At 71.9% G+C, this 449297-nt stretch carries 436 protein-coding genes, 1 tRNA gene, 6 pseudogenes and 1 riboswitch (1 of these 444 running past the window's edge); of the genes and pseudogenes, 191 read left to right on the top strand and 252 right to left on the bottom strand.

The annotated features are described in order from the left end of the window. Nucleotides 1-53: 53 nt before the first annotated feature. Nucleotides 54-1172 carry a GlxA family transcriptional regulator gene (locus H7827_RS08905; protein WP_030737153.1) on the bottom strand — a complete coding sequence of 373 codons (1119 nt, stop codon included), beginning with the start codon at nt 1170-1172 and terminating at the stop codon, nt 54-56. Between the two features lie 645 nt (nt 1173-1817). On the opposite strand from H7827_RS08905, the gene H7827_RS08910 reads away from it, so the two are divergent. Next, nucleotides 1818-2339 carry a universal stress protein gene (locus H7827_RS08910; protein ID WP_030737156.1) on the top strand — a complete coding sequence of 174 codons (522 nt, stop codon included), beginning with the start codon at nt 1818-1820 and terminating at the stop codon, nt 2337-2339. A 440-nt stretch (nt 2340-2779) separates the two neighbouring features. Here H7827_RS08910 and glmS read toward each other — a convergent pair whose 3' ends face one another. The 5 genes from glmS to H7827_RS08935 form a co-directional block, all read right to left on the bottom strand. Continuing rightward, complete coding sequence (gene glmS, locus H7827_RS08915; protein WP_386532812.1) at nt 2780-4600, bottom strand: glutamine--fructose-6-phosphate transaminase (isomerizing); 1821 nt, start codon at nt 4598-4600, stop codon at nt 2780-2782. 92 nt (nt 4601-4692) lie between these two features. Then, nucleotides 4693-4971 carry a hypothetical protein gene (locus H7827_RS08920; RefSeq protein ID WP_030737162.1) on the bottom strand — a complete coding sequence of 93 codons (279 nt, stop codon included), beginning with the start codon at nt 4969-4971 and terminating at the stop codon, nt 4693-4695. A 72-nt stretch (nt 4972-5043) separates the two neighbouring features. Then, nucleotides 5044-5877 (bottom strand): ABC transporter ATP-binding protein, encoded by an 834-nt coding sequence (locus H7827_RS08925; protein ID WP_432743999.1) that lies wholly within the window; start codon nt 5875-5877, stop codon nt 5044-5046. A gap of 1 nt (nt 5878) precedes the next feature. Beyond that, complete coding sequence (locus tag H7827_RS08930; RefSeq protein WP_432744001.1) at nt 5879-6982, bottom strand: FecCD family ABC transporter permease; 1104 nt, start codon at nt 6980-6982, stop codon at nt 5879-5881. Continuing rightward, nucleotides 6979-8052, bottom strand: a complete 1074-nt coding sequence (locus tag H7827_RS08935; RefSeq protein WP_030737170.1) for a FecCD family ABC transporter permease — start codon at nt 8050-8052, stop codon at nt 6979-6981. Before H7827_RS08935 ends, H7827_RS08930 begins: the two co-directional genes overlap by 4 nt. A 121-nt stretch (nt 8053-8173) precedes the next feature. Between H7827_RS08935 and H7827_RS08940 the strand changes: the two genes are divergently transcribed. Next, nucleotides 8174-9181: an ABC transporter substrate-binding protein gene (locus H7827_RS08940; RefSeq protein WP_432744004.1), complete on the top strand. Its 1008-nt coding sequence runs from the start codon at nt 8174-8176 to the stop codon at nt 9179-9181. Between the two features lie 34 nt (nt 9182-9215). Further along, a complete protein-coding gene (locus H7827_RS08945) occupies nt 9216-9878 on the top strand; it encodes a hypothetical protein (protein ID WP_432744007.1) in 663 nt (220 codons plus the stop codon). 35 nt (nt 9879-9913) lie between these two features. On the opposite strand, the gene H7827_RS08950 is transcribed toward H7827_RS08945, so the two are convergent. From H7827_RS08950 to H7827_RS08970, 5 genes are all read right to left on the bottom strand, one after another. Continuing rightward, entirely contained in the window at nt 9914-10810 is an 897-nt protein-coding gene (locus H7827_RS08950) for a DUF4429 domain-containing protein (protein ID WP_386532827.1), read from the bottom strand. A gap of 102 nt (nt 10811-10912) precedes the next feature. Further along, nucleotides 10913-12070 carry an acyl-CoA dehydrogenase family protein gene (locus tag H7827_RS08955; protein ID WP_432744009.1) on the bottom strand — a complete coding sequence of 386 codons (1158 nt, stop codon included), beginning with the start codon at nt 12068-12070 and terminating at the stop codon, nt 10913-10915. 3 nt (nt 12071-12073) lie between these two features. Beyond that, nucleotides 12074-13021 carry a hydroxymethylglutaryl-CoA lyase gene (locus H7827_RS08960; protein ID WP_432744011.1) on the bottom strand — a complete coding sequence of 316 codons (948 nt, stop codon included), beginning with the start codon at nt 13019-13021 and terminating at the stop codon, nt 12074-12076. Continuing rightward, nucleotides 13018-15033: an acetyl/propionyl/methylcrotonyl-CoA carboxylase subunit alpha gene (locus H7827_RS08965; RefSeq protein WP_432747959.1), complete on the bottom strand. Its 2016-nt coding sequence runs from the start codon at nt 15031-15033 to the stop codon at nt 13018-13020. Before H7827_RS08965 ends, H7827_RS08960 begins: the two co-directional genes overlap by 4 nt. Before the next feature lie 29 nt (nt 15034-15062). Then, the gene (locus H7827_RS08970; RefSeq protein WP_432744013.1) at nt 15063-16694 is read right to left on the bottom strand and encodes a carboxyl transferase domain-containing protein; all 1632 of its coding nucleotides are present in this window, start codon (nt 16692-16694) and stop codon (nt 15063-15065) included. A gap of 89 nt (nt 16695-16783) precedes the next feature. Between H7827_RS08970 and H7827_RS08975 the strand changes: the two genes are divergently transcribed. The 3 genes from H7827_RS08975 (at nt 16784) to H7827_RS08985 (ending at nt 20218) form a co-directional block, all read left to right on the top strand. After that, the gene (locus H7827_RS08975; RefSeq protein ID WP_432744015.1) at nt 16784-17404 is read left to right on the top strand and encodes an SACE_7040 family transcriptional regulator; all 621 of its coding nucleotides are present in this window, start codon (nt 16784-16786) and stop codon (nt 17402-17404) included. 138 nt (nt 17405-17542) lie between these two features. Beyond that, nucleotides 17543-19012, top strand: a complete 1470-nt coding sequence (locus tag H7827_RS08980; protein WP_432744017.1) for an alpha/beta hydrolase — start codon at nt 17543-17545, stop codon at nt 19010-19012. 255 nt (nt 19013-19267) lie between these two features. Beyond that, nucleotides 19268-20218 (top strand): linear amide C-N hydrolase, encoded by a 951-nt coding sequence (locus H7827_RS08985; RefSeq protein WP_432744019.1) that lies wholly within the window; start codon nt 19268-19270, stop codon nt 20216-20218. 14 nt (nt 20219-20232) lie between these two features. Here the strand turns inward: H7827_RS08985 and H7827_RS08990 are convergent, their stop codons facing one another. Both H7827_RS08990 and H7827_RS08995 read right to left on the bottom strand, forming a co-directional pair. Further along, nucleotides 20233-20472, bottom strand: a complete 240-nt coding sequence (locus tag H7827_RS08990; RefSeq protein WP_432744021.1) for a transposase — start codon at nt 20470-20472, stop codon at nt 20233-20235. Between the two features lie 107 nt (nt 20473-20579). Beyond that, entirely contained in the window at nt 20580-21203 is a 624-nt protein-coding gene (locus H7827_RS08995; RefSeq protein ID WP_432744023.1) for a TetR/AcrR family transcriptional regulator, read from the bottom strand. Nucleotides 21204-21325: 122 nt separating this feature from the next. Between H7827_RS08995 and H7827_RS09000 the strand changes: the two genes are divergently transcribed. Beyond that, on the top strand, nt 21326-22915 hold the full coding sequence (locus tag H7827_RS09000; RefSeq protein ID WP_432744025.1) for an MDR family MFS transporter: 1590 nt from the start codon (nt 21326-21328) through the stop codon (nt 22913-22915). Here H7827_RS09000 and H7827_RS09005 read toward each other — a convergent pair. Next, nucleotides 22834-23634: an alpha/beta fold hydrolase gene (locus H7827_RS09005; protein WP_432744028.1), complete on the bottom strand. Its 801-nt coding sequence runs from the start codon at nt 23632-23634 to the stop codon at nt 22834-22836. The two genes, H7827_RS09000 and H7827_RS09005, sit on opposite strands and share 82 nt — an antisense overlap. A 174-nt stretch (nt 23635-23808) precedes the next feature. On the opposite strand from H7827_RS09005, the gene H7827_RS09010 reads away from it, so the two are divergent. After that, on the top strand, nt 23809-24057 hold the full coding sequence (locus H7827_RS09010; protein WP_200368551.1) for a hypothetical protein: 249 nt from the start codon (nt 23809-23811) through the stop codon (nt 24055-24057). A gap of 259 nt (nt 24058-24316) precedes the next feature. On the opposite strand, the gene H7827_RS09015 is transcribed toward H7827_RS09010, so the two are convergent. The 3 genes from H7827_RS09015 to H7827_RS09025 all read right to left on the bottom strand — a co-directional run bounded on the left by H7827_RS09015 (nt 24317) and on the right by H7827_RS09025 (nt 29455). Beyond that, the gene (locus H7827_RS09015; RefSeq protein ID WP_386537504.1) at nt 24317-26011 is read right to left on the bottom strand and encodes a tetratricopeptide repeat protein; all 1695 of its coding nucleotides are present in this window, start codon (nt 26009-26011) and stop codon (nt 24317-24319) included. A gap of 344 nt (nt 26012-26355) precedes the next feature. Further along, a tRNA-Met gene (locus H7827_RS09020) sits at nt 26356-26429 on the bottom strand. 77 nt (nt 26430-26506) lie between these two features. Then, nucleotides 26507-29455, bottom strand: a complete 2949-nt coding sequence (locus H7827_RS09025; RefSeq protein WP_386537501.1) for a UPF0182 family membrane protein — start codon at nt 29453-29455, stop codon at nt 26507-26509. Between the two features lie 114 nt (nt 29456-29569). Between H7827_RS09025 and H7827_RS09030 the strand changes: the two genes are divergently transcribed. Further along, on the top strand, nt 29570-30112 hold the full coding sequence (locus tag H7827_RS09030) for a PPA1309 family protein (RefSeq protein WP_386537498.1): 543 nt from the start codon (nt 29570-29572) through the stop codon (nt 30110-30112). A 76-nt stretch (nt 30113-30188) separates the two neighbouring features. Here the strand turns inward: H7827_RS09030 and H7827_RS09035 are convergent, their stop codons facing one another. From H7827_RS09035 to H7827_RS09050, 4 genes are all read right to left on the bottom strand, one after another. Further along, the gene (locus H7827_RS09035; RefSeq protein WP_200364592.1) at nt 30189-31280 is read right to left on the bottom strand and encodes a YlbL family protein; all 1092 of its coding nucleotides are present in this window, start codon (nt 31278-31280) and stop codon (nt 30189-30191) included. 25 nt (nt 31281-31305) lie between these two features. After that, nucleotides 31306-31524 (bottom strand): hypothetical protein, encoded by a 219-nt coding sequence (locus H7827_RS09040; protein WP_030737215.1) that lies wholly within the window; start codon nt 31522-31524, stop codon nt 31306-31308. A gap of 107 nt (nt 31525-31631) precedes the next feature. Beyond that, on the bottom strand, nt 31632-32075 hold the full coding sequence (locus H7827_RS09045; RefSeq protein ID WP_386537493.1) for a molybdenum cofactor biosynthesis protein MoaE: 444 nt from the start codon (nt 32073-32075) through the stop codon (nt 31632-31634). Nucleotides 32076-32245: 170 nt separating this feature from the next. Further along, nucleotides 32246-33385, bottom strand: coding sequence for an SDR family oxidoreductase (locus H7827_RS09050; protein ID WP_432744033.1), 1140 nt, complete (start codon nt 33383-33385; stop codon nt 32246-32248). Between the two features lie 133 nt (nt 33386-33518). Between H7827_RS09050 and H7827_RS09055 the strand changes: the two genes are divergently transcribed. Together H7827_RS09055 and H7827_RS09060 are read left to right on the top strand one after the other, a co-directional pair. Then, nucleotides 33519-34964 (top strand): zinc-dependent metalloprotease, encoded by a 1446-nt coding sequence (locus H7827_RS09055; RefSeq protein ID WP_432744035.1) that lies wholly within the window; start codon nt 33519-33521, stop codon nt 34962-34964. Next, a complete protein-coding gene (locus tag H7827_RS09060) occupies nt 34961-35491 on the top strand; it encodes an NUDIX hydrolase (RefSeq protein WP_432744037.1) in 531 nt (176 codons plus the stop codon). Before H7827_RS09055 ends, H7827_RS09060 begins: the two co-directional genes overlap by 4 nt. Before the next feature lie 77 nt (nt 35492-35568). Here the strand turns inward: H7827_RS09060 and H7827_RS09065 are convergent, their stop codons facing one another. From H7827_RS09065 to H7827_RS09080, 4 genes are all read right to left on the bottom strand, one after another. Beyond that, the gene (locus tag H7827_RS09065) at nt 35569-36324 is read right to left on the bottom strand and encodes an AIM24 family protein (RefSeq protein WP_030737229.1); all 756 of its coding nucleotides are present in this window, start codon (nt 36322-36324) and stop codon (nt 35569-35571) included. Between the two features lie 16 nt (nt 36325-36340). Further along, nucleotides 36341-37030: an AIM24 family protein gene (locus tag H7827_RS09070; protein ID WP_030737232.1), complete on the bottom strand. Its 690-nt coding sequence runs from the start codon at nt 37028-37030 to the stop codon at nt 36341-36343. A 10-nt stretch (nt 37031-37040) separates the two neighbouring features. Further along, nucleotides 37041-38561 (bottom strand): TerD family protein, encoded by a 1521-nt coding sequence (locus H7827_RS09075; RefSeq protein ID WP_432744040.1) that lies wholly within the window; start codon nt 38559-38561, stop codon nt 37041-37043. 86 nt (nt 38562-38647) lie between these two features. Further along, a complete protein-coding gene (locus H7827_RS09080; protein WP_030737240.1) occupies nt 38648-39226 on the bottom strand; it encodes a M48 metallopeptidase family protein in 579 nt (192 codons plus the stop codon). A 201-nt stretch (nt 39227-39427) separates the two neighbouring features. Between H7827_RS09080 and H7827_RS09085 the strand changes: the two genes are divergently transcribed. Further along, nucleotides 39428-40588 (top strand): TOMM precursor leader peptide-binding protein, encoded by a 1161-nt coding sequence (locus H7827_RS09085; protein ID WP_432747960.1) that lies wholly within the window; start codon nt 39428-39430, stop codon nt 40586-40588. A 347-nt stretch (nt 40589-40935) separates the two neighbouring features. Here the strand turns inward: H7827_RS09085 and H7827_RS09090 are convergent, their stop codons facing one another. The 4 genes from H7827_RS09090 to H7827_RS09105 form a co-directional block, all read right to left on the bottom strand. Next, a complete protein-coding gene (locus H7827_RS09090) occupies nt 40936-41268 on the bottom strand; it encodes a hypothetical protein (protein ID WP_030737246.1) in 333 nt (110 codons plus the stop codon). Beyond that, nucleotides 41265-41624 (bottom strand): WhiB family transcriptional regulator, encoded by a 360-nt coding sequence (locus H7827_RS09095; protein ID WP_030737249.1) that lies wholly within the window; start codon nt 41622-41624, stop codon nt 41265-41267. Before H7827_RS09095 ends, H7827_RS09090 begins: the two co-directional genes overlap by 4 nt. 98 nt (nt 41625-41722) lie before the next feature. Continuing rightward, a complete protein-coding gene (locus H7827_RS09100) occupies nt 41723-42076 on the bottom strand; it encodes a hypothetical protein (protein ID WP_432744043.1) in 354 nt (117 codons plus the stop codon). 163 nt (nt 42077-42239) lie between these two features. After that, nucleotides 42240-44531 carry an ATP-dependent DNA helicase UvrD2 gene (locus H7827_RS09105; RefSeq protein ID WP_432744046.1) on the bottom strand — a complete coding sequence of 764 codons (2292 nt, stop codon included), beginning with the start codon at nt 44529-44531 and terminating at the stop codon, nt 42240-42242. A 163-nt stretch (nt 44532-44694) separates the two neighbouring features. On the opposite strand from H7827_RS09105, the gene H7827_RS09110 reads away from it, so the two are divergent. Continuing rightward, nucleotides 44695-44958, top strand: a complete 264-nt coding sequence (locus tag H7827_RS09110) for a mycoredoxin (RefSeq protein WP_200364608.1) — start codon at nt 44695-44697, stop codon at nt 44956-44958. Between the two features lie 10 nt (nt 44959-44968). Here H7827_RS09110 and nudC read toward each other — a convergent pair whose 3' ends face one another. The 5 genes from nudC to H7827_RS09135 form a co-directional block, all read right to left on the bottom strand. Then, entirely contained in the window at nt 44969-45904 is a 936-nt protein-coding gene (gene nudC, locus H7827_RS09115; RefSeq protein ID WP_432744048.1) for an NAD(+) diphosphatase, read from the bottom strand. A 9-nt stretch (nt 45905-45913) separates the two neighbouring features. Continuing rightward, a complete protein-coding gene (locus H7827_RS09120) occupies nt 45914-49240 on the bottom strand; it encodes an ATP-dependent helicase (protein ID WP_432744050.1) in 3327 nt (1108 codons plus the stop codon). Nucleotides 49241-49285: 45 nt separating this feature from the next. Next, nucleotides 49286-49882 (bottom strand): Uma2 family endonuclease, encoded by a 597-nt coding sequence (locus H7827_RS09125; RefSeq protein ID WP_432744052.1) that lies wholly within the window; start codon nt 49880-49882, stop codon nt 49286-49288. A 120-nt stretch (nt 49883-50002) separates the two neighbouring features. Then, nucleotides 50003-53242 carry an ATP-dependent helicase gene (locus tag H7827_RS09130; protein ID WP_432744054.1) on the bottom strand — a complete coding sequence of 1080 codons (3240 nt, stop codon included), beginning with the start codon at nt 53240-53242 and terminating at the stop codon, nt 50003-50005. Between the two features lie 239 nt (nt 53243-53481). Then, nucleotides 53482-53829: an MGMT family protein gene (locus tag H7827_RS09135; RefSeq protein ID WP_316251304.1), complete on the bottom strand. Its 348-nt coding sequence runs from the start codon at nt 53827-53829 to the stop codon at nt 53482-53484. Nucleotides 53830-54005: 176 nt separating this feature from the next. On the opposite strand from H7827_RS09135, the gene H7827_RS09140 reads away from it, so the two are divergent. After that, complete coding sequence (locus H7827_RS09140; protein WP_432744056.1) at nt 54006-56864, top strand: flippase-like domain-containing protein; 2859 nt, start codon at nt 54006-54008, stop codon at nt 56862-56864. A 16-nt stretch (nt 56865-56880) separates the two neighbouring features. Here H7827_RS09140 and H7827_RS09145 read toward each other — a convergent pair whose 3' ends face one another. Next, nucleotides 56881-57336: a PaaI family thioesterase gene (locus H7827_RS09145; protein ID WP_432744058.1), complete on the bottom strand. Its 456-nt coding sequence runs from the start codon at nt 57334-57336 to the stop codon at nt 56881-56883. A 168-nt stretch (nt 57337-57504) separates the two neighbouring features. Between H7827_RS09145 and H7827_RS09150 the strand changes: the two genes are divergently transcribed. The 4 genes and pseudogenes from H7827_RS09150 (at nt 57505) to H7827_RS09165 (ending at nt 61192) form a co-directional block, all read left to right on the top strand. Next, nucleotides 57505-57909, top strand: a complete 405-nt coding sequence (locus H7827_RS09150; RefSeq protein WP_386537452.1) for a TOBE domain-containing protein — start codon at nt 57505-57507, stop codon at nt 57907-57909. After that, nucleotides 57906-58673 (top strand): molybdate ABC transporter substrate-binding protein, encoded by a 768-nt coding sequence (modA, locus tag H7827_RS09155; RefSeq protein ID WP_432744060.1) that lies wholly within the window; start codon nt 57906-57908, stop codon nt 58671-58673. Before H7827_RS09150 ends, modA begins: the two co-directional genes overlap by 4 nt. Further along, nucleotides 58670-59437: pseudogene (locus H7827_RS09160) on the top strand (ABC transporter permease); the annotation flags it as partial. The gene modA and the pseudogene H7827_RS09160, both read left to right, overlap by 4 nt. A gap of 144 nt (nt 59438-59581) precedes the next feature. Then, nucleotides 59582-61192, top strand: a complete 1611-nt coding sequence (locus H7827_RS09165) for an alpha/beta hydrolase (RefSeq protein WP_432744062.1) — start codon at nt 59582-59584, stop codon at nt 61190-61192. On the opposite strand, the gene H7827_RS09170 is transcribed toward H7827_RS09165, so the two are convergent. Together H7827_RS09170 and H7827_RS09175 are read right to left on the bottom strand one after the other, a co-directional pair. Further along, the gene (locus tag H7827_RS09170; RefSeq protein ID WP_432744064.1) at nt 61144-61998 is read right to left on the bottom strand and encodes a hypothetical protein; all 855 of its coding nucleotides are present in this window, start codon (nt 61996-61998) and stop codon (nt 61144-61146) included. The genes H7827_RS09165 and H7827_RS09170 overlap by 49 nt on opposite strands. Nucleotides 61999-62162: 164 nt before the next feature. Beyond that, on the bottom strand, nt 62163-62615 hold the full coding sequence (locus tag H7827_RS09175; RefSeq protein WP_432744066.1) for an NUDIX domain-containing protein: 453 nt from the start codon (nt 62613-62615) through the stop codon (nt 62163-62165). Between the two features lie 182 nt (nt 62616-62797). On the opposite strand from H7827_RS09175, the gene H7827_RS09180 reads away from it, so the two are divergent. From H7827_RS09180 to H7827_RS09190, 3 genes are read left to right on the top strand one after another with little or no spacing between them, the layout of a single operon-like run. Continuing rightward, nucleotides 62798-63052, top strand: coding sequence for a hypothetical protein (locus H7827_RS09180; RefSeq protein ID WP_200364628.1), 255 nt, complete (start codon nt 62798-62800; stop codon nt 63050-63052). Next, nucleotides 63024-63542, top strand: a complete 519-nt coding sequence (locus tag H7827_RS09185; RefSeq protein ID WP_432744068.1) for a DUF6879 family protein — start codon at nt 63024-63026, stop codon at nt 63540-63542. Before H7827_RS09180 ends, H7827_RS09185 begins: the two co-directional genes overlap by 29 nt. Nucleotides 63543-63547: 5 nt before the next feature. Then, nucleotides 63548-64405 (top strand): Scr1 family TA system antitoxin-like transcriptional regulator, encoded by an 858-nt coding sequence (locus H7827_RS09190; RefSeq protein ID WP_432744070.1) that lies wholly within the window; start codon nt 63548-63550, stop codon nt 64403-64405. Here the strand turns inward: H7827_RS09190 and H7827_RS09195 are convergent. Then, nucleotides 64378-64587: a DUF397 domain-containing protein gene (locus H7827_RS09195; protein WP_432744072.1), complete on the bottom strand. Its 210-nt coding sequence runs from the start codon at nt 64585-64587 to the stop codon at nt 64378-64380. The genes H7827_RS09190 and H7827_RS09195 overlap by 28 nt on opposite strands. An 11-nt stretch (nt 64588-64598) precedes the next feature. Beyond that, the gene (locus H7827_RS09200) at nt 64599-65486 is read right to left on the bottom strand and encodes a helix-turn-helix domain-containing protein (RefSeq protein ID WP_432744074.1); all 888 of its coding nucleotides are present in this window, start codon (nt 65484-65486) and stop codon (nt 64599-64601) included. 149 nt (nt 65487-65635) lie between these two features. On the opposite strand from H7827_RS09200, the gene H7827_RS09205 reads away from it, so the two are divergent. Next, entirely contained in the window at nt 65636-65926 is a 291-nt protein-coding gene (locus tag H7827_RS09205) for a hypothetical protein (RefSeq protein ID WP_234389704.1), read from the top strand. A 22-nt stretch (nt 65927-65948) separates the two neighbouring features. Further along, complete coding sequence (locus H7827_RS09210) at nt 65949-67523, top strand: alpha/beta hydrolase (RefSeq protein WP_432744076.1); 1575 nt, start codon at nt 65949-65951, stop codon at nt 67521-67523. A gap of 61 nt (nt 67524-67584) precedes the next feature. Here the strand turns inward: H7827_RS09210 and moeZ are convergent, their stop codons facing one another. The 6 genes from moeZ to H7827_RS09240 all read right to left on the bottom strand — a co-directional run bounded on the left by moeZ (nt 67585) and on the right by H7827_RS09240 (nt 75178). Continuing rightward, a complete protein-coding gene (gene moeZ / locus H7827_RS09215; protein ID WP_030737285.1) occupies nt 67585-68763 on the bottom strand; it encodes an adenylyltransferase/sulfurtransferase MoeZ in 1179 nt (392 codons plus the stop codon). Nucleotides 68764-68875: 112 nt separating this feature from the next. Next, nucleotides 68876-69832: an NAD-dependent epimerase/dehydratase family protein gene (locus H7827_RS09220; RefSeq protein WP_386537425.1), complete on the bottom strand. Its 957-nt coding sequence runs from the start codon at nt 69830-69832 to the stop codon at nt 68876-68878. A gap of 122 nt (nt 69833-69954) precedes the next feature. Beyond that, a complete protein-coding gene (locus H7827_RS09225; RefSeq protein WP_432744080.1) occupies nt 69955-70995 on the bottom strand; it encodes a hypothetical protein in 1041 nt (346 codons plus the stop codon). Next, nucleotides 70992-72788 carry a DUF3492 domain-containing protein gene (locus H7827_RS09230; RefSeq protein ID WP_432744082.1) on the bottom strand — a complete coding sequence of 599 codons (1797 nt, stop codon included), beginning with the start codon at nt 72786-72788 and terminating at the stop codon, nt 70992-70994. Before H7827_RS09230 ends, H7827_RS09225 begins: the two co-directional genes overlap by 4 nt. Nucleotides 72789-72950: 162 nt before the next feature. Beyond that, entirely contained in the window at nt 72951-74114 is a 1164-nt protein-coding gene (locus tag H7827_RS09235; RefSeq protein WP_432744084.1) for a DUF3152 domain-containing protein, read from the bottom strand. Nucleotides 74115-74122: 8 nt separating this feature from the next. After that, nucleotides 74123-75178, bottom strand: a complete 1056-nt coding sequence (locus tag H7827_RS09240) for an alpha/beta fold hydrolase (protein ID WP_432744087.1) — start codon at nt 75176-75178, stop codon at nt 74123-74125. Nucleotides 75179-75290: 112 nt separating this feature from the next. Here H7827_RS09240 and H7827_RS09245 point away from each other — a divergent pair, with 112 nt between their 5' ends. The 8 genes from H7827_RS09245 to H7827_RS09280 all read left to right on the top strand — a co-directional run bounded on the left by H7827_RS09245 (nt 75291) and on the right by H7827_RS09280 (nt 80481). Beyond that, nucleotides 75291-75554, top strand: coding sequence for a hypothetical protein (locus H7827_RS09245; protein WP_386537410.1), 264 nt, complete (start codon nt 75291-75293; stop codon nt 75552-75554). 143 nt (nt 75555-75697) lie between these two features. Further along, nucleotides 75698-76342, top strand: a complete 645-nt coding sequence (locus H7827_RS09250) for a TetR/AcrR family transcriptional regulator (RefSeq protein WP_200364646.1) — start codon at nt 75698-75700, stop codon at nt 76340-76342. Between the two features lie 123 nt (nt 76343-76465). After that, the gene (locus H7827_RS09255; protein ID WP_030737309.1) at nt 76466-76693 is read left to right on the top strand and encodes a DUF3107 domain-containing protein; all 228 of its coding nucleotides are present in this window, start codon (nt 76466-76468) and stop codon (nt 76691-76693) included. Between the two features lie 122 nt (nt 76694-76815). Further along, complete coding sequence (locus H7827_RS09260) at nt 76816-77094, top strand: hypothetical protein (RefSeq protein WP_046724711.1); 279 nt, start codon at nt 76816-76818, stop codon at nt 77092-77094. Between the two features lie 20 nt (nt 77095-77114). Then, complete coding sequence (locus tag H7827_RS09265) at nt 77115-78110, top strand: DMT family transporter (protein WP_432744090.1); 996 nt, start codon at nt 77115-77117, stop codon at nt 78108-78110. 231 nt (nt 78111-78341) lie between these two features. Further along, a complete protein-coding gene (locus H7827_RS09270) occupies nt 78342-78926 on the top strand; it encodes a suppressor of fused domain protein (RefSeq protein WP_432744092.1) in 585 nt (194 codons plus the stop codon). A 43-nt stretch (nt 78927-78969) separates the two neighbouring features. Further along, the gene (locus H7827_RS09275; protein ID WP_386537285.1) at nt 78970-79629 is read left to right on the top strand and encodes a DUF6758 family protein; all 660 of its coding nucleotides are present in this window, start codon (nt 78970-78972) and stop codon (nt 79627-79629) included. A 9-nt stretch (nt 79630-79638) separates the two neighbouring features. After that, nucleotides 79639-80481 carry a PHP domain-containing protein gene (locus tag H7827_RS09280; protein ID WP_432744094.1) on the top strand — a complete coding sequence of 281 codons (843 nt, stop codon included), beginning with the start codon at nt 79639-79641 and terminating at the stop codon, nt 80479-80481. 36 nt (nt 80482-80517) lie between these two features. Here H7827_RS09280 and H7827_RS09285 read toward each other — a convergent pair whose 3' ends face one another. Next, nucleotides 80518-81432 carry an alpha/beta fold hydrolase gene (locus H7827_RS09285; protein WP_386537290.1) on the bottom strand — a complete coding sequence of 305 codons (915 nt, stop codon included), beginning with the start codon at nt 81430-81432 and terminating at the stop codon, nt 80518-80520. Between the two features lie 133 nt (nt 81433-81565). Here H7827_RS09285 and H7827_RS09290 point away from each other — a divergent pair, with 133 nt between their 5' ends. Further along, the gene (locus H7827_RS09290; RefSeq protein WP_432744096.1) at nt 81566-83392 is read left to right on the top strand and encodes a bifunctional metallophosphatase/5'-nucleotidase; all 1827 of its coding nucleotides are present in this window, start codon (nt 81566-81568) and stop codon (nt 83390-83392) included. A gap of 191 nt (nt 83393-83583) precedes the next feature. Here H7827_RS09290 and H7827_RS09295 read toward each other — a convergent pair. Continuing rightward, nucleotides 83584-84997 (bottom strand): annotated as a pseudogene (locus H7827_RS09295) (DEAD/DEAH box helicase); the annotation flags it as partial. A gap of 387 nt (nt 84998-85384) precedes the next feature. Between H7827_RS09295 and H7827_RS09300 the strand changes: the two are divergent. Next, nucleotides 85385-86122 (top strand): ferritin-like fold-containing protein, encoded by a 738-nt coding sequence (locus H7827_RS09300; RefSeq protein WP_030737329.1) that lies wholly within the window; start codon nt 85385-85387, stop codon nt 86120-86122. A 103-nt stretch (nt 86123-86225) separates the two neighbouring features. Here H7827_RS09300 and H7827_RS09305 read toward each other — a convergent pair whose 3' ends face one another. Continuing rightward, nucleotides 86226-86774 (bottom strand): hypothetical protein, encoded by a 549-nt coding sequence (locus tag H7827_RS09305; protein ID WP_200364656.1) that lies wholly within the window; start codon nt 86772-86774, stop codon nt 86226-86228. A 13-nt stretch (nt 86775-86787) separates the two neighbouring features. After that, the gene (locus H7827_RS09310) at nt 86788-87498 is read right to left on the bottom strand and encodes a hypothetical protein (RefSeq protein WP_386537298.1); all 711 of its coding nucleotides are present in this window, start codon (nt 87496-87498) and stop codon (nt 86788-86790) included. Between the two features lie 178 nt (nt 87499-87676). Here H7827_RS09310 and H7827_RS09315 point away from each other — a divergent pair, with 178 nt between their 5' ends. Continuing rightward, complete coding sequence (locus tag H7827_RS09315) at nt 87677-88828, top strand: Mrp/NBP35 family ATP-binding protein (RefSeq protein ID WP_046724707.1); 1152 nt, start codon at nt 87677-87679, stop codon at nt 88826-88828. A gap of 49 nt (nt 88829-88877) precedes the next feature. Here the strand turns inward: H7827_RS09315 and H7827_RS09320 are convergent, their stop codons facing one another. The 5 genes from H7827_RS09320 to sigE form a co-directional block, all read right to left on the bottom strand. Beyond that, a complete protein-coding gene (locus H7827_RS09320; RefSeq protein WP_432744099.1) occupies nt 88878-89567 on the bottom strand; it encodes a hypothetical protein in 690 nt (229 codons plus the stop codon). 138 nt (nt 89568-89705) lie between these two features. Then, the gene (locus H7827_RS09325) at nt 89706-90179 is read right to left on the bottom strand and encodes a sec-independent translocase (RefSeq protein ID WP_386537305.1); all 474 of its coding nucleotides are present in this window, start codon (nt 90177-90179) and stop codon (nt 89706-89708) included. A gap of 105 nt (nt 90180-90284) precedes the next feature. Continuing rightward, nucleotides 90285-92576, bottom strand: a complete 2292-nt coding sequence (locus tag H7827_RS09330; protein ID WP_432744101.1) for a trypsin-like peptidase domain-containing protein — start codon at nt 92574-92576, stop codon at nt 90285-90287. Between the two features lie 67 nt (nt 92577-92643). Then, nucleotides 92644-93501, bottom strand: a complete 858-nt coding sequence (locus H7827_RS09335; protein WP_432744103.1) for an anti-sigma factor family protein — start codon at nt 93499-93501, stop codon at nt 92644-92646. Next, nucleotides 93498-94277 carry an RNA polymerase sigma factor SigE gene (gene sigE / locus H7827_RS09340; protein WP_386537314.1) on the bottom strand — a complete coding sequence of 260 codons (780 nt, stop codon included), beginning with the start codon at nt 94275-94277 and terminating at the stop codon, nt 93498-93500. Before sigE ends, H7827_RS09335 begins: the two co-directional genes overlap by 4 nt. 161 nt (nt 94278-94438) lie before the next feature. Between sigE and H7827_RS09345 the strand changes: the two genes are divergently transcribed. Then, on the top strand, nt 94439-95089 hold the full coding sequence (locus H7827_RS09345; RefSeq protein ID WP_078635784.1) for an O-methyltransferase: 651 nt from the start codon (nt 94439-94441) through the stop codon (nt 95087-95089). Between the two features lie 105 nt (nt 95090-95194). Here H7827_RS09345 and H7827_RS09350 read toward each other — a convergent pair whose 3' ends face one another. Continuing rightward, nucleotides 95195-95362 (bottom strand): DUF3117 domain-containing protein, encoded by a 168-nt coding sequence (locus H7827_RS09350; RefSeq protein ID WP_019434894.1) that lies wholly within the window; start codon nt 95360-95362, stop codon nt 95195-95197. Between the two features lie 201 nt (nt 95363-95563). Between H7827_RS09350 and H7827_RS09355 the strand changes: the two genes are divergently transcribed. Beyond that, a complete protein-coding gene (locus tag H7827_RS09355; protein WP_432744106.1) occupies nt 95564-96358 on the top strand; it encodes an enoyl-CoA hydratase/isomerase family protein in 795 nt (264 codons plus the stop codon). A gap of 11 nt (nt 96359-96369) precedes the next feature. Here the strand turns inward: H7827_RS09355 and H7827_RS09360 are convergent, their stop codons facing one another. Then, nucleotides 96370-96729 carry a DivIVA domain-containing protein gene (locus H7827_RS09360; RefSeq protein WP_030737353.1) on the bottom strand — a complete coding sequence of 120 codons (360 nt, stop codon included), beginning with the start codon at nt 96727-96729 and terminating at the stop codon, nt 96370-96372. Nucleotides 96730-96845: 116 nt separating this feature from the next. Between H7827_RS09360 and folP the strand changes: the two genes are divergently transcribed. Further along, nucleotides 96846-97706, top strand: a complete 861-nt coding sequence (gene folP, locus H7827_RS09365) for a dihydropteroate synthase (RefSeq protein ID WP_432744108.1) — start codon at nt 96846-96848, stop codon at nt 97704-97706. Between the two features lie 22 nt (nt 97707-97728). Here folP and H7827_RS09370 read toward each other — a convergent pair whose 3' ends face one another. Together H7827_RS09370 and dapE are read right to left on the bottom strand one after the other, a co-directional pair. After that, complete coding sequence (locus H7827_RS09370) at nt 97729-98481, bottom strand: TIGR00730 family Rossman fold protein (protein ID WP_030737357.1); 753 nt, start codon at nt 98479-98481, stop codon at nt 97729-97731. Between the two features lie 108 nt (nt 98482-98589). Next, entirely contained in the window at nt 98590-99669 is a 1080-nt protein-coding gene (gene dapE, locus H7827_RS09375; protein ID WP_386537329.1) for a succinyl-diaminopimelate desuccinylase, read from the bottom strand. Nucleotides 99670-99720: 51 nt separating this feature from the next. Between dapE and H7827_RS09380 the strand changes: the two genes are divergently transcribed. From H7827_RS09380 to H7827_RS09400, 5 genes are all read left to right on the top strand, one after another. Continuing rightward, a complete protein-coding gene (locus H7827_RS09380; protein WP_432744110.1) occupies nt 99721-100722 on the top strand; it encodes a hypothetical protein in 1002 nt (333 codons plus the stop codon). A gap of 89 nt (nt 100723-100811) precedes the next feature. Continuing rightward, nucleotides 100812-101357, top strand: coding sequence for a TetR/AcrR family transcriptional regulator (locus H7827_RS09385; protein WP_432744112.1), 546 nt, complete (start codon nt 100812-100814; stop codon nt 101355-101357). A gap of 104 nt (nt 101358-101461) precedes the next feature. Then, nucleotides 101462-103027 (top strand): MFS transporter, encoded by a 1566-nt coding sequence (locus H7827_RS09390; protein WP_432747963.1) that lies wholly within the window; start codon nt 101462-101464, stop codon nt 103025-103027. Further along, entirely contained in the window at nt 103024-103971 is a 948-nt protein-coding gene (locus tag H7827_RS09395) for a M56 family metallopeptidase (RefSeq protein ID WP_030737374.1), read from the top strand. The genes H7827_RS09390 and H7827_RS09395 overlap by 4 nt, the downstream gene beginning before the upstream one ends. 145 nt (nt 103972-104116) lie before the next feature. Next, the gene (locus tag H7827_RS09400) at nt 104117-104524 is read left to right on the top strand and encodes a hypothetical protein (RefSeq protein ID WP_019434884.1); all 408 of its coding nucleotides are present in this window, start codon (nt 104117-104119) and stop codon (nt 104522-104524) included. Nucleotides 104525-104588: 64 nt separating this feature from the next. On the opposite strand, the gene H7827_RS09405 is transcribed toward H7827_RS09400, so the two are convergent. The 3 genes from H7827_RS09405 to fdxA all read right to left on the bottom strand — a co-directional run bounded on the left by H7827_RS09405 (nt 104589) and on the right by fdxA (nt 106708). After that, entirely contained in the window at nt 104589-104909 is a 321-nt protein-coding gene (locus H7827_RS09405) for a hypothetical protein (protein ID WP_432744115.1), read from the bottom strand. 267 nt (nt 104910-105176) lie between these two features. After that, nucleotides 105177-106274 carry a succinyldiaminopimelate transaminase gene (gene dapC, locus H7827_RS09410; RefSeq protein WP_432744117.1) on the bottom strand — a complete coding sequence of 366 codons (1098 nt, stop codon included), beginning with the start codon at nt 106272-106274 and terminating at the stop codon, nt 105177-105179. Nucleotides 106275-106381: 107 nt separating this feature from the next. Continuing rightward, the gene (fdxA, locus tag H7827_RS09415; protein WP_143647393.1) at nt 106382-106708 is read right to left on the bottom strand and encodes a ferredoxin; all 327 of its coding nucleotides are present in this window, start codon (nt 106706-106708) and stop codon (nt 106382-106384) included. 129 nt (nt 106709-106837) lie between these two features. Between fdxA and H7827_RS09420 the strand changes: the two genes are divergently transcribed. From H7827_RS09420 to H7827_RS09470, 11 genes are all read left to right on the top strand, one after another. Beyond that, the gene (locus tag H7827_RS09420) at nt 106838-107806 is read left to right on the top strand and encodes a GNAT family N-acetyltransferase (protein WP_432744119.1); all 969 of its coding nucleotides are present in this window, start codon (nt 106838-106840) and stop codon (nt 107804-107806) included. Between the two features lie 367 nt (nt 107807-108173). Continuing rightward, entirely contained in the window at nt 108174-109157 is a 984-nt protein-coding gene (locus tag H7827_RS09425) for an ABC transporter permease (protein WP_234389709.1), read from the top strand. 23 nt (nt 109158-109180) lie between these two features. Then, on the top strand, nt 109181-110998 hold the full coding sequence (locus H7827_RS09430) for an ABC transporter substrate-binding protein (RefSeq protein WP_432744122.1): 1818 nt from the start codon (nt 109181-109183) through the stop codon (nt 110996-110998). Between the two features lie 105 nt (nt 110999-111103). Further along, nucleotides 111104-112081 (top strand): ABC transporter permease, encoded by a 978-nt coding sequence (locus H7827_RS09435; protein ID WP_030737391.1) that lies wholly within the window; start codon nt 111104-111106, stop codon nt 112079-112081. 16 nt (nt 112082-112097) lie between these two features. After that, nucleotides 112098-113126 (top strand): ABC transporter ATP-binding protein, encoded by a 1029-nt coding sequence (locus H7827_RS09440; RefSeq protein WP_432744124.1) that lies wholly within the window; start codon nt 112098-112100, stop codon nt 113124-113126. Continuing rightward, complete coding sequence (locus H7827_RS09445) at nt 113123-114208, top strand: ABC transporter ATP-binding protein (protein ID WP_432744126.1); 1086 nt, start codon at nt 113123-113125, stop codon at nt 114206-114208. Before H7827_RS09440 ends, H7827_RS09445 begins: the two co-directional genes overlap by 4 nt. A 162-nt stretch (nt 114209-114370) precedes the next feature. Then, nucleotides 114371-114565, top strand: a complete 195-nt coding sequence (locus H7827_RS09450) for a hypothetical protein (protein ID WP_026047610.1) — start codon at nt 114371-114373, stop codon at nt 114563-114565. Then, nucleotides 114562-115443 carry an N-acetyl-1-D-myo-inositol-2-amino-2-deoxy-alpha-D-glucopyranoside deacetylase gene (gene mshB / locus H7827_RS09455; RefSeq protein ID WP_432747965.1) on the top strand — a complete coding sequence of 294 codons (882 nt, stop codon included), beginning with the start codon at nt 114562-114564 and terminating at the stop codon, nt 115441-115443. The genes H7827_RS09450 and mshB overlap by 4 nt, the downstream gene beginning before the upstream one ends. Then, a complete protein-coding gene (locus H7827_RS09460; protein WP_200364708.1) occupies nt 115440-115814 on the top strand; it encodes a DUF6113 family protein in 375 nt (124 codons plus the stop codon). The genes mshB and H7827_RS09460 overlap by 4 nt, the downstream gene beginning before the upstream one ends. Nucleotides 115815-116046: 232 nt before the next feature. Continuing rightward, nucleotides 116047-117675 carry a hypothetical protein gene (locus H7827_RS09465; RefSeq protein WP_386537362.1) on the top strand — a complete coding sequence of 543 codons (1629 nt, stop codon included), beginning with the start codon at nt 116047-116049 and terminating at the stop codon, nt 117673-117675. Nucleotides 117676-117827: 152 nt separating this feature from the next. Further along, on the top strand, nt 117828-118643 hold the full coding sequence (locus tag H7827_RS09470) for a hypothetical protein (RefSeq protein ID WP_432744128.1): 816 nt from the start codon (nt 117828-117830) through the stop codon (nt 118641-118643). A gap of 138 nt (nt 118644-118781) precedes the next feature. Here the strand turns inward: H7827_RS09470 and H7827_RS09475 are convergent, their stop codons facing one another. The 12 genes from H7827_RS09475 to H7827_RS09530 form a co-directional block, all read right to left on the bottom strand. After that, on the bottom strand, nt 118782-119879 hold the full coding sequence (locus H7827_RS09475; RefSeq protein ID WP_432744130.1) for an ABC transporter ATP-binding protein: 1098 nt from the start codon (nt 119877-119879) through the stop codon (nt 118782-118784). Next, entirely contained in the window at nt 119803-120777 is a 975-nt protein-coding gene (locus H7827_RS09480) for an ABC transporter ATP-binding protein (protein WP_432744132.1), read from the bottom strand. Before H7827_RS09480 ends, H7827_RS09475 begins: the two co-directional genes overlap by 77 nt. A 16-nt stretch (nt 120778-120793) precedes the next feature. Further along, nucleotides 120794-121747 (bottom strand): ABC transporter permease, encoded by a 954-nt coding sequence (locus H7827_RS09485; RefSeq protein WP_386537379.1) that lies wholly within the window; start codon nt 121745-121747, stop codon nt 120794-120796. Continuing rightward, on the bottom strand, nt 121740-122663 hold the full coding sequence (locus H7827_RS09490) for an ABC transporter permease (RefSeq protein WP_030737430.1): 924 nt from the start codon (nt 122661-122663) through the stop codon (nt 121740-121742). The genes H7827_RS09485 and H7827_RS09490 overlap by 8 nt, the downstream gene beginning before the upstream one ends. Before the next feature lie 34 nt (nt 122664-122697). Further along, nucleotides 122698-124329 carry a peptide ABC transporter substrate-binding protein gene (locus H7827_RS09495; RefSeq protein WP_386537383.1) on the bottom strand — a complete coding sequence of 544 codons (1632 nt, stop codon included), beginning with the start codon at nt 124327-124329 and terminating at the stop codon, nt 122698-122700. A 174-nt stretch (nt 124330-124503) separates the two neighbouring features. Beyond that, nucleotides 124504-125559, bottom strand: a complete 1056-nt coding sequence (locus H7827_RS09500; protein WP_386537386.1) for an ABC transporter ATP-binding protein — start codon at nt 125557-125559, stop codon at nt 124504-124506. Further along, entirely contained in the window at nt 125552-126595 is a 1044-nt protein-coding gene (locus tag H7827_RS09505) for an ABC transporter ATP-binding protein (protein WP_432744135.1), read from the bottom strand. The genes H7827_RS09500 and H7827_RS09505 overlap by 8 nt, the downstream gene beginning before the upstream one ends. Nucleotides 126596-126609: 14 nt before the next feature. Further along, nucleotides 126610-127572 carry an ABC transporter permease gene (locus H7827_RS09510; protein WP_030737437.1) on the bottom strand — a complete coding sequence of 321 codons (963 nt, stop codon included), beginning with the start codon at nt 127570-127572 and terminating at the stop codon, nt 126610-126612. Then, nucleotides 127565-128494: an ABC transporter permease gene (locus H7827_RS09515; RefSeq protein WP_030737440.1), complete on the bottom strand. Its 930-nt coding sequence runs from the start codon at nt 128492-128494 to the stop codon at nt 127565-127567. Before H7827_RS09515 ends, H7827_RS09510 begins: the two co-directional genes overlap by 8 nt. An 80-nt stretch (nt 128495-128574) precedes the next feature. After that, complete coding sequence (locus tag H7827_RS09520) at nt 128575-130215, bottom strand: peptide ABC transporter substrate-binding protein (RefSeq protein ID WP_432744138.1); 1641 nt, start codon at nt 130213-130215, stop codon at nt 128575-128577. 384 nt (nt 130216-130599) lie between these two features. Then, the gene (gene typA / locus H7827_RS09525) at nt 130600-132468 is read right to left on the bottom strand and encodes a translational GTPase TypA (RefSeq protein ID WP_386540893.1); all 1869 of its coding nucleotides are present in this window, start codon (nt 132466-132468) and stop codon (nt 130600-130602) included. A 145-nt stretch (nt 132469-132613) separates the two neighbouring features. Then, nucleotides 132614-134623, bottom strand: coding sequence for an ABC transporter family substrate-binding protein (locus H7827_RS09530; protein WP_432744140.1), 2010 nt, complete (start codon nt 134621-134623; stop codon nt 132614-132616). Nucleotides 134624-134785: 162 nt separating this feature from the next. On the opposite strand from H7827_RS09530, the gene H7827_RS09535 reads away from it, so the two are divergent. The 3 genes from H7827_RS09535 (at nt 134786) to H7827_RS09545 (ending at nt 138381) form a co-directional block, all read left to right on the top strand. Next, entirely contained in the window at nt 134786-135412 is a 627-nt protein-coding gene (locus H7827_RS09535) for a TPM domain-containing protein (protein WP_432744142.1), read from the top strand. A 108-nt stretch (nt 135413-135520) separates the two neighbouring features. Further along, nucleotides 135521-135724: an SPOR domain-containing protein gene (locus H7827_RS09540; protein ID WP_200364733.1), complete on the top strand. Its 204-nt coding sequence runs from the start codon at nt 135521-135523 to the stop codon at nt 135722-135724. 176 nt (nt 135725-135900) lie between these two features. Continuing rightward, a complete protein-coding gene (locus H7827_RS09545; RefSeq protein ID WP_386540898.1) occupies nt 135901-138381 on the top strand; it encodes a SpoIIE family protein phosphatase in 2481 nt (826 codons plus the stop codon). Nucleotides 138382-138388: 7 nt separating this feature from the next. Here the strand turns inward: H7827_RS09545 and H7827_RS09550 are convergent, their stop codons facing one another. Then, complete coding sequence (locus H7827_RS09550; protein WP_432744145.1) at nt 138389-139141, bottom strand: GntR family transcriptional regulator; 753 nt, start codon at nt 139139-139141, stop codon at nt 138389-138391. A 225-nt stretch (nt 139142-139366) separates the two neighbouring features. Here H7827_RS09550 and H7827_RS09555 point away from each other — a divergent pair, with 225 nt between their 5' ends. After that, entirely contained in the window at nt 139367-140197 is an 831-nt protein-coding gene (locus H7827_RS09555; RefSeq protein ID WP_432744147.1) for a GNAT family N-acetyltransferase, read from the top strand. Here H7827_RS09555 and H7827_RS09560 read toward each other — a convergent pair. The 8 genes from H7827_RS09560 to H7827_RS09595 all read right to left on the bottom strand — a co-directional run bounded on the left by H7827_RS09560 (nt 140187) and on the right by H7827_RS09595 (nt 151084). Further along, nucleotides 140187-141398: a cytochrome P450 gene (locus H7827_RS09560; RefSeq protein WP_432744149.1), complete on the bottom strand. Its 1212-nt coding sequence runs from the start codon at nt 141396-141398 to the stop codon at nt 140187-140189. The two genes, H7827_RS09555 and H7827_RS09560, sit on opposite strands and share 11 nt — an antisense overlap. Continuing rightward, nucleotides 141395-141946, bottom strand: coding sequence for a hypothetical protein (locus tag H7827_RS09565; protein ID WP_432744151.1), 552 nt, complete (start codon nt 141944-141946; stop codon nt 141395-141397). The genes H7827_RS09560 and H7827_RS09565 overlap by 4 nt, the downstream gene beginning before the upstream one ends. Then, on the bottom strand, nt 141921-142940 hold the full coding sequence (locus tag H7827_RS09570) for an alpha/beta hydrolase (RefSeq protein WP_432747966.1): 1020 nt from the start codon (nt 142938-142940) through the stop codon (nt 141921-141923). The genes H7827_RS09565 and H7827_RS09570 overlap by 26 nt, the downstream gene beginning before the upstream one ends. Beyond that, complete coding sequence (locus H7827_RS09575) at nt 142924-143817, bottom strand: hypothetical protein (RefSeq protein ID WP_432744153.1); 894 nt, start codon at nt 143815-143817, stop codon at nt 142924-142926. Before H7827_RS09575 ends, H7827_RS09570 begins: the two co-directional genes overlap by 17 nt. A 26-nt stretch (nt 143818-143843) precedes the next feature. Next, nucleotides 143844-145151 carry a lanthionine synthetase C family protein gene (locus tag H7827_RS09580; RefSeq protein WP_432744155.1) on the bottom strand — a complete coding sequence of 436 codons (1308 nt, stop codon included), beginning with the start codon at nt 145149-145151 and terminating at the stop codon, nt 143844-143846. Next, nucleotides 145148-148294 (bottom strand): lantibiotic dehydratase, encoded by a 3147-nt coding sequence (locus H7827_RS09585; RefSeq protein WP_432744157.1) that lies wholly within the window; start codon nt 148292-148294, stop codon nt 145148-145150. Before H7827_RS09585 ends, H7827_RS09580 begins: the two co-directional genes overlap by 4 nt. A 100-nt stretch (nt 148295-148394) precedes the next feature. Further along, the gene (locus H7827_RS09590) at nt 148395-148577 is read right to left on the bottom strand and encodes a hypothetical protein (RefSeq protein ID WP_030737486.1); all 183 of its coding nucleotides are present in this window, start codon (nt 148575-148577) and stop codon (nt 148395-148397) included. Nucleotides 148578-148924: 347 nt separating this feature from the next. Beyond that, nucleotides 148925-151084 carry an MMPL family transporter gene (locus tag H7827_RS09595; RefSeq protein ID WP_432744159.1) on the bottom strand — a complete coding sequence of 720 codons (2160 nt, stop codon included), beginning with the start codon at nt 151082-151084 and terminating at the stop codon, nt 148925-148927. A 73-nt stretch (nt 151085-151157) separates the two neighbouring features. Between H7827_RS09595 and H7827_RS09600 the strand changes: the two genes are divergently transcribed. The 3 genes from H7827_RS09600 to H7827_RS09610 all read left to right on the top strand — a co-directional run bounded on the left by H7827_RS09600 (nt 151158) and on the right by H7827_RS09610 (nt 152905). Beyond that, nucleotides 151158-151664 carry a MarR family winged helix-turn-helix transcriptional regulator gene (locus H7827_RS09600; RefSeq protein ID WP_386535137.1) on the top strand — a complete coding sequence of 169 codons (507 nt, stop codon included), beginning with the start codon at nt 151158-151160 and terminating at the stop codon, nt 151662-151664. Between the two features lie 159 nt (nt 151665-151823). Further along, complete coding sequence (locus H7827_RS09605; RefSeq protein ID WP_432744162.1) at nt 151824-152531, top strand: alpha/beta hydrolase; 708 nt, start codon at nt 151824-151826, stop codon at nt 152529-152531. Between the two features lie 92 nt (nt 152532-152623). After that, nucleotides 152624-152905, top strand: coding sequence for a hypothetical protein (locus H7827_RS09610; protein WP_432744164.1), 282 nt, complete (start codon nt 152624-152626; stop codon nt 152903-152905). Between the two features lie 16 nt (nt 152906-152921). Here H7827_RS09610 and H7827_RS09615 read toward each other — a convergent pair whose 3' ends face one another. From H7827_RS09615 to ychF, 3 genes are all read right to left on the bottom strand, one after another. After that, nucleotides 152922-153335 carry a DNA-binding protein gene (locus tag H7827_RS09615; protein ID WP_432744166.1) on the bottom strand — a complete coding sequence of 138 codons (414 nt, stop codon included), beginning with the start codon at nt 153333-153335 and terminating at the stop codon, nt 152922-152924. Continuing rightward, on the bottom strand, nt 153317-153601 hold the full coding sequence (locus H7827_RS09620) for a hypothetical protein (protein WP_386535126.1): 285 nt from the start codon (nt 153599-153601) through the stop codon (nt 153317-153319). Before H7827_RS09620 ends, H7827_RS09615 begins: the two co-directional genes overlap by 19 nt. Nucleotides 153602-153806: 205 nt before the next feature. Beyond that, nucleotides 153807-154895 carry a redox-regulated ATPase YchF gene (gene ychF / locus H7827_RS09625; RefSeq protein ID WP_030737494.1) on the bottom strand — a complete coding sequence of 363 codons (1089 nt, stop codon included), beginning with the start codon at nt 154893-154895 and terminating at the stop codon, nt 153807-153809. 199 nt (nt 154896-155094) lie between these two features. On the opposite strand from ychF, the gene H7827_RS09630 reads away from it, so the two are divergent. Next, a complete protein-coding gene (locus H7827_RS09630; protein WP_148236134.1) occupies nt 155095-155571 on the top strand; it encodes a DUF6542 domain-containing protein in 477 nt (158 codons plus the stop codon). Here the strand turns inward: H7827_RS09630 and H7827_RS09635 are convergent, their stop codons facing one another. After that, nucleotides 155572-156582 (bottom strand): 4-hydroxy-3-methylbut-2-enyl diphosphate reductase, encoded by a 1011-nt coding sequence (locus H7827_RS09635; RefSeq protein ID WP_386535122.1) that lies wholly within the window; start codon nt 156580-156582, stop codon nt 155572-155574. It lies immediately after the preceding gene. 90 nt (nt 156583-156672) lie between these two features. Between H7827_RS09635 and xseA the strand changes: the two genes are divergently transcribed. The 3 genes from xseA (at nt 156673) to H7827_RS09650 (ending at nt 158896) form a co-directional block, all read left to right on the top strand. After that, nucleotides 156673-157914, top strand: coding sequence for an exodeoxyribonuclease VII large subunit (gene xseA, locus H7827_RS09640; RefSeq protein ID WP_432744169.1), 1242 nt, complete (start codon nt 156673-156675; stop codon nt 157912-157914). After that, the gene (locus H7827_RS09645) at nt 157911-158189 is read left to right on the top strand and encodes an exodeoxyribonuclease VII small subunit (protein WP_386535116.1); all 279 of its coding nucleotides are present in this window, start codon (nt 157911-157913) and stop codon (nt 158187-158189) included. Before xseA ends, H7827_RS09645 begins: the two co-directional genes overlap by 4 nt. Nucleotides 158190-158302: 113 nt before the next feature. Next, nucleotides 158303-158896, top strand: coding sequence for a malonic semialdehyde reductase (locus H7827_RS09650; protein ID WP_030737506.1), 594 nt, complete (start codon nt 158303-158305; stop codon nt 158894-158896). Nucleotides 158897-158908: 12 nt separating this feature from the next. On the opposite strand, the gene H7827_RS09655 is transcribed toward H7827_RS09650, so the two are convergent. Continuing rightward, entirely contained in the window at nt 158909-159529 is a 621-nt protein-coding gene (locus tag H7827_RS09655) for a DUF4245 domain-containing protein (protein WP_234306976.1), read from the bottom strand. 148 nt (nt 159530-159677) lie between these two features. Between H7827_RS09655 and glpX the strand changes: the two genes are divergently transcribed. After that, on the top strand, nt 159678-160709 hold the full coding sequence (glpX, locus tag H7827_RS09660; RefSeq protein ID WP_375878551.1) for a class II fructose-bisphosphatase: 1032 nt from the start codon (nt 159678-159680) through the stop codon (nt 160707-160709). Nucleotides 160710-160818: 109 nt separating this feature from the next. Here the strand turns inward: glpX and H7827_RS09665 are convergent, their stop codons facing one another. Both H7827_RS09665 and H7827_RS09670 read right to left on the bottom strand, forming a co-directional pair. Beyond that, nucleotides 160819-161172, bottom strand: coding sequence for a WhiB family transcriptional regulator (locus tag H7827_RS09665; RefSeq protein WP_386535112.1), 354 nt, complete (start codon nt 161170-161172; stop codon nt 160819-160821). Nucleotides 161173-161384: 212 nt separating this feature from the next. Then, nucleotides 161385-162074: a DUF1707 SHOCT-like domain-containing protein gene (locus H7827_RS09670; RefSeq protein WP_432744172.1), complete on the bottom strand. Its 690-nt coding sequence runs from the start codon at nt 162072-162074 to the stop codon at nt 161385-161387. A gap of 115 nt (nt 162075-162189) precedes the next feature. Between H7827_RS09670 and H7827_RS09675 the strand changes: the two genes are divergently transcribed. Together H7827_RS09675 and H7827_RS09680 are read left to right on the top strand one after the other, a co-directional pair. After that, complete coding sequence (locus H7827_RS09675) at nt 162190-163131, top strand: SPFH domain-containing protein (RefSeq protein ID WP_386535107.1); 942 nt, start codon at nt 162190-162192, stop codon at nt 163129-163131. Beyond that, nucleotides 163128-163445: a hypothetical protein gene (locus H7827_RS09680; RefSeq protein WP_386535104.1), complete on the top strand. Its 318-nt coding sequence runs from the start codon at nt 163128-163130 to the stop codon at nt 163443-163445. Before H7827_RS09675 ends, H7827_RS09680 begins: the two co-directional genes overlap by 4 nt. Here the strand turns inward: H7827_RS09680 and H7827_RS09685 are convergent. Continuing rightward, nucleotides 163432-164364 carry a hydrogen peroxide-inducible genes activator gene (locus H7827_RS09685; protein ID WP_432744175.1) on the bottom strand — a complete coding sequence of 311 codons (933 nt, stop codon included), beginning with the start codon at nt 164362-164364 and terminating at the stop codon, nt 163432-163434. The two genes, H7827_RS09680 and H7827_RS09685, sit on opposite strands and share 14 nt — an antisense overlap. A gap of 171 nt (nt 164365-164535) precedes the next feature. On the opposite strand from H7827_RS09685, the gene H7827_RS09690 reads away from it, so the two are divergent. Together H7827_RS09690 and H7827_RS09695 are read left to right on the top strand one after the other, a co-directional pair. Beyond that, the gene (locus tag H7827_RS09690) at nt 164536-165090 is read left to right on the top strand and encodes a peroxiredoxin (RefSeq protein WP_030737525.1); all 555 of its coding nucleotides are present in this window, start codon (nt 164536-164538) and stop codon (nt 165088-165090) included. A gap of 10 nt (nt 165091-165100) precedes the next feature. Then, nucleotides 165101-165631 (top strand): alkyl hydroperoxide reductase, encoded by a 531-nt coding sequence (locus tag H7827_RS09695; RefSeq protein WP_030737528.1) that lies wholly within the window; start codon nt 165101-165103, stop codon nt 165629-165631. Between the two features lie 36 nt (nt 165632-165667). Here the strand turns inward: H7827_RS09695 and H7827_RS09700 are convergent, their stop codons facing one another. The 5 genes from H7827_RS09700 to H7827_RS09720 form a co-directional block, all read right to left on the bottom strand. Then, on the bottom strand, nt 165668-167566 hold the full coding sequence (locus H7827_RS09700; RefSeq protein WP_386535097.1) for an ATP-binding SpoIIE family protein phosphatase: 1899 nt from the start codon (nt 167564-167566) through the stop codon (nt 165668-165670). Between the two features lie 106 nt (nt 167567-167672). Continuing rightward, a complete protein-coding gene (gene fomD, locus H7827_RS09705; RefSeq protein ID WP_386535095.1) occupies nt 167673-168374 on the bottom strand; it encodes a cytidylyl-2-hydroxypropylphosphonate hydrolase in 702 nt (233 codons plus the stop codon). Nucleotides 168375-168415: 41 nt separating this feature from the next. Beyond that, the gene (locus H7827_RS09710) at nt 168416-169813 is read right to left on the bottom strand and encodes a class II fumarate hydratase (RefSeq protein WP_432744178.1); all 1398 of its coding nucleotides are present in this window, start codon (nt 169811-169813) and stop codon (nt 168416-168418) included. Between the two features lie 120 nt (nt 169814-169933). Continuing rightward, the gene (locus H7827_RS09715; RefSeq protein ID WP_432744180.1) at nt 169934-171613 is read right to left on the bottom strand and encodes a fumarate hydratase; all 1680 of its coding nucleotides are present in this window, start codon (nt 171611-171613) and stop codon (nt 169934-169936) included. A gap of 50 nt (nt 171614-171663) precedes the next feature. Continuing rightward, complete coding sequence (locus H7827_RS09720) at nt 171664-173037, bottom strand: protein kinase domain-containing protein (RefSeq protein ID WP_432744182.1); 1374 nt, start codon at nt 173035-173037, stop codon at nt 171664-171666. Between the two features lie 82 nt (nt 173038-173119). Between H7827_RS09720 and H7827_RS09725 the strand changes: the two genes are divergently transcribed. Further along, on the top strand, nt 173120-174919 hold the full coding sequence (locus tag H7827_RS09725) for a hypothetical protein (RefSeq protein WP_432744184.1): 1800 nt from the start codon (nt 173120-173122) through the stop codon (nt 174917-174919). Nucleotides 174920-174938: 19 nt separating this feature from the next. Here H7827_RS09725 and H7827_RS09730 read toward each other — a convergent pair whose 3' ends face one another. From H7827_RS09730 to H7827_RS09750, 5 genes are all read right to left on the bottom strand, one after another. Continuing rightward, nucleotides 174939-175343, bottom strand: coding sequence for a cytidine deaminase family protein (locus tag H7827_RS09730; protein ID WP_432744186.1), 405 nt, complete (start codon nt 175341-175343; stop codon nt 174939-174941). A gap of 95 nt (nt 175344-175438) precedes the next feature. After that, nucleotides 175439-177823, bottom strand: coding sequence for an FtsX-like permease family protein (locus H7827_RS09735; protein WP_432744188.1), 2385 nt, complete (start codon nt 177821-177823; stop codon nt 175439-175441). Then, nucleotides 177820-178497, bottom strand: coding sequence for an ABC transporter ATP-binding protein (locus tag H7827_RS09740; RefSeq protein ID WP_432744190.1), 678 nt, complete (start codon nt 178495-178497; stop codon nt 177820-177822). Before H7827_RS09740 ends, H7827_RS09735 begins: the two co-directional genes overlap by 4 nt. Next, nucleotides 178494-179018, bottom strand: coding sequence for a PadR family transcriptional regulator (locus tag H7827_RS09745; RefSeq protein WP_030728281.1), 525 nt, complete (start codon nt 179016-179018; stop codon nt 178494-178496). Before H7827_RS09745 ends, H7827_RS09740 begins: the two co-directional genes overlap by 4 nt. Before the next feature lie 107 nt (nt 179019-179125). After that, nucleotides 179126-180568, bottom strand: coding sequence for a catalase (locus tag H7827_RS09750; protein ID WP_432744192.1), 1443 nt, complete (start codon nt 180566-180568; stop codon nt 179126-179128). Between the two features lie 194 nt (nt 180569-180762). Between H7827_RS09750 and H7827_RS09755 the strand changes: the two genes are divergently transcribed. Further along, nucleotides 180763-182625, top strand: coding sequence for an alpha/beta hydrolase (locus tag H7827_RS09755; protein ID WP_432744194.1), 1863 nt, complete (start codon nt 180763-180765; stop codon nt 182623-182625). A gap of 78 nt (nt 182626-182703) precedes the next feature. Here H7827_RS09755 and H7827_RS09760 read toward each other — a convergent pair whose 3' ends face one another. The 6 genes from H7827_RS09760 to H7827_RS09785 form a co-directional block, all read right to left on the bottom strand. After that, the gene (locus tag H7827_RS09760; RefSeq protein WP_432747967.1) at nt 182704-183717 is read right to left on the bottom strand and encodes an endonuclease/exonuclease/phosphatase family protein; all 1014 of its coding nucleotides are present in this window, start codon (nt 183715-183717) and stop codon (nt 182704-182706) included. Between the two features lie 324 nt (nt 183718-184041). After that, nucleotides 184042-185562 (bottom strand): AI-2E family transporter, encoded by a 1521-nt coding sequence (locus H7827_RS09765; protein WP_432744196.1) that lies wholly within the window; start codon nt 185560-185562, stop codon nt 184042-184044. A gap of 160 nt (nt 185563-185722) precedes the next feature. Further along, complete coding sequence (locus H7827_RS09770; RefSeq protein WP_432744198.1) at nt 185723-186436, bottom strand: transglycosylase SLT domain-containing protein; 714 nt, start codon at nt 186434-186436, stop codon at nt 185723-185725. 402 nt (nt 186437-186838) lie between these two features. Beyond that, the gene (locus H7827_RS09775) at nt 186839-188173 is read right to left on the bottom strand and encodes a PhoH family protein (protein WP_030728297.1); all 1335 of its coding nucleotides are present in this window, start codon (nt 188171-188173) and stop codon (nt 186839-186841) included. Nucleotides 188174-188497: 324 nt separating this feature from the next. Further along, nucleotides 188498-189304, bottom strand: coding sequence for an isoprenyl transferase (locus H7827_RS09780; RefSeq protein ID WP_432747968.1), 807 nt, complete (start codon nt 189302-189304; stop codon nt 188498-188500). Nucleotides 189305-189529: 225 nt separating this feature from the next. Further along, complete coding sequence (locus tag H7827_RS09785; RefSeq protein ID WP_432744200.1) at nt 189530-190279, bottom strand: prepilin peptidase; 750 nt, start codon at nt 190277-190279, stop codon at nt 189530-189532. Nucleotides 190280-190779: 500 nt separating this feature from the next. Between H7827_RS09785 and H7827_RS09790 the strand changes: the two genes are divergently transcribed. Then, nucleotides 190780-192540: a serine/threonine-protein kinase gene (locus tag H7827_RS09790; protein ID WP_432744202.1), complete on the top strand. Its 1761-nt coding sequence runs from the start codon at nt 190780-190782 to the stop codon at nt 192538-192540. A gap of 19 nt (nt 192541-192559) precedes the next feature. Here H7827_RS09790 and H7827_RS09795 read toward each other — a convergent pair whose 3' ends face one another. From H7827_RS09795 to H7827_RS09860, 14 genes are all read right to left on the bottom strand, one after another. Beyond that, complete coding sequence (locus H7827_RS09795; RefSeq protein ID WP_432744204.1) at nt 192560-193291, bottom strand: OmpA family protein; 732 nt, start codon at nt 193289-193291, stop codon at nt 192560-192562. Nucleotides 193292-193303: 12 nt separating this feature from the next. After that, nucleotides 193304-193915 (bottom strand): hypothetical protein, encoded by a 612-nt coding sequence (locus H7827_RS09800; protein WP_386535048.1) that lies wholly within the window; start codon nt 193913-193915, stop codon nt 193304-193306. 36 nt (nt 193916-193951) lie between these two features. After that, nucleotides 193952-194446, bottom strand: a complete 495-nt coding sequence (locus H7827_RS09805; RefSeq protein WP_432744206.1) for a hypothetical protein — start codon at nt 194444-194446, stop codon at nt 193952-193954. A 71-nt stretch (nt 194447-194517) separates the two neighbouring features. Then, the gene (locus H7827_RS09810; RefSeq protein WP_234306781.1) at nt 194518-194724 is read right to left on the bottom strand and encodes a hypothetical protein; all 207 of its coding nucleotides are present in this window, start codon (nt 194722-194724) and stop codon (nt 194518-194520) included. 268 nt (nt 194725-194992) lie between these two features. Further along, nucleotides 194993-195886 carry a DUF5936 domain-containing protein gene (locus H7827_RS09815; protein WP_432744208.1) on the bottom strand — a complete coding sequence of 298 codons (894 nt, stop codon included), beginning with the start codon at nt 195884-195886 and terminating at the stop codon, nt 194993-194995. An 18-nt stretch (nt 195887-195904) separates the two neighbouring features. Next, nucleotides 195905-196888, bottom strand: coding sequence for a type II secretion system F family protein (locus H7827_RS09820; RefSeq protein ID WP_432744210.1), 984 nt, complete (start codon nt 196886-196888; stop codon nt 195905-195907). After that, nucleotides 196888-198234 (bottom strand): CpaF family protein, encoded by a 1347-nt coding sequence (locus H7827_RS09825; RefSeq protein WP_386535038.1) that lies wholly within the window; start codon nt 198232-198234, stop codon nt 196888-196890. The genes H7827_RS09820 and H7827_RS09825 overlap by 1 nt, the downstream gene beginning before the upstream one ends. 16 nt (nt 198235-198250) lie before the next feature. After that, nucleotides 198251-198658 (bottom strand): TadE/TadG family type IV pilus assembly protein, encoded by a 408-nt coding sequence (locus tag H7827_RS09830; RefSeq protein ID WP_432744212.1) that lies wholly within the window; start codon nt 198656-198658, stop codon nt 198251-198253. Next, the gene (locus H7827_RS09835; RefSeq protein WP_030728330.1) at nt 198655-199011 is read right to left on the bottom strand and encodes a TadE/TadG family type IV pilus assembly protein; all 357 of its coding nucleotides are present in this window, start codon (nt 199009-199011) and stop codon (nt 198655-198657) included. Before H7827_RS09835 ends, H7827_RS09830 begins: the two co-directional genes overlap by 4 nt. Before the next feature lie 212 nt (nt 199012-199223). After that, on the bottom strand, nt 199224-200447 hold the full coding sequence (locus H7827_RS09840; RefSeq protein WP_432744214.1) for an AAA family ATPase: 1224 nt from the start codon (nt 200445-200447) through the stop codon (nt 199224-199226). A gap of 25 nt (nt 200448-200472) precedes the next feature. Next, nucleotides 200473-201222, bottom strand: coding sequence for a Flp pilus assembly protein CpaB (gene cpaB / locus H7827_RS09845; protein ID WP_432744216.1), 750 nt, complete (start codon nt 201220-201222; stop codon nt 200473-200475). Between the two features lie 67 nt (nt 201223-201289). After that, entirely contained in the window at nt 201290-202177 is an 888-nt protein-coding gene (locus H7827_RS09850) for a hypothetical protein (protein ID WP_200364805.1), read from the bottom strand. A 26-nt stretch (nt 202178-202203) separates the two neighbouring features. Next, nucleotides 202204-203238 (bottom strand): ParB/Srx family N-terminal domain-containing protein, encoded by a 1035-nt coding sequence (locus H7827_RS09855; protein WP_432744218.1) that lies wholly within the window; start codon nt 203236-203238, stop codon nt 202204-202206. A 125-nt stretch (nt 203239-203363) separates the two neighbouring features. Beyond that, complete coding sequence (locus H7827_RS09860) at nt 203364-204656, bottom strand: alanine racemase (RefSeq protein ID WP_386535022.1); 1293 nt, start codon at nt 204654-204656, stop codon at nt 203364-203366. Nucleotides 204657-204815: 159 nt separating this feature from the next. On the opposite strand from H7827_RS09860, the gene H7827_RS09865 reads away from it, so the two are divergent. Beyond that, nucleotides 204816-206030 carry a pyridoxal phosphate-dependent aminotransferase gene (locus tag H7827_RS09865; protein ID WP_030728348.1) on the top strand — a complete coding sequence of 405 codons (1215 nt, stop codon included), beginning with the start codon at nt 204816-204818 and terminating at the stop codon, nt 206028-206030. Here the strand turns inward: H7827_RS09865 and H7827_RS09870 are convergent, their stop codons facing one another. The 4 genes from H7827_RS09870 to H7827_RS09885 all read right to left on the bottom strand — a co-directional run bounded on the left by H7827_RS09870 (nt 206031) and on the right by H7827_RS09885 (nt 210717). Further along, complete coding sequence (locus H7827_RS09870) at nt 206031-207218, bottom strand: helix-turn-helix domain-containing protein (RefSeq protein ID WP_432744221.1); 1188 nt, start codon at nt 207216-207218, stop codon at nt 206031-206033. A gap of 82 nt (nt 207219-207300) precedes the next feature. Next, nucleotides 207301-208164 carry a hypothetical protein gene (locus H7827_RS09875; RefSeq protein WP_432744223.1) on the bottom strand — a complete coding sequence of 288 codons (864 nt, stop codon included), beginning with the start codon at nt 208162-208164 and terminating at the stop codon, nt 207301-207303. A gap of 35 nt (nt 208165-208199) precedes the next feature. Then, entirely contained in the window at nt 208200-208592 is a 393-nt protein-coding gene (locus H7827_RS09880; RefSeq protein ID WP_386535010.1) for a peptidase inhibitor family I36 protein, read from the bottom strand. A gap of 268 nt (nt 208593-208860) precedes the next feature. Then, entirely contained in the window at nt 208861-210717 is a 1857-nt protein-coding gene (locus tag H7827_RS09885) for a phosphoenolpyruvate carboxykinase (GTP) (RefSeq protein ID WP_432744225.1), read from the bottom strand. Nucleotides 210718-210956: 239 nt separating this feature from the next. Between H7827_RS09885 and trhA the strand changes: the two genes are divergently transcribed. Next, nucleotides 210957-211667: a PAQR family membrane homeostasis protein TrhA gene (gene trhA, locus H7827_RS09890; protein WP_432744227.1), complete on the top strand. Its 711-nt coding sequence runs from the start codon at nt 210957-210959 to the stop codon at nt 211665-211667. 237 nt (nt 211668-211904) lie between these two features. Here the strand turns inward: trhA and H7827_RS09895 are convergent. The 3 genes and pseudogenes from H7827_RS09895 to purB form a co-directional block, all read right to left on the bottom strand. Beyond that, nucleotides 211905-213972 (bottom strand): annotated as a pseudogene (locus H7827_RS09895) (thioredoxin domain-containing protein). A gap of 27 nt (nt 213973-213999) precedes the next feature. Then, a complete protein-coding gene (locus tag H7827_RS09900; RefSeq protein WP_432744229.1) occupies nt 214000-214395 on the bottom strand; it encodes a GNAT family N-acetyltransferase in 396 nt (131 codons plus the stop codon). Then, nucleotides 214379-215665: an adenylosuccinate lyase gene (gene purB / locus H7827_RS09905; RefSeq protein WP_432744231.1), complete on the bottom strand. Its 1287-nt coding sequence runs from the start codon at nt 215663-215665 to the stop codon at nt 214379-214381. Before purB ends, H7827_RS09900 begins: the two co-directional genes overlap by 17 nt. Nucleotides 215666-215916: 251 nt before the next feature. On the opposite strand from purB, the gene H7827_RS09910 reads away from it, so the two are divergent. The 5 genes from H7827_RS09910 (at nt 215917) to H7827_RS09930 (ending at nt 221985) form a co-directional block, all read left to right on the top strand. Beyond that, on the top strand, nt 215917-217329 hold the full coding sequence (locus tag H7827_RS09910) for an amidase (RefSeq protein ID WP_432744233.1): 1413 nt from the start codon (nt 215917-215919) through the stop codon (nt 217327-217329). Next, nucleotides 217326-218834 (top strand): glutamine synthetase, encoded by a 1509-nt coding sequence (locus H7827_RS09915; RefSeq protein ID WP_432744235.1) that lies wholly within the window; start codon nt 217326-217328, stop codon nt 218832-218834. The genes H7827_RS09910 and H7827_RS09915 overlap by 4 nt, the downstream gene beginning before the upstream one ends. A 41-nt stretch (nt 218835-218875) precedes the next feature. Then, the gene (locus tag H7827_RS09920; protein WP_432744237.1) at nt 218876-219670 is read left to right on the top strand and encodes a DUF3050 domain-containing protein; all 795 of its coding nucleotides are present in this window, start codon (nt 218876-218878) and stop codon (nt 219668-219670) included. Between the two features lie 78 nt (nt 219671-219748). Then, a complete protein-coding gene (locus tag H7827_RS09925; protein WP_386534982.1) occupies nt 219749-220087 on the top strand; it encodes a 4Fe-4S dicluster domain-containing protein in 339 nt (112 codons plus the stop codon). After that, nucleotides 220084-221985 (top strand): hypothetical protein, encoded by a 1902-nt coding sequence (locus H7827_RS09930; protein WP_432744239.1) that lies wholly within the window; start codon nt 220084-220086, stop codon nt 221983-221985. Before H7827_RS09925 ends, H7827_RS09930 begins: the two co-directional genes overlap by 4 nt. A 97-nt stretch (nt 221986-222082) precedes the next feature. Here the strand turns inward: H7827_RS09930 and H7827_RS09935 are convergent, their stop codons facing one another. The 6 genes from H7827_RS09935 to H7827_RS09960 form a co-directional block, all read right to left on the bottom strand. Continuing rightward, on the bottom strand, nt 222083-222820 hold the full coding sequence (locus H7827_RS09935) for an antibiotic biosynthesis monooxygenase family protein (protein ID WP_432744240.1): 738 nt from the start codon (nt 222818-222820) through the stop codon (nt 222083-222085). A gap of 75 nt (nt 222821-222895) precedes the next feature. Then, a complete protein-coding gene (locus tag H7827_RS09940) occupies nt 222896-224386 on the bottom strand; it encodes an FAD-dependent monooxygenase (protein ID WP_432744241.1) in 1491 nt (496 codons plus the stop codon). Next, nucleotides 224373-225893, bottom strand: coding sequence for an FAD-dependent monooxygenase (locus H7827_RS09945; RefSeq protein ID WP_432744243.1), 1521 nt, complete (start codon nt 225891-225893; stop codon nt 224373-224375). The genes H7827_RS09940 and H7827_RS09945 overlap by 14 nt, the downstream gene beginning before the upstream one ends. Beyond that, nucleotides 225890-226849: an aromatase/cyclase gene (locus H7827_RS09950; protein WP_432744245.1), complete on the bottom strand. Its 960-nt coding sequence runs from the start codon at nt 226847-226849 to the stop codon at nt 225890-225892. Before H7827_RS09950 ends, H7827_RS09945 begins: the two co-directional genes overlap by 4 nt. Before the next feature lie 28 nt (nt 226850-226877). Next, a complete protein-coding gene (locus H7827_RS09955; protein ID WP_432744247.1) occupies nt 226878-228389 on the bottom strand; it encodes an FAD-dependent monooxygenase in 1512 nt (503 codons plus the stop codon). Nucleotides 228390-228496: 107 nt separating this feature from the next. Then, nucleotides 228497-229525 carry a methyltransferase gene (locus H7827_RS09960; protein WP_432744249.1) on the bottom strand — a complete coding sequence of 343 codons (1029 nt, stop codon included), beginning with the start codon at nt 229523-229525 and terminating at the stop codon, nt 228497-228499. A gap of 184 nt (nt 229526-229709) precedes the next feature. On the opposite strand from H7827_RS09960, the gene H7827_RS09965 reads away from it, so the two are divergent. From H7827_RS09965 to H7827_RS09975, 3 genes are all read left to right on the top strand, one after another. Then, nucleotides 229710-230693, top strand: coding sequence for a methyltransferase (locus tag H7827_RS09965; RefSeq protein WP_432744251.1), 984 nt, complete (start codon nt 229710-229712; stop codon nt 230691-230693). Nucleotides 230694-230805: 112 nt separating this feature from the next. Beyond that, nucleotides 230806-231954, top strand: a complete 1149-nt coding sequence (locus H7827_RS09970) for a nucleotide disphospho-sugar-binding domain-containing protein (protein WP_432744253.1) — start codon at nt 230806-230808, stop codon at nt 231952-231954. 159 nt (nt 231955-232113) lie between these two features. After that, nucleotides 232114-233646: an alpha/beta hydrolase gene (locus tag H7827_RS09975; RefSeq protein WP_432744255.1), complete on the top strand. Its 1533-nt coding sequence runs from the start codon at nt 232114-232116 to the stop codon at nt 233644-233646. 76 nt (nt 233647-233722) lie between these two features. Here H7827_RS09975 and H7827_RS09980 read toward each other — a convergent pair whose 3' ends face one another. Beyond that, the gene (locus tag H7827_RS09980) at nt 233723-234532 is read right to left on the bottom strand and encodes an AfsR/SARP family transcriptional regulator (RefSeq protein ID WP_386540711.1); all 810 of its coding nucleotides are present in this window, start codon (nt 234530-234532) and stop codon (nt 233723-233725) included. Nucleotides 234533-235117: 585 nt separating this feature from the next. Here H7827_RS09980 and H7827_RS09985 point away from each other — a divergent pair. Together H7827_RS09985 and H7827_RS09990 are read left to right on the top strand one after the other, a co-directional pair. Next, the gene (locus H7827_RS09985) at nt 235118-236284 is read left to right on the top strand and encodes a sensor histidine kinase (RefSeq protein ID WP_432744257.1); all 1167 of its coding nucleotides are present in this window, start codon (nt 235118-235120) and stop codon (nt 236282-236284) included. Between the two features lie 65 nt (nt 236285-236349). Continuing rightward, nucleotides 236350-236964, top strand: a complete 615-nt coding sequence (locus H7827_RS09990; RefSeq protein WP_030728421.1) for a response regulator transcription factor — start codon at nt 236350-236352, stop codon at nt 236962-236964. Between the two features lie 41 nt (nt 236965-237005). Here H7827_RS09990 and rfbB read toward each other — a convergent pair whose 3' ends face one another. Beyond that, complete coding sequence (gene rfbB, locus H7827_RS09995; protein ID WP_432744259.1) at nt 237006-238031, bottom strand: dTDP-glucose 4,6-dehydratase; 1026 nt, start codon at nt 238029-238031, stop codon at nt 237006-237008. Nucleotides 238032-238303: 272 nt separating this feature from the next. Between rfbB and H7827_RS10000 the strand changes: the two genes are divergently transcribed. The 3 genes from H7827_RS10000 to H7827_RS10010 all read left to right on the top strand — a co-directional run bounded on the left by H7827_RS10000 (nt 238304) and on the right by H7827_RS10010 (nt 241159). Next, entirely contained in the window at nt 238304-239440 is a 1137-nt protein-coding gene (locus H7827_RS10000) for a DegT/DnrJ/EryC1/StrS family aminotransferase (protein ID WP_432744261.1), read from the top strand. Further along, complete coding sequence (locus H7827_RS10005; RefSeq protein WP_432744263.1) at nt 239437-240219, top strand: AfsR/SARP family transcriptional regulator; 783 nt, start codon at nt 239437-239439, stop codon at nt 240217-240219. Before H7827_RS10000 ends, H7827_RS10005 begins: the two co-directional genes overlap by 4 nt. An 85-nt stretch (nt 240220-240304) precedes the next feature. After that, nucleotides 240305-241159, top strand: a complete 855-nt coding sequence (locus tag H7827_RS10010; RefSeq protein ID WP_432744265.1) for a helix-turn-helix domain-containing protein — start codon at nt 240305-240307, stop codon at nt 241157-241159. A 213-nt stretch (nt 241160-241372) separates the two neighbouring features. On the opposite strand, the gene H7827_RS10015 is transcribed toward H7827_RS10010, so the two are convergent. From H7827_RS10015 to H7827_RS10025, 3 genes are all read right to left on the bottom strand, one after another. Beyond that, the gene (locus tag H7827_RS10015) at nt 241373-242521 is read right to left on the bottom strand and encodes a ParB N-terminal domain-containing protein (protein WP_432744267.1); all 1149 of its coding nucleotides are present in this window, start codon (nt 242519-242521) and stop codon (nt 241373-241375) included. A gap of 139 nt (nt 242522-242660) precedes the next feature. Beyond that, entirely contained in the window at nt 242661-244127 is a 1467-nt protein-coding gene (locus H7827_RS10020; RefSeq protein WP_432744269.1) for an FAD-dependent monooxygenase, read from the bottom strand. An 11-nt stretch (nt 244128-244138) separates the two neighbouring features. Next, nucleotides 244139-245626, bottom strand: a complete 1488-nt coding sequence (locus tag H7827_RS10025) for an FAD-dependent monooxygenase (protein WP_432744271.1) — start codon at nt 245624-245626, stop codon at nt 244139-244141. A 207-nt stretch (nt 245627-245833) separates the two neighbouring features. Here H7827_RS10025 and H7827_RS10030 point away from each other — a divergent pair, with 207 nt between their 5' ends. Next, on the top strand, nt 245834-246562 hold the full coding sequence (locus H7827_RS10030; protein ID WP_432744273.1) for an SDR family oxidoreductase: 729 nt from the start codon (nt 245834-245836) through the stop codon (nt 246560-246562). Nucleotides 246563-246695: 133 nt separating this feature from the next. Beyond that, the gene (locus H7827_RS10035) at nt 246696-247568 is read left to right on the top strand and encodes an NmrA/HSCARG family protein (RefSeq protein ID WP_432744275.1); all 873 of its coding nucleotides are present in this window, start codon (nt 246696-246698) and stop codon (nt 247566-247568) included. Between the two features lie 62 nt (nt 247569-247630). Here H7827_RS10035 and H7827_RS10040 read toward each other — a convergent pair whose 3' ends face one another. From H7827_RS10040 to H7827_RS10055, 4 genes are all read right to left on the bottom strand, one after another. After that, complete coding sequence (locus tag H7827_RS10040) at nt 247631-249376, bottom strand: ABC transporter ATP-binding protein (RefSeq protein WP_386540698.1); 1746 nt, start codon at nt 249374-249376, stop codon at nt 247631-247633. Between the two features lie 151 nt (nt 249377-249527). Next, on the bottom strand, nt 249528-249854 hold the full coding sequence (locus H7827_RS10045; protein ID WP_030728449.1) for a TcmI family type II polyketide cyclase: 327 nt from the start codon (nt 249852-249854) through the stop codon (nt 249528-249530). Nucleotides 249855-249899: 45 nt separating this feature from the next. Next, nucleotides 249900-250157 carry a hypothetical protein gene (locus tag H7827_RS10050; RefSeq protein ID WP_030728452.1) on the bottom strand — a complete coding sequence of 86 codons (258 nt, stop codon included), beginning with the start codon at nt 250155-250157 and terminating at the stop codon, nt 249900-249902. Continuing rightward, the gene (locus H7827_RS10055) at nt 250157-250936 is read right to left on the bottom strand and encodes an alpha/beta fold hydrolase (RefSeq protein WP_386540692.1); all 780 of its coding nucleotides are present in this window, start codon (nt 250934-250936) and stop codon (nt 250157-250159) included. Before H7827_RS10055 ends, H7827_RS10050 begins: the two co-directional genes overlap by 1 nt. Before the next feature lie 312 nt (nt 250937-251248). On the opposite strand from H7827_RS10055, the gene H7827_RS10060 reads away from it, so the two are divergent. The 5 genes from H7827_RS10060 to H7827_RS10080 all read left to right on the top strand — a co-directional run bounded on the left by H7827_RS10060 (nt 251249) and on the right by H7827_RS10080 (nt 256789). Beyond that, nucleotides 251249-251665, top strand: coding sequence for a VOC family protein (locus H7827_RS10060; protein ID WP_386540690.1), 417 nt, complete (start codon nt 251249-251251; stop codon nt 251663-251665). 87 nt (nt 251666-251752) lie between these two features. Beyond that, the gene (locus H7827_RS10065) at nt 251753-252163 is read left to right on the top strand and encodes a VOC family protein (RefSeq protein WP_432744278.1); all 411 of its coding nucleotides are present in this window, start codon (nt 251753-251755) and stop codon (nt 252161-252163) included. 85 nt (nt 252164-252248) lie between these two features. Next, the gene (locus H7827_RS10070) at nt 252249-253049 is read left to right on the top strand and encodes a VOC family protein (protein WP_432744280.1); all 801 of its coding nucleotides are present in this window, start codon (nt 252249-252251) and stop codon (nt 253047-253049) included. Nucleotides 253050-253168: 119 nt separating this feature from the next. Then, nucleotides 253169-255559 carry an ATP-binding cassette domain-containing protein gene (locus tag H7827_RS10075; RefSeq protein WP_432744282.1) on the top strand — a complete coding sequence of 797 codons (2391 nt, stop codon included), beginning with the start codon at nt 253169-253171 and terminating at the stop codon, nt 255557-255559. 195 nt (nt 255560-255754) lie between these two features. After that, nucleotides 255755-256789, top strand: a complete 1035-nt coding sequence (locus tag H7827_RS10080; protein ID WP_432744284.1) for a nucleotide disphospho-sugar-binding domain-containing protein — start codon at nt 255755-255757, stop codon at nt 256787-256789. A 60-nt stretch (nt 256790-256849) separates the two neighbouring features. On the opposite strand, the gene H7827_RS10085 is transcribed toward H7827_RS10080, so the two are convergent. From H7827_RS10085 to H7827_RS10125, 9 genes are read right to left on the bottom strand one after another with little or no spacing between them, the layout of a single operon-like run. After that, on the bottom strand, nt 256850-257827 hold the full coding sequence (locus tag H7827_RS10085; protein WP_432744286.1) for a Gfo/Idh/MocA family protein: 978 nt from the start codon (nt 257825-257827) through the stop codon (nt 256850-256852). A 13-nt stretch (nt 257828-257840) separates the two neighbouring features. Beyond that, nucleotides 257841-259250 carry an NDP-hexose 2,3-dehydratase family protein gene (locus H7827_RS10090; protein ID WP_432744288.1) on the bottom strand — a complete coding sequence of 470 codons (1410 nt, stop codon included), beginning with the start codon at nt 259248-259250 and terminating at the stop codon, nt 257841-257843. Beyond that, the gene (locus H7827_RS10095) at nt 259247-259846 is read right to left on the bottom strand and encodes a dTDP-4-dehydrorhamnose 3,5-epimerase family protein (RefSeq protein WP_432744290.1); all 600 of its coding nucleotides are present in this window, start codon (nt 259844-259846) and stop codon (nt 259247-259249) included. The genes H7827_RS10090 and H7827_RS10095 overlap by 4 nt, the downstream gene beginning before the upstream one ends. A 25-nt stretch (nt 259847-259871) precedes the next feature. Next, nucleotides 259872-260981: a DegT/DnrJ/EryC1/StrS family aminotransferase gene (locus H7827_RS10100; protein WP_386540674.1), complete on the bottom strand. Its 1110-nt coding sequence runs from the start codon at nt 260979-260981 to the stop codon at nt 259872-259874. Continuing rightward, on the bottom strand, nt 260978-261703 hold the full coding sequence (locus H7827_RS10105; protein ID WP_432744292.1) for a class I SAM-dependent DNA methyltransferase: 726 nt from the start codon (nt 261701-261703) through the stop codon (nt 260978-260980). Before H7827_RS10105 ends, H7827_RS10100 begins: the two co-directional genes overlap by 4 nt. Further along, on the bottom strand, nt 261690-262706 hold the full coding sequence (locus H7827_RS10110; RefSeq protein WP_432744294.1) for an NAD-dependent epimerase/dehydratase family protein: 1017 nt from the start codon (nt 262704-262706) through the stop codon (nt 261690-261692). Before H7827_RS10110 ends, H7827_RS10105 begins: the two co-directional genes overlap by 14 nt. Then, complete coding sequence (locus H7827_RS10115; protein WP_386540667.1) at nt 262703-263641, bottom strand: putative sugar O-methyltransferase; 939 nt, start codon at nt 263639-263641, stop codon at nt 262703-262705. Before H7827_RS10115 ends, H7827_RS10110 begins: the two co-directional genes overlap by 4 nt. A gap of 53 nt (nt 263642-263694) precedes the next feature. After that, the gene (rfbA, locus tag H7827_RS10120; RefSeq protein ID WP_386540665.1) at nt 263695-264564 is read right to left on the bottom strand and encodes a glucose-1-phosphate thymidylyltransferase RfbA; all 870 of its coding nucleotides are present in this window, start codon (nt 264562-264564) and stop codon (nt 263695-263697) included. 17 nt (nt 264565-264581) lie between these two features. Further along, on the bottom strand, nt 264582-265367 hold the full coding sequence (locus H7827_RS10125) for an SDR family NAD(P)-dependent oxidoreductase (RefSeq protein WP_432744297.1): 786 nt from the start codon (nt 265365-265367) through the stop codon (nt 264582-264584). 232 nt (nt 265368-265599) lie between these two features. Between H7827_RS10125 and H7827_RS10130 the strand changes: the two genes are divergently transcribed. Together H7827_RS10130 and H7827_RS10135 are read left to right on the top strand one after the other, a co-directional pair. Continuing rightward, on the top strand, nt 265600-265869 hold the full coding sequence (locus tag H7827_RS10130) for an acyl carrier protein (protein ID WP_200364877.1): 270 nt from the start codon (nt 265600-265602) through the stop codon (nt 265867-265869). A 105-nt stretch (nt 265870-265974) separates the two neighbouring features. Continuing rightward, nucleotides 265975-267759, top strand: coding sequence for an FAD-dependent monooxygenase (locus H7827_RS10135; protein ID WP_432744299.1), 1785 nt, complete (start codon nt 265975-265977; stop codon nt 267757-267759). A 285-nt stretch (nt 267760-268044) separates the two neighbouring features. Here the strand turns inward: H7827_RS10135 and hemG are convergent, their stop codons facing one another. Continuing rightward, nucleotides 268045-269499 (bottom strand): protoporphyrinogen oxidase, encoded by a 1455-nt coding sequence (hemG, locus tag H7827_RS10140; protein ID WP_386541653.1) that lies wholly within the window; start codon nt 269497-269499, stop codon nt 268045-268047. Nucleotides 269500-269627: 128 nt separating this feature from the next. Between hemG and H7827_RS10145 the strand changes: the two genes are divergently transcribed. The 8 genes from H7827_RS10145 to H7827_RS10180 all read left to right on the top strand — a co-directional run bounded on the left by H7827_RS10145 (nt 269628) and on the right by H7827_RS10180 (nt 276466). Next, nucleotides 269628-270041 (top strand): VOC family protein, encoded by a 414-nt coding sequence (locus tag H7827_RS10145; RefSeq protein ID WP_030728503.1) that lies wholly within the window; start codon nt 269628-269630, stop codon nt 270039-270041. A 340-nt stretch (nt 270042-270381) separates the two neighbouring features. Next, entirely contained in the window at nt 270382-271137 is a 756-nt protein-coding gene (locus H7827_RS10150; RefSeq protein WP_386541655.1) for a gamma-glutamyl-gamma-aminobutyrate hydrolase family protein, read from the top strand. Then, the gene (locus H7827_RS10155; RefSeq protein ID WP_046724657.1) at nt 271134-271589 is read left to right on the top strand and encodes a carboxymuconolactone decarboxylase family protein; all 456 of its coding nucleotides are present in this window, start codon (nt 271134-271136) and stop codon (nt 271587-271589) included. Before H7827_RS10150 ends, H7827_RS10155 begins: the two co-directional genes overlap by 4 nt. Before the next feature lie 84 nt (nt 271590-271673). After that, nucleotides 271674-272327, top strand: a complete 654-nt coding sequence (locus tag H7827_RS10160; protein ID WP_432744303.1) for a sulfotransferase family protein — start codon at nt 271674-271676, stop codon at nt 272325-272327. Nucleotides 272328-272478: 151 nt separating this feature from the next. Beyond that, the gene (locus tag H7827_RS10165; RefSeq protein WP_043177048.1) at nt 272479-273750 is read left to right on the top strand and encodes a beta-ketoacyl-[acyl-carrier-protein] synthase family protein; all 1272 of its coding nucleotides are present in this window, start codon (nt 272479-272481) and stop codon (nt 273748-273750) included. Continuing rightward, nucleotides 273747-275027 carry a ketosynthase chain-length factor gene (locus H7827_RS10170; RefSeq protein ID WP_432744305.1) on the top strand — a complete coding sequence of 427 codons (1281 nt, stop codon included), beginning with the start codon at nt 273747-273749 and terminating at the stop codon, nt 275025-275027. Before H7827_RS10165 ends, H7827_RS10170 begins: the two co-directional genes overlap by 4 nt. Nucleotides 275028-275049: 22 nt before the next feature. Further along, the gene (locus tag H7827_RS10175; RefSeq protein ID WP_432744307.1) at nt 275050-276099 is read left to right on the top strand and encodes an acyltransferase domain-containing protein; all 1050 of its coding nucleotides are present in this window, start codon (nt 275050-275052) and stop codon (nt 276097-276099) included. Between the two features lie 115 nt (nt 276100-276214). Beyond that, a complete protein-coding gene (locus tag H7827_RS10180; RefSeq protein WP_375878039.1) occupies nt 276215-276466 on the top strand; it encodes an acyl carrier protein in 252 nt (83 codons plus the stop codon). Between the two features lie 21 nt (nt 276467-276487). Here H7827_RS10180 and H7827_RS10185 read toward each other — a convergent pair whose 3' ends face one another. Beyond that, a complete protein-coding gene (locus H7827_RS10185; RefSeq protein WP_386541663.1) occupies nt 276488-277474 on the bottom strand; it encodes an LnmK family bifunctional acyltransferase/decarboxylase in 987 nt (328 codons plus the stop codon). Between the two features lie 262 nt (nt 277475-277736). Here H7827_RS10185 and H7827_RS10190 point away from each other — a divergent pair, with 262 nt between their 5' ends. Both H7827_RS10190 and H7827_RS10195 read left to right on the top strand, forming a co-directional pair. Beyond that, nucleotides 277737-278681, top strand: a complete 945-nt coding sequence (locus H7827_RS10190) for an ABC transporter ATP-binding protein (protein ID WP_386541665.1) — start codon at nt 277737-277739, stop codon at nt 278679-278681. After that, complete coding sequence (locus tag H7827_RS10195; RefSeq protein ID WP_030728526.1) at nt 278678-279508, top strand: ABC transporter permease subunit; 831 nt, start codon at nt 278678-278680, stop codon at nt 279506-279508. The genes H7827_RS10190 and H7827_RS10195 overlap by 4 nt, the downstream gene beginning before the upstream one ends. Before the next feature lie 278 nt (nt 279509-279786). Here the strand turns inward: H7827_RS10195 and greA are convergent, their stop codons facing one another. Together greA and H7827_RS10205 are read right to left on the bottom strand one after the other, a co-directional pair. Further along, entirely contained in the window at nt 279787-280284 is a 498-nt protein-coding gene (gene greA / locus H7827_RS10200; RefSeq protein WP_030728529.1) for a transcription elongation factor GreA, read from the bottom strand. A 210-nt stretch (nt 280285-280494) separates the two neighbouring features. Next, nucleotides 280495-280905 carry a DUF4307 domain-containing protein gene (locus H7827_RS10205; RefSeq protein WP_200364898.1) on the bottom strand — a complete coding sequence of 137 codons (411 nt, stop codon included), beginning with the start codon at nt 280903-280905 and terminating at the stop codon, nt 280495-280497. A gap of 127 nt (nt 280906-281032) precedes the next feature. Here H7827_RS10205 and mca point away from each other — a divergent pair, with 127 nt between their 5' ends. Beyond that, nucleotides 281033-281917 carry a mycothiol conjugate amidase Mca gene (mca, locus tag H7827_RS10210; protein ID WP_386541245.1) on the top strand — a complete coding sequence of 295 codons (885 nt, stop codon included), beginning with the start codon at nt 281033-281035 and terminating at the stop codon, nt 281915-281917. Then, entirely contained in the window at nt 281910-282209 is a 300-nt protein-coding gene (locus H7827_RS10215; RefSeq protein ID WP_386541243.1) for a hypothetical protein, read from the top strand. The genes mca and H7827_RS10215 overlap by 8 nt, the downstream gene beginning before the upstream one ends. A 157-nt stretch (nt 282210-282366) precedes the next feature. On the opposite strand, the gene H7827_RS10220 is transcribed toward H7827_RS10215, so the two are convergent. From H7827_RS10220 to ilvA, 4 genes are all read right to left on the bottom strand, one after another. Continuing rightward, nucleotides 282367-285678 (bottom strand): tetratricopeptide repeat protein, encoded by a 3312-nt coding sequence (locus H7827_RS10220; RefSeq protein ID WP_432744311.1) that lies wholly within the window; start codon nt 285676-285678, stop codon nt 282367-282369. Between the two features lie 159 nt (nt 285679-285837). Next, on the bottom strand, nt 285838-286704 hold the full coding sequence (locus tag H7827_RS10225; RefSeq protein ID WP_386541239.1) for an ABC transporter permease: 867 nt from the start codon (nt 286702-286704) through the stop codon (nt 285838-285840). Next, nucleotides 286701-287807, bottom strand: a complete 1107-nt coding sequence (locus H7827_RS10230; protein WP_432744313.1) for an ATP-binding cassette domain-containing protein — start codon at nt 287805-287807, stop codon at nt 286701-286703. Before H7827_RS10230 ends, H7827_RS10225 begins: the two co-directional genes overlap by 4 nt. A 198-nt stretch (nt 287808-288005) precedes the next feature. After that, on the bottom strand, nt 288006-289229 hold the full coding sequence (gene ilvA, locus H7827_RS10235; protein WP_386541236.1) for a threonine ammonia-lyase: 1224 nt from the start codon (nt 289227-289229) through the stop codon (nt 288006-288008). 191 nt (nt 289230-289420) lie between these two features. Between ilvA and H7827_RS10240 the strand changes: the two genes are divergently transcribed. Further along, nucleotides 289421-289888 (top strand): MarR family winged helix-turn-helix transcriptional regulator, encoded by a 468-nt coding sequence (locus tag H7827_RS10240; RefSeq protein WP_030728549.1) that lies wholly within the window; start codon nt 289421-289423, stop codon nt 289886-289888. Nucleotides 289889-289917: 29 nt separating this feature from the next. Here H7827_RS10240 and H7827_RS10245 read toward each other — a convergent pair whose 3' ends face one another. Beyond that, a complete protein-coding gene (locus tag H7827_RS10245) occupies nt 289918-291072 on the bottom strand; it encodes a cystathionine gamma-synthase (protein ID WP_386541235.1) in 1155 nt (384 codons plus the stop codon). 100 nt (nt 291073-291172) lie between these two features. On the opposite strand from H7827_RS10245, the gene H7827_RS10250 reads away from it, so the two are divergent. After that, on the top strand, nt 291173-292372 hold the full coding sequence (locus H7827_RS10250) for a hypothetical protein (protein WP_432744316.1): 1200 nt from the start codon (nt 291173-291175) through the stop codon (nt 292370-292372). Nucleotides 292373-292386: 14 nt separating this feature from the next. Continuing rightward, nucleotides 292387-293049 carry a peptide-methionine (S)-S-oxide reductase MsrA gene (gene msrA, locus H7827_RS10255; RefSeq protein ID WP_200364912.1) on the top strand — a complete coding sequence of 221 codons (663 nt, stop codon included), beginning with the start codon at nt 292387-292389 and terminating at the stop codon, nt 293047-293049. Between the two features lie 206 nt (nt 293050-293255). Here msrA and H7827_RS10260 read toward each other — a convergent pair whose 3' ends face one another. Then, nucleotides 293256-293633: a DUF6228 family protein gene (locus H7827_RS10260; protein ID WP_432744318.1), complete on the bottom strand. Its 378-nt coding sequence runs from the start codon at nt 293631-293633 to the stop codon at nt 293256-293258. A 346-nt stretch (nt 293634-293979) separates the two neighbouring features. On the opposite strand from H7827_RS10260, the gene H7827_RS10265 reads away from it, so the two are divergent. Together H7827_RS10265 and H7827_RS10270 are read left to right on the top strand one after the other, a co-directional pair. Beyond that, the gene (locus tag H7827_RS10265; RefSeq protein ID WP_386541227.1) at nt 293980-294621 is read left to right on the top strand and encodes a ClpP family protease; all 642 of its coding nucleotides are present in this window, start codon (nt 293980-293982) and stop codon (nt 294619-294621) included. Between the two features lies 1 nt (nt 294622). Continuing rightward, complete coding sequence (locus tag H7827_RS10270; RefSeq protein WP_432744321.1) at nt 294623-295240, top strand: ClpP family protease; 618 nt, start codon at nt 294623-294625, stop codon at nt 295238-295240. A 12-nt stretch (nt 295241-295252) separates the two neighbouring features. On the opposite strand, the gene H7827_RS10275 is transcribed toward H7827_RS10270, so the two are convergent. From H7827_RS10275 to H7827_RS10285, 3 genes are all read right to left on the bottom strand, one after another. Next, nucleotides 295253-295600, bottom strand: a complete 348-nt coding sequence (locus H7827_RS10275) for a helix-turn-helix domain-containing protein (RefSeq protein ID WP_030728570.1) — start codon at nt 295598-295600, stop codon at nt 295253-295255. Nucleotides 295601-295681: 81 nt separating this feature from the next. Further along, nucleotides 295682-296944, bottom strand: coding sequence for a L,D-transpeptidase (locus tag H7827_RS10280; protein ID WP_030728573.1), 1263 nt, complete (start codon nt 296942-296944; stop codon nt 295682-295684). Nucleotides 296945-297102: 158 nt separating this feature from the next. Then, a complete protein-coding gene (locus H7827_RS10285) occupies nt 297103-297432 on the bottom strand; it encodes a hypothetical protein (protein WP_030728576.1) in 330 nt (109 codons plus the stop codon). Nucleotides 297433-297569: 137 nt separating this feature from the next. Between H7827_RS10285 and H7827_RS10290 the strand changes: the two genes are divergently transcribed. Next, nucleotides 297570-297749 (top strand): hypothetical protein, encoded by a 180-nt coding sequence (locus H7827_RS10290; RefSeq protein WP_030728578.1) that lies wholly within the window; start codon nt 297570-297572, stop codon nt 297747-297749. 13 nt (nt 297750-297762) lie between these two features. On the opposite strand, the gene hutH is transcribed toward H7827_RS10290, so the two are convergent. The 5 genes from hutH to H7827_RS10315 all read right to left on the bottom strand — a co-directional run bounded on the left by hutH (nt 297763) and on the right by H7827_RS10315 (nt 303532). Further along, complete coding sequence (gene hutH, locus H7827_RS10295; protein WP_432747969.1) at nt 297763-299331, bottom strand: histidine ammonia-lyase; 1569 nt, start codon at nt 299329-299331, stop codon at nt 297763-297765. Nucleotides 299332-299455: 124 nt separating this feature from the next. Further along, a complete protein-coding gene (locus tag H7827_RS10300; RefSeq protein WP_432744324.1) occupies nt 299456-300556 on the bottom strand; it encodes a diguanylate cyclase domain-containing protein in 1101 nt (366 codons plus the stop codon). 69 nt (nt 300557-300625) lie between these two features. Then, nucleotides 300626-301450, bottom strand: coding sequence for an enoyl-CoA hydratase/isomerase family protein (locus tag H7827_RS10305; RefSeq protein ID WP_432744327.1), 825 nt, complete (start codon nt 301448-301450; stop codon nt 300626-300628). Beyond that, entirely contained in the window at nt 301447-302514 is a 1068-nt protein-coding gene (locus H7827_RS10310) for an adenylate/guanylate cyclase domain-containing protein (protein ID WP_432744329.1), read from the bottom strand. Before H7827_RS10310 ends, H7827_RS10305 begins: the two co-directional genes overlap by 4 nt. Nucleotides 302515-302674: 160 nt before the next feature. Beyond that, nucleotides 302675-303532: a biotin--[acetyl-CoA-carboxylase] ligase gene (locus H7827_RS10315; RefSeq protein ID WP_432744331.1), complete on the bottom strand. Its 858-nt coding sequence runs from the start codon at nt 303530-303532 to the stop codon at nt 302675-302677. Nucleotides 303533-303713: 181 nt separating this feature from the next. Here H7827_RS10315 and H7827_RS10320 point away from each other — a divergent pair, with 181 nt between their 5' ends. From H7827_RS10320 to mmpB, 3 genes are all read left to right on the top strand, one after another. Then, entirely contained in the window at nt 303714-305312 is a 1599-nt protein-coding gene (locus H7827_RS10320) for an acyl-CoA carboxylase subunit beta (protein ID WP_432747970.1), read from the top strand. A 59-nt stretch (nt 305313-305371) separates the two neighbouring features. Continuing rightward, nucleotides 305372-305581: an acyl-CoA carboxylase epsilon subunit gene (locus tag H7827_RS10325; RefSeq protein ID WP_030728595.1), complete on the top strand. Its 210-nt coding sequence runs from the start codon at nt 305372-305374 to the stop codon at nt 305579-305581. An 89-nt stretch (nt 305582-305670) separates the two neighbouring features. Next, entirely contained in the window at nt 305671-305814 is a 144-nt protein-coding gene (mmpB, locus tag H7827_RS10330) for a morphogenic membrane protein MmpB (protein WP_234389728.1), read from the top strand. Between the two features lie 52 nt (nt 305815-305866). Here the strand turns inward: mmpB and H7827_RS10335 are convergent, their stop codons facing one another. Genes H7827_RS10335 through H7827_RS10345 form a run of 3 tightly spaced genes read right to left on the bottom strand, consistent with a single transcriptional unit; the run spans nt 305867 to nt 309169 of the window. Beyond that, a complete protein-coding gene (locus H7827_RS10335) occupies nt 305867-307639 on the bottom strand; it encodes a CotH kinase family protein (RefSeq protein WP_432744335.1) in 1773 nt (590 codons plus the stop codon). After that, nucleotides 307639-308316 carry a DUF4956 domain-containing protein gene (locus H7827_RS10340; RefSeq protein ID WP_390117608.1) on the bottom strand — a complete coding sequence of 226 codons (678 nt, stop codon included), beginning with the start codon at nt 308314-308316 and terminating at the stop codon, nt 307639-307641. The genes H7827_RS10335 and H7827_RS10340 overlap by 1 nt, the downstream gene beginning before the upstream one ends. Continuing rightward, entirely contained in the window at nt 308306-309169 is an 864-nt protein-coding gene (locus H7827_RS10345) for a polyphosphate polymerase domain-containing protein (protein WP_432744338.1), read from the bottom strand. Before H7827_RS10345 ends, H7827_RS10340 begins: the two co-directional genes overlap by 11 nt. A gap of 239 nt (nt 309170-309408) precedes the next feature. Between H7827_RS10345 and H7827_RS10350 the strand changes: the two genes are divergently transcribed. Continuing rightward, nucleotides 309409-310047, top strand: a complete 639-nt coding sequence (locus H7827_RS10350) for a Maf family protein (RefSeq protein WP_432744340.1) — start codon at nt 309409-309411, stop codon at nt 310045-310047. Here H7827_RS10350 and H7827_RS10355 read toward each other — a convergent pair. Further along, nucleotides 309976-310434, bottom strand: coding sequence for a hypothetical protein (locus H7827_RS10355; RefSeq protein ID WP_200364938.1), 459 nt, complete (start codon nt 310432-310434; stop codon nt 309976-309978). The two genes, H7827_RS10350 and H7827_RS10355, sit on opposite strands and share 72 nt — an antisense overlap. 362 nt (nt 310435-310796) lie before the next feature. On the opposite strand from H7827_RS10355, the gene H7827_RS10360 reads away from it, so the two are divergent. Further along, the gene (locus H7827_RS10360) at nt 310797-312575 is read left to right on the top strand and encodes an acetyl/propionyl/methylcrotonyl-CoA carboxylase subunit alpha (protein WP_432744343.1); all 1779 of its coding nucleotides are present in this window, start codon (nt 310797-310799) and stop codon (nt 312573-312575) included. Between the two features lie 73 nt (nt 312576-312648). Here H7827_RS10360 and H7827_RS10365 read toward each other — a convergent pair whose 3' ends face one another. Further along, the gene (locus H7827_RS10365) at nt 312649-313293 is read right to left on the bottom strand and encodes a TetR/AcrR family transcriptional regulator (RefSeq protein ID WP_432744345.1); all 645 of its coding nucleotides are present in this window, start codon (nt 313291-313293) and stop codon (nt 312649-312651) included. 99 nt (nt 313294-313392) lie between these two features. Between H7827_RS10365 and H7827_RS10370 the strand changes: the two genes are divergently transcribed. Beyond that, nucleotides 313393-314325 (top strand): zinc-binding dehydrogenase, encoded by a 933-nt coding sequence (locus tag H7827_RS10370; RefSeq protein WP_432744348.1) that lies wholly within the window; start codon nt 313393-313395, stop codon nt 314323-314325. Between the two features lie 90 nt (nt 314326-314415). Here H7827_RS10370 and H7827_RS10375 read toward each other — a convergent pair whose 3' ends face one another. Together H7827_RS10375 and H7827_RS10380 are read right to left on the bottom strand one after the other, a co-directional pair. Continuing rightward, nucleotides 314416-315336, bottom strand: a complete 921-nt coding sequence (locus H7827_RS10375; RefSeq protein ID WP_432744351.1) for a DeoR/GlpR family DNA-binding transcription regulator — start codon at nt 315334-315336, stop codon at nt 314416-314418. Between the two features lie 169 nt (nt 315337-315505). Beyond that, a complete protein-coding gene (locus H7827_RS10380) occupies nt 315506-316936 on the bottom strand; it encodes an NAD(P)H-quinone dehydrogenase (protein ID WP_200368578.1) in 1431 nt (476 codons plus the stop codon). 130 nt (nt 316937-317066) lie between these two features. Between H7827_RS10380 and H7827_RS10385 the strand changes: the two genes are divergently transcribed. The 3 genes from H7827_RS10385 to H7827_RS10395 all read left to right on the top strand — a co-directional run bounded on the left by H7827_RS10385 (nt 317067) and on the right by H7827_RS10395 (nt 320123). Then, nucleotides 317067-317519, top strand: a complete 453-nt coding sequence (locus H7827_RS10385; RefSeq protein ID WP_200364946.1) for a gamma-glutamylcyclotransferase — start codon at nt 317067-317069, stop codon at nt 317517-317519. Between the two features lie 100 nt (nt 317520-317619). Next, a complete protein-coding gene (locus H7827_RS10390) occupies nt 317620-318426 on the top strand; it encodes a purine-nucleoside phosphorylase (RefSeq protein WP_390117621.1) in 807 nt (268 codons plus the stop codon). A gap of 29 nt (nt 318427-318455) precedes the next feature. Beyond that, nucleotides 318456-320123 (top strand): phospho-sugar mutase, encoded by a 1668-nt coding sequence (locus H7827_RS10395; RefSeq protein WP_432744354.1) that lies wholly within the window; start codon nt 318456-318458, stop codon nt 320121-320123. Between the two features lie 57 nt (nt 320124-320180). Here the strand turns inward: H7827_RS10395 and H7827_RS10400 are convergent, their stop codons facing one another. Next, nucleotides 320181-320705 (bottom strand): GNAT family N-acetyltransferase, encoded by a 525-nt coding sequence (locus tag H7827_RS10400; protein WP_432744357.1) that lies wholly within the window; start codon nt 320703-320705, stop codon nt 320181-320183. Nucleotides 320706-320759: 54 nt separating this feature from the next. Between H7827_RS10400 and H7827_RS10405 the strand changes: the two genes are divergently transcribed. After that, complete coding sequence (locus H7827_RS10405) at nt 320760-320894, top strand: hypothetical protein (protein WP_432744360.1); 135 nt, start codon at nt 320760-320762, stop codon at nt 320892-320894. Between the two features lie 146 nt (nt 320895-321040). Next, on the top strand, nt 321041-321718 hold the full coding sequence (locus H7827_RS10410; RefSeq protein ID WP_432744363.1) for a class I SAM-dependent methyltransferase: 678 nt from the start codon (nt 321041-321043) through the stop codon (nt 321716-321718). A gap of 77 nt (nt 321719-321795) precedes the next feature. On the opposite strand, the gene H7827_RS10415 is transcribed toward H7827_RS10410, so the two are convergent. Beyond that, complete coding sequence (locus tag H7827_RS10415; protein WP_030728631.1) at nt 321796-322011, bottom strand: DUF397 domain-containing protein; 216 nt, start codon at nt 322009-322011, stop codon at nt 321796-321798. Next, the gene (locus H7827_RS10420; protein ID WP_432744366.1) at nt 321995-322834 is read right to left on the bottom strand and encodes a helix-turn-helix domain-containing protein; all 840 of its coding nucleotides are present in this window, start codon (nt 322832-322834) and stop codon (nt 321995-321997) included. Before H7827_RS10420 ends, H7827_RS10415 begins: the two co-directional genes overlap by 17 nt. Before the next feature lie 142 nt (nt 322835-322976). Between H7827_RS10420 and H7827_RS10425 the strand changes: the two genes are divergently transcribed. The 3 genes from H7827_RS10425 to H7827_RS10435 are packed head-to-tail and all read left to right on the top strand — an operon-like array spanning nt 322977 to nt 323757. After that, nucleotides 322977-323153: a hypothetical protein gene (locus H7827_RS10425; RefSeq protein ID WP_432744369.1), complete on the top strand. Its 177-nt coding sequence runs from the start codon at nt 322977-322979 to the stop codon at nt 323151-323153. Continuing rightward, nucleotides 323150-323404, top strand: coding sequence for a hypothetical protein (locus H7827_RS10430; protein ID WP_046724637.1), 255 nt, complete (start codon nt 323150-323152; stop codon nt 323402-323404). Before H7827_RS10425 ends, H7827_RS10430 begins: the two co-directional genes overlap by 4 nt. After that, nucleotides 323401-323757 carry a hypothetical protein gene (locus H7827_RS10435; RefSeq protein WP_432744371.1) on the top strand — a complete coding sequence of 119 codons (357 nt, stop codon included), beginning with the start codon at nt 323401-323403 and terminating at the stop codon, nt 323755-323757. The genes H7827_RS10430 and H7827_RS10435 overlap by 4 nt, the downstream gene beginning before the upstream one ends. A 3-nt stretch (nt 323758-323760) precedes the next feature. Here the strand turns inward: H7827_RS10435 and H7827_RS10440 are convergent, their stop codons facing one another. Both H7827_RS10440 and H7827_RS10445 read right to left on the bottom strand, forming a co-directional pair. Continuing rightward, nucleotides 323761-324633, bottom strand: a complete 873-nt coding sequence (locus H7827_RS10440; RefSeq protein ID WP_432744374.1) for an SDR family oxidoreductase — start codon at nt 324631-324633, stop codon at nt 323761-323763. 40 nt (nt 324634-324673) lie between these two features. Continuing rightward, nucleotides 324674-325069 (bottom strand): winged helix-turn-helix transcriptional regulator, encoded by a 396-nt coding sequence (locus H7827_RS10445; protein WP_043177055.1) that lies wholly within the window; start codon nt 325067-325069, stop codon nt 324674-324676. Nucleotides 325070-325177: 108 nt separating this feature from the next. Here H7827_RS10445 and H7827_RS10450 point away from each other — a divergent pair, with 108 nt between their 5' ends. Beyond that, nucleotides 325178-325543: a DoxX family protein gene (locus tag H7827_RS10450; protein WP_432744377.1), complete on the top strand. Its 366-nt coding sequence runs from the start codon at nt 325178-325180 to the stop codon at nt 325541-325543. A gap of 70 nt (nt 325544-325613) precedes the next feature. Here H7827_RS10450 and H7827_RS10455 read toward each other — a convergent pair whose 3' ends face one another. Next, nucleotides 325614-326246 carry an FMN-dependent NADH-azoreductase gene (locus H7827_RS10455; protein WP_432744379.1) on the bottom strand — a complete coding sequence of 211 codons (633 nt, stop codon included), beginning with the start codon at nt 326244-326246 and terminating at the stop codon, nt 325614-325616. A 113-nt stretch (nt 326247-326359) separates the two neighbouring features. On the opposite strand from H7827_RS10455, the gene H7827_RS10460 reads away from it, so the two are divergent. From H7827_RS10460 to H7827_RS10470, 3 genes are all read left to right on the top strand, one after another. Next, nucleotides 326360-326977 carry a TetR/AcrR family transcriptional regulator gene (locus tag H7827_RS10460; protein WP_432744381.1) on the top strand — a complete coding sequence of 206 codons (618 nt, stop codon included), beginning with the start codon at nt 326360-326362 and terminating at the stop codon, nt 326975-326977. A gap of 195 nt (nt 326978-327172) precedes the next feature. After that, nucleotides 327173-327385, top strand: coding sequence for a type II toxin-antitoxin system CcdA family antitoxin (locus tag H7827_RS10465; RefSeq protein ID WP_432744383.1), 213 nt, complete (start codon nt 327173-327175; stop codon nt 327383-327385). Between the two features lie 152 nt (nt 327386-327537). Further along, nucleotides 327538-327702, top strand: coding sequence for a hypothetical protein (locus tag H7827_RS10470; RefSeq protein ID WP_432744385.1), 165 nt, complete (start codon nt 327538-327540; stop codon nt 327700-327702). Between the two features lie 153 nt (nt 327703-327855). Here H7827_RS10470 and H7827_RS10475 read toward each other — a convergent pair whose 3' ends face one another. The 3 genes from H7827_RS10475 to H7827_RS10485 all read right to left on the bottom strand — a co-directional run bounded on the left by H7827_RS10475 (nt 327856) and on the right by H7827_RS10485 (nt 330164). Continuing rightward, complete coding sequence (locus tag H7827_RS10475; protein ID WP_432744388.1) at nt 327856-328494, bottom strand: PH domain-containing protein; 639 nt, start codon at nt 328492-328494, stop codon at nt 327856-327858. A 52-nt stretch (nt 328495-328546) separates the two neighbouring features. After that, entirely contained in the window at nt 328547-329494 is a 948-nt protein-coding gene (locus H7827_RS10480; RefSeq protein ID WP_432744390.1) for a hypothetical protein, read from the bottom strand. A 160-nt stretch (nt 329495-329654) separates the two neighbouring features. Then, nucleotides 329655-330164, bottom strand: a complete 510-nt coding sequence (locus H7827_RS10485) for a SigE family RNA polymerase sigma factor (RefSeq protein ID WP_432744392.1) — start codon at nt 330162-330164, stop codon at nt 329655-329657. A 127-nt stretch (nt 330165-330291) separates the two neighbouring features. Here H7827_RS10485 and deoC point away from each other — a divergent pair, with 127 nt between their 5' ends. From deoC to H7827_RS10515, 6 genes are read left to right on the top strand one after another with little or no spacing between them, the layout of a single operon-like run. Continuing rightward, entirely contained in the window at nt 330292-331242 is a 951-nt protein-coding gene (deoC, locus tag H7827_RS10490) for a deoxyribose-phosphate aldolase (protein WP_386534070.1), read from the top strand. A gap of 26 nt (nt 331243-331268) precedes the next feature. Then, a complete protein-coding gene (locus H7827_RS10495; protein ID WP_364239420.1) occupies nt 331269-332705 on the top strand; it encodes an aldehyde dehydrogenase family protein in 1437 nt (478 codons plus the stop codon). Next, nucleotides 332698-333609 (top strand): aldehyde dehydrogenase family protein, encoded by a 912-nt coding sequence (locus H7827_RS10500; RefSeq protein WP_432744395.1) that lies wholly within the window; start codon nt 332698-332700, stop codon nt 333607-333609. The genes H7827_RS10495 and H7827_RS10500 overlap by 8 nt, the downstream gene beginning before the upstream one ends. Before the next feature lie 29 nt (nt 333610-333638). Then, a complete protein-coding gene (locus H7827_RS10505; RefSeq protein ID WP_432744398.1) occupies nt 333639-334304 on the top strand; it encodes a uridine kinase family protein in 666 nt (221 codons plus the stop codon). A 45-nt stretch (nt 334305-334349) separates the two neighbouring features. Further along, nucleotides 334350-334613, top strand: a complete 264-nt coding sequence (locus H7827_RS10510) for a type II toxin-antitoxin system Phd/YefM family antitoxin (RefSeq protein WP_386533984.1) — start codon at nt 334350-334352, stop codon at nt 334611-334613. Next, the gene (locus H7827_RS10515) at nt 334610-334861 is read left to right on the top strand and encodes a type II toxin-antitoxin system RelE family toxin (RefSeq protein WP_432744400.1); all 252 of its coding nucleotides are present in this window, start codon (nt 334610-334612) and stop codon (nt 334859-334861) included. Before H7827_RS10510 ends, H7827_RS10515 begins: the two co-directional genes overlap by 4 nt. Before the next feature lie 152 nt (nt 334862-335013). Here H7827_RS10515 and H7827_RS10520 read toward each other — a convergent pair whose 3' ends face one another. Further along, nucleotides 335014-335562: a SigE family RNA polymerase sigma factor gene (locus H7827_RS10520; protein WP_432744403.1), complete on the bottom strand. Its 549-nt coding sequence runs from the start codon at nt 335560-335562 to the stop codon at nt 335014-335016. Nucleotides 335563-335957: 395 nt separating this feature from the next. On the opposite strand from H7827_RS10520, the gene H7827_RS10525 reads away from it, so the two are divergent. From H7827_RS10525 to H7827_RS10540, 4 genes are all read left to right on the top strand, one after another. Then, entirely contained in the window at nt 335958-336635 is a 678-nt protein-coding gene (locus H7827_RS10525; protein WP_030728672.1) for a response regulator transcription factor, read from the top strand. Further along, nucleotides 336533-338209 carry an ATP-binding protein gene (locus H7827_RS10530; protein WP_432747971.1) on the top strand — a complete coding sequence of 559 codons (1677 nt, stop codon included), beginning with the start codon at nt 336533-336535 and terminating at the stop codon, nt 338207-338209. The genes H7827_RS10525 and H7827_RS10530 overlap by 103 nt, the downstream gene beginning before the upstream one ends. Then, a complete protein-coding gene (locus tag H7827_RS10535; RefSeq protein ID WP_432744406.1) occupies nt 338206-338859 on the top strand; it encodes a hypothetical protein in 654 nt (217 codons plus the stop codon). Before H7827_RS10530 ends, H7827_RS10535 begins: the two co-directional genes overlap by 4 nt. A 61-nt stretch (nt 338860-338920) precedes the next feature. After that, nucleotides 338921-339568 (top strand): VanZ family protein, encoded by a 648-nt coding sequence (locus tag H7827_RS10540; RefSeq protein ID WP_432744408.1) that lies wholly within the window; start codon nt 338921-338923, stop codon nt 339566-339568. Nucleotides 339569-339729: 161 nt separating this feature from the next. Here the strand turns inward: H7827_RS10540 and H7827_RS10545 are convergent, their stop codons facing one another. The 3 genes from H7827_RS10545 to H7827_RS10555 form a co-directional block, all read right to left on the bottom strand. Beyond that, nucleotides 339730-340065: a hypothetical protein gene (locus H7827_RS10545; RefSeq protein WP_030728684.1), complete on the bottom strand. Its 336-nt coding sequence runs from the start codon at nt 340063-340065 to the stop codon at nt 339730-339732. 340 nt (nt 340066-340405) lie between these two features. After that, nucleotides 340406-341554 (bottom strand): adenosine deaminase, encoded by a 1149-nt coding sequence (locus H7827_RS10550; protein WP_432744410.1) that lies wholly within the window; start codon nt 341552-341554, stop codon nt 340406-340408. Between the two features lie 74 nt (nt 341555-341628). After that, nucleotides 341629-342645: a LysR family transcriptional regulator gene (locus H7827_RS10555; RefSeq protein WP_432744413.1), complete on the bottom strand. Its 1017-nt coding sequence runs from the start codon at nt 342643-342645 to the stop codon at nt 341629-341631. 93 nt (nt 342646-342738) lie between these two features. Between H7827_RS10555 and H7827_RS10560 the strand changes: the two genes are divergently transcribed. The 4 genes and pseudogenes from H7827_RS10560 to thrS all read left to right on the top strand — a co-directional run bounded on the left by H7827_RS10560 (nt 342739) and on the right by thrS (nt 347549). Continuing rightward, entirely contained in the window at nt 342739-344067 is a 1329-nt protein-coding gene (locus H7827_RS10560; RefSeq protein ID WP_432744416.1) for an MFS transporter, read from the top strand. A 281-nt stretch (nt 344068-344348) separates the two neighbouring features. Beyond that, nucleotides 344349-345614, top strand: coding sequence for an RNA-guided endonuclease InsQ/TnpB family protein (locus H7827_RS10565; protein ID WP_432744418.1), 1266 nt, complete (start codon nt 344349-344351; stop codon nt 345612-345614). Further along, nucleotides 345614-346102: a hypothetical protein gene (locus tag H7827_RS10570; RefSeq protein ID WP_432744420.1), complete on the top strand. Its 489-nt coding sequence runs from the start codon at nt 345614-345616 to the stop codon at nt 346100-346102. The genes H7827_RS10565 and H7827_RS10570 overlap by 1 nt, the downstream gene beginning before the upstream one ends. 149 nt (nt 346103-346251) lie before the next feature. After that, nucleotides 346252-347549 (top strand): annotated as a pseudogene (gene thrS / locus H7827_RS10575) (threonine--tRNA ligase). Nucleotides 347550-347614: 65 nt separating this feature from the next. Here thrS and H7827_RS10580 read toward each other — a convergent pair. The 4 genes from H7827_RS10580 to H7827_RS10595 are packed head-to-tail and all read right to left on the bottom strand — an operon-like array spanning nt 347615 to nt 351365. Beyond that, nucleotides 347615-348250: a response regulator gene (locus tag H7827_RS10580; RefSeq protein ID WP_432744422.1), complete on the bottom strand. Its 636-nt coding sequence runs from the start codon at nt 348248-348250 to the stop codon at nt 347615-347617. Between the two features lie 41 nt (nt 348251-348291). Then, nucleotides 348292-349590, bottom strand: coding sequence for a sensor histidine kinase (locus H7827_RS10585; protein ID WP_432744425.1), 1299 nt, complete (start codon nt 349588-349590; stop codon nt 348292-348294). 23 nt (nt 349591-349613) lie between these two features. After that, complete coding sequence (locus tag H7827_RS10590) at nt 349614-350396, bottom strand: ABC transporter permease (protein ID WP_432744427.1); 783 nt, start codon at nt 350394-350396, stop codon at nt 349614-349616. 39 nt (nt 350397-350435) lie between these two features. Then, nucleotides 350436-351365 (bottom strand): ATP-binding cassette domain-containing protein, encoded by a 930-nt coding sequence (locus H7827_RS10595; RefSeq protein ID WP_432744429.1) that lies wholly within the window; start codon nt 351363-351365, stop codon nt 350436-350438. 314 nt (nt 351366-351679) lie between these two features. On the opposite strand from H7827_RS10595, the gene H7827_RS10600 reads away from it, so the two are divergent. Next, nucleotides 351680-352297: an AAA family ATPase gene (locus H7827_RS10600; protein WP_432744431.1), complete on the top strand. Its 618-nt coding sequence runs from the start codon at nt 351680-351682 to the stop codon at nt 352295-352297. 54 nt (nt 352298-352351) lie between these two features. On the opposite strand, the gene H7827_RS10605 is transcribed toward H7827_RS10600, so the two are convergent. The 6 genes from H7827_RS10605 to H7827_RS10630 form a co-directional block, all read right to left on the bottom strand. Beyond that, nucleotides 352352-352666, bottom strand: a complete 315-nt coding sequence (locus tag H7827_RS10605; RefSeq protein ID WP_046724626.1) for a DMT family transporter — start codon at nt 352664-352666, stop codon at nt 352352-352354. A gap of 12 nt (nt 352667-352678) precedes the next feature. Then, nucleotides 352679-352752: riboswitch (guanidine-III (ykkC-III) riboswitch) on the bottom strand. Between the two features lie 62 nt (nt 352753-352814). Continuing rightward, nucleotides 352815-354440: an IS200/IS605 family accessory protein TnpB-related protein gene (locus H7827_RS10610; RefSeq protein ID WP_432744435.1), complete on the bottom strand. Its 1626-nt coding sequence runs from the start codon at nt 354438-354440 to the stop codon at nt 352815-352817. After that, nucleotides 354433-355008, bottom strand: coding sequence for an IS607 family transposase (locus H7827_RS10615; RefSeq protein ID WP_432744438.1), 576 nt, complete (start codon nt 355006-355008; stop codon nt 354433-354435). Before H7827_RS10615 ends, H7827_RS10610 begins: the two co-directional genes overlap by 8 nt. Nucleotides 355009-355075: 67 nt before the next feature. Then, nucleotides 355076-355474, bottom strand: coding sequence for a hypothetical protein (locus H7827_RS10620; RefSeq protein WP_432744441.1), 399 nt, complete (start codon nt 355472-355474; stop codon nt 355076-355078). Between the two features lie 194 nt (nt 355475-355668). Then, nucleotides 355669-356331: a hypothetical protein gene (locus tag H7827_RS10625; RefSeq protein ID WP_432744443.1), complete on the bottom strand. Its 663-nt coding sequence runs from the start codon at nt 356329-356331 to the stop codon at nt 355669-355671. Beyond that, nucleotides 356328-357530: an AAA family ATPase gene (locus H7827_RS10630; protein ID WP_432744446.1), complete on the bottom strand. Its 1203-nt coding sequence runs from the start codon at nt 357528-357530 to the stop codon at nt 356328-356330. The genes H7827_RS10625 and H7827_RS10630 overlap by 4 nt, the downstream gene beginning before the upstream one ends. 756 nt (nt 357531-358286) lie before the next feature. On the opposite strand from H7827_RS10630, the gene H7827_RS10635 reads away from it, so the two are divergent. After that, a complete protein-coding gene (locus H7827_RS10635; protein WP_262833262.1) occupies nt 358287-358532 on the top strand; it encodes a hypothetical protein in 246 nt (81 codons plus the stop codon). On the opposite strand, the gene H7827_RS10640 is transcribed toward H7827_RS10635, so the two are convergent. Then, nucleotides 358486-358959 (bottom strand): winged helix-turn-helix transcriptional regulator, encoded by a 474-nt coding sequence (locus H7827_RS10640; RefSeq protein ID WP_432744448.1) that lies wholly within the window; start codon nt 358957-358959, stop codon nt 358486-358488. The genes H7827_RS10635 and H7827_RS10640 overlap by 47 nt on opposite strands. 98 nt (nt 358960-359057) lie before the next feature. On the opposite strand from H7827_RS10640, the gene H7827_RS10645 reads away from it, so the two are divergent. Next, nucleotides 359058-360506, top strand: coding sequence for an MFS transporter (locus H7827_RS10645; RefSeq protein WP_432744450.1), 1449 nt, complete (start codon nt 359058-359060; stop codon nt 360504-360506). Between the two features lie 236 nt (nt 360507-360742). Here H7827_RS10645 and H7827_RS10650 read toward each other — a convergent pair whose 3' ends face one another. Beyond that, complete coding sequence (locus H7827_RS10650; RefSeq protein WP_432744452.1) at nt 360743-361252, bottom strand: tetratricopeptide repeat protein; 510 nt, start codon at nt 361250-361252, stop codon at nt 360743-360745. Nucleotides 361253-361303: 51 nt separating this feature from the next. On the opposite strand from H7827_RS10650, the gene H7827_RS10655 reads away from it, so the two are divergent. Beyond that, nucleotides 361304-361720, top strand: a complete 417-nt coding sequence (locus tag H7827_RS10655; protein WP_432744454.1) for a GNAT family N-acetyltransferase — start codon at nt 361304-361306, stop codon at nt 361718-361720. A 141-nt stretch (nt 361721-361861) separates the two neighbouring features. Here H7827_RS10655 and H7827_RS10660 read toward each other — a convergent pair whose 3' ends face one another. Both H7827_RS10660 and H7827_RS10665 read right to left on the bottom strand, forming a co-directional pair. Next, the gene (locus tag H7827_RS10660) at nt 361862-363241 is read right to left on the bottom strand and encodes a GntP family permease (RefSeq protein ID WP_234389734.1); all 1380 of its coding nucleotides are present in this window, start codon (nt 363239-363241) and stop codon (nt 361862-361864) included. 57 nt (nt 363242-363298) lie between these two features. After that, entirely contained in the window at nt 363299-363808 is a 510-nt protein-coding gene (locus H7827_RS10665) for a gluconokinase (protein ID WP_262833267.1), read from the bottom strand. Between the two features lie 164 nt (nt 363809-363972). Here H7827_RS10665 and H7827_RS10670 point away from each other — a divergent pair, with 164 nt between their 5' ends. Further along, the gene (locus H7827_RS10670) at nt 363973-364707 is read left to right on the top strand and encodes a FadR/GntR family transcriptional regulator (protein WP_386533925.1); all 735 of its coding nucleotides are present in this window, start codon (nt 363973-363975) and stop codon (nt 364705-364707) included. A gap of 42 nt (nt 364708-364749) precedes the next feature. Here the strand turns inward: H7827_RS10670 and H7827_RS10675 are convergent, their stop codons facing one another. The 10 genes from H7827_RS10675 to H7827_RS10720 form a co-directional block, all read right to left on the bottom strand. After that, entirely contained in the window at nt 364750-365622 is an 873-nt protein-coding gene (locus H7827_RS10675) for an LppU/SCO3897 family protein (protein WP_432744457.1), read from the bottom strand. Nucleotides 365623-365695: 73 nt separating this feature from the next. Further along, the gene (mgtE, locus tag H7827_RS10680) at nt 365696-367021 is read right to left on the bottom strand and encodes a magnesium transporter (RefSeq protein ID WP_200365009.1); all 1326 of its coding nucleotides are present in this window, start codon (nt 367019-367021) and stop codon (nt 365696-365698) included. A gap of 271 nt (nt 367022-367292) precedes the next feature. Continuing rightward, nucleotides 367293-368576, bottom strand: a complete 1284-nt coding sequence (locus H7827_RS10685; RefSeq protein ID WP_432744459.1) for a thymidine phosphorylase — start codon at nt 368574-368576, stop codon at nt 367293-367295. Nucleotides 368577-368580: 4 nt separating this feature from the next. Next, a complete protein-coding gene (locus H7827_RS10690) occupies nt 368581-368970 on the bottom strand; it encodes a cytidine deaminase (protein ID WP_030728742.1) in 390 nt (129 codons plus the stop codon). Beyond that, complete coding sequence (locus H7827_RS10695; RefSeq protein ID WP_262833270.1) at nt 368971-370281, bottom strand: ABC transporter permease; 1311 nt, start codon at nt 370279-370281, stop codon at nt 368971-368973. Next, the gene (locus tag H7827_RS10700; protein WP_262833272.1) at nt 370278-371423 is read right to left on the bottom strand and encodes an ABC transporter permease; all 1146 of its coding nucleotides are present in this window, start codon (nt 371421-371423) and stop codon (nt 370278-370280) included. Before H7827_RS10700 ends, H7827_RS10695 begins: the two co-directional genes overlap by 4 nt. Next, nucleotides 371420-373006, bottom strand: coding sequence for an ABC transporter ATP-binding protein (locus tag H7827_RS10705; protein ID WP_400010495.1), 1587 nt, complete (start codon nt 373004-373006; stop codon nt 371420-371422). The genes H7827_RS10700 and H7827_RS10705 overlap by 4 nt, the downstream gene beginning before the upstream one ends. Nucleotides 373007-373110: 104 nt before the next feature. Next, complete coding sequence (locus H7827_RS10710; protein WP_386533916.1) at nt 373111-374166, bottom strand: BMP family lipoprotein; 1056 nt, start codon at nt 374164-374166, stop codon at nt 373111-373113. Nucleotides 374167-374378: 212 nt separating this feature from the next. Next, complete coding sequence (locus H7827_RS10715) at nt 374379-375617, bottom strand: M20 family metallopeptidase (protein WP_375879524.1); 1239 nt, start codon at nt 375615-375617, stop codon at nt 374379-374381. Between the two features lie 103 nt (nt 375618-375720). Next, a complete protein-coding gene (locus H7827_RS10720; RefSeq protein ID WP_432744464.1) occupies nt 375721-376875 on the bottom strand; it encodes an alkene reductase in 1155 nt (384 codons plus the stop codon). A gap of 61 nt (nt 376876-376936) precedes the next feature. Here H7827_RS10720 and H7827_RS10725 point away from each other — a divergent pair, with 61 nt between their 5' ends. Next, nucleotides 376937-377311 (top strand): MerR family transcriptional regulator, encoded by a 375-nt coding sequence (locus tag H7827_RS10725; RefSeq protein ID WP_432744467.1) that lies wholly within the window; start codon nt 376937-376939, stop codon nt 377309-377311. Between the two features lie 85 nt (nt 377312-377396). Here H7827_RS10725 and H7827_RS10730 read toward each other — a convergent pair whose 3' ends face one another. The 4 genes from H7827_RS10730 to H7827_RS10745 all read right to left on the bottom strand — a co-directional run bounded on the left by H7827_RS10730 (nt 377397) and on the right by H7827_RS10745 (nt 381914). Then, the gene (locus H7827_RS10730) at nt 377397-378434 is read right to left on the bottom strand and encodes a hypothetical protein (RefSeq protein ID WP_262833275.1); all 1038 of its coding nucleotides are present in this window, start codon (nt 378432-378434) and stop codon (nt 377397-377399) included. 38 nt (nt 378435-378472) lie between these two features. Then, complete coding sequence (locus tag H7827_RS10735) at nt 378473-379408, bottom strand: N-acetylneuraminate synthase family protein (protein ID WP_030728776.1); 936 nt, start codon at nt 379406-379408, stop codon at nt 378473-378475. Further along, nucleotides 379405-380580, bottom strand: coding sequence for a cytidylyltransferase domain-containing protein (locus H7827_RS10740; protein ID WP_432747972.1), 1176 nt, complete (start codon nt 380578-380580; stop codon nt 379405-379407). The genes H7827_RS10735 and H7827_RS10740 overlap by 4 nt, the downstream gene beginning before the upstream one ends. A gap of 62 nt (nt 380581-380642) precedes the next feature. Continuing rightward, nucleotides 380643-381914: a DUF6716 putative glycosyltransferase gene (locus tag H7827_RS10745; RefSeq protein ID WP_432744472.1), complete on the bottom strand. Its 1272-nt coding sequence runs from the start codon at nt 381912-381914 to the stop codon at nt 380643-380645. 500 nt (nt 381915-382414) lie between these two features. On the opposite strand from H7827_RS10745, the gene H7827_RS10750 reads away from it, so the two are divergent. Beyond that, complete coding sequence (locus H7827_RS10750; protein ID WP_267880988.1) at nt 382415-382546, top strand: hypothetical protein; 132 nt, start codon at nt 382415-382417, stop codon at nt 382544-382546. 103 nt (nt 382547-382649) lie between these two features. Here the strand turns inward: H7827_RS10750 and H7827_RS10755 are convergent, their stop codons facing one another. From H7827_RS10755 to H7827_RS10785, 7 genes are all read right to left on the bottom strand, one after another. Further along, complete coding sequence (locus tag H7827_RS10755) at nt 382650-383288, bottom strand: GTP-binding protein (RefSeq protein ID WP_432744475.1); 639 nt, start codon at nt 383286-383288, stop codon at nt 382650-382652. After that, nucleotides 383266-383628: a DUF742 domain-containing protein gene (locus H7827_RS10760; RefSeq protein ID WP_030728787.1), complete on the bottom strand. Its 363-nt coding sequence runs from the start codon at nt 383626-383628 to the stop codon at nt 383266-383268. Before H7827_RS10760 ends, H7827_RS10755 begins: the two co-directional genes overlap by 23 nt. Before the next feature lie 6 nt (nt 383629-383634). Further along, a complete protein-coding gene (locus H7827_RS10765) occupies nt 383635-384045 on the bottom strand; it encodes a roadblock/LC7 domain-containing protein (RefSeq protein ID WP_432744479.1) in 411 nt (136 codons plus the stop codon). 6 nt (nt 384046-384051) lie between these two features. After that, nucleotides 384052-385725, bottom strand: coding sequence for an ATP-binding protein (locus H7827_RS10770; protein ID WP_432744482.1), 1674 nt, complete (start codon nt 385723-385725; stop codon nt 384052-384054). A gap of 199 nt (nt 385726-385924) precedes the next feature. Further along, a complete protein-coding gene (locus H7827_RS10775) occupies nt 385925-387508 on the bottom strand; it encodes an acyl-CoA mutase large subunit family protein (RefSeq protein ID WP_432744485.1) in 1584 nt (527 codons plus the stop codon). Between the two features lie 182 nt (nt 387509-387690). Beyond that, nucleotides 387691-388374 carry an RNA polymerase sigma factor gene (locus H7827_RS10780; RefSeq protein ID WP_386535451.1) on the bottom strand — a complete coding sequence of 228 codons (684 nt, stop codon included), beginning with the start codon at nt 388372-388374 and terminating at the stop codon, nt 387691-387693. A 397-nt stretch (nt 388375-388771) separates the two neighbouring features. Further along, nucleotides 388772-390373, bottom strand: a complete 1602-nt coding sequence (locus H7827_RS10785; protein ID WP_432744488.1) for a beta-N-acetylhexosaminidase — start codon at nt 390371-390373, stop codon at nt 388772-388774. 213 nt (nt 390374-390586) lie between these two features. Here H7827_RS10785 and sdhC point away from each other — a divergent pair, with 213 nt between their 5' ends. Genes sdhC through H7827_RS10805 form a run of 4 tightly spaced genes read left to right on the top strand, consistent with a single transcriptional unit; the run spans nt 390587 to nt 393991 of the window. Beyond that, on the top strand, nt 390587-390967 hold the full coding sequence (sdhC, locus tag H7827_RS10790) for a succinate dehydrogenase, cytochrome b556 subunit (RefSeq protein ID WP_078635258.1): 381 nt from the start codon (nt 390587-390589) through the stop codon (nt 390965-390967). Between the two features lie 6 nt (nt 390968-390973). Further along, nucleotides 390974-391435, top strand: a complete 462-nt coding sequence (locus tag H7827_RS10795) for a succinate dehydrogenase hydrophobic membrane anchor subunit (protein WP_030728806.1) — start codon at nt 390974-390976, stop codon at nt 391433-391435. 22 nt (nt 391436-391457) lie between these two features. Beyond that, a complete protein-coding gene (gene sdhA / locus H7827_RS10800) occupies nt 391458-393212 on the top strand; it encodes a succinate dehydrogenase flavoprotein subunit (protein ID WP_432744493.1) in 1755 nt (584 codons plus the stop codon). Further along, complete coding sequence (locus H7827_RS10805) at nt 393212-393991, top strand: succinate dehydrogenase iron-sulfur subunit (protein ID WP_200365040.1); 780 nt, start codon at nt 393212-393214, stop codon at nt 393989-393991. The genes sdhA and H7827_RS10805 overlap by 1 nt, the downstream gene beginning before the upstream one ends. A 139-nt stretch (nt 393992-394130) precedes the next feature. Here the strand turns inward: H7827_RS10805 and H7827_RS10810 are convergent, their stop codons facing one another. Continuing rightward, a complete protein-coding gene (locus tag H7827_RS10810; RefSeq protein WP_432744496.1) occupies nt 394131-394481 on the bottom strand; it encodes a hypothetical protein in 351 nt (116 codons plus the stop codon). Beyond that, nucleotides 394478-394894 carry an ATP-binding protein gene (locus H7827_RS10815; protein ID WP_432744498.1) on the bottom strand — a complete coding sequence of 139 codons (417 nt, stop codon included), beginning with the start codon at nt 394892-394894 and terminating at the stop codon, nt 394478-394480. Before H7827_RS10815 ends, H7827_RS10810 begins: the two co-directional genes overlap by 4 nt. Nucleotides 394895-395078: 184 nt before the next feature. Between H7827_RS10815 and H7827_RS10820 the strand changes: the two genes are divergently transcribed. The 10 genes from H7827_RS10820 (at nt 395079) to H7827_RS10865 (ending at nt 401611) form a co-directional block, all read left to right on the top strand. Further along, the gene (locus H7827_RS10820) at nt 395079-395912 is read left to right on the top strand and encodes a helix-turn-helix domain-containing protein (protein WP_432744500.1); all 834 of its coding nucleotides are present in this window, start codon (nt 395079-395081) and stop codon (nt 395910-395912) included. Continuing rightward, entirely contained in the window at nt 395909-396112 is a 204-nt protein-coding gene (locus tag H7827_RS10825; protein WP_432744502.1) for a DUF397 domain-containing protein, read from the top strand. The genes H7827_RS10820 and H7827_RS10825 overlap by 4 nt, the downstream gene beginning before the upstream one ends. Nucleotides 396113-396124: 12 nt before the next feature. Next, nucleotides 396125-396307, top strand: a complete 183-nt coding sequence (locus H7827_RS10830; RefSeq protein WP_432744504.1) for a DUF397 domain-containing protein — start codon at nt 396125-396127, stop codon at nt 396305-396307. A gap of 204 nt (nt 396308-396511) precedes the next feature. Further along, nucleotides 396512-396754, top strand: coding sequence for a hypothetical protein (locus tag H7827_RS10835; protein ID WP_200365051.1), 243 nt, complete (start codon nt 396512-396514; stop codon nt 396752-396754). Next, nucleotides 396726-397247 (top strand): DUF6879 family protein, encoded by a 522-nt coding sequence (locus tag H7827_RS10840; protein WP_432744507.1) that lies wholly within the window; start codon nt 396726-396728, stop codon nt 397245-397247. The genes H7827_RS10835 and H7827_RS10840 overlap by 29 nt, the downstream gene beginning before the upstream one ends. Before the next feature lie 17 nt (nt 397248-397264). Then, nucleotides 397265-398116, top strand: coding sequence for a helix-turn-helix domain-containing protein (locus tag H7827_RS10845; protein ID WP_432744509.1), 852 nt, complete (start codon nt 397265-397267; stop codon nt 398114-398116). Between the two features lie 243 nt (nt 398117-398359). Next, nucleotides 398360-398539 carry a hypothetical protein gene (locus H7827_RS10850; protein WP_432744512.1) on the top strand — a complete coding sequence of 60 codons (180 nt, stop codon included), beginning with the start codon at nt 398360-398362 and terminating at the stop codon, nt 398537-398539. A gap of 103 nt (nt 398540-398642) precedes the next feature. Then, entirely contained in the window at nt 398643-399185 is a 543-nt protein-coding gene (locus H7827_RS10855; protein ID WP_432744514.1) for a class IV adenylate cyclase, read from the top strand. A 10-nt stretch (nt 399186-399195) separates the two neighbouring features. Further along, entirely contained in the window at nt 399196-400317 is a 1122-nt protein-coding gene (locus H7827_RS10860; RefSeq protein WP_432744516.1) for a radical SAM protein, read from the top strand. An 85-nt stretch (nt 400318-400402) separates the two neighbouring features. Next, nucleotides 400403-401611, top strand: a complete 1209-nt coding sequence (locus H7827_RS10865; protein WP_432744518.1) for a methyltransferase domain-containing protein — start codon at nt 400403-400405, stop codon at nt 401609-401611. Between the two features lie 64 nt (nt 401612-401675). Here the strand turns inward: H7827_RS10865 and H7827_RS10870 are convergent, their stop codons facing one another. Then, nucleotides 401676-402263: a TetR/AcrR family transcriptional regulator gene (locus H7827_RS10870; RefSeq protein WP_432744521.1), complete on the bottom strand. Its 588-nt coding sequence runs from the start codon at nt 402261-402263 to the stop codon at nt 401676-401678. A gap of 72 nt (nt 402264-402335) precedes the next feature. On the opposite strand from H7827_RS10870, the gene H7827_RS10875 reads away from it, so the two are divergent. Genes H7827_RS10875 through H7827_RS10885 form a run of 3 tightly spaced genes read left to right on the top strand, consistent with a single transcriptional unit; the run spans nt 402336 to nt 404322 of the window. Next, a complete protein-coding gene (locus H7827_RS10875) occupies nt 402336-403139 on the top strand; it encodes an SDR family NAD(P)-dependent oxidoreductase (RefSeq protein ID WP_432744523.1) in 804 nt (267 codons plus the stop codon). A gap of 10 nt (nt 403140-403149) precedes the next feature. Continuing rightward, nucleotides 403150-403980 (top strand): M55 family metallopeptidase, encoded by an 831-nt coding sequence (locus H7827_RS10880; RefSeq protein ID WP_432744525.1) that lies wholly within the window; start codon nt 403150-403152, stop codon nt 403978-403980. Between the two features lie 9 nt (nt 403981-403989). Beyond that, on the top strand, nt 403990-404322 hold the full coding sequence (locus H7827_RS10885; RefSeq protein ID WP_432744526.1) for a hypothetical protein: 333 nt from the start codon (nt 403990-403992) through the stop codon (nt 404320-404322). 441 nt (nt 404323-404763) lie between these two features. Here the strand turns inward: H7827_RS10885 and H7827_RS10890 are convergent, their stop codons facing one another. From H7827_RS10890 to H7827_RS10900, 3 genes are all read right to left on the bottom strand, one after another. Next, nucleotides 404764-405207, bottom strand: coding sequence for a hypothetical protein (locus H7827_RS10890; protein WP_432744528.1), 444 nt, complete (start codon nt 405205-405207; stop codon nt 404764-404766). Nucleotides 405208-405992: 785 nt separating this feature from the next. After that, a complete protein-coding gene (locus H7827_RS10895; RefSeq protein ID WP_432744530.1) occupies nt 405993-406634 on the bottom strand; it encodes a response regulator in 642 nt (213 codons plus the stop codon). Continuing rightward, nucleotides 406631-407743, bottom strand: a complete 1113-nt coding sequence (locus tag H7827_RS10900; protein WP_432744532.1) for a sensor histidine kinase — start codon at nt 407741-407743, stop codon at nt 406631-406633. Before H7827_RS10900 ends, H7827_RS10895 begins: the two co-directional genes overlap by 4 nt. Before the next feature lie 119 nt (nt 407744-407862). Between H7827_RS10900 and H7827_RS10905 the strand changes: the two genes are divergently transcribed. Continuing rightward, nucleotides 407863-409584 (top strand): protein-arginine deiminase family protein, encoded by a 1722-nt coding sequence (locus tag H7827_RS10905; RefSeq protein ID WP_432744534.1) that lies wholly within the window; start codon nt 407863-407865, stop codon nt 409582-409584. A gap of 69 nt (nt 409585-409653) precedes the next feature. Here H7827_RS10905 and H7827_RS10910 read toward each other — a convergent pair whose 3' ends face one another. Then, nucleotides 409654-410301, bottom strand: a complete 648-nt coding sequence (locus tag H7827_RS10910) for a dihydrofolate reductase family protein (RefSeq protein WP_432744536.1) — start codon at nt 410299-410301, stop codon at nt 409654-409656. Nucleotides 410302-410498: 197 nt separating this feature from the next. On the opposite strand from H7827_RS10910, the gene H7827_RS10915 reads away from it, so the two are divergent. Next, complete coding sequence (locus H7827_RS10915; RefSeq protein ID WP_432744538.1) at nt 410499-411236, top strand: GNAT family N-acetyltransferase; 738 nt, start codon at nt 410499-410501, stop codon at nt 411234-411236. Nucleotides 411237-411301: 65 nt separating this feature from the next. On the opposite strand, the gene H7827_RS10920 is transcribed toward H7827_RS10915, so the two are convergent. Together H7827_RS10920 and H7827_RS10925 are read right to left on the bottom strand one after the other, a co-directional pair. Then, nucleotides 411302-412531 (bottom strand): RNA polymerase sigma factor, encoded by a 1230-nt coding sequence (locus H7827_RS10920; RefSeq protein WP_432744541.1) that lies wholly within the window; start codon nt 412529-412531, stop codon nt 411302-411304. A gap of 17 nt (nt 412532-412548) precedes the next feature. Next, complete coding sequence (locus H7827_RS10925; RefSeq protein ID WP_386535363.1) at nt 412549-412905, bottom strand: YciI family protein; 357 nt, start codon at nt 412903-412905, stop codon at nt 412549-412551. 151 nt (nt 412906-413056) lie between these two features. Between H7827_RS10925 and H7827_RS10930 the strand changes: the two genes are divergently transcribed. Next, nucleotides 413057-414565, top strand: a complete 1509-nt coding sequence (locus H7827_RS10930) for a helix-turn-helix domain-containing protein (protein ID WP_432744543.1) — start codon at nt 413057-413059, stop codon at nt 414563-414565. 124 nt (nt 414566-414689) lie between these two features. On the opposite strand, the gene H7827_RS10935 is transcribed toward H7827_RS10930, so the two are convergent. After that, the gene (locus tag H7827_RS10935; protein WP_386535358.1) at nt 414690-415445 is read right to left on the bottom strand and encodes an SAM-dependent methyltransferase; all 756 of its coding nucleotides are present in this window, start codon (nt 415443-415445) and stop codon (nt 414690-414692) included. A 98-nt stretch (nt 415446-415543) separates the two neighbouring features. Between H7827_RS10935 and H7827_RS10940 the strand changes: the two genes are divergently transcribed. The 3 genes from H7827_RS10940 (at nt 415544) to H7827_RS10950 (ending at nt 419114) form a co-directional block, all read left to right on the top strand. Next, nucleotides 415544-416911 (top strand): FAD-binding oxidoreductase, encoded by a 1368-nt coding sequence (locus H7827_RS10940; RefSeq protein WP_386535355.1) that lies wholly within the window; start codon nt 415544-415546, stop codon nt 416909-416911. A gap of 146 nt (nt 416912-417057) precedes the next feature. Further along, the gene (locus H7827_RS10945) at nt 417058-417639 is read left to right on the top strand and encodes an NADPH-dependent FMN reductase (protein WP_432744546.1); all 582 of its coding nucleotides are present in this window, start codon (nt 417058-417060) and stop codon (nt 417637-417639) included. Next, entirely contained in the window at nt 417639-419114 is a 1476-nt protein-coding gene (locus tag H7827_RS10950) for a DHA2 family efflux MFS transporter permease subunit (RefSeq protein WP_432744548.1), read from the top strand. Before H7827_RS10945 ends, H7827_RS10950 begins: the two co-directional genes overlap by 1 nt. Nucleotides 419115-419286: 172 nt before the next feature. Here H7827_RS10950 and H7827_RS10955 read toward each other — a convergent pair whose 3' ends face one another. The 4 genes from H7827_RS10955 to H7827_RS10970 form a co-directional block, all read right to left on the bottom strand. Continuing rightward, nucleotides 419287-420228: a hypothetical protein gene (locus H7827_RS10955; protein WP_432744550.1), complete on the bottom strand. Its 942-nt coding sequence runs from the start codon at nt 420226-420228 to the stop codon at nt 419287-419289. Nucleotides 420229-420343: 115 nt separating this feature from the next. Continuing rightward, on the bottom strand, nt 420344-421870 hold the full coding sequence (locus H7827_RS10960; protein ID WP_432744552.1) for an ABC transporter substrate-binding protein: 1527 nt from the start codon (nt 421868-421870) through the stop codon (nt 420344-420346). Between the two features lie 231 nt (nt 421871-422101). Continuing rightward, the gene (locus tag H7827_RS10965) at nt 422102-422407 is read right to left on the bottom strand and encodes a carboxypeptidase-like regulatory domain-containing protein (protein WP_432744555.1); all 306 of its coding nucleotides are present in this window, start codon (nt 422405-422407) and stop codon (nt 422102-422104) included. A gap of 171 nt (nt 422408-422578) precedes the next feature. Continuing rightward, nucleotides 422579-423961 carry a metallophosphoesterase gene (locus H7827_RS10970; protein ID WP_432744558.1) on the bottom strand — a complete coding sequence of 461 codons (1383 nt, stop codon included), beginning with the start codon at nt 423959-423961 and terminating at the stop codon, nt 422579-422581. A 208-nt stretch (nt 423962-424169) separates the two neighbouring features. On the opposite strand from H7827_RS10970, the gene H7827_RS10975 reads away from it, so the two are divergent. Further along, complete coding sequence (locus H7827_RS10975; RefSeq protein WP_432744561.1) at nt 424170-425465, top strand: D-alanyl-D-alanine carboxypeptidase family protein; 1296 nt, start codon at nt 424170-424172, stop codon at nt 425463-425465. 16 nt (nt 425466-425481) lie between these two features. Here the strand turns inward: H7827_RS10975 and H7827_RS10980 are convergent. The 3 genes and pseudogenes from H7827_RS10980 to trpS form a co-directional block, all read right to left on the bottom strand. Beyond that, nucleotides 425482-426420: pseudogene (locus H7827_RS10980) on the bottom strand (YihY/virulence factor BrkB family protein); the annotation flags it as partial. A gap of 53 nt (nt 426421-426473) precedes the next feature. Then, entirely contained in the window at nt 426474-427040 is a 567-nt protein-coding gene (locus H7827_RS10985) for a 2'-5' RNA ligase family protein (protein ID WP_046724589.1), read from the bottom strand. A gap of 109 nt (nt 427041-427149) precedes the next feature. Then, a complete protein-coding gene (gene trpS, locus H7827_RS10990; protein ID WP_030728900.1) occupies nt 427150-428163 on the bottom strand; it encodes a tryptophan--tRNA ligase in 1014 nt (337 codons plus the stop codon). A 196-nt stretch (nt 428164-428359) separates the two neighbouring features. Between trpS and rocD the strand changes: the two genes are divergently transcribed. From rocD to H7827_RS11015, 5 genes are all read left to right on the top strand, one after another. After that, nucleotides 428360-429610 (top strand): ornithine--oxo-acid transaminase, encoded by a 1251-nt coding sequence (gene rocD, locus H7827_RS10995; protein WP_432744566.1) that lies wholly within the window; start codon nt 428360-428362, stop codon nt 429608-429610. Nucleotides 429611-429766: 156 nt separating this feature from the next. Further along, entirely contained in the window at nt 429767-430990 is a 1224-nt protein-coding gene (locus H7827_RS11000; RefSeq protein WP_030728906.1) for an NADP-dependent isocitrate dehydrogenase, read from the top strand. 95 nt (nt 430991-431085) lie between these two features. Beyond that, nucleotides 431086-432075 (top strand): malate dehydrogenase, encoded by a 990-nt coding sequence (locus H7827_RS11005; protein WP_030728909.1) that lies wholly within the window; start codon nt 431086-431088, stop codon nt 432073-432075. 106 nt (nt 432076-432181) lie between these two features. After that, nucleotides 432182-433129, top strand: a complete 948-nt coding sequence (locus H7827_RS11010) for a glycine betaine ABC transporter substrate-binding protein (RefSeq protein WP_432744570.1) — start codon at nt 432182-432184, stop codon at nt 433127-433129. Nucleotides 433130-433197: 68 nt separating this feature from the next. After that, nucleotides 433198-433677, top strand: coding sequence for a MarR family transcriptional regulator (locus H7827_RS11015; RefSeq protein ID WP_386535325.1), 480 nt, complete (start codon nt 433198-433200; stop codon nt 433675-433677). Nucleotides 433678-433696: 19 nt separating this feature from the next. Here the strand turns inward: H7827_RS11015 and H7827_RS11020 are convergent, their stop codons facing one another. After that, on the bottom strand, nt 433697-434293 hold the full coding sequence (locus H7827_RS11020) for a hypothetical protein (protein WP_386535322.1): 597 nt from the start codon (nt 434291-434293) through the stop codon (nt 433697-433699). A gap of 315 nt (nt 434294-434608) precedes the next feature. Between H7827_RS11020 and H7827_RS11025 the strand changes: the two genes are divergently transcribed. Next, nucleotides 434609-434806, top strand: coding sequence for a hypothetical protein (locus tag H7827_RS11025; protein ID WP_386535319.1), 198 nt, complete (start codon nt 434609-434611; stop codon nt 434804-434806). Then, nucleotides 434803-434988, top strand: coding sequence for a hypothetical protein (locus H7827_RS11030; RefSeq protein ID WP_386535316.1), 186 nt, complete (start codon nt 434803-434805; stop codon nt 434986-434988). The genes H7827_RS11025 and H7827_RS11030 overlap by 4 nt, the downstream gene beginning before the upstream one ends. 64 nt (nt 434989-435052) lie before the next feature. On the opposite strand, the gene H7827_RS11035 is transcribed toward H7827_RS11030, so the two are convergent. The 4 genes from H7827_RS11035 to H7827_RS11050 all read right to left on the bottom strand — a co-directional run bounded on the left by H7827_RS11035 (nt 435053) and on the right by H7827_RS11050 (nt 438526). Beyond that, a complete protein-coding gene (locus tag H7827_RS11035; protein ID WP_432744574.1) occupies nt 435053-436714 on the bottom strand; it encodes a BCCT family transporter in 1662 nt (553 codons plus the stop codon). A gap of 159 nt (nt 436715-436873) precedes the next feature. After that, a complete protein-coding gene (locus H7827_RS11040) occupies nt 436874-437107 on the bottom strand; it encodes a hypothetical protein (protein ID WP_432744576.1) in 234 nt (77 codons plus the stop codon). A gap of 100 nt (nt 437108-437207) precedes the next feature. Further along, nucleotides 437208-437669 carry a DUF3017 domain-containing protein gene (locus H7827_RS11045; protein ID WP_386540625.1) on the bottom strand — a complete coding sequence of 154 codons (462 nt, stop codon included), beginning with the start codon at nt 437667-437669 and terminating at the stop codon, nt 437208-437210. Continuing rightward, on the bottom strand, nt 437666-438526 hold the full coding sequence (locus H7827_RS11050) for a bifunctional methylenetetrahydrofolate dehydrogenase/methenyltetrahydrofolate cyclohydrolase (protein ID WP_386540627.1): 861 nt from the start codon (nt 438524-438526) through the stop codon (nt 437666-437668). The genes H7827_RS11045 and H7827_RS11050 overlap by 4 nt, the downstream gene beginning before the upstream one ends. A gap of 134 nt (nt 438527-438660) precedes the next feature. Here H7827_RS11050 and H7827_RS11055 point away from each other — a divergent pair, with 134 nt between their 5' ends. The 3 genes from H7827_RS11055 to H7827_RS11065 all read left to right on the top strand — a co-directional run bounded on the left by H7827_RS11055 (nt 438661) and on the right by H7827_RS11065 (nt 440161). Then, nucleotides 438661-439062, top strand: coding sequence for a hypothetical protein (locus H7827_RS11055; RefSeq protein WP_386540628.1), 402 nt, complete (start codon nt 438661-438663; stop codon nt 439060-439062). A gap of 162 nt (nt 439063-439224) precedes the next feature. Continuing rightward, nucleotides 439225-439860, top strand: coding sequence for an HNH endonuclease family protein (locus tag H7827_RS11060; protein WP_386540630.1), 636 nt, complete (start codon nt 439225-439227; stop codon nt 439858-439860). A gap of 19 nt (nt 439861-439879) precedes the next feature. After that, complete coding sequence (locus H7827_RS11065; RefSeq protein WP_030728955.1) at nt 439880-440161, top strand: hypothetical protein; 282 nt, start codon at nt 439880-439882, stop codon at nt 440159-440161. 114 nt (nt 440162-440275) lie between these two features. Here H7827_RS11065 and purH read toward each other — a convergent pair whose 3' ends face one another. Together purH and purN are read right to left on the bottom strand one after the other, a co-directional pair. Then, nucleotides 440276-441856, bottom strand: coding sequence for a bifunctional phosphoribosylaminoimidazolecarboxamide formyltransferase/IMP cyclohydrolase (gene purH, locus H7827_RS11070; RefSeq protein WP_386540632.1), 1581 nt, complete (start codon nt 441854-441856; stop codon nt 440276-440278). Further along, nucleotides 441853-442500 carry a phosphoribosylglycinamide formyltransferase gene (gene purN / locus H7827_RS11075; protein WP_432747973.1) on the bottom strand — a complete coding sequence of 216 codons (648 nt, stop codon included), beginning with the start codon at nt 442498-442500 and terminating at the stop codon, nt 441853-441855. Before purN ends, purH begins: the two co-directional genes overlap by 4 nt. Nucleotides 442501-442648: 148 nt before the next feature. Between purN and H7827_RS11080 the strand changes: the two genes are divergently transcribed. After that, complete coding sequence (locus H7827_RS11080; RefSeq protein ID WP_432744579.1) at nt 442649-443494, top strand: hypothetical protein; 846 nt, start codon at nt 442649-442651, stop codon at nt 443492-443494. Nucleotides 443495-443551: 57 nt separating this feature from the next. On the opposite strand, the gene H7827_RS11085 is transcribed toward H7827_RS11080, so the two are convergent. Continuing rightward, a complete protein-coding gene (locus H7827_RS11085) occupies nt 443552-443986 on the bottom strand; it encodes a nuclear transport factor 2 family protein (protein WP_432744581.1) in 435 nt (144 codons plus the stop codon). Nucleotides 443987-444009: 23 nt separating this feature from the next. After that, nucleotides 444010-445554: a cell division protein PerM gene (locus tag H7827_RS11090; protein ID WP_432744583.1), complete on the bottom strand. Its 1545-nt coding sequence runs from the start codon at nt 445552-445554 to the stop codon at nt 444010-444012. Between the two features lie 73 nt (nt 445555-445627). Here H7827_RS11090 and H7827_RS11095 point away from each other — a divergent pair, with 73 nt between their 5' ends. Next, a complete protein-coding gene (locus H7827_RS11095) occupies nt 445628-446275 on the top strand; it encodes a hypothetical protein (protein WP_432744585.1) in 648 nt (215 codons plus the stop codon). 23 nt (nt 446276-446298) lie between these two features. Here the strand turns inward: H7827_RS11095 and H7827_RS11100 are convergent, their stop codons facing one another. Then, nucleotides 446299-447534: an epoxide hydrolase family protein gene (locus tag H7827_RS11100; RefSeq protein WP_432744587.1), complete on the bottom strand. Its 1236-nt coding sequence runs from the start codon at nt 447532-447534 to the stop codon at nt 446299-446301. A 206-nt stretch (nt 447535-447740) separates the two neighbouring features. Between H7827_RS11100 and H7827_RS11105 the strand changes: the two genes are divergently transcribed. Both H7827_RS11105 and H7827_RS11110 read left to right on the top strand, forming a co-directional pair. Beyond that, a complete protein-coding gene (locus H7827_RS11105; protein WP_432744589.1) occupies nt 447741-447917 on the top strand; it encodes a transposase in 177 nt (58 codons plus the stop codon). After that, nucleotides 447883-448341 (top strand): annotated as a pseudogene (locus H7827_RS11110) (IS5 family transposase); the annotation flags it as partial. The gene H7827_RS11105 and the pseudogene H7827_RS11110, both read left to right, overlap by 35 nt. Nucleotides 448342-448462: 121 nt before the next feature. Here the strand turns inward: H7827_RS11110 and H7827_RS11115 are convergent. After that, nucleotides 448463-449297 carry the 3' portion of a hypothetical protein gene (locus tag H7827_RS11115; protein WP_386540648.1) on the bottom strand. It continues 71 nt past the right edge of the window, so only the last 835 of its 906 coding nucleotides appear in the window; its start codon lies beyond the right edge, outside the window; its stop codon occupies nt 448463-448465.

Below are 449297 nucleotides of genomic sequence, written 5' to 3' on the forward strand. Positions count from 1 at the left end.
CTCCCGGTGTCCCGGGGGGCGGGCCGCCGTGCACCTGTGGGTGGTGCTCCCGTTCAGGCCACCGGCCGGCCCCGCTGCCCGGGCACCCGGGGCGAGAAGCCGTCGGTGACGGGCTTGGCGCGCCCGGCCGCCGACTCCTGCTGCCGGGCCCGGTAGGCGGCCCGGTAGGCCGCCGGGGAGGCCCCCAGCTGGCGCCGGAAGTGCCCGCGCAGGGCGACGGGGGAACGGAAGCCGCAGCGGCCCGCCACTTCGTCCACCGAGTAGTCGGAGACCTCCAGCAGGCGCTGTGCCTGGAGTACCCGCTGCGTGATCAGCCACTGCAGGGGAGCGCTCCCAGTTAGGGATCGGAAGCGCCGGTCGAACGTGCGGCGGCTCATGTAGGCGCGGGCCGCCAGGGTCTCCACGTCGAACTGCTCGTGGAGGTGTTCCAGTGCCCAGGCCACCACCTCGGCCAGCGGATCCGCGCCGATGTCCTCTGGTAAAGAGCGGTCCAGGTGGCGCGGCTGGCCGCTCTCGGCGCCGTTGCCGGCACCCCCTCTCCTGGTGGGCAGCACCAGCCGTCTGGCCAGGGCCGCCGCGGCTTCGGGGCCGTGGTCCATGCGGACGATGTGCAGGCACAGATCGATCCCCGCGGCCGTGCCGGCCGAGGTGAGGATGTCACCGTCGTCGACGAACAGCTCCCGCGGGTCCACATGGACCGACGGATAGCGCTTGGCCAGCGTGGGGGCGTACATCCAGTGGGTCGTCGCCGGTCTGCCGTCCAGCAGGCCGGCCGCTCCGAGCGCGAACGCACCGGTGCACAACCCGACAATGCGGGCACCCTCACTGTGCGCCCGGCGCAGCGCGGCGAGCGCGGCGGCGGGCGGCGGTCCGGTGATCGACCGCCAGGCGGGGACGATGACGGTTCCGGCCCGGGAGATCGCCCCCAGACCGTAGGGCGCGCGCAGTTCCAGTCCGCCCGTGGTGCGCAGCGGTCCTTCCTCCCCCGCGCACGCCAGCAGGCGGTAGCGCGGTACTCCGGCGTCCTGACGATCGACGCCGAAGACGGAGAGCGGGATGGAACTTTCGAACATGGGGCTGCCACTGAACAGCAACACCGCGACGATCTCGCGGCGGCGCCGGGCAGCGAGCTTGACGGCGGGCTCGGGGCCGTGCGTTGGGTCCTGGCTCATGCTCCTCAGTTCCCTCGGTCGTCGCATCCTCTCGGTCCTGCACGTTTCCCCCGACGTGATTGCCAAGATCGAATCTACTGTGTCGGATGAGGTCGGCGGGACAAGTTCATCACTCGGCGCTAAATCGACATGACAACGTGGCGCGAAGCAGTCGATCAGGAAGCGTTACACGTACGAGCAGTTGGGGGAAGTGCGCCTTCTCGTCGTGCTCCGCACCGCCGGTGGCCGGGGCCCCCGGTGCCTCGCCGTTTCCCCGTGGGGCCGTGGGGTTGGCGGGGCGGGTGGGCAAGGTGTTTCAGTAGTGGGGAAGTTGGCTGAAAATAAAAGTCGTCAACAAGACTCCCGGCCGGTGATCGGACGTTCCGGCGGGTCGCCGGCAACGCCACAGACACCGTATCGTTACGCTCCGGCATCGGTCGCACACAAGGGCGCGGCGACCATTGCGCCCCGCCCCGCGGTGCGGCATGCTGCTCGGTCACGGTTCGCGGGGTTGACAACGCCGTCAGCGGGAACCAGCAATGTACGACGTCATCTGGAGGTGGGCTTGTGGCTGACGAAACAGCCTTGACGTGGGCCCTTCCGTGTCCCACACCCGTCCCTGCCGTGCTCACGAGGTCTCCTCGCTGACCGCCCGCCGAGGCACTGATGGCTGGATACGAGCTCCCAGAACCCACGGACCGCAAGCGTCTCGCGGATCCGTCCACTCCCCCCGCGCCCGCCGACGATGAGCGGTACGCACGCGACCCCGCATTTCAGCATGGTGTCGTAGTCGGATTCGACGGATCGACCACCAGTGAGCGTGCTCTCGCATACGCCATTGGCATGGCTCACCGCGCCGGCTCCGGGCTGATCATCGTTCATGTGGCGAACCGACTGCCGACCACCGTATGGGCGGGATGCGAACCCCCCGCCCTGGTGGACATCCCCGATCACCGCACCGAGGTCATCGGTCTGGAGCTGGCGTGCTCGGACCTGCTGGCCGACCTCCCCTGGGTCCTGCTGGAGCGTGGCGGCGACATCTGCCACGAACTGGAGGAGGTGGGCCAGGAGTACGAGGCGGACGCCATCGTCGTGGGCACCACCCAGGGGCTGCTGGGGCGGCTGTTCGGCTCGGTGTCCGGGCGGCTGGCCCGCCGGGCCCGGCGGCCGGTCATCGTCATCCCGTAACCACCGGGGCACCGCGCGCGACCACCAGGGCACCGCGCGCGACCGCCGGCGCGCGCCGTCGTGCTCCCGTGCGCCCCGCTGCTCCCACCGGCCGCACGGCAGGGGTCGTCTGCCCGCTTTTCGCCCGGCCACTCCCCCGGGGGTCGTTCACCGGCCACCGGCGCCCGCCCCCGGTGCGCCCGGTCGCGCGCCGCCGGGACACCGCCGCAAATTGCTGCCCCTCGCGGGGTGGATTGTGCGCTTGTGAGGGGCATACAGGGAGCAAGACCTCTGGCTGCCGCCGGGAGGTGACGGACCCGGCGGCGGCTGTCCCCCACGCCGGCGTAATGGGCGACGCCGGCGCGAGATGGCGGCCCCCGGGGGTGCGTATGGTGGCACGCACCCCGTCCGGGGGCCGCCGCTCTGTCCGCTTCGCCGCGAGGACGCCGCGGTGAGCGCGTCTACTCCACGGTGACGGACTTGGCCAGGTTGCGCGGCTTGTCGATGTCCCGGCCCAGCGCCAGCGCCGTGTGGTACGCCAGCAGCTGCAGCGGGATGCCCATCAGCACCGGGTCCAGCTCGGGCTCGTTGCGCGGCACCACGATGGTGTCGTCGGCCTTCTCCTGCTCGCTGTGCGCCACCGCCAGGATTCGCCCGCTGCGGGCCTTGATCTCCTCCAGGGTGGCCCGGTTCTTCTCCAGCAGGTCATCGTCCGGGATGATCGCGACGGTCGGGGTCGCGGGCTCGATGAGCGCCAGCGGGCCGTGCTTCAGCTCGGAGGCCGGGTACGCCTCGGCGTGGATGTAGGAGACCTCCTTGAGCTTCAGGGACGCCTCCTTGGCCACCGGGTAGCCGCGCACCCGCCCGACGAACATCATGCTCTTGGCGTCGGCGAAGTCGGCCGCCAGCTTGGCGATGCGCGGCTCGTCCGCGAGGACCTCGGCGATCTGGGCGGGCAGCTTGCGCAGCCCCTCGATGATCCGCTTGCCGTCGGAGACCGACAGGTCCCTGATCCGGCCCAGGTGCAGCGCCAGCAGCGCGAAGGCCACCGCCGTGTTGGTGAAGCACTTGGTGGACACCACGCACACCTCGGGCCCGGCGTGCACGTACACGCCGCCGTCCGTCTCGCGGGCGATGGCCGAGCCGACCACGTTCACCACGCCCAGCACCCGGGCGCCCTTGCGCTTGAGCTCCTGCACGGCGGCGAGGGTGTCGTACGTCTCGCCGGACTGGCTGACCGCGATGTACAGGGTGTCGGGGTCCACCACCGCGTTGCGGTAGCGGAACTCGCTGGCCGGCTCGGCGTCCGCAGGGATGCGGGCCAGCTCCTCGATCAGCTGGGCGCCGATCTGACCGGCGTGGTAGGCGGAGCCGCAGCCCAGGATCTTCACCCGGCGCATGGTGCGCGCCTCGCGGGCGTCGAGGTTGAGGCCACCGAGCCGCACGGTCGCGAAGCGGTCGTCGATCCGGCCGCGCAGCACGCGGTCCACGGCCTCCGCCTGCTCGGCGATCTCCTTGTGCATGTACGTGTCGTGGCCGCCCATGTCGTAGCTCTCGGCCTCCCACTCGACGGTGGTGGGCGCGGCGGAGGTACGGGAGCCGTCCGTGGTGTACGTGCGGTAGTCGTCGGCCTTGAGAGTGGCCATCTCGCCGTCGTCCAGGGTGATCACCTGGCGGGTGTGGCTGATGAGCGCGGCCACGTCGGAGGCGACGAACATCTCCTTCTCGCCGATGCCCAGGACCACCGGGGAGCCGTTGCGGGCGACCACGATGCGGTCGGGGAAGTCGGCGTGCAGCACGGCGATGCCGTAGGTGCCCTCCACGTAGCGCAGCGCCTCGCGGACCTTCTCCTCCAGCGTCTGCGACTGGGCGCGGGCGATGAGGTGCGCGAGGACCTCGGTGTCGGTGTCGGAGATCAGCTCGACGCCGTCCGCGGTGAGCTTGGCGCGCAGGTCGCCGGAGTTGTCGATGATGCCGTTGTGGACGACGGCGACCCGCTGTGCGGCGTCGGTGTGCGGGTGGGCGTTGATGTCGTTGGGGGCGCCGTGGGTGGCCCAGCGGGTGTGGGCGATACCGGTGGTGCCGGCGAACCGTGCGGGGACCTTGGCCTCCAGGTCGCGGACCCGGCCCTTGTTCTTGACCGTCTTGAGGCCGCCGCCCTTGCCGCTGCTGTGGATGGCGATGCCGGCGGAGTCGTAGCCCCGGTATTCGAGGCGCTGCAGGCCCTCCAGGAGGAGGGGGGCGACATCCCGCTTCCCGATATATCCGACGATTCCACACATAAGGGGTGTCCTCCTGGCTGGTTGATTCCTGCGGGCGGGCGGTGGGGCGGCGCGTACGGTGTACGGGTCCGGCGGGCGCGGTACGGCGGCGGTCAGCCGTACACGATCCGCCGCAGCTGTCGTATCGACAGTCGCGGCGGGGCCACCGCCCGGTGCGTCAGCTCCTCGGCGATCCGCTCGAAGATCACCGGATTGGTCAGTCCGTGTCCCTGGAGCTCGCGGTGCCGACGGCGCGTGTACTCCTCGATGGTCTCGTCGAAGTACGCGAGCACATCGAGGACGACACGCGCGGCCTCACCCCTGGCGAGCGGCGTGCTGCGCACCAGGTGATCCACGAGGTCCTCGTGCGAGGACGTCCGACGTTCGAGCACCCCTCGATAGTGCGGATCAAGGACGGTTTCCGCAACAAATCTGCCCGATATCGGGCAGGGAGGTGGCGTTTCTCATTCCCGGGCGGCCAGCTCGGGGATGACCAGCGGGGTTCCGGCGACCGGGCACGGGATCACGGCGGCCCGCAGCCCGAACACCTCCCGCACCAGCTCGGGGGTGACCACCTCGGCCGGCGGGCCGGCCGCCGCCACCTTCCCGTCCCGCATGGCGATCACGTGATCGGCGTACCGGCAGGCGAGGTTCAGCTCGTGCAGCACCATCACCACGGTGCGTCCGCGCTCCCGGTTGAGCCGGGCGACCAGCTCCAGCACATCCACCTGGTGGGCGAGGTCCAGATAGGTGGTGGGTTCGTCCAACAGGAGCACCCCGGTGTCCTGGGCCAGCGCCATCGCGATCCACACCCGCTGCCGCTGGCCCCCGGACAGGGCGTCGAGGGAGCGCTCGGCCAGCTCCGTCGCCCCGGTGGCCGCCAGCGCCGCGTCCACCGCCTCCTCGTCGGCCGCCGACCACTGCCGCCACCAGCGCTGGTGCGGGGTACGGCCGCGGGCCACCAGGTCCCGTACGGTGATGCCGTCCGGGGCGGCCGGGGACTGCGGCAGCAGCGCCAGACGCAGCGCCACCTCCCGGGCGCCCAGGGCGGCGATGTCCCGGCCGTCCAGGTGCACCGCCCCGGCGGCCGGCTTCAGCAGCCTGGCCAGGGCGCGCAGGGCGGTGGACTTGCCGCAGGCGTTCGGCCCGACCAGCACCGTCACCTTGCCGTCCGGGATCCGCAGATCGAGGTCCTCGGCGACGACGTGGTCCCCGTACTCCAGGCGCAGCCCGGTCGCACCGAGGTGCGCCGCCCCGGTGTCCGCGGCGTCCGTCGTGGTGGTGGTCTCGGCGGGCATCTCAGCCTCCCCTTCCGGCCCGGTTGGAGCGGGCGAGCAAGAACAGCAGGTACGGGGCGCCCACGGCGCCGGTGACGATGCCGACCGGCAGTTCGGTCGGGGCGAGCACCAGCCGCCCGGCGAGGTCGGCGGCCAGCATCAGGACGGCGCCCATCAGCCCGGAGGTGAGCAGCGGCACCCCGGCGGTGCCGGCGACCCGGCGGGCGATCTGCGGGGCGCCCAGGGCCACGAAGGCGACCGGGCCCGCCACCGCGGTCGCCACCGCGGCCAGGCAGGTCGCGGCGATCAGCAGCACGACGCGCGCCCGGTGCAGCCGCATGCCCAGGCTGAGCGCGGTGGAGTCGTCGAACTGGAGCAGCTGGTAGGGGCGGGCCAGCGCGAAGGTGAGGGGCACCAGGATCAGCAGCGCCCAGCCGACCCACGCGACGTGCGACCAGCTGCGGCCGTTGAGCGAGCCGGTGAGCCAGACCATGGCGCGCGCGGCCTGGTCGATGTCGGCGCGGGCCAGCATCCAGCGGGTGAGCGCGGCCAGCGCCCCGGCGGCGGCGATGCCCACCAGGACGAAGCGGTAGCCGGTGATGGTGCCGCCCCGGTAGGCGAAGGCGTAGATCACGGCGGCGGTGAGCAGCGCGCCGCCCAGCGCCCCGAAGGGCACGGCGCCGAAGGTTCCGGCGCCCGCCGCGGTGACCCCGCCGAACAGGATGGTGGCCACCGCGCCGGCCCCGGCACCGGCCGAGATCCCGATGAGGTCGGGGGAGGCCAGCGGGTTGCGGGTGACGGCCTGGTAGACGGCGCCCGCCATACCGAAGGCGAGCCCGGCCAGTACGGCGGTCAGGGCACGGGGCAGCCGCAGCTTGTGCACGACGAGATCGGCGGCCCCGTCCCCGTACCCGAACAGCGCGCCCAGCACGTCGCCGGGCGGGATGGCGTAGGTGCCCAGGGAGACGGAGGCGGTGAAGGCGGCGAAGCCGGCGAGCAGCAGCGCCAGGACGGTGGTGACCACCCGCACCGGTACGCGCAGCCCGAAGGGCCCGGCCTCGGCGGTCAGCGCGGTACGCGGGCCGGTACGGGTCCCGGGCTTCGGCGGGGCGCCGGTGCGGCTCATCGGGTGTGCTCCCGCAGCTTGCCGCGCTTGACCATGACTGCCAGGAAGGGGGCGCCGATGACGGCGGTGATCACTCCGGCCTCCAGTTCTCCGGGCCTGGCCACCACCCGGCCGATGACGTCGGCGGTCAGCAGCAGGACGCCGCCGCCCAGCGCCGAGCAGGGGATCAGCCAGCGGGCGTCCGGGCCGGTGACGGCGCGGACCAGATGCGGGATGACGAGGCCGACGAAGGTGACGGGGCCGGCGGCGGCCACCGCGGCGCCGGTCAGCACGATCACGGCGACCGCGCCCAGCGCGCGGGTGGTGCGCACCTTGGCGCCGAGGGTGGTGGCGAGGTCGTCGCCGAGCGCGAGGGCGTTGAGCCGCCCGCTGAGCGCGATGGCCAGCACCAGGCCGATGACGACGAACGGCGCGAGCTGCGGACCGAGTGCGGCGTCGCGCCCGGCGAGCGAGCCGACGGCCCAGGAGCGGTACTGGTCCAGGGTGTTGACGTCGAGCAGGACCAGCGCGCTGGTGAACGAGCCGAGGAAGAGCGTCACGGCCGCGCCGGCCAGGGCGAGTTTGGCGGGGGTGGCGCCTCCGTAGCCGGTGCCGCCGACGGTGTAGGCGAGCAGTCCGGCGAGGGCGCCGCCGAGAAAGGCGAACCAGATGTACTGGTAGGAGTGGGTGAGCGAGAAGAGTCCGATGCCGGCCGCGACGGCGAAGGCCGCTCCGGCGCTGACCCCGATCAGGCCCGGGTCGCCCAGCGGGTTGCGGGTGATGTCCTGGGCCACGGCCCCGGCGGCGCCGAGCGCGAGACCCACCAGCAGGCCCAGCACCGTACGCGGGAGACGCAGGTCGCGCACCACGACGGCGTCGCCTTCGCGGCTTCCGGTGAGCGCGGCCAGCACATCGCCGAGCGCGACCGGTTTGCTGCCGATGGCGAGGGAGGCGAACACGGCGGCGACCAGGGCGAGCAGCAGCACGAGCAGCGCGACCGTACGGGCCGGGCGGCCGCGGCCGGGCGGGGGCGGGGCCGGCGGCGCCTGGACGGCGTCGGCGGTACTGGCGGAGGTGTCGGACACGCCCACAAGGTAAGGCAAGCCTGACTTGTGCGGTTCGCCACCCCCGTCTTCCGCCGGTCACCGAACGCTGGCTATGCTCACAGCGCCCTTACCAAGGCAAGCCTTACCTAAAACGAAAGAGGGACCCGTGACCACCCCCCTGCGGCGCCGCTGGCGCCACCGCGTCGGCGCCTTCGCGCTGATGACCGCGCTGGCCGCCGGGCTGGCCGGCTGCGGGTCCGACGGCGGATCCCCGGCCGCCGACAACGACAACAGCGCCGCCGGTACCGGTCCCGGCGACGCGTCGTTCCCGCGCACCCTCACCCACGACAAGGGCAGCACCGAGATCCCGGCCGCGCCGCAGCGGATCGTGGCGCTCGACAACAGCCTGGTCGAGGCGGTCGTGGCGCTGGACGGCAACCTCGTGGCCGGCGTCGGCGGCTACCGCAACCTGGACGGCTTCCCCGCGTACCTGGGCGACGCCGTCAAGGACACGGTGGACGTGGGCCCGCTGGAGAGCCCCAACCTGGAGCAGATCATGCTCCTGGAGCCCGATCTGATCATCTCCGCGACCGTGCGCCACGACGAGCTGTACGACACGCTCTCCGACATCGCGCCCACCGTGTTCGTCGCCACCACCGGGCCGACGTGGAAGGACAACATCGCCCTGGTCGGCGAGGCACTGGGCGCGGAGGACCGGGCGGCGGAACAGATCACCGCGTACGAGACCCGGGCGGCGGCGATCGGCGAGGCCGTCAACGCCGCGCACGACAACCCGACCGTCTCGGTCGTCCGGTTCCTCGACGGCCCCACCCGGATCTACCTGCCGCACACCTTCTCCGGCATCATCCTGGCCGACATGGGGCTGACCCGGCCGGAGAACCAGCGCGATCCCGAGGAGTTCACCCTGGAGATCAGCGAGGAGCAGATCGAGCAGGCCGAGGCCGATGTGATCTTCTACACCACGTACGCGGGCGGTGAGGACCGCAAGGAGCGGTTCCTGGCGAACCCGCTGTGGGAACGGCTGAGCGCGGTACAGAACGGCGACGTGTACGAGGTCGAGGACGCCATCTGGATGACCTCGGTGTCCCTGCAGGGCGCGGACCAGGTGCTGGACAACATGGCGGAGATCTTCGGCGTCGACGCGGCGAAGTAGTCCCGGGGACGGACGGCGGGCGGAGAATGCGGGCATGATCCCCCAGCGCTCCGCCCGCCGCCGTCTGACCACCACCGTTCTGCTGCTTCCGCTGCTCGCGCTGCCGCTCACCGCCTGCGGCAGCGAGGGTTCGGCCGCCCCCGCCGCCGAGGCCGCCGACCCGACGCCGGCCGACACCTCCGCCTCGCCCGACGCGCCGGACCCGTCCGAGCCCGCCGAACCGGCGGAGCCGACGACCCCGGCGGACCCCTCCGCCCCCGCGGAGTTCCCCGGCGTGGCCCCGGAGCTGATCTACCTGACCGAGATCCCCGGCTACACCCTGGCGCCGCAGTCGGCGGGGGTCATCGGGGAGGACGGCTGGGGCTGCTCCTACGTCTCCGCCACGGGCGGGACGATCGAACTGCGGGTGGAACGGGCCGAGCCCGGCGCGGCCGACACGGACATCACCGCCGACCGGGCGGCGGGCATCACCGAGTTCCACCGGACCCGCGACGGCGTGCGGATCTCGGTTCTCACGACCGACCCGGACGCCGACCCCGACCTGCTGCGCGCCGCGCTGGAGGCCGCGCATCCCGCCGACGCCGCCGAGCTGGCCGAGGCGCTGCAGCAGGAAGACGGCGGCGCCCCGGTCCGGCGCGGCGACCTCCCGCGCAACGGCGACGGCGCCCCCCTGGATCCGGAGGGCGCCGCCGGCTGAGTCACCGGCACGGTGGCCGGCCGGGTGGTGCTGTCCTACAACCGGTTGATCAGGGCCTTCTTCGCCGCGCCGAACTCCTCGTCGGTCAGGACCCCGGTGTCGTGCAGCTCCCCCAGCTCCCACAGCCGGCGCAGCACCGCGTCCTGCTCGCCGCCCGCGTCCCCGTTCGCCACCAGCAGCGGCTCGGGCTGCGCGGGCGCCGGTACGGAGACGGTCCCCTCCCCGGTGGAGGGGTGCGGCAGCCGGGCGGCCAGCGCGGCCACGAACAGCGCCGACTCGGTGACGTCCTTCACCTCGCGCCAGCCCCACATCACCACGCAGTTGGGGTCGTGGGAGGGCTTGTAGGTGGAGTGCGCGCCCTTGGGGTGCAGCCGGACGAAGCCGTTCTCTATCCGCGGCGGCGCCCACTCGACGGCGGCCAGATCGCTCAGCGCGATGACCCGGGCGCCGCTGTTCTTCTTGATGTCGTCCGCGCCCCAGCCCCAGTCGATGCGGATCTGTGCGCCGTCGAAGGTGGCCTCACCGTCCGAGGCGTGCAGCGTGATGGGGACCTGGGGCCCCGGCAGCAGATAGCGGTCGGTGGCGGTCGCGGGGACCTGTGCGGTCCGCAGTGCCCCGGTGATCTCGGCCGCCAGTTCCCGGGCGGCGTCCGCCCGGTCGTGCGGCACCTCCAGCAGGTACGGATCGGCCACGGCCGGCAGCTTGCCGCCGGTCGCCTGTGTCAGCGGATCCGCGCCCTCCCGCAGGCGCAGTCGCAGTCTGTCGTGCTTGCGCCCGGGCTCGAAGGAAACCTCCGCCACCGCCTCCAGCGGCACGGTCAGCTCCCCCAGAGCGGTGCGCAGCGCATGCACCCCCTTCCCTTGCCCGGGCACGATGCGCAGCACCGAGCCGTCGAAATACCAGTTACCGGCTCGCTGGGTGATCTCAGCCATGTCACCAGATTGTGCCAGCAGGCCCCGAACGCCAAATTCTCCCCACCACCTACCCCACGGACCCCGCCGTGGGACAGGCGCACCACCGTCCGGCGAAGGGGGTCAGACAAGCCCGAGTTCCCGGGCGATCAGCATGCGCTGGACCTCGCTCGTGCCCTCCCCGATCTCCAGGATCTTCGCGTCGCGCCACATCCTGGCGACCGGGTACTCGTTCATGAAGCCGTAGCCGCCGTGGATCTGGGTGGCCTCCCTGGCGTTGACCACGGCCACGTCCGAGGAGTGCAGCTTGGCCATCGCCGCCTCCTTCTTGAACGGCTCGCCCGCCGTCAGCCGGGCCGCCGCGTCCCGCCAGGCCAGCCGCGCCGTGTGCGCCCGCATCTCCATGTCGGCCAGCTTGAACTGGATGGCCTGGTTGGCGCCGATCGGGCGGCCGAACGCCTCCCGCTCCCCCGCGTACCGCACCGACTCGTCCACGCAGCCCTGCGCGAGCCCGGTGCCCAGCGCCGAGATGGCGATCCGGCCCTCGTCCAGGATCCGCAGGAACTGGGCGTACCCGCGGCCCTCCTCCCCCAGCAGGTTCTCCACCGGCACCCGGACGTCGGAGAAGGACAGCTCCCGGGTGTCGGAGGCGTTCCAGCCGACCTTGGAGTAGGCGGGGGCCACCGTGAAGCCGGGGGTGCCGGCGGGCACGATGATGGTGGAGATCAGCGGGGAGCCGTCCGGCTTGCGTCCGGTGACGGCGGTGACCGTGACGAGCCCGGTGATGTCGGTCCCGGAGTTGGTGATGAAGCTCTTGGTGCCGTTGATCACCCACATGTCCCCGTCCCGCACCGCAGTGGTACGGGTGCCCCCGGCATCGGAGCCGACGCCGGGCTCGGTCAGCCCGAAGGCGCCCAGCATCTCGCCCGAGCACAGCTTCGGCAGCCAGCGTTCCTTCTGGTCGGCGGTGCCGTAGCGGTAAATCGGCATGGCCCCCAGCGAGACGCCGGCCTCCAGAGTGATGGCCACCGAGGAGTCCACCCGCGCCAGTTCCTCCAGGGCCAGGCACAGCGCCAGGTAATCGCCGCCCATGCCGCCGTACTCCTCGGGGAACGGCAGCCCGAACAGCCCCATGGCGGCCATCTCGCGGACGATCTCGTACGGGAAGGCGTGGCGTTCGTAGAACTCCCCGATCCTCGGGGCCACCACGTCGTGGGCGAACGCCTCCACGGTGCGGCGCAGTTCTTCGTGCTCCGGGGTCAGGCGGTGGTCCAGTGCCATGGGTCAGGACTCCTTGTGGGAGAGCGCGCGTACGGTGCGCGAGGGGCTGGGCCGGCCGAGGTGTGAGGCCAGCCAGTCACTGGTGGCGACGAGTCGCCGCAGGTCGACGCCGGTGTCGATGCCCAGGCCCTGGAGCATCCACAGCAGGTCCTCGGTGGCGAGGTTGCCCGTGGCGCTCTTGGCGAACGGGCAGCCGCCGAGACCGCCCGCGGAGGCGTCGACGGTGGTGACGCCGTGCCGCAGGGCGGTGAGGGTGTTGGACAGGGCCTGGCCGTAGGTGTCGTGGAAGTGGACGGCGAGCCGGCCGGGCGGCACCCCGGCCTCCCCCAGCGCGCCGAGCAGCGCGGTGACCTGCCCCGGGGTGGCGACCCCGATGGTGTCCCCGAGGCTGATCTCCTCGCACCCCAGGTCGAGCAGGCGCAGCACCACGCGCACCACCTGAGCGGCCGGTACCGGCCCCTCCCAGGGGTCGCCGAAGCACATGGACAGGTAGCCGCGCACCGGGACCTCGGCGCGCAGCGCGCGGCTCACCACCGGCTCGAACATGGTGAGGGTCTCGTCCACCGTGCGGTTGAGGTTGGCCTGGGCGAAGGACTCGGTGGCGCTGGCGAACACCGCGATCTCGCGGACGCCGAGCGACAGGGCGCGGTCCAGGCCGCGTTCGTTGGGGACCAGTACGGGCAGCCGGACGGCGCGGTCGCCGAGGTCCGCCAGCAGCGGCATCAGCTCGGCCGCGTCCGCGAGCTGGGGGACCCAGGCGGGGTGGACGAAGCTGGTGGCCTCGACGGTGGTGAGCCCGGCGTCGGCCAGCCGGTGGATGAACTCGGCCTTGACGGCGACGGGGACGATCGTCTTCTCGTTCTGCAGGCCGTCCCGGGGGCCCACCTCGTGGATGCGGACGCGGGCGGGCAGACCCGCGTCGGGGACGCGCATGGGGAGTTCGCCGGTCACGGGGTCTCCTCGTCCTGGTGGGCGGCGACGACGGCCAGCACCTGGTCCATGGCGACGGTGCTGCCGGCGGTGACGTCGAGGGCGGTGACGGTGCCGGCGTGCGGGGCGGTGATGAGGTGTTCCATCTTCATGGCCTCGACGACCAGCAGGGTCTGCCCGGCGCTCACCTCGTCGCCGGCCGCCGCCTTGACGACGGTGACGGTGCCGGGCATCGGCGCGGTGAGGGCGTCGGCGCCGGCCTCGGTACCGCCGCGCGCCGCGGCGGCCAGCGCGTCGTAGGGGCGCGGCTGCCAGCTGTCCCCGTCCCGGCCGAGCCATCCGTCGGCGTACGCGAAGTGATACGTGTACCCCTCATATTCGAGGTGGACGTCCGCCTCGCCGGGCGCCGACAGCAGCCGGGCGGGCACGGGGTCGGCGTCCCCGATCCGTACCTCGCCGGGGCGCACGCGCACCGTGACGGGCTCCCGCCCCGGCACCCGCAGCGGATGCGGTGTCCAGGCCGGTTCGGCGCCCAGCCGCCACCCGGACGGCGCGGCGAACGGGTCGCTCCAGCCGGTGCCGGGATCCGGGGCCGGCTCCAGCGCGGCGTGCGCCAGCAGCGCCGCCGCCGCGTACACCTCCCGCGGCACCTCCTGCGGCACCAGCTCCGCAGCGTCCGCGTCCACCAGCCCGGTGTCCAGTGCGCCCGCCACCACCCGCTCGTCGGCCAGCAGCCGGCGCAGGAAGCCGGCGTTGGTGTCCACGCCCAGCACCACCGTGGCACCCAGCGCGGCCCGCAGCCGGCCCAGCGCGGCGGCCCGGTCGGGGCCGTACGCGATGATCTTGGCGAGCAGCGGGTCGTACGCCGTGCCGACCTCGCCGCCGGCGCCCGCGCGCAGCCCGGAGTCCACCCGTACCCCCTCCCCCGCCGGCTCGCGCAGCAGCAGCACCCGCCCGGCCGAGGGCAGGAAGTCCACGTGCCGCCGCCCGTCCGCGTCCTGCGCGACGCGCGGCGTCTCCGCGCACAGCCGGGCCTCCACCGCGTGCCCGGTGAGCGTGATCCGATCCTGGTCCAGCGGCAGCGGCTGCCCGGCGGCGACCCGCAGCTGCCACTCCACCAGGTCGATCCCGGTGACGAGTTCGGTGACGGGGTGCTCGACCTGCAGGCGGGTGTTCATCTCCATGAAGCAGTACGCGCCGGGGTCGGCGCCGGGGACGATGAACTCCACCGTGCCCGCGCCCCGGTAGCCGCAGGAGCGGGCGGCGGCGACGGCGGCCTCGCCCATGGCGGCGCGGGTGGCCGGATCCAGCAGCGGGCTGGGCGCCTCCTCGATGATCTTCTGGTGGCGGCGCTGGAGGGAGCACTCGCGTTCGCCGAGGTGGACGACGTTGCCGTGGTCGTCCGCGAACACCTGGATCTCGATGTGGCGCGGCCGGTCGATCCAGCGTTCCACCAGCAGGGTGTCGTCGCCGAAGGCGGCCAGCGCCTGCCGCCGGGCGGCGCCGATCTCCTCCTCAAGGCGGGCCTCGTCGCGCACCAGCCGCATGCCCTTGCCGCCGCCGCCCGCCGACGGCTTCAGCAGCACCGGCATGCCCAGCTTGCGGGCGGCGGCGGCCAGTTCGGCCCCCGAGGCGCCGGGCACCACCGGGACCCCGGCCGCCGCGACCGTCTCCTTGGCACGGATCTTGTCGCCCATCAGCGCGATCGCCTCGGCCGGCGGGCCCACGAAGGTGAGCCCGGCGGCGGTCACGGCCCGCGCGAAGGCGGCGTTCTCGGCGAGAAAGCCGTAGCCGGGGTGGACGGCCGCGGCCCCGGTGCGGCGCGCCGCCGCCAGCAGCGCCTCGATCGACAGATAGCTGTCGGCGGCCGGGGCCGGGCCGATGCGTACCGCCGTGTCCGCCTCCCGCACGTGCCGGGCCCCGGCGTCCGCGTCGCTGTACACGGCGATGGCGCGGATGCCCAGCCGGCGCAGGGTGCGGATGATCCGCACCGCGATCTCGCCCCGGTTGGCGACCAGCACGCTCTCCATCATCACGTTCGCTGCCACTGCTGCTCCCTCATTCACATCCGGAAGACGCCGTAGCCGGGCTCGCCCAGCGGGGCACCCGCGCACACGGTGAGCGCCAGGCCGAGGACCGTACGGGTCTGCAGCGGGTCGATGACGCCGTCGTCCCACAGCCGGGCGGTGGCGTAGTAGGCGTTGCCCTGGGCCTCGTAGCCGGCCCGGATCGGCTCCTTGAACGCCTCCTCCTCGGCCTCCGGCCATTCCTCGCCGCGCGCGGCCAGCTGGTCGCGCTTGACGGTGGCCAGGACGGAGGCGGCCTGTTCGCCGCCCATCACGGAGATCTTGGCGCCGGGCCACATCCACAGGAAGCGCGGACTGTACGCCCGGCCGCACATCGAGTAGTTGCCGGCCCCGTAGCTGCCGCCGATGACGACGGTGAGTTTGGGGACGCGGGCGCAGGAGACGGCGGTGACCATCTTGGCGCCGTGCTTGGCGATGCCGCCGGCCTCGTACGCCCGCCCCACCATGAAGCCGGAGATGTTCTGCAGGAACAGCAGCGGGATGCCGCGCTGGTCGCACAGTTCGATGAAGTGGGCGCCCTTCTGGGCGGATTCGGAGAACAGGATGCCGTTGTTGGCGATGACGCCGACCGGGTGGCCGTGGATGCGGGCGAATCCGGTGACCAGGGTGGGGCCGTAGCGTTCCTTGAACTCGTGGAAGCGGGAGCCGTCCACCAGCCGGGCGATGACCTCCCGCACGTCGTAGGGGGTGCGCGGGTCCGCGGGGACCACCCCGTACAGGCCCTCCTCGTCGACGGCCGGCGGCTCGGGCGCGGTGACCTCCCAGGGCGGCGCGGGCGCGGCGGGGAGGGTGGAGACGATGCTGCGGACGATGCGCAGCGCGTGGGCGTCGTTCTCGGCGAGGTGGTCGGTGACGCCGGAGGTCTTGGTGTGGACGTCGCCGCCGCCCAGTTCCTCGGCGGTGACGACCTCGCCGGTGGCGGCCTTCACCAGGGGCGGGCCGCCCAGGAAAATGGTGCCCTGGTCGCGGACGATGACGGCCTCGTCGCTCATGGCCGGGACGTAGGCGCCGCCGGCCGTGCAGGAGCCGAGCACGGCGGCGATCTGCGGGATGCCCGCGCCCGACAGCCTGGCCTGGTGGTAGAAGATCCGGCCGAAGTGGTCGCGGTCGGGGAAGACCTCGTCCTGCATCGGCAGGAACGCGCCGCCGGAGTCGACGAGATACAGGCACGGGAGCCGGTTCTCCAGGGCGATCTCCTGGGCGCGCAGATGCTTCTTGACCGTCATCGGGAAGTACGCGCCGCCCTTGACGGTGGCGTCGTTGGCGACGATGACGGCCAGCCGTCCCGAGACCCGCCCGATGCCGGCGATCACCCCGGCGGCGGGGGCCTGCCCGTCGTACATGCCGTCGGCGGCGAGGGGGGCCAGTTCCAGGAAGGGCGAACCGGGGTCCAGGAGGGCGTCCACCCGGTCGCGGGGCAGCAGCTTGCCGCGGGCGGTGTGCCGCGCGCGTGCGCGTTCGCCGCCGCCGAGCCGGGCGGTGGCCAGTTTCTCGCGGAGCCGGGCGGCCAGCTCCCGGTGGGCGGCCTCGTTGGCGCCGTACGCCGCCGAGGCGGGGTCTGCGGCGCTGGTGAGCACCGGTGCCTGCGGAGTCTGTGCCTGCCGCATGATCGCTCGGCCTCCCTTACCAGCTGTGCGGAATGGTGTGCCGAGCGTCAGGTTAACGCTCGCTAACCGGACTGTCTACAATCGGATCCATGAACACGCACGCCGGACCCGCCGGAACCCGCAGAGAACAGATCCTGCGCGAGGCGTCCCGGCTCTTCGCCGAGCACGGCTTCCTCGGCATCGGGGTCGACCAGATAGGGGCGGCGGTCGGCATCAGCGGACCGGCGCTGTACCGGCACTTCGCCGGCAAGGAGGCCATGCTCACCGAGCTGCTGGTGGGCATCAGCAGCCGGCTGCGGGACGGCGGACGGCAGCGGGTGGCCGAGGCCAGGGCGGCCGGGCTGCCGCCCCGCGAGGCACTGGACGCGCTGATCGCCGGGCACATCGACTTCGCGCTGGACGACCGGGCGCTGATCACCCTGCACGACCGGGAGCTGAACCGGGTGCCGGAGGCGGACCGCAAACAGGTGCGGCAGCTTCAACGGCAGTACGTGGAACTGTGGGTGGAGATCGTGCGCGAGGTGCATCCCGGCCTGGCCGAGGCGGAGGCGCGGACGGCCGTCCACGCGGTCTTCGGCCTGCTGAACTCCACCCCGCGCCTGGTGCGGCCGGGCGCCGCGCCGGACCGCGAGACGACGGCGGCCCTGCTGCACCGGCTGGCGTCGGGGGCCTTCGAAGCGGCGGGCGGAGCAGCCGCTCCCGGGGGTTAGCCCCCGGGGAACGCACCGGGCCGCCCCCTGCCGCGGTGATCGACTTGCTCCTAGCGTCGAGTGGGCCGATCGGCCCTCCGGATCCGACCGGAGGAATCGAACGGACCCATCTCGACACAGGAGAGGACCTGACCACCCATGCGAACCACCAAGGCCGCCACGCTGTGCCTGGCGCTGGCCGCACTGGCCCTGGCCGGCACGGCCTGCGCCACCGGGGCGGCGGCCCCCTCCCCGCTCACCGCCTTCGAGGAGCAGGAAGTGCGCTGGGGCGCCTGCCCCGACGGCTACGCACATCTGACGCGGGCCGGCGGCACCTGCGCGGAACTGACCGTTCCGCTGGACCACGCCGATCCGGACGGGGCCACCATCACGCTGGCCCTCTCCCGGCTGGAGGGCGCCGGTGACACGGCGGACCGGGGTGTCCTGCTGAGCAACCCGGGCGGCCCCGGCGGCCCGGGGCTCGACCTTCCGCTGTGGCTGCGCGAAACGCTGGGGGACGCGGCCGACGGCTACGACCTGATCGGCTTCGACCCCCGGTTCACCGGCGCCAGCACCCCGCTCGACTGCACACCGGGTGAGCCGCGCGAGATCCCGGAACGGACCACACCACGCGCCGACTTCGACCGCGCGGTGTCCGCCGCCGAGGACACCGCCCGCCGCTGCCAGGAGCACGGGGACAACGCGACCCTGCTGCCGCACGGCACCACCGCCGCCGTCGCCCGCGACATGGACGTGATCCGCGCGGCGCTCGGCCGGTCCGAGCTGTCGTTCTACGGAGTCTCCTACGGCGCCGATCTGGGCGCCGTCTACACCCAGTTGTTCCCGGACCGGGCGGGCCGGATCGTGCTGGACAGCTCCACCGATCCGGCCGCGACCCAGTACGAACTGCTGAGGGACGCCGGCGCATCCGCCGAGGCGGCGCTGGAGCCGGAGACGGCGCGCGTCCTGCGGGAAGTCCTGGAGCACGCGGAGCGGACCCCGTTCACCGTGGGCGCCTACCGGGTGGACGCCGCAACGCTGCGGCTCGTCGTGCGGCAGCTCTCCCAGAACGAGGAGCACGACCCGCTGCTGGCCGCGGCCGCCCGCGATCTGGCGCGTGCGGCCGCCGGCGAGTCCGTCGAAATGGGGCCGGAGCTGGAGATGTGGCTCGCGCTCCTGAACTCCCCGGACCTCGACGAGATCTTCGCGGTGCCGAGCTTCACCATGTGCGCCGACCCAGGCTGGCCGGCCGGCGGCTTCCCGCGCGAAGCCGAGGAGTACTGGCGCAGCATCGAGGAGCGGCGCGCCACCGAGCCGGTGTTCGCCCCGGTCGCGGGCGCCGTCTCCGCCTGCGCCTTCTGGGCGGAGCCGCGCGGCGAGAAGGTCGCCATCGGGAACGACGTGGAGCTGCTGATGCTCCAGGCACGCGGCGATGTCAACACCCCGTACCCGGGCGGGGTGGCCCTGCACGAGCGGCTGACCGGCTCCCGGCTGCTCACCGCCGAGCTGCGCGCACACGGTGTCTACGGGCGCGGCGCGGACGGCCTGACCCCGGTGCCGTGTGCCGACGAAGCGGTGAACGCCTACTTTGGGGACGGCACGCTGCCGGCGGCCGACCTCAGCTGCTAGGTGTGTTGTCCCGGGACGTTGGCGTGGACATCGGGCGGGGGTGCCCCGACCGATTCCCATGGGGGTCGCTTCGGCTGTCACCCGTCGCCCACAGACGTCCTGGGGACACGCGTCTACGCCCCGCGCCCGGAGCCGTGCGAGCCCAGAACCGATTGAGTGAACATCGGTCGGGTCGACCACCCGAGCCACCATCTGGCGCCCACAATTCCCACCATGTGCACACGAATCCTCTGGTCATCGCAAGGTCACTCCCGCATGGCGCAAGGCGGCCCCGCCAAGGGCAACGTCCTGGTCGCGCGGAGCATGGACTGGTACCAGGAGACGGACACGATCCTGGCGGTGCGCCCGCGCGGTGTGGAGCGCCAGAGCATGCCCAGCACCCCCACGCTGCCGGGCAACTTCACCTGGACCTCGCAGTTCGGCAGCGTCGTCGCGCTCATGTACCGCGAGGCCGCCGTCGACGGCGTCAACGAGGCGGGGTTCCAGGTCAGCGGGCTGTACCTCTCCGAATCGGACTACGGCGACCGCGACCCGTCACGCCCCGGGCTGGAGCTCTACTGGGCGATCCAGTGCCTGCTCGACTGCTTCGACAACGTCGCCGACGCGGTGAAGAGAATCGAGAAGGACAACATCCAGCTCATCCCGAAGGACCTCGGAGGCAAGCCCGGGACCGGCCACCTCTCGCTCGCGGACAAGGACGGCAACTCGGCCATCATTGAGTTCCGCGACGGCAAGGCCGTCGTGCACGAGGGCAAGCAGTACACCGTGATGGCGAACTCCCCGTGGTACGAGCAGCAGCTGGAGCTGAAGGAGCGTTACGAAGGTCTCGGCGGCGACCAGCCGTTGCCGGGTGGCGTCGACTCGCCGGACCGCTTCGCCCGCGCCGCTTACTACTCCGCGCAGCTTCCGAGCACCTCGGACGCGCGCCAAGCCGCGGCGTACATGTTCAGCGTGATCCGCAACGCCTCCGCCCCGTTCGGCACGGCGGACGAGGTGCGGCCGAACATCTCGACCACCCGCTGGCGCACCGTCGCCGACCTCACCGAGCGCCGGTACTTCTACGAGTCCACCACGAGCCCCAACGTGGTGTGGGTCGAGCTGTCCCAGCTGGACTTCTCCGAGGGCAACCCGGAACTGCACCTCGATGTGGTGGAGGAGCCCGACCACGTCGGCAACGTCACCGACGAGTTCGTCCCGGCCGGATAGGTCTCATGCGGCGGTCATGCCGCTGGCCAGGGTGCGAGCTTGAGCACGAGGGCAGCGGCATGCTCCGCCTGTGGGTCGAGCCGTGGGGAACCGATCACTGGATGCGTCCGGGTGCGGAGTTCACGTTGGCGGCCGAGGCGGAACCGGAGCGGTCGGCGTCGGCGTTCCTGGACGGTCTTCCATGGACCGAACCGTTCGGGCAGGTCACGCCACCGCACCGCGGTGCGCACCCGGTGCGGAATCCCGTCGGTCACCTGCCGGTGGTCCCGTCACCGGTCTACGACGCCTGTTGCCGACCGGCAGGAACGGCCGCAGCCGTTCCCACTCGGCATCACGCGGATCACCCCGTCCCATGACCACATCAATGAGTCGGCCCCGGAGCGGTCACGTGATCGGCCGGACAGTCGCCGGGGCCGGCCCGCAGGCCGAGCAGGTCCAGGGAGAGCTTGCGGGCCGCCTCCGCGAGCTCCTCGTCCGTCGCGTCCAGGTCCCGGCCCGCCATCATGCTCATCTGCACGGTCAGCAGCGCGAGCCGGGTGCGCAACTGCTCCTCCAGGGGGGCGTCCGGGTCGGTGACCGCGTCGAACAGCAGCTGGAAGCGCTGGAACATGCCCTCACGGCCCGGCTTCAGCTCGCGCAGGGTGTGCTGGTTGGCCATGGCGAAGCGGAACATCCGCACACCCTGCCGGGCGGTCAGCGCGCTCCAGCGCTCGATGACCTCGCGGCGCAGCTCGGGGCCGCGCGGCTGCTTGCCCGCCCAGTCGATGAGCTCGTCGACGGCGGCCAGCTGCCGGCTGAGGAGCGAGACGACGATGTCCTCTTTGTTCGTGAAGTGGTAGTACAGGGCGGCCTTGGTGATGCCGAGCCGTTCGGCGATCTCCCGCATCGAGGTGGCTTCGTAGCCGCGCTCGGTGAAGAGGTCCAGGGCGACCTCCTGGATCCTGGCCTTGGTGTCCTGCCCCGACCGGCGCCCCGCGCCTGCCATGACTACCGCCCTTCGCCGCTTCTTTACCGGCACCTTGCCCGAACGCCTGTTGCACACCCTATCGGCCTCGGCTAACTTACTGACCGACCGGTAAGTGCGAGTCGGCTGGACGGACCACCCTCATGGCTTCACCCACGCCCCAGGAAACCCCCGCGGCACCCTCCTTCACACCCCGCGAGATCATGCTCACGATGAGTGGTCTGATCATCGCCATGACGCTGGCGATGCTCGACAACATGATCGTCGCCCCGGCGCTGCCCACCATCGTCGGCGACCTCGGCGGGCTCAACCATCTCGCCTGGGTCACCACCGGCTACCTGCTGGCCTCCACCGCCGCCACCCCCCTGTGGGGCAAGCTCGGCGACCTCTACGGCCGCCGGATCACCTTCGTCACCGCCGTGGTGATCTTCCTCATCGGTTCCGTGCTGGCCGGCGCCGCCCAGAACATGGCCGAGCTGATCGCCTTCCGCGCCCTCCAGGGCCTGGGCGCCGGCGGCCTGATGGTCGGCGTACTGGCCGTCATCGCCGAGATCGTGCCGCCGCGCGAACGCGGCAAGTACCAGGGCATGATGATGGCCGTCATGCCGGTGGCCATGATCGGCGGCCCGCTGGTCGGCGGCTTCATCACCGACAACTTCAGCTGGCGCTGGGCCTTCTACGTGAACCTCCCGCTGGGCCTGGTCGCCCTCGTGGTCTGCTGGCTCACCCTGGCCCGGCTGCCGCGCGGCGCCGCCGCCACCGGCGCGGCCCGCCCCCGTATCGACTGGAGCGGCGCGGCGCTGCTCACCACCTGGATCACGGCCCTGGTGCTCATCACCAGCTGGGGCGGCACCGAGTACGCCTGGGGCTCCCCGCAGATTCTCGGGCTCGCGGCGCTGACCGTGCTCGCCTTCGCCGCTTTCGTCACGGTGGAACGCCGGGCCGCCGAGCCGGTGATGCCGCTGTCGGTGTTCACCAGCCGCAACTTCTCCCTCGCCGGGACACTCGCCCTGGTCGTCGGCTTCGTGATGTTCGGCGGGGTGACGTTCCTGCCGCAGTACCAGCAGTTCGTCCAGGGCTCCTCCGCCACCAACAGCGGGCTGCTGCTCATGCCGATGATGATCGCCGCGATGGTGATGTCCCTGGCCGGCGGCCAGCTCATCAGCAGAACCGGCCGCTACCGCGCGCTGCCGATCGCGGGCACCGCCCTGATGGCGGTGGCCCTGCTGCTGTTCACCACCATCGGCACGGACACCTCCAAGACCACCGTCGCCCTGTACATGGTGCTGATGGGCCTGGGCATGGGCTGCCTGATGCAGACCACCACGCTGATCGCCCAGAACAGCGCCCCCGCGAAGGATGTCGGCGCGGCGACCGGCGCGGTGACCTTCCTGCGCAACATGGGCGGTTCGCTCGGCGTCTCCCTGCTCGGCGCCGTCTACACCTCGCACGTCACCGGCAACGCCGGAGAACTCGGCTCCGACGTCACCCAGATGACCCCCGAACTGCTGAAGTCCCTGCGGGAGCAGTCCCGCGAGATCTTCCAGCGGGCGGTGACGGAAGGCGTGACCGCCACCTTCTGGTGGGCGGCGGTGATCGCGGCGGCCGGATTCGTGCTCGCCTGGTTCATCCGCCAGGTGCCGCTGCGCGGTTACGACGCGCCCGCGTCGTCCCCGGAGCGCAGGAAGTCCAGCACCAAGGGCGAGGAGATGGCCGAGAACTCTTCGAAGTAGGCGTGCCGCGCTCCCTCGATCAGCTCCAGCCGGGCCCCGGGGATCCGGCCGGCGAGCAGCGGGGCGTTGGCCACGGGGTTGAACCGGTCCTCGGTGCCGTGCAGGACGAGCGTGCGCGCGCCGATGGCGGGCAGCGCGTCCCAGGCGTCGTGCCCGTTGCTGGCCAGCAGATGGCGCCGCCTGGCGTACCCGGGCATGGCGCCGTCGCCGAGCGTCGCGTACGGACCGGGGTGGGCGGCCGTCCAGCCGGGGGTGTACATCAGGTCGATGAGCGCGCGCCGGATCTCGGCGGGGGTGCCCTGAGCCAGCGAGCGGCGTACGTCGTTGCCGCGCTCCACGGCGTGCGGCCCGCCGGGCGAGGTGCAGCCCAGCACCAGCGACCGCACCCGGTCCGGGTACGCCGCCGCCATCCACTGGGCCACCCGGCCGCCCATGGATGTCCCGTACACGTGGGCCCGTCCGATGCCGAGCGCGTCCAGCACGGCGATCACATCACCGGCGAACCCCCGGGTGCTGTACGGCACATCGGGCTTGTCACTGTCACCTGTCCCGCGCCAGTCGAGGGTGACGGTACGGTGCGCGGCGGCGAAGTCCGCGCGCACCGAGTCCCACCACTGATGGCTGTTGGACTGCCCGGCGAGCAGTACCAGCGGCTCCCCGGCGCCGGACACCTGATACGCGATCCGGACCTCGTCTGCGGCAACGGCGAACTCACCCACCCCGCCATTCTCCCGCATCTGCGAGGATGACCGGTATGACGATCACCAGCGAGGCGGATGCCGCGTAGCCGGCCGGGCCGGGTCCGCGCCGGTCTTCCGCGCCGTCCCCGGCCGGGAGACCGCGAGAGAACGATCCCTGGACTCTCCGGGTCCGCGCTCGCCGAGATACGCCGGGTGGAACGCCGGGACGCCCGCCTGTGGCCGGGCTCGGCCGGCCGGGCGTGGGAACGCTGGCGGGACTTCGTCCGGCACCCGGACCGGCGCCAGTGGGACCTGTACGAGACCGGCCTGTGCACCGAGTGGGCCTGCTGCGGTGACCCCTGGGAGGCCCGCGAGCGGCTCGACACGGTGCTGGCCGCGATGTCCCGGCGCGGTGCCCGCGAACTGCGCCGCCTGGTGGACGCCTTGGACGCCCGCTACTGAACCGCCGGGCCGACGGTGCCATCACGGACCCCACGGGACCACACGCGCCGACGCAGCCCGGTGCCCGGACCCGGAACGATCAGCGCCCCATGGCGCCTGATGCCCGGGCCGGCCATCGACGGGTGCCGGCCCGTACCTGCCCCGTCACACGCCGGGACGAGGCGGCCCTCCGCCCAACCCGTGACGCACCGACGCGCCTCGGTCAGGGCCGGTGAGGGCCGGCGGATCGGGCCACCGCCCGGTCCGCCGGCCCCGGCCGTCAGGCCGTCAGCTCCTGGCGCAGCGCCTCCCGCAGGCGGGCGGCGCGCTCCGCGACCTCCGGCGGGCCCAGCTCCATCGCGCGGGTGCACCAGATACCGCCCGCGTCCAGGTCGCCCCTGCGCGACGCCAGCAGGGCCAGGCGCAGCGCGGCGCGGCCGTGGCCGGCCTCCGCCGCCCGCGTCCACCACAGCGCCGCCTCCGGCTCGCTGCCCTCCCTGGCCAGCAACAGGCCCAGGTTGAACGCGCCGTTGCGGCTGCCGGCCTCCGCAGCCGCCCGGTACCAGCGGGCCGCCGTCACCACGTCGCCCCGCCCCGCCGCGCACATGCCCAGCCGCACCTGCGCGCGCCGGTGGCCGCGCTCGGCCGCCCGCTCGTACCACTCCTCGTGCTCGGTGCCCGGCCGCGCACCCGGCTCGGCAGCGCCCGGCTCCGCGTCCTGCTCCGGCCCGGCCGCGCGCAGCGCGCGCCGCTCCAGCAGCACCGCCAGCCGGAACGCGCCCTCCACACTCCCGCCGTCCGCCGCCACCCGCAACTGCTCCTCGGCACGCCGCAGATCGGCCTCCGAGGAGCCGGGACGCAGCAGACCGACCGCGATCTGCAGCGCCGCCTCCGCGTGCCCGGCCGCCGCCGCCTGCTCGTACCAGCGCCGCGCCAGGGCCGTCTCGCCGCGCCCGGCGTGCAGGATGCCCAGGTTGAACGCGGCGTCGACGCTGCCCGCCTCCGCCGCCTTGGAGAACCACGGCTCCGCACCGGCCGCGTCGCCGCGCTGCAGCAGCAGCACGGCCAGCGCGTTGGCCGCCTCCCGGTGGCCCGCGTACGCGGCCCGCCGGTACCACTGCTCGGCCTGCGCCATGCGGTTGGCCTCGACGCTGAGCAGCGCCAGGTTGAAGGCGCCGTTCATGTCGCCGGCCTCGACCGCCGCCCGGTACCAGCGCTGCGCCTCCTGGCGCTCGCCACGCTCGGCGTGCAGCGCGCCCAGCGCGTTGGCCGCCGGGCCGTCACCGTCGCGGGCCGCGCGCCGCCACCACTGCTCGGCACCGTCGGCCTCGTCGGCGTCCCGCAGCAGGAAGCCCAGCGCACTGGCCGCCTTCGCCTCGCCGGCCTCGGCCGCCTCCTGGTACCAGCGGCCCGCCTCGGCGAGCGCGCCGTCCGCCTCCAGCAGCGCGCCCAGCCGCAGCGCCGCGCCCCGGTGCCCGCGCGCCGCCGCTTGCCGGAACCACGGCTCGGCGGCCGGGCCGCCGTCGGCCCGCGCCAGCAGCGTGGCGTAGCGGTAGGCGCCCTCCCGGTGCCCGCGCTCGGCGGCCATCCGGAACCAGCGCGCCGCCTCCGCCGCGCCCCGGTGGTCCAGCAGCGCGGCCAGCGCGAACGCGCCCGAGGCGTGGCCGCTCTCGGCCGCCTGCCGCAGCCAGAACTCGGCCGCCGTCTCGTCGCCGCGCTCGCGGTGGTGCCGGCCCAGCGCGTGCGCGGCCGGTGCCGAACCCGCGACGGCCGCGATCCGCCACCACTCGGCGGCCTCGTCCGCCCGCCCGGACTGGGCGAGCAGCACGCCGAGATTGTTGGCGGCCGATCGCTCCCCCTCCGCCGCCGCGGCCCGCAGGCGCGGCTCAGCGGTTTCCAGCTCGCCCAAGCGCAGCAGCCGCGCGCCCTCCAGCGCGGCCGCATGGCTGCTCTCGAACCCTGCCTTGTCCCCCATAAGGTCCATAATCGCACCACCTGAAACCTGCGTACACCTGGTATACCGCAGCCAGTGAAGTCACTTGAGCGTTTTGTCGACTTCCCGATATGGATACATCCAAACGCCTCAGCAGGAGTGGAGTTGGGAGCGAATCCGGATGCATCGGTCCGTCGTCACGCAGTATGCCGTCAAGCACTGACAGAACGGCCGCAACGACACAGCGAGTTGACCAGCCTTGACCAGCCATGGAGGAACAATTGGCGTACGACGCGCGCCGGTCGCACCCGCACGCGCCCCAAGTGCCGTCGCACAACAACGAAGAGGGCCCGGGAACCATTTCTGGTTCCCGGGCCCTCAGGCAGTAGCGGGGACAGGATTTGAACCTGCGACCTCTGGGTTATGAGCCCAGCGAGCTACCGAGCTGCTCCACCCCGCGCCGTTTTGTGTTTCTTTGCCCCCTTGCGGGAACAAGTAGAACACTACCACGGGGTGGAGACGCTCCTTCACCGCCGGCTAGCCGTCGGTCTGCTCCTCGTCCTCGTTCCGCGCCGCGGAGTCGCCGGACTGCAGCTGCTCCAGCTCGTTCAGCGCCTCCTCCAGACGTGCCTGCGCCTCGCCGTACGCCGCCCAGTCGCCGTTCTGGAGTGCCGTCTGGCCCTCCTCATAGGCGTCCTGAGCCTGCTGCACCAGCTCCTCGGCGGTCCCACCGCTGGGCGGCGGAGGCGTCTCCTCGCCCTCCTCCGGCGGCGGCTCCTCCGACGGCGGCGTGGGCTCGGCGACCCCGAACACCACGTCCAGCGCCTCGTCCAGCGTGTCCTCGAACGCGGTCTGCTCGCCGTAGGTCACCAGCACCTTCCGCAGCAGCGGATAGTTGGTGCCGGCACCGCGCACGTACACCGGCTCGGCGTACAGCAGCCCGCCTTCCAGCGGCACGGTCAGCAGGTTGCCGTACTCGATCTCCGAGTCACCGCGCTGGAGCAGGTTGATCTCCTGCGCGATGGTCGGGTCCGAGTTGAAGCGGCTCTGCACCTGTTGCGGACCCCACACCGTCGTGTTCGACGGCAGCGTGAGGATTCTCATCGTCCCGTACTCGTCGCTCCTGGTGTCGGCGTCCACCGCCATGTACGCCGCGAGCGTGTCACGGCCGAGCGGCGTGAAGGTGGTGGTCAGGGAGAACGTCTGCTCGTCCTGGTCCGGCATCTTCATGCTCAGGTAGTACGGCGGCACCGACTGACCGCGGTGGGTCGGGTCGTCCGGCACCTGCCAGCGCTCGGAACCGCTGTAGAACTGCGAGGCGGTGTCCACGTGGAAGCGCTGGAGCAGATCGCGCTGGACCTTGAACAGATCCTGCGGGTACCGCAGGTGGTCCATCAGGTCGTCGCTGATCTCCGAACGCGGCTCCACCGTGCCCGGGAAGGACTTCATCCAGGTCTTGAGCACCGGGTCGTCCTGGTCCCACTCGTACATGGTGACCTCACCGTTGTACGCGTCGACCGTGGCCTTGACCGAGTTGCGGATGTAGTTGACCCGGTTCTCCTGGGCGACGACCTGACCGCGCTCGTCGGTCAGCGAGGTCTCCGTGGCCTCACCCAGAGTGGTGCGCGAGGCGTACGGGTAGCCGTTGGTCGTGGTGTACGCGTCCACGATCCACATGACCCGGCCGTCGACGACCGCGGGATACGGGTCGCCGTCGATCGTCAGCCACGGCGCGACCGCCTGGACGCGCTCCTTGGGCGTGCGGTTGTACAGGATGCGCGAGCCGTCGCCGATCGCCCCGGAGTACAGGATCTGCGGCTCGCTCATGGTCAGCGCGTACGCGGCACGCTTGAAGTAGTTGTCCAGCGGCACACCGGAGTCCCCGGTGTAGCTGTACTCGACCTCGCCGTCCTCGCCGGCGTAGTCGATCTCCTGCTGCGGGCCACCCACGATCGAGTACTGGGTGGTGTACTCGCCGTAGTAGATGCGCGGCTCGTACTCACCGAGGTCACCCTGCGGGGGCAGGTCCTGCTCGATGAAGTCCGGCTGGCCGTTGCTGAGCACGTCGGTGCCGCTGGCGGCCACCACGCCGAAGCCGTGGGTGTAGCGGAAGTGGTCGTTGATCCAGTTCCGCTCCGGAACGTTGTTGACGTTCATCTCACGCAGACCGATGACGGTGTCCGTCTCGCTGCCGTCCGCGTTCGGGTAGCGGTCCACGTCCAGGGTCGCCGGGAACTGGTAGTACCCGCGGACCTGCTGGATCTGCTGGAACGCGGGCGAGACGACGCTCGGGTCCAGCAGGCGGATGCTGGCCGTGGCGGTCACGGCGCCGCGCAGCGTCTCCGGCTCGGCGTCGCTGATGCCGGTGTAGTCCTGCAGCTGCGCGTCGTCGATGTCGTAGGACTGCTTGGTGGCATCCAGATGCTTCTGGATGTACGGCATCTCCTTGGCCTGCTCGTTCGGCTTGACCTGGAACTGCTGCACCAGCGCCGGGTAGACGCCGCCGATCAGCACGGCGCACAGCACCAGCAGACCCAGACCCAGCACCGGCAGCTGCCACACCCGGCGCCACAGGGTCGCGAAGAACAGCACCGCGCAGATGGCGGCGATGATCGTCAGGATGGTCTTGGCCGGCAGGTACGCGTTGGCGTCGACGTAGCGCAGGCCCGTCCAGCCGGCGTTGTCCCGGAAGTCGCCGCCCTTGAGCGCCAGACCGTAGCGGTCGAACCAGTACGCGACCGCCTTCAGCGACACGAACAGGCCCAGCAGCACGGACAGGTGCCCGGTGGCCGCCGGGGTGATCCGGTTGCCCGGGGTGGTCACCCGCAGCCCGCCGTACAGGTAGTGCACGAGGGCGGCGGCGATCAGCGACACCACGACGATGGCGAAGCCGAAGCCGATCAGGAAGCGGTAGAACGGCAGGTCGAACGCGAAGAACGACACGTCCTTGTTGAACTGCGGGTCGGTGACCCCGAAGGAGGTGCCGTTGACGAACTGCAGCCAGGTGCGCCACTGTCCGGATGCCGAACCGCCCGCGATCAGACCCACCAGGACCGCGACCCCGAGCAGCACCCACTTCTTGTAGGGGGCGATACTCATCCGGTAGCGGTCGAGGTTCTGCTGCTCCATCGACATCGCGCTCAGCGGCGGGCGCAGCCGGTGGGCCAGCCAGATGTTCAGCCCCACCGCCAGCGCCATGAGGATCCCGAAGGCCGCGAACATCACGACCCGGGTGACCAGCTGGGTACGGAAGACGCTGGTGTAGTCGACCGACCTATACCACAGCCAATCGGTCCAGAACCCCGCGAACATCGCGAAGAGAATGGCCAGACCGGCCAGGATGGCGGCGGTGATCAGCAGGCTCCGGGCGCCCTTGGAGGGGCGATTGAACCCCCGTCCGCCCGGACCTCGGGGGCCTCTGGGCCCGTTCGGACCGCTGGGGCGGCCCGAGCCCCGGTCCGGCATCTGGAAAGCCAAGGTGCGCACCTCAAAGATTCGCGGGTGGATGAAGCCGGGCAGCCCAGGGGTTGCCCACTGAACTAACTTACTCAAGCTTTACTCGGTTCCCGTTTCCGGGGCCCGGGAAGGCACGATATGCCCATGGACAACACGCCCCACATGCCCGCGGCCCCGAACCCCCTGACGCGGGCCGTACTGGAGATCGACCAATACAGCGCAGGACTGGGGTGGGACCGGCCCGCGGTGCTCTTCGCCCTCGTCGACACCGCCCGGCTGCGCGCCAGCGAACCGGGCCTCGCCGACCGCCTCGAACTCGCGGAGGGCGCCGAACTCACCCCCATTGAGCAGGAAGAACTTCCGGACGGCGTGCCGCTGGACGAGTTCTTGGCGACCATCGCCTGGCCCGGGGCGGTGGCCGGATGCGCGCTGACGCTGGAGCGGCTCATGCTGCCGGCCTCGGCCGAGGCGAAGGTGCCCGAGGAGCTGTCCGGGGAAGAGCTGACGCGCTGGGTGGCCGAACACCCCGAGCGCAAGGAGGTCCGGATGACGGTCGCGGTGCTGCGCGACGGCGGCCGTGAATCGGCGCTGCGCTTCCGGGAGAAGGACAGCGACACCGAGGTCCTGACCGGCGCCGATCTCGTACCGGGCCTGGCGGAGGCGCTGTCGGCGACGTTCGAGGAGTGAGCCCGGCGCCCGGCGTCATAACAAAGCCGTAACAACAGCGGCGGGTGGCGCGGCCCGCGGGGTGCGAAGGGGGGTGTCAGCCCTTCGCGCACCGCGGCAGCGCGTCCGTGTCGCCCGTCCTGATCAGCTCCAGGGCGTCCAGCGCGCCCTGGAGGTTCTCGACCTCCACGAGGGTGAGCCCGCCCGGCGTGTCGGCGGCGGCCGCCGCGCAGTTGTCCTTCGGGGTCAGGAAGTACTCCGCGCCCGCGTCCCGGGCCGCGATGGTCTTCATGGTGACGCCGCCGATCGGGCCGACCGTCCCCGCGTCGTCGATGGTCCCGGTGCCGGCCACGAACGCGCCGCCGGTGAGGTCCTCGGGGGACAGCTTGTCGATGAGACCCAGGCTGAACATCAGCCCGGCGCTCGGACCGCCGACATCGGCCAGCTCGATGTCGATGGTGAAGGGGAAGGTGTGCGCGACCCCGGCCACGATCCCGACGATGGCGCGCCCGTCGTCCTGCGCCCCGCCGGTGGTGATGGTGACGTCCCGCGTCTGCGAGGGCAGCTCCCGCCCGGCGTCGCGGGCGGCTTCCGCCTCGTCCGCGGGAACGATGGTGAACACCACGTCCTCGCCCGCCGTGTGCTTGGTGACCTCCTCGGCGACCTGCCCCGGGTCACTGATCTTCGTACCGTCCACGGCCACGATCGCGTCGCCCGCGTGCAGCTTGCCCTCGGAAGGGCTGTCCTTGACCACCGAGTCCACGATGGTCTGGGTGGTGAAGTCGATACCCAGTTCGTTGAGGGCGGCGACCTTGGCGCTCTCCTGGGAGCGGCTGAACTGCTCGGCGTTCTCCTGCTCCACCTCGTCCGCGCTGACATCGTCCGGATACAGGGTGCGGTGCGGGACGACGGCGCGGTCGTCGGCGAACCAGCCGGCCATGGCCTCCAGCAGGTTCATCCGGTAGTTGATCCCGGTGACCCGGACAGTGGTCATGTTGAGGTGACCGGTGGCCTCGTACGTCTCGTGGCCGTCGATGCTGAGCACCGGCTCGTCCGAGTAGTCGCCCAGCGTGTTGACGGTCGGCCCCGGCGACAGCTCCGAGTAGGGCACCTTGACCAGCACTCCGGCGGTCAGCAGAGCTATCAGCAGCAGAGTGGACGTCAGCAGCGTCGCGGTGCGGCGTGGCATGCCTTGACAGTACGTGAGGGGCCGCTCAGCCGTCGGCCGGGGCCCGCTCCCCGGAGGCCGGGCGGAAGGTGGACACCGGGATCGGGGAGCGCTCCATGGCGGAGCGGAACCGGTCATAGCGGCGGACGCCGGCGGCGTCCGCGATACCCCCGACGCCGGTCTGGCGGCGGGTGGCCCAGGTGCCCCACACACCGGCCACCAGCCCACCGGCGACCGGGATCAGCAGCCACACCAGCACGGCCACGACCGACCACCTCCCACCTCGGCGAGCGCTGAATGCTTCGGCAAGACAACGCTCGGCGGAGCGCGGGGGTTACGCAACTGGAGCAGCGCACGCCCCCAGGCGTGTGATCATCCGCACGCGCCCACCCAGTCGTCGGTGCCGTCGTCGAACGTCTGACGCTTCCAGATCGGCACCTCCCGCTTCAGGTCGTCGATCAGCCGGCGGCAGGCGGCGAACGCCTCGGCCCGGTGCGGACAGGCGACCGCCACCACCACGGCGATGTCACCGACCTCCAGCGGGCCGGTGCGGTGCACGGCGGCCAGCGCCCGCACCGGGAAGTCGGCCACCACCTTCTCGGCGACGGCGCGCAGGGCCGCCTCGGCACCGGGGTGGGCGGAGTACTCCAGAGCGGTGACGGCTGCGCCGGACGGGTGACCGTCGTGGTCGCGGACCGTCCCCACGAACAGCGCGGTCCCGCCGGCGGCGTCGTCCCCCACCGCCCCGAACACCTCGTCGACGGACAGCGGCGCCTCGCGTACCGCGAGCAGCCGCACCGGATCGGACCAGCTCATGATGGCTTCGCCTGCCTTCCTGGATCCGCACGCGCGTACGCACGCGCTTCCGGCCCCCACCCAACACCAAGGCTCCCGCGCCACACCACCGCCCCGCTCGTACCGGGGCGGACGACGCGGCGACGCGCGGCTGAGCGGCGGGACGCCGTACCACGGCCCGCCGCGGGCGGTCAGCGTCTGCGGGCCTTGCGGGCCCGGCGGACCAGCGCGGCCGTACCGACCAGCGCCACGGTGGCGCCGGCCGCGCCCAGCGTGGTCGCCGCGTCCTTGCGGCCCAGCCGCCGGCCGGCCACCGTGTGCCGGCCCGCCACCTCGGTGAGCAGTTCGGCCAGCACCTCCTCGTTGGTCCATTCGGGCCGCCAGCCCGCCTCGTGCAGCTTGCTGCCGCTGACCACCCACGGATGCATGGTGTACGCCAGGTCCCCGGCCGGGGACGGGGTCAGGCCCAGCCGGTGCAGCCGGCCCGCCGCGCCCAGGGCGACGGCCGGGGGCAGCTCCATGCGGCGGATACCGGTCAGCTCCTCGACCTCCTCCTGCTCCAGCCAGCCGTCGCAGCCCACCGCCAGCTCGCCCTCGACCCGCTCCAGCGCCGCGTACTCCAGCGCGCCCACCAGGTCCTGCACGTGGCAGAACTGCCAGCGCGGCCGGGAGCCGGCCACCACCAGCAGCCGGGGCGACTCGAAGTAGCGGGTGAGGGCCGTGTCCATGCCGCCCACCAGGACGGCGGGACGCAGCACGGTGACGTTGAGCCCGGGGTGGGCGCGCGGCGCGCGGCGGGCCAGGTCCTCGATCTCCAGGAAGTCCCCGACACAGGTGGCCTCGGCCGTGGCCCGCAGTTCGGCGTCCTCGGCGAGCGGCAGATCGTTGTCCGACAGCGCCCCGTAGACCATGGCGGAGGTGACCAGCACCACCCGCCGCACCCCCGCCGCGGCGGCCGCGGTGAGCACGGTCTGGGTGCCGCGCACGTTGTACGCGGTACGGATCGCGGGGTCCGACTCCAGGTCGAGGTCGAGCGCGAGGTGGACCACGACATCCACCGGGCTTTCGTGCTCGGCGGACTCGCGCGAGATGCCACGGGTGCGCAGCAGCTCGGCGATGGCCGGGTCGCGGACGTCGAGGGTGTGCCATTCGGCGCCCTTGGCGTCCCCGAGGCGCTCATCGAGCGCCAGCACACGGTGGACGTCCGGCGTGGCCAGCAGCCGCTCGGTGAGCAGCGCCCCGACCCCGCCTGCGGCGCCGGTGACCGCGACGGTCAGCGGCGCCTTGGGGCCGTTTCGCGCTGCGCGAACGGTTGGCTCCGGGGAACTCACAGGACTTCTCCAGCGGTTGTTTCAGTACGACGTGCGCAGGCCCCATCCTGCCTGAGAGGTGTCTAGGCTGGAGGCAGAGACCAGCGATTCAGGCACGTTGGTTCCGTCCGACGACACAGAGCCGAGGATTCCCGTGAGTAACTTCCCCTTCGGATTCGGCCTCCCGGATGACCCCGACGACGACCCCGGCAAGAAGAAGGACGGCCAGGGCGGCGGCGAGCTGCCGGGCGGCGATCCGCTGTCGGCGATGTTCGGGTCGCTGGGCGCGGGCGGCCAGATGAGCCCGCAGGATCTGGGCGCCGCGTTCCAGCAGCTGGGACAGCTGCTGTCCTACGAGGGCGGCCCGGTCAACTGGGAGCTGGCCCAGAACGTGGCGCGCCAGACGGTCGCGCAGGGCGCGGCCGACGGTTCGAAGGACACCAGTGTGGGCCGGCACGAGCGTGAGCAGGTCGAGGAGGCCATGCGGCTGGCCGACCTGTGGCTGGACGGGGTCACGGCGCTGCCCTCGGGGACCGGCACGGCGGTGGCGTGGAGCCGCGCCGAGTGGGTCGAGGCGACCCTGCCGGTGTGGAAGGAGCTGGTGGACCCGGTCGCGGAGCGCGTGGGCGCGGCGATGAGCGACGTCCTGCCGGAGGAGATGCGGGCCATGGCGGGCCCGCTGCTGGGCATGATGCGCTCGATGGGCGGGGCGATGTTCGGCACCCAGATCGGGCAGGCGGTGGGGGTGCTGGCCGGTGAGGTGGTGGGCTCCACCGACATCGGGCTGCCGCTGGCGCCGGCGGGCAAGGCGGCCCTGCTGCCGGTCAATATGACGGCGTTCGGTGCGGGCCTGGGGGTCCCGCAGGACGAGGTACGGCTGTATCTGGCGCTGCGGGAGGCCGCACACCAGCGGCTGTTCGCGCACGTGCCGTGGCTGCGCTCGCACCTGTTCGGCGCGGTGGACGGGTACGCGCGCGGTATCCAGGTCGACACGGAGAAGCTGGAGGACCTGGTCGGGCAGCTGGACCCGAGCCGGCCCGAGGAATTGCAGGAGAAGCTCCAGCAGGGTCTCTTCCAGCCGGAGGACACGCCGCAGCAGAAGGCGGCGCTGGCCCGGCTGGAGACGGCGCTGGCGCTGGTGGAGGGCTGGGTGGACGCGGTGGTGCACGCCGCCGCCGAGCCGCACCTGCCGGCCGCCTCCGCGCTGCGCGAGACGCTGCGGCGGCGCCGGGCGACCGGTGGCCCGGCGGAGCAGACGTTCGCCACCCTGATCGGTCTGGAGCTGCGGCCGCGCCGGCTGCGGGACGCGGCCCGGCTGTGGGCGTCGCTGACGGACGCGCGCGGGGTGTCGGGGCGGGAGGCGCTGTGGGCGCACCCGGACCTGCTGCCCACGGCGGAGGACCTGAACGACCCGGACGGTTTCGTCCACCACGAGCAGCCGGACTTCTCCGAGCTGGACCGGATGCTGGGCGAGGCCTCGCAGGACGGCCAGGAGTCGCGGGACGGCCAGGAGTCGCAGGACCGCCCGCGTCTGGAGAAGGACGGCGACGACGGGAACGGGGACGGCGGCAAGGACAAGGGCGGGGACGACACCAAGTGAGTTCCCTGCACCAGGACGCGGCGCGGGTGCTGGAGGCGTGGCCCGCGCCGGACGGCGCGCAGGACAAGCTGCGCGCCGAGTACGCCGCCCATCTCGCGGCGCACCCGGACGGCATGTGGAAGGCGTGCGCCGCCGGTCATCTGACCGCGAGCGCGTTGATCATCGACCCGGAACGGCGGCAGGTCCTGCTCACCCTGCACCGCAAGCTGCGGATGTGGCTGCAGACCGGCGGCCACTGCGAGCCGGGCGACCCGACCCTGGCGGACGCGGCGCTGCGCGAGGCGACGGAGGAATCGGGCGTCCCCGGCCTGCGGCTGCTGCCCGAGCCGGTCAATCTGGACCGGCACAGCACCCCGTGCGCCGTCCATCTGGATGTGCAGTACGCGGCTGTGGCCCCGGCCGGCGCGCGTGAGTCCATCAGTGAGGAATCGCTGGAGCTGCGCTGGTTCGACTACGAAGAGGTCCAGGAGATCGCGGACGCCTCGGTGGTCCGCCTGCTGGAGCGCACCCGCGCCGCCCTGCGCTAGACCGTGGCCGGCACTGCCACGAGACCACGGCGCCGGGCGGGCTGTGGTCGTCGTGGCAGTGCCGGCCGTGCGGGGCGCTAACGCGGCCCCCAGGCACCGCCCTGGTGCAGGCCGGGGCCCGCGCCGACGCGGCCGGCCGTCGGGAGACGCTGGCCGAAGGAGGTGTGCTGGGGCGGCAGCAGTTCGCTGGGCTGCACCACCGCGTACCCCTCCCCCATGAAACTCAGCTCCCAGCCCTCGCCGGTCGCCCCGCGCCGCCGCCAGATGGAGCGGGAGGCGGTCTGCGCCTGCATCTGCACCCGCAGCCCGGTGCTCCAGGCCACCACGGCGTCCGCGTCGGCGCTCACGTAGCGGTCGGGCGTCACCGGCATCACCAGCGGCGCGTCCGAGGTGGTGATGGCGACCTTGCCCTGGCCGCTGATGACGAGGTTGTACGCGCCGGCCCCGGCGATGCCGTGCTGGCTCTCCACCGAGATGATCTCCCAGTGCAGATGGGAGTCGAAGGCCAGCACGTAGGCGCTGTCCACGGTGAGCCCGTCGTGGCCGACGTCCAGCACGTGGATGTGCTGGGCGAGGTTGGCGAGGTAGACGGTGCCCTGCCCGAAGCAGCGCATGAGCGGCAGCACCTCACCGGTGGCCCACTGCGCGTACTGCTGGTGCCGGCTCAGGTATTCGCCGTCGAACTCGACCATGCCCTCGAAGGCCACCATGGAGCCCGCCCGGGCCACCAGGTCCTCGCCCTCGCTCAGGTTCACCCGCAGCATCCGGGCGTTCTGCGAGGCGAAGCGCTCGGCGGACTGCGTCACCGTGTGGTTGAAGATCGTGCTCTGCATGTCCCGCTCTCCCCCGTTAGGACGGCTGCTGCTGCTCGGTGAGCCGCTCGGTGCTGTCCTCGCTGGGCTGGACGACGACGAAGCCCTCGCCGCTGAACCCCAGCTGGTACGCCTCGCCGCTGCCCCGGCCGATCAGTGAGGACGCCTTGAAGCTGCGTCTGCCCTTCATCTCCAGGCCGGTGGACCAGGCGACGAGCGCGTCGGGGTCCACGAAGATCTCGCCGTCCCGCGCGCAGTCGATGACCACCGGGACGCCGCGGCTGGTGACGGCGACCCACCCCGTACCGGAGATCCCGAAGTTGAACAGGCCCTGCCCGGCGAACTTGGCCATGCCCTTGACCCGCTGCACGCCCCAGGTGAGGTGGGCGTCGAAGGCGAGGACGTTCGTGGCGTTGACGGACAGGTTCTCGTCGTTGAGGGGGACGCAGACCACGTTGGCGCCGTAGTCGGCCAGGTAGAGGATGCCGTCGCCGTGGCAGCGCATCAGCGGGACGCTCTCGCCGCTGAGCCACTGCGAGGCGACCCGGCGCAGCGCTGCCGGGTTGGACTCGTACTGGATGAAGCCCTCGTAGGCGACCATGGAGCCGGTCCTGGCGAGGAGTTCGGCGCCGGTCCGCATGGCGATCTTGGCCATGGTGGGGCCGTGGTTCTCCATCCGCGCGGTCGGCGGGGTCGGGGCGTGGCCCGACACCATGTGCTGATCCATCATCGCTCCGTCAGATCTCGAACGGCTGGACGATCACAAAGTTCCCCGGGGCACCGCGGAACTGGAGCTGGGTGGTCTCCCCGCTGTCGCCGGGGTAGGCGTGGCGGCGCAGGCGGACCTGATGGGCCACCAGCACCTGGGCAGCCGCCGACCAGGCGATGGTGGCGTTGGCGTCGGTGAAGGTCATGGGGGTGACGGGGAGGACGAGGGGTTCGCCGCGGGTGGTGATGACGACGGTGCCGTGGCCGTGGAACTGAAGGGCGTAGAGCGAGCCGCCCGGGATGCCGTGGCCGTCGATGCGGCGTACCTCGTGGTCGAGGGTCTCGTCGAAGGCGAGGACGTGCTGGGAGGCCACGCACAGGGCGTCGCCCTGGAGCTCGACGGGGTGCAGGCGGGTGGCTTCCTCGGCGAGGTAGACCTGGCCGGTGCCGCTGACCCGCATGAGGGAGCCGAAGCCTTCGCCGGTCATGCCGCTGACCAGGCGGCGCTTGATGCCGCCGCCCTTGTAGGCGAAGTCGACGTCGCCCTGGTAGAGCACCATGGAGCCGAGCCTGGCCATGATGGGGCGGCCCTCGTCGGCGGCGAGGTCGATGCGGACGAGCTGGGGGTTCTGGAGGCTCCAGCGGCCGGCCTCGGAGCCGAGCGCGCCGTAGGCGTCGAGGGCCGTGCGTATCCCGCCGGCGGGCGGGGCGGGCAGCGGTTCCTGCGGCTGCAGCGGTGCCTGCCCGAACCCGGCGGCCGGAGCCGCGGCCGGGGGTGGCCCGGTGGGTACGGGGGCGGGTGGTCCGACCGGTGCGGCCGGCGGGGGGACGGCCGGTGCGGGGGCGGTCGGTGCGGGGGCGGTCGGCGGCGGGGCGGGCGCCGCGACCGGAGCGGCTGGGGCCGCGAACGTGACGGAAGCCGGCGCGGGCGCCGGCGGCGGCGCGGATCCGGGGCCGGGTGGTGGCGCGAAGCCGGGCACGGCGGCGGGCTGCGGCTCGGGCGCCGCCTCCGCCTCCGGCTCCTCCTCGACCTCGCCGCCGAAGTGCCGCAGCAGCGCCTCCAGACCGCCGTCGAAGCCCTGCCCGACCGCGGCGAAGCGCCAGCCGTCCTTGCGGTAGAAGTCGCCCAGCATCACGGCCCGCTCGGTGGTGAACTCCGAGCCCTCGAACGCGTACCGGACCACCTCCTCGCCGCCCGCCACGATGCGCAGATAGCCGGGCGCCGCCTGCGCCATGGTGCCGTCGCCGTCGATGGTGGCGGTGAAGGCGAGCCGGTCGATGGCGGCGGGCACCCGGTCCAGGGTGATCCGGAAGGACTCGGTGTCCCCGGCCTGCGCGCCCAGCAGTCGCAGGGACTCCTCGGGCGAGGCGATCTGGTTGTAGAAGATGAAGTACCGGTCGTCGCTGAGGCGTTCGTCGGCGTCGAGGCCGAAGCAGCTGATGTCGAAGGTCATCCCCGGACCGGAGATCTGGACGCCGACGTAGAGGTCCGTCCCCAGGGTGAGGTCACTGAGTCTGGCCTTCTGGCCGCGTTGGAATTGCCTGACCATGCGTATCCGACCGTCCCCCGGTCCCGATCCGAACGAACTGTGTCGATCAGCCTAGTCGTTGCAGCCGACAGCGGGACGGCGGCGTGTCAGTCGGGGGCACCGCAGGGGATGTACGGCAACCGCTCGGCGGCCACCACCCCCTCCAGGAATCCGCGGGCCCGCTCGGTGCGCGGATAGGCGTCCAGCAGCCGCCAGAAGCCCTCGCCGTGACCGGGCACCAGGAGATGCGCCAGCTCGTGGAGGATGACGTAGTCGATGACGTACTCGGGCATGCCCTGGAGCCGGTGGGAGAGCCGGATGCTGCCCATGGCGGGGGTGCACGAGCCCCAGCGGGAGTTCTGGTTGGTCACCCAGCGCACACTGTCGGGGCGGGCCCGGCCGCGCAGATAGCGGGCCGAGAGCTCGGCCGCGCGCTGCCCCAGCGCGTCGTCGTCGAGCATCCGGCGGTCTTCCTGGGCGGCGAGCTTCTCCAGCATGACGGAGACCCAGCGCCGCTCCTCGTCGGCCGACATCCGGGCGGGGATGAGGACCACGGTGCGGTCGCCCTCGCGGTAGGCGGAGACCGTACGCCGGCGGCGGGTGGAGCGGCGCACCTCGACCGCCCGGTCCACCGGGGGGCTGATCCGCGGCGGGCCGGCGCTGCTGTTCAGCGGATCGGCGGTCACCCTTCGACGTTACCCGCTGACAGGCGGAAATGTCCCCCCTGGCGGCTCCGGAGCGGGCAAGCGCCGTGGAATCGGGCCGCTTATCGGACCATATCCCTCACATGTGGATAACTTTTCGCTCCGCCGCCGCGCGATCGTGCACGCTGAGTCACGAACAGAGCGCGACAGGTGAAAGCGATAGTGAAAGCGGGGATGACCCACATGCATCCGATGATCAAGCCGGCCCTGCGCCGTGGCTGGCGGGACGGACACACGCTGCGCTTCGGGGTGACCCCCGCCCACGCGGTGCTGCTGGGGCCGGTGGACACGGCCACCCAGAGCTTTCTGACCCTGCTGGACGGCACCCGGGGGCTGCCCGCGTTGCGGGACGCGGCAGCGGCACTGGGGCTGGGCCGCGCCGCCGCCGACCGGATCGCGCACCGGCTCACCGACCTGGGCGTGCTCGACGACGCGGCGGCCGACCGTGCGGCGGCCTCCCGGGTCACCGAGGCCGCGCGGCCGGACCTCGCCTCGCTGTCCCTGGTGCACCGCGAACCCGGCCGGGGGCTGCGCCGGCTGCTGGAACGCCGCCGGGCCTGGGTGCGGGTGCGCGGCGCCGGTCGGGTGGGCGCGGCGGTGGCGGTCACGCTGGCCCAGGCGGGCGTGGGCCGGGTGGAGGTGGTCGACGGTGGCCGGGTGTCGGCCGCCGACACCTCGCCGGGCGGGGTACGCGCCGACCGCAAGGGGGAGCGCCGCGCCGAGGCGGCGGCCTCGGCGGTGAGCGCCGCCGTCCCCTGGCAACGCGAGGGTGGGCCGCCCCCGCCCGGGGAACGGCGGGAGGGGCCGCATCTGGTGGTGCTCGCTCCGCGCGACGGCATCACCGCCTACGCCCCCGACCCGGCGGCGGCCGCTCCGCTGCTCGCGGCCGGCACACCCCATCTGTACGCGGGGGTGGTGGAAGCCACCGGCTTCACCGGTCCCCTGGTGCGGCCCGGGCGCACAGCCTGTGCGGAATGTCTGCTGCACACCAGGGCCCGGGGCGAACCGGGCTGGCCGCTGCTAGTGGCCCAGTGGCGCAACGCCCGTCCCGGTACGACCCCGTCCTGCGACGCCGCCCTGGCCCAGACGATCGCGGGACTGACGGCGGCCACCGTGCTGTCCTACCTGGACGGCACGGCCCCGCCCCCGCTGAGCACCCGGACGGAACTCTCCCTGCCCGACCTGTCCTTCACCACGACCACCCATCCGCCGCACCCCGACTGCCCCTGCGGAGCCTTCCGGTCCGGCACCCATCCCCCGCCCTCACCCGTACCCGACACCGAAGACGTCACCGACGCGCCACCCCAGGGTCGCGCCGCCTCCCCGGCCGGGGCTCCCCCGTGAAGGTCGGGACGGGGCCGGGCGATGCTCCGGCAGCCGGAGGCCGGTCCGCCCCACCCGCCCTCCCGGAGTGCGGGCCGGGGACCGGATCACACTGCCCGGTGCGCGACGGAAAGGCACTGCCCCGCCGGACGGGCCGGCCCGCGAAGGCCGCCCCCCTGACGGCGCACCCCGGCCGACCGCCCCGACCGCGCACCGCGGGAACGCGGGAACGCGGGAACGCGGGAACGCGGGAACGCGGGAACGCGGGAACGCGGGAACGCGGGAACGCGGGAACGCGGGAACGCGGGAACGCGGAAGCCCCCGCCGGGGCGGGGGCTTCGGTCGAAGGTGGACGGCCGCTGACGAGGTCAGCGCTGGTGGAGCACCGCCTGGGCCAGGGCCCGGCGGGCCCGGTTGGAGGCCCGCTCCGCACGGGCCTGGAGGCGGCGGGACTTGCGGTGCAGCCGGTCGGCGATGGCCACCTGCCGCGACATGCGTTGAGATTCGGCTTCGCGCACGCGTTCGCTCATATGGGAGCGGGCCAGCGCTTCTGGGATGAGATACAACTCGGTGATCCTGTTCTGGTCCTGGCGCGGTGCGACCGCGGCCAGATCTGCGGTGTTGTCGTTCAGTGGACGGATCCGTGAGATCCGCCGGGGGCCATGGGCGGCCGGGTTTCCGATGGTGCCGTTGGTGTTCATGAGGCGAGGACCGGGTTCTTGCGCGGGCGGCCACGGGGCCGCTTCCTCGGCACCACCACACCCTGGACGAAGAGCTCGCCGCCCCAGACGCCCCACGGCTCACGCCGCTCCTTCGCGCCGGCCAGACATGCCTCGCGCAGCGGACAGGCGCCGCACAGCGACTTGGCGTATTCGACGTCCTCGGGGGACTCGGCGAAGAACACCTCGGGGTCGTAGGAACGGCACGGCACGGTGGCGTCGAGTCGCTCGATGGCCTCGTCGAGTTCGTTGAGGCTGTACAGCGGGGTCACAGAAGTCTCCGGATCGGGTGGTGAGTTCAGGTCAGGTCGGGCGGACGGCGCGATGGGCACGGTCATGTCTTCGTTCTTTTCTGTTGTCGTGGGCAAAACAGAAGGGCCGCGGATCCCGAAGTGGGTTCCGCGGCCCTGGAAGGTGCCGACCTGATCTGTGCCGATCAGGCTGGGTGCATCCAGGGTTTGAGCCCGCGGAGGGCCCACATCGTGTGGAGCTGGGTCTTCTGCTGTCCGAACAGCTGATTCGCTGCCACTGCTGCCGCGCCGGCGCCGTTGGCTGCTGCTGCTGCGATCGCGTCATAGGCATCCGATGCCTGTGCCGCTGCCGCTGCCACTACCGCGGGCGCCTGGGCCGGTCGCTCACTGCGCTCGGCGCGCTCAATGCGCACCTCACGCACGGCTTCGGCACCGGAGACACCGGTGGCGAAGAACAGGTGGGAACCGCCCGGCAGGCAGGAGGAGACGACGTCATGGCCGGACAGCCCGGACAGTTTCGTCAGAGTGATGCTCGCCACTGGAATCGCCTCCCCTAAGGAGTCTCGGCGGGTACAGGAATCACATCCTGACCCGAGGCATACAGAATCGGTACAACTCAGTACAGCACGGCTCGTCCGGAAGCGAAAGCCTCCCTCGACGCCGTGTGCAGCACGCTATGCGTATCGCTCGGGGCCGCGCAAACTATTTTCCCGAGGTTTCCCCGTCGGGGTGATCGGCGGTCTCCTCCGGCGCCTCCCCGTCCCGCTCGGGAAGCTCCTGACCTGCGCACAGGGCCAGGACGTCGTCGCCGAACTGCGCCAGTTTGTGGGCTCCGACACCCGAGATCCGCGACAACTGGGCCCGGTCGCCCGGCACCGACTCGGCGATCGCCATCAAGGTGACATCGGTGAACACCGCGTACGCCGGGCGTCCCAGCTCCTTCGCCTGCTCCAGACGCCACTCCCGCAGCCGCTCGTACAGCGCCTCGTCCATGGTGGAGGGGCAGTCCACGCAGCGCCGCAGCTTCATCTCGGTGGCCTCGGTCAGCGTCCGCCCGCACACCCGGCACGGCACCGGGCCGCGCGGCTTGCGCCGGCGTCCGCCCTCGCCACCGCCCTCGACGCCGCCCGCCCCGCCCTTGCGACGGGCACCGGCGGGACCCGAGCCGGGCCGCAGCCCGTCCAGAAAGCGGCTGGGCCGCCGGGAGGCCCGGCCGCCCGGGGCGCGCGCCAGCGACCACGACAGCGTCAGATGCAGCCGGGCCCGGGTCACCCCCACGTACAGCAGCCGCCGTTCCTCCTCGATCTGCTCGGCCGTCTTGGCGTGCGTGATCGGCAGCATTCCGTCGGTGAGCCCGACCAGGAACACCGCGTCCCACTCCAGGCCCTTGGCGGTGTGCAGGGAGGTGAGGGTGACCCCCTCCACGGTCGGGGCGTGCTGGGCGTTGGCCCGCTCGTCCAGTTCGGCGACGAAGGCGACCAGCGTGGCGCCAGAGGTGGCGCGCTGGAAGTCCTCGGCGAGCCGTACCAGGGCCGCCAGGGACTCCCACCGGTCCCGGGCGGCGCCCGAGCCGGCCGGCGGCTCCGGCGTCCAGCCGGTGGTGGCCAGCACCGCGCCCACCTCGGCGGCCAGGCTGTCCGCCCCCACCAGGGCCTGGTCGTTGCCGCTGCCGGCCCGCGCCGCCCCGCGCAGCGCCATCCCGGCCTGCCGGATCTCGGGGCGTTCGAAGAACCGCTCGGCGCCCTTGAGCTGGTAGGGCACCCCGGCCTCCGCCATGGCGGCCTCATAGCTCTCGGACTGGGAGTTGGCCCGGTACAGCACAGCGATCTCGCTGGCGGGCACGCCCTCCCCGCCCTGCTCGACCGGGGTCATCAGCTGCCGGATCCGGCGGGCGGTCGCGGCGGCCTCGGCCGGCTCGTCCGGGTGCTCGGAGAACTCCGGCTCGGGCCCGGCCGGGCGCTGCGAGATCAGCTGGAGCCGGGACTCGGCGGCCCGCCCCTTCGCCTGGTCCAGCAGACCGTTGGCCAGCTGCACCACCTGCGGGGTGGAGCGGTAGTCCCGCACCAGCTTCACCACGGTGGCGTTGGGGTGCAGGGTGCGGAAGTTCAGCAGATGGTCCGGGGTGGCCCCGGTGAAGGAGTAGATGGTCTGGCTGGCGTCCCCGACCACGCACAGGCTCTCCCGGTCGCCCAGCCACAGCTGGAGCAGCCGCTGCTGGAGCGGGCTGACGTCCTGGTACTCGTCGACGACGAAGTGCTGGTACTGGCGGCGCACGGTCTCGGCGATGTCGGCGCGGTCCTGGAGGATGCCGACGGTGAGCAGCAGCACATCCTCGAAGTCGATGGCGCCCCGGTCCTGCTTGAGCTGTTCGTAGGTGGCGTAGATGCGGCTGGTCTGCGCGGGGTCGCGCGGCGCGTCCTTGCCCGCCTTGACGACGGCCGCCGGATAGTCGTCCGGGGTGGTCTGGGTCACCTTGGCCCACTCGATCTCGCCGGTGACATCGCGCAGCTCGTGGCCGTTGAGGGAGATCCGGCAGCGCCCCGCCGCCTCCGAGATCAGTTTGATCTTGCGGTCCAGCAGGCGGGGCACTTCGCCGCCCACCGCCCTGGGCCAGAAGTACTGGAGCTGGCGCAGCGCGGCCGAGTGGAACGTCCGGGCCTGGACCCCGCCCGCGCCCAGGCCGCGCAGCCGGCCGCGCATCTCGCCCGCCGCCCGGTGGGTGAAGGTGACCGCCAGCACCGTGCTGGGCTGGAAGACCCCCGAGCGCACCCCGTAGGCGATGCGGTGGGTGATCGCCCGGGTCTTGCCGGTACCGGCCCCCGCGAGCACGCACACCGGGCCGTGCAGGGTGGTGGCCACGGAGCGCTGTTCGGGGTCGAGCCCGTCGAGCACGGCGTCGGCGGAGTCCGGGACGGTCGGGAAACCGGAGGAGCCGGGGAGGCCGGGGGAGCCGGGGAGTCCTGGGGGCGGGGTTGCTGCTGTCACGCCCGTCATGCTGCCAGGTCCCGCGCCGGGATGCGGGTCACTTGTCCACAGGCTCGGTCATACCGTCACACCATTCCTGGGGATTACGCACTCCACCGTCGGCGTTGTCCCTTCAGCGATGATGGGATCGCCACCGAGACGCACATCCGCACACGACCAAGGAGCGCACACGATGCTGGGCACCGTGACGATGTACAGCACCACCTGGTGCGGCTACTGCCGCCGCCTGAAGAGCCAGCTGGACCGCGAGGGGATCGCCTACACGGAGATCAACATCGAGGAGAACCCCGAGGCCGCCACCCTGGTGGAGAAGGCCAACGACGGCAACCAGACCGTGCCCACGGTCGTCGTCGCCCCCAACGGCGGCGGAGCCGAGGTCACCATGACCAACCCCTCCCTCGCCCAGGTCAAGCAGGCCCTGGTCCCGGTCTCCTGACCGCACCCGGTCAGGCCAGATCGGCCAGCGGCTCGCCGTACCACATCTCGATCAGCCGGGCCGCGATGGAGACGCCGGACGGGGGCAGCACCTCGCCGGCCTCGATCGCGGCCCGCAGCTCGTCCCGCGAGAACCAGCGGGCCTCCTCGATCTCCTCGCCGTCCACCTTGACGACCGAGGTGACGGCCCGCGCCATGAAGCCCAGCATCAGGCTGGAGGGGAAGGGCCACGGCTGGCTGGCGACGTACTCCACCTCGCCCACCACGATCCCGGCCTCCTCGGCGACCTCCCGGATCACCGCCCGCTCCACCGACTCCCCCGGCTCCACGAAGCCGGCCAGCGTCGAGTAGCGCCCCTCCGGCCAGTGCATCTGCCGCCCCAGCAGCGCCCGGTCCTCCCCGTCGGTGACCAGCATGATCACCGCCGGATCGGTGCGCGGATAGTGTTCTCCGCCACACGCCGGGCAGCGCCGGATGTGCCCGGCCGCCGCGATCACCGTGCGCTCCCCGCACCGCGAGCAGAAGCGGTGCGAGCGCTGCCAGTTCTCCAGCGCCACGGCGTGCACCAGCAGTTCGTTGTCGCGCTCCGACAGCAGCGGGGCCGCCTCGCGCAGCCCGGCCGGGCGCGCGGCGTCGTCCATCCGGCCCGGCAGCGCGTCCTTCTGGAGCGCGAAGTAGCGCACCCCGTCCGGGTCGGTGCCCAGGAAGTAGCGGTGCGCCTCGGTGAACGGCGCGTCGAAGGACGGCATCATCACCAGCTCGGTGCGGCCGTCCTCGGTCTCCTCGATCAGTGCTTGCCCGCCCGACACCACGAACACCCTGGTGGTGGGGTGGCTCCAGGCCGCCCCCAGCCAGGCCTCGTCGAGACGGTGCTCGCCGCCCCGGTCGATGCCGCCGTTGCCGGTGAGCGCGATCGGCTGGACGCCGTTGTCCGAGGTGCTTGCCATACCGGAAGCCTATCCGGGGTCGTTCGGCTCCCAGGACTCCTCCCCCAGCAGCAGCCGCTCAAGACCGGCCCGCCCCGGCAGCACGGTGGGCCGTACGACCTCCCCGCTGCGTACGTACAGGAACGCCGCAGTCACCCGGTTCAGCGGCAGACCGCGCCGCTCCGCCCACGCCAGCCGGTAGATCGCCAGCTGGAGCGGGTCCGCGTCCTGCCGCCTGGCGGTCTTCCAGTCGATGATCTCGTACCGCTCACCACCCTGGTCGTCGGTGCGGTAGACCGCGTCGATCCGGCCCCTGATCACCCGGCCTGCCAGGGTCAGCTGGAACGGCGCCTCGATGCGGTACGGGGTGCGGCGCGCGTACGGGGTGCGGCCGAACGCCTCCTTCAGCGCCGCCAGCTCCCGCTCGTCCGCGATCACGTCCGCGTCGCCGCCGTCCTCCGCGGCGCCCGGCAGCTCGTCCGGGCCCAGCATCGGCAGCGGCAGCTCCTCGAAGCGCGACTCGACCCAGGCGTGGAAGCGGGTGCCGCGGCGGGCCGCCGGCTGCGGCGGTCGCGGCATCGGGCGGGCCAGCTCGCGCGCGAACCCCTCCGGGTCGGACGCCAGCCGCTGCACCTGGGTCGCGGACAGCGACACCGGCAGCGGCACCTCCCGTACGCCCTCCCTGGCCCGGCGCAGCTCGCCGGCGAGGGCGTCCAGGTCACGGTCCCAGGACTCGACGGCGCGCCGTTCCTCCGCCGTGAGCTGCGGGGGCGGCCCCGGCACGGCGGCGGGCCGCTCCTCGAAGCCCTCGCGCAGCAGGTCGAGCACCCGGTCGGCGGCGCTGCGGCGGCGCGCCAGCGCGACCGGCTCCAGCGGCAGCGGCCAGGAGCGCTCCTCGGTGGGCTCGGCGAGTGCCGGGTTCTCCTCGTCGTCCTCGGGGATCTCCGCCCAGTGCTCGACCTCCCCGTGCGCGGGGTCGCTCTCGCAGTGGGCGCGCAGCGCCTCCAGATAGGCGGAGGGGCCGCGTTTCTTCTTCTGGCTGGGCCCCCACCAGTGGCCCGAGCCCAGCAGCAGGCTGCGGGGGCGGGTGAAGGCGACGTAGCCCAGGCGCCGTTCCTCGTGCAGCTGGTGCTCGGCCACCAGCCCGGAGTACGCCTTGTAGGCGGCGGCCGTCCAGCTCTCGATGGCGGGCAGGGTGGCGGCGTCGCCGCGCAGCGGGTGCGGCAGGGTGCGCGGGTGTTTGAGCCAGGAGTCGCGGGCCTGCGCGGAGGGGAAGCCGCCCTGGCCTGCGCAGAGTCCGGGGACGGCGACCACGTCCCACTCCAGGCCCTTGGCCTGGTGGACGGTGAGCACCTTGACGGTGTTCTCGGCGCTGGGCAGCGAGCCGTCCAGGCCCTTGTCGTACTGGGCGGCGGCGCGCAGGAAGGCGAGGAAGGCGGTGAGGCCGCCGCCGAGCCGTTCCCCGTCGACGGCGACGCCGGTGCGGCCGGCGGCGAAGGCGGCGGCCACGTCGAGGAAGGCGGTGAGGGTCTCGCGGCGGCGGGCCGCCAGCGCCTGCGGGGAGGCGGAGAGTTCGACCTCGAGCCCGGTGACGGCCAGCACCCGGTGGAGCACGTCCATCAGGGGGTCGGCCAGCGACCGGCGCAGTTCCCGGATCTCGGCGGCCAGGTGCGCGAACCGCACCCGGGCCTCGGCGGAGAACGGCAGCCCGTCCTCGTCCGCGTCCTCGCCGATGAAGGTGTCCAGCGCGTCGGCGAGCGAGGTGGTCTCGGCGGGGTCGGTGCCCTCGACGGCGGCGGCCAGCCGGTCCTGGTCCGCGCCGGGGGCGGCGCGGCGCACCAGGATCCGCGCCCGGCGCCCGAGCAGCGCCAGGTCGCGCGGGCCGACGCGCCAGCGGGGCCCGGTGAGCAGCCGGACCAGCGCGGCGTTGGCGGTGGGGTCGGCCAGCACCTCGCAGACCGCGACCAGGTCGGCGATCTCGGGCAGGTACAGCAGCCCGGAGAGCCCGACGACCTCGACGGGGACGCCGCGTTCGACGAGTTCGCGCTGGATCTCGGCGAAGTCGTTGCGGGTGCGGCACAGCACGGCGATCTCGCCGGGGGCCGTGCCGGTGCGCACGAGATGGGCGAGGGAGTCGGCGAGCCACTCCAGTTCGGCGGCGTGGGTGGGCAGCAGCGCGCAGTGCACCCGGCCCGCCCGCTCGGCGCCCTCGGCCGCGCGCAGCGGTACGACGGCGGGGTGCAGGGCGCGCAACGGTGCGGCCAGATCGTTGGCGAGCTGGAGGAGGCGCCCGCCGCTGCGCCGGTTCTCGCTGAGCGAGTGGCGGCGGGCGGGGGTGCCTTCCCCGAGCTCTTCGAGCAGGGGAGACCCCAAGGCGGCCGGGAAGTGGTCGGGGAAGTCGTCGAGGTTGGCCACGGAGGCGCCGCGCCAGCCGTAGATGGCCTGGCAGGGGTCGCCGACGGCGGTGACGGGGTGGCCGGTGCCCGCGCCGGCGCCGAACAGTCCGGCGAGCATGATGCGCTGGGCGACGGAGGTGTCCTGGTACTCGTCGAGGAGGACCACGCCGTACTCCTCGCGCAGCGCCCGGCCGACCTCGGGGATGTCGCGGGCGAGGGTGGCGGCCAGCGCGATCTGGTCGCCGAAGTCGATGAGGTCGCGGGCGCGTTTGCGGGCCCGGTACTCCTGGACGACGTCGAGCAGGTGGCCGCGGCCCTGCGCGGCCTCGCGGACGCGCCGCAGATCGTTGTTGGTGAGGGCGGTGGCGTCGAGCTCGGCGAGGAGTGCGCGGTCGAAGTCGCGCAGTCGCTCGGGCGGTACGAGGTGTTCGGCGAGTTCGCCGTCGAGGGCGATGAGGTCGGTGACCAGGGTGGTGAACCCGGCGGCCGGCGCCTCGAAGGAGGCGGGCGCGGCGCGCAGCACCTCGGCGGCGAGCTGGAACCGTCCGGCGTCGGCGAGCAGCCGGGAGGCGGGCTCGATGCCCAGCCGCAGCCCGTGCTCCTTGAGGAGGCGGCCGGCGAAGGCGTGGTAGGTGGAGATCTGCGGCTCGCCGCCGGGCTCCCCCGTCTCGGTGGTCTCCTGGCCGATGCCCGCCTTGGCGAGGGACTTCCGGATGCGTTCGGCGAGTTCGCCGGCGGCCTTGTTGGTGAAGGTGAGACCGAGAACGCGCTCGGGGGCGACCTGCCCGGTGCCGGTGAGCCACACCACGCGGGCGGCCATGACGGTGGTCTTGCCGGACCCGGCCCCGGCGACGATGGCCTGCGGCGCGGGGGGCGCGGTGATGCACGCCAGCTGTTCGGGGGTGAAGGGGATCCCGAGCAGCTCACGGAGCTGTCCGGGATGCGTCAGTCGTGCGGCCACCCGGAAGAGGCTATCGGCGACCGCTGACAGCGGAGGCCGCGGGCCCTACCGACTGGGGCGGCGCGGCGGACAGATCTTGAACCCGGTGGTGTCGAGGGCGAAGCCGAAGGGCTCCGGCAGTTCGATGGGGCGACCGAACTCCGCGGTGGTACGGGTGCGGTAACCCTGGTCGTACGGCTGTGCATGCAGGTGGCTGAGACCGTCGTGGGGATCGACGATCAGATAGAGCGGGACCTTGCTTGTGCCGTACCAGAAGAGTTTCTTGATCTGGTCCACGTCCCTGTCGCCGGAAACCACCTCCACGACAAGATCCACACTGTGGCAGGGCAGTGGATGGGGGTTGTCGGCGATGGCGTCCAGCGTGGTGACGGACAGGTCCGGCTTGGGTTCGAAGGACGAGTCCGGGGAGATCACCGCTTGTTCCGGCAGGGCTTCCCAATCCTCCCGCTGGAACTGGGAACCGAGGTCGCGCACGATGCGGTTGTGAAACGGTGTGGCCGCTGCCTGCAACACGATTTTTCCGTCGATCAGTTCGATCTTGAGCTCATCAAGCTCCGGAACTTCCTCCAGAAAACGCAGCAGCTCGTGCGGGTTGGCGATCGGCGACATCGTCACGATGCTTTCTTCCGACATCACGGTCATCGCGGCGCCTCCTTCCTGGTCAAACGTAGGAGTAGAAGGCGCTTGCCCCAGCACGATAGCCAGAACTCCCCTCTATGGGGTGATCTTGACTCGCTGAGGCTGACGCGTGCCCGCCTCGCGTCACTCCACCACCTGGCGGCCCTCCGTGCGGCCCGAGCAGGAGGCGCGGAAGTGGCAGGTGCCGCATTGCTGGCCCGGGGTGGGGGTGAAGCGTTCGTCCAGGACACGCCCGGCCGCCGTGGCGAGCAGGTCGCCGACCCAGTCGCCCTCCAGGGGCGGCTGTTTCTGGACGGCAGGCAGCGTGTCGCCGCCTTCCTTCTTCGGGGCGCCCTGGCGCAGATGCACCAGCGAGGCGCCGCCGATCTCGGCCTCCCCGTGCCGTACGGCGAGCTGGTACACGGCCAGCTGCGGGTGCCGTTCCACCTCGGCCCTGGTCGGCTTGTTGCGGCCGGTCTTGAAGTCGACGACGTACGCGCGGCCGTCCGCGTCCCGCTCGACGCGGTCCAGGGTTCCCCTGATCCGGATGCGGTGCTCGCCCGCCGCCAGCGTGACGTCGAAGTCCTCCTCCGAGGCGGCCGGCTCGAAGCCGGTCTGGCCCTGGAGGACGTGCCAGCGCACGAACCGTTCCAGGGCGGCGCGCGCCTCGTCGCGTTCCCTGCGCGACTGCCAGGGCGCCTCGAAGGCGAGCCCTTCCCACACCACGTCCAGGCGTTCCATCAGGACGGCGAGGTCGGCCGGGGTGGTGCCGGAGGCCACCTCGTCGGCCAGGACGTGCAGCACGTTCCCGAAGCCCTGGGCGGTCGTCGCCGGGGCGTCCGCGTGCACCTCGCGCCCCAGGAACCACTTGAGCGCGCAGGAGTTCACCAGTTCGCCCAGCGCGCTGGCGGACAGCGCCACCGGGCGCTCCGGGTCGCGCACCGGGGCCGCCGACAGCGTCTGCTCGCGCAGTCCCCACCAGCGCTGCGGGTGCGCTGCGGGCACCAGCGCGTGGCCGTCGCCGTCGCGCAGCGCCGCCAGCTTCGCCAGCCGGCGCGCCGCCGCCTCGCGCAGCGCGGGCGTCACCGCGGGGTCGACGGTGCACGCCCGCAGTTCGGCGATCAGCGCGGACAGGGCCAGCGGACGGCGCGGGCGGCTGCTCACGTCCTGGGGCTCCACGCCCAGTTCGGTCACGAAGCGCGACGGCTGGTCGCCCTCGTCCGCGCCGCGCACCGCCGTCACCACGAGGCGGTCCCTGGCCCGGGTGGCCGCGACGTAGAACAGCCGGCGTTCCTCGGCGAGCAGCGCGCCGGGGGTCAGCGGTTCGGCGAGACCGTCGCGCCCGATGCGGTCCGCCTCCAGCAGGGAGCCGCGCCGCCGCAGATCGGGCCACAGCCCTTCCTGCACCCCGGCCACCACCACCAGGGACCACTCCAGGCCCTTGGCACGGTGCGCGGTCATCAGCCGTACGGCGTCGGGCCGTACCGCCCGCGCGGCCAGGGTGTCGGCGGCGATGTCGTGGGCGTCCAGTTCGTCGAGGAAGATCAGCGCGCCGCGTCCGCCGCCGCGCTCCTCGGCGCGGGCCGCCGCCTCGAACAGCGCGCAGATGGCGTCCAGGTCACGGTCGGCGTTGCGGCCGGCCGCGCCGCCGCGCCGGGCGGCCCGCTCCAGCCGGTCGGGCCAGGTGGTGCCGGACCACAGCTCCCACAGCGCCTCCTCGGGGCTGCCGCCGCCCGCCAGCAGTTCGCGGGTCTTGCGCAGCAGCAGGCCCAGTTGCCGCGCGCCTCCCGCATACCCCTGGTCGTGGGCGACCAGTCGCTCCGGCTCGGCCAGGGCGCGCGCCAGCAGTTCCCCCGAAGGGCTGGGGACGGCGACCCCGGCGGTGCGTTCCTCGTGGCGCAGTGCCCGCCCCAGGCGCCGCAGGTCGGCGGCGTCCAGGCCGCCCAGCGGGGAGGTCAGCAGGGCGGCGGCGGTCTCCGGGTCGAAACGGGCGGCGGGCTCGGCGACGGCGCGCAGCGCGGTGAGCAGCGGCGCCACGGCCGGTTCCTGGCGCAGCGGCAGGTCGGCCCCGTCCACCTCCAGCGGTACTCCGGCGGAGGTGAGCGCACGGCGCACGGCGGGCAGCGAGCGCCCCCCGGCGCGGACGAGGACGGCCATCTCGCCCCAGGGCAGGCCATCCTCCAGATGGGCGCGGCGCAGCAGATCGGCGATGTTCTCCAGCTCGGCGCCGGGCGTGGGGTAGGTGTACACCTCCACCGAGCCGCCCTCGCGCACGGCCGTCAGCGCGCGGTGCCGCCGTACCGCCCCGGCCGGCAGCCGGGCCAGCGGCATCCGCTGGGTCAGCAGCCGGGTGGCGTCCTGCACGGTCGCGGCCGAGCGCCGTCCGGTGGTGAGGACCGTGACCGCCGCCGGGTCGCCCGCCGCCGTGCGGAAGGCGTCGGGAAAGCCGAGAATGCCGCCCACGTCGGCGCCCCGGAACGCGTAGATCGACTGGTCCGGGTCGCCGAACACGATCAGGTCGCGCCCGCCGCCCCCTCCGGCGAGCGCGCCGAGCAGCGCGGCCTGGGCCGGGTCGGTGTCCTGGAACTCGTCCACGAACACCGCGTCGTACCGGGCCCGCACCCGGGCCGCGATCTCCTCGCGCTCCGTCAGCCGCACGGCGCCGCGCACCAGACCCGCGTAGTCGAGCACGCCCTGTGCCTCGGTGACGTCCAGATACTCGGCCAGGAAGTGCGCCGCCGCCTCCCAGTCGGGCCGTTCGGTGCGGCGCGCGAAGTCGGCGAGCGTGCCGGGGCCCAGGCCCAGCTCGCGGGTCCGGGCGAGCACCGCGCGCAGTTCGTCGGCGAACCCGCGCGTCGTCAGGCAGGCGCGCAGCTCGGCCGGCCACGGCACGCGCGGCGGCAGCTCCAGCTGTCCGGCCAGCAGCTCCCGCAGGTACACGTCCTGTTCGGGGCCCGACAGCAGGCGCAGCGGCTCGGCGTACAGCTCCCGGTCCTGGTGCGCGCGCACCAGCGCGTAGGCGAAGGAGTGGAAGGTGGTCGCCTGCGGCGCGCCGCCGCCCATCCGGGCCGTCATGCGGTCGCGCAGCTCGGCGGCGGCCTTGCGGCTGAAGGTGAGCACCAGCACCCGCTCGGGGTCCGTGCCGGCCGCGACCCGGGCGGCGACCGACTCCACCAGCGTGGTCGTCTTGCCGGTGCCGGGCCCGGCGAGCACCAGAAGCGGTCCGCCCGGATGCTCAACCACAGCGCGCTGGCTTGCGTCCAGTACAGGGGGGTGCGTGGTCAGGACCGGATCGCGCACCAGTCGGTACGCTCCGGAGGCCGGGGCGTTCGGGGGCGCCTCACGGACGGAGTCCGGGGGCGGGACAGAGAGGCTCACGTGCATAGCGGATTCTCGCGGGGGGTCCCCTTGGGGATGGGATCGGGCGGCGGAGCGATGGGGAAGACGCTACGCCAGTGGGCGCGGTGCGCGCAGGGGAACCCCACGCCGCGCGACGGCGCGCGCCACGGGCGTACGGAGTGCCGCACGGTCCGTGAGGTCCCCCGTACGGACGGCACCGGGCATACCGCCGGCGGCTTTGATGACGGAAGCTGGTGCCTGTGACCCGCCTGCCCGTACAGCCCTCAGCGTGTTTCGCGCGGACCGTCCTCCCGCGGCGTCCAGCGGGCCGCGGCCATGTCCAGGCGCGGTACGCCGGCGCCGTCGTACCGCAGCGGGGTGCCCTCGGTGCGGTAGTGCTCCAGCGCCCGCTTCTCGTGGCCGGGCAGCAGCCGCCCGTCGGCGCGCACCACGCGCCACCACGGGGCGGCGCCGCCGTACAGGGCCATCGCCCGGCCGACCTGGCGGGGGCCGCCGGAGCCGAGCACGCCGGCGATGTCGCCGTACGTCATCACGCGGCCCGGCGGGACGCGTTCGGCGGCGGTGAGCACCCGGTCGGCGTAGTCCGGAAGGCGGTGGGCGGGGCTGGTCATGGCGCCCATGGTGCCGTATGTCACGGACAGTCCCCGGCCGGGCGTCACTCGTGCCACTATCGTCACAGTGACGAGGACCGAGGAAACGGCCAGTGATACGGGGCGAAGAAGAGGCGGAACGGCTGCCGTCGGAGCAGGCGCCGGGAGCTGACCAGGGGGAAGGGTCGCACGACGCCATGAGTGGCCTGAACGGACAGTCACCGGCGCCCGCGCTGCGGCAGCCCCCGAAGAGCGGCAAGCGAGCGAAGGCGGCCCGGCGGGCGAACACGGAGCGGCGCCGGGAGGCCAAGCGGCAGGCGTCCCCGGCGGACGGGCCGCCGGCGGCCACGCGCACCGCGCCGCAGGCACCGCACGCGCCCACCGGCGCGCCCGCGGCAGCGGCACGGGCACCGGCCGCACACGCGTCGGCACCGGCGGCGGCACCCGCGCCGGCCCCGCCCTCCGACCGCCTGGAGATCGACGAGCCGATCCTCGCCGCCCGCGTCCACCGCCCCGGCGACCTCATCCGCTCCCTGCTCGGCCTGCTCGGCATCGCCCTCGTCCTGCTCACCGCGACGTTCGCGGTGGGCACCACCGCGGGCATCGAGAAGGACATCAACGACAGCGCGGTCGGCGCCCCGCCGCTCCTCATCTCCTTCGCCGGCTTCGCCTCCTCCATCGCCGTCCTCATCGTCCCGGTCGCCTTCGCCGTCGAGCGGCTGATCCGCCGCGACGGCCTGCGCATCGCGGACGGGGTGCTCGCCGCCGTCCTGGCACACGGCGTGTCCCTGTCCTTCAGCCTGTGGGTGGCCCGGGTCGCCCCCGAATCCATCCAGGACGCCCTCACCCGCGACGCGCCGGCCGGGGCCGGCCTCACCGACCCCGTGCACGGCTACCTCGCCCCCGTCATCGCCTACGCCACCGCCGTCGGCATGACCCACCGCCCCCGCTGGCGGCTGATCATGGGCGCGGTGCTCGTCCTGGACGCGGTGTCCGTGCTGGTCGCCGGGTACACCACGCTCTTCTCCATCCTGGTCACCGTCCTCATCGGCTGGACCATCGCGTACGGCACGCTCTACGCGGTGGGCACCCCCAACGTGCGTCCCACCGGCCAGCAACTCCTGGCCGGACTGCGCAACGTCGGCTTCCGCCCGGTCAGCGCGCTGCGCACCGAGGAGGCGGTGGGCGCGGGGGCCACCGGGAACGGCGACAACGACAATGACAGCGACCGGGGACAGCTCACCCGCCGCTATCGCGTCACCCTGGAGGCGGGGCCACCGCTGGACATCACCGTGGTGGACCGCGCCCAGCAGGCCCAGGGCTTCTTCTACCGCGCCTGGCGCCGGCTGACCGTCCGGGGCATCACCCAGCGCCGCAGCCTGCCCTCGCTGCGGCAGGCGCTGGAGCAGGAGGCGCTGCTCGCGTACGCGGCGATCGCCGCCGGCGCCAACGCCCCGAAGCTGATCGCCACCTCCGAGCTGGGCCCGGACGCCGTGATGCTGGTGTACGAGCACATCGGCGGCCGTTCGCTGGAGTCGGTGCCCTCCGACGAGATCACCGACGACCTGATGGAGGCGTCCTGGCAGCAGGTCGTCGCACTCCAGTCGCGGCGCATCGCGCACCGCCGACTGGACGGTCACTCGCTACTGGTGGGGCGCGCCGGCGAGGTCTACCTGACGAACCTGCGCGGCGGGGAGATCGCGGCCGGCGACATCCCGTTGCGGATGGACGTCGCCCAGTTGCTGACGACCTTCGGCCTGCGCGTCGGCGCCGAGCGGGCGGTGGCCTCGGCCGTCTCCGTACTCGGCCCGGACGCGGTGGCCGACAGCCTCCCCATGCTGCAGCCGATCGCGCTGTCCCGCACCACCCGCACCACGCTGCGCCAGCTGAGCAAGGAGCGTTCGGCGCGCGAACGGCAGGCCGTGCTCGACGCGGTCCGCACCTACCGGGAGGCGCGCGGCGCGCTGCCCGAGGACGCCGACCGCAAGACCGTCAAGGCCGCCAAGCAGGCCGAGAAGCAGGTCATGGAGCAGGCGCTGGAGAACTCCAAGGAGACCGACCTGCTGTCGCTGATCCGGCAGGAGGTGCTGCTGGTACGGCCCGAGGCCGCCATAGAGCCGGCCCGGATGGAACGGGTCCGGCCCCGCACCCTGGTGTCGCTGATCGCCGCCGCCTTCGCCGGCTACTTCCTCATCACCCAGCTGGCCGAGCTGAAGGTGGACACGGTCATCAACAACGCCAACTGGTGGTGGGTGATAGCGGCTGCCTGCTTCTCGGCGCTGACGTACTTCGCGGCGGCCGTGAGCCTGCTGGGCTTCGTCCCGGAGAAGGTGCGCTATCTGCGGACCGTGGTGGCGCAGGTGGCCGGCTCGTTCGTGAAGCTGGTGGCGCCCGCCGCGATCGGCGGGGTGGCGCTGAACACCCGCTATCTGCAACGTCAGGGGCTGCGCCCCGGGCACGCGGTGGCCAGTGTCGGGGCGTCCCAGCTGTTCGGTCTGGGCAGCCACGTCACCTTGCTGCTGACCTTCGGCTATCTGACCGGCACCGAGCACACCACGAATCTCTCTTCGCCTTCCCGTACGGTGATCGCGGGGCTGCTGACGGCGGCGGTGCTGGTGCTGATAGTGACCGCGATCCCAGCGCTGCGCAAAGCCATCTCGGAGCGGGTGCAGACCCTGTTCGCCGGTGTCGTCCCGCGCATGCTGGACGTGGTGCAGCAGCCGAAGAAGCTGCTCAGCGGCATCGGCGGGATGCTGCTGATGACGATGGCCTTCGTGCTGTGCCTGGACGCCTCGCTGCAGGCGTTCGGGGTGGAGCTGAGCTATCCGACGGTGGCGGTCATCTTCCTGGCGGGCAACGCGCTGGGCTCGGCCGCCCCGACACCGGGTGGTATCGGTGCGGTCGAGCTGGCGCTGACCGGTGCGCTGGCGGCGTTCCGGGTTCCGACCGACTCCGCGCTGGCGGCCGTCCTGCTCTTCCGCCTGATGACGTTCTGGCTGCCGGTGCTGCCGGGCTGGCTGGCGTTCACGCACCTGACCCGTAAAGAGGCGATCTGACCGAGCTGACCGGGACTCAGTCCCCGGGGCGCAGCACCATGCAGGTGGTGGTGGCGTGTGCGATCAGCTTGCCGCGCTCGTCAAGGACCTGGCCCTCGGCGGTGGCGGTGCGGCGCCCGGCGTGCAGGACGCTGCCGTGCGCGGTGAGGGTCTGGCCATCGGTGCGTCCGGCCCGGATGTAGTTGACCTTGAGTTCCAGGGTCGTGTACGTGACACCGGCCGGCAGCGTGGAGTGCACGGCGCAGGCCATCACGCTGTCCAGCAGGGTGGCCGCGATGCCGCCGTGCAGGGTGCCCAGGGGGTTGGCGAAGTCCGGGCGGGTGTCGAGGGAGACGACGACCCGGCCGTGCTCGACCTCGTCGAAGCGCATGCCGAGGAGCCGCCCGATGTGCGGCAGGTCGGTGGGCTGTTCGCGCTGCACCCAGCGCATCAGGTCGAGCCCTGACAGGGTGGCGAGGTCGATGGTGGACACGGGCTCTCCTCGGGTGGGTGGCACGGACGGGAAACTACCCGCCGGTAACGTACGGCGCCGATCGCCCGGCCGACAAGTCCCCGCCGCTTCCCCGCCGCACCGCGGTTGCGATCCTATGGCCCAGCCCGACCTTGCCCATGCCAACCCATTCGGCCTAACGTGCCGCACATGCGTTCTTATACGATCGGCCGGGCCGCCCGGCTGCTCGGGGTCAGCCCCGACACCGTCCGCCGCTGGGCGGACGCCGGCCGGCTGCCGACCCGCCGCGACGAGGCCGGCAAACGGCTGATCGAGGGCCCCGACCTGGCGGCGTTCGCGGTGACGCTGGCCACCGAGGGCGCGGACGGCGACGGCGCGGACGAGCCGTACAGCAGCACCCGCAACGCCTTCCCCGGCATCATCACCGCCGTCAAGCTCGGCGATGTCGCCGCCCAGGTGGACATCCAGGCCGGACCGCACCGGCTGGTCTCCCTGCTCACCCGGGAGGCCGTCGAGGAACTCGGCCTCGCCGTGGGCATGGAGGCCACCGCCCGGGTCAAGGCGACCAACGTCCACATCGACCGGGGGGAATGACCGTGAAGAAGATCCGGCCGCTGGCCGGCGCGGCCCTGTCCGCCGTGCTCCTGGCCGGCTGCGGCAGCGGCGACGCCGACAGTGCGAACGGCACCGGCGACACCAGCCTGACCGTCCTGGCCGCCGCCTCCCTCACCGACGTCTTCACCGAGGCCGCCGACCGCTTCGCGCGGGAACACGAGGGCGTCACCGTGGAGTTCTCCTTCGCCGGCTCCCAGGAGCTCGCCGCCCAGATCCGGCAGGGCGTCCCCGCCGACGCCGTGGTCACCGCCGACACCACCACCATGGAATCGGTCGCCGAGGAGACCGGCGAACCCGCCGTCATCGCCCGCAACGAACTCGTCATCGTCACCCCGCCCGGCAACCCCGCCGGTGTCGAGGACCTCACCGACCTCGCCCAGGACGGCCTGCGCCTGGTGCTGGCCGCCCCCGAGGTCCCGGCCGGCCGCTACGGCGAGGAGATCCTGGACCGCGCGGGCGTGAACGTCACCCCCGTCTCCCAGGAACCGAACGTCCGCGCCGTCCTCGGCAAGGTCCGGCTCGGCGAGGCCGACGCCGGACTCGTCTACGCCACCGACGCCGCCTCGGCGGGCGAGGACGTGCTCACCTTCCCCATCCCCGCCGAGCAGAACGTCATCGCCGCCTACCCCGCCGCCGTGCTCAACACCTCGGAACACCCCGACGAGGCCGCCGCCTTCATCGCCTGGCTCGGCACGGAACCGGCCCGCGAACTGCTCACGGCGGCCGGCTTTCTCACCCCGTGAACAAGCGCGCGGTACCCCTGACCCTGCTCATCCCGGCCCTGCTGGCGGTGGCCTTCCTGCTGATCCCACTCCTGGGGATCATCGCGAGCGCACCGTGGTCGGGCCTCACCGAACGCCTCACCGACCCCGCCGTCCTCCAGGCGCTGCGGCTGTCCCTGGTGGTGTCGCTGTGGGCACTGGTCATCTCGCTGCTGCTGGGCGTCCCGCTCGCCTGGCTGCTGGCCCGGGTACCGCTGCCCGGCAAGCCGCTCATCCGCTCCCTGGTGCTGCTGCCCATGGTCCTGCCGCCCACCGTGGCGGGCGTGGCCCTGCTCCAGGGCTTCGGACGGCGCGGCCTGCTCGGCGACCGGCTCGCATCGGTGGGCGTCACCCTCCCCTTCAGCACGGCGGGCGCGGTGGTGGCGGCGGCCTTCGTCGCCATGCCGTTCCTGGTCATCAGCCTGGAGGGGGCACTCACCGGCATCGACCCGCTCTACGAGGAGGCCGCCGCCACCATGGGTGCCGGAACGCTGCGCACGCTGTGGCTGGTGACGCTCCCCATGGCGCGGCCGGCCCTGGTGGCCGGCGCGGCGCTGGCCTGGGCGCGGGCGCTGGGCGAGTTCGGCGCGACCATCACCTTCGCCGGGAACCTGCCGGGCACCACCCAGACCCTTCCGCTCCAGGTCTACCTGCTGCTCCAGAACGACCCAGCGGGCGCGACCGCCCTGTCCCTGCTGCTGCTCGTGGTGGCGGCGACGATCCTGTTCGCGCTGCGCGGCCGCTGGCTGCCGGTGGGCGGCGGGGGCGGCAGCCGCTGAGGGTCACCCACATGCGCCCCACCACATGCGGGTGGGGCGGGCGGCGCCGGAAGATGGGCGTCCCTGCCGGGCGGTATCCGGGAGGGACGCCGACCCGATGGGAGCCGTCCGATGATGCGTGTCCGCCTGGCAGCCGTCCTCACCACGCTGGCGGTGCTGCCGGCGGCGGGCTGCTCCGCCGGCGGCAGCCCCGAACGGGTCGCGGACACCACCACCCCACCCCCCTCGGGCAGCCCCGTCCCCACCGACAGCCTCCCCGACTCCCTCACCGCCCAGAAACTGGAGTGGTCGGAGTGCAAGACGCCCGACTCCTCCCAGGGCGACAGCGGCGGCTCACCCTCCCCGCTGCCGGACGGCGCGCCCTGGGAGTGCACCACGATGAAGGCCCCCCTCAACTACGCGGACCCGGAGGGCGACACCCTCGACCTCGCCCTGATCCGCGCCCGCAGCACCGGGGGCGAGGGGGAACGCATCGGCTCCCTCCTCTTCAACTTCGGCGGTCCCGGCGGCTCCGGCGTCGTCACCCTGCCGGCCTTCGGCAGCGACTACACCGAACTCGCCAAGCGCTACGACCTGGTGAGCTTCGACCCGCGCGGCGTCGGGGACAGCGACGGCCTGGTGTGCATGAGCGACAAACAGCTCGACGACTACTTCGCCGCCGACCCGGTGCCTTCCGGCGAGGCGGAGGAGCGGGACTACACCAACCGGCTGCGCGCCTTCGACAACGCCTGCGAGGCCGCCGCGGGACCGCTGCTCCCCCACCTCACCACCGTGAACACGGCCCGCGACATGGACCTCATGCGCCAGGTACTCGGCGACAACAAGCTGCACTACTTCGGGATCTCGTACGGCACGCAGCTTGGCGGCGTGTACGCGCACCTCTTCCCGCAGCGGGTGGGCCGGGCGGCCCTGGACGCCGTGGTGGACCCGACGGCGGACGCGCGCGAGGGCGCCCTGGCGCAGACGAAGGGCTTCCAGCAGGCCCTCACCACCTACATGGAGAGCTGCGCCCAGAGCGAGAACTGCCCGCTGGGCAGCACCCCGCAGGAGGGCGAACAGAAACTGCGGGACTTCCTGGAGAACCTCAGGTCCCACCCGCTGCCCACCCAGGACCCGGACGGCCGGCCGCTCACCGAATCACTGGCCTGGGGCGGGATCGCCCAGTCGCTGTACTCCGAGGACTTCTGGCCCTTCCTCACCCAGGGCCTGGAGGAGGCGATGGCCTCCGAGAACCCGGACGGCACCATCCTGCTGACCCTCGGCGACTCGATGAACGGCCGCAACCAGAACGGCACCTACTCCACCCTCCAGTCCTCCCTGGTGGCGATCAACTGCGCCGACACCGACCAGCGTTACGACGTGGCCGACGTCCGCGACGCGCTCCCCGAATTCACCGACGCCTCCCCGGTCTTCGGCCCCGGCATGGCCTGGTCCCTGCTCAGCTGCACCGACTGGCCCGTGACCGGAACCCAGTCGCACCCGGACGTCAGCACCACGACGGACGCGACGCTCCTGCTGATCGGCACCACCGGCGACCCGGCCACCCCGTACGCGGGCACCCAGAACATGAAGGAGGCCCTGGGCAAGGACAAGGCGGTGGAACTCACCTACGAGGGTGAGGGCCACGGCGCCTACAACAGCGGTGACACCTGCGTGAAGGACACCGTGAACGCCTACCTCCTGGACGGCGACGTCCCCACGGACGGCAAGACCTGCCCCTGAAGCCGCCGCCCACCCGCCCGGAACAACGCCCGAAACGCCCCGCTCCCATGCCGGGCGTCGAGCCACTCCCCCACGACGGACCGCCGCCCCCGGACCATGCCACGCAGGATGAGGCCGTGCAGGGTGTCGGCCTCGCCCGCGCCGATCTGCCGCAGGAACCCGCGATAGGGAATGCCGACCTGCCGCTCGTAGCCAGTCATCGCCCCGGCGTACCGGCCTTCCGGGGCGCTCCCCGTCACCGGCCGGCCGGTGATGTCACCGAAGGCGACCCGGTCCAGCCGACGGTCCGGACCGGGCTCCGCGACACCACACCCCTCGGCGGCCCAGTGGGCGATGCCCCGGGCCTCCTGATCGGTGGCACCCTCCATGACGATGCCGAGGTTCCGGGTGGAGATGCACCCCGGCCGGTCCGGAGCGGAGTAGGTACGCCCCTGCCGGTCCCGCCCGTTGATCCCGTACCGCGTGCGTATGATCTGGCCGTCCCACAGGCGGTACTCGCGATAAGTGCCATAGTGCAGACAGTCGTGGGCGTACGAGCGCAGCAGATCCAGCGCCACCAACTCCGGTGCCGCCATCACCGCTGATGCGAGGTCCCCGTAGCGGGTGATGACGGCGCCCATCTGGCGGTGCCGATATCCCTGGTCGGGGTAGTGAAAGCCCCCGAACGCCTTCGGAAGCGTGGACCGTACGCCCACCCACACCCGGTCGATCGGCAGCAGGCCGGTCAGGCCCAGTTCCCGGTACCGGATGCAGAGCCGGGCCACGCCCGTACGGAAGATCTCCCATCCGGCCCCATCGTCGTCCATGCTGTCCAGTACCCAGGGCAACAGCGAGAACGTGAGATCGGGATGCGCCCGGTCCAAACCGGCACACGACCGGTGGGCGGCGAGGCGGGCCGCCAGTACGGCGCGCTCCTCCGGGGTGCCGACGAGATGTTCGTTGGGGGCGAGGTACGAGGTCGCCCAGGGAGTCAGACGCGTTCGGACAGGATCAGGAGCCGGTGCGACTCCTGGAGTCCCGTGGGGAGTTCGGTCGGCGAGAACCATGTCGCCTCCAGGATTTCGAACGAGTCGGTCGTGACCGCGCCGCCGATGAGCTGGGCCTCGTAGGCCACTTCCACCCGCAGCTTGTAGCCGCTCTTGAGACGCACGAGCTGATGGACGCGGACGGTCAGCCCGGTCTCCTCCCGCACCTCGCGGACGATGGTCTCCTCGAAGGTCTCCGACTTGTTGGCGTATCCGGTCGGAAGCCCCCACTGCCGTCCCTCCGGCCACATCCGGTGCTTCAGCAGCAACACCCGGCCCGCGTCGTCCCGGACGACCCCGGTGACCCCGACCATGAACTTCGCGTGCCACAACCACAACACCCGCCACTGGAGCGGGCCTCGGATGATCCGCCACAGGCGGGCGATCAGCTTCTTCATAGGGAGATCCCTTCGGGGAGTCTGATCGAGATCAGGCTAGGAGCAGGGGCGTCGCGCTGTCCGCTGACTTGCAGATGCTTGCAGATCAATTGGAGCGTCGAATGCGCCCTTGACAACAGAAATACCAGTACAGGACGGTAGTGCAAGTCACAGCAAGGCACTCCACACCTCAGGAGGCTGCTATGAAAGTGAAGTTCATCGGCATCGACCCCGAGTCGGACGACGGACACTCCCCCACTGTCTGGACCGACAGTGACAGCCAGGAACTCTTGATTCAGGGCTACATCGTGAGCGGCCCGGCGAAGGACGCCTGCGAGAAGGCCAGCCCGGCCCTCGGCGCGGCGCCCGACAATGAGATGATCATCCGCATTCCGGCCCGCATGGTGCCGGCGCTCAGGGAGGCTTGTGATGTCATCGAGCGTTCCGCCGTTCGGTGAACTGCTGGACAACTCCAAGCGGTCGGCTATCCATCTGGAAACACGCGACACCTACTACGGCAATCCCAGATTCGAGGAGTGGCGGGAGGGACACCGGGTTGACTGGGAAGACCGTGGATCTTGGTGGAGGGAATTCCATCAGCAGATCGCGGACGCTACAGCTCGGGGCGTGGTCGTACGACGCGCTCGGGTGGTGTCGGAGCCGGTGACGGAATACATCCGCTGGGAGCACTACGTCACCCACGCCAACATCGCAGCCGGCGAAGACGTGCGCTGGCTCCCCCGTCGTCAGGCCAGCGGCCTCAGCCTGCCGGGCAACGACTTCTGGGTCTTCGACGACCACACCGCCCGCATCCACCACTTCTCCGGTGACGGGGACATCGTGGAGGACGAAGTGACCCACGATCCGGCACTGATCGCCCACTGCATCGCCGGCTTCGAGCAGGTGTGGCAGCACGCGATCCCCCACGAGGCATACGCCATACGCTGACCCACATGCCTCTCCCCCCGACATCCAGTGCACAGCGCGCCCGCGAGGCCCTCGCCTCGCGGCTGCGTGAGCTGCGCCTGGATGCCGGGATCAGCGGCCGGGCACTCGCCCAGCGATGTGGTTGGAGTGAATCGAAGTCCTCTCGGATCGAAAACACGAAGACCACGCCGTCCGACGCCGACATCCGGGCCTGGTGCGAGGCGTGCCGTGCGCCGGAACAGGCCACTGACCTCATCGAGGCCAACCGCCGCGCCGACTCCCTCTATGTGCAATGGCGCCGCGTACAGCGGACGGGCATGCGCCGTTTGCAGGAGTCCTCGGTACCGCTCTACCAGCGAACGCGGACCTTCCGCGCCTACTGCTCCAACGTCGTACCGGGTTTCCTTCAGACGACGGGGTATGCCACGTCTTTGCTGGGCAGCATCACGTCATTCCGGGATGTCCCGAACGACGCGGCAGAGGCAGCGGCGGCCCGCGTCCGCCGCTCCGCCGTCATCCACGAAGACGCCCGTCGATGTGCGCTGTTGGTGGAGGAAACGGTCCTCCGCTATCGGATCGGCGACCAGGAGACCATGGCCGCCCAGCTCGGCCATCTGCTGACTGCCATGGCCTTTCCCTCTGTTTCCCTCGGCATCATCCCCACCTCGGCCGAACGGCAGAATGAGGTCTGGCCGCTGGAGACCTTCACCGTCTTCGACAACACCCTGGTCAAGGTCGAACTCCTCTCCGCCGCTGTCAACGTCACCGAACGTTCGGAGATCGACCTCTACCTCAAGGCGTTCCAGGGCCTGTCGGAGCTGGCCGTGTACGGGGCACCCGCCCGCGCCCTCATCGTTCAGGCGCTGGAGGCGCTGGAACGGTGAGGCCCCGGGCGCCGAACGGCAAGCAGCAAGCCGCGCAAGCGGGCTGGGGTGGTGGTCAGTTCCACCTCAGGGCTGGCGCTCTCCCGTATCCGCGTCGAACCCGTCGGATCCGCAGCCAGTTCTATGCAGTTCTCGGTCCCAGGCTCGCTGAAACTCGACTTCAGCCACACGAGATCTGGCATGCTGAGCCCTCCTAGAGCAAGGGATAAAGGAGTGCCTGGATCAGCCCCAGGGAGTCCTTGAGCGTGTGGGCCTCCGGCCGCACGTCCGCATCGACCGGAGGCAGCGCTGACATCCGCAGACTACCGAACAGCCGGTGATAGCGATCCAATGCCTCCGCGTCCGCGAGGTACAACGACTCCTCGATATGGGGAACGTAGACCGTGCTGAGTTCCCGCACGCGTGGAGCGGCCAACGTGAAGGCGCTCCCGAAGGGCACAGGCCCGGCGAAGGGCAGCACCTGAACGGTCACGCGCGGGGATCGTGACGCCTCGATCAGATGAAGGAGTTGCCCGCGCATCAGCTCCCGGCCGACGCCGAATGACATGTGGAGAGCCGCCTCATGGATGATCGCGTGGAGGCGAGGACCGTCGCTGCCGAGGAGGATGCGCTGTCGCTGGACCTTGAACTCCACACCGAGTTCGGCCTCTTCCCGGGTGACCTTCGCGTGTCCGCCGCGATAGCTGGCCAAGGCATACTCGGGAGTCTGGAGCAGCCCCGGAATGAAGGTGGGTTCGTAGGTCAGCAACGTCTCGGCTGACGCCTCCAGTTCGGCGAAGTCCAGGAAGGCCGGGCGCAAGCGGTCGCGGTACTCACTCCACCAGCCCTTGCCCGTCGCGTTGCCGAGGTCGATCAGCGCATCCACGAACGGTTGATCTTTCAACCCTGCTGCGTCCGCGAGGCGGCGCAGTCGATCCGCCGAGAGACCCGTACGTCCAGACTCGATACCGCTCAACTGCGACTGCTTCATCGCCATCAACGCAGCGGCCTCGCCGGAGCTGAGGCCCGCCCGCAGGCGCAGCTTCTTGACTTCCGCACCGAACCGGCGATGCCGGTAGCCGGGGTTGGCTCGCAGACCCATCGCGCCTCGTTGCCCCTCGCTCTCAGCGGTCAAACCTTCACCGCATGGAACCTACACCTTCGAGAACAAGGCTTGGAAATTTCAAACCCTCACCGTACGGTGAGTGTGGCGTCCATCACTCAACGCCCAGCAGCCCATGGAGGTTTCTCATGTCCGTTCCCGATGTCTCGCCCGAGGAGTACGAGGAAGGCGTCCACGCCCTGGTCGTCGAGAATGCTCCGCGTCGGTTCGCGATCGTGCAGGAGTACTGGGTCGGGGGCCAGCGCGACGCCCATGTCGCCGCATGGGGGTTGCGGTTCGACGACGAGCAGGTGCGCATCCACGGTGAGGAGCGGGAGGCGTACAAGGTGTTCCCCACCGCCGAGACCGCGGCCACCTTCGTCTCCCGGGTCACCGAGGACTCCACACGAGTCGTGTGGGTGGATTCCGCCGCCAGGTAGCCTCCCCCGGGGAGGTGGTCCTGTGCGGCGTGTTGTCGGGGTGGTGGCGGTGGGGTGCGTGCTGCTCGGGGGATGTACCGCCGGGCCGGTGGCGGACGACGGCGGGCCGATACCCGGCGTCAACCAGCCCTCGCCCGCCCAGCAGGACCCCGAGGGGCCGGAGTTGCCCGATGCCCTCACCCGGCAGGTGCTCGCCTGGGACGACTGCCCGGCTCCCACCGCCGCGCAGGGCGCGGGCCCCGCGCCGGGGGCGCTCGCCGACGGTGCGCCGTGGGAGTGCTCCGAGTTGACGGTGCCGCTCGACTACGCCGCGCCGGACGGCGAGACCCTGGGCATCGCGCTGATCCGGGTGGCGGCCGTGGAGGGGGCGGAGCGGATCGGGTCCCTGGTGTTCAACTTCGGCGGGCCGGGCGGGTCCGGGGTCGCCACGCTGCCCCGGGTGGCCGGCGGGTACGACACGCTGCGGCAGGGGTTCGACCTGGTCAGCTTCGACCCCCGCGGGGTGGGGGCGAGTTCGTCCGTGGTGTGCCGGGACGGCGCCGGCATCGACGCCGCGGAGCAGGCCGATCCGGGGGTGCCGCGCGACCGCCGGGAGGGCGAGGAACTGGCCGCCAGGGTCCGGGAGCTCGCCGCCGACTGCGAGGCCGCGGCCGGCGCGCTCCTGCCCCAGCTGCGCACCGTCGACGCCGCCCGGGATCTGGATCTGCTGCGCCAGGTGCTCGGCGACTCCCAACTGCACTACTACGGTGTCTCCTACGGCACCAAGCTCGGCGCCGTGTACGCGCATCTGTATCCCGGGCGGGTCGGGCGTACGGTCCTGGACGCCGTCGTGGACCCGACCCGGGACGTGGTGCGGCGGGCGCTGCTCCAGACCGAGGGGTTCCAGCTCGCGCTCGGCAACTACCTCGCGGCCTGCGGGCCCGGCGGCGACTGCCCCTCCCAGGAGGAGATCGCCGCCCTGCTCGACCGGCTGCGGGAGCAGCCGCTGCCGGCCGCGGGGCCGCGGCGTCTCACCCAGTCCCTGGCCTTCACCGGCGTCATGTCCGCGCTGTACTCGGAGGGTTCCTGGCCCTTTCTCACCCGCGCGCTGCGGCAGGCCCTGGACGAGGGGAACGGGGCGCTGCTGCTGGCCGCCGCCGAGCAGTACAACGGGCGCGGCGGTGACGGCGCGTACCGTAATCTGCACGCCGCCAACCGGGCGGTGAACTGCGCCGACTTCGCCTCCCGGCCCACGGTGGGCGACGTGCTCGGCCACATGGCGGAGTTCGAGGAGGCCTCGCCCGTCTTCGGCCCGTACTTCGCCTGGGGGCTGCTGTCCTGCGCGGGCTGGCCGGTCACCGGGGAGCGCGATCAGCCCCAGGTGCGTGCCGAGGGCGCCCGGCCGATCCTCCTGCTGGCCACCACCGGCGATCCGGCGACCCCGTACGCGGGTGCCGAGCGGATGCGGGAGGCGCTGGGCCCGGGGGTCGGGGTGCTGCTGACCTACGAGGGCGAGGGGCACGGGGCGTACGGGTCCGGCGACGCCTGTGTCAGCGCCGCCGTGCACGCCCATCTGCTGGCCGGGGCCACACCGCAGGACGGGGCCGGGTGCCCGTGAGCACCCGGCCCCGCTCGCCGTACCCCGCCGGGAGTGCCGTGTCGTCCCTTCGGGAGTGCCGTCAGTAGACGGGCTTCTCCGGCTCGATCTGGTTCACCCAGCCGATCACGCCGCCGCCCACGTGCACGGCGTCCGCGAACCCGGCGTTCTTCAGGACCGCCAGCACTTCCGCACTGCGGACACCCGTCTTGCAGTGCAGGACGATCCGCCGGTCCTGCGGCAGGTCCCCGAGGGCGCTGCCCATCAGGAACTCGTTCTTCGGGATCAGCCGCGCGCCCGGGATGGACACGATCTCGTACTCGTTCTGCTCACGGACATCGATGATCTCGATCTTCTCGTCCGCGTCGATCCAGTCCTTCAGCTGCCGGGGCGTGATCGTCGAGTCCTTCGCCGCCGCCTGCGCCTCGTCCGAGACGACCCCGCAGAACGCCTCGTAGTCGATCAGCTCGGTCACCGTCGGGTTCTCGCCGCACACCGCGCAGTCCGGGTCCTTGCGGACCTTGACCTGCCGGTAGGTCATCTCCAGGGCGTCGTAGATCATCAGCCGCCCGACCAGCGGGTCGCCCGTACCGGTCAGCACCTTGATCGCCTCGGTCACCTGGATGGAGCCGATGGACGCGCACAGCACGCCCAGCACGCCGCCCTCGGCGCACGAGGGGACCATGCCCGGCGGCGGCGGCTCGGGGTACAGGCAGCGGTAGCAGGGACCGTGCTCGGACCAGAAGACCGACGCCTGTCCGTCGAAGCGGTAGATGGAGCCCCACACGTACGGCTTGCCGAGCAGCACGCACGCGTCGTTCACGAGGTAGCGGGTGGCGAAGTTGTCCGTGCCGTCGACGATCAGGTCGTACTGGCTGAACAGCTCCATCACGTTGGAGGAGTCGAGGCGCTCGTCGTGGATGTTGACCTGGACGTACGGGTTGATGCCCTGCACCGTCTCCATGGCCGAGACGGCCTTGGGACGGCCGATGTCCGCCTGGCTATGGATGATCTGCCGCTGGAGGTTCGACTCGTCGACCTCGTCGAACTCGACGATGCCGAGGGTGCCGACACCCGCCGCCGCCAGGTACATCAGCGCGGGCGAGCCGAGGCCGCCGGCCCCCACCGCGAGCACCTTGGCGTTCTTCAGCCGTTTCTGCCCCGCCATCCCCACATCCGGGATGATCAGATGGCGGGAGTACCTGCGGACCTCGTCGACGGTGAGCTCGGCGGCCGGCTCGACCAGGGGTGGCAGCGACACGGGGACTCCGATGGTCATAGGGACAGACGTTCTGCGTACAACAGTGCCACGGTGCCGGGCATTCCGAGACGGGCGTCCTGGTACGTGAGACGCCCGTCCCGGAACCGCTTTCCTACAGGCGGCAGGCGGCCTCCATCCAGATGTCGGCGAGTGATTCCTCCAGGCCGATCCGGGCCCGCCAGCCGAGCCGGTCGCGGGCGGTGCGCACATCCGCCTGCTGCCAGGCCCCGCACCCGTCGGGGTACGGGCCGGGCTGCGGCGGCGGCGCCGGCAGGGCCGCCGACTCGGGGCCGCGCTGCGCGGGCGGGCCCAGCGGCGCGTCCAGTTCGTGCAGCGCGCCGCCGTACCCGGAGATCCGGGCCAGCGCCGTGGCCGCCTCGCGCAGCCGTACCGCGTGGCCGGTACCGATGTTGACGACGCCCTGCGCCGCCGAGAGCGTCGCGGCGTGCACGGCGCGCGCGACATCGCGGACGTCCACGAAGTCCCGCTGGACGCCGAGCCCGGTCAGCTTCAGCTCGTTGTCGCCGTGCTGCATCGCGCGCCGAAGCGAGTCCGCGAGCCGGCCGAGCGGCGAACCCGCCGGGGTGCCGGGCCCGGTCGGCGAGAACACCCGCAGCACGATCGCGTCCAGACCCGAGCCGAGGACGAGTTCGGTGGCGGCGAGCTTGCTGACACCGTACGGGCCGCCCGGGCGGGCCAGGGCGTCCTCGGCGATCGAGGAACCGGGCTGGGAGGGCCCGTACTCGGCCGCGCAGCCGATGTGCACCAGCCGCGAGCGGCAGCTGCTGCGCCGCACCGCCTCGCACAGGGTGGCGGTGGCCACCGTGTTCTGCCGGGTCAGCTCACTGGCGGTGCCCCGGATCGCGCCGGCGCAGTTGATGACGACGCCCGGGTGCACGGCGTCCAGGAAGCGGGTCAGGGCTCCGGGACTGCCGGTGGCGAGGTCGAACCGCACGTCGGCCTCGTCGCCGCGGCCCAGCGCGGTGAGGTGGACGGCGGGGTCGGCGAGGAGCCGTTCGGCGACGAAGCGGCCGACGTAGCCGCTGGCGCCCAGCAGGAGGACTCTCATCGGCTCGTCTCCCCTGCGGTGAGGTGACGGGTGAGGGGGCGTGTGGTCATGGGGGAGATTGCTCCTCTTGCTTCCGCGGGTGCGTGGGGTCGGGGGGATGAGCGGGACGTACGGGCCGGCCGTCAGTGGTGCGTGCGTGGTCGCGGCGGCCGGCCCCGGGGGTGGGGGTGATCGTGGTGATGGGCGGAGGCCGCCACCAGCGCCCGGCCGGCCGGGATGAGCAGCAGGGCCGCCGTCGCGCCGCTGGCGGCGGCGTGCAGGAGGGCCTCGGCCGGCGGGGCCGTGACGGCGAGCAGCAGATGAACGGCGCAGGCCGCCAGCGGCCCGGCCGCCGCCGCACGGTGGAAGCCGTGCGCGGCCAGCAGGACGGACAGGAACAGCAGCACGCCCAGCGCGAGGCTCTGCCCGGTGACCGTCCAGGTGGTCGCCGCCGGGGGAAGCAGCGGCCACAGGGCGGCCCGCAGAGCGGCCAGGCAGAGGGTGAACAGCAGCAGCGCCGCGCCGAGCAGGTGCCGCACCGCGGCGGCGAACTCCTTCAGGCTGCGGCTGGCCGCCAGCCGGCGCCGGGCGCGGGCCGCGAACCAGTCGCGGCACCACACCGCCGGGGCGACCGCGGCCACCGGCGGCAGCAGCGCGCCGGGGCCCGCCCGGTGCCACAGCAGGGCCAGCAGGGGCAGGACGCACAGCGCGGCGATCCGGGGCCTGCCGCGCCCGTAGAGCAGGAAGCCGGCTGCCAGTACGGCGGCCGCGGTGAGCGCGGCCTGGGCCCTGGCGTCCGCCACCACCACACCCGCCGAGACCAGCGCGGCGGGGAACAGCGGCAACAGCGGACGGACGGGGCCGCCCGGGGCGTGCGCCCTCGTGCGGCGCGGGGGCCGGAAGGGCTCGGCCGGCCGGGCCGCGTCACGGTGACGGCGGTGGCGGGACCGGCGGGGAGGGAGGCCGGGGGCGGGGCCCTGGGGATGTTCCCCGGGGCGTGGGGTTCGCGCATACAGCTCCTCTGCCAGGGAGAACACGTCGCGGTGCCGGAACCGGGCGGCCCCGGCGTCGGTCAGGCCGAACGCCTCCAGCGCGGCGGCGATCTCCAGTGGGTCGGTGGCGTGCTCGCACAGTTCGCGGTGGCGGTGCAGCAGCACCCGTACGGGGTCGGCCGGGGCGGTCACGCGGGATCACCGGGGCCCTGGCCGGGACCGGGGCGGTGGCCGGGGCCCCGCTCGGTCATGGCGCCCAGGGCCGGTATGGCCCAGCCGGGCGGTGCGGCCGGGACCGGCGCGGCGAGATGGCTCTCGGCGGGGCGGGCGAACGGGACGTCCGGGTCGGCGGCCGGCTCGGCGACGGAACGGCGCACCGGACCGGTCGAGATCATTTCCAGATAGATCTGATCGAATGCCGCCACGTTCCGCTCAATGGTGAACAGCTCCAGGGCGCGGGCCCGCGCCGCGGCCCCCAGTCGCGCCCTGCGCGCCGGGTCACGCAACAGCGCGACACACGCGTCCGCCAGCGCACGCGGGTTGTGCGGTGGCACCACCAGTCCGGTGCCCCCGATCACCTCGCACACCGAGCCCACCTCGGTGCACACCGCCACCCGCCCGCTGAACATCGCCTCGATGAGCGGAACGGGAAAGCCCTCCACCGAGCTGGAGAGGACGAACACGCTCCCGGCGGCGTACGCGGCGGCCGGTGTCGGCAGCTCGGGGCCGCCGGTCTCCTCGAAGGAGACGGGGCTGACGCCCGCCGCGTACGGATCGGGCGACTCGGCGGGGAACAGCTGGGCCGCCATCGCGCGGCAGTGCGCCAGATACCCCGCGTCCCCCGGCGCCGCGCTCACGATCCGCAGTCGCGCCGCGGGCTCGGCCCGGCGCACCTCGGCGAACGCGTGCAGCAGCCCCACCAGGTCCTTGGCGGGCGCGACCCGGCCCACCCACACCAGGGTCGGCGCCGGTGCGGGCTCGCGCTCCGGTGTGCCGCGGCGCGCCGCCCGCTCGGCCTCGCCCTCCCCCACCTTCAGGAACGGCCGGGCGTCCAGGCCCGGGTAGACGGTGCGCAGCCGGTCCCGGTCGGCGCCGCAGCGCTCCTGCCACCGCCGCACATGGGTGTTGCCGGGGGTGATCAGGGTGGCCCGGGCGTACGCCTCGCGGGCCAGCCGGGCCTGGAAGGACGTCAGCAGGGCGCGTACGGGGGCGCCCGCCGCCGTGGGCGGCACCGCGTGGGCGGCGCGCGCGGCGCTCGCCGCACTGCTCAGATAGTGCTCGCGCAACCGCACCCCGTACTCGGTGATCAGCAGCGGAGTATCGAAGAAGTGCCGCGCCAGCAGGCCGGGCAGGGCCGCGGGGCCGCCGCCCACCGCGTGGCACAGATCGATGGCCGCGAGTCCCTCGTCGCCGTCCGCGCCCGAGCCGTACCAGTCGAGCGAGAGCGGACGCAGCGCCCGCTCCAGCCGCTCGGTGACCGCCAGCAGATCCGGCACCTGCGCGGCGTGCACCGCGCGCGGCGCCCCCGCCGCCCGGCACGCCGCCTCCAGGACGCGTACCGCCTCCTCCGAGCGCAGCCAGCCGCTCAGCCCGCCAAACTCGACGGCGGTGCCCGCCATGCCGTACAGCCCGGCGGCGAAACGGTCCGCCTGCCCGCTCGGCAGCCGGTCGGGGCCCGGCTCGCCCCAGCACAGCGCCGCGGTCAGCTCGGCGAAGTGCTCGGCGTACCGGCGCCCCAGCCGGCGCGAGGGCCGCCCGCCCGCGCCGTTGCCGCGCGGGGGCTGGCCCCAGAGCGGGGCGGTGCGCACCTGCCGTACGTTCGGCGACAGTTCGCGCCACGGCCCGGAACTCTGGCTCCTGCTGCGGCTGAGCGCGCAGATCTCGAACTCGTGGGTGGCCAGTCCGCGCAGCAACTGGTCGCACCAGACCACGGATTCGCCCTGTGCGAAGGGGTAACCACCCTCGGTCAGCAGTGCGATACGCACCGGCGCACCTCCCCTGGATGCCTGGGACTCGGTTGGACATCAGCGGGAAGACGGTATGTCCGGATGAGCCAGGCACGACGGACGGTTGTCCGCCACACCACCAGAAGGGGTGAAGAAACGTGACTTTGGAAGGAGTTCAGTCGTTAAGGCGCGGAGCCCGGGTCAGTTTTCCGGGTGCGGCCACGGATTGGGCTGGCAGGTCAGCCCGTTCGTCCAGGTCAGGAACTTCGTCTGCTGCATCATCACCGGGGCGGGCGCCCCCTCGGCGGTACAGCCCACATGGCCGTAGCCGATCCGGTGCCCCACCTCGTGGTTGATCAGCATCTGCCGGTACGCGTGCATGTCGTCGCCGTAGGTCTCGGCGCCCTGGGCCCAGCGCCAGGCGTTGATCATCACCCGCTCGGTGCTGGCCGAGTCGCAGGAGACATTGGTCTGCCGGATGTCCAGCCCCGACTTGTCGCACCACTCGGCGGTCGTGCCGGGCGAGGCGAGGGTGATCACGAAGTCGTAGTCGCCCGAGGAGACCCGGGCGAAGGAGCGCTCCCCGTTGTTGCCCCAGCTGCGCTGGTCGTTGAGGGTGCGGTGCACCGCCTGCGCGAACAGTTCGGGGTCCAGCCCGATGTCCGCCTCCACGTCCACCCGGTAGCGCAGCACGGTCATCGCGTCGGGATCGGCGGCCGGGTCGCTGCCGCTGACCGGCACCAGTTCACCGTCGCCCGCCAGATCGGGGTCGAGCGGGAAGCGGGTGTCCATGAGTTCGTCGTACGTCGGCCCGGGATCCGGCTCGGGGGCCTCCCCGGCCTCGCCCTCCGGCACCGAGCGCGCCCCCTCGTCGTCCCCCGGCGGCAGGTCCTGCTGCCCCAGATGCGGGCGCCGGTCGGCCGCGTCGCCGTTCGCCGACGACACCCCGCCGTGCATCTCCCCGGCGACGACCACCGTCATCACGACCGCCACCGCGGCGGCCGCGGTCCCGGTGACCGTACGGCCCCAGCCGCCGCGCCGCGCCGCCCGCCCGCGGGCCGCGCGGTGCCGTCTGCGGCCCGGCCGCGGCTCCGGCGTACGGTGCCCGGTCTCCGCCCCGGGCTCCGGCTCCGTCCCTGGCCCCCGGTCCCGGCCGGCCTGCTCCTCCGCGTCCGCCGCCCCGGTGGATGCCCCGGTGGACGCCCCGTCCTCCGGCTCACCGCGGCGCGGCCCGGGGACCGGCAGCGGCTGCCCGTACTGCTCGTCGCTGAAGGCGTCGACGTACTCCTGCCGCGGCGTGCCGCCGCTCGCGTCCCGTCCCACCCGGTGCGGGGACGCGGATCCTGCGGCGTCATGGCGCTTCATGCGGCTCCTCAGTGGTGGCCGTCTTCGTGATCGGTGGTCCCGGTTTCGGCCAGCAGTTCCCGGAAGACATCCGCCACCACGTCCGGGAACTCCATCATGGCCACGTGTCCTGCCTCCGGCAGCAGCACGAACCGGGCGTCGGGGAAGGTCTGCTCCGCACGCCGCGCCGAGCGTACCGACACCAGCTTGTCCCGGCCCCCGTACACCAGCAGCGTGGGCGCCAGTACCCGCTCCGCCTGCTTCCACAGCGACTGCTGCCCGCCCAGCGTATAGGCGTTGACCAGGCCCCGCGCGCTGCGGCTGAGTGACTCCCAGAAGTACGGCAGGGCCTGCCGCCGCTCGAACTCGGCCGCCGCCGCGGCGAGTTCCTCGGGGGCGATGCGCTGCGGATCGCCGTACGTCAGGGCCAGGACATCCCTGGCCCGGTTCGCCGGCGGCAGATCGCGCGCCAGCCTGCGCAACAGGTGCGCCACGCCGGGGGCGGCCAGCAGCGCGGTGGGCAACGCGGTGCGCGGCACCCGCACTTCGGGCAGCGCGGGAGAGATGAGGGTGAGCGTCCGCACCAGGTCGGGGCGGAGCGCGGCGACCCGGGTGGCGACCGCGCCACCGAGGGACTGGCCCACCAGATGCACCGGGCCGCGCCCGCCGGCCGCCACCGCCCGGATGACGGCCCGGGTGTGCGCGTACAGCGAGTAGTCGCCGTCGGCGGCCGGCGGTGAGGCGCCGTGCCCCGGCAGGTCGACGGCCAGCGGGGCGACATCGCCGCCGACCCGGGCCATCACCGCGGACCAGTTGCGCGAGGAGCCGCCCAGGCCGTGGACGAAGAGGGCGGGTTCGAGCCCCTCCCTCTCCGGTACGCGGCCACGCAGGGCCAGGGTGATGCCGCCCACCGGCCCGGGACCGGGCGCCGGGAGTTCGAGGAACCCCGAGGTCTCACCGTCGCGCAGTTCCATGGAGACATCGGTGCCCCGCTCCGGCGGCCAGGGCGCGGGGGAGGACGGTGACGCCGTCGGGGACGACGGGTCCGAAGTGTTCCGTGCCCGGGGCTCTTCGGTGGATGGCATGGCGCAATATTACGAGTCCGCATCGTGGACCCTCGCGGGCCCCGTTCGCCATCGCCGCGTCCGGCTCCTACGCTGGAAGACACCCAACCGGTCCTCCGGGAGGTGGAGCGCCATGACTGCTGATCCACGGGAGCCCGAAGGGCTCGACGAGTTCCTCGCGCACGAGGCGGAACAGGACGAGGACGAGGCCTACGGGCGCGGGCGCGGTTCCGAGGACCCTGAGGCCCCGGAGGCGGACGCCGTCGAACAGCGCCTCGAACTGCTCCAGCGCCGTGACTCCCCGCTCACCGGGCGTCACCATGACGAGGTGGACCCGGCCGACGAGGCCGAGCAGGCGCGGGTGGTGGATCCTGGTGACGAGGAGTACCGGTCCTGACCGGGCCGGACGGACCGGGTGTCCACCCAGTGAAATCCTGCGCTGAGAGTACGCGGCGGCCGTGGCCCCGAACGTACGATGGCGAGTCGGACCCGGTCGACGCGATCGGACGGGACGACATCGACCACTCACCGGGAGGCGGCGTGAGCGCCATCGAGCACACAGAGGCTCGGCCCCGCGGCACCCGCCTGCCGCGCAGGGCCCGTCGCAACCAGTTGCTGGGCGCGGCCCAGGAGGTGTTCGTCGCCCAGGGTTACCACGCCGCGGCGATGGACGACATCGCCGACCGCGCCGGCGTGAGCAAGCCGGTCCTGTACCAGCACTTCCCGGGCAAGCTCGATCTGTATCTGGCACTCCTCGATCAGCACTGCGAGGCGCTGCTGCGCTCGGTACGCCAGGCCCTGGCCTCCACCCACGACAACAAGGCGCGGGTGGCCGCCACCATGAACGCCTACTTCGACTACGTCGAGCACGAGGGCGGCGCGTTCCGGCTGGTCTTCGAGTCGGACCTCACCAACGAGCCGCAGGTGCGCGAGCGGGTGGACCAGGTCTCCCTCGACTGCGCGAAGCTGGTCGGCGCCGTGATCGCGGAGGACACCGACCTGCCCGAGGAGGAGTCCATGCTGCTGGCGGTGAGCCTGTGCGGGATGGCACAGGTCACGGCCAGGCACTGGCTCAGCTCCGGGCAGCCGGTGCCGCGCGAGGTGGCGAAGTCGCTGATCGGCGCCCTGGCCTGGCGCGGTATCGCGGGCTTCCCGATGCAGGGCGACGCGGCCCCTGTTCGCTGAGGGCGTGGCCCACCGCGGACCGGGCACGAGAGCGCCCGGATAACCTGTGCAGGGTACGTACCACGTACACGGCGCGGGCCATCGCGCACGTCAGCACGTCAGTGACCAGCGGAGGGACAAGCCGTGGAGATCAAGATCGGCGTTCAGCACACGCCGCGCGAGATCGCTCTCGAAAGCGGGCAGTCTGCCAAGGAAGTGGAGACCGCGGTTGCCGAGGCGCTCTCCGGCGAGAGCAAGCTCCTGAGCCTGACCGATGAGCACGGGCGCAAAATCCTGGTCCCCGCCGACCGGATCGCGTACGTGGAGATCGGCGAGCCGGCGGTGCGCCGGGTGGGCTTCGGAGCCCTGTGACGCTCCCCCGGCACACGCGCTCGGTGAGCATGCGGTGAACGCACGCTGAACAGCGGAAACGGCGGCCCGGTGAACTCCTGGGCCGCCGTTTCGCCGTTCCCCGCCGGTGGTAGGAGGCGGGTGTGATCGTGCTGACACTGCTGTCGATGATGGTCGGGCTCGCGGTCGCGGGAGCGGCCACCGGCCGCCGCCCGCGCGCGGACTTCCCGCACCGTGCGCTGACCCTGGCCACCGGCGCGGTGGCGGGACTGGTGGGCTGGGGGATCGTGCACGCGGTGCTGGGCCCCGGCGCCCCGCTGGCGACGCTCGCCGGCGCGGCGACCGTCTCCGCCGTTCTCGTCTCCCTGCTGGCCCGTCCGCGCACCCGTCCACTTCCCGGACCGTCAGCACCAACGCTGTAGTCGGCACTTACAGTGGGGGAATGCCCGCCTCCGGTACGCGCGCCACCGCCGGCGCTCCCCCCACCCGCCCCGTCCCGGCGGCTCCCGGCGGCACCGGCCTGGCCACCGCTCCGCGCCTCGACATCGCCCTGCTGGCCCTCGCCGTCCTCGGCATCGGCCTGTCCGGCCCGCTGATCACCGCCATCGCCGCGCCCGCCCTGGCCATCGCCTTCTGGCGCAACGCCCTGGCCACCGCCGCGCTCGTCCCCGCCGTCCTGCTGCGCCCCGCGCTCCGCCGCGAACTGCGCCGCACCTGGGGGCACCTCCCGGCCGAAGGCTGGGGGAACCGCACCCTCGTTCTCTCGGCCCTGGCCGGAGCCGTCCTGGCCGCGCACTTCGCCCTGTGGCTGCCCAGCCTCGGCATGACCTCGGTCGCCTCCTCCGTCGCGCTGGTCACCACCACCCCCATCTGGACCATCCTGCTGTTGCGGCTGCGCGGCCACCGCCCGCCGGCCGCCGTGTGGCTGGGCGTGTGCGTCGCCTTCACCGGCGCGCTGCTGCTGACCGGCGTGGATCTGACCATCTCCGCCCGCGCGCTGGCCGGCGACGCCCTCGCCCTGGCCGGCGGCATGGCCGGAGCCGTGTACGTCCTGATCGGCGCGGAGGTACGACGTACCACCAGCACCACCGCGTACACCTTCCTGTGCTACTCCACCACCGCCGCCCTGCTGCTGCCCGTGTGCCTGATCGCCGGCGCCGGTCTCGGCGGGTACTCGGGCGAGACCTGGCTGAAACTGCTGCTGCTGACCGCGACCGCCCAACTGCTCGGCCACTCCCTCATGAACCGCGTGGTCCGCGGCCTGGGCCCCTCCGTGACCTCCACCGCGATCCTGCTGGAGGCGCCCATCGCGGCGCTGATCGCCGCCGTCTGGCTGAGCCAGCGCCCGGAACCGGCCGCCTACCCGGCGCTCGCGATGATCCTCGCCGGCCTGGCCCTGGTCATCCGGGCCGAGAACGGCCGCGCCCCGGTCACCTAGGTCCTGTCCGGGCGGTCTTCGAGGATCAGCCCGCGGCTCCCCAGCCTTCGGCCGGGGGTGCCCCCAGGACGCGGTGCATCGCAAGGCGCCGGATCGCAGTTCATACGTGGCCGTATTCGCGCGATGCGGTAACGCAGCGAGGTGCCGTACCTGGGGGCACCTCCCGGCCGAAGGCTGGGGGAACGTCGCGGGGCAGGCGGGACTTTGACGACAGGGCCTAGGCTCACCCCCATGCTCCAGCTGACCGAGACCGCGCTGACCTCGGCCCTCGGCGAGGTCGACGCCCGCGCCGCCGTGACCTTCCTCGGTGCGGACCGCATCGAGGTGCTGCGCTTCGCCGACCGGGAACGCGGCCTCGTGCGGTACGCGACGCTCGGCATGTCGGCGTCCGCGATGACCGACCCCACCGCGAGCGTCGCCGACCCCGAGCGCGGCCCGCGCGCCGAACTCGTCCTCACCCTGCACGCCGGTCACCCCGCCACCGACCAGGTGCTGCGCCCGCTGGCGGTGCTGGCCGCCGCGCCGCAGGTCGAGGGCCTGGTGGTGGCCGCCGACGCCTGTCTCGACCTGGGCGAGCCGCTGTGGCCCGGCGCCCCCTTCCAGGCGGTCCTGGTCGCCGAGCCCGGCGGCCTGGTCCCCGACCTGGAACTCCCGGAGCCGCGGGACCCGGTGCGCTTCTACCCCCTGCTGCCCATGACGCCCGCCGAAACCGCCTGGCAGCGGGCCCGCGGCCCGCAGGCCCTGCGCGAGGCGTGGCTGGCCCACGGGACGGACCTGCGCGCCCCGGACCGTGGCGCCGTACCCCTGTCCGGGTGACGCTCCTTGACGGATGCGGGCGACACGGGGACTGTTGGGTGGCATGAGGGGCGAATTCAGTTGCCCGAAGTGTGGGAGCCGGGTACGCGCACCCGGGCTCTTCTCCGACTCCTGGCAGTGCTCCGCCCATGGCCCGGTCTATCCGCTGCAGCCCATCATCCCGCCCAGTGTCGACGCCCTCGCGGTGGTCGTGGGGCGTACCGAGGTCCCGGTGTGGATGCCCTGGCCGCTGCCGGTGGGCTGGCTGTTCACGGGGGTCGCCGCAGCCGGGGACGAACGCAGCGGGGGGCGCGCGTCCGTCGTGGCCTGCTCGGGTCCCGGGCCGCTGGGCGGCGCCAGTGATCTGCTGCTGATCGCCGAGGAGCTGGGCGTGGGGCTCGGTGCCCGGTACGCGGGGGTGCCGGGGCCCGACCCAGGGCCGTATCTGAAGACGGACACCCAGCCGCAGGTCAAGATGCTGGCGGCCGGGCGGCCCACCCCCCTGTGGCAGGTGGCGGACGCACCGGAGGACCGGGCGGTGTTCGCCGGTGAGGCGATGGGCATCTGGCTGTGGGCGGTGGTGTGGCCGCAGCAGTCGGGGCTGCTGATGTACGACGAACTCCTGCTCACCGATCTGCGGGACGCCGGCTCCGAGTTCGACCTGCTGCCGTGCGGGGCGCTCTCCCCGCGGATACTGACCCGTCCGTCGCCGAGCAGTGAGTAGGCTGAACGGGTGCTCATCGACCTGCACACGCATTCCACCGCCTCCGACGGTACGGACTCCCCCGCCGCGCTGATGCGGGCGGCCGCGGCCGCCCGCCTCGACGTGGTGGCGCTGACCGACCACGACACGATGAGCGGCCACGCCGAGGCGCTGGCCGCGCTGCCCGCCGGACTGACGCTGGTGACGGGCACCGAGTTCTCCTGCCGGCTGGGGGACGTCAGCCTGCATCTGCTGGGCTATCTGTACGACCCGGCCGAGCCCGAGCTGGCCCGCGAGCGCGAACTGGTGCGCGACGACCGGGTGCCGCGCGCCCGGGCGATGGTGGCCCGGCTGCGCGAGCTGGGGGTGGACATCACCTGGGAGCGGGTGCGGCAGCTGGCGCACGGCGCCGTGGGGCGCCCGCACATCGCGGCGGCGATGGTGGAGGCGGGCGTGATCGACACGGTCTCGGACGCGTTCACCCCGCAGTGGATCGCCGACGGCGGCCGGGCCCACGTCGGCAAGCACGAACTGGACGTGGTCACCGCGATCCGGCTGATCAAGGCGGCGGGCGGGGTGTCGGTCTTCGCGCACCCGGCGGCGGCGCACCGCGGAGCGGTGGTCACCCACCGGGCGATCGCCGAGCTGGCGGCGGCCGGCCTGGACGGCATCGAGGTGGACCACATGGACCACGACGCGGCGACCCGGGCGACGCTGCGCTCCCTCGCGGCGGACGTGGGGCTGCTGCCCACCGGCTCCAGCGACTACCACGGCGAGCGCAAGCTGTGCCGCCTCGGCGAGAACACCACCACCCCCGAGGTCTACGAGGAGCTGGTGGCCCGGGCTTCGGGCGCCAAGCCGGTCACCGGCTGACGCCCGTCCGCCCGCTTCCCGGTCCGGGGTCCTCGCTCAGAGCCCCGAGCGCCAGAAGTCGATCAGCTCGGCCGCCGTGGCGGCGGGCTGTTCGGAGTTCGGGGAGTGCTCCGAGCCCCTGATGATGGTGCGGCGGGCCCCCAGCCGGGCCGCCATCGTGTCCAGCTGGGCGATCGGCCACACCCCGTCCCGTACGCCGGACAGCACGTGCACCGGCACCCCGGTGGCGGCGAGTTGCTCCACCCGGTCCGGCTCGTGCCGCAGGGTGCGCCCGGTGGCGATCAGCTGGGCCGGGGTGGTGGCCAGCCAGCGGCGGCGCAGGAAGCCGTCCACGCCCAGGTCGGAGACCACGCCCTCGGTGCCCGCCGTCCCGGCCTCGACCGCGGCGTCCGGCAGCGCCTCCTTGGTGCGCCGGGTGACCCGCCACACGCCGGTGGTGCCCAGCACCGGGAGTCCGGCCGTCAGGAAGCGGGTCTTCCAGCGCTGCCACGGGGCGACCTTGCCGGGGCCGGAGGCGATCAGGGTCAGCGAGGCGAACGGCGTCGCGCCGCCCTCGGCCGCCCGCAGCACCGCGCCCCGGGCGATGAGGCCGCCGAGCGAGTGCCCGGCCAGATGCAGCGGGGCGGTGTCCCCGTCCGCCGTCAGCGCGTCGGCCTGCGCCAGGACGTCCTCGGCGAGCGCACCGAGCCGGTAGGAGTCCCAGCCGTGCCCGCCGGGCGTCTCGTACTGCCCGCGCCCGTCGACGGCGACCGCCCGGTAGCCGGCCGCCGCCAGCGGCCCGAGCAGGCCGATGAAGTCCTCCTTGCTGCCCGTGTATCCGGGCACCAGCAGGACGGTCCCGGCCGGCTCGCCCGCGGGCGCGGCGTCCAGCGCGGCGAACGCTCCGCGCCGCGTACGCAACCGGTGGACCCGTACTCCGGGCGGCATCTCAACAAAAGGCGGCCTGCTCACGCGGACCAGCCTAGTCGGGCCGCGACACCGGCCGGTCACCCGGACGAAACCGCCAAGGTCTGTCATTCGTACGACTTCTGGGCCAGAATCTACGCGCGTTACGCCCGTACCACCCCACCGAGGAGTCACCCACATGTCGCTGAACCGCCGAAAGTTCCTGGGCGGAACCGCCGTCACCTCCGCCGGGGTGGTGCTCGCCGGGGGCGCCGCCGGCACGGCGTCGGCCACCCCCCAGCCGCAGGGCCACGGAAACAGCAACGGCAACGGCAACACCAAGCGGCACACCTTCTCCGTGCTCGGCACCACCGACCTGCACGGCCACGTCTTCAACTGGGACTACTTCACCGACGCCGAGTTCGAGGACGCCGGCGGCAACGATGTCGGGCTGGCCAAGCTCTCCACCCTCATCGACGAGGTCCGCACCGAGAAGGGCGGCCGCCGCAACACCGTACTGATCGACGCGGGCGACACCCTCCAGGGCACCCAGCTCGCGTACTACTACGCCAAGGTCGACCCGATCACCGCCCGCCGCGGCCCGGTGCACCCGATGGCGCAGGCCATGAACGCCATCGGCTACGACGCCGCGGCCCTGGGCAACCACGAGTTCAACTACGGCATCCCGCTGCTGCGGAAGTTCGAGCAGCAGTGCGACTTCCCACTGCTGGGCGCCAACGCCCTGGACGCCCGCACCGAACGCCCCGCCTTTCCCCCGTACCACATGATCAAGGTCCCCACCCCGCGCGGCCGGGACGTCAAGGTCGCCGTGCTGGGCCTGACCAACCCCGGCATCGCCATCTGGGACCGGGCCCATGTGGAGGGGAAGATGACCTTCCCCAGCCTGGAGCAGCAGGCCGCCCTGTACGTCCCCCGGCTGCGCTCGATGGGCGCCGATGTGGTCATCGTCTCCGCCCACTCCGGCACCAGCGGCACCTCCTCCTACGGCGACCAGTTGCCGCACATCGAGAACGCCGCCGCGATCGTCGCCGAGCGGGTCCCGGGCATCGACGCGATCCTGGTGGGCCACGCGCACGCCGAGATCCCCGAGTACCGGGTCACCAACGCCGAGACCGGCAAGGACGTGGTGCTCTCCGAACCGCTGTTCTGGGGCAAGCGGCTCACGGTGTTCGACATCTCCGTCGCCTGGGAACGGGGCCGCTGGGTGGTGGAGTCGGTCTCCTCGGAGGTGCGCAACACCAACACCGTCGCCGAGGACCCGCGCATCACGCGGCTGCTGTCGCGGGAGCACGAGCGGGTCATCGCGTACGTCAACCAGGTCATCGGCACCGCGACCGAGGCGATGTCGGCCTCCGAGGCCGCGTACAAGGACGCCCCGATCATCGACTTCATCAACTTCGTGCAGGCCGAGACGGTGACGGCGGCGCTGGCCGGCGGCGCGTACGCGGACCTGCCGGTGCTCTCCCAGGCCGCGTGCTTCTCGCGCTCCGCGGCGATCCCGTCCGGGGACGTCACGATCCGGGACGTGGCGGGGATGTACGTCTTCGAGAACACCCTGGAGGCGCGGCTGATCACGGGCGCGCAACTGCGGGAGTATCTGGAGTTCTCGGCGCGCTACTTCGTGCGGACGCCCGCGGGGGCGGCGATCGACCCGGCGAAGCTGACGAACGCCGAGGGCATTCCCGACTACAACTACGACGCGGTCAGCGGCGTCACGTACGACATCGACATCGCGGAGCCGGCCGGCTCACGGATCGTCGATCTGCGCTTCGCGGGCGAACCGGTCGCGGACGACGCGCGGTTCGTGCTCGCGGTCAACAACTACCGGGCCAGCGGCGGCGGAAACTTCCCCCACATCGCCGCGGCCGATCAGTTGTGGGCGAACTCGGACGAGATCCGCAACACGATCATCACCTGGGTTCAGGACAACGGTGAGATCGATCCGGCCCGGTTCGCCTCCGTGGACTGGCGGCTGACCCGTGCGGGCCAGCCCGTCTTCGACTGACAGCCAGTCCGTCCGTCCCTCGCCTCAGCTTTCGGCGGTGCCGCTGGTGGTACGGCGGCGCCGCCGGCGACGGCGCGGGGTGCGCGGCCCGGCCGCGTCATCGGCCGCCGGAGCGTCCGACACGTCCGCCGCGCCCTGCTCCGGCAGCGCTCCGGCAGCGGCGGCGGCAGCCGCGGCCTCGGCGGTCACGGTGACCCCGCCCCGGGTACGGCGCCGCTGCCGCGTCGCGGTACGGGTCCGCTGAGGCCGCTCGGCGTCCCCGTCGGCGGACTGCTTGGTGCGGCCACCACCCCCGGAACGCTTGCTCTCGCGCCCGCCCAGGTCCTCGACCTCTTCGGCCGCCAGGCCCGCCCGGGTGCGCTCGGCCCGGGGCAGTATGCCCTTGGTCCCCTCGGGGATCTCCAGCGCCTCGAACAGGTGCGGTGACGTCGAGTACGTCTCCACCGGGTCGGGGAGGTTCAGTTCCAGCGCCTTGTTGATCAGCTGCCAGCGCGGGATGTCGTCCCAGTCGACCAGCGTGACGGCCGTACCGGTGGCCCCGGCCCGCCCCGTACGCCCGATGCGGTGCAGGTACGTCTTCTCGTCCTCCGGCGTCTGGTAGTTGATCACATGCGTGACCCCCTCCACATCGATGCCGCGCGCCGCGACATCGGTGCACACCAGCACGTCGACCTTGCCGTTGCGGAACGCCCGCAGCGCCTGCTCGCGCGCGCCCTGCCCCAGGTCACCGTGGACCGAGCCGGAGGCGAACCCGCGCCGCGCCAGCTGCTCGGCGACATCGGCGGCGGTGCGCTTCGTGCGGCAGAACACCATCGCGAGTCCGCGCCCGTTCGCCTGCAGGATGCGGGAGACCATCTCCGGCTTGTCCATGGAGTGCGCCCGGAACACGTGCTGTGTGGTGTTGGCCACGGTCGCGCCCGCGTCGTCCGGGTCGGTGGCCCGGATGTGGGTGGGCTGGCTCATGTAGCGCCGCGCCAGGCCGATGACCTGCCCCGGCATCGTCGCGGAGAACAGCATCGTCTGCCGCTTGGCGGGCAGCTGCTGCATGATCTTCTCGACGTCCGGCAGGAAGCCCAGGTCGAGCATCTCGTCGGCCTCGTCCAGCACGAGGGTGCGGATCTCCGACAGCCGCAGCTTGCGCTGGCCGGCCAGGTCGAGCAGCCGGCCCGGGGTGCCCACGACCACGTCGACACCGCGGTTCAGCGCCTCGACCTGCGGCTCGTAGGCACGGCCGCCGTAGATCGCCAGCACGCGGACGTTGCGGACCTTGCCGGCCGTCTGCAGATCGTTGGTCACCTGCTGGCACAGCTCGCGGGTGGGGACGACCACGAGTGCCTGCGGGGCGTCGGTCAGCTCCTCGGGACGGGCCCGGCCCGCCTCGACGTCCGCCGGGACGGTCACGGTCTCCAGGAGGGGAAGCCCGAAGCCGAGGGTCTTGCCGGTGCCGGTCTTCGCCTGGCCGATGACATCGGTGCCGGCGAGCGCGACGGGGAGGGTGAGTTCCTGGATGGGGAACGGATGGACGATGCCGACGGCCTCGAGCGCCTCGGCGGTCTCGGGAAGAATCCCGAGATCTCGGAATGTCGTGGTGGCGGACAGGGTGATTGCCTCTTCTGTGTGTCGCGGCGCACGTGGCGGCGAGGCGGGTCATCAGTACCGCGCCGTACGACGGTGGCCCGCCTTGGGGCCGCCTGTGGCGCAGGACCCGGTCGTCTCGCTCAAGCGCACGCACCGCGCGAGCGGGCCCCTCATACCGTGGTGGCTGCGGGGCGCACCCACCACGCGGAGGGCTGGTCAGGTCGGAGCCGATCGGCCTGCCGACCGGACATCCTCGGAGGTCATGGAACCCGGGCTGGTCCCGGATCCATCAGACTCCGGCATGGGAAGGCCCCACCCCTCCGGGCGGGCCTCTATAGCACTGTACCCCGGAACCGTGCATATGTGTCAGGGCTCGGTCCCCCGGGGCCCTGGCCGGGGACTATTGTGCGGACCATGCAGACGCCGCAGAGCCCCGAGCAGCCCGCCGTTTCCGACGCCCCCGCGCCCGTCAAGGACTGGGCCGAGGCATCCGCAGACCCGCGGTACCGGGCGGCCGTGGTCGATCTGCTGGGGGCACTTGCGTACGGGGAACTCGCCGCCTTCGAAAGACTGGCCGAGGACGCCAAGCTGGCGCCCGGTCTGGCGGACAAAGCGGCCCTGGCGCGGATGGCGTCGGCCGAGTTCCAGCACTTCGAGCAGGTCTCCGAGCACCTGGCGTCGATCGCGGAGGAGCCGGTCGCCGCGATGCAGCCCTTCGTCGTCCCGCTGGACGAGTTCCACCGCCTGACCGCCCCGTCCGACTGGCTTGAGGGCCTGGTCAAGGCGTACGTGGGCGACGCGATCGCCGCCGACTTCTACCGCGAGATCGCCTCCCGGCTCGACGCGGACACCCGGGGCCTGGTGCTGCGGGTGCTGGACGACACGGGCCACGCCTCGTTCGCGGTGGAGAAGGTACGGGCGGCCATCGAGGCGGACCCGCGGGTGGGCGGCCGGCTCGCGCTGTGGGCGCGGCGGCTGATGGGCGAGGCCCTGTCACAGGCGCAGCGGGTGGTGGCGGACCGGGACGCGCTGTCCACGATGCTGGTGGGCGGGGTGGCCGACGGCTTCGACCTGGCCGAGATCGGCCGGATGTTCTCGCGGATCACCGAGGCCCACACGAAGCGCATGGCGGCCCTGGGCCTGTCGGCCTGAGGCACCGCGGGCGACGGGGCGGGGAACGGGACGCGCCGCACGGCCCCGCCGGCCGCGCGCCCCGCCGACCGGCCGCGCTCACCGCCCGTCCCGGATCCGCCCGCTACGCCTCGCGCGCGCGCCGGCCGCGCCGCACCGGCAGGCCGCTGGGGGCCGCCACCCTGGTGGCCGCCGGGGTCGGCAGCGGCGCCGCCGCCCCGCCCCCGTCCGGCATCGCGCCGGGACGCTGCTCGGCCGGACCCGCCGGCTCCAGCCGCAGCACCCGGCACGCGCGCGCCCAGCGCTCCAGCAGTCCGTCCTGATCGGGGGCGTTGAGCCGCTTGCCCTTGAGCTCGCCCGCGGTCGCCTCCCACAGCTCACCGCCGGGCTCGGGCTCGCTCACCCGGGCCGGCCACACGATGAGCCGGCCGCCCTTGTCCTTGCTGCGGCAGGTCACCGTCGCGGAACCGCCGTCCGTCAGCCCGAGCCCGTCCAGCGGCTGCTCACCGCCCTCGGCGGCGGCCCCGCCGCTCACCCCGACCAGGCACACCGCACCCTCGTGCCACACGTGCCACAGCCCCCGGGCCGGCCCCTGCGGGCCCCGCACCCACACCAGGGCGGACTTCTTCGCGCTCTCCTCGATCAGCGCCCGGTCGAAAACCCGCGGATCCATCCGTCCTCGCCCCTCAGTCCTTGCCGGTGACCATCTCGTCGCCGTAGTCGAGGATCTCCTCCTCGGGCGGCGCGTGCAGCGTGAACTCCTTGTTCCAGTCCGTCAGCGTCAGCTCCCCGGCCGCGCCGCCCCGCTCGAAGCGCAGCGGATACGGCGTACCGATCAGCGAGACCTCCATGGCCCCGCCGGCGCCCTCCGCCGCCTCAAGACGGATGGTCTGCACCCCGCCGATCTCGCCCCGCTCCCCCGTCGCCCGCTCGCCGTCCAGCGCGAGCAGCCCCTCCAGCAGCACGAGACGGTCCGTGAAGCCGCTCAACTGCTCGTACGCCGGGTCATCGGGCGCGACCCGTACGTACTTCCCGTCCAGCTTGTACGCCGGGTCGGGATCCTCGCCGGCGTCCTCGTCCTCGTCCTCACCACCCTGGGCCTGCCAGAAACCCACGTCGGCCTTGATGTACAGGTCCTCGCCGACCCGCAGCAGCTCGAAGGTGCTGCCCTCGGTGGAGACCTCCCCCACCCCGCCCTCCTCGCCGATCCGCATGTCGAGGCGGTACGTCGTTCCCTCGGTGATCACCGTGCCGGACAGGCGCACGGCGGTGGCGCCCTCGACCGCGCCGCGCGCCTCCCGCTCGATCTCCTCGGCCGTCAGCTTCGCCAGGCCGTTGGTGCCCTCGTCGGGGTCCTCCTCGCCGCCTCCGCACGCGGTGAGCGTCACGCTGGTCATCGCGCACACCAGCGCCAGCACAGCCCTGCGCCACCTGGGCCATCCGGGGACCGCTGCCCTCACGTCGGCTGCCTTTCCTCGAAGGGGTCGGGGAGTTGAGGCGCAGCGTACCCGCACCCGGCCATCACCCCTGAAGGCAGTAGCTCTTGGGCTCCCGCACCGCCGTACCATCGGTGGCATGGCTACCGACATCCCCCAGCCCACGGACAGCGCCGTTCGGGCCGCGCTCGCCACGGTGAACGATCCGGAGATCCACCGGCCGATCACCGATCTGGGCATGGTCAAATCCGTTGAGATCGCCCAGGACGGCTCCGTGACCGTCGGCATCTACCTCACGGTCCAGGGTTGCCCGATGCGGGAGACGATCCACTCCTCCGTGGTGACGGCGGTGCGCTCCGTACCGGGCGTGAGCGAGGTGCACGTCGAACTGGACGTGATGAGCGACGCGCAGCGCAAGGAACTGGCGACCACCCTGCGCGGCGGGCAGGCCGAGCGCGAGGTGCCGTTCGCCCAGCCCGGGTCGCTCACCCGTGTCTACTGCGTGGCCTCCGGCAAGGGCGGGGTCGGCAAGTCCTCGGTGACGGTCAACCTCGCCGCCGCGCTGGCGGCGCGCGGACAGAAGGTGGGCGTCGTGGACGCCGACATCTACGGCCACTCGGTGCCCCGGATGCTGGGGACGGACGGCCGGCCCACCCAGGTCGAGAACATGATCATGCCGCCGTCCGCGCACGGCGTGAAGGTGATCTCCATCGGGATGTTCACCCCGGGCAACGCCCCGGTGGTGTGGCGCGGCCCGATGCTGCACCGCGCGCTCCAGCAGTTCCTCGCCGACGTGTACTGGGGCGACCTGGACGTCCTGCTGCTCGACCTGCCGCCCGGCACCGGCGACATCGCCATCTCGGTGGCGCAGCTGGTCCCCAACGCCGAGATCCTCGTCGTCACCACCCCGCAGCAGGCCGCCGCCGAGGTCGCCGAGCGGGCCGGGTCGATCGCCGTGCAGACCCACCAGAAGATCGTCGGCGTGGTCGAGAACATGTCGGGCCTGCCCTGCCCGCACTGCGACGAGATGGTGGATGTCTTCGGCAGCGGCGGCGGACAGCGGGTGGCGGACGGGCTGACGAAGACCACCGGCGCCGAGGTTCCGGTGTTGGGCAGCATCCCCATCGACGTCCGCCTGCGCGAGGGCGGCGACGAGGGCAAGCCGGTGGTGCTGAGCGACCCGGACTCCCCGGCGGGGGCGGCGCTGCTCAAGATCGCCGACGCGCTCGGCGGGCGGCAGCGCGGGCTGTCCGGCCTGTCCCTGGGGATCACCCCGCGCAACAAGTTCTGACCGACGGATGTGAGGGTGGGCGGTCGGCCCACCCCCGGGGGCGTACGGTCTAGGTGTAGCTCTCCAGGTCCTTGATCACGGAGAAGCCGAGGCCGTACGCGCTCATCCCCCGCCCGTAGGCGCCGATGTGCACGCCGTCCGCCGCGGCGGCGGCCAGCACCCACCCGTACTCCGACTCCCGGTAGTGGAAGTCGGTCTGCACCCCGTCCACCGGCAGCTGCAGGATCGACCAGGCGCCGCCGTCCAGGTCGTCCGCCAGCTCCCAGGCGATCACGGTCTGCTGGTCCAGCCAGTCCTGCCGCAGCGCGCGTTCCATCTGGGCCGGCCAGGTACCGGCCAGCAGCCCCGCACCGGCCAGCCAGGCGGCCGAGGAGACCGATGTGGCCTCCAGGACGCCGGTGCCGTCCGGGCTGCGCCGCACGGGCCGCGACGCGACCGTCACGACCACCGTGAAACGCTGCTCCTCCTGGCCCAGCTCGGTCAGCAGCGACGGCTCGTCGCCGTGCCCGGTGGATCCGTGCTCGACCGTGCCGTCCGTGGCGGCACCGACCTGCATCAGCCAGCGACGGCCCGTGAAGGCCTCATCGAGCCCGTACCAGGGGAACCCCGCCAGCAGATATCCGTCCACCGCCGCGCGGCGCGCACCGGGGACCGCCTGGGGCCCGTCCTGTCCCCCGGACCCGGACGGCCCGGGCTCCCCCATGGCGTCCTGCGGCTCTGCCCGACTCGTCGTCTCCATCTGCGCGACGCCTCCTCATTGCCCTCGTCCTGGGCACACCCCGGACATAGGGAGGATAGCCATCAGCGTCCTGGCAGGTGGGCAGGGCCGATCGACCGGTGGGCCCATATGACCCACAAGCAGGCTGAATCCACCCGGTCAGGTGGCGTCGGCGTCGAACGGGGGCGGGGCCTCCTGCGCGACGCGCGCGGCGTCACCCGGCTTGCCGAGGTCCACCGGGGTGCCGCCGGTCTTGGCCAGCTCCACCTTGCCCGAGGTGTCGGACGCGATGGCGCGGCGCGGGGCGCGGCCGTTCACGGAGTCGGTGACCTCGGTCAGCTCCTTGCGGATGTCGAGGTTCTCGCGCAGTTCCTTCAGCCCGTAGGTGTCGTCCTTGTCGAGCAGGTGCTTCTGCGCGAACCGCTTGGGGTTCAGGTCCTCGAACTCGAAGTCCTTGAACTCGGGGCCCAGCTCCGAGCGGATGTCCTGCTTGGCGTTGTCCGAGAAGTCCCGGACCTTGCGGATGAGCCGGGCGGCGTCCTGGATCATCTTCGGCAGTTTCTCGGGCCCGAAGACCAGGATGGCCAGCACGATGATCACCAGGAATTCCAGTGATCCGATATCGAAGAACACCTGGCTGCTCCCTCACACGTCTGGACCACGCCACGGTACCGGCCGGGGGCCGGAGGCGGGAGGCGTGGGGCGCCATCGAACGGTAAACAGCGGACCACATCACTCTCAGCTCCCGGATGCCTCACCGAGAGTCACCGGAATCTGCAGCTCCTCCGCGTCCCGCTCCACGGTGAGGACGAGTTCGTCCCCCGGCCGGTGGCTGCGGATCTTGACGATCAGCTCGTCACCGCTGCGGACCCGCTGGCCGTCGACGGCGGTGATCACATCGCCCTCCCGGAGTCCGGCGCGGTCCCCGGGGCCGCCGGGTTCGACGGCGATGCCGCCGTCGTTGCCGGCCGCGGTACCGACCTTGGCGCCGGTGCCCCGGTAGCTGAGGTCGAGCGTCACCCCGATGACGGGGTGGGTGGCCCGGCCGGTGTTGATCAGCTGCTCGGCGATGTCCTTGCCCTGGTTGATCGGTATGGCGAATCCGAGCCCGACGCTGCCGGCCTGGCCGCCGTCCGCGCCCATCGGTTCCGGGGCGCGGATCGCGCTGTTGATCCCGATGACGTGGCCGTTGAGATCGACGAGCGGGCCGCCGGAGTTCCCGGGGTTGATGGGGGCGTCGGTCTGCAGGGCGTTCACGTACGACACGTCGGAGCCGTCGGACTCCTCGCCACCGGCGGTGATCGGCCGGTTCACCGCGCTGATGATGCCCGAGGTGACGGTGCCCGCCAGATCGAAGGGGGCGCCGATGGCGACCACCGGGTCGCCGACCCGGACGCCGTCGGAGTCGCCCAGCGGCAGCGGGGTCAGCCCGGAGACGCCGGTGACCTTCACCACGGCCAGGTCGTAGCCGGCGTCCTGGCCGACGATCTCGGCGCTCGCGGTGTCACCGCTGTGGAAGGTGACCTGTATCGCGCCGTTGCGGCCGGCCGCGGGGCGCACCACGTGCGCGTTGGTGAGGATGTGGCCCCGGTCGTCGAGGACGAAGCCGGTCCCGGTCCCGGCGGCGCCGCCGCCCTGGACGTGCAGGGTGACCACACCGGGGAGGGCGGTCTCGGCGATCCCGGCGATGCTTCCGGCGGGCGCGGACCCGCGCTCGGACCCCGCCTGCGGCAGGCGCACCTCGCTGAACTGGCCCTCGCGTTCGAGGTAGACCCCGACGCCGCCGCCGATGAGGCCCGCGACGAGCGCGATGACGACCGCCCCGAACACGAGCGTGCCGCGGCGCGGCCGGGTGGCGTCGGCGGTGTCGGCCGCTTCAGCGGCGGCGGGAGCGGAGACGCCCCACGGGTCGTACCGCCGCAGCCCGTCACCGGGCGGCGCCTGCGGATAGCCGCCGGGGGCGCCGGCCTGACCGGCGGGGAGGCGGGCGTCGCCGTCCTGGGTACTCGCCGGTCCCGGCCCGGTCCCGGCGGCACCGCTGTGCCCGTACCCACCCGGCGCGGGCGCGGGGCCGCCGGCGGTGGGCGCGGCGCCGTAGCCGTAGCCACCCCCGGCGGGGGTGCCTGGCGGCGGCGTGGTCCCACCGGTGCCGGGTGCGGGCGTCGCCGAAGCCGCGCCGGGCGAGGGCGTACCACCGTGGTGGTGTCCCGCCGTGGGAGGCGCTCCCGGCGGCGGGGTGGGCCCGCTCGCGCCGGGTGCCGGAGTCCGGCCTGCGGACGCCGGGTCGGGTCCTGCCGTACCGGCGGTGGGCGGAGCGCCGTAGCCGTGCCCCCCGGCGGGGGGCGGCGGGGGCCCACCGGTGCCGGGCGCGGGCGTTCCGGCCGGCGGGGTCTGCCCCGCCGGGGTCGCCGGCCCGGTGCCGTAGCCGTGTCCCGCCGCTGACGGTGTCCCGGGCGGCGGGGTCTGCCCCGCCGGGGCGCCGTGCCCGGCGCCGGGGGCTCCGGGCGCGGACGCTGCCGCGCTCCCGGGGCCGTGGACGCCCGTGTCGGCCGCCGGGGGCTGACCGCCGGCCGGGCCGGGCGGCGGGCCGAAGCCGTCGGCGGGTGACGGCGTGCCGGGGTGCTCGTGTGCCTGCGCGCCGGTGGTCGCGGGGCCCGGCGTGCCCGCCGGGGGTGTGGCGGCGCTCGCGGCGTGCGGTAGGGGCGGGCCTGTCGTCGTGCCCGTGGCGGGTGTCTGCTTCGCCAGCCCCACCCCGGCCGGCCGGCTCGCGGGCGGCGGGCTCGCGGGCGGCGGCGGTGCCTGGGGCGCGGGGGCGCTCGCCCCCGGCGGCATCGCCGTGCCCGCCGCCGGGGTGCCGGTCGGGGTGCCCGACGCCGGAGTACCGGTCGGGGTGCCCGACGCGGGGGTGGGGTGCTGGACGGGAGGCGCCGGGGCCCAGGGGCCGGGCTGCCCGTAGGGGGGCGTCCCGTACGGGTCCTGACCGCTCTCGTCCTCCGGGCCCCACGACGTGCTGCCCTGCCCTGTGTCCATCGCAGTCCCCATCGTGTCCGCACCGCCAAGTTCCGGCAATGGATTCAACCAGGTCCGTCCGGCGGATTCAGCGCGGGCTCACTGCTCCGAGCGCGGTGGTCGGTGAAGGTCCTGGGGAGGCGGCGAGCGGCCAGACGATCGGTTCGGTGTTCCACAACGGTATGGGGTACTGCTGGCCGCTCAGGGCGACCGGCCCCAGCGCGCCCGACAGCCCCGGGCCCGGTGCTCCCACCGTGCGGGAGCCGGGGGCCTCCACCGTCTGCTCGGTGTCCCCCTCCGCCACCCGGCCGGAGGTGCGGGCGGTGGCCATGGCCGCGGTCGTACCGGCGGAGGACGGATGGGCCGTGCCCGGGGAGCCCGCCGTGGGCGGGGTGCCGAGACCGGCGCTGCTGACAGCACCCGCGATGGCGAGGGCCGCCACCGAGACCGCTCCCGCCGCCGCGAAGACGAAACGGTGGCCCGAGGACGGCCGGCTGTCGCGCGCCGTCGCACGGGCGGCGCGGGCCGGCTGGTGGATGCGGAAGCCCCGGTCGGGACCGAGCCCCGATCTGCTGAGCAGCGATTCGCCGTCCGCTCCCCCGGGCAGCGCGGAACCGCGGCCCAGGCCGAAGGGCCCGGGCCGCGGTCCTGCCGAAGCACCGGGCGGGCCCGGCGGCGCGGACCCCGTACCCGCCACGCCCGCGGCGGGCAGGCCCTGGAGCCGTGCCAGCAGCCCGGAGGACAGGGTGGGCAGCGGGCTCTCGGCGAACACGCTCTTGAGCCGGCGCTGCGCGTCGGCCTCCGCCTTGCAGTCGGCACAGGTGGCCAGGTGCGCGAGCACCCGGTCCCGGCTGTCGTGGGACAGCTCTCCGTCGATCAGCGCGGCCAGGCTCTCCCCGAGATGGCGATCCGCCTGGCCCGCGCCCGGTTCCGGCGCGACGCTCACTCCGCCGCACCCCCGGTGGCCAGCGCGGGCTCCGGCTCGGGCGCCCGTACCGCCTTGCCACGCGGCGAACGGTGCTTGAGCGCCTTGCGCAGATGCGAACGCCCCCGGTGGATACGGCTGCGGACCGTCCCGAGCTTCACGCCCAGCGTGGTGGCGATCTCCTCGTAGCTGAGACCCTCGATGTCGCACAGCACCACCGCGGCCCGGAAGTCCGGGGCCAGCGTGTCGAGCGCCTGCTGGACGTCCGCGTCGAAGTGGGTGTCGTGGAAGTGCTGCTGCGGGGTGGGCTCACGGCTGGGCAGCCGCTCGGCGGCGTCGTCGCCCAGCGCGTCGAAGCGGATCCGCTGCTTGCGGCGGACCATGTCCAGGAAGAGGTTCGTGGTGATCCGGTGCAGCCACCCCTCGAACGTGCCGGGGGTGTACGTGGAGAGCGAACGGAATACCCGTACGAAGACCTCCTGGGTGAGGTCCTCCGCGTCGTGCTGGTTACCGGTGAGCCGGTAGGCGAGCCGGTAGACGCGGGCACTGTGGGTACTGACGATCTCGTCCCAGCTGGGCGGGGCCCAGGTCTGGCCGTCGGGCCCCGCACTGAAGGTCGCGGTGGCGGCGGGGGCGCCGTCAGCGGATCCGGTGTCGGCGTGAGCTCCGTCAACGATGTCAGTCACAGAATTCGGCCCGCCGGAAGAGCGCCGGAAGCGTTTGAGCACTCCCCTGCCCTCAGACGCGGCCGCACCTCCCCTGTCGGCTCTGGTGGTGTCCAGTGGAGTGCCTACCATAGCCACCTCGCCCGTTAACTCCGGATAAGTATTTATGACCGGCTTTCGGCCACACGTCCGCCGAACCCCTGCGAGAGATCAAACGTCCGGACCGCCGATCCGGTTCCCGCCCGGAGTCGCTACAGTCAAAGCGCGCGAAAGACGGGGGACAGGAGAAGGCCATTACCGGCAACCGGCTGACGAGCTGGGCGTTCGCTGAGGCGTACGGGTCTCCGGACGCCGAGAGCCCCGAGGGGACCGCTCTGCGCTGGGCCCACGACCGGTCGGTAGAGGGCGGAGTACGGCCCGTTTCCCCGGGCGCGGGCGACACCCTGCGGCTGCTCGCCGCGGCCTGCGGGGCCCGCGCGGTGGTGGAGATCGGCACCGGCACCGGGGTCTCCGGCATCCATCTTCTCCAGGGGATGCGCCCGGACGGCGTGCTGACCACCGTGGACATCGAGCCCGAGCGGCTCCAGTTCGCGCGCCAGGCCTTCCGTACGGCCGGGTTCGCCGCGAACCGGGCACGCTTCATCCCCGGGCACGCCCTGGATGTGCTGCCGCGGCTCACCGACGGCGGCTACGACCTGGTGTTCTGCGACGCGGACCGGCTCGAGTACCTCGCCTACCTCGCAGAATCGTTGCGGCTCCTGCGCCCCGGGGGGCTGGTCTGCTTCGCGGGGGTCTTCGCCGGCGGCCGGACCGTCGGCTCGGGGCCGCAGCCCACCGAGGTCCTCAAGCTGCGCGAGCTGCTGCGCGCGGTGCGGGAGAGCGAGGAGCTCATGCCCGCGCTGCTGCCGGCCGGTGACGGCCTGCTGTGCGCCGCCCGCAGATGACCCCCCTGCGGCGGATCACGCACAGCGCGTGAACAACGACGCTGCCCCGGACCGTCACCGGCCGGGGCAGCGCCAAAAGATGTACAGCACGTGGTGCTCGCCGGCTCAGCCGGTCACCTTCTTCAGCTCCTCATCGAGAGCGACCGCTTCGTCCGGGGTCAGCTCGACAACGAGCCGGCCGCCGCCTTCGAGCGGGACGCGCATGATGATGCCCCGCCCCTCCTTGGTCACCTCGAGCGGGCCATCGCCCGTCCGCGGCTTCATGGCCGCCATGCTCGTTCCCCTTCCTGAAACCGCTACATCGCAGCCGACAACCCGAGCGTCACCGGCATCGAACACATTGCTTCTCGGCCATTATCCCGCATCGAGTGACCCTCTGACCAACATCGGAGGATCTCCCTTCGACAACGCATACTCACATATCCCCCCAATTCGGCAGTGGGGGCCGGGGATCGCGTCCCTATGCTGTGCAACATGGCCGACACTGTGCTCTACCACGTCACCGAGAGTCTCGCGACCATTACGCTGAACCGTCCCGAGGCGATGAACGCCCTGGATCTCGTCACCAAGGAGGCCCTGCGCGACGCCCTGCGCACGGCCGCCGCGGAACCCGCCGTACGGGCGGTTCTGCTCACCGGGAACGGCCGCGCGTTCTGCGTGGGACAGGATCTGAAGGAACACATCGGGATTCTGCGGAACACCGGACCCGACGCGCCCCCCATGAATACCGTCACCGAGCATTACAACCCCATCACCGAAGCCATCACGGACATGCCCAAACCCGTGCTGGCCGCGGTGAACGGCGTGGCGGCCGGCGCCGGATTCGGATTCGCGCTCGCCGCCGACTACCGGCTGGTCGCCGAGAGCGCCTCCTTCAACACGTCCTTCGCCCAGGTCGGACTCGGCGCCGACTCCGGTCTCTCCTGGACCCTGCCGCGCTTCGTGGGCCCGGGCCGGGCCGCCGATCTGCTGCTCTTCCCGCGTTCCATCGACGCGGCGGAGGCGCTGCGCCTGGGCATCGCCCAACGCGTGGTGCCCGACGCCGAATTCGCGGACGAGGCCCGGAAACTGGCCCACCGGCTCGCCGAGGGCCCCACCCTCGCCTACGCCGCGATCAAGTCGGCGCTGGCGCACGGCGCCACCCACGCCCTGCCGCAGTCGCTGGCCCGCGAGGCCGAGTTGCAGCAGCGCGCCGGGGCGTCCGCCGATCACCGCGCCGCCGTGGCCGCCTTCGTCGCCAAGGAACGGCCCCGCTTCCGGGGCGAGTGACCGCGCGGCCCTCAGGCCCCCGGCTCCGCCTCGGCGCCGGCCGGGGGCCGGCCGTCCTCGCGCACCCGCCCCAGCTCGTACTCCAGCGCCGCGATCCGCGCGTCCCGCTCGGCCAGTTCGGCCGCGAGCCGGTCCAGCACGTCGTCGGTCTCCGCCATCCGGTAGCCGCGCGCCGCCACCGGCAGCCGCACCGCCACCACGTCCGCCGCGCTCAGCGGCCGGTCCACCGGCAGCGGATCGTCCGCCCGGTCCGGCTGCGCCTCCGGCAGCCCACCCGTCACCGGACCGCCCGAGCCGTCCCCACTGCCCAGCACCGCCAGCGCGACCGCCGCGACGACCGCCACCATGGCCGCCATCAGAAACCAGAACACCGCGCCCGACCGCCTCTCACTTGGGGGTACCGATCGTGCCATGCCCCACCCGGGACAGGCGCCAGGTAGGTTCATGACGGAGTGGAACCGCCGCTCATGGGAGGGCTGACCCGACAATGCTGCGCCTGGGGAACCGAGAGTTCGCCGCCGACGAGCCGGTGATCATGGCGATCGTGAACCGTACGCCCGACTCCTTCTACGACCGGGGCGCCACCTTCGGCGACGGCCCCGCGCTGGAGCGGGTCGGCCGGGCGGTGGCCGAGGGCGCGGCGATCATCGACATCGGCGGGGTCAAGGCGGGCCCGGGCCAGGAGGTGGACGCGGCGGAGGAGATCCTGCGCACGGCCGGCTTCGTCGCCGAGGTGCGCCGCCGCCACCCGGACATCGTGATCAGCGTGGACACCTGGCGGCACGAGGTGGGCGAGGCGGTGTGCGCGGAGGGCGCCGACCTGCTCAACGACGCCTGGGGCGGAGTCGATCCGAAGCTGGCCGAGGTAGCCGCCCGGCACGGGGTGGGCCTGGTGTGCACCCACGCGGGCGGCGCCCGGCCGCGTACCCGCCCGCACCGGGTCACCTACGACGACGTGATGGCGGACATCCTGCGCACCACGGTGGGCCTGGCGGAGCGGGCGGTGGGGCTGGGGGTGCGGCGGGACGCCGTGCTCATCGACCCGGGGCACGACTTCGGGAAGTCCACCCGGCATTCGCTGGAGGCGACCCGGCGGCTGGAGGAGATGACGGCCACCGGATGGCCGGTGCTGGTGTCGCTGTCCAACAAGGACTTCGTGGGCGAGACGCTGGACCGGCCGGTCAAGGAGCGGCTGATCGGGACGCTGGCCACCACGGCGGTGTCCGCCTGGCTGGGGGCCCGCGTCTACCGGGTTCACGAAGTCGCCGAGACCCGGCAGGTGCTGGAGATGGTGGCCTCGATCGCCGGCCACCGGCCCCCGGCGGTCGCCCGCCGCGGGCTGGCGTAGCCGGTGCGCGGCGCCGTGGCCGCTACGGCTTGGTGACCAGGGCGATCGCCTCGTCCTCGTCGTCCGTGACGTGGAAGAGGTCGAGGTCCTTCTCGGACGCCTTGCCACCGGCGATCATGGTGTGCCGCAGCCAGTCGGCGAGACCCTGCCAGTAGTCGCGGCCCACCAGCACGATGGGGAAGCGGGTCACCTTCTGGGTCTGGACGAGGGTGAGCGCCTCGAACAGCTCATCCATCGTGCCCATGCCGCCGGGCAGCACCAGGAAGCCCTGGGCGTACTTCACGAACATCGTCTTGCGGACGAAGAAGTAGCGGAAGTTGACGCCGATGTTCACGTACTCGTTGAGCCCCTGCTCGAAGGGCAGTTCGATGCCGAGGCCGACGGAGACCCCGCCGTGCTCGGCGGCACCCTTGTTGGCGGCCTCCATCGCGCCGGGGCCGCCGCCGGTGACCACCGCGAAGCCGGCCTCGGCGAGCCCGCGCCCGATGCGCACCCCGGCCTCGTACTCGGGCGAGCCGGGTGGCGTCCTGGCCGATCCGAAGACGCTGACGGCGGGGCCGAGTTCGGCCAGCGCGCCGAAGCCCTCGACGAACTCGGACTGGATGCGCAGCACCCGCCACGGGTCGCCGTGCACCCAGTCGGAGGGGCCACGGGTGTCCAGCAGCCGCTGGTCGGCCGTCCCGGGCACCACCTGTTCGCGGCGGCGCACCACCGGGCCCAGGCGCTGCTCACGGCGGCCGTCGATGGCCGGCCGGGACTCCGGGCTGCTGCTCATGCGTTGCTCCTTACGACGATCCGTACTCCTCACTCAGCGTACGGTGGCAAAAGTGAAGCGCTGATGAAAGGGCGCGGGACAGTGCATTACCTCGGCTGTCACCTGCCGTTACGCGCCGAGCCAGGCGCGCAGCCGCTCCTCGCAGCGGGTGATCAGGGCGGTGTCCACCCGTTCGTCGCGGCGGTGCGCCAGGCTGGCCTCGCCGGGGCCGTAGTTGACCGCGGGGATGCCGAGTGCGCTGAACCGGGAGACGTCCGTCCAGCCGAACTTGGGCCGGGCCTCGCCTCCGACGGCCGCCATGAACGCCCGGGCGGCCGGGTGGGAGAGTCCGGGCAGGGCGCCGGGGGCGTGGTCGGTGACCTCGATGTCCAGGGCGCCGCAGTCGGCGAAGACCTCGCGGACGTGGGCGATGGCCTGGTCCTCGCTGCGGTCGGGGGCGTAGCGGTAGTTCACGGTGACGACGCAGGCGTCGGGGATGACGTTGCCGGCGACGCCGCCCTCGATGCCGACGGCGTTGAGGCCCTCGTGGTACTCCAGGCCGTCGATGACCGGGCGGCGCGGCTCGTAGGCGGCGAGGGCGGCCAGCACGGGGGCGGCGGCGTGGATGGCGTTGGAGCCCATCCAGGAGCGGGCGGAGTGGGCGCGCACGCCGGGCAGCGTCACCTGGACGCGCAGGGTGCCCTGGCAGCCGCCCTCGACCTCACCGGTGGAGGGCTCCAGCAGGACGGCGAAGTCGGCGGCCAGCCACTCGGGGTGGACGGCGGCGAGGTGCCGCAGACCGTTGCGCTCGGACTCGACCTCCTCGTTGTCGTAGAAGACGAAGGTGAGATCGCGGTTGGGCGCGGGCACGGTGGCGGCGATGCGCAGCTGGACGGCGACGCCGGCCTTCATGTCGGTGGTGCCGCAGCCCCACAGCAGCCCCTCCTCGTCCAGCCGGGAGGGCAGGTTGCCGGCGATCGGCACGGTGTCGAGGTGGCCGGCGAGCAGGACGCGTTCGGCGCGGCCGGCGTCGGTGCGGGCGACGACGTTGTTGCCGTAGCGGTCCACCCGCAGGTGCGGCAGTGCGCGCAGGGCGCTTTCGACGGCGTCGGCCAGGGACTTCTCCGAACCGCTCACCGAGGGGATGTCCACGAGCTGGGCGGTGAGAGCGGGGGCGTCGAGAGCGAGATCAAGTGCGGGTGGTTCCATGCGGACGAGGGTACCGGTGGGTGATCCGGCGGTGACGAGACCCGTTACCGTATGCGCGTGCCCGAACCCACCGCTTCTTCCCGACGTCGCAGGCTGGTCCGCGGCGGGTCCGCCGTCCTGGTTCTGTCGGCCGTGGCCGGCTATGGCGTGATCCAGTTCACGTCCTCGCCCGGCCCGGCCCAGCCCCCGCACTGCACGGTGGCGGGCGAGGGGGAGACCGCCTCGTTCACCATGCGCCCGCAGCAGGCCGCGAACGCCGCCACGATCCAGGCCGTCGGCACCGCACGCGGATTGCCGGAGCGGGCGATCACGATAGCGATCGCGACCGCGATGCAGGAGTCCAGTCTCTACAACATCGACTACGGGGACCGGGATTCGGTGGGTCTGTTCCAGCAGCGCCCCAGCCAGGGCTGGGGCACGGTGGAGGAGATCATGGATCCGGTGTACTCGGCCGGGCAGTTCTACGACCACCTGGTCGAGATCCCGGACTATCTGACGAAGCCGCTGACCGTCGCCGCGCAGGAGGTGCAGCGCAGCGCCTTCCCCGACGAGTACGCGAAGCACGAGCCGCGGGCGGCGCTGCTGGCCGCCGCGTTCACCGGCCGTTCGCCGGCCGCGCTGAACTGCACGGTGGGCGAGGAGGGGGTGTCCCCCTTCCCGCCCGTGGAGGTGGGCGACCGGATCCGGGCGGAGTTCGGCGATCAGGTGCCGGTCGACGGGGACGGCGCGCTGGTGACGGTGGGCCTCGCCCCGGTGGAGAACACGCAGCGCGGCTGGGAGCTGGCGCACTGGTCGGTGGCGCATGCGGCCGAGCTGGGGATCGAGCGGATCGAGCTGGGCAACCGGGTGTGGGAGGCCAAGCGGTCCACGGAGGGCTGGCGGGAGGCCGAGGAGCGTTCCGACGCGGCCCTGGAGGGGGCCGGGGGCGCCCGTACCGGCGACGAGCTGGTGCTGAGCATTCTGCCCGGTCCGCCCGCGGGGGACGGGACGCCGGAGACCTCGGGGGCCCCGGGGTCCGGGGCGGAGACATCGGAGACGTCGGAGACGGAATGACCGGGTGACGGCCGGGCCCCGCCGGGGTCCGGCCGTCGCCGTCCCGCACGCCTGCGTAACTTTACCTTCCGGATGGTAAAGTTATGAGCATGCGACCCAGCTCCCGCCATCTGATCCTGGACGCCGCCATCCGCGTCACCGAGCGCGACGGCATCACGGGCCTGACCCTGGACGCCGCCGCCCGCGAGGCCGGGGTGACCAAGGCCGGCCTGATGTACCACTTCCCCAGCCGCGAAGAACTGCTGATCGCCATCCAGAAACACCTGATCACGCAGTGGGAGGAACGGCTGGCGGACACCCTCGGCAAACCGCAGGCACAGGCGACCACCCGGGAGACCACCGTCGCCTACACCATCGAGGGCGCGGCCCACACCGCCAGCAAGGCCGACCTGACCTTCATGCTCGAATCCGTGGCCCAGCCCGCGCTCTCCCAGCTGTGGGACGAACTCATGCACCGCTGGGCGCCGCTGCCCGAGCACGTGGAGGACCCGGCGGACCTCGATCTGCTGCTGGCCCGGATGGCGTCCGACGGCATGTGGCTGTACGAGGCCACCACCGGCGCCGCGCTGCCCGCCCCCCTCAAGGCGGCCCTGGTGCGGCGGATCACCGAGCTGAGCGATCCCGCCGCCGGCTGACCGCCGCCCGGCCCCGGGCCGCCCCGCCCCGCCCCCACCCCGACCCCGACCCCGACCCCCGTGAACGACAGGAGAACGACGTGCACAGCGCCAGGCGCTGGTGGATGCTGGTGACCGTATCGGCGGGACTGCTGCTGATCGCGGTGGACATGACCGTCCTGTACACCGCTCTGCCGACGCTGACCGAAGAACTGTCGGCCGATGCCTCCCAGAAGCTGTGGATCATCAACGCCTACCCCCTGGTGATGGCCGGCCTGCTGCTGGGGGCCGGCACACTGGGCGACCGCATCGGCCACAAGCGGATGTTCCTGATCGGCCTGGTCCTGTTCGGCACGGCCTCCGTCCTGGCCGCCTTCGCGCCCAACGCCGCGGTCCTGATCGGCGCCCGCGCCTTCCTGGCGGTCGGCGCCGCCGCGATGATGCCCGCCACCCTCTCCCTCATCCGCATCACCTTCGAGGACGAGCGCGAACGCGGCATCGCCATCGGCGTGTGGGGCACCATGTCCGTCCTCGGCATGGCGCTCGGCCCGATCGTGGGCGGGCTGCTGCTGGAGCACTTCTGGTGGGGCTCGGTCTTCCTGATCAACGTCCCGGTGGTGCTGATCGCCCTGGTGGCGGCCACCTTCCTCGCCCCGGGCGGCTCCGGCAACCCCGACAAGCCCTGGGACCTGCTCGCCTCCACCCAGATCATGGTCGGCCTGATCGGCGTCGTGTACGCGATCAAGGAGATCACCAAGCCGGACCCGCAGCCCCTGCACGTCGTGCTCGCCCTGCTGGCCGCCGCCGCCGGCTTCCTGCTGTTCGTCCGCCGCCAGCGCGGCATGGCGCACCCGCTGATCGACTTCGCGCTGCTGCGCGACCCGCGCATCATGGCCGGCATCGCGGCGGCCGGTCTGGCGATGTTCGCGGACGCCGGGATCCAGCTGGTGCTCACCCAGCGCCTCCAGCTCGTCCTCGGCCTGACCCCACTGGAGGCCGGGATACTGGTGGCGGCCCTGGCCGTGGGCGCGCTGCCCGCCGGCATCATCGGCGGCGCCGTGCTGCACCGCGTCGGCACCCGCCCGCTGATCGCCGGCGGACTGCTCCTCACCGGCGCCGGTGCCCTGCTGACCCTTGCCCTGACCCCCGAGATGGTGCCGTTCCTGTCCCTGCACCCGGACCACTCGGCCTGGATCACGCCCGGCCTCGTGGTGGTGGGCGCCGGATCGGGTCTGGCGATGACCGCCGCCTCGGCCGCCATCATCGGCAACGCCCCCGCGCACCGGGCCGGTATGGCCGCCTCGGTCGAGGAAGTCTCCTACGAGCTGGGCTCGCTGTCCGGCGTCGCGATCCTGGGCAGCATGCTCAGCGCGCTGTACACCGCGACCGTACGGCTGCCCGCCGACGCCCCGGACTCCGCGCGGGAGGGCCTGGACCAGGCCATCGCCGCCGCCGGTGAACTCCCGGACGGCACAACGGCCGGCGCGCTGCTGTCGGCGGCCCACCGGGCTTTCGACCATGGCTATACGGCGACCCTCCTCATCGCTACGGTGGTCCTGGTGGGCGGCGCCGCCCTCACCGCCCGGCTGCTGTCCCGGCCCGCCCCGACCCTCAGCACCACCGAGATACTCGACGGCGAACTCGCCGGAACGACCGGGCACCTGGTCACGAAGGGGGACCCCGCGGAGTGAGCCTCAGTCTCCTCCTGCTCACGGCCACCGCCCTGAGCGCCGCGGTGCTGCTGCCGCGCGCGCTGACCCGTGCCACCTGGCCGGGCCGGGAACCGGTGGTGGCCCTGTGGGTGTGGCAATGCCTGGTCGGCACCGTGCTGTTGTGCTGCCTGGCGGCGCTGCTGCTGGGCGCGGCGGCCGTGTTCGACACCGTACGGGCGCAGGTGTTCGCCCCCGCGCCCGAGGCCGTCACCGCCGCGTACGACCTGCACGAGGTCTCCACCTGGACGGCCGCCCTCACCCTGCTGCTGGCCTGCGGCGCGGCCTGGACCGCCGCCATGCTGGCCCGCGAGATCACCGACGCCTACCGGCTACGGGCGGTGCGCCGCGCCCGGCTGCGCGAGCGCGCCCCCGATCTCCCGGCCGAGCTGCTGCCCGCCGCGCCCGGTCCGCTGCTGGTGCTGGAGGACGAGTACCCGGACGCCTGGTGGCTGCCCGGCACCGGCCAGCTGGTGATCACCACGGGGGCGCTGCGGCGGCTCACCGGGCGGCGGCTCGACGCCGTGCTCGCCCATGAACGCGGTCACGCCAGGGCCCGGCACGACTGGCTGCTCCAGTTGTCCAGTGCCCTGGCGAGCGGCTTCCCGCGGGTTCCGCTGTTCGCGCACTTCTGCGAGCAGACCCACCGGCTGGTCGAACTCGCCGCCGACGACACCGCCTCACGCCGCTGCGGGCACCTCGATACGGCGCTGGCCCTGATCGAGCTGAACGAGCACCGGGGCGTCCTGTCCTGCGCCTCCAGCCGGCGGCAGCTCGGCGATCGGGTGGCACGGCTGCTCGAACCGCCCGTACGGCTGACCCCCGCACGACGTCGTACGGCCGCCACGGCGGCGGGCCTCGCGCCCTTACTGCCGCTGCTGATCACCTTCGGCCCGGGCCTGTTCGCCCTGGCCACGCTGCAATGACCCGCTGCTGAAGCGTTTTTGCGCCGAAATGATCATGCGACGCATTAACAATCCTTTACCTGGCGAGACCGCAACCTCCAAGCCCTTCCAAGCGATAGGCACGGCAACGCACCACAACGCACCACTTCTCGCCAGAAGGAGCATCATGTCCAACCCCCTCCAGCGCCGTGTGACCAAGGCCGCGATCGTCCTCGCGGCGGCCGCTCCCCTCGTCGGCGCCGCCGGCCAGGCCAGCGCCCTGGGGCTGCCCACCAACGGGGAACTGAACGGGATCACCAACCTGGACCCGGCCACCCTGGGCAACACGGTCGAGGGCGTCACCAAGACCGCGGGCGGGCTGACCGGCGAGGAGAACCGTACGCTCCCGGCCCTCGGCGAGACCGCCAACACCGCCATCCAGGGCACCGTCCCGGCCGCCCAGCAGGTCGTCGGCGAACTGGCCGCCGAGGTCGCCACCGAGGGCGCCGGCGCGCTCGGCAAGACCCTCACCTCCGCCGCCCCGGTCAACCCCACCTCCGCCACCCAGCTGCTCGGCGGCCTGCCCATCGGCTGATCCGGCTCCCGACGCACACCTGAGCCCCCGGGGTATCTCCCGCCCCGGGGGCTCACGGCTGTGCTCACAAGCCGGTACGGCCGCCGAGCGTCAGCTCGATCTCGCTGCCCGCCCGGCGGACCTCCCGGATCACCCAGGTACGGCCGTCGATCTCGGTGCCGGCGCCGGTGGTGTGCGCCTGGACGGTGAGCGCGGGGCCCAGCGGGTCACCGGTGTGCAGCTCCGCCTCGGTGACCACATCGTCGGAGAACCGCAGCATCAGGTCCAGCGGCCACGGGAGCGCCGCGAAGGCCCGGACGTCCGGGAGCCCCTGGACGCGGCAGCGCACGCCGGGGAAGAGGTGGGTGTGGCCGCACACGGCCAGGAAGGCATCCGGCTGGGACATGAGGGCTCCCCGGAAGGCGTGGTGACGGGCAGGCCCTGGGCAGTCTGGCGGCACCGGCACGCGCACGCGGTGTCCCACCGCCGCGCGGCTCCCTCCGTCACCCGGTCGGAGCCGCACCCACCGCACCGGGCGGACCACCGCGGTCCGCCCGGCGCCATCCGTCGGACGAACCTCAGGCCAAGCGCCGCACGGCCTGCGCCACCCTCCCCCAGCCTCCGGCCGGGGGGGACCCCCACCCCAGCCACCGGCCGGGGCGGACCAACACGGCTATCCCAGACGCCGCACTGCCTCCGCGACTCTCTCATCCGTTGCGGTGAAGGCGACCCGCACGAAGTGTTCGCCCGGCTCTCCGTAGAACGCGCCGGGGGCCACCAGGATCCCGTCCTCGGCCAGGCCCGCCACCGTCTCCCAGCACGGCTCGTCCCGCGTCGCCCACAGGTACAGCGACGCCTCGCTGTGCTCGATCCGGAAGCCGCGCCCCTCCAGCGCCGCCCGCAGCGCCGAGCGCCGCGCCGCGTACCGCTCCCGCTGGACGGCCACATGCGCGTCGTCCCCCAGCGCCACCGCCATGGCGGCCTGCACCGGGGCCGGCAGCATCATCCCGCCGTGCTTGCGGATCTGGAGCAGCTCGCCCAGCACCGTGGCGTCCCCGGCCAGGAACGCCGCCCGGTAGCCGGCCAGGTTGGAGCGCTTGGACAGCGAGTGCACCGCGATCAGCCCGTCCACCGGGCCGCCGCACACCGCCGGGTCGAGCACCGAGACCGGCTCGGCCTCCCAGCCCAGTTCCAGGTAGCACTCGTCGCTCAGCAGCAGTACCCCGTGCTCGCGCGCCCAGGCCACCGCGGCCCGCAGCTCGTCCACGCCCAGCACCCGGCCGCTCGGGTTCCCCGGGGAGTTCAGCCAGACCAGCTTCAGACCGGCCGGATCCAGCTCGGTGACGGACCCGGTGTAGGGCACCGGTTCGGCGCCGGCCAGCCGGGCGCCCACCTCGTAGGTGGGGTACGCGGGCTGCGGGTACGCCACCTTGTCGCCCGGGCCGAGCCCCAGCTGGGTCGGCAGCCAGGCCACCAGTTCCTTGGAGCCGACCACCGGCAGCACGTTGGCATGGTCCAGGCCGGCCGCCTTCGTCCGGCGGGCCAGCCAGCCGAGGATGGCCTCGCGCAGCGCCGTGGTACCCCACACCGTGGGGTAGCCGGGGCTGTTGGCGGCGGCCGTCAGCGCCTCCCGGACCAGCTCCGGCACCGGGTCCACCGGGGTGCCGACCGACAGGTCGACGATGCCGCCGGGGTGTGCGGCGGCGGTGGCCTTGTACGGCTCCAGGCTGTCCCAGGGGAAGGCGGGCAGCCGGGCGAAGAGGGACGGCACGGGGGTGGCTCACTTTCTGGGGGGAACGCGACGGTCCCGCACGGCTGGTGCTGCCGCGCGGGACCGGACGTCAGGTGTACGAGTTGTACGACGGCTCGTTCACCGTCTCACTCGTCGTGCTCCTGCGGGGGCAGCGCGGCGATGATGGGGTGGTCGCGCTCGATGAGCCCCAGCTTGCTGGCGCCACCGGGCGAACCCAGCTCGTCGAAGAACTCCACGTTGGCCTTGTAGAAGTCCTTCCACTCCTCCGGGGTGTCGTCCTCGTAGAAGATCGCCTCGACGGGGCACACCGGCTCGCAGGCACCGCAGTCGACGCACTCATCCGGGTGGATGTACAAGGAGCGCTGGCCCTCGTAAATGCAGTCGACCGGGCATTCCTCGATGCATGCCTTGTCCTTCAGGTCGACACACGGCTGCGCGATGACGTAGGTCACGCTGTCAGTCCTCCTCGGTAAGGGGCGGCAATCAGCCGCTGGGCGCGCGGGAGCGCGGCGTCGTCGATGCTCACCCTCTAGTATCGCGGGTCGAACGGACAAGAAGTAATCCGAGGGGCGGACAAGACGGTGGAGTTCACCATGGGCGGACGCCTGGAGGTCCACATCACCCCGGATGACGTGGGGAAACGCGTCTCTGTTCGGACGATCGCCACCCAGGGTGAGGGATCGGCCCGGTTCACCGACACCGTGGGAGTACTGACGTCCTGGGCCGGAGGCGTGCTGAGCATCACACGGCGGAACGGGGAGATGATCCGGCACGAAGAGGCCACCGTGGTGGCCGGAAAGACCGTCCCCGCCGCCCCGGCGCGCCGCCGGGGCACTCCTGCGGCGGGTGTCGCGGAGCTGGTCGGCGTCGCCGGGCGCGGCTGGCCGGGGGTGGAGACGGAGCGGGTCGGGGACTGGCGGCTGAACGCCGCGGCCGGGTGGACGGCGCGCGCGAACTCGGCGTACCGGGTTGGCCCCGGGGCGCCGGAGGTGGACCGGATCCGGGAGTGGTACGCGGCGCGCGGGCTGCCCGCCCGGCTCCAGGTGACGACGGGCGCGGGCGACAGCGATGAACTGCTGGACGCCGCGCTGGAGCGGGCCGGCTGGCGGGCGGAGAAGTTCGCCCTGCTGCGGGTGGCTCCGCTGGCCCCGCTGGCGGACCGGGAGCCGGATGCCCGCGTCCAGGTGCACCGGGAGCTGTCCGGCACCTGGCTGGCGGGCTATCCCCGGCACCGGGAGGCCCCGGACACGGTGCGGGAGGTGCTGACCGGCGGCCCCTCGGTGTGGTTCGCCACGGTGCCGGGGGCCGCGGTGGCGCGGTGCGTGGTGGACGGCCGCTGGGCCGGGTTCGCGGCGGTGGAGGTGGGCGCCGCCCACCGGCGGCGGGGGCTGGCGACGGCACTGATGGCCGAGCTGGCCCGGACGGCGCTGGCGGAGGGTGCGAGCGCGGCGTATCTCCAGGTGGAGACCGGTAACAGCGCGGCCCGCGCGGTGTATGACCGGCTCGGCTTCACGGATCACCACCACTACCACTACCGCACGGCGCCCTGAGGGGCGACGGCCGCGAGACGGTCCCGCGCGCGGTGGGCGCGGGCACCCGGGGCGGCACGGTCGTCAACGCCGCGCCGCCCCGGGCTACGGCACCCGCACGGCCGTACCGCCACAGTCTGGGGCGTCCGCATATCGGTGCCGGGTCCGGCAGGTTGCTGACGTGTTAAGCCAACGGTAGCTATTTTTCGGCACATTTCCGGAAGAGGAAAGTGCAGTCAAGGGGGCCGCCCCACCCATCCGCATAAAGATGATCCCCCGAATTATCATCATAGGTTTATACCATTGCTTTCTCTTGACGAGCCCATGCCGACCTTGCGACAGTCCCGCTCTACACGCGTATTGATTCCGGGCGGGGGGAAGTCATGTGATGGCGGGTCAGTCGAAGGCTGCCGTTGCCGCTGCCGAATCCGAGCTGACCGGGCGCTCCCCGGGACAGCTGATGTGGCGCCGTTTCCGCCGCGACAAGGTCGGGGTCACCGCCGCCTGTGTCGTCCTGCTCTTCTTCGCGATCGGGCTGCTGGCACCGGTCATCTCCTGGCTGTACGGCAAGGACCCGTACACCCGTTACGGCCAGATCGATCCGACCCTGCTCAATGAGTACGGCTATCCGGTCAAGCCCAATGGCGGTATCGACGGCGAGTTCTGGTTCGGACTCGAACCCCTCATGGGCCGCGACGTTCTCACCCAGCTCGTGTACGGCATCCGCACCTCGCTGTTCATCGCGCTGGCCGTCACCGTCCTGGCCACCGTCACCGCGATCGTGCTGGGCATCGCCGCCGGATATCTCGGCGGCAAGTGGGACTACGCCATCAGCCGGCTCATCGATCTGCTGATGGCCTTTCCCAACCAGCTGTTCTTCGTCGCCTTCCTCCCCATCGTCACCAGCCTGTTCGTCGACCCGCGGCAGGAAACCCCCACCTACATACGGGTGGTGTCGGTCGTCGTGGTGCTGTGGATCCTCGGCTGGATGACCCTCGCCCGCATTCTGCGCGGGGCCACCCTCTCCCTGCGCGACCGGGAGTTCGTGGAGGCCGCCAAGGTCTCCGGCGCCTCCCCCTGGCGCATCATCCGCAAGGAACTGCTGCCCAACGTGGTCTCCCCGACCCTGGTGCAGACGACCTACATGCTGCCCAGCTTCGTCACCACCGCCGCCGCGCTCTCCTACCTCGGGGTCGGGATGACCGAACCCACCCCCGACTGGGGCCGGATGTTCGCCACCGGCGCCCGGGTCTACAAGAGCGACATCACCTACATGTTCTTCCCCGGCATCGCGATGGTGATCTTCGTGGTCGCCTTCAACCTGCTCGGGGACTCCGTCCGGGACGCCTTCGACCCGAAGTCCGACCGCTGACCCAGTGAGGTGCGACCACAGCCATGACCATCTCGACGCGACGCAGATCCATAACCGGGCGGGGCACCGTGGCCGCCTCCCTCGCCCTGGCCGGTGCCCTGGTCCTCAGCGCGTGCAGCAGCGGCGGCGGGGGCGGCGCGGACAACGGGGACGGCGGCAAGGACCCCGGCCCCGAGACCCTCCAGACCATCGAGTTCGCCGACGCGGCCGGCTCGACGGGACCGGCCGAGGAAGTACCGGGCGCGCAGCCCGGCGGCACCATCCGGGTCCTCCAGGAGACCTCCCCCGACCACCTCGACCCGGCGCAGGTCTACGTCGCGCACGAGATGACCATCGCCCGGCTGCTGCACCGCGGCCTGACCACCACCCGGCTGCACAACGACGGCACGTACGCGGTGGTCGGCGACCTCGCCACCGACGCGGGCACCGTCGCCGACGAGGGCCGCACCTGGACATACACCCTCAAGGACGACATCTACTTCAACGACGGCAGCCCGATCACCTCTGCCGACATCCGGCACACCTTCGAGCGCCAGTTCGCGGACTTCATCACGCAGGGCCCGACGTTCATCCAGTCCTGGCTGGCCGACGCCGAGGGCGCCGGCTACCGCGAGCTGCTGCCCGGCGGCCCGTACGAGGGCGACCACCTGCCGGACACCGTGCTGGAGACCCCGGACGAGAAGACCATCGTCTTCCACTTCGCCCAGCCGCAGAACGACCTGCCGTACGCGCTGACCCAGCCCGGCTACTTCGCCGTCTCGCTGGAGGGCGACACCCAGGAGCGGTACGACCAGGACCCGCTGACCTCCGGCCCGTACCAGATCGAGGACTTCCGCCCCGGGCGCTCCATGACGCTCACCCGCAACGAGCACTGGGTGCCGGAGACGGACGCCGCGCGCAACGCCTACCCGGACCGGTACGAGATCACCTTCGGCCACAGCCAGGACGACTCCACCGGCCGCCTCGTCGCGGACAACGGCGACAACCAGTACGCCATCAGCTTCAACAACGGCATCGACGCCGGATCGGCCGAGGTCGTCCAGGACCCGGCCGTCCAGGAGCGGCTGGTCAGCGGCTACCAGGTGTTCGTGGCCTCCCTCGTCATCAACCAGGAGACGGTGCCCGACAAGCGCGTCCGCGAGGCCATCGCCCACGCCGTGCCGCTCAACGGGGTGCTCAACGCGTACGGCGGCGCCATCGGCGGCGACTACGCGGGCGGCTTCATCTCCCCGCTGCTGCCCGGCTACGAGGAGGGCTACGACCCGTACGGCAAGCTCGCCCTGCCGCAGGGCGACACCGAGCGGGCCAGGGAACTGCTGGAGGAGGCCGACGCGGTCGGCTACGAGCTGAACTACCTGCACCACGTGGCCCCCGAGGACCAGCAGGCGGCGGTGGCCATCGCCGACGCCCTGGAGACGGCCGGCTTCGAGGTCAACCGCAGCGAGGTCCCCACCGAGCAGTACTACGACACCATCGGGCAGGTCGACAACGGCTACGACATCTACCGCAGCAACTGGGGCCATGACTGGCTGTCGGCCGCCACGGTGATCCCGGCGCAGTACGACGGCCGCACCATCCAGGACGGCGCGTCCAACTACAGCCACATCAACCAGGACTACATCAACGAGGAGATCGACCGGATCCTGCTGCTGTCGGACGCCGAGGAGGCGGCCACCGCCTGGTTCGCGCTCCAGCAGCGGATTCTGGAGGAGGACCTGCCGGGCGTCCCGCTCTTCTACTACAAGCAGAACATCCTGCACGGGTCGCGGATCGGCGGCGCGGTCTTCAACAACGACTTCAGCACCGTCGACATGCACCGCCTGTTCGTCGTCCAGGACTGACCCGCGACGCGATCGGCCGCCGGCGGCCGGGGCGCCCACCCACCCGGGGTGCGCGCCTCCGGTCGCCGGCCCCGGCGCCGGCTGTCACCGAAAGCTGCCTACCAGATGCTCCGATTCCTCTTCCGGCGCTCGCTGGGTGCCGTCGCCATCCTGCTGATCATCAGCGCCGTCACCTTCTTCCTCTTCTACGCGATCCCCCGCAACCCCGCGCTGCTCGCCTGCGGCAAGGTCTGCACCCCCGACCAGCTGGCCATCGTGGAGCGGAACCTGGGCATCGACCAGCCCGTCCCCGTGCAGTACTGGGAGTACATGGTCGGCATCTTCGCCGGCCGTGACTTCGCCGCCGGGCCCTGCCCCGCGCCCTGTCTCGGCTTCTCCTTCGCCGACAACCGCCCGGTCCTGGACACCATCCTGGACCGGCTGCCCACCACCGTCTCGCTCACCCTCGGCGGCGCGGTCGTCTTCCTGGTGCTGGGCCTGGGCCTGGGCATGCTGGCCGCCTGGCGGCGCGGCACGCTGCTGGACAAGGTGATGAGCTCCACCTCGCTGGTGCTCTCCTCGATGCAGATCTACTTCCTGGGCCCGCTCGCCCTGGCGCTGTTCGTCTACCAGACGCAGCTTCTGCCGCAGCCCCAGTACGTGCCCCTCACCGAGGACCCGCTGGGCTGGCTGAAGGGGCTGCTGCTGCCCTGGCTGGTGCTGTCCACCATCTTCACCGCGAACTACACCCGCATGGCGCGGGCCACCCTCATCGAACAGCTCCAGGAGGAACACGTGCGCACCGCGCGGGCCAAGGGCATGTCCCGGCCCACCGTGTTCTTCCGGTACGCCTGGCGCGGCTCGCTGATCCCCATCGTCACGATCATCGGCGTGGACATGGGCTCGCTGTTCGGCGGGGCGATGGTCACCGAGTACACGTTCGCGCTCCCGGGCCTGGGCCGGCTCGCCGTCGATTCGGTCACCAAGTCCAACCTCCCCATGCTGATGGGGGTGATGCTGTTCGCCGCCCTCATGATCGTCGTCTTCAACATCATCGTCGACGCCGCCTACGCCCTCATCGACCCGCGCGTGCGGCTGTCCTAGGAGCCGGGAGCCATCCGTGAGCTATCTGTCGGTACGCGATCTGCGCGTGCACTTCGGCACCGAGGACGGCGTGGTCAAGGCCGTGGACGGGCTCTCCTTCGAGCTGGAGCGCGGCCGGACGCTGGGCATCGTCGGTGAATCGGGGTCCGGCAAGTCGGTCGCCAACCAGGCGATCCTGGGGCTGCACAACCCGCGCACCGCCACCATCGGCGGCGAGATCGAGCTGGACGGACAGGAGCTGACCGGCGCCGGGGAACGGCAGTTGCAGCGGCTGCGCGGCAACAGGGCCGCGATGATCTTCCAGGACCCGCTCACCGCGCTCTCCCCCTACTACACGATCGGCCGGCAGATCGCCGAGCCGTTCCGCAAGCACCGGGGCGCCGGCAAGCGCGAGGCGCGCGAGCGGGCCATCGAGATGCTCGGCAAGGTCGGCATCCCGCACCCGCGGAAGCGGGTGGACGACTATCCGCACCAGTTCTCCGGCGGCATGCGGCAGCGCGCGATGATCGCGATGGCGCTGGTGTGCGACCCCGATCTGCTGATCGCCGACGAGCCGACCACCGCGCTGGACGTCACCGTCCAGGCGCAGATCCTGGATCTGCTGCTCGACCTCCAGCAGGAGTTCGGCTCCGCGATCATCCTGATCACCCACGACCTGGGGGTGGTCTCGCAGGTCAGCGACGATGTCCTGGTGATGTACGCGGGCCGGGCCGTGGAGCGCGGCACCGTGCGGGAGGTCCTGCGGCGGCCCCAGCACCCGTACACCTGGGGGCTGCTGGGCTCCATGCCGCGCCTCGGCGGCGACACCGAGCAGGAGTTGCTGCCGATCCCCGGCTCCCCACCCTCCCTGCTCAGCCCCCCGGACGGCTGCCCGTTCGCGCCGCGCTGCGCCCACCGCGACGCGGTGACGCCCGCCGACCGCTGCACGGGCGAGCGGCCCGCGCTGCCGCCCGGGCGCGGGGCGGCCTGCCACCTGGACGACGGGCAGCGGCGCACGCTGTTCGACGCACGCGTACGACCCCGCCTGGAAGGACAGAGCCGATGAGCGCGGAAACCGGCGCCCCCCTGATGACCGTCGAGGGGCTGACCAAGCACTTCCCGGTCAAGGGCGGCTTCCCCTTCCGCCGCACCGTGGGTGCGGTCCGGGCGGTGGACGGCCTCGACTTCACCGTGCACGCGGGCGAGAGTTTCGGCCTGGTCGGCGAGTCGGGCTGCGGCAAGTCCACCACCGGGCGGCTGCTGGCGCGGCTGCTGGACCCGACGGCGGGCACCATCACCTACCGGGGCCGCGACATCACCTCGGCCGGGCGGCGCGCGATGGCGCCGGTGCGCTCCGAGATCCAGATGATCTTCCAGGACCCGTACTCCTCGCTGAACCCCCGGCAGACGGTGGGCACCATCATCGGCGGACCGATGGAGATCAACGGCCTCGTCCCTCCCGGGGGGCGGGAGGCACGGGTACGGGAGCTGCTGGAGACGGTCGGCCTGAACCCCGAGCACTACAACCGCTTCCCGCACGAGTTCTCCGGCGGGCAGCGGCAGCGCATCGGGGTGGCCCGGGCGCTGGCCCTGGAGCCGAAGCTGATCATCGCGGACGAGCCGGTCTCCGCCCTGGACGTGTCCATCCAGGCGCAGGTGGTGAATCTGCTGCGCCGGGTGCAGCGCGAGCTGGGCATCGCGTTCCTGTTCATCGCGCACGACCTGGCGGTGGTGCGGCACTTCTCGCAGCGGGTGGCGGTGATGTACCTGGGCCGGATCGTGGAGGTCGGTGACCGGGAGGCGATCTACGAGCGCCCACGCCATCCGTACACGCACGCCCTGCTGTCGGCCGTACCCGAGGTGGACCTGTCGGACGAGGAGCCGGCCGCCGCCGGAGCGGGCCCGGCCGGCCGGGGGCGGCGGGAGCGCATCCGGCTGGCGGGGGACGTCCCCTCCCCGGCCAGCCCGCCCTCGGGCTGCCGCTTCCGTACCCGCTGCTGGAAAGCGCGGGAGCGGTGTGCCGCCGAGGAGCCCCCGCTGGTGCGGATCGAGGGCAACGGGCCGGGCCATCTGACCGCCTGCCACTATCCGGAAGAGGGGTCCACCGTTGCCAGGGAGCACGACATCGTGATGCGCGAGCCATCGTGAGACGGGGGCGTGCGCCCCTCTTCTGCTCCTGTGCACCGCGTCATGCCGCCTGACTGATCGTTATGATCCGTTGCGCACGATGGGTAGGAATTCCTCTGGGCAACCCCGGCTCAGGGGCCGCTCCCCCTGCCCGGAACCGGTCACGACATGGAGGTGATCCCGGTGGCGCTCTCCGTCTCCGCAGTGCTGCTCTTCGCGATCATTGTCTTCTTGCTGATCAAGAAGGCAGGTCTCAAAGGCATCCACGCCCTGGTGTGTGTGCTGTTCGGCTTCTATCTCGCCAGCTCGAACATCGCACCGACCATCAATGATGTGACCTCCAGTGTGGCCGGGATGATCAGCAATCTCTCCTTCTGACCGGACTGTCGGCACGGCGTCGTAAGCTCAGGGGCATGAGTAGGTCCCTGCTGCTGGTGCACGCGCACCCCGACGACGAGTCGATCGGCAACGGCGTCACCATGGCGGCCGCCGCGGCCGCCGGTGTCCGGGTCACCGTGGTCACCTGCACCCTCGGCGAGGAGGGTGAGGTGATCCCGCCGGAGCTGGCGCACCTGGCCGCCGACCGCGACAACACCCTGGGCCCGTACCGCGAGCGGGAGCTGTCCGCCGCGATGCGGGCCCTCGGCGTGCGTGACCACCGGCTGCTGGGCGGCGCGGGCCGCTGGCGCGACTCGGGCATGATGGGCCTGGCGACGAACCGGGCACCCGGGGCGTTCTGGTCCGCCGCCCCCGACGAGCCGGCCCGGGAGCTGGCGCGGGTGATCACCGAGGTCCGCCCGGACGTGCTGATCACCTACGACCCGCAGGGCGGTTACGGGCACCCCGACCACATCCAGGCCCACCGGGTGGCCCTGCGCGGCGCGGAACTGGCCGCCGGGGAGCACCGGATCGGGCGGGTGCTGTACAACTGCCTTCCCGAGCGGGAGGCCGCCCGCCGGCTGGCCTCGCTCGGGGGCACCGCGAGGACGGCCGCCCTGGCGGATCTGCCCGGTGTGGTGCCCGAGGAGGCGGTGGCGATCACCGTGACCGGCACGGCCGACCAGCTGGCGGCCAAGCGGGCGGCGATGGCGGCCCACGCCACCCAGATCACCGTGGCTGCCGACGGCACCTCCTTCACCCTGTCGAACGATCTGGCCCAGCCGCTGTGGGAGACCGAGCACTACCTGCCGGCGGCGGGCGCCCCCGTACCCCCCGGCGCGACGGACGTCTTCGCCGGTCTGGAAGAGGCACCATGAAAATCGCGGCATACGCGGCGCTGGCCGTCCTCGGAGCGCTGGGCGGGATCGCCGGTTCGCTGATCCAGGCCGGCTGGTCACCGCTGGGCCTGTTGCTGTCACTCGCGGGAGCGGCGGCGTTGTTCTGGGGTGGCGCGCTGCTGACCCGTTCGCGCGCCGGGGCGGGGGCTCCGGCGGCCGGCTGGGTCCTGGCCGTGCTCGCCCTCACCGCGTCCCGTCCGCAAGGAGACTTCATCTTCGCGTCGGGGGCGACGAGTTACGTGTTCCTGCTGGGCGGTATGGTCCTGGCCGGAGTCTGTTGGGCACTCGCGCCGGCCGGCCGCCCGATGTTCTGGGTGCCGCCGGAACGACTGTCCGGTGGACGTTCATGAACCCCGGAGCACGGATGTGCCAATCCTGTGCTGAGGCCGTACGTTCGCGCCGACCCCAGTATGGTGGGGCTGCCGCCCGGCCCCGGCCAGTGAATCCGGGCCGGCCGGTGGAAGCCAACCGGGAGATCCTGCCTTGAGTCGTGAAACTGACAGTCCGTACCCCAGTCCCCGGGGGAACGACGGTACTCCGCCGGGTGCGGCGCAGCCGGAGGAGAAGAAGACCGAGACCACGATGACGACCCGGATCCGGATCAACATCCCCGGATCCCGGCCGATTCCGCCCGTCGTCGTGCGGGAGACGCTCGACGACGACGTGGCAGGGGACCAGAGCCCGGCATCGCCCGCGCCGGCACCGGGCCTGCCGGTCCGTCCCAAGCCCGCCTCCGGTGCCACCTCCAGCGGCCTGGGCGAGCAGGCTCCCTCGGCCGGCAAGAAGAAGACCAGCTCGTGGTTCGAGCCGCGCAAGGCGCCACCGGCGGAGGACGAGCAGACCGGCGCGCTCTCGCTGGGCGACACGACGTTCGACGCCCCGCCCGCCCCGCGCAAGCCGCTGGACGAGACCGGGAGCAACCCGTCCTGGTTCTCCGAGACCCCGGCGGAGGGCATGGGGCTGCCCCCGCGCCCGGTGGGCGCCTCCGCGCCCACCGGCCCCACCACGGGGCCGATGACCGGAGAGCTGACGCTTCCTCCCGGCGAACGGGATGAGCCGGGCGGCCCCACCCTGGACCTGGGGGGCCCGTTCCCGCCCCCGCCGCCCCCCGGGCACGGTGACACCGCCGCCATCCCCACGTTCTCCGAGCCCGCCTCCGGCCGGCCGGTGCCGCCCCCGGCGCTGGACTTCGACGAGATGGCGGAGCAGCCCAAGCCCGCCCCGGCGGCGGCCCCCGCGGCGCCGAAGAAGCGCAAGAGCAAGGTGGGCAAGCTCGGCAAGCTCGCCGCCGTCGCCGTCGTGCTGGTGGCGGTGGCCGCCTACGGCACCGGCCTGGTGCTCAACCAGGAGGACGTCCCCAAGGGCACCACCGTCCTGGGCCAGGACATCGGCGGCCGCAACACCCCCGAGGCCGTCGCCCTGCTGGACGCGGCGCTGGACGACGCCAACAACGCCCCGCTGCTGCTCCAGGTCGGCGACGAGGAGATGGAGCTCAAGCCGAGCGTGGCCGGTCTCTCGGTGGACACCGAGGCGACCGTGCGCGCGGCCGCCGAGCCGGACTACGCGCCGATGGCCGTCTTCGGCTCGCTGCTGGGCAGCGAGCGGGCGATGGACGCGGTCTTCTCCGTGGACCGGGAGAAGCTGACGGTGGCGCTGGAGGACCTGACGGCGGGCGTCGGTTCCGGCGCCCCGGTGGAGGGCTCCATCACCTTCAGCAGCGCGGGCGCCGAGGCCCGGCCGGGCACGCCGGGCGAGGGCATCAACGTGCAGGCCGCCGCCGACGCGGTGGAGTCGGCGTTCCGCACCCGCGCGGCGACCGGCGAGAACACCGTGATCACGCTGCCCACGACCACGGTGGAGCCGGAGATCACCGAGGAGGAAGTGGCCCGCGCGATGGCGGAGTTCGCCGAACCGGCGATGTCCGACATGGTCTACATCGAGGCGGGCGGCATCTCCCTCCCGATGAGCCCGGAGAACTCCATCCACCAGTTCCTGTCGATGCAGCCCTCCAACGGCTCGCTGGTGGACGTGTACGACCTGGAGGTCCTGGCGTCCCTCTACGGCTCCCAGTTCGACGGCGTCCTGGTGACGCGGGGCGACGGCAGCCAGACCCCGGTCGAACCGACGGACGTGGCGGGCGCCCTGCGCGACGCCCTGCGCGAGACGGACCCGGCCAAGCGCGTCGCGGTCATCGACCTCGGTACGGACTGACCTCCCCCTGCCTCCGCCGGAGGCAAAATGATGTCCCCGGCCGGGAAGCCTTTTCGGCCGGGGACATCATTTGCCCCCGAGCAACCCCCTGGTGATTTACCCTCCTCGCATACGGTTACGGCCGGGAGGCGGACTACTCAGAGGGGTACATCGTGCCGGGGATCAGAAGGCCGGACGGGACGCCCTATCCGTACGTGGTCCGCTGTACGGTGCCGGACGGCCGCGAGAACGAGTGGGGTTACGACACCTGGGAGCAGGCAGACCGGCAACGGCGCGCTATCACGGAGATGTTCCGTAACGCCGGGGAGGCCGTGGTGATCACGGTCCTGACACCGTTCAATCCTTTGAGGTACGAGGTGGAAGGCGACGTACCGCCACCGGCCCCTCCGTCCCCAGCGAAGCCGGCACCGATTACCCCGGCAGCCGATGCCCGGCCAATGCAGGAAGGAAACGGCTTCCCGTCGGTGTCCGGAATCTCGTCTCCGCTCTGTCCTGAGCGGGGTGGTCACCGTCTCCCGGACAGCGCTCTGGGGATGATCACGGGCGACGAGGGCAATGTGGTCGCAGCTCTTGCCGCCGCCTACGAGGGCTGTGAACACTGCACATCCCGCGTGAAGCGGCGTGTAGCGGACGGCGACCGACATCTCGTCGTGCTGATGGCAGCAGCCTGGCTGTGTTCCTACGCTCAGATCCGGGCATCTCAGGGGCGTCCGCCCGCTCAGTGCGCTGATGAGCTGTTTCCACCGGTCTTCTTGAAAGACCTGGATCCAAGAACCCGGCGCTTACTGCGAAGACTGGTGCTGGAACCCGTCGAGGCACCCGATGGCCGTGCCGCCGCTCAGCCAGGAAGTCTCGAACTGGCTGATCTGGTGATCAACATCGCCGACGACGACGAGATCGTCGCACTGTGGCATGACGCTCTCGATGGGGCCGTGGGCGTCGTGCTGATGGAGGCTTTCCGATGGTAGTGCGTGAACGGACGGCCTCCTCTGGGCTCCTTCCTCAAGTGGGCTGATCCTGTCGTCCGCTGGCGACCAGCGGACTGGCGGCCCCGAACATCCCGCTGGTCGCACCACAGGGCGGGTGACCACTTGGCGGGGCGCTGATCACGCGCCCGCCACCGTGCGTTTCTCCTCCGCGAAGTGGCAGGCCGAAGGGTGGTGGGCCCCGGTCGTGGGGTCGGTGAAGACCTCGGGGACCGTCAGCGGCGGCTCCACCTGGGCGCACAGCTCCTGGGCCTTCCAGCAGCGGGTGCGGAAGCGGCAGCCCGAGGGCGGGTTGGCCGGGGAGGGGACGTCACCGCTGAGGATGATGCGCTCGCGCAGCCCGCTCTGCGCCGGGTCGGGCACCGGGACGGCGGAGAGCAGCGCCTGCGTGTACGGGTGCGTGGGGTGGTCGTAGATCTCGGTCTCGGTGCCGGTCTCCACGATCTTCCCGAGATACATCACGCCGATCCGGTCGGAGATGTGCCGCACGATCGACAGGTCGTGGGCGATGACGATGTAGGACAGGCCGAACTCGTTCTGCAGCCGGTCCAGCAGGTTCACCACCTGGGCCTGGACGGAGACGTCCAGGGCGGAGACGGGTTCGTCCGCCACGATGATCTCGGGGTTGAGGGCCAGACCGCGCGCGATGCCGATGCGCTGCCGCTGGCCGCCGGAGAACTGGTGGGGGTAGCGACTTACGTACTCCGGGTTCAGGCCGACCACGTCCAGCAGGTCCTGGACCTTGCGGCGCCGGTCGCCCTTGGGGGCCACCTCGGGGTGGATCTCGTACGGCTCGCCGATGATGTCGCCGACCGTCATGCGGGGGTTGAGCGAGGTGTACGGGTCCTGGAACACCATCTGGATGTTCCGCCGGACCGCCTTCAACGCCCGCCCGGACAGCTGGGTGATGTCCTCTCCCTTGTAGCGGATGTGGCCCGCGGTGGGCTGTTCCAGGCTCATCACCAGCTTGGCCACGGTGGACTTGCCGCAGCCCGACTCCCCCACGATGCCCAGGGTCTCCCCCGGCGCCAGCGTGAACGAGACGCCGTCCACCGCCTGGACCGCGCCGATCTGGCGCTGGAACAGGATCCCCTGGGTCAGCGGGAAGTGCTTGACCAGACCCTCCACTTCCAGCAGCGGCTCAGTCACCGATCGTCTCCTTCCAGTAGTGGCAGGCGCTGGAGCGGTCGGCGGACACCTCGTACAGCGGGGGCACATCCACCGCGCACCGGTCGCGGGCGATCGGGCAGCGGGGGTGGAAGGAGCAGCCCGGGGGGATCTTCGCCAGGTTGGGGGGCAGCCCCGAGATCGCGTACAGGTCCTGGCCCTTGCGGTCCAGACGGGGGATCGAGTCGAGCAGGCCCTTGGTGTACGGGTGGGCCGGCCGCCGGTACAGGGCGCCCACCGGGGCGTGTTCCACGATCTTGCCGGCGTACATGACGGCGATGACGTCGGCGGTGTCCGCGACGACGCCCAGGTCGTGGGTGATGAGGATGAGCCCCATCCGGTACTCCTGCTGGAGTTCGGCGAGCAGGTCCATCACCTGCGCCTGAACGGTCACGTCCAGGGCGGTGGTCGGCTCGTCCGCGATGATCAGGTCGGGTTCCAGGGCCAGCGCCATCGCGATCATGATGCGCTGCCGCATGCCGCCGGAGAACTGGTGCGGGTAGTCGCCCACCCGTTCCTTCGCCGCCGGGATGCGGACCCGGTCCATCAGCTCGATGGCCCTGGCCTTGGCCTCCTTGCGCGAGGCGCCCCGGTGCACCTGGAACATCTCGCCCAGCTGGTAGCCCACCGGCAGCACGGGGTTGAGGGAGGACAGCGCGTCCTGGAAGATCATCGCCATCTTCTCGCCGCGGATCCTGCGCCGGTCCTCGCGGCCCATGGTCAGCAGGTCCTGGCCCTGGAAGCGGATGGAGCCGCCGGCGATGCGGCCGGGGGGTGAGTCGAGGATGCCCATGATGGCCTGGGCGGTCACCGACTTGCCGGAGCCCGACTCGCCGAGCACGGCCAGGGTCTGGCCGGCGTCCACCGCGTAGGTGACGCCGTTGACGGCCTTCACCACGCCGTCGCGGGTGGCGAATTCGACCTGGAGGTCCTGGACTTCCAGCAGCATGACGGTCAGCCTCCGGTCAGCGCAGCTTGGGGTCGAGGGCGTCGCGGACCGCGTCGCCGAGCATGATGAAGGCCAGGACCGTCAGCGACAGCGCGGCGGCCGGGTAGAGCAGGATGTGCGGGGCGTTGCGGAACTGCATGCCGGTGGAGGCGGCCGAGATGTCCACGCCCCACGAGACGGTGGGCGGGCGCAGGCCGACGCCGAGGTAGCTGAGTGTCGCTTCCAGCGCGATGAACGTGCCCAGCATGATGGTCGCCATGACGATCACCGGGGCGATGGCGTTGGGCAGGATGTGCCGCAGCAGGATGCGGGAGCTGGAGGCGCCCAGCGCCCTGGCCGCCTGCACGTAGTCGTTCTGTTTGGCGGTGATGACGGCGCCGCGCGCGATGCGGGCGATCTGGGGCCAGCTGAGCGCGGCGATGACCAGGACCACCGGCCAGATCCCGGAGATCTTGATCATGCTGAGGAAGACGATGGCGCCCAGGATCAGCGGGATGCCGAAGAACATGTCCGTCACCCGGGACAGCAGCGCGTCCCAGAAGCCGCCGAAGAAGCCGGCGAGGCCGCCGACGACGGTCCCGACCAGGGCGACGCCCAGGGTGGCGCAGACGCCGACCGCGATCGAGGCGCGGGCCCCGTACACCGTGCGGGTGTAGACGTCGCAGCCCTGGGTGTCGAAGCCGAACCAGTGCCCGGCGGAGGCGCCCTCCAGGGAGCGGGAGAGCTGGCAGCGCAGCGGGGACTCGGTGGCGATCAGCGAGGGCCAGATGGAGATCAGCACCAGGAAGCAGATCAGCAGCGCGGAGACGATGAAGACCGGGTTGCGGCGCAGATCGTGCCAGGCGTCCGACCACAGGCTGCGGGGGCGGCCGGGTTCGGTTCCGGTGACGGGCGGGGGCTCGCCCCGGCCGTCGCCCGCCGCGATGGCGATGGGCCCTTCGGGTGGTCCGACCGGTGGGGGTTCAGTCATAGCGAATCCTCGGGTCGAGCACGGCGTACAGGAGGTCGACCAGCAGATTGGCGAGCAGGAAGATCAGCACCAGGACCACCACGAAGCCCACCACCGTGGGCGAGTTCTGCCGCAGGATGCCCTGGTAGAGCTGGAAGCCGACGCCCTGGATGTTGAAGATCCGTTCGGTGACGATGGCGCCGGCCATCAGGGTGCCGATGTCGGCGCCGAGGTAGGTGACCACCGGGATGAGGGAGTTGCGCAGCAGGTGGCGCACGGTCACCCGGCGGCGCGGCAGGCCCTTGGCGACGGCGGTGCGGATGTAGTCGGCGCGGGTGTTCTCGGCGACCGAGGTGCGGGTGAGGCGGGTGACGTACGCCAGCGAGACCAGGGCGAGGATGCAGCCGGGCACGATGAGTTCGCCGAAGCGGCCCTCGGGGCTGACGGCGGGGTTGATCCAGCCGAGTTGGACACCGAGGAAGAACTGGGCGGTGGTGCCCAGGACGAAGGTGGGGATGGCGATGACGACGAGGGTGGCCATCAGCACGGAGGTGTCGAAGACCCGGCCCCGGCGCAGCCCGGTGATGACGCCGAGGAGGATGCCCAGCACCAGTTCGATGACCAGGGCGGTGAGCATCAGCCGGAAGCTGATGGGGAAGGCGCGGCCCATCAGGTCGGTGACCTTCTCGCCGTTGAAGGCGGTGCCGAAGTCCCCGGAGAGGATGTTGCCCATGTAGAGCAGGTATTGCTGCCACACGGGCTTGTCGAGGTGGAACTCGGCGCGCAGTTGGCGTGCGGTGGCGGGGTCGGGGGCCCGGTCGCCGAACAGGGCGGCGACCGGGTCGCCGAGCGCGTACACCATCACGAAGATGAGGAAGGTGGCGCCGATGAACACCGGGATCATCTGGAGCAGGCGTCGTACGACGTAGCGCCCCATGTGGGGGGACCTCCGCTGCGGTGGCTGGTGTCTGTCAGCTGACCTTGATGTCCGTGTAGACCGGGACGGAGAAGGGGTTGAGCTTCACGTCGCTGACGCGGGTGGAGTAGCCGGCGGTCCCGTTCTGGTACCACAGCGGGATGGCGGGCATGTCCTGCACGAGGACCTTCTCCGCGTCGCGGAACTTGCCGATGGCCTCGGCCTCGTCGGAGGCGGAGTTGGCCTCGTTGATGAGCCGGTCGAACTCGGGGCTGCTGTAGCGGGAGTCGTTGGAGGAGGCGTTGGTGTAGTACAGCGGCTGGAGGAAGTTCTGGATGAGCGGGTAGTCCATCTGCCAGCCGCTGCGGAACATGCCGCTGATGCGGCCCTCGGTGATCTGGTTGCGGAAGTCCGCGAAGGTGGGCACCGGGTTGACGGTGCAGGCCCCGGTGTCGTCCAGGGCGTTGTTGATGCTGTTGCAGGCGGCGTCCATCCACTGCCGGTGCGATCCGGTGTCGACGTTGGAGCTGAGGGTGATCTTGCCGCCGGGCAGTCCGCCGCCCTCCTCGATCAGCTGCTTGGCCCGCTCGGGGTCATAGGTGCAGAACTCGCCGCACAGCCCTTCCTGGTAGCCGCCGGCGTCGCCCAGGACGGGTGAGGTGAAGTCGGTGGCGGGGGTGCGGGTGTCGAAGTAGATCTTGGAGGTGATCTCCTGGCGGTCGATCGCCATGGACAGGCCCTGGCGCACCTTGGCGGACTCGGGGCTGGTCCAGCCGTCCTGGGTGACGGGGAAGGCGACGGTCTGGATGATGCCGGCCGGCTGGTTGATGTAGCGGTCGCCGAGGTCCTTCTGGGCGTTCTTGAGCTGGGAGGCGGGCACGTCGTCGATGACGTCGAGGTTGCCGGCCTGCAGGTCGGTGTACGCCGTGTTGTTGTCGGTGTAGACGCGCAGCTCCACGCCCTCGTTCTGGGCCTTGTCGGGGCCGGCGTACTCCTCGTACTTCACCAGTTTCATGCTCTGGCTCTTGGTGTACGTGTCGATCTTGTACGGGCCGTTGCCGATCGGCTTGTTGAGCCAGGTGGCGTGGTCGTCGAAGAAGGCCCGCGGGAGCGGGGAGTAGGCGGCGTAGCCGAGCGTCTCGGGCCACAGGGAGAACGGCTCGTTGAGCTTGACGGTGAAGGTGTGGTCGTCGACGACCTTCAGGCCGCTCATGGTGTCCGCGGAGGGGGTGGCGTTCTCGTCGGCGGGGTGGACGGCGTCGTAGCCCTCGATGAACTGGAAGAAGTAGCTGCTGATCTGCGCGTTCTTCAGATTGGCGCCGTAGTTCCAGGCATCGACGTAGGACGCGGCGGTGACCGGGGTGCCGTCGGAGAAGGTCCAGCCGGACTTGATCTTGACGGTGAAGTTCTGCTGGTCGGTGGTCTCGATGGACTCGGCCATCTCGTCCTTGGCCTCGCCGGTCTCCGGGTCGTAGCGCTTGAGACCGCGGAAGATCATGTCGAGGACCTTGCCGCCCTGCACCTCGTTGGTGTTGGCGGGCTCCAAGGGGTGCTGGGGGTCTCCCCAGGAGGCGCGGACGACCCCGGCGCTGCCGCTCGCGGTGCCGTTGCCGCCACAGGCGGTCGCGGTCAGGGCGAGGGCCGTCGTGGCGGCGATGGCCCAGGTCAGTCGGGTGGCTGCACGCATGGGATGGCCTCCTTGGACTACCGAAAGTCGCATTAAGGCAATATAGGACCTTTCATCACAAGATCCTCTTTATGGGCGCGCCGACACGCCCTCATCCCTCACATGCCGACGGCCGCCGGACATCCGAGATGCCCGGCGGCCGTGGCCGTCCCTTTGGTCAGCGCGGTGACAAGGTCACGAGGCGCCCACCACGTCCTTCTCCTCCGCGAAGTGACAGGCCGACTCGTGCGCCGCCCCGCCGCCCGCCTCGCGGAACCGCTCGGGCACCGCCAGCAGCGGCAGCTCCTGCGCGCACCGGTCCTGCGCCTTCCAGCACCGGGTACGGAAGCGGCAGCCCGAGGGCGGGTTCGCCGGCGAAGGAACATCCCCGGTGAGGATGATCCGCTCCCGCGACTCCCGGCCCTCCGGATCGGCCTGCGGCACCGCCGACAGCAGCGCCTGGGTGTACGGGTGGGTCGGGTGGTCGTAGATCTCGGTGTCGCTCCCGATCTCCGCCATCTTCCCCAGGTACATCACACCGACCCGGTCGGAGATGTGCCGCACGATGGACAGGTCGTGCGCGATGAACAGGTACGACAGCTCGAACTCGTTCTGGAGCTTGTCCATCAGGTTGATGACCTGCGCCTGCACCGACACATCCAGCGCCGAGACCGGCTCGTCGCACACGATGATCTCCGGGTTGAGCGCCAGCCCGCGGGCGATCCCGATGCGCTGCCGCTGGCCGCCGGAGAACTGGTGGGCGTACCGGTTGATGTACTCCGGGTTCAGGCCCACGACCTCCAGCAGTTCCTGCACCTTGCGGCGCCGGTCGCCCTTGGGCGCCACCTCGGGGTGGATCTCGTACGGCTCGCCGATGATGTCGCCGACCGTCATGCGGGGGTTGAGCGAGGTGTACGGGTCCTGGAACACCATCTGGATGTTCCGCCGCACCGCCTTCAGCGCCCGCCCGGACAGCTTGCTGATGTCCTCGCCCTTGTAGAAGATCTCCCCCGAGGTGGGCTTCTCCAGGTTCATCAGCAGCTTCGCCACGGTGGACTTGCCGCAGCCCGACTCGCCGACGATCCCCAGCGTCTCTCCCCGGTACAGGGCGAAGGAGATGTCGTCGACGGCCTTGACCGCGCCGATCTGCTTCTTGAAGAGGATGCCCTGGGTGAGCGGGAAGTGCTTGACGAGATTGCGCACTTCCAGGATCGGCTCGCGCTCGCTCGCGGCCTTGCCGAGGTCAGCCATGGAGCGTCTCCTTCCACAGGTGGCAGGCGCTGGACCGCCCGGTGATCGGGATGCCGTCCTGCTCGGTGACCTGCACCAGCGGCGGAACGTCCGTACGGCACTGGTCGGTGGCCAGCGGGCAGCGCGGGTTGAAGGCGCAGCCAGCCGGCACGGCGGTCAGGCTCGGCGGCAGACCGGAGATCGCGTACAGCTCCTGGCCCTTGAGGTCAAGACGCGGTATCGACTCCAGCAGGCCCTTGGCGTACGGGTGCGCGGGCCGCTTGTACAGCTCGTGCACCGGGGCGTTCTCCACGATCCGGCCCGCGTACATCACCGCGATCTTGTCGGCGACGTCCGCGACCACACCCAGGTCGTGGGTGATGAGGATGAGCCCCATGTTGTGCTCGCGCTGGAGCTCGGCCAGCAGGTCCATGACCTGCGCCTGGACGGTGACGTCCAGGGCCGTGGTCGGCTCGTCCGCGATGATCACGTCGGGTTCCAGGGCGAGCGCCATCGCGATCATGATGCGCTGGCGCATACCGCCGGAGAACTGGTGCGGGTAGTCGTTCACCCGCTCCTTGGCCGCAGGGATGCGGACCCGGTCCATCAGCTCGATGGCCTTGGCCTTGGCCTCCTTGCGCGAGGCGCCCCGGTGCACCCGGAACATCTCGCCCAGCTGGAAGCCCACCGACAGCACCGGGTTCAGGGAGGACAGGGCGTCCTGGAAGATCATCGCGATCTGGTTGCCGCGGATCTTCCGGCGCTGGGCCTCGGACATCTTGAGCATGTCCTGGCCCTTGAAGAGGATCTCCCCACCGGTGATCTTCCCGGGCGGCATGTCCAGGATGCCCATGATGGTCTGGGCGGTCACCGACTTGCCGGAACCGGACTCACCGAGGACGGCGAGGGTCTCGCCGGCGTCCACGGTGTAGCTCACGCCGTTGACGGCGTGGGCCGCGCCCTCCCGGGTGTGGAACTCCACATGGAGGTCACGGACCTCCAGCAGCGGTACGCCGGGGGCGGCCGCCGGGGTGATTTCGATCGGTTCGATCGACACGCGCGTCAACTCCCTCAGCGCAGCTTGGGATCGAGGGCGTCGCGCACGGCGTCACCCAGCATCAGGAAGGACAGGATGGTCACGCTCAGCGCGATCGAGGGGAAGATCAGGATGTGCTCGGCCACCCGGATCTGGTCCCGGGCGGAGTTGATGTCCCCGCCCCAGGAGATCGCCGGGTCGGAAAGACCGATGCCCAGGTACGAGAGCGTGGCCTCGGCGGTGATGTACCCGCCCAGCGCCACCATGGCCACCACGATCACGGGGGCGGCGGCGTTCGGCAGGATGTGCCGCAGCAGGATCCGGCCGGTACCGGCGCCCAGCGAACGGGCGGCCTGCACGTAGTCGGCCTGCTTGATGGTGATCACCGAACCGCGCATCACCCGGGCCACGGTGGTCCAGCCCAGGAAGGCCAGGGCCAGGATCACCACCCACTCGGTGCGGGCGTTGAAGGAGACCAGCACGACCATGGCGCCCAGCATGAAGGGGATGCCCATGAAGGTGTCGGTGACCCGGGAGAGCACCGCGTCGATCCAGCCGCCGAAGTAGCCGGCCAGCATGCCGATGAGCCCGCCGGCCACCAGCACCAGCGCGGTCACCGAGATACCGATGATCACCGAGGCCCGCGTGCCGTACACCACGCGGGCGTAGATGCTGCGGCCCTGCTGGTCGTAACCGAACCAGTCGGGCTGGAAGAAGTGGGTCAGTTCCGGCTTCTGCAGGTAGTGCTGGGTCAGGTCGCCCAGCCGCGGGGTCTCGGAGGTGAACACCGAGGGGAACGCCGCGACGAACAGCAGGAACAGGATGATGATCGCCGGGATCACGAACTTGGGCTTGCGCCGCAGATCGCGCCAGGCGTCCGACCACAGGCTGCTCGGCCTGCCCGGCGGCGGGCCGGCCTCGGCGACCAGCACCCCGTCGGGGGTCTTGACCGTCTCGCCGCCCTTGGTGGTCGCCGTGGTGTCAGGAGCCTCAGGCATAGCGAATCCTCGGGTCCAGGACCGCGTAGAGCAGGTCGACGAGCAGGGAGACAACGAGATAGACGACGATCATGAAGGTCACGATGCCGACGACCGTGGAGCCCTCACGGGTGTTGAGCGCCCGGAAGACCGCCCGGCCGATGCCGTTCACGTTGAAGATGCCCTCGGTGACGATCGCACCGGTCATCAGGTTGCCGAGGTCCACGCCCAGGAAGGTGACGACCGGGATCATGGAGTTGCGCATCAGATGGACACTGACGGCCCGGCGCTGGGTGAGGCCCTTGGCGCGGGCGGTGCGCATGTAGTCAGAGCGCTTGTTCTCCGCGACCGAGGTACGCGTCAGCCGCGCGACATAGGCGAGGGAGAGCGCGGCCAGCACCATCGCGGGGAGCAGCAGTTCGCCCCAGTTCTCCGAGTCCTGCACGGAGGGGGTGATCCAGCCGAGCTTCACACCGAAGTAGGTCTGCACCAGGTAACCGAGCACGAAGCTGGGGACCGAGATCAGCAGCAGGGTGACGAAGAGGACGCCGCTGTCGGTCTTCTTGCCGGCCCGCAGCCCGGCGATCAGGCCCATGGCGATGCCGACGACGGCCGTGAAGACGAACGCCATCAGGGTGAGTCTGAGGGTGGCGGGGAGCGCGTCACCGATCACATCCATGACCGGGCGTCTGCTGGCGATCTGCACGCCGAAATCACCCTGGAAGACCCCGATGAGGTAGTTCCAGTACTGCTGCATGATCGGCAGGTCCAGGCCCAGTTCCTTCTTCATCTGGGCCATCTGAGCCGGGTCGGGGGCACGCTCGCCCCACAGTGCGGCTATCGGGTCACCCGGCAGGGCGTACATCATCATGAAGATGATGAAGGTCGCCCCCACGAACACCGGGATCATCTGGAGCAGTCGCCGCGCGACGTAGCGCCCCATCGTTCCTCCATGTCAGTCGGCAGGGCCGGTGGCCGCTCCGGGTCACGGAAGCGGCCACCGGCCCCCTTGCAGCAGCGGTCTTACTTGACCGTGATGTCCTCGATCACCGGCTGGCCGGCGACGTCGAAGTGGACGTTCTCCACGTTGGTGGAGTAGCCACCGTTCACGTTCTGGTACCAGAGCGGAATGGCGGGCATGTCCTCCCAGAGGACCTTCTCGGCCTCCTGGTAGGCGGCGACCGTCTCGTCGAAGGAACCGGCCTGGTCACCCTGCTTGAAGAGGTTGTCGACCTCTTCGTTGCTGTAGCGGCCGTAGTTGGACGGCGCGGTGGTGCTGTACAGGTCCCGCAGGAAGTTGACGTTCAGCGGGTAGTCCTGCAGCCAGCCACCCCGGTACATGCTCTTGACCTTGTCGGCGCGGCGGTCGGCCAGGTCGGTCGCGAAGTCCGGCTTGGTGTCCAGGACGCACTCGACGTCCAGGTTCTTGATGATGTCGTTGCAGACCGCGGTGGCCCACTCGGCGTGACCGCCGTCACCGTTGATCTGCAGGGTGATCTTGTCGCCGGGGACGCCGCCACCCTCCTCGACCAGACGGCGGGCCTCCTCCGGGTTGAAGTCGGTCTTGCCGTCGGCCGCGTTCTCCAGGTGACCGAAGACGCCGGGCGGGGTGAAGCTGTCGGCCGGGGTCCGCGAGCCGTTGAGGACCGTCTGGGTGATGGTCTCCCGGTCGATCGCCATCGAGACACCCTGGAGGACCTTGGACGGGTCGTCCAGGTCGCTCCAGCCGGCGTAGAAGGCCGGGACGATGGACTGGGTGGCGTTGTACGGCTGCGCGATGGCGCGGTCGCCCAGGTCGTCCTGGTAGACCGGCAGGTCCTTGGGGTCGACCTGACGGAGCACGTCCAGGTTGCCGGACTGGAGGTCCTGGTAGGCGGTGCTCAGGTTGTCGTACGCGATGATCTCCACGCCGCCGTTCTGCGCCTTGTTCGGACCGGCGTAGTCGGCGTAGGTGGTGAGGGTGATCTTCTCGTTGTGCGTCCAGCCGGTGAACTCGTACGGGCCCTGGCCGATCGGCGCCTGGCCGAAGCCATCCGGGTCCTCGTAGAAGCTGGAGGGCAGCGGCGCGAAGACGTGGTAGCCCAGCTTGTACTCGTAGTACGAGACCGGGTTCGCCAGCGTGATCTCGAAGGTGCTGTCGTCGACGACCTTCAGACCGGACATGGCGTCGGCGGTGGGCTCGGCGCCCTCCTCCGACGGGTGGACATCGGCGTAGCCCTCGATGTCCTCGAACCAGGCGCTCTGGCTCTGGCCGTTGTCCACGTTGGCGGCCCAGTTCCAGGCGTCCACGTAGTGCTGGGCGGTGACCTTCTCACCGTCGTGGAAGGTGAAGCCGTCCTTCAGCTTCACGGTCCACACGGAGGCGTCGTCGTTCGACTCGATGGACTCGGCCGCGACGTACTTGATGGAGCCGTCGTCCTCGAAGTCCAGCAGGTTCGCGAAGACGTTCTTGATCACCAGCGAGCCGAACTGCTCGTTGGTGCTGGTGGGGACCAGAGCCGACTGGGGCTCGCCGCCGTCCACCTTGACGATGCCCGAGGCGTTGCCGGACGCGTTGCCGCCGTCGCCGCTGCCGCCCTTGTCGTCATCGCTACCACAGGCGGTCGCGGCCAGGGCCACAACGATCGCCACTGCGGCCCACTTGGCGCTGCGCGCACCACGCATGGGCTTGCCTCCTTGGGAGTCCGGTTCGTTGCTGGAAAACCGCAGACTCGGAGGTTGTCAACACGCGTTGAATACCCAAAGCGTCCTGCGGCCGCGCTCGGCGAAAGCCTGAGCGCAATGCCCCCAACTATTGGGCATAAAACTTCGGTGAACCACCGATCGCCGATTTCATTTTGATGAAGATAGGGAGGTGAGATCAGGCAATAAGGACATACCCACCCCCTGGAGTCACCGATATGCGGACTCATGTGACGAAGGTCGCCCCATTTCGTTCGCATAACGAACACAACTCAGCGCGGACGACCGGATCGAACCTTGACAGAATTCGATACATCCGGTAGCCCGCGCTGAACGGAGAGCTACTGCCGGGTAGAGCCCGGGTCGTTACTGACGCTTCGCCCGCGACGCGGCGCGCGCCCGATCCCGCTGGTCGAGCTGCACCTTGCGGATCCGCACCTCGGTCGGGGTGACCTCGACGCACTCGTCCTCACGGCAGAACTCCAGCGACTGCTCCAGGGAGAGCTTGCGCGGCGGAACGAGATTCTCGGTCGTGTCCGAGGACGCCGCCCGCATGTTGGTGAGCTTCTTCTCCTTGGTGATGTTGACGTCCATGTCATCGGCGCGCGAGTTCTCGCCGACGAGCATGCCCTCGTACACCTCGGTGCCCGGCTCGATGAAGATCGTGCCGCGCTCCTGGAGGTTCATCATCGCGAAGGGGGTGGCCTTGCCCGCGCGGTCGGCCACCAGGGAGCCGCTCTGCCGGGTGCGCAGCTCGCCCACCCACGGCTCGTGGCCCTCGAAGATGCTGTGCGCGATGCCGGTGCCCTTGGTGTCGGTCAGGAACTCGGTGCGGAACCCGATGAGCCCGCGCGAGGGCACCAGGAACTCCATCCGCACCCAGCCGGAGCCGTGGTTGGTCATGGTCTCCATGCGGCCCTTGCGCGACGCCATCAGCTGGGTGATGGCACCCAGGAACTCCTCCGGGGCGTCGATGGTCATCCGCTCGACCGGCTCGTGGGTCTTGCCGTCGATCTCCCGGGTGACCACCTCGGGCTTGCCGACCGTCAGCTCGAAGCCCTCACGGCGCATCTGCTCCACCAGGATGGCCAGCGCCAGCTCACCGCGGCCCTGCACCTCCCAGGCGTCGGGACGCTCGGTGGGCAGCACCCGCAGCGAGACGTTACCGACCAGCTCCCGGTCCAGGCGGTCCTTGACCAGGCGCGCGGTGACCTTGTGGCCCTTGCCGCCCTTGCCGACCAGCGGCGAGGTGTTGGTGCCGATGGTCATGGAGATGGCCGGCTCGTCCACCGTGATCAGCGGCAGCGCCACCGGGTTCTCCGGGTCGGCGAGGGTCTCGCCGATCATGATGTCCGGGATACCGGCCACGGCGCAGATGTCGCCTGGGCCCGCCACCTCGGCCGGCTTGCGGGTCAGGCCGTCCGTCATCAGCAGCTCGGAGATGCGCACCTGCTGCTGCGAGCCGTCCCGCTTGAGCCAGGCCACCGACTGGCCCTTGCGCAGCTCGCCCTGCTTGACACGGCACAGCGCGATCCGGCCCAGGAAGTTGTCCGCGTCCAGGTTGGTGATGTGCGCCTGGAGCGGGGCCTCCTCCTCGTACACCGGGGCGGGCACCGCGGACAGCAGGGTGGTGAAGAAGGGCTCCAGGCTGTCGCTGTCGGCCGGGACCGTACCGTCGGCGGGCTGGGTCAGCGAGGCGATGCCGTCGCGGGCACAGGCGTAGACGATGGGGAACTCGATCTGGTTCTCGTCGGCATCCAGGTCGAGGAAGAGGTCATAGGTCTCGTCGAGGACCTCGGCGATCCGGGCGTCGGACCGGTCGGTCTTGTTCACACACAGGATGACGGGCAGCTTCGCGGACAGCGCCTTGCGCAGCACGAAGCGGGTCTGCGGCAGCGGGCCCTCGGAGGCGTCCACGAGCAGGACGACGGCGTCGACCATGGACAGGCCGCGCTCGACCTCGCCGCCGAAGTCGGCGTGGCCGGGGGTGTCGATGATGTTGATGACGATCGGGGTGCCGCCGCCCTTGGGGTGGTACTTGACGGCGGTGTTCTTCGCGAGAATGGTGATGCCCTTCTCGCGCTCCAGATCGCCGGAGTCCATCACCCGGTCGTCGACCTGCTGGTGGGCGGCGAAGGCTCCCGCCTGCTTGAGCATGGCGTCGACCAGCGTCGTCTTGCCGTGATCGACGTGGGCGACGATGGCGACGTTGCGGATGTCATGGCGCGTGGGCATGGCTGACGGTGCTTCTTCCGAGACGAGGGAGTGAGACGGCTCGGCAGATATGTACACCGGCCTGTCCCGCTATCGTACGGGGCCCGGCGCGCCGCCGCGTTCGCGCCGGGGATCCGGGGCGAACGCGGCGGGGGCGTGGTGACGCTCAGGCGCGGTAGCCGATGTCCTGGTAACGGGGGGTGGCCAGGCCGAAGGCGCCCACCCCGGCCAGCGCCGGGTCGACGGCGACGAGCTGCGGACGCTGGAAGAGCGGGATGGACCCGGCGGTCGCCCACAGCCGGGCGTCGGCCTCGTTCAGCAGCCGGTGGTGCTCCTCCTCGTCCAGCTCACCCGCCGCCTGGGCCAGCAGCTGGTCGATGTGGTCGGTGCCGATGCGGGTGTAGTTCTGCTGGACGGTGAGGCCGCCGTCCGGCTCCTGGTACGGCTTGGCGAACAGCGGGGCGGCGTCGGTGGCCGGGTAGCCGCTGGCGGGCCAGGAGTACAGGGCGAGGTCGAAGTCGCCGGTGCTGATGTGGTCGGCGAAGAAGGTGTGCGCCGGGACCTCGGTGATCACGGCGCGGACCCCGGTGGCGGCGAGCATGGCCGTGATGCGGTCGGCGATCTGCCGCTGGCGGGCGCCGGCCTCCCCGTCCGGGACGACGAAGCGCAGGCTGAGTGCGGTGCCGTCCTGGTCGGTGCGGACGGCGCCGGCCGAGCGGTCGGCGAGGTCGTCGGCCGCCGCCTCGGTGCGGGCGGCCTCCTCCTCCAGCTGGTCGGCCTGCTTCTCGGCGTCCTCGGCGCCGTCGGCGTCGGCCTCGGCCAGGTCGCGCTGGGCGCCGGCGGCCTGGCGCAGCAGGGCGGCCTGCTGCCGGGCGGCGGGCTGGCCGGCGGGCAGTGGCCCGGAGACGAGGGCGGACGGCGGGCCGGCGGCCGGGTCCGCGGCGGCGTTCTGTTCTTCCTTCTCGGCTGCGGCGCCGTCCTCGTCCTCGGACCCGGGTCCGCCCTCCCAGCCGGCGTCGTCCAGCAGGGAGCCGGCGATCTTCGTGCCGAAGGTGCCGAGCGCCTCGCTGTTGTCCTCGTACCCGATCTGGTCCAGGGTCCGCAGATGGCTGCCGAGCGAGCGGACGGGCAGTCCGGCCGGTTCGTGCACGGCGGCGGCGAGCGCCTCGCGGTCGATGGCGCGGGCCACCGCCCAGCGGACCCGTTCGTCCTTCAGCGGCCCGGAGCGGCCGTTGAGGGCGAGCTGGGTGTAGGCGGGGGCGTAGGCGCGGTGCACGGAGTACGTGCCGTCGTCCGCCTCGGTGAGGGTGTCGGCGTCGTCGGGGTCGATCTCCAGCACGTCCAGGGAGCCGGCCTCCAGGGCCGCGCCGCGTTCGGCGTCGGGCACCACGGTCAACACCAGTTCGTCCAGCAGTGCCGGATCGCCCCACCAGGTGTCGTCGCGCACCAGGGCCAGGGTGCCGGCCTCGCGGTCCGCCTTCCCCAGTGCGAACGGTCCCGCGGTGGCGGGCAGCGCCTCGCGCGAGCCGGTGCCGAACACGGCGGCGTCCTCGGTGACGGCCTTCGGGTACAGCGGGGTGAACAGCGATTTCCAGTCCGCGTAGGGCTTGGCGAAGGTGACCTGCACCTGCTGCTCGCCGGGTCCGGCGGTGACGTTCTCCACCCGGTCGTAGCCGGCGTTGCGGGCCGCCGGGTGGCTGCCCTCGCCGCCGCCGAGCGCCCGCCACTGGGCGATGAAGTCCTCGGCACCGATCGCCCGCCCGTCGCTCCAGGTGGCCTCGGGGTGCAGGGTGTAGACGACGGTCTGGCGCGGCTCGCGCGTGGTGATCTCGGCCGACCTGAGGTAGTCGGTGTTCAGCTGCGGCCGGCCCCGCTCGTCGAGCGTGAACAGCGCCGGCAGGACGGCGGCGGCCACCTGGTCGGTGACCGGCCCGGCCTCCGGCGCGAAGGCGTTGAGGGTGGCGGGCAGTTCGGCGACTCCCCAGCGCACGGTGCCGCCGGTGCGCAGTTCGGTGCGGTCGGCGAGGGCGAGCGACTGTGCGGCGCCGGAGGCCCCGGAGCGGGTGGGTCCGGTGTCGCTGCCGCAGCCGGTGAGGGCGGCGGCCAGGGACAGGGCCCCGGCGAGCAGCAAGGCCAGCGGCCTCGGCCCGTGGCGGCGGGTCACTGGGGGGCGCATGCCGTACCTCCGGTCAGCTCATCACACGTATCAACAGCAGATGTCCCACTGAAGGCGACGCGACGGGCGCGATGGCGGCGACACGGCGCAGGCCGGGCACCCGCCCACCCGAGCGGCGTACCGGATCCGGCGCGGCCCCGGCGGCCCGCATAGCGTCAAGGGGTGCTGCTGCGATGCCTCACCGCGCTGGCCGGGACCGCGGCGCTGCTGCTGCCGGCCGAGTACCCCGTCGAGCTGACCGGCGAGGGCGGGGTCACCGACCGGGCGGACGCCCTGGGCGGCCGGGCCGCCGAGGTGCGCGAGGCGATCGGCGAGGCGGCCTCCGGGGAGGGCCTGCAGGTGTACGCCGCCTATGTCCGTGACTTCTCCGGTCTCGACGCCCAGACGTGGGCCGACGCCACGGCGGAGCGGAACCAGCTGGACGCCCACGCGGTGCTGCTCGCGGTGGCGACCACGCAGCGCGCGTACGCCTTCTCGGTGGACGCCTCCTCGGGGCTGACGCGGGAACAGATCGAGGAGATCGGACGGATGGCGGTGGCGCCCGCGGTCGGGCGCCGCGACTGGGCGGGCGCGGCGATCGGCGCGACGCGGGGGCTCGCGGCGGTGCGTGCGGGGGAGCGCATCCCCGTCCCCGCGCCGTCCACCGGGGCGCCCGAGGCGGGAGAGCCTCCGGCGGGCGGCGGTATCGAGACGGTGCTGCCGCTCGCGCTGCTCGCCGCGGGGGTCGCGGTGATCTGTTATCTGGTGGTACGCGGTACCCGGGGCCGTCGCGGTCCGCGCGGCACGTGACGACAACCGGCCATTGGGTGGAGGTTGTTGGCCGGTCCCTCGGCCAATCCGTGTGCGCGGGGTGAGGCACAGGCGTATGGTCTGGCATATGCAGACCGGGGGTGAGGAATGAACGACAGCAATCTGCGCCCATGGCAGGTGATCCGGCAGGATGAAAACGGCAGTCGCTATCGCATAGGGCATTGCGCCACCCGCGCCGAAGCGCAACGCCTCATCAGGCGGCTGGAATCCGGCGCCGGCGTACGCCCCATCACCGAGCCCGGCCGGTATCTGGTCGAACGGGTGGAAGCCGGGGCCCGCGCCCGCCGCTGAGCGGCACCACACACGCCACCAGCACGCCGCACCACCACGCCGCACCGCACCGCTGGGCCATACCGGGGAGCGCGCCGCCCTCCCCGATCAACCCGATGGGTATCGGACGATTGGTCCGATTTATCCGGATACCGTTATCATCCGGAGAAGACGTACCCGAGCGGGGGCAGGAGCGTGTGACGACCAACCCGTCCGAGCCGTCCGGACTGACCCCGGTCCCCTCGGTCCGGAGCGACGAGCGCTCACTGCTCGATGTGCTGCGCGTGGCGATCATCATGCTGGACGAGCGCGGCACCATCCGGCTGTGGAGCCCCATGGCCCGTGAGCTGCTGGGCTGGCCCGACCGCGACGCGGTGGGCCGCCGCCTCACCGACATGCTCGCCCCCGGCCACACCCCCGCCACCGTCGCGCGCATCCACGCCACCCTGCGCAACCGCAGACACTGGCGCGGCCGGCTGCCACTGCGCCACCGCGACGGGCACATCATCCAGCTGGAGGGCCGGGCCGCCCTGCTGCTGGACGCCGGCGGCACCCCGTTCATCCTGGCCAACCTGGTGGAGACCACCCGGATGACCGGCATCGAGCAGGACCTGGCCGCCTTCGACGCCCTGTTCACCGCCTCCCCGCTGGGCATCGGCGTCTTCGACACCGAACAGCGGCTGGTACGCGTCAACGAGGCGCTCGCCCGCATGCACGACGCCACCCCCGCCGAACTGCTCGGCAAGACCCTGCTGGACATCCTCCCCGCCCCCATGGCCCAGAAGGTGTACGCGGTCCAGGGCGACGTCCTGCGCAGCGGCCACTCGGTCACCGACCTGATCACCCCCGCGCCCGACGGAGTACGGGCCCACTCGCTGTCCTTCGGACGGCTCACCGACCGAGACGGGCGCACCGTCGGCGTCAGCTCCACCGTCACCGACATCACCGAACGCCGCGAGGCCCTGGACCGCATCGAACGGGCCAGGCAGCGGCTCGCCATGCTGGACGACATCGGCAGCTCGCTCGGCGACCTGCTGGACGTACGCCTGATCGCCGGCTCACTCGCCCAGCTGCTGGTGCCCCGGTTCGCCGACTACGCCGCCGTGGAACTGCTCGCCCCCGTCGCGCAGGGCGGCGAGCTGCCCACCGCCGAACAGCTTCCGGACACACCCGTCCTCCAGCTGGGCACCGCCGCCAAGCAGCACAGCACCCACACCGACACCGCCCTGGAGGCCGGCGAGCGCATCACCTTCGAGCCCGGCTCCCCGTTCAGCACCGTGCTGCGCACCGGCAACCCGCTGCTGATCGGCTCACCGGACGAGCTGGGTGCCCAGTCCGCCAAGGTGCGCGCCGCCATGGACCTCGGCATCCACTCGATGCTGATCCTGCCGCTGCGCGCCCGCGGCACCGTACTGGGGCTGATCATCCTCACCCGGGCGGGCCGCCGCTCCGCCTTCGACCGGGAGGACCAGGCCCTGGCCATGGAGGTGGCCGGACGGGCCGGCATCTCCATGGACAACGCCCGCCTGTACGCCCGGGAGCGGGAGTCCGCCCTCACCCTCCAGCGCAGCCTGCTGCCGCAGAACGTGCCGCAGCCGCCCGGCGTCGCCGTCGGCCACCGCTATGTGCCCGGCAGCGTGGGCACCGAGGTGGGCGGCGACTGGTTCGACGTCATCCCGCTGGCCGGCGGACGGGTCGCCTTCGTGGTCGGCGACGTGATGGGCCACGGGCTGCGCGCCGCCGCCACCATGGGCCGGCTGCGCACCGCCGTGCGCACCCTGGCCGGCCTGGAACTGGCCCCGGCCGAACTGCTGCGCCGGGTGGACGACCTCAGCGAGGACCTGGCCCAGGCCCCGGACGACCAGCTGTGGGCGACCTGCCTGTACGCCGTGTACGACCCGGCCTCGCGCGAGTGCGTCCTGGCCAAGGCCGGGCATCTGCCGCCCGTGCTGGTGACCCGGGACGACGCCACGGGCCTGTGGTCGGCCGAGGCCCTGGACCTGCCCTCCGGCGCCCCGCTCGGCGTGGGCGGAGTGCCCTTCGAGGAACGGCGGATCACCGTCCCCGAGGACTCGACGCTCGTGCTGTACACCGACGGCCTGATCGAGACCCGCGGCGAGTCCATCACGGCGGGCCTGGAGCGGCTGTGCGCGCTGCTGGCGGCCAGGGGCACCCCGGAGGCGCCGCTGGAGGAGCTGTGCGACCGGATCATCGGGGGCCTGAGCCCCGCTGCGGGCCCCGGCGGCGGGGCACCCGGCCCCTCCGACGACATCGCGCTGCTGGCCGCCCGGCTGAGCGGCCTGCCGGAGGGCAACGCGGCGGAATGGATCTTCGCCCCCGAACCGCACGCCCCGCGCAAGGCCCGGCGCGCGGTGCGCCGGGCGCTGCTCGACTGGCACCTCGAACCCCTGGTGGACACCACGGTGCTGCTGGTGAGCGAGCTGGTCACCAACTCCCTGCGGTACGCGCACGGCCCGGTCGAGGTGCGGATGGTGCGCGGCACCTCCCTGCTGGTGGAGGTCTCCGACCGGCTCCCCGATCCGCCGCACGAGCGCACCGCCTCCCTGCTGGAGGAGGGCGGCCGGGGCCTGCACCTGGTGGCCCGTCAGTCCCGGCGCTGGGGCACCCGGCAGGCCGCTCAGGGCAAGACGGTGTGGTTCGAACTGCTGCTGCCGTAACGGGGGCTCATCTCACCGGCAGGTGGTAGGCGATCCGGAACCGGTCGGCGGGGATCACCACATCGGCGGTCTCCACCGGCAGCCCGCCCGCCCGGTAGGTGCGGGTGATGACGAGCACCGGATGCCCGGCGAGGCCGCCCAGCACCCGCGCCTCGGCTGCCAGCGCCGGCCGCGCGCCGACCTCCTCGGCGACGTTGTCCACCTGGATGTCGATGGCCGCCATCCGCTCCACCACCCCGCGCCCCGCCAGCGGGCCCTCCTCGGGCAGCATCACCGGGGTCCGGCCGGTGACGGCCAGCGGCTCCCAGGACGTGGACAGCATCACCGGCTCATTGCCGGAACGGAACACATAACGGGTGCACATCACCGCGTCCCGGGGCGAGATCGCCAGCCGCTCGGCCACCGCCTCCCCGGCGGCGACCCGCTCGCTGTGCCCCTCCCAGGTGCCGCGCACCCGTTCGTCCGTCTGCTCCTGCCGGAACGGCGAGCACTCCCCCATCGTCCGGTACCCGCTGCGCGAGATTCGCCGGGGCGCCGGCCGCTCCCGCACATAGGTCCCCGAACCGGAGCGCCCCTCGACCAGCCCCTCGGCCATCAGCACCTTCCGCGCCTCCAGGGCGACGGTGTCCGAGACCCCGTACTGGGCCCGGATGCTCGCCTGCGAGGGGAGGCGGGTGTGCGGCGGCAGCGTCCCATCGGCGATCTGCTGCCGCAGATCATCGGCCACCTTCAGATACGCGGGCTGCTCACCGAACGGCATAAGCCCTCCCCGGCGTTGATCCGTCTGCTGATTTCACAAACAGCAACAGCTTGACAACGGAGGGTTGCCGTCCGCAAGAGCTGGCCACCGAATCACCCGAAGTGATGACACGTCCGTGACCAGCACGGATCGCCGACGTTCCGTTCCGCCGCAGCCCGTTCACGCCGATACCGCCCTGCCGCCTCCCATGGCACACTGGGCCGCCTTCTCCCGAAGGAGCTTCCGTTGCCGACACGGGACACGACGCGCGGCATCCACCTCGTCGACATCCCCGGAAGCGGGGTGTCCGAGATCCGGGCGCACCCGGAAGGCACCATCGGCCACCTGGGCCTGACGGCACCCACGGCGCCCGGCTCCGCCGGAGGCCGGATCGACACCCTGCGGATCAACCGCCCCGACCCCGGCCTCCGCTGGGCCCGCGCGGCGATCATCGCGGCCGGGGAACGCCTCGTCGCCCGCGGCTGCGGCTACGCCCAGGTGACCCTGCCCACCGCCGACCACCCCCTGCTGCCCGCGTTCCGGGCGCTGGGCTACCGCGAACTGGCCCGCACCCTCAGCACACCGCTGGGCGGCCGGCAGCCCGTGGACGGCGCGTACGCCCTCCACGCCCTGACGGAACGCGGCTTCCTGGCCTGGCTGCCGCTCTTCCGCGCGGACTACCGCGACGCCCTGCGCCGGGGCGGCATCCCGGCCGCCGAGGCGGAGGCGGGAGCCGGCCGCTGGGCGGCGGACCTGACCGCGAACCGCCTCGACTCGCACCGGCACGTCCTCCGTTCGCTCTCCCACCGGGGCGTGCCGGTCGGACACCTGTGGGCCGCGGTGACCCGTGGCCCGCAGACCAGGGCGTTCGTCCTCGACGTACGGATCGCGCCGGCCCACCGCGGCCGGGGGCACGGCCGCGCCCTGCTGCGGGCCGCCGAGAACGAGGCGCTGTCCCTGGGGTGTTCCACCCTGGGCCTCAGCGTCTTCGCCGACAACCGGCCCGCCCTGCGGCTCTACGACGCCCTCGGCTACCCCGTGAGCGGCGTGGTGCTTCTGCGGCGGCTCACGGGCTGACCGCGACGGGGAACGAGGCGAAGCGCCGGATCGGGAAGCTCTGCCCGCGCACCGGCTCGGCGGTGGTCGACAGATCGGGGAAGCGCCGGCACAGCCGGTGCAGCGCCTCCTGCGTCTCCAGCCGTGCGAGACCGGTGCCCAGGCAGTAGTGCGGTCCCGCGCTGAACGCGATGGAGGGGCCGCCGCCGCGGGCGGGATCGAAGCGGTCGGGGTCGGGGTACCGCGCCGGGTCCCGGTTCGCCGCCCCGAGGCACACCGACACGGCCGAGCCCTCGGGAACGCGCTGTCCGGCCAGCGAGAGGTCCCGGCTCGCCCAGCGCAGATTGGCCAGCTGGGAGGGCGGATCGAAGCGGATGACCTCATCGGTGAAGCCCACCGCGGCCGCCGCGTTCCCGGCGATGGCCGCCCGCTCCTTCGGGCGGTCGCGCAGGAGGAAGACGCTGTTGGCGATGGCGTAGGAGGTGGTCTCGAACCCGGCGACGTACAGGAAGACCACGTTCGCCAGCAGTTCCCGGTCGCTGAGGCCCCGGCCGTCGCCGCCCTGCGCCAGGATCAGCTCACTGATGAGGTCGTCCGCCGGCTTCCGGCGCCGTTCGGCGATGAGCGCGGCGAAGTACTCCTCCACGGCGCCGGACGAGGCCGCTGCCTCCTCCGGCGCGGACGGGGCGAGCACATTCTCCAGGTGCCGGTGCAGTTCCCCGCGGAACCAGTCCCGGTCCGCGCGCGGCACGCCGACCAGTTCGCTGATCACCGCGATCGGCAGCGGGTAGGCGAACTCGCGCAGGAAATCGATGCTTCCGCCGCCGCGCCCGAGCTCGTCGAGACGGTCCAGCAGCAGCCCCGCGTTGCGGGCGATCATGGGCCGCAGCTCCTCCAGCCGCCGGGGCGAGAACGGCTGGGAGAGCAGCCGCCGCATCCAGGCGTGCGAGCGCGGCCGGACGTAGAGCAGGGAGCTGGCGAACAGGTGCTGGTCCTCCGCCGCTTCCCCCGCCGCGTCGTCCGCGTCGGACGGGGGCTGGGTCGCCAGCCGGAACCGCGGGTCGCGCAGGGACTCGTACGCCTCGGCGTGGCCCAGCACCCAGAACCGGTTCCCGGTGCGGTGGACCGGGCCCGCCGCCAGGAGCGCGCGGTAGGCGGGGTAGGGGTCGGCCTGCCCGGCCGGGGAGAAGAGCCCCGTCAGGAGCGTCTGGGCGTCCGTCATTCCGCCTCCGGTCGCAGGGCGAAGAACGGGGACGCGTGCAGGAACTTGGGCGCGATGGCGGTCTCGTAGCCGCCGCTCTCGCAGATCAGGAACTGGCAGCGGCGTCCGTGCGCGGGCGTCTCGGGGTCCATCAGGGCCGCCTGCCGGACGAACGCGCGCAGCATCCGGTCGGGGACGCCGTCGCGCACCGCCTCCTGGCCGCCCGCCAGCAGGTCCGTCACCAGCTCCGCGCACACCGCGAGCACCGACTTCTCGCCGCGGCGGCCCGGCGACCACACCACCGAGGACCAGGAGCGCTTCTGCCGCTCCATGGCGCGGCGCCACGGAGTGACCTGCCGGTCGTCCCCGGCCACCCGGTAGAGCAGCACATAGTCGTGCTGGATGGGGAAGGGGGCGAAGAAGCGCCAGTTGGGGATCGCCCCGACCTTGTCGTACCGGCGCAGCGCGTCGAAGGAGCGCTGCGGGTGCTGGCTCAGCACGGTCACCGCGAGCCATCCGGCGAGCAGCAGCTGGACGCCTCGTTCACCCGGCGTGGTGCGGTGCGGCATACCGTCCTCCTGATTCCTCGACAGCCGATCCGGCGAACTCCCCGATGACGCGGACCAGCGCGGTCACGCACTCCGGTGTCAGCGGCACCTGGTCCCGCTGCACCCGCTCCAGCACGGTGTGCCCGCCGTGCTCCACCGAGGCCAGCAGCTCCTTGCCGAACTCCTCGTAGGCGCGGCTCTGGGCGCTGCGCGGTCCGGAGGTCACCAGGTGAACGGGGACGGTCACCTTCGGCGGGGCGCCCGAGGTGAGTTCGGTGTGCGCCGCCCGCCATTCCCGCAGCGCCGCCCGCCACAGGCCGGCGTCGCGGTACTGGTCCAGGCACAGCCGCCGTGCTTCTCCGGTGAGGAGCCGCCCCCAGGGCGGGGCGGCCAGCAGCGGGGCCAGGCCCAGTTCGCAGGAGAGCGGAATGTGGCTCATGTTGTGGCCCACCTGCTCCGAGCCGCTGTGCAGCAGCGCGGACCGGCCCAGCTCGGACGGGTAGCGCGGGTCGAGCAGCACCAGCCCCGCCACGGGCCGCCGGGACGTCTCCTGGGCGGCCATGGCCAGCAGGCCGCCGAGCCCGTGACCGACCAGGATCACGGGTCTGCCGGGCGGGACCGCGGCGATGACGTCGACCAGGTCGGCGCGCGCCGCGTCGAGGGTGAAGGGCGCGCCCGGGCGGTAGCGGCTCCTGCCGTAGCCGGCGCGGTCATGGGTGAGGACGGAGAACCCGGGGTTCAGGGCCTCGCGCAGCACGCTCCAGCGGGCCACCGGCGTGCCCAGGCCGGGCACGAACACCAGGACGGGGTCCTGGAGGAACCGGGGCCGGGCGGCCCGGTGGAGCGTGTACGCGATGCGGTTCCCCGCGCCGGTCTCCAGGAACTCCTCGTCGCCCGCGCCGCGTTCGACCCGGCGCCGGCGTGCCGCCCGGGCCCCCAGGCCGCAAGCCAGGGCTCCGGCGAGCAGCCCGCCGGTCAGCCGGGGCAGGACATCGCTTCTACCGGCCACGGACATCGGCACCACCCGTTCCACTCGCTCGCCCGGTCGACTGTGTGACGTAGAGAACCGCCGGATAGGTGGACAGAAACGCCCACACGAAACGGGACAGGCCCATGACCCGGCCGTTCACCACGTGGAAGGTGGCGGTGGTCGCCAGTATCGGGACCGTCAGCCGGCCCTTGCCCGCGAACACCAGCGGGACGGCGCACTCCACGACGATGACGCCGGCGCCGACCGCCCGGGTGACGCGCGGATAGCGCTTCGCCAGGGCGTAGGAGGCTCCGTCGCCGTACGCCTCGGTGCGCAGCACCAGCGGCAGCGCCTCACCGTTGCGCCACTGCGGCCCGGCGAGTTTGGCCACCCCGGCGGTGGCGTACGACAGGGCCGACTGGACCCCGACGAACCACAGGCACGCGTCGACGATCGCCGGCCGGGTGTCCTGGGAGCGCGCGAGGGCCGCGACGCCCTGCACCATGAAGGCGACCTGGTCCGAGCCGTCCGTACCGAAGTACTGGCGCGGGTTGGTGACGGCGGAACTCAGGGACAGGAACGCCCCGGTGGCCACCCGGTGCCGGCGCGGGGTGCCGGGGACCAGCAGGGAGACGGCCGCCGCCGCCCGCGCCAGGTGGATGGCGCGGCTGACGCCGGGCCTGGCGACCAGGCCCAGGGCCCGCTGGACGGGCCGCGGCGCCCAGGCGTACCGCTCGCGCAGCAGGTCCCAGTCGGCCAGGACGGCGTTGCGCGGGTCGCGTTCGTTGGCGAGCACCTCCAGGCTGTTGACGAGGTGGGTGAGCGCGCTCACCTGCTCGGTCGTGGTGAGTGCTCTCTCCCTGCCGATCCGCGGAGACCGGAACGCCTTCTTCATCAGGTGCGGCACACGGCGCACTCTCATCACCTCTTCGCAGGAACGGTGTTCGGTCAGGCCAGCAGGAGCGCGGCGTCCCAGGCGGCCGGCGCCGTGTCGCCGCGGGTGTGGGCGTCCAGCGCGAGGGCCACGCCGGCGGCGCCGTCGAGGAACCCGGGGGCGTCGATGGGCCGGTTGCTGCCCTGCTCCGGGTACCGGTAGCCGAACGCGGATCCCGGCTCGAAGTGCCGCACGATCCGCTCGGCCAGGTGCTCCCTGGTCCGGGCGACCGCGGTGGCGTGCTCCCCGGTGGCGAAGAACTTCAGGCAGTTCAGCGCCCCGGCCCAGCCGTGGCACAGGGAGGCGTCCGTGATCCCCCACTCCCCGGCCGGCACGCGGATCATCGCCGCCACGGCCTGTGCCGCCAGCTCCGCCAGGTCCACGCGGCCGGTGGCGCGGGCGGCGAGCCGCAGGGCGCAGGCGATGCCCAGGCTGCCGTAGCACCAGGCGACCCGGCCCCGGCCGGCGCCCGCCCCGCCGTGGTGCCAGTCGTCCCAGGTCAGCAAGTTGGGCCAGTGGAGGCCGTACGGGTCGGCGCGGTGCCGCTCCACGTACACGCGCGTGATCCGCTCGATGGCCTCCCGCTGCCCCGGTACGCGCACGCCCGCTTCCAGGGCGAGGGACAGCAGGGCGAGCGGGCCGGCGATCCCGTGCGAGAGCCCCAGGTTGAGATGGCCCTCCCGCGCGCGGGTCACGGGCTCCCCGCGGGGGCGGCTCAGACTCCAGTACCCGGGGACGGAACCGCCCTCGGTGGCCACGGGTTCCGTCAGCCGGACCAGTGCGCGGAGGACGCTCTCCAGCACCGGGCGCAGGGGGGCGCCGCGCAGCAGGGCGTACCGTCCGGTGCCGGTCAGGCCGACGATGATGTCGTGCCCGGCCAGGGTGGACAGCGGAGCCGCCGCGGCCTCGTGCTGGGAGGCGGCCATGGCGGCCAGCGCCCGGTCCAGCCGGTCCAGGAAGCTGGTGTAGCCACCGGTCCGGGCGGCGCCGGCGTGGGCGGCGAGGCCGATGCCGGCGAGGCCCGTGTGCAGGCCGGCGTTGAGCGCGGGGATGCGGCCCAGCCAGCGGGCGACGGCCGTGAGGTGGGCGTGCGCGGCGGCGCCGGTGTCCTGGCCGCAGGACGCGGCGCGGTCCAGGAAGAGCGCCGTCCCCGCCAGGCCCCTGCCGAGGGTGTGCCGGGTCTGGGGCGTCCACAGGGCGGTGTCGGGCGAGGCGGTGAAGTGGTCCAGGATCCGGCCGGGATCGCGCAGCCGGCGGACGACCTCCGCCGTGATTCCGGCTGCCCCGGCGTGCGGATCGGCTCGGGTGGGCGTCGGGTTCACTCCGTTCCCCCCTGTCCCGGCCCGCCGGGGTGCGCGAGCCCCCGGGCCACGTGCCCCAGCAGCGTGAGCGCGCGCCGCTCGCTGTGCTCGTCGCTGCCGATGAGCCGGTTGTGCTGCATGTGCAGCAGGCTGAGGACGGCGTGGTCGCGCTGCACCGGGGTGAGGCCGGAGGACGGGTGCCACAGCAGCTCGCCGTACTCCTTGGCCGCCACGTTCCCGGTCCAGGCCTGTTCGAGGTTGGCGGCCGGCAGGACCTGGGCGACCCGCCGCCCGGTGCCGTGCGCGGTGATCAGCTCGCGGGCGGCGTCGATCTCCGCCCGCGAGACGTCCCCGTCCCGGCTGCGGGGGAACTGTTCCCCGGCCCACGCGGGCCAGTCGAAGCCCAGGGACTCCAGCAGGCAGGCGTGGTTGGCGGCCAGCAGGGTCACCGGCCCCACGGCCGCGGCCGGCCCGCCCTGCAGCAGGCCGACCTGGTTGACGGCGGTCTGGCTGTCGGTGCAGAAGACGCGCTCGGCCAGCGGCAGCGCCTCGGGGCCGCCGTACCGGCTGACCTCGGGCTCGTAGGTGTGGACGGTCACCTCGCGGATGGCGTGGGAGGCGCGCACCGTGCTCAGCGCGGTCAGCAGCGAGTCCAGCAGCCGGGTGCCGGCCTCGGGGGATCTGCGGTGGAAACGCAGCCGCAGGTGCGGGCCCGGGGAGCCGAACCGCAGGAAGAACCACCGGTCGGTGTCGGCCGCCACCGCCCTTACGACCTGGGGCAGATGGCGGGAGAGGAACGTGCTGTGGGCCGAGGTGTCGGCGTGGACCTGGACGTAGGCCCACTCGCCGCCCGGTTCGTGGCGCGGCTGCGCGAACACCGTACGGGCCAGGTCACGGGTGACGGCACGGACGGGCGCGGGGCGGCGCGCGCTGCGCAGCGGGACCACGATCTCGTTGCTGCGGCCGTCCAGCCAGCCGCTGTCCCGCTCCTTCGCGCCGGTGGTCTCGGTGACCATGACGCCGCCCTTGAGCACGTCGCGCCGGAACATCTCGCCGTGGAAGGCGTTGTCGAGGTCGATGGGGTAGACCCGGTCCACGCGCGCCACGCTCACCGCGCCGGGGATCTCCGCCCGCTCCCGCCAGGTGCGCAGGCCGCGTTCCCAGGTGTCCTTGTGCTGTGCGGCCTGCCGCAGTGCGGCGGTGGGGCGCCAGGTGCGGGGGAAGGCGATGACGCGCCCGACGCGGACCCGCGGCAGGTCGGGCATGGCCTCGAATCCCGCCCAGGACCAGGGGGTCCAGGGCTTGGTGCCGCTGGTGTACCGGAGTTCGCTGAGGAACCGGGCGAGGTTCGGGGCGCGTTCGGCGAGGGCCAGCATGTGCGGGACGAAGGGCTGGACATGGCGGCCGGCCCGTTCCCAGTACAGCCGAAGGGCGCGCCCGTCGCAGTACACGATCAGCTCGCGCCAGTCGATGGCGCCCGCGTCGCGGCCGGGGAAGGTGCCGACCGGCAGGGTGTGGGGAGAGAGCCGGGGGGTGCGCATGACGTTGCGGGCGCGGAGGTTGCTGGGCCGGAACATGACCTGCGCGTACAGGGTGTCCGGCGGCTCGGAGCGGGCGTCCGTGCACAGCGCGGCGATCGCCTCGGTGTGTCCGGTCAGCTCGGCGAAGCGTCCCAGGGTGGCGCCGATGACGCGGGAGCCGACGAGGGGGGAGGCGACGAGGGTGAAGTCGCCCGCGGTGAGTTGCGCCAGGCCCGGCGACAGCAGCTGGAAGCACAGGTCCATGGAGGAGGGCGGGGCCTCGCTCGTGGAGTGCCGGGCCAGCCGCTCGATCTCGGCCGGGGCGAGGGTGACTTCGCCCCGGCCGCCGCGCAGTGCGCGGTGCAGGAGTTCGGCGGTGACCTCGTACCGTTCCCGGTTCTCCTCCTCGGGGACGGGCCGTTGGTACGCGCCGAGGCCGCTGGGCTCCACGCGGGGGTGGAGGTAGCCGGTGGGGAAGCCCAGTCCCCGGTGGGAGTCGACCAGGGTCTCCAGGCGCTCCGCGCCGTACCGGCCGTAGCGGTCGACGAAGGCGTCGAAGTACGCCGTCATGTGCGGGTGCGAGGGGACGTCGGGCGCGATGCGCCACAGCGTGGAGGCGTAGCTCTCGACCTCGCGCAGGACCTGGTGGGGCAGGGTGGCTTCGATGTCCGCCCCGAGGTCCACCTGGAGCGGGTTCTCCGCCGCGCCGCCCGCCGCGCCGACCGCGTCGCCGACCGCGTCGCGGGCCGTGGCGCCGGCGTGTTCGAAGGCGGCGCGGCCCCGGCCCAGGTCCTGCTCCGTGTAGCGCCGCACGGCCTCCGCGATCCCGGGCAGGGCGGCGGGCAGCCCCGTGCCGGCCGCGCCGGGGATCGCGCCGCCGAAGTCCTGGGTGTCCAGGGAGGTCAGCAGCACCTCGCGGCCGATCAGTTCCCGCAGATAGCCGTCGACACGCTCCCCCGTCAGCTCGGGGAAGTCCCGGACGGTGTCGCGCACCAGGTCGCGGTAGGTCACGGGGGTCCTGGTGGCGGCCAGGACGGCGGACAGCAGCCGGGTCACCCGTACCGAGACGCTGCCGTTCCGGCTCGTGGCGGCCTGGTCGCCGGTGGTGCCGGCACCGCGTGCGTAGGGCAGCACGAGCCGGCCGCCGCGCGGCAGGCACAGGTCATTGGCGACGACGGTCAGCGCGTTCCGTACCCCGTCGTCCGCCAGGAGCAGCCCCGTGGCCCGCTCCGCCCAGCGCGCGTCGTGACTCACCCGCTTGGTGGGGACGGTGCGGCGGACGGCGGCCCGCTCGGCGGCGGTCGCGATCGACACTCCGGCCTGAATCCCGAAGGGGGTGGGGCGTCCGGTCAGGCGCAGGGCGTACTTGGTGAGCGAGATGGCCGTGCCGAGCAGCTTCTTGCGGGACGGGAGCGCGCCGTGCTCGATCTTGTCCAGTGTGTGGCTCAGCGATCCGCTGGAGATCGCGACGGATTCCCGGAGAACGGCGTGGGACGCCAATTCCCGGACATAGGAAACGAGCTGTTCTTTCGACATTTCACCGGAGACCGCCGTCTGCGGCAGCAGCCCGGAAATCCCTTCGCGCGGAAGGGTGGCGACGCGCAGAAGCATGGGTTCTTCCGCGGTGAAATACGTTCCCGTCATGTGTTCCCGCTCTTACCTCTCCCCGCCCGGAATCAGTGGGCGGGCCCACGGGCCGGGAAGTCGCCTTCCCTTTCACCCGTGGACCGGCCCGATCTATCGGTCAGGCGCAGCAGACCGGCGCCTGGGGGATGATCCCCCGGGACGTGTTGACGTTGTTGCCCATGCTGTCGACGGCGCAGGCCAGCATGACGTGCGTGTTTTCGTCGTTCGGGGCGAACGTGAGGTCGAGGTCGAGGTCGGACAGTTCCTCATTCGCCGCCGCGGTGATGAGGTCAGCACCCATGGATCTGACTCCTTCGTTGACTTGTACGCGAACGCTGTTGCAATTCCCTTTACCTGGCGATAAAGCCAGGGAAATGAACAACAGTGCGGGAGCCTACGGATGCGTAACGAGTGGTGTCAAGAGGTGCGCCGGGGACGGAAATCACTGTTTACCGCCCACCATGACAACTTGTTGCTAGGTACACGGGGTTTAACGACTGACCGGAGCATGTGCCGCCGGTTGATCCGGGGCGCACAGCGGGAACCGGAAAAGAAAGAGATACGAGGGGCCACGGAATCCCCACACATACGTCGGCCGGGTCACCCGCTTCCGCAGCGGGTGACCCGGCCGTCGGGGGCCGGCCGGCGTCAGACGCCGGCCGGGGTGTTCTCCCGGTCACCGGCCGCGTCCGCCGCGCCGCCGGGGCGGGCCGGCCACCACGAGCGCGGGCCGATGTCCCGCACCAGGGCGGGCACCAGCAGCGAGCGGACGACGAGCGTGTCCACCAGCACCCCGAAGGCCACGATGAAGGCCAGCTGGGCGAGGAACGCGAGCGGGATGACGAGCAGCGCCGCGAAGGTCGCCGCCAGCACCACTCCGGCGGAGGTGATGACCCCGCCGGTGGAGATCAGCCCGCGCAGCAGCCCCTGCCGCGTACCGTGCAGGACCGTCTCCTGGCGGACCCGGGACATCAGGAAGATGTTGTAGTCCACCCCCAGCGCCACCAGGAAGACGAAGCCGTACAGCGGGACGGAGGCGTCCGTGCCGCTGAAACCGAACAGGTACTGGAAGACCAGCGCCGAGATGCCCAGCGTGGCGAGGTAGTTCAGCGCCACGGTGGCCACCAGCAGCAGCGGCATCAGCAGCGAGCGCAGCAGCCCCACCAGGACCAGCACGATGATCACCAGAACGACCGGGATGATCAGCAGCCGGTCCGAGGCGGCGGTGGCCTGGGTGTCGTACTGCTGCGCCGTGTAGCCGCCGACCAGCACGTCGGCCCCGGGCACCTCGCCCAGCGTGTCGCGCAGCCGCTCGACGGTCTGCTCCGCCGCCCGGCTGTCGGCCGGGTCCGCCAGGGTGACGTTGATCCGCACCCGGTCGTCGACGACCAGCGGCTCGCCGCCGGGGGCACCGGAGGCGGTCACGGGCGTGGCCGAGTCCACCCCGGCGGTGGCGGCGGCGGCCTGGGCCACCTCCGTCACGGCGTCGGCCGCGGCGATGACCACGGCCGGGTTCCCGGAGCCGCCGGGGAAGTGCTCGCTCAGCACCGCCTGGGCGGTCACCGAGGGGGCGTCACGGATGAAGGTCTCCTCCAGTGGCACGCCGCGCGAGTCCAGCAGCGGGGCGAACGCGGCGCAGGCCACGAGCAGGGCGAGGGTCGTCGCCCACACCTTCCTGGGCGCGCGGTCGACCAGGGCGGCGACGCGGTGCCACACGCCCGCGCCGCCCGCCGGCTCCGGAATCTCGGTGGTGGCGGCAGGCTCGTCAGCGGCGGCGGGGGCGGCCGTACGGGGCAGCCGGGCCGGCCAGTACGCGGAGCGGCCCAGCAGGATGAGCACGGCGGGCAGGAAGGTCAGGGTGCTGAGCACGGCGCAGGCGATGCCGATGGCGCCGACCGGGCCCAGGGCCTGGTTGTTGGTGAGGTCGCTCAGCAGCAGGGCCAGCAGTCCGAGGGCGACGGTGGCGGCGCTGGCGACGATGGCCCCGGCCGAGTTGCGCGCGGCCCGCAGCGCCGCCGGGAAACGGTCCCGGCCGGCGACCAGCTCCTCGCGGAACCGGGCGGTGTACAGCAGCGCGTAGTCGGTGGCCGCGCCGATCACCAGGATCGACAGGATGCCCTGCACCTGGCCGTCCACCCGCACGATGTCACGGTCGGCGAGCGCGTAGACCACGGCGCAGGCCAGGGACAGGGCGAGGACCGCGCCGGTGATGATGGCCAGCGGGAGCAGCACGCTGCGGTAGACGAGCAGCAGGATGAGCAGCACGGTGATCACGGCCACCCCCAGCAGCAGGCCGTCGATGCCGGCGAAGGCGCCGGAGAGATCGACCTGGCTGGCCGCGGGACCGCCGATCAGTGCCGTCAGTCCGCCGGGTACGGTGACGGCCTCCCGGACGGATTCGAGGACCGGTTCCAGCTCCTCCCCGAGGTCGGGGGACAACTGGACGACGCCCTGCAGGGCCTCGCCGTCCTCGGAGGGCAGGGCGGGTGAGACACCGAGCACCCCGGGCTCACCCTCCAGGGCGGCCAGGGCCGCCCCGGCGACGGCCGCGGCGCCCTCGGGCAGCGGGCCGCCGTCGGTGGCGGTCCACACGACGATCGCCGGCAGGGTGCCGTCCTGGTCGAAGGCCCGCTGCTCCTCGATGACCCGGGTGGATTCCGCGCTCTGCGGCAGGAAGGCGGCCTGGTCGTTGGTGGAGACCTCGCCCAGCCGCCCGGCGAACGGGCCGAGCACCCCGCCGATGCCCAGCCACAGGGCGAGCAGGATCAGGGGGATGCCCCATCTGGTGGCACGTGACGGCCCGTTCATGCTGCTCCTCGTCGTGGCGAATCTATCTTTGCCGTGAACTATCTCGGCCATTGAGAGATATTACGCTGGGGGCATGCCGCCGCCGAACCAGCCCCCGTCCCCTTCCGCCTCCCCCGCGGATCCGGGCACGCTGCGCAGCTACGCCGTACTGCTGCGGAGGATGACGGGCGAGTTCAACCGGCTCATCCACGCGTTCGCCCACGACCAGGGCCTGCATCCCACGGACGTCCAGGCGCTGATCAGCATCCTCGACGAGGGCCCGGAGAACGGCGGCGAGCCGATGACCCCCGGGCGGCTGCGGGCCCGTCTCAACCTCACCTCCGGCGCCATGACCGCCTGCCTGGACCGCCTGGAACGCGCCGGCCACATCCGGCGCACCCGCGACGCCCAGGACCGGCGCGTGGTCCACCTCCACTACGCGCCCGAGGGCAAACGCGTGGCCCGCGAGTTCTTCCAGCCCCTGGCCACCGTCACGGCCACGGCGATGACCCCGTTCTCCGACGCCGAACGGCGCGCCATCGGCGGCTTCCTGTCCTCCCTCAACGAAGAACTCGCCGGCATCCGCGACCAGCGGCCCTGACCCCCCGCCCACCCGCGTATCCATCGGGCCGCACAGGCTTTGACCTCCCCCTCTCCCCCTCTCGCCCTCGGCAGACCAAGCCACCGGGCGCACGGCCTCGGATCATCCGTGGACCGGCGCTCCTGCCGGGATCGGCTCCAGGACGAAAGAGGTACAGGCATGGCACGACAGGCTCACTCTCCCGCTCCCGGAGCGGCATCCGCGCACAGGCCGGCCCTGCTGACCCGCCGCGCACCCGCCGGCCCCGGGGCCGCCGTCCTCTTCCTCCACGGCGGCCGGACCGACAGCACGGACCCGTCACGGCCCTGGCACCTGGCAGCCCTGCGGATGCGCCCCTTCATCCGTACGGTGGCGGGCACAGCCGGGGACGACGTCCTCATCGGCAGCGTCCGCTACCGGGTGCGGGGCTGGAACGGCCGGGACGAGGACCCGCTGCGGGACACCCGCCGGGCGCTGGCGGAACTCTCCCAGCGCTTCCCTGACCTCCCCACGATCCTCGTGGGCCACTCGATGGGCGGCCGTGCCGCACTGCGCGCCGCGGACACACCACAGGTCACGGCCATCCTGGCACTGGCACCCTGGTGCCCCGACGGCGAACCGGTCGCGCACCTGAAGGGGAAGCACGTCGTCGTGCTGCACGGCGACCGCGACCGGATCACCGACCCCCGTGCGTCCGCGTCCTTCGCCGACCGGGCCCGCACCGCGGGCGCACGGGCCGAGTTCACCCCGGTCGCCGGTGGGGACCACGCGATGCTCCGCCGCAGCGACCACTGGCACCGCACCGTGGCCCGCACCGTCACAGACCTCCTGGCCGCCCTGCCGACGGCTCCCCGCCCCCCGGATTCCAGCCCGGACCCGACACGATGAACGTCGGCATCGACACCGTCACCCATGGGTCTCACACTCGCTCGGGCAGCACCCGGTTGTGAACACATCCGACACTTGGCACCTTTGACCGCATGACGCGGCCACTGCCCAGAGAGTCCATCCGCGACGTGCGTGCACACCTGGCGGAGGTGGTGGAACGCGCGGAGTTCGCCCGGCCCGTACACGTCAACAGCGATCCGGCCCGCAGCATCCCCGAGAATTTCACCCCGCGCCGCGTCGTCTTCGCGATCCTTCTGAAGGACGGAGCCGAATCGGCCTCAGCGCCGAAACTGCCCACGCCGCCGAAACCCAGCGGCGACGACCTCAAGCCATTCCTCGGTCACCGGAGCCCCTACGGACCACGCTCCTACTGAGCCGGACCAAGGGAAATCACACCGCAACGAGCCGGACCCGCTCGCCGCACAGCTTGGCCATGTCGTCAATATCGGAAGTCAGCATGACCACAGGGCGGTGCTGTCGCAGCGCGGCCTCGGCGACCGCCGCATCGATCGCGTACTTGTGCCCATGCAAACCGGCGTTCATCAGCAACTTCGAGGCCGCCCTCGCCTCCTCGTCACCGACCGGGACGACCCGCAGCCCGGAAAGCACCCAGTTCAGGCGTGACTTGTTCGTACGGGCGTGGACGGCTTCGATAATGGTGGGCGCACTGATCACGACCTCCATGCCCCGCGAGCGCGCCTCAGCGATCAGAGCCACCACCTGCTCGTCGTCGGCGAGCAGCTTCGAGAATCCCTCGCTGTCGAGGACCAGCGTCCCCTCGTGACTCAGCCTGCGGCGGGCCACTCGGCCTCCTCGGCGAACACCTCATCGAAGACCTGGCGCGCCCGCCGCCGGGTCGGCTCGGAGACCGGCCCCTTGCGGCTCTCGTAGTCCGCCAGGTACTCGTCCAGGACCTGGCCGCGCAGCTCACGCTCGACCGCCTCGGCGATGAACGCGGAGAACTCCCGCTTGCCCACCCGCGCCCGGATCGCCTCCGCGGTCCCCTCCGGCAGCGACAGGCTCACCCGCGTCGCCGGGCCTTCCCCAATGCTGTACGTCGACTCAGCCATGCCCCCGATTGTGTCAAACGAGTAGGAAAAGTGCCACGTCCGCACTACCTTCACAGCTCGGTCAACGCCCTGCTCGCACAAATCCCAGCACGGGCGCCCTCATCCCATCCCAGCACGGTAAAAACCAAAGGGCCCGACCCCGAAGAGTCGGACCCCATCTGACCTGCATGTTTGCCAGATCAGCAACGTGGTGTGAGATCACCCGCTACACATTGAAGCGGAAGTCCACCACGTCACCGTCGCGCATCACGTAGTCCTTGCCCTCCACCCGGGCCTTGCCCTGGGCGCGGGCCTCGGCCGTGGAGCCGGTGGCGATCAGGTCCTCGTAGGAGATGACCTCCGCCTTGATGAAGCCCTTCTGGAAGTCGGTGTGGATGACACCGGCCGCCTCCGGGGCGGTGGCGCCCTTGGGGATGGTCCAGGCGCGGGCTTCCTTGGGGCCGGCCGTCAGGTAGGTCTGCAGGCCCAGCGTCTCGAAGCCGACCCGGGCCAGCTTCGCCAGGCCCGGCTCGTCCTGGCCCACCGACTCCAGCAGCTCCAGCGCGTCCTCGTCGGACAGTTCGGCGAGGTCGGCCTCCAGCTTGGCGTTCAGGAAGACCGCCTCGGCCGGGGCCACCAGCGCCCGCTGCTCGTCCTTGAAAGTCTCGTCGGTCAGCTCGTCCTCGTCCACGTTGAAGACGTACAGGAACGGCTTGACGGTCAGCAGGTGCAGCTCGCGCAGCGGCTCGGCGCGCTCGCTGCCCTGGATGATGCCGGCCGAGAACAGGGTGCGGCCGTCCTCCAGGATGGCCTGGGCCTCCTCGACCGCCTTGACCACCGGCAGCCGGTCCTTCTTGATCCGCGACTCCTTCTGGAGCCGGGGCAGCACCTTCTCCACGGTCTGGAGGTCGGCCAGGATCAGCTCGGTGTCGATCGTCTCGATGTCGCTCTTGGGCGAGACCTTGCCGTCGACATGGATGACGTTCTCGTCCTTGAAGGCGCGGATGACCTGGCAGATGGCGTCCGACTCGCGGATGTTCGCCAGAAACTTGTTGCCCAGGCCCTCGCCCTCGCTGGCGCCGCGCACGATGCCGGCGATGTCGACGAAGTCCACCGTGGCCGGCAGCTGGCGCTGGGAGCCGAAGACCTTGGCCAGCTCGCCCAGCCGGGCGTCCGGCACGCCGACCACGCCGATGTTCGGCTCGATGGTGGCGAACGGATAGTTGGCCGCCAGCACGTCGTTCTTGGTCAGGGCGTTGAACAGGGTCGACTTGCCGACATTCGGCAGACCGACGATTCCGATCGTGAGCGACACGTGACGACTTCCCGTAGCGAGGAGAAAAGGGCCGTCGTCCAGTCTACGGGCGCGGTCACGGGGCCGACCGCGACTCCGGGCGCACAGTCATATGGAACGTCAAGCGTGTCCATACCCGCCTGGCCCCCGTCCGGCGGCTTACGTTGGACCTGTGGAATACAGTACGCACACAACCGAGCACCCTCGGCAGTATCCCGCCGTGGTGCGGACGAGTGTGCCCCGGCCCGCCGGGCAGGCGGCGATGCGGAACCGCCCGCGTACCCGCCCCGTGCCCCCCGTGCTGGCGGCACTCTCCCGACTCCCCCGTCCCCGGCTGACCGGACTCGGCTGCGGGGTGCTGGCCACCGTCGCGATGGTCGGCGCCGCCTGGCTGTGCGAGCCGATGGGCGGCGCCCCTTCCCTGTACGGGGTGCTGTTCATCCTCGCCTGCGCCGTCGCGGCGCTGTGGGTGCGGCCGGCCGATCTCATCTGTGCCCCGGTGGCCGCCCCCATCGCCTTCGCGATCGGGCTGGTCACCACCCTGGGGCCGATGGCCGCCGTCACCGAGCTGGCGCTGCGCGCGCCGTGGCTGTTCGGCGGGACGGCCACCGCCGCCGGTCTGGCGCTGCTGCGCGCGATCGGGGTGGCCGTCGGCCGGATCAGGAGGCGGCGGCGCCGGGCCGCCGCCTCGCGCTAGTCAGCCCGCGGCCTTCGCGGCGGCCTCGGCGCGCAGGTCGCGGCGCAGTTCCTTGGGGAGCGAGAACTGGATGTGCTCCTCGGTGGGCTGCACCAGCTCGACGTCGGCGTAGCCGCGCTCGGAGAGCCACTCCAGCACGCCCTCGACCAGCACCTCGGGCACCGAGGCCCCGGAGGACAGGCCCACGGTGGTGACGCCGCTCAGCCATGCCTCGTCGATCTCCGAGGCGTTGTCCACCAGGTGCGCGGCGCCGGCGCCCGCGCCGAGGGCGACCTCCACCATCCGGACGGAGTTCGAGGAGTTCTTCGAGCCGACCACCAGCACCAGGTCGGCGCCGGCCGCCACCTGCTTGATGGCCAGCTGGCGGTTCTGCGTGGCGTAGCAGATGTCGTCACTGGGCGGGCTGAGCAGGTTGGGGAAGCGCCCCTTGAGGGCGTCCACCGTCTCCATCGTCTCGTCGACCGACAGGGTGGTCTGGGAGAGCCACACGACCTTGTCGGGGTCGGGCACCTGGACCGTGGCGGCGTCGGCGGGACCGTCGACCAGGGTGATGTGCTCGGGGGCCTCGCCACTGGTGCCGATGACCTCCTCGTGGCCCTCGTGGCCGATGAGCAGGATCTGGTAGTTGTCCTGGGCGAACCGGACCGCTTCCTTGTGCACCTTGGTGACCAGCGGGCAGGTGGCGTCGATGGTGGCGAGCTTGCCGCGCTCGGCCTCCCGGTGCACCTCGGGGGCGACTCCGTGCGCGGAGAAGATCACGATGGAGCCCTCGGGGACCTCGGCGGTCTCCTCGACGAAGACGGCGCCTTTGCGCTCCAGCGTCTGTACCACGTACTTGTTGTGGACGATCTCGTGCCGGACGTATATCGGGGCGCCGTACTGTTCGAGGGCCGCTTCCACGGCGAGGACGGCGCGGTCCACGCCCGCGCAGTAGCCCCGGGGGGCGGCGAGCAGGACGCGGCGGGCGGGCTCGGCGGTGGCGGGAAGTGCTGGGTCGGCCATGTCTCCCATCGTACGCAGGGCCCCGCGGGCGGGCGGCGGTGCGGGCGCTGCGGGGGCGGTGGGCGGGAACTGTCGGTGGGCGGCGCTAGCGTTGCGGGCATGGCGGTACAGACGACGGCGGAGCAGCCGATGCCGGTCGGCGAGGTGTCCCGGCTGATCGGCGGGTGGATCGACCGGCTGGGCGCGGTGTGGGTGGAGGGGCAGATCACCCAGATCTCGCGCAGGCCGGGAGCGGGCGTGGTGTTCCTCACGTTGCGCGACCCGTCCCACGACATCTCACTGACGGTCACCTGTTTCCGAGGTGTGTTCGATCGTGTGGCGGATGTCATCGGCGAGGGCGCGCGGGTGGTGGTGTTCGGCAAGCCGGAGTGGTACGCCCCGCGTGGGCAGTTGTCGCTGCGGGCGACCGATCTGCGGGCGGTGGGCGTCGGGGAGTTGCTGGCGCGGCTCGAAGCACTGAAGAAGTCGCTGGCGTCCGAGGGCCTGTTCGCGCCCGAGCGCAAGCGCCCGCTGCCGTTTCTGCCCGGGTGCGTGGGTCTGGTCACCGGGCGGGCGTCGGCGGCCGAGCGCGATGTGCTGCAGAACGCGCGGCTGCGCTGGCCGGCGGTGCGGTTCGCGGTGCGCAATGTGGCGGTGCAGGGGGTGCACGCCGTTCCGCAGGTCATCGAGGCGCTCCAGGAGCTGGACGCCGACCCCGAGGTCGATGTGATCATCGTGGCGCGGGGCGGCGGGAGTGTGGAGGATCTGCTGCCGTTCTCGGACGAGGCGCTGATCCGGGCGGTTTCCGCGGCCCGTACGCCGGTGGTCTCGGCCATCGGGCACGAGCCGGACTCGCCGCTGCTGGACCTGGTGGCGGACCTGCGGGCCTCCACGCCCACCGACGCCGCCAAGCGGACGGTGCCCGATGTGGGCGAGGAGCAGTCCCGGGTGCGGCAGTTGCGCGAGCGCGGCCGGTGGGTGCTGGAGACCTATCTGGACCGTGAGGAGCGGGGTCTGGCGGCGGCGGTCAGCCGGCCGGTGCTGGCCGAACCGCAGCGGATGATCGCGGGGCGGGCGGAGGAGATCGAGGCCCTGGTGGCCAGGTCGCGGCGCACCCTGGGGCATCTGCTGGAGCGGGCGGAGGCCGATCTGACGCACACCAGGGCGCGGGTGGTGGCGCTGTCGCCGGCGGCCACCCTGCGGCGCGGCTACGCCGTGCTCCAGCGCGCGGACGGCGCGGCGGTGCGGGACCCGTCCGAGGTGGCGTCCGGTGAGACGCTGCGGGCACGGGTGGCCGAGGGAGCGTTCACGGTGACGGTGGACGAGCCGGATCAGCAGCAGGGACGGGCGGAACAGCGATGACGGACGGCGGACACGAGGTGGCGGACATGGCGGAAGCGGGCACGGACCCGGCGCTCAGCTACGAGCAGGCGCGGGACGAGCTGATCGATGTGGTTCGCCGGCTGGAGGCGGGCGGGGTCACCCTGGAGGAGTCCCTGGCGCTGTGGGAGCGCGGCGAGGAGCTGGCGAAGATCTGCGCCGGCTGGCTGGCCGGCGCCCGGGCCAGGCTCGACCAGGCCCTGCGGGCGGAGGAGGCGGCGGAGGCCGCCGCAGGGGACGCGGAGCGGGAGGAATGACGGACAAGAGGGAATAGCGGACGGACGCGTCGGGGTTGGCGGGGCGGGGAAGTCTCCCCCGGCCCGGTGGCACGGCCCCGGGTCCCGTACTCCCGATGAAAGGCGCCGTCCCGATGACCCTCGCCCTCGACCCCACCGCGCAGGACCTGCTGTTCCGCGAGGCGCACACCGCCAACACGTTCACCGGGGAGCCGGTGAGCGAGGAGCAGATCCAGGCGGTGTACGACCTGATCAAGCTGGCGCCGACCGCGTTCAACCAGTCGCCGCTGCGGATCACCCTGCTGCGCTCGCGCGAGGCCAGGGAGCGGCTGCTGCCGCTGATGTCGCGGGGCAACCGGGACAAGACCGGCAGCGCGCCGCTGACGGCCATCCTCTCGGTGGACCTGGACTTCCACGAGAAGCTGCCCCGGCTGCTGCCGGCGCGGCCCACCCTCAAGGACGACATGTACGGGGAGGCCGAGCTGCGCGAGCGGCACGGCAGCTTCAACGCGACGCTCCAGGCCGGGTACTTCCTGCTGGGCGTGCGGGCGGCGGGGCTGGCGGCCGGCCCGATGAGCGGCTTCGACGCGCAGGGCGTCGACAAGGAGTTCTTCGGCGACGGCCGGCAGAAGGCGCTGCTGGTGGTGAACATCGGCCGCCCCGGCCCCGACGCGTTCCTCCCGCGCAAGCCGCGTCTGGAGTACGCCGAGGCGGTCAGCGTGCTGTGAGCCTCTTGCGGCTCACTGCCCGGCGGACCTGACCCGGAGCGATCCGGCCAGCTCCGTCAGCTGTGCGCGCGGGGCGGTGCCGGTGACCACGGTGGTCACCTCCGCCCCCTCCAGCACGAGGGCGTCGTACCGCGTCCCCTCGTACCAGGCCCACTCCTCGCCGCCCACGGACACGGTCTCACCGGTGTCCTCGGCGCCCTGGGTGGCGTCGGCGACGAAGGGGGCGGGGTCGCCGTTGGCCTGGACGAGCCCGGCGTACTCGTTGTCCGGGTCCACGAAGCCGAGCTTCCAGGTGGCGCCGAACGGGTCGGTGGCCCGGTACCGCACCGAGGTGGCACGCCAGTCGTCCGGCAGCCCCTCGGGGGCGAGCAGTGCGTAGGGGGCGGCGCGGGCCGCGAGATCGGCCTCGGCCTCGTAGCTGATGGGCTTGACCGGGTCCGCGCCGGCGTCGCCGCCGGGGGCGAACAGGTACAGCCCGAACGACACGGCCGTGATCACCGCCATGGACAGCACCATGTCGCGGGCCGTCTTCAGCTTGGGCCGCTTGGGCGGCGCCTGCGCCTCCGCCACCGGGGCCCCGTCCGCCGGGCCGGTCTGCTCGCTCTTCTCGGTCACGTCCGCATCGCTCGCCACCCGTCCATCGTCCCGTATGCCCCGGACGGGCGCGGAACCACCCCCGGGGTCGCTCATCAGATGGGCACTCTGCTCAGGTGTACGAATTCCGGCTAAAGTCATGAGCACCCTCATCCAGCGGCCAAGCCGCGCAGAAAGGTGCGTACCGATGCCCGACCATCATCTTCCGCAGCCGCTCGAAGTGTCTCCCGAGGCACCCGACCGCAACCTGGCCCTGGAGCTGGTACGGGTCACCGAGGCCGGGGCGATGGCCTCGGGGCGCTGGGTGGGCCGGGGCGACAAGAACGGCGCGGACGGTGCCGCCGTGAAGGCCATGCGGGCGCTGGTCTCCACCGTGTCGATGAACGGCGTGGTGGTCATCGGCGAGGGGGAGAAGGACGAGGCCCCGATGCTGTACAACGGCGAGCGGGTGGGCGACGGCACCGGCCCCGAGTGCGATGTGGCCGTGGACCCGGTGGACGGGACGACGCTGACCGCCAAGGGCATGGGCAACGCGGTCTCGGTGCTGGCGGTGGCCGAGCGCGGCGCGATGTTCGACCCGAGTGCTGTGTTCTACATGGACAAGCTGGCGACCGGGCCCGAGGCCGCCGAGTTCGTGGACATCGACGCGCCGCCCGCCGTGAACGTGCGCCGCGTCGCCAAGGCGAAGGGCGGCGCGCCGGGCGATGTGACCGTGGTGATCCTGGACCGGCCGCGCCACGACGACCTGGTGCGGCAGGTCCGTGAGGCGGGAGCCCGGGTGAAGCTGATCTCGGACGGGGACGTGGCCGGCGCCATCATGAGTGTGCGCGAGGGCACCGGGGCCGACCTGCTGCTGGGCATCGGCGGAACCCCGGAGGGCATCATCGCGGCCTGCGCCATCAAGTGTCTGGGCGGCACCATCCAGGGCAAGCTGTGGCCCAAGGACGAGACGGAGAAGCGGGCGGCGCTGGACGCCGGACACGATCTGGACCGGGTGCTGCACACGGATGACCTGGTGCGCGGGGAGAACGTCTTCTTCGTGGCGACCGGCATCACGGACGGCGAGCTGCTGCGCGGGGTGCGCTACCGGCCCGAGACGGCCACCACCCAGTCACTGGTGATGCGTTCGCGCTCGGGCACCATCCGGCAGATCGACTCCACGCACCGGCTGTCCAAGCTGCGCGCGTACAGCGCGGTGGACTTCGACCGGGGCAAGTGAGCCCGTACGGAAGGAGCGGCCGGGTGGGAGGCCGGCTCCCGGGGGCCGGCCCGCGCACGGGTGCGGGCCGGCCGGCGGGTGGCGTGCCCGGCCGGTGTGGGGGGACCGGTCAGGCGACGCGCGTGGTACTGCCGCTGGTGGCCTCGCGGCGGCGGCGCCTGCTGAGCACCACGCGGCGTTCGGCGGCGGTCAGGCCGCCCCACACCCCGTACGGCTCGGGCTGGAGCAGCGCGTGCTCCCGGCATTCGAGCAGCACCGGGCAGCGCGCGCACACGGCCTTGGCGGCCTGTTCACGGGAGAGCCGGGCCGCGGTGGGCTCCTGGGAGGGGGCGAAGAAGAGTCCTGCCTCATCCCGCCGGCACGCTGCCTCGGAGTGCCATGGCCCCGCCAGGTCTCTCGAACTGCGCTGAGCCGGGACGGCCGGTGACCACTGGGACTCTTGGGGCGGTGACGATTGCAGCACAGTCAAACTCCTGACGACGGCTACCGGGGGTCGCTCATGGCTGGCTAAGAGACCCTCACCCGGACCGGACCAGTCCCCAACTGAATGGAGAGTGCCTTTCCCACCTCGCGCGGCCATACGAGTGACGGTCCCCCGAGCCCTACCCGCTGTACGCGCGCTTATGCACGGAGCAACCACACGGGCGTCCGCATCCGCCACATCAGCCGGACATCTCAGGCATTGCGGAGGTTCCGCACCGCCTTCCCCGGTACCGGCCGCGCCTCGACGGATCCGAAGACGGCCGCGCCCTTGACCATGATCACCGGGGCGCCCGGGTCACCGGAGACCATCTCCACCACTTCGAAGCTGCCCAGCACCCCGGTGCCACCGGTGCGCACGGTGACGTTCTCCGGGACCTTGATCTCCACGCTGCCGAAGACGGCGGTGGCGTCGATGGTCACGTAGGGCTGGTCGAAGATCGCCTCGGTCAGGTCGAGTTCGACGCTGCCGAAGACCGCGGAGGCCACTGTGCGCAGTCCGATCCGCCAGCGGCCGGCCCGGTTGGCGGCGCTGAAGACCGCGACCACGTTGCGCGGGCCCTCCGGCACCATCACCTGGCGGCCGTGCGGCGGGGAATGGTGCGGGGCGGGGCCCGGGGGCGGCGGGGCGGTGCGCTGCCCGGCGGGCAGATCACGGATCAGCGGCTCCAGTTCGCCCAGGGTCTTGGCCCGGTAGACGGACTCGATGCGCTCGGAATGCTCCTCCGCGTCCAGCCGGCCCTCGGCCAGCGCCTCGCGCAGGATGTCCGCGATCCCGTCCCGGTCCGCGTCGGAGGCACGTACGGAATCCGGCCCGGCGTGCGGCACGGGGGCGGGTGCGGCGGGCTTGGCCAGCGGCACGGCGGGGGGCTTTTCGGAAGTCACCCCCTCAGGCTACCGATTCGCGATACATCGCGACCACCCCCTTGCCATAAAGTGCTATCACATTGCTAATGTTGGCCACGGCCGCACCGGCCGCCGTGACAGGAACGGGGACACCATGACCACTGGCAGTGAACTCACCGTCGACACACCCGAGATGCCCGAACCCCGGGTCAGGGAGACGCCCGCGCACAGCATTCCGGGCGGGCTCGCCCTGCTGCTCACCTTCCTGGGCACCGTGGCGAGCATCGGCACAGGCATCGGCGGCGTCGTGCTCGCCAACGACGAATCCGTCGGTGTGGGCGTGCTGCTCATCGTCGGGGGCTCGCTGCTCTTCCTGGTCTCGGTGTTCATGATGAGCGGGCTCAACATGGTCGCCCCCGGTGAGGCGCGGGTGGTGCAGTTCTTCGGCCGCTACTCGGGCACCATCCGCAAGGACGGGCTGCGCTGGGTCAACCCGCTGACCACCCGCACCAAGATCTCCACCCGGGTGCGCAACCACGAGACCGCGGTCCTGAAGGTCAACGACGCGCACGGCAACCCGATCGAACTGGCCGGGGTCATCGTCTGGAAGGTCGAGGACACCGCGCAGGCCAGCTTCGAGGTGGACGACTTCGTGGAGTTCGTCTCCACCCAGACCGAGTCCGCGCTGCGTCACATCGCCATCGAGTACCCCTACGACGCGCACGGCGAGGACGAACTGTCGCTGCGCGGCAACGCCGAGGAGATCACCGAGAAGCTGGCCGTGGAGCTGACGGCGCGGGTGCAGGCCGCCGGGGTACGGATCATCGAGGCCCGGTTCACGCACCTCGCCTACGCCCCCGAGATCGCCTCCGCGATGCTCCAGCGCCAGCAGGCCGGTGCCGTGGTCGCGGCCCGGGAGACGATCGTTGAGGGCGCCTGCGGCATGGTCGAGACGGCGCTCGCCCGCATCACCGACCTCGACATCGTCGAGCTGGACGAGGAGCGCAAGGCCGCCATGGTCTCCAATCTGCTGGTCGTGCTGTGCGGCAACCACTCGCCCCAGCCCGTACTGAACGCCGGGTCCCTCTACCAGTGACGGACCCCGCGGAGCCCTCCGAGCCGCCCGGGCCGCCCGAACGCCCCGCGCGGACCGCGCGCCCCGCTCGCAAGCAGGTGCTGCTGCGGCTCGACCCGGCCGTCCACGACGCGCTCGCGCGCTGGGCCGCGGACGAGCTGCGCAGCACCAACGCGCAGATCGACTATCTGCTGCGGCAGGCGATGCGGGAGGCCGGGCGGCTGCCGGGCGACGCCCGCCCGCCCCCGCGGCGCGGCCGGCCGCCCCGGCAGAGCCGCGGGCTCGCGGGCGAGGACGAGGGCAGGGGCGACGGGGCGGGCGCTAGGGACGGCTGATGCGCACCGGCAGCGGGCGCAGCGCCCGGCGCAGGGCGCGTGCCAGCGTCTCGAACTCCTCCGCGCGCGCCGTCCCGGTGCGCATCACCAGCGCTATCCGCCGGGTGGGCGCCGGATCGGCGAAGAACCCGGTGGCCAGTTCCTCGCTGCGCGCCGTCTCCACCTTCAGGGCGGTGCGCGGCAGCAGGGTCACCCCCAGGCCCCCGGCCACCAGTTGCACCAGCGTGGAGAGCCCGGCCGCGCTGGCCGCCATGGTGGCCCCCGCCTCGCGCCCCGCCTCCTGGCAGATCTCCAGCGCCTGATCGCGCAGGCAGTGCCCCTCGTCCAGCAGGATCAGGTCGAGGTCGCGCAGCGCGGCGCGCGGGATGTCGCGGCACCCGGCCAGCGGATGGCCGTGCGGCAGGACGAGCGCGAAGTCCTCGTCGTACAGCGGCAGTTCGATCACCCCCGGATGTCCCAGGGGGACGGCGAGCAGCAGTGCGTCCAGCCGCCCGCCGGTGAGCCCTTCCAGCAGTTCCGCGGTGCGCTCCTCGTGCACCCGTGGCTCCAGGTCGGGGAACTCCTCGCGGATCAGCCGCAGCACGGTCGGCAGCAGATACGGCGCGCAGGTGGGGATGACTCCCAGCCGCAGCGCCCCGGTGAACGGTGCCCTGGCGGCCTCCGCCTCCTCCACCAGCTCCCGTACGGTCTCCAGCACGGAGCGGGCCCGTACGGCCAGCCGTTCGCCGGCCGGGGAGAGCAGCACCTTGCGGGTGGTGCGCTCCAAGAGGGTGATATCGAGGGTTTCCTCCAGCGCGGCGACGGCGCCGGAAAGCGCCGGCTGGCTCATCCCGATGGCGGCTGCCGCCTCCCGGAAGTGCAGGTGCTCCGCCACCGCGGCGAACGCTCTCAGCTGCGCGAATGTGGGCTGTCTGGGCATGCCCGCGGGACCCGTCGTACCGGCCACTGATAACTACCTCCGATTAATCACGACGAGTCTAGCTATTTCTGAGATCAATGGCCGATATGGCAGCGTAGTGCCCGCCCAGACCGTCAGGGAAGCCCCCCGGCAGCCCCGGCAGCACACCCTCAGCACCACAAGGAGACCGAGTTGCTCACCGTCGGCGACAAGTTCCCCGAGTACGACCTCACCGCCTGCGTCAGCCTCGACGCCGAGAGCGCGTTCGCGCAGATCGACCACAAGACCTACGAGGGCAAGTGGCGCGTCGTGTTCTTCTGGCCGAAGGACTTCACCTTCGTGTGCCCCACCGAGATCGCCGCCTTCGGGCAGCTGGAGGAGGAGTTCGCGGACCGCGACGCGCAGATCCTCGGCGTCTCCGGTGACTCCGAGTTCGTGCACCACGCCTGGCGCAAGGACCACGCCGACCTGCGCGACCTGCCCTTCCCGATGCTCGCCGACTCCAAGCACGAGCTCATGCGTGCCGCCGGTGTGCAGGGCGAGGACGGCTTCGCCCAGCGGGCCGTCTTCATCGTCGACCCGAACAACGAGATCCAGTTCACCATGGTCACCGCGGGCTCCGTCGGCCGGAACCCCAAGGAGGTCCTGCGGGTGCTGGACGCGCTGCAGACCGACGAGCTGTGCCCCTGCAACTGGACCAAGGGCGAGACCACCCTGGACCCGGTCGCGCTGCTCGCGGGCGCGTGAGGCACACCTCATGGCTCTCGACGAACTGAAGGCGTCCGTCCCGGCGTACGCCAAGGACCTGAAGCTGAACCTCGGCTCCGTCATAGGCAACTCGCCCCTGCCCCAGCAGCAGCTGTGGGGCACCGTGCTCGCCTGCGCCATCGCCGCCCGCTCGGCGCTCGTGCTGCGTGAGCTGGAGCCGCAGGCGCGCGAGAACCTGTCGGAGGAGGCGTACACCGCCGCCAAGTCGGCCGCCGCCGTCATGGCGATGAACAACGTCTTCTACCGCACCCGCCACCTGCTGAGCGACCCGGAGTACGGCACCCTGCGCGCCGGGCTGCGGATGAACGTCATCGGCAACCCGGGCGTGGAGAAGGTCGACTTCGAGCTGTGGTCGCTCGCGGTCTCCGCCATCAACGGCTGCGGCCAGTGCCTGGACTCGCACGAGCAGGTGCTGCGCAAGGCCGGCGTCGACCGGGAGACCATCCAGGAGGCGTTCAAGATCGCCGCCGTCGTGCAGGCGGTCGCCACCACCCTGGACGCCGAGGCCGCCCTCGCCTGAGCGGCCCCGTGCCACGGCCTGCCCGGCCGGTCCTGATCAGGACCGGCCGGGCAGCGTCATCTCGAACCACACCAGCTTGCCGGTGGACAGCCGCGTCGCGCCCCACTTGCGGGCCAGCCGCTGCACCAGGTACAGCCCGCGCCCGCCCTCGTCGGCCGGGCCCGCCTGCCGCAGGCGCGGCAGCTGCGGCACGTCGTCGCCCACCTCGCAGCGCAGCACGTCGGTGCGCAGCAGCCGTACGCTCACGGGGCGTTCCGCGTACCGCACGGCGTTGGTGACCACCTCGGACACCAGCAGCTCGACGGCGTCCTCCAGCTCGGTCAGGTCCCAGCCGGCGAGCGACTCGCGCACCAGGCGGCGGGCGTGTCGAACCGATTCGGGGCGCGGCTCCAGCTCCAGGGACGCCTCGTTGCCGGGCGCGATGCCTTCGAAGCGGGCGGCCAGCAGGGCGATGTCGTCGTCACGGTCGCCGGGGCCCACGATGTCCAGGATGGCGTCGCACAGCGGCTCCAGCGGGGCCGCGTGATCGGGCCGGGTGAGCGAGGACGTCTCCGTGAGCTTCTCGCGCAGGTCCTCCACACCCGTCCACACATCGCGGGTACGGGACTCCACCAGGCCGTCGGTGTACAGCACCAGGGTGGAGCCGGGCGGGGCGGGCAGCTCGACGGTCTGGAAGTCCACGCCGCCGACGCCGATGGGGGCGTTGGGCTCCAGGTTGACGACCTCGGTGGTGCCGTCGCGGTGCAGCAGCACCGGCGGCGGGTGGCCCGCGTTGGCGGCGGTGATGCGGTGCGCGACCGGGTCGTACACCGCGTAGAGGCAGGTCGCCATGCGGTCGTCCCCCAGGCGCTGGGCCTGCTCGTCCAGGTGGTGCAGCACCTCCTGGGGCGGCAGGTCGAGCCCGGCGAGGGTCTGCACGGTGGTGCGCAGCTGGCCCATGATGGCGGCCGAGGTGGTGGAGTGGCCCATCACGTCGCCGACCACCAGCGCGACCCGGCTGCCGGGCAGCGGGATCGCGTCGTACCAGTCGCCGCCGACCCGGGCGGTCTTCCCGGCGGGGAGGTAGCGGCTGGCGAGGCGCACGCCGGTGGGCTGGGGCAGGTCGTCCGGCAGCATGGTGCGCTGGAGTTCGTCGGCGATCGACGCCTCGCGGCCGTGCAGGATCGCCTTGTCCACGCCGAGCGCGGAGTGGGTGGACAGCTGCTGGGCGACCTGGAGGTCGTCCTTCTCGAACGCGTCGTTGTCCGGGCGGCGCAGGAAGACGGCCGCGCCGATGACGCGGCGCTGCCCGCGCAGCGGGGCGAGGATGGCGTGCCGCTCCTCGGGCAGGGTCTCGGCGCCGGTCAGTTCGGACAATGCCTGCTGGGAGACCTGTGTGTCGGTGAACACGGGGCGCACCCCGCGCAGCACCTCGGCGAGCGGGCCGTTGCCGCGCAGTTCCACCCGGGCGAGGGCGCCCGACAGCAGCGGCAGTACGGAGGCCGACCCCGTACCCCCGCCGCCATCGGCCGCCAGACCGCCCGAGACGTCGCGGAAGGCCAGCTCGTCCGGGATGCGGTCGGTGCGGCGCAGCACGAACACCCACGGGTTCTGGGGCTGTTCGTCGCCGACCGGCAGCGGGTTGAGCAGGTAGACGAGGATCGCGTCCGCGAAGGTGGGCACGGTGGCCCGGCACAGGCCCAGGATGATCTCGTCGGCGTCGGAGCCGCGGGCGATGCGCCGGGTGGCGACGCCGACGAACCGCAGCCGGTCGATGGATCCCGAGCCGCCGCCCACGGTGCCCGCGCCGCCGCCACCGCCCCCGGCGTCCGGTCGTACCGGTGGATGTTCGGCGGGGTCGGGCTCGGAGCGCGCGTGGGGCAGCGCCGCGGAGCCGGCGTGGGAGGGTACGTCCGCCGTGCGAGCCACGGGCTGCGGTGAGGTCGGGTCCGTCACGAGGGGATGTCCATCCATCCGGGCGAGGAACTGGCGTGCGAAGTGGGGATGTTGTGCGGTGGAGCGGTCGTGGGGGTCGATCCTACGTTTGACGCCGGGGGGTGCATCAAGAGGCTCTGGGTTGCTGCGGCACCGGGTGCGCGTCCCGCAACGGGGCGGGGAGCACCGCGGTCCGGTCCCAGTCGTGGGGCAGCGCGGGGTTCCGCCAGCGCGGATCCGGGCGCCAGGACTCCCAGTTCTCACTGAACGGCCGCCCCCAGGTCCCGATCACACGCGTCGCCGCCTGGCCGGCCGCACGGATCCGCTCCGCCTGACCGGCGTCGAGCAGTCCCGCCTGCTGCGCCTGGGCGAATTCGTCCTCGTCCCGCCACTCCCAGCTGCGGTCGGGATAGACCGCGATATCGAGAAAGTGATCCTCCGAATCGACCCCGCCCGACCAGCGGTGCAGGGGCTCTTCAAGATTGACGTACCAGTTCTTGAAGCGCCACCCCCGATCCCAGAAAAGCCACACGGACCAGGGCTCGCCGGGACGGGCCAGTTTGAGCACCCCGGTGCCCGACCAGCGGTCGCGCACCGTGATGCGCGGCTTGGTGTAGCGGGTCGCCAGCGGCTCCTGGTGGATCGGGGAGCCGTCGGCGAGCGCCGGGCGCACGCATTCGGTACCCGGTGCCACCCAGACGGCGAGCAGATCCGGCGCATCGCGGACCACGGTGACGGGGCGGCAGATGTGAATACCCGGCGCCGCGTTCGCCCGGTAACGCCACAGAATGTGTTCCCCTGGTCGCCAAGCGTGCACTGGTTCTGTCATCGGCACATGATATTCGGGGCGACCGGGACAAGGCGCCACCCTCAAGGATGAGTCATGCGCAGTACATCCAGCGCCTCGTCGAGCTGTGCGAGGGTCAGCTCACCGCGCTCCACGTAGCCGCCGTCCAGCACCGTCTCGCGGATGGTCTTGCGTTCGGCGAGCGCCCGCTTGGCGATCCGGGCGGCCTCCTCGTACCCGAGATAGCGGTTGAGGGGGGTCACGACGGACGGCGAGGACTCGGCGTACTCGCGGGCGCGTTCGGCGTTGGCGGTGATTCCGGCCACGGTGCGTTCGGCGAGCAGGGTGGAGGCGTTGGCCAGCAGCCGGATGGACTCCAGCAGATTCCTGGCCATCACGGGCAGCATCACGTTCAGCTCGAAGTTCCCCGCCGCGCCGGCCGCGGCGACGGCGGCGTCCGCACCGGTGACCTGGGCGCACACCATCAGCACGGCCTCCGGGATCACCGGGTTGACCTTGCCCGGCATGATCGAGGAACCCGGCTGCAGATCGGGAAGGTTGATCTCGGCGAGCCCGGCGCGCGGGCCCGACCCCATCCAGCGCAGGTCGTTGCAGATCTTGGTGAGCGAGACGGCGACGGTGCGCAGCTGGCCCGAGGTCTCCACCAGGCCGTCGCGGGCGCCCTGCGCCTCGAAGTGGTCCCGCGCCTCGGTCAGCGGCAGCCCGGTGGTACGGGCCACCTCCTCGATGACGGCCGCCGAGAAGCCGGCCGGAGTGTTGATCCCGGTGCCCACCGCCGTACCGCCCAGCGGCAGTTCGGCCAGCCGTGGCAGCGCGGAACGCAACCGCTCCTGGCCGTACCGGAGCTGCGCCGCGTACCCCCCGAACTCCTGCCCCAGGGTGACCGGGGTGGCGTCCATCAGATGGGTGCGCCCCGACTTCACCACCACGGCGAATTCCGCGCTCTTGTCCTCGAACGCGGCGGCCAGCACGCCCAGCGCCGGAATCAGCTCCTCCAGCACGGCGGCCGTGGCGGCGACATGGATCGAGGAGGGGAAGACATCGTTGGAGGACTGGCTGGCGTTCACGTGGTCATTGGGATGAACGGGCCGGCCGAGCCGCTCGGTGGCGAGCGTGGCGAGCACCTCGTTCATGTTCATGTTCGACGATGTGCCGGAGCCGGTCTGGAAGACATCCACCGGAAAATGGTCGTCCCACGTTCCGGCCGTCACCTCGTCGGCGGCGGCGGAGATCGCCGCACCGATGTCCGGATCCAGCACCCCGAGCCGTACGTTCACGGTGGCGGCCGCCGCCTTGATCCGGGCCAGCGCCGCGATGTGCCCCCGCTCCAGACGGTGCCCGGAGATCGGGAAGTTCTCCACCGCCCGCTGCGTCTGGGCCCGCCACTTCGCCCCGGCCGGGACCCGCACCTCCCCCATGGAATCGTGCTCGACCCGGAACTCACCACTGAAGTCGCTCATGCCCCCAAGCTAACGCGCTCAGCGGTAACCCCTGATGCGTCGGGCAGCCCCCGCATCGTGTCGCCAGGTCGACAGGGAGGGGACGGTACCGGGCGCGCGCCCGGTACCGTCCCGGCGCGGTCAGCCGCGCGGGCCGCCCACCGGGATGCTCGTGATGAACGGCTGGTCCGGGGTCGGGTCGGTGAAGAAGTCGTTGCCCTTGTCGTCCACCACGATGAACGCCGGGAAGTCCTCCACCTCGATCTTCCAGATCGCCTCCATGCCCAGCTCCGCGTACTCCAGGACCTCCACCGCCTTGATGCAGTCCTGCGCCAGACGCGCGGCCGGGCCGCCGATGGAGCCGAGGTAGAAACCGCCGTGCGCGGCACACGCCTTCGTCACCTGGGCCGAGCGGTTGCCCTTGGCCAGCATCACGTGGCTGCCGCCCGCCGCCTGGAACTGCGCCACGTAGGAGTCCATGCGGCCGGCCGTGGTCGGACCGAAGGAGCCCGAGGCGTACCCCTCGGGGGTCTTGGCCGGGCCCGCGTAGTACACGGCGTGGTCGCGCAGATACTGCGGCATCTCCTCGCCCGCGTCCAGCCGCTCCTTGATCTTGGCATGCGCGATGTCCCGTGCCACCACCAGCGGCCCGGTCAGCGACAGGCGGGTCTTCACCGGGTGCTTGCTGAGTTCGGCGCGGATCTCGTCCATCGGCCGGGTGAGGTCGATCCGAACCACCTCGTCCTCGGTGAGGTGCTCGTCCGTGGTCTCCGGCAGGAAGCGCGCCGGGTCGGTCTCCAACTGCTCCAGGAAGACGCCCTCGGCGGTGATCTTGGCCTTGGCCTGGCGGTCGGCGGAGCAGGAGACCGCGATGGCCACCGGGAGGGAGGCGCCGTGCCGGGGCAGCCGCACCACGCGCACGTCGTGGCAGAAGTACTTGCCGCCGAACTGCGCCCCGATGCCGATCTTCTGGGTCAGCTCGAAGACCTTCTCCTCCAGGTCACGGTCGCGGAAGCCGTGGCCGGTGGGCGAGCCCTCGGCCGGCAGCTCGTCCAGGTAGTGCGCGGAGGCGTACTTGGCGGTCTTCAGCGCGTACTCGGCGGAGGTGCCGCCGACCACGATGGCCAGGTGGTACGGGGGGCAGGCGGCGGTGCCCAGGGAGTGGATCTTCTCCTCCAGGAACTTCATCATCGATGCCTCGTTCAGCACCGCCTTGGTCTCCTGGTAGAGGAACGACTTGTTCGCCGAGCCGCCGCCCTTGGCCATGAACAGGAACTTGTACGCGTCGCCGTCCTCCGCGTACAGCTCGATCTGGGCCGGCAGGTTGGAGCCGGTGTTCTTCTCGTCCCACATGGTCAGCGGCGCCATCTGGGAGTAGCGCAGGTTCAGCTTGGTGTAGGCGTCGAAGATGCCCCGGGAGAGCGCGCGGGCGTCCTCGCCCTCGGTGAGGACCTGCTGGCCGCGCTTGCCCATGACGATCGCGGTGCCGGTGTCCTGGCACATGGGCAGCACGCCGGCGGCGGCGATGTTGGCGTTCTTCAGCAGGTCGAGCGCCACGAAGCGGTCGTTCGGGGAGGCCTCGGGGTCCTCCAGGATCTTCCGCAGCTGGGCCAGGTGCTCCGGGCGCAGATAGTGCGAGATGTCGTGCATGGCCTCGGCGGCGAGCCGCCGCAGCGCCTCCGGCTCGACCTGGAGGAAGGTGCGCCCACCGGCCTCGAAGGTGCTGACCCCCTCGGCGGTGACCAGACGGTACGGGGTGTCGTCCGCGCCGACCGGGAGCAGGTCGGTGTATTGGAACGCGGGACTGGCAGACATCGTCATCTCCACAGGGCCGGGGCGGTACAGCTTTTCCAGGGTACGGGGCCCGGTTCTCACTCCAGGGGGATGGGTCGTCCTGCCAGGGCCTTGCGGGCCCGGCGGGTGCGGCGGGAGCCGTAGCGGCCCTCCAGGTCCCGGGCGATGGCGGTGGTGGTGTGGTGGCCGATGAGGCCGAGCTGCACGCAGGCGCGTTCGGTCGGCCAGCCGTCGGGGCCGTAGTACTCGGCGAGGCGGGGTATGAGGGCGGCCCACAGTTCCGCGGCGGCGGCCGAGTTGCCGGTCTGCTGGGCGGCCTGGGCCTCGCGGGTGCGGGCGCGCAGCTCGTCGGCGGGGCGGGGCGGGGAGGCGTCCGGCTGCGGCTCCGGCACGTCCTCGCGCGGGGAGGGCGCGGGCGGGGCGTCCTGGACGGAGGGGGCGGGCGGGGTGGACGGGGTGGGCGGCGCGGTGGCGGGTGCGTCCCGGTCGTACCCGGTGGGCACCCGGTCGGTGGGCCCGGAGGGGGCCGGTGCGGGCGGGGTGAGCCGGACGGTGTGCGGGGTGCTCACCCGCGGGTCGGGCTTCGGCTCGGGGGTCCTCTGGGGGCGGGCCAGCTCGCGCAGCCGGTCGCGTACGGCGGCGGCGCCCTCGGGGCGGTCGGCCGGGTCCTTGGCCAGCAGGGCGAGCACCAGCGCGTCGACGTCCGCCGGCAGCCCGGGGCGCAGTTCGCCGGGCCGCTGCGGGGGCGCCTCGTTGACCTGCCGGTACATCACCTGCATCACGGTGCCGCCGGGCGGGAAGACGGTGCGCCCGGTGAGCATGGTGAACAGCACGCAGCCCAGCGCGTACACGTCGGTGGCGGCGGTGATCTCGGCGCCGGTGCACTGTTCGGGGGCCATGTAGTCGGGGGTGCCGATGGCGGTGCCGGTGGCGGTGAGGGAGGTGCGCCGGCCCTCGTCGATGCCCTCGGCGAGGTGGGCGATGCCGAAGTCCAGCAGCTTGACCCGCTGGTGGGTGATCATCACGTTGGCCGGCTTGAGGTCGCGGTGCACGATGCCGACGCCCGGGGCGTGCGCTGCCGAGAGCGCGTCGGCGATCTGCGCGCCCCATTCCAGGGCCAGCTCCAGCGGCAGCGGGCCGTTCGCCAGCGTGCGGTCCAGGGACTCCCCCGGGACCAGTTCCATCACCAGCATGACGGCGGAGCCGCCCTCGAACTCGCCGGTGAGCATGTCGTGCACGGTGACGATGTGCGGGTGGGCGAGCCGGGCGATGGCCATCGCCTCCCGCTCCAGGCGGCGCACCAGCGCGCTGTCCGCGCCGTCGGTAGCGGTCTTGATGGCGACATCGCGCCGCAGCCGCTCGTCGTGAGCCTGCCACACCTGGCCCATGCCGCCCTCGCCGAGCTTGCGCACCAGCCGGTACCGGCCGTCCAGAAGATCCCCGACCGCCATACGGTTCCCGTCCCCCGTCCGTGCCCTGCTGTCAGTTGGCGGGCATAGCATTCCACAGGACATCGCGGACAGGGGGACGGGGATGAGGACCACCGCCGGGCGCAGAGCGCGGCTCGCGGGCCTGCTGGGCGTGCTGATGCTGTTCGGGTTGCTCACCGCGCCGCCGGCCAGGGCGGCGGGGCAGCTGGAGGAGGCCATCGCGGCGCTCGCGGACGGCGAGACGGTGTGGGTGGCCGAGGACTACCAGGGCGCCGATCCGCAGCTGGTCGAGCTGTTGCGGGCCCGCTACGAGCGGGCGGAAACCACGTTCCGGATCGCCTTCGTGACCGAGGAGATCGGCGAGGACGGGGCGGCGGCGCAGCAGTTGGCGGCGGCGATCGGCGAGCCGGGCGTGTACATGGTGCACAGCGAGACGCGGAGCGCCACCAGCGACAGCCCGAACCGCAGTGAGCAGCGCACCACGGTGGGCATCTCCCTGGGCGAGTGGGATCTGTTCGACGAGGAGATGGCCCGGGTCGGGATCGGCAAGGGGAATGTGCTGCTGACCCTGCCCGACGCGCTGGACGACGACGTGTCGCCCGGGGTGCACGCACTGGCGGACGGCGACACGCGGTTCTTCGTGGACCCGGCGGTGACCGAGGCGTTCCCCTCGCTGGACGAGGCGATGCTGGAGTCGGTGTTCGCCGGGGTGCCTCAGCTGAGGGTGGCCCTGGTGTCGGGGGTCAGCGGGCGGACCGAGGACACCATGGCGGCCCTGGCCGAGGATCTGCCGGACGACGGGGCTGCGCTGTTGCTCCAGTGGCAGGACGAGGACTTCTCCGCGGTGATGGCCACCGGTTCCGGCGTGCCGTACACGATCAGCGATCTGGTGAGCGTCGTGGGATCGAGTGCCATCACCTCGGTCCCGGTGGCGGAGATGCCGGGGCGGCTGGCGCTGCTGGCCTCGGTGCTGTCGGACACCGACCTGCTGACGGAGGCGGCCGGCGTGCTCGGGGAGCAGGCGCTGTACGTGCATCCGGGGATCCCCGGCTTCGACGCGGAGGCGGAGTACGCGGCGGCGCTGTCCGGGGCGGGCACCCCGGTCCGGGTGGCGTTCCTGCCGGAGAGCGTTCTGGAACTGCAACTCGGCGAGGACACGCCGTGGTCCGGGGACGACGCCGAGCCGGCGGGGATGCTGGCCGGGCAGGTCGACTGGGCGGACGCCCCGGATCAGCGGATGGTGGTGTACCGGGTCGACACGTACAACGGGGGACGCGTCTCGGCCGTGTCGGTGTCCGGTGACGACGGCCTCGCCCAGCGGGCGTGGGGGACCCAGCAGTCCGGGGAAGGGTTCGTGGCGGCCTCGCTGGACGCCCTGCTGGAACTGGTCGGCGCTCCGGCGGCCGCCGTGCCCGGGGCGGACGAGGCCGATGAGGGGGCGGCCGCCGGGACCGGCGAGGGGGGCGGCTGGAGCCCGACCACCTGGGTGGTGCTGGCCGTCGTCGCGCTGAGCGTGCTGTCCACGGCCAACCTGCTGGTGCGGGTGCTGTTCCCGCGCCGCCGCCGGATACGCGCCGCGGCGGCACGCGCCAGGAAGCTCGCCCGGATGACACCGCAGCAACTGGCGAGGGAGCGGGAGCGGGCGGAGATCCCCGCGCGCGCGGCGCGGAACGATCTGGAGCGGCTGGACGAGGTGCTGGCCGGGCTGCCGATGCCGCGTACCTCACCGCGGCAGGTGCGGGTGCTGCAGCGCATCCGCGCCGATCACGAACGGCTGCTCCAGGCCCACGCGGACGCGGTGACCTGGGACGACGTCGCGGCGATACGGGAACGGGCGCGGCGGCTGAACGCGGCCGTCGAGCTGTGGCGCCAGATGGAGTCCCGGGCACCGGCGGCCCACTGAGCGGCGCGGGCGTCGGGCGTCAGTCCGCCAGCGGTTCGGGCCACGCGTGGGCCGGGAGCAGGTCGCGCAGCGGGGCCGAGCGGCCGGGGCCGAGGATGACCCGGGTGTCGATGTTGGCGGGGTCGATCTGCCGGATGAACTCGCGGCAGCGCCCGCACGGGGGCAGCACGTGCGGGCGGCCGGTGGTCTCGTCGCGCCACACGGCGACGATGTCGGCGATGCGGTACTCACCGGCCGTCACCATGGCGGCGATGGCGGCGTGTTCGGCGCAGAAGCCGGTGCCGCACGGGGTGTCGACGCACACACCCCGGTGGTGCGCTCCGGTGTCGGTGACCAGCACGCTGGCCACATTGCCGAAGAGCCGGTCCCCCGCCCGGTGCGGGCGCAGGGCGGCCAGGGCCTCGTCGATCAGCTCGCGGTGCATGGCCGGCACCGTACCGGCGGTACGGGCCGGGCCACCACGCGTTTTCGGTGTGCTCGCACGCGTGGTGGCCCGGTCCCGGCGCGGGGTTCAGCCGGTCACTCGGTCCGGAGCCCCTCGGGCCGCATCAGCCGCCACAGCAGCGGCATGCTGGCCAGGGTGACCACGGCGATCACCACGAGTCCGGCCGCCGCCATGGGCAGGAAGCCGAACCAGTCGGTGACCCGCAGGCCCACCATCCGCATCAGGACGAAGCCCAGGACCGTCCCGGCGACGACGGCCACGGTCAGGCCCAGGGCCACCGGGACGGCGGTCTGCCACAGCACGGAGGCGCTCAGCGTGGTGCGTTTGGTGCCGAAGGCCACCAGGGAGGCCAGCAGCCGCTTGCGCTCGCGCAGTTGTTCCAGCTGGGAGACGATCATGCTGGCCCCGATCAGGGCGAGCACGGCGATCGAGCCGATGAGCAGCCCGCGCTGGATGGAGGCGAACTCGTCGGAGGTCCACACGGACTGGATCTCCCACAGCGCGGGCCGCTCGGGCATCCCGAACAGGACGGTGCGCAGCCGCTCGACGGTGTCGACCCGGTCGTCCGGGTCCACGTTGATCAGTACTTCGGTGAAGCCGCCGCCGAAGCGTGAGCCGTCCAGCGCGCCGGGGGTGGCCAGGATGCCGTGGGCCCAGCGGCCGAGCGGGTCGGCGACGGAATCGACGCGGAGGGCGTCGTCCGGGACGGTCCACAGGTCGGGCCCGGCCCGGTCCGGGTCCCAGGCCGCGCCCTCGGCGTCGACGCTCACGTCGACGGTGTCGCCGGGGCCGGGCAGCGGGAAGGTCCCCTCCCCCGAGTCGTCGGGGTCGGCGGCGAGGAAGACGTCGCCGTTGGCGCAGTCGGGGAGGTCGGCCATCTTCCGCAGGGTGGTGCAGTCGGCGATGTACACGCCGGGGGCCACCAGTTCGCCGGGCAGTTGGCGGTCCTCGGGCCGGACCGCGTAGCCGGAGTAGCTGCCGAAGACGTCCAGCACGCCCTGGGCGCCGGAGAGTTCGCCGAGCATCCGGGTGCTGCTCTCGGCGGTCATGCCGGAGGAGACGACCTGGATCTGGGCCTCGTCGGTGTCGTAACCGGTCGGGCTGCTCTCCTCGGCCTGTACGCCGCCGAACAGCATCTGCAGGGCGATGGCCCCGGCGACGGCGACGGTGATGCCGCTGACCGCGCGGGAGGCGGAGCCGCTGCCCAGCTGGAGTCGGCGGACTGCCAGTTGCCAGGAGACGGGGCCGCCCCGGAAGGCGGCGACGCCGCGTTCCACGAGCCACGGCAGGAAGGCGGTGGCGCCGACCAGGATCAGCACGATGCCGGCGCCGGCCTGGAGTTCGCGGGCCCCGCCGCTGCCGGCGGAGTAGGCGCCGGCCAGCGGGAGCAGCAGCATCAGGCCCAGTGCGGCCGGCACCAGCCGCCACCACAGCCGCCGGGGGCGGTCGGCCGACTCCCGGACGACGCCCAGGGGTTCGATGGCGACGCCGCGCAGTGCGAACAGCGTGACCACGACGGCGGACAGCGGCACGGCGGCCAGGATGAGGACGGCCAGCGGCGCGCTGGGCACGAAGTCGGCGGGGAAGGCGCTCGTCCCGGCGAGGGTGATGTGAGAGGCGGCCTGGCGCAGCAGCAGGAAGAACAGCAGGCCGACCGCGAGGCCGAGCAGGGCACCGGCCAGCGCCTCCCCCGCGGCGATGCGGCGGGTGCCGGAGCGGTCGGCGCCGACCAGGCGCAGGGCGGCCAGGCGCTGGTCGCGGCGTTCGCCGCCGAACCGTACGGCGGTGGCGATGAAAACGGCCACCGGCATGAGCAGCACCACACAGATCACCAGGATGAGCAGGATCAGCATGGGGCTCAGGGCTGCGGGCGGGTAGCTGGCGCCGAAGGTGTCGGTGCGGTTGTGGTGCGGCGTGCCGTCGGCGGCGGCGCCGGTGAGCGTGTCGGTGCCCATGTAGAAGACGAGTTCGGCCGGGCCCCGCAGTCCGGCGTCGCCGATGGTGCCGGTGATCTCGTATCCGGCGAGCCGTTCCCGCAGGACCTCGTGGTCCGAGGAGTCCAGGAGGCGCTTCAGGGCCGGGGAGACCACCATCTCGCCGGGGGCCGGGAAGGCGTCGAGTCCCGGGGGCGGGGTGGCCGTGGTGGCCTCGCCCGCGTCGGGCTGCAGAAGCATGCCGGTGACCTGCGCCCCGTGGTAGACGGTGGGGATGCTCTCGTAGCGCAGGGTGTCGGGCCCCGGCGCCAGGTCCTCGTACCAGATCGGTACGCGGGCGTCGGCGCGGGCGTCCACGTTCTGGAACACGCTGGGCGCGGAGGCGGCGAACAGCAGCAGGGCGACGCCGAGGCCGACGCCTATGGCGGTGAGGGTGGTGCGGGCCCAGCCGGGCCGGCCGCCGGCGACGGCGAACCGGACGCCCATGAGCAGATCCCGTGTCCACACGGAGACCGGCGTTGTCATGCCGCCCCCGCCATGTCGCGCGCCTTGCCGTCACGGACGACGACCTCGCGGTCGGAGAAGGCGGCGACCCGTGATTCGTGGGTGACCAGGACGATGGCGGCGGCCGACTCCTGGGCGGCCTCGACGAGCAGTTGCATGACGCGTTCGCCGTTGAGGGAGTCGAGGGCGCCGGTGGGCTCGTCGGCGAAGACCACCCGCGGGTTGTTGACGAGGGCGCGGGCGACGGCGACGCGCTGGCCCTGGCCGCCGGAGACCTGCCCGGGGCGGTGGTGACGTACGTCGTCCACCTCCAGGCGGGCGAGCCATTCGGTGGCGCGGGCCTCGGCCTCCTTGCGCTTGGTGCCGGTGAGGCGCAGCGGGAGGGCGACGTTCTCGACGCAGGACAGTTCGGGGACGAGCTGACCGAACTGGAAGACGAAGCCGAAGTCGGCGCGGCGCAGGGCGCTGCGTTCGGCGTCCGAGAGGCCGGCCAGGTCGCGGCCCTGGTAGCGGACGGTGCCCTGATCGGGCGGGACCAGGCCGGCCAGGCAGTGCAGCAGGGTGGACTTGCCGGATCCGGAGGGGCCCATGACGGCGACGACTTCGCCGGCGTTGATGGAGAAGTCGGCGCCGGCGAGGGCGGGGGTGCTGGCGTAGGACTTGTGCAGGTCGTTCGCGGTGAGCAGGGCTGTCACGGGTGGATCTCCTTGGCGAGCCGTTCCAGGCGCGCGGCGGCCATTTCGAGCCAGCGCAGATCGGCTTCGAGGTGGAACAGGGCGTGGTCGCAGATGAGCTGGTCGGCGAGGTCGCCGCTGCTCTTGCGCCGGGTGAGCTGCCGCATCAGCCGCAGGTGTTCGGCTCGCTGGGTATCCAGGATCCGGTTGGCGTCGCGCCGGGTGAGCAGGGCGAGGACGACCTTGGTGTAGAGCGTGGACTGGAGGTAGGGCTCGGGCTTCTCGGGGGTGCCGAGCCAGGCGTCGACATCGGTGATGCCGGCGTCGGTGATGGCGTAGCGCTTGCGCTCGGGTCCGCCGCCCGCCTCGATGCCGTCGACCTCGACCAGGCCGTTCTTCAGCAGCCGGGACATCGTGGAGTAGACCTGCCCGTAGTGCAGCGGGCGGTCCTGGCCGAAGTGATCGTCGAAGGTGCGCTTGAGGTCGTAGCCGTGTCGGGGACCGGCTTCCAGGAGCGCGAGCAGGGTGTGACCGATGGACATGGCCGTCACTATACACACCACGTATAAACCGTGTGTATACCCAGACTGCATAGCCCTTGACCTGCATAAATGATCAAGGGCTCCGCGCAGCGCCAACCCCGAACGGACTAAGCGCTGTTGACTTCCCCCGCGATGCGGTCCCCGATGGCGGCGTCGACGCTGCGCCAGTAGTCCAGCGCCCGGCGCAGCACCGGCGGGCTCACGTCCACCTTCAGATGGCCGGCCACATTGCTCACCAGACGTGTCCTGGCCGCGTCGTCCAGCACGGTGCGCACCATCGTCCCGGCCTGCCCGAAGTCGTCGTCCTCGGCGTGCAGCGTGTACGCGGCCCGCACCATCTCGCCCGCCGTCCGCCAGCCGGCCGGCTCCCCGTACCGGGCGGTGTCGGCGGCCGGACCGCCGTAGGAGTTCGGCGCGTACGGTGCCGCCGTCCTGGCCGGCTCGTAGCGCATCGGGCCGTCCTTGGCGTACGAGCGCACCGGGACGACCGGACGGTTCGGCGGCAGCTGGGCGTAGTTGGGGCCGATGCGGTAGCGGTGGGTGTCCGGGTAGGAGAACAGCCGGCCCAGCAGCATCTTGTCCGGCGAGGGCCCGATCCCCGGCACCAGCGAGGACGGCTCGAAGGCGGCCTGCTCGATGTGGATGAAGTAGTCCTCCGGGTTCTCCTCCAGCCGCATCCGGCCCACCTCGATCAGCGGGTAGTCGCCGTGCGGCCACACCTTGGTGAGGTCGAAGGGGTTGAAGCGGTAGTCGGGCGCGTCCTCGAACGGCATCGCCTGCACGTACATCGTCCAGGTCGGCGCCTCGCCGCGGTCGATCGCCGTGTACAGGTCGCGGCGGTGGGCGTCCGCGTCCTGGCCGGCCAGCTCGTCCGCCTCGCTCTGGGTGAGGAAGTCGATGCCCTGGTCCGTCTTCAGGTGGTACTTCACCCAGTGCCGCTCGCCGGCCGCGTTCACCCACAGGTAGGTGTGGGAGCCGTACCCGTTCATGTGCCGCCAGGTGCGCGGGATGCCCCGGTCGCCCATCAGCCACGTGACCATGTGCGCCGACTCCGGCGACAGGGTCCAGAAGTCCCACTGCATGTCGTGGTCGCGCAATCCGCTGCCCGGGTGACGCTTCTGCGAGCGGATGAAGTCCTGGAACTTCTGCGGGTCGCGGACGAAGAACACCGGTGTGTTGTTCCCGACCAGGTCGTAGTTCCCCTCCTGGGTGTAGAACTTCAGCGCGAAGCCGCGCGGGTCCCGCCAGCTGTCCGGGCTGCCCTGCTCCCCCGCCACCGTCGAGAACCGCGCCAGCATCCGGGTGCGCCGCCCCGGCTGGAACAGGTCGGCCCGGGTCAGCTCGCTCACGTTCCCGGTGACGGTAAAGGTGCCGTACGCGCCGCCGCCCTTGGCGTGCACCACCCGTTCCGGCACCCGCTCCCGGTTGAACTGCGCCATCTTCTCGATCAGATAGTGGTCCTGGAGCAGGACGGGACCGTCCGGCGAGACCGTCAGCGAGTGCTCGTCGCTCTCCACCGGTACGCCGGCGTTGTTGGTGGTGTGGTCCATGGCGAAGCCTCCTCCCGACTGCGGGTCCCCACCAGCGAATCGCGGTCCCGTCGCATCGGCAACCGATTGGACTCCGTCAAGACCTGTAGTTTGTTCAACGCGGAATCAAGCAACTCGGCCCATTACCGCTGCGTCTGTCCCACTGGCGCGTGGACACGGGGAGTCACGCCATAGGGAGCGGTCGGAGACAGACAATGCAGCACACCTCGGGGGACGGCGACGACGGGGGCACCCCGCAGCCCGCCCCCCCGGCGAACCCGGCCACCTCTCCCGCCCCTCCCGCACCCCCGGCCACCGCGGCCGAACGCGCCGGCGCCGCGCTGCGCACCGCCACCCGCCGCACCACGGACCTGGCCCGCGCCTACGCCCGCAAGCCGTACTGGGACCGGCCCAGCTCCGAATGGCTGATGCGCCGCTGGCCCGACCTCACCGCCTGCCTGGTCGCCACCTTCTTCTTCTGGCTCTCCCTCACCCCCTCCCTGGTGCCGCGCCCCTGGTACTACCAGGGCGCCATCGGCGGCATCACCGCCGCCATCGGCTACGGCCTGGGCTCCACCGTCTCCTCGCTCTACCGGCTGCTGCCCTGGCAGCCCAGCCCCCGCCTCCGTGCCCGCGCCTGGCTGGGGTACGAACTGCTGCTCCCGTTCGCGGTCGCGATCATGCTCGGCCGCAGCGCCGACATGCAGCGCGAACTGCGCCGGCTCCAGGAGCTGCCGCCCACCCTGACCTGGCACTCCCTCATGATCGCGCTGATCTCGCTCGGTGTGCTGGTGCTCTTCGTGGCCGTCGCCCGCGCCATCCGGCTGCTGACCCGCCTGATCACCCGCTGGCTCAACCGCTTCGTGCCCTGGCCGCTGGCCGTCGCCCTCGGCCTGGCCCTCACCAGCCTCATCGTGGTGTACGGCACCCGCGACGTGGTGTGGGACCGCGGCGTCCTCACCATCGCCGACCGGCTCTCCGCCGCCAAGGACCGCAGCACCGACGACGGCGTGATGCGCCCGTACTCCCCCATGGTCTCCGGCAGCCCCGACTCGCTGATCTCCTGGGAGGACCTCGGCAACAAGGGCCGCACCTTCACCGGAACGGTGCTGTCCACCGAGGAGATCACCCAGTTCACCGGGCGCCCCGCCCAGCCGCCCGTCCGGGTGTACGTGGGCCGCGCCGCCTACGGCGCGTACCCGGACGGCGCCGCGCTGGCCGTGCGGGAACTGGAGCGCACCGGGGCCTTCGACCGCGAGGTGCTCGCCATCGCCGGCACCACCGGCACCGGCTGGATCAACCCCACCACGGTGGAGGCGCTGGAGTTCATGCACGGCGGCGACACCGCGGTCGTCACCATGCAGTACTCCTACCTCCCCAGCTGGGCCTCGTTCGTGGTGGACCGCGAGGAGGCCGGCAACGCCACCCGCGAACTGGTGGACGCCGTGTGGGAGCACTGGTCACAGCTGCCCGAGGACACCCGCCCCAAGCTCGTCGTCTTCGGCGAGTCCCTCGCCGTCACCGCCATCGAGGACGCCTTCGACGGCCTGGAGGATCTGCTCGCCCGCACCGACGGCGCGCTGCTGGTCGGCCCGCCCGACTTCTCCCCGCTCCACAGCGAACTCACCGCCGGCCGCGACCCCGGCAGCCCCGTGTGGCGCCCGGTGTACGACGGCGGGAAGCACGTACGGTTCGCCCAGTTCCCCGAGCGGGACCTGCTGCTGGAACCGGGCCCCTGGGAGGAGCCCCGGGTGATCTACCTCCAGAACGCCTCCGACCCGGTCGTGTGGTGGTCACCCGATCTGCTCTTCCAGCGGCCCGAATGGATGAACGAGCCGCTGGGCCCGGACGTCACCTCGCAGATCGACTGGTTCCCGTTCGTCACCTTCTGGCAGACGACGGTCGACATGGCCGTCTCGTACGGGTCACCCGCGCCGCACGGCCACCGCTACGGCTCCAACCCGGTCGACGCCTGGGCGTACATCGCGCCCTCGGAGGGGTGGAGCCAGCCGCTGACGGACGCCCTGAGCGTGCTGCTCGAAGCGCGTCACCCACCCCAGCACGGCTGGGCCGGGTAGCGGGTCTCCCCGGCGCGCCCGCGGTCGGCCCCGGCACCCGGGCCGGGGCCCTGGGGGGTCAACGCCGCACGGTGCCGCTCACTCCCACCGGAGCTGGGCGACCACCGGCAGATGGTCACTGCCGACGGCGGGCAGCGTGTGCACCCGGGAGACCGTCGCCGAGCGCGCCATGACCTGGTCGATCCTGGCCACGGGGAAGGACGCGGGGAAGCTGAAGGCGAAACCGCTCTCCGGAACGTTCAGCTGGGACGTCAGCGGCGCCAGACCACGGTCCTCGACGGTGCCGTTGAGGTCGCCCAGCAGGACCACCCGGCCCTGTTCCTCGGCGGCGATGGCCCGCGCCAGCCGTTCGGCGCTCTCGTCACGCCGTGCGGACGCGAACCCGCCGCCCCCCAGGCGCACCGACGGCAGATGCGCGGCATACGCCGCGAACTCGCCCTGCGGCGCGTGGACCACCGTCCGCATCCCCCGGCTCCAGTACTCCTCGATGTCCCGGGGCTTGATGTCCACGACCCGGGTGTCGCTCAGCGGGTGGACGGACCAGATCCCCACGGTGCCCCGGACCTCGTGGTACGGATACCGCGCGGCCAGCTCCTCCTGATAGACGGGCAACGCCGAGGGCAACAGCTCCTGGAGCGCGATGAGCTCGGGCCCCGCGGCTACCAGGGCGCGGGCGCTGCCCGCCGGGTCCTCGTTCTCGTCGCTCACGTTGTGCTGCACCACGACGAGATCGACGTCACCGGCCTGCGCCGACCGGACCAGCCCGCCGAAGAGAGAGGCCCAGGCGAGCACCGGCAGCAGCACGGCGATCAGCGCGGTGGCCGAACGCCGCAGCACCGCGAGACCGAACAGCACCACGATCACCAGGCCGAGCCAGGGCAGGAAGGACTCCAGCAGACTGCCGAGACGGCCCGGTGTGTTGGGGACGGCGCCGGGGAACGCCAACAGTCCGCCCGTCAGCACCGCCAGCGCCGCGAGCACCCGCCCCCGGCCCCACACCGACCGGCCCCGGGCGTCCTCGCCCAGCCACCACGTCAGCGGGCGCCAGGTCTTCTTCGCCGTCGGCGCAGCCGCCCCGGTCTCCTCCGGCACGGTCATCCCTTCGTCCGGCCCCGCGCGTGGGTCCGGCACCACCGCACGGGTGCCTTCCACCGGCCGCGGCCGCCCGCCACGGCGGGCGGGGCTGCGCCCGGTGACGCGCTGAGCGTGCTTGATCATCGGTTCTGTGGTGGAGCGGGCAGAGGTGATCCCCCTCCCGACCTGCCGTGGGGGCAGGCCGACGCGATGCTGCCCGGCCCGGGCCGGGCAGCACGGAGACAGATCCGGGACCGCTCCCCCGCCCTTCGGCGGGGAAGCGGGTGATCCACCCATCCGGGACAGACGGGCCCTCGCACCCCGTCCCGGGTCGCTCTCGGGTCAGTCCCGGGGCCGGTCGCCGTCGCGTCCGGTGCCCCCGGGCTCGTCCTCCGGAGCGCTCACCGGTGGAGCCGGCCGCACCGGCGCCAGCGGCGCTATGGTCGCCCCCGACGGACCGTTCCGCAGATCGGCCTCCGCCTGGTAGGCGCGCAGATAGCCGACCACCGTGTTGGCCACCGCGACCAGCGGCACGGCCACCACCGCGCCCGGGATACCGGCCAGCAGCGTGCCCGCGGTCACCGCGAGCACCACGGCCAGCGGGTGCACCTTCACCAGCCGGCCCAGGATGAACGGCTGGAGGATGTGCCCCTCGACCTGCTGCACCAGCAGCACCACGCACAGCACCATCAGCGCCGTGAACAGGCCGTTGGTCACCAGCGCCACCACCACGGCCAGCGCGCCCGAGGCGATGGCACCGACCAGCGGCACGAACGCCGACAGGAACACGATGACGGCCAGCGGCACCGCCATCGGCACCTCCAGCACGAACAGCCCGATGCCGATGCCCAGCGCGTCGATCAGCGCCACCAGCACCGTGCCGCGCACATAGCCGGTGAGCGTGATCCACGCCCGCGGCCCGGCGCCCGCCACGCCCTCGCGCGCCTGGGCCGGCACCAGCTTCAGGAACCAGTACCACACCCCGCGTCCGTCGTAGAGCAGGAACAGCGTCACGAACAGCGCCACACCGGCGCCGGACAGGAACTGGGTGAGGTAGTTGATGCCCTCCAGACCGGCCGAGGTCAGCTCGTCACTGTGATCGGTGATCCAGCTGTTGAGATTGTCGACGGTCTCGTTGATGTTCTCCTCGGTCACCCCGAACGGCAGCTGCAGCACCCAGTCGCGCAGCTGGTCGATACCGTCCTGGACCTGCTCCACCAGCCGGTCGGTGTTCTCGATGACCTGCCAGACCACGAACCAGCCGACGCCGCCCATCACCATGAAGCCACCGATGGAGACGATCGCGGTGGCCAGCCCCCGCCCCACCCCGAGCCTCTTCAGCCGCCCCACGAACGGCTGGAGCAGCGCGGTGACCAGCAGCCCCGCGGCGAACGCGATCACCAGCAGGCTGATCGCCGACACCACCTGGATCAGCACCCACACCACGGCCGCCAGCACCAGCATCCGCCAGCCGGCCGCGGCCGCGACCCGGACACCCCACGGGATCGCCTCGTCGGGCGCCGGACGCTCGGGGGTGGCGGGCGGCTGCGCGCCACCCGTCCCGGCTCCCCCGCCGTCGCCACCCGCGCTCGCCCCCGCGCCGCCCGCGCCGCTCCCGGCGGGGGCGCCGCCCTCACCGGCCGGCGGGACCTCGACGAGCCCCGGCACATCCGGGGCCACGGTCCGCCGGACCCGCGCCTCCAGATGTTCGTACCCACCCCCGCCGTCCTCGGCGCCCCCCGCGACCCGCTCCTCCGCCTCCCGCTCCCGGCGCTGAATCTCGCGCTCCGCGGCGGCCCGATAGGCCGACACGCGCGAGTTCAGCCGCGCCAGGCCGGTCTTGAACCGGCTCACTCCAGACATCCCGTTTCCCTCTTCCCCCAGTTTTCGCACCGCGGTCCGCGCCCTGACGTTACCCTGCGCGCCCGCCGGAAGGAGGGTCCCCTCACGAAAGCGGAAATCCCCGCACCGAAGCCGGTGCGGGGATCCCGTGAACGCTGTTCGCCGGGGACTGACGGAAGGGTCAGTACCAGTGATTGACCTGCCAGAACTCCCATGCGCCACACGGGCTGCCGTAGCGCTCGTTCATGTAGTTCAGACCCCAGCGGATCTGGGTGGCGGGGTTGGTCTGCCAGTCGGCGCCGGCCGAGGCCATCTTCGTACCCGGCAGCGCCTGCATCAGGCCGTACGCGCCGGAGGACGGGTTGGTGGCGGTGTGGTTCCAGCCGCTCTCGCGCTCCACGATCGTGGAGAAGCACTGGAACTGGTCGGCGGCCACGATGTCCCGGGCGATCGCCTGGATCTCCGCCTTGCTGTACGAGGACTGGATGGGCGCGGAAGCCCGTGAGGCGGACCGGCTGGCGGCCTCCGCCGCCTCGCGCTGGCGCTCTTCCTCCGCCTCGCGCTCCGCCTGCTCCCTGGCCTCCTGCTCGGCACGCTCGCGCCGCTCCTGGGCATCCGAGGCGGCCTGCACCCGGGCGGCCTCCTCGGCCGCCTTACGGGTCTGGACGTCGGCGACATCCGCCTGCGACTCCGCCTGCTGGACCAGCGACGCGGTGTGCAGCTGGGCATTCGGGGCAGCGGGTATGTCCGCCAGCAGCGTCGCGTCGGCGGCGGCGAACTCGATGTCGCTGACGCCGCCCTGCTCGTCTCCCGAGGCAACACCGACGGCAGCACCGACGGTGGTGACCGCGGTAGCAGACGCCACGGCGAATCCCCGGACCGAAATCCGGCTCACACGGTTTCCTTCCACCATCGCCCGCGTGGGTGACCCCCACGGGCGCAATCGTGCCCCTGACACGGGCCTTCACCGCTGAACGGACCAGCGGGTCACAGAAGGCACGGGCCCGGCGGAACCCCTGCCCTTGCTGGCACGGGACCCCGCGTGGTGCTGCGGGCGGCATACGGCTGACGGCTGTTCAGTTGTCAAACTCTGTACTGCGCCGCTCCGATGGCGGTGCGGCAGTGCCGTATGCGGGGCCTGACAGACGCACACACTGCCGGAAACGGGGAGCGGTAAGCAATTCAGCTCGATGTGGGAAAGGTCACACGCACTCCAGCCGAACGGGGGCTTGCGTTCCGCCCGGCGGCCGGTGAACAACAGCGGCCGCACGGACGGAACACACAGCGTGGCCGGGGGCTAAACCCGCCCCTCCTCCAGCATTTCGGTCACCAGCGCGGCGATCGGGGAGCGCTCGGAGCGTGTCAGGGTGACGTGCGCGAACAGCGGGTGCCCCTTGAGCTTCTCCACCACCGCCACCACACCGTCGTACCGTCCCACCCGCAGGTTGTCACGCTGCGCCACGTCGTGGGTGAGCACCACCCGGGAGTCCTGACCGATCCGGGAGAGCACCGTCAGCAGCACATTGCGCTCCAGCGACTGGGCCTCGTCGACGATGACGAACGCGTCGTGCAGCGAACGGCCCCTGATGTGGGTGAGCGGCAGCACCTCCAGCATCCCGCGCGCCACCACCTCCTCGATGACCTCACGGGTCGTCACCGCCGAGAGGGTGTCGAAGACGGCCTGCGCCCAGGGGTTCATCTTCTCGGCCTCGGTGCCCGGCAGGTAGCCGAGATCCTGCCCGCCCACCGCGTACAGCGGCCGGAACACCATCACCTTGCGGTGCTGGCGGCGCTCCAGGACCGCCTCCAGACCCGCGCACAGCGCCAGCGCCGACTTGCCGGTGCCGGCCCGGCCGCCCATCGACACGATGCCGACGTCCGGATCGAGCAGCAGATCCAGGGCGACCCGCTGCTCGGCGCTGCGGCCGTGGATACCGAACGCCTCCCGGTCCCCGCGCACCAGCTTCACCCGGCCCTCGGGCGCCACCCGGCCCAGCGCCCGGCCGCGCTCGGAGGAGATCACCAGACCGGTGTGCACCGGCAGCTCGGCGGCCTGCGGATCGAACACGCTCTCGGAGGCGAACAGTTCGTCCACGCTCTCGCCGGGCATCGTGATGTCCATCATCCCGGTCCAGCCGGAATCGGTGATGGCCAGTTCCGCGCGGTACTCCTCGGCGGCCAGACCGACCGAGGACGCCTTGATGCGCAGCGGCAGGTCCTTGGAGACCACCGTCACATCGTGGCCCTCCGCCTGGAGATTGCGGGCGACGGCCAGGATGCGGGTGTCGTTGTCCAGCAACTGCCCGCGGCCGGTCAGCATGGCCGGCGGCAGAATGGCCGGATCCGAGTGGTTCAGCTCCACCCGCAGGGTACCGCCGAGGTCACCGATGGGCAGGGGATGGTCGAGACGGCCGTACCGCACCCGGTACTCGTCCAGCCGACGCAGCACCTGGCGGGCGAAGTACCCCAGCTCCGGGTGGTGGCGCTTGGCCTCCAGTTCGGTGATGACGACCACCGGGAGCACCACTTCGTGCTCGTCGAAACGGGTCATCGCTGATGGGTCGGCCAGGAGGACACTGGTGTCGAGGACGTACATGCGCCGCTCGCTGAGGCGCTTCTTGCTGGTCACCACGTGTGGACGAACCCCCTCGGGAGAGGTGTGGAAGACGCGGCGCCGCTGGTACGTGCGACGCCGGGCGTCTGCTGGCCGGCTGACGGCCCGTGGCCTCCATGGGAGCCATGCACGCACGGGCCGGGCACCGGCCCTGGTCCATGTCCGTGGTACGCAAACGGGCCTCCCGGCGGACGGGGCTGACGCCCGGTCCGCGATGAATATGCCCGCTGCCTCCGCATCTCATGCGGACAACCCCTCGGACGGCACCACCCCATGCCCGCTCGGCGGACATGGGGTGGTGAACGAAGGTACGAGAGGGTAATACCGGATGAACCGCCCGGATCAGACGCCGTAGCGGCGGTGCCGGGCGGCGTAGTCGCGCAGCGCCCGCAGGAAGTCGACCTTGCGGAAGGCCGGCCAGTACGCCTCGCAGAAGAAGTACTCCGAATGGGCCGACTGCCAGAGCATGAAGCCGGAGAGCCGCTGCTCGCCGCTGGTACGGATGACGAGGTCGGGGTCGGGCTGACCGCGGGTGTACAGATGTTCGGAGATGTCCTCGACGCCCAGCGACTCGGCGACCTGGGCCAGGTCCTGGCCCTCCGCGGCCCGCTTGGCCAGCAGCGAACGGACCGCGTCGGTGATCTCCTGCCGGCCGCCGTAGCCGACGGCCACGTTGACCAGTATTCCCTCGCGCTTTCCGGCCAGCTCCTCGGCCTCCTGGAGCACGCTGCGGGTGCGCTCGGGCAGCACGTCCAGGGCACCGACGTGGTGCACCCGCCAGCGCCCGTCGGCGGCCAGGTCACGCACCGCGCCCTCGACCACGGTCAGCAGCGGGTCGAGCTGGTCGGCGGGGCGGGCGAGGTTGTCGGTGGACAGCATCCACAGGGTGACCACCTCGACATCGGTCTCGGCGCACCAGCCCAGGAGCTCCTGGATCTTGGCGGCGCCCGCCTCGTGCCCCTCCTTGGTGGTGCCGCCGGCGGCCTTGGCCCAGCGGCGGTTGCCGTCCAGGATGACGCCGATGTGCTTGGGCACGCCCTCCGCGTTGCCGAGCTTGCCCTCCACCCGGTGGGCGTACAGCCGTACGAACCCGCGGCGGATCTTGTTCCGGACCCTGCCGAAGATCCCTCCTCGGTCCTGTTCCTGCATTGCCACGCCGCATCCCCTCGCACACCCTGCCCCGTCGGAACCAGCACTGTAGGACAGCTCGGCGCCGGAACAGAAAGCGGGCCGGTCCGTGGGGGGGATACGGACCGGCCCGAGGGGGGGTATTCCACCGTAACGCATGGAAGAGGCCGCTGTGTGCCAGTGGGCCGGATTCAGGCGTGGCGCGGGGATCCGTCCCGGCTCTGCGGACCGGCGGGCCGGGTGAGGTCAGGCGGCGGCGAGGGCGCCCAGGAGGAGGGCGACGAGGGCGCCCAGGGCCATGAAGGGCCCGAAGGGAAGGGCGGTCTTGCGGGTGGCCCGGCGGGCGACGATCAGGATCAGGCCGTACCCGGCGGCGCACAGGAAACCGGTGAAGGTGCCGAAGAAGATCACGTCCCAGCCGTACCAGCCCATGGCGACCCCGAGCGGAACGGCGAGCTTGACGTCGCCGAAGCCCATGCCGCGCGGATTGATCAGGAAGAGCACGAAGTAGACGGCGCCCAGGACGAGCCCGCCGAGCAGGGCACGGGGCCAACTGCCGGTGGCGGAGCCGGACAGCGCGGCCACGCCGAGGGCCACGGGCAGGGCGGCGGCCAGCGGGAGGGTGAGCGGGTCGGGCAGCCGCTGGACGGAGAGGTCGACGGCGGCCAGCAGCACGACGGCCGGCGCGGCGAGCAGCCAGACGACGAGCTCGGGGCGCGGCCCGGTGGCGGCGGCCAGGGCGGCGCAGACCAGCGCGGTCCAGACGGTGAGCGCCCCGGCGCCCGTGCCGTAGCGGCGGGTGGCGGGCGGGCAGTGCGGGCAGCGCGCGGTGCCGAGCCAGCCGCCCTGGGCGGCGGGCGGCAGGGGGTGGCCGGCCGGGCAGGCGGAGCGCCAGGGTTGCTCCGGCTCGACGGACAGCCGGTAGCGGGGCCGGGCGAGCAGGGGTCCGGTGAGGGCTCCGTACGCGGCGGCGGCGACGATCAACAGCGGGTGCACCCGGCTGAGCGTACGGGCCGGCCGCACGGAAGCGGCAGGGGTGCGGACGTACTGCGGGCCGGTCTGCCCGAGTGGGGGGAGGGCAGACCGGCCCGCTTGTATGGGGGGACCGGAGCGGGGGGGGTGGCTCACGGTCCGCCCCGCCAGACGTCGCCGGGGTGGGAGTGACGACGCTGGCAGTTATGGATGTCAGCGTGACTGACTGAGGGAACCCTACCGTACGGGTCACGGGACTGTGACCCCCTTCGCACAAGCCCTTCCGTCACACTACCCACGGTCATCCACTGGCCTCATTTCGCGGTCACGGGGGCGCAGGTGGGAGACACGCGCCGGGCGCGCGGGGCCCGGAACAGCCCGGCGGAGGGACACCCGTTCGAGGGGGCACGGCCGGCACGGTCCCCGGCCGGCGGAGCGGGGCGACTGGGGCCGGAAACCGGCGCCCACTACGATGCCTGCGGTACGCCGGTACACCGGTACGCCGTAACCGCCAGGGGGGAACCATGGCCGCGCACGACGAACACGCCCCACCCCAGCCCCAGTTCAGTCCGCTGGGACCCAACGATCCACGCGAGATGGCCGGTTACGAGCTGCGCGCCCGCATCGGATCGGGCGGCATGGGCAGCGTCTACCTCTCCTACACCCGGGGCGGACAGCCCATCGCGCTGAAGGTGGTACGCGGTGAGTTCGCCGAGGACCCCGACTTCCGCCGCCGCTTCGCCGCCGAGGTACGGGCCGCCCGCCGGGTACAGGGCCTCTACACCGTCCCCGTCCTGGACAGCAACACCGAGGGCGCCGCGCCCTGGCTGGCCACCGCCTACGTACCCGGCCTCTCGCTGGCCGAGGCGCTGCGGCGGCACGGCCCGCTGCCGCTGGAGACGGTGCTGCTGCTGGTCGCCGGGGTGGCGGAGGCGCTGACCTCCATCCACGCGGTGGGCGTGGTGCACCGCGACCTGAAACCGGGCAACGTGCTGCTGGCCACCGAGGGCCCGAAGGTGATCGACTTCGGCATCGCGCAGGCCGCCGACAGCACCGCCCTGACCGGCACCGACGTACGCGTCGGGACCCCGGCGTACATGGCCCCCGAACAGATCATGGGCAACCCGCCGGCCGGACCCGGCACCGATGTCTTCGCCCTCGGCATCATCGCCCACTTCGCCGCGACCGGCGGCCACCCCTTCGGGGAGGGCGGGGCGCACGGGCTGATGTACCGGATCGTGCAGGAGGACCCCTACCTGGCCCGCGCCCCCGAAGCCCTGCGGCCCATGATCGCGGCCTGCCTCGCCAAGAACCCGGCACAGCGGCCGGGACCGGCGCAGGTCGTGGAGATGTGCCGCTCCCTGTCCCCCGGCCAGACCCTGCAGCGGCGCGACAGCTGGCTCCCGGCGGGCCTGGCCACCCAGGTCTCGCAGCGCCACGGCACCCAGCCCCCCACCCCGCCGCCCCTCCCGGCCACGGCCCCGACGGTTCCGCCACCCCCGGCGGCGAAGCCCCGCCGCACGATGGCGATCGCGCTGGCCACGACGGCCGTCCTGGCGGCGGTCGCGGGTGGGGCGACGGCGGCCCTGCTGCTGACGGACGGGAACGACGACACTCCCCGGGCGGGCGGCCCGACGTCGCCGTCGGGGGAGGCTCCGGAGACGGAGACCGGGACGGACACCGACCCGGACACCCTCCCGGAATCGGGTGCGGGGGCAGGGCTGCCGGGAGGGCCGGAGGACCCGGGAAAGGAGATTCCGGAGCAGGACCCGGACGCGCCGTACTGGCTGATCGCCGACGATGTCAGTCTCACGATCAGGGCCCCGCTGTACCAGGAGGACATCACGGCGCACAACGGCCTGTGCTACGGGGCCAATGTCAGCCGGGTCAATCTGGAGGAGCTGACCGTCGACACCAAATCACCGATGGGCAGCATGGGCGATGTGCCGGAGAACTCGCACATCACCTACCAGTTCTGCGGCCAGCCCACGGCATTGAACGAAGGCATGAGCTTCGACACCGACACGTTCGTCGGTGCCGTCGACAAGCCCGGCCCGACTCCGCAGGAGTGCTACGAAGCGGCCCACCGGTCGGATGTCCCCAACCCCATCACCATCGAGGACATCCGGAGCGACAGCCTCCTCCGGGAGGACACCGGCATCTGCGTCGAGACCGCCAAGGGCACGCTCGTCCTGCTGTGGATCGACCGGGTCGAGCCCGCTCCGCAGAACCAGGATCTGCGGAACTACCTGATCACGGCCACCCAGTGGAAGCCCAACGACTGACCGCTCCGCGCCCGGCGGCTCAGTTGCCGCTGGGCCAGGAGATCTCCACCCGCCGGTTCTTCTGCCGACCTTCCTCGGTCTCGTTGTCGTACAGCGGATAGTCCTCGCTGTAGCCACGGACGTTGAAGGAGATGCCGGACGGGTCCGCGATGAGTTCCAGGAGCACCGTCTGGGTGTTCCGCGCGCGGTTGGCGGAGAGCGTCACGCCGTTCTCGTAGGAGCCCAGGTTGTCCGTGAAGCCGAAGACGTTCACCTGCTCGGGCTGGTACTCGTCGATCGCGGCGGCCACCTCGGCGAGGGCGGCGCGGGACTCCTCGCTTATCTCGTCGCTGTTCTTGCCGAAGACCACGTCGGTCTGGAGCGTGAACTTGTGCTGTCCGCCGGTGCGTTCCTCGCGCTGCTCGCCGCCGCCCGTACCCGGCGAGGGATCGGGTTCGGGGTCAGGGTCGGCGGGCGGATCCTCGTTGTTGCCGCCGCTGTTCGGCGGCGGGTCGGCGGCACTGCCCAGATCCTCGGTGATGAACTTGATGTCCAGTACCCGGGGTTCGGCCAGCGTCGCTCCATCACCCAGCATCAGACCGGGCGCGTTGGCGTCGATGTCCGGAACCGCCGGTGCCTCGTACCCGGGCGGCTGCTGGTAATCCTCCTCGGCGTCGTCCGCCAGCGCCGGCGTGCTCAGGCCCAGTACGGCGAGGGTGCCGACTGCGGCGACCAGGGAGACCCGGGCGGGTCCAAGCGGTCGATACGTCATCTGGCTCGCCTCTCAGCGGATCTCGATGGTGGCCGGCGGCATGTTACCGATCTGGAACTGGACCTCGGTGGTGGCCGGGTCCGGCTCGGGGAACTGGGCGAACCACTCAACGGTCTCCCCCTGTCCGATACCCGGGCCGAATCCTGTGCACAGGCAGCGGCCACTGGTGTCGCGCAGGATCAGGTAGCGCTTGCCCTCCTCCGGGGCGACCAGCGAGGCGCCCGCCATGGAGAACGCGTTGTCGCGCAGTTCACGCTCGGCACCGGCCCAGGCCACGTCGAACCATGTCTCGCCGCCGTTGTTCTGGATCGTGCCCTCCACCGTGAGGAAGCCTCCTGCTTCCCGCTGGGCGCGGGTGAAGGTCAGCGTGATGCCGTCCTCGCCCGTGCTCTCCGCGAGCACCTCGCCCGAGCCGCCGTCACCGGGCTCGTCGTCACCGGGGGCATCGTCCTGTTCATCACCACTGCCTCCCGAAGGGCCAGGGGTCTGCGACGTCTCACTGTTGCCCGCGGCGCCGTCGTCATCGCCTCCGCCACCGCTGCAACTGGCCACCCCGATGACCAGGGCGGCCCCGAGGGCGACCACGATGAGGATGAGGCGGGACTTGCTGTCGCGGAGATCCATCTGCTCGTTTATTCCTTCGCGTGTACTCGGGAGCGGTCATTCATCCAGATACACCTGGAACAGGTCCCGGGCGTCGGGCCAGGTCTCTTCCTGCCCCGGATCGAATGACCAGCGCCGTTCTTCTTCGCAGCTGAGTTCGACGAGATCGTCCTCGTCCGAAGTGACATCGCACAGCCCCCTGATGACGGCGGTCGCACGTACCTGGGCTGTCTGGTTCTCCGTGCCGGGGATGATCGACTCCCCGACCGTACGGCTGGTCCGCACCGTCACGGTATAGCCGATGCGTGCACGGTCCGCATCGCAGGAGACGACCGTGGCATCGTTTCTGGCCGCCAGCCGGCCTGCCTCCGCACATGCCGAATCGACGGCGAAGCCGTCGCCCGCGAGGATGTCCTCCCAGTCACCGCCACTGTCCAGCAGACGGTCCCTGGCCTCCTGGGCGGCGGCCAGCGCCGCGGCGTCCGCCGCCGACTGTCCCCCACCGCGGACCACCGAGGCCTGCGCGAAGACGAGGAACGTGAAGGCGGCCATGAGGGTCAGCGTCAGTACCGCGATGTACAGCGGGAAGACCGCCCCGCGATCGCGGGCCCGCCGTCCGGCCCTCAGTTGCCCAGGACGTTGTTCACCGCCCGCTGGACGGCATTGCTGATCTGCGTGTCCAGCCCCAGACCGAAGACCGTCCCCACGATCGCCGCGATCAGCAGCAGAAGGCCCGCGTATTCCACGAAGCCCGCGCCCCGGTCGCTGTGGCGGGGGGTCGTCAGATGGGTGACGACCTTCATTCTCCAGTTCAGCAGCATCCTGCTCATGGCGTCCTTTTCCCCCGGCCAGCCCCGTTCCGGCCGGCATGCTCATGCCCCGAGGTGGTATGTGCCCGTCGTTGGGGCTCGGGGAGTGACTCTGCCCGTATGACGCCTGATTGAAGCGTGGACGCAGCATGTCCGACCCCCTCCCGCTCCCTGCGGGCCAACCCGTTCACACACCTGTTGGCACTGACTGTGCCACACCCGGGGGCACTTGGGCAGGGAGACCTCGGCAAAGGGACCGTTTCGTGGCACGCGCGAAGGGAGGGCGGGGTCAGCCGCCGTTCAGGATGTCCGTGATGTTCGTTCCCGAGCCGAGGATCATGCCGGCGACGATCACGATCATCGTCGCCGGCACCATGAAGACCAGGGTCGCCAGCGTTGCCTTGGGGATCGCCTTCGCCGCCCGGCGGCGGGAGTTCTGGGCGTCGGTGCGGCGCATGTCCGTGGCGATCTGTATCAGCGTCTCGGCGATGGGCGCGCCCAGTTCCTCGCCCTGCTGGAGCGCCGTGACGAACTGGTTCACCGGCTCGGAGTCGTTGCGCCGCCGCAGGTCGTCGAACGCCTGCCGGCGCGACACCCCCATGTCCATCTGCCGCAGGGTGATGCGCACTTCATCGGCCCACGGGCCCTCGTACCGTCCGGCCACCCGCTCCAGTGCCTGCCGGAAGCCGAGACCGGCCGAGACGACCACGGCGAGCACGTCCAGGAAGTCCGGCAGGGTGCGGTCGATGACGTCCCGGCGTTCCCTGATGCTCTGCCAGATCACCGCGTCGGCCGCGAACGCACCGAACGCGAGGGCGAACAGGGCGAAGAAGGGCCAGCCATTGGCGATGAAACTCAGGGTCGCCAGCGCGCCGAAGATGCCGTACACCGCCCGCCGCGCGGCGTAGCGTTCCACCGTCAGGCCCTGGGGGTTGCCCGCCTGGTCGATGCGGCGGCGTTTGCGGTCCACGCCCTTGGGGCCCATCAGCCGCAGCACCAGCGGCGCGAACCGCATGCCGAGGCGGTCGACGGCCGAGCCGGTCGCCGTCACCCGGGTGGAGCCGATCTCCAGCGCCAGCGCCAGGTCGGGCGGCAGCGGGGTGGCCGTGCGCAGCAGCCGCAGCGCCATCACGATGCCGAAGACCGCGGCACCCATGGCCAGGCCCAGCAGCAGAGCGAGCATGCCGGTGTTCCTCTCGGATCAGACGTCGATGCGGCCGAAGCGGCGCACGACCACGAAGCCCACGGCGTACATCACGAGCGCGATCACCATGGCGATCTGTCCGCCGGGGCTCGCCGTCACCCGGCCCAGCGCGCCCGGTGACATGCCGTTGATCATCAGCAGCGCGCCCAGGCCCAGCAGCGGCACGGTGACGGCGGTGGCGTTGACCTCGGCGAGCATGGTGCGTACCTCGCGGCGGGTCTCCTTGCGCTCCTCCAGGGTGGCGGTGAGGTTCCGCAGGGAACCCACCATGGAGCCGCCGGCCCGGTTGGCCAGTATCAACGTGGTGACGAGCACGTTCAGTTCGCGCGACGGGAGGCGTTCGCCGAGTTCGCCCAGTGCCTCATCCAGCGAGCGGCCCACGGTGAGCTGGTTGGCGACCAGGGCGAGTTCGGCGCCGGCCGGGTCGTCCATCTCCTCGGCCGCCATGGACAGCGCGGTGCGCAGGGCGAGACCGGCCGCCGTGCCGTTGGCGATCAGGCGTGCCAGTTCGGGGAGCTGGCCGATGAACTTCTCGGTGCGCTTGGCACGCTGCCAGCCCAGGAAGGCGTTGCCGCCCCAGATCGCGACCAGGGCGAAGACGGGGCCGAAGAACGGGGCGAGCAGCACGTGGCCGACCGCCCACAGCACCGCCATCGCGCCCAGCACGTACGCGACGTACTCGCCGACCGTCAGTTCCAGGCCGGTGGAGTGGAGCTTGACCCGGATCGCGCGGCCCACGGCCGTCCGGCGCAGCCGCTGGTCGAGCGCCGCGAACGGGCGGTCCTTGGCCGGGTCCCCGGGGTCGGCGGTGCCGGCCCCGGCAGGCCCGGCGTCCGGGCCGGTCAGCCGGTGCAGCAGCGCACGGCGCGCGGCGCGGCCGGTGGCGTACACGTACAGTCCGGCCACCGCAAGCACCAGCGCGCCCAGCGCCAGGCTCAGGGTGGCCCGCGCCGCGCCGCTCTCCAGTGCGATGGGTACCACTACTGCGCCTCCCGGGTGGACAGTTGGCTGTCGTCCAGGTGGACCCCGAACGCCTGCGGGATCTGCTCGCCCGCCAGGTAGAGCCGGTCGGCGACGGCGCGCGGTATCGGATAGTGCCGGAACCTGCCGTGCACCGTGCCGCCCGGGGTGAGCGGCTCGGCGGTGAACTCGGCGATGGTGGCGATCCGGAACGATGCGCGGCCGTGCGAGGCGAGCACCGCGATCTCGGTCAGCCGGCGGGTGCCGTCCGGGTGCCGTACGAGCTGGACGACCACGTCCACCGCGCTGTTGATCTGGTCGCGCAGCGCCTCGAAGGGCACCTTGATCTCGGACATGGACGCCAGCGTCTGGAGGCGCAGCAGGGCGTCCTCGGCGCTGTTGGCGTGCACGGTGGCGAGCGAGCCGTCGTGGCCGGTGGACATGGCCTGGAGCATGTCGAGGGTCTCGCCGCCGCGCACCTCGCCGACGATGACGCGGTCGGGGCGCATCCGCAGCGAGTTGCGGACCAGGTCGCGGATGGTGACCTCGCCCTTGCCCTCGATGTTGGGCGGCCTGGATTCCAGGCGCAGGACATGGCTCTGCTGGAGCTGGAGTTCGGCGGCGTCCTCGACGGTGACGATGCGCTCGCCGTCGGGGATGAGACCGGAGAGGGCGTTGAGGAGGGTGGTCTTGCCGGACCCGGTGCCGCCGGAGACGATGATGTTGAGCTTGGCGCGCACCAGTCCGGCGAGGAGCAGCACGAGGTGCTGGTCCAGGGTGCCGAAGTCGACGAGTTCGGCGAGGGTGTAGGCGCGGGGGAAGCGGCGGATGGTGAGCGCGGGGCCGCTGAGGGACAGCGGGGGGATGATGACGTTGACCCGCTCGCCGGTGGGCAGCCGGGCGTCGACCATCGGATTGGACTCGTCCACGCGGCGGTTGACGGTGGAGACGATGCGCTCGATGGTCTGCATGAGCTGGTCCTCGGAGGCGAAGCGCAGCGGGAGCTGCTCCACGCGCCCGGAGCGTTCGACGAAGATCTGGTCGGGTCCGTTGACCATGATCTCGGTGATGGAGGCGTCCTCCAGCAGGGGTTCGAGGATGCCCAGGCCGAGGGCCTCGTCGACCACCCGGCGGATGAGCAGGGAGCGCTGCTGGGTGGAGAGCACCGGGCCCTCGCGGCTGAGGATGTGGCCCAGCACCCGCTCCAGGCGGTCGCGGCGGTCGGCGGTGGACAGCGCGGACATCTCCGCGAGGTCGATCTCCTCCAGGAGTTTGCCGCGGTAGACGGCGACCAGCCGGTTGTTGTCACCGGGTCCGGTGCCGGGCCCTGGCTCCTCCTGGGCGTGGATGCGTGATCTCAGGCCCATCGCCGGCCTCCCTTCGTCAGTCGCATGGCATGGTCACCGTCTTGCTGGCCCGGCCGAGGTCGCTCAGGAACGGCAGGACGGAGGGCACCGTGACGCGGGCGGTGACGGTGGCCTCGTCGCCGCACGCGGACAGTTCGAAGTCGGTGTTCGCGGCCAGCCAGCCGCTCATGGCGGCCCGCCCGCTGGTCTGGTACTGGTCGGCGATCTCCTCCTGGGAGGCGGTGCGGGCGGCGGCCCGGGCGGCGGAGCCGGCCTGGAGCGCCGTGTAGCCGGCGACGCCGAGCTGGAGCGCGGCGAGTGAGACGAGCACGAGGAGGGGGAGCCAGCCGGCGAACTCGACGGCGGTGACGCCCCGGTCCCCGTACGCCGTCGCGCTGTCGCTCCCGTCGTGTCTCGCCCCGGTGTTCTCCGTCCGCGTGCTCATCGGTCCTCCTCCACCGCGCCGGCGGTGCCGGAGATGGTGATGGGGAGGTTGAACGCGCCGGGGAACAGCACCGGCACCTGGAGTTCGACGCGGGCGGTGCGGACCACGCCCTCCAGCGGGCAGGAGACGCTCATCGACCAGGAGGCGGGGATGTGCTCGCGGGCCGCCGTGCCGCAGGCCCCTTCACCGCCGCCCGCCGCCGCGGCGGCGCGGGCGGCCTCGTCCGCCGCGTTGCCTGCGAGATGGAAGCCGTAGCCGATGACGGCGCACTGCCAGGCGACGGCGAAGAGCAGCAGGATCAGCGGGAAGATGCCGGCGAACTCCACCATCACCGCGCCGCGGTCGCGGCGCACGGCTGGGCCGGGGCCAGACGGCGGGCCCGCGGTGCCCGCAGTGCGTACGGGGGACACGGAGCCCGGGGCGTCCGCGAGCCCGGTGGCCCCGGCGGTGCGCGCGGCTGCGGCCGGTGCCGGGCGCGTACGGGCCGAGGGGACCGGGCGTGCTGTGCGGCCGGCCCGTCCGGGCCCGGAGCGGCCTCGCGGCGCCCCGGCCGGGAAGGCCGTCCTCATCCCCGGCGTCCCTTGCGCCGGCTGCCGCCGCCCCCGCCCGCGGGCTGCGGGGCCGCCAGGCCGAGTTCGGTGGCCAGCGCCCACATGGCGCGGCGCACCGGCCCCTTGACGTCCAGGTCCTGGATGCGGCCGGCGTCCTGCGCCTCCTGCAGTTCCTTGAAGTTGGCGGGCACGGTCTGCCGGGCGACCTGGGTGCCGGTGATCCGGGAGATCAGCTGCGGCTGGATGGCGCTGGAGCGGGTGAGCCGGTTGACGACGGTGGTCACGCCCTCCGCCTTGCGGATCTGGAGCCGGTCCCACATGCGCACCATGCGGTTGACGGCCCGCACCGAGATCACGTCGGGGGTGGTGACCAGCAGCGCGGTGTCGGCCAGTTCCACGGCGGCGGCGGTGGCGGCGTTCATCTGCGAGCCGCAGTCCACCACCACCGTGTCGTACCGGGCGCGTACGGCGGCCAGCAACTGCCGTGCGGTGGTGTCGGTGACGTCCTCGCCGCGTTCCCCCTCGGCCGGGGCGATCAGCATCGACAGGCCCGTACCGTGGGTGAACACCGCCTCGGCCAGCACCTGTGGGGAGATGTCGCTGATGCCCGCCAGGTCGGCCAGCGAGCGGCGGAACTGCACGTCGAAGAACGAGCCGACATCCCCGCTGAGCAGGTCCAGGTCGACCAGCACCACCCCGCGGCCCTCCGGCCGCTGCGCCGCCAGCGCCAGCTGGGTGGACAGCAGGGTCGCGCCCACTCCGCCCTTCGCGCCGGAGACCGTGATGAGCGTGCCGCCGGGGCCGGTGCCGAAGCTCTCGCCCGCACCGAGGTGGCGGCGCATGCCCGCGGCCCACTGGGCGGCGGCGGCCAGCCGGGTGGACAGTTCTTCGAAGGACACCGGCAGCCCGGCCAGACCGCGCGCGCCCGCGTCCATCGCCGCCGAGTAGAGGCCGGCGGTCGGGTCGGCGGAGATCAGCACCACGCCCACCGCGGGGAAGCGCAGCGCGACCTCCCGGATCAGCTCCAGCGCGGGCAGCGGCCCGATGCGCTCGTGGACGACCACGACCTCGGGCAGCCCGGCCACCGACTCGTGGGAGAGCGCGGCCAGGGTCTCCAGCAGGGTCGCCGAGTCGGGCACCGCGCGCATCGGCTCGGTGCCGGGCAGCTGGCTCAGCAGCGTGATCAGTGAGCGCGCGGTGTCCGGGTCGCCCACCGCCGGGAGAATGCGCGTCGTCATCCCTGCCACCCCAACCCCATGCTCATCACGGAACCATCCCCAACGGTGCGCCGCTGTGCGGGTTGCCGCTCATGTCGCCCACGATGGTGTACGTGCGCTCGTCCTCGGGGATCTCCTGCTCCTCCCCGGGGGCGACCAGCGCCAACCGCACCTGCTCGGCGAAGGCCTCGGCGAAGGTGACCCGTTCGGCGTCCAGATGGTCCAGGGCGAAGGTGATCGGCACCGCCTGCGTCGTACGGCGGTCCTCCTCGACCTCCGTCAGGTCGCCGACCTCGATCACCTCGGCGTTGTTGACCATCAGCCGGACGAACTCCATCTCCTCGCTGTCGTCGGCCGAGGTGTCGCGGGCCCGGAACGCCGCGTACAGGTTGATCTTCGCACCGGGGTAGATCTTCCCGGCGACCCCGGTGGAGGCGTCGATGAGCACCGCGATCTCCTGCTGCCCCGGGGCGAGTTCCGGCCGGTCGGAGATCATGTCCTGCTGGAGCAGGGAGCCCTCGCGCAGCGGCGAGACCGCGACCTTGCCCTCGATCTGGGACAGCTCGGTCACCGCCGAGTCGGGTATGTACCGCTCGGGGATGGTGACCTCGCGCAGCTGGGCGGCGCGCAGCTCGGTGTACGGCTCGACGTCCTCGCTCAGCTCGTACGCCGTGACCTCGGGGCCGACCTTCGACTCCACGTCGTTGATCACCGCCACCACCCCGACGAACGCGCCGAGGGCGAGCAGGACCGAGACGATCAGCAGAAGCGAACCGCGGCGCTGTCGAGCGTTCATGGGGTCTTTCTACCTTCTGCTTCTGACAGCGCGTCGGCCGTTGTGGATATCGGTGCGAAAAAACCGCTCACCGCGCGAGTGCCTTGCGCTGCCCGCCGCCGCTCGCGCCGCCTATCGCTCTCGGTACCCGGTCCCGCGCCGCCGGAACCGGCGCGGAGCAGAACGCGCAGCGGTCCCCGATGAGGGTGAACCCGCACCAGTGGCACGCTTCCTGACGCATCGAGGACACCATCTGGTAGAGCACCGAGGCGTCCTGGATGGCGGCGGCGAACTCCACGAGCTTGTTGGTGCGCCACCAGGAAGGCGACTGCTCGGGCAACGGCACCGGATGCACCCCCTGGACCTGCCACTGCCGGGCGAGTTGCCCGGTGACCCACTCGCTGCCGAGCTGGCCGGGGGCGTAGGTGAGGGTGGTGGCGAACTGCGGTCCGGCCAGGCCGACTCCGGAGGCGCGTACGAGCTGGGCGGTGGGCCTGGCCAGCACGGCGTGCGGCCCGGAGGCCGAGGAACGCGGCCCGGTGACGGGGGGCAGCGCGACCGGCAGCCGGTCGGTGCGGGACGCCGAGCCGAGCAGCGCGCCCGCGTAGATGTAGTGGGACAGCAGCCGGGCGGCGGCGCCCAGCACCCCGGGGCTGAAGTCGCACACCGACAACTGGCGTAGCTGGCGCACCAGGACGGCCGCGCCCAGCGGTGGGAGGGAGGTCGGCAGCAGGGCTATCCGGTCGCTCTCCAGCATGGCGCGTACGGCGTGCAGCCGCTGGACATAGCCGCGCGGGGTGGTGGCCGGGTAGACGGCGATCACGTAGCCGTGGCGTTCCAGCAGCCCGGCCGCCTCCGCCAGGGCGGTGGGAAAGTCCTGCCCGCCGGGCGGGGTGAGGACATGGGCGGCCGGGGTGTGCGGATCCGTGGCCGGCAGCACCAGATCGGCGCTGGTCACGGCGATGGCAATCGGCATACCGCCCCCTCCCGTCGGGGCGAAGCCTAGCGGCAGCCGGGCGTGCTCCGGTAGCTGAGGGCGTAGGCCACCTTGCCGGGCTTGTCGGCGGACAGGGGGGCGGAGAGCGAGGTGAACTCCTTGGTGCCGAAGGTGTCCAGGCGTCCCAGCTGCTGCGCGGTGCGTCCGCTGCCGGGCAGTTCGGTGCCGGGGTCGAGGGCGATCATGGCGCGCGAGGTGTCCTCGATGAGCGCGAGGTAGCCGCTGAGGTCGGTGCGGTCGTACCCGGCCGGGTCGAGGTCGCTCTGGGTGCGCAGCCAGCCGGCCCAGTAGAACTCCAGGAATTCCGGGCTCGGTCCGTCCCCGGGCTTGGCGTAGCCGATGTCGCGGGTGAAGTAGACCAGGGAGCGGTACGGGTCGTCCGCCATCGCGCGCAGGCCGAGCCGGGTGGGCAGCTGGGCGGGGGTGATGGTCCGGTTGTCGGCGTCGCGCAGCCACACGTAGCCGCGATCCTCCATCTCGTGCCAGAACGCGCGTTCGCCGAGCGCGCTCAGATTGTCCGTGACGCGCACCCGGATCGTCATCCTGGCGCCGCCGTCGGGCATTTCGAGGAAGCTGGTGAAGGTGTGGTGGCCGTCGGTGAGGTAGAGCCGGCCGCGCGGGCCGACGACGACGGTCTTCATGGCGGCCAGCGACTCGGCCGTCTCCTGGCCGAGCGGGATGACGCAGGTGAAGCGCCGGGGCTTGTCCAGCCGGGCGTTGGCCTTGACGGTGGCGGCCTCGCCCTGGCCGTTGGCCTCGCACCAGTCGTCGTACTTCTTGTTGGGCTTGCCGCGTTCCTCGTCCTTGGTGCTGGTGTAGCGGCCCAGCTTGTAGCGGATCTGGTCGTGACCGAGCGCGGCCTGGGTGGGCATCAGGTCGCCGAGCCTGACGGTGATCAGTTCCCCGGCCCGCGGCTTCGCGGCGGACGGGGCGCCGGCGCCGGGCGCGGCGGTCGCGGTGCCGGCCGAGCCCAGCGCGGTCAGTACGGTCACGACGGTGAGCAGCAGCGCGAGGCGCCGCGGTGTCCGGGAGTGGGTCATACCGGGCAACATCACAGCCCGGCATGACCGATGGGTGGCGCCCGGGTGGCGGCCGGGCGAACCGGAACCGCATTCGGGTGCGGGTGCGGCTTCGGGTGCGGGTGCGGACGGCCGCACGCCGGCGGTCAGAAGAAGGTGCGGATGTAGTCGGTGACGGTGCCGTCGCCCGCCACCAGCGGAATCAGCGGCCACTTCTCGAAGATGGTGCACGGGTGCGAGAGCCCGAGGCCCACCCAGTCGCCGACCTCCGGCGGCTCGGCGCCACCGTCCGTCCCGGCCTCCGGGTCCGGCACGACGAAGGCGTGCTGGTCGGCGAGCCGGGACACCACCAGGCCCGCGCCGCCGCGCACGGCGCCCCGGGCGTCGCGGATCACCTGGACCTCGGGCAGCCCCAGGTCGTAGGAGAGGTCCCGCTTGCCCGCGTTGATCAGGGCCAGGCCCGGTTCGGGACGGGAGACGACCTGGGCCCACAGCCGGAACGCGGGCAGCAGCGACCCTTCCTGCGGGACACGGCGGAAGGGGGTGACCCCGCGGTAGCGGCCGTCGTCGTGGCTGATGTACGCGCCGGAGCGGAGCATCTTGCACACCGGCCGGGACAGGTCGGGCAGTTCCTCGAAGACCTCGGCCACCGCGTCGAACCAGGCGCTGCCGCCCGCGCTGATGATGATCTCGGGGGTGTCGGCGAAGCGCCCTTCCTTGTCGAACTCCACCACCAGCGAGGACAGTGCGTTCAGCCACTCACGCACCGTGTCGCCGTCCGCGTCCGGCAGCTCCCCCTCGTAGCCGCCGACCCCCACCAGCAGCAGCGACTCCGTACCCTCCACCGCGTCGGCGACGGCCGCCGCCTGCCGGGCGTCGCGCACCCCGCTGCGCGCGCCGGGCGCGCCCAGTTCGACCACGACCTCCACCGGCCGGTTCCCGCCGACGGCGCGCAGGGTGTCGTCCATCAGCTCCACGCCGCGCACCGAGTCCACGTAGCACACGCACCGGAACTCGGCGTCCTCCTCCAGTTCCCCGGAGAGCCAGGTCAGCGCGGCCGGATCGACCAGCTCGTTGGCGAGGAAGACGCGGCGGACGCCGAAGGCGCGGGCCACCCGTACCTGGTGCGGCACGGCCAGGGTGATGCCCCAGGCCCCGGCGTCCAGCTGGCGCTGGAAGAGCTGGGGCGCCATGGACGTCTTGCCGTGCGGGGCGAGCACCAGGCCGTGCCGGGAGGCGAAGCGGTCCAGGGAGCGCACATTGTGCTCGACAGCCTCGGCGGACAGCGTCAGGACGGGCGTGGTGAAGCCGCCGGTGTACAGGTCGCGCCGCTGGGCCCGCAGCTGCCCCACGGTGGCCCCGGCGGCGTCGGGCGGCAGGCCCTTGAACCGGTGGTCGACGACCTCGTCCGCGAGCTGGTCCAGGGCGGCGGTGCTCATGGCGACTCCAGGGGGCGGGGCGGGCGCGGGGGGCCTCACCTGATTAGCACCGTGTACGTCACGGGTCAACGCAGTGCGATCGTCCGAGGCCATCGCGTGCTCGCTCCGGTGGGGGAAAACACAAGGCGCTGTCCGTCGCACGGTCGTAGGGTGGCGGACATGCAGGTGATCCAGTCGGCGAAGCTCGCCAATGTCTGTTACGAAATCCGCGGCCCGGTGCTCGAGGAGGCCATGCGGCTCGAAGCAGCGGGTCACCGGATCCTCAAGCTGAACACGGGGAACCCGGCGGCGTTCGGGTTCGAGTGCCCGCCGGAGATCCTCGAGGACATCCTGCGCAATGTCTCCAGCGCGCACGGGTACGGCGACGCGAAGGGGCTGCTGTCGGCGCGCCGCGCGGTGATGCAGCACTACCAGACCAAGGGCATCCAGCTGTCGGTGGAGGACATCTACCTGGGCAACGGGGTCTCCGAGCTGATCCAGATGTCGATGCAGGCGCTGCTGGACGACGGGGACGAGGTGCTGGTCCCGGCGCCCGACTATCCGCTGTGGACGGCGTCGGTGTCGCTGGCCGGCGGTACGGCGGTGCACTACCGGTGCGACGAGCAGGCCGAGTGGATGCCGGACATCGCCGACATCGAGCGGAAGATCACCGACCGCACCAAGGCGCTGGTGGTGATCAACCCCAACAATCCGACCGGGGCCGTCTACAGCGACGAGATGCTGCGGCAGCTGGCGGATGTGGCGCGGCGGCACCGGCTCGTGCTGTGCTCGGACGAGATCTACGACAAGATCCTGTACGACGGCACCACGCACACCCCGATGGCGGCGATCGCGCCGGACGTGCTGACCCTGACCTTCAACGGTCTGTCCAAGAACTACCGCGTGGCGGGTTTCCGCAGCGGCTGGATGGCGGTGTGCGGGCCCAAGGAGAACGCGGGCAATTACATCGAGGGCCTGACGATCCTGGCCAATATGCGGCTGTGCGCCAATATGCCGGCGCAGCACGCGGTGGCCGCGGCGCTGTTCGGCCGGCAGTCGATCGAGAAGCTGGTGCTGCCGGGCGGGCGGATCAAGGAGCAGCGGGATGTCGCGTACGACCTGCTGACCCAGATCCCGGGGGTGACCTGCGTCAAGCCGAAGGGCGCGCTGTACGCGTTCCCCCGGCTCGACCCCAAGGTGTACAAGATCAAGGACGACCGGCAGATGGTGCTGGATCTGCTGCGCGCCGAGAAGATCATGATCGTGCACGGCACGGGCTTCAACTGGCCGGAGCCCGATCACTTCCGCATCGTGACGCTGCCGTCGGTGACCCAGCTGACGGACGCGGTCACCCGGATCGGGAAGTTCCTGGACGGCTATCAGCAGCAGTTCTGATCAGGACTGGTCCTCGGCCGGCTCCTCGCCGGCGTCCTCGTCGCCGCTCTTCTCCTCCTCGTCCTGGTTCTGCGGGTTGTCCAGGGCGGGGAGGCAGAACGGCCAGTCGCGGAAGTCCTCGTTCTGCGACCACAGCTGGTAGGCGGCCTGGATGTTGAACTCCGGGTCGAAGGCGTCCAGCGTGGTGCCTCCGGCCTGGCGCACCCGGAAGTCGGTGAGCTGGAACAGGCCCCAGTTGCGGGTCCCGTTCTCGTTGGCGAGCACGTAGAGCGGGTCGAGGCGGGACTGGCAGCGGGAGATCAGCACCGCCTGATCGCCGGCCTCGCCGGGGAAGACCTCGCGGATGCGGTCGGTGATCTCTTCCTCGCTCCAGGTGGTCACCCGCAGGTCGGACTCGTACAGCGCGTTCTTGGTCTCGTCCCCCACGACCCCGTTGACGGGGAGGTCGGAGAGCACCTGGAAGGCGGTGACCCGGCGCAGTGTCTCGGGGCCGTACTGGGCGTCGACGACCAGGGGCAGGCCCCGTTCGACGAGCAGTTTCTGGAGTTCCTCGACGCAGCCGTCGTGCCGGCCCATGGCAAGGGGCTCGTCGCAGACGCCGCTGAACAGCGGACGGTCGTCGGCCTGCTTGCCGGCGCTGCTCTCGCCGGAGGGGCCGTCCCTGTCCCACAGCGCGAAGGCGCCGGCGAGGGCGATCAGCGCCGCGGCCGCTCCCGCCACCAGCCAGCGGCGGGAACGGCGCGACCCTGCCGCCGCGTCCGTCGCCGGATCCGGGCCCGGGTCGGGGGCCTGGTCCTGCGGCGGTGCGGCGGACTGGGGAGTGATGGCCGCTACCGGGCTCAGGTCGGGGACCCGCACCGGCTCGGGCGACGGCTGTACGTCTTCCCCCGCCGTCGCCTCGGCCGGTGCGGGGACATCCCCGCGCCGGTATTCCTCATCGGCCAGCACCCACAACCGGTGCAGTTCGGTCAGGACCGCCCGGTCGGCCTTGCAGGCCCGCGCGAAGCGTTCCACGGTCGCGAACTCGCCCGGGACGCCTTTGCCCTGGCAGTAGCGGTGCAGTGTGGAACGGCTCACCCCGATGCGGCGGGCCAGTGACTCAAAGCTGTGACTGGTACCGTCCTTCAGTTCGCGCAGCCGCCCGGCGAATGCCTCGATAGCGACGGCGCCTTCGCGCCCTTCGGGCATCTCTCCCCCAGTGGTCCACGTGCCTGTCACCGGCAGCTTAGTGACCAGCGGGGGATTTGGCTACCCAGCGTGACGACCGCGATTACTCTCGGCCAACTTTGGATCGTTCAAGAGCGATCACCTTGGCTTGTTCGTAGCGTTCCAGCTCCAGCCGCGCTTCGGCCCCGACTGCTTGTTCGACTTCTTGCTGGGCACGTTCCACCTCCTGGTGAAGTCCTGTCTCCAACTGGCACTCCAGGTCGGTGCGGGCCAGGTCCAGCTCCCGTTCCCCCACCGCCTCGGGAGTCGACCCCTCCGACAGCAGGTCCCGGATCTCCCGGCGGGGGTCCTCCAGCGACTCGTAGGCGAGCCCCCGCTCCGCCATGCACCCCGCCCACCGGGCCTCGGCCCCCCGGAAGCCCCCCGACTCCCGGGTCAGCTCGATGATCTCGTTGCTCAGCTGCTCCATCGGGTAATAGAGTTCCGGCCATTCCGCGCCGTAGACCCCCGCCCGTGCCACAGCGACACAGGAGTCCGGGTCGTAGCCGATGGTCGGTCCGTCCGCCAGCACGATCTCCCGGAAGTTCTCCTCGTCCCCGAGCAGCGCCCGCCGCCAGTCCGCCGCCTCCTCCTCGGTGAGGCCCGCCAGATGGCCCTCGTTGGGGTCGGACGGCGGTCCGGCGAACACCTCTGCGGTCATGCCGTAGCCGTCGTCCTCCGACCAGCCGGGGCGCAGCAGTCCGTAGGGGCTGGCCGCGGCCGTGCGGCGGGTGTCCTGCTCCTCCACCGAGACGTAGCGGTGCCCCCGTTCGCGCATGCAGGCCCGCACTCCCTCCTCCTCCGCCTGCCACAGCGCGCTCTCCTGCGTGGCCGTGAAGTGGACGACGCCGTTCAGCGGCCGGGGATCGGGCGGCTCGCCCGGGGCCTCGCGGCCGGATGACTGGCATCCGGCCGCGAGGATCGCCACCCCGGCGAGCAGAAGAGGTGTGCCGCGGCGCCGTATCAGCACCACTTGTTGGCGCCGACGCCGTTGCGGAACATCCCGTTGTTCCACGTCTGCGTGTTGGAGATGACGTGGCCGCGGGTCAGGCGGTGGTTGTCCCCGGTGAATCCGGTCCCCACCCACAGCCGGACGTTGCACTGGTTCCCGTTGTTCTTCAGCGACTTCGCCCGGGCGAACTTGTCGTACTGGCGCAGGTTGCTGTTGTCGCCGAAGACCTGGCCCGGGCTGCCGCCACCACTGGTGGACAGGTACGCGCACAGTGCGCCGGCCGAGCAGTCGGAGAAGGCGGCCTGGGCCGGCGTCGCCATCGCGCCGATCCCCACCCCCGCCAGGACCGTGGCCCCCGCGGCGATGCCGATCTTCGTGCGCAGGGCCCTGATGCGGTTCTTCATCCCTCTTCACCCTCCACTGTGTGTGGTCGCTGCGGCCGTCCGCCGCGTGCTGGGAGAAGACTGCCCGCCGCCATCCCCATACGGTCAACGCAGCACCGGGGATACGGGACGATGGGACGCTGAAGCACCTCTGACCTGCCCTTTTGTCGCACCGTGGGATGGCGTGCGGGACGGGCCGCGGGCACGCACGAAGCCGGCCCCCGCACGTCGTCGGGCGGGGGCCGGCTTGCCGTGGGGTGACGGAGGGTGTTCGCCTCCGTCACCGGTGTCAGTCGCGGGCGGGCAGCTTCACCAGCCGCTCCACCAGCGCGTGGTACTCGTCCCACAGCGCGCGCGGCGTGTGGTCGCCGAAGGTGTCCAGGTGGGCCGGGATCAGGGCCGCCTCCCGGCGCCACACCTCACGGTCGACCTCCAGCAGGAACTCCAGCTCGCTGTCGCTCAGCCCCAGACCCTCCACGTCCAGCGAGCCGGGCGCCGGCAGCACGCCGATCGCCGACTCCACCCCGGCGGCCTCGCCGTTGAGCCGCTGCACGATCCACTTCAGCACCCGGCTGTTCTCGCCGAAGCCCGGCCACACGAAGCGGCCCGCGGCGTCCTTCTTGAACCAGTTGACGTAGTAGATCTTCGGCAGCTTCGCCGGGTCGGCGCTCTGCCCGATCTTCAGCCAGTGGGCGAAGTAGTCGCCCATGTTGTAGCCGCAGAACGGCAGCATCGCGAACGGGTCGTGGCGCAGCTCGCCCACCGTGCCCTCGGCGGCTGCGGTCTTCTCGGAGGCGACGTTCGCGCCCAGGAAGACACCGTGCTGCCAGTCGAAGGACTCGGTCACCAGCGGCACGGCGGTCGCCCGGCGCCCGCCGAACAGGATCGCCGAGATCGGCACCCCGGCCGGGTCCTCCCACTCGGGGGCGATCGTCGGGCACTGCGCGGCGGGCACCGTGAAGCGGGCGTTGGGGTGCGCGGCGGGGGTGCCGGACTGCGGCGTCCAGTCGTTGCCGCGCCAGTCCGTCAGATGGGCCGGCGGCTCGTCCGTCATGCCCTCCCACCACACGTCCCCGTCGTCGGTGAGGGCGACATTGGTGAAGACGGAGTTGCCCCACAGCGTCTTCATGGCGTTGGCGTTGGTCTGCTCTCCGGTGCCGGGGGCCACGCCGAAGAAGCCCGCCTCCGGGTTGATGGCGTACAGCTGGCCGTCCTCGCCGAACCGCATCCAGGCGATGTCGTCGCCGATGGTCTCCACCGTCCAGCCGGGGATGGTGGGCTGGAGCATGGCGAGGTTGGTCTTGCCGCACGCGGAGGGGAACGCCGCGGCGATGTACCGGGCCTCACCGGTGGGCGGGGTGAGCTTGAGGATGAGCATGTGCTCGGCCAGCCAGCCCTCGTCCCTGGCCATGACGGAGGCGATGCGCAGCGCGTAGCACTTCTTGCCCAGCAGCGCGTTGCCGCCGTACCCGGAGCCGTAGGACCAGATCTCGCGGGTCTCGGGGAAGTGGGAGATGTACTTGGTGGCGTTGCAGGGCCAGGGCACGTCCTGCTGCCCGGGGCCCAGCGGGGCGCCGACCGAGTGCACGGCGCGGACGAACTCCCCGTCCGTGCCGAGCTGCTCCAGGACGGCGCTGCCCATGCGGGTCATGGTGCGCATGGCGACGGCGACGTACGCGGAGTCGGTGATCTCGACGCCGAGGGCGGACAGCGGGGAGCCGAGCGGGCCCATGCAGAACGGGACGACGTACATGGTGCGCCCGCGCATCGAGCCGCGGAAGAGGCCGCGCTCGCCACCGAAGATGTCCCGCATCTCGGCGGGGTCCTTCCAGTGGTTGGTGGGCCCGGCGTCCTGCTCGCGCTCGGAGCAGATGTAGGTGCGGTCCTCGACCCGGGCGACGTCGGTCGGGTCGGAGGCGGCGTAGTAGGAGTGCGGCCTCTTGACGGGGTCGAGTGCGGTGAAGGTGCCTCGCTGGACCAGCTCCGCGCACAGCCGGTCGTACTCGGCCTGGGAGCCGTCGCACCATACGACCCGGTCGGGCTGGGTGAGGTCCGCGATCTCGCTCACCCAGGCGAGGAGCTCGCGGTGGCGGGTGGGGGCGGCGTCCGTGCTGTGGGTGGTGACGGGGGCTGACGTCAGCGCCACGATCACTCCTGAGGGTTTCGAGGGTCTGAGGGTTTTGGGGTGGTGCAAGGTGAGCGTTCCCGGTGAGTACGTGCACTGCTCATCCGGAAGCCATCGCGCTCATCTGTTCCTATGATTCTGCGTCGTCTTCTCGTCTGTGTCCAGAGCAGCTCAAGTGAGCAGGCGCACGCCCCGCCGCGTACGCACCATCCCGGCCGCTCCCCTCCAATGGCCCAGGCACCCTCGGTAGCATCGGCGGCATGACTGCTGCCGCGGCCCAGGCCGCCGAAGGGATCGAAGCGCCCGCACCCCCGCTGTCCCCGCCGCCCTCAGCCCCGGTCAAGCCGCGGCTGCGCGGCTGGCTGCACGCGATGATGTTCCCGGCGGTGCTGATCGCCGGGGTCTTCCTGACGGCTCTCGCCGGCAGCCCCCGGGGCCGCATCGCCTGCGCCGTCTACACGCTGACCGCATGCCTGCTCTTCGGCGTCAGCGCGCTCTACCATCGCGGCAACTGGCCCCCGCGGGTCGCCGCGGTGCTGCGCCGGCTCGACCACGCCAACATCTTCCTGATCATCGCGGGCACCTACACGCCGCTGACGATCCTGCTGCTGGAGGGCGCACGGGGGCAGATCCTGCTGTGGGGCATCTGGGCGGCGGCCGTGGCCGGCATCGCCTTCCGGGTCTTCTGGGTCGGCGCGCCGCGCTGGCTGTACACCCCGTGCTACATCGCCATGGGCTGGGCGGCGGTCTTCTTCCTGCCGGACTTCCTGCGCACGGGCGGCGTCGTGGTGATGACGCTGGTGGTCATCGGCGGGCTGCTGTACAGCGCGGGCGGTGTCATCTACGGGATGAAGCGGCCCAACCCGTCGCCGCGCTGGTTCGGCTTCCACGAGGTGTTCCACTCGCTGACGCTGGCGGCGTTCGCGGTGCACTACGTCGGCATCTCGATCGTCGCCTATCAGCACGTATAGCACGGCAGCGGCTTCCTTGTGAGAGCCCCTCCGCCCGTACCGGCCACGCCGCCGACGGCCGGGAACCGCGGTTCTTCGCCGGTTCCCTCGCCGTCGGCCCGGCCGAGGCCGTCATGTACCGGGCGGAGACCGGCCCGCACGAGGAGCCGCGCACCCTGGTCGACCGCGCGATGACGGTCCTGGACCGCGACCTGGCCGACTGAGCCGGCGGGCGTACGGGCCGCCGCGGCCCGTACGTCACCCCGTGGCGTCCTCCGTGCGGCCGGTGCGCAGCTGGTGGGCCAGTTCGACCGGATCCGTCGTCGGCAGGGCACAGACGAAGTTGCGGCACACGTACGCCGTGGGCAGGCCGTCCCGCAGCGCGCGGTCGCTCAGCAGCGGCGCGTCCGGCGTGTCGGGGGCGCCCACCGAGACCACCGCACCCGGCGCGGTCGAGCGCAGCGCCGTACGGTGCAGCTCCCGCGTCGCCGGGTCCCCCGGCGGGCCCACCACCGCCACCTCGCGCGGGCCGTCGAGCGCCGCCTCCGCCACCGCCAGGCCCCAGCCGATGAAGCGCGGGGCGCGCTCCCCCAGCGCCGTCACGATGCCCAGCGCCCGCCGCGCCGCCTCCCGGTGCCGCTCCGACCCGGTGTACGCGGCGTACGACAGCAGCGCACCGGCCGCCGCCGTCCAGCCGGACGGGGTCGCCCCGTCGCTGGGATCCTGCGGGCGCCGGATCAGCCGCTCCGCGTCGTCCGCCGTGTCGTACAGCGCCCCGTCCGGGGTCGCGAAGCGCGCCAGCACCGTCTCCAGCAACTCCCCGGCCCCCGTCAGCCACCGCGTCTCGCCGGTCACCGCGTACAGCGCCAGATAGCCCTCCGCCACGTCCGCGTAGTCCTCCAGCACCCCCATGCTCGGCCCGGCGCTGCCGTCCCGCGAGGTGCGCCACAGGCGTACACCGTCGCCGTCCGCGTCCCGCCGGGTGTGCACGTCCGCCAGCAGCAGCGCGGCGTCCCGCGCCGCGTCCACCAGGTCCGGCCGGTCGAAGCACGCCCCGGTCTCCGCGAGCGCCGCGACTGCCAGACCGCACCAGGCCGCGACCACCTTCTCGTCCCGCCCGGGACGCGCCCGCTCACCGCGCGCCGCCAGCAGCGCGGCCCGCAGCGCCGGATCGTGCTCGGTGCCCGGCAGCAGCCGCAAGACGGAGGCGCCCTCCTCGAAGTTCCCGGCCGGCGTCACCCCGTACAGGCGGGCCGCCCGCGCCCCGTCCTCCTCCCCCAGCGCCGCGCGCACCTGGTCCGGCGTCCAGACGTAGAACGCGCCCTCGCGGTGCCGCCCGTGCTCGTCGTCGCTGTCGGCGTCCAGGCCGGAGGCGAAACCGCCCTGCGCGGTGCGCAGCTCGCGCACCATGAACTCCGCCGTCTCCAGCGCGATCCGGCGCGCCAGCGGGGAGGCGGTGGCCCGCCACCAGTGCGCGTACACCCGGGCCAGCAGCGCGTTGTCGTAGAGCATCTTCTCGAAGTGCGGCACCGCCCACGCGTCGTCCACCGTGTACCGGGAGAAGCCGCCGCCCAGCTGGTCGTACAGTCCGCCCAGCGCCATGGCCTGGGCGGTGCGCTCCACCATCTCCAGCACCTCGGGCGCCCCCGTACGCGCGTGGTGGCGCAGCAGGAACTCCAGCACCATCGACGGCGGGAACTTCGGCGCACCGCCGAAGCCGCCGCGCTCGGCGTCGAAGTCCCCGCGCACGCCGCCCACCGCCATCGCCAGCTCGGCCTCCCCCGGTGCGCGCGGAGCGCTGTACTCCAGCTCCCGCCCCGCCAGCTCCCGCCCGATCCGGGCGGCCACTTCGGTGACCTCGCCGCGCCGCTCGCTCCACGCCGTGTGCACGCCGGCCAGCAGCTGACGGAAGGACGGCAGTCCCTCGCGCGGCTGCGGCGGGAAGTAGGTGCCGAAGTAGAAGGGCTCCCCGGCCGCCGTCATGAACACCGTCATCGGCCAGCCGCCCTGCCCGGTCGCGGCCTGCACCGCGTCCATGTAGACGGAGTCCACGTCCGGGCGTTCCTCGCGGTCGACCTTCACGGCGACGAAATGCTCATTGAGATAGTCGGCGGTCTCCTGGTCCTCGAAACTCTCGCGCGCCATCACATGGCACCAGTGAACTGGGGGAAGCTAAGTGGCAGGACGCATAGCCCACACTCAAGAGAATGGGCACGTCCCGCCGCTCGGCTTCCGTCATCGCCTCCTCTCCCCATGGCCACCAATCCACCGGATTGGAGGCGTGCTGGAGGAGGTACGGCGACTGGGAATCTGCCAGTCGGTTCATAGCGGCATCGTCGCACGGGCGTGGCCGCTACGGGTTCAGCAGCCAGGCCGAGTCGTGCCGGGTGAAGCCGATGTGCGGGTAGTAGCCGGTGGCGGCGGGCGCCGAGAGCAGCACGATCTTGGCCGTCGGCGCCTCCTCGCGGGTCGCCTCGATCAGTGCCCGGCCGATGCCCGCGCGCTGGTGCGCGGCGCTCACCGCGATGTCGGACAGATAGGTCACGTAGGAGAAGTCCGAGACACTGCGCGCGATGCCCACGAGTGCGCCGTCGATCCGGCAGGTGACCACCAGATTGGCGTTGCGGACCATGTCCGCCATCCGCTCGGTGTCGGCGACCGGCCGGCGTTCGCCGAGCCCGGAGGACCGGTACACCTCCAGCACCTCCGCCAGATCCAGGGCGGCGCCTTCCTCACGCTTGATGTCCACGCAGGGTTTCCAATCGCTTGAAGAGCACGTCGTGATGGCCGAGAAAACGCTCCGGCTCCAGCGGGCCGATGTCAATTCCCCCGGAGGCGAGGGCGGTGGCGAGATCCCCGTCGCCGGACGCCACGGTGTCGGCGGCGGACTGGATCGCCCGGTAGGCCCGTTCGCGTTCGGTGCCGCCCTCCAGCAGGTCGGCCAGCACCGCCGAGCTGTACACGAGACCGCCGGTGTGGTCGATCGCGGCGCGCATCCGCTCCTTGTCGACCTGAAGCCCCGTCACCAGGTCGGCCGCGGCGGTGGCCTGGTAGTGCGCGACGGTCATCGCGTCCGGCACCGCGACCCGCTCGACGGACGAGTGGGACAGGTCGCGCTCGTGCCACAGCGCTACGTTCTCCAGCGCCATCCCGGCGTAGCCGCGCAGCAGCCGGGCGAGCCCGGTCAGCCGCTCGCCGGTGGTCGGGTTGCGCTTGTGCGGCATGGCGCTGGAGCCCTGGTAGGCGGAGGTCCGCGGCTCCTCCACCTCCCGCACCTCGGTGCGGGAGAGCAACCGCGTCTCCACCGCCAACTGCTCCACGCAGGCACCGAGTACGGCCACCGCCTGGAGCAGCTGGGCGTGCCGGTCGCGCGCCACCACCTGGGAGGGCATCTCCTCCACCCCCAGGCCCAGTTCGCCGCACACATACCGCTCCACGTACGGGTCGATCAGCCCGTAGGTGCCCACCGATCCGGAGATGGTGCCCACCGCCACCGCGGCGCGCGCGTCCGTCAGCCGGCGGGCGCAGCGGTCGATGGCGAAGGCGAACCCGGCGAGCTTGTGGCCGAAGGTGGTGGGCTCCGCGTGCATCCCGTGGGTGCGCCCGACGCAGGGGGTGTCCCAGTGCGCGACGGCCTGGTCCACCAGGGCGGCGCGCAGCCGGGTCACGGCCGTGTGCAGCACGTCGCAGGCGCGGCCCAGGGTGTGGCCGAAGGCGGTGTCCACCAGGTCGTAGCTGGTCATGCCCAGGTGAACCCAGCGGGCCGAGTCGTCGGGGATGTCCTCGCAGTACGCCGCGAGGAAGGACAGGATCTCGTGGTCGCGGGCACGTTCCAGCTCGGCGACCCGGGCGGCGGCCGGCACCCGGGCCCGCTCGATGTCCGCCAGCGCACTGGCGGGGACCGTGCCGAGCCGCGCCTGGGCCCGGGAGGCCAGGACCTCCACCCTCGTCCACGTGGCATAGCGGGCCTGGTCCGTCCACAGCTCCGCCATTTCGGGAAGCGCATAGCGGGATATCATCACCGTACTCCTTCCGCAGGCAATTCTTGCCGGCCGCAGAATAGCGGGGCGCACTGCGGGAGTCGCAGGTCCGGGGCGGGAAGGGGCCGCTTTTTCTCCGTGGTTGCTCTTGTTCAACCGTCGATTTTCCGCAGTTGAACGGGGGGATTCCGGCGCCGCCGCGGCGTTTTTCTCCGCGATTGCGGTCCGGGAATCCGCACCGGGGAGAACACTGGTTGCCCGGCATTCCTTCCAGGCCCTGTAGTGGTGCCGTGTCACTCACCAGCACCGCGACAACCCGGCCCGAGCGGCCCGGTATTCGCGACACCAGGAACGCACTGCTGCGGGACCGCACCACGGTCGCCGGGCAGGTCAGGTCCGCGCTGGCCGCCATCCGTGCCGCCGAGCCCGCCCTCGGGGCGTTCGTGGCGGTGGCCGGGGAGCGCGCGCTCGCCGAGGCCGAGGACGCCGACCGGCTGCTCGCCCGCCTCGGCGAGGCCGCGTTCCGCGACCGCCCGCTGCTCGGGGTCACGGTCGCGGTGAAGGACCTCGTCCAGACCCGGCATCTGCCCACCACCCGCGGCTCGCTGCTGCCCAACCGCCGTCCCGACACCGACCCGCCGGCCGTGGCCCGGCTGCGCGCGGCCGGCGCGATCGTGGTGGGGAAGACCCGCACCTCCGAGTACGGGTGGAGCGCCAGCACGGTCAGCCGGGTGGCGCCGCCCACCCGTAACCCCTGGGCGCCGGACCTGACCGCCGGGGGCTCCAGCGGGGGTTCCGCCGCCGCGGTGGCCGCCGGGCTGTGCACCGCCGCCCTGGGCACCGACGGGGCGGGCTCGATCCGGATCCCCGCCGCTTTCTGCGGCGTGGTCGGGTTCAAACCGACCTTCGGCCGCGTCCCCTATCTGCCGCCGGGCGGCGACCGGCTGGCCCACCTCGGGCCGTTGGCCCGCAGCGTCGCCGACGCCGCCGTGCTGACCGCGGTGATGGCGGGCCCCGATCCCCGCGACCCGGACTCGGCGGCCGTTCCGCCCGCCCGGCCCGCCGGGAGCGGGCCGCTGCGCATCGGCTGGATCGAATTCCCCTACACGGACGGGGCGGTGCGCCGGGTCACCGAGGACGCCCTGCCGGCGCTGGCCGCCCAGGGTCACCGGATCGAACGTCTGGACCTGCCTTTCGCCGACCCGTACGCGGCGCTGGTGGACATCCTGGCCGCCGCCGAGGCCGCCGGTACCGCACCGGGGGACGAGGACCGGTGCGACCCGGGACGGCTGGCGCTGGTGCGGTACGGGCGGACCCTCAGCGGCGCCGCGGTGATCCGCGCCGAGGAGGCCCGGATAGCGCTGCGGGCCCGGTTGGCCGGGCTGATGGAGGACTACGACCTGCTGGCCATGGCGACGGTGCCCGCCGAGCCGTTCTCCGCGCACGCCATCGCCCCGCCCTGGGCCGCGGAGCCGGAGGACCTGCTGTGGCTCGCGTGGACGCCCGCCACCTACCCGTTCAACCTCACCGGCCAGCCCGCCCTGTCCCTGCCCGTCGGCCACACGGCGCGCGGGCTGCCCGTCGGGCTGCAACTCGTCGGCCGGGTCGGCGAGGACGACCTGGTGCTCTCGACCGCAGGCCGGATCGAGGCGGAACTCGGCCTGGCGATGGTGCCGCCCGGCCCGCGACCGAAAGGGGAATGATCGTGATATCGAGGCCATGGTCCCTGCCAGGCGAGGACAGCGGCGTCGGACGCCCCTCGTTCGTGGCCGAGTTCGGCCTGTGGGACGAGCGGCAGGCGGCAGCCGCCGAGCGGATCGCGGTGGCGCTCGCGGAGGTCGACCTGGTGCGGGTCGTCTTCTGCGACCCGCACGGGCTGGCCCGCTCCAAGACGGTGCCCGCCGAGGTTTTCCGCACGGTGCTGCGCAACGGCATGGACTTCAGCGCCGGTCCCTTCCTCTTCGACACCGGACACGCGGTCGCCGTGGACTTCCGCACGGACTCCGGGGTGGGCGTGGACGAACTGCGCGGCGCGGGCGACTTCGTGCTCGTGCCCGACCCGTGCACCTTCCAGGTGCTGCCAGGACCCGGGCCGCGGACCGCCTGGGTGCTCGGGGACGAGTACCTGCGCGACGGCTCGCCGCACCCGCTGTCCACCCGCGGCGTGCTGCGCCGGGTCCTGGCCGAGTACGCCCGGCAGGACCTGGCGCCGGTCATCGGACTGGAGATCGAGTGGTACCTGACCCGCCTGCTGGAGGGGCCGGCCGGCAACGCGGGCAACGGCTTCGGGCTCCAGGGCGACGCCCCGGCCGTCGCGGCCATGAACCCCGGCTACCAGTTCAACCTGGACGCGTACTACGACTCGGTGGCCCATGTCGCCGACCCGCTGGCCGCTCTGCTGAGCGGGCTGGGCCTGCCGCTGCGCACCATCGAGCACGAGTCGGGGCCGGGACAGCTGGAGACCACCTTCGGGCCGATGCTCGCCCAGGACGCGGCGGACGCCATGCTGCTGTTCCGTACCCAGGTCAAGCGGTTCTGCCGGAGCGTGGGACATCACGCGTCGTTCATGACGCTGCCCCGGCTGGACGGCGCGGATTCCAGCGGCTGGCATCTGCACCAGTCCGTGACCAGCACCAAGACGGGCGGCAACGTGTTCCCCGGCGGCGGGCAGGACACCCTCTCGCCCGCCGGGGTGGCCTACGTCGAGGGACTGCTGGCGCGCGGACGGGAGTTCTGTCTGCTGTCGGTGCCGACCGTCAACGGATACCGGCGGCTGGCACCGGAGTTCACCCTCTCCCCCACCACCGCCGACTGGCGCTTCGAGGACCGCGGCGCCATGGTCCGGGTCCTCGGCGGGGACGCGTCGACGCATGCCGAGAACCGGATCGGGGAGCCGTGCGCCAACCCCTATCTGGCCATCGCCTCCCAACTGTCCGCAGGGCTGGAAGGTCTGAACGCCGGGAGCCCCCCGGCAGGCTCGGCCACCGGACCCGGGCACCCCGGTCTGCCGGCGTCCCTGCGCGAGGCGCTGGACGCGTTCCGCGCGAGCGAGCGCGTCACCCGGCTGCTCGGCGCACCGCTGAAGACCTGTCTGACGAGCCTGAAGGAAAGCGAGATCACCCGGTACGACGCCTGGTGCGCGGCCGAGCGGCCCGCCGGTGGCGGGGTGACCGACTGGGAGCACCGCGAGTACTTCGGCGCCTACTGAACCGCATGTCCACCACGGTCCCGACAAGTGAGGAGAACGCCATGTCACGTTACGACTGGGGGAAGACGAACCCCGGCATCGAACGGCTCAAGCAGGCCATCGAGCCGGCCCGGCGCAAGGTGATCGGCCACCCGATCTACCACCGGCTCAACACCAAGGATGCCGTCGTCACCTTCATGGAGCACCACGCCTACGCGGTGTGGGACTTCATGTCGCTGCTGAAGTCCCTGCAGCGCGACCTGACCTGTGTGGACGTGCCGTGGCTGCCGGAGGGCCCCACCGGCAGCCGGCGGCTGATCAACGACATCGTCCTGGTGGAGGAGAGCGACGAGCTGGGCAACGGATTCATCAGCCACTTCGAGCTGTATCTGGACGGGATGCGGCAGGCGGGCGCCGACACCGCGCGGATCGACACCTTCATCGGGCTGCTGCGCGGCGGACGGCAGCCGCTGGCCGCGCTGAAGGAGGCGGACGTGCCGCCTCCCGCCGCCGAGTTCGTGGCCACCACCTGGGACTTCATCGAGAACGCCCCGGTGCACCAGCGGGCCGCGGCCTTCGCGTTCAGCCGCGAGGACCTGATCCCCGACATGTTCGACCAGGTCGCCGCGCTGGGCGCGGAGCACGCCGAACTGTCCACGTTCGTCGACTATCTGCGCCGGCACATCCAGGTGGACAGCGAGGAACACACCCCGATGGCCATGCAGATGCTCGCCGATCTGTGCGGTGACGACGACCGCAAGTGGGCGGAGTGCGAGGAGACCGTCACCACCGCGCTCGCGGCCCGTACCCGGCTGTGGGACGGCATCCTCGGCACCATCCTCGAACGCGCGCGCTGACCGGACCACCCCCGTACGTCCCGGGTCCGCGGCGGCATGGGCCCGGGACCCGCCCCGAAACCGAGGTGAGAGCACGACATGCCGTTGCCCAAGGAGACTTCCCCCGTACCGAACGCCGGGCGCGACGAGCGGATCGCGCGGCGTGCGCGCGGTGACAACTGGCGAAAGCCGCCGCGTCGTATCGAGGCGTCGGAGTGCATCACCTGCGATCTGTGTCTGCGCAACTGCCCCGAGGAGTTCGGCGCGATCTTCGACCGGGGGCTCGATGTGGTCATCGTCCCCGAGCTGTGCTCGGGCTGCCCGGCCTGTGTGCTGGTCTGCCCCATGGACTGCATCTATGTGGACGAGGAGTGGGCGCCCACCGGGGACGTGCTGTGGGACCACGTCCGGCTGACGGCCGGGGAGGCCGCGTCATGACGGTGCCCGCCGGCCGGGAGACCGGGACCTCCCGCAGGGCCGCGCTGGCCAAGGCGCGGATCAGCCGCCGTCCCAGCAGGCTCGGGCAGCGGGCGGGGGCGGCGGCCGGGCCGGACTATCCGGTGGCCGACGACGCCGGGTTCCCCGGCCTGCTGAAGCGGACCTGGCAGCGGGCGCTCGCCGCCCCCGGCCGGGACGAAGCCGTGGACATCCTGCTCACCCTGGACGGACACGTACCGGCCGACGTCCAGCTGCGGGCGCTGCCCGCCGCCGAGGAGACCGCGCTGCGGGTGCTGTACGGCCGGACGTGGCGCGAGCCGGAGCCGCGGGACGCGGCCGGATCCCGGGGGGCCGGGCCGGATCCGGACGCGGTGGCGTTCTCCGGCGAGATCGGCCTGAACACCAGCGGGCGGGTCGTCCTGCGCGTTCCCTCGCAGCCCCCGCTGTCCGGCCGCGAGGATCTGGTGGGCGGCGTCCTGCGGGTGCCCTGGTCGGCTCGTCAGCTGGAGTGCTACCGCGCCGAGTCGGCGCGGGACGCCGCGCGGCTCGCGGAGGCGGTCGGGGACGGCCGGCGGTGGCTGGAGAACGCCGGGCCCGCGGGCCGCGCCGGGATGCTGGCGCTGCTGACGGAGGCGGCCCGCCGAACGGCACCGTTCGCGCTGTACTCCGGTGAGCGGCAGTACACCAACTTCCGGGACCGCAATACGCTCACCGGCAAGACGCTGTGGCCCGGACATCCCGACTGCGCGCTCAGCGCCCTGGAGCGGGTCCCGGTGGATCTGTGGTCGGACAGCGACGTGCTGATGGTGGTCTGTCTCACGCTGCTGGTGCGCTCGGCCGGGTTCGGCCGGATCGAGGAGGCCAACGGCACCCAGCTCACCCCCGGCCACGTGGCGCATCTGCTGGAGCGCACCCGCCGCGGGTACAACGGCGTGGACGGCGGAACACCGGTGCCGCCGGCCGCCTCGCAGCGGGTGGCCGATCTGGCCGCCCTCGCGGAGGCGATCGGCCGACGGCGCCGGGAGATCACCGGTCGCGTCCAGCTGTACCGGGAGATCCACGGGCCGTTGATGCACAAGGTCGAGCGGATCGCCGGGCCGCCCGGCGATCAGGTCCGGCGGATCGAGGCGGAGCTGTGCGCCCGGCTGCGCGAACGCCTCCCGGCCGCCACCGGTGACACGCTCACGGCGCTGGCCGACTCGATCGCCGCGGCACCCGGCTGGCTGGCGGAACCGCACGGCGCCTTCGCGACCGGCCTGGAGTCGCTCGTCCACACCACGGTGGTGGCGGCGACGCAGGCGTTCGGAGCCGACTTCGCGATGAGCCGGGGCATGCGCTCGCTGACCGCGCTGGTCGAGGCGCTGCGCGCGCGGGACTGGTCCACGATCGCGGACTGGGATCTGCCGGACTTCTTCTGCTGCGTGGTGCCGGCGCCGCACGCCCGCCGGTACTTCGGGGACTCCACCGCGGAACTGGCCGACCGGGCGTGGGCCATGTCCGCGCGGATGCAGTACAACTCGTGGCACTTCCTGGTCGGCAATCTGCCGAAGACGCCGGAGGTGGTGGCGAGGGACTACTTCGTGCCGCCCACGATCCCGGACATCGCGCACCACTCCGACCAGCACCACCACGGCCATGTCGCCGCGAAGGTGCGCTACAGCATCCGCAGCCCGCAGGACGTGGAGGTGCTGGGCCGGACATTCCAGGGGTTCGCGGATCTGCGGCTGCTGCGCTGCGAGGGGCGGCCGTTCGGCGAGGCGGAGCTGCTGGCGGCGCACCGGGCCTCGGGGTTCGTCGCGCGGGCCACCGGCCTGGCCGCCGCGCTGGTGGCCGGTGGCGCGGACATCGCGGTGCGGGCGTTCGACAGCCAGTGGCACTGGGACACCATCGCCGGTTAGCGCGGGGCGCGGACACACCAACGCCCGGGGTCCGCCGGCCGATACGGCCGGCGGACCCCGGGCGGACGCGTTGCCGGGGACGGTGCCCGGGTCCGGGTCAGGCCGTCACGGGCTGCGGTGCCGAGCGGGTGTGCACCACCCGGTAGGAGTTCCAGTCGGCGGCGGTGATCAGCGCGTCACGCTTCGCCCGGCCGGCACGCCGGGCCGCGGACTGCTCGGCCTCGGGCAGGTTGCGGTAGGCCTCGAACGCCTCCCGGCCGTCCCACTGGGAGTAGACGACCACGAAGTCGTTGTCCTTTCCGAACGCCGTCAGGGAGCCGTCCTCGGTGCCCCGGGAGCGGACCCCGCGCAGCACGCTCTGGGAGCGGTAACCGGGCACGTCCACCAACCAGCTGTGCGCCGCGCCCACCGTCTCGATCAGGCTCTTCTGGTCGCCCGGCGCCACCCCCAGGACCTCGATGACCGTGTAGTCGTCGCGGTCCGGGGAGAGTTCGGTGGCGTCGCCGAGCGCCGGGTGCCGCTGGGCGCTCTCCACCTCGGTCTGCATGAGCCGGATGAAGGTGGTGATCTCGTGGAACACCGGCACCGTACGGTGCTTGAACTCGGCGCCGTCGTAGCGCGATTCCAGGTCCTGCTTGCCGCGCCACTGAATGAAGTTCGCGGTCCCCATCTTCTGCTGTCCCCGGTGCACGGTGCTGGAGATCCAGCCGGGGAAGTCGGCGGTGTCGACGATGGACCGCATCTCGCGGACGAGGGTGTCCACCCGTTCCGGCGCGTCCGTCTTGAACAGGTTGATCACGGTCAGATGACCGAGTTCGGGATCGATGAAGGGCATGCTCTCCTCGCACTCCTTGTGGTGGTGTCGCCGCCGGTGGGTGGCCGCCGGTGGTGTGGCCGCGGGCTCGGCCCGCTACCCGCGCCCGCTCTCCGCGGGCGCGCCGAACCAGCGCCCGAGTGCCTCTTCGAGACCGGCCGTACCCGACCCGCCGGAGCCGATCCAGGCGACGTAGCCGTCCGGCCGCACCAGCGCGGCCTCGACGTCGGCGAGCGCGCCCGCCGCGGCCTTGCCGGTGACGATGCCGATCCGGTCCCGCCACGGGGCGGCAGCGGCGCGCACCGTCTCGTCGCCCCGCAGGTCGAGCAGCACGCCGCGTCCCTCGTGCAGCAGCTGGAAGGCGGTGGAGGTGCCCGCGGGCAGGTCGCCGGTCAGTTCGGTGTCCGGCAGCCGCCGGCCGAGCAGCGGGTGCTCCCCGTCGCCGGCCGGGTAGCGGATGTCCAGGCCGGTGACCATGCCGACCAGCAGCTTCTGGGCCTCCTCGTGAGCCAGCAGCTCGGTCATCACCTCGCGCAGCGGGTCCAGTTCGTCGCCGCTCAGGTACAGGACGCGCTGGGCCAGGGTGTTGGCCAGGATGCGCGCGCCGACCGGGTGCCGCTCGGCGTGGTAGGTGTCCAGCAGGCCGTCCGGCGCGTGGCCGTGCAGGGTCGCGGCGAGTTTCCAGCCCAGGTTCATGGCGTCGCCGATGCCCGCGCTCATGCCCTGGGCGCCGACCGGCAGATGGATGTGCGCGGCGTCGCCGGCCAGGAAGACCCGGCCCTTGCGGTATTCGGCGGCCTGGCGGCTGGCGTCGGTGGTGAAGCTGGTCCACAGCGGCTTGCCGGCGCTGATGTCCTCGCCGGTGAGCCGGTTCCAGGCGGCGGCGACCTCGGCGAACTCCGGGGCGCCCTCGCCCTTGCGGACGCCGTCGCGCTCGTAGACGACGACCCGGTTCATGTGCGGGCCCATCGGCAGCACCATGACCATGCCGCCCGGCACCCGTTCACCGGAGAACCGCGGGCGCAGCTCGCAGCCGGCCACGTCCGCGAACCACAGCTCGATGGTCGGGTCGGTGCCGGGGAAGTCCACGCCGGCCAGCTTGCGGACGCTGCTGCGCCCGCCGTCGCAGCCGGCGACGTAGCGGGCGCGCAGTTGTCGGGGGCCCTCCGGGGTGGTGACGTCGAGGGTGACGCCGTCCTCGTCCTGGGTGAGCCCGGTGACCTCGTGCTCGCGGTACACCTCGGCGCCCCGCTCGGCGGCCCAGCCGGCCAGAACCCCCTCGGTGAGGGACTGGGGCTTGCCCCGCGCGCCGTACGAACCGCCCTCCACCACCCGGAAGTCGATGGGCAGTCCGCCGAAGTGGCCCATCGGGATGGTGTGCAGTTCGCCGAAGCGCGGCAGCAGGCCGCGCTGGTCGAACTCCTCGATGGCGCGGGCGGAGAACCCCAGGGCACGTGACTGCTTCATGGGTTCGGCCAGCCGGTCCAGCACGATGGTGCGGACGTTGGCCAGGCGCAGTTCTCCGGCGAGCATGAGCCCGGTGGGGCCGCCCCCCACCACGATGACATCGGCGTCAAAGGCTTGCATTTCGCTTCCTACCTTCCGCGTCCAGCAGTGTGGCCACTGCCTGGTCCAGGTCTTCCTCGCTGTCGTCGGCCCAGGCGACGTAGCCGTCGGGACGCAGGAGGAGAGTGGTGATTCCGGGGAGGGAACCGTCTTCGTCGATCGCGTGCCGCACCGGTACGCCGTACCGGCCGAGCCCGTCCGTGTCCGGCCCGTACGGGTCGGGACCGGGTGTGTCGGGGCCGGGTGTGTCGGGGCCGGGTGCCGCAGGGGTGAGCCGGACCAGGACCGGTCGCGGGCCCGTGGTCCGCAGGGGCCCCGTGCCGGTGCGCAGCCGCAGGTGGGCGAGGCGCCGGCCGGTGATCCGGGTGCCGGGCCGGCCGTACCGGTCCTCGAGGTTGGCGGCGGTGGCGGCCAGCTGGGTGTGGACGCCCGGCAGTCCGGTCAGTTCGGTCAGGACGGCGAGCAGCGGATCGGCCGCGGCGCCGCCGAGCAGCAGGAGTTCCTGGGCCGTCACATGGGTCAGGACACGGGCCGCGACCGGGTGCCGCTCCGCGTGGTAGCTGTCGAGCAGGCCGGGTGCGGCCCAGCCGTTGACCGTGGCGGCCAGCTTCCAGCCCAGGTTGACCGCGTCCTGGAGGCCGGTGTTCAGGGCCTGGCCGCCGATCGGCAGGTGCCAGTGCGCGGCGTCGCCGGCCAGCAGCACCCGGCCTCTGCGGTAACGGTCCGCCTGGCCGCGGGCGTTGTCGAAGGCGTCCAGCCACACGGGCGTCCCGCCGGAGATGTCCTCGCCGGTCACCTCGGCCCAGCGCCGTACGACTTCGTCGAAGCCGGGCGGTTCGGTGCGCGCGGTCACCGGCCGGCCTGCGGCGTGCATCATGACGCGGGTCACGCCCTCGCGGGTCGCGGCCACCGCGAGTCCGCCGGGCAGCCGCTCGAACCGGCGGTCCCGGATCCGCACTCCGGTCACATCGGCCCGCAGCAGTTCCCGGGTCGCGGCGGTGGCCGTGACGGGGAATCCGGCCAGCCGGCGCACGGTGCTGCCGGCACCGTCGCAGCCGACCACGTACCGGGCCGCGATCCGGCGTACTCCGCCGGGATCCCTGACCTCGCACATCAGCGGGCCCTCGTCCCCCTCCGGGGCGTCCAGCCCGGTGAGTTCGGTCTCCCGCAGCACCGTGGCGCCCCGTTCCCGGGCCCGTTCGCCCAGCGCGGCCTCGGTCCGGTACTGGGGCACCTTCCACTGGCCGGCGAACGGGCTGTCCAGGCCGGACAGGTCGAGCCCCACCCCGCCGAAGTGGGCGCGTGGCTCGTGTCCGGCGCTGTCGAGCAGCGCGCCGAAGCCGCGTTCGTGCAGCAGCTCGGCCGTGAGCGAGGAGAGCTGCCCGGCCCGCGATTCCGTCATCGGGCGGGCCAGCCGTTCCACAAGGACCACCGGCACCCCGGCCGCCCGCAGTTCGCAGGCGAGCAGCAGTCCGACCGGCCCGGCTCCGACGACGACGACCGGTGCGGCCGTCCCGGGCCGGGTCACGACCTCGGGTGCCCGGTGGCCGAGCCCTCGGCGAAGGACTTCGCGGCGTGCAGGGTGGCCAGGCTGTTGCCGCTGAGGGCCTTGCGGACCATGGTGCGCGCCGTGTCCGCGTCGGCGTCCTGGCCGAGAACCTCGGCGATGCGGGCCGTGTTGATCCGTACGGTGTGCCGCGAGGTGACGGTCACCGCGCCCGCGGTGTGTTCCTCGATCAGCCAGCGTCCGGTGTGCAGGCTCAGCAGCGCGGGCAGGACGTGCTGCTTGTAGACGATGCCGCTGTGCGGACGGCACACCCGGACGGAGCTGGTGGTGTGCACCGAGCCGTCCTTGGTGCTGGTGTCCATCTCCAGGGTCTGCAGGCCCGGGGTGTCCTCGGTGAGCCGCACCCGGGCGACGTGTGGCAGCCGGCGCGGCCACTCCCGGGCCTCGTTGAGGAAGTCGTAGACGTCCTTGGCGCCGCCGTCCACGGTCACCGTGTCCTCGAAGGTGAGCAGCTGGTCGGGTCCGGCGAGTTCGGCCCGGTCGCGCAGGGCCGCCAGTTCGGAGCCGCTGTTGCGGTCGACGGCCCGGCTGATCCAGTCCAGGTCGGCCGGGTCCTCGCTCGCCGCGAAGAAGTCGTGCAGCAGGCGGACCCGGCAGCCGGTGGCGGAGAGCGGTTCCACGATCCACTCCCCGCCCATGCCGCCGACCGGGTGCTGCGAGCGTTCCTGGCGGAAGGTGATGCTGCCGCGTTCCGGGGTGTGCACGCGCTGGGAGGTCCAGGTCTTGGGGGTGCCGTTGGCGGTCGCCCAGAGCCGGATCAGTTCCGTGTTCCCGTTCCGCTCGACGCACTCGGCGTGCACGGTCGGGGGGAAGATCTCGGGCCACTGGTCCACGTCCGCGAGCAGCGCGTACACCTGCTCCGCGGGGGCCGCGACGTCCACCGTGTGTTCCGTTGTGCGCACCGCGCTCGTGGTCACGTGTCTTCTCCTCTGCGTTGCGGAACGGCTAACGGGTGGAGGCGAGGTGGCCGGCGTCGCGGGGTTCTCCGCCGGCCGCGGCCGGTCCGAACCAGCGCTCCAGGGCCTCGGTCAGCCGGCTGTCGCCCGGCGCGGCCCAGGCGATGTAGCCGTCGGGGCGGACGAGCACCGATTCGGTGGCGGCGCCGTGTTCCTCGGGCCCGGCGGGGAAGGCCGTCACCCGCACCACGTCGACCCGGCCGGACCACGGTGCGGCCCGGCGGGCGGTGCGGCCGGAGGCGTCGGCGGTGATGAGGACGCCGCGGGCGGTGTGCAGCAGGCTCGCGCTCCGCTCCCGGCCGCCGTCGGTGAGGGCCAGTTCACGGTCGGGCATCCGGCCGCCGGCCAGCGGGTGGCGGCGCTCGCCGACCTCGTAGCGGATGTCGAACCCACTGACCATGCCGGACAGATGCCGGGCCACCGCCGGTAGGGCGAGCAGCTCGGCCATCACGGTCCGCAGCGGCTCGGCGGGCTTGCCGGTGAGGTTGAGCGTCCCCTGGGCGCGGGTGTTGCGCAACACCCGCTCGCCCACGGGGTGCCGTTCGCTGTGGTAGGTGTCCAGGAGGCCGGCCGGGGCGTGGCCGCGGAGTGTGGCGGCCAGCTTCCAGCCGAGGTTGACGGCGTCCTGCACGCCGATGCTCAGCCCCTGCCCGCCTGCCGGGAGATGGATGTGGGCGGCGTCCCCCGCCAGCAGCACCCGGCCGCGCCGGTACGCGTCGGCCTGGCGGGTGGCGTCGGTGAAGCTGCTGACCCAGCGGGCCCGCCCGCCGTGGATGGAGTCGCCGGTCAGCCGCTGCCAGGCGTCGGCCACATCGCCGAACCCGGCCCGGCGTTCCTTGTCCGGGGGGTTGCCGTTCTCGCACACGATGATGCGGAACCAGTCCTCCTCCACCGGCGCGGCCATCACCATGCCGTTGGGGAGCAGTTCGCCGATCGGCCGCGGCCGGATGTCGCAGCCGGTGACATCGGCCAGGTACATCTCGCGGGTGGCGTCGGAACCGGGGAAGCCGAAGCCGCCGAGCTTCCTGACGGTGCTGTGGCCACCGTCGCAGCCCACCAGATAGCGGGCGGCGATCTCGGCGCGGCCGTCCGGGCCCTCGACGGTGACGGTCACGCCGTCACCGGTGGCGGCCAGACCCGTCATCTCGTAGCCGCGGCGCACCGAGGCGCCCAGCTCCAGCACCCGTTCCTCCAGCATCTCCTCGATGCGGTACTGGGGCGCGCCGCGGACGCCGAAGTGGGAGCCCTCCAGGATCCCGTAGTCGATGGGGATGCCGCCGAAGTGTCCCTGCCGGGTGATCTCGGTGTTCTCCAGCCGTTCCAGCAGTCCGCGCTGCTGGAGGATCTCGGCGGCGCGGGCGGTGAACCCGATGCCGCGCGATTCCCAGCTGCGCTCGGCGCGCCGCTCGACGACGACGACCTCGGCGCCGCCGAGCCTGAGTTCGGCGGCGAGCATCAGACCGGTGGGCCCTGCGCCCACCACGATCACATCTGTATCCACGTGCTGTCCTTCGCTACGAGTGCGGCCGGCGGGCGGTGGTGAACGGGGTGGGCGCCGGGCGTCGGGCGTCGGGCGCTCGGCCGTGGGACACCCGGCGCGGGGCGGCGTCAGACCGGGACGGCCTCGATGACGGAGACGGGCGAGCCGGTGCTCACCGAACCGGTGACCTTCAGGCCGGCCTTGGCGAACAGTTCGGTGTACTGCGGCAGGGTGCGCTCCTTGGCGCCGAGCAGCAGCAGGAGCCACAGGTCGATGATGTTGCCCAGGTGCCGCTCGTTGTTCTCGGTCAGCACGTACTCGATGACCAGCATCTTGCCGCCGGGGGCGATGGCCTCCCGGACGTTCTTCAGCATCGTGACGCAGTCGGACTCCGAGAAGTCGTGCAGGATGTGCTTGAGCACATAGGCGTCCGCGCCCGCCGGGAGTTTGTCGAAATAGCCGCCGGTCTCGACCGTGATCCGGTCCGCCACGCCCGCGTCCTGGAACACCGCCGGGGCGTCCGCGGTGGCGACTTCGGAGTCGAACAGGATGCCGCGCGCATCGGTGGCCTGCTTCAGGATTGCGGAAAGCAGGGTGCCGCGTCCGCCGACGACGTCCACGATGGTCCCGAACGAGGAGAAGTCATAGGCGGCGACGATCGGATCGCATTCCGATTCGGACATGCTGCGCATGCCGCCGAAGAACTCGGCGGCATACTCGGGATTCGACATCAGAAATTCGTAGGCGCCCTGACCGCGCAGCTTCGGCAGGTTGGCCTCACCGGTGCGCACCGAGGACATCAGGTGTCCGAATTCCTCCCAGTGCAGCGGGTTGCTCATCAGCATGGCGAGTCCGCGCATGGAATCCGGGGCGTCCTCGCGCAGCGCCTGGCCCATCGGGGTCAGGGCGTAGGCACCGTCGGGCTGGAAAGTGAAGACCGAATAGCCGGAGAGCGTGCGCAGCAGCCGGTGGGTCGCCTCCGGGTCGGAACCGACCCGCTTGGCGATTTCCGTGGCCGGCAGCGGGCCTTCGGCGAGGACGTCGGCAATGCCGAGCCGGGCCGCGACGGAGATCGCCTGGGTTATCACCGATCCCTGAATCAGATCGAGCAGCGAGTAGGCGGCGGTCAGGTCACGCGCAGCGGGCCCTGTGGGCATGGGATTACCTCCGGAATTCGTGTCCTCGGGATGCCCGACGATAGGACGGCCCCCTGCCGCCCACAACTTTCCGTTTTGCCGCCGCTCCTCAGTTGAACGCGCTTTCCGGGATTCAGTGGTGGGGCCGCCATAACGCTCTCTACTGTCTTGACACGGCACGCCCCAATGACCCTGGAGGTATCGAGTGTCGGACAATGTGGATCTGTGGGCGCTGAGTGACTTGGCGACCCCCTGGAGCCTGCGCGTGGCGGTGACCCTGGGCGTCGCCGAGCACATGGCACAGGGCGTCACGGAGGTGGGCGAACTGGCCCGGAAGGTCGGCTGTCACGGCGAGTCCCTGGCCCGGGTGCTGCGTCATCTGGCCGGTAAGGGCCTGTTCGAGGAGCCGGCCGAGAACCGGTTCACCCTGAATGAGGCGTCCCGGATCTTCCTCGAGCCGGGCCCGCTGCGCGGCGGTCTCCACCTCGACGGCCACGGCGGCCGGATCGCCGGGGCCTGGACCGGTCTGCTGGAGGCGGTGCGCACCGGACGTCCCACCTACGGGTCGGTGTACGGGCTGCCGTTCTGGGAGGACCTGGACGCCCATCCCGGTCTCGCGGACAGCTATGACGCGATGATGGTCGAGGGCCGCCATGTGCCGGACCCGGCGATCCTGGTCCACGACGACTGGGAGGACGTCGGTCATGTGGTCGATGTCGGCGGCGGCACCGGCGCGATGCTGGCCGGCATCCTGCGCGCGCGCCCCGGGGTACGCGGCACGCTGGTCGATCTGCCCCGCACCGTGGCCCGTTCGGCGGAGATCCTCGGTCCGGCGGGGGTGGCCGACCGGGTCACCGTCAGCCCGCAGAGCTTCTTCGAGCCGCTGCCGGCCGGGGCCGATGTGTATCTGATCCAGTCGGTGCTGCTGGACTGGCCGGACGAGGAGGCCACACGGCTGCTGCGCCGGTGCGCCGAGGCCGCCGCTCCGCACGGGCGGGTCGTGGTGGTCGGCGGGGTCTCCGCGGACCGGGCGGCCGGCAAGGGCGGGCTGCTGCTGATGGTGATGACCGGCGGGCGCCCGCGCAGTCTGGAGGAGTTCCGGGTGCTGGCGGCCGAGGCCGGTCTGAGGGTCTCGGCTCACGGCGAGGGGCCCTCGGGGCACTTCATCATCGAGAGCCGTCCCAGCTGAACACCCGGCGGGCGGGCCCCGGTTCGTTCGACTGCTCATCGGGCGCAGTCGAACGAACCGGGCCCGCCCGTCCCTGTCCGCGACCGCCCTCTCACGGGAAGCGCCCGCAGTCATGAAGATCCTGTTCCTCATCACCGGCAGCCATGTGACGCTGTCCGCCGTCGCGCCGCTGGTGACCGCCGCACAGAACGCCGGCCATCAGGTGCTGCTGGCGACCAACGAGCCGCTCATGCCGGCCGCCGAGGCCATCGGGGTGCCCACGGTCTGCGTCATGGCCGAACCCATCCGGCACTTCATGCCGGCCGCCGGCCCCGAGGGCCACGACCTTGATCCGCAGGACGAGTTGACCACCACCGGACACGGGCTGGCCACCTTGGCCACCACCGTGCTGCCCACCCTGCTGGAGCTGGCCGCGCACTGGCCGCCCGACCTGGTCGTGGGCAGTTCGATGAGTTACGCGGCGGGGCTGCTCGCCGCCCGGCTGAAGGTGCCCTGTGTCCGGCACGCCGAGTATCTGGCGATCCCGGTCGCCGGCATCGACCGGGGGGCGGCCGAGGGCCTGCGGCCCGCTCTGGAGGGGCTGGGGCTGACCGGCCTGCCGGAGCCGGACCTGTTCGTGGATGTGTGCCCGCCGTCCCTGAGCCCGCCCGCGGTGACCGCCGCGCGCCCGCTCCCGATGCGCTACATCCCGCGCAACCCCCAACGCCGCCTGGAGAGCTGGATGTACACCCGTCCGGTGGGACGGCCGCGGGTGCTGATCACCTCCGGCACCCACTTCCGGATGCTGCCGGGTGACGCGGTGCGCCGGCTGGTGGCCGGTCTGGCCGGAGAGGGGGCGGAGGTGCTGATCGCGGCGCCCGAGGACGCGGCCCGTGAGCTGGCCGGCGGGCTGCGGGACGTCCGCATCGGGTGGCTTCCGCTGGACGCCGTGGCCCCCACCTGCGATCTCGCCGTGACCCATGGCGGTGCCACCACCGCCATGACGATGATGGCCTGCGGCGTTCCGCAGCTGCTCATGCCACCCAACACCCATACCCGGCTGATCGCGAAGGCGTTGTCGGACTACGGCGCCGCCCGCACCGTGATGCCGGACGAACACCCCGGACGCGATCCGGGTGACCTGGTCGCCGACGGCTGCCGGGACATCCTCGCCACGCCGGGGTTCGCCCGGCGTGCCCGTGCCCTGGCCGGGGAGATGGCCGGGCTCCCCTCGCCCGCCGATGTGGTGCGCACCCTGGAGGTGTTGCCGCAACAGGCTTGAAATTAAACGGACTTGATGAGTCCATCCGTGCAGGGGAAGTGGACACGCCCGGTTCCGCCGTGGTTGTGTTCCGGCCAACCCCCCACACCGATATTCCGATCTTCGGGCCCGTTGCCGGGCCCGCGCTCGATGACGGGGGCACGGATGAAGAAACTTGTCGTGACGTCGGCGGCCGTGGCGGTCGTCCTGGCGGGGGCGTCGGTGGTGATCGCCCAGACCGACCGCTCCGGACCGCCGGCCGCCACCATGACCTGGTCGCCCTGTCCCGAGGACGACCCGATCATGGAGGACTACCTCGCCGGCCTGGAATGCGGCTCGCTCCAGGTGCCGCTGGACCACTCCGACCCAGGTGGCGAGCAGATCACCCTGGAGCTCACCCGGGCGTCCCACACCGTGCCGCCCGAGGAGTACCAGGGAGTCGTCCTGGTCAACCGCGGCCTGTGGCCCGGCGCCATCGGGCGGGACCTGCCCACCCGGTTCGCCGACGGCTCCACCGGGCTGCCGCAGGAGGTGGGCGCCGCCTACGACTGGATCGGCTTCGACCCGCGCGGGGTCGGGGCCAGCGAACCGCGGGTCACCTGCGACCCCGACTACCTCTACCCGGAACAGGCGAGGCCGGACTACGTCCCGCACACCGCCGCACAGCAGCAGCAGTGGCTGGACCGGGCCGAGGCGTTCGCCGACAGCTGCGGCAGCGCGTACGGCGATGTCCTGGAGCACCTCGGCACCAAGGACACCGCACATGATCTGGACCTGGTCCGCCAGGCGCTGGGCGAGGAGCGGATCAGCTACCTCGGCTACTCGTACGGCACCTATCTGGGCTCCGTCTACGCCTCGCTGTACCCGGATCGGGTGCACAGGATGGTGCTGGACAGCGTGATGGGCCCCGGCAGCATCGGCTACCAGGGTTCCCTGGAACAGAACGTCGCCTTCCAGGAGCGCGCCGGGCTCTGGTTCGACTGGATAGCCGGGTACGACGACGTCTACCAGCTGGGCAGCACCCGCGAGGAGGTCGAGGCCAACTACTACCGGGGCATGGACATGCTCCGTGACGCACCGATCGACGGGCTGATCGGCGCGGCCGAGTACAACGACGTCTTCATCGTCAACGCGTACCGCACCTACATCTGGAGCTACCACGCCGGCGTGCTCGCCGACTGGGTGCGGCGCGAGGACCCCTCCGGGCTGCGGGACAACTACATGCCCGGGGACTACCCCGCGCAGAACTCCTACGCCATGCAGGCGGCGATCCAGTGCCGTGACTCGGCCTGGCCGCGGGAGTGGCAGCAGTGGCAGGACGATCACACCCGCCAGTACGAGGCGGGCGACCGGTTCATGACCTGGCACAACGCCTGGTACAACGCCCCCTGCGCGTTCTGGCCCGTGCCCGCCGACACACCGCAGGAGATCGGCGCCGACGGCGTGGGCATGCTGCTGCTCCAGGCGGAGAACGACGCGGCCACCCCGGTCGCCGGCGCACACGAGGTGCACGAGCTGTTCCCGGACTCCCGGTTCGTCCTGGAACGCGGCGGCAACTTCCACGGCACGTCCCTGACCGCCAACGCCAACGCCTGCATGAACGACTGGGTGGCAGGCTATCTGCGGGACGGCACCCTGCCGGACGCGGCGGACGGCCCCGACGCGTACTGCGAGGCGAGCCCGCCCCCGGAGCCGGACCCGGAAACCTCCTGAGGGGGAACACGACGGCAGCGGCCGGGGCCGCGGCGGGCACCATCCGCCGCGGCCCCGGCCCTCCGGGCGGCGACGGTCAGCCGGTGCCCTTGCCGTCGACGGTGGCCTCGGGGAATTCCAGCTCGGGGTCGCCGGAGAGCACCGCCCGGTGCAGCCGCCGCAGATTCGGCGACGGCTCCAGGCCCAGCTCGTTCACCAGCGTCTCGCGCAGCCGCTGGTAGGCCTCCAGCGCCCGCCAGGCACCGCCCGAACGGTGCAGGGCCAGCATGAGCTGGGCGCAGAAATTCTCGTGCATCGGATGGCGTGCGGTCAGCACCTGCAGCTCGGGGACGAGTTCACGATGCCGGCCCAGCCGCAGATCGGCGTCGATGCGCCGCTCCAGGGCCGCCATCCGGTTCTCCTCCATGCGCAGCACCTCCAGTTCGAGCACGCTGCCGACTCGCACGTCCACCAGCGCGGGACCGCGCCACAGGCCCAGAGCCCGCCCCAGGAGGTCGGACGCGGAGCCGAAGTCCTCGTCCGCGAAGGCGGACCTGCCCGATCTCAGCAGGGTGTCGAACTCCTGGGCGTCGACCAGGCCGGTGCCCACGTCGAGCAGGTATCCACCGTGCTGCGTCACCAGCACGTCCTTGGGACATCGGCCCGGCTGGCCGACGAGACCGGCCGCGATGTGGCGGCGCAACTGCAGGATGTACGTCTGAAGCGTGGTGGCCGCGCTGCGCGGGACCTCGGAGCCCCACACCTCCTCCACCAGGGTGGGTACCGTCACCACGTGGCCCGCCTGGAGGGCGAGCACCGCCAGGATCTGCCGCGGCTTGGTGGCGCTCGGCACCAAGGACACCCCGCGTTCATGGGCGGTCAGCGGCCCTAGTACGTTGATCTCCATCTCGCCCAGTCCCCCTTCGCTCCCGCCGACCGGAGACCGGCCGACGGGTGTCGTCGCTTGAGCCGTGGTGATCCTGCGCCCGGCGCGCCGGGGGCGCCCAGGGATCTCGTCACGATTACAACCATGAAGGTTTCATGGTCGAGCCGTGCACTTCTCACTGCCCGTTCCGGAGCGATACGGCCCAGAATCGAGCAGCGGCCCCGCCCTCGGAGCACCCGCCGCACAGAACCGGAAGGGAAGCCTCCGATGACCACGTTCCGCGGCACGTCGTTCCGCCTCCCACCCCCCGCCGCACCGTCCGCGCCGGCACCCGGCGACCCGTCCGGGAGCCCTCGGCGCCGGAGCCCGCTTCCCTGTCGGCAGACCGATTAATCGCCTTCTTCCTTCTTCCTTCGGTTCGAGACAGCTCGTTACTCTGGACGAGGCCTACGCACATGGGCCCACCTGAACCACCGGTTCGGCGCGGTCTCATTGGGGGGAAGCTTGGTGAACGGGGAAGTTGACCATGCCGTCGGCTCGGCCGGCGGCCACAGGGACACTTTCTGGACCGGGCGCACAGCCGGCGGTCCCGCCACCAACCGGCCGATGCCGACCCTGCCGTTGCCCGCTCCGAGGACGGCGCGTGCCTTCACCGCCTTCGCCCTGTTCAGTCTGGCCACCATCGCCTTCATGAACGTGCACTGGGCAGGCGCGTCCAACGGCGCCTACGTCATCTGTGTGGTGCTCGCCCTGATCGCCATCGGGGTGTCCTTCCTGGTCACCTCACCCCAGGCACCGGGCTGGCCACCGGCCCACCGCTGTCTCGCCCTCGGTGTGCAGGCCGTGGCGACCCATCTGCCCTTCGCCATCTTCGAGATCAGCTGGGGCAGCATGGGCGGACCGCTGGCGGGTGCCGTTCTGTACCTGCTGCCCCTGCGGGTCGCCCTGCCGCTGTTCGGTCTGATCGTCTCCGCCCAGGTGGCGATGGGGATCATCGGCGGGCACGGCATCCTGCGCACCGTCTATCTGGGGCTCGTCACCGCGTACGTCGGGGTCCTCCTCTACGGCCTCGCCCGGCTCACCTCCCTGGTGCTCTGGCTCGACTCCTCCCGGGACGAGCGCGCCCACGCGGCGGTGCGCAGGGAACGGCAGCGCTTCTCCCGGGATCTGCACGATCTGCTGGGGTGCAGCCTGTCCGCCATCACCCTCAAGGCGGAGCTGGTGCGCCGGCTCCTGCCCGAACGCCCAGACCGGGCGGGGCAGGAGGTCGCGGGCGTCCTCACCATCGCCCGCCAGGCACTGACCGATGTCCGGCTGGTGGCCAGCGGCTACGGGGAGCTCAGCGTCAGGTCCGAGATGGCGTCGGTGGAGGACATCCTCGTCGCCGCCGATGTCCGCGCCCGTACCCGGGTGGACTGCGGCCCGCTGCACCCGCTCCTGGACACCGTGCTCGCCACCGCCCTGCGCGAGGGCATCACCAACATCCTGCGGTACAGCCGTCCCCGGGAGGTCAGCATCACGGCCACCCGGCAGGGCGGAACGGTGCGGCTGACCATGGTCAACGACGGAGTGGGCGGCAAGGCCCACATTCTGGGCAGCGGACCCGGCGGCCACGGCCTGAGCAATCTGCGGACGCGTCTGGAGTCGATCGGCGGCAGCTTCCGGGCCGGGCTCGCCGCCGACGGCAGGTTCATCCTCTGCGCGGAGGCGCCGGCCGATCCGGTGCTCGCCCGACCACCCGGCGACCACCTCTCGATGCAGGCCGCCCCGTGACACAGACGATCCATTCCCATCTGCACGCCGCACGCCGCACGACGGACGGCACCAACGGGGGGCACATGCTGTCGGTGAGCATTCTTCTGGCCGAAGACGTCCACATGATCAGAGGAGCGCTGGCCGCGCTGCTCGAACTGGAGCCGGGACTCAAAGTGGTCGCCTCGGTCGAGCGCGGTGACGCCATTCTCGAAACAGCCCTCGACGTACGGCCCGATGTCGCCGTCATCGATGTCAATCTGCCCGGCAAGGACGGCCTCACCGCCGCGGGCGAACTGCACGAACGGCTCCCCACCTGCGGCACGCTCATCCTCACCAGTCTGAACCGGCCCGGCATCTTCCGGCGGGCCATGACCACCCGCGTCTCGGGTTTCCTGCTCAAGGACGCGCCCCCGGACCGGCTGGCGCAGGCGGTGCGCACCATCGCCGCCGGGCAGCGCGTCATCGACCCCCAACTGGCCGTGGCGGCCTGGAACTCACCGGTGTGCCCGCTCTCCCCCCGGGAGCTCCAGGTGCTGCGGCACGCCGCTCAGGGAGACGCCGCGTCCGAGATCGCGAGCACGCTGTACCTGTCGGCCGGCACCGTCCGCAACTACCTCACGGCCATCGTCTCCAAGCTCAACGCCCGCAACCGGATCGACGCCATCCGTATCGCCGAACACAGCGGCTGGCTGCCCTGACGCACCGGCCTCCCCGGGCAGCCGTGCGCGCCCCCACCCGCTCAGGACCGCACCGCGCTGTCCGGGCCGGGCGCCGGCACCGGTGGGGTCTCCTCCCCGTACGGCGTGAACGCGTCGGCCCACCAGGAGCGATGACCTTCGTACCAGGACACCACCCCGGCGAGCCCGTCCCCGAACGGCACCCGCGGCACATATCCCAGCTCCCGGCGCGCCTTGCCGTCATCCAGTGAGTACCGGCGGTCGTGGCCCTTGCGGTCGGTGACGAAACGCACCGCCTCCCACCCGGCGCCGCAGCGCTCCAGCAACTGGGCGGTCAGCTCCCGGTTGGTCAGCTCGACACCGCCGCCGAAGTGGTAGACCTCGCCCTCCCGCCCCTTCTCCAGAGCCAGTTGCACCCCACGGCAGTGGTCGGCCACGTGCACCCACTCGCGGACGTGATGGCCGTCCCCGTACAGCGGCACCCGCCCCCCGCCGAGCAGGGTGGCGACGAAGCGTGGGATCAGCTTCTCGACGTGCTGGTAGGGGCCGTAGTTGTTGGAACAGCGGGTGATCACCACCGGCAGCCCGTGCGAGCGGTGGTAGGAGCGGGCCAGCAGATCGGCCGCCGCCTTGGAGGCGGCGTACGGGGAGTTCGGCCGCAGCGGCTGGCTCTCGGTCCACGAGCCCGTGTCGATGCTGCCGTAGACCTCGTCGGTGGAGATCTGCACGATCCGCCCGATGCCCAGCCGCAGACAGCACTCCAGCAGCGTGTGGGTGCCCAGCACATTGGTGACGGTGAACGGGGTGGCGTCCCGCAGCGACCGGTCCACATGGCTCTCGGCGGCGAAATGGACGACCGCGTCGTGGCCGGGCAGCAGGTCGAGCAGCAGTCCGGCGTCGCAGATGTCGCCCCGCACGAACGTCAGCCGCTCGTGGTCCAGCGGCAGGTTCGCCGTGTTGCCGGCGTAGGTGAGTTTGTCGAGGACGGTGACCGCGGTGTCCTCGTGGCCCGGATAGGAACCGTCGAGGACACTGCGCACGTATTGCGAGCCGACGAATCCGGCTCCACCGGTGACGAGGATTCTCATGAACCGATCAGCGCTCCGATTTCTCCGGCCGTGCGGACAGCGATTGCGGGCTGAGTGTCGCGGCACACGGAAGATCTCCGGTGGAGCGGCGGTGGAACGGTGCACGGCACCAGCCGCTCTCGACCGGGGTGCGAGGAAGATGGGGAAAGCTGCCGCCGGTTGTGAAACCGGACCGCGATACCCACGGCCACGATGGAGATCCCGGCGTGAAGCAGAAATTCGATGACCTAGCCCTTTTCGGCGGCCCGGCGGAATTCTCGCAGCCACTGTCCGTGGGACGCCCGACGGTCGGTGACAGGAAGCGTTTCCTGGAGCGGCTGAACGGGGCGCTCGACCGGCAATGGCTGACCAACGGCGGCCCTTTGGTGCACGAGTTCGAGGACCGCGTGGCGGAGGTGGCCGGCACCCGCCACTGCGTGGCCACCAGCAACGCCACCATGGCACTGCATCTGCTGTACATGGCCACCGGGTTGTCCGGCGAGGTCATCATGCCGGCGATGACCTACGTGGCCACCGCCCACGCGGCCCGGGCGCTCGGGCTCACCCCGGTGTTCTGCGACGTGGACCCGGACACCGGCTGCATCGACCCGCGCCGGGCGGAGGAGGCCGTGACCGCGCGCACCTCCGGGATCGTCGGGGTGCATCTGTGGGGCAGGCCCAGTGCGATCGACGACCTGGGGAAGGTGGCGCAACGGCACGGCCTGCGCCTGCTGTTCGACGCGGCCCACGCCCTGGGCTGCTCGTACCGGGGCCGGCCCGTCGGCGGCTTCGGCGCCGCCGAGGTGTTCAGCTTCCACGCGACGAAAGTGGTCAACAGCTTCGAGGGAGGCGCCGTCGTCACCGACGACGGTGACCTCGCCGAACGGCTGCGGTCCCTGCGCTCCTTCGGCTTCGGACCCGACGGCATCAGCCGGCGGGTCGGCATCAACGCCAAGATGAGCGAGGCCGCCGCGGCGATGGGGCTCACCTCGCTGGAGGCGTTCGAGGAGACCCGGCGGCACAACCGCGTCAACCTCGACCACTACGCCGCCGGACTGGCCGGAGTGGACGGCGTCGAAGTCGTCACCTACGACGCCGCGCAGAACCCCAACTGCCAGTACGTGGTGATCCGCGTCGACGAGGCCGTCACCGGAATCCACCGCGATCTGCTGATGCGGGTGCTGAAGGAGGAGAACATCACCACCCAGCGCTACTTCTCCCCCGCGTGCCACCAGGTCGAGCCGTACCGCACGGAGCGCCCCGTCGTGCTCCCGCACACCGAACGGCTCGCGGAGCAGGTACTGGCCCTGCCGACCGGACCCACGGTCGCGACGGCGGACATCCAGCGGGTGTGCGAGGTCCTGCGGTGCGCGGTCGGTGCCGGACCGCAGGTGACCGAGCGGTTCCGAGGCTGTGAGGAGACGGCATGAAACGTGAGTCAAGGCTGTTGAGCGTGGGGCTGCTCGGCCCGCTCTCCCCGCGGCTGGGCCGCAAGCCGGTGCGCACCAGCGCCCCCAAGCAGCGGCAGGTGCTGGCGCTGCTCGCGCTGAACGCGGGCCGGGTGGTCACGGTGCCCACCCTCGTCGACGAGTTGTGGGGGGACCACCCGCCGCGCAGCTACGCCACCACCCTGCAGACCTACATCCTGCAACTGCGCAACGCGCTGGCCGCCGTGGACCGCGGCGACCTCGGCGCCCGCCAGTTGCTCAGCACCGGCCGCCACGGCTACCAGCTGGAGGCGGACACCTGCGAGACGGATGTCGAGGTGTTCCACCGCCGGGTACGCGCCGGCCGTGCGGCGGCCGAGGCGGGCGACCACGGCCGCGCCTCGGCCGAGCTGGACCGTGCGCTGGGTCTGTGGCGCGGCGCGGCCCTGGTGGACGTACGGCTGGGCCGGGTGCTGGAGATCGAGGCCTCCTCGCTGGAAGAACACCGGCTCAGGGCCCTGGAGTCGCGGATCGAGGCCGACCTGCGGCTGGGGCGGCACGCCGACCTGCTGGGTGAGCTGACGTTCGTGGCGGCCAAGCACCCGATGAACGAGACGCTGTGCGCGTACCTGATGACGGCCCTGTACCGCGCGGGCCATGTCGGGCGCTCGCTCCAGGCGTTCCACCGGCTGCGGGCGGCCCTCAACCGCGAGCTGGGCATCGAGCCCTGCCAGCGGCTCCAGCGGCTCCAGGCGGCCATCGTGTCGGGGACCGGGCACTGAGCCGCCCCTCGCGGACCTCGCGGGGACGGAACGGCACGGGCGGACCGCCGGGACCGGCGGGACCGGCGGGACGGAAGGAGCTGACGTGCACGGAATACGGACGGACGATCCGGTCGGGCGGGCGGTGGCGTGCGTCCGGGAGCGTTACGCCGACCCGCTGACGCTCGCGGACCTCGCGGACAGCGCGGGGCTCAGCCGCTTCCACTTCGCCCGGCTGTTCAAGGAGACCACCGGGATCACGCCCGGCCGGTTCCTGGCGGCGGTACGCCTGCACCGGGCCAAGCGGCTGTTGCTGAGCACCTCGCTGAACATCGCCGACGTCTCGGCCGCCGTCGGGTACGTGAGCCTGGGCTCATTCACCACGAGCTTCACGGTCGGGGTGGGGATCTCTCCCGGCCGGTTCCGGCGGCTGTCCCGGGCCGGGGGGCCGGCGCTGCCTGCGGTCCGGACGCCTACCGGAGCGGGACGCGGGGCGGTGGCCGGGACGGTCAGCCTGCCGGACGGGCACGGCAACGCCCGGGTGTACATCGGCGCGTTCGGCACCATGCTCGTCGAGAACCCCTCGCTCGCCGGGGTCCTGGTGGATGTGCCCGGCGGACGGCCGTCCTGTTACCACCTGCCGGACGTACCCGCGGGCACCTGGTACGTGCACGCGGTCGCGGTGGCCGACGGGGTGGGGCCCGATCCGCGTGCCCACCGGACGCCGCTGATCGGCGGACAGACCTCGGTGACCGTGACCGCGGGCAGCGTCACCAGCAGCGCGGTGCGGTTGCGCCGGGTGCGTCCCACCGACCCGCCGGTGCTGCTCGCGCTGCCCGACCTCGTCCCGCCACGGGCGCCCGCCGTGTCCATCGGCTGCCCCGCCCTGACCCCGCGCCCGGCGGCCTCTCCGCCCGGAGCCAGGTCACTGGCCGCCGTGGGAGCGCCGCGGCCGTCCTGAGCGGAGGGCGCCGCGCCCCGGGACGCACCCGGCGCTGCCCGCGGGAGGGCGGCCCCGCCCACCGTGCCGTGCGCCAGGCCGGGTTCGCGGTGGGCCGTGCGCCCCGTGGGGCTCCGGGCGTTCCCGCCGTCCGGTCGTGGCGGGCGCCGTGGTGTGGCCGCCGCCGGGCGGCGGGCTGATCCGCCGGCCCGGGCAGCGGCCACGGCCCCGGGATTACACGGCCTCCTGTGTGGCCTTCAGCCGTTCGGCGAAGGTGCTCCACTCGCGGCCGATGCTCTCGGCGATCGGGGCGATCACGCACTGCCAGTGTGCGGGGATGGAGCTGACGAACTCCCGCCAGCCGTCCGGGTCACTGGCGTGCAGCGCCATCCACTGAAGGAACTCCTTGCCGGCCTCGGTGTACCGGATGGTCGGGTCCTTGGCCATCTTGGCCGCCACCCCGGGCCAGGTGACCGGAGCGTCGATGTGGTTCCTGCGGCGCGGGGCGGCATCGGCGGCGGCCGTCAGCGCGTCGGCCCGCTCCGCCGGTTCCCGTGGGGTGGCGTACGGCACGGGCGGGCCGGCCGGGCCGGGGGCGGGTGCGGCCACGGGAGCGGGGGCCGGTGCCGGGGCGCGGTGGCCGTCCAGCTCGGGGCTGATGCCCCGGCGCAGCCGCGAACTCACATCGTGCACCGTGCCGAGGGAGACGTCGGTGTCCCGGGCCACCTGCCGCAGGGGGGCGTCGGGGTGGGCGCGGATGTACTCGGCGGCCCGCTGTCTGCCCTCGCCCGAGGCCACCGGCCGCCGTCTGCCGTCGCGGCCCAGGCGCTTGCCGCTGGCGGCCGCCGCCCCCGCGGAGCGGCCGCGCAGGGACGCTATGGTCTTGGCGCTCAGCCCGGTGATGCCGGCGATGGCCCGGTCGGACCAGTCGGCGTGTGCGGACAGCACGCGCTGGGCCCCCGAGACCCGGTCGGCCTTGGACAGCGGCAGCCCGTGCGAACTGTTCGCCTTCATGGCGAGAACGAGCGCTTCCGAATCCGTGCAGTCGAGAAAGCGCGCTTCGATGAAATGGTCGCCGCGCAATTTCGCGGCTTCCAGCCGGTGCAGTCCGTCGATGACGCGCCAGCCGTCCTCCTGGACGAGAATGGGCGGGAGTTTGGACGTTCCGGCGGCGTCGACGAGCAGACGTACATGTGTGGCGCTGGTACCCGCCTTGCGCAGGTATTGTTCGGGGGACACCTCGCTGACCGGGACGTCCCGTATCGGCAGTTGCTCGAAGTTTTTCAGGTCGAATCCGTCCTGGGTCACCGATGCGTCCGCGTCCGGCGTGACAGAGCCGAAGTCGCCCGCTATCAGAACGGTCCGCCCGTGGTCCAGAGCCATGCGGTGTGCTCCTTTCTTCTGCCGTGTCCCGAAGCGTGGCAGAAGGGTCTTTAGCCGGGGTCGAGGGCGGCTGACGCCTCGGTGGAGCGCGGACCCCGTGGCAGGCGGAGGCGGTGGGCGGCTCAGTTCCGCGCCGCGCTCACGGGGCCGGCGGCCCGAACCAGCGCTCCAGCGCGTCCTCCAGAGCGCCGCCGCCACCCGGCGCGGTCCAGGCCACATAGCCGTCCGGCCGGATCAGCACCGCCTGCGGCAGCCCGTCCGCCCCCGGCGTCCACTCGCCCGTGACGGTGTCCACCCGGTCCGCCCAGCCCGCCGCCACCGACACCAACCGCTCCCCGCCACCACCGGTCAGCACCAGCACACCGCGCGCCGCACGCAACAACTCCGCGACCCCGACCCCGGATCCGTCCCGACGCAGCACCGTACGGTCCGGCGGCATCCGCAACCCCAGCAGCGGATGATCACCCTCCCCCACCGCATACCGGATCCCCAGCCCACTCAGCATCCCGGCCAACTGCCCCGCCGCCCCCTCGTCCCGCACCATCCGCCGCAGCACCTCGCGGACCGGGTCCATCTCCTCACCGCTGAGCCGCAGTTCGATGGCGGCGCGGGCGTTGCGGGCCAACTGCCGTCCGATCGGGAGGCGTTCGCTCTGGTAGGTGTCGAGCAGCGCGTCCGGGGCCGTGCCCCGGACCACCGCCGCCAGCTTCCACCCCAGGTTCACCGCGTCCTGGACCCCCACGCTCAGCCCTTGCGCCATGGCCGGGGGCTGCACATGGGTGGCGTCCCCGGCGAGGAACACCCGGCCGCGCCGGTACGCGTCGGCCACCCGGGAGGCGTCGCTGAAGCAGCTGATCCAGCGGCACTCCCCGTCGTGGATCGACTCGCCGGTCAGCCGCTGCCAGGCATCGGCCAGTTCGCTGTAGCGCAGGGATTCCCGGTCGCGCGGCCTCATGCCCCGCTCGTGCACGACGACCCGGGTCACACCGTTCTCCAGGTCCATCGCCATGACCATGCTGCCGCCGGGCAGGTCCTCGCCGATGCGCCGGCGGCGGGTCGTGAGCCCGGTGACATCGGCGGTGTAGAAACCGCGGGTGGGTTCCGGGCCGGGGAAGCCGATGCCGGCCAGCGTGCGGACGGTGCTGCGGCCGCCGTCGCAGCCCACCAGGTATCCGGCGTGCTCCCGCCCCGGACCGCCGGGCCCCTCGAAGGAGACCACGACACCACCGGCCGTCTCCTCGAACCCGGTCACCGCGTACCCGCGCCGCACCGGCACTCCCAGACCGGTCACCCAGCCCTCCAGCATCCGCTCCGTGCGGTACTGGGGAATGCCACGGGCGCTGTAGTGGTCCTCCTCGAACATGTCCAGGTCGATGGGGACCCCGCCGAAGTGGCTGTCGGCGCGCTCGGTGGTGCCCAGCGGGCCGAGCAGTCCCCGCTGGTCGAAGCTCTCCGCCGTGCGGCGGGTGAAGCTTGCGCCGCGTGATTCGCGCGACGGTTCCGGCAGCCGCTCGTAGACGACGACATCGGCGCCGCCGAGGCGCAGTTCACCGGCGAGCATCAGCCCGACCGGGCCCGCACCGACAACGATCACATCCCGTGCCATGTCCGTCCTCCTCATCGCTCGCCGACCGTGCCGCGGGCGGGGCCGAACCAGCGCTCCAGCGCGTCCCGCAGACCACCGCCGCCACCCGGCGCGGTCCAAGCCACATAGCCGTCCGGCCGGATCAGCACCGCCTCCGGCATCCCGTCCGCCCCCGGCGTCCACTCACCCGTGACGGTGTCCACCCGGTCCGCCCAGCCCGCCGCCACCGACACCAACCGCTCCCCGCCACCACCGGTCAGCACCAGCACACCCCGCGCCGCACGCAACAACTCCGCGACCCTGGCCCGGGAACCATCCCGGCCGAGCACCGCACGCTCCGGCGGCATCCGCAACCCCAGCAGCGGATGATCACCCTCCCCCACCGCGTACCGGATCCCCAGCCCACTCACGATCCCGGCCAACTGCCCCGCCGTGTCCCGGTTTCCGGCCAGCTCGCCCAGCACATCGCGCAGCGGAGTCATGTCGGCGTCGCCGAGATAGACCGCGGACGCCGCGCGGGCGTCGCGCAGCAACCTCGCTCCGACCGGGTGACGTTCGGCGTGGTAGGTGTCGAGCAGCGCGTCCGGGGCCGTGCCCCGGACCACCGCCGCCAGCTTCCACCCCAGGTTCACCGCGTCCTGGAGGCCGGCGCTCAGCCCCCAGGCGGCCAGCGGCGGCAGATCGTGGGCGGCGTCGCCGGCCAGGAACACCCGGCCGCGCCGGTAGGTGTCGGCGAGTGCGGCGTCGTTGCCCCGGGCCCAGACCCAGTGCGGCCGCGCCGCGTGCACGGACTCGCCGGTCAGCCGCTGCCAGGCATCGGCGACCGTGGCAAAGGTGAGGGTGCGCGTGTCCGGCCGCGCCGGCAGGCGGCGGTCGTGGATGACGATGCGGCAGCGGCCCTCACCCAGCGGCGTGCACACCACCATCGCGCCGCCGGGGAGCCGCTCGCCGATGGGCCGCGGGCGCGGCATGGCCCCGGTGATCTCGGCGGTGTACATGCCCCGGGTGGATTGCGGTCCCCGGGCCGTGATGCCGGCCAGCGTGCGGACGGTGCTCTCGGCGCCGTCGCAGCCCACCAGGTATCCGGCGTGCTCCCGCCCCGGACCGTCGGGCCCCTCGAAGGCGACCACGACACCACCGGCCGTCTCCTCGAACCCGGTCACCGCGTACCCACGCCGCACCGGCACTCCCAGACCGGTCACCCAGCCCTCCAGCGCGGCCTCGGTCCTGGCCTGGGACAGGCCCAGGACTCCGCTGTGGTCCTCGTCCAGCATCCCGAGGTCGAACCGGACGCCGCCGAAGTGCCCCATCGGGCCCCAGCGGATCTCTCCCAGCCGGGACAGCAGCCCGCGCTGGTCCAGGGATTCGGCCGCCCGCCGGTTGAAGCCCAGCGCGCGGGACTCGCCGGTCGGGGCGGTCAGCCGGTCGTACACGGTGACCTCCGCCCCGCCCAGCCGGAGTTCGCCGGCCAGCATCAATCCGACCGGCCCGGCACCCACAATGATGACGCCAGACTTCATTTTCCGGCCCTTCGCGCGACGGCTGTGGAATCGGCGCCGACAAACTACACCGGCCCGTTGTTCGACTGCTGACATCTCACGGACGAACGCCGGGGACACACGTGCCGTGAACGGACGGCCTTGCGGACCGGCGCGGCTGACGGTTCATTTGATGACCCGGGTGACGCCGACCCCCGACGGCGAAAGACGACGGAAAGGGAATCCGACGTGACGGTGGAGCGGGTCGCGCTTATCACGGGCGCCAACAAAGGCATGGGATTCGAGACGGCGCGGCAACTGGGCGAGCGCGGCGTCGTCGTGCTGCTCGGCGCCCGGGACGAGGGCCGCGGCGAACAGGCCGCCGACACGCTGGCCCAGCGGGGCGTCACGGCGCTGCCACTGCACCTGGACGTCACGGATCCGGCCTCCGTGGCCGCCGCCGCGGCCGAGGTGGACCGGCGGCACGGCCGGCTGGACATTCTGGTGAACAACGCGGGCGTAGCCGGGGGCTTCTCCGGCCCGCCCAGCGAGGCCGCGGTCACCGATCTGTGGGAGGTGTACGAGACCAATGTCTTCGGCGTGCTCTCGGTGACCAATGCGATGCTGCCGCTGCTGCGCCGTTCACCGGCCGGGCGCATCGTCAACATGTCCAGTCATCTGGGTTCCCTGACCCTGAATTCTGATCCCGAACTACCCTTCGCGGGCATCAACATGGTCGCCTACCAGTCCTCGAAAACCGCGCTGAACGCCCTCACCGTCGCCTATGCGAAAGAGCTGCGCGGAACTCCGGTGAAAATCAACGCGGCCCTGCCCGGAATCGTGGCCACCGATCTCAACGGCCGTCAGGGACAGCGCACCGCGGCCGAGGGCGCCGCGATCGCGGTGGAACTCGCGCTGCTGGACGACACGGGCCCCTCCGGCGCCTGTCTGTCCGACCGGGGGCCCGTCCCCTGGTGACCATCCCGGCCCGCCCGGCACACGGCGCGGCCCACGACCCCTGTGGCGCCGGTCGCTCCGGCGCCGTACGGCACACACCGACCGTCCCGGCGGGGCACATTCCCCGCCGGGACATCAGACATGGAGGAACGCGGTGACGGTAGACGGGACGATCCTGGTGCTGGGCGGGACCGGCCGGCAGGGCGGGGCGGTGACCCGCGAGTTGCTGCGCCGCGGGCGCACCGTGCACGCCCTGGTGCGCGATCCGGCGGCGCCGGGGGCGCGGGCGCTCGCGGACCGGGGCGCGGTGCTGGTGCCGGGCGACCTGGACGACGAGGCGTCGCTGCGGGCGGCGATGGAGAAGGTCCACGGGGTGTTCAGCGTCCAGCCGTTCCGCACGCCCGGCGGGGTGGAGGCCGAGGAGCGGTGGGGCAGGACGGTGGGCGACATCGCAGTGGCCTCCGGGGTGGGCCACCTCGTGTACAGCTCGGTGGGTGGCGCCGAACGCGCCAGCGGCATCCCGCACTTCGAGAGCAAGTGGGTGGTCGAGCAGCACCTGCGGTCACTGGATCTGCCGCTGACCGTGCTGCGCCCGACCATGTTCTACGACGTGTTCGACGAGATCGGCCCGCGCCGCACGGACGAGGGCCTGGTGCTGGGCATGTGGCTGCGCCCGGAGGTGCCGGTCCAGATCATCTCCACCGAGGACATCGCCGCGTTCACCGCGGACGCGTTCGACGACCCGGCCGGGTGGGCCGGCCGGCAGCTGGAGATCGCCGGTGACGAGCTGACCGGGCCGCAGATGGCGGCAGCGTTCGAGCGCGTCTCGGGCATCCCCACCCGGTACCGGTACCTGCCGATCGAGAAGCTGCGCGCGGCACGGGAGGATCTGGCCGTCATGTTCGACTGGTTCGACCGCGAGGGGTACCGCGCCGATCTGCCCGCGCTGCGCAGGACCCGGCCGGACCTGGTGAATCTGGAGACCTGGCTGCGCACCCACTGGACGGCGCCCGCACCGCAGGGGTGACCCGCTGCGGCGCACCGCCGCACGGTACGGCCGAGGCCGCCCGGGAGCCGCGGGAGCGGCGCTCAGGCGGCCTCGGTCACGTTGGCGTCGCGGTCGACCAGGGCCGCGTAGTGGCCGCCCAGGGCGAGCAGTTCAGCGTGGGTGCCGCGCTCGACGATCTCACCGCCGTCGAGCACGATGATCTCGTCGGCGTCCCGGACGGTGGACAGCCGGTGCGCGATGGTGATAGTGGTGCGGCCCGCGCTCACCGCGTCGATGGCCTGCTGCACGGCCTGCTCGGTCTGCGTGTCCAGGGCGCTGGTGGCCTCGTCGAGGACCAGCACGGGCGGGTCGCGCAGCACCGCGCGGGCGATCGCCAGGCGCTGCTTCTCCCCGCCGGAGAATCGGTAGCCGCGCTCGCCGACCACCGTGTCGTACCCGTCGGGCAGCCCGGCCACGTGGTCGTGGATGTGCGCGATCCGCGCGGCTGCCTCCAGCTCCGCGTCGGTGGCGTCCGGTTTGGCGAACCGCAGGTTCTCGGCGACCGTCGTGTGGAACAGGTACGTCTCCTGGAAGACGATGCCGACCGCGGCGGCGAGCGTCTCGAAGGACATCTCCCGCACGTCGACACCGTCGATGGTGACGCTGCCGGCGTCCACGTCGTACAGCCGCGGGATCAGATAGCTGAGCGTGGTCTTGCCGGAGCCGGTCTCCCCGACGATCGCCAGGCTCTTGCCGGCCGGGACGGTCACCTCGATGCCGCGCAGCGTTGGTTCCGGCAGCCCGCGGTAGGAGAAGCGGGCGTCCCGGATCCGTACCTCGCCGCGCAGCCGGTCGGGTGCGCGGGGGTGTTCCGGCTCGGGGACCTCGACGGGCAGATCGAGGTACTCGAAGATGCGGCCGAACAGTTCGAGCGAGGTCTGGATCTCCACTCCCACCTCCAGCAGGGAGACCGCCGGCCGCAGCAGGTTCTGCTGGAGGGTGGTGAAGGCGACCAGGGTGCCGATGGAGATCGCCATGTTCTCGCCCCGGCCCGCCATTCCGGCCACCCAGTAGATCACCGCGGGCATGGAGGCCAGCACGATCCAGGTGGTCGACTGGGCCCAGCGGCCCGCCATGGTGGAGCGCAGTTCCAGGTCGGAGAGCTTGGCCGATTCGTGCGAGAACCCGTCGGCCAGGGACCGCGAGCGGCCCATGGTGTGGCCGAGCAGCACACCGCTGACCGACAGCGATTCGTGGACCATCGTGGAGATGGTGGCGTGCTGGCGCTGCCGGGCGCGGGTGATGCGCCGGCGCTGGGTGCCCACCCGGCGGCTCACCCAGATGAAGAACGGCACCATGATCAGCGACGCGATCGTCAGCCGCCAGTCCAGGACGGCCATGGCCGTGACCGTGGCGATCACGATGGTCACGTCGGAGACCAGTGAGGTGGCGCTGGTGGTGACGGTGGCCTGCATGTCACCGATGTCGTTGGCGATGCGCGACTGCACCTCGCCGGTGCGGGTCCTGGTGAAGAAGTCCAGCGACATCCGCTGGAGATGGCGGTACACGGCGCTGCGCAGGTCGTGCATCACCCGCTGGCCGAGCTTGGTGGAGACATAGCTCTGCCAGACGTTGAACGAGCTGTTGGCGATCGCCACCACCACCATGCCCGCGGCCAGCGCGCTCAGCAGGCCGGTGCGCTGTTCGGGCAGCGCCACATCCATGATCTCGCGGATCAGGAACGGGTTGACCAGCGAGACCAGCGCGGAGATGACCACGAGGGCCCCGACGAGCAGCAGGGCGGACCGGTGGGGCAGGAACAGCCCCAGGACCCGCCGCAGCGGCACCCGGGGGTTGGCGTCCTCCGCCGTGGCGGACTCCCCGGTGTCAGCGGCTCCCCCGGTGCTCCCGGCCTCCCCCGTCCGCGTGTCCTCGGTACTCAATAACGCCTCTCCCCCGCCGGGCGGCCGGCCGCGGTGCGGGCGCGGTGCCCGTACCTCACGCGGACTCCCAGCTGTAGAAGCGCTGCGCCATGGCGTCGGCCGGCGTCCGCCAGGTCGCCGGGTCGAAGGCGTCGATGTACGGCTTCAGGTCCTGGCTGACGCGGATGAACCGCGGGTCGGTCTTGGCCTCTTCGATGAGCGTCCCGCCGTTGTCGCCGTCGAAGTCCTGGAGATGGAAGTACAGGCCGTGGAAGGAGAACAGCTGACGCCGCCGGGTTCCCATCCGGTGCGGCATGTCGGTGCTGTCGAACGCGCTGAAGATCCGGGCCACATCGGCGGTGGACTCCGGGGCCATCCTGGCCACGATCAGATTGCTGTGCATGGGCGGCGATGCCTCCGTGTCGGGTGTCCGCGCCGTCCCGGCCCGCTATCGCAGGCGTTCGAGCAGCGCCGCCCACGCGGCGTGCTCCGCACTGGACAACGGTGCACCGGGCGGCGCTCCGGGGTGTTCGTCCGCTCCGCCCGGCGCGGTCGCCGGGTCGGGCGGGGATGTCGGGTCGGGGTCGGGGGCGGCGGCCGGGGTCGGGACGCAGGGCACGCCCGTCCACAGCTGTCCGCTCCACATGAATCCGTCGCCCAGGAAGGCCACGAAGGACCTCAGGGCGGCCTTCAACCGCGCGGCCACTAGCGGGTGTGGGTGAACCCGGTCAGCACCCGGCCGAGGATGTCCGTCTCCACCCGGTGCCAGGAGCCGGGCAGCTGCATCCCCCAGCCGTTGGGCAGGGCCTGTGCGGTGGCACGGGCCGCCGCGCTCAGCCAGTCGCTGGTGCCGTCGCTGCTGACCACCAGCGCGGGCGTGCGCACACCGGCCAGCCGCTCGACGGGGACCTTGAAGTCGCCGCAGATGGCGGTGTCGTAGGGGAGGGTGTGGGCGTTGGCCTCGTTGGTCGCCCACAGCGGGGTGCCGCGCCACTGCTCGATGGTCTCGGGGGCGAACCCGACCAGCTCGGCGAGGAAGTACTCGGCGGCCTCACCGCGCCGGTCACGCGCCAGCAGGTCCTTGAGCCGCTCCAGGAAGTCGGCCGGCGGCTGCGGGTACCCCTCGATGCGGAAGTACGGTTCGTGCAGGGCGAGTTTGGTGATGGGTGCGCCGGCGATGACCGCTTCCAGGGCCAGATTGGCGCCGGAGGACCCGGCGAACACCACCGCCTGCCCGCCGGCTTCCCCGATGACGGCGGTGAGGTCCTCGATCTCCCGCTCCACGGCGTACTCGGGGGAGTCGCCGCTCTGCCCGCGGCCCCGGCGGTCATAGACGTACGTGGTGCAGTGCGGCGCCAGTTCGGGCACCAGCGAGTCGAAGATGGTGTGATCGCGGAATCCGCCGTTCAGCAGCACGATCGGCGGGCCCTCACCCGCCTTCTCGTAGGCGATCGTCGTGCCGTCCCGCGAAACGACCTTGCGCATTCCGCACTCCTCACCGCGACTGGACGTGTGCTCCCGCCGCCAATGTCGGGCAGCGCGGTTGACCGCCGGTCGAGCCTCGGTCAAGGCACCGCGGCGGGGCGGCCTGTCGGTGACCCGCGTCGACGCGCGGTGGGCCGTTCCTCGACGGGTCCTTCGGCGCGCCTCACCGGACGGGCGCGCGAGATCCCGCGCGCCCAGCACGCCGGGCCACACCGGGCCAGGGCCGTCATCACCGCCCGTGTCGTCAGGATCCCCCGCGCCCGGTGCGGAACGGACAGGCCGAGGTGACGCCCCGCGCATACCATGTCACGCATGAGCATCAATCTCTCGCAGTGCTTCATCGCCGTGGACGACCACGACAAGGCCCTCGCGTTCTACCGTGACGTGCTGGGGCTGGAGGTCCGCAACGACGTCGGTTTCGAGGGCATGCGGTGGGTGACCGTCGGTTCCCCGGACCAGCCGGACGTGGACATCGTGCTGGAGCCGCCGCTGGCGGACCCCAACGCCTCGCCCGCCGACAAGGAGGCGATGGCCCAGCTGCTGGCCAAGGGCCAGCTGCGCGGCGTCATCTTCTCCACGGACGACTGCGACGCCACCTTCGAGCGCATCCGCGCCGCGGGCGGCGAGGTGCTCCAGGAGCCGGTCGATCAGCCGTACGGGGTGCGCGACTGCGCCTTCCGCGACCCGTCCGGGAACATGCTGCGTTTCAACCAGCCCCGTACGTCCTGACCTCAGGCGCGGGGCCGGATCCGGTCGCCGCGGGACCGGTCAGGATCGGAGAAGCGCCCGGCGCCGTCCGCCGCCTAGCGTGGTCGCATGGACATCGCCATTCACGCGAGCTTCCTCCCCCACAGCGACCCGGATGCCTCGCTCGCCTTCTACCGCGACATTCTCGGCTTCGAGGTCCGCAACGACACGGGGTACGACGGGCTGCGCTGGATCACGGTCGGCCCGGTGGGCCAGCCCGGCACGTCCATCGTCCTGGAGCCGCCGGCCGTCGATCCGGGGATCACTCCGGCGGAACGGCGCACCATCGCCGAGATGATGGCCAAGGGCACCTACGCCGGTGTCCTGCTGGCCACCTCGGACCTCGACGGCCTCTTCGGCCGGCTGAAGGACCGGGGCGCCGAGATCGTCCAGGAACCCACCGAGCAGTCGTACGGCGGACGTGACTGCGCCGTCCGCGACCCCGCGGGCAACTACGTCCGCATCAAAGAGATCCGGTAGTTCCTTTCGAGCGGCAACTGAGTCGGCGTCAGGCCCAGGTGTACGTTCACGCACAACCCCACACCCGTGCCTTTGGAGGCAGAAGATGACCCTCTCACTCGATGTCATGAGTCTCGGCGTTCCCGAGGTGAAGGACGCGCGGGAGTTCTACACCGCGACCTTCGCACCCACCGCCGAGGACAACGGCGGGCATGTGAACCTCGACCTGCACGGCACCGGGCAGCTCGCCCTGTACGGCAACGAGGCGCTGGCCGCCGGCGCGAAGAAGGACACCCCGGCCCCGGGCGCCGGGTTCCGCGGCTATGTCATGACCTTCATCGTCAAGCAGCCCACCGAGGTCAAGAACGTGGTGGACGCCGCGGTCCAGGGCGGCGCGACGGTGCTGAAGCCGGCGAAGAAGTCGCTGTTCGGGGCGTTCTCCGCGGTGTACCGGGCGCCCGACGGCTCGATCTGGAAGGTGGCGGCGCCGCACAAGAAGGACAAGGGCCCGGTGGCGGAGCCGGCCGTGCCGACCGAGACGGCGGCCCTGCTGGGCGTCGCCGACATGAAGGCCGCCAAGTCCTTCTACGAGGCGCTGGGCATGAAGGTCGACAAGGACTACAAGCACTACGCCGACTTCCACCCGGACTCCGGCACCTGCCGGCTGGGCCTGATGCCGCGCGGCACCCTGGCCAAGGACGCGGGCGTCGAGGACGGCGGCGCCACCGGCTTCGCGGCGGCGGTGCTGCACCGCCGCGCCGGATCGCGTGAGGAGGTCGACGCGACGCTGACGGCCGCCGCCTCCGCCGGGGGCGGGATCGCCGTCGAGGCCGGCGAGTCCGAGGACGGCTACAGCGGCCACTTCACCGACCCCGACGGCTTCCTGTGGAAGGTGACCGCCGCGTAGGGTCCGAGCCCCCGGGGCCGGGCGGCCCACCCCGGCCGGGGTGCACCCGGCCCCGGGCGCACCGGGGCGCCGCCGCGACGGGAGCGGCGTGGGCGACCGCACCGATGGATGGAGAGACGATGACGAAGGCCACGAGGACCGACGCGCCGCACACCGCCGACCGGCACGATGTGATCCGGGTGCGGGGCGCGCGCGAGAACAACCTCCGGGACGTCAGCATCGACCTCCCCAAGCGCCGGTTGACGGTGTTCACCGGGGTCTCCGGCTCCGGCAAGAGTTCGCTGGTGTTCGCGACGATCGCCGCCGAGTCGCAGCGGATGATCAACGAGACCTACAGCGCCTTCGTGCAGGGCTTCATGCCCACCATGGCGCGACCGGACGTCGATGTCCTCAGCGGGCTGACCAGCGCGATCATCGTCGATCAGGAGCGTCTGGGGGCCAATCCGCGCTCCACCGTCGGCACCGTCACCGACGCCAGCGCGCTGCTGCGCATCCTGTTCAGCCGGCTCGGGACGCCCCATCTGGGCTCCCCGCAGTCGTTCTCCTTCAACGTCCCCTCGGTGAAGGCCGCCGGGGCCGTCACCGTCGAACGCGGTGACAGGAAGACGGTGAAGGCGACGTACACGCTCACCGGCGGTATGTGCCCGCAGTGCGAGGGGCGGGGCACGGCGTCCGCGATCGACCTCACCCAGCTCTACGACGCGGACAAGTCGCTGAACGGGGGCGCGATCACCGTCCCCGGCTACAAGGCGGGCGGCTGGTCGGTGCGGTACTTCGGCGAGTCGGGATTCCTGGACCCGGACAAGCCGATCCGCGACTACTCCGAGCAGGAGCTGCACGACTTCCTCCACCGGGAGCCGGCCAAGGTGAAGATCGGGGGTACGAACATGACCTACGAGGGTCTGGTGCTCCAGGTGAAGCGGTCGTTCCTGGCGAAGGACAAGGAGGCGATGCAGCCGCACATCCGGGCGTTCGTGGACCGGGCGGTCACCTTCACCGCCTGTCCCGGGTGCGGGGGCACCCGGCTCAGCGAGGCGGCCCGCTCCTCGAAGATCCGGGGCAAGAACATCGCCGACCTGTGCGCGATGCAGATCAGCGATCTCGCCCGGTGGGTGCGGGAGCTGGACGAGCCCTCGGTGGGGCCGCTGCTGTCCTCCCTCCAGCACCTGCTGGACAAGTTCACGGAGATCGGCCTGGGTTACCTCTCGCTGGACCGGTCATCGGGGACGCTGTCCGGCGGTGAGGCGCAGCGCACCAAGATGATCCGTCATCTCGGCTCCTCGCTCACCGACGTCACCTATGTCTTCGACGAACCCACCACCGGGCTGCACCCGCACGACATCCAGCGGATGAACGAACTGCTGCTCCAGCTGCGCGACAAGGGCAACACCGTGCTGGTGGTGGAGCACAAGCCGGAGGCGATCGCGATCGCCGACCACGTCGTGGACCTCGGCCCCGGCGCGGGCGCCGACGGCGGGACCGTCTGTTTCGAGGGCACCGCCGACGCGCTGCGCGCCGGCGACACCCTCACCGGCCGGCATCTGGACGACAAGGCCGCGCTCAAGGACACGGTGCGCGAACCGTCCGGGGCGCTGGAGATCCGGGGGGCGAACGCGCACAACCTCAAAGATGTCGATGTCGACATTCCGCTGGGCGTGCTCACGGTCGTCACCGGGGTGGCCGGCTCCGGGAAGAGCTCGCTCATCCACGGCTCGCTGGTCCAGAGGCCGGGCGCGGCCGGTGCGGGGGTGGTGGCGGTGGACCAGAGCCCGATCCGCGGCTCGCGGCGCTCCAACCCGGCCACGTACACCGGGCTGCTCGAACCGGTCCGCAAGGCGTTCGCCAAGGCCAACGGCGTCAAGCCCGCCCTGTTCAGCGCCAACTCGGAGGGCGCCTGCCCGAACTGCAACGGCGCCGGCGTCATCTACACCGACCTCGGCATGATGGACGGCGTCTCCACCACCTGCGAGGAGTGCGAGGGCAAGCGCTACCAGGCGGCGGTGCTCGAGTACCACCTGGGCGGCCGGGACATCAGCCAGGTACTGGCCATGCCGGTGGCCGAGGCGCGGACGTTCTTCGGGGAGGGCGAGGCCCGGATCCCCGCGGTCCGCACCGTCCTGGACCGGCTGGTCGATGTCGGCCTCGGCTATCTGAGTCTGGGCCAGCCGCTCACCACGCTGTCCGGCGGCGAACGGCAGCGGCTCAAGCTCGCCACCCACATGGGCGACAAGGGCGGCGTCTACGTCCTGGACGAGCCCACCACCGGCCTGCACCTCGCCGATGTGGAGCAACTGCTGGGGCTGCTCGACCGGCTGGTCGACGCCGGCAAGAGCGTCGTCGTCATCGCCCACCACCAGGCGGTGATGGCGCACGCCGACTGGATCATCGACCTCGGCCCGGGCGCCGGACACGACGGCGGGCGGATCGTCTTCCAGGGCACCCCCGCGCAGTTGGTCGCCGAACGCTCCACCCTCACCGGCGAGCACCTGGCCGCGTACGTCGGCGCCTGACGGCGCCCCCACCAGCCCCGCCGGCCCCGTTCGACTGTCTCCCCCCGTGCGGTTGAACCGGGGCCGGCGGCCTTCCCGCCGCCGGCTCCCCCTGCCGGCGCGAACGGCGAGGATGGCGAACGGACGGCGTGGTCAGGGACGATGCGAAGCGCTGCGACATCGGCCCGCCGTCTCACGGGAAGCGAATGCCTCGCCATGAAATTTCTGTTCACCGCCGGTGGAAGCCACTCGACCGTCTTCTCCATGGCCCCGCTCGCCACGGCCGCGCGCACCGCGGGACACGACGTCCTGCTCACCGTCGACGAGCCGGTGCTGGAGGCCGCCGAGGCCATCGGTGTCCCCGCGGTCCCCGTCCCCCATCCCGGGGAGGCCGCGGCCCGGCTGGACGCGCTGCTGGACCTCTCCCGGGACTGGACGCCCGATGTGGTGGTCGGCGGCCTGTCCTACGTTCCCGGGCTGCTCGCCACGTATCTGGGCGTTCCCTACGTACGCCAGTACTGGGACATCGTGCCGCTGCGCCCGGAGCCCGCGCTCCCCGTGCTGCTGGAGCGCGTGGGCCTGGACGCGCCGCCGGAGCACGCCCTGTTCATCGATGTGTGCCCGCCGGCCCTGCGGCCCTCGCCCACCCCGGGCGCCCGGCCCATGCGCTGGGTTCCCCGCAACCGCCAGCTCCGCCTCGAACCGTGGATGTACACCCGGCCCAAGGGGCGCCCCCGGGTGCTGATCACCGCCGGGACCCGCGCCGCCAAGCTGCGCAACACCGGCGACTCCACGCGGCGGCTGGTGGACGGGCTGCGGCTGACCGGGGCCGAGGTGCTGGTCGCGGCGCCCCCCGGGGCGGCCGAGCAGTTCGGCACGGAACTCGGCGATGTCCGCGTCGGCTGGCTGCCGCTGGACGTGGTGGCCCCCACCTGCGATCTGATGGTGCACCACGGCGGCGCGGCCACCGCCATGACCGGGGCCGCAGCGGGGACGCCGCAGCTCATCACCCCCGAGAACAACTACGCGAAGGAGATCGCCCGCGCGTTCACCGGTTTCGGCGGCGCCCGCACGGTGGTGCCGGAGGACCGGCCGCGAGAGGACCCGGGCGAGGTCATCGCCGAGAGCTGCCGGGAGATCCTCGCCGATCCGGCCTACGCGGAGCGGGCCGCGGCCCTGCGTCAGGAGATGGCCGCGCTGCCCACGCCGTACGAGGTGGTCGCCGAGCTGGAGGGCCTGGCCGCCGGATGAACCCGGGGAGCCCCGCCGGCCCGGTGGTGCCGGGCCGGCGGGGCCGCGCGCCGCGCGCGGTCAGGCGGTGACCCGTACCGCGTTCGAACGCACCCGGTCGACCAGCTCGGCCTGGTGGGTGATGGCGCGAGCCTGGGGTTCGTAGTCCGCGCCCGTGAGGATGGAGCGGGCGAAGAACTCGGTGATGTTCTTGAACTGGTGGTCGGCCGGCAGGGTCAGTTCCTCCGCGTGGTCCTGCGACTCGATGCGGATCAGCGGCTGCCGGGCCGGTGGCGGGGTGAACGCCCGGTCCAGGGTGAGCCGGCCGCGGTCGCCCCACAGTCCGTACCAGGACCGGTAGGAGTGCTCGAAGCCGAAGGAGAGCTCGGCGGTGACCCCCGCCGGGGTGGCCAGCAGGATGTGCCCCGCCACATCGACACCCCGGTCCGGGTGCAGCCGCAGCACCGAGCCGATGACGTCCAGTTCTGGGCCCAGGAAGTAGGAGGCGGCCCGGATCGGGTAGACGCCCACGTCCAGCAGGGCGCCGCCGCCCAGTCCGGGGTCGTAGCGCACATCGGCCGGGGCCAGCGGGGGGATGCCGAAGCTGGCGGAGAACACCCGGGGGGCGCCGATCCGGCCCTCGGCGACCAGCCCGCGCACCGCCTCGTGCTGGCTGTGGTGGAGGAACATGTAGTTCTCCATCAGCCACAGCCCGGCCTTCTGGGCCTGGTCCACGAGGTCGAGCGCGGTGGAGCGGTCCCAGGTGAGGGGCTTCTCCGACAGGACGTGCTTGCCGGCCTCCAGCGCGCGGCTGACCCAGTACGCGTGCAGGCCGGTGGGCAGTGGCACGTACACCGCGTCGATGTCCTCGCGCGCCAGCAGGTCCTCGTATCCGGCGGCGGCCGCGCAGCCGAAGTGCTCGGCGAAGACGCGGGCCTTGGCCGGGTCGCGGCTGGCGACCGCCCTCAGTTCGATGCCCTTGGCCTCCTGCATCGCCGGCAGGACCCGGCGGAACGCGATGCTCGCGCACCCCAGGACTCCCATGCGGACCACGTGCATGCGGTACTTCCTTTCACCAGAGACTGTGCAGACAGGCGACGAGAGTGCGTGCCTGCACGCTCAGGTAGTGGCTGTGCCGCAGCAGCCCGCTCAGCTGCCCCAGGGTCACCCAGCGGTAGTCCTGCGGGCAGTGCGCCGGGAAGTCCTCGTCCACCTCGACCACCAGATAACGGTTCTGGGCGTCGAGGAAGCGTCCGCCCTCCTCCGAGAGCAGCGCGTCGAAGCGGATGCGGGAGGGGTCGGCGCCCAGGACGTCGTCGAGGTAGCGGGGCTGCGGGAGGCCGGTGTAGTTCTCCCGCAGGAGCTGGACGGTGGGGCCGAGTTCGACGGTGTCGACGAATCCGGGCTCGACGCGGGCGTGCGTGAGCACATGCGCCACCCCGTCGATCCGCTTGGCGAGGAACGCGATGACACCGCGGCCCACCGGTTCCAGCAGCGGCTGCCGCCAGGAGGGCACCTCCCGCGAACTCGCCTCGACCCGGACCCCGATCACCCGGAAGTGCTTGCCCTCCTCGTGGGCGATCTCGTGCGGGGTGCGCCGCCAGCCGCTGATGCCGGCGGCCGGGATCAGCCGGGCCGTCATCTCGTGCCGGGTCCGTTCGCCGGTGAACCAGCTCAGGAGTTCGGTCAGGTCGTGCGCGGATCCGGCCCGCGGGTCCAGGGAACGGGCCAGCGCCGCGCGGAACTCCGGCGGGGCGTGGCGCGAACCGCTGTCTCCGCCCGGTGCGGCGAAGGGCATGCAGGACAGCACCGTGCGCGCGTCCATGTTCACGATGTTGTCGGCGTGCAGCAGGTCGAGCACATCACGCAGCGCGAGCCACCGGAAGTCGTCGTGCACCGGGATGTCCCCGGTGACCTCCACGACCATGTTGCGGTTGCGCTTGCGGTAGAACCAGGAGCCCTGTTCGGACTGGAGGACATCGACCAGCACCCGGCCGCGCTCCTCGCCGACGAAGTGCTCGAGATAGCGGGTCCGGCCGCCCCGGTGCACCCGGGTGTAGTTGCTGCGGGTCGCCTGGACGGTGGGCGACAGCTGGAGGGTGTTGATGTTGCCGGGCTCCATCTTGGCCTGCATCAGGCAGTGCGGGACCCCGTCGAACTCCTTGACCAGGATGCCCAGGATGCCGATCTCCGGCTGATGGATGATGGGCTGGTCCCACTCCCGCACCGGCCCGTGGTCGCTGCGCACCCGCAGGCCCTCGATGGTGAAGAACTTCCCGCTGGTGTGCCCGAGGTTGCCGGTCGCCGGGTCGAACCGCCAGTCGACGAGCTGCCCGAAGGGGATCGGTGTGACATCGAAGCGGTGCGAGCGGGACCGCTGCCGCCACCACGGCCAGAACCGGCTGTCGGCCGCAGCCGGGGCGAGCGCCGAGGCGGTGAACGACCGGCCGGCCCGCTCGTACACCGCCGTTGCGGAGGTCATGCGAGATTCCTTTCGAGGGCCAGGCACTCCTCGTAGCGGGGCAGCAGCCCCGCCTCGGCCGCCTCGGCCAGGGTGGGGGCGGCGGCGTCCCGTTCGGACAGGATGGGCTCGATGTCCCGCGGGATGGGCAGTCCCAGTTCCGTGTCCAGCACCGACAGGCCCAGCTCGTACTCGGCGACGTACGGGGCGGCCAGCATGTAGGACATGACGGTGTCGTCCGCCAGCGCGATGAACGCGTGGCCGACCCCGACGGGGAAGTACACGGCACGGAACTCGCGCGGGTTGACCCGGACGGCGTCCCAGCGGCCGAAGGTGGGCGAGCCCACCCGGATGTCGACGACGATGTCGATCGCCTCACCCGCCGCGCAGTACACGTACTTCGCGGTGCCGGGCGGGGTCAGGGTGTAGTGGACGCCGCGCACCACGCCGCGCCGCGACCTGCTGTGATTGGTCTGCGCCACCCGGAACAGCGGCGCCCCGTGCGCCTGGGTGAACGCCTCCTGCTGGTACGGGGACACGAACAGTCCGCGCTGGTCGGGGAACACCTGCGGGGTGAACACCAGCGCACCCTCGACCGCGAGCTCTTCCGCCTTCACCTGATCTCCCTTCGGCTCGAACCGCTCACAGCGCGCCGAGGACTTCCCGCAGCGCGCTGATGGTCTTCTCCTGGATCCCGGCCGGGAGCGAGGGATACATCGGCAGGGAGAAGATCTCCCCGGCCAGCCGCTCGGTGACCGGCAGGTCGCCCCGCCGGTAGCCGAGGTGCGCGAATCCGGACATGGTGTGCACCGGCCACGGATAGCTGATGTTCAGCTCGATGCCGTGGGCGCGCAGCCCTTCGAGGACGGCGTCGCGCCGCGGATGCCGCACGACGTAGACGTAGTGGACGTGGTCGTTGCCCTCGGCGAGCTCGGGCAGCGTCAGACCGGTGTCGGCCAGCCCTTCCGCGTAACGCCGGGCGACGGCGCGGCGGTCGGCGATGTAGGTGTCGAGGCGGCGCAGCTTGCGGCGCAGGATCTCGGCGTGCACCTCGTCCAGCCGGCTGTTGTGGGCCGGGGTCTGCACCACGTAGTAGCGGTCCGCCATGCCGTAGTACCGCAGCCGCCGCAGCCGCTCGGCCACCTCGTCGATGGCGGTGACGGTGGCGCCGCCGTCGCCGTAGGCGCCCAGCACCTTGGTGGGGTAGAAGGAGAAGGCGGCGGCGTCGCCCAAGGTGCCGGCGAGGGCGCCGTGGTGGCGTGCCCCGTGGGCCTGGGCGCAGTCCTCCAGGATGCGCAGTCCGTGCTCGCGGGCCAGCGCGCGCAGCGGGGCCATCTCGACGCACTGGCCGTACAGATGGACCGGCAGCAGGGCGCGGGTGCGGTCGGTGACGGCCGCCGCGACCTGGGTGGTGTCCATGAGGAAGTCCTGCTCGCGGACATCGACGAACACCGGGGTGGCGCCGACCGAGTCGATGGCGACGATGGTGGGGGCGGCCGTGTTGGACACGGTGATCACCTCGTCGCCCGGCCCCACGCCCAGGGCCTGGAGACCGAGCTTGATGGCGTTGGTGCCGTTGTCGAGGCCGACGCAGTGCGCGGTGCCGTGATAGGCGGCGAACTCCTCCTCGAAGCCGCGCACGCTGTCGCCCATCACCAGGCGGCCGGAGGCGAACACGGTGTTCACCGCGTCGAGGATGTCCTCGCGTTCCTTCTCGTACTCGGCCAGGTAGTCCCACACTCGAATGGTCACGATCGCTCCTCGCGCACGACGGCCGCGAAGAGGCCGCGGCCGCCCTGGACGTCCTCGATGTACCCGGCCTCCAGGCCGGCCGCGGCGAAGGCGGACTCGTACTGGTCCCGGCGGAACAGCCGGTGCTCGTAGGTCTCCTCGAAGTGCCGCACCCCGTTCTCCCGGTCGGCGACCAGGAAGTGCACCCGCATGGTGGAGGAGTCCCCGTGGCCGGTGGTGTGGGAGACCCGGGCGATGGTGCGGCTGCCGGTTCGCACCACGTCCCCGGAGACGTAGCCGTCCAGGAACCGGTCCCGGAACCACCACGGTTCGACGAGGATGACGCCGCCCGGGGTGAGGTGCCGGGCGAAGCAGGCGAAGGTGTCGCGCAGTTCGTCCTCGGTGCGGGTGTGGCCGACCGAGCCGAACAGGCAGACGACCGTGTCGAACCGCTGCTCAAGGCGGAAGTCGCGCATGTCACCGGGGTGCAGTGGCACGGCGGGCAGTTTGGCGCGTGCGGCGGTGAGCATGTCCTGCGACAGCTCCAGGCCTTCGACGTGCTCGAAGAGTTCGGCGAAGTGCTCCAGGTGGCCGCCCGCGCCGCAGCCGACGTCCAGCAGGGAGCGGGCTCCCGGCCGGTGGCGGCGGACGACTTCGGCGATGTACTCGGCTTCCGACCGGTAGTTCTTGCCCCGGCTGCTGTTCAGGTCGTCGTGGATCTCGGCGACTTCACGTCCGTACACTGGGCTCCTTCCCTGTGGCCCCGCTCCCGTCGAGCAGGGCGGCCACGGTGCGGTCCACGGCGTCCCGCAGCCCGGTGCGCGCGCTCCATCCCGAAGCGGTGCGGAACGGTGCCGGGTTGACCGTCGTGCTGAGGAAATCGATGACCGGGGCGTCCTGGGGCGGCTCAACGGAGGTCACCGGTACCGGCGGCCGTCCGGTGCGCGCGGCGACCGCGTCCGCCACCGTCCGGAAAACCTCGCCCAGGGTGTCGTGGCGCCCGGTGCCCACCAGCCAGTGCCGGCCGGCGAGGCCCGTGGGGTGGCGCATGGCGGCCGTGAACGCGTCGGCCGCGTCCTCGACATAGACCAGGTCGCGCTTGACGGTGCCGTCGTGCCACATGGTCAGCGGCTGACCGGCCAGCGCGCGGCGGACCATGGTGGACACCACGCCCTGGTCGGGTACCCCGGACAGCGGGCTGCGGCCGAAGACGGTGGGCAGCCGCAGGCTGATCCCGCGCAGGACGCCCTCGGTGGTGGCGGTCTTCAGCAGCTGCTCGGCGGCGAGCTTCTGCCGGTCGTAGGCGGTCTCGGGGCGGTCGGGTTCGCTGCCGTCCATGGGGTGGTCGGGCGGCAGGCCGATCTGCGAGGTGGTGGCGGCGAACACCACCACCGGGGGCGGGCCGGCGGTCCGCCGGGCGCGCAGCACGGTGATGAGGTCGCGCATCACCCCGACGTTGATCCGTTCGCTGTCCGGGTCCCGCTCGGCGTCGCGCCAGCCGCCGCTGTGCTTGCCCAGGTGCAGGACGATGTCCGCGTCCGCGACGGCGGGCGCCAGCGCGCCGGGTGCGGTGAGGTCGGCGGTGTGCACCTCGACGGCGGCGGCGTGCCGGGGGACCGGTGTGGGACGGCGGGCCACGGCGCGCAGCCGGACCGGCTGGGCGGCGAGCCGGGCGGTGAGCACGGAGCCGAGATAGCCGGAGGCGCCCAGCACGGTCACCAGCGGCGCGTCACCGGCGGCTGTCACGAGGCGCCCGCCGGGGTGGGGTCCTCGGTGCCGTTCTTGCGGTAGAGGACCTGCCAGTAGAAGCTCCAGGGCACGGCCCAGGCGTCGGCGGCCGGGCTCCAGCCGGGGCCCGGCCGGTACGCGGTGAGGAAGCCGGGGACCGCGGCACGCACCGCGCTGCTGTCGTGGACGTCGAGCACCTGCCGCATGAGGCCGGTCTCCAGGGCCGCCCGCAGCAGTTCGTCCTCGCCCTCGGGGCGCCCGTCCAGGGAGGGGTCCAGGTACTTGCCGACCGGATTCTTGGTGTAGAAGGCGGTGCAGCAGCGGTCGATGAGGTCGAGGTAGCCGCGGGCGGTGCGCGGCAGCATCTCGGCGAACGAGTCGATGTTAAGTGCGAGATCGAAGCGCTCGCCGTCGAGCGCGGTCTCCACCTCGTCCACGGTGACGAACCGGATCTTCGCGTAGTGGGCGTCGTCCAGGACCTCGGCGAGGTACCGCTTGCTGAACCGCATGGTGGTCGGCAGGTCGACGATGCAGTACGAGGCGATGTCGTGGTTGGAGAGCAGGGTGTGGCAGGTGCGTCCGTAGCCGGCGCCGATCTCCAGGACCGCGGCGCCGTCCAGGGCGGTGCGCGGGGCGAGGAAGCCGAGTTCGAGCACTGCCTGGAGGTAGTCGAGGCAGATGTCCTCGCCCTCCCAGCGCACGGCGTGCGGACGGCCCACGTGCCGGTTGCGGGTGTTGCGCAGCCGGTCCCAGTCGGCCGGCTCCAGCCGGGCCGCCAGGTTGTGGACCATCGTCTTGAGGTAGCGGACGCCGTTCGAGCCGGGGTCCCACAGGGATATCTTGTGGTTGGGCCGGCCGGATTTGAAGTCGGTCAGATCGACGGCGGCCTCGGCGGTGACCCAGTCCCGGCTGATCCGCTGCCACTGTCGGCTGGCCTGATAGATGTCTGCCATCGTGTTCTTTCCTCGTCGTCGGAATGCGGTCGCAACGGGAATGTTCCGGGTGTTCAACCGGCCTCGGAGATCGCCATGATGTAGCGGCCGTAGGGTGATTTGGCGTACTGGCTGCCGAGCCGGTAGCAGTCCTCCCGGCCGATGTATCCCATGCGCCAGGCGATTTCCTCCAGGCAGGCGATGCGTACGCCCTGTCTGCGCTGGAGAACCTGCACATACTGCCCGGCCTCCATGAGGGCGTCGTGTGTTCCGGTGTCCAGCCAGGCGAAACCGCGGCCGAGCGGTATCAGCCGGGCGGTGCCGCGTTCCAGATACACCCGGTTGACATCGGTGATCTCCAATTCGCCGCGCGCGGACGGGGTGAGGCCCCGGGCGATCTCGACCACGTCGTTGTCGTAGAGATAGAGCCCGGTGATCGCCAAATTGGTCCGCGGGCTGGCCGGTTTCTCCTCGATCGCCACGAGGTTGCCGTGCTCGTCCACCTCGCCGACCCCGTAGCGTTCCGGATCGCGCACCGGGTGGCCGAACAGGACGCAGCCCTTGACCTGACGGGTGGCCTCCTGGAGGACCCCCGCGAACCCGGCCCCGTGGAAGACGTTGTCGCCCAGCGCCAGGGCGACGGAGTCGTCCCCGATGTGGTCGGCGGAGATCAGGAAGGCGTCCGCGAGGCCGCGCGGCGTGTCCTGCCGCGCGTAGCTCAGCCGGATGCCGAGCGGTGATCCGTCGCCCAGCAGCCGCCGGAACGCGGGCAGGTGGTCCGGGGCGGAGATGATCTGGATGTCGGTGATGCCGGCCAGCATCAGAACCGACAGCGGGTAGTAGATCATCGGCTTGTCGTAGACCGGCAGGAGTTGCTTGGAGACCCCGAGCGTGACCGGGTGCACCCGTGTCCCGTGGCCACCCGCCAGGATGATTCCCTTCACCAGCGCGCCCTCGGCCCTCAGTAGTTCCCGAGGCCGCCGCAGACGTTGATCGCCTGCGCCGTCATGGGAGCCGCCGCGTCGGTGGTCAGATAGCCGACCAGCGAGGCCACCTCCTCGGCGGTGGAGTAGCGGCCGAGCGGGATCTTCCCCTGGAAGCGCTCCAGGATCGCGTCCTCGGTGGTCTCGAAGTGGGCGGCGTAGCCGGCGCGCACCCGCTGGGCCATCGGGGTCTCGACATAGCCGGGACACACGGCGTTGACCGTGATGCCGGTCTTCGCCAGTTCCAGGCCCAGGGCCTTGGTGAACCCGATGACGCCGTGCTTGGAAGCGGAGTAGGGGGCGCCGAGCACCACACCCTGCTTGCCCCCGGTGGAGGCGATGTTGATGATCCGGCCCCAGCCGCGCTCACGCAGCTTCCCGGCCGACAGCACCTCCCGGGTCACCAGGAAGACGCTGTTGAGGTTGGTGTCGATGACGTCGTACCACAGCTCGTCACTGATGCCCTCGGTGACGCCGCCGCCGTTGCGGCCGGCGTTGTTCACCAGGATGTCGACGGGCCCGTACCGCTCCACGGCGGTGGCCACCAGCCGCTTGACGTCCTCCGGGCGGCGGACGTCCGCCGCCACACCGTCGGCCCGGCCGCCGTTGGACCGCAGCTTGCCGACGGTCTCGGCCACCGCGTCGGCGTTCCGCGAGCAGAGGAAAACCGTGTGCCCCCGGTCCGCGAGGGTCTCGGCCACCGCGAGGCCGATTCCGCTCGTACCGCCGGTGATGAGTGCGACGCGCTCTCCGTTGTCCGCCATCCCTGCCCCTTCGTGGATACGGTGTCCGGGCAGCGTCGCAGCGATTCCCACAATCTCGGTCGAGTGCCGCTGGACCAGCCCGGCCGCGTCACGGCGGATTCCCCGGTGACCGTTCACGGCGGATATCCGCACCGTCCCGGAGTTGATTTCCCGTAATGCGCCGACCTACCGTCGGGCACCGCCGTCACCCTGCGCTCCACCGAACGGCAGGGTCCCATGGGAAGGAGCCTCCATGGCATCCGGGGAATTCACCGTCACCGACCTCAGACGCATCCTGCACGCGGCCGCCGGCGAAAGCGACGGGGCCGATCTCGATCTCAGCACCCTGGACACCGATTTCACCCAGCTCGGCTATGACTCACTGGCCCGGCTGGAAACCGGAAGCCGCATCGAGCGGGAATTCGGCATCAAGCTGGATGACACCACACTGCTCGAAGCGGAAACCCCGGGCGCCCTGATCGAGGCCGTGAACGCACAACTCGCCGTTTCCGGGACCTCCTGACCCGGGGCGGAAACCGGCACCGCCCGGACGCGCGGCACTCCGCGCGTCCGGACAAACCGAAGAACAGCACACGTCCGACCCGGCACACCTTCTGGAAGGAAGAATATGGGGGCAATCGAGGTCCCGGTTCTCATTGTGGGCGGTGGGGGATGCGGGCTGTCCGCCTCCACCTTCCTGTCCGACCACGGCGTCGACCACCTGCTGGTGGAGCGGCACGCGGACACCTCGCGGATACCCAAGGCGCACTACCTCAACCAGCGCACGATGGGGATCTACCGCCAGCACGGGCTCGACGCCCCGATTGCCGAACAGGGCGCGACGCTGGAGGAGTTCGGGCAGGTTCGCTGGCTGACCTCGCTCGCCGGGGACGGGCCGCTGGACGGCCGGGTGGTCCACGAGATGGACGCGTTCGGCGGTGGCGCGCTGCGCGCGTCCTACGCGGCCGCCGGCCCGGTGCTGCCCGTCAAGCTGCCCCAGGTCCGGCTGGAGCCGATCCTGCGCCAGTACGCGGAGCAGCGTAATCCCGGCCGAATCCGCTTCCGCCACGAGCTGGTCGGATTCCGCGACGAGGGCGACCGGGTCGTCGCCGAGATCCGCGCGACCGACACCGGCGAGACCACCACCGTCACGGCCCGGTACCTCATCGCGGCCGACGGCGGACGCACCGTGGGGGCCGCCCTCGGGGTGGCGATGCAGGGCCGGCCCAAGCTGCTGCACGTCAAGACCGCCTACTTCTCCGCGGATCTGTCACCGTGGTGGCACGAGGGCACGCTCATCACGCACTTCCTCAACCCCCACCACCCCGACCTCTCCGGAAACCTCATCGAGATGGGGCCGAAGTGGGGGAAGGAGTGCGCGGAGTGGGTGCTGCACTTCCACCCGGGCGACCCCGGCCAGTTCGACGAGGAGCAGATCGCCCCGAAGATCCGTGAGGTGCTGGGCATCCCCGACCTGGAGCTGACACTCCACCACGTGACCAACTGGACCGTGGAGGCGCTGCTCGCCGAGCGCTACCGCGTCGGCCGGGTGCTGCTCGCCGGGGACGCGGCGCACCGCCAGCCGCCGACCGTCGGGCTCGGCCTGAACTCCGGCATCCAGGACGCGCACAACCTCGCCTGGAAGCTGTCCGCCGTGCTGTCCGGGCGCGCGCCCGACAGCCTGCTCGACAGCTACGAGGCGGAACGCCGGCCGGTGTGCGGGCTCAACGTCGAGTGGGCGGTGTCCGCGGCCACCCACCACCAGGCGATCATGAACGCGACCGGCCTCGGCCAGCGCGTGCCGGCGCAGCGCCGGGAGCGGGCGTTCACCGAGTACTTCGAGACCTCGCCGATGGGTGAGCTGGCCAGGGCCCGGGCCGGGGAGATGTTCGAGACCCACCGGGGCGGCTGCCAGGCGCACGACCTGGAGATCGGCTTCGGCTACGAAGAGGGCGCTCTCGTGCCCGACGGCAGCGGGCCACCGCCCCGGGCCCCCATGCGCGACGAGCACCATCCCACCACCCGCCCCGGCCATGTGCTGCCGCACGCCTGGCTGGAGCACGAGGGCCGCCGGCTGTCGACCCACGACCTGACCGGCGACGCCACGGCCTTCGCGCTGCTCACCGGTCCGGCCGGGACGGCGTGGTGCGAGGCTGCCGTGCGGCTCGCGCAGACGTTCTCCCTGCCGGTGGTCACCGCCCGGATCGGGGAGGGCGCCGAGTACACCGACGCGGACGGCCGGTGGGCCGCCGTGCGGGAGATCTCGGATGAGGGCGCGGTGCTGGTGCGGCCCGACAACCATGTGGCATGGCGCAGTGCGGCCGGTGCCGGGAACCCGGACGAGGTGCTGGCCGGCGCGCTCGCCCAGGTCCTCGGCCGCGCCGGCGTCCCCGCCCCCGCCCGGGGGGAGTGAGCCGCCGCGGGCGAAGGCCGGATCACGCGCGGGCGCCCACCCGGTCGGTTGTGCCGACCGGGTGGGCGCCCTCGGCGTCCCGCCGTCCGTGCTCAGGCCCGGGGCCGGACACCGGCGAACAGACCCCTGGTGTCCGGCGTGGACGTGATGAGGTGGGTCGTCGCCCTGGTCCGCGCCGCGGGATCCGGTGGCGTCCATGAACGTCGCCGGTGCTGGCTTTCCGCGGTCGCCGGCAGCCTCTCGGCCAGCCGCGAGGAAGGACCCGGGGATCCTCGACGCAGGACGCTAGGAGCCCTTCCTGCGCAGTTCTCCGGCGATCTGACGGGCCGCCTTGCGGGCGCTGGCGATGCAGTTGCCGACGCCCACCCCGTCGTAGGCGGCGCCGCACACCGCCAGGCCCGGCATCCCGGCCACCGAGGCGCGGATCCGCTCCACCCGCTCCAGATGCCCGACGGTGTACTGCGGCAGCGCGTCCTCCCACCGGTTGACCCGGGTCGCCACCGGCCCGCCGGACAACCCGGTGGCCCCGGCGACCTCGGCCGCCGCCACGGCGACCAGGTCGGCGTCGTCGCGGCGCAGCGCGTCCTCCTCGCCGACCCGGCCGAGCGTGCAGCGCACCAGGTCCACGTCGTCGGCCATGTGCGGCCACTTGACCGTCGAGAAGGTGACGGCCTTGACCAGCTTTCCGTCCACCGCCGGCACCCGGTAGCCGCAGACGCCCTGTTCGGCGAGGGAGGCGGGCAGCGCGCCGCGGCGGTAGGCGAGGGTGACCACGGTACGGCCGGTGTAGGGGATGTCGGCGAGCGAGGCGACGGCGGCCGAGGTGCCGGGCGTCGCGGCCAGCAACTTCGCGGTGGGGCCCGCGGGCGTGGCGACGATGACGGCGTCCGCGTCGAGGGACTCCGGGCCGGCCGCGGAGTCGACGGTCACCCGCCAGCCGTCCGCGGTTCGCGCCAGAGCGGTGACCGTCGTGCCGGTCCGTACCGCGGAGCCGGGCGCGGCGGCCCGGACCGCCTCGGCGAGCACCGGGGGCAGGGTGCCCAGGCCGCCGGCGATGGTGGCGATGCCGGGCGGGCGCTCCTCGCCCGGCGCGGGCGGCGGCGGGATCAGCGATCCGGCCGCACCGGCGAGTGAGGCGTGGGTGCGGGAGGCGTTGGCCAGCGGCGCCAGCATGGCCTCGAACGACAGGTCCTCGGAGCGGCCGGAGCACACCTCGCTCAGGAACGGGTCGACGAGGCGGTCCACCACCTCCTGGCCCAGCCGCCCGGCGACGAACGAGGCGACCGACACATCCCCGCCGCGTTCGGCCGCGGGCCGCAGCGCGTCCTCCCTGGCCCTGGCGACCCCGGCGCCGGAGAGCAGCCCGGAGCCGGCGAGTTCGTCCAGGTCGGAGGGCACACCCATGAACTGGCCGGTGGGCAGCGGCCGCAGCGCTCCCCTGGTCCAGATCGCCGTCGAGGTGGCGGAGGCCGTGACGACCTTCTCGCCCAGCCCCGCGTCCGCGATCAGCCCGGTGGTCCGGGGACGGTAGATGTACAGCCCCTCGGCTCCCTCGTCGACGGCGGCCCCGGCCACCTCCGAGACGGAGAGTTTCCCGCCCAGCCGGGAGGACCCCTCCAAGACCGTCACCCGCACCGGCTCGTCCCGCAGGAAGAACGCCGCCGCGAGCCCCGCGATGCCACCCCCGACGACGACCACGTGCGGCGCTTCGCCCGCCCGATCACGTCCGCTGTCCGCCATGCCACCCGCTCCTTCGTAGTCCGGTGTCGCCGCAGTGTGCGGGGGGCCGCGAGAGTCTCGGTCGAGCGGGAGTCGACCGGTCAGGATTCGAGAAGCCCGGCCGGCCCCCGCCGCCTAGCATCGAACGCATGAGCCTCAACCTCTCGCAGTGCTTCATCGCCGTGGACGACCACGACAAGGCCCTCACGTTCTACCGCGACGTCCTGGGCCTGGAGGTCCGCAACGACGTCGGCTTCGAGGGCATGCGCTGGGTGACCGTCGGTTCCCCGGACCAGCCGGGCGTGGACATCGTGCTGGAGCCGCCGCTGGCGGACCCCAACGCCTCGCCCGCCGACAAGGACGCCATGGCCCAGCTGCTGGCCAAGGGCCAGCTGCGCGGCGTCATCTTCGACACCGACGACTGCGACGCCACCTTCGAACGCATCCGCGCCGCCGGTGCCGAGGTGCTCCAGGAGCCCGTGGACCAGCCGTACGGGGTGCGCGACTGCGCCTTCCGCGACCCGGCGGGGAACATGCTCCGCTTCAGCCAGTCGCAGCCGTAGCCGGACCCACGCGCCGCCCGCCGCGCGCCTCCCCCGCACCGCCCCGGTCGCCGCCAGCCAGGTGACCGGGGTCTCGGCGTGCCCGCCACCGTCCCGTTCCGACTGCGCGCCTTCCCCGGTTGAACGCTCCCGGGACGGTTCACGCGTTCGTTGCGACCCGTCACGGCGCGGACCTACGCTCGCCCCGAATCCGGGAATCCAGCAGCGCGGACCGCCGTCACCCATGCCTGCGGACCGCTGGAACGGCCCGGTCCGGGGCAGTTCGACGGGAATGACGAGGGTGGCCATGAACTCGGCGTCGCAGGATGCGGCAGGTGCGCGGAACGACACCCCAGGACCCGTGATCGGCATCAGCGCACGGCGCGCGCCGGTCACCCTGCGCGGGCTCGACATCACCGTCAGCCTCGCCATCCAGCCGCATGTGGAACTGCTCGCCGCGGCGGGCTGCGTCCCCGTGGTCATCCCTCCGCTGCCCGGCGCCGCACACCTCGTCGCCCGGCTCGACGGCCTGCTGATCCCCGGCGGTCCCGACGTGGACCCCGCACTGTACGGCCAGCGGGCCCACCCCACCACGCACGCCGTCGGCGGGGCCCTGGACACCGGGGAACTCGCCCTGCTGGACGCCGCGTACGGGGCCGGCCTGCCGGTCCTGGCGATCTGCCGCGGCATGCAGCTGCTCAACGTCCGGCACGGCGGCACCCTGCACCAGCATCTGCCCGAGATCACCGGTGATGACGGCCACCAGCCGCGCACCACCGCCCACGACTTCGGCAGACAGCCGCTGAAGGCCGCGCCCGGCAGCCGGATCGCCGCCGTCTACGGCGACGACCCGCCGGAGACCGCCTGTCACCACCACCAGGCCGTGGACCGGATCGGCACCGGGCTGACCGCCACCGCCTGGACACCGGACGGCGTGGTCGAGGCGCTGGAGGCGCCCGGTCTCCCGTTCGTGGTCGGCGTGCAGTGGGAGGCGGGTCAGGTGGCGGACGAGCCGCTGCACCGGGCGTTCGCCGCGGCGGCGACCACCCACGCCGCCGCGCGCCGCGGCGGCCCGGAGCCAAGGACCCATCCCGACCCCCAGGAGACGAAGCGATGACGGCACGGATGACCAACCCCTCGTTGATCGTTCCCGACGCCCTGCGGCCCCTGCTCGATGTGACCAAGGTCCTCAACAACGCCGGGGTGCCGCAGCTGACGCTCGACCTCATCCGGCTGTGCGTCAGCCAGGTCAACGGCCGCCCCATCGACATCCCCTCGCACACCGGCGAGGGCGCGGAACGCCGGCCCACCGACGCACGCCTGCTGCGGATGGACCGGTGGCGGCAGGACCCCTGCTACAGCGCGGCCGAACGCGCCGCGCTGGCCCTGGCCGAGAGCGCCAGCCGGCTCAGCGAGGGCGAGCACACGGTCCCGGACGCCGTGTGGGACGAGGCGGCCCGGCACTACGACGAGCGGGAACTGGGCGTCCTGGTCCTGCAGATCGGCCTCGTCAACCTCTGGAACTGCGTCAACGTCACCACCCGGCAGGTTCCCGGGGACTACAGCTGAACGCCGGGCGGGCCACCCGCGTCCCCGCACCGACCGGCCGGTCCCGACCCGGGTGGCCGGCACCCCAAGGAAACGGAGATCGCCTTGCTGAAGCTCATCAACGCCGGCCTGGGCCGCACCGGAACGACCTCGCTCCAGGTCGCCCTGGAGAAGCTGGGGTTCGGGGCCTGCTTCCACATGTTCGACATCGTCGGCAGCGAAGAACGTCTCGCCCAGTGGGAGAAGATCGTCTGCGACGGGCAGCCCGCCGACTGGACGGCCGTGTTCGACGGCTACACCTCCGCCGTCGACGGCCCCTGCGCGCTCTACTACCCGGACATCGCCGCGGCCTTCCCCGACGCGAAGATCATGCTCACCGTCCGGGACCCCGACAGCTGGTACCGCAGCACCTACGACACGCTGTACCAGTTCGCGGTGCGAGGCGCGCGGAACCCGGCGCCACCCGGCTCCCGGCCGGCCCGCATGGGACGGCTGACGAACACCCTCGTGTGGCAGGGCCTGTTCGAGGGACGCTTCGAGGACAAGGCGTTCGCCATCGACGTCTACCGCCGCCACAACCAGCGCGTCATCGACACCGTCGGCGCCGACAACCTCCTGGTGTGGGACGTGACGCAGGGCTGGGAGCCGCTGTGCGCCTTCCTGGGCGTTCCCTCGCCCCGGGGCGAGGACTTCCCGCACGTCAACGACACGGCGTCGATGCTCAAGGTGATCCGCGGCATGGGCGGGGGCGCGGGCTGAACTCCGTCCGGCTTCGAGCGGCTCTCCAGGGCGGGACCGCACGCTCGGAGAAGAAGTCGGCCCAGGCGTCGACCGCGGACATCCGTACCGACCACGAAGGGCAGGAGCCGGTGAGCATGCGGGTTGTGAGGTCCAGCGCGGTGGGGTCACGGTGAGCGGGCGCGGCGTGGTCATCACCGGTCTGGGAGTGGTGGCGCCCGGCGGGGTGGGGACCAAGGCGTTCTGGCAGACGATCACCTCCGGGCGCACCGCCACCCGGCGGATCACCGCCTTCGACGCGGCGGCCTTCCGGTCGCGGATCGCCGCCGAGGTCGACTTCGACCCGGTGCAGGCCGAGTTGTCGCACCGCGAGATCCGGCGGCTGGACCGGGCCGCCCAGTTCGCGCTGGCCGGCACCCGGGAGTCGGTCACCGACAGCGGTCTTGAGCCGGGGCGGTTCGACCCCACCCGGGTCGGCGTCAGCCTCGGCACCGCCACCGGCGCCACCTGCAAGCTGGAGTCGGAGTACCTGGTGCTCAGCGACACCGGCCGGGAGTGGGTCCTGGACCACACCTACGCCGACCCGCATCTGTACGACCACTACATGCCCGGCTCCATGGCCGCCGAGATCGCCCGCGAGGTCAACGCCCAGGGCCCGGTCACCGTGGTCTCGGCCGGCTGCACCTCGGGCCTGGACGCGGTGGGCCACGCCGCCGACCTCATCCGGGAGGGCTCCGCCGACATCATGCTGGCCGGTGGCACCGACGCCCCCATCTCCCCCATCACCGTGGCGTGTTTCGACGCGATCAAGGCGACCTCGCCCAACAACGGCGACGCCGCGCACGCGCTGCGCCCCTTCGACCGCAACCGCAACGGCTTCGTCCTCGGCGAGGGCGCCGCGGTGCTGGTGCTGGAGTCCGAGGAGCACGCCAGGAAGCGCGATGCCAGGATCTACGCGGAGATCACCGGCTACGCCTCCCGCACCAACGCGTACCACATGACCGGTCTGAAGCCCGACGGCGCGGAGATGGCCGCCGCCATCGACGCGGCGCTCGCGGAGAGCCGGCTGCCCGCCGACGCCGTCGACTACGTCAGCGCGCACGGCACCGCCACCAAACAGAACGACCGGCACGAGACCGCGGCGCTGAAGAGGGCCCTGGGCCCGCACGCGTACGACACCCCGGTCAGCTCCATCAAGTCGATGATCGGGCACTCGCTCGGCGCCATCGGCTCCATCGAGATCGCCGCCTGCGCGCTCGCCATCGACCAGGGCGTGATCCCCCCGACCGCCAACCTCACCGATCCCGACCCCGAACTCGACCTGGACTACGTGCCGCTGCACGCGCGCGAACGCCGGCTCGGCGCCGTCCTCAACATCGGCAGCGGCTTCGGCGGCTTCCAGAGCGCCATGATCCTCACCCGACCCGGGAGACGTCCGCTATGACCACCACAGCCATCACCGGGATCGGCGTCGCGGCGCCCAACGGCCTGGGCACGGAGGACTTCTGGTCGGCGACCCTGCGCGGGAAGTCGGGCATCGGCACCGTCAGCCGGTTCGACGTGAGCGGCTACCCCTCCCGGCTCGGCGGCGAACTGCCCGGCTTCGACCCCGCCGACCATCTGCCCAGCCGGCTCATCCCGCAGACCGACCGGATGACCCAGATCGCCCTGGCGGCCTCCGACTGGGCGCTGGCGGACGCCCGGCTGGAACCGGACGCGTACGGGAGCACCGAGATGGGGGTGACGACGGCCGGCGCGTTCGGCGGGTTCGAGTACGGGCAGCGGGAGCTGGACCAGCTGTGGACCGCGGGCCCCGAACACGTCAGCGTCTACATGTCCTTCGCCTGGTTCTACGCCGTCAACACGGGGCAGATCTCCATCCGGCACGGCCTGCGCGGCCCGGCCGGGGTCGTGGTCGGCGACCAGGCGGGCGGGCTGGACGCCGTGGCCCAGGCCCGGCGGAACATCCGCAAGGGTGCCCGGCTCATCGTCTCCGGGGGGGTCGACAGCTCCTTCTGCCCCTACGGCTGGGTCTCGCGCATCAGCGGCAGGGGACTGAGCACCGGGGACGACCCGGACACCGCCTACGTGCCCTTCGACACCCGCGCCCAGGGCCATGTGCCCGGCGAGGGCGGCGCCATCCTCGTCATCGAGGAGGCCGGGGCGGCCCGCGCCCGCGGCGCCCGGGTGTACGGCGAGATCGCCGGGTACGGGGCGACGTTCGACGCCGCCGCCCGGCACGGCGGCGAACCGGGCCTGCGCCGCGCCGTCGAGACGGCACTCGCGGACGCCGCCCTGGATCCGTCCGACATCCGCGTGGTCTTCGCCGACGGCGCGGGCACCCTCCGGGAGGACCGGGTCGAGGCCGAGGCCATCGAGGCCGTCTTCGGGCCCGGTGCGGTGCCCGTCACCGCCCCCAAGACGATGACCGGCCGGATGAGTTCCGGCGGCGCCCCCGCCGATCTGGCGTGCGCCCTGCTGGCGATCCGCGACGCGCTCATCCCGCCCACCATCAACGTCCGTACCCCGGCCGCCACCTCGCTCGACCTGGTCCTCGACGCGCCCCGGCCCTGGCAGCCGGGGGCGGCGCTGGTGATCGCCCGGGGCCGGGGCGGCTTCAACTCCGCGATGGTGCTGCGCCCCCCGGGAAGGGGCTCGGCAGCGGCCGTCCGGGGGCCGGGAGCGGCCCGGCGCCGGACCCCGGCACCGGCCGACCACTGACCGCTTGGGAGAAAGGCCCGCCATGGCCGCTGGTGACACCCCGCACGCCGTCCGCCCCGGCCACCCCCCGGCCCGGCAGGGGCCACCGGCGCCCCACCGTACGGCTGCCCGGCCCGCACTGCTGCTGCCCGGGCAGGGCGCCCAGTACCCGGGCATGGGCACCGGCCTGTACCGGGACCTGCCGGCGTTCACGGCGGCCGTCGACACGGTGTTCGCGGCCATGGGCGCCGCCGGTGACGCGCTGCGCTCGGACTGGCTGGCCGCCGAACCTGCCCTGTCCATCCACCACTTCCACCGCTCCCAGCCGCTGCTGTTCGCTCTCGACCACGCGCTGGGCCGGGTACTCATCGACCTCGGGCTGCGGCCGGCCGCCCTGCTCGGCCACAGCGTCGGCGAGCTGGCCGCCGCCGCCCTGGCCGGAGTCTTCGGCCTGCCCGACGCGGTACGGATCGTGCTGGACCGGATCGGACGGCTGGACGGCGCCCCGGCGGGCGGCATGGCGGCCGTCGCGGCCTCCCGGGCGGAGATCACCCCGCATCTGCGCCCGGGTGTGGACATCGGGGCCCTCAACGCGCCCCGGCAGACGGTGATCGCCGGCGCCCGGGAGCCGCTGGCCGCGGTGCTGGACGCGCTGGGCGCCGCCGGGCTCCGGTGGGCGCCGGTGCACTCCGAGGCGCCGTTCCACAGCACGGTGCTCCGGCCGCTGGCCGACGCCTCCCTCCCGATGCTGGCCGCGCTGCCCGCGCGCCCACCCCGGATTCCGCTGGTCTCCGGATACACAGCCGCCCGACTCACCGACACCGAAGCGGTGGACCCGGCGTACTGGGCCCGGCAGCCGGTGGATCCCGTGCTCTTCTGGCCGGCGCTCGGCGAACTGGTCGCGGACGGAACCGATCTGCTGATCGAGTGCGGCCCGGGGCAGGGCCTGACGACGCTCGCCCGGCAGCTGCCGGAGGTCCGCTCGGGCGGATGCGCGGTGCTGTCGCTGCTCGGCCCGCCGTCGGCCGGACCCGGCGCGGAGGCCGGGCACTTCGCGGCGGCGGTCGCCCGGCTGGGGCTGGCCGCGCTCTGACCTCCCCTTACGGTGGCGGCGGCCCGGCCGGAGCTTCCGCCGGGCTTCGAGCGCCCCTCCAGCAACGGGCCGCAGGCTCGGGGTGACCCGACCGGCCAGGAGAGAAGAGGCAGCCGTGCAGCGGATCACTCTGCGGGAACTTGAGGGCATCATGCGCCAGTACGTGTGGGAGGGCGACTGGCAGTCGTTCGAGGCCGCGCCGGACCTGGCCTTCGACGCGCTCGGCTACGACTCGCTGGCGCAGCTGGAGACGCACACACGGATCCGGCGGGACTACGGCGTGGTGATTCCCGAGGCCGATCTGGAGCGGGTCCTGACCCCGCGAAATCTGGTGGACTTCGTCAACGCCCGGATCCCGGCGGCCTGATCCGGGCCGCCGGGAGAGCGTTCACCCGCGGCCCGTACCGTCCGGGCCGCGGTCCACGCGCTGGCGCGCCACGGCCAGCAGTCCGCCGTCCCGCAGCCGCAGCGTCACATCGACCACCTGCGCGCCGGCGGCGTCCCGGTGGGTGGTCACCTCGATGTCCAGCAGGTCGTCGGCGTTGGCGTTGGCGAGGTAGCACAGCTGCCGGTCCAGCACGCGGCGGCGCAGGAAGTCGGCCGACTCCAGACCGAGGTGGTGCCACAGGGACAGCACGGCCCAGTCGACGATCGAGAAGTAGGAAGCGAAGTAGAGCAGTCCGACCCCGTTCAGATCGCGGCTCGCGCTCACCCGGTAGGTGAGGGAGAGCCGGGCCCGCGGCGCCGGTTCCGCCGTGGTGCGCAGCGACGCGCTCTGCCGTGCCTGTGCCCAGATCCGCCGCGGGGTGTGCGCGTCGGGGACCTGTGGCAGGTGGTCCGCGCGGAAGCCGGCCGGAGTCGCCCGGCGCAGGCCGTGGTTGGTGTCGTGCCCCGAACGCTTCACCCAGCGGTTGAAGTTCTCCACATGGATGCAGCCGGGGGTGTCGTAGCGGAAGAACCCGTCCACCCCGTCGGTGTCCGCCGGCCCGGTGGCGGGGACCGCGCCCTCGCCGTCACGCGTGACCCGGTGCACCGTCAGCAGCGAGTCCCCGCCGCCGGAGAGCACCTTGGACCGGACCCGCAGCCGGTCGCCGAAGGTCAGTTCATCGGCGCTCAGTCCGGTGTCGGACCGGACCCGGAAGTAGGCGAAGGACAGATAGACCGGCTCGCCGTCGGGGTCGGCCGCGGTGTACGGGTCGACGCCGCAGGAGGCGCCCACCGCGTCCCAGGTCCAGTCCCCGAGCTGGCCGACGAACAGCGCGTTGGGCCCGCACATGGCGGGGGTGATCAGCTCGACACGGTCCAGCCAGCCGTCCGGGCCCCGGGTGACCGGCGGCCGGCCGGGGCCCGCGAGCGGGGCGACATCGGTGGTCATGAGTCCGCCATTCCGTGGCTCCTTCGTGGCTGCGGTGCTCTGGCAGCGTGCCGGGGCCGCCCACAGCTGCGGTCGAGCGCCGGTGGACCCGCCCCGCACACCCGCCGGAGGCGCGGCAGCCGGTCAGGAACGGAGAAGCCCGGCCCGGTACTTCGCCCGTAGCGTGATGCTCCTGGGCGGCGAAGTCCGGGTTCAGCGTGCGCGATGTGCTGCCACGCACTTCTCCCCTCGACCTCTAGTGGCACTAGCCGGGATGAGACGGATGATTGAAGCCAAGAACCTGACCAAGCGCTACGGCGAGAAGACCGCCGTGGCCGATCTTTCCTTCTCGGTCGAACCGGGCAAGGTGACCGGCTTCCTGGGCCCCAACGGCGCCGGGAAGTCGACCACCATGCGGCTGCTGCTGGGGCTGGACCGCCCCGACAGCGGTGACGCCACCATCGGCGGCCGGCACTACCAGGACCTGCCGCAGCCGCTGCGGGTGGCCGGGGCCCTGCTGGAGGCCAAGGCCGTGCACACCGGCCGCAGCGCCTACAACCATCTGCTGTGCCTGGCCCAGACCCAGGGCCTGGGCACCAAGCGGGTCGACGAGGTGCTGGAACTGGTCGGCCTGAAGGAGGTCGCGCGCAAGCGCGCCGGGGGCTTCTCCCTGGGCATGGGGCAGCGGCTGGGCATCGCCGCCGCGCTGCTGGGCGACCCGTCGGTGCTCATCCTGGACGAGCCGGTCAACGGGCTCGACCCGGAGGGCATCCTGTGGATCCGCAATCTGATGAAGGACCTCGCGGCCGAGGGCAGGACGGTCCTGGTCTCCAGCCATCTGATGAACGAGATGGCGGTGACCGCCGAACACCTCATCGTCATCGGCCGGGGCCGGCTGGTGGCGGACTGCTCGATGGACGAGTTCATCGAACGCAGCGGGGCCCTGTCGGTGCTGGTGCGCAGCCCCGACGCCGAGGCGCTCAAGGAGGACATCGCGCGGGCCGGCGGCACGGTGACGCAGACCGGCGCCGGTGAACTGACCGTCGAGAACCTGGAGACCGGCCGGATCGGCGAGATCGCGGCGGCCGGCGGACATGTGCTCCACGAGGTCGTGCCGCGGCGCGGCTCGCTGGAGGAGGCGTTCATGGAACTGACGCGCGACAGCGTGGAGTACGGGGCGACCGGCGGCACCGGTGCCACCAACGGGAAGCGGGGAGGTACCGCATGAGCACCGTCACCGCCGTGACCGTCGCCGATCCGGAGACCCGGCAGGCCGGCTTCGGCCGGCTGATGCAGTCGGAGTGGACCAAGATCCGCTCGGTACGGTCAACGATCTGGTCTCTCGCGCTGCTGCTCATCCTCTTCCCCGGCTTCACGGCCGGGCTCGTCGCCCTGGCCGTGAGCGAGTGGGACAACACCAGCGAGGCGGACCTCGCGCTGATCGTGGCGGACCCCGCCGGGGTCATCCTGGCCAGCGGGTTCCTGGTGGGCCAGCTCGCCATCTGTGTGCTGGGCGTGCTGGTGATCGCCTCCGAGTACTCCACCGGCATGATCCGGGCCAGCCTGCTGGCCGTGCCCCGCCGGGTGCCGATGCTGGCCGCCAAGGCGACGGTGTTCTCGCTGCTGGTGCTGGCGGTGAGTGTGGTCGCCGCGTTCGCCTCGTTCTTCATAGGCGCCGCCATGCTGGAGGAGAAGGCCCCGGTCTCGCTCGGTGACCCCGGCGTGTTCCGCGCCGTGGTGGGCAGCGGCCTGTATCTGGCCGTACTCGGACTGTTCGCGCTCGCCATCGGGGCGATCTTCCGGCACCCGGCGGCCGGTATCACCGGGGTGATCGCGTTCGTCTTCGTGGTGGCGCCGATGGCCCAGCTGCTGCCCGGGAAGCTGGGCGAGTACCTCAACGCCTACCTCCCCACAGAGGCCGGCCCGCTGATCGGGCAGGCGGTGCAGGGTCCGGACGATCTGCTCTCGCCCTGGCAGGGCTTCGGGGTGTTGTGCCTGTGGACGGCCGCCCTGCTCGCCCTCGCCGCCTATCTGCTCAAGCGCCGCGACGCCTGACCCACCCCGTCGGGCGGCACCCTCCGGGCCGTGGTGTCCCACCGGACACCGCGGCCCGGTGCTCTCGGCCGGCGGGGATGTGCCGCCTTCCCCGCGGTATTCCCGGAAAACGCACCGGCACACAGCCGGCGGGGTTAAGGGCCGGGGCGGAAAACCGCCCCGGCGGCACCGGAACGCACAGCCGCGCCGGTGCGTTTCCCGGACGCAGATATGCCCCCGCGCGGCGGGCGCGGAGGCATTCCACGGTGTTCTGCGGGTTTCAGCGGGGCGGGCGGGACTCACGCCTGATAGGGCTTGGCCTCCAGGACCCGCACGGTGGCGACGGAACCGTTCGGCAGCTCGTACTGCGCGTCCTGTCCCACCTTCTTGCCATTGACGCCACTGCCCAGCGGCGACTTCGGCGAATACGTCTCGATGTCCGAGGTGGCGAATTCGCGGGAGGCGAGCAGAAACGTCATGGTGTCGTCCTCGTCGCCATCGAAGGCGATCGTCACGACCATGCCGGGGGCGACCACGCCGGTGTCCGCCGGAGCCTGTCCGACCTGCGCGCTTTCCAGCAGCTGGGTCAGCTGGCGCACTCGCGCCTCCTGCTTGCCCTGCTCTTCCTTCGCCGCGTGATAACCGGCGTTCTCCTTGAGGTCGCCCTCTTCCCGGGCGGCCTCGATCTTTCTGGCGATCTCGATGCGCGCGGGACCCGACAGATACTCCAGCTCCGTCTTCAGCTGGTCATACGCCTCCTGGGTCAGCCAGGTGACAGTGTCGCTGGTCTGGGTCACAGGTGCTCCTCGGGTACGGGTGGTGATGGATACAACGGAGGGTCGATACAAAAACATCGCCCGCCCGGAAGGCAGCGCTCCTGGGTGGGCGAATCAGCGATCGAAACGTCGACCCTAACAACGCCGATCGATTTGCGAAAGGATTTACCCCGTCCGGACGTGGGCAAACCCACACGAGCCGACCCCGGCGGGGACGGGGGTCAGGACCGGTCAGCCCTCGGCGCAGCCCATCAGCTCGGCCGAGGTGGCGAGTTCGGTTGTCCTGAGCACCACGGAACGGTGCACCGAGTCGCTGTTCTCCTCGAAACGGAACTCGGCCCGGCCGACTTCGAGACCGTCGGCGGCCTGCGAGCGCACGGTGCACACGCCGGTGACGGAGGCAGGCTTGCGCACGGCGATATTCACCGAGACCTCGGTCTCGGAGGTGACCGTGAATCCCGTCACCTCTGCGGTGACCTTCTGCCCGGAGATGTAGGAGACGCCCGCCCAGCCGACGAAGGCGAGCAGCAGCACGCCGAGCACGAGGCCGGTGATCTTCAGCCGCCGGTCGGTGCGCGCGTCGGCGTCGGCGCCGGTCCGGCCGTAGCGCCCCTCGGGCACGCCGTCACGAACGGTAGCCATGGTGCGTCCTCCGGCGGTGGGCGTGGGATCGGCGGGGTGTCTTGGGCGGGACGGACGGGAATATCCCGAGCCGGTCCATCAGTCACTATAGAAGGCGACTCCAGGACCAAGACACGAGGATCGAGCCTTGACCAAGCAGCTGCGGCTCATGGCCGTGCACGCCCACCCCGACGACGAGTCGAGCAAGGGCGCCGCGACGATGGCGAAGTACGTCTCCGAGGGGGTGGACGTCCTCGTCGTCACCTGCACCGGCGGCGAGCGGGGTTCCATCCTCAACCCGAAGCTCCAGGGTGACGCGTACATCGAGGAGAACATCCACGAGGTACGGGCGAAGGAGATGGCCGAGGCCCGGGAGATTCTCGGGGTGCGGCAGGAGTGGCTGGGCTTCGTGGACTCCGGGCTGCCGGAGGGCGACCCGCTGCCGCCGCTGCCCGAGGGGTGCTTCGGGCTCCAGGACGTCGAGGCGGCCGCCGAGCCGCTGGTGGCGCTGATCCGCTCGTTCAAGCCGCACGTGATCACCACGTACGACGAGAACGGCGGTTACCCGCACCCGGACCACATCATGACGCACAAGATCTCGATGGTGGCGTACGAGGCGGCGGGCGACCCGGAGCGCTACCCGGACGCGGGTGAGCCGTGGACGCCGCTGAAGCTGTACTACAACCAGGGCTTCAACCGGCCGCGTACGGTCGCGCTGCACGAGGCGCTGCTGGGGCGCGGTCTTGAGTCGCCGTACGGGGAGTGGCTGGAGCGCTGGGACGAGATGGAGCGGGTGGGGCGCACCCTGACGACGTTCGTGCCCTGCGCGGAGTTCTTCCCGGTGCGGGACAAGGCGCTGATCGCGCACGCCACGCAGATCGACCCGGAGGGCGGCTGGTTCCGGGTGCCGATGGACGTGCAGCAGGAGGTGTGGCCGACGGAGGACTACGAGCTGGCGCAGTCGCGCGTGCAGACCTCCATCCCCGAGTCGGACCTGTTCGCGGGCATCCGCGACAATGACCGGTATGAGTGAGCTGCTTCCCCTGGCCGAGCAGGCCGAAAAGAAACTCACCGAGTACACGGTGACGCCCGGTGTGCTGGGCTTCATCGTGTTCGCGGTGCTGGGGCTGGCTGTCTGGGTGCTGCTGAAGTCGATGAGCCGGCAGCTGGGCAGGATCGACTTCAAGGAGCAGGAACGCGCCCAGCGGGGCGAGGGGACGGACGGCCCGGACGGCGACGGGAACGGTGGCGGCGGTGCCGGGGAGGAGCCGAAGGGCTCCGGCCCGGCCGCCGCCGACCGGGATTCCGCCTCCTCGCGGGCCTGAACCCGGCGTTCCCCGGGGTCCTTCCCGGTCCTCGTTCCGGCTCCCGGCGGCCGGTCGGGCGGCGGCCCCGGGCTGCCGCCACGACCACGGCGGCCGTCGGCCGGGCCGGGAGCCGCCCGTAGGCCGCCACCGCGCGCCCTGCCGGTGGGCCCTACGGTCAGGCCGGCACGCCCAGGACGTCCCGGGCGCCGCGGCGCGGCACCATGCCCATCCGCCACGCGGTCCAGCCCGACTCGGGGCCGTGACCGCGTTCCAGCATCAGGACGTACGAGGAGGCCGCGTCCGTCAGCCGCGGATCGCGCAGCGGATGCTCCGCCTCCAGCAGCTCACTCAGCTCCTGCTGCGCCACCGCCTCGCCGATCTCGGAGCCGCCCGGTGAGGCGAGCGGCAGCAGCGTGCAGCGCAGGAACTGCGCCCAGTCCGCGCCGCGCCGGTCCGGCTCGCCGTCGCCGTAGCCCTCGGTGAACAGCCGCAGCGCCTCGTCGGCCAGCTCCAGTGCCTGCCCGGCCCGCTCGTTGCCCGCGTCGATCACGGCCAGTTCCAGCGCCGACCACGCCTCGCCGTGCACCACCCCGGCCCGCTGGAAGTCGCGCCGGGCGTCGGTGAGCAGCTGGCGGGCGAAGCCCGAGTTGCGCAGCGAGCCGGTGCTCTGGGCCCTGATGTCGCGGGTCACCCGGGCCGAGTGGTGCCGGGCCCAGGCCAGCCCGTAGATGTCCCGCATCCGGCTGAACATGGTGCGCGCCTGTTCCAGCGAGCGCAGCGCGCTCTCCGGGTCACCACCCTCCTCCTGCGCCTGCCCCAGGTAGTACAGGCTCCAGGCCTCGCCGCGGGCGTCCTCGGTCTCGCGGTGCTGGGCGAGCGCGGCCCGCAGCTGCTCCTGGGCGGAGGTCGTGTCGCCGTCGTGGAGCCGGGCCAGCCCGAGCTCGGTGGTGGCGAAGGCGACGCCGCGCACATCCTGGGAGCGTTCGTACAGGTCGAGCGCGGTCCGCAGTTCCTGCTCCGCGTCGGGGACGCGGCCGGCCCACAGCAGGGTCTGGCCGAGCTGGAACCTGGTCCACGCCTCGCCGTGCACCGAGCCGCTGCCCTGGTGCAGGCGCAGGGCCTCGGCCAGCATGCCGCGGGCGGAGCCGAGCCGGCCGCGTTCGCGTTCGACGGCGGCCAGCGCGTGGAGGGTCCAGCCCCGGTCACCGGCCAGTTCGCGCGCCTGCTGGAGGTCGAGTGCCTCGCGCAGCTTGCTCTGCGCCTCGGGAAGCTGGCCCTGGTGCTGGAGGGTGATGCCCAGGTCGCGCAGCGCGCGGGCGGTGCCCGCGTTGTTCTGGGCCTCCTGGTAGAGGGTGACCACCGAGGACAGGGTGGAGCGGGCCTTGTCGAGCTCGCCGAGCTGCCGGGCGGCGACGCCGGTGCGCCACTGCACGGAGCGGGTGAGCAGGCCCTGGTTGACGGCCTGGGTGAGTTCGTTCAGCTCGCCGAGCCGGTAGAGGTCGCCGCGCAACAGGCAGTAGTCGCACAGCGCGCCGAGCAGGTGCTGGACGGCCTGCCGGTCCACGCGTTCGTCGGCGTAGCGCAGGGTGGCGGTGATGAAGCTGGTCTCGTCGTCCAGCCAGCGCAGGGCGGAGTCCAGGGAGCTGAAGCCGTGGCCGCCGGCGGCGGCGGGCAGCAGGTCGGCGCGGGTGGAGGTCTTTCCGTCGACCAGCCGGATCACGGTGTCGGCGAGTTCGGCGTAGCTGCGGATGAGCCGTTCCTGGGCGGCCGAACGCTCCTCGTGGCTCTCCTCGTCGAAGAGGCGGACACGGGCGAAGCGGCGCACCAGGTCGTGGAGGCGGTAGCGGCTGCCGCGCACGTTGTGGATGAACCCGGCCTGGTTGAGTTCCTCCAGGCGCTGGGCGCCCTCGGACTGACCGACGTCGAGCAGGGCGGCGGCGGCGCGGGCGCCGAGGCTGGCGCGGCCGGCCAGCGCGAGGCGGCGCAGCAGGCGGCGGGCCGGCTCGCTGAGGTCGGTGTAGCGGGTGCGCAGGACGCGCTCGGCGGGGTCCTCGCCCGGCCCTTCCGGGGTGGCGGCCTCCAGGGCCTCGATGAGCTGGGCTGGGGTGCGGTGGGTGAGGGCGGAGGCGACCAGTTGGAGCAGCAGGGGGCGGCCGTCGCACAGGTCGGCCAGCCGCAGCCACTCGGCGGCGTTCGCGGGTCCGGCGCCGGGGGCCGGGCCGTCCGCCTGGTCTTCGAGCAGGGGGGACCCCAGGCCGACATTGGCGCGCAGGAGTTCCTCGGCGCTGGTGGGGTCCAGGGACTCCAGCGGGAGCTGGTGCACTGAGGCGGGCAGCTCCGGGTCGAGGTCGAGGGGCTCGGCGGCGGTGACCAGGACGAGGGAGTCGGAGCGTTCGGGGATGAGGGTGCGCACCTGTTCGGCGTCGGTGGCGTCGTCGAGGATGATCACGACGGGGAGCCCGGCGAGGTGCTGGTGGTAGCGCTCGGCGAGGCGGCGCAGCTGTCCGGCGTCGGCCTCGCGGCCGGCGCCCTCGCGGAAGAGCAGCTGGTCGCGGGGGGCGCCGAGGCGGTTCATGAGGTGCAGGATGGCGTCGCGGGTGGGCAGCGGGTCGACGCTCTGGCCGCGCAGGTCGACCAGGCAGGCGCCGCGGAAGAGTTCGCGCAGTTCGTGGGCGGCCCAGCGGGCGAGCATGGTGCGCCCGGAGCCGGAGGGTCCGTGCAGGACGACGACGGTGGGCCGGGTGTCGGTGCGGGCCCGGTCGCGGTTGACCCACTGGGTGATCTGGGTGAGGTGGCGGCGGCGCCCGATGAAGGGGTGTCCCGGTTCGGGCAGCCGGCCGAAGGATTTGGTGAGGACGGAGCGGGTGCGGGCGGCGGCGCTGCGGTCGGGGCGGCGCTGCTGCTGGGGGGCACGGCGCGGGTCGCGCTGTTCGGGGACGGCGCTCTCGCGGTGCGGGGTCAGGGCGCGCTGCTGGTCGAGGTAGGGGCGGATGCCGCGTACCTCGACGGCGGTGAGCCACTCCAGGCGCAGCGCCTCGACGCCGCCGGGCTGGTGCCGGTCGCCCGCGTGCCGCTGGATGGCCCACTGGTGGGCGAAGACGGCGTACAGGGCGTAGCCGAGGAGCCCGGCGGCGATGGTGACGACGGCGTCGAAGAAGGCGACGGAGGTGGCCAGGTCGCTGCCCCCGACGAGGATGAGGACGGCGACGGAGGCGGCGACGGTCGCGGCGATGGCGCCGCCCAGGGCCTGGGGGCGGAAGCGGTCGGACAGCCGGCCCGGGGAGAACTCGTCCTCGGCGCGCCGGTAGACGGCGTACTCCTCCAGGGCCGGCCGGTGGATCTCGTCGATGGTGCTGCGGGCGCGTTGGAGCAGTTGCCTCCCGTCGACGCGGCCGTCGGAGCGCCGCACCTCTTCGTCCGCGGCCCGCACCAGGAGCCGGTCGATCTCCGCCCGGTGCGCCTGGGTCAGTGCCAGCTGTGCCGCCATGTGTCCCCCTCCCGTGGTGTCTGCCTCCAGACACCCGGACGCCTTCCCCGCGCCCGCCGCCTCACGCTGTTCTTGACCGAACCGTGCCGTTCGGCGTGATGAATTGAATACGCAGTGCGCCAAGGGGGCTTGGGCGGGTGTTCCCTCCGGGGGGTGGTGTCAGCCCGTGGCGCGCTGGTACTTGCGCACCGCAAGCGTGCGAAAGATCACGATGATGAGGACGGACCAGAGGATCGACGCGAGGGCCGGATGCTGCATCGGCCACACGTCGGGGGCCTGGTAGCCGGGCGGCAGGTTGCCGAACAGATCGCGCACGGCCAGCACGGTGGCGCTGAAGGGGTTCCACTCGGCGACGGGCTGGAGCCAGCCGGGCATGTTCTCGGAGGGGACGAAGGCGACGGAGATGAAGGTGAGCGGGAACAGCCACACCAGTCCGCCGGAGGTGGCCGCCTCCGGGGTGCGTACGGAGAGCCCGATGAGGGCGCCGATCCAGGTGAAGGCGTAGCCGAGCAGGAGCAGCAGTCCGAAGGCACCCAGGGCGCTCAGCGGCCCGTCGTGGATGCGCCAGCCGACCAGGAACGCGACGATGGCGAGCACGACCAGGATGACGGCGGTCTGGGCCAGGTCGGCGAAGGTGCGTCCGGTGAGGACGGCGCCGCGGGCCATGGGCAGGGAGCGGAAGCGGTCGATGATGCCCTTCTGCATGTCCTCGGCGATGCCGGCGGCGGCGCCGGCGGTGGCGAAGGTGACGGTCTGGGCGAAGATGCCGCCCATGAGGAACTCGCGGTAGGCGGAGGCGCTGAGCCCGGCGCCGGGGATGCTGATGGATCCGCCGAACACGTAGGCGAACAGCACGACGAACATGATGGGCTGGATGAGCCCGAAGACGACGGTCTCCGGGATGCGCAGCATGCGCAGCAGGTTGCGTTTGGCGACGACCAGGGAGTCGCGCAGGTTCTGCCGCAGGGTGATGCGGCCTCCGGGCGGGGCGGAGGGCGGCGGGGTGCGCAGTGTGTCGGTGGTCATGCGGCACCCTCTTCCCGGTGGTCGTCCGTGCCGCGGCCCCGGTCGCCGGGGGCGCGGTCCCGCTCCCCCGCCCGTCCCGGGTCGCTGCCCCCACCCGGATCGGTGCCGCCGCCCGTGGGGGCCGTGCCCTTGGCCCGGCCGCCCTCGTTCCCGTTCAGCTCGAACTCGGCGCTGTGCCCCGTGAGGGAGATGAAGACGTCGTCGAGTGTGGGGCGGCGCAGCCCGATGTCGTCGATCTCGATGTCCCGCCCGTCGAGTTCGCGGATGACCTCGGCCAGCAGCTTGGCGCCGCCGCTGGCGGGGACGGTCAGCCGGCGGGTGTGCGCCACCAGTCCCGGCTCGCCCTCGCCGAGCCGGCGCAGGATGTCCTGGGCCTCCGGGATGCGTGCGCGGTCGTGCACCACCAGCTCGATGACGTCGCCGCCGCTGCGGGTCTTCAGCTCGTCGGAGGTGCCGCGCGCGATGACCTGACCGTGGTCGACCACGGCGATGGTGTCGGCGAGGTGGTCCGCCTCCTCCAGGTACTGGGTGGTCAGCAGCAGCGTGGTGCCGCCCGCCACCAGCTCCTTGATGAGCTCCCACAGCGCCTGCCGGTTGTGCGGGTCGAGACCGGTGGTGGGCTCGTCCATGAACATCACCGGCGGGCTGACCACCAGGGAGGCGGCCAGGTCGAGCCGGCGCCGCATGCCGCCGGAGTACGTACGGGCGGTGCGCTCGCCCGCGTCGGCCAGGTTGAACCGCTCCAGCAGCTGCCCGGCCCTGGCCTTCGCGTCGCGCGCGGACAGCTGGTACAGCTGCCCGACCATCTGGAGGTTCTCCCGGCCGGTCAGATAGTCGTCCACGGCGGCGAACTGTCCCGAGAGCCCGATCGCGCGGCGTACCTCATTGGGCTGTGTCGCGACATCGAGCCCGGCCACCTCGGCCCGTCCGCTGTCCGCCCGCAGCAGCGTGGTGAGCACCCGTACGGCGGTGGTCTTGCCCGCGCCGTTGGGCCCCAGCAGCCCCAGAACGGTGCCTTCGGGCACGTCGAAGTCGACGCCGTCCAGTGCTCTGACGTCGCCGAAGGTCTTCACCAGCCCCTCGGCATAGATCGCGCCCGGCATGTGGTCTCCCCGTGATCGGTGGCCGACGTTCAGCGTCGCCCCGGTGGAGCGACTCCGCCAGTTTTACGGCTGTCGCGATATATCGCAAGAGGTGCGCGACAGCCTGTGGAAAACTTCCGATCAATCCGCTCTCACCTGGGGAAACACCATCGCGGCGAAAACTCGCGACAGATCGCGACGGTGGGCACGGTCGGCCCCTCAGTCGAGAATCCGGTACCCGGCCTCCCGCAGCCCCGCCGCCACCGCCGCGCAGTGCCGGGGCCCCTGCGTCTCCAGGTGCAGCTCCACCTCGGCCTCGCTCACCCCGAGCCGCGGATCGGTCCTGACGTGATTGACCGCCAGCACATTGGCGTCCGCCGACGACAACTCCCCCAGCAGCGCCGCCAGCACGCCCGGCCGGTCCGGCAGCCGCACCCGCAGCGACAGATAGCGTCCCGCCGCCGCCATCCCGTGCTGCAGCGTCCGCTGCAGCACCAGCGGATCGACGTTCCCGCCCGACAGCACCGCCACCACCGGCCCCTCGAACGCCTCCGGGTCCGACAGCAGCGCCGCCACCGGGCTCGCCCCGGCCGGCTCCACCACCAGCTTCGCCCGCTCCAGGCACAGCAGCAGCGCACTGGAGAGCGCGTCCTCCGACACCGTGCGCACCTCGTCCACCAGCTCCGCGATGATCCGGAACGGCACGTCCCCGGGGCGCCCCACCTTCATCCCGTCCGCCATCGTCGACACCGACTCCAGCGCCACCGGACGCCCGGCCGCCAGCGAGGGCGGATAGGCCGCGGCCCCCGCCGCCTGCACCCCCACCACCTTCACCTCGGGCCGCACCGACTTCACCGCCAGCGCCACCCCCGCCGCCAGCCCGCCGCCCCCGATGCCCACCACCACCGTGCGCACATCGGGGCACTGCTCCAGGATCTCCAGCCCGATGGTGCCCTGCCCGGCCACCACCGCCGGATGGTCGAAGGGGTGGATGAACACCGCGCCCGTGGCGTCCGCGTACTCCCGCGCCGCCGCCAGCGTCTCGTCCACCACCTGCCCCGCGGTCCGCACCCGCGCCCCGTACTCCCGGGTCGCCGCCACCTTGGGCAACGGCGCGCCCGCCGGCATGAACACCGTGGACCGCACCCCCAGCAGCGCCGCCGCCAGCGCCACCCCCTGCGCGTGGTTGCCCGCGCTCGCCGCCACCACCCCGCGCGCCCGCTCCTCTTCGGAGAGCGCCGCGATGCGCACATAGGCACCGCGCACCTTGAACGAGCCGGTGCGCTGGAGGTTCTCGCACTTGAAGTGAACGGGGGCGCCGACCAGCTGGGTCAGATACCGGCTCCCCTCCATGGCGGTCACCCGCGAGACACCGGACAACACCTTCTGTGCGGCGCGTATGTCATCCAGATTCGGCGCGCCTGCGGGGGGATTTGTGGCCATAGAGCCAGTCTGGCAGGCGTTTGGCGGCCCGGCACGGCCGGTGTCGTACCCCGTTCGGCGACGGGTCTCGGCCACCGGGCTCCGCACCGGCGCCCGGCCGCGTACGCTGTGGCGCGAGCCATCCCCCGTACGCCCCCAGGGACGCATCCCGTACGCCGTTCGCCGCTCCCGGCACCGACCTCACACGAGACATGACGCCTGAATCCACCGACCTGTACGACGGGCTCCAGCACGAGGTGGCCGTCTTCGCCCGCCGCGCCGAACAGACCCGCCTCGGCGCCCTCGGCCCCGCCCGCAACTCCATGGACCGGGCCGCCTATCTGCTGCTCAGCAGGCTCGATCAGGAAGGGCCCACCGGAGTGAAGGCCCTCGCCCACGGCATGGGCATCGACTCCTCCACCGTCACCCGGCAGGCCGCGCCGCTGGTGGACGCCGCCCTGGTGCGCCGCACCGCCGACCCCGACGACGGGCGCGCCGTGGTGCTCCAGCTCACCCCGCGCGGCAGCAGCCGCCTGGAGGAGGTCCGTTCCTCACGGCGCGAACTGATGGCGCTGCTGACGCAGGAGTGGACCGAGGGGGAACGCGAGCAGTTCCACACCCTGCTGCACCGCTTCAACCGCGCGATGGGGCAGTGGCAGAGCGGTGGCGGCCCCGCCTGAACCGGCGGGCCCGCCACCTGCGGCCGTTCCTACCCGAGCGCCTGGCGCAGATCCTCCAGCAGGTCGTCGACCGCCTCGATCCCCACCGAGAGACGCACCAGATCGGCGGGCACCTCCAGCGCGGAGCCGGCCACGGACGCGTGCGTCATCCGCCCCGGGTGCTCGATCAGCGACTCCACGCCGCCCAGCGACTCACCGAGGGTGAACACCTTGGTGCGGTCGCACACGGCCACCGCCTCCTCCTCGCCGCCCGCGACCCGGAAGGACACCATCCCGCCGAAGTCCCGCATCTGCTTGGCCGCCGTCTCGTGCCCCGGGTGCGAGGCCAGACCCGGGTAGTACACCTGGGTGACCTTCGGGTGCGCGGCCAGCGCTTCCACGATCCGCTGGGCGTTCGCGCTGTGCCGGTCCATCCGCACCGCCAGCGTCTTGATGCCGCGCAGCACCAGCCAGGAGTCGAACGGCCCGGCGATCGCGCCCATCGCGTTCTGATGGAACGCCAGCTCGTTGCCCAGCTCCTCGTCGGCCGTCACCAGCGCGCCGCCGACGACGTCCGAGTGGCCGCCCATGTACTTGGTGGTGGAGTGCACGACCACGTCGGCGCCCAGCGCCAGCGGCTGCTGGAGGTAGGGGCTGGCGAAGGTGTTGTCCACCACCAGGCGCGCGCCCGCGCCGCGCGCGATGTCCGCGATCAGGGCGATGTCGGTGATGCCCAGCAACGGGTTGGAGGGGGTCTCCACCCAGATCACCTTGGTCTGCGGGCGCAGCGCCTCCCGTACGGAGGCGGGGTCGGAGGTGTTGGCCACCGACCACTCCACGCCCCACTTCTCGACGACCTTGGCGATCAGCCGGAAGGTGCCGCCGTACGCGTCGTCCGGGATGACCAGGTGGTCGCCCGGCTTGAGCAGCGTCCGCAGCAGGCAGTCCTCGGCGGCCAGCCCGGAGGCGAAGGCGAGGCCGCGCCGGCCGCCCTCCAGCGCCGCGAGGTTCTCCTCAAGAGCGGTACGGGTCGGGTTCGCCGAGCGGCTGTACTCGTAGCCGCCCCGCAGGCCGCCCACCCCGTCCTGCTTGAACGTGGACACCTGATGGATGGGGGGCACCACCGCGCCGGTGGCGGCGTCCGGCTCCTGCCCCGCGTGGATGGCCAGCGTCTCGAAATGCCGCGTGCTGACGTGCTCATTCATGCGTACACCGTAATGGGCCGTACGGTGGAGAGAGCCCGCGACAGCGGGAGTCATAGGCTGTCCGCACCGTAGAAATCCTTTCCGGGGGAGCCGCGCCGCCATGGAAGCCCTTCTTTTCCTCATCGCCGTCACCGCCATCTTCGGCGTGGTCGTGATGCCCGCCCTGCGCCGCCGCAAGGAGCGCCAGGAGCTGGAACGCGCCGCCCAGCAGACGTCCGGCGGCGCAGGTCCGGGGCCCGGACCCGGTCCCGGCGGCCGGTGGCGGGAGGGCGGAGCGGGCGAGGAGCCGTACCACGACACGGGCCTGGTCCCCGTCGATCAGCTCGATCTGCGGCTGCCGGGGCCCGACCCGGAACTGGTGACGACGCTGGAGGAAGTACGCCGCACCCAGAACTGGCGTCCGGCGGGGCAACTGCTCGCCCTCACGGACGACAGCGAGCAGCGCTGGCAGCGCGTGCAGTCCCTGGCGGGCGCGGCGGCCATGGAACTGGCGCACTGGCGGGCCTCCGGGCAGCCCATGGAGGACGCCCCGGCGCCCGGCGACGGCCGCCTCTCGCTGTCGAAGGAGGCGCCCCGGCACGACGCCGGCTGGCTGCGCCGCTGGCGGCAGGAGGAGCCCGCCGACGTGGGCGGCGCACAGGTGTACGCGCAGTTCCTGGTGTGGCAGGCGATGTCCGACACCGGCTCCGCCGATCACCGGATCGTGCTGGAGGAGGCCCGGACGGTCGCGGGCGAGGCGGCGCGGCTGGCGCCCGGGGACCCGATCCCGTACATCACGGAGCTGTTCATCGCCCGGGGGCTGAGCTACCGGCGCGCGGACTTCGAATCCCTGTGGGCGAACGTCACCCAGCGTGACCCGCAGCACATGGGCGCACACCTGGCCGCCCTGCCGTACTGGGCGGAGAAGTGGCACGGCTCGCGTCAGGACGCCGAGGGCTTCGCCCGGTCGGCGGCGGGCGCGGCCCCGGCGGGCAGTCTGCTGCCGGCGCTGCCGCTGTTCGCGGTGTACGAACACCTGCCCGAGGTGCAGCTGTCGGCCGGCATGTACCAGGGTGCGGTGATCAAGGACGCGATCGAGGCCGCGCAGTTCGCGGTGAACAACGTGCGCCCGGGGCACCCGGTGGAGGCGCACGTGCGGCATCTGCTGCTGTGTTTCCTGGTGCGGGCCGAGAGGTACGCGGAGGCGGCGGAACAGGTGCGGGCCGTCGACGGTTATGTGGGGGCGATCCCCTGGGTGGACGGGCAGCACCCGGCACAGGAGTACGCGGCGTACCGCGCGCTGGCGATCACCCGTCAGTAGGAGAGAAGAGAAAGATGACGCTGAACAGTTTCAAGACCCGTCTTCCGGGCCCCGAGGACGCGCTCCGGGGCCGTTCCGAGCCGATCTGGCCCAACCCGGGACAGCACACCGTCCTGGACACCCCGCTGGCCCCGCCGTACCCGGAGCACCTGGAGGTGGCGGACTTCGCGCTGGGCTGCTTCTGGGGCGCCGAGCGGCGCTTCTGGCAGACCGAGGGGGTCTGGACGACGCTGGTCGGCTACCAGGGCGGGATCACGCCGAACCCGACGTACGAGGAGGTGTGCAGCGGGCTGACCGGGCACACCGAGACGGTGCGGGTCGTCTTCGACCCGTCGCGGGTCTCGTACGCGGAGCTGCTGAAGGTCTTCTGGGAGTCGCACGACCCGACCCAGGGCTTCCGCCAGGGCAATGACGTGGGCACCCAGTACCGCTCGGCGATCCACACCCACTCGCAGGCGCAGCGGGACACGGCCGAGGAGTCGCGGGCCGCCTACCAGCAGGTCCTGGAGTCCTCGGGCTACGGCGCGATCACCACCGAGATCCTCCCGGCGGCCGACCGCCCGTTCTACGTGGCGGAGGAGTACCACCAGCAGTACCTGGACAAGAACCCGGCCGGCTACTGCGGCCTGGGCGGCACGGGCCTGTCCTGCCCGATCGGGGTGGCGAAGGCCGGCTGAGCCGTCCGACGCGTACCGGCCGCCCCGGCGGACGGGCGGCCACGACATCCCCCGGCAGGCACGGAGCCTCCGGGGGACTGTTCTGTCCGGACCACGTCGGGGCGACGACGGGCGCCACGGGCGTCCGCTCCCGGCGGCCGGTCAGTGGCTGTCCGAGTGTGCTCCTGGCGAGCCGGCAGGTACGGCGGGTCGGTGGGTATGCCCGGTTATGGGGCGACGCTTGTGAGGAAGGTGTGGATCTCGGCGGCGAGGGTCCGCATCTCCTCGCCGGCGGCGTGCACGGTGGTGGCCTCGAACTGCCACCCCTCGTCCCAGGGCCGGTCGCAGATGCTCCACGTCAGGTGGACACGGCCGCCCGAGTGGTGCTCGGCGGAGATGCTGAGGGCATGATCCAGGCAGCGCCACGTGCGCGCCCCCTCCCACCCTCGGAAGTCTTCGACCAGCGAGGAGAAAAAGTCGTCGAGGCCATCGCCGCCCCACGTCCCCACCGACGTCTCCACGCTCACCCCGGGTCCGCACGCTGTGACGAGGAAGTCCACCGCCGGTTCCTTCGGGAACGGCCATATCGGCTCCGAGAACGTCATGAGTACGGGCCGAGGTCCGGGGTCACCGACACGGACCACAGGGCTGCCGGAATCGTCATAGTCGATCACCCCGCACAGGCTAGAAGACCAAGCGTGACAGCCGAACTTGTTTTCGCCACAGGTCACCTCAGCCCACCGGTTCGTCGACACGGGCCTGTGCTGCCCGATCGCCCGATCGGGGTGGCGAAGGCCGGCTGAGCCGGCCGACGCGTACCGGCCGCCCCGGACGCCGATCTGCCGTTGGCTAATTCGCCGCCGGCAGATTGGGCTCCCGGTGCGGGGGTCGGCGCCCGATGGTGGGAGGCGAGCGTGGCGAACGGCGCCGCGCCCCACCGCAGGAGGCCCGATGGTTCCCACCACCGCACTCGCCCCACCGCGCGCCCGGGAGGGGGAACGCGCACCGTCGGCATTCGACGACCGGCTGGCCGCGCAGCTGCTGGAGCAGCGGATCGTCATGCTGGGCACCGAGGTCGACGAGGGGTCCGCGAACCGGGTTTGCGCGCAACTGCTCGTGCTGTCGGCGGAGAATCCGCGGGACGACATCGTGCTGTACATCAACTCCCCCGGTGGTTCCGTGCACGCCGGGCTGGCGATCTACGACACCATGCGGCTGATCCCGAACGATGTGGCCACCCTCGCCGTGGGGTTCGCGGCCAGCATGGGGCAGGTGCTGCTGAGTGTCGGGGCGGCCGGGAAGCGGTTCGCGCTGCCGAACGCGCGGATCATGATGCACCAGCCGTCCGCCGGGATCGGCGGGACCACCGCCGACATCGCGATCCAGGCGGAGCACCTGGAGCACACCAAGCGGACGATGGAGCGGATCATCGCCGAGCACACCGGGCAGAGCGAGGAGACGATCCACCGGGACGGGGACCGCGATCGCTGGTTCACCGCCGAACAGGCCAGGGAGTACGGGATGGTGGACCGGGTGGTGTCCTCGCTCGCCGAGGTACGGCCGGCCGCCGCGTCGCGAAGGGCGGGGTTCTGACATGGGCCAGTACACGATTCCGACCGTCGTCGAGCGCACCCCGAACGGGGAGCGGGCGTACGACGTCTACAGCCGGCTGCTGTCCGAGCGGGTGATCTTCCTGGGCACCGAGATCGACGACGGCGTCGCCAACGTCGTCATCGCGCAGCTGTTCCATCTGGAGGCGGAGGCCCCGGAGCAGGAGATCTCGCTGTACATCAACTCGCCCGGCGGCTCGTTCACTTCGCTGATGGCGATCTACGACACCATGAGCTTCGTGACCGCCCCGGTCTCCACGTTCTGCGTGGGGCAGGCCGCGTCCACGGCGGCCGTGCTGCTGGCGGGCGGGGAGCCGGGGCGGCGGGTGGTGCTGGAGCACGCGCGGGTGCTGCTGGGGCAGCCGGCCAGTGGCGGGCGGCAGGGGATGATCTCCGATCTGAGCCTGGAGGCCAAGGAGATGCTGCGGGTCCGCTCCCAGGTGGAAGAGGTGCTGGCCCGCCACACCGGGCACGACGTGGCGGCCCTGCGGGCGGACATGGACCGTGACCGGGTGTTCACGGCGCACGAGGCCGTGACGTACGGGCTGGCCGATCAGGTGCTCAGCCGGCGGGCGGTGCCGCCGATGTCGCTGAGCACCTGAGGGTGCGCGCCGTCAGGCGGCCAGCAGCAGCGCCTCGCCGTTGCGGTGGGCGTGGATGTTCCGGCGGCTCGTCAGTGAGGTGACCGAGGCGATCCGTGGTGGCCCGGCGAGTTCGCGGTGGGCCAGGGCGAGGAGGTCGGCGAGGGTGAGGCCGAGCGCGCCCGCGGCGGCGGCGAGCACCTCGGAGGAGGCTTCCTTGCGGCCGCGTTCCAGCTCGGAGAGGTACGGCATGGAGATCCGGGCGGCGTCGGCCACGTCCTTGAGGGTGCGTTCCTGTGCCTGCCGCTCCCGGCGCAGCACATCACCGATCAGATGCCGCAGCAGGGGCTCGCGGGCCGGTTGATACGGGTCGCTGGTCATCTCCTCAGCGTAGGAGGCGGGCGCCGGGCGGACACCCCCGCGGGCGTCCGCCCGGCGCGAAATCCGCCCCGCCGCGGGCCTTTAGAGGGCGGATCCGGCCACCCACTGGTTCCAGTCCATGTTCCAGCCGTTGAGGCCGTTGTCGGGCTGGATGGTCTGGTCGGGGGAGTTGACCACGACGACCACGTCGCCCAGCAGGGACTGCTCGTAGAACCAGGCACCGTCGGTGCCGGGGTCGTCGGCGCCCTGGGCGTCCGCCAGGCCGACGCAGCCGTGGCTGGTGTTGGTGGTGCCGAAGATGTCGGTGGAGCTCCAGTAGTTGCCGTGGATGAAGGTGCCGGAGTTCGACAGGCGCATGGCGTGCGGCACGTCGGGGATGTCGTACTCACCCTTGCCGTCGCTGTCGGTGAAGCCGACGGTGGCGCCGTTCATGCGGGTCTCGTCGTACTTCTCGGAGATCACCATCGCGCCGTTGTAGGTGGGGTTCTCGTCGCTGCCCGAGGAGATCGGCACCGTCTTGAGGGTCCTGCCGTCGCGCACGACCGTCATCTGGTGGGTCGCGGCGTCCACCGTGCTGATCTGCGAGCGGCCGACGTCGAAGCTGAACGTGCGGTCCTGGACGCCGGTGATGCCCGGGGCGGCCTCCAGGCCGTTGAAGTCCAGGGTCACGGTGACGTGCGTGCCGGCCTCCCAGTAGTTCTGGGGGCGGAAGTCCAGGCGCTTGTCGCCGAACCAGTGGCCGACCACGTCCTGGCCGCTGCTGGTGTTGATCTCCACGGCCCGCTCGACGGCCGCCTTGTTGGTGATCTCCTTGTCGAAGTTCAGCGAGACGGGCATGCCGACGCCCACCGTGGAGCCGTCCTCGGGGGTGAAGTTCCCGATGAAGCTGTTGTCCGGGGAGATGGTGGTGAAGGTGGCGTTCTGGTGGGCCTGGCGGCCCTCGCTGTCGCTGGCCCGGACGGCCAGCTCGTAGCGGGTGGCCCGCGAGAGCTGCCCGTCCGGGGTCCAGCCGGTGCCGTCGGCGGATATGGTGCCGGCCACCTCGGTGCCGCTGTCGGTGGCCTTCATGGTGACGGTGTCGAGCGTGCCGTCCGTCACACTGACGGATACACCGTCCGTGATGGCGACGTTGTCCGCCATGTCACCCGGGGTGATGGAGATCTGTGCCGCGGAGGTGTCGGCGGCCTGCGCCGCGTCGGAGGCGCTCTGCGAGGCCGTCGGATCGGCGCCCTTGGCGTCGCTGTCCCCACTGCCACCGCTGAGGCTGCAGGCCCCCAGCGTGAGCATTCCGGACAGCAGCACCGCCACACCGGCGGCGCCCCTGCGCCGCATGCCGTCCCTCATCGTCAGCCACTCCATCCCCGCCGGGGCACCCTTGCGGCACTCGCCCTGGCGGCGTTGCGTTGCGGGTATTCGGACACGCATGGGACGTTTCGTCCCGGCGTCCTGCGTGACAACGTGGGCGGCGTTCGAAGCGTTCCCCCTTTTAGGGAAACTTTGTCCTATTCGTCGTCACTGTCCCACGTCTCCTCCGGATCGTACTCCGCCAGCTCACTGCTCCACGAAGCCTGCGCCAGCTCGATCCCCGGCACCTCGGTCACCAGATCGACGGGGTCCAGGAGGTAGGCGATCGCCTCGGCCGGGTCCTGCGCCACCGCGTCCGCCGCCTGCCGCCGCTCCTCGTCGGGCATCAGGTCGTCCTCGTGGATCCGCGCCCAGGCGGCCCGGATCACCTCGTCCGCGTCCGTCAGCTCCAGCACCATTTCCACCCGGACGCGTACGTGCTGTGCCGCCTCGGCCGTGACCGGGCGCATTTCCTCGCTGCTACTCATGACACGGAGAGTAACCGGCCCCTCGGACAGCCCTTCCCCGCGACCCGCATGGGCCCCTAACATCGCCCTTGGCACCACCCCAGCCACCGCGTCACCCCCCACCCCGCTCTCCCCGCCCCGCCCCCCAGGAGCCCCCCGTGGCCGAGCACCGTGCTACCCCCAACACCCCGCCCCTGCTCACCGGCATCGTCGCAGCCGCCGTGCTGGGCCTGGTCTGGCTGATGCCCACCGCGCACGCCGGGAACGACGCCGCCGGCGAGGACGCGGTGGGCAATGACGCCGTCAGCGAGCATCAGGTGCCCGCCGAGGAGCACTGACGCACGGCGCCGGTCAGCCCAGCGGTCCGGCCACCGTCTCGGCGGCGCTCACCAGGGCGCCGTCCCGTACGAACGCCTCGGCCGCCGCCAGGTCGGGCGCCAGGTAGCGGTCCTCCCCGGCCCCGCCCACTCCGGCCGCCCGTACCGCCTCGACGACGGCGCGGGCGGCGGGCCCGGGGCGCAGCCCCTGCGCGGACAGCCCTTCGCGCAGTTCCAGGGCACGGGTGGCCGCGCACAGCTCCACCGCGATCACGCGGGTGAGCCCGGCCACCGCCGTGCGCAGCTTGCGCGCCGCCGACCAGCCCATGGAGACGTGGTCCTCCTGCATCGCGGAGGACGGGATCGAGTCCACCGAGGAGGGGACGGCGAGCCGCTTCAGTTCGCTGACCAGGGCCGCCTGCGTGTACTGGGCGATCATCAGCCCGGAGTCCACCCCGGCGTCGCCGGCCAGGAAGGGCGGCAGGCCGTGGGAGCGGTTCTTGTCCAGCAGCCGGTCGGTGCGGCGTTCGGTGATGGAGGCGAGATCGGCGACGGCGATGGCGAGGAAGTCCAGGACGTAGCCGAGCGGGGCGCCGTGGAAGTTGCCGTTGGACTCGACGCGGGCCGGACGGCCACCGGCCGCCGGTACGACCACCGGATTGTCGACAGCGGCGGCCAGTTCGCGCTCGGCGACCTGCCGGGCGTGCGCGAGGGTGTCCCGGCCCGCGCCGTTGACCTGCGGGGCGCAGCGCACCGAGTACGCGTCCTGCACGCGCGGGGCGTCGTCCTGGTGGTGTCCGGTCAGTCCCGAGCCGGCCAGCACGCGCGCCATGTTGGCGGCGCTGACGGCCTGGCCGGGGTGCGGGCGGATCGCGTGCAGTTCGGGGGCGAGCACCCGGTCGGTGCCCAGCAGCGCTTCCAGGGTGAGGGCCGCGGTGACGTCGGCGGCGGTGAACAGCGCGGCGAGGTCGGCGCAGGCCATCAGCAGCATGCCGAGCATGCCGTCGGTGCCGTTCAGCAGCGCGAGCCCTTCCTTCTCGCGCAGGGTGAGCGGGGTGATGCCGTGCTCGGCGAGGAGGTCGGCGGCGGGGCGGACCCGGCCGTCGGGGCCCTCGGCCTCGCCCTCCCCGATGAGGGTGAGCGCGCAGTGCGACAGGGGGGCCAGGTCGCCGGAGCAGCCGAGCGAACCGTACTCGTGAACGAGGGGGGTGATGCCGGCGTTCAGCACCGCGGCCATGGTCTCGGCGACCTCGGGCCGCACCCCGGTGTGGCCGGAGGCCAGGGTCTTCAGCCGCAGGAACATCAGCGCCCGGACGACCTCGCGCTCCACCCGCGGGCCCATGCCGGCGGCGTGCGAGCGGACGATGTTGCGCTGGAGGCGGGCACGCAGCTCGGGGCTGATGTGGCGTACGGCGAGGGCGCCGAAGCCGGTGGAGACGCCGTAGACCGGCTCGGGGCGGGCCGCGAGGTCCTCCACGGCGGCGCGGGCGGCGGCCATCGCGGTACGGGTGGCGGTGGACAGTTCGACGCGGGCGTCGTGCCGGGCGACGGCGAGGACGTCGGCGGGGGTGGTGCCCGAGGGGTCGACCACGATGGGATGCATAGCCATATTCACAGAGCCTACGAAGTGAATCGATAATCGTCACGAAGGGGGTGGCACAGCGGATGTGCGGACACGGACCCCGATACGGGCACGGACGGTGACGGCCGCCCCGCCGCGCCCGCCGTCACTCCCGGCCCCGGAAACTGCGGCGTTCCGGCTCCCCCGGCGCGGCCGGCGGCGGGGCGTCGGCCATCCGCAGCGCCGCCCGGCCCTCCTCGCCCCGGCCCGCCACCACCGGGCCCGGCGCGTGCGCGGCCTTGGCCCGGTACTGGGCGGCGTCCGCCAGCCGGAACAGCCGGCGTGCGGTCGGGGGCGGCCCGATGCCCTCGCCCGTGCCCGCGATCCCGCAGGCCACCCCCTCCCCCAGCGCGAGATCCGCGGCGCCGCGGCACATCCCGGCCACGGCGCGCTCCACCTCGGCGTCCGGATGCCCGGTGACGACGAGCGCGAACTCGTCGCCGCCGAGCCGGGCCGCCAGCGCCCCGGGGAAGGCCGCGGCGCACAGCGACAGGAGCCGGCCGAACCGTTCCAGCAGCCGGTCCCCGGCGGCGTGCCCATAGGTGTCGTTCACCTGCTTGAGACCGTTGACGTCGCACACCACCAGCACCAGGGGCTCGCCCGTCGCCCGGTGCGCGGCCACCGCCCGCGCCAGCCGCTCGTCCACCGCGCGGCGGTTGCCGAGACCGGTCAGCGGATCGGTGAACGCCAGCCGCCGCACCCTCTCCAGGCGCTCGTACTGGGCCAGGCCGGTGGCCGTGACGGAGGCGAGGACCGCCGCGAACTCGGCGTCCGAGGGCGAGAAGACGGGGGCGCCCAGGTCCCGCGCCACGTACAGCTCGCCCCACGCCCGGTCGGCCAGCACGAGCGGCGCGGCCACGCAGCAGCCCCGCCCCTGGCGGCGCAGCGCGGCCCCGCGCCGGGGCCCGTCCGCCCGCTCCACCCAGGCCCGCGGTTCGCGCGGCGAGGCCAGCGCGATCTCCGGAAAGTCGTGGACGGCGTAGGACTCGTCGGCCGGGTACTCCTCCTCGCCGGCCACCAGCCGCCCGGTGTTGACCAGCACCCGCAGCCGGCCGCGCTCGCGCTCCCACACGGACAGCGCGGCGAACGACCCGTCCAGCGCCAGCCGGGCGCCCTCGGCCGCCGCCCGCGCGACCTCGGGCAGCCGCGTCGCCTGGGCCATCCCGGCCACCAGTGCCGCGACGGCCCGCACCCCGGAAGCCTCCATGCGCCCCAGGCTAAGCGGGGCGGATCGGGCCCGCCCGGCGATGATCCGCCCATCGGGCGGCGGGAGCGGCTACTCCCCCGGCCAGGCGGGGCGGCGCTTGTCGTTGAAGGCCGCCACGCCCTCGGCCCGGTCGGCGGAGAAGGCCACCGTGCGCCAGGCCGCGTCCTCCACCTCCATGCCCGTGGCGAGGTCCAGGCCGTGCCCGGTGCGCAGGGCGCGCTTGGCCGCGCGCAGGCCCACCGGCGAGTTGGCCGCGATGCCCGCCGCCAGCTCCAGCGCCCGGGTACGGTCCTCGCCGCGCTCCGCCGCCACGTCGATCAGGCCCAGAGCCAGCGCCTCGTCCGCCGCCACCCGGCGGCCGGTGAAGATCAGTTCGGCCGCCCGGGCCGCGCCCACCCGGCGCGGCAGCAGCTGGGTGCCGCCACCGCCGGGGATCACGCCGACCGTCACCTCCGGCAGCCCGACCACCGCCGTCGGGTCGGCCACGATCACGTCGCAGGACAGGGCCAGTTCGAAGCCGCCGCCCAGCGCGTAGCCGTGCACGGCCGCGATCACCGGCATCGGGAGGTTCAGCACCCCGCCGTACGCCGCCCGCGCCACCGGCCGCTGCCGGCCGAGGTCGGCGTCGGTGAAGCCGTTGCGCTCCTTGAGGTCCGCGCCGACGCAGAACGCCCGCTCGTGCGTCGAGCTGAGCACCACCGCCCGTACCTCCCGGGCCGGTGCCGCGGCCAGGGCGGCGCATGCCTCGGCGATGCCGCGCGCCATGGCCGAGGAGACGGCGTTCATCGCCGGCACCCGGTCCAGGACCAGCTCCGCCACCCCGCTGTCCGCGTCCCGCCGGACGGCGACCCACTCCCCGAAGCGTTCCTCGCCCGTGCTCACGCCGTCGCTCACTCCCCGCCCCTTCTCGACAACAGCCACGGTTCCACTATCCCCAGGCCGCGCACGGGCCGCTGGTACAGCGGCTGGAGCGCGAACCGGTACCCGCGCCCGTCCCGCCCGCCGACCGCCTTCTCCGACTCCGGCGCCAGACCGGCCGAGGTGAGTTCGTCGCGCAGCGCGCCGTCCACCAGCACCATGTCCTTCGGCGCTATCGAGGTGAGCCGGCTCGCCAGGTTCACGGTGTTGCCGAAGACATCGCCCATCCGGGTCGTGACCGTGCCGAACGCGATCCCCACCCGCAGCTCCGGCATCATCGGGTCATCGCCCAGGGTCTCCACCAGCCGCAGCCCGATGTCGGCGGCGGTGCCCGCGTCGTCCGCCGCGAACAGCACCTCGTCGCCCAGCGTCTTGATCAGCCGCCCGCCCTGGGCGGCGACCTGGTCGGCGGCGGTGGTCTCGAAGGCCTCCACCAGTTCGCCGAGTTCCTCTTCCTCCAGGCGCCGGGTCAGCCGGGTGAAGCCCACCAGGTCCGCGAAGCCCACCGCGAGCCGCCGGTCCACCATCTCCGCGTCGTCCTGGGCCTGCACCACCCGCCCGGTGGCCGCCGCCAACTGTCGCCGCCACACGTACACCAGGAACTCTTCGAGCTCCGGCAGCAGCAGCTCCACCAGCGGGTACGCCACCTCGGTGCGGGTCATGCCCGGCTCTGGGGGCTCGATCAGGCCCTCCAGGAAGGAGTCGATCTGCCAGTCCGCCAGCCGCGCCGTGGTCTGCCCGGTGGACCGGGCCACCTGGATCGCCATCGGCTCGCTCAGCAGTCCGGCCTCGACCAGACCGCCCAGGCGCCGCAGCGCGAGCACGTCCGCCTCGGTGAGGACCTTCGCCTGTCCCACGTCGGGGAAGCCCATCGCCCGCCAGAAGCGGGTGCCCAGGTCGAGCGAGACGCCGGCGGCGCGCGCCGCCTGGAAGGGGGTGTACTGCCGTTCGGACCCGATGATCAGCTGTTCGATGCGCAGCGCGATGGTATCGTCACCGGTCTCATCGGGCGGGGTTTCCTCCGCATCAGCCACGGCCACTGCCCGCCCTCGCCCACGCGAACGCCACCGGGGTGGGGTTACCTCCGCTGCGCACTTGCCGCCGCCCTACCGTTCCTGCTCGTTCACGCCCATCGCGTGGTGTCCATCGCACAACCCTACGGCAGGTGTGCCCTAAGTCACGCGGGGCGTTGCCGGGCAATCACCGCAGGTGCACGATGTCGGCCGCGTCCACCGGGCGCTGTACGCCCTCGGCGTCGGCGATCACCAGCCGGCCCGTGCCGTCCACCGCCACGGCCTCGCCGCGTACCTCGGCGCCGCCCGGCAGCAGGGCGCGCACGCTGCGGCCGAGGGTCGCGCAGCAGGCCGCGTACGCCGGGAGCAGTCCGCCGGCGCTCGCGTCCCCGCCCGCCACCGTCCAGCGGCCGTACCACTCGGCCAGGGAGCGCAGGACGGCGCGCAGCAGGGGATCGCGATCCGTGGTGGCCGCCCCGGCCAGCAGCAGCGAACCGGCGGTGGGCACCGGCAGTTCCTCGGCGCGCAGCGACACATTGATCCCCATGCCCAGGACGACGGCCGGTGTGCCGTCGGCCAGGGTCACCCGTTCGGCGAGGATGCCGCCGAGCTTGCGCTCCTCCCCGTCCACCGGCACCAGCAGATCGTTGGGCCATTTCAGCGCGGTCGCGACCTCGGTGACCGGGGTGAGCGCGGTGACGGCGGCGACGCCGGCCAGCAGCGGCAGCCAGCCCCAGCGTTCGGCGGGCACCTCGGGGCCGGGAGCGAGCAGCACCGAGCAGAACAGGCCGGAGCGGGCCGGGGCACTCCACTGCCGGTCCAGCCGGCCGCGCCCGCGCACCTGCTCCTCCGCCACCCGTACGGTGCCGGGCGCGGCGTCGCCGGAGGCCGCGGCGGCGGCCAGGTCGGCGTTGGTGGAACCGGTGGACTCGACGACCGTGAGGTCGGTCCACAGACTGCCGGGCCGCACCAGGGCGGTGCGCAGGGCCCGGGCGTTCAGCGGCGGGCGGTCGAGGTCGGACCAGCGGCCGGGGGGAGGGGTCATGGGGGTCACCCTAGGTGGTCGCCGGGGCGCGGGCCGGTCGCCGTCCGTTCGCCGGGGTCGGCCGATCTTTGGCCGGTTCGCGTTGTGATCCACGCCGCACCGGCCGGTCGGCCCGCCGCTGGTTAGGCTACTTTCCGGTAGCCCACCCGAGGACGAGTAGGAGCCGCGTACCGTGCCCGAACTGTCGCCGCAGGAAACCGCCCCCGACCTCCATACGACGGCGGGCAAGATCGAGGACTTCCGGCTGCGAGCGGCCGAGGCGGTGCGGGCCGGCTCGGACCGGGCGGTGGCCCGGCAGCACGCGAAGGGCAAGGGCACCGCGCGCGAGCGGGTGCTGGCGCTGCTGGACGAGGGCTCGTTCACCGAGCTGGACGAGTTCGCCCGGCACCGCTCCACCTCCTTCGGCATCGAGCGCAACCGCCCGTACGGGGACGGGGTCGTCACCGGCTACGGAACGGTCGACGGCCGCCCGGTCGCCGTCTACTCCCAGGACTTCACCGTCTTCGGCGGCTCGCTCGGCGAGGTGTACGGCGAGAAGATCGTCAAGGTCATGGACTGGGCGATGAAGACCGGCTGCCCGATCATCGGCATCAACGACGGGGGCGGGGCCCGGATTCAGGAGGGCGTGACCGCGCTCGGCCTGTTCGCCGAGATCTTCCGCCGCAATGTGCACGCCTCGGGCGTGGTCCCGCAGATCTCGCTCATCCTGGGCCCGTGCGCGGGCGGCGCCGTCTACTCCCCCGCGATCACCGACTTCACGGTGATGGTCGATCAGACGTCCCACATGTTCATCACCGGGCCCGATGTGATCAAGACCGTCACCGGCGAGGACGTGGGCTTCGAGGAGCTGGGCGGGGCCCGTACCCACAACGCCGTCTCCGGCGTCGCGCACCATCTGGCGGGCGACGAGAAGGACGCCATCGAGTACGTCAAGGCGCTGCTGTCCTACCTGCCCTCCAACAACCTCTCCGAGCCGCCCGCCTTCCCCGAGGAGGAGGCCGACCTGGAGCCTGACGAGGAGGACCGGCAGCTCAACACCCTCGTCCCGGACTCCGCCAACCAGCCCTACGACATGCACCAGGTCATCGAAGGCGTGCTGGACGACCGGGAGTTCCTGGAGACGCAGCCGCTGTTCGCGCCGAACATCGTCACCGGCTTCGGCCGGGTCGAGGGCCGTTCGGTGGGCGTGGTCGCCAACCAGCCCCTCCAGTTCGCCGGCTGCCTGGACATCAACGCCTCGGAGAAGGCCGCCCGCTTCGTGCGCACCTGCGACGCGTTCAACATCCCGGTGCTGACCTTCGTGGATGTCCCCGGCTTCCTGCCCGGCACCGACCAGGAGTACGGCGGCATCATCCGGCGCGGCGCCAAGCTGATCTACGCCTACGCCGAGGCGACCGTTCCGCTGATCACCGTGATCACCCGCAAGGCGTTCGGCGGCGCCTACGACGTGATGGGCTCCAAGCATCTGGGCGCGGACCTCAATCTGGCCTGGCCCACCGCGCAGGTGGCCGTCATGGGCGCGCAGGGCGCGGTGAACATCCTGTACCGGCGCACCCTCGCCGCGCTGGAGGACCCGGCCGAGCGCGAGAGCGAACGGGCCCGGCTGACCGCCGAATACGAGGAGACGCTGCTCAACCCGTACGCCGCCGCCGAACGCGGCTACGTGGACGCGGTGATCATGCCGGCCGACACCCGCCGGCACATCGTGCGGGGGCTGCGGGCGCTGCGCACCAAGCGCGAGCAGTTGCCGCCGAAGAAGCACGGCAACATCCCGCTCTGAACCGCCGCCACGAGGTACGTCACGAGGTCCGTCACGAGGACGACGACAGGGAGCAGCCCATGATGATCCGGGTGGTCCGGGGGAACCCGACGCCGGAGGAACTGGCCGCGGCCGTGGCGGTGGTGCGGGCACGGGTCGCCGCCGCGGCGGGCACCAAGGGCGCCGAGGCGCCGGCGCCGGGCGGCTGGGCGGCCCGGGGCGGGGCCGTACGGCGCCCGCTGCCGCCGCCGGGACCCGGCGCGTGGCAGGCCGGGTACCGGGGGTACTGACCGCCCGGACGACGGCGGCCGAAAGTCTCCCGCCAGGTTGAGTACGCGTACTCAGGCGGACGGCCCCCGCGGCGCGGGACCATCGAAGGATGCTGTGGTCCGACTTGCGCCGTCAGGAGCCGTCCCGGGAGGCCCGGACCACCCGCGCCATGCTGCGCCGGGTGGGATGGGTGATCGCCCTGGCCGGGCTGATCAGCACGTCTTTGGTGATGCTGTCGCAGCCGCCGACCTGATGAGGCGGGGAGCCGGGGCGGCGGCTGCGGCAGCGGGGCCGGCGGCGGGGGCTCAGCCGCCGACCGTCTCGTCGGCGGCCAGTGCGGCCGCCCGCTCGGTGAGCGTAGTGCGCAGCTGGTCGGCCGTGACCGCGAGCGCGTCCATGTCGGCGCCGTTGGTCTCGGCCGCCTCCAGCACCGCGTCCAGGGCCTCCAGCGCGCTGCCGGAGGCGAACCACTGCTGGTACAGGTCGCGGTAGGCGTCGAGGTAGACATCCTCGAAGGCGTCCAGCTCCAGGAAGCGTTCCTTGAGCGTGTTGCCGCCCATGCCCCGCATCTCGCCGGCGCTGCCCAGGTCGATCTCCTCACCGTCCGGGCCGATGAGCCGTGGCCCGCCGTCCTGACCGCCGTCCTGGCCACCGCCGGGACCGCCGCCCTGGCCACCGCCCGGTGGCATCCGGCCGCCACCGCCGGGGCCCGTGCCGCCCGCGGCCGTGCCGTCCTCGGGGAGCCCCTCGGGCAGGGCGCCGTCGGGGAACGCGCCGTCCTCGGGGAAGCCCTCCGGGAACCCGCCCTCGGGGAGCGTGTCCTGCGTGCCCTCCCCGGCACCGTCCGGGATCTCGGCCCCCTCCGGCAGCGTGCCCATCGCGGGCCCGCCCATCGAGGACTGGTCGTGCGGCCCCGCCGTGGCGTCCCCGCTCAGCGACAGGTTGAAGTCCCAGCCCAGCACCGAGAACTTCTTGGTGTCCAGGTCGTACCAGAGCAGGTAGTTCTGCCCCGGGCCGCTCATGTCGTCGAAGTTCATGAGCAGGTTCTGGGTGGCCACGTAGGCCGCGAACGAGTCGAGGTCGACCCAGTCGCCCAGTTCTGCCGCGAACTCCTCGTCGGTGGCCTCCTCCGCCCACTTGATCAGGTTCATCACCGGCTGGAGGTCCTGGCTGCCCTTCTTGGTGATCTGCTTGAACTGGTCCTTGTAGTCGGTCGGGTCGTCCCCCACGTAGCTGAAGCTGGAGGAGGCCCGCGCCTTGTAGAGCACCCCGTTGCCGTCGATCTGCTCGGTGGCGTAGCCGGTGCTGGGGTTCTCCACCAGCAACCGGGTGGCGGTGGGGCGGTTGTTGACGGTGAAGGAGGAGAACGCGTACCGCTCCGCCACCTGCCCCGAGGAGTCCATCAGCGACAGCATGAGGGCCTCGTTCAGCGGCGTGGTGTCCTCGGTGCCCGGCCGCACCGAGATCTCGGTGTGGCCCTGGTAGGCGCGGCCCTCGATGTACTGGTCGATCTTGATCAGCCAGGGCAGGTTCTCGGGCTCGTCGGCGGAGAGCTCGGGCATGTTCATCCCGGCGCCCATCGCACGGCCGCCCTCACCGGTTTCCTCCGCCTCCTCGGGCAGTTCGAAGCCCTCCAGGTCGATCTCCTCGCCGTCCGGGCCGACGATGCGCATGCCTCCGTAGTCACCCATGCTCCCGGCGCGCAGGCTGCTGAGGGTGGAGTTGCCCTTGAGCCGGACGCCGACGGATTCGATGAACGTGCCGTCGATGGTGAGATCGGCCTCCATCCACTCCTTGTCGCCGTCCTCCTCGTAGGCGGTGATCAGCCGCTGGTAGTCGGCCTCGTCGTACTCCAGGGACACCGTGTGGCTCTCCCCGCTGTCGTAGAGGTCGGTGATCCCCTCGATGTTCTGGGTGATCTGCTCGCCGTCGTTGCTGGCGGCGCTGGTGACCATCGCCGAGACGCGGGTGTCTCCGAAGGCCAGCAACAGCACCGTCAGGGCCACCACCAGCGCGGCCATCGGCTTCCAGTGCTGCCGCAGCGGCACCGGCAGCCGGTGTACGAGCCGGGCCGTCATCACAGGTCCGTCTGGTCGTAGCCGGTCAGGACGGTCACCCGCTGGCCCATGGTGCGCTCGCGCAACGCCTCGACCAGCGCGCCGGGTTCGCGGCCCTTCTTCAGCCGGACGGTGTAGAAGACCTCGGTGAGTGCCCCGCCGCGTATCGATTCCGTGCTGACCAGCTCGAACTCGTTGGTGAAGTCGATCAGAACGTCCTGGATGACCTGGGTGTAGTCCTCACCGGCCGGCACCTGCACCTTGACGACCTGGCGCTGCACGTTCAGCTGGAACATGTTGAACTTGTGCATCACCAGGATGATCACGCAGATGGTGATGCCGGCGATGATCGCCAGCGCGTAGAAGCGGGCGCCGCAGGCCATGCCCAGGCCCATCACCAGGAAGATGAAGCCCACGTCCCTGGTTTCCTTGATGGCGTTGCGGAACCGCACCACCGACAACGCGCCCACCAGCGAGAACGCCCGGGCCAGGTTGGAGCCGACCACGAGCAGGATCATCGCCACGATGACCCCGATGATCACCAGCGTCTGCACATACGACTGGCTGTAGGAGACATTGCGGTGGGTGGCGCGGTAGACGTAGCCGACCATCATGCTCAGGGCGAAGGAGATCACCAGCGAGAGCACGATGTCAGCGACGCTGAACGTTCCGCTGAGATCCTGGAGTTCAGAGAACACGGGCGTTTTCCTTCGCGAGAACGGTGGTGGGGGTTTCCGTGGTGGCCGGGGCGGCCGGGGTTTCCGGGAGGGCTTCCTCCCGGACGTGGAAGACGGAGCGCGGGGCCTTGCCGTGCGCCTCCACGCTCTGGACGTACTTGGAGACGCGGACCACGCTCAGGCTGCGACGGGCCATCAGATCGGTGATCCAGTACGGGACGCGCTCGTTGACCTTGACCTCCATCACGGTCAGCCGGGGCGGGATGATGTAACGGTTCTCCGCCGGGGTACCGAGGTGGAAGTCGCGGTCGCGCCCCCGCACCCGGCTGTCGAAGGTCACCCGCAGGCCGACATCCTGGTCGCGCCCCTTGAGCGCCTCGCGCTGATAGCCGGTGATGACGGTGGGCCGCAGGTCGAGCCGGACGATGAGGTCGAGCACCTCGTTGCCGAAGGGGCCGCTGTCCACCAGCTCGCGCCGGTCGCACAGCGCCCGCGCGCCGTCGTACGGCATGCGCACCCGACGCTTCTGGGTGACCCGGTTGACGCGCTGTTTGATCTCCACGAAAACCGGGCTGTCGTCGGTGATCGCGCCGAGGTCGCCGTAGTGCCGTATCCGCAGTTTGCGGCGGAACTTCAGGCCCTCGATCTTCTCCCAGTAGAAGCGGAGCGCCGGGGTGTCGTAGTAGAGACTCCACACTCCGTATCCGCCGGGCGGGCAGTGCTCGTCCCGGTCCATGCGGCGCGCCAGTTCCTCGCGGATCGCGGGTACGTCCTCGTTCGCCACCAGATATTTGATCTCGTAGCGGTTGAACGCGTGCAGCCTGCTGGCCACGCCCCGGGTGAGTCCGGCTGCGTCGTCGTCATCGGCGGCCATCCCGTTCCCTTCGTTCGATCGGCTTCGAAACGCCAACCAACAAGGCGAAGATGAGAACCGCGTAAGAACCGCCTATGAACGAGCTGAAGCGTTCAGATGAACGGGAACGCGCGGGAAACTCCCCGAGCACCCCGGCGCACTCCACGGCGAAGCCGCCGGGCGTCCGAGCCGGGGCGCCCGGGGTGCCCTTCCGGGTAGGGCAGGCTTGGCCGCCGTCCGCGCTGGATACGCTGACCGGCATGGACCACACGCCCCACCTCGCCTCCCACGCCACCGGCCGCCGCCGGCTGGTGCTCGCCTCGCAGTCACCGGCCCGGCTCGCCCTGCTGCGGCAGGCCGGGTTCACCCCCGAGGTGATCGTCAGCGGCGTGGACGAGGAGGCGCTGAGCGCCGCGAGCCCGCGCGCGCTGGCCCAGGTGCTGGCCGAGGCCAAGGCGGGGGCGGTGGCGGCCCTGCCGGAGGTGGCCGGGGCGCTGGTGATCGGCTGTGACTCCGTCCTCGAACTGGACGGGGAGGCGCTGGGCAAGCCGGCCTCCGCCGAAGAGGCCGTCAGCCGCTGGAAGTCGATGCGCGGCCGGTCCGGGGTGCTGCTCACCGGGCACCGGGTGATCGACACCGCCACCGGTCGGGCCGAGTCGGGGGTGGCGGCGACCACCGTACGGTTCGCGGACCCCGACGACGCGGAGATCGCCGCCTATGTCGCCACCGGTGAACCGCTGCACGTGGCGGGCGCGTTCACGCTCCAGGGCCGCTCGGCGCCGTTCATCGACGGCATCGACGGCGACCCGGGCAATGTGATCGGCCTGTCAATGCCCCTGCTGCGGACGCTGCTCGGCCGTCTCGGCGTCTCCGTCACCGAGTTGTGGGACCAGCGATGAGACGGCGGGCGCCACGGGCGGGTACATCGTGAGCGTGAGCACCACCAGGCCGAACACGGTCATGACGGCGGTGAACACCCACCAGCCCAGCAGCGCGGCCGACAGCGCGCCGAGCACGGCGTGCAGCACCGCGCAACTGATCAGGGCCACCCGCCGCCACCGGCCGGGCGGCCGATCGGTGACGGCCGTACGGGCCAGCGCCGCCGCGCACAGCACCAGGAAGACGGCGAGCAGGGCACCCGTCGTCCAGGTCGACACCGTCATGGTGGTGGGCGACACGCCTGCCAGGGACATGCGCTGTCGATCCACGACAACACCGAGAATCCAGTGCAGCGCCCCGAGCGCCGCCGCGCCGGTGATCACCGCGGCCGCCGTGACGGCCGCCACGCTTCGTCTTCCCCGGTTCACGCAGCGCACGCTACTGCCGGGTATCGGGGGCGGCAACCCCCCGCGGAACGCCGGCGCCCGGCGGGCGCGGGCGAAGGCCGTACCGAAAAAGAATCCGGGCCGCGCTTATGGGGTTTCCACAACAGCGACGCCTCTGGGCGCCCCACCGGACCGCATCACGGCCTCCCGCGAGCACCGCTCAAGGCCGTGTCCCACGGGCCGCGTACCGTGGAACCGCAGGGCAGCAGGCACCTCACAGCACGCTCCCTCACCCACCGTGCGGAAAAGCTCACTCATCCGGGCGACTCGGCGCGGGGTGTCGTCAGTACCTAAACTCGGCTTGTTCCAAGGAGGGAGCCATCGTGCGTAAGGTGCTCATCGCCAATCGCGGCGAAATCGCCGTCCGCGTCGCCCGGGCGTGCCGGGACGCCGGCATCGCCAGCGTCGCCGTCTACGCCGAACCGGACCGGGAGGCCGTCCATGTACGCGCCACCGACGAGGCGTTCGCGCTGGGTGGTGACACCCCGGCCACCAGCTATCTGGACATCGACAAGGTGCTGAAGGCGGCCGCCGACTCCGGCGCCGACGCCATCCACCCCGGCTACGGCTTCCTCTCCGAGAACGCCGAGTTCGCGCAGGCGGTGCTGGACGCCGGGCTGACCTGGATCGGTCCGCCGCCCTCGGCCATCCGCGACCTGGGCGACAAGGTCGCCGCGCGGCACATCGCGCAGCGCGCCGGCGCCCCGCTGGTGGCCGGTACCCCCGACCCGGTCGGCGGCGCGGACGAGGTGGTGGCCTTCGCGAAGGAGCACGGGCTGCCGATCGCGATCAAGGCGGCGTTCGGCGGCGGCGGGCGCGGCCTGAAGGTGGCCCGCACGCTGGAGGAGGTCCCGGAGCTGTACGAGTCGGCGGTGCGTGAGGCGCTGGCCGCCTTCGGGCGCGGCGAGTGCTTCGTGGAGCGCTACCTGGACCGTCCGCGGCACGTGGAGACGCAGTGCCTGGCGGATGTCCACGGCAATGTGGTCGTGGTCTCCACCCGTGACTGCTCGCTCCAGCGCCGCCACCAGAAGCTGGTGGAGGAGGCCCCGGCCCCGTTCCTGAGCGAGGCACAGAACGCCGAGCTGTACCGCGCCTCGAAGGCCATCCTCAAGGAGGCCGGCTATGTGGGCGCCGGCACCTGTGAGTTCCTGGTGGGCCAGGACGGCACGATCTCCTTCCTTGAGGTCAACACCCGGCTCCAGGTGGAGCATCCGGTGACCGAGGAGGTCACCGGGATCGACCTGGTGCGCGAGCAGTTCCGGATCGCGGACGGCGAGGCGCTGGGCTACGAGGACCCTCAGCTGCGCGGGCACTCCTTCGAGTTCCGCATCAACGGCGAGGACCCGGGCCGCAACTTCCTGCCGGCGCCGGGCACGGTCACCACCTTCGTGGCGCCCACCGGCCCCGGTGTCCGTCTTGACGCGGGGGTCGAGTCGGGTTCCGTCATCGGTCCGGCGTGGGACTCGCTGCTGGCGAAGCTGATCGTCACCGGTGCGACGCGGCAGCAGGCGCTGCAGCGTGCGGCGCGGGCGCTGGCGGAGTTCCAGGTGGAGGGGATGGCGACCGCGATCCCGTTCCACCGGGCGGTGGTGGTCGATCCGGCGTTCGCCCCCGAGGTGTCGGCCGAGCACGCGGGCGAGCCGTTCACGGTGCACACCCGGTGGATCGAGACCGAGTTCAAGAACACGATCGAGCCCTTCGGTGCCGCCGCCACGGCGGAGGACGAGGCCGACACCCGCGAGACGGTCGTCGTCGAGGTCGGCGGCAAGCGTCTTGAGGTGTCGCTGCCCGCCACGCTGGCGATGCCGCTGGCGCGGGCGGCGGTGGCGGGCGGCGCGAAGCCGGCCCGGCGCAAGGCCGGCCGCAAGGCGGCGAGCGGGGCCTCGGGTGACACGCTGGCGTCGCCGATGCAGGGCACCGTGGTGAAGGTGGCGGTGGAGGAGGGTCAGCAGGTCGCGGAGGGCGAGCTGATCCTGGTGCTGGAGGCGATGAAGATGGAGCAGCCCATCAACGCGCACCGGGCCGGCACCGTCACGGACCTGAAGGCCGAGGTCGGCGGCGCGCTGTCGTCCGGCGCGGCGATCTGCCTGATCAAGGACTGACCGGAGGCGGCGCGGCAGCGCGCCGCCTCCGTACGGAATCCCCCGGCCCTTTACGGCCGGGGGATTCGGCGTTTCAGGGGACGGGCGGCGCGGGCGCGGTGGTGAGGGTCAGGCTGCCGGGAAGGGCGGCGACGGCGCGGCGGAGCCGTTCGGCCAGCGCGGCGGCGGTCTCGGGGGGCTGAACCGCCGCCCAGCCGGCCAGCGCCCACTGGAACGCGGCCAGCAGCATGTCGAGGGTCAGCCGGGGCCGCGGGTCGGCGGGGTCCGGCTCGGGGCCGAGCGCGGGGCGCAGGATCTCCAGCAGGGCGGTGGTGGTGCGCTCGCAGAACTGCCGGTTGTGCGCGGCGATGGACGGATGGCGGTCGGCGAGCAGCAGGCTCAGCCGGGCCCGGTGGACCCATCGCTCGTCCGCCACCTGGTCCAGGGCGGCCAGGAGGACGTCCTCGGCCAGGGCCAGCAGCGGGGTGCCGGGCGGCAGTTCGCGGGTGCGCAGTTCGGCGGTGAAGGCCGTCCACAGGTCTTCGAACGGCGCCATCGCGACGTCCTCCTTGCCGGCGAAGTACCGGAAGAAGGTGCGCTTGGAGACCTGGACCGTGTCGCACAGTTCATCGAGGGTGACGGCGCCGTAGCCGCGTGCGGTGAAACGTTCGAGGGCCGTGTCGATGAGCGCCTGGCGGGTGTGCTGCTTCTTGCGTTCGCGCAGCGTGCTGGTGCCCATGGGGGGAGTGTAGCCGAGCAGCGTTTGCCACTGGATGACACATGCCACTCAGTGGCATTACGCTGAGCGTTCCCCGCCCTCCATGGAAAGGGGACGCCCGTGCGCGCCCTCGTTGTCGATCGGTCCACCCCCTCCGGCCTGCGGCTCGGCGAGAGCGCCGACCCCGTACCCGCGCCCCATCAGGCGCTGGTCCGGGTCACCGCCGTCTCCCTCAACCACGGCGAGGTCAGCCATGTCACCGACGCCCCGGACGGCACCGTGCCGGGCTGGGAGGCGGCCGGCGTGGTGGCCCGCCCCGCCGCCGACGGCTCGGGCCCGGCCGCCGGAACGCCGGTGGTCACCGCCGGCTGGGCGGGAGGCTGGGCCGAACTGCGCGCCGTTGACACCGCAACGCTCGGCGTCGCCCCGGCCGGCGCCGACGCGGGCGCGCTGAGCACCGTCCCGATCGCGGGCGGCAGCGCGCTGCACGCGCTGCACCGGCTCGGCCCGCTGCTCGGCAGAAGAGTCCTGATCACCGGGGCGACCGGCGGCGTCGGCCGGTACGCCGTCCAGCTCGCCCGGCTCGGCGGCGCCCACGTGATCGCCTCCACCGGGGACCCGGCCGCTCACGGGGACGCGCTGCGCGCGCTGGGCGCCGACGAGGTGATCGCCAACCCCGCCGCTCTCGACGGGCCCGTGCACGGGGTCCTCGACTGCGTCGGCGGCCCGCAGCTGGTGACGGCCTTCGACCGGCTCGCCGCCCGGGGCGTCCTGGTCGCGCTGGGGCATGTCACGGGCGAGCCCGAACACTTCCCGCTCGGCTCCTTCCTCGGCGACGGCGGGCGCCACGAGCGCTCGATCGTCACCTTCTTCCTCTTCGACGGCACACCGCTCGCTCCCTCCTTCGAGTGGCTGGCGAGCCGGGTGGCGGCGGGCCGTCTGGACCCGTCGATCTCCTGGCGCGGCCCCTGGGAAGCGGCCGAGGAGGCCGTCGCCGCCCTGCTGGGGCGCCGATTGCACGGCAAGGCCGTCCTGGAGCTCGGCCCCGCGTAGCCGGACGCGGTCCCGGGCCCCTCCCCCGGCCCTGGGCCAGGTGCCGTGGCGGGACGGGTGTGCGTGCCGACGGCTCAGCGCGGCAGCGGCTCAGCGGCGGCGCTGGGCCGCCAGGTCGGACAGCCGCTGCTGGGCGGACGGTGGGGTGATGGGCGGTGGCCCCGACAGCGGGGACTTGCCCCCCTGCTGCTGGACCGTACGCGGCGCGGGCAGCGTCCGTTCCCGCTCACGCTCCCGCTCGCCGGGCTGGGCCCGGTGCCCCGGGCCGCCGCCCGCCACCGAGATGCGCACCCCCTGGTCGGCCAGAGCCTCCAGCTCCGCGCCCGCCCGCGAGGAGTCCGGCGGCGGCTGGTCGGTGACCAGCTGGGTGATCATCTCGGTGGGCACCGTCTGGAGCATGGTGTCGGCACCGATCTTGGAGTGGTCGGCGAGCACCACCACCTCCGAAGCCGCCCTGGCCAGTGCCCGGTCGACGCTCGCGGAGAGCATGTTGGAGGTGGACAGGCCGCGTTCGGCGGTGAGGCCGGCCCCGGATAGGAAGGCGCGCGAGACGCGCAGCCCCTGGAGCGACTGTTCGGCCCCGCTGCCCACCAGCGCGTAGCTGGAGCCGCGCAGCGTGCCGCCGGTCATCACCACCTCGACCCGGTTGGCGTGGGCCAGCGCCTGGGCCACCAGCAGGGAGTTGGTGACCACGGTCAGGCCGGGCACCCGGGCGAGGCGGCGGGCGAGTTCCTGCGTGGTGGTGCCCGCACCGACCACGATGGCCTCACCCTCCGTCACCATGGAGGCGGCGAGTTCGGCGATCGCGGCCTTCTCCGCCGTGACGGCGAGCGAGCGTTGAGGGAATCCGGACTCCCTGGCGAAACCGCCGGGGAGGACCGCACCACCGTGTCTGCGGTCCAGCAGTCCTTCGGCCTCCAAGGCGCGGACATCGCGCCGCACGGTCACTTCGGAGGTCTGGACGACGCGGGCGAGCTCGCGGAGCGACACGGCCCCGTTGGCTCGCACCATTTCGAGAATCATCTGACGACGTTCTGCAGCGAACACGGAACCGACAGTAACCCCAATGACCGTCTGGTTTCAGCAGGTTGCGGGGAATTACCGAAGTTGTCTGTACGTGCGCCCCCGGCGTGATATGTGCTGGGAGCGCCTGCGGCCCGCAACGCGCGCTGACCTGTGCCTACCGCTCCTCGGCGACCTTGCTGGTCTGCAACTGCCGTGCCGTTTCGGCGAGCGAACCCGACAGAGACGGGTACACGGTGAACGCTTTTGCGATCTGTTCCACGGTCAGACTGTTGTCAACGGCGATCGAAATCGGATGAATCAACTCGCTCGCCCGCGGCGACACCACCACTCCGCCGACGATGATCCCCGTCCCGGGACGCGCGAACAGCTTCACGAAACCGTCCCGCACCCCCTGCATCTTCGCCCGCGCGTTGCGCAGCAGCGGCAGCTTCACCACCCGCGCGTCGATCCGGCCCTCGTCCACGTCCGACTGGGTGTAACCGACGGTGGCGATCTCCGGGTCGGTGAAGATGTTCGCCGAGACCGTTTTGAGGTTCAGCGGGGCCACGGCGTCACCCAGGAAGTGGTACATCGCGATCCGCCCCTGCATCGCCGCCACCGAGGCCAGCGCCAGCACCCCGGTCACGTCCCCCGCCGCGTAGACGCCGGGCGCCGACGTACGGGAGACCCGGTCCGTCCAGATGTGGCCCGAGTCCTTGAGCCGGACCCCGGCCTCCTCGAGGCCCATGCCGGCGGTGTTCGGGATGGCGCCGACCGCCATCAGACAGTGCGTGCCGGAGATGACCCGGCCGTCGGCGAGGGTCACCTCCACCCGGTCCCCGACCCGCTTGGCGGCGGCGGCCCGCGAGCGCGCCATCACGTTCATGCCGCGCCGCCGGAAGACGTCCTCCAGCACGGCGGCGGCGTCCGGGTCCTCGCCCGGCAGCACCCGGTCCCGGGAGGAGACCAGGGTGACGCGGGAGCCGAGCGCCTGGTAGGCCCCGGCGAACTCGGCGCCGGTGACGCCCGAGCCCACCACGATCAGCTCCTCGGGCAGCTCGCCGAGGTCGTACACCTGGGTCCAGTTGAGGATCCGCTCCCCGTCCGGGCGGGCGTCGGGGATCTCGCGCGGGTGTCCGCCGGTGGCGATCAGCACGGCGTCGGCGACCAGCTCCACCTCGGTGCCGTCCGGGTGGGTGACGGACACCCGGCGCGAGCCGTCGGGCGCCTGGTGCGGTTCGAGGCGGCCGCGGCCCGGCAGGACGGTGACCCCCGCCCGGGTGACGGAGCCGGTGATGTCCTGCGACTGCGCGAGCGCGAGCCGCTTCACCCGCCGGTTGACCTTGCCGAGATCGACCTCCAGCGCGCGGCCCTCCGCGCCGTCCAGAAGGATCCCCAGCTCGTCGTGGGAGGTGTCGAAGCTGGTCATGACCTCGGCGGTGGCGATCAGCGTCTTGGACGGCACGCAGTCGGTGAGCACCGAGGCGCCGCCCAGCCCGTCCCGGTCGACCACGGTCACCTCCGCGCCGAGCTGCGCGGCCACCAGCGCCGCCTCGTAGCCGCCAGGTCCGCCACCGATGATCACGATCCGAGTCACGTCCTCCAGTGTCTCTTATGACCGGGCCGGAGGAACGTTCGACCCCCTGACTGTGACCTGTCATGCGAAAGGCGTCCGGGGGCGGGACGTGGTGAACGGCTCAGGCGATGACCCGCGCCACTCCCGTACGCTCGGTTCCATGTCGCTCTACGCCGCATACGCCGGAAACCTCGATGCCCGGCTGATGGCCCGCCGTGCCAAGCACTCCCCCCTGCGCGGCACCGGCTGGATCACGGGCTGGCGGCTCACCTTCGGGGGTGAGCACATGGGCTGGGAGGGCGCGCTGGCCACCCTCGTGGAGGAAGCCCCCGACGACGGTCCCGGGCCCGGGGTCTTCGTGGCGCTGTATGACATCGCGCCGATGGACGAGGACGCCATGGACCGCTGGGAGGGGGTGGGCCTGAGCATCTACCGGCGGATGCGGGTCAGGGTGCACACCCTGGACGGCGACGTGCAGGCGTGGTCCTACGTCCTGAACGGGTACGAGGGCGGGCTGCCCTCGGCGCGCTACCTCGGCGAGGTGGCGGACGCCGCCGAGTCGGCCGGTGCCCCCCACGACTACGTGATGGAACTGCGCAAACGCCCCTGCTGAACCTCGCGTCCGGCGCCCGCACACAGCGGCGGGGCCAGGTGCGTACGTTGGCTCAGCTGTCCGTCTACGCGCGTAGGCCAAACTCGGCTAGGCTCGGCCCGTGACTGTTTCAGAGATTGAGGGCATCGCGTCGGCCGACGACGCGGCGGCCCGGCTGCGCGAGTTGACCGGTGTGGACAGCCACGACGTGGCCCTGGTGATGGGCTCGGGCTGGCTCCCGGCGGCGGACGCGCTCGGCGAGACGGTCGCCGAGTTCCCGGTCACGGAGCTCCCCGGCTTCCCGCCCCCGGCCGTGGCCGGCCACGCGGGCACCATCCGCTCCTACCGGATCGGTGACAAGCGCACCCTGGTCTTCCTGGGCCGCACCCACCTGTACGAGGGCAAGGGCGTCGGCGCCGTCGTGCACGGCGTGCGGACGGCCGTGGCCGCCGGCTGCAAGGTGGTCGTGCTGACCAACGGCTGCGGCGGCCTGCGCGAAGGCATGCGCCCGGGCCAGCCCGTCCTCATCAGTGACCACATCAACCTCACCGCCACCTCCCCCATCCTCGGCGCGAACTTCGTCGACCTGACCGACCTGTACTCGCCCCGGCTGCGGGCGCTGTGCAAGGAGGTCGACCCGAGCCTGGAGGAGGGCGTGTACGTCCAGTTCCCCGGGCCGCACTACGAGACGCCGGCGGAGATCGGCATGGTGCGGGCGATCGGCGGCGACCTGGTCGGCATGTCCACCGTCCTGGAGGCCATCGCGGCCCGCGAGGCCGGGGCCGAGGTGCTGGGCATCTCCCTCGTCACCAATCTGGCGGCCGGAATCACCGGCGAACCGCTGAACCACGCCGAGGTCCTGCAGGCCGGCCGTGACTCGGCCACCCGGATGGGCACACTGCTGTCGCGGGTACTCGGCCGCATCTGAGATCCGGGATCTGAGGAGAGCGAGAAGCGATGACGACGCAGGAGCTGAGGGCGGCGGCCGAGGCATGGCTGGCCGAGGACCCCGACCCGGACACCCGCGCCGAACTGGCCGCCCTGCTGGCGGCCGGCGACGACGCGGCACTGGCCGAGCGCTTCGGCGGCACCCTCCAGTTCGGCACGGCGGGCCTGCGCGGCGAGATGGGCGCCGGCCCGATGCGGATGAACCGCGCCGTGGTGATCCGCGCGGCGGCCGGACTCGCCGCCTACCTGCGCTCACGCGGCCAGGGCGAGGGCCTGGTGGTCATCGGGTACGACGCCCGGCACAAGAGCCTGGACTTCGCCCGCGCCACCGCCGCCGTCATGGTCGGCGCCGGACTGCGCGCAGCCCTGCTGCCGCGCGCCCTCCCCACCCCCGTCCTCGCCTACGCGATCACCCACCAGCACGCGGTGGCGGGCATCGCGGTCACCGCCAGCCACAACCCGCCGCAGGACAACGGCTACAAGGTCTACCTGGGCGACGGCAGCCAGATCGTGCCCCCTGCGGACACCGACATCGCCGCCGAGATCGCGGCCGTGGGCGCGCTGGCGGACGTACCGCTGGCCTCCGACGGCTGGGACTTCCTGCCGGAGTCGCTGGTCACCGACTATCTGGCGCGCGCGATGTCCCCGCTGACGGCGGACACCCCGCGCACCACCCGCGTCGTGTACACCCCGATGCACGGGGTCGGCCGGTCCGTGCTGACGGCGGCCTTCGAACGGGCCGGGTTCCCCGCCCCCACCCAGGTCCCCGCCCAGGCGGAACCCGACCCCGACTTCCCGACCGTGGCCTTCCCCAACCCCGAGGAACCGGGCGCGATGGACCTGGCCTTCGAGACGGCCCGCGCGGTCCACCCCGACCTGGTCATCGCCAACGACCCGGACGCGGACCGCTGCGCCGTCGGGGTGCCGGACGCGTTCGCCGAGGGCGGCTGGCGCATGCTGCGCGGCGACGAGGTCGGCGCGCTGCTCGCCACCCACCTGGTGCGCGGCGGCCGGCGCGGCACCTTCGCCGCCTCCATCGTGTCCTCCTCGCTGACGGGGAAGATCGCGGCGGCGGCCGGGCTGCCCTACGAGGAGACCCTGACCGGCTTCAAGTGGCTGGGCCGGGTGAAGGACCTGGCCTACGGCTACGAGGAGGCCCTGGGCTACTGCGTGGACCCCGAGGGCGTCCGCGACAAGGACGGCATCACGGCCGCCCTGCTGATCGCCGAACTGGCGGCGGTGGAGAAGGAGCACGGCCGTACGGTCCTGGACGTCCTGGACGACCTGGCCGTGACCCACGGGCTGCACGCCACCGACCAGCTGTCGGTACGGGTGAACGACCTGGCCGAGATCGCCGCGGCGATGCGGAGCCTGCGCGAGAACCCGCCCACGGAGCTGGCCGGCCTGCCGGTCACCGCGGCCGAGGACCTGACCCGGGGCACCGCCACCCTGCCGCCGACCGACGGCCTGCGGTACACGCTGGCGGGCACGGGCAGCGGCCCGGTGCGCTCGGCCCGGGTGATCGTGCGGCCCAGCGGCACGGAGCCGAAGCTGAAGGTCTACCTGGAGACGGTCCTGCCCGCGCCCGACCTGGCCACCCTCCCGGGGGTCCGGGAGACGGCGCACACCGTCCTGGCCCGGCTGAAGAAGTCCGTGGCGGAGCACGCGGGGCTGTAAGACCGCGCTTCAGCCACGTCTCCCCGTCGCGGCCCGGATGGTTCCGGGCCGCGACGGCTACAGCACCCGGAACCTCTCCTCCAGACCCGCCACGCGCTCGGCCCGGCGGGCCATCAGAAGAACCTTCGCGCGAGTGCGCTGCACCTCGTGCACCAGCTCGAATCCCTGGTTCTGGTAATACCGTGCCAGCGCGGGGAAGTGGCAGCCCCGGCGAACCCATGTACGCCCGTGCGCCGCGGCCCGGTCCACCGCCCACAGACTCATCACGCTTCCCGGCTTCTTCGCACGGTAGGCCGGGTCGGTGACGGTCGAGTACAGGTAATGAGCCGGCTCGGCCACTTCTTCGTCCGTCCATCCCCAGGCAGGAGTCTGCTCCTGAATGGTGGTGCACCCGATGATGCGCCGGGCCCCCTCTGCGAGGACCCACACGTCACCGTCGGGGTTCGCGGCCTGTCCCTCGACTTCGGCAGCGCTCTCGCGCCAGCTCGGCAGCCCGCCCTGCTCCATCCATGCGCAACGGGCGAGGATCATCTTCTCCACTGCGGGGATGTCGTCCGCTGTGGCCGGGCGCATGGCGAACATGCTGGCTCCTCATCGTGGGGGGAGGGTTGATCAGAGGAACGATCGAGCGGCGAAGTGGAGATCCAGCACTTCAAGCAACTGCGCGTCTCCGTCCTCACGGTACTGGCCCTCTGCCAAGCGGCGGACGGCGACGCGAAGACCATCGGGGCCCACCAGCCCCTCATCGAACAGCGGCGGCTGGGAAGTTGATCCGCTGCTGTGGGCCGTGCTCCCCCGGCGGCGACGCCCACTGGCTGCCTGTCAGCCGGGCTAGGGGTCCGAGACTTCTTGGTCCCGGCCTGGGTGGGTTTCGGCTAACCGGCCCGGGTCCGGACCGTTCCCGCCAGGATGGGCGGGTGACCATCACCACCGCAGACCTCTGGTATCACTACGGCCGCACCCGCGCCGCCACGGACCGGGGCGTGCCCGAGGCCTTTCGCTGGAGCTGGGGCCAGGACAGCGGGCCCGGCCCCGAGATCCTGGGCGCCCTGACCGGGCGGATCGTCGGCGATCTCGGAGCCGGATCAGCGCGGCACGCCGCGTATCTGGCGGCCCACCGCCGACCCGCCCGGATCGACGCGATCGATTCCTCCCCTGCCCAGTGCGACATGGGCACCAGTTTGTACGGCCACCTCGCGCCCCGACTGCGTGTCGTGCGGTCCGACGTGATCGCCCACCTGCGTACGGCAGTCGGAGTGTACGACGCGCTGTACAGCGTCTTCGGCGCGATCGACTTCACCGATCCACGCAAGCTGCTGCCGGCCGCCGCAGCGTCCCTGCGACCTGGCGGCCGACTGGTGTTCGCGACCCTGAGCACCTACCTCAACGGCGAGCCTGCCCAGCCCGACGTAGACCCCGCCGACATCCCGGCGCGGAGGCCGGGCGGTGAACCGGCCACGATGCCTCGCTGGGTACTCCAGGAACAGGTGTGGACGCAACTCCTCGACCATGCCGGGTTCACCCGGATCAACGTGGACGTGCTTCGAGGCAGTCCGGAGACCCTGCTGGTGAGCGCCCACCGCGCACCGGGTTGATCCCCGTGTCACACAATGTCTCCTCGTGAAACACGGTGGCCCCGTACCGGTGTCCGGTACGGGGCCGAGTGCGCTGTTCAGAGGGGGAGTTGGCCGTCCTTGACGGCGGAGACGAAGCGGGACCAGTCGCCCAGGGGGAAGACGATCGCCGGACCGGCGGGGTTCTTCGAGTCGCGGACGGGCATCACACCGGGGTGGCCATCGGCCACTTCGATGCAGCCCCCTTCCCCGTTCTCGCTGTAGCTCGACTTCCGCCACGTAGCCAGAACGGACGCGTCAGGGATAGTTTTCACCTTCGTACTCTTTCAAGTAATCGCGGATGAGATCGAGAGACTTACTCTCCGAGAGAGCCTTGGAACGCACCAGGTCAAATCGCTGGGTGAGCACGACGATCCGCCTCGGCGAGTCTACGGGGTCTCCCGTGCCGAAACTCTCCACCAAACCAGCCGTTGTGCCGTTCCCCAGCGTATGCAAGGTCAGACTCCCACCGAGCATGGGATGCAGCCCCTCCACGAACGGCAGTACCTGCACGGTGACATGCGGGTTTTCGGCGAATCGCAGTATATGTTCCAGTTGCTCACACATCACCGCCTTGTCACCGGTGGGCCTCCGGAACGCCGCCTCATCCATGATTGCCCAATAGAAGGGTGGATCTGCCCGCGCAAAGATGTACTGGCGATCCATCCGACTGGCCACCAGGGCTTCGACTTCATCGTGCGGCGCGGCAGGGAGTCCGGCGCGAATGTGTTCCCGTGCGTACGACTCGGTCTGCAGCAAACCGGGAATGTGACTGCTGGCGAAGACCTGAATCCGGATGGCCTCCTGCTCACGCTTGACGGTCGCCAGGCTGTACTGAGCGACCCTCATTTCCTCTGACAGGCCATAGATCTCCGCCAGAGCACCGCACGTGCCGAAGAACTCATCCAGTGCACGGACCAGTGCAGTCGATGGCTTCTGTTTTCCCTGTTCCACGCGGTGGATATAGCTGTAGGCGTAGCCACTCACTTCCTTGGACAGGCCCCGCAGCGACAGTCCTCGCTGCTCCCTCAGCTGACGCACTTGGCGCCCCAGCCGAAGTTCTGGCGTCAGCTCACCGTCGTCACTGGTCAGTTCCACCTCGTCGATGCCTCCCCTTCGTCAACTGCCAGTCCGACGACTCACTTGGTCACGGGCCAGACGTGCACAGATGCCGTTCACCTGGAGATGATGTAACCAGACTCACACGATCGGCTGCAATGAGTTACGGAAGGTGATAGCCATGGCCACGGCCACGAATGCGCCCCCTCCACCACCCGACCCGGAAGAGAGTGAAGCGCCCGAGGACTCGGGTGAGTTGACCGATCCGCTGGACGTTCTGCTCCACGAGGTCCGGCAGCATCTCAAGGACGTCGGTTATGAGCGGCCGAACGAACGTCCTCGTCGGGAGGCGTCGTGAGGGGCGTCGAGGAGAGCGGGTGGAACCGCGCCGTCGAGGTCACGGCCGACAGTGTGCGGGTGGGCGACGCGGTCACCCTGGGCGGGCGGACGCTGACGGTCGCCGATCTGAACGGGCTGCCGAACGGCGCCAAACAGCTCCGCTTCGCGACGGGCGAGATCCTCACGCTGCACTGCCGTTCCGCGCTGACCGTGACGCGGCTCAGCCCGCCCCCGCCGCGTGCGTACCGTCGCCGGAGGGAGGACCGATGAGTCCGGCGACTCCCGTGCCCTCGCTCCAGGTGTGGGCGAGCACGCACTTCCTGACCGGGTGGACCGAGCGCGGCCGTTGTCTGATGTGCCGGCGGCGGGACGCGCCGGTGAAATGGCTGGGGCCGGTGATCAGCGGCGGGCGGCACGCCCCGTTTCTGGCCTGTGAGACCTGCGCCGGGCATCTCGCCCAGTGGGTGCGTGCCTACCCCGATCCCGTTCCCCCGCCATTGGTGGGGCGCACCGCCCGTACTGTCGGGCGGGCCACGTTCCGCGCGGGGCGGCTCGCTGTCACCTGCACGGTGACCACGGCGGCCATAGCGGCAGTTGCCGCGCTGTGGTGGACATCAAGGTGACAGCTAGCGGCCCTGGTCGATGTCCTCGATGAGGCCGGGGCCGACCGGCTCCCAGCCGAGGAGTTCGCGGGTCGCGGCGGCCGAGGCGGGCTGGTCGAGGGCGAGCAGTGGGCCCAGGAAGCCGAAGTCCTCGCGCGGCACGGAGGCGGTCGGCAGGTTCAGCGCGCCGCCGATGGCGGTGGCGATGTCGCGGGTGGGCACTCCCTCGTCGCCCACCGCGTGCAGCACGCTCCCGGGCGGGGCGTTCTCCAGCGCCAGCCGGTAGAGGTGGGCGGCGTCCCGTACGTGCACGGCGGGCCAGCGGCTGGAGCCGTCGCCGACGTAGCCCGCCACGCCCCGCTCGCGGGCGGTGGCGGTCAACTGGGCGACGAAGCCGTGCCGGTCGCCCGCGCCGTGGACGGAACGGGGCAGCCGCAGCACGGCGGGGCGGACGCCTCGGTCCGCCGTGGCGAGGGCCAGGGCGGCGTTCCGCTCGCGGCCCGCCGCCATGGAGCCGGGTTCCGCGGTGTCGCGTTCGGTGGCGACCCGCCCGGCCACGGCCGGGGTTCCCGCCGTGACGACGAGCGGTTTGCCGGTGTTCTCCAGGGCCCCGCCGAGTGCCTGGACGGCGAGCGCGTCGGCCCTGACCGCGCCCTCGAAGTCCGTGAAGTCGTGGACGAACGCCAGATGGATGACCCCGTCGCAGCCGGCGGCCCCGGCGCGCAGGACGACCGGGTCCTTCAGGTCACCGCGCAGGACGTCGGCGCCCGTCGCGGCGACGGTGGCGGCCGAGGCGTCCGAGCGGGCGAGGCCGAGGACCTGGTGTCCGGCGCCGATGAGCTCGGGGAGGACGGCGGAGCCGATCCAGCCGGACGCCCCCGTGACGAACACCCGCATGACAGAACCTCCCGGTCACCCGCCGTTTCCGCGGATCGTGTCACGCGCCGGCGGCCCCCGCACCCGGACGCTCGCCGTACGCCTCCCGGCTGGCCTCGATCTCCTCGATGTGCTCCATGGCCCAGCCGGCCAGGCCGAGCGCGGGCGGGATGAGGCTGCGGCCGGTGGGCGTCAGCTCGTACTCGACGCGCGGCGGAACCTCCGCGTAGGCCGTACGGGAGACCAGTCCGTCGCGCTCCAGGTTCCGCAGGGTCAGGGTGAGCATGCGCTGGGAGATGCCGGGGATCTGCCGGTGCAGGTCGGTGAAGCGCAGGCAGCCCTCGTCCAGGGTCGCGACGATCAGCAGCGTCCATTTGTCGCAGATCCGGTCGAGCACGGCGCGGATCGTCCGTCCGCCGTCGCCCCGGATCATGCAGGTGTGTTCGTACCGCGACATGACAGCCCCTTGTGCGTAGCGCACATCCGTGTGCCTTTTGTAAGCCGGTCCATAGTGACTCACGATGAGGCAACTTACGTCCGGTAACTATTGCCGCAAGGGGTTCTCGTGACCGTCGCCTACTGGATCGTCGCCGCGCTGCTCGCCGTGTTCTACCTCTACGCCGGGGGCAAGAAGGTCGCCCAGAGCCAGGAACAGCTCCGGCCGATGATGGGCTGGGTGGACCGGGTGCCGATGCCGGCCGTCCGGACCATCGGGGTGCTGGAAGTGCTCGGGGCGGTGGGCCTGATCCTGCCTCCGCTGACCGGGGTGGCGCCGTGGCTGGCCCTCGCCTCCGCGATCGGGCTGCTCCTGGTCCAGGTGGGGGGCATCGTGGTGCATCTGTCGCGCGGCGAGGCCCGGCTGATCGGGCTCAACATCGGGTTGCTGGTGGCGGCGGGGACGGCGGGCTGGCTGGGGACCGTCTGGCTGTGACCCGGTGGCGGACGGCTCACGGGGGGGGCGGGACGGCGGGCCGCGCCGGTCCGTCCCACCCCCGGGCCGGTCAGCCTCCGGCGAGCGCCTGCCCGGCCTCGCGGGCGGCGGCCAGGGCCTGGGTGTGCTGCTCCTCGGCCAGGTCCTTGAGGCTCTCCATGCCCGGGGTGACGGCGGCGAGGGTGAGCTCGCGCTTGATGACGGTGAGGTCGGCCTGCCAGATGTCGGCGAGGACGCGCCGCAGGTACGGGGTGGAGTGGTCCCAGCCCTCGCGCGGGGCGCCGGGGCCGTAGCCGCCGCCGAGGGTGGTGACCAGCACGGTGGGGGTGCCCTTCAGCAGCGGGGTGGTGGGGCCCGCGCCCGCGATCACGAGGTCCACCCAGGTCTTGAAGTGCTGGGAGACGCCGTAGTTGTACAGCGGTACGGCCAGGATGGCGGCGTCGGCGTTCTCCAGTTCGGCGGCCAGCGCGGCACCCAGGGCGACGGCGTCGCGCTGCTCGGCGCTGCGGTCCGCCTCGGGGGTGAAGCCCGCGGCGGTGGCGGTGGCCCAGGCGTCGGCCGGGAGCGCGTCGGTGCCCAGGTGGCGGCGGGTCACGGCGGCGCCGGGGTGGGCGGCGGTCCACTGCGCCTCGGCGATGTCGGCGATCTCGGCGCTGCCGGAGGTGCCGGGGAAGATGCTGGCGTCCAGACGGAACAGGTTCATGGGGTGGCTTCCTCGCAGGGTCGGGCGGCCCGCGGTGGCGATCGACCCGCGGCCTGGGATCACTATAAACGGACTTCACCCCGCTTATATGCCACGGACGGTAGATTGGATCCGTGGACCCCTCTCTCGTCCCCTTCGGGAAACCGCGCGCCGAACGCGCCGACGCCGTACGCAACCGCGAGCACCTGCTGCGCACCGCCCGCGAGATGCTCGCGGAACTGGGCGCGGACAAGGTGACGATGGACGGCCTCGCCGAGCGGGCCGGCCTGGGCAAGGGCACCGTCTTCCGCCGCTTCGGCACCCGGGCGGGCATCTTCCGTGCGCTGCTGGACGCCGACGAGCGGCACTTCCAGCAGCAGGTGCTCTCCGGGCCCCCGCCCCTGGGCCCCGGCGCCGACCCGGCCGAGCGCCTCATCGCGTACGGCCGGGCCCGGATCGCGTTCATCCTGGATCACCACGCCCTCGCCCGGGCCAGCATGGAACGCCATCAGTCCATGCCACCCGGCGAACCGGGGGTCTCCCAGCTCCACATCCGCGCGCTGCTCGGTCAGGCCCGGATGGAGGGCCCCGGCCTGACCGCCCTGTCCCTCCAGCTCACCGCCGCCCTGGAGGGACCGCTACTGCTCCCGGCCTCCCGGATGTGGGACACGGAGAACCCGCCGGACACCGACGAGCTCGAACGTTTCCTCGGCGACGGCTGGCAGGCGCTGATCGAACGCGTCATGCGCTGAGCGACACCCGGACGGGGGCCGACCGGGGGAATAGGTACGCACCCCGCGTCCGTGCTGCCGCTCGCCACGCCGGTCGCTCCGCTTTGCCGGGCAACGGCACGGGGGCGACCCGCCTCGGGGCACCCACCGTCGCCCGGGCCGGCCAACACCCCGACGGAGGTCACTCTGTCCGCGTACGGATGCATGCTCTTCCGTATGGCTCCTCGTACGCGCACGACGGTCAGCCTCCCGGCCGATCTTGTCGCCCGTGCTCGCGCCGCATCCGGTGGCAACCTGTCGGCCTGCGTCGAACGCGCCCTGCGCGCCCAACCATTGCGGGACGCGGTTCCCGCCGTGCGCGCCTGGCGTGCGCGAGCGGCGGACGACACCGACGAACTGGCCACCATCTTCGGCGAGGACGTCGCGTGACCCCCCCTCGCCCGCGGCCAGGTCTGGCGCGTCCAACGGGCCACCAAGACCAGGGCAGTGGTCATCGTCGAGTCCGACGCCGCCCTGGGCGCCCTGCCGGGAACGGCCGTCTGCGTGATGATCGATGAGACCCAGGGGGCCCGGACACCGTCGTGACCATTCCGATGGCCCATCCGGTGCGCGGGGCCGCCGTGGCCGTCGACCTCACGGCGCTCACCGACAAGCGTGTGACCGGTGGCGAGTTCCTCGGCACCGTCGACGACGGAACCATGGAGCGGATCTCCGCCGCCCTGCGCGTCACGCTCGACCTCACCTGACCCCGCCGGGCGGCCGCATGCCCCTCGGCTGAGGCGGGTGATCTCACGTGGTACGGATCGCTGCGGGCGGGCGCTCCCGCGTCTGCGGTCGCGAGGACGCGTCGCCCGGCGGCATGCCCCTCAGCGTCCTTCCGCGCCGTCCGGGAGGGGCGGTCAGCCGGTGATCCACAGGATCAGCAGGCCCACCGCGCCCACCGCCGCGGGCGCGAGCGTCTCGTAGGACCAGCGCACCGCGACCTCGCCCTGGGCGCCCGGGTCGCCCGCGTGGCGCTCGGCCAGGTCGCGCAGTTCCGCCACCGCCACGTCGGAGGGAGCGGTACGGGGCTGGTCCGCGTCCTGGCCGATCCGGTCACGGCCGCCCAGGCCGAACATGCCGCCGCGCGGCTGCTCGCCGGCGGCGAGGCGCTCGTTGTGACGGGTCGCCTTGCCACGGGCGCGCAGGGACACCGGGATCGCCCACAGCTGATAGGTGGCACCGCCGGCCCGCAGCTCGCACGAGTAGGCGGCCTTCACGCTCTCCACCGCGGCCCAGGGGGCCACCACGGTACGGAAGGGGTTGCGCACCCGCAGCCGCTCGGCGCCGGCGAAGACCGCCGGGCGGAAGGTGAACGCGGAAACCAGCGGCACGAACAGCAGCAGCGCCGCCGCCGCGACCACCGGCGTCCGTCCGTCCCCGCGCAGGATGGCGTCGCCTCCCAGCCAGACGGCCAGGCCGATCAGCAGCACACCGGCGGCGAGCGCCGAACCGGAACGGTAGACGCGGTCGGCGTACTGGGGGGGCTCACTCGTCATGCCCCCGATTCTGCCGGACACCCGCCGCTTTCCGGCCTCCGAGGGGTTCGCGCTACGGGAAAACGCTGTCGGTCCGCGAGTCGTGGATCAGCTCGCCCCCCTCGTCGTACGCCTTGATCACCGGCTCGCCGTCCGGTGACTGCTCGGCGATGCCGGCGACCGCGAAGTACCCGGACTCCAGAGCGGCTTCCTCCGTGGCGCCCGCGTACGTCACGGTGAGCCGCGCGACCTCCGGGGAGATCTCGCCGTAGTGCGCCCAGCGGAACGGCGTCGTCCACTCGTCGCCCGCGTAGTGGCGGGAGGCGTTGGAATCCGGGAGGACCACCTGCTCCCTCTCCGGCGGCGCGCCCGCGCTGCCCTGCACCCCGGAGAAGTTGCCGTCCGGGTCGGCCGTGCAGGTCATCTGGTGGTGATAGTCCGCGGACGGGTCGTCCGTCACCGCCAGCACCCGCAGCCACGGGCCGGGGCCCTGGTTCTCGTTGCCCTGGCTCTCCCAGGCGAGCACGATGCGCAGGTCCTCGATGCTCGGGTTCACAATGGGGGTCTGGACCACGTAGGGGTCGGGCTGGTCGGCGTACGCCTCCTCTACGCAGCGCTCCAGGATGGCGGCCGCCTGCTCCAGGGTGATGCCGTCCAGCAGCTGCCGCTGCGGATCGGACGGGGGCAGCGGGCCCACCTCCTGCTCCGGGTCGGGGGGTGACTCCCCCGATTCCTGCGGCGTCTCGGGCCCCGCGGGGGCCGAGGGCCCCGCCGGCTGCACGGCCGTGTCCGCCCCGGAGCCGCCCGACCCGCTCCCCTGGGCCGCGATCGCGAACCCGGGCACGGCCACCAGCACCGCGAGGCCGGCGCCCAGCGCCACTCTGCTCCGCTGCCGGGCGACCCTGCCCTTGCGGGCGATCGCCTCCAGGGGCGCCTCGGAAGGGGCCACCCGTTCCGCCCGCTCGTTCAGCAGCTCCCGCAGCCGGCGTTCCAGTGGACTGTCGTCTTCCCGGTCGTTCATTCCGGCTCACTCCCTCTCCCCCAGGCGTGTGCTCACGCCTGGACTCATGCCTGTGCTCATGCCTGTGTCGTCACGTGTGGCCGTGGTCCCCGGGGGCTGCGGCCCGGCCCGTTCCGCAAGACGCCCACGGGCGCCGCGCCCCCGACGGGGCGCACGCCCCTCAGCGCAGCGACGCGAGCAGCTCCGGCCGGACCAGCAGCCGCAGTTTCGCCAGCGCCTTCGCCGACTGGCTCTTGACCGTGCCGACGGAGCAGCCGAGCGTCGCGGCCACCTCGGCCTCCGACAGGTCCTCGCCGTACCGCAGCACCACCACCGCCCGCTGCCGCTTGGGCAGCTTCAACAGCACCTCGGAGAGCATCGCGCGCTCATCCGCCCTGGCCAGGTCGTCCGGCGCGGCCTGCACATCCGGCGGCAGATCCGTCAGGTGCTCGCGCACCCGCCGTTTGCGGAAGCGGTCATGGTGGGCGCTCACCAGCACCCGCCGGACATAGGCGTCCGGGTTGTCGCTGGAGCGCACCCGGTGCCAGGAGCGGTACACCTTGGTCAGCGCGTTCTGCGCCACGTCCTCCGCCAGGTGGACGTCACCCGTCAGTAGATAGGCCGTGCGCACCAGCCTGGGCCAGCGGCTGCGCACGAACCCCTGGAACTCTTCCTCGTCCTCGGGCCTCATCTCCGGACCACCCCTTCCACCCCCTCGACCACCATGTGCGGCGATTCGGTTGCCCGCCGTACGGAAGGAATCCGGAGATGCGGGGGTGGCCTCCCACTACGCGCGTAGATATGCTCGTCTGGTGAGCATGCCACCCACCGCCCCCGCCGCCCTCGCGGATGTCACCGCCTCCGACGCGGCCCTGCGCCGCCACCTGCACGGCCTGCCAGGAGTCGACACGGTCGGCCTGGAAGCCCGTGCCGCCACCCTCGGCACCCGCTCGATCAAGACCACCGCGAAGGCGGAGGCCATCGATCTGGCCATCTCCATGATCGACCTGACCACCCTGGAGGGCGCGGACACCCCGGGCAAGGTGCGCTCGCTGTGCGCCAAGGGCGCGCGGCCCGAGCCGAGCGACCCGGGCGTGCCCCAGGTCGCCGCCATCTGCGTCTACCCCGACATGGTGAACATCGCCAAGGAAGCGCTCGCCGGCACGCCCCTCAAGGTCGCCTCCGTCGCCACCGCCTTCCCGGCCGGCCGCGCCGCCCTCCCCGTCAAACTGGCCGACACGCGCGACGCCGTGGCCGCCGGCGCGGACGAGGTGGACATGGTCATCGACCGGGGCGCGTTTCTCTCCGGCCGCTACCTGAAGGTCTTCGAGGAGATCGTCGCCGTGCGCGAGGCCGCCGGGCCCGCCCATCTGAAGGTGATCCTGGAGAACGGCGAGTTGTCGACCTACGACAACATCCGCCGCGCCTCCTGGCTGGCGATGCTGGCCGGGGCGGACTTCATCAAGACCTCGACGGGGAAGGTATCCGTCAACGCGACCCTCCCCAACACCCTCCTCATGCTGGAGGCCGTGCGCGACTTCCGTGCCGCCACCGGCCGCCAGATCGGGGTCAAGCCGGCCGGCGGCATCCGCACCACCAAGGACGCCATCAAGTACCTCGTGCTGGTGAACGAGACCGCCGGTCCCGACTGGCTGTCCCCCGACTGGTTCCGGCTCGGCGCCTCCAGCCTGCTGAACGACCTGCTCATGCAGCGCCAGAAGCTGGCCACCGGCCGCTACAGCGGCCCCGATTACGTCACCGTCGACTGACCGAGGACGCAAGGACACACCCAAAGATGAGCATCTTCGCGTACGCACCCGCGCCCGAGTCGCGCGCCGTCGTCGACATCGCACCCTCCTACGGCCTGTTCATCGACGGCGAGTTCCGGCCCGCCGCCGAGGACAAGGTCTTCCCCACCCACTCCCCCGCCACCGAGGAGCGGCTCTCCGAGGTCGCCCACGCCGGGGCGGCGGACGTGGACGCGGCGGTACGGGCCGCCCGCACCGCCTTCGGCCCCTGGTCGGCGCTGCCCGGCGCCGAACGCGCCAAATACCTCTTCCGCATAGCGCGCCTGATCCAGGAGCGCTCGCGCGAGCTGGCCGTCCTGGAGTCGCTGGACAACGGCAAGCCGATCCGGGAGTCCCGCGACACCGATCTCCCGCAGGCCGCCGCGCACTTCTTCTACTACGCGGGCTGGGCGGACAAGCTGCGGTACGCGGGCTTCGGGCCCGACCCACGCCCGGTGGGGGTCGCTGGCCAGGTCATCCCGTGGAACTTCCCGCTGCTGATGCTGGCCTGGAAGGTCGCGCCCGCCCTGGCCACCGGCAACACGGTCGTCCTCAAGCCGGCCGAGACGACCCCGCTGTCGGCACTGTTCTTCGCCGACATCTGCCGCCAGGCCGGACTGCCGCGCGGTGTCGTCAACATCCTCACCGGGGACGGCTCCACCGGCGCCGAGCTGGTCGCCCACCCCGGCATCGACAAGGTGGCCTTCACCGGATCGACGGAGGTCGGGCGGGCCATCGCCCGTACGGTCGCCGGCACCCACAAGCGGCTCACCCTCGAACTGGGCGGCAAGGCCGCGAACATCGTCTTCGACGACGCGCCCATCGACCAGGCGGTCGAGGGCATCGTCAACGGCATCTTCTTCAACCAGGGTCACGTGTGCTGCGCCGGATCGCGGCTGCTGGTCCAGGAGTCGATCCAGGAGGAGCTGCTGGACGCCCTCAAGCGGCGCATGGAGACGCTGCGGGTGGGCGACCCGCTGGACAAGAACACCGACATCGGCGCCATCAACTCCGCCGAGCAGCTGGCCCGCATCCAGGAGCTGGCGGCGGCCGGTGAGGCGGAGGGCGCCGGTCGCTGGCAGCCCGCCTCGTGCGAACTGCCCTCCCAGGGCTACTGGTTCGCACCGACGCTGTTCACCGAGGTCCAGCAGTCGCACCGCATCGCCCGCGAGGAGATCTTCGGCCCGGTGCTGTCGGTGCTGACCTTCCGCACCCCCGAGGAGGCGGTTGCCAAGGCGAACAACACCCCGTACGGGCTGTCCGCCGGCATCTGGACGGAGAAGGGCTCGCGGATCCTGTCGGTGGCCGACAAGCTGCGGGCGGGCGTCGTCTGGGCCAACACCTTCAACAAGTTCGATCCCGCGTCGCCGTTCGGCGGCTACAAGGAGTCCGGCTTCGGGCGCGAGGGCGGCCGGCACGGGCTGGAGGCGTACCTCAATGTCTGACAGGTCCGACAAGAAGAAGACCGCGAAGGCGGCGCCGGCTCCCGCGCGGCTGAGCGTGCTCAAGACCTACAAGCTGTTCGTCGGGGGCAAGTTCCCCCGCTCCGAGAGCGGACGGGTGTACGAGGTGACCGACTCCCGCGGCGGCTGGCTGGCCAACGCCCCCCAGTCCTCCCGCAAGGACGCCCGCGACGCGGTGGTCGCCGCCCGCAAGGCGTTCGCCGGCTGGTCCGGCGCGACCGCCTACAACCGGGGCCAGGTGCTGTACCGGGTCGCCGAGATGCTGACCGGGCGGCGCGAGCAGTTCGCCGCCGAGGTCGCCGACGCCGAGGGGCTGTCGGTGGAGGCGGCGCTGGCGGCGGTGGACGCCGCCGCCGACCGCTGGGTCTGGTACGCGGGCTGGACCGACAAGATCGCCCAGATCGCCGGGGGCGCCAACCCGGTGGCCGGGCCGTTCTTCAACCTCTCGGTGCCCGAGCCCACCGGAGTGGTCGCCGTCCTTGCTCCGCAGAAGTCCTCGCTGCTGGGCCTGGTGTCCGTGCTGGCGCCGGTGATCGCCGGCGGCAACACGGCCGTGGTGGTGACCAGTGCCGCCGCGCCGCTGCCCGCGCTGTCGTTCGCCGAGGTGCTGGCCACCTCCGACGTACCGGGCGGGGTCGTCAACATCCTCTCCGGCGACACGGCGGAGCTGGGCGTGCCGCTGGCGGCGCACCAGGACGTCAACGCGATCGATCTCACCGGCGCGGCCGGTGACGCCGGGCTGGCCACCCAGCTGGAGACGGCGGCGGCCGACAACCTCAAGCGCGTGCTGCGGCCCGCCGACGAGGACTGGACGGCCGACCCGGGCACCGGACGGCTGCTGACGTTCCTGGAAACGAAGACCGTCTGGCACCCCATCGGCGTCTGAACGGCGCGCATACGGGACAATGGGGTCCCGTGACCGTTACGCCGCAGACGCCGCCGATACCCCCCACGTCGCAGGCGGATCCGGAGCCCGGACCCCGGGCCCGGGTCATCCTGCTGACCGGCCCCTCCGGATCCGGGAAGTCCCGGCTCGCCGTACGCTCCGGGCTCCCGGTGCTGCGGCTCGACGACTTCTACAAGGAGGGCACGGACCCCACTCTGCCGCCGCTGCCCGACGGCTCCGGCACGGACTGGGACGACCCCGCCTCGTGGAACGCCGACGCGGCGCTGGACGCGGTGCGCCGGCTGTGCGCGGCGGGCAGCGCCACCGTCCCGGTGTACGACATCTCCACCTCCGCGCTCACCGGCAGCGCGCCGCTCGACCTGGGCGGCGCGCCGCTGTTCATCGCGGAGGGGATCTTCGCGGCGGAGATCAGCGAGCGGTGCCGGCGCGAGGGCCTGGCGGCGGACACCCTGTGTCTGCGCAACCGGCCGCTGACCACCTTCCGGCGCCGGCTGATGCGCGATGTGCGGGAGTCCCGCAAGTCGCTGGTGTTCCTGCTGCGGCGCGGCTGGAAGCTCATGCGGGCGGAGGGCCGGATCGTGGCCCGGCACGAGGCGCTGGGCGCGCACCCCTGCGGCAGAGACGAGGCACGGGCGCGCCTCGCCCGCCTGTCAGCAACCGCTGTCGCCGACTAGGTGATCGTGTGATTACCCAGCGTGGGATTGTGTACACTTCTGGACATGAGTGACACCTATGCGATGACGGAAGCCCGCGCGAAGTTCGGCACGCTCATCCGTCGGGCCGCGCATTCTCACGAGCGCATCACCATCACGGACCACGGCCATGCGGCCGCCATACTGATCAATCCCCAGGACCTCGCGGATCTGGAAGAGGCGCTGGCCGTGTCCGAGTACCAGCGCCAGAAGGCCGCAGGCACGCTGAAACTCATCCCCCATGAGGAAGCTCGCCGTCGGCTCGGGTTGGACGAAGAAAACGGCGAGTGACCTACCGCATCGACTGGAGCGAGGGGGCGCTCAACGCAGCAGCGCGTTTCCTCAAGGAAGACCCCGAGGGCCTGGAGCAGGTCTTCGCCTCCGTCAACCTCCTCGCGGCCGATCCCCGGCCCGACGGCAGCACCCCGTACGGCTCCGACAATCTGTGCCGTATCCATGTCGGTCGCTATCGCGTCATCTACGAGATCGAAGAGTCGACCATCAGCATCGGCGTCATGACGCTCGGTTGGGTGCCCTGAGCGCTCACAGACGTCAGCGGGGTCCGGCGCCCCCCAGGCACCGGACCCCGCTCTTTCCCCCGTGATCCCCCGTGTTCCCCCGTTCCCCCCTTCCCTCGGGTTTCCCCGCGTTCCCCCGTGTCCCCCGGTTTCCCCCGTGTCCCCCCGCCCCCTCAGGCCACCAGCTCGCCGAAGGACTCCTCCACGTCCCGCCCCATGTTCAGCGAGCGGTCCTCGCGCAGCCGGCGCAGGGTGCGCCAGATGCTGCTCTTGACGGTGCCGACGCTGATGTTCAGCGTCTCCGCGATCTCCGGGTCGGTCTGACCCTCGTAGTAGCGCAGCACCAGCATGGTGCGCTGCTGTTCGGGCAGCCGCGCCAGCGCCTGCCACAGCACGGTGCGCAGTTCGGTGCCGCGCATCGTGTCGTACTCGCCGGGGGACTCGGGCAGTTCCTCGGTCGGGTACTCGTTCAGCTTGCGGCGGCGCCACGCGCTGATGTGCAGGTTGGTCATGGTGCGGCGCAGGTAGCCGCCGACCGCCGCCTTGTCGGTGATCCGTTCCCAGGCGCGGTACGTGGACAGCAGCGCGCTCTGGAGCAGGTCCTCCGCCTCGTGCCGGTCACCGGTCAGGTGGTAGGCGGTGGCGTACAGGGAGGCGCGGCGCTCTCGCACGTAGGCGGTGAACTCCGCCTCCGTGACCCCCTCGCGCCGCGCTCCCCGCACGGTTCCCCCGTTCCCCCCGGTCTCCCCCGTCTTCCCCCCCCACCGCGTCCACCGCACTGAGGTGCGCCGGACGCGCATGACCGGCGCCGCGATGACCCCCCAGCCTGTTCGCGGCGCCGGACGACGTGTTCCCCGTCACGTCGCACCGCACGGGAACCACGGAGGTGCGAGCGCGCGTCGTACCGATGACTGCCGTGTTGCTGATGCTGTGCAGTGCGCTCATCCCGCTGCCCCCATCGTGTCGCCGTGCCGTACTCGGTGTGTCGGGGAATACATTGCCCGGCCAGTTTCATGGGGCCGTCCCCCAACTGTCACAGCGGTGTCACAGGCGCCCGGACCCTCTTCCGGGAACGCACGGTCGAACTCTCCGGGGTCCATAGGCCACAATGAGCCGCGTGGCTTTCCTGTTGCTGATCGAGGACGACGAGGCGGTACGTACCGCCCTGGAGATGAGCCTGTCCCGCCAGGGGCACCGGGTGGTGACCGCCGCGACGGGCGAGGACGGCCTGACTCTGCTGCGGGAACAGCGGCCCGATCTCATCGTTCTGGACGTCAACCTGCCCGGAATCGACGGTTTTGAGGTATGCCGTCGCATTCGCCGCACCGACCAGCTGCCCATCATCCTGCTCACCGCGCGCAGCGACGACATCGATGTCGTCGTCGGCCTCGAATCGGGCGCCGACGACTACGTGGTCAAACCCGTCCAGGGCCGGGTGCTGGACGCCCGGATCCGCGCCGTCATGCGACGCGGCGAGCGCGAGTCCCACGACGCGGCCACCTTCGGCGCCATCGTCATCGACCGCGCCGCCATGACCGTCACCAAGAACGGCGAGGACCTCCAGCTCACCCCCACCGAGCTGCGGCTCCTGCTCGAACTCAGCCGCCGCCCCGGTCAGGCGCTGTCCCGGCAGCAACTGCTGCGCCTGGTGTGGGAACACGACTACCTCGGTGACTCCCGCCTGGTGGACGCCTGTGTCCAGCGGCTGCGCGCCAAGGTCGAGGACGTGCCGTCCTCCCCGAAGCTGATCCGCACGGTGCGCGGCGTGGGCTACCGGCTGGACACTCCTTCGTGACACGGCGCGCCAGGGGCAGGCTCATACGGAGCGCACTGCGGCTCACCTCGCTGCGACTGCGCCTGGTCACCGTGTTCGCCCTGGTGGCGCTGGTCGCCGCCGTGTCGGTGTCCGGCATCGCGTACTGGCTCAACCGCGACGCCGTCCTCACCCGCGCGCAGAACTCGGCGCTCAAGGACTTCTCCCAGGCGCTGGGCGACGGCGCGGGCGGGCTCCCCGAGGATCCCGCCTGCGAAATGCTGCGCGACATGGGCACGATCATGACCAGCGGCAACCAGACCTATCAGGTGGTGCTGGTCGACCGGGGCGGCGAGGACGGCGACTGCGTCATCGAGACCGCCCCCGAGAGCTTCCGGCTCGACATGGTGCCGGCCTCCCTCGTCGACGCGGTGCACCAGCGGCGCGAGGACACCGAAGCCCCCTACCACCTGTACTGGCAGCGGGTGGAGATCGACGGCGACCCGTATCTCATCGGCGGCGCGCAGGTCATCGACGGCGGCCCGACCGGCTACCTGCTGGCCTCCCTCATACCGGAGCGCGACGACCTCAACTCGCTCGCCTGGTCGCTGGGCATCGCCACCGCGCTGGCCGTCATCGGCTCGGCACTGCTCGCCCAGGCCGCCGCCACCACGGTGCTGCGGCCCGTGGCCCGGCTGAGCAACGCGGCGCAGCGGCTGGGCGAGGGCAAGCTGCACACCCGTCTGGAGGAGCGCGGCGCGGACGAACTGGCAGAGCTGTCCCGTACGTTCAACGCCGCCGCGGAGTCCCTGGAGCGCCGGGTGGAGGATCTGCGGGCCCGGGAGGCCGCCAGCCGCCGCTTCGTCGCCGACATGTCGCACGAACTGCGCACCCCGATGACCGCGATCACCGCCGTCACCGATGTGCTGGAGGAAGAGGTCGACAGCCTCGACCCGATGGTCGCCCCGGCCGTCCAGCTGGTGGTGAGCGAGACCCGCCGCCTCAACAGCCTGGTCGAGAACCTGATGGAGGTCACCCGCTTCGACGCGGGCACCGCCAAGATGGTCCTGGACGACGTCAACATCGCCGATCAGCTCACCCACTGCATCGACGCCCGCGCCTGGCTGGACGCCGTCGAGCTGGACGCCGACCGCACGATCACCGCCCGGCTCGACCCGCGCCGCCTGGATGTCATCCTCGCCAATCTGATCGGCAACGCCCTCAAGCACGGCGGCGGCCGGTCGGTCCGCGTCTCGGTGCGCGAGGAGAGCGACGAGGCGCTGGGCCGTGACGATGTCGTGGTGGAGGTCGCCGACCAGGGGCCCGGCATCCCGGAGGAGGTACTGCCGCACGTCTTCGACCGCTTCTACAAGGCGAGCGCGTCGCGACCGCGTTCCGAGGGCAGCGGTCTTGGGCTGTCGATCGCGCTGGAGAACGCCCATCTGCACGGCGGCGAGATCTCGGCGGCGAACGCCCCGGGCGGCGGCGCGGTGTTCACCCTGCGGCTGCCGCGCCAGCCTCCCAGTGAGAACGACGAGGACACGGACACCGACGGCGGGGACGACGGGGACGGCGGCGCCGAGGGCGGCCGTCCGGGAGAGGAACGCAGCAGGTGAGGGCAGGTACGGAACGCAGACGGCGGACGCGGCGCACCGGGCGGGCGGGACGGACCGCCGTACTCGGTGTGGCCGCCGCGCTCCTCGCGCTGGCCGGCGCCACCGGGTGCGGCATCCGCTCCACCAATGTGCCGGTGGACGCCGGGCCCGCCCCCTCCCGCGCGAGCTGCGACACCAGCATGGAGACCTCCGGCACCGCCGGGACGGTACTGACCGGCGGTGCCGAGGTGTTCCTGGTCTGCGGCACAAGGGTGGAGGCCGTCTCGCGCACCGTGGACACCTCGGAGGTCGGCTCCGACCGGCTGCGGATGGCCGCCGCCCTGCTGACCGAACTGCAGAACGACCCGGGCGGGGAGGAGCAGGCGGCCGGGTTCACCAGCGCCGTGCCTCTGGATCTCGCCGTCTCCGGTCCGGTCGGAGACGACCCTGAGACGGTGCTGCGGCTGAGCCAGCGCCCCAGCGAACTCCCGGCGTTCGCCCTCGCCCAGATCATCTGCACCTTCGCCGGGGTGGAGGGCCTCGGCAACGGCCACGCCGTGGTGCTGGGCGGCCCCGCCGACTCCCCCGACCCCCGCCCGCAGACGTACCCGTGCAGCGCGGCGATGCGGCACAGCCCCGAGTCGGCGCCCTCGGTGGGCCGCTCGCTGTAGGCGCCGCAGGTCACATCGAGCGCGGGGAACCGGACCGGGGGGCAGGGGCGTCCTGGAATCCGTGCACCGTCATCACGGCGGCCCGGCGGGGCTCGCCCAGCGCGAAAGCGGTCATCGCGGCGAGATCCGCGACCAGAAGGTCGACCCGAGGGTTCGGGTGGTGGCCTTCGTCCTGCTCACCGCGTACCTCGCCGTAGCGGGCTGGCTGATGCTGCGCCCGCGGTCCGTGATGTGGGTGTCACCGCCCAATCTGGAGCCGCTGGCCACCATCCGCGCCGACCTCGCGGCGGGGCCCGGGCAGGCGCTGCGCACCATCGGCACGGGCCTGGGTGTCTTCGCCCCGCTGGGGGTGCTGCTGCCGCTGCTGGGCCGGCGGCTGGGCGGCACCCGCTTCGTCTCGCTCTTCCGCACGGTGTTCGCGGCGGCGATGATCTCGCTCGGGATCGAACTCATGCAGTCGCTGGAACCCACCCGGGTCGCCGATGTGGACTCGCTGCTGCTGAACGCCTCCGGAGTCACCCTCACGCACCTGCTGTGCTACGGGAAGCTGCGGGATCGGCTGCTGCGCGACACCACTCCGCCCGCGCCGTCCCCGCGCCCCGAACCCGACGCCGTGCCGGCGCCGATCGGTTCGGCGGCGCCGTTCCGGCGGCCCGAGCCGCGGCGCGGTACCGCCCACCGGGTCGGACTCGCCCCCGGCGCGCGGTAGCGTGGAGGGCAGCACGGCAGCACCACGAACGAGAAGGGCCGCACCCCACGGCTGGGGGTACGGCCCTTCTTTCGCGCGTGTCCCGGGTCCGGGGCGGGTGGCCCCGGCTCCGGCTCCGGCCGCGCCCCGGTCCCGGCCCGGGGAACGGGGAGCGGCTGGTGTCAGCCGAGCAGCCCGCCCTTGAGCGCGCCCGCGGGCAGCCCGCCGAGCAGACCGCTGGTGGCCTGGTTGAGCACATCGCCCTGGCCGCCGAGCAGGCTGTTGGCGTCGGTGGTGCCGTTCAGCGGCTTGGTGACCTCCTGGAGGCCGGCGGCGGCGTTCCCGCCGTTGCCGGTGAGACCGCCGGCCACCTCGCCCAGCGGCACGGCCTTCACGACCTGACCGGTGGTCCCGGCCACCAGCTCCTCGCCCAGCGCGTGGGCGGAACCCGCACCGGTGGCGGCGAGCGCGGCACCGACGGCGGCGGCACCCAGGGTCTTCACGGTGGTGTGCTTCATGAGTCACTACGTCCTTGTGTGGGGTGGGATGTCAGCGGCGAGGCCGTGTCTGACACATAGCGCCGGTCAGGCCCGCGGCGGCTGGTGCGGTGCATCGCAAGGCAGAGAGTCGCCCTCATAGCGGGTTATTCGGGCGATTCGACAACGCAGCGAGGTGCCGTGCCAGGCGTCGCGGGCCAGGCGGGATGTGTCAGACGCGGCCTGGGGCCCGAGGGCGAACGTAGCCACTGAAAGCCCGCGCCGCAAAGGATCGAAATGTCTCGCGCGCCCCGCCCACCGGTCGGATCAACTGCCTTTCGCCGCAGGCCCACACGCCACGGCACGTCACCATCCGGCCAGGTCAGGCAGGGTTCTCCGACACGGATGGGAACAGCCACTCGGAGCGTAGTGCGGCATATCCCGGCTTGATCACCTCGTTGATCATCGCCAGACGTTCATCAAAAGGAATGAACGCCGACTTCATGGCATTCACCGTGAACCACTGAAGATCGTCGAGCGAATACTGGAACGTCCGTACGAGGTGCTCGAATTCACGGCTCATGCTCGTATCGCTCATCAGCCGGTTGTCGGTATTGACCGTCACCCGGAAACGCAGCCGCCGCAGCAGGCCGATGGGGTGCTCGCCGTACGAGGCCGCCGCCCCCGTCTGGAGGTTGGAGGTCGGGCACATCTCCAGCGGGATCCGCTTGTCACGGACGTACGCCGCCAGCCGCCCGAGCCGTACCGCGCCGTCGTCACCGACCTCGATGTCGTCGATGATCCGCACCCCGTGGCCCAGCCGGTCGGCGCCGCACCACTGGAGCGCCTGCCAGATCGAGGGCAGCCCGAACGCCTCTCCCGCGTGGATGGTGAAGTGGTTGTTCTCGCGCTTGAGGTACTCGAACGCGTCCAGGTGACGGGTGGGCGGGAACCCGGCCTCGGCGCCCGCGATGTCGAAGCCGGCCACGCCGCGATCGCGGTAGCGGTTGGCGAGTTCGGCGATCTCGAACGCGCGGGCGGCGTGCCGCATGGCGGTGAGCAGCGCCGCGGTACGGATGCGGTGGCCGGCCGCGGCGGCGCGCCGTTCACCCTCCCGGAACCCCTCGTTGACGGCCTCGACGACCTCCTCCAGGGTGAGCCCGTCCTCCAGATGCTGCTCGGGGGCGTACCTGATCTCCGCGTATACCACCCCGTCGGCCGCCAGGTCTTCCACGCATTCGGCCGCCACCCGGACGAGCGCGTCCCGGCGCTGCATCACGGCGCAGGTGTGTGCGAACGTCTCCAGATAGCGCGGCAGCGAGCCGGAGTCGGCCGCCTCGCGGAACCAGACCGCCAGCTTGCCGGGGTCGGTGGCCGGAAGCCGGTCGTAGCCCTGCTCGGCGGCGAGTTCGATGATGGTGGCCGGGCGCAGCCCGCCGTCGAGGTGGTCGTGGAGCAGGACCTTGGGGGCGCGCAGGATCTGTTCCCGGTTCGGCACCGGGGCATGGCGGGACGGAGAACTCTGAGTCATCCCGGCACTGTAGCGCCTACGCGCGTAGATGAGGGGGAGGAAAACCGTCGTCCCGCAGCCCGCCTCCCTCCCCCCTACGCCTCCCGCCCCGGGTCCGGATCCGTGCGGCCGGTCCCCGCGAACCGGCCGCGCCGCCCCAGCAGGAACCGCTTGAAGTCGGCGACCGGACGGGTGTCCGGGTGCCCCGCCAGCCAGGCGACCCCGATCTCGCGCACCGCCCGGGGAGCCGTCACCACAAGATCGCGGGCGGTGGGCCGGGGCACCATGGGCGGCGGCAGCAGCGCCACCCCGAGCCCGGCGGCGACCAGGCCGCGCAGCGTCTCCGGCTCCTCCCCCTCGAAGGCGATCTTCGGTATGAACCCGGCCCGCGCGCACAGCACATCCGTCAGCTTCCGCAGTCCGTAACCGGGTTCGAGGGTGACGAAGGGTTCGTCCGCCGCCTCGGCCAGCCGCACCCGTTTGCGGTTGGCGAGCCGGTGCCCGGCCGGTACGACCAGGAACAGCCGCTGCTCGTCCAGGCGCCGGGTCACCAGGTCGGGGGCCTCGGGGATCGGAGAGGTCAGGCACAGGTCCAGCTCGCCCAGCCGCATCCGCTCGATCATGTCCTCGCCGTAGCTCTGGACGAGCGCGAACCGCACCCGGGGGTGGTCCACGCGGAACTCCCGGATGAGGGCGGGTACGGTTTCCGGACCCATGGTGTGCAGGAACCCGAACGCCACCTTGCCGGCCGCCGGATCCGCGTCCGCGCGCACCGCCTCCGCCGCGCGGCCGATCTCGCCGAGCGAGCGCTCCACGGAGCGGGCGAAGGCCCGGCCGGCCGGGGTGAGGCTGACGTTGCGGCCGTGCCGGGCGAGCAACGCCACCCCCAGGTCGGCCTCCAGCCGGGCCATGGCACGGCTGAGCGTGGACTGCGGTACGCCGAGTTCGCGCGCCGCCTGGGTGATGTGCTCGTGCCGGGCGACGGCGGCGAACTGGGCGAGACGCGGGCTCAGCAGCGCGGACCACGCCTCGGGCGGTACGTCGGTACCCGCCGCGATACCGCCGCCCGCGCTTGTTACACGAATGTCTTTTCCGTTGCCCGGATATGACATGGACGCCCACCACCTGCATTGATGCACTGGAGCATCAATCATCGCAGCTTTGTGCATTGGACGCATGAAAGGCGCCGTCCTAATTTTGACGACATGCCCACCGCAGCAGCCACGAAGGTGTCGGCCACCGCCGACCCCGCTCTAGTCCAGGCCCCGAGCCCGCACCCGAAGCCCACCCCGGCACCGACCACGACCGCGACCGTCCCGGCGACCCGCACCCCGGCCGCCGCCCCGGTCTCGCGCCTCCGCGTCAACCTGGCCCTCTTCGCCCTCGGCGTCGCCACCTTCGCGCTGCTGTTCTCCACCCAGGCACTGCTGCCCGACCTCGCCACCGCCTTCTCGGTGGCCCCGGGCCAAGCCAGTTGGACCATCTCGGCCACCACCATCGCCCTGGCCGCCGCCGTCCTGCCGCTGAGCGCGCTCAGCGAACGCTTCGGCCGCCAGCAGCTGATGACGGTCTCGGTGACCGTCGCCGTGGCCCTGGCCCTGGTCATCCCCTTCGCCCCCGACCTCACCACGCTGATCGCGCTGCGCACCCTCCAGGGCGCGGCCATCGCCGGCATCCCGGCCTCCGCCGTCGCCTACCTCTCGGAGGAGCTGGACGCCCGCTCCACGGTCGGCGCGGTCGGCCTGTTCATCGCGGGCAACAGCGTGGGCGGCATGCTCGGCCGCATCCTCACCGGCTGGGTCGCCGAGGGCTGGGGCTGGCGTGCCGCGCTCGCCGCCGTCGCCGTCCTGGCGCTGGCCGCCGCCGTGATCTACCGGCTGCTGCTGCCCCGGGCCCGCAACTTCACCCCCACCGCGCTGCGGCCCCGCGCCCTGCTCGCGACGGTGCGCACCCACCTGTCCGAGCCGCTGCTGGTCCGGCTGTTCGCGATCGGGCTGCTGCTGATGTCGGCGTTCAGCGCCGTTTACACGGTGATCGGCTTCCGGCTGGTGGCGGAGCCGTTCGGCCTGTCCGCCGGGCTCATCGGCTCGGTGTTCGTCATCTACCTGGTGGGCACCTGCTCCTCCTCGGTGACCGGCCCCATGGTCGAACGCCTCGGCCGGCGCGGCGCCCTCTACCTCGCCATCACCACCGTGACCGGCGGGCTGCTGCTGAGCCTGGTCGACAACCTGGCGACCGTGCTGCTCTCCCTGGTGCTGATCACCGGCGGCTTCTTCTTCGGCCACGCCGTCGCCTCCGGCTCGGTGAGCCGGGCCGTGACCCACGGGCGGGCGCAGGCCTCGGCGCTGTACCAGGTGGCGTACTACCTGGGCAACAGCGTGGGCGGCACGCTCGGCGCGGTCATCTTCCACCGGTCCGGCTGGGAGGGTGTGGTGGCCTTCGGTCTGGTCGCGCTGCTGACCACCGCGGGCATCACGCTGTACGCCACCGGACGCGCCCGGGTGGTGCGCCGGCGCGAGGCCGCTCTCGCCTGACACAACGGCATAAGGGCGGAACCGCCCGCCCCCGGGGGACGTGATAGAGGCCACACTCCTTCCCCCGGGGGACTTCGATGGCCAGTGGTACCTCGCGCGGCGCCGTCGCCGCACTGCTCAACGCCAGCGGGCTGGGCGCCGGTTATCTCTATCTGGGCCGTGGGGCCGGGCGTCGGAGAATTGGACCCGTTCCGTTGGCCTCCGTTCCCGCACCTGAACACCCCGATGCGCACAAATGTTCTCATATTAGGCTATGTGCCAGCCGTAGTACGGTGCTCGTCGTGCTGCTGCGGTATTCCTTCCGGATGTATCCGAACGGTCCGCAGCGCTCTGCACTGGCCAGAGCGTTCGGGTGCGCGCGAGTGGTCTACAACGATGCACTCAGCGCCCGTGAGGCAGCGCGGGCGGCAGGCGCCCCGTTCCCGAAGACCGGGGAATTGTCAAAGCTACTGATCACCGAGGCGAAGAGGACCGAAGAGCGAGCTTGGCTTGGCGAAGTGTCCGCCGTTGTCCTGCAGCAGTCGCTGCGTGACCTCGACACGGCGTATCGGAACTTCTTCGACGGCATTCATGGAAAGCGCCCTCGCATAGGTGCGCCCCGCTTCAAGTCCCGCAAGGAAAATCGACAGGCGATCCGTTTCACCGCGAACGCCCGGTGGAGAATCACGGCTGGCGGAGACCTCTCGTTGCCGAAAATCGGCAAGGTGCGGGTGAAGTGGTCCCGTGCCCTACCGTCCACGCCGTCCTCGGTGACCGTAGTCAAGGACGCTGCGGGCCGGCACTTCGCAAGCTTCGTCGTGGAGACCGGACCCGTACGCGAACTACCTGCAACGGTTAATCAGGTCGGCATCGACCTGGGATTGTGTCACTTTGCCGTTCTGTCGGATGGAACCAAGATCGATAGCCCGCGTTTCCTGCGTCGGGCCGAGAAGAAACTCAAAGGGGCCCAGCAATCTCTATGCCGCAAAAAGAAGGGAAGCCGCAATCGCAACAAAGCCCGACTGAAGTTCGCCCTTGCTCATGCGCGGGTGGCAGACGCACGCCGCGAGTTCCATCACCAGCTCTCCACCAAGCTGATCCGCGAGAACCAAGCGATCGCGGTGGAGAGCCTGGCGGTGAGGGGACTCGCCCGTACGCGCCTGGCCAAATCCGTTCACGATGCGGGGTGGTCCGCGTTCGTCGCGATGCTTGAGTACAAGGCAGCACGATGCGGACGCACCTTCATCCGGATCGGTCGGTTCGAACCCACGAGCCAGAAGTGCTCACAGTGCGGTACGAAAGACGGCCCCAAGGCACTCCACATTCGCATCTGGACGTGCAGGGCTTGCGGTGCTGTCCTGGACCGGGATGTCAACGCCGCGATCAATGTCAAAAAGGCCGCCGGACTGGCGGTGACAGCCTGTGGAGCGCAGGTAAGACCGGAACCATTGGTTCCGGCACCGCGCGGTGAAACAGGAACCCACCGAGACGGTCGCCCGACCGTGGCAGGAAGCGCTCCCCTCAACGGGGGGCGCGGAAGTCAATACATCGAAACGAGCCTGTACTGATGCGCGTCGAACCGATGGGACCGGTGCTCGCCGCCATCGCGAACCTCTTCGGCGCGGGCCTGCTGGGGGGCGGCGGGTGGCTGGCGGTGTCCTTCGCCCACGGCGCCCTGTCCGACGCCGAGACGACGGTGGACGCCGTCGTCTTCGGGGCCGTGGCGCTGTTCGGGGCGCTCGTCGCCTACGTGGGCCTGGGCACGCTGCTCCACAACCGGGAGCGGCGGCGCTCCACCCGCCGGCTGGCCACCCAAGGGGTGGACGGGGCCGCCGAGGTGATCGCCATCGGCTCCGAGGAGATCACCCCGGACGGCCTGAGCACCCAGCACGCACTGCGGCTGCGCGTCACGGGTCCCGGCTTCGAGCCGTTCGAGGCGAGCAGCACGGAGCCGGACATCCACTTCCCCGGCCTGGTGGTGGGCAGCCGCCTGGCCGTCGTCGTGCACCCGCCCAGCCGGGAATTCACCCTGCACCGGGCCGACCCCGTCTGTTAGGGTCCGCGGCATGAAGCGCGCCGCCAGCACGACGACGCCGGAGAGTGTCCCGGCGCGCTGACCCATGTCTGAGTCCGAAGCCCCGGGGCGAGTGCCCCGGGGCTTCGCCGTGTGGTCACCCGCTCCTCCCCCGGAGGGAGACCACCACCATGACCACCGACGCACACGATCACCGCACCCTGGGCCGCGCGCTGGGCCTGTTCGACTCCGACCCTCCCCCAGACTCCGTCCGGGAGGTGCCCCCAGGGGCGCGGGTCTGCCGTACTGGCTGCCCGCGGGCGCGGCCGTGCGCCACGCGCTGGAGCGCTACATCCACGAGGCCGAACGCCGGGCCGGCTACCGGCATGTGTACTCGCCGGTACTGGGCAAGCGCGAGCTGTACGAGATCTCCGGCCACTGGGACCACTACCGCGAGGACATGTTCCCGCCGATGGACCTGGGCGGCGGCGAGCAGGTGCTGCTGCGGCCCAGCCTGTGCCCGCACCATGCGCTCATCTACCGCTCCCGCCCGCACAGTTACCGGGAGCTGCCGCTGCGGATGGCCGAGCTGGGCGGGATGTTCCGGTCCGAACTCTCCGGCGTGCTGGGCGGACTGACCCGGGTGCGGGCCATCACCCTCAATGACGCGCACATCTTCTGCACCGTCGAGCAGGTGGCCCACGAGGCACGGGCCGCGCTGGAGATGATCCGCCGGGCGTACGAGGTGCTGGGCATCCGGCCGGCCCGGTACCGGCTGTCGCTGCCGGGCGGGGGCGGCAAGTACGTGGCGGCGCCGGAGATGTGGCGGCGCTCGGTGGCGCTGCTGCGGGAGGTGCTGGAGGATTCCGGCCTGCCGTACGAGGCTGCGGAGGGCGAGGCGGCGTTCTACGGGCCGAAGATCGACGTACAGATCGCCGACCCGGCGGGGCGCGAGTCCACCCTGTCGACCGTGCAGGTCGACTTCCACCAGCCGGAGCGGTTCGACCTGCGCTACACCGGCGCGGACGGGGCCGCGCACCGCCCGGTGATGGTCCATCGCAGCATCATCGGCAGCGTGGAGCGCGTGGTGGCCCATCTGATCGAGCAGCACGGTGGCGCGTTCCCGGGCTGGCTGGCGCCGGTGCAGCTGGCGATCCTGCCGGTGGGCGAGGACCAGCTGGCGCGGGCGGACGACGTGCGGTCCCGGGCGCTGGACCTCGGTCTGCGGGTGGAGCTGGTTCCGCCGTCGGGCGGCACCCTGTCCGCCCGGATCCGCGCGGGCCGGCTGATCCCGTACCAGGCGGTCATCGGCGCCCGGGAGGCGGCGGCCGGCGGGCTCTCCCTGCGGCCCCGTGGCGGGCACCCTCTTGCGCCGGAGCCGGCGGAGCGGGCACTGCGCCGCATCGCCGCGGAGGTGGTGGTGGAGGAGGAGGGGGCGGGGGCGGGGCCGCCGTTGGCGCGGAGGTTCGGCGTGCTCGGGCCGCGCTGAGGCCGGGAGGTGTCCCGTCGGGCCACCAGCGCCTTCGCGGCTTCGGCCTGTCGATGCGTGACGCCTCAGGAGCGGCCCAGGATGCCCCGGTCGTACCCGGCGGCGACCGCCTCGGCCCGGTCCTTCACGCCCAGCTTGCTGTAGATGTGCGTGAGATGGGTCTTCACCGTGGCCTCGCTGATGAACAGTTCGGCCGCGATCGCGCGGTTGGACGTGCCCCGGGCGACGAGCGAGAGAACCTCGCGCTCACGACCCGAGATGTCGGGGGGCGTCGCCGGCCCACGGACCACGCCGAACAGCCGGGACGCGACCGCCGGCGAGACCATGGGCCTGCCGTCGGCGGCGGCTCGCACACCGGCGAGCAACTCGTCCCGCGAAGCGTCCTTCAGCAGGTACCCGGTGGCCCCCGCCTCGATCGCCGGGAGCGTGTCGGTGTCCGTGTCGTACGTGGTGAGCACCAGGACCCGGGAGCGCGCGCCGCGGCGCGTCAGCTCGGCGATGGCGTCGACACCGTTGCCGCCGGGCATCCGCAGGTCCATCAACACGACGTCGGGATCGAGACGGAGCGCCATGTCCACGGCGTCGACCCCGTTCGAGGACTCCCCGAGCACCGTGAAACCGGGGGCATCGGTGAACATGGCGCGCAGCCCGTTCCGCACGACGGGATGATCGTCCACCAGTAGCAGCGTGATGTCAGTCATCGCCTGTCTCTTCCTGACGTGGCACTCGTGCGGGGAGCAGGTTACGTGAGGTCGCGGTATCCGTGGCGGCGGGACGGGACCGGCCGCTGTTCCGTGGGAGCCAGGGGCAGTCGGATCGAGAGGGCCGTGCCGTCGCCGGGTTCGGACTCGACGGTGAGGGAGCCGTCGACACGCTCGGCGCGGGAACGCATCCCTTCGAGTCCGAAGCCGCCGGCGCCGGTGCGGCGCGGCGGCTGCCGCGTGTCGAAGCCCCGGCCGTTGTCGCGGACGTCCAGCGTGACTTCGCTGTCCATATAGCTGAGGGTGACGCCGACGCGGTCGGCCTGCGCGTGTTTGGCCACGTTCGTCAGCGCCTCCTGCGTCATCCGCAAAAGCGTGGCGGAGTGTGCGCCGGGCATGTCCAGGACCTGACCGGTGAGGGTGAAGGCAGCCGGTATGCCGGTCTGTTCCGTCCATCGGGCCACCGACTTCCGCAGCGCCTGGGGAAGGGTGTCGTGCACCAGGCCCACGGGAGCCAGGTTCCGCACGGAACGGCGGGCCTCGCGCAGGCTGTGACGGGCCAGGTCGGCGGCGCGGTCGACGTGTTCGTGCGCTGTCGCCGGGTCGGGCGTGCTCGACACGACACGGAGCTGGGCGATGATGCCGGCGAGTCCCTGGGCGAGGGTGTCGTGGATCTCTGCCGCCAGTCGTCCGCGTTCCTCGTCGACGCCGGCCTCTCGCGCCTGGACGAGCAACTGGGCCTGGAGCGTGACGTTCTCGTCGAGCGCCTGCTGGAGGGCGGTGTTGGTGCGTTCGAGTTCGGCGATGGTGGCGGCCCTGGCGGCGGACCGGGTCTCCTCGTGCTCGACGAAGTGGGTGATCACTGACAGCAGCGCGTTGTTGGCCAGCAGCAGCCCGGCGAACAGGGCCCACTGCGACGGGGTCTGGATGGGCATCCCTCCGGACTGGGCGGCGGCCAGCGGCAGGGACGAGGCGAAAGCCCCGGCTCTGCGCCGGCGCCGCCCGGAAAGCAACTCGTTGTTGTCGATGTAGCCCGCTGCCGCGTAGAAGGCGAAGAACGGGGCCAGCCAGGTGAGCGCGACGCTGATCGCCCAGCGCAGCGCGAAGTACGTGGCCGAGGTGGCGTCGGGGCCCGGCGAGGAGCGGCCGGCCCTCCCCCACCACAGTTGCAGGACGAGAGCCGCGACGATCAGCGCTCCGACGGCGACGCGTTCGCCCGTGACCGGTGTCAGCTCCGGTCTCGCCACCGACAGGAGGGTGGCGGTCGCGAGCAGCCAGTACGGGTGCCGCCGGAGGACGGTCGCCCAGCGCCGGTCGAGATCGGACTCCGCCGTCGTCATGGTCTCAGTGTGCACGGCCGTCCCTACTCCCAGCGGAACCAGCGGGTGGCGGCGGCCGAGGCGACCACGGTCCACAGGGTCAGAACGATCAGGTGGGACCCGTCGGGCCAGGCACCGGTGGCGGCCTGGTCCAAGGCCATCGCCGCGGCGCCGAAGGGCGTGAACTCGACGATGCCGGCGAGGGCCTCCGGCATGGAACGGACGGGGATCCACAGGCCCGTGCAGAACAGCGCGGGGAAGAACAGCGCGGTGCCGATACCGGTCGCGTGCTTCGCCGTCCTGGCCAGCGCCGCCACCAGGGCGCCCAGGGCGAGGCTGGAGACGGCGGCGAGCAGCATCGTCAGGACGTACCCGGCGGCCTGGCGCGGGAGCGCCACGTCGTACACGAGCCGGCCAACGGCGAGACACAGGACCGCCGACAGCAGGGCCATGACGCCGTTCAGCCACATCTGCGTGGACAGCAGGGTGGACGCTCGTACCGGGGTCATCGACATGCGCCGCAGAATGCCGATCTCGCGGTAGCTGGTGAGGATCGGCGGAAAGATCTGAAGAGCGGCCGTGATCAGTGAGATCAGGACGACCACCGGCACATAGAGGTCGATGATCCGCAGGCCGTCGAGGTCCTTGTGGACCTCCCGGAACATCGGCACGAGGCCGAGGATCACCAGGAGCAGGGGCGGAAAGACGATCGAGACGAGGTGGGAGAGGTCACGGGTGTAGAGCCTCAGTTCGGCCCGCAGTACGGCGGTGCGGGGGGAGGGCTCGGCGGAGACGGCGGGAACCATGGTCGTCGCTGTTCGGGTCATGTCACTGCTTCTCTTGGGGGGTCGGGGGAGCACGGTGGGTCAGGCGTCCGTCAGATCGAGGAAGGCGTCGTCCAGCGTCGCTTCGGTGACCCGGAGCCGGTGCGCCGTGATGCCGCCGCGGGCGAGGAACGTGATCACCGCGTTGACGGTCTCCTCCGTTCCGGCGAGCGTGATCCGGCCGTCCTTGATCTCGATGCCGGCCTGTCCGGGGAGCGCGGCCAGGGCCTCGCGGCCGATCGGTTCCGACGGCGTGAAGGAGATGGCGGTGTTCCCCGCCGAGCGGCCGATCAGCCCGTCAGGGGTGTCCAGCGCGCTGACCCGCCCCTTGTCGATCAGCGCGATGCGGTCGCACAGCCGCTGTGCCTCCTCCATGAAGTGGGTGACGAGGAGGACGGTGACGCCGCTGTCCCGGACGTCCTCGATCAGCGACCAGGTCTCGCGGCGGGCACGCGGGTCCAGGCCGGTGGTCAGCTCGTCGAGGATGACGACGCGGGGGGAGCCGATGAGGGCGAGTGCGATGAACAGCCGCTGCTTCTGCCCGCCGGACAGCCCGCCGAAGCGGGTGTTGAGCTTGGCGGTCAGGCCAAGACGTTCGGCGAGGGGCCGCCAGTCGAGGCGGCGGGGGTAGAAGGAGGAGTACAGCTCCAGAGCTTCGCGGACGGTGAGCCTGGCCTGGAGAGCACTCTCCTGGAGCTGGGCGCCGAGGACTTGGGTGACCTCGGCGTGGTCGGCGACCGGGTCGAGTCCCGCGACGCGGACGGAGCCGGAGTCCGGGACGCGCAGGCCCCCGACGCATTCGACGGAGGTGGTCTTGCCGGCTCCGTTGAGGCCGAGGATCCCGAAGATCTCGCCCTCCTCGACGGTGAAGGAGACGCCGTCGACGACGGTCCGGCCGGCGTAGGTCTTACGGATGTCCCTGACGTCGACGATGGGCCCTCGGCCCGCTGCGGGCACGCTCGTTGTGGTCATGCGAGCAGCTTCGTGCGCGGACCGCAGGCGCCACATCGTCCATCGCGCTCGAAGCGGAATCAGCCGATCGGTTGATCGCGGTACGACATCACGCGCGGCAGCGGCGGCCCGCCCCCACCGGCCCAGGCCGGAGCAGCGGAACGGACGGTGGGTAAGGGGATTCCGGCGAGTCAACATCAGCGCCGTCGGAGCGAGCAGCCGCCTCGGGAGTCACCCGCCCGGAGCCCGAAGAAACCACCACCGCTCCCCGCCCATCCCCCACTAGGCTCTGCCTGCTCACCTTCATCAGGACGAACGCATCGGAGGGCCGGGGGGTGCACGTCAGTCTGGGTTCGGCGGTGGTTGTGATCACCGGGGTCATGGCGTCGGGGAAGTCCACCGTGGCGCAGCTTCTCGCCGAACGGCTGCCCCGGGCCGCGCACGTGCGGGGCGATGTGTTCCGGCGGATGATCGTGTCGGGGCGCGAGGAGATGCGGCCGGGGGAAGCGGCCGAGGCGCGGGCGCAACTGGAGCTGCGGCACCGGCTGTCGGCACTGGTGGCCGACGAGTACGCGCGCGAGGGCTGGACCGCGATCGTTCAGGACATCGTGTTCGGTGAGGATCTGCCCCGGTACCTCGCCCGGTTGCGCACGCGTCCGGTGTACGTCGTGGTGCTGACCCCGTCCCCGGAGTCGGTGCACCGGCGGGAGGCCGGCCGGGCCAAGAACGGGTACGGACCGGGCCCCTGGACGGTCGAGGTCCTGGACCGGGGGCTGCGCGCGGAGACTCCGCCGATCGGTCTGTGGCTGGACAGTTCGGACCTGACCCCCGAGGAGACGGTGACCGCGATCCTCGACGGGCTCGATACCGCCCGTGTCCTGGAGGGCGGGGGTGGCCCCGTCCCCGCCCAGGAGGGCACCACAGGTCCGGGTGGCGGGAGCCCGCGGGAGTGACCCGCGGGCTCCGGGCGCGGTTCCGGCACCGGCAGGCACCGGGACCGGCATCGCTCAGTGGGCGGCCTTGAGCCCGACCACTCCGCCGACGATCATCGTCAGGAACACGATCTTCGCCACGCTCACCGACTCACCGCCGGTGACCATGGCGTACGCGACGGTGAGGGTGGCGCCGATGCCCACCCACACCGCGTACGCCGTTCCGATGGGAAGATCGCGCATCGCGTACGCGAGGCCGGCCATGCTGCCGACGAGTCCTACGGCGAAGACCACGGACGGGCCGGGCTTGGTGAAGCCTTCCGACCGGCCCAGCGCGGTGGCCCACACCGCTTCCAGCGCACCCGAGATCACCAGAATCAGCCATGCCATGACGAGCCCTCCTGCGGGCCGTCTTGTCGCACACCGGGTACGGCACCCCTCGTCCGGGAGCCCACCTGACTGACCGGGGGCTCCGTGTCAACGTCTCACACCCGCCCCCACCGGGCAAGCGTCACCCCAGCGGCATGATCAACCGTTCCTAAAGAGTGAGCATGAGTTGCACGTGCTCAGCCGAACGACCCGAACGGTCTTGGGCGTTCTGGTCCACCGCGTTCCTGCCGCGTCCAGCGCCAGCGGATCGTGTCCGTGGTCCGGGTACGCGGGGGTGGTGTCCCTCGCTCCCTGGGTCGCCGGGTCGGGCCTGGGCGGTCCGATGCCTCACACCATCGCTCTGGTGGTGTGGGGGCGGTGCCGTCCGTCGTCTGATCCGGTGGCCGAGAGAACGTCGTCCGATCGCCACCGCTGCGGCGTAGTGCCGCGTCGCGGGGCGTCGCTTGGTGGTGAGGGGCTTGCGCCAGTGCTCGGCCCCCCACATCGAGGTGTAGGCGGGATCGACAGCGATCACGCCGATACCGGCTTCCGCGCACATCGACTGCAGACGTGCACGGACTCTGCCGGTGGGGATGCCGGAGATGAGCTGCCGGAACTTCTTCTTACGGCCGTGCTTCTCGCGGGTCTTGGAGTCGGTGAAGTCGAGGTCTTCGATCGCGACGGCCCGCACGCCGCACTCCTGCGTCCATCGCAGGAGGCGGGTGAGGGCGTGCCGGAGCTGGGCGTCGCGGTGGCTGGCCGAACCGCTGAGGTCGTAGTCGAAACGCCGGGGTGCGCCGACCGGGTTGCCGTACTCGTCCAGCAGCCACGCGGCCAGATGATCGGCGTTGGTGTCCATGCCGATCACACCACCGGCCCGCAGTGCGTCCAGTGGGATCACGGGCAGGTCTTTGCGGGTCCAGGACGCGTCCAGATACCAGCGGCCGGAGGCGGTGTTGAGGTGGATGCGGTAGGCCACGGCTCTGTTGCCGGTAACACGGTCGCGCCACTCCTCGCCCCGGAACGGGAACGACACCTTCGCGGCCAGCACGTAGCGGCTGTGCCGGGCGTTGGCCAGGTCGGCGAGCGGCGCGGGAAGTCTGATCGACACTCCGCCGTCGGGGGTGACGCGGATCGTCTCATTCCCGTACCGCTTGCCGGACTCGCCGTCAGCGGTGAGGAACCAGCGGGCCGCCTCCCACTGGGCACGCCACTGCTCGGGCGTCTTGCCCGCGGCGTTGAGGTTATGGCGCTGGCGGAGGAGGCGACGGCCGCCACGTGTGACGGACACTCGTCCGGCTTCCCGCTCGACGCGGATCTGTTCGCACTTCTCTTCGAGGATCGCCAGACGGCGCGTCTTGACGAACCACTCGTGCTTGGACCGGTAGCCGCCGGGTTTGCCCCGGCTGCCCTTCTCCCCGACCGGGAGGGACAGGCGGTGCCGCAGGGTGCGGATACCGGCGTCCAGCGACGCCAGGTGCTGGTGCTGGGCTCGGCGGGACAGGCCCCACTGGTCGTGCGTGCTGGAGGTGACCGAACCAGCCCACCGCGAGGACGACTCGGCGGTCAGGTCCCGCTTCCGGGCGGCCCACGTGTCGGTGGAGTGGTCCATTCCGTCACGGCGGCGCCGGGCCAGATCAGCGGAAGCGAGCCGCCCCATGTGCTCGCCGACGGCCCGCAACACCTTCTCGTCCTCGGCGGTCAGGCCCTTGAGACGGTCGCGGATACTGACGCCGGACGGCCCGTCCGCGACGAACGGCCGGGCGATCTGCCGCAGCGGTTTCTTCTCAGCCATGCTCAGCCGCCTCAAGCGCCTTGCGGGCACGGTTCTTCGCCGACCGGCGCCCGTACAGGCGGGCACAGAACGACGTCAGCACCTCCACCACATCGCGCACCAGATCGTCTTCCACCTCACCATCGTCCAGGACGACAAGGCGGCGGCCGTGCGCGGACAGGGCTGCCTCAACGAGTTCGACGTTCATCCGGCCGAGGCGGTCCTTGTGCTCGACCACGACCGTGGTCACCGCCGGGTCGGCCAGCAGCCGCTTCGCCTTCGGCCGGCAGCCGTTCATCCCTGAAGCGATCTCCGCCTCTACACGGACGACACGGTGACCGACCTTCGCCGCCCACTCCGACAAACGGGCAACCTGACGTTCCAGGTCGGCCTTCTGGTCCTGCGAGGAGACGCGGGCATACAGGCCAAGACCACCGACTGCCCCGGGAGTCGCGGCGGCTTCGATGTTCACCAGGATCGTGCGCGGCCCAACGCGCTGAGCGGGCACGGGAAGCGTCCCGTTCTTATACCACCGGTACGCGGTATGGGGGCTCACCCCCTGCGCTCGTGCCCACTCAGTCAGATTCATTCCGCGATCATAATGCAACTAGAGGACAGCTATACACACTTATGCACGCTCAGACGACGGCAGTTTCTCACCCCTGCTCGGCACCGAGGCCGGCCCGATGGGGCTGACCAAGGCCCTCCGCCCGCTCCCGGTGCAACGTATCGACGAGCCGCTCGGCCCGCAGCCGGTGCCGGAGCCCGGCGGCGCGAGCGGCTGAGCCGTCCCGAACGGAGCACCCCGGCCAGCCCTGTTCGGCCAGCCTCACCGGCAGCGACTCCTCCCTCATGTACTCCTTCACGCCGTTCGCGCGCAGCCAGGCCAAGTCGGCGGTCAACACGGGGCCGCGGTCTCCGCCACTCGTGCGGGAAAACTCGATCCCATCGCCGAACGGCAGAACCGGGCCGACCGCGTTGTATGTACCGGCGGTGGGGCCCTGCCGGTCCACGGCAACGAACTGGGCGCCCTCGGCAACCTCCCGCTCTCCCAACGTGCCAGGCAGGTCACCCGATGCCCACGCGCCAGCGCTTCCCGTGCCACTTTCCGTCCGACCCAGGCGGCCTCGCACCGCGCCAAGACAGGATCTCCATGTGGAACACCCCATCGGCCGCAATCGCTGAGGGGCCAGGGGAATTGGCTGGCAGCAGACTCTGACGGCCGTACCTGCGGACACCGAGACGGCTGTCACTGACTCCAGGGCTTGAGATCCGCCACGAAGTCCTCGTACGAACCGTTGCTGCCGGTGATCGGTTTGCGCATCAGACCTTGTTGCCGGGCCGCGCGCATGATCTCCACTGCGTCGCTCTCGCGATATCGGGGACTGCCGAGCCTGCGGTGCAGTTCTTCCTTGGGGTTGCGCAGCTTCCCCGTATCCCTGCCGATCAGCGACGTGGGAACCTTCCATCCCGCCCGCACGGCGGCGAACGCTTCGGGAAACAGAAGCAACCACGCCTCGGTCTCCCAGGCCGCCAGAGCGACAGCCGACGGGCAGGGAGCCTGCCGCTCGAAGGCGGTGCGCAGCCGTTGCCGCGTCACGGCGTACTCCGTGCCGGTGACGGCATCAAGGTCTTCGTGCACGACGATTCCGGAAAGTGCCGCTCGTTCACGGGCGGCCCCTGCCTTCGCTTTGCCGACCAGAACCCTGACCCGTTCATCGAGTTTGCCGGGTGTGGCCGCCTTCAACCGGACGGAGTCCCGGATTTCTATCAACTTGCTTCCGAGCCCCGGGCAGAGCTCACTGATCAGCTCTCGGACCACCTTCCTGTCGTTCGAGTCCTCGCCGGCCAGGACGATGACGGAGCGGCCAAGGGCGCTCTTGCCGTGGGTCGCCTTCTGACCGGGGCTCACAGATCACCACCGAGGGCACCGGAGAACCACAGCTCACCGAGCGGAAGATCTTCACTCGCTCGCACAATCTCGCGGACGTGATCGGTGCTGATGGCCGGGATCTGAGAGGCGCCGTTGTCATCGCGTTCGCACACAACGAACTCTTCGGGGCGCAGACGATCGACCAGTGCCGGCGAATGCGTGGCCACGAGGTACTGGCTCCGCCTGCTTGCTTCCCGGAGCCGGTCGACGAGCAGTTCCAGCGCCTGCGGGTGCAGACCATGGTCGATCTCCTCGACACAGGTGAGAGCGGGCGGATCCTGGTCGTAGAGCAGAGCGAGCAGGCCGAGCAGGCGAACGGTTCCGTAGGAGGCATCCGCCAGAGGAGTCGCGCGGCGCAGTCCCTTCTCATGAAGCATGATGGTGACGTCCTCGGCCGCCCCGCCGAGAAGCCGGAACGAGATGTCCTCGAGTTGCGGCAACGCGGCCTTCGCATCGCTGACGAACGCAGTCCAAAGGTCCGCATCGCGGCTCAGCCGTTGCAGAAATGCGGCCATGTTGCTCGCGTCCCCCGCGAGTGCCCGGCTGTCAGCCGCTCGGACGGGGAGCCGCGCGGCCGAAACCTGCACATCGAACACGCGAAACGAGGAGAGGCGCGCGGCGACAGTGGCCACTTCCGCACCCCCATCGGCTCTCCCCAGACGTGGCAAGGTCGACAGGCCACTGCTGAGTCTCTGGATGCCGATCTCTCTCTCCTCCGCGTCACGGCTCGAACGGCTGTCCGTCACGGTCGCCCGTTCTCCGGAGATCGTGATTCTGCGTCCTCTGCCACTGGTGCGTTTGAACTGGAACCTCTCCTGGCGTGAAAGGATGTAGCGCCTACTGTCTCCCGGGTGGGCGCGGCGGTTGACCGTCAGTTCGTAGACGTCGGGAGCTCCGTGGCTGGCATGAGTCGTCCAGTCGGCTGTGATTCCGATCTTCAGCGCCCTGGGCTGCTGTTTCCCGCCCCAGAACGCCACCTCGTCGAAGCCACCCTGCGCCTCCAGCGCGGGACCGAGATCTGTTCGAATGATCTCGGCGAGAAACCCGAACACTTTGAGTACGTTGGTCTTGCCCACCCCGTTGGGCCCGACCAGCACGGTGAGAGGCCCAAGCGGAAGTGACACCTTCTGTAGGCTGCGGAAATTCTCGACATCGAGCTGAAGCAGGCGGCCGGACATGCGATCACTTTAGCCTCGGCGGTCTTCCTCCACGAGGAAGGCAAGGACGGCCGGGAGTGCGCTCTGTGGTGTCAACGCAGCCTTGTCCCAGGGTCCACTCCAGTTGGTTGTGCCCTTGCCAAGGGCCTCCTTCTGAGTCGGTGCTCGCACACCCCGCCGGGGAAGCATCTTCCACCGCGCAGGCCGCGTCGGCTCGGTGAGCAACCGCAGTCGCCACGGTATGCGTCAGGCCGCACGCAGTGGCCGAGCCGGGTTCGGCAGACGATGACGGTTCCGGTGGGCGGGACGGGGTCGGTTTCTTCATGGGGCGGGGTCAATTGCTTTGGGCATGGCGGCACTTCTCTCATTGGCGGCGAAAGGACCTTTCGCTCTCGACGGTAGCGGGGGCTGGCTGCCACGCGTTGGCGTTTCACGGAAAAGCGCGGAGAAATACCCCTGGCGAGTGATGACTTCTCGGGAAGGCGGCGTCCGGGCTTCGCCAACTCCACCCCGAGTACCGGGAATGAGCTGACGCGGGCAGGGGTACATCTGCCCGCTGTGATGCCCATCGCTGAGCCCAGCACCGACCCCGGGGCCGCCGGCCCGGCCCCGGCTGTCCGGCCGGTGACCTGCCGTCCGTACGCCGTGCGGCGACTGATCGAGGTGTTCCGTGGCGGAGAGTGAACAGCAACGGCGCCGGAAAGAACTCCTGCACAAACTCAGGGAGGCGAATGTGCGCAGCGTGCTGCACCGGACGTTCAAGAGTGGAGGCATGCGGTGAGTGTGCGGCGGTTGCTGCGGTACCGGAAATGGACGCTGGAGCCCGATGTGGAACCGGACTCGGAGCCGACCAAGTTCGCGATGCGCTGTGCGGTGTGCCGTAAGAAATCACCGGTGTCGGTGGAATTCGAGGCGCTCAGCCGCTGGGTGTTCCATCACGTCGGGCGCAATCCCTCCCACCATTCCTATCAGGAGATCATCGTCCGTCCGTGGCGGGCGTGGATGGGGCCGATGGCGCGCTGACCTCCGCGGCAGCGGCGGCGGCCCGGTCGTACGCGGTGCGGGCCGCCGCGATCGCGTCCTGGTGGGACTCGGTCCAGATCACGAGGGACTGGATGGCCTCGTGCAGGGTGCAGCCGAGCGGGGTCAGCGCGTACTCGACGCGGGGCGGGACCACGGGGTACACCGTCCGCTTGACCAGTCCGTCGCGCTCCAGCTGGCGCAGGGTGACGGTGAGCATGCGCTGGCTGATGCCGTCGATGTCGCGGCGCAGCTCCATGAAGCGCATGGTGCGGTGTTCCAGGAGCGCGACCACCATCAGGGACCACTTGTCGGCGACCCGGTCGAGGATCTGCCGTACTTCGCAGTCCTCGCGGCGGTCCCACTGAAGTGCCTGGTCGGGAATGGTTACCCGGCAGGTACGGGGTGATTCGAAAGTGCCTTCTTCCACAGCGATCCAGGGTGCCGCAGGATCGTGTCGGTATCAAGAAGGAACTGGCGTGCTGATCGGTAACCACTCGCACGTCCCGCACCCGCCCAGGAGCCCCGTTGCCCACCTCACCCTCCCCCGCATCCGCCGCGGGCCGCCTCGGCGGCCGTGAGTGGGGCGTGCTCTTCGTGCTCTGCGGAGCGATATTCCTCGAAGGCATCGACATCGCCATGCTCAATGTGGCGCTGCCGTCCATCCGCGCCGATCTCGGCCTGTCCACCGGCACGCTCCAGTGGGTGATGAGCGCCTACGTGCTGGGGTACGGCGGGTTCATGCTGCTCGGCGGCAGGGCGGCGGACCTGTTCGGGCGGCGCCGGATGTTCCTGTTCTGGCTCACGGTCTTCCTGCTGTTCTCCGGGCTGGGCGGGCTGGCGGACGACGGCTGGACGCTGATCGCGGCCCGCTTCGTCACGGGGGTGGCTGCGGCGTTCATGACACCCGCCGGGCTGTCGCTCATCACCACCACCTTCACCGCCGGGCCGCAGCGCGACCGGGCCCTGCTCATCTACTCCGGGACGGCCGCCGGCGGGTTCTCCACCGGGCTCGTGGTCGGCGGGTTCCTGACCACCGCCGGATGGCGCTGGGTGTTCTTCGCCCCGGTGCTGCTGGCGGCGGTGATCCTGCTGGCCGCCCTGCGGTTCCTGCCGACCACCGCGGACACGGCGGGCGGGCCCCGTACCGAACGCCTGGACGTGCTGGGCGCGATCACCGTCACCGCCGCGATCGTGCTGCTGGTGCTGGGAGTCGAGCGGGCCGCGCACACCGGGGGCGGGCAGACCGCCGGCACGCTCGGCGCGGCCCTGGCGCTGCTGGCCGTCTTCGTCCTCGTGGAACGGCGCACGGCCGTGCCGCTGGTCCGGCTGGGAATCTTCCGCAACGCGGCCCTGGTGCGGGCCAATCTGATCGCAATGCTGCTGTTCGGGGCGTTCTTCGGGTTCCAGTTCGTCGCGGTGCTCTACCTGCGCGAGTACCGGGGCTGGTCCGAGTTGCAGACCAGCTTCGCGCTGCTGGTGATCGGCCTGGACGCGATCCTGTCCCCGACCCTGACCCCGCGCCTCATCCGCCGGTTCGGGAACGCCCGGGTGATCTTCGCCGGGATGCTGACGGCCGCACTCGCGTACGCGCTGTTCGCGCGGGTCGGCGCCGACTGGACCTACGCGGCGATGTTCCCGGCCTTCCTGCTGCTCGGGCTCTCGTTCGCCCTGGTGTACGGGCCGCTCACCATCGTCGGCACCGAGGGCATCGCGGCGCGGGAACAGGGGCTTGCGGGTGGGCTGTTGTACACCTCGTTCCAGTTCGGGGCGGCGCTCGGACTGTCCGCCGTGACCGCCGTCAGTGCCTCCGTCGGCGGTGGGGACCCGCTGGACGGCTATCACGCCGCGCTGCTGGTGCCGCTGGCCGCCGCGCTGCTCGCCGCCGCGATCTCGGCGTTCGGGCTCACCCGGGGCCGGGGCGCGGGCCGGTCACCGGAGCCCGCGCCCGCTCCGGTCAGCACGCCGGTGAGCTGAGCCGCTCCCCCGCGCGGCACGCACCGGGTGCCGAGGCCGATCCGGGTGCGCGCCCGGCACGGCGGCCGGGCGGCGGACGGGAACGGCGTGATCGCGGGCGACAGGAGGGCCGGCACGATCCCGGTCATCGAGTGGTCCGCCGCGTGACCGCCGGTCGGCGCGGGAGGGCGGAGAAGGACACCGCGATGATCCGCGGCACCCTCGCCTCCCGGGCCCGCCTGAACCCACTCGGCCGATCACTCCACCAGCAGGCGCGCGTAGGCCGCCATCGACCTCTGGTAGCGGGGCAGATGCGGGGCCAGGGCGGTCAGCGCGACCGAGACCGCCTCCCGTTCGCGCCCCACACCGGTCAGCGCGAGCGCCAGGGTGGCGCGTACCGCGTCGTCCAGGTGGTCGGAGCCGGCCGCCAGTTCGGCGGTGAGCAGGTCCACGGCCTCCTGCGGGTGGCCGAGGTTGCGCAGCGAGCTGGCGAGCTGGATCACCGCGCGGCGGCGCCGTTCGCCGGGCAGCCGGCCGGTGGCCAGGGCCCGCCGGTAGTGCTCCACGGCGCGGTCCGGGTGGCCGGTGGAGTCGTACGCGCAGCCGCGCTCGAAGTCGGCGACCGCGCTGCCCGGCGGCAGTTCGGCGGCCAGCTCGGCGACGGCGGCGCGGAACTGCGCCGCGTCCTCGTAGCTGTCGATGGCGGCCCACAGGGCGGCGCTGCGGCGTTCCCAATCCGGGGGAAGGTGTTCGTCTTCGGTCGTCATGCGGTCATATTCGCTGGTCGGGTGGGAGACGGGTACCCAATAATCCCCGCCATGGACGCCTACGAGTTCTCCACCGACCCCGCTCGCCTGGACCCCGCCCTGGTGCACCACTGGCTGTCCACCGACGCCTACTGGGCGCTGGGGCGCACCCGCGAGAAGCAGGACGCGGCCATCGCCGGGTCGCTGAACTTCGGGGCGTACGAGCGGGCTTCGGGCGCGCAGGTCGGGTACGCGCGGGTGGTGACGGACCGCGCGACCTTCGCCTGGCTGTGCGATGTGTACGTGGCTCCCGCGGCGCGCGGGCGGGGCCTGGGGACGGCGCTGGCGCAGGCCGTACGGGATCACCTGGCCCCATACGGTCTGCGCCGGATCATGCTGTGCACCCAGGACGCCCACGGCGTCTACGAGCGGGTCGGCTTCGCGCCGCTGGCCGCGCCCGAGCGCTGGATGAGCCTGGGCCTGCAGTAGCGGCGCGGCTCAGCCGGTCGGCCGCGGCGGGCGCGGGACGGGCCCGGGGGCGACGTGGCCTCGCCTGCCGGGACGACCACATCCGCCCAACGACCGGGCGGCGGGATCGTCGCCGATCCCGCCGCCCCGGTGGCCGCTGACTCAGGCGATGGCGTAGATGGCCGCCGCCAGCGAGAAGCCCATCACACCGAAGATGGTCTGGAGCACGGTCCAGGTGCGCAGCGTCGTCTTGACGTCCATGCCCATGAACCGGCCCACCAGCCAGAAGCCGGAGTCGTTGACGTGGCTGGCGACGACGGAGCCGGCCGCCAGGGCCAGCACGATGGCCGCCACCTCGACGGAGTTGAAGTCCCCCGCAAGGACGACTCCCTGGATGAGGCTGGCCGCCGTGATGAGCGCGACCGTGGCCGAGCCCTGGGCGATGCGCAGCGCGGAGGCGACCAGGAAGCCCACCACGATGACGGGCAGGCCGAGGTCGGAGAGGGAGTCGGAGAGCGCGTCACCGATGCCGCTGGCGCGCAGCACCCCGCCGAACATGCCACCGGCGCCGGTGATCAGGATGATCGAGGCGATCGGGCCGAGCGCGGAGTCCGTCAGCTTCTCGATGACCTCGCCGCCGCGCCCGCGGCGGGTGCCGAGCACGTAGCTGGCGACGAACACGGTGACGAGCAGGGCGATCGGGGTGGCGCCGATGGCGCGGGCGAACTGGTACCAGCCGGCGTCGCCGTCCACCCAGCCCGCGGCGCGGGCCATGTCCAGACCGGTGTTGGCGAAGATCATGACCAGCGGGAGCAGCAGCAGGCCGATGACGGTGCCGGGGGACGGCGGGTTCTTGTCGTGCTCGACCTGCTCACCGCCGGTCAGGATGTCCGGCACGGGGAGGACGAAGCGCTTGCCGATCCACAGGCCGAAGAGGTAGCTGCCGACGTACCAGGTGGGGATGGCGACGACCAGGCCGAGCAGGATCACCAGGCCGATGTCGGCGCCCATGAGTTCGGAGGCGGAGACGGGGCCGGGGTGCGGGGGCACGAAGATGTGCATCGCGGAGAACGCGCCGGCGACCGGCAGGGCGTACCGCAGGATGCCGCCGCCGAGCCGTCGGGCGACCGTGAAGACGATCGGCAGCATGACGACGAGGCCGGCGTCGAAGAAGATCGGGAAGCCGAACATGAGGGAGGCGAGGCTGAGCGCCAGCGGGGCGCGGTCCTCGCCGAAGCGGCGGATGAGCGCGTCGGCGAGTGCCTGGGCGCCGCCGCTGACCTCGATCAGCCGGCCGAGGATGGCGCCGAGCCCCACGAGGAGGGCGACGCCGCCGAGGGTGGAGCCGAACCCCTGGACGAGGGTGTCGACCACGTGTGCGGAGGGGATGCCGGTGGCGAACGCGGTCGCCAGGCTGACCACGATCAGGGCCAGCAGGGCGTGCACCCGCAGCTTCATGATCAGGAAGAGCAGCACGCCGATGGCGCCGGCGGCTATGCCGAGCAGCGGGCCGGCGCCCATCGTTTGAGTCCAGGTGTCCATGCGGAAGCTCCGTTGCCTTCGGGACGGTGGGGAGGGGGAAGTGCCGGGTGGCAGGGGTTACGGGCGCAGGTCCAGCGCGGCCAGGGCGTCCTCGACGATCTGGTCCGGGGTGCGGTTCAGGTCGACGGTGACGCCGTCCTCGTCGTCCTGGAGCGGCTCCAGGTCGGCGAACTGGGAATCCAGCAGCGAGGGCGGCATGAAGTGGCCGGTGCGCAGGTGCAGCCGTGAGGAGATCAGCTCGCGGGAGCCGGCGACGTGGACGAAGCGGACCCGGCCGTTCGCCTCGCGCAGCAGGTCGCGGTAGCCGCGCTTGAGCGCCGAGCAGGCGACGACCGCGGATTCGCCCTGGTCGGCCCGCACCGTCATCCAGTCGCGGATGATGCCCAGCCACGGCAGCCGGTCGGCGTCCGTGAGGGGGGTGCCGGCCGCCATCTTGTCGATGTTGGCCTGCGGGTGCAGCAGGTCGGCCTCCGCCATCGGCCAGCCGAGGCGGTCGGCGAGCAGCGCGGCGACGGTGGTCTTGCCGGCGCCGGAGACTCCCATGACCACGAGCGCGGTCGGCGACATCGGCCTCTCCTCACTGAAAGGTGTTACCAATTGACGGGAAAGGTAACACCAATGTTGACGGCGAGAAAACCCCTCGCGACGTACCTCACAACGGCACCTCGGTGCGTACTCCCGTGCCTGCGGTGGGTCACCGGCCGCGCGGGGCGCCGGGATAGGCTTCCGGGGTGGGGAGCGACAAGATCAACGGCAATGGTCAGGGCGAGTCCAAACACCACGAGGTGCTGGACACCCTCGGCCTGGAGATCACTTCGGGCGTGCTCCCCGAGGGGTGCGTGCTGACGCTGGACGCCATCCAGGAACGGTTCGGGGTCTCCCGCACGGTCGCCCGCGAGACCATGCGGCTGCTGGAGTCCAAGGGCCTGGTCGTCTCCCGTCGCCGGGTGGGCATCACCGTGCAGCCCGCGGGCTCCTGGCAGGTGTACGACCCCCGGGTCATCTGGTGGCGGCTGGAGGGGCCCGGCCGCGACTCCCAGCTGCGCTCGCTCACCGAACTGCGGATCGCCGTCGAACCGCTGGCCGCCGCCGCGGCGGCCAAGCACGCGGGGCCGGCCGAGCGCGCCCGGCTGGTGGAACTGGCCACCGCCATGCGCCCGCTGGGCGAGGCCGGCCGGCTCGAACCGTTCAACCACCTCGACGTGGAACTGCACTCCCTGGTGCTGAGCGCCAGCGGCAACGAGATGTTCGCCGCGCTCACCGACGTGGTCGCCGCCGTGCTGCGCGGGCGCACCCAGCTGGGGCTGATGCCCGACCGGCCGGTCCCCGAGGCACTGGACCTGCACGAGGCGGTCGCCCTGGCCGTCGCCGAGGCGCGGCATCAGGACGCGGAGGAGGCCATGCGGCTGCTGCTCTCCGAGGTACGTGACGCGATGGTCCCGCTCGGCGCCCAGAACGGGCGCTGAACGGGACCATCGCGTCGCGTCAGCCGGTTCGGAGCGCGCGGCTCAGCCGCCGTACACCGTCATGCACAGCACATCGCCGTCGCCGCCGTCGAGGTTCTGGTACCAGTACGTGTTGTAGTCGCTGCCGCCCTGGCGGCAGACGTCACCGCCCCAGTCGCCGTTCGCGGCGGGCACGCCGGAGACCTGCATGATCTGGTTGTACGGGACCGGGACCTGGGAGGCCGAACAGTTGATCGCCGTCATCAGCCCGGTGCGCATGGTCGCGTCGTCGCCCTCGCCCTCCTGCTCCGACATCAGGCACTCGCCGACCCGGTACTGCCGCTCCACACACAGAGTGGTGTAGGTCGTCGCCCAGGTCTCCTCGTCCGTGAACGAGTGGCTCCAGGTGGTGGCGTTCAGCTCGAAGCCGTCGCAGAAGCCGTAGTCGTCCATGACCTCGACGACCTTCAGGTACGCGTCGTCGGCCGCGCAGTCCACCCGCTCGGGGGCCTCGGCGTTCCAGGTTCCGCCGTTGTCGGTCTGGTAGTTGGCCAGGCAGTCGCCGGAACTCACGGCGGCGAACGCCTCCGAGACCGGGTCCGCGGGGGCACCGCCCCCGCCGGCGTCGTCCGCGTCGTCGCTGTCCGCCGGGTCCGTACCGGTGTCCAGGCCCTCCGGCAGTTCGATCTCCGGCATCTCCGGGGCGGGGCCGGCCAGGCCGCCCCCGTCGTCACCGCTGTTCATCCCGAGGGGGATGACGATCGCCGCCAGCACCACGAAGGCCGCCGCCGTGGCGAGCGTTCCCTTCAGGGTGTTGTCCTGCTGATGGGGGTGGGGGTGGGGGTGGGGGTGGGGCTGAGGCTGGGGATACGGGGCGTGCGGAGGACCGTAACCCCCGCCGTAGCCGCCGTTGTAGCCCCCGTGGCCGTTGTTCATGGGCTGGACTCCTCTTCCTGCCCATGTCAGGACGCGGCCGGACACCGCTCCGGTTCCTTTGTCAGACCATCATTCAGATACCGAGGATGACCTTGGCGATCGAGAAGTAGATGACCAGACCCGTCGCGTCCACCAGCGTCGTCACCATCGGGGCCGAGACCACCGCCGGGTCGATCTTCAGGCGCTTGGCCAGCAGCGGCATCGTGCCGCCCACCGTCGAGGCCCAGCCACAGATCACGATCAGCGTCAGGGCGATCACCGCCGCCACGTCCCAGCCCACGAACAGCCCGCCCACCAGCAGGCCGACCACCGCCAGCATCGACCCCAGCAGCAACCCGGTACGGCACTCGCGCCAGATCACCTTCAGCAGATCGCCCACCCGCACCTCGCCGACCGCCAGGGCGCGCACCGCCGCCGTCGCCGCCTGGGCGCCCGCGTTGCCGCCCGCGCCGATCAGCAGCGGGATGAACAGCGCCAGCTGGGTCACCGCCTCCAGCTCGCCCTCGAACGCCCGGGTCACCATCACCGTCAGAATGGCCGCCACCAGCAGCAGCATCAGCCACAGCACCCGGGTGCGGGAGAGCTGGAAGACACTCGCCGACATGTAGTGCCGCTCCAGCGGTTCGGCACCGGCCTGCCGCGCCACGTCCTCGGTGTCCGCCGCCTCGATGACCTCGAACGCGTCATCGCTGGTGAGCAGCCCCACCAGCCGGTCCTCGCTGTCGACCACCGGCAGGTCGAGCACGTTCGTCTCACGCATCAGCCGGGCCGCGTCCTCGGCGCGGTCGGTCGCCTTCGCCATCGGCGGCTCGGTCTCCACCAGCGCGGCGACCATCGTCTCCGGCTCGCTCAGCACCAGTTCGCGCAGCTCGACGATGCCGGTCAGCCGGCGCCCCGCGTCCACCACCGGCAGCGTGTAGATGGTCTCCGCCCGCGCCCCCCGCCGGCGTACCGTCTCCAGCGCCTGAGCCACCGTCAGATCCTGCTGGAGCGCGACCGTCTCCGGCGTCATGTAGCGGCCGACCGAGCCCTCCGGGTAACCCAGCAGCGCCGCCGTCATCTGCCGTTCGTGGGCGCTGAGTCCGGCCAGCACCCGCTGGGCGACCTTGGCCGGGGCCTCCTTGAGCATCCGGGCCCGGTCGTCCGGGTCCATGTTCTCCACCAGATCGCGGAACGCCTGGTCCCGCAGCCCCTGGAGAATCTGCTGCTGGTCGACCGGGTCCAGTTCCTCGAAGACCTCCAGCGCGCGGTCCTTGTCGAGCAGCCGGAAGCTGATGACGGAGTTGACGGCGTCCATCCGCGCGAGTTCGTCCGCGATGGCGTAGGGCGGCTGGGTCTCCAGCCATTCGAGGGCGCCCGCGAGGTTGTGGTCCTCAAGCAGGGCAGGCAGATGGGTCATGACGGGATGTCCCCCTGGAGATGGTGCGCGAACGGCTGGCAGGCTCGGGGCGCGCACACACCAGTCGTCCCAGGGGGTACGTGGCTACCTGGGCGGACGGGCGCGGCGCGGCGGATGGTGACTGGGGGGTTCACTGCGCATCGCAGCCACACCTCCCGCCGTGCCGTTCCGTCAAGACCATCCCTCAGGGTACACACCATCGACGACGATGATGGCAAAGGGTTGACCACATCCCGGTGAAGGTGTTAGGGGGTGTCTGCCGGATCCCGGCCTAAGCGATCCTGTCCAGAATCGTCGGGGGTACGGCCACCCGCGCCTCGTCGCTGATCTCGATCGCGTCCCCGGACAGCGACTCCAGGGCCGCGCCGAACCGTTCGGGGGTGTCGGTGTGCAGGGTCAGCAGCGGCTCCCCCGCGCGCACCGTCTGCCCAGGCTTGGCGTGCAGTTCGATGCCCGCGCCCGCCTGCACCGGGTCCTCCTTGCGGGCCCGGCCCGCGCCCAGCCGCCAGGCCGCCACCCCGACCGCGTACGAGTCCAGCCGGGTGAGCGTCCCGGAGGCCGGGGCGGTCAGCACGTGCGTCTCGCGGGCCACCGGCAGCGGGGCGTCCGGGTCACCGCCCTGCGCCTTGATCATGCGGCGCCAGTGGTCCATCGCGCTGCCGTCCGCCAGCGCCCGCGCCGGGTCGGCGTCGGTCAGCCCGGCCGCGTCCAGCATCTCCCGGGCCAGCGCCAGGGTCAGCTCGACCACATCGGCCGGGCCGCCGCCCGCCAGCACCTCCACCGACTCGCGCACCTCCAGCGCGTTGCCGGCCGTCAGCCCCAGCGGCGTGGACATGTCGGTGAGCAGCGCCACCGTCCGCACCCCGTGGTCGGTGCCCAGCGACACCATCGTCTCGGCCAGCTCACGGGCGTCGGCCCGCGTCTTCATGAACGCGCCGGAGCCCACCTTCACGTCCAGCACCAGCGCGCCGGTGCCCTCGGCGATCTTCTTCGACATGATCGAGGAGGCGATCAGCGGGATCGCCTCCACCGTGCCGGTCACATCGCGCAGCGCGTACAGCTTGCGGTCCGCCGGGGCGAGCCCGTCGCCGGCCGCGCAGATCACCGCGCCCGCCTCGCGCAGCACCGACAGCATCTCGTCGTTGGACAGCCGCGCCCGCCAGCCGGGGACGGACTCCAGCTTGTCCAGGGTGCCGCCGGTGTGCCCGAGCCCGCGCCCGGACAGCTGCGGCACGGCCGCGCCGCACGCCGCCACCAGCGGGGCCAGCGGCAGCGTGATCTTGTCGCCGACGCCGCCCGTCGAATGCTTGTCGGTGGTGGGCAGCGGCAGGGAGGAGAAGTCCATCCGCTCCCCCGAGGCGATCATCGCCGCCGTCCAGCGGGCGATCTCGGCCCGGTCCATGCCGTTGAGCAGGATCGCCATCGCCAGCGCCGACATCTGCTCGTCGGCCACCTCGCCCCGGGTGTAGGCGTCGATGATCCAGTCGATCTGGGCGGGGGTCAGCGTGCCGCCGTCCCGCTTGGCACGGATGACGGAGATGGCGTCGTGGCTCATGAGATCAGAAGTTCCAGGATTCGGGGAGCAGATCGGACAGCGGACGGATGCCGCCGGCGGGGGTGTCCACCAGCAGCTCCGGGCCGCCGTTTTCCATCAGCAGCTGGCGGCAGCGGCCACACGGGGTGATGATCTCCCCCTTGCCGTTGACGCAGGTGAAGTGGGTGAGCCGGCCGCCGCCGGTGGCGTGCAGGGCGGAGACCAGGCCGCACTCGGCGCACAGCCCCACGCCGTAGGAGGCATTCTCCACATTGCAGCCGACCACCGTACGGCCGTCGTCCACCAGCGCCGCGGCGCCCACCCGGTAACGGGAGTACGGGGCGTACGCCCGGCCCATCACCTCGCGGGCCGCGCCGCGCAGCGCCTCCCAGTCCACCTCGGTGGTGTCCGCCATCTAGCCGCCCTCGCCTCTCCGGTAGGGCTTGCCCACCGCCTTGGGTGTCCGCAGCCGCTGGGCGAACAGTGTCAGGACCAGCAGCGTCGTCAGATACGGGCTGGCACTCACCAGCTCGAGCGGCATCGTGTCAGTGGTGGCGTACCAGATCCACAGCGCCGCTCCGACGACGGCCACGATCAGCGCGGTGAGGCGCTTGCCGCGCCACAGCTGCCAGATCGCGACGCCCGCCAGGGCCAGGGCGAACAGCAGCAGCGTGGCGTGCACGGTCGCGCCGCCGTCGCGGGTCTGCAGGGCGTCCATGAAGCCGAACAGGCCGGCGCCGGTGGCGACACCGCCGGGACGCCAGTTGCCGAAGATCATGGTCGCCAGGCCCAGGTAGCCGCGCCCGCCGGTCTGACCGTCCTGGTACATGCGGATCAGCACCGCCAGGTACGCGCCGCCGAGCCCGGCGAGGCCGCCTGAGACCAGCAGGGCGACGTACTTGTACGCGTAGACGTTCACCCCGAGCGACTCGGTGGCCTGCGGGTTCTCACCGCAGGAGCGCAGCCGCAGCCCGAAGGACGTCTTCCACAGCACCACGTACGTGCCCACGAACAGCAGCACCGCGAGCAGGGTGAGCCAGGAGACGTTGTTGACGCCGGCGCGCAGGATGCCCGCCAGGTCGGAGATCAGGAACCAGCGCTTGCCCGCGATGTCGCCCAGCCAGTCGGCCACGCCCGGCACCGAGAACGGCTGGAGGATGTCCATCTGCGGCGACTGCTTGTCGTTGCCGCCGGCGTCCTTGGCCGGGCTGCCGTCGGCGCCGAACCACAGCTTGGCGAGGAACTGCACCACGCCCAGGGCCAGGATGTTGATGGCGACACCGGAGACGATGTGGTCCACGCCGAAGGTGACGGTGGCCACCGCGTGCACCAGGCCGCCCAGCATGCCGCCGATGATGCCCGCGAGCACGGCGGCCCAGGGCCCGTACTGCCAGCCGATCCAGCCGGCCGCGAACAGGCCGAGCATCATCATGCCCTCGAGGCCGATGTTGACGACGCCGGAGCGCTCGGCCCACAGGCCGCCGAGGCCGGCGAGGCCGATCGGCACGGCGAAACTGAGCGCGCTCGCCCACTGGCTGGTGGCGGTCAGCGAGTCGGCGCCGGTCACCACGCGGACCACGGACAGCAGCACGAGGCCGCCCGCGATCAGCAGCAGCACCATGGGGTAGGTGAGCCTGCGGCGCGGCGTGCCACTGCTGGTGGCTCCCGTGCCCTTGCCCTTGTCGCTCCCGGGTTTTCCGGCGGGGGTCTCCACGGTGGTGGTCACGCCGTCACCTCCGCGTCCTTCTCCGCGCTGTTCTTACGGGCCTGGGCGGCGAGCTGTTCGCCGACGATGCGCTGTTGGCGTTTGATGCCCCAGCGGCGGACGAGTTCGTAGGCGACCACGACGGACAGCACGATGACGCCCTGCATCACGCCGACGATCTCCTGGGCGTAGCCCTCGAACTCCAGCTGGCCGCCGGTCCGCTCCAGGAAGCCCCACAGCAGCGCCGCGAAGGCCATGCCGACCGCGCTGTTGCGGCCGAGCAGGGCGATGGCGATGCCGGTGAAGCCGATCCCGGTGGGGAAGTCGTTGCCGTAGTTGCCGGAGACGTTCAGCAGGGTGGGCATGCCCACCAGGCCGGCCACCGCGCCGGAGAGCAGCATCGCGGTGATCACGGTGCGCTTGACGGAGACACCGGATGCCTCGGCGGCCGGCTCGGAGGCGCCGACGGCCCGCAGGTCGTAGCCGAAGCGGGTGCGGCTGAGCACGAACCAGTAGCCGATGCCGACGATCACCGCGATCACGATGGTGCCGTAGATCGGCTGGACGTTGGTGGGGATCTCGAAGAAGAAGCTGGAGTCGGGGATGTCGGTGGTGTGCACGAGGTTGCCCTCGCGCTCCGCCAGCCGGCCTTCCTTGAGGAAGTAGCCGATGAGCGAGCCGCCGATGAAGTTCAGCATGATCGTGGTGATCACTTCGCTGACGCCCCGGGTGGCCTTCAGGTAGCCGGCGATGCCCGCCCACAGCGCACCGACCAGCATGGCGGTGATCAGGATGACGGGGATCTGGATGATGCCGGGCAGCGCCAGCGCGCCGCCGACGGCGGCGGCGAAGAAGGCGGCGACCCGGTACTGGCCGTCGACCCCGATGTTGAACAGGTTCATGCGGAAGCCGATGGCCACCGCGACGGCGGACAGGTAGTACGGGATCGCCTTGTTGACGATCCACACCTGGCTGTCGCTCTTGGAGCCGAAGTCCAGCATCACGGAGAACGCCTGGAAGGGGTTCTGCCCGGTGGCGGTCATCACCAGCGAGGTGATGATCACGGCGGTGACGATCGCCAGCAACGGGGCGGCGAGCCCCAGGACGATCTTCTCCCGGTCGATGTTCTTGATCCGGGTGGTCACGGCGGTCACGGCGCTCATGACGGGGTCTCCGTCTCCGCGTCGCCCGTCAGGTGGCCGGTGGCGGCGCCGGTCATGGCGGTGCCCAACTCCTCGGGGGTGATGGTGGCGGGGTCGGCGTCGGCGACCAGCCGGCCCCGGTACATGACGCGGAGGCTGTCGGACAGGCCGATCAGCTCGTCCAGGTCGGCGGAGATCAGCAGCACGGCGAGCCCTTCACGGCGCGCGGCCCTGATCTGGTCCCAGATCTGGGACTGGGCACCGACGTCCACGCCCCGGGTGGGGTGGGCGGCGATCAGCACCTTGGGGTGGTGGCTCATCTCGCGGCCGAAGATCAGCTTCTGCTGGTTGCCGCCGGACAGCGACGCGGCGGTGACCTCGATGCCGGGGGTGCGCACGTCGTACTCGCGCACGATCCGCTCGGTGTCGGCGCGGGCGTCCCCGGCGGTCAGCCACGGGCCCTTGCTGTTGGGGCGCTGGGTGACGTGGCCCAGCATCCGGTTCTCCCACAGCGGGGCGTTCAGCAGCAGGCCGTGCCGGTGCCGGTCCTCGGGGATGTAGCCGATGCCGTCCTCGCGGCGGCGGCGGGTGGAGCGGCGGGTGATGTCCTCGCCGTCCAGCGAGACGGTGCCCGCGTCCAGGGCGCGGACGCCCATGATGGCCTCGACCAGTTCGGCCTGGCCGTTGCCCTCGACGCCGGCGATGCCCAGCACCTCACCGGCGTGGATGGTGAAGTCGACCTCGGAGAGCACGTCGCGGCGCACCCCGTCCGAGTCGGTGCCCGACTGCCGCAGCCCGGCGACGGTGAGCACCGGCCGGTCGGTGACGGTGGACTCGCGGGTCTCGGGGGTGGGCAGCTCGGAGCCGACCATCAGCTCGGCCAGCTGCTTGGGGGTGGTCGCGGAGGGTTCGACGGCGGCGACCGTCGTACCGCGCCGGATGACGGTGATGTCGTCGGCGACCGAGAGCACCTCGCCCAGCTTGTGCGAGATGAAGATGACGGTGAGGCCCTCGGCGGTCAGCTCGCGGAGGTTGCCGAAGAGGGCGTCCACCTCCTGCGGCACCAGGACGGCGGTGGGCTCGTCCAGGATGAGGGTCCTGGCGCCCCGGTAGAGGACCTTGAGGATCTCCACCCGCTGCCGGTCGGCGACGCCGATGTCCTCGACCAGCAGGTCGGGACGCACGCCCAGGCCGTACGCGTCGGACAGCTCCTTGATGCGGGCGCGGGCGGCGCCTCCGATGCCGTGGAGCTTCTCGGCGCCCAGGACCACGTTCTCCAGGACGGTGAGGTTGTCCGCGAGCATGAAGTGCTGGTGCACCATGCCGATGCCGCGCGCGATGGCGTCGGCCGGGGTGGCGAAGGAGACCTGGTCGCCGTCGATGGTGATGGTGCCCTCGTCCGGCTTCTGCATGCCGTAGAGGATCTTCATCAGCGTGGACTTGCCGGCGCCGTTCTCGCCCACGAGGGCGTGCACGGTGCCCTTGCGCACGGTGATGTCGATGTCGTGGTTGGCCACGACGCCGGGGAAGCGTTTGGTGATCCCGCGCAGCTCAACGGCCGGGGTGGTGCCGCTGGGCTCGGGGGAGCTGCTGGAGGCTGGGATGGCGCACTCTCCTCGCGCGGGACGGTGAAGCGAGCGGAGGGCCGGTGGGGAGAGAGTCCCCCACCGGCCCCGTACGACCGCCCCGGGGGGCGGCCGTCACTGTGTTACGGGGTCTCCTTGACGGTGACCTCGCCGGAGACGATGCGGGCCTTGGCCGCCTCGATCTGCTCGGAGATGTCATCGATGAAACCACCCGAGGTGGCCAGCTGGACACCCTCCTCGGCGAGGTTGTAGGAGTGCGGACCGCTCAGCGGCTCGCCGTCCTGGACCGACTTGATCAGGTCGAAGACGGCCACGTCCACGCCCTTGACCACGGAGGTGAGGATGGAGTCCTTGTACTCGGCGAGGCCGGGCTGGACGTAGGCGTCGGAGTCGACACCGATCGCCCAGGCGCCCTCGACACCGGCGACCATCTCGATGGAACCCTGGCCGGACTGGCCGGCGGCGGTGTAGATGATGTCGGCGCCGCGGCCGAGCATGCCGTCGGCGGTCTCACGGGCCTTGGCGACGTCGTTGAAGCCGGCGTCGTTGTCCTCGTAGAGGTACTGGACATCGACGGTGACGTCGGTGCCCTCGGCGTCGTTGGTGTCGAGCACACCCTGGACGAAGCCGGCCTCGAACTTGTTGATCAGCGGGTTGTTCACGCCGCCGATGAAGCCGACGGAGCCGCTCTCGGTCTTCAGCGCGGCGGCGACACCGGCGAGGTAGGAGCCCTCGTGCTCGGAGAAGACCATGCTGTAGACGTTGTCGCCCTCGGCGACGGAGTCCACCACACCGAAGGTGATGTCGGGGAACTCGGCGGCGACCTTCTCTATGGAGTTCCCGTAGAGGTAGCCGACGCCGATGATCGGGTTGAAGCCGTTGTTGGCGAGGGACGTCAGCCGCTGCTCGCGGTCGGCGTCGGTCTCGTCGTTCTTGGCGGTCATCTCCTTGAACTCGACGCCGAGCTCCTCGGCGGCACGGTCCAGGCCGCGGGCGGCGGACTCGTTGAAGGAGTGGTCGTCCCGGCCGCCGACGTCGAAGGCCAGGCCCACGCCCGCGTCGCTCTTGCCGGAGTCGGAGGAGGAAGAAGAAGTGCTGCTCTCACCGCACGCGGTGGCGGTCAGCGCGAGGGTCGCCGTGACGGCGACCGATGCTGCGAGCTTGGATACGCGGCGCAAGAGGACGATCCCTTCGGTCTGAAAGCGCCTCTTACGGCGCTGTTGCCAGGATCGTAACGCGCGTAGACATGCGGTAAAGACGGGCCAAGGACCCGTTATCAGATCGTCGTGAACGCAACCAGTACGCAACATTGCTCGGTGTGTCGGCACCGGCACCCGGGGCTGCGGCAGAACCCCGGGTTCCGGTGGTGTTCACGGGCGCGCGGAGGCGTTCAGGGGCGCTGGGCGGCGTCCAGCAGCGCGGCCGAGGTGAGCAGTTCCACACCGACCCCGATCGCGGACTCGTCCACGTCGAAGTCGCCCTGGTGGATGTCGCGCGGCGCGGCACCCGGACGGTCGCCGTCCCCGGGCGGCCTAACCCCGAGGCGGGCCATGGCGCCGGGGACCTGCTCCAGGTACCAGGAGAAGTCCTCGCCGCCCAGGGACTGCTCGGTGGGCTCGACCGCGTCTGCGCCGTACCGGCTGGTCATGGCCGCCGCCAGCAGCGAGGTGACCTGCGGCTCGTTGACCACCGGGGGGACACCGCGGATGTAGTCGATCTCGTACTTGGCCTGGTGCAGCCGCGCGACCTCGCCGACCGCCTCCTCGACCAGGTCCTTGGCGTCCCGCCAGGCGGACAGCTCCAGGCACCGCATGGTGCCGGAGATCTCGGCGCGCTGCGGGATGACGTTGGAGGCGTGGCCGGTGGTCAGCCTGCCCCAGGTGACCGCGAGCCCGGCGCGGGTGTCGACCCGGCGGGAGAGCAGCGCGGGGACGTCGGTGATGACCCGCGCGGCGGCGGTGACCAGGTCGGTGGTGAGGTGCGGGCGGGCGGTGTGGCCGCCGTCGCCGGACAGCCGGATCTCCAGCCGGTCGCAGGCGGAGGTGATGGGCCCGGACTTGAGACCGATCTTCCCGGCGTCGACCTTGGGGTCGCAGTGCAGGGCGAGGATGCGGCCGACGCCGTCCAGCACGCCGGAGTCGATGGCGTCGGTGGCGCCGCCCGGCAGCACCTCCTCGGCCGGCTGGAAGATCAGCCGTACGGGCTGCGGCAGCTCGCCCCGGGCGGCCAGCCCGGCGAGGACCAGACCGGTGCCGAGCACCACCGTGGTGTGCACGTCGTGGCCGCAGGCGTGCGCCCGGCCGGGGACGGTGGAGCGGTACGGCACGGTCTTGGTGTCGGGGATCGGCAGCGCGTCGAGGTCGGCGCGCAGCGCCAGCACGGGGCGGCCGGATCTGCCCGCCCGTGCGTCACCGGTGGGGTGGATGTCACATACCAGGCCGGTACCGCCGTCGAGTACGCGTGGTGCGAGACCCGCGCGCTCCAGGCGCTCCTTGATGACGGCGGTGGTACGGACCTCCTGGTGGCCCAGCTCGGGGTGCATGTGGAGATCCCGGCGGACGGCGATCAGCTCGCGCCGCAGGGCATCGCTCAGCACACCGGCGGACTCCGGTGACAGCTGTTGACTCACGCCTCCGACACTATCTCTGTTTCGCCGCTCAACCGGCGCCGATCACGCAAAGTTCACACGCCGGGAACGCGTGCGGTCGCAACTGACTGGGTATGACTGTTTTTTATTTCTTCCGGTCCGCGGTGCGCCCCGACGGGAGCACGGGATAGTCGGTGTAGCCGAGGGCGCCGCCGGTGTACATGGCGTAGCGGTCGCGTACGGGGTTGACCGGGGCCCCGGTGCGCAGCCGCTCGACGAGGTCGGGGTTGGCGAGGAAGGGGCGGCCGAGCGCGACGAGGTCGGCGCCGGCGGCACGCAGCGCTCGGGCGGCGGCCAGGCCGCCGTCCGCCGGGATCCGGTCGGCGGGCAGCACCGGGTTGGCGATGAGGGTGCCGGGCCACAGCGCGCGCAGCCGGGCGAAGAGCGGGTGGGCGGGGTCGGCGAAGGCGAGGTGCAGGTAGGCCGGGCCGACCCCCGCGGTGGCCGCCAGCAGAGCGGGGTAGAGCGCCGCGGCCTCGGCCTCGGACTCCTCGACGCCGTTGACGACGTGCAGGGGGGAGACGCGCAGCCCGGTGCGTTCGGCACCGATGGCGTCGGCGACGGCGGCCACCACCTCGGTGGTGAAGCGGATCCGGGCTTCCACGGTGCCGCCGTAGGCGTCGGTGCGCCGGTTGGTGCCGGCGGCGAGGAACTGGTGCAGCAGGTAGCCGTTGGCGCTGTGCACCTCGACCCCGTCGAAGCCGGCGTCGACGGCGCGGCGGGCGGTGGCGGCGAAGTCGCCGACGGTCTGCCGGATGTCGGCGGCGGTCATCTCGCGCGGCGTGACGGCGGCCCGGCGTCCGGTCGGGGTGTGGATGGTCTCGGGCAGCGGGAGCGGCGAGGGGGCGATCGGGGTGTGGCCGCTGGTGGCGGGATGGCCGACCCGGCCGCCGTGCTGGATCTGGAGGAACACCGGGCCGCCGCCGGCCGCCCGGACGGCGTCGGTGACGCGGCGCCAGCCGGCGGTGTGCCGGTCGGTGTACAGGGCGGTGATGTTCGGGTACGTGTGGCCGACGGGGCTGGGGGCGGACGCCTCGGCGATGATCAGCCCGGCGGAGGCGCGCTGGGCGTAGTACTCGGCCATCAGCGCGGTGGGGGTGCCGTCGGGCTCGGCGCGGTTGCGGGTCATGGGGGCCATGACGAGGCGGTTGGCCAGCGGGTGCGCGCCGAGCCGGGCGGGGGCGAGCAGGTCGGACGCGGCGGTGGCGGTGCCCGCGGGGGTACCGGTGTCGGTGGTCATGCCGGTACCGTAGAACTTCTCATCCATGTCAGATTCAAGCCCGGAAGGTGTGACCTGCGTCATGCGCATCGGTGAACTGGCCCGCCGCACGGGAGTGAGCGAACGCTCGCTGCGCTACTACGAGCAGGCGGGCCTGCTCTCCGCCGGGCGGACCCCCGGCGGGCACCGGGAGTACGCCGAGGGCGCGGCGGACCGGGTCGCCCGGATCCAGACGCTGTACGCGGCGGGGCTGTGCAGCGAGAAGATCGCCAAGCTGCTGCCCTGCATGCGCGACAGCGACGGTCGGGCCGCCGCGACGGCGGACAGCTATCTGATGACCGAGCTGACCTGGGAGCGTGCCCGTATCGACCGCATGATCGAGGACCTGCGGCGCTCGCGCGCCCTGCTGGACGAGGTGATCGCGACCGCCGCACGACCGGCGGACGAACAGCCGTAGCCGCCGGTCCCACGCCGGCCGCCGGGCCGGCCGGGCTCAGCCGGGGTCGGGCCTCGCGGGTCTCTCGTGCTCCTGCGGGTGCCCCTCATTGAGGGGCGGGGAGAAAGCTCAGTCCGTGGGCGCCGCGCGCCGTGTTGGTGACGGCGGACAGGAAGCCGCTGGCGCGCTCGGTGACCCGGTCCGTGAACCAGCCGGGCGACACGTCGCACACCACGATCTCGGTGCTGGTGTCCGACAGCACCAGCGGCAGGGTGTGCACGACGGTGGAGGGGAAGGAGAGGATCTTGGAGCCGACGGGACCGCGCCGCGCGACCAGTTCCAGCGGCAGGTCGGGCCGGACGATCTCCAGGCCGGCCTCGCGCTCCACCCGGCGCAGCTTCTCGGCGCTCTCCTTGCGGTGCGCGTAGTAGCGGGCCACGCCGTGCCGGTCGGCCAGTTCGGCGACCGCGCTCAGATAGCGGTCCTCGTGCAGCACGCCGGTCTCCACCAGCGAGGTGCCGACCAGGTCGGCGCCCTCGGCGACCCGGGGCGGGCCGAACCGGTCCCGGGTCCAGGCCAGGGTGTTGGCGGTGACGGCGACGCCCTCGGGGGGATCCACCGGCATCGCCGTGAAGACCTCCACCCCCACCCCGGTGGCCGGGGTGAGCCGCCGCACCGCGCGCTTGGCCACCGGCGCGAACAGCGCGGCGCGCGCCCCGGAGGGTGCGGTGCGGTGCCAGCGCACCAGCCGCTCGCCGCGCGCCAGCTGCGCGGTGAACTCCATGGTGGCGGTGCCGTCGTCCACCACGACCACGTCGCAGCGCCGGGCCATGGACAGCAGCAGCTGGAGGTACCGGGAGAACGGGTCCCCGATCAGCAGCAGCTTCGCCCGGCGCAGCGGCCCGGCGAGGGCGGCCAGGGCGCGGGAGGGTTTGACCGCCCCGCCGCGCGCCTCCTGCCACAGCACGCGGTGCCCCTCGTCCCGGGCCAGCTGGGCCATCCGGCGCAGCTGGCCCCGGGAGATGGGGTCGTGCGGGGGCAGGATGACAACCGTGCGGGCGCCGGGGTGGACGTGGGCCCACTCCAGTATGTTCAGCAGCTGGACCGGGCTCTCGGCGAACGCCAGCGTCTCGTCGGTCGTCATCTTCTCCGCCCTTCCGTGGGTTGCGGGGGTGCTGCGGGTCAGGCGTTGGCGGGCTCGCGCTCGCCGGTCTCGGCGCCCTCGGCGACGACGCCCTTGACGCGGCGCAGCTTCTTCATGGGGGCCAGCTCGCTGTCGTACACCTTCTTGACGCCGTCGCCCAGGGACTCCTCGATGGTGCGGATGTCGCGCACCATGCGGGTCAGGCCCTGCGGCTCGACGGAGGCGGCCTGGTCCGAGCCCCACATGGCGCGGTCCAGGGTGATGTGGCGCTCGACGAAGACGGCGCCGAGGGCGACCGCGGCGAGGGTTGTCTGCAGGCCGGTCTCGTGGCCGGAGTAGCCGATCGGGACGTTGGGGTACTCGGCCTGGAGGGTGTTGATGACGCGCAGGTTCAGCTCGTCGGCCTTGGCCGGGTAGGTGCTGGTGGCGTGACAGAGCAGGATGTTCTGCGAGCCCAGGACCTCGACCGCGTGCCGGATCTGCCGCGGGGTGGACATGCCGGTGGACAGGATGACGGTCTTGCCGGTGGCGCGCAGGGCCCGCAGCAGGTCGTCGTCGGTCAGCGAGGCGGAGGCCACCTTGTGGGCGGGCACGTCGAACTTCTCCAGGAAGTCGACGGCCTCGGTGTCCCACGGGGAGGCGAACCAGTGGATGCCGTGCTTCTTGCAGTACGCGTCGATGGCGGCGTAGTCGTCCGCGTCGAACTCGACCCGGTGCCGGTAGTCGATGTACGTCATCCGGCCCCAGGGGGTGTCGCGCTCGATGTCCCACTGGTCGCGCGGGGTGCAGATCTCCGGGGTGCGCTTCTGGAACTTCACGGCGTCGCAGCCGGCCTCGACGGCGGCGTCGATCAGGGCGAAGGCGTTGTCCAGGTCACCGTTGTGGTTGATGCCGATCTCACCGGTGACGTACACGGGGCGGCCGGGGCCCACGACGCGGTCGCCGAGCTGACGGAGGCGGTTGCTGGTGGTCATGAGGTGCGGAGTTCCTTTCCGAGGATCCACGAGGCGATCTCGCGGATCGCGCCGTAGCCGCCGGGGGCGGTGGTGACGGCGCGGGCTGCGGCGGTGACGACGTCATGGGCGCCGGCGACGGCCACCGGCCAGCCGACGAGGCCGAAGCAGGGCAGGTCATTGACGTCGTTGCCGGCGTAGAGCACGCGTTCGGGGTTGATCCCGTGCTCCTCGCACCACTGCTTGAGTGCGAGGTCCTTACGGTCGATGCCGTGCAGAACCGGGATGCGCAGCTTGCGCGCCCGGGCGGCGACGACCGGGTTCTGTTCCGTGGACAGGATCAGCAGCGGCAGCCCCGCGCGGCGCAGCGCGGCGATACCGAGGCCGTCGCCGCGGTGCACGGCGACCAGTTCCCGTCCTTCGGAGTCGATCAGCACCCGGTCATCGGTCTGGGTGCCGTCGAAGTCGATGACGACCGCGTCGATGTCCTCGCGGCCGGGCAGGCGTCCGCCGGTGCCGTCCAGCAGCGGGGCGAGCGCGCGGGCCCGGTCCAGATCGTGCGGATCGTCGATCTCCAGGACGCGGGCGGGGTCGGCGGGCACCAGGGAGGTGCGGCCGAAGAAGCGGTGGCGTTCGGTGCGGAACCCGGGGGCGCGCATGGCGTACGCGGCGCCGGTCTCCAGCCAGTCCTGCGGGCGGTCCTGGCGGCGCGGCCGGTACGCCTTGTCGTGGTTGACGCCGTGTCCGCCCTGGTCGCTCTCGCGCCACACGAACCCGTGGAAGGGGGCGGCGGTGAAGGCGGAGTCGGCTCCGTCGAGCACCGCGCGGGTGACGCCGTCCAGGTCGCCGGGGGTGATGAAGGGGCTGGTGCACTGCACGAGCAGGACCACGTCCAGGGCGGTGCCGTCGCGCTGTTCGACGGTGTCCATGGCGTGCAGGACGGCGGCCTCGCTGGTGGCGGTGTCCCCGGAGATCCGCGCGGGGCGTTCGACGACGCCGGCGCCCGCGGAGCGGGCCAGGGCGGCGATGCCGGGGTCGTCGGTGGAGACCACGACCTGTCCGATCAGCCGCGCGGCCCGGGCGGCGCGTACGGCGCGGACCACGAGCGGGGCGTCGGCGATGGGCGCGAGGTTCTTGCCGGGCACCCCCTTGGAGCCTCCGCGCGCGGGTATGACGGCCAGGACGTTGGGCATGACGTCGCTTTCGGGGTCGTGGTCGGGAGCGCGGGGCCCGGGGGTGCCGGGTGCGGGGGCGGTCACAGCTGCCCCCAGCGGCGGATGATCGGCGCGATGCGCTGGGCCGCCGTGCGGTACGTGGCGCGGGCGGCCTGCCGCAGCAGGCGGTGGGTGGAGGCGGGCGCCGCCGTGTCGTGCCGGGCGAGGATGCCGGGCAGATAGCCGGGGGCGGTGCGCCGCGTGTAGTACGGCGTCAGCGGCGGGCGCGGCGCGCCCAGCAGGGCGCTCAACCGCTCGCGGGCCGGGCCGTACGCCTGCTCGGGGTCGGCGCCCAGCCCCTGGTCGGCCAGCCACTCCGGGTCGGGCTCGGGCCGGTACCCGGCGTCGAGTTCGTCCCAGGAGGCGAAGCAGCCCGAACCGGTGAAGTAGTGGTTGCCCAGCGGCTCGCGGATGCCCAGGTCGGTGAGGATCGCGGTGGGGATGCCCCGGTGCAGGGACTCCAGCGCGGCGGTGGAGGAGACCGTCACCAGCAGGTCGGTGGTGTCCAGGACCTCGCCCATGTTGCCGTAGGCGAGGGAGAAGTTGTCGGGCCGCCGGTCGCGGGCGCGCTCCGCCAGCCGCTGGTAGGGCAGTTCCTCCACGTGCGTGGTCTGCTCGCCCGGCCTGCTGCGCAGTTTGACGATGACCTCGCGTCCGGGGTGCCGGCGGGCGTGCGCCATGGCCCGCTCCAGCAGGTACGCGCGGTCGGCGCGGCTGCCGGGGACCGAGGGCTGCACGGCGAACACCAGCCGGTAGGGACGGTCCTCCCCCCGCGGGCGCACGTCGTGCCGTGCACCCCCGAGGAAGGGCAGCGCGCACTCGGTGACGGCGGAGGCGTCGGCCCGTACCCCCTCGTACACCGCGCGGAAGCGCCGTACGTCGTAAGGGCTGTTGGCCAGCACCACGTCGGCGCCGTGCCGCAGCAGCAGGCCGTCGGTGAGCTTCTCGTAGACCACGCCCACGTAGCCGGTGACGACCACGGGCCGCTGCCGGTCGCCCTTCCACACGTCCGCGAGGGCGTGCAGCAGCGCCTGGACGGTGCCGCCCACGCAGGCCAGGATCAGCACCTGGTGGGTGCCGCGGCCCAGTTCGGTCAGGAAGTCGGCGGCCGTGATCTCGCGGGCCTCGCCCGCGTCCGCGCCGCTCTCGGCCAGCTGCCGGGCGGTGGGGGTGGCCCGGCCGCGCAGCAGAAAGCCCTGCGGGACCGCGCCGGGGACCAGCCGGCGGGCGGTGTGGGCACCCCATTTCCACCGGGTGTCGGAGTCCGCCAGGACGGCGACGCGGGGCGGGTCGTGGGGGGAAGGACTTGGCACATCAGGGAACCTAGGCAGCGCGCCCCAGGAAGGGGCCAACTGATGACCAACAGAGGGTGAACGGATCGGCACCGTGCGACCAACTGGGTTACGGGTCAGCCCCCGTTCACCTTGCGGTGGGGAGCCGTTCAGCCACGGCGCCGGAAGGTGACGGCGCGGGGCGAGGCGGGGCGTGCGGCGCGGGGTGGCGGCCCGCGCGGCTCGGCCCGCGACGCCGGGCGCGCCGGGGAGCCGCACATCCGGGTGACCTCGCGATCGCCGCGCCCGGCGGCAGGGGAGGAACAGGTGGGGGCGGTTGACCCACCCGATTCCTTGCTCCTTGTGGAGGTCGCGATGGTACGTCGCATGTCGGCCATGACGGCGGCGGTGGTGGTGGCGGGGGCACTGATGCTGGCGCTAGCGGCCCCGGCGGTGGCGCGCAGGGCACCCTGACGGTCGGCGACACCCGGTACACCGATCCCGGTGAGGGCTGCTACCCGGGGACGGTCCGGCCGCTGACGGTGGCGAACGGCACCGACATCACGGTCCTCGTCTTCGCCACGGAGGACTGCCGGGGCCGTGTGCTGGGCGCCGTCCATCCCCGTGCCGACGATGTCTTCAGCCGGGGAGCGAGTCTCTACGTCCCCGGCTGACCGGGGGCCCGGCCCCGGACGCGGGACGCGGCCGGTACGAGGCGGACGGACGGCCTCCGGGTCACCGCCGAGGTGAAGCGGTACGGCCCCGGCGGTGAACAGGTCACCCGGGGGCTGCGGCGGTGGCGGGAACGCCGCGGGGGTGGGCGGGGCCCGATATGTACTCGACGAGGGTGACCAGCGCGTCCATCGAGGACGCCCGGTCCCGGGCGTCGAAGGTGACGACGGGGGTGTCCTCGGTCAGGTCCAGGGCGCCGCGCAGTTCCTCGGTCGCGTACACCGCGCTGTCCGGGAACTGGTTGACGGCCACGGCGAACGGAAGCCCCCGCAGCTCCAGTTGGGCCAGCACCTCGAAGCTGTCGGCCAGCCGGCGGGTGTCCACCACGGCCAGCGCGCCGAGCGCACCCTCGGCCAGCCCCTCCCACAGCTCCCAGAACCGCTGCTGTCCCGGGGTGCCGAACACGTACATCACCAGCTGCGAGTTGAGCGTGAGCCGGCCGAAGTCCATGGCGACAGTGGTCATCCGCTTGCCGTCGATGCCGGTGAGGTCATCGACACCGACGCCGGCCTCGGTCAGCGCCTCCTCGGTGCGCAGGGGCTCGATCTCGCTGACCGAGCCCACCAGCGTCGTCTTCCCGACCCCGAAGGCGCCCACCACCAGGACCTTCACCGCCCGGCGCACCGAGTCCGGCAGATAGCGGTCAGCGGCGGGCGCGGACTCAGCGGAGTCGGCGAAGACCATCCAGAACCTCCTGTAGCAATTCCCTGTCGGGGCGTACCGCCTGCGGGATTCCCGAGCGGGCGATCAGATAACCGCCGTCCACCAGTTCCGATGCGAGCACCTTCACCAGGCTGAGCGGCAGTTGGAGACGGGCGGCCGCCTCCGCGAGGGAGAGCAGTCGCTCGCACATCCGCACCAGGGCCCTGATCTCCCGGGTGGCCGTCACCGGCAGCGGTCCGGCGGTGTCCGCCCGCACCAGAAGTGTCTCCACCCCCATGGTGGTACGGCTCGGACGCGACTTCCCCCCGGTGATCACATAGGGCCGCAGCGCCCTCTCACGGTATCCGCCGTTCTCACTCATCGGCGATCAGGCGTTCCCTCGCGGGGGCGGGCCGCCGCCGGGGCGCACGGCGGCGATCCTGAGAATCTGGGCCTGCATCCGCTGGGCCACCAGGCCCGGGTCCACCACCGGACCGGTGACGGCGGCGAGATGGGTGCCGGCCGCGCTGCGCATGAACAGGTAGCCGCCCCTGAAGTCGACCATCTGCTGGTTGACGGCGCCGTCCTCCTCGCCGAAGTCCCGGCCCAGGCTGCGGCCCAGGGACTGCAGCCCGGAGCAGTTCGCGGACAGCCGGTCGGCGCTGTCCCGGTCGATCCCCTCCGAGCAGGCGAGCAGCAGCCCGTCCGAGCTGAACACGATGACATGTCTGACGCCGGGCACGGTGGCCACCTCGGAGATCATCCAGCTCTGCCGCTCGGGGCTTTCGACGTACTGCATGCGCGTTCAGCCTTTCGGGTGGGTGGTGGGGTCGGCGGGGCCGGCCGGGGTTCCGGCGGCGCCGCCGGCGAGGAAGGTCTCCATCCAGTCCCCCGCCTCCTCGGGGGTCTGCTGCGGTTCGGGCGGTGCGCTCCACGGCTGCCGGGGCAGCGTCTCGCCGCGGCGGGAGGCGCGTTGGGGCAGTCCGGAGGGGCGTACGGGCGGGGGCGCCGGGTCCTGGCCATGCTGCGGGACCGGCTCCGGGGCCCTGGCGTGCCGGGGGACGGAGCCGGGATGTTCCGGCCGGGGCTGCGGTACGGGCTGCGTACCGGGGCGGGGTTCGGAGCCGGGGCCGGATTCGGGCCGGGGGCCGGGTGCGGAGCCGAGACCGGGGGCGGAGCCGGAGCCCTGGACCAGCCCCCGGCCGGAACGGGGAGCTGCGCCGGGCCCCCGGCCGGTCCCCGGACCGCCGCCGGGCCCCGAACGCGGCGCGTGGCCGGGGCCGGGGAGCCGGCCCGGTGCCGGGCCGAGCTCCCGCCGGCCCCGGCCGCCACCGGCGCCCAGCGGCTCCACCGTGGCGAGATCGGACCGACCGATGAGGATCACCACCCGCACCCCGCCGTACGGGGAGGGCGACAGGTCCACCTGGAAGCCGTGCCTGGCGGCGAACCGCCCCACCACCGCGAAGCCGGTGCGCGGCACCTCCCCCACGTCGGCCAGCGCCACCGGCCGCCGCCCCGAGACGATCTGCCGGGCCCGGTCCATGCGGTACTCGTCCATACCCAGGCCGCCGTCGTCGATCTCGATGACGGCGCCGCGCTGCACGGTGCGCACCATCACCGGGACGACGGTCCTGGGCGGGGAGTGCTCGGTGGCGTTGGCCAGGAGTTCGGCGATCAGATGGATCAGCGGCTCGACGACCCGGGCGGCGGCCCCCACGTCCTGCTCGCCCGCCACCTCCACCCGCCGGTAGGCGACGATCCGGCCGGAGGCGGCGCGCACCACGTCCACCAGGGCCATCGGCTCCTCCCAGCGCTGGCCCGGCCACTCCCCGCCGAGCACCTGGAGGCTCTGGGCGTGCCGCGCCTGCTGGGTGGCGGCGTGGTCCACCCACATCGCCGCCTCCAGGATGTCCGGGTCGTGGCCGTGCCGTTCGGACAAGGTGGTGACGGCGGCCTGGATGCGGTGCGCCGAGGTCTGCACGCGGCCGGCCAGCGCCACCATGGCCAGGCGCTGCGACTCCGAGCGCTCCGCGAGCCGTTCGGCGATCTCCGCGACCACCCGCTCGAAGTCCCGCACCACGGTCTCGGGCAGCTGGGCGCGGTACTTGACGGGCGGCACCTCGCGGCCCCGGAAGACCGCGGGCAGCCGTTCCGTCAGCAGGTGCTCGCACTCCTGCCGCAGCAGCGCGGCCTGCTGGTCGGTGAAGGAGCGCCACTGCTTGTCGCGCCGGGCCAGTTCGGCCAGCCGCCGGGCGGTCTCCGCCCGCTGGTGGGCCAGTTCGGCGGCGGTGGCGCGGTGCGCGCGCCACAGGGCGAGCAGCAGCCCGAGCAGCGCCGCCGCGCCGGTGCCGCACGCCGCCGCCATCGCCCACCGGGACGGGGCGGCCAGCAGCGCGAGGACCAGCGGCGCGGCCGACGCACACGGCGCGACGACCATGGCCACGGGCCACAGTGCCGAAGTGGACGGAGGACGTGCCATGGAGAGCCTTCACGGTCGTGCGGAAGCGTGCCGCGACCGCCGCGCGGTCACCGCACGGAGCCGCGAAGTCACCTTTCGTGAGCGGGTGTCAGGGATCGGATCCTATCGACCGGCACGCCGTGCTCCCGCACGGCGCGGCCGGGCCGCGTCCGCGCAACTTCCGTACCCCCCGCACACCTTCCGCCACACCGCGGCCCCCTCAGAAGGTCTCCGAGGGGATGTACGCCCCCCACACCTCCCGCAGCGTGTTGCAGACCTCGCCCACCGTGGCGCGGGCGCGCAGCGCCTCCTTCATCGGGTAGAGGACGTTCGCCTGCGGGTCCTCGGCCGCCGCGCGCAGCGCCGCCAGCGCGCCGTCCACCGCCGGCTGGTCGCGTTCGGCGCGCAGCGCGGCGAGCCGGGCGGCCTGCTGCGCCTCGATGGCCGGGTCCACGCGCAGCGGTTCGTACGGTTCCTCCTCGGCGAGCTGGAAGCGGTTGACGCCGACGACGACCCGCTCCCCCGCGTCCGTCTCCAGGGCGACCCGGTAGGCGCTGCGCTCGATCTCCGTCTTCTGGAAACCCTGTTCGATGGCGGCGACGGCGCCGCCGCGCTCCTCGATCCGCTCCAGCAGCTCCACGGCGGCGTTCTCCACGTCGTCGGTCATCGACTCCATGACGTAGGAGCCGGCGAACGGGTCGACGGTGGCGGTCACATCGGTCTCGTACGCGAGCACCTGCTGGGTGCGCAGCGCCAGGCGGGCCGACTTGTCGGTGGGCAGCGCGATGGCCTCGTCGTAGGAGTTGGTGTGCAGCGACTGGGTGCCGCCGAGCACCGCGCCCAGCGCCTGGACGGCGACCCGCACCAGGTTCACCTCCGGCTGCTGCGCGGTGAGCTGGACCCCGGCGGTCTGGGTATGGAAGCGCAGCATGAGCGACTTGGGGTTCTGGGCGCCGAACTCCTCGCGCATCACGCGGGCCCAGATCCGGCGCGCGGCCCGGAACTTGGCGATTTCCTCCAGTATGGTGGTGCGCGCCACGAAGAAGAACGACAGCCGGGGCGCGAAGTCGTCCACGGCCATCCCGGCGGCGACGGCGGTGCGGACGTACTCGATGCCGTCCGCCAGCGTGAACGCGATCTCCTGCGCGGGCGTCGCCCCGGCCTCGGCCATGTGGTAGCCGGAGATGGAGATGGTGTTCCACTTGGGCAGCTCCGCCTTGCAGTAGCGGAAGATGTCCGACACCAGCCGCAGCGAGGGCTTGGGCGGGAAGATGTAGGTGCCGCGGGCGATGTACTCCTTGAGCACGTCGTTCTGGATGGTGCCGGTGAGCCGCTCGGGCGGCACTCCCTGCTCCTCCGCCACCAGCTGGTAGAGCAGCAGGAGCAGCGCGGCGGGGGCGTTGATGGTCATCGAGGTGGAGACCTCGCCCAGCGGAATGCCGTCGAACAGGACCCGCATGTCGTCGATGGAGTCGATGGCGACCCCCACCTTGCCGACCTCGCCGTGCGCGATCGGGGCGTCCGAGTCGTGCCCCATCTGGGTGGGCAGGTCGAAGGCGACGGACAGGCCCATGGTGCCGTTGGCGATCAGCTGCCGGTAGCGGGCGTTGGACTCGGTCGCGGTACCGAACCCGGCGTACTGGCGCATGGTCCACGGCCGGCCGGTGTACATGGAGGGATAGACACCGCGGGTGTACGGATAGCTGCCCGGGGTGCCGAGTTTTTCGGCTGGATCCCAGCCCTTGAGAGCTTCCGGGCCGTATACCGGATCGATCGGCTTGCCCGACTCAGACTCACGCGTCATGGCAGGGACTTTAACGAGCGCCGCACCGCCCGGGGAAGGAGCGGAGGGATCGGAGCGGCGTGGAGGAGGGAGTGCGCGGACGGGGCTAGGGGGAAAGCTACCCCGCCCGCGCGAGGGGCCTACCCAGAGGTACGGGGGGGACCTCGGGTCGACCCGGGGCCGATGACCAGTCGGCCTGCCTCTTACTGCGCCGCGCGCCCGGATTTCGTTACCGGGGCCGGAACGGCGGGTGTCCCGGAGGCCGCCGAGGACGCTCCCCTGGCGTTCTGAACAGCCGGGGAGGCGGGCAGCGCCGCGCCCGCCGGCTCGTGCTCGGGCCGCTCGGCGACCAGTTGGGCGAGCCGGCGCAGCCCCCGGTGGGTGGCGGTGCGCACCGCGCCGGGGCGGCAGCCCAGCACGACGGCGGCCCGCTTGGCGTCCAGGCCCAGCATGGCGCGCAGCACGACGGCGCCCGCCTGCTCCCTGGGGAGGGTGGCGACCAGGTCGAAGACGCGGGAGGTGGCGACGGCCTCCATGGCGGCCTCGGCGGTGTCCACCCCGGCCGGCAGTTCGATCAGTCCGGCGTCCTCCACCCCGCACTCCTGGGGGCGCCGCCCGCGTGCCCGCAGGTGGTCCAGGGCGCGGTTGCGCGCGATCCGGTGGGTCCAGCCGCGGAACCGGTCGGCGTCGCCGCTGAAGCGCGACAGGTCCCGGGATATGTGCAGCCAGGCCTCGGCGGTCACGTCCTCGGCGTCGGGCCCGGTGACCATGGTGCGCACGTAGCCCAGTAACCGTGGATGGACCGCGTGGAAGACCTGGCGGAAGGCGCTCTCATCACCCTCCTGCGCGGCCTGCACCGCGGCGGTGAGCCGGCGGTCGGCCACCACCGCGCGGTCGGGTCGCCGCCGTGGTTCCCCCACCTGCTCGTGAACCTGGTCCTGCGAGTGAACCTGCGCCTGCACTCCGGCCCCCCTTAGCGGCCTCCACGCCGCACTCTTCGCCGTTCTGTTTCCAGAGCTGGTAACTGTGCGCTGTGGATACCGAACGCTACGCTTCCCGTGCTACTCAGTCCATGGCGCATCTGTACGTATCCACCCGGTAACAGAAACCGGCCTTTGCACGCTGTACGAGGTGCGGACCCGAGCCCCGCCAGGCGTGGGTCCGCCGCGGCAGCCGGGGCCTCTCCTGTGGGGGGTGGCGGCCCTGGCTGCCATCGGCGCCCCGGACGGTCCGCCCGGCACGCCGACCATGATCATTTTCTGTGGGCCCGAGACTAGCCCACCCTCATCCGACGTTATCCACCCGCTGGGTGAACTCCGCCCAGGTGCCGCTGGGTTCCCCGGCGTGCCAGGTCTTCTGCGCCATGGCGGCCAGCGGGAGCCGGATGCCCTCGGCGACCTGCTCGGGGGTCTGGGCGTCGGCGAGGTCGCACCAGATCGCGAAGCGGGCGCCGAGCACGTTCTCCGGGCCGCCCTCGCCCTGGGGCAGCGCGGTGGAGCCGCGCACCACGTCGGGCGTCCACTCGTTGTAGATGGCCTCACCCGTGGGGTAGGTGAACTCGTTGGGCTCGCCGAGCACGTAGTAGAGATAGGCCGAGTTGAGGTTGATCAGCGGGAAGCCCTGGTCGAGGTACTCCTGCGGCTCGCGGGCGCCGATCTCGCGGCCGGTCCAGTACGTGACCTGCCGGTCCTCGCTGGGCTGCACCTTGCCGCCGGCGTGCATGCCGTCGTTCCACACCTGCGGGGTCTTGCCCAGCTCGCGGGCGGTCGCGGCGCGGTCGTTGATCCAGCCGGTGGCCAGGTCCCGTACGGTCGCCCCGGCCCCGTACTGCTCCTCGGCGGCCCGGGCCAGGTTCGGATAGGTGGCCTCGGGGTCGGAGGCGTACAGCGCCGGGTACTCGTCGCCGCCGACGTGGAAGTACGCGCCGGGGAAGAGCGGGGCGTACTCGCGCAGCAGATCGTCGATGAGGGCGGCGGAGTCGGGGTTGGAGATGTCGATGGCGCCCTCGGAGACCGAGCCGTCCGCCCGCTTGAGCTGGAGGTCGGGGTTGGCGTCGAGCACCGCGCCCAGGTGTCCGGGCGAGTCGATCTCGGGGATGACGGTGATGTGCAGGGACTCGGCCAGCTCGACGATCGAGGTGACCTCGTCCTTGGTGAGGTGCTCCTGCGAGACGATCTCGGGGTGGCTCTCGCTCTCGATGCGGAAGCCCTGGTCGTCGCTGAAGTGCAGGTGGAACTCGTTGAGCTTGAGGTCGGCCAGCTCGTGCAGCCGCTCCTCGATCCACTCGGCCGAGTAGAACTTGCGGGCCGTGTCCAGCATCAGGCCGCGCTGCTCGCGGTCGGGGGCGTCCTGGACGGAGCCCTCGGGGACGCCGCCGTCCGCGCGCACGGACTGCACGAGGGTGCGGGTGCCGTAGAAGGCGCCGGCCCCGGTCTCGGCGGTGATCGTGACCTGGTGGTCACGGGTGGTGAGGGAATATCCCTCGGGGCCCGTTCCTGCGTTCGGGTCAATCGTGAGCAGGACGTCCGAGGCGCGGGCGCCGTCGTCGGCGCGGTCCACGGAGAGCTCGTCGGCCAGCCGGTCGGCGGCGCCGGTGGCGTCCGAGCCGGACTCGGTGACCACCCGGGTGGTGTCGGAGGGGGCCCAGCCGGGGCCGTCGGCCGGCTCCCAGGTGGTGACCTGGGGGACGGTCTGGAGGTCACCGGTGGGGCCGTCGGCCAGTACGGGGTCGGGCAGATTCGCCGCGGGGGAGGTCTGGGTGGGGTCCGGATGGTCCGAGGCGGTGTCGCCGCCGTCGGACCGCTGAGTGACGACAAGTGCCGTCGCGGTGGCTATCAGCCCCACGACGGCGACAATCGCCCATATCCGCCATACCGTGCTTTTCATACTCACGACGGTAACCGGATCAGCGGATGGCTCACGCGAAAGGATGAGATCCATGCGCGATTGATCACACCCTAGACCCCGCGTCCAACACGGGGTCCCCCCGTCGATAGCATGGCGGGCGGCCGGTGGACCGTACCCGGCCGGGCCCGACGGAGACCCTTCGACAGACAGGAGTGCCGCCGCAGGCCCCGAATCGCTTCGGAGGGTTCTTCCGTGCCGGCAGGAACGCTGTACCGCGGCCGGGAAGGCATGTGGTCATGGGTGGCTCATCGAGTCACCGGTGTCCTGGTGTTCTTCTTCCTGTTCGTTCATGTCCTCGACACCGCACTCGTGCGCGTCTCCCCCGACGCCTACGACGACACCATCGCCGTGTACAAGACGCCGCTCGTCGCGTTCATGGAATACGGACTGGTCGCCGCCGTCCTCTTCCATGCGCTCAACGGCCTGCGCGTCATCGCCGTCGACTTCTGGAACAAGGGCGCCCGCTACCAGAAGCACATGCTGTATTCCGTGGTGGGCGTCTGGGTCGTGCTGATGGCTGGGGCCGCGTACCCCGTCCTCTCGCACGCCTTCCGTGAGCTGTTCGGGAGCTGATGCACGATGTCTTCCACTGATTCCATCACCGTGGACGAGGGGTACGACGCCGACCACCCCGCCCCGGTCATCGAGCCGCCCCGGGCCCGTACCGGCAAGACGCCCAAGGCCACCCGCACCAACTTCGAGCTGTACGGCTGGCTGTTCATGCGCCTGTCCGGCATCCTGCTCGTCGTCCTGGTCCTGGGCCACCTGCTGATCCAGCTGGTGCTGGACGGCGGCGTCTCCAAGGTCAGCTTCGCCTTCGTGGCCGGCCGCTGGGCCTCCCCGTTCTGGCAGGCGTGGGACCTGATCATGCTGTGGCTCGCCATGCTCCACGGCGCCAACGGGCTGCGGACGATCATCAACGACTACGCGCAGCGGGACAACACCCGTTTCTGGCTGAAGATGCTGCTCTACACGGCGACCATCTTCACCGTCCTGCTGGGCACGCTGGTGATCTTCACCTTCGACCCGAACATCACCTGACCGCACCGGGGCTGACGAACACATGCAGATCCACAAGTACGACACCGTCATCGTCGGTGCGGGCGGCGCCGGGATGCGCGCGGCCATCGAGGCCACCAAGCGCAGCCGTACCGCCGTACTGACCAAGCTCTACCCCACCCGCTCCCACACCGGCGCGGCACAGGGCGGCATGGCCGCCGCCCTCGCCAACGTCGAGGAGGACAACTGGGAGTGGCACACCTTCGACACCATCAAGGGCGGCGACTACCTGGTCGACCAGGACGCCGCCGAGATCCTGGCGAAGGAGGCCATCGACTCCGTCCTCGACCTGGAGAAGATGGGCCTGCCGTTCAACCGCACCCCCGAGGGCCGCATCGACCAGCGGCGCTTCGGCGGGCACAGCCGCAACCACGGTGAGGCGCCGGTGCGCCGCTCCTGCTACGCGGCCGACCGCACCGGGCACATGATCCTCCAGACGCTGTACCAGAACTGCGTCAAGGAGGGCGTGGAGTTCTACAACGAGTTCTACGTCCTGGACCTGCTGCTCACCGAGGTCGACGGGGTCAAGAAGACCGCCGGCGTCGTCGCCTACGAGCTGGCCACCGGCGAGCTGCACGTCTTCCAGGCGAAGGCCGTCGTCTTCGCCTCGGGCGGCAACGGCAAGTTCTACAAGGTGTCCTCCAACGCCCACACCCTGACCGGCGACGGCCAGGCGGCGGCGTGGCGGCGCGGGCTGCCGCTGGAGGACATGGAGTTCTTCCAGTTCCACCCGACCGGCATCTGGAAGATGGGCATCCTGCTCACCGAGGGCGCGCGCGGCGAGGGCGGCATCCTGCGGAACAAGGACGGTGAGCGCTTCATGGAGAAGTACGCGCCCGTCATGAAGGACCTGGCGTCGCGTGACGTCGTCTCCCGCTCGATCTACACCGAGATCCGGGAAGGCCGCGGCTGCGGCCCCGAGGGCGACCACGTCTACCTGGACCTCACCCACCTGCCGCCGGAGCAGCTGGACGCGAAGCTGCCGGACATCACCGAGTTCGCGCGCACCTACCTGGGCATCGAGCCGTACACCGACCCGATCCCGATCCAGCCGACCGCGCACTACGCGATGGGTGGCATCCCCACCAACATCGCGGGCGAGGTCCTGGCGAACAACACGGACGTCGTCCCCGGCCTGTACGCGGCGGGCGAGGTCGCCTGCGTGTCGGTCCACGGCGCGAACCGGCTTGGCACCAACTCGCTGCTGGACATCAACGTCTTCGGCCGCCGGGCCGGCATCGCCGCGGCGGAGTACGCGGCCACCGCCGACTTCGTCGACCTGCCGGAGAACCCCGAGCAGTTCGTGTCCACCGAGGTGGAGCGGATGCGGGAGTCCACCGGCACCGAGCGGGTGCACGACATCCGCCGCGAGCTGCAGGAGACCATGGACAAGAACGCCATGGTCTTCCGCACCGAGAAAACGCTCAAGGAGGCCGTGGACACCATCGCGGCCCTGCGCGAGCGCTACCAGCACGTCTCGGTCCAGGACAAGGGCCGGCGGTTCAACACCGACCTGCTCGAAGCCCTGGAGCTGGGCAACCTCCTGGAACTGGCCGAGGTCCTGGCCGTCTCCGCGCTGGCCCGCAAGGAGTCCCGCGGCGGCCACTACCGGGAGGACTATCCCGACCGCGACGACGTCAACTTCATGCGGCACACCATGGCTTACCGCGAGGTCGACGCCGAGGGCAACGAGTCGATCCGGCTGGACTACAAGCCGGTCGTCGTCACCCGCTACCAGCCGATGGAGCGTAAGTACTGATGGCCACCCCGACACTGGACAAGGTGTCCTCCCCCGGGCAGGACTCCAGCCACCTCGTCACCGTCACCTTCCGGATCCGCCGGTTCAACCCGGAGGTCTCGGCCGAGGCGAGCTGGCAGGACTTCGAGATCCGCATCGATCCGAAGGAGCGCGTCCTGGACGCCCTCCACCAGATCAAGTGGGAGAACGACGGCACCCTGACGTTCCGCCGCTCGTGCGCCCACGGCATCTGCGGCTCGGACGCGATGCGCATCAACGGCCGCAACCGGCTGGCCTGCAAGACCCTGATCAAGGACATCACCGAGATCAAGGACGGCGTGGCCACCAAGCCGATCCTGGTCGAGGCGATAAAGGGTCTGACGGTCCTGAAGGACCTCGTGGTCGACATGGACCCGTTCTTCCAGGCGTACCGCGACGTGATGCCGTTCCTCATCACCAAGGGGAACGAGCCCACCCGCGAGCGGCTCCAGTCCGCCGAGGACCGCGAGCGGTTCGACGACACCACCAAGTGCATCCTGTGCGCCGCGTGCACCTCCTCGTGCCCGGTGTTCTGGAACGACGGCCAGTACTTCGGCCCGGCGGCGATCGTCAACGCGCACCGCTTCATCTTCGACTCCCGGGACGAGGGCGGCGAGCAGCGCCTGGAGATCCTCAACGACCGCGACGGTGTGTGGCGTTGCCGCACCACCTTCAACTGCACGGACGCCTGCCCGCGCGGTATCGAGGTCACCAAGGCCATCCAGGAAGTGAAGAAGGCTCTGATCACCCGCCGCTTCTGAGCGGGACGGCAGAGCCGTTCGACCGTGACGGGCCGGGCCCGGCATCCACACCCTGTGGACGCCGGGCCCGGCCCGTCTCACACCCCGGCCCACCGGCCGCGTACGGCGAGCGCCCGCTGAATCTGCGGCGCCGGCCGCCTCACCGCGCCCCCAGCCATAACCCGGCGGCGACACCGCTGAGCGACAGCACACCGGCGATGGTCACGGCCGCGACCGCGTTGACGGCGGTCTCGTACCCCCGCGCGAACGTCGAGGCCCCGTGCGTGCTCGCGGTCGGTTCACGCGGCCCGGGCTCGGCCCCCCGCACCCACCGCGCCAGCCGCACGGCACACGGCTCGCAGGCGTGGAACGGCCGGCTGCGCCCGAACCCGACCACCGGGCCCAGCCACATCACCAGCACCCGGGTGCGCCCGCACATCAGGCACTCCCCCTCCTCCGCCCAACCGGAGATCGCGTCGGTCTGCACCCACACCTGCGTCGACACGTTCACAGCGCGCACCGGAACCAGACGATCTTGCCCGCGCACCGGACGGTCCGCTCACACCCGAACGCGCACGCCATCTCCCGCAGCATCCACAACCCACGCCCACTTTCGGCGTCCCAGGCGGGCGCCCGATGCCCCAGCACCGGCAACCGCACCGACCGGTCGAAGACCTGCACCGTCACCTCTACTCCGATCCGCGTCATCCGCAGATAGCAGCGCGGGTTCTCGACATGCTTCGCCACATTGCCGAGCAACTCGCTGACCCCCAACCGCACCAGATCGACGGCGTCCCGAGAGCCACCCCACCCCCGGGCCACCTCCCCAGCGACGGCCCGCCACCGCTCCACCTCCACCGCGCAGGCGATTAACGAGCACCCGTACACGTTCTTTCGGTAACCGACCTGCACCGGATTCCTCATCACACCTCCAGAGCGGGGGAAGGGCGGCGCGTTCAACGCCCGCGCCGACATCACAGCGCGCCATGCATCGAATGCGCACCGTCGCGGCTCAGCATGCCCGCATTGCAGCCTTGAGTGCAACACCACATCACCATGCAATTGCATCTTGGTGTGACGATGCCTCAACTGGTGGCACACTGCTGCCGTGACAACATCCAGCCCTGTGGTGCGGCGACGACGCCTCGGCCTCGAACTGAAGCGGCTCCGGGAGGGAGTCGGCCTCAAGGGGAACGACGCCGCCAAGTCCCTGAAGTGGTCAGCCTCCAAACTGTCCCGCCTCGAAGCGGGTCGCTCGACACCCACGCCGGCCGACGTGACCAAGCTCCTGGACCTCTACCAGCTGAACGACGAGGCGCAGCGGGAGAAGCTGGCGATACTCACGAAGGAAGCGCGGAAGAAGGGATGGTGGCAGCTCTACAGCGACATCCCCTACACCACCTTCATCGGCTTGGAGGCCGAGGCGGAGACCATCCTCACCTACGAAACGGTGATCCCCGGACTCCTTCAGACCAGCCAGTACGCCGAAGCCATCAACCGCGCGACCGGCCCCGGGCTCACCGACGAGGCACTGGAACAGCGTCTCGATGTCCGGATGCAGCGGCAACAGTTGCTCACCCAGCACAACCCCATCCAGCTTCGCGCCGTTCTGGACGAATCAGCGCTGTGCCGCATGGTGGGCGGTCCCGAGGTCATGCGCGCCCAACTCGCCCACCTCCTCGACATGGCCGACAGCCCCAACGTTCTGTTGCAGGCCATCCCCTTCTCCATCGGCGCCCATCCGGGGACACTGGTGGGACCCTTCGTTATCCTGCGGTTCGCGCATCCCGAAGACCCGGACGTCGTCTATGTGGAGGCCAATGCCGATCCCTACGTCGGCAATCTGCAGGAGCACGAGGTGTTGTTCGACAATCTTCGAGCCAACGCCATAAGCGTGCCGCAGACGCTTGAGATGATCAGAAGCAGGATGAGGGAGCTATGAACAGCGAATTGGGCCTCGCGACACATCTCACGCACGCTCAGTGGCGCAAGCCTCGCAGAAGCCAGGCCAACGGGAACTGCGTCGAGGTCGCCGATGGCATACCCGGCATCGTCCCGGTCCGGGACAGCAAGCAGCCCCACCAGGTGCTGCTGATCCCCAGCCCGGCTTGGAAAGCACTCATCAGCCACCTTCGGACCTGATAGGAGCGACTCGTGAACCGGGACCAGCTCAAGCCGGACCGATGGCGCGCGAGCAGCTACAGCGCGGGAAACGGCAACTGCGTCGAGGTCGCGCGCGACGACGCCGGCGCGGTACCTGTCCGGGACGGCAAGCTACCCGATCGGGTGATCCTGATCCCCGCCCCGGCGTGCACCACGTTCCTCACCCGCCTCTAGAACTGACGGCACGCCTCGTCGAGGTCATTTGGCGTGTCTCGGGCCCCAGGGCCCTTCGCAGGTTCGGCTCCACGTCACCAGAGCCATCCGGTGAGCTGGAAGGCCCAGCGCCTTTGTCGCACATCGGGGGCCTCTTGACGCGGCCGGGCAGTCTGTGGACGCTGGTGAGAACTCCATGGAACCGGCAGCAGACCGGAGGAAGTTATGGCACTGCGGTTCATCTCGAAGGATCCCAACACCAATGGCACCCAGTGTCCGACCGTTTGGGTGGACGACGAGGCGGAAGAGATCGTGATTCAGGGCTGGAAGGCTGACGAAGCTCTGCTGGCACGGTGCCGTGGAACGGGTCCGATTCCAGAGACCGAAGCCGTGGTACGGCTTCCGGTGCGGATGGTGCCGGCCCTCAAGGAGGCTTGTGATGTCGCAGACCGACACGGCGTTCGTTGATCTGCTGTCCAACACGCGCCATTCGGCCGTGCACCTGGAACTGCGCGATGCCTACGGAATCGGCGAAGAGACGGTGGAATTCGAGAAGTGGCGTGCGGGCTGGCGGCCGGAAGCGGACCCCCAGTCCTGGTGGAGCGACTTCCACACCTGGGTGCGTGACGCGACCGCCCGAGGTGTCGTGTTGCGTCGCGCACGCATCGTATCGGAGCCCGTGAGCGACTACATCCGCTACGAGCACGGATGCACCTATCAGAACATCGCCGCAGGTGAATCCGTGCGCTGGCTTCCCCGTCGCAGATCATCAGACATCGCGCTGCCGGGCAATGACTTCTGGCTGTTCGATCAGAGCGTCATCATGTGGAACCACTTCACCGGAGACGGAGGCTCTGCGGGACCGGAGCTGGACGAACGACCGGATGTGGCACAGTTCTGTGCGACCGCGTTCGAAGAGGTGTGGCAACGGGCCACACCACACGAGGATTACCACGTCTGACGGCCGAATTACCGGACATGCCCGCGCATCTCTCATCGAGTGTCCAGTCCGCCCGCAAGGCTGTCGCAAGCCAACTGCGGGAGCTTCGGACCGACGCGGGCCTGTCGGGCCAGGCACTTGCCCTCCGTGCCGGCTGGTACAAATCCAAGGTCTCTCGCCTTGAGAACGCCGTGACACCGCCCTCCGCCGACGACATCCGGACGTGGTGCCGGGCATGCGCGGCAGAGGAGCAGGCCACTGATCTGATCGCGGCGGCCCGCTCCGCCGATGACATGTACGTCGAATGGCGGCGGCTGCAACGCACCGGACTCCGGCAGCTACAGGAGTCATACCTGCCGCTGTACGACCGGACGCGGGTGTTCCGGACCTATTGCTCCAACGTGGTCCCGGGAGTGTTGCAGACTCACTCCTACGCCACCGCCCTGCTGCGTTCCATCAGTGCATTCCACAACACGCCGGATGACGTGGACGCCGCCGTCGAGGCCCGGCTTTCCCGCTCCGCCCGCGTCACACGGCAAGGGAATCACCGACTCGCCCTGTTACTGGAGGAGTCGGTGTTGCGCCATCAGGTGGGCGATGCCGAAACGATGGCCGGCCAACTGGGCTATCTGCTCTCAGCCATGGCCTTCCCGTCGATCTCGCTCGGCGTGATTCCCTTCAGCGCGGAACGCCGGATGTGGGTGATCGAGACGTTCACGGTGTATGACGAGGAGCAGGCCGAGACGGAACTGCTGGCGGCTCGGGTGAAGGTCACGGCCCCTACCGAGGTCCGGCAATATCTCAGAGCATTCGCGGAGTTCTCCCGGCTGGCCGTCCACGGTGCCAAGGCGCGAGCGCTGATCACGGCCGCCATCGACTCGATCGAGTGACGGCGTAGAACTCGGTGGAACTCGCTGGGAACCGCGCGCTCTTCTCTCCTAACGTGGCAAAAAGAAGGGCTGCGGACGGATGAACCCGAAGCCTTGATGTCCCCGCTCCGGCCAATGAGAGCCCTCGACAGGTCAAGCAGCCGAAGCGGGTGACCACCGCCGGGCGTCGACGCCCGGCGGTTCGCCGGTCATACCACCGACCATACGACGGTGTGACCTCGGCTGGAAAGAGGATCCGGACAAATGACCACACCCACCGTCGATGCGTACGAGACACGCACGCCCGACTCCGAGGGATGGCTGGGTGTTCCCTTCCGTCACCCCAGGGGGCTCAACCCCGCGCTCCCGGTACCGGCGGCGGAGAACGAGGCCAGCGAGCACGACGGCGGCCCACACGACCTCGTCCCCCAACAGCGGTGGTGAGAACGGCTCGCAAGCGGTGGGCAGAGAGATGGGCCCTCATTGCGGGGTCTCCGTGGTCCCAGAGCAGGACCCGTGGAAAAGCCCGAGCGGAAATGGAGACACCGTGAGCACCACGGAGTACGAGGCCAAGGCACTGGACATCGACGTTCAGGCCATCACCGCACGGATCAGAAATGAAGGTGGCCTGCATGTCGCCGACCGGCTGATGCGGCGGTACGTGTACGACGTCGTGCCGGGAGAACAAGGGCGCTGGGTCAGGCTGCGGGACACAGGAACCGAGGTCACGTTGTGCGTCAAGCAGATCGTTTCCGATGCGATCGACGGCACGCACGAGGAAGAGGTCACGGTCTCCCACTTCGAGGACACACACGCCCTTTTGAAGCTCATGGGCTTCACGGCGAAGGCGTACCAGGAGAACCGGCGCGTCTCATACGTGCTGGACGATGTGCGCCTGGAGATCGACTCGTGGCCGCTCATCCCGCCATACCTGGAAATCGAAGGCGACAGTGTCGAGGACGTCATCTCCACATCGAAGATCCTCGGACTGGACCCGGAGAGCCTGAGTGCAGTGAACACCCTCGGAATTTACGCCCGGCATGGAATCGATCTCACGCAGATCGAAGAACTGCGTTTCCCGCCTCTATGAGAGGTACGCCGTGTATGCGGAAGATCTGACCGGCCTGCCCGTTTCCGTGGTGCCGGATCGTACAGTTCGAGTAAAGGTCATCGACGCTTGCGGGCTGGCCTGCGGATTCTGCCACAACGAGGGAACCCCCGTGGCCGCCGACAATGCCGGCCGCCAACCGGGCGAGTACACCGGTGCTCCTGGCAAGAGCGGACGAGTATCCATCTACCTGCACACCAATGGGGCCTCCTTCTTGCCCGCCAGGATCGAGCCCGGCACTGACTTCGCCCTTGCCCTCGCCGCCCTACGGGGGTCGGTGGAGACCGACGAAGTCCACTTCACCGGTGGGGAGCCGACCCTTCATCCCCGGCTCCCGGACCTGGTGGCCCAGGCGCGTCGGCTGGGGCTGACCGTGGGGTTGACTTCCAATGGCGAGAACGGTGCCGCCGTGCTGAAGGAATGCGCGAAAGCCGGACTCGACCGGGTCAATCTCTCGGTCTTCGGCACCACGGCAGATGAACTGGCCGCTGTCCAGGCACCGCGCATCGGTTCGGTGAAGCTGGCGGAGCGGAAGATCACGGCCTTGCACGCCACCATCGACGCGGCACTGCGCAACGGCGTCAGAGTGTCGGCCAACCTCGTGGTGCCGGATCGCAGCCACGTCCCGCGCGTGCTGCGGGTCATCGAGGATTACGGGCGCGATGTCGCCGTCCGCATGCTGATCAATCTCGAAGACGGGGATGCGTCGCTGGCCGCGATGCGGGAGGTTCTGGATTCCGTCGGAGCGGTACCCGTGCACCGCATCTTCACGGCTGGCACCTCGGACCAGCGAACCCGCTACCGGCTGCCGGATGGCCGCACGTTGTACGCCAAGTCGATCCGTCCCGTACGGCTGCCTCAGACCTGTGAAGGCTGCCGTTTCAACAATGAAACCGATTGCGAGGAGGGCTACTACGGGATCCGGCTCTACCGAGCCCAGCACGGCCCCTTCATGGTCGGGGTGTGCATCCAGCGGATGGATCTGTGCTGCACACTCGGCGAGTTCGTCATGAGCAGGATCCGCGACGAGGTGCGTGCTGTGCGAGAGCAAGAGCTGTCGCGTCTGCGCTCGGAACACCGATCCCGTATACACGAAGACGCCGCCGAGTCGTAGCGGACGCTCTGGGGGTGGGTTGCGACAGATAGGACAAGCCGCGCGAGGCGATGGCGGGGACGCCGAGGGCGATGGAGAAGTGCACGTGAAATCTGATCGAAGGGAGCGCGTCAGTCCCCTTGAAGGACTGACGCGGTTCCTGCTGCGCACGGGTGCGATGGCGCGGGAGTGGGCCGACGCGTTCGAGGCCGTGCCGCGTGAGGTATTTCTGCCCGATCTGATGTGGCCGTACGACATGGACAGCGGCCGGAGCCGGACCGTGGACCGGCGGACGGATCCGGTGGCGTGGGAACGTGCGGCGTACACGAATGTTCCCGTCACCACGCAGTGGGACGACGGGCAGCACCCGGGGCCCGGTCCGGGCCAGGTGCCGACCAGTTCGGCGAGCATGCCGTCCGTCGTGACGCGGATGCTGGGCGATCTCGATGTGTACCCCGGCGCCCGGGTGCTGGAGATCGGCACGGGAACGGGCTGGAACGCCGGGCTGCTGTCCGCGCGGCTGGGCGATCGGAACGTGGTCTCCGTCGAGGTGGACGAGAGGGTGGCGTCTCGGGCGCGGGCGAAGTTGGGCAGTCTCGGACTGTTTCCCGAGGTGGTGTGCGCGGACGGCCGGGACGGCTGGGCGGCGCGGGCGCCGTACGACCGGGTGATCGTCACGGCCGGGGTACGGGAGTTCCCGTCGGCGTGGGTGCGACAGACCCGGCCGGGTGGCCTGATCGTGGCCCCGTGGGGGACGCACTACTGCGACGAGGACGCGTTGGTACGGCTGACCGTAGTCGGGGACGGGACCGCGAGCGGGCCATTTCTACGCCCGCTGGAGTTCATGAAGCTGCGGGCGCAGCGCCTGGACTGGGGGCGGTTCGGCCGGCATGTCCGGGAGTATCCGGGAGACGCGGACGAGTCGGCCACCAGCGTGACCCTCTCCGATCTGGGCGAAGGGCAGCGGTTCCGCGGGGCGCGGTTCGTGCTGGGGCTGTGCGTGCCGGACTGCGCCCATGTGCTGAACGCCGGGGAGGATGGCAAGTCGACACTGTGGTTCTTCGACATGACCCAGGGGTCACGGTCGTGGGCGTCCGTCCTTTTCGCGGAGGGGAAGGACGAGGCCACCGTGTATCAGTCCGGGCCACGCCGACTGTGGGACGAGGTGGCGCGGGCGCTGGAATGGTGGCGGGGGCAAGGGGCCCCGCGACTGAACTCCTTCGGGCTCACCGTCGCCCGTGACGGAACATGCCGGCCCTGGCTCGGCGAGCCCTCGCATCCGCTGCCGACATTCGGGGCCGGGCTTCGGGATTGACCTGCGGGCGGAGCCGACTCGGAGGGGCCCGTTTCCGCACGCCGAGGCGGGCGCGCTCCGTGCTCTAGGCGCGGAGGGTGGCGACCGCCTCGTCGAAGAAGCGCTCGGGGTCGTCGGCTCCTCCGGAGCGGTACCACGCGTCGACGGCGGCGTCGAGGCAGGCCAGCGCGGCGGCGACGAAGGCCAGGGCGCGCGGATCGGGGGCCGGGGAGTCGGGCAGGCCGAGACGGCGCTGCACCTCGGGAGCGAGCAGTTCCTGCCAGCGCAGGTGCTTCTCCAGGTGCCGGGCGCGCAGGGAGGGCGCCTCGTGGTGGATGCGCGCGAGGATCAGCTGTTCCTCCAGGCTGCCCGCCTTCTGCTGGAGCACCAGGAACGCCTGCTTGATGGCGGTCCATGCCGACTCGTCCGCCGGACGGGCCTCCAGCGCGGCTCGCACCGACTCCCCCAGCGCCTCGGTGTCGCCGAGGACGACATCCTCCTTGCTGCCGAAGTAGTGGAAGAACGAACGGCGGGAAATGCCGACCGCGGCGGTGATCTGGTCGATCGTCGTCGCCTCGAAGCCGTTCTCCGCGAAGAGCCGTACCGCGGTGGCGGTGATTTCCGTACGAGCCGCGCGGCGCGCGCGCTCGCGGAGCGAGGGAGTTTCGGCCATGCACTCAGTCTAAATCTCTGCACTGGATGCATAACCTTGCACTGAGTGCAAGGCATTGCGTACGGTGCAGCCATGACTCCGATCAGCTTCTCCGGTCAGACCACGATCGTCACGGGCGCCAGCTCCGGCATCGGCACCGCCTTCGCCCGCGAACTCGCCCGCCGCGGCTCCGACGTCGTCCTCGTCGCCCGGCGCCTCGACCGCCTGGAAGAACTCGCCTCCGAGCTACGGACACGGCACGGCGTGCGCGCCACCGCGATACCCCTCGACCTCAGTGAGCCGGGCGCGGGCCGGCGCCTGGCCGCCGAACTGGCCCGGCGGGACATCACAGTCGACGGGCTGGTGAACAACGCCGGTTTCGGTACCGACGGCCCCTTCCACAAGGAGGACCCGGACCGGCTCACCGACGAGATGAACGTCAATGTCGCCAACCTCGTGGATCTCACCCGCGCGTTCATCGAACCGCTCCGCGACTCCGGGCGGGGCGTTCTCGTGAATGTCGCGAGCATGGCGGCGTACACCCCCGTTCCCGCGATGGCGGTCTACGCCGCCTGCAAGGCGTTCGTCCTCAGTTTCACCGAGGCGCTGTGGCACGAGTCGCGCGGTACCGGCCTGCGGGTGCTGTCGCTCGCCCCGGGCCTCACCCGCACCGAGTTCTTCGACGGCCTGGGCAGCGGGGCCCACCAGGGCTCTTACCAGACCCCCGAACAGGTGGTCGCGACCGCGATGCGCGCGCTCGACCGCGGCCGGCGACCGAGCGTGCAGTCGGGCCGCCGGAACGCGCTCGTGGTGAGGCTGCCCCGATTCGCCACCCGTCGACGTGCCGTCCTGCTCAGCGGGGCGATTTCGGCCCGGTCCTCCGGGGCGGCGGCGTAAGGTCGGACGGGTGACCAAGGTACTGATCTCTGTGGACATGGAAGGCATCTCCGGGGTCGTGCACCCCACCGAGACGCACCCGGAAGGCTACGACTACACGCGGGCCCGTACGACGATGACGGCCGAGGTCAACGCCGTGATCGACGGGGTGCTGGAGGGGGAGCCCGGGGCCGAGGTCTGGGTGGCCGACGCGCACGGGTCGTTCCGCAATCTGCTGCCGGAGGAGCTCGACCGGCGGGCGCTGCTGGTGCGGGGGAAGCCCCGGCCGTCCGGGATGCTCGGCGGGCTGGACGCGGAGACCGACGCGGTGCTGTTCGTCGGATACCACGGCCGGGCCGGGTCCGGGCCCGCCGTGATCGCGCACACCATGAACGGCATCATTCTGGATGTGCGGGTGGCCGGGCTCTCCCTCGGGGAGATCGGGCTGAACGCCGCCATGGCCGGGCACCTCGGGGTGCCGGTGGTGCTGCTCAGCGGTGACGACGTGGCCTGCGCCGAGGTACGTGAGCTGGTGCCCGAGACGGTCACCGTCGAGGTGAAGCGGGCGCTCGCCCAGGGCGCCGCCGTCGCGCTGCACCCGCAGGAGGCGCGGGACCGGCTGCGGGTCGCCGCCGCGAAGGCCGTGGCGCGGCGGGATGAGGTGACGCCGTTCCGGGTGCGGGGGCCGGTCGATGTCGAGATCGACCTGGGCCTGGCCCACACGGTCGATCTGGCCATGCTGGTGCCGGGCGTCACCCGCGTCGGGGGTGGGCGGACCATCGCGTACTCCGCGTCCGACTTCGCCGAGGCATACCGGCTGGCGCTGCTGATCGCCCAACTCGGCAACATCACCCCCGCGTAGGGTTGCGGAATGACCGCTGACGCCATAGCCGGACTGCGCCAGGTGCACGCCCGGCTGAAGTCCATCGGGCCCGACACCATCCCCCGCCCCCATGAACTGGAGGCGGCGGCCGAGAAGGTCCTCGCCTGCTCCGCAGAGCTGGTCGATGTCGCGGAACCGGAGGAGGTGCGGCGCCTGCTGGCCTACGCCGTGAAGTCGCTCAAGGCAGCGGAGAAAGCGGCCCACGCCCACCACAGTGACCCGGCGGGCCGGCCGCTCGCTCCGGTACGTTTCGCGCTCAAGGCCGGCTCGGCCGACGGCGCACTCGACAGCGCCCTCGAACTGCTCGACCCCGGCAACTAGGTGTGTTGCGACAGTAGATCAAGGTCGCCGGTGATCACGGCCGTGGGACGTGGGGATCTGACGCGTGGGCAATGGGCCCGGCTTGAGCCGTTGTTGCCTGTGGGCAAGAAGCCAGGCCGCCCGCGGACGTGGACACGCGTCGACGGCTGATCGACGGCACCCGGAGGCGCATCCTCGCACAGTTGCAGGCGAGGCCGACGCGAATGGCCTGATCACATGGGATGTGAATGTGGGTTTCGCGATCCCCCGGGCTCACCGGCACACCGCCGGTGCGCGTAAAGCGGCACTGCGGTAGGAACCTCCCGGCGGCGTCGACACCGAACCCGATGCCCATAACCATCCACGTCGCGTACAGCTGAAGGAAGGGGGGGTGCACTCGAGGCGACCGTGTGGCGGTCACATGTCTCGGGTGAGCCGCCTCACGGTCAGAGCTTCAGCCAATCAAACACAGGGCTGGATTTGCTCCTCCCTTTCTCCCTCTGAACAACCGAGATAGAGAAGCTCCTGCGCACTACCGTAGATGGCTACCCGAACCGGGATATCAGCATTCTCTTCCCACTGACTGAAAGCGTCAGCAACGATTCGCGCCTCTTCCGAATCCACGTGATCTGTCAGCACCCAAGCGATTCCTGAACGGTCGCTCCAATCACCGCCGACATTAACGACCCGCCCGTCGACGGCTGCGCGCTGTTCATCCGTTCCCATCAGACTGGCCCACGCCATGAAGCTCTGAGCTTGAGTATGCGCCCATCCCGCACTTGAAACCTCATCATGCGGAAACTTTGATGGCACGGCCTTGTCGCCTTCTGGCGCCACCGAGATGAGCGAACAACCGGCAAGAGAGAGAAAAGCCGCAAAGATGAGCAGATGGCGAAGGCTTTTCATCTCGTCGTGAGCTCCCTTTGCATTCCAATCGAGTCAGCCCTATTGGCCGAATTTTCACCGAGAAGATAACCTGATCTTGGAAAAGTCATCGTAGCAATATCCGGCACCTAGAACCATCCAAGGTCAGGCACGAGGGTCCGCCCATCGCAACTTCCACCCCACCCTGACTCCTCGCCTCACAGGACGAACTGCCTTATCTCGAACATTCCAATCACTGAGGTTCATCGCCCGGACTGGGACCACATGAGCAAACGTCCGCCAGCACTGTCCTTTTTTGCGCTCCAGAGACATATTCACTCCCACGGGCAGCCAGAAGAATCGGCGACCGAAACATCACCTCTGAGTATTTCTCTACCCGGCCCTTCATTTGAGTCGTAGAGGCTGAGGTCACGATCTGCATCCTCGACGCTGTCATACCAACGAGCATCTCCCAAGTCAACCTCGATATATATTGAAGAATCCTGCCATCCATCCGGGGGATTTATTTCCACCCCCCTGTACTGGGCAACCACACCCTCGGGCACTGGCTCCACATGCCGATGCCGCCGCCCGGCAGGGTCGTGACCGCGTATCCGCCGACCCGCAGGAGCGGGAGGGTGGCGGCCAGGTCGCGCTCGGGGATCCCCAGGTGAATGCCCGTCATCGTGCATCAGTCCAGGTGAGGGCGGACCTCGAAGGTGGCGAAGTGTTCGATGACGCCGGCGGTCTCGCGGTCGACCACGGCGTAGGCGTGGTCGAAGTGGAGCAGTTGCACCTCGGCCGCGACAGTCTCAGGAGGTTGCCGGTCAGGTGCCTTCCATCAGCCCCGCGCCCCAGGCCCAGGCGGCGACGCCGACCCGGTTGCGGGCGCCCACTTTGCGCTGGGCCGCCGCCGCGTGGGTCTTGACCGTGCCGAGGCCGATGCTCAGCGCCGCGGCGATCTCGCCGTTGCTCAGTCCCCGGGCGACAAGGCGTACGACCTCGGTCTCGCGGGCGGTCAGCACCGAGGGGTCGGGGCCGGTGGCGGGGCGGGGCGCCGGGAGTCCGCGCAGCAGGCGGGCGGTCAGGGAGGGGCTGATGAGGGTGTCCCCGGCCATCGCCGCGCGGATCGACTCCACCAGCAGGGCCGGCCCCGAACGTTTCAGCAGATAGCCGGCGGCGCCCTCGCGCAGCGCCGGGCCCAGGTAGGCGTCGTCGTCGAACGTGGTCACCACGATCACCCGGTGGCCTTCGGGAGCGAGTCGCCGCACCACCTCCAGCCCGTCCACTCCGGGCATCCGGATGTCGGCCAGCACCACGTCGGGGCGCAGTTCGCGGGCCGCCGCCACGGCGGCGAGCCCGTCCGCCGTCTCCCCCGCCACTCGCATGTCGGGCTGGGCCCCGACGATCATCCGGAACCCGTGCCGTACGAGGTCCTGGTCGTCGGCGATCAGGACGCGGATCGTCACGCGCCACCCCACACGGCCGTGGTGTGCCAGCCGCCGGACGGGGTGGGGCCGGCGGTGAGGCGGGCGTCCTCGGTGGCCAGGCGGCGGCGCAGGGCGGCCAGTCCCGTTCCGGCGCCGGTGGCGGGCGGGGCGACGGCGGCGGGACGGGCGGTGGCGGCGGGCGGGGCGGTGTTGAGGACCCGCACCGTCAGGCCCTCGCCCCCGCGTGCCACCGTCACCCGGACGTCGCCGCAACCGGGCGCGTGGCGGCGTACGTTCGTCAGCGCCTCCGTCACCAGCCGGTGGGCGGAGGGCGGCACGTCACGGACGGCCGGGTCCAGGTCCAGGGTGGCGGAGCCGTACCGCCGGACGGCGGCGGTCAGTTCGGCGAGCACCGCGCCCGGTGCGGTCGGGCCGGAGTCCTCGCCGGCGTCGGTGTCGAGCATGCGGACCGTCTCCTCCAGGGTGTCCATCGCGCGCAGCCCCGCCGCCTCGATGCGGCGCAGCACGCCCATCGCCGCGTCCGGGTCGCCCTCGGCGACGAGTTGGCCGGCCTGGGCCTGCACCAGCATGCCGCTCACCTCATGGGCCACGAAGTCGTGCAGATCGCGGGCGAGCGCGATGCGCTGTGCCCGGCGGGCCTCGCGGACCGCGTGCGCGCGGCGGGCTTCCTGGGCCCGCAGGTGGCGGCCGGCGGCGACGGCGGCACCGGAGGCGGCGGCGGCCAGCAGGCAGATGACGGCCAGTTCGTCTGCGGGCGAGGGAGGTTCGAGGTGGAGGCCGACGCGCAGCGGCAGCGCGGTCAGGGCCAGCACCGGCGGTACGGCGTGGTGGAGGGCGCGGCGGGCCGCCGGCACGGTCAGCGCGAGCAGGGCGGCGGTCTCCAGGAGCCACCAGGGGCCGACCTCGTTGCCCGCCGGGCCGCGGTAGGCGGCGGTCGCGGCCAGCGAGACGGCCGCGACCGCCGGGGTCGCCGAGTGCGGGGACCGGGCCAGGAGGGCGGTGCCGGCCGCGAGCGCCGCTGGGAGCGTGATCAGCGGCCCGGCCGAGGGCAGCGCGAGGAGGGCCGCGACCGTCAACCCGGCCGCGAGCAGCCCCCGTACGCCTTCGCCGACCGTCCACCCGCGCATCGGGCCAGCGTACGGGCGGGGCAGGGGCGCCGCCTCTGCCGAACGGCAGAGGCGCGGGGTGGTGATCTCTGTCCGGTGGCCGATGCGCCGGGCGGCGTCGCTCGCCCAGGGTGGGGATCATGAGACGCACCACAAGGCTGGCCGTGGCCTCGAGCGCGGCTGCCGCCCTCCTGATACCGCTCGCCGGCTGCCAGTCGGCCGGCACCTCCGGTTCCGCCGTGACGCTGACGGCCGACGTTCCGTACGTCATGCCCAACCTTGACGACAGCGCCGGGCGTTGTCCGTCCCTCGGTGAGAACGGGGCCCGGCTCACCGACGACGCGCTGGCGGCCTGCCACGACGCCGCCGACGAGGAGGTGAACGGGGCGCTGGACGCCCTGGACCTGGCCCCGTTGCGGATCGGGGCGCTGCCGGGGCTCGGCGAGGACGCGTACGGGACGGTCCGGGTCGATCCCGCGTCGGCCCCGTACACCCGGCTGTTCGTCCGGGAGGGGACCTCGTACACCGTGCTGCCCGCCGAGGAGCGGCTGAGCGCGGCGCAGTTGCGCGACGGTGTCGAACTCGCCCTGGAGGCCACCGACCTGGTGCGCGACCCGGCGGTGTGGGACGGCGGGATCGAGGTCTCGCTCACCGTCGTGGACGGCGAGCGTAAGGAGCGGGCACACGCCGCGCTGCGGGCCGCGCCGCTGATCCTGACCCACGATCTGCTGCCGGTCGACCGGATGGTGATGAGCGACAACGGGACCACCCCCGAGGACGCCGAACGGCACGGCTACGACCCGGAGTCGCCCGCCGCACCGGTCGAGGACGGCGAGGAGGTCTTCCGGGAGGAGCTGAGCGCCGCGCTGGAGGCGGCCGGGCTGAACGGGCACCTGCTGGAGTACCCGACGGGCGGCGACCGGTGGATGCGGGACCAGTTCATCACCGGCTACTTCGCCGTACCGGACCCGGACGGGGAGGTGCGGCGGATGAACGTGCTGCTGCGCTCGGCCGATGTGATGCCGGAGGGGAGCACCGCCGACTTCCCGCTGCGCGACGCGGGGCGCTCGGCGTACACGGTGCTGGGCGGCTCCGGTACGGCGGTGATCCAGGAGTACGACGCCGGCCGGGTCGGGGACGACGAACGCAGCCAGCTGTGGGGGTCGTTCAGCTCCACCGGCAATTTCCTGGTCACGCCGCCGGACGCGGGGGTGCCGGCGGGCCGGGTGCTGTACGGATCGGACGGCGGGGACGCGGCGCCGGACGCGGACTTCCTGCGGCTGCTGGAGGCGCAGCGCGAGCAGCGTCCGCTGGCCGTGGACACCAGCTGGCTGGGCGTGGGCCACATCGACGAGTTCGTGTCCTTCGTCCCGGCGGACACCGCGCGCGGCTGGGCTGCGCTGGTCGCCGACCCGGAACGCGGTCTCGAACTGACGGGCTCGGAGGACCCGGAGGTCCTGGCGGGGACCCGGATCGCGGCACGGGGCATCGAGGCGGCGCTCGACCTGTTCGAGGACGAACTCGGTCTGACGGACGAGGACATCGTGCGGGTGCCCGCGCTCTTCGAACGGCTGGTGATCCCCGGCTATCCGCGCCAGGACGTCGTCGCCAACGCCCTGCCCGCCGTGGCGAACGGCGTGCAGACCGGGGCCGGCACCTTCCTCGCCCCCGAACCGCACGACGCGGCGTTCAAGGCCGAGACCGAGGCGGTCTTGGCGGCAGCCGGGGCGGGGGAGTTGGCGTGGGTCGAGGGGTGGGACTACGCGCACGCGGTGGGCACGGTGGGCGGCGAGATCCACTGCGTCACCAACGCGTTGCGGGACACGACGGGTGCCGGGCCGTGGTGGGGCGAGGAGGGCTGAGGCATGCGGGGTCGGACCGGGGCGGCCCCGGGAGCGGGGCTGCTCACCGGGGCCGGCGCGGGGGTCCGGTCACTTCCGCCAGAAGAGGTGGTGCGTCATGCCGCTCGGGCTGGGCACGACCTCCAGGTGGTACCGGTCGAGCAGTTCGTCGGGTGACTCCCACAGGCGCAGTCCGGACCCGAGTTCCACCGGTGCGACCGCCACGTGCAGCGTGTCGACGAGGCCGGCGTCCAGGAACTCCCGGACGGTGCTGACCCCGCCGCCGAGCCGGACGTCCTTGCCCTGCGCCGCCTGCCGTGCCTGCTCCAGGGCGGTGGCCGGGTCGGCGTCGACGAAGTGGAAGGTGGTGTCGGAGAGGGTGAACGAAGGACGCGTGTGGTGGGTCAGCACGAACACCGGGGTGTGGAACGGGGGTTCCTCTCCCCACCAGCCGCGCCACTCGTGGTCGGTCCAGGGGCCGCGCTGGGGTCCGAACTTGTTGCGGCCCATGATCTCGGCGCCGATGTTGTGCGAGAAGTCCCGCGTGAAGTAGTCGTCCAGGCCCCTGCTCCCTCCGGGGTCGGTGCGGTTGGGCCAGCTCGCCGTCGCACCGGCCCAGGCGAACAGCTCCGCCGGGTCGACCGCATGGCCGAACGGACGTTCCAGGCTCTGGTCCTCTCCGGCACCGATCCCGTCACGTGAGACGGTGAAGTTCTGGACTCTCAGCAGCTGAGCCATGTGTTCCTCCTGTGTGGTCGAACCCTGATGGTGGGACTTCCCGGGCGGTGCGAACTCATCGCAGCGCCGTCCCCCGGCCGGAATGGAGCCATTCGCCCGCACGGACGGCGGACGGCGGACGGGGACCGGGCGGCCGATGCGACGGACGAACGTCTTCGCTCGCAGGGGTCACGGCCACGCGTGCGAGGATCGGGGGCGTGCCGATCGATCCGCCGCTGCTCACCGCCGCCCGTGCCGTCTGGGAGTCGCTGGCCGGTGTGCCGGTGACGTTCCGCCCCGCCCGGGGGCCGCAGGTGGTGCTCTCGCCCGCGTCGGGCCTGTGCCCGCCCGGATGGGCCGGGGTGGTGGCGGTCGGTGGGGCGGTGATCGCGACCGTTCCGCAGGAGACGTGGGCCGCGCCGGTACGGGACGCCCTCGCTTCGCTGTCCGCCGGGGCGGCCGTCGACCCGGCGGCCGTACGCCGTGTCCTGCCGGTGGCCGAGTTGCTCGGGCCGGCCTCGCTGGCGTATCTGGACGCCGCCCATTTCCGGCCGGTGGACGACGGCGGGCCCGCGGTCGTCCACCTCCCGGCCCGGCACGCCGCGGTGGAGGAGCTGGAGCGGGAGTCCGGTGCGAAGGACGCGGACGAGGCGGACCTGGGACGGATCACCTCGCCCGCGTTCGTCGTGTTCGACGGCGAGGCGGTGGTGGCCGCGGCGGGCTACCGGCGATGGGCCCAGGGCGCCGCGCACATCAGTGTGCTGACCCGGCCCGGCCACCGGGGGCGGGGCCTGGCCGGGGCGACGGGTTCGGCGGCTGTCGCACACGCGCTGGCGGCCGGGCTGCTGCCGCAGTGGCGGGCTCGGGTCCCGGCGTCCCGGCGGGTGGCGGCGGCCCTGGGCTTCGCCGAACTCGGCGCCCAGCTCAGCGTCCGCCTTCGGCGACCGAACCGGTAGCGGGGCAGCCGGCGGGCCCGACAGCGGGCGTGGCAGCAGCCACGAAAGCAGGCGTCGCCGCAGGTCTAACGGTGGGACCGTTCCAGCAGCAGGGCCCGTTCCCGCTCGTTGTGGGTCTGGGACGCGGCGCGGCGGAACTCCTCGCGGGCCTCGGCGTCCCGGCCCAGCCGCGCGAGCAGGTCGCCGCGCACGCTCGGCAGCAAGTGGTAGTCCTTCAGGGCCGGTTCGTCGCGCAGCGCGTCCACCAGGGCGAGACCGGCCGCGGGGCCCTCGGCCATGGAGACGGCCACCGCCCGGTTGAGGGCCACCACCGGGGAGCCGGTGAGGGTCAGCAGCCGCCCGTACAGGGTGGCGATCATCGCCCAGTCGGTGTCCTCGTAGCGGGCCGCCCGGGCGTGGCAGGCGGCGATCGCGGCCTGCAGCGCGTACGGGCCGCCGCCGCCCGCCCGCGCCAGGGCGTCGGCGCCGCGCCGCATGAGGGGCCGGTTCCAGCGGGTGCGGTTCTGGTCGGCGAGCAGTACCGGTGCCCCGTCCGGTCCGGTGCGGGCGGGGATGCGGGAGGCCTGGAACTCCAGCAGCGCGGCCAGGCCGTGCACTTCGGGTTCCCCGGGCATCAGGGCGGCCAGCACCCGCGCCAGCCGCAGCGCGTCCTCGCACAGGGCGGGGCGGACCACGTCGTCCCCGGCGGTGGCCGTGTACCCCTCGTTGAAGATCAGGTAGATGACTTCCAGGACGGAGGACAGCCGGGCGGCGCGGTCCTCGCCGTACGGCACCTCGAAGCCGACGCCGGCCGTCGCGAGGGCGCGTTTGGCGCGCACGATGCGCTGGGCGACGGCGGGTTCGGCGGCCAGCAGGGCGCGGGCGATCTCGGCGGTGGTCAGGCCGCCGAGCAGCCGCAGGGTGAGGGCGGTGCGCGAGGCCGTGGGCAGCACCGGGTGGCAGGCGGTGAAGATCAGGCGCAGCAGATCGTCGTCGATGTTCTCCGGGTCGGGCGGGTCCGGGGCCGGGGTGGTGTCCTCCAGCGACCGGCCGACCTCGGCGAGCTTGCGCGCGTACGTCTCCTTGCGGCGTACCAGGTCGATGGCCCGGCGCCGGGCGGTGGCCGTGAGCCAGGCGCCCGGCTTGTCCGGGACACCCGACTCCGGCCACTGTTCGAGGGCGGCGACCAGCGCGTCCTGCGCGATCTCCTCGGCGATGCCCACATCGCGCACGATGCGGGCGGCGGCGGCGATGACCCGGGGGGACTCGATCCGGTAGGCCGCCTCGATGGTGGCCGTCACGCGTGGTTCCGTCACGGCCACCCATCAGACCATCAGTTCTCGGCGATCTGCCGCACCTCGGCGGTGATGTTCCACACGTCGGGGTGGATCTCCAGGAAGCGCTTGGTCCAGTACAGCGCCTCCTCCTTGTCCTTGGCCTGGATGATCGAGTAGCCGCCGATGACTTCCTTGGTCTCGGTGAACGGCCCGTCGGTGTAGGTGAGCTTGCCGCCGGACAGGGTCACGCGGGTGCCCTCGGAGGTGGGGGTGAGCCCGGCGGTGTCGAGCATGACCCCGGCCTTGGTGATCTCCTCCAGGAGCGCCCCCATGCGTGCCCCGAAGTCGGCGGGGAAGCCGTCGGCGGGGATGTTCTGTTCGTCGTTGCGGATCAGCGTGATGAAGCGGGGCATAGTGGCTCCTGGATCGATCGGTGGGCGGGGTCTTTCCCTGCCCTCACCTTTACGTCGAACGGGGGCGGGCCGGATCGACACCGCGCCCGTACTTTTTTCTGTGGCGGCTTTTCCGTGTCGTGGGCCGCGCTGGTGCGAGGGGATGGTTGCCGTGGAGGGGTTGCTTCGGGCCGCCGGGGGCCCGGCGGGTGTGGGCGGCGTGCTGGAGTGGCTGGCGGCGCGTCTGGACGCCCAGGTGGCGGTGGTGGGCGGGCGCGGCGACGGCCCGGTGGAGGTCGAGGAGGCCACCGCGGGGTTTCCGTCCGCGGCGCGGGCCGGTCTCCAGGAGCTGGCCGCCCGGGTGATCGGGGGCCGGCTGGCGTCGGCCGCCACCACCACCGGCGGGGAGGGCGGGGCCGGATCGTGGTGGCTGCGGCTGGAGCGGATCGGGCCCCGGCCGCCGCACCGGGTGCTGGTGGTGGCCGCCGAACGGGTGCCGGACCGCGCGGAGTCGGCCGTCGCCTCGCAGGTGTGCGGGGTGCTCGACCTGCTGTTCCGGGCCCGGGAGACGGACGCGGTGCGGCAGGGCTACGAGCGCAAGGCCCGGCAGCTGCGGCTGGCGCTGTTCCAGGCGCTGATGGCGGGGGATCCGGTGCTGGCGCGGCGGATGTCGGCGGGCGATCCGGCCGGGGTGCTGGAGACGGAGCGGGCGCGCGTCCATCTGCTGCGCTGCGCGCCGGGGGACCGGGACCGGCTGGCGCAGACGTACCAGGATCCGTCGGGCTTCCACGGCCGGGCCCTGATGGTGCGCTGCCCGGTGTACGACGAGCATCTGATCTGCCTGATCCCGGAGGACGATCCGGCGGGCGAGCCGCTGGCCGCCGCGCTGCGCGATCTGGTCGCCGCGAACCGCACGTACACGCTGGGCATCAGCGCCGTGCAGCCGCTGGCCGCGACCGCAGAGGCCTACGAGCAGGCCCGGCACGCGCTGGCCGTGGCCCGCACCACCCCGGACCGGATCGCCGGCTACGAGGGACGCGAACCCCTGGCGCGGCTGCTGCCGCCCGCCCCCGCAGGCCGCTGGGCCGCCGGGCTGCTGCGGCCCCTGGAGGCGGTGCCACGGCTCGCCGTGGACATCACCGGTCTCGCGCTGGGCATGCCCCGCGCCGGGGTGGCCCGGTTCCTGAGCCTCAGCAGGACCACCGTCGGCGCGCACGTACGGGAGGTGGAGAGCGCGCTGGGCATGGATCTGCACGCCGTACGGGACCGGGCCGCACTGCACCTGGCCGTGGCCCTGGCGGCACGGCGGGCGGAACCACCCTGGGCCGCCCCGGAGCCCGGCGCCGGCACCGGCCCGGGTGTCGCCCCGCGGCTGACCGATCTGCTGGAGACGGACGCGGCGCGGCGCTGGGCGCGGGCGTTCTGGACCCCGCTGGCCGGGGCGGAACACCACCGCGTGCGCGGCACCCTGCGCGGCTGGATCGACGCCAACGCCGACGCCCGGCGGGCCGCCCAGGAGCTGGGCCTCAGCCGCACCACCGTCACCGCCCACCTGCGGACCGCCGAACGGCTGCTGCACCGCGACCTGAGCGCCTCCGGGCCCGGCATCCACGATCTGGTGCACGCGCTGCGGATCAGCGTGTCCAGCCACGAGGCCGATTCTGGGCACCGTGCACAGTGACCCGCCCTTGTGCCCGGTGCCGTCCCGGCGGTCTACTCGCATAGTCACCATCGGGGGGCGAGGGATCCGCGATCAGGTGGAGCGCACGGTCGCGGATCCCTCGTAGTGACCCGGCCGCGCCGGTTCAGCGTGTACTGCGCAGCACCAGACTGACGAAGCCGAAGGTGCCCCGGTAGCCGTGCAGCCACGCGTCGCGGTGCGCCGCGGCCGTCTCGGCGGCCTCCGCCGCCTTGGGGTGCTCGGGGTGGTCCAGCGCCCAGGCGCTGAGCGATCCGGTCCAGGACCACTCGTAGTCGTCCCACTCGTCCAGGGTGCTGGTGTGCCCGTAGACCGGGGCCCAGCCGGCGCCGGTGATCCGGTCGACCGTGGTGGCCAGGTCGGCGTAGGCGTCCGGGCCCTCCCCCAGCGCCTCCAGAACGGCCGGGGTCGGTTCGCGCTCCCAGAAGCCGTCGCCGATCAGGACCTTGCCGCCCGGCGCGAGGTGCGCGCGGAGGGCGTCCAGGGTGGGCAGCAGGCCGCCGAGGGCGTGGGTGGAGCCCACGCACAGGACGACGTCGAACGGTTCGGTGGCGTGGTAGTCGGCCGCGCTCAGCTCGTGCAGTTCCAGCCGGTCCGCGACGCCGCGTGCCCGGGCCTCCTCGGCCGCGCGGGCCAGTCCGGCGGCGTTGATATCGATGCCCACGGCGCGCAGCCCGGGGAAATGGTCCAGCGCCTCCAGCAGCCAGGCGGCCTCTCCGCAGCCCACGTCGAGGACGCGCAACTCGGCCGCGTCGTCGTCCCCCAGGGCCCGTTCCAGCAGTTCCAGGACGGAGTGCGGGTGGAGCGGCGCCGCGATCGGGTGGTGGGCATGGGTGATGAGGTGTCTCTCGTAAGGCTGCATCCGGCCAAGATCTCACCGGGCAGGGGGTCCGGCCAGCGATTTTCCCGGTGTCGCGCGTGGGCTTCCCACCTTCCTGGGGCGGTGCCAGGATGCGGATTATGAGCGATCTTGTGTCCCGGCTGCGGGAGGGTCTGCCGGCCGAGGCCGTGCTGACCGACGCCGATGTCCTCGCTTCGTACGCCCACGACATGGCCAGCTTCTGCCCGGCCGGCACTCCGGCGGCGGTGGTGCTGCCGCGCGAGGTGGAGCAGGTACGGCACGTGCTGCGGGTGGCGAGCGAGCTGCGGGTCCCCGTGGTGCCGCAGGGGGCCAGGTCCGGGCTGTCGGGGGCGGCCAACGCCGTGGACGGGTGCGTCCTGCTGTCGCTGGTGCGCATGAACCGCATCCTCGACATCGACCCGGTGAACCGGATCGCCGTGGTCGAGCCGGGGGTCGTCAACGCGGAGCTGTCCAAGGCGGTGGCCGGGCACGGGCTGGCCTACCCGCCGGATCCGTCCAGCTGGGAGCAGTGCACCATCGGCGGGAACATCGGTACCGGGGCCGGTGGGCTGTGCTGTGTGAAGTACGGGGTGACGGCCGAATACGTGCTCGGGCTCGATGTGGTGCTGGCCGACGGCCGGTTGCTGTCGACGGGCCGCAGCACCGCCAAGGGGGTCGCCGGGTACGACCTGACGCGGCTGTTCGTGGGATCCGAGGGCACCTTGGGCGTGGTGGTGCGGGCGGTGCTGGCGCTGAAGCCGGCGCCGCGCCAGCAGCTGGTGCTGGCGGCGGAGTTCGCTTCGTCGGCCGCCGCCGGGGACGCGGTGTGCCGGATCATGGCGGCCGGTCACGCCCCCTCGCTGTTGGAACTCATGGATCGCACCTCCGTCCAGGCCGTGAACCGGATGATGCGGATGGGGCTGCCGGAGTCCACCGAGGCGCTGCTGCTGGCCGGGTTCGACACCCCGGAGCCGGGCGCGGAGCTGGCGGCGGTCGGCGAGCTGTGCCGGGCGGCGGGCGCCACCGAGGTGGTGCCGGCCGAGGACGCCGCCGAGTCCGAGATGCTGCTGGCGGCGCGGCGGGCCGGGCTCTCGGCGCTGGAGGCGGTCAAGGGCACCACGATGATCGACGATGTGTGCGTGCCCCGGGCCCGGCTGGCGGAACTGCTGGACGGGGTGGCGGAGATCGCCGACCGGCACCGGCTGACGATCGGCGTCATCGCGCACGCCGGGGACGGCAACACGCACCCCACCGTGTGCTTCGACGCCTCGGACGAGGACGAGGCGCGGCGGGCGCGGCAGTCGTTCGACGAGATCATGGCGCTGGGCCTGGAGCTGGGCGGCACCATCACCGGCGAGCACGGGGTCGGGGTGCTCAAGCGGGACTGGCTGGCCCGCGAACTGGGCCCCGATGTCCTGGAGTTGCAGCGCGGGATCAAGGCGGTGTTCGACCCGCTGGGGATTCTCAATCCGGGCAAGGTGTTCTGACCCGCGCGGGCGCGGGGACGGGCGGGCAAGGGGACCGGCGGGCGGGTCACGCGGCCTGAGCTTGACCTCAAGCTCCCTTGAAGTATCAGCATGGGCGATGCCCGGCCGATCCGGCCGGACCCACCGGAACAGGACAGGACATCGCCATGTCACCGATCCCCCACCCCCCGCTCCGCCTCGGCGTCATCGTCGGCAGCGTGCGCGAGGGCCGCATGGGCCCGACCATCGCCCGCTGGTTCGCCGAACACGCCGCGCGCCGCACCGACATGACCGTCGACGTCATCGACCTCGCCGAACACCCGCTGCCGCTGGACATGGCCGGCGACACCCCCGGCACCGACGCCCTCGCCACCCGCCTGGCCGCGGCGGACCTCTTCACCGTCGTCACCCCCGAGTACAACCACAGCTTCCCGGCCGGCCTCAAGAACGCCATCGACCTGCACAACAAGGAGTGGCACGCCAAGCCGGTCGGCTTCGTCTCCTACGGCGGCGTCTCCGGCGGCCTGCGCGCCGTCGAGCAGCTGCGGCAGGTCTTCGCCGAACTGCACGCCGTCTCCGTCCGCGACACCGTCAGCTTCCACGGGGTGTGGGGCAGCTTCGACGGCACCGGCCGCCCGGTGGACCCCGAGGGCTGCGGCGGCGCCGCCACGACCATGCTGGACCAACTCGCCTGGTGGGGCCGGGCGCTGAGCGAGGCCCGCGCCGTACAGCCGTACGGAGCCCGCTGATGCGCACCGCCGAGGTCGGCGACCCCGCGGTATCCCCCGGCGACGGACCGGCCGCCCCGCTCCCGCCGCGGTCGCCCGTGCCGCGGCTGGGGGCGCTGGCCACCGTCGTCATCATCGGCTCGGTGATGATCGTGCTGGACACCACCGTCGTCGCCATCGCCTACCCCACCCTGGCGCGGGAGTTCGGGGCCGCGATCACCACCGTGCAGTGGGTCTCCTCCGGGTACACCCTGGCGCTGGCCGCCGTCATCCCCACCGCCGGGTGGGCGATGGGCCGGTTCGGCAGCCGGCGCGTCTACCTCACCGCCATCGCCGCCTTCACGGCCGGCTCCGCGCTGGCGGGCCTGGCCTGGAACATGGAGTCGCTGATCGCCTTCCGCGTCCTGCAAGGGCTGGCCGGCGGCCTGGTGTCCCCCGTCGGCATGGCCGTCATGCTCCAGGCGGCGGCCCGGCGCGGCAGCGACAACGGCAAGGTGATGAGCCTGCTGGGCATCCCCATCCTCATCGGCCCGCTCACCGGCCCGGTGCTGGGCGGACTGCTCATCGACGCCGTCTCCTGGCGCTGGATGTTCCTCATCAACGTGCCGGTCGGGGCGCTCGCCGTGCTGCTGGCGGTACGGCTGCTGCCGCGCGACGCGCCCCGCTCGGGGCAACGCCTGGACCTGCCCGGGCTGCTGATGCTCTCGCCCGGCCTGGGCGCGTTCATCTACGGGCTGACCCGGGGCGCGGAGGGCCGGTCCGGCATGACCTCGGCGGCGGCGCTCGTGCCCACCGCCGCCGGCCTGGCGCTGATCACGGCCTTCGCGGTACGCGCCCTGCGCACGGACGCGCCCCTGGTACGACTGCGGCTGCTGGGGGAACGCCGGCTCGCCGTGGGGGTGGCGACCGTGTTCCTGTTCGCCACCGGCTACTTCGGCTCGATGATGCTGGCGCCGATCTACTTCCAGTCGGTACGGGGGGCGTCGGTGCTGACCGCTGGACTGATGGGCGCTCCACTGGCGCTCGCGTCGGGAACGGTGATGCAGTTCGCGACCCGGCTGACCGACCGGGTGGCGCCCCGCTCCATCGTGGTGCCGGGCGTGCTGCTGGGCGCCGCCGGGTTCACCGGGTTCGCGCTCCAGGCACAGGCGGACACCCCGTACTGGCGGCTGATGATCGCGCTGATCGTGATCGGCGCGGGGGGCGGCATGACCCTGATGCCGAGCATCGCCGCAGCCACCCGGGGGCTGTCCCCCGACCAGGCCCCGGCGGCGTCCACGCTGATCGCGATCTTCTCCCAGATCGCCGCCTCCGTGGGCGCGGCGGCGGTGTCCCTGCTGATGGCGCGGCGCCTGACCGAGTCGTTCACGCGGGCCGATCCGGAGACGATGACGCAGGCCGTCCGGTACGCGTACCTGTGGCCGGTGGCGGCGGTGCTGCTGGCGCTGATCCCGGCCCTGCTGTCCGCACGCCGGCCACCGGAACGGACCGGTTGACGGGGGCCGTGGCCGGGCGGCGGTGCCGGCGGGATCCGGGACAGCGGGGGCGTTCCCGGGTCCCGCCGGTACGGCCGGTGCGGCCGGTGCGGCCGGGCGCACCGCACAGGTGGCGGCCGACGGCGCTTGCGAGCGGGCCCCGTTCCGGGGGCGCTCCGGACCGCGCGGTGGGTCAGGGTCGGCCGGTGGTCCGGTCGGGCCCGGCGGCGTTCGCCTCGCCGTCCTTGCCGAGGAACACCTCGCCCACCGCCGCTCGGTGTGCGCCGCCCTCCTCGCCCGGCTCCCCGGGATCCGCGTCCTGCACGTCCTCCTGGCGCTCCTCGGTCTCGCGGAGGACGGATTCCAGGTACCGCGCCAGCAGTTCCTCGGGGGTACGGGGGAACCGGCCGAAGTCCTCCTCGCGCAGCTCCCGCGCGGCCTCGTCCAGTTGCTCCGCGAAGCGCCGGCGGACGGCCCCCCTCGCCAGCCACAGCGCCGGGCCGACCAACGGGCGCCAGACGCCACGGCCGGTGACGGTCACGCTGATCTCCAGCAGCCACTCGCCCGGCTCGCCCCGGCTCGGGGTGATCGCCACGGTGGCACGGGCCAGGGTGAACGCGGCCTGCGCCGTCACCGGCGCCGGACCGTCCGCGCCGGTGGTCAGCGCCTCCCACCAGCGGGGCCAGTTCAGCCGGGCGCTGCCCTCTCCCCACACCATCCGGCGGCCGAACACCGTCCAGCGGTTCAGCGCCCCGCGCGCCGACACCTCAAGCCGACCCGGGTGCTCCGCGCTGCGGAAGCTCACCTCCGCCGTGCCCTCGGCCGCCTCCAGATCCGGCCGCTCGGAGGCGAGTTCCAGTTTCAGCGCGCTCTGCGCGCGGCGGTCCCACGCCCATACGGTCGTGGTCAGCCGCGCGGTGTCATCCAGCGGTGCCGTGAACCGTTCGCCCTGGCGCAGTCTTCGGGGCAGTGCCAGTTCGCCTTGTTCGGCGCACCGGCGTATCTCTTCCTCCGGTATCGCGTCGGCCTGCTGGACGAGCATGCTCTCGGCGATCTCGTGCAGCGTCGGGAGAAGGCTTTCCACCTCGCGGCGATCGAGGGCCTGGGTGGCGATCGTGTGGCGCAGACGTGTCATGGGCGCCATGTTCCCGTATGCCGCGGCTTGGTCGTGCATATGCCGCAGACATGCCGCAGCCCGGCCGGAAGGTGTCCGGCCGGGCCGCGGTACCGCTTCGGTGGGGGAACAGCCGTTACAGACGGCTCAGTTCCCACAGGCGCCAGACGCCGGAGCTGCCCTGGAGGTGCTGGAGGCCCGTGATGTCGGGTCCGGCCAGCACCAGCCGCTTCTCCTGCCAGATCGGCACGATGGTGGCGGCGTCGGCGGCCAGTTCGTGGATCTCGCGGAAGCTGTCGTCCGTACGGCCCCGGTCGGACTCCGCCTGGGTGTCCTCGATCAGACCGTAGATGTCGCTGTTCACGTAACCGGTGCGCATGCTGTCACCGGGGCCGAGCAGCGAGTCGGTGAAGGTGGCGGGGTCCGGGTAGTCCGGGCGCCAGCCGATGAGGTACGCCTCGAACTCCCCGGCGTTCTTCATCGGGATGAATTCCTGCCAGTCGTAGTACTCGATCTCCACGTCGAACAGGCCGTCGGCCTCCAGCTGCTGCTGGATGAGTTCGGCCTCCTCGTGGTTGGCGGCACCACGGGAGTAGGCGAGAGTGAACGGGACCGGCAGCTCGTAGCCGGCCGACTCCAGCTTCTGGGTCAGCTCCGCCGGGTCGGGCACGTCACCGTACAGGTCGTGGTACGGGGTGCCGTGGCCGGTGAAGCCCACGGGTATGAGGGAGTACAGCGGCTCCACCGTGTTGCGCTGCACCTGACGGGCGATCGCCTGCCGGTCCAGGACGGCCGCGGCCACCTGGCGCACGGTCTCGTCCGACATCACCGAACCCTCGATGTCGGTGGCCAGCGTCATCACGCGGATCGAACCACCGGTCGACTCGTACACCCGGTACTCGGGCGAGGCCGAGTTGATCTCGGCGACCACCTCGGGCGGCAGCTTGCCGTCCGCGACGTCGATCTCGCCCCGGTCCCACGACTCCGCCAGCAGGTCCTCGGCGGAGGTGCCGTCCTCGTCCTGCACGAAGTAGCGGACGGTGATGGGGAAGTCGGAGACCTCGTACGGGCCGTCGTAGTTCGGGTTGGGCACCAGTTCGGCGCTCACGTCCGGGGTGAACGACTTCAGCAGGTACGGGCCGGAGCCGTCGACCTTGTTGTCCGTACGGACCTCCAGCTCCTCGTACTTCTCCCGGTCGACGATGGCGCCCGTCGTACCGGCCACGATGAACGGGAAGGTGGCGTCGGTGTGGGAGAGCTCGAAGACGATGTCCTGGCCGTCGACCCGGACCGCCTCCAGCGAGCTGAGCAAAGTGATCGGCCCGGAGTAGTTGAACTTCTCGCCCTCCGGGATGTTCGGGTCGTCCGCCTCGCGGCTGGCCCGCTCGCCCATGGCGAGGATCCGGTCGTAGGAGAACTTCACGTCGTCGGGGGTGATCCCGCGCCCGTTGCTGAAGGTGAGGCCCTCCCGCAGAGTGCAGCGGTAGACGGTGAGCTCGGTGTCGGTGAAGCCGCAGCTCTCGGCCGCGTCCGGCTCCGGCTCCTCCTTCCCCGGAACGAAGGTGAGCAGCGACTGGTACAGGTTGCTCATCAGGTACCAGGCCGCCGCGTCGGTGGCGGCCCCCGGGTCCACGCTGGTGGGTGGGGATGTGCTCCCCACCACGATCGGGTCCTTGTCGCTCCCCTTCGGCCCGAACAGCAACCAACCGCCAAAGGCGCCCAAGACCAGCACTACGGCCAGCCCAATGCCTATGGCCCCTTTGGCTCGGATCCCTCGCACCCGCCGCGCCCTTCATCGGAAGACATGTCGCGGGCCAAGCCAACCACAGGGGCATATCCGGTGCACCACGCGGGAGACAACGGACCGGCCACAACTCGCCCCGTGATCAAGCCGCTACGGCACCATCGTGCCCGGCACATCGATGCGGAACTCCACCTCGACGGGCCGCCCGTCGAGGCTCACCGTAACGCTCTGCGTGCCCAGTTGCGGCGAGAAGGCCGCCAGCAGATAGTCGCCCTCCCCGGGCGCCCGCACCTGGAAGCCGCCGTCGTCGGCGCTCCGCGTCTTCTCCAGCTGTCTGCCCCCAGGAACAGCCAGGGTCACCACGGCCCGCGGCAGTGCCACACCGAGCGAGTCGCGGACCGTACCCCGGATGACCAGAGCGTCCCCCGCAACGGCCCCGGACTCCGATTTGCTCACTTTGTCCTCCTATGTCCATGCGCATCGTAGCTGTTGCGCACTTCATCTGTTCCCATGTCGTTATCCAAGACATCAGAGTGAGCCGAATAGTTGACCGACAGAAGAGGATGAGACGAAATTCGGACGGATGTCCGGTCCGGCCCCGCTCGGGCCGTGTTCCCGGGCGGCGGCTCAGGTCTGCGTCGAAGCCAGCTCGATGACCGTAATGTCCGGGTCCGCGCCGACCCGCACCGGCGGGCCCCACGCCCCGGCGCCGCGCGACACGTACAGCTGAGTGTCCCCGTACCGCTCCAGCCCGGCCAGAGTCGGATTGGCCAGATCGGCGACATAGGTGACCGGCCACATCTGGCCACCGTGCGTGTGCCCCGACAGCTGGAGATCGACGCCGGCGTCCACCGCGTCGTGGATCAGCACCGGCTGGTGCGCCATCAGCACGCTCGCCCGCTGCCGGTCGCGATCCCCCAGCGCCGCCTCGAAGTCCGGACCGCCGTGCGCGGTGCCCTCGCCCTGGACGTCGTTGACCCCGGCCAGATCGAAGAACGGCAGCTCGACCCGGGCATTCTCCAGCGGGATCATGCCCAGCTCCCGCACGTGGTCCACCCACTCCAGGGTGTCCACGTAGTACTCGTGGTTCCCGGTGACGAAGTACGCGCCGTCCGCCGCCTCCAGCTCCGCCAGCGGCGCCGCCGCCGAGCGCAGGTCGGAGACCTCCGCGTCCACCATGTCCCCGACCACCGTGATCAGGTCGGGCTGGGAGCGGTTGATGGCGTCCACGATCCGGCGGCTGTGCGAGCTGCCGAGTATCGCGCTGAGGTGGATGTCACTGACCACCGCGATCCGGTAGCCGTGCGCGGCGCGCGGCAGCTTCGCCAGCGGGACCCGGACGTGCTTGGTGGTCAGCTGCCGGAAGCGGTAGCTGCCGTAGCCGACGGTGCCCGCCGCGACCAGGCCGGCGCCGGCCGCCACCGTACGGGCCACGAACTGACGGCGATCCGGCTCGGTACGGCCCGGCGCGCCCTGCGGAGTCCGCCCGGGTACGGCGTCCGCCGGCCCGGCCGGCACCGCCTGCCGCTCCGGCGCGTCCGGGAGCCCGGCGGAACCGGCGCCCTGGCCCGGACCGCCGGCGGCCCCGACCGTCACCGGCTCGTCCTCGCGCTCCGCCACGCTCCGGGCGGACACCTCGGCCTCCGCGGCCTCCACGGCCCCGCCCGGCACGCCGTCCCGCTCCGCGCGCCGCGCGTCACGACGGCGCAGCACCCGCAGCACCAGCGGCCGCAGCACCTCCCCCACCGCCAGCGACAGCAGCAGGTACAGCAGCACCGCCATCCAGTAGCTGCCCGGCCACGCCACCGCCTTCTCCACCTCGAACGGCAGGCCGAACGTGCCGCCGAACTGGAACAGCACGGTGGTCACCGGCATCACCACCAGCACGACGGTCCCCACCCGCCGGTACACCCCGCCCGGCGCGGACACGTCCGCGACGAGCCGTTTCCACAGGTACCAGTGAACGGCGCTCAGCAGCAGCAATACGACAAGGGCCCCGACGATGGCCATGAAGATCCAGATCCTCTCACTGACACGGGTTCACCGGTCGAGACGCAGAAACCACCGAACGCGATGACACACCCGACCAATGTTCCTACGATCATCGCCCGGATGAACGCGCCGCCTCACCGGTTCGGGCCCCTGCGCTGGCCAGGCCCGTACCGGCTATGGGTAAGTTCGCGTTGTGCCGATTCTGCGATCGCCCTCTTTTCGGATCATGGCCCGCCGCCCCCGCGTGCGCCGCTCCCTGACGCTCCCCCTCGCCGCCGCCCTGCTCCCGGCCGCCGCCCTGCTCCCGGCCGCCGCCCCCGCCACCGCGGCCACCGCCGCCGCCCCCTCGGCCTCCTCCGACGACACCGTCATCGGCGGCGAGCGGCTCGGCGTACCGGGCCCGCAGGTCTCGCTGGGGCCCGGCGCCCCCGAACTGCCCGAGGACATCTCCTCCCGGGCGTGGATCGTGGCCGACGCCGAGACCGGCGAGGTCCTGGCCGCCCACAACGCGCACCACCGGCTGGCCCCCGCCTCCACCCTCAAGATGCTGTTCGCGGACACCCTCATCCCCAAGTTCGACGCCGACGAGGTGTACACAGCCGAGCCGGAGCACTTCGTCGGCATGGGCGCGGGCAGCAGCGCGGTGGGCATCGCCGACCACCAGACGTACACCGTGGAGGACCTGTGGCACGGGGTCTTCCTCGCCTCCGGCAATGACGCCGTGCACGCGCTCACCGCCATGAACGGCGGCATGGAGGCCACCGTCGCCGAACTGAACGAACGCGCCGCCGACCTCCAGGCCCTGGACACCCACGTGGTCAGCCCGGACGGCTACGACGCCGAGGGCCAGACCTCCTCCGCCTACGACCTCACGCTCATCGCCCGCGACGGCCTGAAGAACGAGGACTTCCGCCGCTACGCCGCCACCGTCCGCGCCGAGTTCCCCGGCGGCGCGCCGGAGGAGGACGAGGACGGCAAGCCGGGCGAGCGCGAGCCGTACCAGGTCCAGTCCACCAACCGGCTGCTGGTCGGCGACCGCGGCCTGGAGCCGTACGAGGGCGTCGCCGGGGTGAAGAACGGCTACACCACCAACGCCGGGCACACCTTCACCGGCGTCGCCGAGCGCGGCGACCGGGTGCTGCTGGTCACCTGCATGAACCCGTCCGAGGGCGACAGCCTCCAGGTGTACCGGGAGACCGCCGCGCTCTTCGACTGGGGCTTCGAGGCGGCCGACCACATCGAGCCGGTCGGCGAGCTGGTGCCGCCGCTCAGCGAGATCGAGGCCGCCGCCCGCGAGGCGAGCGTCTCCGAGGACGACGGGAAGGGCATCACCCCCGTGGACGGCGCCACCGCCGCGGGCACCGGCGCCCGCCCGGCGAGCGTGGGCACCGTCCTGGGCGTCACGGGCGGGGCGCTGGTCCTGATGGCGGTGGCGGCCTACGTGTTCCACCGGCGCCACCCGCTGCCCGCCGCCCTCCAGCAGATCCCAGAACGTCTGCGCCGGTCCGCTCCCCCGCGCTGACGGCCGTGGCCGTCCAGGCACAGCACGCCAGCAGCAGCCGGGCGATCAGGTTGATCCACACCAGCAGGGCGATCGGCGCGCCGAACGCCCCGTAGACGGTGCGCCCGGCGATGTTGATCAGATAGCCGCCGAGCAGCAGCTTGAGCAGTTCGATGCCGATCGCGCCGACCAGGCAGGCGCCCAGCAGGGCGCCCCGGGGCGGCCGTACGCCGGGCAGCCAGGCCAGGACGTACAGCAGCAGGGCGAAGGTCACCGCCATGGCCAGGACGTACGCGGCGGCCTGGAGCAGGGCCTGGGCGACGCCGTTGCGCTCGACACCGAGCCAGCTGGTGCCCCAGTGCACGGCGTTGATGGCCAGGGCGGAGGCGCCCAGCGAGGCGAGCACCACGGCGCCGAGCCCGGCCAGGACACCGATGTCCTTGACCTTGCGCAGCAGCGGGTTCCCGTCGGGCTCCGGCAGGTCCCACACGGCGCGCAGGGTGCCGCGCAGCGAGTCGATCCAGGCGGCCCCGGTGGGCAGCAGCAGGAGCAGGGCGGCCAGGCCGATGGCGCGGGAGTTGGCGAAGAAGGACCGGAGGTCGAGCTGCTGGGAGATGCCGGGCACCTGGTCGGTGAACCAGTCCTCGACGCGGACGACCTGGGCGTCGCTCAGCACGGCGGCGGTGACGGCGGCGGCCAGCGCGATGGCGGGGAAGAGCGTCAGGAAGGACGTGAAGGTGATCGCGGCGGCGAGCCGGGTCCACACCCGGTCCTCCAGGTACTCCCAGACCCGGTAGGGGCGGGAGGCGAACAGGGCAGCGAAGGCGGGCCCGACGCGGGGCACCCGGGCCAGGCGTTCCTGGACGGTCAGGCCCCGTTCCCTGAGGGTGCCGGGGTGGGCGCCGCCGATGCCGGTGGCCCCCGCCGGACGGCCGGGGGCTTTCTCCGTACTTCTCCCGCTTCTCCCGTTTTCCATGGTGGAGACTGTAGGGCCGCGGGAGCGGAGGGCAAGAGGTTACGCGGCGGGGGTCACGCCGCGTTCTCCGGCTCCGGGGTGCGCTCGGCCGCCGCCACCGTCGCGAAGAGGAACTCCCGCTGGAGCCGCCACGCGCCGTCGCGGCCCTGCTCGTAGAGGGCGAAGCCACTCGCCGTCCAGGCCGCCTCGTACTCGGCCAGCTCGGCCTCGGCGGCGTCCATCCGCTCTTCCTCGATACCGTGCGCCACGGTCACATGCGGGTGGTACGGGAACTGGAGCTGCCGCGCCAGCGGGCCCCGCGGGTCGCGCACCCGCTCCTGGAGCCAGCCGCACGCCGAACCGCCCTCGACCACCTGGACGAAGACCACCGGGGACAGCGGCCGGAAGGTGCCGGTGCCGTACAGCCGCATCGGGAAGGGGCGCCCGGCGGCGGCGATGCCCGCCAGGTGCTCCTCGATCCGGGGGCGGGCCGCCGGGTCGACCGCGGTCGGCGGCAGCAGGGTGACATGTGTGGGGATCTTGGCGGCGGCGGCGTCACCGAAGCCCAGGCGACAGCTCTGCAACCTGCTGCCGTGCGGCTCAGGCACCGCGATCGACACGCCCAGCGTGACGGTCCCCACAACCTACTCCCTTCCTGTCCTGCCGTGCCCGGCCGCGAGTGTGCCGGGGGGAGTGGGCCGCGCGCGGCGGCCGTGGTCCCTTTTGCGTCATCTTCCCGAGGTGCGCCGGCTACGGCCGCGGCGGCAGGAAGCCGACCCGGTCGTACGCGGTGGCCAGGGTCCCGGCGGCCACCTCGCGGGCCTTGGCGGCGCCCTTGGCGAGCACCGCGTCCAGCTCGGCCGGATCGGCGAGGAACTCCTGGGTCCGCGCCCGGAACGGCGTCACCCAGTCGGCGACGATCCCGGCGAGTTCGGTCTTGAGCGCACCGTACAACTGTCCGGCGAACTTCTCCTCCAGCTCGGGCACGGTCGTGCCGGTCAGAGCCGAGTGGATGACCAGCAGATTGCTGATGCCGGGCTTGTTCACCGGGTCGTAGCGGACCTCGGTACCGGTGTCGGTCACCGCCGACCTGACCTTCTTGGCGGACGCCTTCGGCTCGTCCAGCAGGTTGATGATGCCCTTCGGCGAGGACGCCGACTTGCTCATCTTCGCGGTCGGGTCCTGGAGGTCGTAGATCTTCGCCGCCTCCTTGAGGATGTACGCCGCCGGGACGGTGAAGGTCTGGCCGAACCGCCCGTTGAAGCGCTCGGCGACGTCGCGGGTCAGCTCCACGTGCTGGCGCTGGTCCTCGCCGACGGGCACCTGGTCCGCCTGGTAGAGCAGGATGTCGGCGACCTGGAGCACGGGGTAGGTGAACAGGCCCACGGTGGTGCGGTCCGCGCCCTGCTTGGCGGACTTGTCCTTGAACTGCGTCATCCGGGACGCCTCGCCGAAGCCGGTGAGGCAGTTCATCACCCAGGCCAGCTGGGTGTGCTCGGCGACATGGCTCTGGACGAACAGTGTGCAGCGGTCCGGGTCCACCCCGGCGGCCAGCAGCTGGGCGGCGGCCAGCCGGGTCGAGGCGCGCAGCTCGGCCGGATCCTGCGGGATGGTGATGGCGTGCAGATCGACCACCATGTAGAAGGCGTCGTGCGTCTCCTGGAGCGACACCCACTGGCGGACGGCGCCGAGGTAGTTGCCGAGGTGGAACGAGCCCGAGGTCGGCTGGATTCCGGAGAGCACGCGGGGACGATCAGTGGCCATGGCACCCATTGTCTCAGGCGCCCGGTGGTCCGTGACACGGGTGGGGCGGGCGTTCCGGCGGGTACCGGGGCGGCGCCGCACACTGTCCGCTGACCGGACGTTCGCCCGCGCTTTCTTCCGCGTCCCGGCGCCCGGCGCGACAATCGGCGGCGGATGATCCCCGTCAGAGCCGCCGGAAGATCACAGGAGAGCGCCCATGATCGCGAACGTGTCCGGGAAGTCGTCGGCCGAGCTGATCGGCGCCGCCGAGGAGCACAGCGCGCACAACTACGCCCCCCTGCCGGTGGTGATCGCCTCGGCGCGCGGCGCCTGGATGACCGATGTGGAGGGCCGCCGCTATCTGGACCTGCTGGCCGGCTACTCGGCGCTCAACTTCGGGCACGGGCATCCGCGGCTGATCGCCGAGGCCAGGGCGCAGCTGAGCCGGCTGACCCTGACCTCGCGCGCCTTCCACCACGAGCACTTCGCCGACTTCTGCGCCGGTCTCGCCGAGCTGTGCGGGATGGAGATGGTGCTCCCGATGAACACCGGCGCCGAGGCCGTGGAGACGGCGGTCAAGACGGCGCGGGCGTGGGGCTACCGGGTGAAGGGCGTACGCCCCGGGCGGGCGAAGATCGTCGTCGCGGACCGGAACTTCCACGGCAGGACCACGACGATCGTGAGCTTCTCGACGGACGAGGAGGCGCGGGCGGACTTCGGCCCCTACACGCCGGGCTTCGAGATCGTGCCGTACGGGGACCTGGCGGCGCTGGAGGCGGTGCTGGAGGAGCACGCCGGGGACGTGGTGGCGGTGCTGCTGGAGCCCATCCAGGGCGAGGCGGGGGTACGGGTGCCGCCGCCCGGCTATCTGGCGGGGGTGCGGGAGCTGACCCGGGCGCGTGACGTCCTGTTCCTGGCGGACGAGATCCAGTCGGGCCTGGGCCGCACCGGGGCGACGTTCGCGTGCGAGCACGAGCACGTGGTGCCCGACATGTACATCCTCGGCAAGGCGCTGGGCGGCGGGGTGCTGCCGGTGTCGGCGGTGGTGTCCTCGGCCGCGGTGCTGGGGGTGCTGCGGCCCGGGGAGCACGGCTCGACGTTCGGCGGCAATCCGCTGGCGTGCGCGGTGGCGCTGGAGGTGATCGCGATGCTGCGGGAGGGCGAGCCGCAGCGCCGGGCGCGCGATCTGGGCGAACGGCTGCACCAGGAGCTGGCCGGCTGGGTGGGGGCCGGGGCGGTGACCGAGGTGCGCGGGCGCGGCCTGTGGGCGGGGGTGGACATCGACCCGGCGCTCGGTACGGGCCGGGAGATCTCGGAGCGGCTGCTGCGGCGCGGGGTGCTGGTGAAGGACACCCACGGCTCGACGATCCGGATCGCGCCACCGCTGGTCATCTCGCCCGGGGACCTGGAGTGGGGCCTGGAGCGGTTGCGGGCGGAACTGGTGCCCCGGGGCGCGGCCGGGAGGTGAGCGGGGGGCGTACGCGGGGGGATCCCGCCCGGAGCCGGGTGCGGTCATCCCTTGGGCGGGGGCCGGGGCGGGGGCTAGGGTGGGCCTGGGTATCTTGATGACGAGATATTGAGATCCCAGAACGACCCAGCCGGCCCGGAGGGACAGACCGTACCCATGGCAAAGATCAAGGTAGCCAACCCCGTCGTCGAACTCGACGGCGACGAGATGACCCGCATCATCTGGCAGTTCATCAAGGACAAGCTGATCCTTCCGTACCTCGACGTCGAGCTGAAGTACTACGACCTCGGCATCGAGCACCGCGACGCCACCAACGACCAGGTGACGGTCGACGCGGCCGAGGCCATCAAGCAGTACGGCGTCGGCGTGAAGTGCGCCACCATCACCCCGGACGAGGCGCGGGTCGAGGAGTTCGGCCTCAAGCGCATGTACCGCTCGCCCAACGGCACCATCCGCAACATCCTGGGCGGTGTCATCTTCCGCGAGCCGATCATCATGGAGAACGTGCCGCGTCTGGTCCCGGGCTGGACCAAGCCGATCGTCGTCGGCCGTCACGCCTTCGGCGACCAGTACCGCGCCACCGACGTCAAGATCCCCGGCGAGGGCACCCTGACCCTGTCCTTCACCCCGAAGGACGGCTCCGAGCCCATGGAGCTGGAGGTCTACGACTTCCCGAGCTCCGGCGTCGCCCTGGCCATGTACAACCTGGACGACTCCATCCGCGACTTCGCGCGGTCCTCCTTCCGGTACGGCCTGGAGCGCAACTTCCCGGTCTACATGTCCACCAAGAACACGATCCTCAAGGCCTACGACGGCCGCTTCAAGGATCTGTTCCAGGAGGTCTTCGACGCCGAGTTCAAGGCCGAGTTCGACGCGCGCGGGCTCACCTACGAGCACCGGCTGATCGACGACATGGTCGCCGCCGCCCTGAAGTGGGAGGGCGGCTACGTGTGGGCCTGCAAGAACTACGACGGTGACGTGCAGTCCGACATCGTCGCCCAGGGCTTCGGCTCGCTGGGCCTGATGACCTCCGTGCTGATGACCCCCGACGGCAAGACCGTCGAGGCCGAGGCCGCGCACGGTACGGTCACCCGCCACTACCGGCAGCACCAGCAGGGCAAGGCGACCTCCACCAACCCGATCGCCTCGATCTTCGCCTGGACCCGGGGTCTGGCCCACCGCGGCAAGCTCGACAACACCCCCGAGGTGACCGAGTTCGCGCACAAGCTGGAGCAGGTCTGCATCGAGACCGTCGAGGCCGGTCAGATGACCAAGGACCTGGCGCTGCTCATCGGCAAGGACCAGCCGTGGCTGACCACCGAGGAGTTCCTCGCCGCTCTCGACGAGAACCTGAAGAAGAAGATCGCCGCCACCGCGTAACGCGGCAGCAGTTCGGCAGTACCGCGTGGGCCCCGGTGGCGCCGGGGCCCACGCGCTCTCGGAACCCGTCACCACATCACCGGAGTTGGTCAGAGATGCCCCGCACCCCCGTCAACGTCACCGTCACCGGCGCGGCCGGCCAGATCGGCTACGCGCTGCTGTTCCGGATCGCCTCCGGCCAGCTGCTCGGCCCCGATGTCCCGGTCCGGCTGCGGCTGCTGGAGATCACCCCGGCGCTGAAGGCCGCCGAGGGCACCGCCATGGAGCTGGACGACTCGGCCTTCCCGCTGCTGGACGGCATCGACATCTCCGATGACCCCAACGTCGCCTTCGACGGCACCAACGTGGCGCTGCTGGTCGGCGCCCGCCCCCGTACCAAGGGCATGGAGCGCGGCGATCTGCTGGAGGCCAACGGCGGGATCTTCAAGCCGCAGGGCAAGGCGATCAACGACCACGCGGCGGACGACATCAAGGTGCTGGTGGTGGGCAACCCGGCCAACACCAACGCGCTGATCGCGCAGGCGGCGGCCCCCGACGTACCGGCGGAGCGGTTCACGGCGATGACCCGCCTCGACCACAACCGGGCGCTGACCCAGCTGGCGAAGAAGACCGGGGTGCCGGTCTCCGAGATCCGCCGGCTGACCATCTGGGGCAACCACTCGGCGACCCAGTACCCCGACATCTTCCACGCGGAGATCGGCGGGAAGAACGCCGCCGAAACCGTGAACGACGAGGCGTGGCTGGCGGATGAATTCATTCCCACCGTCGCCAAGCGCGGCGCCGCCATCATCGAGGCGCGCGGCGCCTCCTCGGCCGCGTCGGCCGCCAACGCCGCCATCGACCACGTCCACACCTGGGTGAACGGCACCGCCGCCGGTGACTGGACCTCGATGGCGATCCCGTCGGACGGCTCGTACGGCGTTCCCGAGGGCCTGATCTCCTCCTTCCCCGTCACCACTTCGGGTGGTACGTACGAGATCGTCCAGGGTCTGGAGATCAACGCGTTCTCCCGCACCCGGATCGACGCCTCCGTCCAGGAGCTCGCGGACGAGCGGGAGGCCGTGCGCGCACTGGGCCTGATCTGACCGGTTGGGCATATCCTGCGGAATGCGGCCCCGTACGCGCGTGCGTTCGCTCGCGCGCCACGGGGCCGCACCGCCGCCCAGCCTGAAGGCCGAAGGAACGGACACCATGCGGAACTGCCGGCGCGTCCTGATCGCAGGAGTCGCGGTGCTGGGCCTCACCCTGAGCGGCGGCTGCGCTCTGCTGGACGAAGGGGTGGCCGGCGCCGGTGAGGAGCCGGGTGAACGGATCGCGATAGCGGTCCCCGACTGGCCGGGCGGGCAGGCCAACGCGGCCGTGGCGGCGTACGTGCTGGAGACCGAACTGGGTGTCGGCGTGGATTGGATGCCGGTGGACCAGGCCCGCGCCTGGGACGGCCTGAACGACGGCACCGTCCAGGCGCTGCTGGAGGACTGGGGCGGACTGCCGGAGAAGACGGAGCTGTACGTCCGGCAGAAGCGCAGCGTGGTGGACGCCGGGGACCTGGGGATCACCGGCCACATAGGGTGGTTCGTGCCGAAACGGTTCTCCGACGCGCACCCCGAGGTCCTCGACTGGGAGAACCTCAACGACTTCGCCGAGGACTTCAACGGCGAACTCCTCCAGGCCGACGCCGCCTACGCCACCTTCGACGCGGCGATCATCGAGGAACTCGGCCTGGACCTCACCCCCGTGGCCGCGGGCAGCGAGAGCGCCCTCGTGGAGAGCATCACCCGCGCCGCGACAGAGGGCACGCCCCTGCTCACCTACTGGTGGCAGCCGCACTGGCTGAACGCCGAGGTGGAGATGGCCGAGATAAAGCTCCCCCGGCACACCCTCGGCTGCCAGAGCGACCCGGAGACGGTCGCCTGCGCCTACCCCGACCTGGCCCCGCGCAAGTACCTCAACGCCGCCTTCGCCCAGACCGAGGCCCCGGCCGCGGAGTTCCTGCGCGCCTTCCGGTGGACGACGGACGACCAGAACGAGGTCGCCCGGCTGATCGAGGCGGAGGGGCTGTCGCCGATGGCCGCGGCCGAACGCTGGGTGACGGAGAACCCCGAGGCCGTGGAGCAGTGGCTGCCGGAGCCGCAGGATTAGCCCGTGCCCCGTGCCCCGCCCGCGATCCCCGGACGAGCGGCGAACGACGACAACTCCCGAGGTGCGTGATGTCGAACCCCTCCGACGCGGCGGACGTGGACGAGGCCGTCAGGAGTCTGCTGCTGCTGGTGCCCCGGATGGTCGGGCGCGTCAAGCGCATCCAGGTGCCCGAAGCGCTCCAGTCGATGGCCCTTGCCCCGCGCCATCTGTCGCTGCTGTCCTGTCTGCTGTTCGACGGGCCCATGACCGTCAATGACCTCGCCGCCCGGCTGGAGGTCGCCCCCACCACGGTGAGCCTGATGGTGGGCGATCTGAGCCGCAAGGACATCCTGGAACGCCGCGAGGACCCGGACGACCGCCGGCGCCGCATCATCAGCATCACCGACACCATGCGCCCCGCCATCACCCAGTGGCTCTCCCCCGGCGCGACGGCCTGGCGCAAGGCCCTGGCCCCGCTGACCCCGGAACAGCGGCAGCTGTTCGTCGACACCTTCCACACGTACGAGGCGGCCCTGGCCCAGGAGCACGCGGAACAGCCCTCTTCCTGACCCCGGAGCGGCGGGGCCCCTACACCGGCGACCCGTCCGCCCAGAGCTGCTCCGTGTGCGACGCGAACCGGTCGAAGAGGCCGTCGTCCTGGAGCCTGCGCAGATGAAGCATGGGTGAGTCGTGCCCGACCAGATTCGCCAGGTGCGGGGTCACCAGCATCTGATCGTCGAAACGGAAGACGGACAGCGCGACATGTGCCTCGGCGGCGCTGTACCGCGCCTCGATGCCCGCCGTCCCGCCCAGCCTGCGCAGGTGCTCCAGCGAGATGTGGATGCGGGTGGACAGCGTGAGCGCGGTGTCCTCCACCGCCTCGCGCCGCCGGGTGATCTCCGAGTCCGGCTCGCCGAGCAGGAAGCGCACCCGGACGCCGGCCTCCGCCTTCTTGCGCAGGGCGACGGAGAGATTCGGGTGATCGAGCCACAGAAAGTAGTTGGTGTATCCGGCGAAGGTCAGCTCCTGCCGTGCCTCCGAGATCAGTGACCGCCACACGGACGACGGGCACGCGGAACGGTACGGGTAGACCGAGACCACTTCCCGGTCGGGCCCCATCTTCATCACGGCCTTCGCGGCGGCGGGCCACAACACAGACTCCTCCACTCCCAGGCGTTCGGCCACCGCACCCCGCGTTCGCGGATGGGGGACCCGCCCCTCATACAGCCACCGTTCAACTGTACGGTCCTCGACTTCGCAGGACCGCGCCAACTGGTGTGCGGACATTCCCGCTTCAGAGATCGCACGCTTCAGCGCCTCGTTCAACGTCACTCCTCCGTCAGAACTGACACCTCTGAAGCTTGGAGCGAGGTGTCGGATCTGTCACCGGAATGACGTGGTGCTGACCGGAAGGGTGAGAGAACGTCAGCGGTTCAGGAGCCCCGGCGACGGATGGAGGCCGCCCCGGGGCGTGGTCAACGCTCGGAAAGGAGCGTCAACATGGCGAAGGCTAACGCGGTACCGGTCGGAACGACGGTGCCGGAGGTACGTCAACAAGCCGTTCTCACGGTGGCACGGGAGAACTTGGCCGATGCGGAGAGCCTGCGGCTCGACTCCGCCTCCACCGAGGAGCTGACGTACCACTTCTGCGTCCTCAAGCGCAGTCTGCGCGAGGTCCTGACGGTGGTGGCGCGGTGACGCCTCCGCTCCAGGTGCCCGTGCCGGTGAACGGCGAGACCCGGGTGGTCGTGCTCTCCGCCGTCGAGGCGGAACTCCTGCACGCGCGGCTGTGCCACGCGCTCAGCGGCGAACCGGCCCCCGCCGGGGCGCCCGAGTGCCGGTTCGACCAGAAACTCGACCCCCGGCGCCGCCGCGCATGAGGAAGCCCCCGGGGCCGGTACGGGAGTGGACCGGCCCCGGGGGCTGTGGAGAGGGACGTACGGATCAGGTGCGGGTGGTGGTGGCCGTCGGCTTCTTGCCGGTGCCGTTCACGCCCTCGGCCGTCGCTTTGTCGGCCTCCTCGAGCGCGGCCACGGCCTCCTCGATCAGTCGCGTCTCCGTCTTGCGGCGCTCGGCCGCCAGGTAGGCGGCCCGTTCCGCGCGGAACTGTTTCAGCGTGGCGATACACATCGCGATCATCACGAAACTGAACGGCAGGGCGATGATGATCGCCACCGTTTGGAGCGTGGTGAGCGCGTCACTGCCCGCGGCCACCAGCAGCGCGATGGCCACCGTGCCCTCGACGACCGACCAGAACACGCGGCTCCAGCGCGGCGGCGTCGGGTCGCCGCCCGAGGCCAGCATGTCCACCACGTACGAACCGGAGTCCGAGGAGGTGACGAAGAACAGCACGATCAGCAGCATGGTCAGACCCGCGACCAGGGCGCCGCCCGGGAAGTGGTCCAGCAGCTGGAAGAGGGCGCTGTCCTTGTCCACGCCGTCCGCGCCGACCATCGAGCCGGGCTCGCCCCGCTCCTGGTGGACGGCGGAGCCGCCGATCACGGAGTACCAGAAGAAGGTCAGCAGCGAGGGCACCAGCAGCACGCCGCCGACGAACTGCCGCACGGTGCGGCCCTTGGAGACGCGGGCGATGAAGATGCCGACGAAGGGCGCCCAGGAGATCCACCAGCCCCAGTAGAAGACGGTCCAGCCGCTCACCCATGCCCGGCCCTCTTCGCCGTGGGCGGCACCGGTGTCGAAGCTGAGCGAGGGCAGCGCCTGGAGGTAGTTGCCGATGTTCTCGGTGAAGTCCGACAGCAGCAGCGTGGTGGAGCCGGCGATCAGCATGAAGGCCATCAGGCAGAAGAACAGCACCATGTTGGTGTTGGACAGCCACTTCATGCCCTTGCCGAGGCCGGAGAGCACCGAGAGCAGCGCCAGCAGCGTGATGCCGACGATCAGCGCCACCTGGAGCGCGGTACCCGGGTTGTCGGCCCAGCCGAGGAAGTCGGCGCCCGCGGATATCTGCATGACACCGAAGCCGAGCGAGGTGGCGACACCGAAGACGGTACCGACCAGCGCGATGACGTCGATGGCGTCGCCCCACCGGCCCTTGACGCGGTCGCCGAGCAGCGGCTCCAGCGCCCAGCGGATGGACACGGGGCGGCCCTTGCGGTGCACGGCGTACGCGATGGCCAGACCGACGACCACGTAGATCGCCCAGGGGTGGATGCCCCAGTGCAGGAAGGTCTGGGAGAAGGCTGCCCTGGCCGCTTCGGCCTCGCCGCCGTCCACGCCGGGGCGCGGCGAGTCGTAGAAGGTCAGCGGCTCGGCGACGCCCCAGTAGACGAGGCCGATGCCCATGCCGGCGGCGAACAGCATCGCCAGCCAGGAGGCGGTGGAGAAGTCCGGCTTGTCGTCGTCCTTGCCGAGCTTGATGTCACCGAAGCGGCTGAGCCCGACCCAGACCACGAAGATCACGAAGAGCGAGACCAGCACCATGTAGTACCAGCCGAGGTTGCCAACCACATCCGAGTTGAGGTTCATGACCACGCGGTTGGCGGCGTCGTCCCAGATGATGGCCCACAGCACGAAGGCCCCGATGATCGCGACCGAGGGCCAGAAGACCCAGGGGGCGATCGTTTGAAACCACGGTTGTGATTTCACGGGTGGTGACGGTGTGGGTTTCCGGTCCGACATGCGTTTCCCCTCTGGGCGGTGCGAAGGCCGTGTAAACGACCTGGTCAACGTTGCGCGCCTGCCCTAAGGGGAAAGATGTATGTGTCACGATTCGATTTCCGTGCGGAGACGAATCGCACACGCGTCTCAGCAGCCGCCCCCGCCACCGTCTCCCCCACCGCCACCGCCGTCTCCCCCGCCACCGCCGTCCCCGGCGGCGAAGAAACCGCCGCCGCCCGACGCATCGCCCCCGCTCCCGCTCCCGGGACGGCGTCCCGCCCGGGCCCGCTTGCCCAGGCTTCGGATGACGATCAGCAGCAGGGTGCCCCAGAACAGCACCAGTGCGATGGGGAACACGATGACAAACGTTTCGATCGGCACGGCCCGCCCCCTCTCCCTGCGGGCGTTCTGCCCGGCCGTGGCCCCCGCACACGGCGCGGCACAGCTCCGGGACGGGCCCGTGACCGTCCCGGTACAGCCGTTATCCCGCCGAGAACCTCAGCACGTCGTTGAAGAACGGGACCTCCAGCCACGGCTTCGGCTGGGCCATCAGCGTCAGCAGCACGATCGTCAGCCCCAGCAGCCCGTAGGTGACGATGTCCGTGGCCCGTGAGCGCACCGCCAGCATCCCCACCTCCGGCAGCCAGGCGCGCAGCGCGGCGGCCGCCACCAGGGCGCCGCCGACGATCAGCAGCCCGATCCGGAAGTTCCCGAGCGTGACGAGCAGCCCGAGCAGGGTGCCGCCCAGCACCCCCACCAGCGGCCACTGCCGTATCGCCGCGGGCGCGCTGCCGGGCGCCGTGCGCCGCCCGCCCTCGGGCCGCGCGGTGTCCCGGGTGCTGTACTTGTCGGACGGGCTGCCGCCGCCGCCCACGGTGGCCACCTTGCGCACCCGGCCGATCCACTCCCGGACCGGACGGGGCAGCGAGAGCCGTGGGGTCATGCGGTGGCCACCTGCCGCTCGGCGGCCTCGACCACGTTGCGCAGGAGCATCGCCCGGGTCATCGGGCCGACGCCGCCGGGGTTCGGGGAGAGCCAGCCGGCCACCTCCGCGACGCCCGGGTGGACGTCGCCGACGATCTTGCCGCTCTCGTCCCGGCTGACGCCCACGTCGAGGACGGCGGCGCCCGGCTTCACGTCCTCCGGCTTGACCAGGTGCGGCACCCCGGCGGCCGCCACGATGATGTCGGCGGCGCGCAGCTGCGCCGACAGGTCGCGGGTGCCGGTGTGGCACTGGGTCACGGTGGCGTTCTCGCTGCGGCGGGTGAGCAGCAGCGGCAGCGAGCGGCCCACGGTGATGCCGCGGCCGACGACGGCGACCTGGGCTCCGGCGATCTCCACGCCGTGCCGGCGCAGCAGCTCGATGATGCCGTTGGGGGTGCAGGGCAGCGGGGCGGTCTCGTTGAGGACGAGCCGGCCGAGGTTCACCGGGTGCAGGCCGTCGGCATCTTTAGCGGGGTCCATGAGGGCGAGGACGCGGTTGACGTCGATGCCGCGCGGCAGCGGCAGCTGGACGATGTAGCCGGTGCAGCCGGGGTCCTCGTTCAGCTCGCGGACGACCGCCTCGATCTCCTCCTGGGTGGCGGTCGCGGGCAGCTCGCGCTGGATGGAGGCGATGCCCACGGCGGCGCAGTCGCGGTGCTTGCCGGCCACGTACTTCTGGCTGCCGGGGTCCTCCCCGACCAGTACGGTGCCCAGGCCCGGCGTGATGCCGCGCTCGCGGAGGGCCTGGACCCGGGTGGTCAGGTCGGACTTGATCGCGGCGGCGGTGGCCTTGCCATCGAGAATCTGGGCGCTCATGCCCCCATCCTCGCGGATGCGGGGGCCTGGCCTCCAATCGCCCGCCGGGAAACCCTGGACAGGGGCGGGCGCGCACGATCAAATAACGGGCAGCATTGTGTACAAAAAGAAGATCCGAGAGGGCCGTTGACCGCATGAGCACTCCGCCGCCCCCGCGGCTTCCCGGCCGTATCCGTACCGCCCGCGCCCTCTCGTACACGGTGGCCGGGGTGACCCTGCTGATGGCCCTGATCTCGTTGCGGGCCGGATTCGGCGACGAGAAGACCCTGCGCGAGCTGGACCTGACGGCCGGGCCGGTGATCACCCTCGGGGTGATCTTCCTGGCGTTCGGGGCGGTCGGCATCGCGCTGGCCACCCGTTTCGCCCGGGGCGGGGCGCGGGTGCGGATCGGCGCCATGGCGTGGGGCGTGGCCGGGGTGCTGCTGGGCTTCGGCACCGGGACGCTGGGCCTGCTGGTGCTGGCGGCCTCGGTCGTCCTGGTGGCCCTGCTGGCCATGCGGGACAGCCGCGACTGGTTCGCCAAGCCCCAGGACTGACCGGTTCCGGGGCCGACCGGCTCCGGGTGGAGTCAACGGGCCCGCCGCGCACGGCTGTTGGGCGGTGCGTTATCAACTCGCGTAGAAATCGTCATGAGCACGTCATCTACGCACTCAACAATCTGTCAGGAACCCCCACACCCCCCTATGGGAGGCATCCTGATGCTGACGCGCGCACGACGCGGCGTCGCCGTGCTCACCACCGCTCTGAGCACCGCGCTGCTGTTCGTCCTCCTCGGCCAGCCGGCCACCGCCGCACCGCCCAACATCCCCTCCGCCGCCACCGCCCGCACCGAGCTGAACGCCCTGCGCGTCGCGGCCGAGGGCTCGATGACCGGCTACTCGCGCGACCTCTTCCCGCACTGGACCTCCTCGGGCGGGTGCACCACCCGGCAGACCGTCCTCAAGCGGGACGGCTCCAACGTGGTGGTCGACAGCAACTGCCAGCCCACCTCGGGCAGCTGGTACAGCCCGTACGACGGCGTCACCGTCACCAGCGCCTCCGGCGTGGACATCGACCACATCGTGCCGCTCGCCGAGGCCTGGCGCTCCGGCGCCAACTCCTGGACCACCGACACCCGGCGCTCCTTCGCAAACGACCTGTCCAACCCGCAGCTGATCGCCTCCAGCGCCAGCTCCAACCGCTCCAAGGGCGACCAGGACCCGGCGGACTGGAAGCCGGTCTCCTCGTACCAGTGCACCTACGCGCGGATGTGGATACGCGCCAAGTACCGCTGGAACCTGAGCGTGGATTCGGCCGAGAAGACCGCCCTGACAAGCATGCTCAACACCTGCTGACCATGGTCAGATGTCCGGTATGAGTGAGGCACAGAACGCACAGAGCGAGCACAGCGAGCGGTTCACGACCTTCAAGCCGCCGCGCGGTGGCGTCATGACCAAGGAAGTCGGTGCCATCACCGGCGAATTGGAACTGCACACCAGAGCCGACGAGGACGGTGTCCTCACCCTGCGCGTCCGCTACGCGGGCGCCGACGAGTGGTACACGCTGGAGGGCGCGCCCTACCAGCTGTACGACGCGCGCGACGCCGGCGTCCTGCACGACATCCTCGTCGAGCTGCTGCACCGCCCCCAGCCGTGACGGACTGACCCGGCAACGGCGTACGGCCGCACCCCCCACAGCACGGGGGTGCGGCCGTACGCCGTCATCCGTCATCCGGCACCGATCGGACGCCGCGGGGCGCCCGTCGCGGGATCAGTGGAAGAAGTGCCGGGTCCCGGTGAAGTACATGGACACCCCGGCCGCCTTGGCCGCCTCCATGACCTCCCCGTCCCGCTTCGAGCCGCCCGGCTGCACCACGGCGCGGATCCCCGCCGCCGTGAGCACCTCCAGACCGTCGGCGAAGGGGAAGAACGCGTCCGAGGCCGCGTACGCCCCGGCCGCCCGGTCCTCGCCCGCCCGCTGCACCGCGAGCCGCGCCGAGTCCACCCGGTTGACCTGGCCCATGCCCACGCCCACCGTGGCACCGTCCTTGGCCAGCAGGATCGCGTTCGACTTCACCGCGCGCGACGCCCGCCACGCGAACGCCAGCTCCGCCAGCTCCGCCTCGCCCAGCGCGTCGCCCGCCACCAGCGTCCAGTGCGCCGGGTCGTCCCCGTCCGCCTGGAGCCGGTCGGCGACCTGGAGCAGCGTGCCGCCCTCCAGCGGCCGGTACTCGCCGGTCGCGGCCGGGGCGCCCGGGGCGCGCAGCACCCGGATGTTCTTCTTGCGGGCCAGGACGTCGACGGCGCCGTCCTCGTACGCCGGGGCCACGATGACCTCGGTGAAGATCTCCGCGACCTGCTCGGCCAGCGCCACCGACACGGGGCGGTTGACGGCGATCACGCCGCCGTACGCCGACAGCGGGTCGCAGGCGTGCGCCTTGCGGTGCGCCTCGGCGACATCGGCGCCGATCGCGATCCCGCACGGGTTGCTGTGCTTGATGATCGCCACGGCCGGCGCCTCGTGGTCGTAGGCGGCGCGGCGGGCGGCCTCGGCGTCGATGTAGTTGTTGTAGCTCATCTCCTTGCCGTGCAGCTGCTCGGCGGCCGGCAGACCGGTGCCCGAGCCGTCCGCGTACAGCGCGGCCCGCTGGTGCGGGTTCTCGCCGTACCGCAGCACGCCCTGCCGGGTGAAGGTCAGCCGGGCGGCGGAGGGGAACTCCCCGGACTCGGCGCCCTCGTACGCCGACGCGCCCTGCGCGGCGAACCAGCCGGCCACCGCCGCGTCGTACTCGGCGGTGTGCGCGAACGCCTCCGCAGCCAGGGCGCGCCGCTGCGGCAGCGTGAAGCCGCCCTCGGCGACGGCGGACAGCGCGTCCGCGTATCGCTCCGGGTTGACGATCACGGCCACCGAGGGGTGGTTCTTGGCGGCGCCGCGCACCATGGAGGGGCCGCCGATGTCGATGAGTTCGACGCACTCGTCGAAGGAGGCGCCGGAGGCGACGGTCTCCTGGAACGGGTAGAGGTTCACGATGACCAGATCGAACGACTCGATCTGAAGCTCCGACAGCTGCTGCCGGTGCTCGGCGCGGCGCAGGTCGGCGAGGATACCGGCGTGCACGCGCGGGTGCAGGGTCTTGACCCGGCCGTCGAGCATCTCGGGGAAGTTGGTGACCTCCTCGACCGGGGTCACCGGCACCCCGGCGGCGGCGATCGTCTTGGCGGTGGAGCCGGTGGAGACGATCGCCACCCCGGCGGCGTGCAGACCGCGGGCCAGCTCCTCCAGACCGGTCTTGTCGTACACGCTGACCAGGGCCCGGCGGACCGGGCGCTTCGTACCTTCTTCGGAGGTCACGGGATGGAAACCTTTCGTCCCTCGATGCGGTATCCCTCGCGGGCGAGACGGCCCACGGCGTCGACGAGCAGAGAGCGTTCGACTTCCTTGATCCGCTCGTGGAGCGAGGACTCGTCGTCCTCCTCGCGGATGTCCACGGCGCCCTGGGCGATGATCGGGCCGGTGTCGACCCCGGCGTCGACGAAGTGCACCGTGCAGCCGGTCACCTTGACGCCGTGGGCGAGCGCGTCCCGTACGCCGTGGGCGCCGGGGAAGCTCGGCAGCAGCGCGGGATGGGTATTGATGAATCGCCCGCCGAACCGGGCGAGGAAGGCGGGCCCCACGATCTTCATGAAACCGGCCGAGACGACGAGATCGGGCTCGTACGCGGCGACCTCGTCGGTGAGGGCACGGTCCCAGTCGGCGCGGGTCGGGTAGTCGCGCACCCGGCGTACGAACGCCGGCACCCCCGAGCGCTCGGCACGCCGCAGCCCCTCGATGCCCTCGCGGTCGGCGCCGACCGCCACCACCTGCGCTCCGTACCAGCGGGGCCCGAGCGCCGACTGGGCGTCCAGCAGAGCCTGAAGATTGGTACCGGAGCCGGAAACCAGGACGACAAGGCGTGCGGGATCCTTGGGCTGCGGAGCTGGGGCCACGGCGAGAATCTTCCTTCAGCGGTGGGCGAAGCACGACAGGCCGTCGGCCACCGGTCACCATACCGGCATACCGGGCCTCCCCCGTGCGACGGGTTCGGCCACTGCCGGGTACGGTCATTGCCAGCGGAACCGTGGACGAAGGGGACAGCCGACCAACATGACCGATCGACGGCGAGCCTCGGGGCGACAGGACCTGCCCGGCGAGGAGCACAACCCCTTCGCAGCGCCTCCCGAGAACCAGCCCGACCGGCCGTGGCGGTCCCGCCGGAACGACAACGGCGACAGCGGGCGCGGCAACGGGAACGGCAGCGGGAACGGCGAGGATCGCAAGGACTCCGAGAACGGCGACGACAACCAGCGTTCGCGCTGGGGCAGCCAGTGGAGCCGGCGCCAGCCGGGCCGCGGCAACGGCGCCTTCGGCGAACCCCGGCAGCCCGGCGGCAACGGCCGCGACGGCGGCCCGGGCGGCGGCGGCCCCTTCGGACCGCGCTGGGACCCGACCGACCCGGCGCAGCGGCACGCGCGGTACGCGGTGCTGGCCGGCCTGTGGGGCATCTTCGCCGGTGTGTTCGGCTGGGAGTGGCTGGGCCTGCTGCTGGGCGCGCTGGCCCTGTACTGGGGCATCAGCGCGCTGCGCGGCGGCCCCAAGGACGAGCGGAAGCCCGGGGAGGGCGGCGAGAAGGGCGAGCCGGAGGAGCAGCCCGCCCCCGAGCACCACCGCGCGACCGTCGCCGAGGTGGAGGGCGAGGCCCCGGTCCCGCCCCGCCCCACGACCGCGCCGCGCGCCGGGGCCGCCGCCCCGCGTTCCCCGGTCGCGATGGCGATCGGCGGGCTGGTGCTGGCCGGGATGGCGCTGGTGATCGTCTTCACCACCTACACCGTGCAGCTCGTGTACAAGGACTACTTCGATTGCGTCCAGGACGCGCTGACCACCCCGACCCGCGAGGCGTGCGAGGACCTGCTGCCCAAGCAGCTGCGCCCGATCCTGGGCGAGCGGGACTGACGACGGCGGCGCGGCACCGGCCGGAACATCCGGGCCGGTGCCGTACCTTGCCGCAGGTCAGTCGCCGGGGGCGAACGCCTGGGCCACGGCCAGGCTGTCCTCGTAGACGTGGTGGCGGGTGACCCGGGTGTGCTCGACCGTCAGATACAGGGCGAACGCCGCCCTGTAGGCGCGGCCGGTGGAGCGGGCGGTCTGCCGGATCTCTCCGGTGACCACCGCGTCCGTACCGTCGACCAGGATGCGGTCGATGACCGTGCCCGCCTCCTCCGGAACGTGGTGCTCGGCCACCTCCCGGTAGTGGGCGGCTATGTCGGCGCGGGTGCGGCGGTGCCGGATCCACGGGGTCTGCGCGCGGCCGTGTTCGGCTTCCGGCCAGTCAAGCTTCCAGTCGATCTCCGGTGCGTACAGCTCCGCGATCCGCTCGGGGTCGCCGGCGCCGATGCGCTTGAGCAGCTCTTCCACCACGGCACGCGTGTGCGAACTGGTATCCATGACGGCATCCTGACACGCGCCGCTCAGCGCTCCCTGGCCGTGTCCCGCAGGGGGGAGAGGTCCGTCTCCTGGTCGAAGGGCATGTCCGGGGTGCGGGGCACGCCGACGGGCGGTGGCGTGTCCACCGGCTCCGGGCCCGACCGCAGGCGCCGGCGGAGGCGGCTGATCGTCGTGTGCAGCGGGTGCTCCTCGCCCGCGCGCCGGCGCCACCACCCGCGCCCGCGCCGCTCCGGCCGCCGCCCCTTGTGGGCCGGGCCCTCCGGGGCACCGTCCCGTTCCGCCGCTCCCGCGCTGCGCGCCCCCTCCTCCACCAGCGGCTCCGCGCGCCGCCGCCGCAGCCTCCCCGCGACCGCCTCCCACGGGCTCACCGTCCGCAGCTGCCACACCCGCAGCAACAGCGCCAGCGGCACCCCCGCCAGCGCACCCCACCCGGCCGCCGCCGCTCCGGTCAGCACCGGATCGGGGCCGAACTCGGCCAGCGCCAGGGTGCCCAGCGGGCCACCCGCCAGCGCCGCGAGACCGCCCAGCGTCAGCCCGCACCCCAGCGCCGCCAGCAGCGCGGTGAGCGCCGTGGCCGCACACCCCGAGCCGGACCGTACGGCGCCCCTGGCCGTGAACCACGCGAGCACCCCCACCCCCACCACCGGCACGACGGCCGCCGTCGCCCACACCGCCCAGCCGTCGCCCACCCCGCCCGGGGCCATCGCCAGCAGCGGGAAGGCCGGCAGCCGCGGTTCGGCGCCCCCCGTGCCCGTCCCGGCCAGGCCCAGCGGGGCGATCACGCTCCCCGCGCCCAGCGTGAACCCGGGGCCGAGCCCGTACGCCGCCGCCCACACCGCGGCGTTCGGGGCCAGCGCCAGGCCGAGCAGCAGCACCGCGAACCGCCCCGACCAGGGCCCGGAGAGCTGTCCGAACGTCCGCTGCGCCGTGTCCGCGTGCAGCACCAGCGCGCCGGCCGCCAGCAGCGCGCCCGCCCCGCACACCGCCGCCGTACCCGCCAGCGCCGCCCGGCCGGCCGCCACCAGCCGGTAGGGGTCGGGCCACGGTGCCGGCCAGCCCAGCACCGCCACCGCCGACGCCCCGGTCACCACCACCGTCAGCAGCGGCATCACCGTCAGCGCGCTCAGCGGACGCGCGCTGATCGGGCCGCCCAGCGTGTACAGCACGGCCGGCACCGCGGGCAGCAGATAGCCGGCGCTGACCCAGGCGGCGGCGCGCGGCCCCACCGCCGGATTCCGCTCGCCGATCAGCGCCACCCGCACCGCCCGGTGCAGCAGCCAGCACGGGAGCGCGGTCAGCAGCAGCGGGGTCAGCCCGATGGGCGCGGGTACGCCGCTGAGCGTCTCGGCGCGCACGAGTTCCGTGCCGTGCGCCAGCAGCCACAGTCCGGCGACGACGCGCAGCGCGCCGCCCGCGCCGCTGTCGGGGAAGGGCGACGTGGTCCACAGCACGAGGCCGATCACGGCCAGCACGCCGAACCCGAGTCCCGCCGCCACCAGGCCCTCTCCGAACCATCGGGTGCGGGCGACTCGGCCGTCCGGGGCAAATCGCTGGATAAGGAGGCGCACGCGGCCATGCTGCCAATAACGCCCGGCAGGCTGAGGTATCGCCACGGTCCGGACAGGGAAGGAACGGCAGCCAGTGGAGACTCTGACCAGCGCACCGGGCCGAAGACGCACGCTCGTTCGAGGGCTGAACCCGTCGGGCTCACCGGAGGCGGCGTTCGCAGCCCTGTACGAACGGCACGCGGTCTCGCTGGCCCGGCAGGCGTATCTGCTGTGCGGCGGCGACACGCGGTTCGCGGCGCGGGCGGTGGAACGCGGCTTCCAGCGCTGCTGGGAGGAGTGGCCCGCGGTGGCGACGGACGCCGACCCGGTGGGGCGGGTGCGGGCCGCGGTGTACGGATACGCGCTCTCCCCGTGGCACCGGCTGCGGCCGTGGGGCCGGCCCCGGCCCGTGCTGCCGGTGCTGCTCGAACTGCCCCCGCACCGGCGGGGCACGGTGGTGCTGCACGACTGCGCGGGCGTCGGGCTGAGCGCGGCGGCGGCGGAGACGGAGGCCACCGTCGCGGTGACCGGGGCGCGGCTGGCGACGGGGCGGGCGGCGCTGCCCGCCGGGTTCCCGCCCCTGGCCACGCTGGCCGCGGCGGTACCGGTACGCACCCGCCGCCCCGACGCGGTCCGCCGGGACGGCGAACGCGCCACGGCCCGCCGCACCCGCGCCTTCCTCCTGCTGACAGCGGCGGCCCTGACCGCGATCACGGCGTCCCTGCTCCCGGCGGTGCGCTGAGTCGGCGCCCCGGGCGGCCTCGTTCAGGGCCTGCGGCCCCGGAAGGTGCGGCGCAGGTCCTCCACCCAGGCGTCGGGGTTCTCCCAGGGGATGAAGTGGCCTCCGTGCTCGTGCGCGGTGACGTTCACGGGGTGGAACCAGTCGGCCTGCGGGCCGGCCGTGAACGCCCGGACGCGCTCGTCGGCGGTGTGGATGCCGGGCGGGTTCTCGTACGTGACCAAGGTGAGCCCGGCCGGGGCCCGCACAACGGGCGTCCGGTCGTGGGCGGGGGCCCACGGGTGGCGGTTGGCGTTCGCGTAGTACCGCAGGGAGGTGGCGGCGGAGTTGTTCACCCAGTAGATGGTCGCGTGGGTGAGCAGGTCGTCCCGGGTGAAGACGGACGCGAGGTCGCCCCCGTTGTCGCTCCACGCGTTCCAGCGTTCCAGCAGCCAGGCGAGCAGTCCGGCGGGCGAGTCGCTCAGCCCGTGGGCCAGGGTCGCGCCGTCCAGCATGTGCACGGTGAGGTGGGACGCGAAGCGGCGGTCCTGGTCGATGATCCGGGCGCGGACCTCGGCGGGCTGGTCGTCGGTGAGCGGCCGGTTGCGGGCGAAGTCCCAGGCGCGGGGGCCGTTGAAGAAGTCGAGCGGCAGTCCGGAGCCGATGTGGATGCCGTACAGGGCGTCGGCGTACTTGTGTCCGAGCTGGCTGGAGACGAGCCCGCCGATGTCACAGCCCCCGGCGGCGTACCGCGGGTATCCCAGGGTCTCGGTCATCAGGGTGTGCCAGAGGTCCGCGACCTTCCAGAAGTTGACGTCCGGGAAGCCGGTGAGCGGGCCGGGGAAGCCGAAGCCGGGCAGGGAGGGCACGATGACGTCGAAGGCGTCGGCCGGGTCACCGCCGTGGGAGGCGGGGTCGGCGAGCGGGTCGATCACCTTCGACCAGTGCCAGAACGTCCACGGCCAGCCGTGCGTGAGGATCAGCGGGACCGGACGGGGGCCGCGGCCCGCTCGGCGCAGGAAGTGCACCGGGACACCGGCGACGTCCACCTGGTAGTGCTCGTACGCGTTGATGGCGGCCTCGGCCGCACGCCAGTCGTAACCGTCCCGCCAGTACGCGACCAGTTCCCGGAGGTATCCGGCCGGGACGCCGTAGGACCAGTCCTCGTTCGCCTCGTCCAGCGGCGGACGGGTCAGGGCGAGGCGGGCGCGCAGGTCGTCGAGGGCCTGGTCGGGCACCCGGATCGGGGTGGGTTCCAGGGGGAAGGCGTGCGGGGCGGTCATGGCGCGGGCCTCCTTGCGGGGCGGAGGGGGGAGCGCGCCGGGGAGGTCCGGCGCGGGCACTCGACGGCGGCGGCGAGCGGACGAGGGGACTGTCCCACATCCCGCCGCACGCGTCGCCGCCCCGGGTGCGGCGTCCGGCGTCCGGGCTACGGCGTCCGGGCTAGGCTCTGTCGTCAAATGATCACTATGTGGTGGATCATGGTGCGGTGATACGTCGTCATGAACTGTTCGACGCCGAGTGGGAGTTCGTCCGGCCGCTGCTGCCCGAGTCGTTGCGGGGACGCAAGCGGCTGGACGACCGCAGGGTCATGAACGGGATCGTGTGGAAGTTCCGGACCGGGACGGCCTGGCGGTCTGACCAGCAAAATCCATCTGGTCTGTGACGGGCGGGGCCGTCCGCTCGCTTTCGTCGTGACGGGCGGCAACACCAACGACTGCACCCGGTTCACCGCCGTGATGGAGGCGATCCGGGTGCCTCGGACCGGACCGGGGCGGCCCAGGGTCCGGCCCGATCACGTCCTGGGCGACAAGGGCTACAGCTCGAAGGCGATCCGCACCTGGCTCCGCCGCAAGGGCATCGCACACACGATTCCCGAGCGGGCCGATCAGGTCCGCGACCGAGCCCGACGAGGCAGCCGCGGAGGCCACCCGCCGGTCTTTGACCGCGAGACCTACAAACACCGCAACGTCGTGGAACGGTGCTTCAACCGCCTGAAGCAGTGGCGTGGAATCGCGACCCGGTACGACAAGACCGCCGAGTCCTGCAAAGCGGCCGTCACCCTCGCGTCACTCCTGATGTGGGCGTGACATTTGACGACAGAACCCAGGCCAGCTGCCTGTTACTGACCCACGCTCCCAGCCCGGTACTCCCCCCGTGCGCGACAGGACGCTCATCGCCACGGTTCGGGTGCTCTGGGCCGGGGCGTCTTCACATGTCGTCGGATTGCCTCTCGGATCCTTGCACCCGGTCCCGGGCGGCGAGGTCGTGCAGGCGCGCGGTTGTGCCGTTGCGCTGCGCGCGGCGCAGGCCCTGTTTGGCCAGCAGGCCGTTGGCCACGGTCGTGACCATCCTGTTCGGCGGCGCTGTCATGCCCGTCGATGTGTGAGGGGCGTAGAGGGCCCGTCCGTCCTCGACGGTCAACCAGCCGGTGACGGTGCGCATGCTCACACCGACGCACTGCGGTTGGAAACTGTGGGCGAGGAATCCCGCTCGGCGTCCGCCCGGTGGCAGGATCTCGGACGATGCGGCGAGGCGCAGACCGGTCTCGTCGTGTCCGGTGACCGTCACCGGGAGGATGACGGGGTGGCCGTCAGCACCCTGGTAAGCCAGCAGGCGATGAGGAAGGGCGGCGATCTGCCGGGCAAGCTTGGCGACGGGTGTCCGCGGAGTCGTGCCATTCTTCGGCGGTTCCTGTTCGGTGGGATGCGACGGCCAGGAGGCACCCGTCACGGTTGCACGTCCACTCGCCGAGAGATCGGGCCAGACGGCGATGCGATCCGGGTGGACATCGACGAAGACCCGGTTTTGGTGGTACTCGCGAAGCAGCCAGTCCCATACGCCTCCGCGCCTGGTTCGCCCGAGGAACGGCTCGGAGGCGTCCATCAGCCCCGCCAGTCGCTGCGCCGAGGGCTGAAGGTCCACCTCTGCTCGGCCCTGGGCGAGGACGTAGTGGCTGTGGGTGGCGAACCCGTACTCGCGGGTGTGATAGGCGAGACAGACGCGTGGGTTGCGCAGGATGCGTTCCAGTTTCTTCGGGAAGCCC

Origin of the sequence: Streptomyces sp. JH002, from assembly GCF_050916115.1 — a bacterium.
In the GTDB taxonomy this organism is placed as follows: Bacteria; Actinomycetota; Actinomycetes; order Streptomycetales; family Streptomycetaceae; genus Streptomyces; species Streptomyces xiamenensis.

Bases quoted from the DNA above. Each gene is read 5' to 3' on its own strand.
- H7827_RS08905 (WP_030737153.1), bottom strand. From the start codon at position 1,172: ATGAGCCAGGACCCAACGCACGGCCCCGAGCCCGCCGTCAAGCTCGCT.
- H7827_RS08910 (WP_030737156.1), top strand. From the start codon at position 1,818: ATGGCTGGATACGAGCTCCCAGAACCCACGGACCGCAAGCGTCTCGCG.
- glmS (WP_386532812.1), bottom strand. From the start codon at position 4,600: ATGTGTGGAATCGTCGGATATATCGGGAAGCGGGATGTCGCCCCCCTC.
- H7827_RS08925 (WP_432743999.1), bottom strand. From the start codon at position 5,877: ATGCCCGCCGAGACCACCACCACGACGGACGCCGCGGACACCGGGGCG.
- H7827_RS08930 (WP_432744001.1), bottom strand. From the start codon at position 6,982: ATGAGCCGCACCGGCGCCCCGCCGAAGCCCGGGACCCGTACCGGCCCG.
- H7827_RS08945 (WP_432744007.1), top strand. From the start codon at position 9,216: ATGATCCCCCAGCGCTCCGCCCGCCGCCGTCTGACCACCACCGTTCTG.
- H7827_RS08950 (WP_386532827.1), bottom strand. From the start codon at position 10,810: ATGGCTGAGATCACCCAGCGAGCCGGTAACTGGTATTTCGACGGCTCG.
- H7827_RS08955 (WP_432744009.1), bottom strand. From the start codon at position 12,070: ATGGCACTGGACCACCGCCTGACCCCGGAGCACGAAGAACTGCGCCGC.
- H7827_RS08965 (WP_432747959.1), bottom strand. From the start codon at position 15,033: ATGATGGAGAGCGTGCTGGTCGCCAACCGGGGCGAGATCGCGGTGCGG.
- H7827_RS08970 (WP_432744013.1), bottom strand. From the start codon at position 16,694: ATGCGGCAGGCACAGACTCCGCAGGCACCGGTGCTCACCAGCGCCGCA.
- H7827_RS08975 (WP_432744015.1), top strand. From the start codon at position 16,784: ATGAACACGCACGCCGGACCCGCCGGAACCCGCAGAGAACAGATCCTG.
- H7827_RS08980 (WP_432744017.1), top strand. From the start codon at position 17,543: ATGCGAACCACCAAGGCCGCCACGCTGTGCCTGGCGCTGGCCGCACTG.
- H7827_RS08985 (WP_432744019.1), top strand. From the start codon at position 19,268: ATGGCGCAAGGCGGCCCCGCCAAGGGCAACGTCCTGGTCGCGCGGAGC.
- H7827_RS08995 (WP_432744023.1), bottom strand. From the start codon at position 21,203: ATGGCAGGCGCGGGGCGCCGGTCGGGGCAGGACACCAAGGCCAGGATC.
- H7827_RS09000 (WP_432744025.1), top strand. From the start codon at position 21,326: ATGGCTTCACCCACGCCCCAGGAAACCCCCGCGGCACCCTCCTTCACA.
- H7827_RS09015 (WP_386537504.1), bottom strand. From the start codon at position 26,011: ATGGGGGACAAGGCAGGGTTCGAGAGCAGCCATGCGGCCGCGCTGGAG.
- H7827_RS09030 (WP_386537498.1), top strand. From the start codon at position 29,570: ATGGACAACACGCCCCACATGCCCGCGGCCCCGAACCCCCTGACGCGG.
- H7827_RS09035 (WP_200364592.1), bottom strand. From the start codon at position 31,280: ATGCCACGCCGCACCGCGACGCTGCTGACGTCCACTCTGCTGCTGATA.
- H7827_RS09045 (WP_386537493.1), bottom strand. From the start codon at position 32,075: ATGAGCTGGTCCGATCCGGTGCGGCTGCTCGCGGTACGCGAGGCGCCG.
- H7827_RS09065 (WP_030737229.1), bottom strand. From the start codon at position 36,324: ATGCAGAGCACGATCTTCAACCACACGGTGACGCAGTCCGCCGAGCGC.
- H7827_RS09070 (WP_030737232.1), bottom strand. From the start codon at position 37,030: ATGGATCAGCACATGGTGTCGGGCCACGCCCCGACCCCGCCGACCGCG.
- H7827_RS09075 (WP_432744040.1), bottom strand. From the start codon at position 38,561: ATGGTCAGGCAATTCCAACGCGGCCAGAAGGCCAGACTCAGTGACCTC.
- H7827_RS09085 (WP_432747960.1), top strand. From the start codon at position 39,428: ATGCATCCGATGATCAAGCCGGCCCTGCGCCGTGGCTGGCGGGACGGA.
- H7827_RS09090 (WP_030737246.1), bottom strand. From the start codon at position 41,268: ATGAACACCAACGGCACCATCGGAAACCCGGCCGCCCATGGCCCCCGG.
- H7827_RS09095 (WP_030737249.1), bottom strand. From the start codon at position 41,624: ATGACCGTGCCCATCGCGCCGTCCGCCCGACCTGACCTGAACTCACCA.
- H7827_RS09105 (WP_432744046.1), bottom strand. From the start codon at position 44,531: ATGACGGGCGTGACAGCAGCAACCCCGCCCCCAGGACTCCCCGGCTCC.
- H7827_RS09110 (WP_200364608.1), top strand. From the start codon at position 44,695: ATGCTGGGCACCGTGACGATGTACAGCACCACCTGGTGCGGCTACTGC.
- nudC (WP_432744048.1), bottom strand. From the start codon at position 45,904: ATGGCAAGCACCTCGGACAACGGCGTCCAGCCGATCGCGCTCACCGGC.
- H7827_RS09125 (WP_432744052.1), bottom strand. From the start codon at position 49,882: ATGACCGTGATGTCGGAAGAAAGCATCGTGACGATGTCGCCGATCGCC.
- H7827_RS09130 (WP_432744054.1), bottom strand. From the start codon at position 53,242: ATGCACGTGAGCCTCTCTGTCCCGCCCCCGGACTCCGTCCGTGAGGCG.
- H7827_RS09135 (WP_316251304.1), bottom strand. From the start codon at position 53,829: ATGACCAGCCCCGCCCACCGCCTTCCGGACTACGCCGACCGGGTGCTC.
- H7827_RS09140 (WP_432744056.1), top strand. From the start codon at position 54,006: ATGAGTGGCCTGAACGGACAGTCACCGGCGCCCGCGCTGCGGCAGCCC.
- H7827_RS09150 (WP_386537452.1), top strand. From the start codon at position 57,505: ATGCGTTCTTATACGATCGGCCGGGCCGCCCGGCTGCTCGGGGTCAGC.
- modA (WP_432744060.1), top strand. From the start codon at position 57,906: ATGACCGTGAAGAAGATCCGGCCGCTGGCCGGCGCGGCCCTGTCCGCC.
- H7827_RS09165 (WP_432744062.1), top strand. From the start codon at position 59,582: ATGATGCGTGTCCGCCTGGCAGCCGTCCTCACCACGCTGGCGGTGCTG.
- H7827_RS09170 (WP_432744064.1), bottom strand. From the start codon at position 61,998: ATGGACGACGATGGGGCCGGATGGGAGATCTTCCGTACGGGCGTGGCC.
- H7827_RS09175 (WP_432744066.1), bottom strand. From the start codon at position 62,615: ATGAAGAAGCTGATCGCCCGCCTGTGGCGGATCATCCGAGGCCCGCTC.
- H7827_RS09180 (WP_200364628.1), top strand. From the start codon at position 62,798: ATGAAAGTGAAGTTCATCGGCATCGACCCCGAGTCGGACGACGGACAC.
- H7827_RS09185 (WP_432744068.1), top strand. From the start codon at position 63,024: ATGTCATCGAGCGTTCCGCCGTTCGGTGAACTGCTGGACAACTCCAAG.
- H7827_RS09190 (WP_432744070.1), top strand. From the start codon at position 63,548: ATGCCTCTCCCCCCGACATCCAGTGCACAGCGCGCCCGCGAGGCCCTC.
- H7827_RS09195 (WP_432744072.1), bottom strand. From the start codon at position 64,587: ATGCCAGATCTCGTGTGGCTGAAGTCGAGTTTCAGCGAGCCTGGGACC.
- H7827_RS09200 (WP_432744074.1), bottom strand. From the start codon at position 65,486: ATGGGTCTGCGAGCCAACCCCGGCTACCGGCATCGCCGGTTCGGTGCG.
- H7827_RS09205 (WP_234389704.1), top strand. From the start codon at position 65,636: ATGTCCGTTCCCGATGTCTCGCCCGAGGAGTACGAGGAAGGCGTCCAC.
- H7827_RS09220 (WP_386537425.1), bottom strand. From the start codon at position 69,832: ATGAGAGTCCTCCTGCTGGGCGCCAGCGGCTACGTCGGCCGCTTCGTC.
- H7827_RS09235 (WP_432744084.1), bottom strand. From the start codon at position 74,114: ATGAAGCGCCATGACGCCGCAGGATCCGCGTCCCCGCACCGGGTGGGA.
- H7827_RS09240 (WP_432744087.1), bottom strand. From the start codon at position 75,178: ATGCCATCCACCGAAGAGCCCCGGGCACGGAACACTTCGGACCCGTCG.
- H7827_RS09245 (WP_386537410.1), top strand. From the start codon at position 75,291: ATGACTGCTGATCCACGGGAGCCCGAAGGGCTCGACGAGTTCCTCGCG.
- H7827_RS09265 (WP_432744090.1), top strand. From the start codon at position 77,115: ATGCCCGCCTCCGGTACGCGCGCCACCGCCGGCGCTCCCCCCACCCGC.
- H7827_RS09270 (WP_432744092.1), top strand. From the start codon at position 78,342: ATGCTCCAGCTGACCGAGACCGCGCTGACCTCGGCCCTCGGCGAGGTC.
- H7827_RS09275 (WP_386537285.1), top strand. From the start codon at position 78,970: ATGAGGGGCGAATTCAGTTGCCCGAAGTGTGGGAGCCGGGTACGCGCA.
- H7827_RS09290 (WP_432744096.1), top strand. From the start codon at position 81,566: ATGTCGCTGAACCGCCGAAAGTTCCTGGGCGGAACCGCCGTCACCTCC.
- H7827_RS09300 (WP_030737329.1), top strand. From the start codon at position 85,385: ATGCAGACGCCGCAGAGCCCCGAGCAGCCCGCCGTTTCCGACGCCCCC.
- H7827_RS09305 (WP_200364656.1), bottom strand. From the start codon at position 86,774: ATGGATCCGCGGGTTTTCGACCGGGCGCTGATCGAGGAGAGCGCGAAG.
- H7827_RS09310 (WP_386537298.1), bottom strand. From the start codon at position 87,498: ATGACCAGCGTGACGCTCACCGCGTGCGGAGGCGGCGAGGAGGACCCC.
- H7827_RS09315 (WP_046724707.1), top strand. From the start codon at position 87,677: ATGGCTACCGACATCCCCCAGCCCACGGACAGCGCCGTTCGGGCCGCG.
- H7827_RS09320 (WP_432744099.1), bottom strand. From the start codon at position 89,567: ATGGAGACGACGAGTCGGGCAGAGCCGCAGGACGCCATGGGGGAGCCC.
- H7827_RS09330 (WP_432744101.1), bottom strand. From the start codon at position 92,576: ATGGACACAGGGCAGGGCAGCACGTCGTGGGGCCCGGAGGACGAGAGC.
- sigE (WP_386537314.1), bottom strand. From the start codon at position 94,277: ATGGTAGGCACTCCACTGGACACCACCAGAGCCGACAGGGGAGGTGCG.
- H7827_RS09350 (WP_019434894.1), bottom strand. From the start codon at position 95,362: ATGGCGGCCATGAAGCCGCGGACGGGCGATGGCCCGCTCGAGGTGACC.
- H7827_RS09355 (WP_432744106.1), top strand. From the start codon at position 95,564: ATGGCCGACACTGTGCTCTACCACGTCACCGAGAGTCTCGCGACCATT.
- folP (WP_432744108.1), top strand. From the start codon at position 96,846: ATGCTGCGCCTGGGGAACCGAGAGTTCGCCGCCGACGAGCCGGTGATC.
- H7827_RS09370 (WP_030737357.1), bottom strand. From the start codon at position 98,481: ATGAGCAGCAGCCCGGAGTCCCGGCCGGCCATCGACGGCCGCCGTGAG.
- dapE (WP_386537329.1), bottom strand. From the start codon at position 99,669: ATGGAACCACCCGCACTTGATCTCGCTCTCGACGCCCCCGCTCTCACC.
- H7827_RS09380 (WP_432744110.1), top strand. From the start codon at position 99,721: ATGCGCGTGCCCGAACCCACCGCTTCTTCCCGACGTCGCAGGCTGGTC.
- H7827_RS09385 (WP_432744112.1), top strand. From the start codon at position 100,812: ATGCGACCCAGCTCCCGCCATCTGATCCTGGACGCCGCCATCCGCGTC.
- H7827_RS09390 (WP_432747963.1), top strand. From the start codon at position 101,462: ATGCTGGTGACCGTATCGGCGGGACTGCTGCTGATCGCGGTGGACATG.
- H7827_RS09400 (WP_019434884.1), top strand. From the start codon at position 104,117: ATGTCCAACCCCCTCCAGCGCCGTGTGACCAAGGCCGCGATCGTCCTC.
- H7827_RS09405 (WP_432744115.1), bottom strand. From the start codon at position 104,909: ATGTCCCAGCCGGATGCCTTCCTGGCCGTGTGCGGCCACACCCACCTC.
- H7827_RS09425 (WP_234389709.1), top strand. From the start codon at position 108,174: ATGGCGGGTCAGTCGAAGGCTGCCGTTGCCGCTGCCGAATCCGAGCTG.
- H7827_RS09430 (WP_432744122.1), top strand. From the start codon at position 109,181: ATGACCATCTCGACGCGACGCAGATCCATAACCGGGCGGGGCACCGTG.
- H7827_RS09435 (WP_030737391.1), top strand. From the start codon at position 111,104: ATGCTCCGATTCCTCTTCCGGCGCTCGCTGGGTGCCGTCGCCATCCTG.
- H7827_RS09445 (WP_432744126.1), top strand. From the start codon at position 113,123: ATGAGCGCGGAAACCGGCGCCCCCCTGATGACCGTCGAGGGGCTGACC.
- H7827_RS09460 (WP_200364708.1), top strand. From the start codon at position 115,440: ATGAAAATCGCGGCATACGCGGCGCTGGCCGTCCTCGGAGCGCTGGGC.
- H7827_RS09465 (WP_386537362.1), top strand. From the start codon at position 116,047: ATGACGACCCGGATCCGGATCAACATCCCCGGATCCCGGCCGATTCCG.
- H7827_RS09475 (WP_432744130.1), bottom strand. From the start codon at position 119,879: ATGTGCCCCCGCTGTACGAGGTGTCCGCCGACCGCTCCAGCGCCTGCC.
- H7827_RS09480 (WP_432744132.1), bottom strand. From the start codon at position 120,777: ATGCTGCTGGAAGTCCAGGACCTCCAGGTCGAATTCGCCACCCGCGAC.
- H7827_RS09485 (WP_386537379.1), bottom strand. From the start codon at position 121,747: ATGACTGAACCCCCACCGGTCGGACCACCCGAAGGGCCCATCGCCATC.
- H7827_RS09490 (WP_030737430.1), bottom strand. From the start codon at position 122,663: ATGGGGCGCTACGTCGTACGACGCCTGCTCCAGATGATCCCGGTGTTC.
- H7827_RS09495 (WP_386537383.1), bottom strand. From the start codon at position 124,329: ATGCGTGCAGCCACCCGACTGACCTGGGCCATCGCCGCCACGACGGCC.
- H7827_RS09500 (WP_386537386.1), bottom strand. From the start codon at position 125,559: ATGGCTGACCTCGGCAAGGCCGCGAGCGAGCGCGAGCCGATCCTGGAA.
- H7827_RS09510 (WP_030737437.1), bottom strand. From the start codon at position 127,572: ATGCCTGAGGCTCCTGACACCACGGCGACCACCAAGGGCGGCGAGACG.
- H7827_RS09515 (WP_030737440.1), bottom strand. From the start codon at position 128,494: ATGGGGCGCTACGTCGCGCGGCGACTGCTCCAGATGATCCCGGTGTTC.
- H7827_RS09520 (WP_432744138.1), bottom strand. From the start codon at position 130,215: ATGCGTGGTGCGCGCAGCGCCAAGTGGGCCGCAGTGGCGATCGTTGTG.
- typA (WP_386540893.1), bottom strand. From the start codon at position 132,468: ATGCCCACGCGCCATGACATCCGCAACGTCGCCATCGTCGCCCACGTC.
- H7827_RS09530 (WP_432744140.1), bottom strand. From the start codon at position 134,623: ATGCGCCCCCCAGTGACCCGCCGCCACGGGCCGAGGCCGCTGGCCTTG.
- H7827_RS09540 (WP_200364733.1), top strand. From the start codon at position 135,521: ATGAACGACAGCAATCTGCGCCCATGGCAGGTGATCCGGCAGGATGAA.
- H7827_RS09550 (WP_432744145.1), bottom strand. From the start codon at position 139,141: ATGCCGTTCGGTGAGCAGCCCGCGTATCTGAAGGTGGCCGATGATCTG.
- H7827_RS09560 (WP_432744149.1), bottom strand. From the start codon at position 141,398: ATGACGGACGCCCAGACGCTCCTGACGGGGCTCTTCTCCCCGGCCGGG.
- H7827_RS09565 (WP_432744151.1), bottom strand. From the start codon at position 141,946: ATGCCGCACCGCACCACGCCGGGTGAACGAGGCGTCCAGCTGCTGCTC.
- H7827_RS09570 (WP_432747966.1), bottom strand. From the start codon at position 142,940: ATGTCCGTGGCCGGTAGAAGCGATGTCCTGCCCCGGCTGACCGGCGGG.
- H7827_RS09575 (WP_432744153.1), bottom strand. From the start codon at position 143,817: ATGAGAGTGCGCCGTGTGCCGCACCTGATGAAGAAGGCGTTCCGGTCT.
- H7827_RS09585 (WP_432744157.1), bottom strand. From the start codon at position 148,294: ATGACGGGAACGTATTTCACCGCGGAAGAACCCATGCTTCTGCGCGTC.
- H7827_RS09590 (WP_030737486.1), bottom strand. From the start codon at position 148,577: ATGGGTGCTGACCTCATCACCGCGGCGGCGAATGAGGAACTGTCCGAC.
- H7827_RS09595 (WP_432744159.1), bottom strand. From the start codon at position 151,084: ATGAACGGGCCGTCACGTGCCACCAGATGGGGCATCCCCCTGATCCTG.
- H7827_RS09600 (WP_386535137.1), top strand. From the start codon at position 151,158: ATGCCGCCGCCGAACCAGCCCCCGTCCCCTTCCGCCTCCCCCGCGGAT.
- H7827_RS09605 (WP_432744162.1), top strand. From the start codon at position 151,824: ATGGCACGACAGGCTCACTCTCCCGCTCCCGGAGCGGCATCCGCGCAC.
- H7827_RS09610 (WP_432744164.1), top strand. From the start codon at position 152,624: ATGACGCGGCCACTGCCCAGAGAGTCCATCCGCGACGTGCGTGCACAC.
- H7827_RS09620 (WP_386535126.1), bottom strand. From the start codon at position 153,601: ATGGCTGAGTCGACGTACAGCATTGGGGAAGGCCCGGCGACGCGGGTG.
- H7827_RS09635 (WP_386535122.1), bottom strand. From the start codon at position 156,582: ATGGGAGACATGGCCGACCCAGCACTTCCCGCCACCGCCGAGCCCGCC.
- xseA (WP_432744169.1), top strand. From the start codon at position 156,673: ATGGCGGTACAGACGACGGCGGAGCAGCCGATGCCGGTCGGCGAGGTG.
- H7827_RS09645 (WP_386535116.1), top strand. From the start codon at position 157,911: ATGACGGACGGCGGACACGAGGTGGCGGACATGGCGGAAGCGGGCACG.
- H7827_RS09650 (WP_030737506.1), top strand. From the start codon at position 158,303: ATGACCCTCGCCCTCGACCCCACCGCGCAGGACCTGCTGTTCCGCGAG.
- glpX (WP_375878551.1), top strand. From the start codon at position 159,678: ATGCCCGACCATCATCTTCCGCAGCCGCTCGAAGTGTCTCCCGAGGCA.
- H7827_RS09675 (WP_386535107.1), top strand. From the start codon at position 162,190: ATGACCACTGGCAGTGAACTCACCGTCGACACACCCGAGATGCCCGAA.
- H7827_RS09685 (WP_432744175.1), bottom strand. From the start codon at position 164,364: ATGCCCAGACAGCCCACATTCGCGCAGCTGAGAGCGTTCGCCGCGGTG.
- H7827_RS09695 (WP_030737528.1), top strand. From the start codon at position 165,101: ATGGCTCTCGACGAACTGAAGGCGTCCGTCCCGGCGTACGCCAAGGAC.
- fomD (WP_386535095.1), bottom strand. From the start codon at position 168,374: ATGACAGAACCAGTGCACGCTTGGCGACCAGGGGAACACATTCTGTGG.
- H7827_RS09710 (WP_432744178.1), bottom strand. From the start codon at position 169,813: ATGAGCGACTTCAGTGGTGAGTTCCGGGTCGAGCACGATTCCATGGGG.
- H7827_RS09715 (WP_432744180.1), bottom strand. From the start codon at position 171,613: ATGACGATGTCTGCCAGTCCCGCGTTCCAATACACCGACCTGCTCCCG.
- H7827_RS09720 (WP_432744182.1), bottom strand. From the start codon at position 173,037: ATGGCGGTCGGGGATCTTCTGGACGGCCGGTACCGGCTGGTGCGCAAG.
- H7827_RS09725 (WP_432744184.1), top strand. From the start codon at position 173,120: ATGAGGACCACCGCCGGGCGCAGAGCGCGGCTCGCGGGCCTGCTGGGC.
- H7827_RS09730 (WP_432744186.1), bottom strand. From the start codon at position 175,343: ATGCACCGCGAGCTGATCGACGAGGCCCTGGCCGCCCTGCGCCCGCAC.
- H7827_RS09735 (WP_432744188.1), bottom strand. From the start codon at position 177,823: ATGACAACGCCGGTCTCCGTGTGGACACGGGATCTGCTCATGGGCGTC.
- H7827_RS09745 (WP_030728281.1), bottom strand. From the start codon at position 179,018: ATGTCCATCGGTCACACCCTGCTCGCGCTCCTGGAAGCCGGTCCCCGA.
- H7827_RS09750 (WP_432744192.1), bottom strand. From the start codon at position 180,568: ATGGACCACACCACCAACAACGCCGGCGTACCGGTGGAGAGCGACGAG.
- H7827_RS09755 (WP_432744194.1), top strand. From the start codon at position 180,763: ATGCAGCACACCTCGGGGGACGGCGACGACGGGGGCACCCCGCAGCCC.
- H7827_RS09765 (WP_432744196.1), bottom strand. From the start codon at position 185,562: ATGTCTGGAGTGAGCCGGTTCAAGACCGGCCTGGCGCGGCTGAACTCG.
- H7827_RS09780 (WP_432747968.1), bottom strand. From the start codon at position 189,304: ATGCAGGAACAGGACCGAGGAGGGATCTTCGGCAGGGTCCGGAACAAG.
- H7827_RS09790 (WP_432744202.1), top strand. From the start codon at position 190,780: ATGGCCGCGCACGACGAACACGCCCCACCCCAGCCCCAGTTCAGTCCG.
- H7827_RS09795 (WP_432744204.1), bottom strand. From the start codon at position 193,291: ATGACGTATCGACCGCTTGGACCCGCCCGGGTCTCCCTGGTCGCCGCA.
- H7827_RS09800 (WP_386535048.1), bottom strand. From the start codon at position 193,915: ATGGATCTCCGCGACAGCAAGTCCCGCCTCATCCTCATCGTGGTCGCC.
- H7827_RS09805 (WP_432744206.1), bottom strand. From the start codon at position 194,446: ATGGCCGCCTTCACGTTCCTCGTCTTCGCGCAGGCCTCGGTGGTCCGC.
- H7827_RS09810 (WP_234306781.1), bottom strand. From the start codon at position 194,724: ATGAGCAGGATGCTGCTGAACTGGAGAATGAAGGTCGTCACCCATCTG.
- H7827_RS09815 (WP_432744208.1), bottom strand. From the start codon at position 195,886: ATGCTCGCTCTGCTGCTGGGCCTGGCCATGGGTGCCGCGGTCTTCGGC.
- H7827_RS09825 (WP_386535038.1), bottom strand. From the start codon at position 198,234: ATGGGCCTGAGATCACGCATCCACGCCCAGGAGGAGCCAGGGCCCGGC.
- H7827_RS09830 (WP_432744212.1), bottom strand. From the start codon at position 198,658: ATGAGCACGCGGACGGAGAACACCGGGGCGAGACACGACGGGAGCGAC.
- H7827_RS09840 (WP_432744214.1), bottom strand. From the start codon at position 200,447: ATGACGACGCGCATTCTCCCGGCGGTGGGCGACCCGGACACCGCGCGC.
- cpaB (WP_432744216.1), bottom strand. From the start codon at position 201,222: ATGAACGCTCGACAGCGCCGCGGTTCGCTTCTGCTGATCGTCTCGGTC.
- H7827_RS09850 (WP_200364805.1), bottom strand. From the start codon at position 202,177: ATGCCGATTGCCATCGCCGTGACCAGCGCCGATCTGGTGCTGCCGGCC.
- H7827_RS09855 (WP_432744218.1), bottom strand. From the start codon at position 203,238: ATGACCCACTCCCGGACACCGCGGCGCCTCGCGCTGCTGCTCACCGTC.
- H7827_RS09860 (WP_386535022.1), bottom strand. From the start codon at position 204,656: ATGAGCACCGCCGCCCTGGACCAGCTCGCGGACGAGGTCGTCGACCAC.
- H7827_RS09865 (WP_030728348.1), top strand. From the start codon at position 204,816: ATGCAGGTGATCCAGTCGGCGAAGCTCGCCAATGTCTGTTACGAAATC.
- H7827_RS09870 (WP_432744221.1), bottom strand. From the start codon at position 207,218: ATGCCCGAAGGGCGCGAAGGCGCCGTCGCTATCGAGGCATTCGCCGGG.
- H7827_RS09880 (WP_386535010.1), bottom strand. From the start codon at position 208,592: ATGAAGAACCGCATCAGGGCCCTGCGCACGAAGATCGGCATCGCCGCG.
- trhA (WP_432744227.1), top strand. From the start codon at position 210,957: ATGACTGCTGCCGCGGCCCAGGCCGCCGAAGGGATCGAAGCGCCCGCA.
- purB (WP_432744231.1), bottom strand. From the start codon at position 215,665: ATGATATCCCGCTATGCGCTTCCCGAAATGGCGGAGCTGTGGACGGAC.
- H7827_RS09915 (WP_432744235.1), top strand. From the start codon at position 217,326: ATGATCGTGATATCGAGGCCATGGTCCCTGCCAGGCGAGGACAGCGGC.
- H7827_RS09920 (WP_432744237.1), top strand. From the start codon at position 218,876: ATGTCACGTTACGACTGGGGGAAGACGAACCCCGGCATCGAACGGCTC.
- H7827_RS09925 (WP_386534982.1), top strand. From the start codon at position 219,749: ATGCCGTTGCCCAAGGAGACTTCCCCCGTACCGAACGCCGGGCGCGAC.
- H7827_RS09930 (WP_432744239.1), top strand. From the start codon at position 220,084: ATGACGGTGCCCGCCGGCCGGGAGACCGGGACCTCCCGCAGGGCCGCG.
- H7827_RS09935 (WP_432744240.1), bottom strand. From the start codon at position 222,820: ATGCCCTTCATCGATCCCGAACTCGGTCATCTGACCGTGATCAACCTG.
- H7827_RS09940 (WP_432744241.1), bottom strand. From the start codon at position 224,386: ATGCAAGCCTTTGACGCCGATGTCATCGTGGTGGGGGGCGGCCCCACC.
- H7827_RS09960 (WP_432744249.1), bottom strand. From the start codon at position 229,525: ATGCCCACAGGGCCCGCTGCGCGTGACCTGACCGCCGCCTACTCGCTG.
- H7827_RS09970 (WP_432744253.1), top strand. From the start codon at position 230,806: ATGAAGATCCTGTTCCTCATCACCGGCAGCCATGTGACGCTGTCCGCC.
- H7827_RS09980 (WP_386540711.1), bottom strand. From the start codon at position 234,532: ATGGAGATCAACGTACTAGGGCCGCTGACCGCCCATGAACGCGGGGTG.
- H7827_RS09985 (WP_432744257.1), top strand. From the start codon at position 235,118: ATGCCGACCCTGCCGTTGCCCGCTCCGAGGACGGCGCGTGCCTTCACC.
- H7827_RS09990 (WP_030728421.1), top strand. From the start codon at position 236,350: ATGCTGTCGGTGAGCATTCTTCTGGCCGAAGACGTCCACATGATCAGA.
- rfbB (WP_432744259.1), bottom strand. From the start codon at position 238,031: ATGAGAATCCTCGTCACCGGTGGAGCCGGATTCGTCGGCTCGCAATAC.
- H7827_RS10005 (WP_432744263.1), top strand. From the start codon at position 239,437: ATGAAACGTGAGTCAAGGCTGTTGAGCGTGGGGCTGCTCGGCCCGCTC.
- H7827_RS10015 (WP_432744267.1), bottom strand. From the start codon at position 242,521: ATGGCTCTGGACCACGGGCGGACCGTTCTGATAGCGGGCGACTTCGGC.
- H7827_RS10020 (WP_432744269.1), bottom strand. From the start codon at position 244,127: ATGGCACGGGATGTGATCGTTGTCGGTGCGGGCCCGGTCGGGCTGATG.
- H7827_RS10025 (WP_432744271.1), bottom strand. From the start codon at position 245,626: ATGAAGTCTGGCGTCATCATTGTGGGTGCCGGGCCGGTCGGATTGATG.
- H7827_RS10045 (WP_030728449.1), bottom strand. From the start codon at position 249,854: ATGCACAGCAATCTGATCGTGGCCAGGATGGCCCCGGAGTCCACCGCC.
- H7827_RS10055 (WP_386540692.1), bottom strand. From the start codon at position 250,936: ATGCGCAAGGTCGTTTCGCGGGACGGCACGACGATCGCCTACGAGAAG.
- H7827_RS10060 (WP_386540690.1), top strand. From the start codon at position 251,249: ATGAGCATCAATCTCTCGCAGTGCTTCATCGCCGTGGACGACCACGAC.
- H7827_RS10065 (WP_432744278.1), top strand. From the start codon at position 251,753: ATGGACATCGCCATTCACGCGAGCTTCCTCCCCCACAGCGACCCGGAT.
- H7827_RS10070 (WP_432744280.1), top strand. From the start codon at position 252,249: ATGACCCTCTCACTCGATGTCATGAGTCTCGGCGTTCCCGAGGTGAAG.
- H7827_RS10075 (WP_432744282.1), top strand. From the start codon at position 253,169: ATGACGAAGGCCACGAGGACCGACGCGCCGCACACCGCCGACCGGCAC.
- H7827_RS10080 (WP_432744284.1), top strand. From the start codon at position 255,755: ATGAAATTTCTGTTCACCGCCGGTGGAAGCCACTCGACCGTCTTCTCC.
- H7827_RS10085 (WP_432744286.1), bottom strand. From the start codon at position 257,827: ATGCACGTGGTCCGCATGGGAGTCCTGGGGTGCGCGAGCATCGCGTTC.
- H7827_RS10090 (WP_432744288.1), bottom strand. From the start codon at position 259,250: ATGACCTCCGCAACGGCGGTGTACGAGCGGGCCGGCCGGTCGTTCACC.
- H7827_RS10115 (WP_386540667.1), bottom strand. From the start codon at position 263,641: ATGGCAGACATCTATCAGGCCAGCCGACAGTGGCAGCGGATCAGCCGG.
- H7827_RS10125 (WP_432744297.1), bottom strand. From the start codon at position 265,367: ATGGCGGACAACGGAGAGCGCGTCGCACTCATCACCGGCGGTACGAGC.
- H7827_RS10130 (WP_200364877.1), top strand. From the start codon at position 265,600: ATGGCATCCGGGGAATTCACCGTCACCGACCTCAGACGCATCCTGCAC.
- H7827_RS10135 (WP_432744299.1), top strand. From the start codon at position 265,975: ATGGGGGCAATCGAGGTCCCGGTTCTCATTGTGGGCGGTGGGGGATGC.
- hemG (WP_386541653.1), bottom strand. From the start codon at position 269,499: ATGGCGGACAGCGGACGTGATCGGGCGGGCGAAGCGCCGCACGTGGTC.
- H7827_RS10145 (WP_030728503.1), top strand. From the start codon at position 269,628: ATGAGCCTCAACCTCTCGCAGTGCTTCATCGCCGTGGACGACCACGAC.
- H7827_RS10155 (WP_046724657.1), top strand. From the start codon at position 271,134: ATGACGGCACGGATGACCAACCCCTCGTTGATCGTTCCCGACGCCCTG.
- H7827_RS10170 (WP_432744305.1), top strand. From the start codon at position 273,747: ATGACCACCACAGCCATCACCGGGATCGGCGTCGCGGCGCCCAACGGC.
- H7827_RS10175 (WP_432744307.1), top strand. From the start codon at position 275,050: ATGGCCGCTGGTGACACCCCGCACGCCGTCCGCCCCGGCCACCCCCCG.
- H7827_RS10185 (WP_386541663.1), bottom strand. From the start codon at position 277,474: ATGACCACCGATGTCGCCCCGCTCGCGGGCCCCGGCCGGCCGCCGGTC.
- H7827_RS10190 (WP_386541665.1), top strand. From the start codon at position 277,737: ATGATTGAAGCCAAGAACCTGACCAAGCGCTACGGCGAGAAGACCGCC.
- H7827_RS10195 (WP_030728526.1), top strand. From the start codon at position 278,678: ATGAGCACCGTCACCGCCGTGACCGTCGCCGATCCGGAGACCCGGCAG.
- H7827_RS10205 (WP_200364898.1), bottom strand. From the start codon at position 280,905: ATGGCTACCGTTCGTGACGGCGTGCCCGAGGGGCGCTACGGCCGGACC.
- H7827_RS10215 (WP_386541243.1), top strand. From the start codon at position 281,910: ATGAGTGAGCTGCTTCCCCTGGCCGAGCAGGCCGAAAAGAAACTCACC.
- H7827_RS10220 (WP_432744311.1), bottom strand. From the start codon at position 285,678: ATGGCGGCACAGCTGGCACTGACCCAGGCGCACCGGGCGGAGATCGAC.
- H7827_RS10225 (WP_386541239.1), bottom strand. From the start codon at position 286,704: ATGACCACCGACACACTGCGCACCCCGCCGCCCTCCGCCCCGCCCGGA.
- H7827_RS10230 (WP_432744313.1), bottom strand. From the start codon at position 287,807: ATGCCGGGCGCGATCTATGCCGAGGGGCTGGTGAAGACCTTCGGCGAC.
- ilvA (WP_386541236.1), bottom strand. From the start codon at position 289,229: ATGGCCACAAATCCCCCCGCAGGCGCGCCGAATCTGGATGACATACGC.
- H7827_RS10240 (WP_030728549.1), top strand. From the start codon at position 289,421: ATGACGCCTGAATCCACCGACCTGTACGACGGGCTCCAGCACGAGGTG.
- H7827_RS10245 (WP_386541235.1), bottom strand. From the start codon at position 291,072: ATGAATGAGCACGTCAGCACGCGGCATTTCGAGACGCTGGCCATCCAC.
- H7827_RS10250 (WP_432744316.1), top strand. From the start codon at position 291,173: ATGGAAGCCCTTCTTTTCCTCATCGCCGTCACCGCCATCTTCGGCGTG.
- msrA (WP_200364912.1), top strand. From the start codon at position 292,387: ATGACGCTGAACAGTTTCAAGACCCGTCTTCCGGGCCCCGAGGACGCG.
- H7827_RS10260 (WP_432744318.1), bottom strand. From the start codon at position 293,633: ATGACGTTCTCGGAGCCGATATGGCCGTTCCCGAAGGAACCGGCGGTG.
- H7827_RS10265 (WP_386541227.1), top strand. From the start codon at position 293,980: ATGGTTCCCACCACCGCACTCGCCCCACCGCGCGCCCGGGAGGGGGAA.
- H7827_RS10270 (WP_432744321.1), top strand. From the start codon at position 294,623: ATGGGCCAGTACACGATTCCGACCGTCGTCGAGCGCACCCCGAACGGG.
- H7827_RS10275 (WP_030728570.1), bottom strand. From the start codon at position 295,600: ATGACCAGCGACCCGTATCAACCGGCCCGCGAGCCCCTGCTGCGGCAT.
- H7827_RS10280 (WP_030728573.1), bottom strand. From the start codon at position 296,944: ATGAGGGACGGCATGCGGCGCAGGGGCGCCGCCGGTGTGGCGGTGCTG.
- H7827_RS10285 (WP_030728576.1), bottom strand. From the start codon at position 297,432: ATGAGTAGCAGCGAGGAAATGCGCCCGGTCACGGCCGAGGCGGCACAG.
- hutH (WP_432747969.1), bottom strand. From the start codon at position 299,331: ATGCATCCCATCGTGGTCGACCCCTCGGGCACCACCCCCGCCGACGTC.
- H7827_RS10300 (WP_432744324.1), bottom strand. From the start codon at position 300,556: ATGGAGGCTTCCGGGGTGCGGGCCGTCGCGGCACTGGTGGCCGGGATG.
- H7827_RS10315 (WP_432744331.1), bottom strand. From the start codon at position 303,532: ATGACCCCTCCCCCCGGCCGCTGGTCCGACCTCGACCGCCCGCCGCTG.
- H7827_RS10325 (WP_030728595.1), top strand. From the start codon at position 305,372: ATGATGATCCGGGTGGTCCGGGGGAACCCGACGCCGGAGGAACTGGCC.
- mmpB (WP_234389728.1), top strand. From the start codon at position 305,671: ATGCTGTGGTCCGACTTGCGCCGTCAGGAGCCGTCCCGGGAGGCCCGG.
- H7827_RS10335 (WP_432744335.1), bottom strand. From the start codon at position 307,639: ATGACGGCCCGGCTCGTACACCGGCTGCCGGTGCCGCTGCGGCAGCAC.
- H7827_RS10345 (WP_432744338.1), bottom strand. From the start codon at position 309,169: ATGGCCGCCGATGACGACGACGCAGCCGGACTCACCCGGGGCGTGGCC.
- H7827_RS10350 (WP_432744340.1), top strand. From the start codon at position 309,409: ATGGACCACACGCCCCACCTCGCCTCCCACGCCACCGGCCGCCGCCGG.
- H7827_RS10365 (WP_432744345.1), bottom strand. From the start codon at position 313,293: ATGGGCACCAGCACGCTGCGCGAACGCAAGAAGCAGCACACCCGCCAG.
- H7827_RS10375 (WP_432744351.1), bottom strand. From the start codon at position 315,336: ATGGTGCGAGCCAACGGGGCCGTGTCGCTCCGCGAGCTCGCCCGCGTC.
- H7827_RS10385 (WP_200364946.1), top strand. From the start codon at position 317,067: ATGTCGCTCTACGCCGCATACGCCGGAAACCTCGATGCCCGGCTGATG.
- H7827_RS10395 (WP_432744354.1), top strand. From the start codon at position 318,456: ATGACGACGCAGGAGCTGAGGGCGGCGGCCGAGGCATGGCTGGCCGAG.
- H7827_RS10400 (WP_432744357.1), bottom strand. From the start codon at position 320,705: ATGTTCGCCATGCGCCCGGCCACAGCGGACGACATCCCCGCAGTGGAG.
- H7827_RS10425 (WP_432744369.1), top strand. From the start codon at position 322,977: ATGGCCACGGCCACGAATGCGCCCCCTCCACCACCCGACCCGGAAGAG.
- H7827_RS10435 (WP_432744371.1), top strand. From the start codon at position 323,401: ATGAGTCCGGCGACTCCCGTGCCCTCGCTCCAGGTGTGGGCGAGCACG.
- H7827_RS10440 (WP_432744374.1), bottom strand. From the start codon at position 324,633: ATGCGGGTGTTCGTCACGGGGGCGTCCGGCTGGATCGGCTCCGCCGTC.
- H7827_RS10445 (WP_043177055.1), bottom strand. From the start codon at position 325,069: ATGTCGCGGTACGAACACACCTGCATGATCCGGGGCGACGGCGGACGG.
- H7827_RS10455 (WP_432744379.1), bottom strand. From the start codon at position 326,246: ATGAACCTGTTCCGTCTGGACGCCAGCATCTTCCCCGGCACCTCCGGC.
- H7827_RS10465 (WP_432744383.1), top strand. From the start codon at position 327,173: ATGGCTCCTCGTACGCGCACGACGGTCAGCCTCCCGGCCGATCTTGTC.
- H7827_RS10475 (WP_432744388.1), bottom strand. From the start codon at position 328,494: ATGACGAGTGAGCCCCCCCAGTACGCCGACCGCGTCTACCGTTCCGGT.
- H7827_RS10480 (WP_432744390.1), bottom strand. From the start codon at position 329,494: ATGAACGACCGGGAAGACGACAGTCCACTGGAACGCCGGCTGCGGGAG.
- H7827_RS10485 (WP_432744392.1), bottom strand. From the start codon at position 330,164: ATGAGGCCCGAGGACGAGGAAGAGTTCCAGGGGTTCGTGCGCAGCCGC.
- deoC (WP_386534070.1), top strand. From the start codon at position 330,292: ATGCCACCCACCGCCCCCGCCGCCCTCGCGGATGTCACCGCCTCCGAC.
- H7827_RS10495 (WP_364239420.1), top strand. From the start codon at position 331,269: ATGAGCATCTTCGCGTACGCACCCGCGCCCGAGTCGCGCGCCGTCGTC.
- H7827_RS10500 (WP_432744395.1), top strand. From the start codon at position 332,698: ATGTCTGACAGGTCCGACAAGAAGAAGACCGCGAAGGCGGCGCCGGCT.
- H7827_RS10510 (WP_386533984.1), top strand. From the start codon at position 334,350: ATGAGTGACACCTATGCGATGACGGAAGCCCGCGCGAAGTTCGGCACG.
- H7827_RS10545 (WP_030728684.1), bottom strand. From the start codon at position 340,065: ATGAAGCACACCACCGTGAAGACCCTGGGTGCCGCCGCCGTCGGTGCC.
- H7827_RS10550 (WP_432744410.1), bottom strand. From the start codon at position 341,554: ATGACTCAGAGTTCTCCGTCCCGCCATGCCCCGGTGCCGAACCGGGAA.
- H7827_RS10555 (WP_432744413.1), bottom strand. From the start codon at position 342,645: ATGTCATATCCGGGCAACGGAAAAGACATTCGTGTAACAAGCGCGGGC.
- H7827_RS10560 (WP_432744416.1), top strand. From the start codon at position 342,739: ATGCCCACCGCAGCAGCCACGAAGGTGTCGGCCACCGCCGACCCCGCT.
- H7827_RS10570 (WP_432744420.1), top strand. From the start codon at position 345,614: ATGCGCGTCGAACCGATGGGACCGGTGCTCGCCGCCATCGCGAACCTC.
- H7827_RS10580 (WP_432744422.1), bottom strand. From the start codon at position 348,250: ATGACTGACATCACGCTGCTACTGGTGGACGATCATCCCGTCGTGCGG.
- H7827_RS10585 (WP_432744425.1), bottom strand. From the start codon at position 349,590: ATGACGACGGCGGAGTCCGATCTCGACCGGCGCTGGGCGACCGTCCTC.
- H7827_RS10590 (WP_432744427.1), bottom strand. From the start codon at position 350,396: ATGACCCGAACAGCGACGACCATGGTTCCCGCCGTCTCCGCCGAGCCC.
- H7827_RS10595 (WP_432744429.1), bottom strand. From the start codon at position 351,365: ATGACCACAACGAGCGTGCCCGCAGCGGGCCGAGGGCCCATCGTCGAC.
- H7827_RS10605 (WP_046724626.1), bottom strand. From the start codon at position 352,666: ATGGCATGGCTGATTCTGGTGATCTCGGGTGCGCTGGAAGCGGTGTGG.
- H7827_RS10610 (WP_432744435.1), bottom strand. From the start codon at position 354,440: ATGGCTGAGAAGAAACCGCTGCGGCAGATCGCCCGGCCGTTCGTCGCG.
- H7827_RS10615 (WP_432744438.1), bottom strand. From the start codon at position 355,008: ATGAATCTGACTGAGTGGGCACGAGCGCAGGGGGTGAGCCCCCATACC.
- H7827_RS10630 (WP_432744446.1), bottom strand. From the start codon at position 357,530: ATGTCCGGCCGCCTGCTTCAGCTCGATGTCGAGAATTTCCGCAGCCTA.
- H7827_RS10650 (WP_432744452.1), bottom strand. From the start codon at position 361,252: ATGACGACCGAAGACGAACACCTTCCCCCGGATTGGGAACGCCGCAGC.
- H7827_RS10655 (WP_432744454.1), top strand. From the start codon at position 361,304: ATGGACGCCTACGAGTTCTCCACCGACCCCGCTCGCCTGGACCCCGCC.
- H7827_RS10660 (WP_234389734.1), bottom strand. From the start codon at position 363,241: ATGGACACCTGGACTCAAACGATGGGCGCCGGCCCGCTGCTCGGCATA.
- H7827_RS10665 (WP_262833267.1), bottom strand. From the start codon at position 363,808: ATGTCGCCGACCGCGCTCGTGGTCATGGGAGTCTCCGGCGCCGGCAAG.
- H7827_RS10675 (WP_432744457.1), bottom strand. From the start codon at position 365,622: ATGAACAACGGCCACGGGGGCTACAACGGCGGCTACGGCGGGGGTTAC.
- mgtE (WP_200365009.1), bottom strand. From the start codon at position 367,021: ATGACCCATCTGCCTGCCCTGCTTGAGGACCACAACCTCGCGGGCGCC.
- H7827_RS10685 (WP_432744459.1), bottom strand. From the start codon at position 368,576: ATGAGCCACGACGCCATCTCCGTCATCCGTGCCAAGCGGGACGGCGGC.
- H7827_RS10690 (WP_030728742.1), bottom strand. From the start codon at position 368,970: ATGGCGGACACCACCGAGGTGGACTGGGAGGCGCTGCGCGGCGCGGCC.
- H7827_RS10700 (WP_262833272.1), bottom strand. From the start codon at position 371,423: ATGAGCGCCGTGACCGCCGTGACCACCCGGATCAAGAACATCGACCGG.
- H7827_RS10720 (WP_432744464.1), bottom strand. From the start codon at position 376,875: ATGACCACCGACACCGGTACCCCCGCGGGCACCGCCACCGCCGCGTCC.
- H7827_RS10725 (WP_432744467.1), top strand. From the start codon at position 376,937: ATGCGCATCGGTGAACTGGCCCGCCGCACGGGAGTGAGCGAACGCTCG.
- H7827_RS10730 (WP_262833275.1), bottom strand. From the start codon at position 378,434: ATGACGACCGACGAGACGCTGGCGTTCGCCGAGAGCCCGGTCCAGCTG.
- H7827_RS10735 (WP_030728776.1), bottom strand. From the start codon at position 379,408: ATGACCACCAGCAACCGCCTCCGTCAGCTCGGCGACCGCGTCGTGGGC.
- H7827_RS10740 (WP_432747972.1), bottom strand. From the start codon at position 380,580: ATGCCCAACGTCCTGGCCGTCATACCCGCGCGCGGAGGCTCCAAGGGG.
- H7827_RS10755 (WP_432744475.1), bottom strand. From the start codon at position 383,288: ATGGTCTTCGCCGACTCCGCTGAGTCCGCGCCCGCCGCTGACCGCTAT.
- H7827_RS10760 (WP_030728787.1), bottom strand. From the start codon at position 383,628: ATGAGTGAGAACGGCGGATACCGTGAGAGGGCGCTGCGGCCCTATGTG.
- H7827_RS10765 (WP_432744479.1), bottom strand. From the start codon at position 384,045: ATGCAGTACGTCGAAAGCCCCGAGCGGCAGAGCTGGATGATCTCCGAG.
- H7827_RS10770 (WP_432744482.1), bottom strand. From the start codon at position 385,725: ATGGCACGTCCTCCGTCCACTTCGGCACTGTGGCCCGTGGCCATGGTC.
- H7827_RS10775 (WP_432744485.1), bottom strand. From the start codon at position 387,508: ATGACGCGTGAGTCTGAGTCGGGCAAGCCGATCGATCCGGTATACGGC.
- H7827_RS10785 (WP_432744488.1), bottom strand. From the start codon at position 390,373: ATGAAAAGCACGGTATGGCGGATATGGGCGATTGTCGCCGTCGTGGGG.
- H7827_RS10795 (WP_030728806.1), top strand. From the start codon at position 390,974: ATGTCTTCCACTGATTCCATCACCGTGGACGAGGGGTACGACGCCGAC.
- sdhA (WP_432744493.1), top strand. From the start codon at position 391,458: ATGCAGATCCACAAGTACGACACCGTCATCGTCGGTGCGGGCGGCGCC.
- H7827_RS10805 (WP_200365040.1), top strand. From the start codon at position 393,212: ATGGCCACCCCGACACTGGACAAGGTGTCCTCCCCCGGGCAGGACTCC.
- H7827_RS10815 (WP_432744498.1), bottom strand. From the start codon at position 394,894: ATGAGGAATCCGGTGCAGGTCGGTTACCGAAAGAACGTGTACGGGTGC.
- H7827_RS10825 (WP_432744502.1), top strand. From the start codon at position 395,909: ATGAACAGCGAATTGGGCCTCGCGACACATCTCACGCACGCTCAGTGG.
- H7827_RS10835 (WP_200365051.1), top strand. From the start codon at position 396,512: ATGGCACTGCGGTTCATCTCGAAGGATCCCAACACCAATGGCACCCAG.
- H7827_RS10840 (WP_432744507.1), top strand. From the start codon at position 396,726: ATGTCGCAGACCGACACGGCGTTCGTTGATCTGCTGTCCAACACGCGC.
- H7827_RS10845 (WP_432744509.1), top strand. From the start codon at position 397,265: ATGCCCGCGCATCTCTCATCGAGTGTCCAGTCCGCCCGCAAGGCTGTC.
- H7827_RS10850 (WP_432744512.1), top strand. From the start codon at position 398,360: ATGACCACACCCACCGTCGATGCGTACGAGACACGCACGCCCGACTCC.
- H7827_RS10870 (WP_432744521.1), bottom strand. From the start codon at position 402,263: ATGGCCGAAACTCCCTCGCTCCGCGAGCGCGCGCGCCGCGCGGCTCGT.
- H7827_RS10875 (WP_432744523.1), top strand. From the start codon at position 402,336: ATGACTCCGATCAGCTTCTCCGGTCAGACCACGATCGTCACGGGCGCC.
- H7827_RS10885 (WP_432744526.1), top strand. From the start codon at position 403,990: ATGACCGCTGACGCCATAGCCGGACTGCGCCAGGTGCACGCCCGGCTG.
- H7827_RS10890 (WP_432744528.1), bottom strand. From the start codon at position 405,207: ATGAAAAGCCTTCGCCATCTGCTCATCTTTGCGGCTTTTCTCTCTCTT.
- H7827_RS10900 (WP_432744532.1), bottom strand. From the start codon at position 407,743: ATGCGCGGGTGGACGGTCGGCGAAGGCGTACGGGGGCTGCTCGCGGCC.
- H7827_RS10905 (WP_432744534.1), top strand. From the start codon at position 407,863: ATGAGACGCACCACAAGGCTGGCCGTGGCCTCGAGCGCGGCTGCCGCC.
- H7827_RS10910 (WP_432744536.1), bottom strand. From the start codon at position 410,301: ATGGCTCAGCTGCTGAGAGTCCAGAACTTCACCGTCTCACGTGACGGG.
- H7827_RS10925 (WP_386535363.1), bottom strand. From the start codon at position 412,905: ATGCCCCGCTTCATCACGCTGATCCGCAACGACGAACAGAACATCCCC.
- H7827_RS10935 (WP_386535358.1), bottom strand. From the start codon at position 415,445: ATGCAGCCTTACGAGAGACACCTCATCACCCATGCCCACCACCCGATC.
- H7827_RS10940 (WP_386535355.1), top strand. From the start codon at position 415,544: ATGAGCGATCTTGTGTCCCGGCTGCGGGAGGGTCTGCCGGCCGAGGCC.
- H7827_RS10945 (WP_432744546.1), top strand. From the start codon at position 417,058: ATGTCACCGATCCCCCACCCCCCGCTCCGCCTCGGCGTCATCGTCGGC.
- H7827_RS10950 (WP_432744548.1), top strand. From the start codon at position 417,639: ATGCGCACCGCCGAGGTCGGCGACCCCGCGGTATCCCCCGGCGACGGA.
- H7827_RS10955 (WP_432744550.1), bottom strand. From the start codon at position 420,228: ATGACACGTCTGCGCCACACGATCGCCACCCAGGCCCTCGATCGCCGC.
- H7827_RS10970 (WP_432744558.1), bottom strand. From the start codon at position 423,961: ATGGCCATCGTCGGGGCCCTTGTCGTATTGCTGCTGCTGAGCGCCGTT.
- H7827_RS10975 (WP_432744561.1), top strand. From the start codon at position 424,170: ATGGCCCGCCGCCCCCGCGTGCGCCGCTCCCTGACGCTCCCCCTCGCC.
- trpS (WP_030728900.1), bottom strand. From the start codon at position 428,163: ATGGCCACTGATCGTCCCCGCGTGCTCTCCGGAATCCAGCCGACCTCG.
- rocD (WP_432744566.1), top strand. From the start codon at position 428,360: ATGATCGCGAACGTGTCCGGGAAGTCGTCGGCCGAGCTGATCGGCGCC.
- H7827_RS11000 (WP_030728906.1), top strand. From the start codon at position 429,767: ATGGCAAAGATCAAGGTAGCCAACCCCGTCGTCGAACTCGACGGCGAC.
- H7827_RS11005 (WP_030728909.1), top strand. From the start codon at position 431,086: ATGCCCCGCACCCCCGTCAACGTCACCGTCACCGGCGCGGCCGGCCAG.
- H7827_RS11010 (WP_432744570.1), top strand. From the start codon at position 432,182: ATGCGGAACTGCCGGCGCGTCCTGATCGCAGGAGTCGCGGTGCTGGGC.
- H7827_RS11015 (WP_386535325.1), top strand. From the start codon at position 433,198: ATGTCGAACCCCTCCGACGCGGCGGACGTGGACGAGGCCGTCAGGAGT.
- H7827_RS11025 (WP_386535319.1), top strand. From the start codon at position 434,609: ATGGCGAAGGCTAACGCGGTACCGGTCGGAACGACGGTGCCGGAGGTA.
- H7827_RS11045 (WP_386540625.1), bottom strand. From the start codon at position 437,669: ATGACCCCACGGCTCTCGCTGCCCCGTCCGGTCCGGGAGTGGATCGGC.
- H7827_RS11050 (WP_386540627.1), bottom strand. From the start codon at position 438,526: ATGAGCGCCCAGATTCTCGATGGCAAGGCCACCGCCGCCGCGATCAAG.
- H7827_RS11055 (WP_386540628.1), top strand. From the start codon at position 438,661: ATGAGCACTCCGCCGCCCCCGCGGCTTCCCGGCCGTATCCGTACCGCC.
- H7827_RS11060 (WP_386540630.1), top strand. From the start codon at position 439,225: ATGCTGACGCGCGCACGACGCGGCGTCGCCGTGCTCACCACCGCTCTG.
- H7827_RS11065 (WP_030728955.1), top strand. From the start codon at position 439,880: ATGAGTGAGGCACAGAACGCACAGAGCGAGCACAGCGAGCGGTTCACG.
- H7827_RS11080 (WP_432744579.1), top strand. From the start codon at position 442,649: ATGACCGATCGACGGCGAGCCTCGGGGCGACAGGACCTGCCCGGCGAG.
- H7827_RS11085 (WP_432744581.1), bottom strand. From the start codon at position 443,986: ATGGATACCAGTTCGCACACGCGTGCCGTGGTGGAAGAGCTGCTCAAG.
- H7827_RS11100 (WP_432744587.1), bottom strand. From the start codon at position 447,534: ATGACCGCCCCGCACGCCTTCCCCCTGGAACCCACCCCGATCCGGGTG.